The organism is Enterococcus sp. DIV0840, assembly GCF_050527835.1.
GTDB lineage: Bacteria > Bacillota > Bacilli > Lactobacillales > Enterococcaceae > Enterococcus_L > Enterococcus_L ureasiticus.
This window is the reverse complement of sequence record NZ_CP172876.1, coordinates 2,595,218-3,056,590: the sequence shown is the minus strand read 5'-3', so window position 1 is coordinate 3,056,590 and position 461,373 is coordinate 2,595,218. Positions and strand designations below refer to the sequence as shown.

At 36.0% G+C, this 461,373-nt stretch carries 432 protein-coding genes, 4 tRNA genes, 1 other RNA gene, 4 pseudogenes, 1 riboswitch and 8 other annotated features (1 of these 450 running past the window's edge); of the genes and pseudogenes, 353 read left to right on the top strand and 88 right to left on the bottom strand.

Annotation, left to right across the window (positions count from 1 at the left end; genetic code table 11):
• The 6 genes from IGL98_RS14610 to wrbA form a co-directional block, all read left to right on the top strand.
• Positions 1 to 231 carry the final stretch of a hypothetical protein gene (locus tag IGL98_RS14610; protein WP_206912871.1) on the top strand. 309 nt of this gene lie to the left of the window's left edge, so 231 of the gene's 540 nt are visible here — the last part of the coding sequence; the start codon falls outside the window, past its left edge; the stop codon is at positions 229 to 231.
• A gap of 63 nt (positions 232 to 294) precedes the next feature.
• Complete coding sequence (locus tag IGL98_RS14605) at positions 295 to 951, top strand: hypothetical protein (RefSeq protein ID WP_206912869.1); 657 nt, start codon at positions 295 to 297, stop codon at positions 949 to 951.
• A gap of 23 nt (positions 952 to 974) precedes the next feature.
• On the top strand, positions 975 to 1,298 hold the full coding sequence (locus tag IGL98_RS14600; protein WP_206841646.1) for a hypothetical protein: 324 nt from the start codon (positions 975 to 977) through the stop codon (positions 1,296 to 1,298).
• Between the two features lie 294 nt (positions 1,299 to 1,592).
• Positions 1,593 to 3,059, top strand: a complete 1,467-nt coding sequence (locus IGL98_RS14595; RefSeq protein WP_206841648.1) for a glycoside hydrolase family 1 protein — start codon at positions 1,593 to 1,595, stop codon at positions 3,057 to 3,059.
• A gap of 188 nt (positions 3,060 to 3,247) precedes the next feature.
• Positions 3,248 to 3,559 (top strand): rhodanese-like domain-containing protein, encoded by a 312-nt coding sequence (locus IGL98_RS14590; protein ID WP_206841649.1) that lies wholly within the window; start codon positions 3,248 to 3,250, stop codon positions 3,557 to 3,559.
• Positions 3,560 to 3,876: 317 nt separating this feature from the next.
• Entirely contained in the window at positions 3,877 to 4,482 is a 606-nt protein-coding gene (wrbA, locus tag IGL98_RS14585; protein ID WP_206912867.1) for an NAD(P)H:quinone oxidoreductase type IV, read from the top strand.
• Positions 4,483 to 4,564: 82 nt separating this feature from the next.
• Here wrbA and IGL98_RS14580 read toward each other — a convergent pair whose 3' ends face one another.
• The 3 genes from IGL98_RS14580 to IGL98_RS14570 form a co-directional block, all read right to left on the bottom strand.
• Positions 4,565 to 5,383: an amino acid ABC transporter substrate-binding protein gene (locus IGL98_RS14580; protein ID WP_206841655.1), complete on the bottom strand. Its 819-nt coding sequence runs from the start codon at positions 5,381 to 5,383 to the stop codon at positions 4,565 to 4,567.
• A gap of 14 nt (positions 5,384 to 5,397) precedes the next feature.
• On the bottom strand, positions 5,398 to 6,033 hold the full coding sequence (locus IGL98_RS14575; protein ID WP_206841658.1) for an amino acid ABC transporter ATP-binding protein: 636 nt from the start codon (positions 6,031 to 6,033) through the stop codon (positions 5,398 to 5,400).
• A gap of 403 nt (positions 6,034 to 6,436) precedes the next feature.
• Positions 6,437 to 7,078, bottom strand: coding sequence for an amino acid ABC transporter permease (locus IGL98_RS14570; RefSeq protein WP_206841660.1), 642 nt, complete (start codon positions 7,076 to 7,078; stop codon positions 6,437 to 6,439).
• 70 nt (positions 7,079 to 7,148) lie between these two features.
• Positions 7,149 to 7,393: a binding site (T-box leader), on the bottom strand.
• 95 nt (positions 7,394 to 7,488) lie between these two features.
• Positions 7,489 to 7,719 (bottom strand) — a binding site (T-box leader).
• 254 nt (positions 7,720 to 7,973) lie between these two features.
• Between IGL98_RS14570 and IGL98_RS14565 the strand changes: the two genes are divergently transcribed.
• The 6 genes from IGL98_RS14565 (at position 7,974) to IGL98_RS14540 (ending at position 12,224) form a co-directional block, all read left to right on the top strand.
• Positions 7,974 to 8,696 carry a gamma-glutamyl-gamma-aminobutyrate hydrolase family protein gene (locus IGL98_RS14565; RefSeq protein WP_206911922.1) on the top strand — a complete coding sequence of 241 codons (723 nt, stop codon included), beginning with the start codon at positions 7,974 to 7,976 and terminating at the stop codon, positions 8,694 to 8,696.
• Positions 8,697 to 8,731: 35 nt separating this feature from the next.
• Positions 8,732 to 10,378, top strand: a complete 1,647-nt coding sequence (locus IGL98_RS14560) for a peptide ABC transporter substrate-binding protein (protein ID WP_206841664.1) — start codon at positions 8,732 to 8,734, stop codon at positions 10,376 to 10,378.
• A gap of 258 nt (positions 10,379 to 10,636) precedes the next feature.
• Positions 10,637 to 11,200: an alkaline shock response membrane anchor protein AmaP gene (amaP, locus tag IGL98_RS14555; RefSeq protein WP_206841665.1), complete on the top strand. Its 564-nt coding sequence runs from the start codon at positions 10,637 to 10,639 to the stop codon at positions 11,198 to 11,200.
• 13 nt (positions 11,201 to 11,213) lie between these two features.
• Positions 11,214 to 11,429: a DUF2273 domain-containing protein gene (locus tag IGL98_RS14550; RefSeq protein ID WP_206841666.1), complete on the top strand. Its 216-nt coding sequence runs from the start codon at positions 11,214 to 11,216 to the stop codon at positions 11,427 to 11,429.
• Between the two features lie 38 nt (positions 11,430 to 11,467).
• Positions 11,468 to 11,938 (top strand): Asp23/Gls24 family envelope stress response protein, encoded by a 471-nt coding sequence (locus IGL98_RS14545; protein ID WP_206841667.1) that lies wholly within the window; start codon positions 11,468 to 11,470, stop codon positions 11,936 to 11,938.
• Between the two features lie 37 nt (positions 11,939 to 11,975).
• Positions 11,976 to 12,224 (top strand): GlsB/YeaQ/YmgE family stress response membrane protein, encoded by a 249-nt coding sequence (locus IGL98_RS14540; RefSeq protein ID WP_069638886.1) that lies wholly within the window; start codon positions 11,976 to 11,978, stop codon positions 12,222 to 12,224.
• 71 nt (positions 12,225 to 12,295) lie between these two features.
• Here the strand turns inward: IGL98_RS14540 and IGL98_RS14535 are convergent, their stop codons facing one another.
• The gene (locus IGL98_RS14535) at positions 12,296 to 12,616 is read right to left on the bottom strand and encodes a DUF960 domain-containing protein (RefSeq protein ID WP_069646433.1); all 321 of its coding nucleotides are present in this window, start codon (positions 12,614 to 12,616) and stop codon (positions 12,296 to 12,298) included.
• Positions 12,617 to 12,786: 170 nt separating this feature from the next.
• Positions 12,787 to 13,401, bottom strand: a complete 615-nt coding sequence (locus tag IGL98_RS14530) for a 50S ribosomal protein L25/general stress protein Ctc (RefSeq protein ID WP_206841668.1) — start codon at positions 13,399 to 13,401, stop codon at positions 12,787 to 12,789.
• A gap of 528 nt (positions 13,402 to 13,929) precedes the next feature.
• On the opposite strand from IGL98_RS14530, the gene IGL98_RS14525 reads away from it, so the two are divergent.
• Both IGL98_RS14525 and IGL98_RS14520 read left to right on the top strand, forming a co-directional pair.
• A complete protein-coding gene (locus IGL98_RS14525; protein ID WP_206841670.1) occupies positions 13,930 to 14,685 on the top strand; it encodes a 16S rRNA pseudouridine(516) synthase in 756 nt (251 codons plus the stop codon).
• A complete protein-coding gene (locus IGL98_RS14520) occupies positions 14,675 to 15,358 on the top strand; it encodes a YjjG family noncanonical pyrimidine nucleotidase (RefSeq protein WP_206841672.1) in 684 nt (227 codons plus the stop codon). Before IGL98_RS14525 ends, IGL98_RS14520 begins: the two co-directional genes overlap by 11 nt.
• A 223-nt stretch (positions 15,359 to 15,581) precedes the next feature.
• On the opposite strand, the pseudogene IGL98_RS14515 reads toward IGL98_RS14520, so the two are convergent.
• Positions 15,582 to 15,629 (bottom strand): annotated as a pseudogene (locus IGL98_RS14515) (hypothetical protein); the annotation flags it as partial.
• 7 nt (positions 15,630 to 15,636) lie between these two features.
• Complete coding sequence (locus IGL98_RS14510; protein ID WP_242596321.1) at positions 15,637 to 15,867, bottom strand: GNAT family N-acetyltransferase; 231 nt, start codon at positions 15,865 to 15,867, stop codon at positions 15,637 to 15,639.
• Positions 15,868 to 16,011: 144 nt separating this feature from the next.
• Between IGL98_RS14510 and udk the strand changes: the two genes are divergently transcribed.
• From udk to lepB, 35 genes are all read left to right on the top strand, one after another.
• The gene (gene udk, locus IGL98_RS14505) at positions 16,012 to 16,641 is read left to right on the top strand and encodes a uridine kinase (RefSeq protein WP_206841674.1); all 630 of its coding nucleotides are present in this window, start codon (positions 16,012 to 16,014) and stop codon (positions 16,639 to 16,641) included.
• Positions 16,642 to 16,819: 178 nt separating this feature from the next.
• Positions 16,820 to 17,488: a response regulator transcription factor gene (locus tag IGL98_RS14500; protein WP_206841676.1), complete on the top strand. Its 669-nt coding sequence runs from the start codon at positions 16,820 to 16,822 to the stop codon at positions 17,486 to 17,488.
• Positions 17,479 to 18,576, top strand: a complete 1,098-nt coding sequence (locus IGL98_RS14495) for a sensor histidine kinase (protein WP_206841678.1) — start codon at positions 17,479 to 17,481, stop codon at positions 18,574 to 18,576. The genes IGL98_RS14500 and IGL98_RS14495 overlap by 10 nt, the downstream gene beginning before the upstream one ends.
• A 56-nt stretch (positions 18,577 to 18,632) precedes the next feature.
• Positions 18,633 to 19,976, top strand: a complete 1,344-nt coding sequence (locus tag IGL98_RS14490; protein ID WP_206841680.1) for an ABC transporter permease — start codon at positions 18,633 to 18,635, stop codon at positions 19,974 to 19,976.
• Positions 19,977 to 20,023: 47 nt separating this feature from the next.
• Positions 20,024 to 20,650 (top strand): ATP-binding cassette domain-containing protein, encoded by a 627-nt coding sequence (locus tag IGL98_RS14485; protein WP_339099573.1) that lies wholly within the window; start codon positions 20,024 to 20,026, stop codon positions 20,648 to 20,650.
• 99 nt (positions 20,651 to 20,749) lie between these two features.
• Positions 20,750 to 22,234, top strand: coding sequence for an ABC transporter permease (locus tag IGL98_RS14480; RefSeq protein ID WP_206841682.1), 1,485 nt, complete (start codon positions 20,750 to 20,752; stop codon positions 22,232 to 22,234).
• A 12-nt stretch (positions 22,235 to 22,246) separates the two neighbouring features.
• The gene (locus tag IGL98_RS14475; protein WP_206841684.1) at positions 22,247 to 22,921 is read left to right on the top strand and encodes an ABC transporter ATP-binding protein; all 675 of its coding nucleotides are present in this window, start codon (positions 22,247 to 22,249) and stop codon (positions 22,919 to 22,921) included.
• Complete coding sequence (locus IGL98_RS14470) at positions 22,914 to 24,392, top strand: PASTA domain-containing protein (protein WP_206911921.1); 1,479 nt, start codon at positions 22,914 to 22,916, stop codon at positions 24,390 to 24,392. Before IGL98_RS14475 ends, IGL98_RS14470 begins: the two co-directional genes overlap by 8 nt.
• Before the next feature lie 526 nt (positions 24,393 to 24,918).
• Entirely contained in the window at positions 24,919 to 25,260 is a 342-nt protein-coding gene (locus tag IGL98_RS14465) for a type II toxin-antitoxin system PemK/MazF family toxin (protein ID WP_206841688.1), read from the top strand.
• Between the two features lie 266 nt (positions 25,261 to 25,526).
• Positions 25,527 to 26,501, top strand: a complete 975-nt coding sequence (locus tag IGL98_RS14460) for a Gfo/Idh/MocA family protein (protein ID WP_206841690.1) — start codon at positions 25,527 to 25,529, stop codon at positions 26,499 to 26,501.
• Between the two features lie 557 nt (positions 26,502 to 27,058).
• Complete coding sequence (locus tag IGL98_RS14455) at positions 27,059 to 28,927, top strand: BglG family transcription antiterminator (protein ID WP_206841692.1); 1,869 nt, start codon at positions 27,059 to 27,061, stop codon at positions 28,925 to 28,927.
• Between the two features lie 5 nt (positions 28,928 to 28,932).
• Positions 28,933 to 29,271, top strand: coding sequence for a PRD domain-containing protein (locus tag IGL98_RS14450; RefSeq protein ID WP_206841695.1), 339 nt, complete (start codon positions 28,933 to 28,935; stop codon positions 29,269 to 29,271).
• A 58-nt stretch (positions 29,272 to 29,329) separates the two neighbouring features.
• Complete coding sequence (locus tag IGL98_RS14445) at positions 29,330 to 29,683, top strand: glycine-rich SFCGS family protein (RefSeq protein ID WP_206841698.1); 354 nt, start codon at positions 29,330 to 29,332, stop codon at positions 29,681 to 29,683.
• A gap of 26 nt (positions 29,684 to 29,709) precedes the next feature.
• Positions 29,710 to 30,084 (top strand): DUF4312 family protein, encoded by a 375-nt coding sequence (locus IGL98_RS14440; RefSeq protein WP_206841700.1) that lies wholly within the window; start codon positions 29,710 to 29,712, stop codon positions 30,082 to 30,084.
• Complete coding sequence (locus IGL98_RS14435) at positions 30,085 to 30,867, top strand: DUF4311 domain-containing protein (protein ID WP_206841703.1); 783 nt, start codon at positions 30,085 to 30,087, stop codon at positions 30,865 to 30,867. It abuts the gene before it with no gap.
• Positions 30,868 to 30,892: 25 nt separating this feature from the next.
• Positions 30,893 to 31,558 carry a DUF4310 family protein gene (locus IGL98_RS14430; protein ID WP_206841704.1) on the top strand — a complete coding sequence of 222 codons (666 nt, stop codon included), beginning with the start codon at positions 30,893 to 30,895 and terminating at the stop codon, positions 31,556 to 31,558.
• A 123-nt stretch (positions 31,559 to 31,681) separates the two neighbouring features.
• A complete protein-coding gene (locus IGL98_RS14425; RefSeq protein ID WP_069646413.1) occupies positions 31,682 to 33,001 on the top strand; it encodes a PTS sugar transporter subunit IIC in 1,320 nt (439 codons plus the stop codon).
• Between the two features lie 57 nt (positions 33,002 to 33,058).
• Positions 33,059 to 33,310 (top strand): hypothetical protein, encoded by a 252-nt coding sequence (locus IGL98_RS14420; RefSeq protein WP_206841710.1) that lies wholly within the window; start codon positions 33,059 to 33,061, stop codon positions 33,308 to 33,310.
• A gap of 5 nt (positions 33,311 to 33,315) precedes the next feature.
• Positions 33,316 to 34,404 carry a DUF871 domain-containing protein gene (locus IGL98_RS14415; protein WP_206841713.1) on the top strand — a complete coding sequence of 363 codons (1,089 nt, stop codon included), beginning with the start codon at positions 33,316 to 33,318 and terminating at the stop codon, positions 34,402 to 34,404.
• Between the two features lie 8 nt (positions 34,405 to 34,412).
• Positions 34,413 to 35,522 (top strand): amidohydrolase/deacetylase family metallohydrolase, encoded by a 1,110-nt coding sequence (locus IGL98_RS14410; RefSeq protein ID WP_206911920.1) that lies wholly within the window; start codon positions 34,413 to 34,415, stop codon positions 35,520 to 35,522.
• On the top strand, positions 35,512 to 36,606 hold the full coding sequence (locus IGL98_RS14405; RefSeq protein WP_206911919.1) for a DgaE family pyridoxal phosphate-dependent ammonia lyase: 1,095 nt from the start codon (positions 35,512 to 35,514) through the stop codon (positions 36,604 to 36,606). The genes IGL98_RS14410 and IGL98_RS14405 overlap by 11 nt, the downstream gene beginning before the upstream one ends.
• A 15-nt stretch (positions 36,607 to 36,621) precedes the next feature.
• Positions 36,622 to 37,362 (top strand): 2-dehydro-3-deoxy-phosphogluconate aldolase, encoded by a 741-nt coding sequence (gene dagF / locus IGL98_RS14400; protein ID WP_206841718.1) that lies wholly within the window; start codon positions 36,622 to 36,624, stop codon positions 37,360 to 37,362.
• Between the two features lie 255 nt (positions 37,363 to 37,617).
• Entirely contained in the window at positions 37,618 to 38,628 is a 1,011-nt protein-coding gene (locus tag IGL98_RS14395; protein WP_206911918.1) for a sugar kinase, read from the top strand.
• 198 nt (positions 38,629 to 38,826) lie between these two features.
• Positions 38,827 to 39,837: a hypothetical protein gene (locus IGL98_RS14390; RefSeq protein WP_206841720.1), complete on the top strand. Its 1,011-nt coding sequence runs from the start codon at positions 38,827 to 38,829 to the stop codon at positions 39,835 to 39,837.
• 29 nt (positions 39,838 to 39,866) lie between these two features.
• A complete protein-coding gene (locus IGL98_RS14385) occupies positions 39,867 to 40,313 on the top strand; it encodes a YaiI/YqxD family protein (RefSeq protein ID WP_206841721.1) in 447 nt (148 codons plus the stop codon).
• A 736-nt stretch (positions 40,314 to 41,049) separates the two neighbouring features.
• Complete coding sequence (locus IGL98_RS14380) at positions 41,050 to 42,126, top strand: D-alanine--D-alanine ligase (RefSeq protein ID WP_069646405.1); 1,077 nt, start codon at positions 41,050 to 41,052, stop codon at positions 42,124 to 42,126.
• Positions 42,127 to 42,253: 127 nt separating this feature from the next.
• Positions 42,254 to 43,621, top strand: a complete 1,368-nt coding sequence (locus tag IGL98_RS14375) for a UDP-N-acetylmuramoyl-tripeptide--D-alanyl-D-alanine ligase (protein WP_206841722.1) — start codon at positions 42,254 to 42,256, stop codon at positions 43,619 to 43,621.
• Between the two features lie 333 nt (positions 43,622 to 43,954).
• Positions 43,955 to 45,502 (top strand): degradosome RNA helicase CshA, encoded by a 1,548-nt coding sequence (gene cshA / locus IGL98_RS14370; RefSeq protein WP_069646403.1) that lies wholly within the window; start codon positions 43,955 to 43,957, stop codon positions 45,500 to 45,502.
• A 439-nt stretch (positions 45,503 to 45,941) separates the two neighbouring features.
• Entirely contained in the window at positions 45,942 to 46,295 is a 354-nt protein-coding gene (gene acpS, locus IGL98_RS14365) for a holo-ACP synthase (protein ID WP_206841724.1), read from the top strand.
• A gap of 94 nt (positions 46,296 to 46,389) precedes the next feature.
• Positions 46,390 to 47,508, top strand: coding sequence for an alanine racemase (gene alr / locus IGL98_RS14360; protein ID WP_206911676.1), 1,119 nt, complete (start codon positions 46,390 to 46,392; stop codon positions 47,506 to 47,508).
• 15 nt (positions 47,509 to 47,523) lie between these two features.
• Positions 47,524 to 47,904, top strand: coding sequence for a type II toxin-antitoxin system PemK/MazF family toxin (locus tag IGL98_RS14355; RefSeq protein ID WP_010763889.1), 381 nt, complete (start codon positions 47,524 to 47,526; stop codon positions 47,902 to 47,904).
• 411 nt (positions 47,905 to 48,315) lie between these two features.
• Positions 48,316 to 49,017 (top strand): hypothetical protein, encoded by a 702-nt coding sequence (locus IGL98_RS14350; protein ID WP_206841728.1) that lies wholly within the window; start codon positions 48,316 to 48,318, stop codon positions 49,015 to 49,017.
• A 31-nt stretch (positions 49,018 to 49,048) separates the two neighbouring features.
• Positions 49,049 to 50,401 carry a hypothetical protein gene (locus IGL98_RS14345; protein ID WP_206841730.1) on the top strand — a complete coding sequence of 451 codons (1,353 nt, stop codon included), beginning with the start codon at positions 49,049 to 49,051 and terminating at the stop codon, positions 50,399 to 50,401.
• 30 nt (positions 50,402 to 50,431) lie between these two features.
• Positions 50,432 to 50,833 (top strand): LysM peptidoglycan-binding domain-containing protein, encoded by a 402-nt coding sequence (locus IGL98_RS14340; RefSeq protein WP_206841733.1) that lies wholly within the window; start codon positions 50,432 to 50,434, stop codon positions 50,831 to 50,833.
• A 155-nt stretch (positions 50,834 to 50,988) separates the two neighbouring features.
• Complete coding sequence (lepB, locus tag IGL98_RS14335) at positions 50,989 to 51,831, top strand: signal peptidase I (protein ID WP_206911675.1); 843 nt, start codon at positions 50,989 to 50,991, stop codon at positions 51,829 to 51,831.
• A gap of 231 nt (positions 51,832 to 52,062) precedes the next feature.
• Here the strand turns inward: lepB and IGL98_RS14330 are convergent, their stop codons facing one another.
• Positions 52,063 to 53,544, bottom strand: coding sequence for a helix-turn-helix domain-containing protein (locus IGL98_RS14330; protein ID WP_206841738.1), 1,482 nt, complete (start codon positions 53,542 to 53,544; stop codon positions 52,063 to 52,065).
• 190 nt (positions 53,545 to 53,734) lie between these two features.
• Between IGL98_RS14330 and IGL98_RS14325 the strand changes: the two genes are divergently transcribed.
• The 7 genes from IGL98_RS14325 (at position 53,735) to IGL98_RS14295 (ending at position 64,286) form a co-directional block, all read left to right on the top strand.
• Positions 53,735 to 55,078 (top strand): FAD-dependent oxidoreductase, encoded by a 1,344-nt coding sequence (locus IGL98_RS14325; RefSeq protein ID WP_206841740.1) that lies wholly within the window; start codon positions 53,735 to 53,737, stop codon positions 55,076 to 55,078.
• A 241-nt stretch (positions 55,079 to 55,319) separates the two neighbouring features.
• On the top strand, positions 55,320 to 55,547 hold the full coding sequence (locus IGL98_RS14320; RefSeq protein ID WP_069646395.1) for a hypothetical protein: 228 nt from the start codon (positions 55,320 to 55,322) through the stop codon (positions 55,545 to 55,547).
• A gap of 250 nt (positions 55,548 to 55,797) precedes the next feature.
• Positions 55,798 to 58,464 carry a YhgE/Pip domain-containing protein gene (locus tag IGL98_RS14315; RefSeq protein WP_206911674.1) on the top strand — a complete coding sequence of 889 codons (2,667 nt, stop codon included), beginning with the start codon at positions 55,798 to 55,800 and terminating at the stop codon, positions 58,462 to 58,464.
• A 250-nt stretch (positions 58,465 to 58,714) separates the two neighbouring features.
• Positions 58,715 to 59,878, top strand: coding sequence for a cation diffusion facilitator family transporter (locus IGL98_RS14310; protein WP_206841746.1), 1,164 nt, complete (start codon positions 58,715 to 58,717; stop codon positions 59,876 to 59,878).
• A gap of 148 nt (positions 59,879 to 60,026) precedes the next feature.
• The gene (locus tag IGL98_RS14305; protein ID WP_206841749.1) at positions 60,027 to 60,362 is read left to right on the top strand and encodes a hypothetical protein; all 336 of its coding nucleotides are present in this window, start codon (positions 60,027 to 60,029) and stop codon (positions 60,360 to 60,362) included.
• 142 nt (positions 60,363 to 60,504) lie between these two features.
• Complete coding sequence (locus IGL98_RS14300) at positions 60,505 to 62,163, top strand: MutS-related protein (RefSeq protein WP_206911673.1); 1,659 nt, start codon at positions 60,505 to 60,507, stop codon at positions 62,161 to 62,163.
• Between the two features lie 299 nt (positions 62,164 to 62,462).
• Entirely contained in the window at positions 62,463 to 64,286 is a 1,824-nt protein-coding gene (locus IGL98_RS14295; protein WP_206911672.1) for an amino acid permease, read from the top strand.
• A gap of 58 nt (positions 64,287 to 64,344) precedes the next feature.
• Here the strand turns inward: IGL98_RS14295 and IGL98_RS14290 are convergent, their stop codons facing one another.
• From IGL98_RS14290 to IGL98_RS14275, 4 genes are read right to left on the bottom strand one after another with little or no spacing between them, the layout of a single operon-like run.
• Positions 64,345 to 65,013, bottom strand: a complete 669-nt coding sequence (locus IGL98_RS14290) for an ABC transporter permease (RefSeq protein WP_069638931.1) — start codon at positions 65,011 to 65,013, stop codon at positions 64,345 to 64,347.
• Positions 65,013 to 65,948, bottom strand: coding sequence for an osmoprotectant ABC transporter substrate-binding protein (locus IGL98_RS14285; protein ID WP_277989043.1), 936 nt, complete (start codon positions 65,946 to 65,948; stop codon positions 65,013 to 65,015). The genes IGL98_RS14290 and IGL98_RS14285 overlap by 1 nt, the downstream gene beginning before the upstream one ends.
• Positions 65,945 to 66,580, bottom strand: coding sequence for an ABC transporter permease (locus tag IGL98_RS14280; protein ID WP_069646389.1), 636 nt, complete (start codon positions 66,578 to 66,580; stop codon positions 65,945 to 65,947). The genes IGL98_RS14285 and IGL98_RS14280 overlap by 4 nt, the downstream gene beginning before the upstream one ends.
• Before the next feature lie 4 nt (positions 66,581 to 66,584).
• Positions 66,585 to 67,778, bottom strand: coding sequence for a betaine/proline/choline family ABC transporter ATP-binding protein (locus IGL98_RS14275; protein ID WP_206841759.1), 1,194 nt, complete (start codon positions 67,776 to 67,778; stop codon positions 66,585 to 66,587).
• Between the two features lie 302 nt (positions 67,779 to 68,080).
• On the opposite strand from IGL98_RS14275, the gene IGL98_RS14270 reads away from it, so the two are divergent.
• The 7 genes from IGL98_RS14270 to IGL98_RS14240 all read left to right on the top strand — a co-directional run bounded on the left by IGL98_RS14270 (position 68,081) and on the right by IGL98_RS14240 (position 73,321).
• Positions 68,081 to 68,293: a hypothetical protein gene (locus tag IGL98_RS14270; protein ID WP_206911671.1), complete on the top strand. Its 213-nt coding sequence runs from the start codon at positions 68,081 to 68,083 to the stop codon at positions 68,291 to 68,293.
• Positions 68,294 to 68,296: 3 nt separating this feature from the next.
• Complete coding sequence (locus tag IGL98_RS14265) at positions 68,297 to 70,069, top strand: glycosyltransferase family 2 protein (protein WP_206911670.1); 1,773 nt, start codon at positions 68,297 to 68,299, stop codon at positions 70,067 to 70,069.
• Positions 70,070 to 70,111: 42 nt separating this feature from the next.
• Positions 70,112 to 70,777: a hypothetical protein gene (locus IGL98_RS14260; protein WP_242590102.1), complete on the top strand. Its 666-nt coding sequence runs from the start codon at positions 70,112 to 70,114 to the stop codon at positions 70,775 to 70,777.
• Positions 70,778 to 70,815: 38 nt separating this feature from the next.
• The gene (locus tag IGL98_RS14255) at positions 70,816 to 71,355 is read left to right on the top strand and encodes a hypothetical protein (protein WP_206911668.1); all 540 of its coding nucleotides are present in this window, start codon (positions 70,816 to 70,818) and stop codon (positions 71,353 to 71,355) included.
• Between the two features lie 226 nt (positions 71,356 to 71,581).
• Complete coding sequence (locus IGL98_RS14250; protein ID WP_206841767.1) at positions 71,582 to 71,899, top strand: PadR family transcriptional regulator; 318 nt, start codon at positions 71,582 to 71,584, stop codon at positions 71,897 to 71,899.
• The gene (locus IGL98_RS14245; protein ID WP_430605066.1) at positions 71,895 to 72,662 is read left to right on the top strand and encodes a DUF4097 family beta strand repeat-containing protein; all 768 of its coding nucleotides are present in this window, start codon (positions 71,895 to 71,897) and stop codon (positions 72,660 to 72,662) included. The genes IGL98_RS14250 and IGL98_RS14245 overlap by 5 nt, the downstream gene beginning before the upstream one ends.
• A 146-nt stretch (positions 72,663 to 72,808) precedes the next feature.
• Positions 72,809 to 73,321, top strand: coding sequence for a hypothetical protein (locus IGL98_RS14240; RefSeq protein ID WP_206841769.1), 513 nt, complete (start codon positions 72,809 to 72,811; stop codon positions 73,319 to 73,321).
• 837 nt (positions 73,322 to 74,158) lie between these two features.
• Here the strand turns inward: IGL98_RS14240 and IGL98_RS14235 are convergent.
• Positions 74,159 to 75,049: a VOC family protein gene (locus IGL98_RS14235; protein ID WP_206911667.1), complete on the bottom strand. Its 891-nt coding sequence runs from the start codon at positions 75,047 to 75,049 to the stop codon at positions 74,159 to 74,161.
• A 162-nt stretch (positions 75,050 to 75,211) separates the two neighbouring features.
• Here IGL98_RS14235 and queA point away from each other — a divergent pair, with 162 nt between their 5' ends.
• Positions 75,212 to 76,243 (top strand): tRNA preQ1(34) S-adenosylmethionine ribosyltransferase-isomerase QueA, encoded by a 1,032-nt coding sequence (gene queA / locus IGL98_RS14230; protein WP_206841772.1) that lies wholly within the window; start codon positions 75,212 to 75,214, stop codon positions 76,241 to 76,243.
• A 156-nt stretch (positions 76,244 to 76,399) separates the two neighbouring features.
• Here queA and spx read toward each other — a convergent pair whose 3' ends face one another.
• The gene (spx, locus tag IGL98_RS14225) at positions 76,400 to 76,798 is read right to left on the bottom strand and encodes a transcriptional regulator Spx (RefSeq protein ID WP_010762617.1); all 399 of its coding nucleotides are present in this window, start codon (positions 76,796 to 76,798) and stop codon (positions 76,400 to 76,402) included.
• A 454-nt stretch (positions 76,799 to 77,252) separates the two neighbouring features.
• On the opposite strand from spx, the gene IGL98_RS14220 reads away from it, so the two are divergent.
• From IGL98_RS14220 to IGL98_RS14200, 5 genes are all read left to right on the top strand, one after another.
• A complete protein-coding gene (locus tag IGL98_RS14220; protein ID WP_206911666.1) occupies positions 77,253 to 77,990 on the top strand; it encodes a MerR family transcriptional regulator in 738 nt (245 codons plus the stop codon).
• Between the two features lie 8 nt (positions 77,991 to 77,998).
• The gene (locus IGL98_RS14215) at positions 77,999 to 78,610 is read left to right on the top strand and encodes a GNAT family N-acetyltransferase (RefSeq protein ID WP_206911665.1); all 612 of its coding nucleotides are present in this window, start codon (positions 77,999 to 78,001) and stop codon (positions 78,608 to 78,610) included.
• A 1-nt stretch (position 78,611) separates the two neighbouring features.
• Entirely contained in the window at positions 78,612 to 79,616 is a 1,005-nt protein-coding gene (locus IGL98_RS14210; protein WP_206911664.1) for an alpha/beta hydrolase family protein, read from the top strand.
• A 165-nt stretch (positions 79,617 to 79,781) separates the two neighbouring features.
• Complete coding sequence (gene lanM / locus IGL98_RS14205) at positions 79,782 to 82,676, top strand: type 2 lanthipeptide synthetase LanM (RefSeq protein ID WP_206841782.1); 2,895 nt, start codon at positions 79,782 to 79,784, stop codon at positions 82,674 to 82,676.
• A gap of 81 nt (positions 82,677 to 82,757) precedes the next feature.
• Entirely contained in the window at positions 82,758 to 82,931 is a 174-nt protein-coding gene (locus IGL98_RS14200; RefSeq protein ID WP_167351777.1) for a hypothetical protein, read from the top strand.
• Positions 82,932 to 82,984: 53 nt separating this feature from the next.
• Here IGL98_RS14200 and IGL98_RS14195 read toward each other — a convergent pair whose 3' ends face one another.
• Together IGL98_RS14195 and IGL98_RS14190 are read right to left on the bottom strand one after the other, a co-directional pair.
• Complete coding sequence (locus IGL98_RS14195; protein ID WP_206841784.1) at positions 82,985 to 83,317, bottom strand: hypothetical protein; 333 nt, start codon at positions 83,315 to 83,317, stop codon at positions 82,985 to 82,987.
• Positions 83,318 to 83,336: 19 nt separating this feature from the next.
• Positions 83,337 to 83,591 (bottom strand): helix-turn-helix transcriptional regulator, encoded by a 255-nt coding sequence (locus IGL98_RS14190; protein ID WP_069646374.1) that lies wholly within the window; start codon positions 83,589 to 83,591, stop codon positions 83,337 to 83,339.
• A gap of 664 nt (positions 83,592 to 84,255) precedes the next feature.
• On the opposite strand from IGL98_RS14190, the gene IGL98_RS14185 reads away from it, so the two are divergent.
• The 14 genes from IGL98_RS14185 (at position 84,256) to IGL98_RS14120 (ending at position 106,212) form a co-directional block, all read left to right on the top strand.
• Positions 84,256 to 86,892 carry a calcium-translocating P-type ATPase, PMCA-type gene (locus tag IGL98_RS14185; protein ID WP_069646373.1) on the top strand — a complete coding sequence of 879 codons (2,637 nt, stop codon included), beginning with the start codon at positions 84,256 to 84,258 and terminating at the stop codon, positions 86,890 to 86,892.
• 532 nt (positions 86,893 to 87,424) lie between these two features.
• Positions 87,425 to 89,371 (top strand): KUP/HAK/KT family potassium transporter, encoded by a 1,947-nt coding sequence (locus IGL98_RS14180; RefSeq protein ID WP_206841905.1) that lies wholly within the window; start codon positions 87,425 to 87,427, stop codon positions 89,369 to 89,371.
• 125 nt (positions 89,372 to 89,496) lie between these two features.
• Positions 89,497 to 90,795: a hemolysin family protein gene (locus IGL98_RS14175; protein ID WP_206841787.1), complete on the top strand. Its 1,299-nt coding sequence runs from the start codon at positions 89,497 to 89,499 to the stop codon at positions 90,793 to 90,795.
• Between the two features lie 660 nt (positions 90,796 to 91,455).
• Positions 91,456 to 93,399: a lectin-like domain-containing protein gene (locus tag IGL98_RS14170; protein ID WP_339099574.1), complete on the top strand. Its 1,944-nt coding sequence runs from the start codon at positions 91,456 to 91,458 to the stop codon at positions 93,397 to 93,399.
• Positions 93,400 to 93,747: 348 nt separating this feature from the next.
• Positions 93,748 to 94,467, top strand: coding sequence for an epoxyqueuosine reductase QueH (locus IGL98_RS14165; protein WP_206841789.1), 720 nt, complete (start codon positions 93,748 to 93,750; stop codon positions 94,465 to 94,467).
• A 242-nt stretch (positions 94,468 to 94,709) separates the two neighbouring features.
• Entirely contained in the window at positions 94,710 to 96,974 is a 2,265-nt protein-coding gene (gene metE / locus IGL98_RS14160; RefSeq protein WP_206911663.1) for a 5-methyltetrahydropteroyltriglutamate--homocysteine S-methyltransferase, read from the top strand.
• Entirely contained in the window at positions 96,975 to 97,838 is an 864-nt protein-coding gene (gene metF, locus IGL98_RS14155) for a methylenetetrahydrofolate reductase [NAD(P)H] (RefSeq protein ID WP_206911662.1), read from the top strand.
• A gap of 521 nt (positions 97,839 to 98,359) precedes the next feature.
• On the top strand, positions 98,360 to 99,265 hold the full coding sequence (locus tag IGL98_RS14150) for a signal peptidase I (RefSeq protein ID WP_206841796.1): 906 nt from the start codon (positions 98,360 to 98,362) through the stop codon (positions 99,263 to 99,265).
• A 72-nt stretch (positions 99,266 to 99,337) separates the two neighbouring features.
• Positions 99,338 to 100,585, top strand: a complete 1,248-nt coding sequence (locus tag IGL98_RS14145) for a hypothetical protein (RefSeq protein WP_206911661.1) — start codon at positions 99,338 to 99,340, stop codon at positions 100,583 to 100,585.
• A 45-nt stretch (positions 100,586 to 100,630) separates the two neighbouring features.
• Positions 100,631 to 101,365, top strand: a complete 735-nt coding sequence (locus tag IGL98_RS14140) for an LPXTG cell wall anchor domain-containing protein (RefSeq protein ID WP_206841802.1) — start codon at positions 100,631 to 100,633, stop codon at positions 101,363 to 101,365.
• 16 nt (positions 101,366 to 101,381) lie between these two features.
• Positions 101,382 to 102,224, top strand: coding sequence for a BsaA family SipW-dependent biofilm matrix protein (locus IGL98_RS14135; protein WP_206841805.1), 843 nt, complete (start codon positions 101,382 to 101,384; stop codon positions 102,222 to 102,224).
• Positions 102,225 to 102,237: 13 nt separating this feature from the next.
• On the top strand, positions 102,238 to 102,858 hold the full coding sequence (locus IGL98_RS14130) for a hypothetical protein (protein ID WP_206841807.1): 621 nt from the start codon (positions 102,238 to 102,240) through the stop codon (positions 102,856 to 102,858).
• A 117-nt stretch (positions 102,859 to 102,975) separates the two neighbouring features.
• A complete protein-coding gene (locus IGL98_RS14125; RefSeq protein ID WP_206911660.1) occupies positions 102,976 to 105,201 on the top strand; it encodes a MucBP domain-containing protein in 2,226 nt (741 codons plus the stop codon).
• A 306-nt stretch (positions 105,202 to 105,507) separates the two neighbouring features.
• The gene (locus IGL98_RS14120) at positions 105,508 to 106,212 is read left to right on the top strand and encodes a recombinase family protein (protein WP_206841813.1); all 705 of its coding nucleotides are present in this window, start codon (positions 105,508 to 105,510) and stop codon (positions 106,210 to 106,212) included.
• A gap of 72 nt (positions 106,213 to 106,284) precedes the next feature.
• Here IGL98_RS14120 and IGL98_RS14115 read toward each other — a convergent pair whose 3' ends face one another.
• The 3 genes from IGL98_RS14115 to IGL98_RS14105 form a co-directional block, all read right to left on the bottom strand.
• Entirely contained in the window at positions 106,285 to 107,436 is a 1,152-nt protein-coding gene (locus tag IGL98_RS14115) for a pyridoxal phosphate-dependent aminotransferase (protein ID WP_206841816.1), read from the bottom strand.
• A 100-nt stretch (positions 107,437 to 107,536) separates the two neighbouring features.
• Complete coding sequence (locus IGL98_RS14110) at positions 107,537 to 108,259, bottom strand: ATP-binding cassette domain-containing protein (protein WP_206841818.1); 723 nt, start codon at positions 108,257 to 108,259, stop codon at positions 107,537 to 107,539.
• Entirely contained in the window at positions 108,252 to 109,715 is a 1,464-nt protein-coding gene (locus IGL98_RS14105; RefSeq protein ID WP_206911659.1) for an ABC transporter permease subunit, read from the bottom strand. The genes IGL98_RS14110 and IGL98_RS14105 overlap by 8 nt, the downstream gene beginning before the upstream one ends.
• Before the next feature lie 224 nt (positions 109,716 to 109,939).
• Here IGL98_RS14105 and IGL98_RS14100 point away from each other — a divergent pair, with 224 nt between their 5' ends.
• From IGL98_RS14100 to IGL98_RS14065, 8 genes are all read left to right on the top strand, one after another.
• The gene (locus IGL98_RS14100; RefSeq protein ID WP_206841822.1) at positions 109,940 to 111,028 is read left to right on the top strand and encodes an iron-containing alcohol dehydrogenase family protein; all 1,089 of its coding nucleotides are present in this window, start codon (positions 109,940 to 109,942) and stop codon (positions 111,026 to 111,028) included.
• Positions 111,029 to 111,197: 169 nt separating this feature from the next.
• Positions 111,198 to 112,343 (top strand): tRNA guanosine(34) transglycosylase Tgt, encoded by a 1,146-nt coding sequence (tgt, locus tag IGL98_RS14095; protein ID WP_025873223.1) that lies wholly within the window; start codon positions 111,198 to 111,200, stop codon positions 112,341 to 112,343.
• Positions 112,344 to 112,425: 82 nt separating this feature from the next.
• A complete protein-coding gene (gene yajC, locus IGL98_RS14090) occupies positions 112,426 to 112,797 on the top strand; it encodes a preprotein translocase subunit YajC (RefSeq protein WP_206841825.1) in 372 nt (123 codons plus the stop codon).
• A gap of 45 nt (positions 112,798 to 112,842) precedes the next feature.
• Positions 112,843 to 113,160, top strand: a complete 318-nt coding sequence (locus IGL98_RS14085; RefSeq protein ID WP_206841910.1) for a post-transcriptional regulator — start codon at positions 112,843 to 112,845, stop codon at positions 113,158 to 113,160.
• A gap of 190 nt (positions 113,161 to 113,350) precedes the next feature.
• Positions 113,351 to 115,948 (top strand): bifunctional acetaldehyde-CoA/alcohol dehydrogenase, encoded by a 2,598-nt coding sequence (adhE, locus tag IGL98_RS14080; RefSeq protein WP_206911658.1) that lies wholly within the window; start codon positions 113,351 to 113,353, stop codon positions 115,946 to 115,948.
• A 92-nt stretch (positions 115,949 to 116,040) separates the two neighbouring features.
• Positions 116,041 to 116,478 (top strand): GNAT family N-acetyltransferase, encoded by a 438-nt coding sequence (locus IGL98_RS14075; protein ID WP_206841827.1) that lies wholly within the window; start codon positions 116,041 to 116,043, stop codon positions 116,476 to 116,478.
• A 25-nt stretch (positions 116,479 to 116,503) separates the two neighbouring features.
• The gene (gene map, locus IGL98_RS14070) at positions 116,504 to 117,268 is read left to right on the top strand and encodes a type I methionyl aminopeptidase (protein WP_206911657.1); all 765 of its coding nucleotides are present in this window, start codon (positions 116,504 to 116,506) and stop codon (positions 117,266 to 117,268) included.
• A gap of 114 nt (positions 117,269 to 117,382) precedes the next feature.
• Entirely contained in the window at positions 117,383 to 118,243 is an 861-nt protein-coding gene (locus IGL98_RS14065; protein WP_206911656.1) for a VOC family protein, read from the top strand.
• A gap of 42 nt (positions 118,244 to 118,285) precedes the next feature.
• Here IGL98_RS14065 and fni read toward each other — a convergent pair whose 3' ends face one another.
• The 6 genes from fni to IGL98_RS14035 form a co-directional block, all read right to left on the bottom strand.
• On the bottom strand, positions 118,286 to 119,332 hold the full coding sequence (gene fni / locus IGL98_RS14060) for a type 2 isopentenyl-diphosphate Delta-isomerase (RefSeq protein WP_206911655.1): 1,047 nt from the start codon (positions 119,330 to 119,332) through the stop codon (positions 118,286 to 118,288).
• Entirely contained in the window at positions 119,316 to 120,413 is a 1,098-nt protein-coding gene (locus IGL98_RS14055; RefSeq protein ID WP_206841834.1) for a phosphomevalonate kinase, read from the bottom strand. The genes fni and IGL98_RS14055 overlap by 17 nt, the downstream gene beginning before the upstream one ends.
• The gene (gene mvaD / locus IGL98_RS14050; protein ID WP_206841835.1) at positions 120,410 to 121,408 is read right to left on the bottom strand and encodes a diphosphomevalonate decarboxylase; all 999 of its coding nucleotides are present in this window, start codon (positions 121,406 to 121,408) and stop codon (positions 120,410 to 120,412) included. The genes IGL98_RS14055 and mvaD overlap by 4 nt, the downstream gene beginning before the upstream one ends.
• On the bottom strand, positions 121,408 to 122,352 hold the full coding sequence (gene mvk / locus IGL98_RS14045) for a mevalonate kinase (RefSeq protein ID WP_206841837.1): 945 nt from the start codon (positions 122,350 to 122,352) through the stop codon (positions 121,408 to 121,410). Before mvk ends, mvaD begins: the two co-directional genes overlap by 1 nt.
• Before the next feature lie 333 nt (positions 122,353 to 122,685).
• Positions 122,686 to 123,321, bottom strand: coding sequence for a pentapeptide repeat-containing protein (locus IGL98_RS14040; protein WP_206841839.1), 636 nt, complete (start codon positions 123,319 to 123,321; stop codon positions 122,686 to 122,688).
• A 39-nt stretch (positions 123,322 to 123,360) separates the two neighbouring features.
• Complete coding sequence (locus IGL98_RS14035; protein WP_206911654.1) at positions 123,361 to 124,419, bottom strand: FUSC family protein; 1,059 nt, start codon at positions 124,417 to 124,419, stop codon at positions 123,361 to 123,363.
• Between the two features lie 421 nt (positions 124,420 to 124,840).
• Here IGL98_RS14035 and IGL98_RS14030 point away from each other — a divergent pair, with 421 nt between their 5' ends.
• Positions 124,841 to 126,517 (top strand): peptide ABC transporter substrate-binding protein, encoded by a 1,677-nt coding sequence (locus IGL98_RS14030; protein WP_206841843.1) that lies wholly within the window; start codon positions 124,841 to 124,843, stop codon positions 126,515 to 126,517.
• A gap of 78 nt (positions 126,518 to 126,595) precedes the next feature.
• Here the strand turns inward: IGL98_RS14030 and IGL98_RS14025 are convergent, their stop codons facing one another.
• On the bottom strand, positions 126,596 to 126,943 hold the full coding sequence (locus IGL98_RS14025) for a DUF3899 domain-containing protein (protein WP_069646332.1): 348 nt from the start codon (positions 126,941 to 126,943) through the stop codon (positions 126,596 to 126,598).
• Between the two features lie 81 nt (positions 126,944 to 127,024).
• Between IGL98_RS14025 and opp1B the strand changes: the two genes are divergently transcribed.
• The 11 genes from opp1B to IGL98_RS13970 all read left to right on the top strand — a co-directional run bounded on the left by opp1B (position 127,025) and on the right by IGL98_RS13970 (position 136,811).
• Positions 127,025 to 127,966 carry an oligopeptide ABC transporter permease Opp1B gene (opp1B, locus tag IGL98_RS14020; RefSeq protein WP_069646331.1) on the top strand — a complete coding sequence of 314 codons (942 nt, stop codon included), beginning with the start codon at positions 127,025 to 127,027 and terminating at the stop codon, positions 127,964 to 127,966.
• The gene (gene opp3C / locus IGL98_RS14015; protein ID WP_206841845.1) at positions 127,966 to 129,018 is read left to right on the top strand and encodes an oligopeptide ABC transporter permease; all 1,053 of its coding nucleotides are present in this window, start codon (positions 127,966 to 127,968) and stop codon (positions 129,016 to 129,018) included. The genes opp1B and opp3C overlap by 1 nt, the downstream gene beginning before the upstream one ends.
• 5 nt (positions 129,019 to 129,023) lie before the next feature.
• The gene (gene opp1D / locus IGL98_RS14010) at positions 129,024 to 130,085 is read left to right on the top strand and encodes an oligopeptide ABC transporter ATP-binding protein Opp1D (protein WP_206911653.1); all 1,062 of its coding nucleotides are present in this window, start codon (positions 129,024 to 129,026) and stop codon (positions 130,083 to 130,085) included.
• Complete coding sequence (locus tag IGL98_RS14005) at positions 130,085 to 131,044, top strand: ABC transporter ATP-binding protein (RefSeq protein WP_069646329.1); 960 nt, start codon at positions 130,085 to 130,087, stop codon at positions 131,042 to 131,044. The genes opp1D and IGL98_RS14005 overlap by 1 nt, the downstream gene beginning before the upstream one ends.
• Before the next feature lie 164 nt (positions 131,045 to 131,208).
• Positions 131,209 to 132,333 carry an RNA-guided endonuclease TnpB family protein gene (locus tag IGL98_RS14000; protein ID WP_206841851.1) on the top strand — a complete coding sequence of 375 codons (1,125 nt, stop codon included), beginning with the start codon at positions 131,209 to 131,211 and terminating at the stop codon, positions 132,331 to 132,333.
• A 269-nt stretch (positions 132,334 to 132,602) separates the two neighbouring features.
• On the top strand, positions 132,603 to 133,388 hold the full coding sequence (locus IGL98_RS13995) for a Cof-type HAD-IIB family hydrolase (protein ID WP_206841854.1): 786 nt from the start codon (positions 132,603 to 132,605) through the stop codon (positions 133,386 to 133,388).
• A 14-nt stretch (positions 133,389 to 133,402) separates the two neighbouring features.
• The gene (locus tag IGL98_RS13990; protein WP_206841856.1) at positions 133,403 to 134,203 is read left to right on the top strand and encodes a Cof-type HAD-IIB family hydrolase; all 801 of its coding nucleotides are present in this window, start codon (positions 133,403 to 133,405) and stop codon (positions 134,201 to 134,203) included.
• 312 nt (positions 134,204 to 134,515) lie between these two features.
• Positions 134,516 to 135,037 carry a translation initiation factor IF-3 gene (gene infC / locus IGL98_RS13985; protein WP_206841859.1) on the top strand — a complete coding sequence of 174 codons (522 nt, stop codon included), beginning with the start codon at positions 134,516 to 134,518 and terminating at the stop codon, positions 135,035 to 135,037.
• Positions 135,038 to 135,148: 111 nt separating this feature from the next.
• Complete coding sequence (rpmI, locus tag IGL98_RS13980; protein ID WP_010762697.1) at positions 135,149 to 135,349, top strand: 50S ribosomal protein L35; 201 nt, start codon at positions 135,149 to 135,151, stop codon at positions 135,347 to 135,349.
• Between the two features lie 132 nt (positions 135,350 to 135,481).
• The gene (gene rplT / locus IGL98_RS13975; protein ID WP_206911652.1) at positions 135,482 to 135,841 is read left to right on the top strand and encodes a 50S ribosomal protein L20; all 360 of its coding nucleotides are present in this window, start codon (positions 135,482 to 135,484) and stop codon (positions 135,839 to 135,841) included.
• A 301-nt stretch (positions 135,842 to 136,142) separates the two neighbouring features.
• Positions 136,143 to 136,811 (top strand): CPBP family intramembrane glutamic endopeptidase, encoded by a 669-nt coding sequence (locus tag IGL98_RS13970; protein ID WP_206841865.1) that lies wholly within the window; start codon positions 136,143 to 136,145, stop codon positions 136,809 to 136,811.
• Between the two features lie 71 nt (positions 136,812 to 136,882).
• Here IGL98_RS13970 and IGL98_RS13965 read toward each other — a convergent pair whose 3' ends face one another.
• Positions 136,883 to 138,205 carry a PTS sugar transporter subunit IIC gene (locus IGL98_RS13965; RefSeq protein ID WP_206841868.1) on the bottom strand — a complete coding sequence of 441 codons (1,323 nt, stop codon included), beginning with the start codon at positions 138,203 to 138,205 and terminating at the stop codon, positions 136,883 to 136,885.
• A 205-nt stretch (positions 138,206 to 138,410) separates the two neighbouring features.
• On the bottom strand, positions 138,411 to 139,151 hold the full coding sequence (locus tag IGL98_RS13960; RefSeq protein WP_206841870.1) for a TraX family protein: 741 nt from the start codon (positions 139,149 to 139,151) through the stop codon (positions 138,411 to 138,413).
• 262 nt (positions 139,152 to 139,413) lie between these two features.
• Between IGL98_RS13960 and psiE the strand changes: the two genes are divergently transcribed.
• Positions 139,414 to 139,866: a phosphate-starvation-inducible protein PsiE gene (gene psiE / locus IGL98_RS13955; protein WP_206841872.1), complete on the top strand. Its 453-nt coding sequence runs from the start codon at positions 139,414 to 139,416 to the stop codon at positions 139,864 to 139,866.
• A gap of 55 nt (positions 139,867 to 139,921) precedes the next feature.
• Here psiE and IGL98_RS13950 read toward each other — a convergent pair whose 3' ends face one another.
• Positions 139,922 to 140,914 carry a YeiH family protein gene (locus tag IGL98_RS13950; RefSeq protein ID WP_206911677.1) on the bottom strand — a complete coding sequence of 331 codons (993 nt, stop codon included), beginning with the start codon at positions 140,912 to 140,914 and terminating at the stop codon, positions 139,922 to 139,924.
• Between the two features lie 160 nt (positions 140,915 to 141,074).
• Between IGL98_RS13950 and IGL98_RS13945 the strand changes: the two genes are divergently transcribed.
• The 5 genes from IGL98_RS13945 (at position 141,075) to IGL98_RS13925 (ending at position 143,824) form a co-directional block, all read left to right on the top strand.
• Positions 141,075 to 141,905 (top strand): LysR family transcriptional regulator, encoded by an 831-nt coding sequence (locus tag IGL98_RS13945; RefSeq protein ID WP_206841874.1) that lies wholly within the window; start codon positions 141,075 to 141,077, stop codon positions 141,903 to 141,905.
• Positions 141,906 to 142,066: 161 nt separating this feature from the next.
• Positions 142,067 to 142,423 (top strand): DUF7006 family protein, encoded by a 357-nt coding sequence (locus IGL98_RS13940; RefSeq protein WP_206841876.1) that lies wholly within the window; start codon positions 142,067 to 142,069, stop codon positions 142,421 to 142,423.
• A gap of 214 nt (positions 142,424 to 142,637) precedes the next feature.
• Positions 142,638 to 143,126, top strand: coding sequence for a MepB family protein (locus IGL98_RS13935; protein WP_206911651.1), 489 nt, complete (start codon positions 142,638 to 142,640; stop codon positions 143,124 to 143,126).
• A gap of 34 nt (positions 143,127 to 143,160) precedes the next feature.
• Positions 143,161 to 143,445 (top strand): putative quinol monooxygenase, encoded by a 285-nt coding sequence (locus IGL98_RS13930; protein WP_206911650.1) that lies wholly within the window; start codon positions 143,161 to 143,163, stop codon positions 143,443 to 143,445.
• Positions 143,446 to 143,608: 163 nt separating this feature from the next.
• A complete protein-coding gene (locus IGL98_RS13925) occupies positions 143,609 to 143,824 on the top strand; it encodes a hypothetical protein (RefSeq protein WP_206841883.1) in 216 nt (71 codons plus the stop codon).
• Positions 143,825 to 144,221: 397 nt separating this feature from the next.
• On the opposite strand, the gene IGL98_RS13920 is transcribed toward IGL98_RS13925, so the two are convergent.
• Positions 144,222 to 144,551: a nucleotide pyrophosphohydrolase gene (locus IGL98_RS13920; RefSeq protein ID WP_206841886.1), complete on the bottom strand. Its 330-nt coding sequence runs from the start codon at positions 144,549 to 144,551 to the stop codon at positions 144,222 to 144,224.
• A gap of 161 nt (positions 144,552 to 144,712) precedes the next feature.
• On the opposite strand from IGL98_RS13920, the gene IGL98_RS13915 reads away from it, so the two are divergent.
• From IGL98_RS13915 to sapS, 3 genes are all read left to right on the top strand, one after another.
• On the top strand, positions 144,713 to 144,922 hold the full coding sequence (locus IGL98_RS13915; RefSeq protein WP_206841889.1) for a hypothetical protein: 210 nt from the start codon (positions 144,713 to 144,715) through the stop codon (positions 144,920 to 144,922).
• Between the two features lie 130 nt (positions 144,923 to 145,052).
• Complete coding sequence (sapR, locus tag IGL98_RS13910; protein WP_069646313.1) at positions 145,053 to 145,727, top strand: two-component system response regulator SapR; 675 nt, start codon at positions 145,053 to 145,055, stop codon at positions 145,725 to 145,727.
• Positions 145,728 to 145,741: 14 nt separating this feature from the next.
• Positions 145,742 to 146,767: a two-component system sensor histidine kinase SapS gene (sapS, locus tag IGL98_RS13905; RefSeq protein WP_206911649.1), complete on the top strand. Its 1,026-nt coding sequence runs from the start codon at positions 145,742 to 145,744 to the stop codon at positions 146,765 to 146,767.
• 46 nt (positions 146,768 to 146,813) lie between these two features.
• Here the strand turns inward: sapS and IGL98_RS13900 are convergent, their stop codons facing one another.
• Positions 146,814 to 147,107 carry a hypothetical protein gene (locus IGL98_RS13900; RefSeq protein WP_206911648.1) on the bottom strand — a complete coding sequence of 98 codons (294 nt, stop codon included), beginning with the start codon at positions 147,105 to 147,107 and terminating at the stop codon, positions 146,814 to 146,816.
• 1,048 nt (positions 147,108 to 148,155) lie between these two features.
• Between IGL98_RS13900 and IGL98_RS13895 the strand changes: the two genes are divergently transcribed.
• The 13 genes from IGL98_RS13895 to IGL98_RS13835 all read left to right on the top strand — a co-directional run bounded on the left by IGL98_RS13895 (position 148,156) and on the right by IGL98_RS13835 (position 161,948).
• On the top strand, positions 148,156 to 148,458 hold the full coding sequence (locus tag IGL98_RS13895; protein WP_206911647.1) for a TIGR04197 family type VII secretion effector: 303 nt from the start codon (positions 148,156 to 148,158) through the stop codon (positions 148,456 to 148,458).
• Positions 148,455 to 148,802 (top strand): DUF3958 family protein, encoded by a 348-nt coding sequence (locus IGL98_RS13890; protein ID WP_206911646.1) that lies wholly within the window; start codon positions 148,455 to 148,457, stop codon positions 148,800 to 148,802. The genes IGL98_RS13895 and IGL98_RS13890 overlap by 4 nt, the downstream gene beginning before the upstream one ends.
• Positions 148,803 to 150,140, top strand: coding sequence for a T7SS effector LXG polymorphic toxin (locus IGL98_RS13885; RefSeq protein ID WP_339099575.1), 1,338 nt, complete (start codon positions 148,803 to 148,805; stop codon positions 150,138 to 150,140).
• A 16-nt stretch (positions 150,141 to 150,156) separates the two neighbouring features.
• Positions 150,157 to 150,633, top strand: coding sequence for a hypothetical protein (locus tag IGL98_RS13880; protein ID WP_206913202.1), 477 nt, complete (start codon positions 150,157 to 150,159; stop codon positions 150,631 to 150,633).
• A gap of 318 nt (positions 150,634 to 150,951) precedes the next feature.
• Positions 150,952 to 152,316 (top strand): T7SS effector LXG polymorphic toxin, encoded by a 1,365-nt coding sequence (locus IGL98_RS13875; protein WP_430604801.1) that lies wholly within the window; start codon positions 150,952 to 150,954, stop codon positions 152,314 to 152,316.
• Between the two features lie 32 nt (positions 152,317 to 152,348).
• Positions 152,349 to 152,573 (top strand): hypothetical protein, encoded by a 225-nt coding sequence (locus IGL98_RS13870; protein ID WP_206842962.1) that lies wholly within the window; start codon positions 152,349 to 152,351, stop codon positions 152,571 to 152,573.
• 236 nt (positions 152,574 to 152,809) lie between these two features.
• On the top strand, positions 152,810 to 153,208 hold the full coding sequence (locus tag IGL98_RS13865) for a hypothetical protein (protein WP_206912025.1): 399 nt from the start codon (positions 152,810 to 152,812) through the stop codon (positions 153,206 to 153,208).
• Positions 153,209 to 153,308: 100 nt separating this feature from the next.
• Positions 153,309 to 154,172: a GRP family sugar transporter gene (locus tag IGL98_RS13860; protein ID WP_206912024.1), complete on the top strand. Its 864-nt coding sequence runs from the start codon at positions 153,309 to 153,311 to the stop codon at positions 154,170 to 154,172.
• Between the two features lie 83 nt (positions 154,173 to 154,255).
• Positions 154,256 to 155,644, top strand: coding sequence for an amino acid permease (locus IGL98_RS13855; RefSeq protein ID WP_206912023.1), 1,389 nt, complete (start codon positions 154,256 to 154,258; stop codon positions 155,642 to 155,644).
• A 137-nt stretch (positions 155,645 to 155,781) separates the two neighbouring features.
• Positions 155,782 to 157,149, top strand: a complete 1,368-nt coding sequence (gene fumC / locus IGL98_RS13850) for a class II fumarate hydratase (RefSeq protein WP_206912022.1) — start codon at positions 155,782 to 155,784, stop codon at positions 157,147 to 157,149.
• 27 nt (positions 157,150 to 157,176) lie between these two features.
• A complete protein-coding gene (locus tag IGL98_RS13845) occupies positions 157,177 to 158,355 on the top strand; it encodes an NAD(P)-dependent malic enzyme (RefSeq protein ID WP_206912021.1) in 1,179 nt (392 codons plus the stop codon).
• A gap of 162 nt (positions 158,356 to 158,517) precedes the next feature.
• Entirely contained in the window at positions 158,518 to 160,527 is a 2,010-nt protein-coding gene (metG, locus tag IGL98_RS13840) for a methionine--tRNA ligase (protein ID WP_206912020.1), read from the top strand.
• A gap of 194 nt (positions 160,528 to 160,721) precedes the next feature.
• Positions 160,722 to 161,948, top strand: a complete 1,227-nt coding sequence (locus IGL98_RS13835; RefSeq protein WP_206842954.1) for a hypothetical protein — start codon at positions 160,722 to 160,724, stop codon at positions 161,946 to 161,948.
• A gap of 125 nt (positions 161,949 to 162,073) precedes the next feature.
• On the opposite strand, the gene IGL98_RS13830 is transcribed toward IGL98_RS13835, so the two are convergent.
• Both IGL98_RS13830 and IGL98_RS13825 read right to left on the bottom strand, forming a co-directional pair.
• On the bottom strand, positions 162,074 to 162,664 hold the full coding sequence (locus tag IGL98_RS13830; RefSeq protein WP_206842953.1) for a hypothetical protein: 591 nt from the start codon (positions 162,662 to 162,664) through the stop codon (positions 162,074 to 162,076).
• A 177-nt stretch (positions 162,665 to 162,841) separates the two neighbouring features.
• Positions 162,842 to 165,016, bottom strand: coding sequence for a HelD family protein (locus IGL98_RS13825; protein ID WP_206912019.1), 2,175 nt, complete (start codon positions 165,014 to 165,016; stop codon positions 162,842 to 162,844).
• A gap of 153 nt (positions 165,017 to 165,169) precedes the next feature.
• Between IGL98_RS13825 and IGL98_RS13820 the strand changes: the two genes are divergently transcribed.
• The 10 genes from IGL98_RS13820 (at position 165,170) to IGL98_RS13775 (ending at position 176,366) form a co-directional block, all read left to right on the top strand.
• Positions 165,170 to 165,940, top strand: a complete 771-nt coding sequence (locus tag IGL98_RS13820) for a TatD family hydrolase (protein WP_206842951.1) — start codon at positions 165,170 to 165,172, stop codon at positions 165,938 to 165,940.
• Positions 165,937 to 166,533, top strand: coding sequence for a ribonuclease M5 (rnmV, locus tag IGL98_RS13815; RefSeq protein WP_206842950.1), 597 nt, complete (start codon positions 165,937 to 165,939; stop codon positions 166,531 to 166,533). The genes IGL98_RS13820 and rnmV overlap by 4 nt, the downstream gene beginning before the upstream one ends.
• Entirely contained in the window at positions 166,530 to 167,411 is an 882-nt protein-coding gene (gene rsmA, locus IGL98_RS13810) for a 16S rRNA (adenine(1518)-N(6)/adenine(1519)-N(6))-dimethyltransferase RsmA (RefSeq protein ID WP_069646296.1), read from the top strand. Before rnmV ends, rsmA begins: the two co-directional genes overlap by 4 nt.
• Before the next feature lie 499 nt (positions 167,412 to 167,910).
• Positions 167,911 to 168,015: riboswitch (glycine riboswitch) on the top strand.
• A gap of 184 nt (positions 168,016 to 168,199) precedes the next feature.
• Positions 168,200 to 169,285 (top strand): glycine cleavage system aminomethyltransferase GcvT, encoded by a 1,086-nt coding sequence (gene gcvT, locus IGL98_RS13805; protein WP_206912018.1) that lies wholly within the window; start codon positions 168,200 to 168,202, stop codon positions 169,283 to 169,285.
• A 24-nt stretch (positions 169,286 to 169,309) separates the two neighbouring features.
• The gene (gene gcvH, locus IGL98_RS13800; protein WP_206842948.1) at positions 169,310 to 169,693 is read left to right on the top strand and encodes a glycine cleavage system protein GcvH; all 384 of its coding nucleotides are present in this window, start codon (positions 169,310 to 169,312) and stop codon (positions 169,691 to 169,693) included.
• Positions 169,694 to 169,696: 3 nt separating this feature from the next.
• Positions 169,697 to 171,010: an aminomethyl-transferring glycine dehydrogenase subunit GcvPA gene (gene gcvPA, locus IGL98_RS13795; protein WP_206842947.1), complete on the top strand. Its 1,314-nt coding sequence runs from the start codon at positions 169,697 to 169,699 to the stop codon at positions 171,008 to 171,010.
• Positions 171,010 to 172,452 (top strand): aminomethyl-transferring glycine dehydrogenase subunit GcvPB, encoded by a 1,443-nt coding sequence (gene gcvPB, locus IGL98_RS13790; RefSeq protein WP_242590176.1) that lies wholly within the window; start codon positions 171,010 to 171,012, stop codon positions 172,450 to 172,452. Before gcvPA ends, gcvPB begins: the two co-directional genes overlap by 1 nt.
• A gap of 167 nt (positions 172,453 to 172,619) precedes the next feature.
• Positions 172,620 to 173,807, top strand: coding sequence for a M20 metallopeptidase family protein (locus tag IGL98_RS13785; RefSeq protein ID WP_206842944.1), 1,188 nt, complete (start codon positions 172,620 to 172,622; stop codon positions 173,805 to 173,807).
• Positions 173,808 to 173,858: 51 nt separating this feature from the next.
• Positions 173,859 to 175,523 (top strand): formate--tetrahydrofolate ligase, encoded by a 1,665-nt coding sequence (locus IGL98_RS13780; protein WP_206842943.1) that lies wholly within the window; start codon positions 173,859 to 173,861, stop codon positions 175,521 to 175,523.
• A gap of 210 nt (positions 175,524 to 175,733) precedes the next feature.
• Positions 175,734 to 176,366 (top strand): hypothetical protein, encoded by a 633-nt coding sequence (locus tag IGL98_RS13775; RefSeq protein WP_206842941.1) that lies wholly within the window; start codon positions 175,734 to 175,736, stop codon positions 176,364 to 176,366.
• A gap of 51 nt (positions 176,367 to 176,417) precedes the next feature.
• Here IGL98_RS13775 and IGL98_RS13770 read toward each other — a convergent pair whose 3' ends face one another.
• On the bottom strand, positions 176,418 to 177,527 hold the full coding sequence (locus IGL98_RS13770) for an ABC transporter ATP-binding protein (RefSeq protein ID WP_010762797.1): 1,110 nt from the start codon (positions 177,525 to 177,527) through the stop codon (positions 176,418 to 176,420).
• A 187-nt stretch (positions 177,528 to 177,714) separates the two neighbouring features.
• On the opposite strand from IGL98_RS13770, the gene mgsA reads away from it, so the two are divergent.
• Together mgsA and IGL98_RS13760 are read left to right on the top strand one after the other, a co-directional pair.
• Positions 177,715 to 178,137: a methylglyoxal synthase gene (gene mgsA / locus IGL98_RS13765; protein ID WP_206842939.1), complete on the top strand. Its 423-nt coding sequence runs from the start codon at positions 177,715 to 177,717 to the stop codon at positions 178,135 to 178,137.
• Between the two features lie 455 nt (positions 178,138 to 178,592).
• On the top strand, positions 178,593 to 179,129 hold the full coding sequence (locus IGL98_RS13760; RefSeq protein ID WP_206842938.1) for a folate family ECF transporter S component: 537 nt from the start codon (positions 178,593 to 178,595) through the stop codon (positions 179,127 to 179,129).
• Positions 179,130 to 179,197: 68 nt separating this feature from the next.
• Here the strand turns inward: IGL98_RS13760 and IGL98_RS13755 are convergent, their stop codons facing one another.
• The gene (locus IGL98_RS13755) at positions 179,198 to 180,961 is read right to left on the bottom strand and encodes an ABC transporter ATP-binding protein (RefSeq protein ID WP_206912016.1); all 1,764 of its coding nucleotides are present in this window, start codon (positions 180,959 to 180,961) and stop codon (positions 179,198 to 179,200) included.
• Positions 180,958 to 182,682 carry an ABC transporter ATP-binding protein gene (locus IGL98_RS13750; RefSeq protein WP_206912015.1) on the bottom strand — a complete coding sequence of 575 codons (1,725 nt, stop codon included), beginning with the start codon at positions 182,680 to 182,682 and terminating at the stop codon, positions 180,958 to 180,960. Before IGL98_RS13750 ends, IGL98_RS13755 begins: the two co-directional genes overlap by 4 nt.
• Positions 182,683 to 183,262: 580 nt before the next feature.
• Between IGL98_RS13750 and IGL98_RS13745 the strand changes: the two genes are divergently transcribed.
• From IGL98_RS13745 to IGL98_RS13735, 3 genes are all read left to right on the top strand, one after another.
• Complete coding sequence (locus tag IGL98_RS13745) at positions 183,263 to 184,108, top strand: putative ABC transporter permease (RefSeq protein ID WP_206912014.1); 846 nt, start codon at positions 183,263 to 183,265, stop codon at positions 184,106 to 184,108.
• A gap of 228 nt (positions 184,109 to 184,336) precedes the next feature.
• A complete protein-coding gene (locus IGL98_RS13740; protein ID WP_422851614.1) occupies positions 184,337 to 185,512 on the top strand; it encodes a 3D domain-containing protein in 1,176 nt (391 codons plus the stop codon).
• Between the two features lie 211 nt (positions 185,513 to 185,723).
• Complete coding sequence (locus IGL98_RS13735) at positions 185,724 to 186,293, top strand: GNAT family N-acetyltransferase (protein WP_069646281.1); 570 nt, start codon at positions 185,724 to 185,726, stop codon at positions 186,291 to 186,293.
• 26 nt (positions 186,294 to 186,319) lie between these two features.
• On the opposite strand, the gene IGL98_RS13730 is transcribed toward IGL98_RS13735, so the two are convergent.
• The gene (locus IGL98_RS13730) at positions 186,320 to 186,835 is read right to left on the bottom strand and encodes an LURP-one-related/scramblase family protein (RefSeq protein WP_069646280.1); all 516 of its coding nucleotides are present in this window, start codon (positions 186,833 to 186,835) and stop codon (positions 186,320 to 186,322) included.
• Between the two features lie 39 nt (positions 186,836 to 186,874).
• Positions 186,875 to 187,744, bottom strand: coding sequence for a Cof-type HAD-IIB family hydrolase (locus IGL98_RS13725; protein WP_206842934.1), 870 nt, complete (start codon positions 187,742 to 187,744; stop codon positions 186,875 to 186,877).
• Positions 187,745 to 187,940: 196 nt separating this feature from the next.
• Between IGL98_RS13725 and IGL98_RS13720 the strand changes: the two genes are divergently transcribed.
• The 5 genes from IGL98_RS13720 (at position 187,941) to IGL98_RS13700 (ending at position 192,381) form a co-directional block, all read left to right on the top strand.
• Positions 187,941 to 188,624, top strand: a complete 684-nt coding sequence (locus tag IGL98_RS13720) for a uracil-DNA glycosylase (protein WP_206912013.1) — start codon at positions 187,941 to 187,943, stop codon at positions 188,622 to 188,624.
• Positions 188,625 to 188,777: 153 nt separating this feature from the next.
• The gene (gene pta / locus IGL98_RS13715; RefSeq protein ID WP_206912012.1) at positions 188,778 to 189,758 is read left to right on the top strand and encodes a phosphate acetyltransferase; all 981 of its coding nucleotides are present in this window, start codon (positions 188,778 to 188,780) and stop codon (positions 189,756 to 189,758) included.
• Positions 189,759 to 189,880: 122 nt separating this feature from the next.
• Positions 189,881 to 190,354 carry a tRNA (adenosine(37)-N6)-threonylcarbamoyltransferase complex ATPase subunit type 1 TsaE gene (tsaE, locus tag IGL98_RS13710; RefSeq protein ID WP_206912011.1) on the top strand — a complete coding sequence of 158 codons (474 nt, stop codon included), beginning with the start codon at positions 189,881 to 189,883 and terminating at the stop codon, positions 190,352 to 190,354.
• On the top strand, positions 190,351 to 190,872 hold the full coding sequence (locus IGL98_RS13705) for a GNAT family N-acetyltransferase (protein WP_206912005.1): 522 nt from the start codon (positions 190,351 to 190,353) through the stop codon (positions 190,870 to 190,872). The genes tsaE and IGL98_RS13705 overlap by 4 nt, the downstream gene beginning before the upstream one ends.
• A 180-nt stretch (positions 190,873 to 191,052) precedes the next feature.
• On the top strand, positions 191,053 to 192,381 hold the full coding sequence (locus tag IGL98_RS13700) for a 6-phospho-beta-glucosidase (protein ID WP_069646274.1): 1,329 nt from the start codon (positions 191,053 to 191,055) through the stop codon (positions 192,379 to 192,381).
• 119 nt (positions 192,382 to 192,500) lie between these two features.
• Here the strand turns inward: IGL98_RS13700 and IGL98_RS13695 are convergent, their stop codons facing one another.
• Genes IGL98_RS13695 through IGL98_RS13685 form a run of 3 tightly spaced genes read right to left on the bottom strand, consistent with a single transcriptional unit; the run spans position 192,501 to position 194,291 of the window.
• A complete protein-coding gene (locus IGL98_RS13695) occupies positions 192,501 to 193,247 on the bottom strand; it encodes a MurR/RpiR family transcriptional regulator (protein ID WP_206912004.1) in 747 nt (248 codons plus the stop codon).
• A 26-nt stretch (positions 193,248 to 193,273) separates the two neighbouring features.
• Positions 193,274 to 193,798, bottom strand: coding sequence for a GNAT family N-acetyltransferase (locus tag IGL98_RS13690; protein ID WP_206912002.1), 525 nt, complete (start codon positions 193,796 to 193,798; stop codon positions 193,274 to 193,276).
• On the bottom strand, positions 193,791 to 194,291 hold the full coding sequence (locus IGL98_RS13685; RefSeq protein WP_206842918.1) for a GNAT family N-acetyltransferase: 501 nt from the start codon (positions 194,289 to 194,291) through the stop codon (positions 193,791 to 193,793). Before IGL98_RS13685 ends, IGL98_RS13690 begins: the two co-directional genes overlap by 8 nt.
• Positions 194,292 to 194,442: 151 nt before the next feature.
• On the opposite strand from IGL98_RS13685, the gene IGL98_RS13680 reads away from it, so the two are divergent.
• Genes IGL98_RS13680 through IGL98_RS13670 form a run of 3 tightly spaced genes read left to right on the top strand, consistent with a single transcriptional unit; the run spans position 194,443 to position 198,519 of the window.
• Positions 194,443 to 194,904: a MarR family winged helix-turn-helix transcriptional regulator gene (locus IGL98_RS13680; protein WP_206842916.1), complete on the top strand. Its 462-nt coding sequence runs from the start codon at positions 194,443 to 194,445 to the stop codon at positions 194,902 to 194,904.
• A complete protein-coding gene (locus IGL98_RS13675; protein WP_206842915.1) occupies positions 194,901 to 196,637 on the top strand; it encodes an ABC transporter ATP-binding protein in 1,737 nt (578 codons plus the stop codon). The genes IGL98_RS13680 and IGL98_RS13675 overlap by 4 nt, the downstream gene beginning before the upstream one ends.
• Positions 196,630 to 198,519, top strand: coding sequence for an ABC transporter ATP-binding protein (locus tag IGL98_RS13670; RefSeq protein WP_206912026.1), 1,890 nt, complete (start codon positions 196,630 to 196,632; stop codon positions 198,517 to 198,519). The genes IGL98_RS13675 and IGL98_RS13670 overlap by 8 nt, the downstream gene beginning before the upstream one ends.
• 84 nt (positions 198,520 to 198,603) lie before the next feature.
• Here the strand turns inward: IGL98_RS13670 and IGL98_RS13665 are convergent.
• Positions 198,604 to 198,677, bottom strand: a tRNA-Arg gene (locus tag IGL98_RS13665).
• Positions 198,678 to 198,849: 172 nt separating this feature from the next.
• Positions 198,850 to 198,928, top strand: a sequence feature (ribosomal protein L21 leader region).
• Between the two features lie 19 nt (positions 198,929 to 198,947).
• Between IGL98_RS13665 and rplU the strand changes: the two genes are divergently transcribed.
• The 7 genes from rplU to IGL98_RS13630 all read left to right on the top strand — a co-directional run bounded on the left by rplU (position 198,948) and on the right by IGL98_RS13630 (position 202,637).
• A complete protein-coding gene (gene rplU / locus IGL98_RS13660; protein WP_010762829.1) occupies positions 198,948 to 199,256 on the top strand; it encodes a 50S ribosomal protein L21 in 309 nt (102 codons plus the stop codon).
• A gap of 34 nt (positions 199,257 to 199,290) precedes the next feature.
• Entirely contained in the window at positions 199,291 to 199,635 is a 345-nt protein-coding gene (locus tag IGL98_RS13655) for a ribosomal-processing cysteine protease Prp (protein WP_206912000.1), read from the top strand.
• Positions 199,636 to 199,647: 12 nt separating this feature from the next.
• Positions 199,648 to 199,938 (top strand): 50S ribosomal protein L27, encoded by a 291-nt coding sequence (gene rpmA / locus IGL98_RS13650; protein WP_206911999.1) that lies wholly within the window; start codon positions 199,648 to 199,650, stop codon positions 199,936 to 199,938.
• A 397-nt stretch (positions 199,939 to 200,335) separates the two neighbouring features.
• Complete coding sequence (locus IGL98_RS13645; protein WP_206911996.1) at positions 200,336 to 201,004, top strand: peptidoglycan amidohydrolase family protein; 669 nt, start codon at positions 200,336 to 200,338, stop codon at positions 201,002 to 201,004.
• Positions 201,005 to 201,183: 179 nt separating this feature from the next.
• Positions 201,184 to 201,651 carry a DUF2798 domain-containing protein gene (locus IGL98_RS13640; protein WP_206842907.1) on the top strand — a complete coding sequence of 156 codons (468 nt, stop codon included), beginning with the start codon at positions 201,184 to 201,186 and terminating at the stop codon, positions 201,649 to 201,651.
• 170 nt (positions 201,652 to 201,821) lie between these two features.
• Positions 201,822 to 202,226 carry a pyridoxamine 5'-phosphate oxidase family protein gene (locus IGL98_RS13635; RefSeq protein WP_206842906.1) on the top strand — a complete coding sequence of 135 codons (405 nt, stop codon included), beginning with the start codon at positions 201,822 to 201,824 and terminating at the stop codon, positions 202,224 to 202,226.
• A gap of 240 nt (positions 202,227 to 202,466) precedes the next feature.
• Positions 202,467 to 202,637, top strand: a complete 171-nt coding sequence (locus IGL98_RS13630; RefSeq protein ID WP_206842968.1) for a hypothetical protein — start codon at positions 202,467 to 202,469, stop codon at positions 202,635 to 202,637.
• 69 nt (positions 202,638 to 202,706) lie between these two features.
• On the opposite strand, the gene IGL98_RS13625 is transcribed toward IGL98_RS13630, so the two are convergent.
• Positions 202,707 to 203,516 (bottom strand): metallophosphoesterase, encoded by an 810-nt coding sequence (locus IGL98_RS13625; protein WP_206842905.1) that lies wholly within the window; start codon positions 203,514 to 203,516, stop codon positions 202,707 to 202,709.
• A 172-nt stretch (positions 203,517 to 203,688) separates the two neighbouring features.
• Here IGL98_RS13625 and IGL98_RS13620 point away from each other — a divergent pair, with 172 nt between their 5' ends.
• From IGL98_RS13620 to recN, 10 genes are all read left to right on the top strand, one after another.
• The gene (locus IGL98_RS13620) at positions 203,689 to 204,753 is read left to right on the top strand and encodes a M24 family metallopeptidase (RefSeq protein ID WP_206842904.1); all 1,065 of its coding nucleotides are present in this window, start codon (positions 203,689 to 203,691) and stop codon (positions 204,751 to 204,753) included.
• 256 nt (positions 204,754 to 205,009) lie between these two features.
• Positions 205,010 to 205,435 carry an Asp23/Gls24 family envelope stress response protein gene (locus IGL98_RS13615; RefSeq protein ID WP_206842903.1) on the top strand — a complete coding sequence of 142 codons (426 nt, stop codon included), beginning with the start codon at positions 205,010 to 205,012 and terminating at the stop codon, positions 205,433 to 205,435.
• The gene (gene nusB / locus IGL98_RS13610; protein ID WP_206842902.1) at positions 205,428 to 205,877 is read left to right on the top strand and encodes a transcription antitermination factor NusB; all 450 of its coding nucleotides are present in this window, start codon (positions 205,428 to 205,430) and stop codon (positions 205,875 to 205,877) included. The genes IGL98_RS13615 and nusB overlap by 8 nt, the downstream gene beginning before the upstream one ends.
• A 193-nt stretch (positions 205,878 to 206,070) precedes the next feature.
• On the top strand, positions 206,071 to 206,916 hold the full coding sequence (locus tag IGL98_RS13605; RefSeq protein WP_206842901.1) for a bifunctional methylenetetrahydrofolate dehydrogenase/methenyltetrahydrofolate cyclohydrolase: 846 nt from the start codon (positions 206,071 to 206,073) through the stop codon (positions 206,914 to 206,916).
• Between the two features lie 9 nt (positions 206,917 to 206,925).
• Positions 206,926 to 208,269 (top strand): exodeoxyribonuclease VII large subunit, encoded by a 1,344-nt coding sequence (gene xseA, locus IGL98_RS13600; RefSeq protein ID WP_206842899.1) that lies wholly within the window; start codon positions 206,926 to 206,928, stop codon positions 208,267 to 208,269.
• Between the two features lie 4 nt (positions 208,270 to 208,273).
• On the top strand, positions 208,274 to 208,513 hold the full coding sequence (locus tag IGL98_RS13595; RefSeq protein WP_206842897.1) for an exodeoxyribonuclease VII small subunit: 240 nt from the start codon (positions 208,274 to 208,276) through the stop codon (positions 208,511 to 208,513).
• Positions 208,513 to 209,400, top strand: a complete 888-nt coding sequence (locus tag IGL98_RS13590) for a polyprenyl synthetase family protein (protein WP_206911994.1) — start codon at positions 208,513 to 208,515, stop codon at positions 209,398 to 209,400. The genes IGL98_RS13595 and IGL98_RS13590 overlap by 1 nt, the downstream gene beginning before the upstream one ends.
• 16 nt (positions 209,401 to 209,416) lie before the next feature.
• Complete coding sequence (locus tag IGL98_RS13585; RefSeq protein WP_206911993.1) at positions 209,417 to 210,232, top strand: TlyA family RNA methyltransferase; 816 nt, start codon at positions 209,417 to 209,419, stop codon at positions 210,230 to 210,232.
• 278 nt (positions 210,233 to 210,510) lie between these two features.
• A complete protein-coding gene (locus IGL98_RS13580; RefSeq protein WP_206842891.1) occupies positions 210,511 to 210,960 on the top strand; it encodes an arginine repressor in 450 nt (149 codons plus the stop codon).
• A 17-nt stretch (positions 210,961 to 210,977) separates the two neighbouring features.
• The gene (gene recN, locus IGL98_RS13575; RefSeq protein WP_206842890.1) at positions 210,978 to 212,669 is read left to right on the top strand and encodes a DNA repair protein RecN; all 1,692 of its coding nucleotides are present in this window, start codon (positions 210,978 to 210,980) and stop codon (positions 212,667 to 212,669) included.
• 148 nt (positions 212,670 to 212,817) lie between these two features.
• Here recN and IGL98_RS13570 read toward each other — a convergent pair whose 3' ends face one another.
• Together IGL98_RS13570 and IGL98_RS13565 are read right to left on the bottom strand one after the other, a co-directional pair.
• Positions 212,818 to 212,931, bottom strand: coding sequence for a DUF4044 domain-containing protein (locus IGL98_RS13570; protein ID WP_071868151.1), 114 nt, complete (start codon positions 212,929 to 212,931; stop codon positions 212,818 to 212,820).
• 71 nt (positions 212,932 to 213,002) lie between these two features.
• Entirely contained in the window at positions 213,003 to 213,959 is a 957-nt protein-coding gene (locus tag IGL98_RS13565; protein WP_206911991.1) for a magnesium transporter CorA family protein, read from the bottom strand.
• Positions 213,960 to 214,143: 184 nt separating this feature from the next.
• Between IGL98_RS13565 and IGL98_RS13560 the strand changes: the two genes are divergently transcribed.
• From IGL98_RS13560 to ileS, 17 genes are all read left to right on the top strand, one after another.
• Positions 214,144 to 214,515, top strand: a complete 372-nt coding sequence (locus IGL98_RS13560) for a DUF3397 domain-containing protein (RefSeq protein WP_206842886.1) — start codon at positions 214,144 to 214,146, stop codon at positions 214,513 to 214,515.
• Between the two features lie 280 nt (positions 214,516 to 214,795).
• Positions 214,796 to 215,227 carry a division/cell wall cluster transcriptional repressor MraZ gene (gene mraZ / locus IGL98_RS13555; protein WP_010762855.1) on the top strand — a complete coding sequence of 144 codons (432 nt, stop codon included), beginning with the start codon at positions 214,796 to 214,798 and terminating at the stop codon, positions 215,225 to 215,227.
• A 13-nt stretch (positions 215,228 to 215,240) separates the two neighbouring features.
• On the top strand, positions 215,241 to 216,200 hold the full coding sequence (gene rsmH / locus IGL98_RS13550; protein WP_206911989.1) for a 16S rRNA (cytosine(1402)-N(4))-methyltransferase RsmH: 960 nt from the start codon (positions 215,241 to 215,243) through the stop codon (positions 216,198 to 216,200).
• A 16-nt stretch (positions 216,201 to 216,216) separates the two neighbouring features.
• The gene (gene ftsL / locus IGL98_RS13545) at positions 216,217 to 216,618 is read left to right on the top strand and encodes a cell division protein FtsL (protein ID WP_206911983.1); all 402 of its coding nucleotides are present in this window, start codon (positions 216,217 to 216,219) and stop codon (positions 216,616 to 216,618) included.
• A 34-nt stretch (positions 216,619 to 216,652) separates the two neighbouring features.
• Positions 216,653 to 218,533, top strand: a complete 1,881-nt coding sequence (locus IGL98_RS13540; RefSeq protein ID WP_206911975.1) for a peptidoglycan D,D-transpeptidase FtsI family protein — start codon at positions 216,653 to 216,655, stop codon at positions 218,531 to 218,533.
• A 58-nt stretch (positions 218,534 to 218,591) separates the two neighbouring features.
• Positions 218,592 to 219,557 (top strand): phospho-N-acetylmuramoyl-pentapeptide-transferase, encoded by a 966-nt coding sequence (gene mraY, locus IGL98_RS13535; protein WP_069646238.1) that lies wholly within the window; start codon positions 218,592 to 218,594, stop codon positions 219,555 to 219,557.
• Between the two features lie 157 nt (positions 219,558 to 219,714).
• Positions 219,715 to 221,085, top strand: coding sequence for a UDP-N-acetylmuramoyl-L-alanine--D-glutamate ligase (gene murD / locus IGL98_RS13530; protein WP_206842878.1), 1,371 nt, complete (start codon positions 219,715 to 219,717; stop codon positions 221,083 to 221,085).
• A 7-nt stretch (positions 221,086 to 221,092) separates the two neighbouring features.
• A complete protein-coding gene (gene murG, locus IGL98_RS13525) occupies positions 221,093 to 222,184 on the top strand; it encodes an undecaprenyldiphospho-muramoylpentapeptide beta-N-acetylglucosaminyltransferase (protein WP_206911973.1) in 1,092 nt (363 codons plus the stop codon).
• Positions 222,185 to 222,244: 60 nt separating this feature from the next.
• Entirely contained in the window at positions 222,245 to 223,243 is a 999-nt protein-coding gene (locus IGL98_RS13520) for a cell division protein FtsQ/DivIB (protein ID WP_206842875.1), read from the top strand.
• A 162-nt stretch (positions 223,244 to 223,405) separates the two neighbouring features.
• Positions 223,406 to 224,728, top strand: a complete 1,323-nt coding sequence (gene ftsA / locus IGL98_RS13515) for a cell division protein FtsA (protein WP_206911972.1) — start codon at positions 223,406 to 223,408, stop codon at positions 224,726 to 224,728.
• A gap of 26 nt (positions 224,729 to 224,754) precedes the next feature.
• Positions 224,755 to 226,005, top strand: a complete 1,251-nt coding sequence (ftsZ, locus tag IGL98_RS13510) for a cell division protein FtsZ (protein WP_069646234.1) — start codon at positions 224,755 to 224,757, stop codon at positions 226,003 to 226,005.
• A gap of 15 nt (positions 226,006 to 226,020) precedes the next feature.
• On the top strand, positions 226,021 to 226,698 hold the full coding sequence (locus IGL98_RS13505; protein ID WP_206842872.1) for a YggS family pyridoxal phosphate-dependent enzyme: 678 nt from the start codon (positions 226,021 to 226,023) through the stop codon (positions 226,696 to 226,698).
• Positions 226,699 to 226,711: 13 nt separating this feature from the next.
• Entirely contained in the window at positions 226,712 to 227,317 is a 606-nt protein-coding gene (locus IGL98_RS13500) for a cell division protein SepF (RefSeq protein WP_069646232.1), read from the top strand.
• Between the two features lie 10 nt (positions 227,318 to 227,327).
• Positions 227,328 to 227,600, top strand: a complete 273-nt coding sequence (locus IGL98_RS13495; protein ID WP_242590175.1) for a YggT family protein — start codon at positions 227,328 to 227,330, stop codon at positions 227,598 to 227,600.
• A 22-nt stretch (positions 227,601 to 227,622) separates the two neighbouring features.
• A complete protein-coding gene (locus IGL98_RS13490; protein ID WP_206911970.1) occupies positions 227,623 to 228,405 on the top strand; it encodes an RNA-binding protein in 783 nt (260 codons plus the stop codon).
• Between the two features lie 19 nt (positions 228,406 to 228,424).
• Positions 228,425 to 229,135, top strand: a complete 711-nt coding sequence (locus IGL98_RS13485) for a DivIVA domain-containing protein (protein ID WP_206842870.1) — start codon at positions 228,425 to 228,427, stop codon at positions 229,133 to 229,135.
• A 695-nt stretch (positions 229,136 to 229,830) separates the two neighbouring features.
• Positions 229,831 to 232,620 carry an isoleucine--tRNA ligase gene (ileS, locus tag IGL98_RS13480; protein ID WP_206911969.1) on the top strand — a complete coding sequence of 930 codons (2,790 nt, stop codon included), beginning with the start codon at positions 229,831 to 229,833 and terminating at the stop codon, positions 232,618 to 232,620.
• Between the two features lie 37 nt (positions 232,621 to 232,657).
• Here the strand turns inward: ileS and zwf are convergent, their stop codons facing one another.
• Entirely contained in the window at positions 232,658 to 234,178 is a 1,521-nt protein-coding gene (gene zwf, locus IGL98_RS13475) for a glucose-6-phosphate dehydrogenase (RefSeq protein ID WP_206911967.1), read from the bottom strand.
• 74 nt (positions 234,179 to 234,252) lie between these two features.
• Positions 234,253 to 234,900, bottom strand: a complete 648-nt coding sequence (locus IGL98_RS13470) for a metal-dependent transcriptional regulator (protein WP_206842867.1) — start codon at positions 234,898 to 234,900, stop codon at positions 234,253 to 234,255.
• A gap of 429 nt (positions 234,901 to 235,329) precedes the next feature.
• Here IGL98_RS13470 and glpK point away from each other — a divergent pair, with 429 nt between their 5' ends.
• The 4 genes from glpK to IGL98_RS13450 are packed head-to-tail and all read left to right on the top strand — an operon-like array spanning position 235,330 to position 238,460.
• On the top strand, positions 235,330 to 236,835 hold the full coding sequence (gene glpK, locus IGL98_RS13465) for a glycerol kinase GlpK (protein WP_206842866.1): 1,506 nt from the start codon (positions 235,330 to 235,332) through the stop codon (positions 236,833 to 236,835).
• Positions 236,836 to 236,866: 31 nt separating this feature from the next.
• Complete coding sequence (locus IGL98_RS13460; protein ID WP_340689540.1) at positions 236,867 to 237,670, top strand: helix-turn-helix domain-containing protein; 804 nt, start codon at positions 236,867 to 236,869, stop codon at positions 237,668 to 237,670.
• Positions 237,671 to 237,712: 42 nt separating this feature from the next.
• Positions 237,713 to 238,111, top strand: a complete 399-nt coding sequence (locus tag IGL98_RS13455) for a VOC family protein (RefSeq protein ID WP_206842864.1) — start codon at positions 237,713 to 237,715, stop codon at positions 238,109 to 238,111.
• On the top strand, positions 238,101 to 238,460 hold the full coding sequence (locus tag IGL98_RS13450) for an MmcQ/YjbR family DNA-binding protein (RefSeq protein ID WP_206842863.1): 360 nt from the start codon (positions 238,101 to 238,103) through the stop codon (positions 238,458 to 238,460). The genes IGL98_RS13455 and IGL98_RS13450 overlap by 11 nt, the downstream gene beginning before the upstream one ends.
• Before the next feature lie 71 nt (positions 238,461 to 238,531).
• On the opposite strand, the gene IGL98_RS13445 is transcribed toward IGL98_RS13450, so the two are convergent.
• The 4 genes from IGL98_RS13445 to IGL98_RS13430 all read right to left on the bottom strand — a co-directional run bounded on the left by IGL98_RS13445 (position 238,532) and on the right by IGL98_RS13430 (position 241,083).
• Positions 238,532 to 239,437 (bottom strand): NAD(P)-dependent alcohol dehydrogenase, encoded by a 906-nt coding sequence (locus tag IGL98_RS13445; RefSeq protein WP_206911966.1) that lies wholly within the window; start codon positions 239,435 to 239,437, stop codon positions 238,532 to 238,534.
• 30 nt (positions 239,438 to 239,467) lie between these two features.
• The gene (locus IGL98_RS13440; protein WP_422851615.1) at positions 239,468 to 239,635 is read right to left on the bottom strand and encodes a helix-turn-helix transcriptional regulator; all 168 of its coding nucleotides are present in this window, start codon (positions 239,633 to 239,635) and stop codon (positions 239,468 to 239,470) included.
• A gap of 47 nt (positions 239,636 to 239,682) precedes the next feature.
• Positions 239,683 to 240,120 (bottom strand): hypothetical protein, encoded by a 438-nt coding sequence (locus IGL98_RS13435; protein ID WP_206842861.1) that lies wholly within the window; start codon positions 240,118 to 240,120, stop codon positions 239,683 to 239,685.
• Positions 240,121 to 240,339: 219 nt separating this feature from the next.
• The gene (locus IGL98_RS13430) at positions 240,340 to 241,083 is read right to left on the bottom strand and encodes a TraX family protein (RefSeq protein ID WP_206911965.1); all 744 of its coding nucleotides are present in this window, start codon (positions 241,081 to 241,083) and stop codon (positions 240,340 to 240,342) included.
• A gap of 553 nt (positions 241,084 to 241,636) precedes the next feature.
• On the opposite strand from IGL98_RS13430, the gene IGL98_RS13425 reads away from it, so the two are divergent.
• From IGL98_RS13425 to hisE, 15 genes are all read left to right on the top strand, one after another.
• Positions 241,637 to 242,299: a hypothetical protein gene (locus IGL98_RS13425; protein ID WP_339099577.1), complete on the top strand. Its 663-nt coding sequence runs from the start codon at positions 241,637 to 241,639 to the stop codon at positions 242,297 to 242,299.
• Positions 242,296 to 243,390, top strand: a complete 1,095-nt coding sequence (locus tag IGL98_RS13420; RefSeq protein WP_206842858.1) for a DUF916 and DUF3324 domain-containing protein — start codon at positions 242,296 to 242,298, stop codon at positions 243,388 to 243,390. The genes IGL98_RS13425 and IGL98_RS13420 overlap by 4 nt, the downstream gene beginning before the upstream one ends.
• A gap of 29 nt (positions 243,391 to 243,419) precedes the next feature.
• Positions 243,420 to 243,623 (top strand): hypothetical protein, encoded by a 204-nt coding sequence (locus IGL98_RS13415; protein ID WP_430604788.1) that lies wholly within the window; start codon positions 243,420 to 243,422, stop codon positions 243,621 to 243,623.
• A gap of 96 nt (positions 243,624 to 243,719) precedes the next feature.
• Entirely contained in the window at positions 243,720 to 244,436 is a 717-nt protein-coding gene (locus IGL98_RS13410; RefSeq protein ID WP_242590040.1) for a WxL domain-containing protein, read from the top strand.
• Between the two features lie 139 nt (positions 244,437 to 244,575).
• Entirely contained in the window at positions 244,576 to 245,607 is a 1,032-nt protein-coding gene (locus tag IGL98_RS13405; RefSeq protein WP_206842853.1) for a DUF916 and DUF3324 domain-containing protein, read from the top strand.
• Between the two features lie 17 nt (positions 245,608 to 245,624).
• Positions 245,625 to 248,156 (top strand): L-type lectin-domain containing protein, encoded by a 2,532-nt coding sequence (locus tag IGL98_RS13400; protein WP_206911367.1) that lies wholly within the window; start codon positions 245,625 to 245,627, stop codon positions 248,154 to 248,156.
• Between the two features lie 412 nt (positions 248,157 to 248,568).
• Positions 248,569 to 248,841 (top strand) — a binding site (T-box leader).
• A 158-nt stretch (positions 248,842 to 248,999) separates the two neighbouring features.
• Complete coding sequence (gene hisZ / locus IGL98_RS13395) at positions 249,000 to 250,190, top strand: ATP phosphoribosyltransferase regulatory subunit (protein ID WP_206842851.1); 1,191 nt, start codon at positions 249,000 to 249,002, stop codon at positions 250,188 to 250,190.
• Positions 250,187 to 250,828 (top strand): ATP phosphoribosyltransferase, encoded by a 642-nt coding sequence (hisG, locus tag IGL98_RS13390; RefSeq protein ID WP_206842850.1) that lies wholly within the window; start codon positions 250,187 to 250,189, stop codon positions 250,826 to 250,828. The genes hisZ and hisG overlap by 4 nt, the downstream gene beginning before the upstream one ends.
• The gene (hisD, locus tag IGL98_RS13385; protein ID WP_206842849.1) at positions 250,825 to 252,105 is read left to right on the top strand and encodes a histidinol dehydrogenase; all 1,281 of its coding nucleotides are present in this window, start codon (positions 250,825 to 250,827) and stop codon (positions 252,103 to 252,105) included. Before hisG ends, hisD begins: the two co-directional genes overlap by 4 nt.
• 36 nt (positions 252,106 to 252,141) lie before the next feature.
• Complete coding sequence (gene hisB, locus IGL98_RS13380; RefSeq protein WP_206842848.1) at positions 252,142 to 252,726, top strand: imidazoleglycerol-phosphate dehydratase HisB; 585 nt, start codon at positions 252,142 to 252,144, stop codon at positions 252,724 to 252,726.
• Positions 252,727 to 253,353, top strand: a complete 627-nt coding sequence (hisH, locus tag IGL98_RS13375; protein WP_206842847.1) for an imidazole glycerol phosphate synthase subunit HisH — start codon at positions 252,727 to 252,729, stop codon at positions 253,351 to 253,353.
• A complete protein-coding gene (gene hisA, locus IGL98_RS13370; protein WP_206842845.1) occupies positions 253,331 to 254,056 on the top strand; it encodes a 1-(5-phosphoribosyl)-5-[(5-phosphoribosylamino)methylideneamino]imidazole-4-carboxamide isomerase in 726 nt (241 codons plus the stop codon). The genes hisH and hisA overlap by 23 nt, the downstream gene beginning before the upstream one ends.
• Complete coding sequence (gene hisF / locus IGL98_RS13365; protein WP_206842843.1) at positions 254,046 to 254,801, top strand: imidazole glycerol phosphate synthase subunit HisF; 756 nt, start codon at positions 254,046 to 254,048, stop codon at positions 254,799 to 254,801. Before hisA ends, hisF begins: the two co-directional genes overlap by 11 nt.
• Positions 254,798 to 255,103 carry a phosphoribosyl-AMP cyclohydrolase gene (hisI, locus tag IGL98_RS13360; RefSeq protein WP_206842841.1) on the top strand — a complete coding sequence of 102 codons (306 nt, stop codon included), beginning with the start codon at positions 254,798 to 254,800 and terminating at the stop codon, positions 255,101 to 255,103. The genes hisF and hisI overlap by 4 nt, the downstream gene beginning before the upstream one ends.
• 18 nt (positions 255,104 to 255,121) lie before the next feature.
• Positions 255,122 to 255,433 carry a phosphoribosyl-ATP diphosphatase gene (gene hisE, locus IGL98_RS13355; protein WP_206842839.1) on the top strand — a complete coding sequence of 104 codons (312 nt, stop codon included), beginning with the start codon at positions 255,122 to 255,124 and terminating at the stop codon, positions 255,431 to 255,433.
• A gap of 57 nt (positions 255,434 to 255,490) precedes the next feature.
• Here hisE and IGL98_RS13350 read toward each other — a convergent pair whose 3' ends face one another.
• Together IGL98_RS13350 and IGL98_RS13345 are read right to left on the bottom strand one after the other, a co-directional pair.
• Positions 255,491 to 255,889, bottom strand: a complete 399-nt coding sequence (locus tag IGL98_RS13350) for a DUF4828 domain-containing protein (protein ID WP_206842838.1) — start codon at positions 255,887 to 255,889, stop codon at positions 255,491 to 255,493.
• Between the two features lie 79 nt (positions 255,890 to 255,968).
• On the bottom strand, positions 255,969 to 256,928 hold the full coding sequence (locus IGL98_RS13345) for an IS30 family transposase (RefSeq protein WP_339099411.1): 960 nt from the start codon (positions 256,926 to 256,928) through the stop codon (positions 255,969 to 255,971).
• 245 nt (positions 256,929 to 257,173) lie between these two features.
• On the opposite strand from IGL98_RS13345, the gene sfsA reads away from it, so the two are divergent.
• The 16 genes from sfsA (at position 257,174) to IGL98_RS13265 (ending at position 273,170) form a co-directional block, all read left to right on the top strand.
• Positions 257,174 to 257,911, top strand: a complete 738-nt coding sequence (sfsA, locus tag IGL98_RS13340; RefSeq protein WP_206913285.1) for a DNA/RNA nuclease SfsA — start codon at positions 257,174 to 257,176, stop codon at positions 257,909 to 257,911.
• An 8-nt stretch (positions 257,912 to 257,919) separates the two neighbouring features.
• Positions 257,920 to 258,921, top strand: coding sequence for a Gfo/Idh/MocA family protein (locus IGL98_RS13335; protein ID WP_206913261.1), 1,002 nt, complete (start codon positions 257,920 to 257,922; stop codon positions 258,919 to 258,921).
• A gap of 26 nt (positions 258,922 to 258,947) precedes the next feature.
• Positions 258,948 to 260,228, top strand: coding sequence for a DEAD/DEAH box helicase (locus IGL98_RS13330; protein ID WP_206846346.1), 1,281 nt, complete (start codon positions 258,948 to 258,950; stop codon positions 260,226 to 260,228).
• Between the two features lie 42 nt (positions 260,229 to 260,270).
• A complete protein-coding gene (locus tag IGL98_RS13325; RefSeq protein ID WP_206846350.1) occupies positions 260,271 to 262,985 on the top strand; it encodes a sigma 54-interacting transcriptional regulator in 2,715 nt (904 codons plus the stop codon).
• A gap of 150 nt (positions 262,986 to 263,135) precedes the next feature.
• Positions 263,136 to 263,453 (top strand): PTS sugar transporter subunit IIB, encoded by a 318-nt coding sequence (locus tag IGL98_RS13320; RefSeq protein WP_069646207.1) that lies wholly within the window; start codon positions 263,136 to 263,138, stop codon positions 263,451 to 263,453.
• A 37-nt stretch (positions 263,454 to 263,490) separates the two neighbouring features.
• A complete protein-coding gene (locus IGL98_RS13315; protein WP_069646206.1) occupies positions 263,491 to 263,811 on the top strand; it encodes a PTS lactose/cellobiose transporter subunit IIA in 321 nt (106 codons plus the stop codon).
• A 111-nt stretch (positions 263,812 to 263,922) separates the two neighbouring features.
• Positions 263,923 to 265,215, top strand: a complete 1,293-nt coding sequence (locus tag IGL98_RS13310) for a PTS sugar transporter subunit IIC (protein ID WP_206846351.1) — start codon at positions 263,923 to 263,925, stop codon at positions 265,213 to 265,215.
• A 121-nt stretch (positions 265,216 to 265,336) separates the two neighbouring features.
• Complete coding sequence (locus tag IGL98_RS13305; protein WP_206846352.1) at positions 265,337 to 266,734, top strand: glycoside hydrolase family 1 protein; 1,398 nt, start codon at positions 265,337 to 265,339, stop codon at positions 266,732 to 266,734.
• 225 nt (positions 266,735 to 266,959) lie between these two features.
• On the top strand, positions 266,960 to 267,280 hold the full coding sequence (locus IGL98_RS13300) for a PTS sugar transporter subunit IIB (RefSeq protein WP_206846353.1): 321 nt from the start codon (positions 266,960 to 266,962) through the stop codon (positions 267,278 to 267,280).
• Between the two features lie 27 nt (positions 267,281 to 267,307).
• Positions 267,308 to 267,628 (top strand): PTS lactose/cellobiose transporter subunit IIA, encoded by a 321-nt coding sequence (locus tag IGL98_RS13295; protein WP_010771280.1) that lies wholly within the window; start codon positions 267,308 to 267,310, stop codon positions 267,626 to 267,628.
• Positions 267,629 to 267,760: 132 nt separating this feature from the next.
• Positions 267,761 to 269,215 (top strand): PTS sugar transporter subunit IIC, encoded by a 1,455-nt coding sequence (locus IGL98_RS13290; protein WP_069646203.1) that lies wholly within the window; start codon positions 267,761 to 267,763, stop codon positions 269,213 to 269,215.
• A 72-nt stretch (positions 269,216 to 269,287) separates the two neighbouring features.
• Positions 269,288 to 269,506: a hypothetical protein gene (locus IGL98_RS13285; protein WP_010762909.1), complete on the top strand. Its 219-nt coding sequence runs from the start codon at positions 269,288 to 269,290 to the stop codon at positions 269,504 to 269,506.
• Positions 269,507 to 269,526: 20 nt separating this feature from the next.
• The gene (locus IGL98_RS13280) at positions 269,527 to 269,724 is read left to right on the top strand and encodes a DUF3188 domain-containing protein (RefSeq protein WP_206846359.1); all 198 of its coding nucleotides are present in this window, start codon (positions 269,527 to 269,529) and stop codon (positions 269,722 to 269,724) included.
• Entirely contained in the window at positions 269,724 to 270,137 is a 414-nt protein-coding gene (locus IGL98_RS13275; RefSeq protein WP_069640497.1) for a DUF3284 domain-containing protein, read from the top strand. Before IGL98_RS13280 ends, IGL98_RS13275 begins: the two co-directional genes overlap by 1 nt.
• Positions 270,138 to 270,389: 252 nt before the next feature.
• Positions 270,390 to 271,793, top strand: a complete 1,404-nt coding sequence (locus IGL98_RS13270; protein ID WP_206913263.1) for a PTS sugar transporter subunit IIC — start codon at positions 270,390 to 270,392, stop codon at positions 271,791 to 271,793.
• 180 nt (positions 271,794 to 271,973) lie between these two features.
• On the top strand, positions 271,974 to 273,170 hold the full coding sequence (locus tag IGL98_RS13265; protein ID WP_206913271.1) for a GNAT family N-acetyltransferase: 1,197 nt from the start codon (positions 271,974 to 271,976) through the stop codon (positions 273,168 to 273,170).
• 52 nt (positions 273,171 to 273,222) lie between these two features.
• On the opposite strand, the gene IGL98_RS13260 is transcribed toward IGL98_RS13265, so the two are convergent.
• Positions 273,223 to 273,369 (bottom strand): hypothetical protein, encoded by a 147-nt coding sequence (locus tag IGL98_RS13260; protein WP_206846361.1) that lies wholly within the window; start codon positions 273,367 to 273,369, stop codon positions 273,223 to 273,225.
• 178 nt (positions 273,370 to 273,547) lie between these two features.
• On the opposite strand from IGL98_RS13260, the gene IGL98_RS13255 reads away from it, so the two are divergent.
• A complete protein-coding gene (locus IGL98_RS13255) occupies positions 273,548 to 273,685 on the top strand; it encodes a hypothetical protein (RefSeq protein ID WP_206846362.1) in 138 nt (45 codons plus the stop codon).
• On the opposite strand, the gene IGL98_RS13250 is transcribed toward IGL98_RS13255, so the two are convergent.
• On the bottom strand, positions 273,677 to 274,636 hold the full coding sequence (locus IGL98_RS13250; RefSeq protein ID WP_339099578.1) for an IS30 family transposase: 960 nt from the start codon (positions 274,634 to 274,636) through the stop codon (positions 273,677 to 273,679). The two genes, IGL98_RS13255 and IGL98_RS13250, sit on opposite strands and share 9 nt — an antisense overlap.
• A gap of 195 nt (positions 274,637 to 274,831) precedes the next feature.
• On the opposite strand from IGL98_RS13250, the gene IGL98_RS13245 reads away from it, so the two are divergent.
• A tRNA-Arg gene (locus IGL98_RS13245) sits at positions 274,832 to 274,905 on the top strand.
• Between the two features lie 101 nt (positions 274,906 to 275,006).
• Here the strand turns inward: IGL98_RS13245 and IGL98_RS13240 are convergent.
• Positions 275,007 to 275,657 carry a uracil-DNA glycosylase gene (locus IGL98_RS13240; RefSeq protein ID WP_206843467.1) on the bottom strand — a complete coding sequence of 217 codons (651 nt, stop codon included), beginning with the start codon at positions 275,655 to 275,657 and terminating at the stop codon, positions 275,007 to 275,009.
• 63 nt (positions 275,658 to 275,720) lie between these two features.
• Positions 275,721 to 276,959, bottom strand: coding sequence for an aminopeptidase (locus IGL98_RS13235; RefSeq protein WP_206843469.1), 1,239 nt, complete (start codon positions 276,957 to 276,959; stop codon positions 275,721 to 275,723).
• Between the two features lie 255 nt (positions 276,960 to 277,214).
• Here IGL98_RS13235 and IGL98_RS13230 point away from each other — a divergent pair, with 255 nt between their 5' ends.
• On the top strand, positions 277,215 to 277,787 hold the full coding sequence (locus IGL98_RS13230; RefSeq protein WP_206843472.1) for a TetR/AcrR family transcriptional regulator: 573 nt from the start codon (positions 277,215 to 277,217) through the stop codon (positions 277,785 to 277,787).
• Positions 277,788 to 277,871: 84 nt separating this feature from the next.
• Here IGL98_RS13230 and IGL98_RS13225 read toward each other — a convergent pair whose 3' ends face one another.
• A complete protein-coding gene (locus IGL98_RS13225) occupies positions 277,872 to 278,315 on the bottom strand; it encodes a flavodoxin (protein WP_206843474.1) in 444 nt (147 codons plus the stop codon).
• A gap of 337 nt (positions 278,316 to 278,652) precedes the next feature.
• Here IGL98_RS13225 and map (IGL98_RS13220) point away from each other — a divergent pair, with 337 nt between their 5' ends.
• From map (IGL98_RS13220) to glmS, 51 genes are all read left to right on the top strand, one after another.
• Positions 278,653 to 279,417 (top strand): type I methionyl aminopeptidase, encoded by a 765-nt coding sequence (gene map / locus IGL98_RS13220; protein WP_069646191.1) that lies wholly within the window; start codon positions 278,653 to 278,655, stop codon positions 279,415 to 279,417.
• Positions 279,418 to 279,436: 19 nt separating this feature from the next.
• Positions 279,437 to 280,351 (top strand): YihY/virulence factor BrkB family protein, encoded by a 915-nt coding sequence (locus tag IGL98_RS13215; protein ID WP_206843476.1) that lies wholly within the window; start codon positions 279,437 to 279,439, stop codon positions 280,349 to 280,351.
• Between the two features lie 132 nt (positions 280,352 to 280,483).
• Entirely contained in the window at positions 280,484 to 281,620 is a 1,137-nt protein-coding gene (locus IGL98_RS13210) for a glycosyltransferase family 4 protein (protein WP_206843479.1), read from the top strand.
• 296 nt (positions 281,621 to 281,916) lie between these two features.
• On the top strand, positions 281,917 to 282,699 hold the full coding sequence (locus IGL98_RS13205; protein WP_206843481.1) for a glycosyltransferase family 2 protein: 783 nt from the start codon (positions 281,917 to 281,919) through the stop codon (positions 282,697 to 282,699).
• Entirely contained in the window at positions 282,699 to 283,532 is an 834-nt protein-coding gene (locus tag IGL98_RS13200) for a glycosyltransferase (protein ID WP_206843483.1), read from the top strand. Before IGL98_RS13205 ends, IGL98_RS13200 begins: the two co-directional genes overlap by 1 nt.
• The gene (locus IGL98_RS13195) at positions 283,533 to 284,246 is read left to right on the top strand and encodes a glycosyltransferase family 2 protein (RefSeq protein ID WP_206843485.1); all 714 of its coding nucleotides are present in this window, start codon (positions 283,533 to 283,535) and stop codon (positions 284,244 to 284,246) included.
• Between the two features lie 129 nt (positions 284,247 to 284,375).
• Entirely contained in the window at positions 284,376 to 285,245 is an 870-nt protein-coding gene (gene rfbA, locus IGL98_RS13190) for a glucose-1-phosphate thymidylyltransferase RfbA (protein ID WP_206911796.1), read from the top strand.
• 11 nt (positions 285,246 to 285,256) lie between these two features.
• Positions 285,257 to 285,829, top strand: coding sequence for a dTDP-4-dehydrorhamnose 3,5-epimerase (gene rfbC, locus IGL98_RS13185; RefSeq protein ID WP_206843488.1), 573 nt, complete (start codon positions 285,257 to 285,259; stop codon positions 285,827 to 285,829).
• A 24-nt stretch (positions 285,830 to 285,853) separates the two neighbouring features.
• Complete coding sequence (gene rfbB / locus IGL98_RS13180; protein WP_206911797.1) at positions 285,854 to 286,882, top strand: dTDP-glucose 4,6-dehydratase; 1,029 nt, start codon at positions 285,854 to 285,856, stop codon at positions 286,880 to 286,882.
• Between the two features lie 325 nt (positions 286,883 to 287,207).
• Positions 287,208 to 288,050, top strand: coding sequence for a dTDP-4-dehydrorhamnose reductase (rfbD, locus tag IGL98_RS13175; protein WP_206843493.1), 843 nt, complete (start codon positions 287,208 to 287,210; stop codon positions 288,048 to 288,050).
• A gap of 16 nt (positions 288,051 to 288,066) precedes the next feature.
• Positions 288,067 to 289,587: a DUF2142 domain-containing protein gene (locus IGL98_RS13170; RefSeq protein WP_339099643.1), complete on the top strand. Its 1,521-nt coding sequence runs from the start codon at positions 288,067 to 288,069 to the stop codon at positions 289,585 to 289,587.
• 20 nt (positions 289,588 to 289,607) lie between these two features.
• Positions 289,608 to 290,336, top strand: coding sequence for a glycosyltransferase family 2 protein (locus tag IGL98_RS13165; RefSeq protein WP_206843498.1), 729 nt, complete (start codon positions 289,608 to 289,610; stop codon positions 290,334 to 290,336).
• A complete protein-coding gene (locus tag IGL98_RS13160) occupies positions 290,336 to 290,677 on the top strand; it encodes a DUF2304 domain-containing protein (RefSeq protein ID WP_206843500.1) in 342 nt (113 codons plus the stop codon). The genes IGL98_RS13165 and IGL98_RS13160 overlap by 1 nt, the downstream gene beginning before the upstream one ends.
• Positions 290,677 to 291,021, top strand: coding sequence for a hypothetical protein (locus IGL98_RS13155; protein ID WP_206843502.1), 345 nt, complete (start codon positions 290,677 to 290,679; stop codon positions 291,019 to 291,021). The genes IGL98_RS13160 and IGL98_RS13155 overlap by 1 nt, the downstream gene beginning before the upstream one ends.
• Positions 291,022 to 291,172: 151 nt before the next feature.
• Positions 291,173 to 291,967, top strand: a complete 795-nt coding sequence (locus IGL98_RS13150) for an ABC transporter permease (RefSeq protein ID WP_206843504.1) — start codon at positions 291,173 to 291,175, stop codon at positions 291,965 to 291,967.
• A gap of 18 nt (positions 291,968 to 291,985) precedes the next feature.
• A complete protein-coding gene (locus IGL98_RS13145) occupies positions 291,986 to 293,203 on the top strand; it encodes an ABC transporter ATP-binding protein (RefSeq protein ID WP_206843505.1) in 1,218 nt (405 codons plus the stop codon).
• Complete coding sequence (locus IGL98_RS13140; RefSeq protein WP_206911798.1) at positions 293,193 to 296,336, top strand: glycosyltransferase; 3,144 nt, start codon at positions 293,193 to 293,195, stop codon at positions 296,334 to 296,336. Before IGL98_RS13145 ends, IGL98_RS13140 begins: the two co-directional genes overlap by 11 nt.
• A 97-nt stretch (positions 296,337 to 296,433) precedes the next feature.
• Entirely contained in the window at positions 296,434 to 298,578 is a 2,145-nt protein-coding gene (locus tag IGL98_RS13135; RefSeq protein ID WP_206911799.1) for a glycosyltransferase family 2 protein, read from the top strand.
• A gap of 43 nt (positions 298,579 to 298,621) precedes the next feature.
• On the top strand, positions 298,622 to 300,583 hold the full coding sequence (locus tag IGL98_RS13130; RefSeq protein ID WP_206911800.1) for a DUF7657 domain-containing protein: 1,962 nt from the start codon (positions 298,622 to 298,624) through the stop codon (positions 300,581 to 300,583).
• Between the two features lie 28 nt (positions 300,584 to 300,611).
• A complete protein-coding gene (locus tag IGL98_RS13125; RefSeq protein ID WP_206843514.1) occupies positions 300,612 to 301,766 on the top strand; it encodes an EpaQ family protein in 1,155 nt (384 codons plus the stop codon).
• Between the two features lie 168 nt (positions 301,767 to 301,934).
• Positions 301,935 to 303,329, top strand: coding sequence for a sugar transferase (locus tag IGL98_RS13120; RefSeq protein WP_206843517.1), 1,395 nt, complete (start codon positions 301,935 to 301,937; stop codon positions 303,327 to 303,329).
• 14 nt (positions 303,330 to 303,343) lie between these two features.
• Positions 303,344 to 304,168 carry a glycosyltransferase gene (locus tag IGL98_RS13115; protein ID WP_206843519.1) on the top strand — a complete coding sequence of 275 codons (825 nt, stop codon included), beginning with the start codon at positions 303,344 to 303,346 and terminating at the stop codon, positions 304,166 to 304,168.
• A 108-nt stretch (positions 304,169 to 304,276) separates the two neighbouring features.
• Positions 304,277 to 307,312 (top strand): GW dipeptide domain-containing protein, encoded by a 3,036-nt coding sequence (locus IGL98_RS13110; protein ID WP_206843522.1) that lies wholly within the window; start codon positions 304,277 to 304,279, stop codon positions 307,310 to 307,312.
• 235 nt (positions 307,313 to 307,547) lie between these two features.
• Positions 307,548 to 308,432 carry a LicD family protein gene (locus IGL98_RS13105; RefSeq protein ID WP_206911801.1) on the top strand — a complete coding sequence of 295 codons (885 nt, stop codon included), beginning with the start codon at positions 307,548 to 307,550 and terminating at the stop codon, positions 308,430 to 308,432.
• Positions 308,433 to 309,137, top strand: a complete 705-nt coding sequence (locus IGL98_RS13100) for an IspD/TarI family cytidylyltransferase (protein WP_206843527.1) — start codon at positions 308,433 to 308,435, stop codon at positions 309,135 to 309,137.
• A 9-nt stretch (positions 309,138 to 309,146) separates the two neighbouring features.
• Complete coding sequence (locus IGL98_RS13095) at positions 309,147 to 310,199, top strand: NAD-dependent epimerase/dehydratase family protein (RefSeq protein ID WP_206911802.1); 1,053 nt, start codon at positions 309,147 to 309,149, stop codon at positions 310,197 to 310,199.
• A gap of 7 nt (positions 310,200 to 310,206) precedes the next feature.
• A complete protein-coding gene (locus IGL98_RS13090) occupies positions 310,207 to 311,190 on the top strand; it encodes a glycosyltransferase (RefSeq protein ID WP_206911803.1) in 984 nt (327 codons plus the stop codon).
• A gap of 28 nt (positions 311,191 to 311,218) precedes the next feature.
• Positions 311,219 to 312,592, top strand: a complete 1,374-nt coding sequence (locus tag IGL98_RS13085; protein ID WP_206911804.1) for an O-antigen ligase family protein — start codon at positions 311,219 to 311,221, stop codon at positions 312,590 to 312,592.
• Positions 312,589 to 313,413 (top strand): LicD family protein, encoded by an 825-nt coding sequence (locus tag IGL98_RS13080; protein WP_206911805.1) that lies wholly within the window; start codon positions 312,589 to 312,591, stop codon positions 313,411 to 313,413. Before IGL98_RS13085 ends, IGL98_RS13080 begins: the two co-directional genes overlap by 4 nt.
• Positions 313,414 to 313,436: 23 nt before the next feature.
• Entirely contained in the window at positions 313,437 to 314,357 is a 921-nt protein-coding gene (locus tag IGL98_RS13075) for a lipopolysaccharide biosynthesis protein (protein ID WP_206843536.1), read from the top strand.
• Positions 314,358 to 314,436: 79 nt separating this feature from the next.
• Positions 314,437 to 315,861, top strand: coding sequence for a lipopolysaccharide biosynthesis protein (locus IGL98_RS13070; protein ID WP_206843538.1), 1,425 nt, complete (start codon positions 314,437 to 314,439; stop codon positions 315,859 to 315,861).
• Between the two features lie 184 nt (positions 315,862 to 316,045).
• Complete coding sequence (locus IGL98_RS13065) at positions 316,046 to 318,451, top strand: C39 family peptidase (protein ID WP_206911806.1); 2,406 nt, start codon at positions 316,046 to 316,048, stop codon at positions 318,449 to 318,451.
• A 15-nt stretch (positions 318,452 to 318,466) separates the two neighbouring features.
• Positions 318,467 to 318,982, top strand: a complete 516-nt coding sequence (locus IGL98_RS13060; RefSeq protein WP_206843542.1) for a hypothetical protein — start codon at positions 318,467 to 318,469, stop codon at positions 318,980 to 318,982.
• A 166-nt stretch (positions 318,983 to 319,148) separates the two neighbouring features.
• Positions 319,149 to 320,123, top strand: a complete 975-nt coding sequence (locus IGL98_RS13055) for an NAD-dependent epimerase/dehydratase family protein (RefSeq protein ID WP_206843544.1) — start codon at positions 319,149 to 319,151, stop codon at positions 320,121 to 320,123.
• Between the two features lie 398 nt (positions 320,124 to 320,521).
• Positions 320,522 to 321,262: a glycerophosphodiester phosphodiesterase family protein gene (locus tag IGL98_RS13050; RefSeq protein WP_206911807.1), complete on the top strand. Its 741-nt coding sequence runs from the start codon at positions 320,522 to 320,524 to the stop codon at positions 321,260 to 321,262.
• A 5-nt stretch (positions 321,263 to 321,267) separates the two neighbouring features.
• The gene (gene miaA, locus IGL98_RS13045; RefSeq protein WP_206843550.1) at positions 321,268 to 322,179 is read left to right on the top strand and encodes a tRNA (adenosine(37)-N6)-dimethylallyltransferase MiaA; all 912 of its coding nucleotides are present in this window, start codon (positions 321,268 to 321,270) and stop codon (positions 322,177 to 322,179) included.
• Positions 322,180 to 322,191: 12 nt separating this feature from the next.
• Positions 322,192 to 323,433, top strand: coding sequence for a GTPase HflX (hflX, locus tag IGL98_RS13040; RefSeq protein ID WP_206843553.1), 1,242 nt, complete (start codon positions 322,192 to 322,194; stop codon positions 323,431 to 323,433).
• Positions 323,434 to 323,609: 176 nt separating this feature from the next.
• Complete coding sequence (locus IGL98_RS13035; RefSeq protein WP_206843554.1) at positions 323,610 to 324,923, top strand: DUF6056 family protein; 1,314 nt, start codon at positions 323,610 to 323,612, stop codon at positions 324,921 to 324,923.
• Positions 324,924 to 325,242: 319 nt separating this feature from the next.
• Positions 325,243 to 325,626, top strand: a complete 384-nt coding sequence (locus IGL98_RS13030) for a MerR family transcriptional regulator (RefSeq protein ID WP_010764139.1) — start codon at positions 325,243 to 325,245, stop codon at positions 325,624 to 325,626.
• A gap of 42 nt (positions 325,627 to 325,668) precedes the next feature.
• Positions 325,669 to 327,009, top strand: coding sequence for a type I glutamate--ammonia ligase (gene glnA, locus IGL98_RS13025; protein WP_206843555.1), 1,341 nt, complete (start codon positions 325,669 to 325,671; stop codon positions 327,007 to 327,009).
• A gap of 128 nt (positions 327,010 to 327,137) precedes the next feature.
• On the top strand, positions 327,138 to 327,446 hold the full coding sequence (locus IGL98_RS13020; protein ID WP_206843557.1) for an antibiotic biosynthesis monooxygenase family protein: 309 nt from the start codon (positions 327,138 to 327,140) through the stop codon (positions 327,444 to 327,446).
• A 211-nt stretch (positions 327,447 to 327,657) separates the two neighbouring features.
• Positions 327,658 to 328,656 carry a DUF3114 domain-containing protein gene (locus IGL98_RS13015; protein ID WP_206843559.1) on the top strand — a complete coding sequence of 333 codons (999 nt, stop codon included), beginning with the start codon at positions 327,658 to 327,660 and terminating at the stop codon, positions 328,654 to 328,656.
• Positions 328,657 to 328,823: 167 nt separating this feature from the next.
• Positions 328,824 to 332,501, top strand: a complete 3,678-nt coding sequence (gene nifJ, locus IGL98_RS13010; protein WP_206843560.1) for a pyruvate:ferredoxin (flavodoxin) oxidoreductase — start codon at positions 328,824 to 328,826, stop codon at positions 332,499 to 332,501.
• A gap of 160 nt (positions 332,502 to 332,661) precedes the next feature.
• On the top strand, positions 332,662 to 333,549 hold the full coding sequence (cdaA, locus tag IGL98_RS13005; RefSeq protein WP_206843561.1) for a diadenylate cyclase CdaA: 888 nt from the start codon (positions 332,662 to 332,664) through the stop codon (positions 333,547 to 333,549).
• Positions 333,546 to 334,694 carry a CdaR family protein gene (locus IGL98_RS13000; protein ID WP_206843562.1) on the top strand — a complete coding sequence of 383 codons (1,149 nt, stop codon included), beginning with the start codon at positions 333,546 to 333,548 and terminating at the stop codon, positions 334,692 to 334,694. Before cdaA ends, IGL98_RS13000 begins: the two co-directional genes overlap by 4 nt.
• Positions 334,695 to 334,782: 88 nt before the next feature.
• Positions 334,783 to 336,138, top strand: coding sequence for a phosphoglucosamine mutase (glmM, locus tag IGL98_RS12995; RefSeq protein ID WP_206843563.1), 1,356 nt, complete (start codon positions 334,783 to 334,785; stop codon positions 336,136 to 336,138).
• A 229-nt stretch (positions 336,139 to 336,367) separates the two neighbouring features.
• Entirely contained in the window at positions 336,368 to 337,225 is an 858-nt protein-coding gene (locus tag IGL98_RS12990; protein WP_206843564.1) for an SAM hydrolase/SAM-dependent halogenase family protein, read from the top strand.
• Positions 337,226 to 337,235: 10 nt separating this feature from the next.
• A complete protein-coding gene (locus tag IGL98_RS12985; RefSeq protein ID WP_069646157.1) occupies positions 337,236 to 337,787 on the top strand; it encodes an ECF-type riboflavin transporter substrate-binding protein in 552 nt (183 codons plus the stop codon).
• A gap of 132 nt (positions 337,788 to 337,919) precedes the next feature.
• Entirely contained in the window at positions 337,920 to 339,629 is a 1,710-nt protein-coding gene (locus IGL98_RS12980; RefSeq protein WP_206843565.1) for an ABC transporter ATP-binding protein, read from the top strand.
• Positions 339,626 to 340,459 (top strand): energy-coupling factor transporter transmembrane component T family protein, encoded by an 834-nt coding sequence (locus tag IGL98_RS12975; RefSeq protein WP_206843566.1) that lies wholly within the window; start codon positions 339,626 to 339,628, stop codon positions 340,457 to 340,459. The genes IGL98_RS12980 and IGL98_RS12975 overlap by 4 nt, the downstream gene beginning before the upstream one ends.
• A gap of 465 nt (positions 340,460 to 340,924) precedes the next feature.
• Positions 340,925 to 342,736, top strand: a complete 1,812-nt coding sequence (gene glmS, locus IGL98_RS12970) for a glutamine--fructose-6-phosphate transaminase (isomerizing) (protein WP_206843567.1) — start codon at positions 340,925 to 340,927, stop codon at positions 342,734 to 342,736.
• A gap of 93 nt (positions 342,737 to 342,829) precedes the next feature.
• On the opposite strand, the gene IGL98_RS12965 is transcribed toward glmS, so the two are convergent.
• The gene (locus tag IGL98_RS12965) at positions 342,830 to 344,326 is read right to left on the bottom strand and encodes a sensor histidine kinase (protein ID WP_206843568.1); all 1,497 of its coding nucleotides are present in this window, start codon (positions 344,324 to 344,326) and stop codon (positions 342,830 to 342,832) included.
• Entirely contained in the window at positions 344,316 to 345,014 is a 699-nt protein-coding gene (locus tag IGL98_RS12960) for a response regulator transcription factor (protein WP_206911808.1), read from the bottom strand. Before IGL98_RS12960 ends, IGL98_RS12965 begins: the two co-directional genes overlap by 11 nt.
• 192 nt (positions 345,015 to 345,206) lie before the next feature.
• Here IGL98_RS12960 and IGL98_RS12955 point away from each other — a divergent pair, with 192 nt between their 5' ends.
• Entirely contained in the window at positions 345,207 to 345,563 is a 357-nt protein-coding gene (locus tag IGL98_RS12955; RefSeq protein WP_206843574.1) for a hypothetical protein, read from the top strand.
• Positions 345,564 to 345,810: 247 nt separating this feature from the next.
• Here the strand turns inward: IGL98_RS12955 and IGL98_RS12950 are convergent, their stop codons facing one another.
• Positions 345,811 to 346,701: a C40 family peptidase gene (locus tag IGL98_RS12950; protein ID WP_206843576.1), complete on the bottom strand. Its 891-nt coding sequence runs from the start codon at positions 346,699 to 346,701 to the stop codon at positions 345,811 to 345,813.
• Between the two features lie 371 nt (positions 346,702 to 347,072).
• Between IGL98_RS12950 and IGL98_RS12945 the strand changes: the two genes are divergently transcribed.
• From IGL98_RS12945 to IGL98_RS12925, 5 genes are all read left to right on the top strand, one after another.
• Positions 347,073 to 347,654, top strand: coding sequence for a TetR/AcrR family transcriptional regulator (locus tag IGL98_RS12945; RefSeq protein ID WP_206843578.1), 582 nt, complete (start codon positions 347,073 to 347,075; stop codon positions 347,652 to 347,654).
• Between the two features lie 144 nt (positions 347,655 to 347,798).
• A complete protein-coding gene (locus IGL98_RS12940) occupies positions 347,799 to 348,890 on the top strand; it encodes an ABC transporter permease (RefSeq protein WP_206843580.1) in 1,092 nt (363 codons plus the stop codon).
• A 3-nt stretch (positions 348,891 to 348,893) separates the two neighbouring features.
• Positions 348,894 to 349,565, top strand: coding sequence for an ABC transporter ATP-binding protein (locus IGL98_RS12935; RefSeq protein WP_206843581.1), 672 nt, complete (start codon positions 348,894 to 348,896; stop codon positions 349,563 to 349,565).
• A 335-nt stretch (positions 349,566 to 349,900) separates the two neighbouring features.
• The gene (locus IGL98_RS12930; RefSeq protein WP_069646145.1) at positions 349,901 to 350,191 is read left to right on the top strand and encodes a hypothetical protein; all 291 of its coding nucleotides are present in this window, start codon (positions 349,901 to 349,903) and stop codon (positions 350,189 to 350,191) included.
• 120 nt (positions 350,192 to 350,311) lie between these two features.
• Complete coding sequence (locus tag IGL98_RS12925; RefSeq protein WP_339099579.1) at positions 350,312 to 351,289, top strand: hypothetical protein; 978 nt, start codon at positions 350,312 to 350,314, stop codon at positions 351,287 to 351,289.
• A 547-nt stretch (positions 351,290 to 351,836) separates the two neighbouring features.
• Here IGL98_RS12925 and IGL98_RS12920 read toward each other — a convergent pair.
• Positions 351,837 to 351,908: transfer RNA gene (locus IGL98_RS12920), tRNA-Arg, on the bottom strand.
• Between the two features lie 59 nt (positions 351,909 to 351,967).
• Here IGL98_RS12920 and rpoN point away from each other — a divergent pair.
• Entirely contained in the window at positions 351,968 to 353,293 is a 1,326-nt protein-coding gene (gene rpoN, locus IGL98_RS12915; protein WP_206911809.1) for an RNA polymerase factor sigma-54, read from the top strand.
• A 43-nt stretch (positions 353,294 to 353,336) separates the two neighbouring features.
• Here rpoN and lysS read toward each other — a convergent pair whose 3' ends face one another.
• The 3 genes from lysS to IGL98_RS12900 all read right to left on the bottom strand — a co-directional run bounded on the left by lysS (position 353,337) and on the right by IGL98_RS12900 (position 357,121).
• Positions 353,337 to 354,794 (bottom strand): lysine--tRNA ligase, encoded by a 1,458-nt coding sequence (gene lysS / locus IGL98_RS12910; protein WP_206911810.1) that lies wholly within the window; start codon positions 354,792 to 354,794, stop codon positions 353,337 to 353,339.
• A 69-nt stretch (positions 354,795 to 354,863) separates the two neighbouring features.
• Positions 354,864 to 355,113, bottom strand: a binding site (T-box leader).
• Between the two features lie 62 nt (positions 355,114 to 355,175).
• Entirely contained in the window at positions 355,176 to 355,670 is a 495-nt protein-coding gene (locus IGL98_RS12905) for a GNAT family N-acetyltransferase (RefSeq protein WP_206843589.1), read from the bottom strand.
• A 266-nt stretch (positions 355,671 to 355,936) separates the two neighbouring features.
• Positions 355,937 to 357,121: an IS110 family transposase gene (locus tag IGL98_RS12900; RefSeq protein ID WP_339099580.1), complete on the bottom strand. Its 1,185-nt coding sequence runs from the start codon at positions 357,119 to 357,121 to the stop codon at positions 355,937 to 355,939.
• Between the two features lie 613 nt (positions 357,122 to 357,734).
• Here IGL98_RS12900 and IGL98_RS12895 point away from each other — a divergent pair.
• Positions 357,735 to 358,853, top strand: coding sequence for a hypothetical protein (locus tag IGL98_RS12895; RefSeq protein WP_206913521.1), 1,119 nt, complete (start codon positions 357,735 to 357,737; stop codon positions 358,851 to 358,853).
• A gap of 175 nt (positions 358,854 to 359,028) precedes the next feature.
• Here the strand turns inward: IGL98_RS12895 and IGL98_RS12890 are convergent.
• Positions 359,029 to 359,101 (bottom strand) — tRNA-Thr (locus IGL98_RS12890).
• 138 nt (positions 359,102 to 359,239) lie between these two features.
• On the opposite strand from IGL98_RS12890, the gene IGL98_RS12885 reads away from it, so the two are divergent.
• The 7 genes from IGL98_RS12885 to IGL98_RS12855 all read left to right on the top strand — a co-directional run bounded on the left by IGL98_RS12885 (position 359,240) and on the right by IGL98_RS12855 (position 367,080).
• Positions 359,240 to 359,500, top strand: a complete 261-nt coding sequence (locus IGL98_RS12885) for a zinc-ribbon domain-containing protein (RefSeq protein WP_206847176.1) — start codon at positions 359,240 to 359,242, stop codon at positions 359,498 to 359,500.
• A 66-nt stretch (positions 359,501 to 359,566) separates the two neighbouring features.
• Positions 359,567 to 359,801, top strand: a binding site (T-box leader).
• A gap of 95 nt (positions 359,802 to 359,896) precedes the next feature.
• Positions 359,897 to 360,148 (top strand) — a binding site (T-box leader).
• A 67-nt stretch (positions 360,149 to 360,215) separates the two neighbouring features.
• Entirely contained in the window at positions 360,216 to 361,049 is an 834-nt protein-coding gene (locus tag IGL98_RS12880) for a MetQ/NlpA family ABC transporter substrate-binding protein (protein WP_206911840.1), read from the top strand.
• Positions 361,050 to 361,060: 11 nt separating this feature from the next.
• Complete coding sequence (locus IGL98_RS12875; protein ID WP_206846343.1) at positions 361,061 to 362,131, top strand: methionine ABC transporter ATP-binding protein; 1,071 nt, start codon at positions 361,061 to 361,063, stop codon at positions 362,129 to 362,131.
• A 27-nt stretch (positions 362,132 to 362,158) separates the two neighbouring features.
• The gene (locus IGL98_RS12870) at positions 362,159 to 362,839 is read left to right on the top strand and encodes a methionine ABC transporter permease (RefSeq protein ID WP_206911839.1); all 681 of its coding nucleotides are present in this window, start codon (positions 362,159 to 362,161) and stop codon (positions 362,837 to 362,839) included.
• A gap of 22 nt (positions 362,840 to 362,861) precedes the next feature.
• Positions 362,862 to 363,695: a MetQ/NlpA family ABC transporter substrate-binding protein gene (locus IGL98_RS12865; protein WP_069646136.1), complete on the top strand. Its 834-nt coding sequence runs from the start codon at positions 362,862 to 362,864 to the stop codon at positions 363,693 to 363,695.
• Positions 363,696 to 363,710: 15 nt separating this feature from the next.
• Positions 363,711 to 364,907: an amidohydrolase gene (locus IGL98_RS12860; protein ID WP_206911838.1), complete on the top strand. Its 1,197-nt coding sequence runs from the start codon at positions 363,711 to 363,713 to the stop codon at positions 364,905 to 364,907.
• A 634-nt stretch (positions 364,908 to 365,541) separates the two neighbouring features.
• Entirely contained in the window at positions 365,542 to 367,080 is a 1,539-nt protein-coding gene (locus tag IGL98_RS12855; protein WP_206846339.1) for an ABC-F family ATP-binding cassette domain-containing protein, read from the top strand.
• Between the two features lie 46 nt (positions 367,081 to 367,126).
• Here IGL98_RS12855 and IGL98_RS12850 read toward each other — a convergent pair whose 3' ends face one another.
• The 4 genes from IGL98_RS12850 to IGL98_RS12835 all read right to left on the bottom strand — a co-directional run bounded on the left by IGL98_RS12850 (position 367,127) and on the right by IGL98_RS12835 (position 371,043).
• The gene (locus tag IGL98_RS12850; protein ID WP_206846337.1) at positions 367,127 to 368,056 is read right to left on the bottom strand and encodes a metal ABC transporter substrate-binding protein; all 930 of its coding nucleotides are present in this window, start codon (positions 368,054 to 368,056) and stop codon (positions 367,127 to 367,129) included.
• Positions 368,053 to 368,910: a metal ABC transporter permease gene (locus IGL98_RS12845; protein WP_206846335.1), complete on the bottom strand. Its 858-nt coding sequence runs from the start codon at positions 368,908 to 368,910 to the stop codon at positions 368,053 to 368,055. Before IGL98_RS12845 ends, IGL98_RS12850 begins: the two co-directional genes overlap by 4 nt.
• Complete coding sequence (locus IGL98_RS12840; protein WP_206911837.1) at positions 368,907 to 369,662, bottom strand: metal ABC transporter ATP-binding protein; 756 nt, start codon at positions 369,660 to 369,662, stop codon at positions 368,907 to 368,909. Before IGL98_RS12840 ends, IGL98_RS12845 begins: the two co-directional genes overlap by 4 nt.
• A gap of 184 nt (positions 369,663 to 369,846) precedes the next feature.
• Entirely contained in the window at positions 369,847 to 371,043 is a 1,197-nt protein-coding gene (locus tag IGL98_RS12835) for a serine hydrolase domain-containing protein (protein WP_206846331.1), read from the bottom strand.
• A 243-nt stretch (positions 371,044 to 371,286) separates the two neighbouring features.
• On the opposite strand from IGL98_RS12835, the gene IGL98_RS12830 reads away from it, so the two are divergent.
• From IGL98_RS12830 to mnmA, 5 genes are all read left to right on the top strand, one after another.
• The gene (locus IGL98_RS12830) at positions 371,287 to 372,252 is read left to right on the top strand and encodes a ribose-phosphate diphosphokinase (protein WP_206846330.1); all 966 of its coding nucleotides are present in this window, start codon (positions 371,287 to 371,289) and stop codon (positions 372,250 to 372,252) included.
• Between the two features lie 130 nt (positions 372,253 to 372,382).
• Positions 372,383 to 373,279 carry an EamA family transporter RarD gene (gene rarD, locus IGL98_RS12825; protein ID WP_206846327.1) on the top strand — a complete coding sequence of 299 codons (897 nt, stop codon included), beginning with the start codon at positions 372,383 to 372,385 and terminating at the stop codon, positions 373,277 to 373,279.
• 85 nt (positions 373,280 to 373,364) lie between these two features.
• Positions 373,365 to 374,510: an aminotransferase class V-fold PLP-dependent enzyme gene (locus tag IGL98_RS12820; RefSeq protein ID WP_206911836.1), complete on the top strand. Its 1,146-nt coding sequence runs from the start codon at positions 373,365 to 373,367 to the stop codon at positions 374,508 to 374,510.
• Positions 374,511 to 374,592: 82 nt separating this feature from the next.
• Positions 374,593 to 374,934 carry a DUF1831 domain-containing protein gene (locus IGL98_RS12815; RefSeq protein WP_069646125.1) on the top strand — a complete coding sequence of 114 codons (342 nt, stop codon included), beginning with the start codon at positions 374,593 to 374,595 and terminating at the stop codon, positions 374,932 to 374,934.
• A 203-nt stretch (positions 374,935 to 375,137) separates the two neighbouring features.
• Positions 375,138 to 376,262 (top strand): tRNA 2-thiouridine(34) synthase MnmA, encoded by a 1,125-nt coding sequence (gene mnmA / locus IGL98_RS12810; RefSeq protein ID WP_206911835.1) that lies wholly within the window; start codon positions 375,138 to 375,140, stop codon positions 376,260 to 376,262.
• Positions 376,263 to 376,285: 23 nt separating this feature from the next.
• Here mnmA and IGL98_RS12805 read toward each other — a convergent pair whose 3' ends face one another.
• Positions 376,286 to 376,678 carry a hypothetical protein gene (locus tag IGL98_RS12805; RefSeq protein WP_206846322.1) on the bottom strand — a complete coding sequence of 131 codons (393 nt, stop codon included), beginning with the start codon at positions 376,676 to 376,678 and terminating at the stop codon, positions 376,286 to 376,288.
• A 213-nt stretch (positions 376,679 to 376,891) separates the two neighbouring features.
• On the opposite strand from IGL98_RS12805, the gene IGL98_RS12800 reads away from it, so the two are divergent.
• Positions 376,892 to 377,257, top strand: a complete 366-nt coding sequence (locus IGL98_RS12800; protein WP_069646122.1) for a DUF1033 family protein — start codon at positions 376,892 to 376,894, stop codon at positions 377,255 to 377,257.
• Positions 377,258 to 377,350: 93 nt separating this feature from the next.
• Here the strand turns inward: IGL98_RS12800 and IGL98_RS12795 are convergent, their stop codons facing one another.
• Entirely contained in the window at positions 377,351 to 378,064 is a 714-nt protein-coding gene (locus IGL98_RS12795; protein WP_206911834.1) for a DsbA family oxidoreductase, read from the bottom strand.
• 188 nt (positions 378,065 to 378,252) lie between these two features.
• Here IGL98_RS12795 and IGL98_RS12790 point away from each other — a divergent pair, with 188 nt between their 5' ends.
• On the top strand, positions 378,253 to 380,334 hold the full coding sequence (locus IGL98_RS12790; protein WP_206846314.1) for a DNA topoisomerase III: 2,082 nt from the start codon (positions 378,253 to 378,255) through the stop codon (positions 380,332 to 380,334).
• A 122-nt stretch (positions 380,335 to 380,456) separates the two neighbouring features.
• Positions 380,457 to 381,600: pseudogene (locus tag IGL98_RS12785) on the top strand (IS3 family transposase).
• A gap of 151 nt (positions 381,601 to 381,751) precedes the next feature.
• On the opposite strand, the gene IGL98_RS12780 reads toward IGL98_RS12785, so the two are convergent.
• Positions 381,752 to 382,189: a DUF1433 domain-containing protein gene (locus IGL98_RS12780; protein WP_206846311.1), complete on the bottom strand. Its 438-nt coding sequence runs from the start codon at positions 382,187 to 382,189 to the stop codon at positions 381,752 to 381,754.
• Positions 382,190 to 382,252: 63 nt separating this feature from the next.
• On the opposite strand from IGL98_RS12780, the gene IGL98_RS12775 reads away from it, so the two are divergent.
• The 9 genes from IGL98_RS12775 (at position 382,253) to cydC (ending at position 392,028) form a co-directional block, all read left to right on the top strand.
• Positions 382,253 to 383,446 carry a lipase family protein gene (locus tag IGL98_RS12775; protein ID WP_206911833.1) on the top strand — a complete coding sequence of 398 codons (1,194 nt, stop codon included), beginning with the start codon at positions 382,253 to 382,255 and terminating at the stop codon, positions 383,444 to 383,446.
• Positions 383,447 to 383,460: 14 nt separating this feature from the next.
• Positions 383,461 to 383,871 (top strand): hypothetical protein, encoded by a 411-nt coding sequence (locus tag IGL98_RS12770; RefSeq protein ID WP_206846304.1) that lies wholly within the window; start codon positions 383,461 to 383,463, stop codon positions 383,869 to 383,871.
• A 71-nt stretch (positions 383,872 to 383,942) separates the two neighbouring features.
• Positions 383,943 to 384,239, top strand: coding sequence for a WXG100 family type VII secretion target (locus IGL98_RS12765; protein WP_010761887.1), 297 nt, complete (start codon positions 383,943 to 383,945; stop codon positions 384,237 to 384,239).
• Between the two features lie 612 nt (positions 384,240 to 384,851).
• Positions 384,852 to 385,328, top strand: coding sequence for a nucleoside deaminase (locus IGL98_RS12760; protein ID WP_206911832.1), 477 nt, complete (start codon positions 384,852 to 384,854; stop codon positions 385,326 to 385,328).
• A gap of 89 nt (positions 385,329 to 385,417) precedes the next feature.
• On the top strand, positions 385,418 to 385,654 hold the full coding sequence (locus tag IGL98_RS12755; protein WP_242590139.1) for a hypothetical protein: 237 nt from the start codon (positions 385,418 to 385,420) through the stop codon (positions 385,652 to 385,654).
• Between the two features lie 446 nt (positions 385,655 to 386,100).
• Positions 386,101 to 387,519 (top strand): cytochrome ubiquinol oxidase subunit I, encoded by a 1,419-nt coding sequence (locus IGL98_RS12750; RefSeq protein ID WP_206846299.1) that lies wholly within the window; start codon positions 386,101 to 386,103, stop codon positions 387,517 to 387,519.
• Entirely contained in the window at positions 387,516 to 388,541 is a 1,026-nt protein-coding gene (gene cydB / locus IGL98_RS12745; RefSeq protein ID WP_206911831.1) for a cytochrome d ubiquinol oxidase subunit II, read from the top strand. The genes IGL98_RS12750 and cydB overlap by 4 nt, the downstream gene beginning before the upstream one ends.
• Positions 388,538 to 390,268, top strand: a complete 1,731-nt coding sequence (gene cydD / locus IGL98_RS12740) for a thiol reductant ABC exporter subunit CydD (protein ID WP_206846295.1) — start codon at positions 388,538 to 388,540, stop codon at positions 390,266 to 390,268. The genes cydB and cydD overlap by 4 nt, the downstream gene beginning before the upstream one ends.
• Complete coding sequence (cydC, locus tag IGL98_RS12735) at positions 390,268 to 392,028, top strand: thiol reductant ABC exporter subunit CydC (protein WP_206911830.1); 1,761 nt, start codon at positions 390,268 to 390,270, stop codon at positions 392,026 to 392,028. The genes cydD and cydC overlap by 1 nt, the downstream gene beginning before the upstream one ends.
• A gap of 94 nt (positions 392,029 to 392,122) precedes the next feature.
• On the opposite strand, the gene IGL98_RS12730 is transcribed toward cydC, so the two are convergent.
• Complete coding sequence (locus IGL98_RS12730) at positions 392,123 to 393,103, bottom strand: polyprenyl synthetase family protein (RefSeq protein WP_206846279.1); 981 nt, start codon at positions 393,101 to 393,103, stop codon at positions 392,123 to 392,125.
• A gap of 118 nt (positions 393,104 to 393,221) precedes the next feature.
• On the opposite strand from IGL98_RS12730, the gene IGL98_RS12725 reads away from it, so the two are divergent.
• The 7 genes from IGL98_RS12725 (at position 393,222) to IGL98_RS12695 (ending at position 403,202) form a co-directional block, all read left to right on the top strand.
• Entirely contained in the window at positions 393,222 to 394,127 is a 906-nt protein-coding gene (locus IGL98_RS12725; RefSeq protein ID WP_206911829.1) for a prenyltransferase, read from the top strand.
• Positions 394,128 to 394,158: 31 nt separating this feature from the next.
• The gene (locus IGL98_RS12720; RefSeq protein ID WP_206846276.1) at positions 394,159 to 395,370 is read left to right on the top strand and encodes an NAD(P)/FAD-dependent oxidoreductase; all 1,212 of its coding nucleotides are present in this window, start codon (positions 394,159 to 394,161) and stop codon (positions 395,368 to 395,370) included.
• A 330-nt stretch (positions 395,371 to 395,700) separates the two neighbouring features.
• Positions 395,701 to 397,077: a Na+/H+ antiporter NhaC gene (gene nhaC / locus IGL98_RS12715; RefSeq protein WP_206846273.1), complete on the top strand. Its 1,377-nt coding sequence runs from the start codon at positions 395,701 to 395,703 to the stop codon at positions 397,075 to 397,077.
• A 111-nt stretch (positions 397,078 to 397,188) separates the two neighbouring features.
• Positions 397,189 to 399,561 (top strand): DNA translocase FtsK, encoded by a 2,373-nt coding sequence (locus IGL98_RS12710; protein WP_206846268.1) that lies wholly within the window; start codon positions 397,189 to 397,191, stop codon positions 399,559 to 399,561.
• Positions 399,562 to 399,829: 268 nt separating this feature from the next.
• Entirely contained in the window at positions 399,830 to 400,531 is a 702-nt protein-coding gene (locus IGL98_RS12705) for a GntR family transcriptional regulator (protein WP_206846267.1), read from the top strand.
• A 108-nt stretch (positions 400,532 to 400,639) separates the two neighbouring features.
• Positions 400,640 to 401,389 (top strand): ABC transporter ATP-binding protein, encoded by a 750-nt coding sequence (locus tag IGL98_RS12700; RefSeq protein WP_206846266.1) that lies wholly within the window; start codon positions 400,640 to 400,642, stop codon positions 401,387 to 401,389.
• The gene (locus IGL98_RS12695; RefSeq protein ID WP_206846265.1) at positions 401,379 to 403,202 is read left to right on the top strand and encodes an ABC transporter permease; all 1,824 of its coding nucleotides are present in this window, start codon (positions 401,379 to 401,381) and stop codon (positions 403,200 to 403,202) included. Before IGL98_RS12700 ends, IGL98_RS12695 begins: the two co-directional genes overlap by 11 nt.
• 47 nt (positions 403,203 to 403,249) lie before the next feature.
• Here the strand turns inward: IGL98_RS12695 and IGL98_RS12690 are convergent, their stop codons facing one another.
• Positions 403,250 to 403,753 (bottom strand): hypothetical protein, encoded by a 504-nt coding sequence (locus IGL98_RS12690; RefSeq protein WP_206846263.1) that lies wholly within the window; start codon positions 403,751 to 403,753, stop codon positions 403,250 to 403,252.
• A 201-nt stretch (positions 403,754 to 403,954) separates the two neighbouring features.
• On the opposite strand from IGL98_RS12690, the gene rlmN reads away from it, so the two are divergent.
• Positions 403,955 to 405,025 (top strand): 23S rRNA (adenine(2503)-C(2))-methyltransferase RlmN, encoded by a 1,071-nt coding sequence (gene rlmN / locus IGL98_RS12685; protein WP_206846260.1) that lies wholly within the window; start codon positions 403,955 to 403,957, stop codon positions 405,023 to 405,025.
• Positions 405,026 to 405,073: 48 nt separating this feature from the next.
• Here rlmN and IGL98_RS12680 read toward each other — a convergent pair whose 3' ends face one another.
• The 3 genes from IGL98_RS12680 to IGL98_RS12670 all read right to left on the bottom strand — a co-directional run bounded on the left by IGL98_RS12680 (position 405,074) and on the right by IGL98_RS12670 (position 407,703).
• Positions 405,074 to 406,003, bottom strand: coding sequence for a LysR family transcriptional regulator (locus IGL98_RS12680; RefSeq protein ID WP_206847334.1), 930 nt, complete (start codon positions 406,001 to 406,003; stop codon positions 405,074 to 405,076).
• A gap of 152 nt (positions 406,004 to 406,155) precedes the next feature.
• Positions 406,156 to 406,923, bottom strand: coding sequence for a DeoR/GlpR family DNA-binding transcription regulator (locus IGL98_RS12675; protein ID WP_206847332.1), 768 nt, complete (start codon positions 406,921 to 406,923; stop codon positions 406,156 to 406,158).
• Positions 406,924 to 407,703: a hypothetical protein gene (locus tag IGL98_RS12670; RefSeq protein WP_206912780.1), complete on the bottom strand. Its 780-nt coding sequence runs from the start codon at positions 407,701 to 407,703 to the stop codon at positions 406,924 to 406,926.
• A gap of 197 nt (positions 407,704 to 407,900) precedes the next feature.
• Between IGL98_RS12670 and ulaG the strand changes: the two genes are divergently transcribed.
• The 17 genes from ulaG (at position 407,901) to IGL98_RS12585 (ending at position 421,883) form a co-directional block, all read left to right on the top strand.
• Complete coding sequence (gene ulaG / locus IGL98_RS12665; protein WP_206845367.1) at positions 407,901 to 408,965, top strand: L-ascorbate 6-phosphate lactonase; 1,065 nt, start codon at positions 407,901 to 407,903, stop codon at positions 408,963 to 408,965.
• 15 nt (positions 408,966 to 408,980) lie between these two features.
• On the top strand, positions 408,981 to 409,439 hold the full coding sequence (locus IGL98_RS12660; RefSeq protein ID WP_069646091.1) for a PTS sugar transporter subunit IIA: 459 nt from the start codon (positions 408,981 to 408,983) through the stop codon (positions 409,437 to 409,439).
• 15 nt (positions 409,440 to 409,454) lie between these two features.
• Positions 409,455 to 410,933, top strand: a complete 1,479-nt coding sequence (locus IGL98_RS12655; protein ID WP_206845364.1) for a PTS ascorbate transporter subunit IIC — start codon at positions 409,455 to 409,457, stop codon at positions 410,931 to 410,933.
• 175 nt (positions 410,934 to 411,108) lie between these two features.
• Positions 411,109 to 411,408 carry a PTS sugar transporter subunit IIB gene (locus tag IGL98_RS12650; RefSeq protein ID WP_010764215.1) on the top strand — a complete coding sequence of 100 codons (300 nt, stop codon included), beginning with the start codon at positions 411,109 to 411,111 and terminating at the stop codon, positions 411,406 to 411,408.
• A gap of 73 nt (positions 411,409 to 411,481) precedes the next feature.
• The gene (locus IGL98_RS12645) at positions 411,482 to 412,120 is read left to right on the top strand and encodes a 3-keto-L-gulonate-6-phosphate decarboxylase UlaD (RefSeq protein ID WP_206845361.1); all 639 of its coding nucleotides are present in this window, start codon (positions 411,482 to 411,484) and stop codon (positions 412,118 to 412,120) included.
• Between the two features lie 5 nt (positions 412,121 to 412,125).
• Entirely contained in the window at positions 412,126 to 412,986 is an 861-nt protein-coding gene (locus IGL98_RS12640; RefSeq protein ID WP_206845358.1) for an L-ribulose-5-phosphate 3-epimerase, read from the top strand.
• The gene (locus IGL98_RS12635) at positions 412,976 to 413,686 is read left to right on the top strand and encodes an L-ribulose-5-phosphate 4-epimerase (protein ID WP_277989065.1); all 711 of its coding nucleotides are present in this window, start codon (positions 412,976 to 412,978) and stop codon (positions 413,684 to 413,686) included. The genes IGL98_RS12640 and IGL98_RS12635 overlap by 11 nt, the downstream gene beginning before the upstream one ends.
• 147 nt (positions 413,687 to 413,833) lie before the next feature.
• Positions 413,834 to 415,153 (top strand): APC family permease, encoded by a 1,320-nt coding sequence (locus IGL98_RS12630; protein ID WP_206912778.1) that lies wholly within the window; start codon positions 413,834 to 413,836, stop codon positions 415,151 to 415,153.
• A 491-nt stretch (positions 415,154 to 415,644) separates the two neighbouring features.
• Complete coding sequence (comGA, locus tag IGL98_RS12625) at positions 415,645 to 416,607, top strand: competence type IV pilus ATPase ComGA (protein ID WP_206845353.1); 963 nt, start codon at positions 415,645 to 415,647, stop codon at positions 416,605 to 416,607.
• A complete protein-coding gene (gene comGB / locus IGL98_RS12620; RefSeq protein ID WP_206845350.1) occupies positions 416,561 to 417,607 on the top strand; it encodes a competence type IV pilus assembly protein ComGB in 1,047 nt (348 codons plus the stop codon). The genes comGA and comGB overlap by 47 nt, the downstream gene beginning before the upstream one ends.
• Entirely contained in the window at positions 417,604 to 417,885 is a 282-nt protein-coding gene (comGC, locus tag IGL98_RS12615) for a competence type IV pilus major pilin ComGC (RefSeq protein WP_206845340.1), read from the top strand. Before comGB ends, comGC begins: the two co-directional genes overlap by 4 nt.
• A gap of 5 nt (positions 417,886 to 417,890) precedes the next feature.
• Positions 417,891 to 418,325, top strand: coding sequence for a competence type IV pilus minor pilin ComGD (gene comGD, locus IGL98_RS12610; RefSeq protein WP_242590278.1), 435 nt, complete (start codon positions 417,891 to 417,893; stop codon positions 418,323 to 418,325).
• On the top strand, positions 418,300 to 418,623 hold the full coding sequence (gene comGE, locus IGL98_RS12605) for a competence type IV pilus minor pilin ComGE (protein ID WP_206912776.1): 324 nt from the start codon (positions 418,300 to 418,302) through the stop codon (positions 418,621 to 418,623). The genes comGD and comGE overlap by 26 nt, the downstream gene beginning before the upstream one ends.
• Positions 418,589 to 419,062, top strand: a complete 474-nt coding sequence (comGF, locus tag IGL98_RS12600) for a competence type IV pilus minor pilin ComGF (RefSeq protein ID WP_206845336.1) — start codon at positions 418,589 to 418,591, stop codon at positions 419,060 to 419,062. The genes comGE and comGF overlap by 35 nt, the downstream gene beginning before the upstream one ends.
• Positions 419,055 to 419,414, top strand: a complete 360-nt coding sequence (gene comGG, locus IGL98_RS12595; RefSeq protein WP_206845331.1) for a competence type IV pilus minor pilin ComGG — start codon at positions 419,055 to 419,057, stop codon at positions 419,412 to 419,414. The genes comGF and comGG overlap by 8 nt, the downstream gene beginning before the upstream one ends.
• Positions 419,415 to 419,662: 248 nt before the next feature.
• Positions 419,663 to 420,670, top strand: a complete 1,008-nt coding sequence (locus tag IGL98_RS12590) for a class I SAM-dependent methyltransferase (RefSeq protein ID WP_206912783.1) — start codon at positions 419,663 to 419,665, stop codon at positions 420,668 to 420,670.
• Positions 420,671 to 420,695: 25 nt separating this feature from the next.
• On the top strand, positions 420,696 to 421,883 hold the full coding sequence (locus IGL98_RS12585) for an acetate kinase (protein WP_069646080.1): 1,188 nt from the start codon (positions 420,696 to 420,698) through the stop codon (positions 421,881 to 421,883).
• A 54-nt stretch (positions 421,884 to 421,937) separates the two neighbouring features.
• Here the strand turns inward: IGL98_RS12585 and IGL98_RS12580 are convergent, their stop codons facing one another.
• From IGL98_RS12580 to IGL98_RS12565, 4 genes are all read right to left on the bottom strand, one after another.
• The gene (locus tag IGL98_RS12580; protein WP_069646079.1) at positions 421,938 to 422,414 is read right to left on the bottom strand and encodes a universal stress protein; all 477 of its coding nucleotides are present in this window, start codon (positions 422,412 to 422,414) and stop codon (positions 421,938 to 421,940) included.
• Between the two features lie 98 nt (positions 422,415 to 422,512).
• Entirely contained in the window at positions 422,513 to 422,791 is a 279-nt protein-coding gene (locus IGL98_RS12575) for a hypothetical protein (RefSeq protein WP_069646465.1), read from the bottom strand.
• 69 nt (positions 422,792 to 422,860) lie between these two features.
• Positions 422,861 to 423,054: non-coding RNA, 6S RNA (gene ssrS / locus IGL98_RS12570), on the bottom strand.
• Between the two features lie 65 nt (positions 423,055 to 423,119).
• The gene (locus IGL98_RS12565; RefSeq protein ID WP_206845329.1) at positions 423,120 to 424,406 is read right to left on the bottom strand and encodes a replication-associated recombination protein A; all 1,287 of its coding nucleotides are present in this window, start codon (positions 424,404 to 424,406) and stop codon (positions 423,120 to 423,122) included.
• A 473-nt stretch (positions 424,407 to 424,879) separates the two neighbouring features.
• Here IGL98_RS12565 and IGL98_RS12560 point away from each other — a divergent pair, with 473 nt between their 5' ends.
• From IGL98_RS12560 to IGL98_RS12500, 13 genes are all read left to right on the top strand, one after another.
• Positions 424,880 to 425,518: a DNA-3-methyladenine glycosylase gene (locus tag IGL98_RS12560; protein ID WP_206845328.1), complete on the top strand. Its 639-nt coding sequence runs from the start codon at positions 424,880 to 424,882 to the stop codon at positions 425,516 to 425,518.
• Positions 425,515 to 426,000, top strand: coding sequence for a DUF3013 family protein (locus tag IGL98_RS12555; protein WP_206845326.1), 486 nt, complete (start codon positions 425,515 to 425,517; stop codon positions 425,998 to 426,000). The genes IGL98_RS12560 and IGL98_RS12555 overlap by 4 nt, the downstream gene beginning before the upstream one ends.
• A gap of 15 nt (positions 426,001 to 426,015) precedes the next feature.
• On the top strand, positions 426,016 to 426,963 hold the full coding sequence (gene prmA, locus IGL98_RS12550) for a 50S ribosomal protein L11 methyltransferase (protein WP_069646076.1): 948 nt from the start codon (positions 426,016 to 426,018) through the stop codon (positions 426,961 to 426,963).
• A 1-nt stretch (position 426,964) separates the two neighbouring features.
• A complete protein-coding gene (locus IGL98_RS12545) occupies positions 426,965 to 427,714 on the top strand; it encodes a 16S rRNA (uracil(1498)-N(3))-methyltransferase (protein WP_206845325.1) in 750 nt (249 codons plus the stop codon).
• Between the two features lie 17 nt (positions 427,715 to 427,731).
• Positions 427,732 to 428,379: a deoxyribose-phosphate aldolase gene (locus IGL98_RS12540; RefSeq protein ID WP_206912775.1), complete on the top strand. Its 648-nt coding sequence runs from the start codon at positions 427,732 to 427,734 to the stop codon at positions 428,377 to 428,379.
• 213 nt (positions 428,380 to 428,592) lie between these two features.
• Positions 428,593 to 430,806 carry a RelA/SpoT family protein gene (locus IGL98_RS12535; RefSeq protein WP_206845319.1) on the top strand — a complete coding sequence of 738 codons (2,214 nt, stop codon included), beginning with the start codon at positions 428,593 to 428,595 and terminating at the stop codon, positions 430,804 to 430,806.
• Positions 430,807 to 430,818: 12 nt separating this feature from the next.
• Positions 430,819 to 431,265, top strand: coding sequence for a D-aminoacyl-tRNA deacylase (gene dtd / locus IGL98_RS12530; protein WP_206845315.1), 447 nt, complete (start codon positions 430,819 to 430,821; stop codon positions 431,263 to 431,265).
• 125 nt (positions 431,266 to 431,390) lie between these two features.
• On the top strand, positions 431,391 to 433,151 hold the full coding sequence (locus IGL98_RS12525) for a choline/carnitine O-acyltransferase (RefSeq protein WP_206912773.1): 1,761 nt from the start codon (positions 431,391 to 431,393) through the stop codon (positions 433,149 to 433,151).
• A gap of 425 nt (positions 433,152 to 433,576) precedes the next feature.
• A complete protein-coding gene (locus IGL98_RS12520; RefSeq protein ID WP_242590277.1) occupies positions 433,577 to 433,897 on the top strand; it encodes a hypothetical protein in 321 nt (106 codons plus the stop codon).
• Positions 433,897 to 435,105, top strand: a complete 1,209-nt coding sequence (locus IGL98_RS12515) for a lipase (RefSeq protein WP_206912770.1) — start codon at positions 433,897 to 433,899, stop codon at positions 435,103 to 435,105. The genes IGL98_RS12520 and IGL98_RS12515 overlap by 1 nt, the downstream gene beginning before the upstream one ends.
• Before the next feature lie 20 nt (positions 435,106 to 435,125).
• Complete coding sequence (locus IGL98_RS12510; RefSeq protein WP_206912768.1) at positions 435,126 to 435,398, top strand: hypothetical protein; 273 nt, start codon at positions 435,126 to 435,128, stop codon at positions 435,396 to 435,398.
• 43 nt (positions 435,399 to 435,441) lie between these two features.
• Positions 435,442 to 435,711 carry a hypothetical protein gene (locus IGL98_RS12505; RefSeq protein WP_206912767.1) on the top strand — a complete coding sequence of 90 codons (270 nt, stop codon included), beginning with the start codon at positions 435,442 to 435,444 and terminating at the stop codon, positions 435,709 to 435,711.
• 472 nt (positions 435,712 to 436,183) lie between these two features.
• Entirely contained in the window at positions 436,184 to 436,876 is a 693-nt protein-coding gene (locus IGL98_RS12500; RefSeq protein WP_206912765.1) for a metal-binding protein ZinT, read from the top strand.
• 157 nt (positions 436,877 to 437,033) lie between these two features.
• Here IGL98_RS12500 and IGL98_RS12495 read toward each other — a convergent pair whose 3' ends face one another.
• Positions 437,034 to 437,966 carry an aldo/keto reductase gene (locus IGL98_RS12495; protein WP_206845304.1) on the bottom strand — a complete coding sequence of 311 codons (933 nt, stop codon included), beginning with the start codon at positions 437,964 to 437,966 and terminating at the stop codon, positions 437,034 to 437,036.
• A 178-nt stretch (positions 437,967 to 438,144) separates the two neighbouring features.
• Positions 438,145 to 438,351, top strand: a binding site (T-box leader).
• A 214-nt stretch (positions 438,352 to 438,565) separates the two neighbouring features.
• On the opposite strand from IGL98_RS12495, the gene hisS reads away from it, so the two are divergent.
• Together hisS and aspS are read left to right on the top strand one after the other, a co-directional pair.
• Positions 438,566 to 439,864 carry a histidine--tRNA ligase gene (hisS, locus tag IGL98_RS12490; protein WP_206912764.1) on the top strand — a complete coding sequence of 433 codons (1,299 nt, stop codon included), beginning with the start codon at positions 438,566 to 438,568 and terminating at the stop codon, positions 439,862 to 439,864.
• Between the two features lie 33 nt (positions 439,865 to 439,897).
• Entirely contained in the window at positions 439,898 to 441,667 is a 1,770-nt protein-coding gene (gene aspS / locus IGL98_RS12485) for an aspartate--tRNA ligase (RefSeq protein ID WP_206912763.1), read from the top strand.
• Between the two features lie 53 nt (positions 441,668 to 441,720).
• Here aspS and IGL98_RS12480 read toward each other — a convergent pair whose 3' ends face one another.
• On the bottom strand, positions 441,721 to 442,620 hold the full coding sequence (locus IGL98_RS12480; RefSeq protein WP_206912762.1) for an ROK family protein: 900 nt from the start codon (positions 442,618 to 442,620) through the stop codon (positions 441,721 to 441,723).
• Between the two features lie 113 nt (positions 442,621 to 442,733).
• Here IGL98_RS12480 and IGL98_RS12475 point away from each other — a divergent pair, with 113 nt between their 5' ends.
• Together IGL98_RS12475 and IGL98_RS12470 are read left to right on the top strand one after the other, a co-directional pair.
• Entirely contained in the window at positions 442,734 to 443,468 is a 735-nt protein-coding gene (locus tag IGL98_RS12475) for a MurR/RpiR family transcriptional regulator (RefSeq protein WP_206845295.1), read from the top strand.
• A 91-nt stretch (positions 443,469 to 443,559) separates the two neighbouring features.
• Positions 443,560 to 444,348, top strand: coding sequence for an ankyrin repeat domain-containing protein (locus IGL98_RS12470; RefSeq protein WP_206845293.1), 789 nt, complete (start codon positions 443,560 to 443,562; stop codon positions 444,346 to 444,348).
• Positions 444,349 to 444,369: 21 nt separating this feature from the next.
• Here IGL98_RS12470 and IGL98_RS12465 read toward each other — a convergent pair whose 3' ends face one another.
• Together IGL98_RS12465 and IGL98_RS12460 are read right to left on the bottom strand one after the other, a co-directional pair.
• Positions 444,370 to 445,713, bottom strand: coding sequence for a PTS sugar transporter subunit IIC (locus IGL98_RS12465; RefSeq protein ID WP_206912761.1), 1,344 nt, complete (start codon positions 445,711 to 445,713; stop codon positions 444,370 to 444,372).
• Positions 445,713 to 447,167 (bottom strand): glycoside hydrolase family 1 protein, encoded by a 1,455-nt coding sequence (locus IGL98_RS12460; RefSeq protein WP_206845278.1) that lies wholly within the window; start codon positions 447,165 to 447,167, stop codon positions 445,713 to 445,715. Before IGL98_RS12460 ends, IGL98_RS12465 begins: the two co-directional genes overlap by 1 nt.
• A gap of 229 nt (positions 447,168 to 447,396) precedes the next feature.
• On the opposite strand from IGL98_RS12460, the gene IGL98_RS12455 reads away from it, so the two are divergent.
• The 7 genes from IGL98_RS12455 to IGL98_RS12425 all read left to right on the top strand — a co-directional run bounded on the left by IGL98_RS12455 (position 447,397) and on the right by IGL98_RS12425 (position 457,536).
• Positions 447,397 to 448,272 carry a YitT family protein gene (locus tag IGL98_RS12455; protein WP_025872302.1) on the top strand — a complete coding sequence of 292 codons (876 nt, stop codon included), beginning with the start codon at positions 447,397 to 447,399 and terminating at the stop codon, positions 448,270 to 448,272.
• 275 nt (positions 448,273 to 448,547) lie between these two features.
• Positions 448,548 to 449,585 carry a sugar-binding transcriptional regulator gene (locus tag IGL98_RS12450; RefSeq protein ID WP_206912760.1) on the top strand — a complete coding sequence of 346 codons (1,038 nt, stop codon included), beginning with the start codon at positions 448,548 to 448,550 and terminating at the stop codon, positions 449,583 to 449,585.
• A gap of 40 nt (positions 449,586 to 449,625) precedes the next feature.
• Positions 449,626 to 450,627 carry a type I glyceraldehyde-3-phosphate dehydrogenase gene (gene gap, locus IGL98_RS12445; RefSeq protein ID WP_069646063.1) on the top strand — a complete coding sequence of 334 codons (1,002 nt, stop codon included), beginning with the start codon at positions 449,626 to 449,628 and terminating at the stop codon, positions 450,625 to 450,627.
• A gap of 129 nt (positions 450,628 to 450,756) precedes the next feature.
• A complete protein-coding gene (locus IGL98_RS12440; RefSeq protein ID WP_069646062.1) occupies positions 450,757 to 451,947 on the top strand; it encodes a phosphoglycerate kinase in 1,191 nt (396 codons plus the stop codon).
• Between the two features lie 157 nt (positions 451,948 to 452,104).
• Positions 452,105 to 452,860, top strand: a complete 756-nt coding sequence (tpiA, locus tag IGL98_RS12435) for a triose-phosphate isomerase (RefSeq protein WP_206912759.1) — start codon at positions 452,105 to 452,107, stop codon at positions 452,858 to 452,860.
• A 158-nt stretch (positions 452,861 to 453,018) separates the two neighbouring features.
• On the top strand, positions 453,019 to 454,317 hold the full coding sequence (eno, locus tag IGL98_RS12430) for a phosphopyruvate hydratase (protein WP_010763068.1): 1,299 nt from the start codon (positions 453,019 to 453,021) through the stop codon (positions 454,315 to 454,317).
• A gap of 546 nt (positions 454,318 to 454,863) precedes the next feature.
• Entirely contained in the window at positions 454,864 to 457,536 is a 2,673-nt protein-coding gene (locus IGL98_RS12425; protein WP_206842578.1) for an HAD-IC family P-type ATPase, read from the top strand.
• 121 nt (positions 457,537 to 457,657) lie between these two features.
• Here IGL98_RS12425 and IGL98_RS12420 read toward each other — a convergent pair.
• A pseudogene (locus IGL98_RS12420) lies at positions 457,658 to 458,940 on the bottom strand (ISL3 family transposase).
• Between the two features lie 159 nt (positions 458,941 to 459,099).
• On the opposite strand from IGL98_RS12420, the pseudogene IGL98_RS12415 reads away from it, so the two are divergent.
• Positions 459,100 to 460,485 (top strand): annotated as a pseudogene (locus tag IGL98_RS12415) (aldehyde dehydrogenase family protein).
• 200 nt (positions 460,486 to 460,685) lie between these two features.
• Here the strand turns inward: IGL98_RS12415 and IGL98_RS12410 are convergent.
• Complete coding sequence (locus tag IGL98_RS12410; protein WP_242590313.1) at positions 460,686 to 461,096, bottom strand: DUF3955 domain-containing protein; 411 nt, start codon at positions 461,094 to 461,096, stop codon at positions 460,686 to 460,688.
• Positions 461,097 to 461,373: the final 277 nt, after the last annotated feature.

Below are 461,373 nucleotides of genomic sequence, written 5' to 3'. Positions count from 1 at the left end.
GTCGAAAACGGTTATCCCATCAATGTGGTGATTCGTTTAGACAGCAACAATGAACAGGTTTATTCCTCTGGTGCAATTCAGCCGGGATATGAAATAAATGGAGCAAAACTAGAGAAAAAACTTGCTCAAGGAGATCATCCAGCGACAGCCACATTTGATATTTATGATTCAAAAACAAACAAAAAACGTGGACAAGTTCAAGCTGGAATTACAATTCGTATCAACAACTAATATCGTTATTTAGCAGATTTTCTGTTAAAAATAAATCATCTTACACATAGAAGGAGAAACAATATGAAAAAAACAAACTTTTTACTCGCTACAATGATGCTAGGTCTAAGCATATCCGGACTAACACAATTAGCTTCAGCTGAAACCATCGATGGAGAAAATTCAGCAGATGTTATTATCAACGGAACAATCGGTAAACTAGATAATACAGATCCAGATACGAATATCCCAGAAGGGTCTGATGAATGGATCAACGTGACTGTTGATACCGCGACAGCGTTCCATACAACGACAGCAAGTGCCCACAAAAATATTGAGTCTGCTGATTATAGCATCGTGAATAATTCAGGGCGCGGTGTTGCTGTGACATTGAATAAAATTGAGGGAACACCCAAGTATGTTGATACTTTAACAATCAATGCAAAAGGGAATGGTTTAGTGGCAACACCTGCTGCGACTAAATTGGTTGAAAACAATGCTTTAGCTGATTTGACAAGTGCACCTGTTTGGATGCGTTTAGCAAATAAAGATGGACGTTTGAATATCGCTACAGACGCTGCTTCTGCTTATGCAAATTCTGCAAAATTCAATTATACTGGTACGACAACTGCTAGTTTACCAACTGATGTCAATGAAAATGCAGCAACAGAAAACTACACATTAACATTGAAATTTACATCGATCCAAAAAGATGGCACAACACTTGGTGTAACACCATAATTAAATAAAGGCTGTGATAAACAATGAAGCAATTTAGTTGTCACATCATTACGATCATTCTTTTGGTGAGTGGTATCAGTTTGTTTCAAGATTTTACTTATGCTGCTACTGATGTAGAGATTCACGGGCAAATCGGTAGAAATGAAACGATTCCACAGTCGCCAAACAAACCAGAATCTGATTCGGAAACAAAATTAGCGCAACCAAAACAAAATCACATAGAACTAAAAAAACTTCCAAAAGCAGGCAGTGTCATTGAAAAACTAACCTCAATCGGATTAATGTTGTTATTCATTTATCTGTTACTTTATACATGGAAAGCACATAGAAATAAACGTTCGGGATGACTAAATTGTTTTCCCGACATTTACTTGATAGGAAACCGAGCAATGTTGAAAATTACATTGTTTGGTTTTTAAATAATAGTCTTGATATTTAGAAATATTGATAGCGTTTTCTTCTGTGCTATAATTATAGATAACGGAATGTAACTGATTTTCAGGCATAACCATAATATAGTAAAGACGACAAGCCATTTGTTGTATTTACTATATTATGGTTTTTATCATTTTAAGTGGAAAATAAAGAGATAGAGTGCTAGTAATCAGTTCGTTTAAAAAAATAGTAAGGAGAAATGACTTATGAGCAAATCAGTATTTCCAAAAAATTTTTTATGGGGTGGCGCAACAGCAGCTAATCAATATGAAGGAGGATATCTTTCAGGCGGCAAAGAACTAAGTACTTTAGACGTTATTACAGGAGGCAGTCACACAACACCAAGAATGATCACGTATAAAACCAAAGAAGGTAAAGTTGAAACTTCTACCAGAGGAGGAGCTTTACCTGAAGGGGCGGTTGGCTATGTTGATCCTGACAAGTATTATCCAAGCCATGTGGCAACAGATTTTTACAATCATTATAAGGAAGATATTGCTTTATTTGCAGAAATGGGCTTCAAATGTTTTAGACTTTCAATTGCCTGGTCTAGAATTTGTCCAAATGGAACAACGGAAATCAATGAAGAAGGCTTGGCTTTTTACGATAGCGTTTTTGATGAATTATTAAGTTATGGAATAGAACCAATTGTTACGATTAATCACTTTGATATTCCAATGTATTTAGCAGATGAATTAGACGGTTGGTCAAGTAGAAAAGTGATTGATTACTTCTTATTTTTCTGTGAAACATTATTTAAGCGTTACAAAGATAAAGTCAAATACTGGATGACGTTTAATGAAATCAATTTTTTACGTAGCTGGACACAAATCGGTATTCATAAAAATGATCCACAAGCGAAATATCAAGCAGCGCATCATTTATTTGTTGCTAGTGCTAAGGCGGTTAAATTAGGCCATGAGATCAATCCTGATTTCAATATAGGAATGATGGTGGCTTATATTCCAAGCTATCCGATGAGTTGTAATCCAGAAGATGTAATGGAAGCAATCAAATTTAATCGTGAGCAAGAATTTTATATTGATGTCCAAGTCAAAGGGTATTATCCAGCCCACAAAATAAAAGAATTTGAGCGAGAAAATGTCGTGATCAAAAAAGAAGCGGGCGATGATGAGATTATTAAAGAAGGAACTGTTGATTATATCGGCTTTAGTTATTATATGTCGACCGTTTCTGCGGCTAATCCAGATGAAGTGAAATATGTAGGTGGAAATCAAATGCCGGCGGTCAAAAACCCGTATTTGCAAGAATCAGATTGGGGCTGGGCTGTAGATCCTTTAGGTTTACGTATTTCTTTGTGTAAATTATATGATCGTTACAACGTACCATTATTTGTCGTAGAAAATGGCTTTGGTGCGGTGGATAAAATCGAAGCAGACGGTACGATCCAAGATGATTACCGTATTGATTATTTCAGTAAGCATGTGGCTGCAATGAAAGATGCTATTGAGTTAGACGGTGTTGATTTGATTGGTTATACGCCATGGGGATGTATTGATTTAGTTTCCGCTGGAACTGGTGAAATGAAAAAAAGGTATGGATTTATTTATGTTGATATGGATGACGAAGGGAATGGGACACTTGAGCGATCAAGGAAAAAGTCTTTTTATTGGTATAAAAAATTAATTGCAGCTAATGGCATACAAGAATAAATGTAAGGTTTACTTCAAATGAACTTTGAAGTAAACCTTTTTTTAATAAATTTTCAAAAAAAGGGCGTAAAATGTTGTAGTAAAAATCAACAGTGGTATACTGCTAATGAGGCGAATTTTCTGAGTACAGAATTGCGTGATAAGAGTAGGCTTATGTTTGAAAAAGCCGCAGGAGGAATAGTAATAATATGAAAAGAGTGTCGATCAAAGAATTAAAAGAATTAATCGAATTAACAGTCAATGAACCAGTTTCGATCATTGATGTTCGGGATGTGGAGGAGTTTGCTGCAGGTCATATCGTCAATGCAAAAAATTATCCTTTGTCCACATTACCTGAAACGATGACAGAGATAAATCGTGAACAGCCCCATTATGTTATTTGTCAGCATGGTGTGCGTTCAGAGCATGCGTGCTCTTTTCTTGAAAATTATGGATACAATGTCGTTTCTGTTTCAGAAGGTATGTCAGTTTGGGATGGAAAAGAAAAGAGTTATCAATAAAAAAAGAGGTTGGGACAGAAGTGTTTAACTTTGAGAAATAAGAAGGAATTTACGAAAATTGCTTTTAAAAATTTTTGTGAATTTCAGCTTATTTCCGAAGGAATTGCTTCTGCTCCCACCGTTTATTTAAATTCCTTGAGGCTGAGATGTGACTCGTAGAGTTATGTCTCAGCCTCTTTTTTGTTCAGCAAACGCCGGTAAGAGTTGTATTTTGAAATTAACTTATTTTTAGTAAGCAAAATCTCTTGCAAGTTCACTTACTTTTTGTTAGTATATAAATGTAGATAAGAAAACAACAGTTATTGGAGGAAAAAATCATGACAACAAAATTATTAATTGCTTATTATAGTTCAACAGGAACAGGTACACAAATGGTGAAATGGGCCAAAGAAGCAGCTGAAGCAAATGGTGCAGAAGTTCGTTTGAGAAAAGTCCATGAGTTAACTCCCGATGTGGCAATCGATTCAAATCCAGCTTGGCGTAAGAATGTTGATGCAAGTAAAGAAATCCCAGAAGTGACAAGTGATGATTTATTATGGGCAGATGCATACATCTTCTCTTCACCTTCACGTTTTGGCGTAATGGCTAGCCAATTAAAACAATTTTTTGATTTGCAAGGTGGACTTTGGGCACAAGGTAAATTAGCGAATAAGTTTGTAACAGCTTTTTCTTCTGCACAAAATCCAAATGGTGGACAAGAGCAAGTAATCCAAGGTATTTATACAGTAATGCAACACTGGGGTGCGATCATAGTCCCAGCAGGCTACGTAAATCCATCGACTTTTGCAGCTGGCGGTAATCCTTATGGAACAAGTGCTTCAATCGATGGAGAAGGAAATATGTTGAAAGCTGATGAAGTGAAAGCAGCGATTCAAGATCAAACAAAACGTTTGGTTGATGTAGCTAGTAAATATTTAGCTTAATAGTATGAGCATGGAAACGTTAAACCCCAAGAGAATTTAATTCCCTTGGGGTTTTTCATTGGCTATACAGTCTAATATAATTTTACTTGGTCACATCTTCTCCAAACCATTCCTTAGAAATTTCGGCCAGTTTTCCTGATTTTCTTAATTTTTCGAAACCGTTGTTGATTTTTTCAGCCAGTTTTTTATCAGACTTTCGTAAGCCCACCGCAAAAGCTTCACTTTCAAAATCACCACTGACAATCGAATAATTTGCTAAGTTATCTTCATGAGAAAGATAATAATTTGCATAAACACGATCAATCAATAAGCCATCAATGCGTCCAGATTTTAAATCCATAAAGGCTTCATTAAAGCCATCATACAAAATAGCGTTCTGGTCTTTAACAAAATTTTTCAGAATTTCAGGTTGTTCTTCGAAGCTATTGTAGCCAGAAGAACCATTTTGAGCGCCTAGAATTTTTCCGTTCATATCCGTAAAGCTATTGATATTATTTTTTTTCAAAGACACTACAACTTGCTCGTTTTTCATGTATTCATCACTAAACAAAACCTTTTCTTCACGTTCAGCACTTTGAGAGTAACCATTCCAAATCAAGTCGATCGTCTGATTCTGTAATTCATTTTCCTTCATCGACCAATCAATTGGTTGAAAGTCCACAGTGATTCCGTATAAATCAAATACTGCTCGAGCTAAATCAACATCAAAACCGATGATCTTGCCAGATTTATTTTGAAAGCCCATGGGGACAAAGGAATCATCTAGACCGACAATCACCCGTTTTTCAGAATTGATCCGTGACCATTGATCTGTGTCTGTTTTTTTTCTGCCACAACTCGCTATTGATAAGACAGCAAATAAAGCAGTTATGGTAAGGATTAGATAGTTTTTTTTCTTCATATGAAGCGTCCTTTCTACTGAACAGGTGTTACTGTTAGTAAGTTATCTGCAATATTTTCAGCAAAATTCATATCATGAGTGACGACGATTTGAGTCATGCCTTGCGCTTTTAGCGTCAAAATTACTTCTTCGACTTGCTGACGAAGTTCAGGATCAAGCGCACTGGTTGGCTCGTCATAACCTAATACCTTAGGTTTCATAGAAAGAGCACGGGCGAGAGCTACTCGTTGTTTTTGACCGCCGGATAATTGATAAGGGTACAAGCGCTCTTTTCCACTAAGGCCGAATTTTGTCAGTAAATCCATTGCTTCAGATTCACTAGCTTCTTTTGTTTGTTTTAAAGAAAGGATCGGTGCTAAAGTTATATTGTCTAGAACTGAAAGGTGAGGGAATAATTGAAAATCTTGAAAAACGATCCCTACGACTTGGTCTGCATTGTCCATTTCCACAGGATTAAAAGGTACACCATCCATCGTTAGCTCGCCAGAATCGATCGTTTCTAGACCCGCTAAGCAACGCAGCAAAGTTGTTTTCCCACCGCCGGAAGGTCCTACGATTGTTAAGATTTCTCCATCTTTGATTTCTAAATTCAATTGATCGATGATACGGCGACCATCGAAGCTTTTGGTTAAATTTTTTATTCGTAACATGATTTTCCTCCTAAATTTAAAAGCGTAGCGGGCTCGTTCAGCTCTGACAGGAAAATAGGAAATTATGAATGAGGTGCTTTTTGCCTCAATCATAATTTATCTTTTTCCCGAAGAGCTAGCCCGCGTAGCTAGATATGATTCAAAGCGTAACAGGCTCGTTCAACTCTGACAGGAAAATAGGAAATTATGAATGAGGTGCTTTTTGCCTCAATCATAATTTATCTTTTTCCCGAAGAGCTAGCCCGCGTAGCTAGATATGATTCAAAGCGTAACAGGCTCGTTCAACTCTGACAGGAAAATAGGAAATTATGAATGAGGTGCTTTTTGCCTCAATCATAATTTATCTTTTTCCCGAAGAGCTAGCCCGCGTAGCTAGACATGATATCTGGTAACAACGTTCAGCTTATTTATAATACTGATAGTGTTTTTCTAATTTTTTCGAAGCCAGAGTCAGCACAGCTGTCAATAATAGATAAATAACACCAACTAAAACTAATGGTAATAAACTAACATCCCGACTCATCGCAATTTTCCCTGCTCGTAATAAATCCCCTAAACCAAGTACATAAATCAAAGAAGTATCCTTAACCAAATTAATCACTTCATTACCAATAGAAGGTAATACGACTTTGATCACCTGAGGTAAAATAATCCTTGAAACGGTTTGAAATCGTGTTAAACGTAAAACTTTAGCTGCTTCATATTGCCCTTCAGGAATCGATTGAATCCCACCACGGAAAATTTCTGCAAAATAAGCTGCATAATTTAAAATAAAAGCGAATAAAGCTGCACCATATCGCTCAAAGACGATCCCAATCAATGGTAGTCCGTAAAAAACAAAAATAAGCTGCAATAATAATGGCGTTCCACGCATCAGCCAAATATAAATATTGATTAAAAAATTCAAGGGTTTAAAATTTGTCTGTAAGGCAAAAGCAACTAAGATCCCGAGTGGAATCGAGCCTAACAGTGTAAAAATAAATACTTTCAATGTCATGAGTGCGCCGTCTAATAAAGCCGGCATGATTTCTAAAACGTAGTTCATAATTTTTCCTCCAGTATTTTTAATTTTTTTTTTTCTAAGAGTAAACAAAAAATCCCCTTGGCTATATTGCCAAGAGGACGAAATAATCGTGGTTCCACCTCAATTTGTTAATACCTCACAGTATTAACCTCATGGAATCTTTACTAAGCTAAAGATTCTTTTCTGATAACGGAGAATGCCGCAGCTTCTTACTTGATTCAGAAGATGACTGAAACAGATGTGTTCATCAAAGGTCTCCAGCTTTTTTTCTCAGCGAATAAAAAAGTCTCTGTCAGGAAATGATCTGTGATTACTTGTTCTGTTTATACGTTTTGATTTTATTGATCAAAATGAGTGGGAAATGAATGTTATTTTGTATTAAGGTAACTACTGAAATTCATGAGTAAACAAAAAGTCCTCTGGCAATTAAGCCAAAGGACGTAAAATTCGTGGTTCCACCTTTTTTTATTATCGCTTCACAACGATAACCTCATGAAGTCATAGACTTCTAATGCTATAACGGGCATTCCCGAACTTTCCTACTAATTAGGTTCAAAAAGTTAACTCCCAGATGTGGTTCGCTTTATCGTTTAGTCTTTTTCCACCAGCCAAAGACTCTCTTCAATAAAAAATAAAGCTACTCTTCTGTTCTTTGTTTTTTATTACTTTACCACCAGTTTTTCTCCTTGTCAACAACTCTTTGTTTAGAAAATTCAGAAAATAAGGTGTTTTAAGCATAAAAGTAACCGATTAAGTGAAGTTGAGGTAAAATATAAATAGTTATTTCCTATTAAAAAGTAAGTAAATGGCGATAGGGAAAAACTATCGCACTGTTTCTATTTATACTATCCTTTCATATATATATCTGATAAACTATGTACAATTATTGTCGGAAAGTAAAAAGGAGTGGTGTTGATTGAGGCGGCCGATTATTGGAATTGCAGCAAATGAAATTGAAGATGCAGGAGCGCGGCTGTATCATTTATTGATTAGTTACACGCCTTGCGGTTATGTTAAAGCAGTTCAAAATGCTGGCGGCTTACCTATGGTTTTGCCAATTGGGTCTCCTGATTTGGCTAAGGATTATATCACACAGATCGATAAGTTGATTTTAGCTGGCGGACAGAATGTTTCACCAGCTTTATATGGTGAATCAATTCAAGTTGAAGAAGCTTCATTATCTGAAGAAAGAGATCGATTTGAGTTAGCATTGATTGAAGAAGCCATTGCACAAAAGAAACCGATTTTTGCAGTTTGTCGTGGGTTACAGCTGGTTAATGTAGCTTTGGGTGGTAGTTTATATCAAGATATCAGTCATTTGAATGGCACGAAAATCGCCCATATGCAAGTGCCAGTATCTAGAGAAATTCCTACACATCAGATCCACACAGAGGACACATGTATTTTACGTGAAATCTATGGTGAAAAAACGACTGTTAATTCATTTCATTTTCAAGCGGTAAAAAAATTAGCAAAAAAGCTAAAGGTTACAGCACTTAGTGAAGATGGCATCATTGAAGGGGTGGAAAGTAACGATTCAAGTCTAGCATTTTTAGGAGTGCAGTGGCATCCTGATTTTGCTTATGATCATTTAGAGCAAGAAATGGCTGTTTTTCGTTATGTCGTTGAAGAATTATAGAGTATCTAGCGTTTAAAAAGAGGAGGAATTAGGTAATGAAGAAAAAGTTTGGTGTTTTTGTATTGGCGGCGAGTTTGTTATTGACAGCTTGTAGTGGGGGCAAAGGGACAAGTTCATCTGGTGAAAAAACGGATGATGGAAAAACAGCTCAGACACAAGTGATCAAAGTTGCTTCTGGGGGAGAATTATCAACATTGGATAGCGCTCATTATACGGATGTTTACAGTTCAGATATGATCGGCCAAGTTGTTGAAGGTCTTTATCGAATGGATAAAAATCATGATCCTGAGTTGGCCGTTGCAGCGAGTGAACCGACTGTCAGTGATGATGGATTAGTTTACACATTCAAATTAAAAGAAACAAAATGGAGCAATGGTGATCCAGTTATAGCGGGCGATTTTGTTTCTTCATTTAGAAATGTTGTTGATCCAAGTTTTGGCTCAAGTAGTAGCAACCAAATGGATATTTTCAAAAATGGTCGAAAAATCCGTGAAGGACAAGCTAAATTGGACGAACTTGGTGTAAAAGCAATTGATGATCGAACCTTGGAAATGACACTGGAATACCCAATTCCTTATTTAGCACAAGTCTTAGTCGGAACCCCCTTTATGCCTAAAAACGAAAAATTCGTTAAAGAAAAAGGCGAAGCATATGGCACTTCAACGGATAATTTTGTTGGAAATGGTCCATTTGTGATCTCAGGTTGGGATGGTAACACAGAAAATTGGAAATTAACGAAAAACAAAGATTATTGGGATCAAAAAAATGTCAAATTAGATACGATCGATGTTCAAGTGGTCAAAGAAATCGGGACAGGAACGAATCTGTTTGATGCTGGTGATTTGGATTACACTGTTTTAGCAGATACCTATGCGCTCCAATATAAAGATTCACCTCAAGCACATTTTACACCTAAAGCAATGGTTGGTTATTTAAGTCCTAACCATAAACGAGAAGTAACGGGCAATGTAAATGCTCGTAAAGCGATTTTACAAGCCATCGATAAAGAAACATTTGCTAAAGATATTTTAGGGGATGGATCAACAGCAATCAATGGTTTTGTACCAAAAGACTTTGCAAAAGATCCTGAAACAGGAGAGGACTTCCGTAAAGAAAATGGCGATTTCCTTCCGTTTAATTTAAAAGCAGCACAAAAAAGCTGGGAAACAGCTAAGAAAGAGTTAGGCAAAGATGAAATCGAATTAGAATTACTTTCAGCTGATTCTGCACTTGCGAAAAAGACGATCGAGTATGTTCAAGGACAGTTGCAGCAAAATTTACCTGGGTTAAAAATTACGTTAAAATCAGTTCCATTACAAAATCGTTTGGACTTACAAACCGCTAGTAACTTTGACCTCGTTTTTGGGACATGGACGCCAGATTATGCTGATCCAATCAACTTCTTAGAATTCTATGATTCTAAGAGCGGTTTGAATACAGCGGGCTACAACAATCCTGAATATGATAAAGGCTTGAATGATGCCAGAATCACTTTAGCCAATGATCCAGAAAAACGTTGGGATAAATTGAAAGAATTAGAAGAAACGCTGATTGAAAAAGATGCGGCTGTTTTGCCACTTTACCAAGGAGCAATCGGTTATCTAAAAGCGGATCGATTAAAAGAACTACAAGTTTTTCCTTTTGGAAGAACGGTATCTTATCGTTTAGCTTATGTTGAATAACAGATAAAAAATGAAGAAGTAAGTGGATTTTTAAGATATTTATCTTAAAAATCCACTTTTTTTATTATTATTTATATGGGATCGATGAATACGTTTATACCAGTATTTATAGCGTATGAAATGCAGAGTAATAATAGAAAAATCCAACCAAGAGCATGCGTATCTTTTGTAATTGTCGGATAATGCGTTTAACATAAAATGTATAGACAGGAAAAAAATTTTTACAAAAGAACAAACAATGTTGGAGGGAGAAAATCTATGCGAGTGATCAAAGGAATTATTTCGTTATTGTTATTAGCTGGTATTTTTGGGATCGCCGGTTTATATTCTCAAATGGTGGATTTAGGCGTTGTGACGACGTTTTTCAATAATTTACTATTTCAATATGATTGGTTGTTTTATTTTTACCAAGTTGTTCTGTTTGTTTTATTAGCAGTCTTGTTGCTGACTTTTTTGATGGTTTTATTCAAACCAATTACCAAAAAGCAAATCCACATAAAAAAAGATACAGGACAGGTCAACTTGCCTTTGAATACACTGGAATCAATTGCTAGGTCTTCACTACATGGAATTGTAAATGTCAATGATGCACAGGTGAAAGTGAGATTGACCAAGAAACAAACAGCAGATGTAGAAGTCACGATAGCCGATGAGAAACAACAGCAGTTTTTAACTAGAGGGAAACAAATTCATGAATTGATCCCACAAGCTTTACAAAATATGGCAATGATTGAGACGAATAAAATAAACGTTATTTTCAAAAAGAAAAAAGTAGAATCGTCCTTGTTGCCAAGTGCCAAAAAAGAGTCACGTGTGGTTTAAAGGAGGAAGCATAGTGAAAAAACGAATGATAATAGCTCCTTACCGCAATCAAATTATATTCACCGTTTTAGCCGTTTTAATTGCCATCCTTTTGATGACAATTGGATTTTGGAAAACAGTTTTGCTTGTCGCTTTAACAGGAATCGGCTATTTTATTGGCAAAACGCAAGATGAAAAACGCTCTATCTCTTCAATTTTAGCTTCTATACAAGCTTTTTTTGAAAGGTAAAAATAAATTGAATCAAAATCAGAAAGGTTGAGAAGAAAATGGATAACAAAGCAAATGGAAACACAACTGAGGGAACAAACGTAAATGGGATCAAAACAAAATTAACATTTGACGACCAAGTCGTGAAAAAAATTGCTGGTATCGCCGTATCAGAAATCCCTGGTATTTTAGGATTGAGCGGAAATGCAATTACAAACTTGACCGACAAATTTACGAATGGAAACAACCCAACTAAAGGAATCAGTGCAGAAGTTGGAACAAAACAAGTAGCGATCGATTTAGATGTAATTGGGGAATATGGAAAAAATATTGCTCAAGTATTTGATACAGCAACTAAAAAAGTTGCCGATGAAGTAAAAAACATGACTGGTTTGGATGTTATTGAATTTAACATGAACGTAGATGATGTCATGTCAAAAGAACAGTATGAAGAAAAATTCGAAAACAAGAAAAAAGATGATAACGAAAATGATAAAAAACAAGAAAACAATACACGTGAATTACAATAATTTTTCGTTATATTTAAATTAGAGGAGGAAATTTATTATGTTAAGTTTTATTTGGTCATTGATCGTCGGTGGTGTACTAGGAGCCATTGCTGGAGCAATTTTAGGTAGAGATGTACCAGGTGGTGTAATTGGTAATATTATCGTTGGATTTATTGGTAGCTGGGTAGGTACGATGCTTTTAGGAAACTTCGGCCCGATTATCGGTGGTTTCCCAATTATTTCCGCACTGATCGGTGCAGTGATTTGTATTGCGATTTATTCGTTTATTGCGAAACGAATGGCATAAATAAAAAAAGTTCTGATAAGGTTGTTATAACTTATCAGAACTTTTTTATTTTGATGACTGAACTTTTTTTCCTATTCCAACATTTCTGCCGGCAGTAAAATCGTTTCTTTATTCCCATCATCAAAAGCGAAAACTTGAGATGGGTATTCTTCAGAATAAGGGAAAGGCAAGTCAACGGCCATTTGAACGTCGCTTATTTCTTGTGAGAAATGAACGGTTACTTTTCCGCCATTATCGATCAAATCAAAATATAACATATTCGTGAGTGGAATAACGCCTTTTAAATCCAAATCAATAATCAGCCAGATACTGTCGATCAAAGCGCTAGGTAGACTTTCAACCACTCCTAAAGAAGCATACCGACTACGTTCACTATCAAAACTTTCAACCATTTATATGACCTCCTTTATCAATCTAATAACAACAGTATACCTTATTTAGTAAAAACGCGCTTCTGTCATGTTTCATAAAAAAAGCAAGTAGAAAGCTTGCGATTCTTTGCAGTAAAAAAGAGACAAGGTCAAAAGACCTCATCTCCCTAAATTTATTTCTAAGCAACCATTTATTCTGGTTTTTCACCAATTACTGTAGGTTCAGCAGCTTCATCAGAACTTTCTTCTTCAGTTGCAGCTTTGGCTTCTGTAACGGCCACGATTTGCTCTTCACCATCAGTAATGATATCGTAATCTTTATTTTTTGCTAAATCAGCAACAGTAAGTGCATCGCCAATTGCAAGTTTAGTAATATCGACTTCTACACGTTCTGGTAATTTATCCGGAGTTGCTGAAACTAAAACATTATATAAGTTTTGTGTTAATTCGCCACCAGATTTCACACCAGCGGATTCGCCAACAAGAACGATTTCAGCTTCTACTTCAGTTGTTTCTTTCATGTTTACAGCTAGAAATTCGACATGTTTCATTTGATTTGTGAAAGTGTCCAATTGTGCTTTAAATAGCAATGTATTGATTTTTTTGCCACCAATAGTCATTGTGATTACGGCATTGGCACCATTATCTCGTAAAATTTTTGTTAATTCTTTTTGATCGACTGAAATGGGTGTACTTTCAATTTCATACCCATAAACGACGGCGGGAACTTGACCTGTGTGACGTAGTTGATTTCTTAGTGAACGCGGACGGACAGCTCTTTCTTTAACTTCTAATGATACTGACATAACCTAAATTCCTCCTTGATTTAAAAGCTGAGCGAGCTCTTTTAGTCTCAACTGATTTAAGAGAGACTAGCTCGTGAAGCTAGATAAATAAAATGAATTTATATTTGGTTATCTGCAAAACGCAACATGATGGAAAAAAGGAGTTTTGTTGACGCAGATTGTAAACATGTAAAAGCATAAACTTAGCTAAGGTTTTCCTGTTCAAATTTGAAACGAACAAGCAGCTTCTACAAACGAACTACAAAAACAAAAAATCCCGAATAATTGTGCACAATTATCCAGGGGAAAATTCCATATGATACCTTATTCTCTCCCAGGTCATTACGCTGTTTTTGAGAAACCTTATTCACTTTCTATATTAACCATAACGCGAATCCAAAGTTAAGTCAAGAGAAGTGAAAGAAGAAGGGACGTCTTTTAAATAGTACTTAAAGTTTTGTTTAAGAGTGAATGAACCGTTTTCTTATCCTGTTTTCTTTTCATTCTATAAAGTTTATACTAAAATGTTACTTGAAATGAGGAAAATAAATGCGCTTAGATAAATTATTAGAACAAGAAAAAATTGGATCGAGAAGGAAAGTCAAAGCTCTGATTCGCAGTAAACAAGTGACTGTTGATGGACAAGTCATGATGGATGAAAGTTTAAATGTAGATGCTACCTTGCAAGATATTATCGTTGGAGATAAAAAAATCCAACAACAAACCCACGTCTATTATATGCTGAACAAACCTCAAGGCGTTGTGACAGCAGTGAAAGATGCTCAGCATCAAACCGTCATTGATTTAATTAGGGCAAGTGATCAAAGAGCCGGGCTATATCCTATCGGTCGCTTAGATCGAGATACGGAAGGGTTACTCTTGATTACGGATAATGGCCAATTGGGTTATCAGTTATTGTTGCCACATAAAAAAGTTTCAAAGCGTTATGAAGTCGTCGTTAATGAACGTTTGACGGAGGTTGATTGTAAAGCATTTGCTGAAGGGATCGTATTTTCAGATGGTAAACAATGCAAGCCGGCTGAGCTCAGAATTTTGTCTTCAGAAAAAAATAAAAGTCATGCCCAGTTAGATATCACTGAAGGGAAATTTCATCAGGTCAAAAAAATGTTTTTATCTGTAGGGAAAAAAGTGATCTATCTAAAACGTTTGTCGATGGGACCGATCCAATTAGATCCAGGCCTTGGTTTAGGTGAATACCGTTCTTTAAATCAACAAGAATTACAGGCTTTACTGCCCTACTTTACCATTCATAAAAAAGAAAAGAGTGTGGAACATGAAATTTAAAACCTTATTATTTGATGTCGACGATACATTGCTAGATTTTCAATTAACAGAAAAAAAAGCATTACAGGCGCTTTTTCAAGAAGAAGAGCTAATTTTAACTGATGAAATAGAAGCAACTTATAAAAAAATCAACAGCCAATTATGGCGGGATTTCGAACAAGGAAAAACAGATAAAAAGACGATTACGGATACTCGTTTTAGTTTGTTATTTGCTCAGCTGAATAAAAAAGTGGACGGGAAAAAAATGGGAGAACAGTATCGCTATCATTTAAGTCAAGGCCATGATTTGCTAGGAAATAGTAAAGAAATTATTGGACGGCTTAAACCAGACTATGCGCTTTATATAGTTACAAACGGTGTAGCAAAAACGCAATATCAGCGTTTGAATGATTCGAACATGACTTCTTTTTTCAACGATATTTTTGTTTCAGAAGAAGTAGGGTATCAAAAACCAATGAAGGAATATTTTGATTATGTTTTTGAACGAATTCCAAGTTTTGAGCGGGAAAAAACACTGATCGTTGGTGATTCACTAGCTTCAGATATTCTGGGGGGGAATTTAGCTGAGATTCAGACTCTGTGGTTAAATCCGTCGAAACAACCAGCAACACAAGCGATTCAACCGACTTATGAAATCAGTCGGTTAGACGATATTTTTAGTGTTTTGGACTAATAAAAATAGTGATCAAGAGTAGGTTCAAAATCTCTTGATCACTATTTTTTACTGTTTACACATCAATACTCAATCGTACCATATCTTTCAAAACAAGCTTGTTTTCGATAATTTCTTTTTCATAATGACGTAGGAAAAAATCACGATCAATACTTGTCATACGAAAGCCACATTTTTGATAGAGATATAATTGTCCAAAGCTAGTGCTTCCAGTACCGATTTCTACTGTTTTGTACCGATTATTTTTAGCATGAGCTAATGCAAATTGAATTAATTTTTCACCAAATCCCCTGTTTTTGAAATTTTTCAGAGACAGCGATGTTGACGATTTCTAGGGTTTCAGGACGAGTGGGTAGCAAGACTAAAATACCGACAATCATTTCGTTGAAAATAGCTTCAAAACACAAGCCGCGTTTTACATACTCTTCTATCAAATGCTTATCTGGATCAGCTGATAATAATAAATCATAGTGTGCTATTTGAAGCTCTTGAATTTCATTAATCCTCATACTATTAACTCCCTTCTGGTGTATCTGTCAAAAAATCGACAGATTTAAAAAATAAATGGATAAAATTGTAGCTTTCTTGCTCGTTTCTATTATAATAGAAAAAGGTTAACATGACTATTACATACAAGAGAGAGGTTTCGTTGAATGAAAAATACTCAACCAATCGTGATTGGTGTTACTGGTGGTTCCGGTAGTGGAAAGACCAGTGTCAGTCGGGCGATTTTCAATCATTTTCCCAATCATTCGATCATGATGTTGGAACAAGATTCTTATTATAAAGATCAAAGCCATTTGAGTTTTGAAGAAAGATTAAAAACGAATTATGATCATCCGTTTGCATTTGATACGGATTTGTTGATTGAGCATTTGCAACAATTAATAAGCTATCAAACAATTGAAAAACCTGTGTATGATTATGTTGCACATACAAGAAGTTCAGATGTCATTATTCAAGAACCAAAAGAGGTTATTATTTTAGAAGGTATTCTGATTTTAGAAGATATCCGTTTACGAGAGCTGATGGACATTAAATTGTACGTGGACACAGATGATGATATCCGTATCATTCGTAGAATCAAACGTGATATGGAAGAGCGAGGAAGAACTCTTGATTCTGTTATTGAACAGTATCTGAATGTTGTAAAGCCAATGTATCATCAGTTTATCGAACCCACGAAACGTTATGCAGATGTGATTGTTCCAGAAGGCGGAGAAAATCATGTAGCTATTGATTTGATTACAACTAAAGTGGCAAGTATTTTAAATGAAGTATAAATAGATGAAAAATAAAAAATCAGCAATTGTATTGAAGTGTCTCAAATACAATTGCTGATTTTTTTGTTATTTTATTTTAATTTAAAAAATGAAATATAGACAAATCATTCTTAGGTATAGTATCTTATGAGATAACTATTGACGGGTGTATCAGTTATCGTAGAGAGGAACCTATTGGATGAGAATTTTAATTATCGAGGATAATCGTGAACTGGCACTATCAGTTCAAAAGGGTTTAGAACGAGAAAAATTTTTAGTAGATCTAGCATTTTCTGGTCTTGAAGGAGAAGAAAAGGCCTATGTCAATAACTATGACGCTATTTTATTAGACTTGAATTTGCCAGATAAAGATGGATTATCTATCTTGAATTTTTTAAGAGATTCGGACATTGGCACGCCTATTATTATTACTACAGCTAGGGACGAAATCGAAGAAAGAGCCAAGGGACTTGACTTTGGCGCAGATGATTATTTAGTCAAACCGTTTGAATTATTGGAATTAGTTGCCCGCATTCGTGCGGTTATTCGGCGTTTCCATGGTCGGACATCACCTCATATCCAAATCAATCAGTTAATGATCGATCCTGTGAAGCGTTTTGTTCGTTATAGGGAAACAGAAATCGTGTTAAAACCAAAAGAATTTGATATTTTACTATGCATTGCCCAACAATATCCAGCGGTAGTTTCCACAGAGATGATAGCTGAACATGTTTATGACGAAAACTTTGATCCATTTTCTTCTGTTTTGCGTGTTCATATTGCCCGTCTAAAAAAACAACTTGCCCAAGCATCAGGAAAAGAGTTACTTAAAACCATTCGGGCGAAAGGATATCAATTATGCGAGTGAATTTTAAAATTAGTTTGACCGTATTAACCTTTGCGTTTTTTGTTATTTTGATTATCAGTGGTGGATTTTTTGCAGTGAAAAGTAACTGGAGTTCACTCCAGATAGGTCAGTCAATCGGTTCAGCTGTATATGTTGTGAATGATGCAAATTCAACAATTGCTCAAGAAAAACCGATAACAAGTATTGAACTTAGAACATCTGAATTAGTTAGTACGCAAACGCTAGATGATATTTATGTAAATAGTTTATCCAAGTATTTGCCAATGATTATTTTAGCAGTGTGTTCAGCCATTTTAGTGCTGACTATGACATTATGGTTTGTTTTACGGCGGATTTATACGAAGCAAATGGTTTCGATCATCCATGATTTACAGTTTCTAGAAAAATTTTCAGAAGATAAAGTTGAAGATAAATCAGTCGCTAAAGCATTTAAACAACTAAAAGATAAATTTGATGGGAATTTAGATGACTATAAAAGACTAAGTAGTTATCTTACTCATGAACAGAAAAATGCCATTGCGATTTTACGAGCTAATTTAGAACTAGAGCAAAACGAAACGGGTAATCTGCATATTCTAGATCGTCTGACGGATAGTATAGATGATATTTTAACTCTTTCAAACAGTACGGAAGAGGTGATGAGTGAACAAGTTGATGTTTCACTGATTTGTGCAGAAGTGTGTGATACATACCGCAAAAGTTACCCACAGCTTACATTTTCTTTCGATGAAATCAAATCGACATTGATCATAGGTAAAAACCGTTGGATCTATCGAGCAGTATCAAATTTAGTAGATAATGCAATCAAATATGGTAATGGTAACCCCATAGAAGTTGCTGTTAATAACAAAAAAGGCAGTGTTATTGTTGAAATCAAAGATCATGGAAAAGGGATTGATCCTGAAGTTCATGCAACTATTTTTAATCATAATTATCGAATAAATGGGCTCAAACAAGATGGTTACGGTATTGGATTATCAGTGGTGTCTCATGTTTGTGACTTATGCCAGGGCTTTGTTTATGTTGAAAGTAAAAAAAATCAAGGCTCAACTTTTTTTCTATCATTTCCACAAATCATTGAAAGTTAACATTCAGTTAACAATTGATTTGGTATTGTAGTATCAAGGAAGGGGAGAGCAAGAACATGTTCGTCTTTAAACATGCTTTCTTAAATCTTAGAAGACACATTTGGAATTATTTACTAGTCGGTATCATGTTGTTTCTTTTGATTTTAGGAACAATGGTTACAAATACCATTTATACTTCTGCTAAATTATTTACAAAAAATTATAGCAAAAAGTTTATGACTGTAGTAACGATTCTAGAGCCAGATTTAAGTAATTCAATGCATGAAGAAAAACTAACAAAAGAACAGTATATCAAATTTGGAGAGTCTAAGTACGTAACTGGAATAAAAATGATCGGCAATGTTCCGATTTCATTTGAAACATTAAAACCAGTCGGAATCACTAGTTCAGATCAGTTTCAAAAGATTGAGGGGGCCAAAACTAATTATGGCCAAGCAATAACGAATTGGATAGGGGCTGAACCAGAGACGCTTGTAAAAATGCTCGCGGATAGTGGAATGGAAATCAATGAAGGAAGTACGGACCTAAAACAAAATGAATGCTTTGTCAGTAGCGCGTTTGCTCAGCTGAATCAGCTTAAAATAGGCGATTCGATTGAAGTGGCTTTAACAGGAAATCAAGATACTGAGAAACAAACATTGGTTGTTGCCGGAATGTATCAACCTAAAGAACAAGTTCAATCATCTGATGGAGCCAGTCCGCTTGTGAGTTATCAAGGGAATGATATTTTTACGAGTTGGGAAACACTGAATAGTATGAAAAATTTTGGTTATTCAGGTCATAACAGCGTATCGTATGAACTAAAAAGTATGGATGACTTTGATAAATTTTTAAGCGAGATGAAAGCAAAAGGGTTGCCAAGTGATTATCAAGTGATAACAAATGAAGCAAAAAAGAATTTGATTTTAAGTCCAGTTAATGGAGTAAGAACATTGGCAGGAACGATTCTGTTAGGTTTCTTGATTTTCGGGAACTTTTGGTTGGCATTATTTTCAGTTCGGAAGTTTAGAAAAAGTCAAACAGAGCTTTATGTGCTGCGCAATATCGGAATAACGAAACAGCAAATAATCAAAAGTCGAGTGACTGAGTTGATTATTGTTACGTGTGTTAGTTTTAGTTTAGCATCCGTGATTGCAAAATGGTTCGTGCAACCAATTGCTGATTGGCAATTAGTAAATCAAAAACGACTGATGGGAAATATTGATCAGCTATCTAATCTAATGGATGGCGAACAAAATGAATCCATACTATCTATTCCTATGTTGATGAATGCTCATTCTTTTATCACTATACTTGGAATGACCAGTTTATTCTTGATTACGATCATTTCCATTGATATCTATAAACTTTTCAAATTTAAACCAATTGATTTTTTGTTAGAAAGGAACGTAGACGAGTGATGATTCTCTCTCTTAAAAAGATAGTATATACGAATAAGAAGAACGATGTGACTGTTTTGAATGATATAACGATCGATTTTTCATTGGGGAAAGTTTATGGGATTTTAGGAAAACAGGGAGCAGGAAAAACCACCTTGCTAGCGCTAATTGCAGGATTAGATACCGTTGATTCCGGCACAATTCTTTTTAAAAACCAAAACCTTGAGAATATAGATCGAGACAATTATCGCAGGCAAGAAATAGGTACTGTTTTTCAATACTACAATGTTCTTTCAAATGAGACCGCTTTGACGACACTAAAACTTTGTAAGTCAAACACTGTTCCAAAAGGAAATAGCTATTTTTATGAAGCACTGAAGAAAGTTGGAATTGACGAAAAGGTAGCAAACCAAAAAATCAAAAAAATAGCTGTTTCTAATCAGCAACGGGTGTATTTGGCAAAAGCAATAATTAATGATCCTGAAATCGTTTTGATTGATGAACCTGCTGCGTCATTAAGTGAACTTTCATTAGAAATGATCATGGAGTACATACGTATATATGCAAAAAATGAAAATAAATGTGTCGTTATCAGCTCACAATCAAAAGCGATTGCTGAATATGTTGACGAATTATGGGGATTGAATGGTGGGAAGCTATCATTTATCAAAGACAATATAGAAAATCAGCTTTAGCGGATACAACTCAATTGTTTTTATTGATTTGACTGAATAGTGTAATGATATCTAGCTAAGCTGATTTTTCATTGTTTTTTTAGTAGGAAGGAAGAATATATGAATTATTGGAATCGAGCACTGTGCAGTGTTGTAAGAAGAAAAGGGAAATCAGTTATTTTATTTGCAGTTATTTTTATATTAGGTAATGTTATTGCAGGATCAATTGCTATTCAGCAATCCACGGCAAATGTCGAAAAGAAAATCAAACATGATTTAGGTGCCACTGTTAGTGTTGAAATGGACTATGAGAAGATGATGGAAGAAGGTCAATCTTTTTCACCAACAGCGTTAAAGGTAGATGAGGTTAAAAAATTAGGTGAGTCTACATATGTAAAGGAATTTGATTACAACGTGAAGACAACTCTTTTTGTAAAAAAAATCAAAACTTACGAAATGGAAAATGCTACGACGATTGGCGGTATGCCAAAAAGCGTGACTCTTAAAGGCAATAATTTGCTAGAACCATTGGATTTTAAAGATAAAAAGGTGAATTTAGTTGACGGCCGAACGTTTAAACAAGAGGAAATCAACAATGGAAAAGATGTTGCGATCATCTCAAAGAAATTTGCAGAAGCAAATGGTTTTAATGTTGGAGACAAGGTCGTTTTAGATAGCTCAGTTATGGATTATAAACAAGATGGATCAACAGAAGAGTTAGCTTCTCAAGATCATCCAGTCGAGATTATTGGTATATTTGAACCTACAAGTGTTGAAAAGAAAAAATCGGATGGAAAAGATCAAAAAGGTGGTATACAAGAGCAATTCATGGAAACAGAGCAATTTAATACGATATACATGCCAAATGATGCTGTTATGAATATTAACAAAGTAGAATTCGAAAAAGGAAAAGAATTAATCCCAGATCGCTATAAAAAAGCTGACGGTACAGCTATGTCAGTTGAAGATATGAATCAAATCACTCCTGTATATGTACTAAAATCTCCAGAAGATATTGAAGCCTTCAAAGAAGAAGCAAAATCAGCGGTTCCAGAAGGATATAAATTAACTGCTTCAAGTGATCAGTATGATCAAGTGGGCGGAACGTTCAAAAAGATGTCTCAAATTTCTGGTTATGTAGTACTTCTAGCAATTGGAGCAACATTATTGATCATTTCATTAGTCGTAATTCTCTTCTTGCGGGACCGTAAGCATGAACTAGGAATTTATCTATCATTGGGAGAAACAAGAGCGAAAGTAATGCAACAGATTCTGATTGAATTGTTGCTTATCAGTTTAGTTGCTATGTGTTTATCTTTAATTACAGGGAATATTCTTGGGAAAATGGTCTCAGAATCTTTGATTGCCAGTGATGCATTCTCGCAAACGAGTGATGCAGCCAGTCAAGGTGGCGCGATGATGGTTGGTGGCGGAATGAATACACCAACATTAACAACGGAAGATGTTTCAAATGCTTATGAAGTGAAATTTTCAATTAGTTATATCGTGACTTTCTTGATTGCAGGATTAAGCACAGTACTTTTATCTGCGGTTCTACCTTTGGCGTATGTCTTACGGTTGAATCCAAAGAAAATCATGATGTAGGAGGAAACCAATATGACAATTTTACAAGCAAAAAACGTGAGCTATTTTTACCAAGATGGAGACAAACGACGAATGATCCTACACGATACATCGATTAATTTTGATCAAGGACAATTTTATACGATCTTAGGTCAATCTGGTTCAGGGAAAACGACGTTTCTTTCTTTAATTAGTGCATTGGATGAGCCTAAATCGGGCGAAGTATTATACAAGGGGCAGAATATCAAAGAAATTGGGCTGGAAAAATATCGTAGAGATGATATAAGCATTATTTTTCAAAGTTACAATTTAGTTCCTTATTTAACTGCATTGGAAAATGTTTTAGTGGCAATGTCGATTACAGACAATGATATGCCTGATGATAATCGTGAAGTAGCCTATAATTTATTGGATTATATTGGCATCAATAAAGCTAAAGCAGATCGTCTGGTTGGTCAATTATCCGGTGGGGAACAGCAGCGTGTGGCAATTGCTAGAGCTTTAGCAACGAATGTTGACATTATTCTTGCTGATGAACCGACTGGAAACTTAGATGAACGAATGGAGCAGGAAATTGTCGATATCTTTAAAGATTTGGCTGAAACACATAATAAATGTGTGATTGTTGTTACCCATTCCAATGAAATAGCGAAACAATCTGATAAAACCTATTTTCTTAAGCAAGGTGAGTTGATGCTGAATGAGTGATTTTTTATCTAATTTCAATAAATCAAATTATGATAATACAAAAGAAAAAAAGACGCGGGACGACTCTGATAAAACTGAACCGATAAAACAGGAATCGGAAAATTTGTCGTCAGCTGAACCGATTGACAAAAAGACAAACGAAACACAACCAAAGATTGGGCCAACTAATGTGTCTGAACCAAAGGAAACTAAACCAGAACAAGAAACAATCCCTTCAACTCGAAGAAGTCAGACAGATGATGGAACAGAAATAGACCCGACCTATCATAAAAAAAGGAAGCAAAAATTTTTACTGATCGGAGTAGGGACCTTCGTAGCACTTTGTATCCTATATTTTGGTTATTACCAAATGACACATGTTGCACTCCCTGATTTTGCTGGAAAAGATTTAGCTGAAGCACGGACTTGGGCAACTGAAAATAAAGTCAAGTTAAAAGTAGATCAAAGCTACAGTAAAAAGATAGAAGCGAACAAAGTGATTTCGCAAAAAGCAAAAAAAGGGAGTAAAATAAAAAAAGGTGCTGAACTAAAGATTGAAGCAAGTTTAGGCGCTGATCCAGAAGAAAAATTGACCTTGCCAGATTTTATGACGATGAAAAAAACAGAAGTAGAAAGCTGGATCAAGGAGAATAAAGCAGAAAATATTTCTTTGATCGACGAATATAGTGATACCTTGGAAAAAGGTAAAGCTGACCGCTTTGAAATCGTTAATAAAGAAGTAACAAAAGAAAATTACAAACGCAAAGATAAAGCCAATATGTATTATTCTAAAGGCAAAGAAACCTTTGAGAAAAACATTTCTGTCCCTGATTTTACGAAAAAAATGAAGACGGAAGTTGAAAGCTGGGCTAAAACAAATGATATAAAAGTGACCTATGAAGAAGCTAGCTCAGCAGATATTCCAGCAGAAAGTATTATTTCTCAAAGCATTGCTAAAGATCAAAAAGTTGCTAAAAAAGATAGTTTAACTGTGACGGTATCATTAGGTAAAGGCTATAATGTTCCTAACTTTGCTGACTATTCACAAGAAGAAGCAGGGACTGCTGTCGATGGATTAACAATCCAAGCTAAAAGTGTCTTTACGAATAATGTTCCATATGGTCAATTGATTTCTCAAAGTGTCGAAGCGGGAACCCAGTTAACAAGTAAAGATGATTTGAAAGTAAAAGTCTACTATTCTGCTGGACAGCCTTATCTTAAAGACTTAAGAGGAAATACTGTAGAGGGAGACTTGCAAAAGCAATTTTATGACGAATTTCAATCGAAAGGAGCCAATATTCAATATACGATCAGATATGTTGACTCTGTAGAACCTAAAGGTACAGTTGTGGGGATGAGTGCTTATAATTTATATGTACCATTGGAGTACACGGTGGCTTTAGATATCAGCTTAGGTAATTTAGAAGGTGCATCTAATCAAACGCCGAAAAAAGATTCTGGGAATGAAAAAGACTCAAAAGAAATGCCTTAATAATCTAGAAAAATAATGATAAAAGAAGAAATCAGACAAGTGTTTTGGCCTGGTTTCTTTTTTTGACAAGATAATGAAATAAGAATTTGATGAGAACGGATACTTCGGTTTAGACTGTGGCTAAACAAAGTTCTTTTTTTTTAAATAATTAATTTATACATAAAATCTATTTATGATAGAAATAGGAAAATATATGGTTTGATTTTAATGATTGGTATTTGTTCTTTTTTTAAATGTGTAACTATGATAATCCGACTTTGTTTGAATTTATAGAGAGTTATATCTGAATTCTGATTTAAATTCATGATGTTTTTTTGTTAAATATGATAATTAATAAAGAAATGTTTGATTGAAATTTACATTTTTGGAATAAAATATATTATGTCTTTTTTTCTCATGAAATCCTTTTTTTACAGAGATTATCAAAGTTTTCAGGGATTGGTATAAATTTTTGAAAAATATTACTGGAAAAGCATGATATAATTTACACGAAAGAGTTTTTTTAGATTAGGGGTGATAAAGTATTATGATGCGAAGGGGAGAAATCTTTTATGCAAATCTCTCACCTGTTGTTGGTTCGGAGCAAGGAGGAATTAGACCGGTATTGATTATTCAAAATAATAAGGGGAACTTATTTAGTCCAACGTTGATTGTTGCACCCATTACTAGGAATGTGAATAAGAAAATGCAGCCGACACAGGTCAAGGTGGATATACCTCATGACGACCGTATGACACCGTCATTAGTATTACTAGAACAAATCCGAACGTTGGATAAAGAACGAATCCTTCACAAAATTTGTCAGTTAGAAGAAGACGATATGCTGAAGGTCAATCAAGCACTGAAAATAAGTATTGGTATTCGTTAAGCGGGAGTAGTACATAGGTAAAGATATACATAAATATTCGCAAACAACGGATTAAAAAAAATCGTGGTACGATTAGACTAAACGATTCGCGAATATGCTTTTTGAAAATTGAAGATTAACTAGAGCCTAAAATAAAACTGAAAATGGTTTTTGATTTAGGCTCTAGTTTTAGTCCCCTTATTCAGGTAGTAGGGCTGTACTCGAAAAGAATTCTTTTGAAGTTTTTAGAATTAATCGCTATAGTAGAGTCAAAGGAGTCGATAAGGATGGAGAAAGTTCGTTATGGTATTTTAAGTACAGCTCAAATTGTTCCTAGGTTTGTAGAAGGGATCAAAAAAAGTACTGTAGGGGAAGTGACGGCAATCGCATCACGTACTTTTGATAAAGCTGCGAAGATGGCAGAAGAATTGAATATTCCAAAAGCTTACGGTAGTTATGAAGAATTATGTAAGGACGAGGAAATCGATATTGTCTATTTGGCTACCTATAATAAAGGTCATTATGAAGCAGCGAAAATGGCGTTGGCATATAAGAAACATGTTTTGGTTGAAAAGCCATTTACTCTGAAATTAGCTCAAGCAGAAGAATTATTTGACATAGCAGAAAAAAATGGCTGTTTCTTGATGGAAGCACAAAAATCTGTTTTTCTACCAATCAGTTTACAAGTAAAAAAAGCGATTCAGCAAAATAAAATTGGTGAAGTACACTGGTTGCAATCAGTGACTTCGTATCCTAATGTCGATCATATCAGTTGGTTTCATTCATTAGATGCTGGAGGTGGAACACTGCATGGTTCAGGTAGCTATCCGTTGCAGTACATGCAATTTATTCTGGATCAACCAATTGTCGAATATCATGGCAGTTCTACAAGGCGAAAAGGTGAAACAGATGATCAGGTAAATCTGTCTTTGAAGTTTCAAAATCAAGCACTAGGCACTATTTTTATCTCTGTGAAAGTAGATATTCCAAGTAAGATGACAATTTATGGCGAACTGGGGCGTATAGAAATTCCGTATTTCTGGAAAACTAGGCAAGCAACGATTTATTATGAAGATGGCAGGCAAGAGATACTATCAGGTGAGTTTGACAGTGAATTTATTTTTGAAGTGGAGCATGTCAATGAATGCTTGCAAAATCATTTGTTAGAAAGTCCTATTATGACCAAAAAAATGACAGTAGATACTGTAAGCTTGGTGGATCACTTCTATACTGAGTGGCTGGAAGAGGATGCTAAATCATAAAGATATTGCAATCAGAGCACATCTATGTTAAAGTTATCCTCATGCGACGAGTTGACTCAATCAGATAGCTTCGGCTGTTCCGTTTTGACGGCTAGTGATTGACAAAACAACAGAGGCACATATGTTAAATCATACCTACCGGATGTAGGCGTGTCGGATAAATATTTTTGTGGAGAAGATGTTATCTATTTATTTTTATAAATACTGTGGCAAAAAAGAAGACTTCGGTCTTCTTTTTTGTTGTGAATTGAAGCGTAACATTAAATCTGTCGTACTGTTATATTAAACTGTTTATTAGATTGTTTCACTAGTTGGTGCAATAAGAATTCAATAATGGATAATTTTTATTGCACTAAGAAAAAATAGTGATAAACCTTGTATTTATGCTTTGAATTCTTATAGAGAGCTTTATAAAATAACGATTTTTGGAATACAAAGTTTCTAAATAAAATAGTATACTAAGAAAGTTGCACTTGTGTAAGTGCAACTTTTTTGTGTTGTTATGCAATAAAAATCAAGCTATAGTTCAAGTGTAAGGAAAGAAAGTTGGTGAGTATATGTCATTGCACTTATCAAAACGGGAAATAAAAATCTTGTTGTTGCTTTTAGATTTAGAAGACAGCGTCACGACAAAAGAATTAGCAGAAACCTTCCATGTTAGTGTGCGGACAATCAAATATGATTTAGAAAATGTACGTGATTGGTTCAAAGAGCAAAACGTTTTGCTTCAGACGCGCCGTAATAAAGGAATTTGGCTAGAGATACCTGATTCAGAACGATTGACCTTGAAAAATGAAATTATTGAAGTAGAACGATTCGAAACCTATCCGGATCAGGAGTTGCGAGTAAATCAATTGATTTTCCGCTTATTATTAGCCTCCAAATGTTTAACTTCCCAGAAATTGGCAGAGGATCTACAAGTCAGCAGAAATACGATCATCAGCGATTTAGATCGTGTAGAAGAATTGATCCAAACGTATGGTTTGGTACTAAATCGCCAAAGCCGTCAGGGGTTTTCGATCATTGGTGAAGAAAGTAAAATCCGATTGTTGATGGAATACATCACACAAAAAGAAATAACGGAATATGATATTTACCAGATCATGAGCTATTTTGTCCAATCTGGCCAGCAGAAAAAAATGCAGGAAGTTCATGTAGGCGTCAATACGATTTTTCAAAAAATCTATCAAGTTGCTTTAAAGGAAATGACAGGTCTTTTAGATCCGTCTTTGTTCGATCAATTTAATTATGCTGAAATTCTTTCGATCACCCTAAGAGTAGCGATTGCAGCTTCAAGAATGCAACTCCATCATACAGTTGGCGGTTATAAAATGCTGACAAATCAAAAAGTACTACAGCAAAAGCAAGAATTACCGTTTTTATTGATGAAAAAAGTCTTTGATCATTATGAGTTACCACTTTTAGCAGATGAATATTTCTATATTTACAGTGACGTGTTTGTTGCCAATAATCAACAAGATATCGTCGGATTGACAGAAGAGCTGATCAAAGATGTATCAGAAGAAATCAATTTTCCTTTTTATAGAGATCGTCAGCTATTTACGAATCTTTTTGCTCATTTATCCTTACGTTTAACAAAGAAGCACCTTTTTATAAATGAATATAATCCTTTTGTTGATGATATCAAGGCGAAGTATCCGCAATTATTTTCAGCAATTCAACTCGCCAGTCAAAGTGATATCGTAGGATCGGCATTATTGATCAATGATTCGTTTATTGCCTATATTGCCTTGCACTTTTTAGTGGCTTATGAAAAAAATCTCCATGAAGTCAATGTTGTGAGAATCGTATATGTGTGTTCAACAGGTCTAGGTGTGACAAGTTTGATCGAACAGAAAATTCTAGAAGAGGTTTCAAATGTTGAAATTGCTGGATTTGCCTCCGTTTTAAATGCTGTGGATGTAATAGAAGAAAAAAATCCGGATTTGGTTTTGAGTATTTTTCCGATCGAAATCGTTAATCGTCCTTTTGTTAAAGTGAATCCGCTACCTACAGAAGCAGATATTCACAGCATCCAAGAAGAAGTCAATAAAATTTTGACGCATACTAAAACGGGTAAAGTTCCACGTTTGATTCCACGTCAGCAAGTTAAGGAAAAACAAGGGATCGAAGCGGAAAGTCGAGATATTCTTGTACGTACCTATGTGATCTATGAAGAATTACTGAAGGCGTTCGCTGAAAAATTGACGCAAGAATATAAAGAAGCGTTTTTGCTTCATGTGATGTTGATGGTTCATCGAATCACGTTTAACAGTCAATATGAGAATGAAGGCAATATCGTAAAAGAAACATTATTGGCTCAGCAAGAATTAGTGGAGCAAATTGAACGGATTTTTGCAAAAAATGATCTAATGGTTAATCAAGCAGAAATTACTGCTTTATTGAATTATATAAGAGAGGAGTAATATGCATGAAGTTAAATGAGGATGCTCAAAAAATCATTGACGAAAGTCCGAATAAAGTCGAGTTAGAAGCCGCACTCGAGCAAATCAGTGGATTGTTGGAGGAACAAGCGATTCAACCGACTGAATTACAATGGACGATCTTGATCAATCACGTCAATGAAATGATTAAACGCTCGGTCGCTGGAGAAAAAATGTCTGGTGTTGATCCGATAATGTTTGAAGAAGTGTCGAAAGAGGCATTAACGATTGCTGATAAAGTTGTTCAGCATATTGGAAATCTACCACAAGATGAAATGTATGTATTATCAATTCATTTTGAAGCAGCAAGACAAAATGAAGTTTAGTAAGAAAAATTGAAGTATGGACTATCAGTCTATAAATAAAAAAATGGAGGAATAAATTATGATAACAGTAGTAATCGCAGATCGCTTAGGTAAAGGTCAAAATGTTGCAAAAGGGGTAGAGGCAGCAGGCGGCAAAGCAGTTGTCGTTCCAGGTATGGGGGCAGATATGCGTTTAGGAGACGTAATGCAACAAGAAAGTGCAGATTTAGGCATTTCATTTTGCGGAAGCGGCGGCGCAGGCGCTTTAACAGCTGCCACAAAATATGGTTATCCAGAACGTCACGGTATGCGCTCGATCGACGAAGGCGTAACGGCAATCAATGATGGGAAAACAGTTTTAGGTTTTGGGTTTATGGATCAAGAAGAATTAGGGAAGCGTATAGTGGAAGCGTATCTGAAAAAGAACGCCTAAGCATTAAAACTGGAGGGGGAAACCAAATGGAAAAAGTAACAATTAAAAAGCGTCAGGTCATTCAGGTCGAAGGAACAGGGAAAGAAAAAAATCTGGCTTTCGCCAATGCGCTGAATCAAATTCATAATCGTGTATTAAAGGAAAAAAATGATGTGATCGTCCGAATTGAACCATTGGATATTCAGATTGTAAGAGCAGAACAAGAAACATTTACGGAACGCTTTTTATTTTTCTTTCTACCTCGCACACGTGCGGATTATCGTGTATTGTTGGATGTTGAAGTTGAGATCACGCTGATTGAGATGGAAACGGTCCCGTTTGTAGAAAAAAGAGTTACTGATCCTAATGGTCTTCCTATCCCTTTTGGAAAGAAAAAAAGAATGCATAAGGAGGCAAATTAGATGGATGTTTTAGTCGTTTTACTCAAGTCATTATTGATTGGGGGATTAGTTGGATTTGCAGCAGGAGCAGGAGCTGCAAGAATGTTCCATGCGCCAAGTACACAAGGCTTAGGTGCTTTTAGAACATTAGGTGAAATGAATGCATGTGAAGGAGATGCGGCCAGTCATTTTTCATTTGGATTAGGCTTCTTCTTTAATGCTTGGGCATCAACCGTTGGAGCTGGGGCATTTACCCAAGATGTGGATCATCGTGTTATTCCCAACTGGGCAGCTGCGGCATTATTAGTAAAAAATAAAAATGTTGCTGAAACGATGCACAACCCTAAGAAAATGGGGATCTCAGGTGCAGTCGTAGGGATGTTGGTTGTGGCTTTCTTGAATACGACGGCATCCGCAATTCCAGAGTCGTTACAAGTGACAGCAATTGCTGTTTTAGTACCCGCAGCAAACCTTTTGATCAACACTGTAATGCCAGTTTTATTCTGGTTAGCAGCAATTGATGCTGGGAAACGTTCTGGTCTTTGGGCAACGATTTTTGGAGGTCTTGCAACGATGATCATGGGCAATGCTGTTCCTGGTGTGGTTTTAGGGATTTTAATCGGTAAAGGAGTCGATGAAATCGGCTGGAATAAAGTAACGAAAAGCATGATGGCATCAGTTATTCTATTATTTGTATTGAGTGCCTTTTTCCGTGGCTTCGATTTGCAAATGATCGAAAGCTTCCGCTTACAAATTCCTGGTTGGCTGGAAAACATGCATGATGTCTTCAGCATTGGTAAATAATTAAAGAGAAAGAGAGGGAACTATAATGGAAGAAACTTTGGAATTAGAAGGAAAAAAGAATTTTTGGTTTGCTGATTGGTCATTTCCGATTTTAGTTGGATTGTTGTCAGCGGGTGTTTTTGCTGGAACGCATATGTATTTTGTTTATGGCGTTGGGGCGTTTAATGAAGTGGCAATCGTTGCAATGTTAAAAGCTGGAATGGATGGCGGTTCATATGGTGCTGCTGCAGCATTTGGGGCTAGTTTCTTATTTGCTCGTATTTTAGAAGGGTCGTTAGTTGGTATTTTAGATATTGGCGGTGCGATTTTAACAGGGGTCGGTATTGGGGTTCCAGCAATTCTTTTGAGTATGGGAATTGAAGCACCACTTACAAATTTTAGTCTTTCGTTATTAACAGGTATGCTTCTTGGCGTAGTTATCGGTGGGATTATCGTGATGATTCGTAAGTTTACAATTAATCAGTCGAATTCTACATTTGGTGCAGATGTGATGATGGGGGCTGGGAATGCTTCCGGTCGTTTCCTAGGACCGTTGATTATTATCAGTGCTTGCGGCGCTTCAGCTCCGATTGGTATTGGTTCGATTATTGGTGCCGTGATTTTCTATGTATGGAAAAAACCAATTGCAGGTGGCGCGATTTTAGGCGCGATGATCTTTGGTGCAATATTCCCAGTTGATTTACCAAGTTAAAGGCGAATAAAGTTGCACTTTTCTTTTGAAAACCGTTTACATTATAATGTTACCATGTTATTATGAATGGGAAATAATTTGATTTTTTATTCATACTAATTTTTTGAACGGAGGACAAAAGAAATGAATGGTTTTGTGCAGTGGATGGAAGTAAAATTGATGCCGATCGCCAATAAATTTGGCTCTCAAAGACATATGACGGCAATTAGAAAGGGACTTATTGCAACAATGCCCTTGACGATCGTGGGTGCCTTTTTTACAGTATTTCAGAATATCCCGATCGATGCTTACATGAAGTTTATTGAGCCTTATCAGGCAGTTTTGGATATTCCATCACGATATACGATGGGGATTTTAGCTTTGTATGCAACCTTTGGGATTGCTTCTTCTTTAGCGACGAGTTATAAGTTGGACTCTTTAACATGCGGGATCTTAGCTGTTATGGCCTTTTTGGTAACAGCGGCGCCTCCAACACGGGTTTTTGAAGATGTCAAAGATGTTATTGGAGCTGGACGTTATATCAATTTGGCTAATATCGGTTCTGCTTCGTTGTTTGGTGCAATCGTTACAGCGCTCGTTTCTGTTGAAATTTATCGTTTCTTTATCCAAAAGAATATTACAATTAAAATGCCAGACGGTGTTCCGCCGGAAGTATCTAATTCCTTTATCGCGTTGATTCCAGGCGCTGTGATTTTATTACTATTTTGGGTGATTCGTCATGTTATTGGTTTTGATTTAAATGGTTTCTTGAGTACGTTATTGATGCCGCTAAAAGATACATTAGCCGGAAACAGCTTGTTTGGCGGGCTGCTTACCGTTTTCTTGATTTGTTTCTTCTGGGTATTAGGGATTCACGGGCCAGCAATTATGGGACCTGTTATCAGACCTTTCTGGGATATGTCAATTGCTGAAAATACGCTTGCTTTTCAAGAAGGCGCATCTGTTCATAACTTGCCAAATATTTTCACTGAACAATTTTTACAATGGTTTATCTGGATCGGCGGTGCGGGTACTACCTTAGCTTTAGTCGTTTTAATGATGTTTTCTAAATCAACATACTTGAAAAGTTTAGGACGTTTGTCCTTCTTGCCAGGATTATTCAATATTAATGAACCTGTGATTTTTGGTACACCGATCGTAATGAATCCGATTTTAGGGATTCCGTTTATCGTGGCGCCATTGATCACAACAACATTTTCTTACTTCTTAACTGTTACAAATGTGATTCCGATGATGGCGGCACGCTTACCGTTTGCCATACCTGCACCAGTCGCTGCTTGGATGAGTACAAACTGGAGTGTTCCAGCAGCACTTCTTGTCTGTGTCAATTTCGCGATTACTTTGGCGATCTACTACCCGTTCTTCAAAGTATACGAAAAACAACAGTTAGACAAAGAAGCAGAAGAATTAGCGGCTGAAAAGAAAGCGAAAGCAGCTGCATAAGTAAGAAAAAAGAGAGGGAGGGTAGTAGCGTTACTGCCCTCTTTGGTGATTAAGGTCATGTTAATTTGGTTCATCGTATTTTTTATTCTTAGTCAAGTAGTGATTGAAAGAAACTGGTTGCCAGAAAAATTTACTGATTTACGGTTGTTACATTTATGTATTGCTTCAATTGGGTTGATTTTTATTTCGATTGTCATTGGAATTTTAGTTAAACAACCTATATTTATAGTAGGAACCGTCACTATTTTTTGCAGCTCAGTTATCTCTTGGAAATATAGAAATAAATTCGACCATATAAAGCGAGGGTAAAAGGAATGAAAAGAGCATTAGGTGTATCTGTCTATCCAGATCATAGTGATATAGAAAAAGATAAAGCTTATCTAAAAAAAGCCAGTGAATGTGGATTTTCACGAATCTTTATGAGTATGTTGGAAGTAACAGAAGGCAAAGAAGTTGTAAAAGAAAAATTCAAATCGTTGATTGCGTTCGCAAAAAATTTAGGTTATGAAACGATTTTAGATGTTGCACCGAATATTTTTGATGAGTTACAAATTTCGTATGATGACCTGACCTTCTTTTATGAGACTGGTGCTGATGGGATTCGTTTAGATGCTGGATTTGATGGGAATAAAGAAGCAAAGCTGACGTTTAATCCATTTGATTTAGCAATTGAGTTGAATATGAGTAATGATGTGGCCTATCTTGATAATATTTTGACCTATGAAGCGAATGTTCCGTTTCTTTATGGGTGTCATAATTTTTATCCGCAAGAAGGCACAGCACTGCCTTATGATTTCTTTGAGCGTTGTAGTATACGTTTTAAAAAGCATGGGATTCGTACAGCGGCATTTATCAATTCTCAAGCGGGAACGATCGGTCCTTGGGATGTGAACGATGGCTTACCTACACTGGAAATGCATCGACATTTGCCAGTGGATGTTCAAACAAAACATTTATTTGCAACAGGATTGATTGATGATGTAATCATTGGTAATGCGTATGCATCAGACGAAGAATTAGAGCTACTTGGCAGCTTAAATCGTTATCAATTAGAATTAGTAGTAGAATTTACAAAAGATGTAACTAAGGTTGAAAAAGAAATTACTTTGACCGAACAGCACTTCCGCCGTGGTGATATCACTGACCAGGTGGTTCGTTCAACCGAAGTACGTAAAAAATACAAAAACGATGCCAATCCGGCACATGACAGTACACAAACGTTTGAAATTGGTGATGTTGTGATTGGTAATGATGCATTTGGGAAATACAAAAATGAGCTGCAAATTGTTTTGCAGCCACATTCAGATGACCGTAAAAACAAAGTGGGGCAAATAACAGAGAAAGAATTGTTGTTGTTGGATTTTGTAAAACCCTGGACAAAATTTAGATTTAAAGAAAAGTAGGGGATAAAATGAGTTACGACTTGATCATAAAAAATGGGCAAACTATTGAAGGAAAACCAATAGAAATAGCGATCGACGCTGGGAAAATTGTCAAAGTTGCAGATAAAATCGAAGCAGACAGTATAGAGTTGATTGAGTTAGAGATAGGCACTTATGTATCAGCTGGTTGGATCGACGATCATGTTCACTGTTTTGAAAAGATGACTTTATACTACGATTTTCCAGACGAAATTGGTGTCAAAAAAGGCGTAACAACAGTAATCGATGCTGGCACTACGGGTGCAGAAAATATCCATGAATTTTATGATTTAGCCAAACAAGCGAAAACCAATGTCTGTGCTTTAGTGAATATTTCAAAATGGGGTATTGTTGAACAAGATGAGTTGGCTGATTTAAGTAAAGTCAAAGAAGAACTAGTTCATAAGGCCTTGGCTGAATTACCTGATTTTGTTGTCGGAATCAAAGCTCGTATGAGCAAAACAGTGATCGGAGAAAATGGTATCACACCTTTAGAAATGGCTAAGAAGATTCAAAAAGAAAACAACAATTTACCATTGATGGTGCATATTGGTTCTGCACCGCCTGAACTAGATGAAATTTTAGCACATATGTCAAAAGGGGATGTCTTAACCCATTGTTTCAATGGCAAACCTAACGGAATCTTAAATAAAGAAACAGATCAAATCAAAGACTTTGTCTGGACAGCCTATGATAAAGGAATTGTTTTTGATATCGGTCATGGGACAGATAGTTTTAATTTTCATGTTGCAGAAACTGCCTTAAATGAAGGGATGAAAGCAACTTCGATCAGTACAGATATTTATATCCGTAACCGTGAAAATGGGCCGGTCCATGATTTAGCGACTACCATGGAGAAACTTCGCGTCGTAGGCTATGAATGGCCTGAGATTATTGAGAAAGTTACAGCTACTCCAGCTGAAAATTTCAATTTTGACACAAAAGGACACCTAAAAGAAGGATATGATGGTGATATCACGATTTTTACGATCGAAGCAGGTCAGAAAACATTGACTGATTCAAATGGGTTCACCAGAGAAGCAACAGAATTGATCAAACCTGTAAAAACCATTATTGGAGGAACAGTTTATGACAATTAGTTACGAAAAATTCAATTTAAAAGAAGTCATCAATGCCTCAGGTAGAATGACGATTTTAGGCGTATCAAAAGTCTCAGAAAATGTCTTAGCTGCTCAAAAATTTGGAGGGGAACATTTCTTTGAAATGAGCGAACTAAGTATTCAAACAGGTGCTTATTTAGCAAAATTATTGAAGGTCGAAGATGCTCAAGTTGTGTCTTCTGCATCAGCTGGGATCGCACAAAGTGTGGCAGCCCTAATCGGTGAAGGCTCAGCTTATCACGCCTATCATCCGTACACAGATAAAATCACGAAACGTGAAATCATCCTACCAAAAGGGCATAACGTAGATTATGGTACACCTGTTGAAGTGATGGTGGAACAAGGCGGTGGTCAGGTCGTTGAAGCAGGGTATGCCAATATGTGTTCACCAGAGCACATTGAAATGATGATCACGGATCAAACAGCTGCTATTCTGTATATCAAGAGCCATCATACCGTTCAAAAAAGTATGTTAAGTGTAGCAGAAGCTGCCGCTGTAGCGAAAGCGCATAAGTTGCCGTTGATTGTGGATGCAGCAGCGGAAGAAGATTTATTCAAGTATAACGAAGCGGGCGCAGATCTAGTGATTTATAGCGGTGCTAAAGCAATCGAAGGCCCAAGCGCAGGACTTGTAATTGGTAAAAAAGAATACATCGAATGGATTCGTCTCCAAGGTAAAGGCATCGGACGCGCAATGAAAATCGGTAAAGACAACATACTAGGATTCACCCAAGCAGTTGAAGATTATGTGAAAAACGGCAGTGAATCCGGCACGTCAATGCAAGCTCGTTTAATGCCATTTATTGAAGGATTGAACCAAATTGACAACATCGAAGCCAAAAGTGTCCAAGACGGCGCAGGTAGAGATATTTATCGTGCCAGTATCAAAGTAAACGGTGCAAAATCGGCCAAAGAAGTCATCAAAGAACTAAGAGCTGAAAGCCCAGCAATCTATACACGAGAATATCAAGCCAATAAAGGGATCATCGAATTCGATATCCGTTCAGTCAATGAAGAAGAAATGAATAAGATTACCAAAAGACTACAAGAAATTATGAACTAAGGGAGAGAAAAAATTATGACATTAACACCAAACTATCTAGAAAACCGAATTTGCTTAAACGTCCTTGCCAACTCAGTAGAAAACGCGAAAGACTGTTATGAAGCAGCGGAAGGCCACATTGTTTTAGGCGTATTATCTAAAAACTACCCAACAGACGAAGCGGCGATCGAAGATATGAAAAAATACGCTGCTGAAACCAACAACGCTTTATCAGTAGGTTTAGGTGCAGGAGATCCTAACCAAAGCCAAATGGTTTCAAGAATTTCAAAAGAGTTACAACCCCAACATGTCAACCAAGTTTTCACAGGTGTGGGTACATCACGCGCGTTACTAGGTCAAAACGAAACGATCGTGAATGGTTTGGTCTCACCAACTGGCAAAGTCGGTATCGTGAATATCGCCACAGGTCCATTAAGCTCACAAGCACCAGCAGGAGAAGTCACGATCGAAACAGCCATCCGCTTATTACAAGATATGGGCGGCAGCTCAATCAAGTTCTTCCCAATGAAAGGTTTAGCACACATTGAAGAATACAAAGTAGTCGCAGAAGCTTGTGCCAAATACGATTTCTATTTAGAACCAACAGGTGGAATCGATTTAGAAAACTTTGAAGAAATCGTACAGATCGCAGTGGATGCAGGAGTGAAGAAGATCATTCCTCACGTGTACAGCTCCATCATCGATTCAGCAACAGGCGATACACGACCAGAAGATGTGAAAACATTACTAGGTATGATGAAAAACAGCTTGAAATAATAAAAGCTGAGCGAGCTCACTCAACTCTGACAGAAAAACAGGAAAATATGAAGGTGGTGCTTTTCGCCACTATCAGATTTTATCTTTTTTCCGAAGAGTTAGCTCGTGAAGCTAGAAAAAAATAAAAGCTGAACAAGCTCGAACAGGTCTGATAGAAAAATAGAAAAACTAGAGTGTGGTGTTTTGTACCACAGTCAAGATTTATCTTTTTTCCGAAGACCTAGCTTGTAAAGCTAGAAATAGGCAGGGATCAGGATGAGAATAGCAGCTTTCGGTGAAATAATGATGCGTTTGACCCCACCAGAATATCTAATGTTGGAACAGACCAAAGAATTACGTTTAGATTTTACAGGAACAGGTGTCAATATTTTAAGTAATCTCGCTCATTTTGGTTGTCAAACAAGCTTACTGACGAATCTTCCTGATAATCGTTTAGGTGAAGCTGCTAAAGCAAGTGTTCGCCAATTAGGTATTCAAGATCGCTGGATCGGCGTATCTGGAGATCATATTGGTTCTTATTTTGCAGAAATGGGATTTGGGCCAAGACCGACTCAGGTAACCTATCAAAATCGCCGAAATAGTTCATTTGGTGTGAGTGGAGCTTCTAGTTATGATTTTGATGCATTTTTAGCTGAAGTTGATTTAGTTCATATTTGCGGGATATCATTAAGTTTGACTGAAGAAACGCGCGAGTCTGCATTTATGTTAGCAGAAAAGGCACATGCTTTAGGAAAAAAAGTTTGTTTTGACTTTAATTTTCGCCCTAGTTTAAATGAAGAGCATGGAGTTTCATTTATGAAGGAACAATACGAAAAAATGTTACCGTATTGTGACTTGGTTTTTGGCAGTCAGCGGGATTTGACTGATTTGTTAGGAATGAAGCTTGATAAAACGTTGAAGGCTTCGAAACAATTTGAAGCATTAGTTCAACGATTTATGACGAAATACCAGATTGAACATTTTGCTGGAACGATTCGTCAAGGCGAAGGAAGCAAACATTATTTGACGGGTTTTCTATTTGATTCAGAAAACTATGTTCAATCAGTACCAAAAGAGATCATTAATTTAGATCGGATTGGTGCTGGAGATGGTTACGCTGCAGGTATTTTACTTGGCGTAAGTGAAGAATGGTCATTATTGGAAACAGTCGAGTTTGCTACTGCCAATGGTGTTCTAGCTCATACGATTCAAGGTGATGTGCCGCTAACAACCAGAAAACAAGTTCGACATATCATGGAACAACCAACAGTTGATTTGATTCGTTAAAGGGAAGATTAGAATGAAATAGTGTAAATGCGTTTATACTACTTTCGTTCTAGTCTTTTTTTCATTATAATGAAGATAGGCAGGGAATTTAGCGAAACCATTTACGTGGCGAAGATAAATTGGTATGCTAAGGAAGCGGAGCTATTATTTTGTACGTTATTTTTATATAGAAAAGTCTGTTTACAGGAGGAGATCGACATGACCAATGAAAATATTTGGAAAGCACTAGATGATGATGTTTTGAAAGATAGTATTCGAAAACGACCAGGTATGTACATTGGCGGGATTGGTCCGACTGGCTTGGAAAGTATGGTCTTGCAAGTGCTTGATCATTTACTGCAATTAGCGGTTGATTTAAAACAGGCGGAGCTTTCGATCGAACTTTCAGATAATCAATTTATTTTTTCTTTTTTCAGTAAAAAAGGATTGTTTTTAGATAAAATTCCAGAAGAACAGTATACACCGCCGTATCTTTTCCTATCTGTAGTCAACGCATTGTCGGAACAGTTAGGTTTTGGTATAGAAAAATTAGGTAAGCGGACGATTCAAATTTATCAAAATGGACAGTTAAACAAAAAAGCGTTGATTCCGTCAGAAGATGAAGGACAACGGATCGAACTTGCATTTACACCTGATGAGCTATTATTTGGCAATAAGCCGTTATCTTATTTTATTTTATTCAACCGTTGTCAAGCGTTGGCAATGTTGAATAGCGGATTGACCATTTCATTGACCGACGGAAAAAAACAGAAAAATTATTTTCATTATGAACAAGGACTTGTCGAATATATTTTTCAAAAAGATGACAGTATCACGAGGAGTGGTCAGCCTTTGATCATCAACACGATTAGTGAAGGTGTCTCAATTCAAGCGGTTATCTCAAAAAACGGCTCCACCAGCATCAAAGATAGTTTTGTCAATGGGCACCTACCTTCTGATGGCGGGACACATCTTGATGGATTTATTCAAGGAACGGTGGATGCAATTAATCAGTTTCTTGAAGAAACGAACCGTTTGAAGTATCTAACGGTCGATAATTTTCCAGAACGCTTTGATGTTGTTCTTTCCATCAGAGTCAAACGTCCTAGATACACGGGGGCAATCAAAAAGAAAATTAGAAATCCAGAGCTATATAAAATCGTGAAGGAAGCTGTTTTTATTGAAGTTTCTACCTTTTTAAAACGGCATCCGGCTTGGTACTTAAATTAAAAGATTGATCATTATTGAAAGGTGCACTTATGAGAATTTTTATTGACGGTGATGGTTCACCAGTAAAAGATACGGCAATTGATGTTGCACTAGCTTATTCGATCGAAGTTGTGATTGTGACGAGCATCGATCATTATTCATTGAAAGAATATCCTAAAAATGTTTCTTTTGTCTACGTAGATAAAGGGGCTGATGCAGCAGACTATAAGATTGTTCAGTTGATTAAAACAGATGATATTCTAGTGACGCAAGATTATGGGTTAGCTTCATTGGTTCTGCCTAAAGGCGTTCGAGTTTTGCATCAATTAGGTTATGAATATACTGGAGAAAATATGGACGGATTGCTGGAACAACGTTATTTTAGTGCGAAGGTTCGAAAAAGCGGTGGCCGTACGAAAGGTCCAAAGGCTTTTACACAAGCGGATCGTGAAAAATTTAAAGAAAATCTCGTTACGTTGCTCGAGGATAATATATGATACTAGAAAATAAGGCATCCTCAAATGAATGTCTTATTTTCTTATCCAGCCAAGTAAATAAATATACCATCTCATTTGAAAGAACGGTAATAAAAAAATTTTTCCCTGATTTCGTGATTTGTTTCTATTCGGACTAGCGCTTTTATGCTAAAATATGAAGGAGCTATTTTGAATTTATTTATTGGACTCAATAATAATATTTGAATCTAAATAAGTTTATTACACGTTAAAAGTTATCTAGCTTCACAGGCTAGCTCTTCGGAAAAAAGATAAAATCTGATAGTGGCGAAAAGCACCACCTTCAAATTTTCCTATTTTTCAGTCAGAGCTTGGCGAGCCTATTCAGCTTTAAAAGTTATCTAGCTTCACAGGCTAGCTCTTCGGAAAAAAGATAAAATCTGATAGTGGCGAAAAGCACCACCTTCAAATTTTTCTATTTTTCAGTCAGAGCTTGGCGAGCCTATTCAGCTTTAAAAGTTATCTAGCTTCACAGGCTAGCTCTTTGGAGAAAAGATAAAATCTGATAGTGGCGAAAAGCGCCACCTTCAAATTTTCCTGTTTTTCAGTCAGAGTTTGGCGAGCCTATTCAGCTTTAAAAATTATCTAGCTTCAAGAGCTAGCCTCTTGGGAAAAAGATAAAAAATGAATGAGACAAAAATAGCTCAGTCATTTTTTCTTATTTTCCTTTCAAGGCTAAATGAGCTCTTTCAGCTTTAAAAATTAGGAGGAAAAGCATTTGAAGATTACATTGCTATATGGTGGGAGAAGTGAGGAACATGATGTTTCTATATTGTCTGCCTATTCCGTTTTAAATGCGATCTACTATAACTATTACCAAGTTCAATTGGTTTTTATCAGCAAAAATGGTGAATGGGTCAAAGGACCTCTTTTATCAGAAAAGCCAGAGAGTCAAGATGTTCTGAAGCTAACTTGGTCTGAAGATGGAGACAAGGATAAATGGGGAGAATTCACAGGCCGTGTGATTTTACCTTGTGAAATCCAAGAAGAAGACACGATCGTTTTCCCAGTATTACATGGACCAAACGGTGAAGATGGCACGATCCAAGGCTTTTTAGAAACAATCGGTATGCCTTATGTTGGTGCTGGTGTGCTAGCAAGTGCGAATGCAATGGATAAAATCATGACAAAATATCTACTGCAGACAGCTGGGATTCCACAAGTACCATTTGTTCCTGTTCTAAGAAGTGATTGGAAAGAAAATCCTAAAAAAGTCTTTGAGCAATGTGAAGGTTCATTGATTTATCCAGTATTTGTCAAACCAGCTAATATGGGCTCAAGTGTAGGGATCAGCAAAGCTGAAAATCGTGAAGAATTACAAAATGCTTTGGAAGAAGCGTATCGTTATGATTCTAGAGCGATCGTTGAGCAAGGAATCGAGGCTCGTGAGATTGAGGTCGCAATTTTAGGTAATGAAGATGTCCGAACAACCCTACCAGGTGAGATCGTCAAGGATGTTGATTTTTATGATTACAATTCTAAATATATCGACAATCAAATCACGATGCAAATTCCAGCTGAAGTGCCAGATGAAGTGCATCAAAAAGCACAGGAATTTGCTAAAAAAGCTTATACTATTTTAGATGGTAGCGGGTTAAGTCGATGCGATTTCTTCCTGACTAGTAAAAATGAGTTATTCTTAAATGAGCTAAATACGATGCCTGGTTTTACCGAATTTAGCATGTACCCACTATTATGGGAAAATATGGGGTTGAAATATAGCGATTTGATCGAAGAATTGATTCAATTAGCCTTAAATCGTTTTAAACAAAGACAAAGTTTTTACGAAAGATAAGACGTCAAAAAAGGGAGGAGGCAAAACGTTAGAAGTTTTGTTTCAGCCCTTTTATGTATGATTAGCCACTGGAAAAAAATCAGCTGTCAAAGTGAACTTATTTTACGTTTAAAAAGGAGAGAAACCAATGAAATTAACTTTCTGGGAAGCCGCTGAAGCGACAAATGCTACGAATGATTGGAAACAATGGTCAGATTTCGAATTAACTGGTATTGAATTTGATAGCAGATTAATAACGCAAGGCAATCTTTTTGTCCCGCTGAAAGGTGAAAATGACGGCCATGCTTTTATTAAAAGTGCGATGGATAAAGGGGCAAAAACTGCTTTTTGGAGTTCGACAGAAACGGCTCCAGATCAATTACCGATTTTACAAGTTGCGGATACCTTAAAAGCAATGCAGGATCTAGCTGTTTACTATCTGAAGAAAATGACACCCACTGTGATCGCGATTACAGGAAGCAACGGTAAAACAACGACAAAAGATATGACAGAAGCAGTTTTAGCTCAGCAGTTCAAAACGTATAAAACACAAGGAAATTACAATAACGATATCGGTTTACCCTACACTATTTTACATATGCCAGATGAAACAGAAAAACTGATTTTAGAAATGGGTATGGATCATGCCAATGAAATCGATTTTCTCTCAAGACTAGCAGAGCCAGATATTGCTGCAATTACAATGATCGGCGAGGCGCATATTGAAAATCTTGGTTCAAGAGTAGGGATAGCAAAAGCAAAAATGGAAATCACTGCAGGACTGGTTGCTGAAGGCTTGTTGATCGTTCCAGCAGATGAACCATTACTAGTACCACTAACGAAAGAATTAACGCAAACAATCCAAACCTTTGGGTTAGAACAGGCTGATTGCAAAGCCACGATTATTGAAGCACAAAAAGAATATACATCTTTTAAAATCAATGGATCAGACACATTATTTACTATTCCAGTTCCAGGGAAGTACAATGTTGGTAATGCATTGATTGCAGTCATTATTGGCCAATGGTTTGACGTTTCGGAAGAAAAAATCCAAGCCGGTTTAGCTGATTTTCAATTAACCAAAAATCGCACTGAATGGTTGAAAAGTAGTACCGGGATTGAAATTTTAAGCGATGTTTATAATGCGAATCCAACGGCTATGAATTTAGTGCTGGATAGTTTCAGTCAAATGCCCACACAAGGAAAACGAGTGGCAGTTTTAGGCGATATGCTTGAATTAGGGCCAGATTCTGCTTTTATGCATGCGTCAGTAAACGAGCATCTAGATCCAGCAGAAATCACAGAGGTCGTTCTTTATGGAGCTGAAATGCGAGCATTATATGATACACTTAAGACAAAATATCAGGAAAGACAACTCCATTACTTCAAAAAAGAAGAAAAAGAAGCATTAACAAATACTTTAAAATCAATTCTTGAACCAAAAGACATGGTAGTATTAAAAGCAAGTAATGGTATGGGCTTAAATGAAGTAGTCACTAATTTACTTGAAATGTAGCAAGCTTTCATAAAACTTGCTGAAAATGTAAAACTATGCTAAAATAACCTATTGCCGGAAGATCGAAGTAGATAAATCGAAAGTACCTATTGAAGATACTTTTCTATCATATAAAGATTAAAAAAGCTGAACGAACTCGTTTGGCTTTTCTAGTGCCTGTAGCTTCATAAGGTGGATTTTTCGGTAACGCTAATGAGAAAATAAACTAAACCTAAGTAGAAGGTTGAATGACTCCATGAACATTTTCAAAATTAGTGAAAGTCAAATCACCTGTAACACCATTTTTAGAAGAATCTATTTCTTCTGCAACAAACATTATTAGGAGGATATCATTTGAAATTTAAAGAACTAGGCTTAGAACCAGACTTATTGGCAGCAATCGAGCGTTCAGGATTTGAAGAAGCAACACCCATCCAAGAGGAAACAATCCCTCTAGCGTTACAAGGAAAAGACGTGATTGGACAAGCACAAACAGGAACTGGTAAAACAGCTGCTTTTGGTCTTCCAATGTTACAAAAAATCGATACATCAAAACGCGTGTTGCAAGGAATCGTTATTGCACCGACACGTGAGTTAGCAATCCAAACACAAGAAGAATTATACCGTTTAGGCCGCGATAAAAAAATCCGTGTGCAAGCAGTTTACGGTGGAGCAGATATTGGCCGTCAAATTCGTGGACTAAAAGAAAACCCACACGTTGTTGTCGGAACACCAGGACGTTTATTGGATCACATCAATCGTCGCACACTAAAACTAGATACAATCGAAACGTTAGTTTTAGATGAAGCTGATGAAATGTTGAACATGGGATTCCTAGAAGATATTGAAAAAATCATTTCTAAAATTCCATCAGCTCGTCAAACATTATTATTCTCAGCAACAATGCCGCCAGCAATCAAAAACATTGGCGTGAAATTTATGAAAGAACCAGAACACGTGAAAATCAAAGCAAAAGAAATGACAGCTGATTTGATTGATCAATATTATGTTCGTTCTAAAGACTTTGAAAAATTTGATGTGATGACACGTTTATTAGACGTTCAAACACCAGAATTAACAATTGTTTTTGGTCGTACAAAACGTCGCGTAGATGAATTAGCTCGTGGTCTGGAAGCTCGTGGATACAAAGCTGAAGGAATTCACGGAGACTTGTCTCAACAAAAACGTATGAGCGTTTTACGTTCATTCAAGAGTGGGAACTTAGATATCTTAGTAGCAACAGACGTTGCAGCTCGTGGATTAGACATCTCAGGAGTAACACATGTTTACAACTATGATATCCCTCAAGATCCTGAAAGCTATGTTCACCGTATCGGCCGTACTGGTCGTGCTGGTAAAGGCGGAATGTCTGTTACTTTTGTTACACCAAATGAGATGGGCTATTTGCATGTCATTGAAGAATTAACGAAAAAACGTATGACACCATTACGTCCACCAAACGAACAAGAAGCATTTAAAGGACAATTAGGCGCAGCAATCGAAACAGTTGAAGAAAAAATGGCAGAAAATGGTCTAGATAACTACTTGCCTGCTGCTAAAGATCTTATAGAAAAATATTCTGCTGAAGATTTAGCAGCATTATTACTAAAAACTATTTCTAAAGACCCATCAGATGCTGTACCAGTAAAAATTACACCAGAACGTCCATTACCATCAAATAAAAAAGGCTTCAATAAAAATAATCGCAGCGGTGGCGGTGGTAATAGCCGTAACCGTAATAAAAATGGCGGTGGCGGTTACCGTGGCAACAAAAATAACAAAGGTACTGGAGCTGGCGGCAGTGGAAACGGCGGCGGCTACAATAAGAGCAAAGACAATCGTTCAGCAAAACGTCACAACGATAAAAAACGTAGCTTTGTTATTAGAGACAACTCAAATTAATAAATTCAGGAAAAGTAGAAATAAGAATAAACTTGTTTCAGTTTAACTATTTATTGGATTTTAAGAGGGTAGAACAAAGCTTTTATGCTTTGTTCTACCCTTTTTTATTTAATCTAGCTTCAAGAGCTAGCACTTCGGAAAAAAGATAAAAATCGAATGAGGCCAAAAACGCCCCAGTCAATTTTTCCTATTTTACTGTCAGTGTTGGACGAGCTCATTCAGCTTTTTATTTGATCTAGCTTCAAGAGCTATGTCTACATAAAAAAGATAAAACCTAAAAGGGTGAAGTATCTTCTCAGTCATGTTTTTCTATTTTTTAGTAGAGATTGAATGAGCTCTTTCAGCTTTTTCTTAATTTTTACATTATTATGTGGAAAAATTGCTAAAATTTGATAGAATAAGAGTAATTTATAAAATAAAAAAAAGAGGGTTCGGAAGAATGATAAAAGGAATTGGTATAGATATGGTAGAACTCTCAAGAATCGAAAAGATTATCGGAAACAAATCTTCTTTTGTAAAACGAGTTCTTACCGATGATGAACTTGCTCTTTTTCAAAAATTACCTCATAAACGTCAAGTAGAGTTTCTAGCAGGCAGATTTGCTTGTAAGGAAGCTTTTTCCAAGGCGTGGGGGACTGGGATCGGGAGTGTGGGGTTACAAGATGTTGAAATCTTAAAGGAAGAGAATGGTGCCCCAAAAGTTACTAAATCTCCTCATGAAGGCAATGTATTTGTTTCAATTTCGCACACAGATACTTTTGCGGTCGCTCAAATCATTTTGGAGGGTGTATAAGTAGGAGATTGATTTATCTGTTAAATTTGAATAAAGGTTGTGACAAGGCTTTTGATCAGATATTGTTTTGACCTTAAAAGAAAGAAGGACACATATGGCTGTAGGATGGCATCGTCCCACAAAGTTAGTGATCGATACACAAGCAATTAAAGAAAATGTTGGCAATGAAGTAAAACGAATGCCTCAGGGAACGGAATTATTTGCGGTAGTCAAAGCAAATGGTTATGGTCATGGAGCTGTTCAAACGGCCAAGGCGGCCATTGAGGGAGGCGCTACAGGATTTTGCGTGGCAATCTTGGATGAAGCCATAGAACTTCGAGAAGCAGGCATTACAGAGCCAATACTGATTTTAAGTGTCGTAGATGTTTCTTACATAGACTTGTTGTTGAAATATGACTTATCTGTCACGGTAGCAACTCAAGAATGGCTGGAACAAGCGATTGAACAATTGAACCATATAGAAACACAAATACCACTGAAAATACATATAAAAGTTGATACAGGCATGGGGCGAATCGGATTTATTACGCCAGAAGCCGTAAAACAAACAGTTGAATTAGTACAATCAACACAGACGCTTGATTGGGAAGGATTATTTACACATTTTTCTACAGCAGATGAAAAAGACATAAGCTACTTTGAAAAACAAACGCATCGTTTTCAAGCAGTATTGTCGGTACTTGTTGAATTGCCAAAATATGTCCATGTAAGTAATAGTGCGACAGCACTTTGGCATCCTGATAATGCGGGGAATATGATTCGTTTTGGTATAGCTATGTACGGATTGAATCCATCTGGACGTGCGTTGCCGGAAACTTATCCATTGAAGCCTGCACTGAGTTTAGTCTCAAAATTGATTCATGTGAAAGAACTTTCAGCTAGAGAAGGAATTGGTTACGGAAATACCTATACAACAACTGAAAATGAATGGATTGGCACCGTACCGATCGGCTATGCAGATGGATGGCTACGTCATTTACAAGGTTTTTCAGTCTTAGTTGAAGGTGAGCGATGTGAAATTGTTGGTAGAATCTGTATGGATCAATGCATGATTCGTTTGCCCAAACAAACAACAGTAGGAACACAAGTTACATTGATCGGACAGGATCATGGAGAAGAGATTACAATGCAAATGGTCGCAGATAAGCTAGAAACGATCCATTATGAAGTAGCATGCACGTTTTCTGAACGTATGCCAAGGGAGTATAAATAGAACAGGAGGTTTCAAATGGTCAAAAGGGGTGACATATATTTTGCAGACTTATCCCCTGTTGTAGGATCAGAACAAGGGGGAGTACGTCCAGTACTAGTCATACAAAATAATTTAGGCAATCATTTTAGTCCAACCATTATTGTCGCAGCAATCACAGCGAAGATGGCTAAGCCGAAATTACCAACACACATAGGAATTAATTCCGAAGAAACTGGGATCGAACGAGATTCGGTCATTTTACTGGAACAGATTCGTACGATCGATAAAATACGCTTAAAAGAAAAAGTTTGCCATTTAGGTATAGAAATTATGGACTCTGTGGACCGTGCATTGGGAGTTAGTGTAGGGATTTTGGAAGCAGAACTAGAAGAAGAAAATCTTGGTACATATCGTTAAAAGTATCGGGTATTTTAATGGAGAACATAAGACATATCCTGTTTTCATTAGTACCGGGATAGTCGTTTGAAACAACGTAATCCAATAACGGATCACCTTGTTTTTTACTTATACATTGTTATTTTTTATTATTTAGTAATTAATAATAAAAATGCTGATAGTAGCAACAGGAAACAACAAATCAATCATATATAAATGATTTCCTTTCTCTTAAATAATAAAAAAAAACTAAATTTTATAATTATACCTCCTGTTTTTATTGACTTTTATAAGTGTTTATAAAAAAAAGTTGGCAATAACGATACGGAATGTTACAATAAACTATGTATAATTGGGTAGAAAGTGGATAACTTTCAAAAAAGTAGATATATTTAGTGTTTTTTTATTAAGGGATAAAGGAGTTTATATTTGATGACGATTTTCATGTTTGTATTATTAGTAATACTGTTTCTTTTTTTCAGTTATCAGTTGTATGTTCGATTCCAACTGGAGAGCTTGGATTCTGATAGTCCAAAAATGAAACGCAAGATCAATTTTTACAAGTATCAAGAGAATAATCGATCATTATTATTTTTAATGATTGCAGCAATTATTTTTTGCCTAATACTATTGGGGGTACTTTATAATCAAGATACTTTAAGAAAAGATAATAAAGATTTAGAATTGAAGATAGAAGAGATTAAAGACGCCAGAGGAGGAGCTTCTGGTGCTGAAATTGAGAGCTATAAAGAAAATGCATTAAAATTGACTGAATTTCCATGGAAAAAAGTCGTTGAAAGCAGAGATGCTCAAGCATTAGATAATTATGAACTTCAACTTCTAAGAGATTGGCAGCCCTTTTTCGGAGAAGCCAATGTGGCAATCATGATCAGTCAAAAAACGGAAACATTGACGGTGTCAGTTTTTCCTACAGCGTTGACATTTAGTGATTTCCAAACAGCTGAAAAAAATATTGAAACGTTTATCAAAGAGTTACAGCCAGTAAAAGAAATCACAATGATTGATTTTAACTTTACATATCGAGATAAAACGAACAAACTATCTAAACAATCAATTGTTTATACAAGAGAATCAAAAGACAGTAACTTAGAAAAGGTAGCATTAGACAAATAGAGTAGAGAAATAAAAGACGGGGTGTAAACACATGGCAAAGAGACGGTTAATTAAGAAAATTAACAAGGTTTCCGAAGAAGAATTAACACAAGATGTAGAGTTCAATTCGGAAAATGAGCAACCAGCAACAGCAGTAACAACAAATAATCGTAATTTAATGGCTGAACAAGAACAAGAGATTACTCGTTTAAGAGAATTGATCGAAGAATATAGAATGCAAGAATCTGAATTCGAACAAAATAAAGAAGAAAATTTTCGTTTATCTCAACAAAATAAACAATTAGTAATCAAGGTTGAAACTAGTCAAGATGAACTTGAATCATTAAAAGAGAAAAACGATGAGTTAGCGACGCAACTCAACCAAAAAGAAACTGAGATTTTTGAACTGGAAGATGCGAATGAAACTGCTGATTCTACAGAAGAAATCACTCGCTTAAAAGCACAAATCGAAGAATTGAAGAAAGAAAATGTTAGTGGCCAAGAACAAATTGCTTACTTGGAAACAGCACTTGTTGAAAAAGACAAAGCACTACAAACACAAATTCTTGAAAAAGAAAAAGAAATACAACAATTACAAGCTGATTTAGCTGCCCGAGGAACAATCGGAGAAAAACAAGAAGCATTGGAGACGGTGAAGATGGAATTAGAATCATTGAATGAAAAACTTCAAACTACTGATAAAGAAAATCAAGAGTTGACACAAAAACTTGCTGATCTTCAAGAACAAATGAATCGCTTACAACAAGAAAACCAAGAATTAAAAGACAAAGAAATCAATTTATCAACAAATAGTGATATCTCAGTTGATAACAGTCGCGTTGAAGAATTGAAAAAAGAATTAGAAACAGTTCTAACAGAAAAAAGTGAGTTGGAAAAAAATCTAGGCCGTATCCAAGGGTTGAATGATAAATATTCTATTCAAAAAAATGTTTTTGAATCTGAATTAGCGGGTCTAAGAAGCATCTATAAAGAAAAAGAAGAAGAATTAGAAAACTTAACTGCTGAACTTGAAACAATGCGCAGCATGTCTGCAACAGGTGAAGCTACAGGGAATCAATTAGCTGAACTATTGCAAGCGAAACAACAAATCAATGATTTATTGTTAAAAAACCAATCGTTGCAAGAAGAAGCCTTGAAATCTCAACAAGAGATCGGTGAAGTAATGGTTTCTGCTAAGAAAGAAGCTAATCGCATTATCAGTGAAGCACAAGTTGAATCAAAACATATGATCAACTCAGCAGAACTTGAAATGTTAAATATTGGTAACCGTGCTAAAAACATTTCTAATGAAGTAGAAGAATCTAAAAACGAAGTAATGACAATCTATCGTGAATTAGAAGAACGTTTAAACAAACTATCACGTTTGGATAAATCTGGAAACTAGACGATCACAAATAATGAAGGGAAGAACAATATGAAAAAACGGATCAATAAAAAATATTCTATTCTGTTGATTTTTTCCGCAATATTGTTTAGTACTGCTATTTACTTTATGTCTAGTTCATTGGTTTTAGGAGCATCAGTAGGCGGTGGTACGGAATCTGCACCAGTAACAGCAGACGGTGGAGCAGCAATTATACCTACTCCAACTCCTGCAGCGCCACAAGCAGAACCAAAAAAAGAAACGACAACTGAAAATAACGTTGCTGAAAATAAGGAAAAAGAAGCGCCTAAAGAAGTCTATGTTGTAAAAAGTGGTCAGACTTTATGGGAAATTGCTCAAGATTCAGGCCTATCGATCGCAACATTAATGAACAAAAATCAGCTTAGTAGTAGTGTCATTGTTGAGGGACAGGAATTAGTATTCGATCAATAATAAGATTTAGGTGGGTGGAGCAAAACTTTTAGAGTTTTGTCCCGCTCGCTTTTTTCAATATATGAGAATCCACTTGCGGGTTTTTTATATGGAAAAATACATAGCAGTCTGTTATTCTTAATTAAGAGTATTAATCGGTATGATTGAGGTGCATCATGGATAAAATAAGAGAACGTTTTGAACGACTCAAACGACAATTAAAACGGAAATTTAATAAGAACAAAAAATCGAAAAATAAAACCAAGAATAGAGAACGTCCCCAACCTGGACCTAAAAAGAAACGCCCACAAGTTAGAGAACGAGCTGAATCTACAAGAGAAGAACCAAGAATCAAGCCAAGACAAAAAGAAGAATCAGTCAGAACCTCCGGAACAATCAATAAAAAGAGAAAAAAGAAAAAAATAACCAAAGAAGAATTTGAAAAAAGAAAAAAGAAAAAAAGAAAAGAAAGCATCATTGAAATTATCAAATTTATGCTGCCAGTTGTGTTATTTGCAATCTTTGTTTTTTTCTTTATTTTGAATACTTCTCCTCATATGGTTGATGGAGATTCGATGAAGCCGACATTGCTAAATGGTGACCGGGTCATTGTTCGCCGCACAAAAGAACCTAAAAGATATGAAGTCATTACATTTAAACCACCTGTAAAAAGTGAGTTTCAGTATGTGAAACGTATCATAGGTATGCCAGGAGACTTAGTTTGGACTGAAGGTAGCGATTTGTTTATCAATCATCAAGCTGAATCTTTACCAAAAGCCTCAGAATTATCTGCAGCAAATGAGCTGCCGGATGGAACAATCAAAGTCAATCTGTCTGAAGATAGTTTGGAACAAATGTCACAATTGAAAAAAATTCCTAAAGGACATTATTTTGTATTAGGAGACAATCGGAATAATTCAAGTGATAGTAGGACTTTTGGATTAGTCGATGGTCTAGCTATTGAAGGGGTTGTTTCCTTTAGGTTTGCACCGTTTAACAATATTAGCTGGATAAAATAAAAAACGATAAATTTTTATCGTTTTTTTATTTTTATTAATTTACATAAAAACATAATTATTATCAATGTTTATCACTATTAAAACAAATAATTCTATATGGAAATATAATTATATTTATCCAAAATTTACGATTATTCTCATTAAATTTAATAGGAACAAAGAAAACAGAGAACACGAAGGGGTTGTTCTCTGTTATAATTTCAATTAGTGATAGAGAAAACAAACATTATTTTACCTGGTATCGATCAACTGGATAATCAGTTTTTCGATTTCAGTCATATCATAGCTATTACCAATATCAGAAAATATATAGACAAGCTCTTGTTTTTCAGAAATCGTGTCACTATAAATATTGGAAAGCAAGATGTCATAATGACTATCTTCTTTAAAGGCTTCCGCTTTGATTGGGTATTTATGGCCTAAAATATTTGTTAAATGCTGAATAACTAGTTCACCAATGAAAGGATTTAATGAATGATAAACACCAATCGCAATTTTTTCTTCATTTAATTCAGCAATGTGATTCAATATGATTGTATAGTGAATTTCAGTGAACTTATTTTTATAGCTCCCTTTTTCACCATCTTGGTCAAATTTTTTAGTCGCTATATCCATCAATTCAAAAACTTCATTGCCAGAAAATGGATGACGGTGTGCATTGACGATAGATTTTATGGTCCAACTATCAAAAGGCAAAATAAAACCATCAAAATAATAAAGCTGAGAATGAAGCTGGAACAATAAATTTTCAATATACAATAATCGAGCGGATGAAGCATAGCTCGATAAATAGCCTTGTTGCTTTAGATATTTTAAGATTACTTTGTTCATATAGTTTAAATAAGAACTTTCCCTACGTTGTTTTTCTGCCAAGCGAAAAGCGAAAGAAGAATTGGGCGAAAAATTATGCATAGAGCAAAAAAAGTCATAAAACATGTATGCTTCGTAAATAGTATATGGACGGTCGATTTTTTTCATATATGTATATAAAGACAAATTGATTTCTTCAAATAAAGGTCGATCAGGATAATCGTAGTTTGGACTAATGACCGGATTATATTCAGTCGTCAGTCGTCTAAAGGAAATTTTCATCCATAATTTGATCTGAAGTACTTCGGTTGGATCAAATACCAGATTAAGAGACTCCCTTAAAATATCTACAAAACCAAGATACTGATTAGCAGTTTCTTTTTCTAAACTTGACTTATCTTCAAAAAGAAACCAGAAAAAACTAAAGAAAAAATAACGAATCTGCTTTTCTTCACCGATTAATTTTCCGCGTTTAATTTGAAGTCGAAATTCTTTCAGAAGGTCATTCAATTCTGTAATCTTACGATAATACGTTGCGGAGCTGATGGCATAGTTCAGCTGAAAATAATCACAAGTCAATTCACCTTTATGGAACAATTGATTGATCATTTGAAATTTAATGGATTTTTCCAGAAAAAGTACAACAACTTTCTTTAATGGAAACGTTGGTTGTTTTTTCAAAGAGATATTTTCACCGTTTAATGTTATTTCAACCTGCTCGTTTACTTGATTCTCTTCAAGAAAATTTTGGAGGAAAGACAGATATTCATTTAATGTTGGTAAGCTAATTTGAAATTCACTGACTAGCTCATTTTTTGTCGCTTTGCCTTGATTGTTGTATAAAAATAATAATATATCATTCATATAATCGAAGGGCTTTTCTAAAAAATCTCGTTTTAGCATAATAGACACCTCACTTTAAGCATACTTGATTCATAAGAAAATGGCAATACGCAACTTATAAAAAGAAAGTAACTAGCTAATATTATTTAAAAAGACGAAATTATATATATAATGGAGTGTAATGTTGTTTTTATTTTAAATTTATGTAATTGCAATGGTGGTTTATTCAATTGAAGGGAGAAGAACCATAGTGAAAGTAGTAATTATCGGAGCCTCACATGGAGGGCTTCAGGTTGCATTAACATTAAAGAAATTAAATCCTCAAACTGAGGTTATTCTAATTGAAAAAAGAAGTGAAGTTAGCTTTGTTTCAAGTGGAATTGTTTTGAAATTGAATCAATTGGTCGATGAATTGGACAACGTAAGATACCTAACATTAGAAGAATTGAATAAAAAAGGTGTAGATGTTTTACTTAATGCAACAGTTACTACGATCGATTCGGATAAAAAGACAATTATTTATCAGGATACTTATAAAAAATCACACGAAATCAGCTATGAAAAGCTAATTCTTGCGACAGGTTCAAATCAGTTTTCAACGAATATGACATTACCAAGTAAAGACAAAGTAACTGTTTTTAAAAACTATCCAAGCTCAGTGGAAGTGTTAGGAAAATTAGAAAAAGCGAAATCTATTTCGATTGTCGGTGGTGGATATATTGGTGTAGAGTTGTGTGATGCCTTGAAAGGGCAAGGGAAAGAAATTCATTTGATTGAAAGTGCTGATTCAGTCCTTTTTCGTTATTTAGACAAAGAGCTATCTTCACTAGTTGAACAAAAAATTCGTGATTCAGGAGTTAAACTTCATTTAAACGAGAGTGTTATTGGCTTTTCAAACATAGAGGAAGAGATGTTTATCACCAAAACAACGAACGAGGAAATCCGAAATGATTACGTAGTCGTGGCTGTTAATGCCCGTCCAGATACTGCATTAGTGAAGGATTTTCTAGATTTAAATGCAAATGGGACGATTCGTGTCAATGAACATATGCAGACAACTGATCCAGATATTTTTGCATTAGGGGATGTTGTTTCTTATCCTGTTCGCAATAGTTATCGCAAGTCATTTATTCCTTTAGTAAATAATGTTGTTCGTGGTGCAACGGTTGCCGCTATGAATGTATTAGGACATTCGATGAAATATAATAAAACACAAAAAACGACGGCTACTAAAATTTTCGACTGCTATGTTGCAAGCACTGGTTTAACAGAAGTGGAAGCTAAATTTGAAGGGATCGATGTTGAAAGTATCTTTTTAACATTGCCATGTCAATTACCTTATCTTGAATTGCAGGAAGACGTACATATCAAGATGGTTTTCGAAAAAGGGACGTACAAATTGATTGGTGCTCAATTGATGTCTGAAAAGGATATTACGCAATCAATTAATACGTTATCTTTAGCAATAAATAAGGAAACAACGCTTGAAGAGTTAGTTACAATGGATTTTTACTTTAACCCAGGAATCAATCAACCGATGGGGATCATTAGCCGAACGGCATATGAATTTTTGATCGAAAAGTATAAAGTTTAAGGATTTAATAACATATATTAATATATTTTTGAAATTATTGGATAATTTTGTAAAGATAGGAACATTAAATGATGAATGGTCAATTTATTGTGATCTGAACATTGCCGAAAACAGCAAGACAAAGACATTTTTTGTTTGTTGCTGTTTTTTTATAATTCGTATTTTTCAGTAGAAAAGCAAATTACTTCTACTTATTGTTATTTAAGCTTATAATAGAATAAAATTCTAGGAGGCATAGCCGATGAAAGCAGACGAAAAAAAATTTTATGACTTCATAATGGATCGAACAAAAGCGGATCATCAAGAAGACATGAAACATTTGCTAGCAGAATTGATGGAAAGAAGATCAACGGATAAGCTTGATAAGATGTATCTTATGAGCGTGGTTCCTAGAGCACTTTCTTATTTAGATCCTGATTCAGTAAATGAAGTAAAAAAAGTAGTATCAGAGTTTTCAGCAAAACTATAAGCTATAAAAATAAAGGCAAGCTGATTCATTTGGATGAGTTTGTCTTTTTTTAGGTGTCAGAAAGTTTCAGTTGAAGAAACAAACTTGAAAAATTAGTTATTTGAATCGTGTAAATAAGTACATAGAAGAAATCTCTACGACAATTCAAGAAACCTGTCGTAGAAATGGACAAAATTTGGATTTTTCATTTGTTATTGATAAAAACAATATGCTAAAGTAAATCAGTCATTAAAAAGAGTAGGTGAGCAGGATGAAACATATAAAAAATACATTGAAGTTATTTAAATTAGATTGGCAACGCATATTTAAAAACCCGATCGCTACATTTTTGATTATTGCACTGATGATTATTCCATCACTTTATGCCTGGTTCAATATCAAAGCTTTGTGGGATCCTTATGCAAACACAGGAGAGTTACCGATTGCGGTATATAGCGATGATAAAGCAGCGACATTCCAAGGGAAAAAAGTGAATATCGGCGATGAAGTGCTGAAGAATCTTCACGAGAATAAACAATTAGGTTGGCAATTCGTCGATTCAAAAAAAGAATTGGACAAAGGAGTAAAATCTGGTAAATATTATGCTGGTATCTATTTACCAAAAGATTTCTCTAAGGACTTATTAAGCTTTACGACAGGAGAAATCACGAAGCCTAAGATTGACTATTCAATCAACGAGAAAATCAATGCAATTGCGCCAAAAATTGCAGACAAAGGAGCTTCTTCTTTACAAGCCCAAATCACAGATCAATTTACCAAAACAGCTAGTAGTACTTTGGTAGGCGTGTTTAACGATATTGGTTATAATTTAGATTCCAATTTAGTTAGCATTACAAAAGTAAAAAACATGATTCTCTCAACAGATGAGAATATCGATCAAATCGATAAATATACACAAGAAGTTGTCGCTTTGCATGGTAAAATGCCGGAATTGAAAACAAAGCTAGAGAAAGCAAATGAATTTGTGGATTACTTACCTGAAGTCGATGCATTGGGTGCAAAACTAGTCGATTTAAATGGCAAGATGCCCGCAATCAAAGAACAAGCGAAAGTTATTTTAACTTTACAGGATAAAATTCCTGAAATTCAAAATGCTGGTAAACAATTAGCGATGATCGATGAAGATTTTGCTTCAGTTGAACAGACGATGAACGAAGGAATTAATGAAGCCAAACAAGGGTTAACAATCATCCAGCAAGTCCAAACTGCTCTGCCAGATATTGAAAAGCTTGGAAATCAAGCAGATCAATTAGCGACTGCAACGAGCGAAGGCGCGGCGAAATTACAAGAAGCACTTCCAGGTATAACTAGTAGTATGAAAGTAACCTTACAAGCAATTGGAACCATCAGTTCTAGTGTTGGATCTGTCGTTGAGCAGTTGCGCGACAACCGGTTGACACCAGATGAACGTGAAATGTTGAAACAACAGTTATCCAGCAGTTTAGGGCAACAGCAAATAGTGATTCAACAATTGATCCAAACTTTGACTCAAATTCAAGAATCTGCTGGAAATCAAGATTTACAGCCTACTATTGATAAGTTAACAACGGTTAGCAACTTGATTTCAACTTTAAAAGCAAAAGTGGATAGTTTAGATGTGAATGCCATTACCGATGCTGATCTGGAAGCTATTCAAAATGGCGCAAATGAAATTGCTGCGACAGCTTCAAGTATTGATGTTGATGCAGTTTCAAACATGGTAAATGATATTTTAACTAAATTGATCGCGACTATCAGTACGGCTCAAGGTCTTCTTGATAAAGCAAAACAAATCGATTTTGCTACATTATTGAGTTCGACTGAAGGTACGGTGTCTAATGCAATAGGTATCTTGGAAAAATACCAAGCAGAGCTACCTGCAATCAAACAAGAAATCCACGATGCAAATGTTTTGCTGAACGGTCATATGGATACGATCGTAAATGGCATCAATAAAGGTGCTGAACTTTATAACAATGAATTACCTGTAATAGAAGCAAAACTTGGATTAGCGGCTGATTTTATTCAAAATGATTATCCAGGACTTAAAGAAAATATCACAGGTACTTTGAAAATGGTCAACGAAAAAATGCCGGATTTAGAATCAGCTTTAAACAAAGCAAACGATTTAGTTCAAAACGATTGGCCAAATATTAAAACAGGGCTTCATAAAGCTGCACAAGCGATTCGAAAAGGTGAAAAGGATGTCGACCTTGGGCAAGTAATAAAGTTACTTAAACTAGATGCTAATGCTGAAAGTGACTTCTTCGCTAAACCAGTTGAAATCGCTGAAAATAAAATTTATCCAATTGCCAATAACGGATCAGCAAGTACACCATTTTATACTGCATTATGTTTATGGGTGGGAGCTGTTTTATTCTCGAGTGTGGCAACCACTGATTTCTATTTAGATGAAAAGGATCGTGGAAAATATTCTAAACGAGAACAATTTTCTGCAAGAATGTTAACATTCTTAGTCATGGGATTAGCGCAAGCTTTGATTGTTACTTTAGGAAACTATTTCTTATTAGGCGTAGATGTAAGACAACCATTTTATAGTGTCTTGTTTGCATTATTGATCGCTTTTGCCTTTATGATGATGGTGTATGTGCTAGTCGCTTTGTTTGGCAATGTCGGAAAAGGTGCTGCGATCATTATCTTGGTGCTCTCTATTTCAGGCGGTGGGGGAAATTACCCAATCCAAGTCTCTGGTAAATTCTTCCAATTTATTAATCCGTTTTTACCATTCACACATGCGGTGAATTTATTACGAGAGTCAGCTGGAGGAATTTATTGGCCAAATGCGTGGAAGGCAATCATTATTTTGGTTTGTATTTCGATCGTTTTCTGTGTATTAGGTGTTCTTTTATACCCTTATATTGAGGAAAAAACGAAGAAATTAGCGAAAGTTTCTCATGAGAGCCATATCTTCCATTAAAAATAGCTATTGATCAATATCAAAAGATTGAGATGCCCTTATCAAGGGTGGCTCAATCTTTTAATGTTTACTACAGGTCTGTCTGAGGGAGTTTCAAGGTGTCCCTAACAAAAAAAAAAAGAACGTCAATCAATCAACTTGGGTCGTTCTAAACAATAAAAAGTCGCTAATAAAAGTCGTTTTTTACTATACAAATTTCTGAAATCATTTTATAGTTTTAAGATATGCTAAAAACAAGGTAGGGATTATGATGATAAATTTTTTAATTGATCGTTTTGAAAAGAGACAACAAAAAAGTTCAGATATTCGAACAGCGTTTGGGATTTTTGCCGGAATCGTTGGTTTATTATCCAACTTGCTGCTTTTTATAAGTAAATTATTGATTGGGTTGATTTCCGGCAGTGTATCGATCATGGCAGATGCGATGAACAACTTGTCAGATACAGTATCATCTGTTTTGACCCTAGTCGGTTTTTATATTTCTGGGAAGCCGGCCGATGAAGAACATCCATATGGTCATGAACGGTTTGAATATATTAGCGGTATGCTGGTTTCATTGTTGATCACGTTTGTAGGGTTTCAGTTTTTTATGACCTCTATCGAACGAATCAAAGATCCTCAAAGTATCAAAGTAACGCCTATTATCCTGATTATTTTAGTCCTATCGATTTTGATCAAAGTCTGGCAAAGTGTTTTTTATCAGCGAGTCGCTAAAAAAATTGATTCAAATACATTAGTTGCAACGGCTAAAGATAGTTTAAATGACGTATTTACAACGATTGCTGTTTTAGTTTCAGCCACAGTCGAAGGAATTACTGGATTAAAAATCGATGGAATCGTCGGCTTGGTGATTGCGTGTTATATTATTTTTAGCGGCCTTCAGTTGATTCGGGAATTTGTGAACGAATTGATGGGATTACGCCCTAATCAAGCAGCAATCGATGAAATGAAGCTATATTTATCATCTGTTTCGGAAATCGTAGGTTATCATGATTTGCTGATTCATCAATATGGGCCAAGCAAAACATTTGCTTCAGTGCATATCGAAATTGATGACCGTTGGGACTTAACTAAGGCTCATGAAACAATCGATGAGATCGAAAAGAAATTTAAAGAGCAGTTAGGTGTGGATCTGGTTTGTCATATCGATCCAGTAAACTTACATGATCAAAGGCAGCAGTTTATTCATCAAGAGCTGAAAAAGATTATTAAAGGAATCAATAGTGAATTAAAGGGACATGATATTCGTTTGGTGGATCACGGTGGAAAGCCGCGTATTTTATTTGACTTAGTTGTCCCAAATCATTTTAAGGCAACCGACCAAGAACTAAAGATTCGTCTACAAGAGCAAGTCTATAGAAATATTGGCGATTATATCGTAGAAGTGACCTTTGATCATAATTATCTATTGTAAATATATTCTAAAAAAAATGAAAATAGTATGTAATAAAACCTTTTTCTCAAAAAAATATATAAAACATGATGTTTTATCTAAAAAAATGAAAAAATATCGACTTCTAACGTGTTAACATAGATATGGCTTGTTAGGAGGAGTTATAAAAATGGATAAAAATTTAGTAATGGTTCTATATTTTTTGGTTGTAGTGATCGTCGTTTTAACATTAGTGATTGTCAGGGATAAACAATTTTTACAGAATTTATTGGGAAAAAAAGAGATACAACAAGAAGAAATCACGGACTTGAAGTTAGAAAAAGTTCGTTTAAAACATATAATAAGGATGCAAGATGAAACGATTTCTCACATGTTGACAGCAGATACTCAGTATTCTAAAAGAGTAGGGATTGGTTATTCAAGCAGAGATAATCTAGAAGAGCCTGGAATTCAAGAATGGCACTTGGATGAGTTTGAAACTATGAATCGAGATTATTATCAGTAAAAAAAGCGGCGAAGGGCTGACTCAAGTAGTTATCTCTTAGTCGCTTTTTTATTTTCAAAAGTACATGTGAGGGTTGCTTAAGCTTTTCCTTGTATGTGACTCTATAAAATCCTATACTAAAATAAAAAAAGGGGGATGTTGAATGGAGACTCAGCTGATCGTATTGGGGTTTGTTATACTGATTATTTTGATTATTATTGTAATGGAAATTTACAACCGTTTAAAATTAAGGGAAATGGTCAAAAGTAAATGGGGAACATTTCCTAATGCACGTTTTTTTGATAAAGAAGAAAGTTTAAAAGTAGCGTGGCAAAAGGCTAAAAAATACAGAAATTACGACAGTGAGATCGATGATATTACTTGGTATGATCTAGATGGGTTTGCCTTATTTGAACGAATCAATGGGACGTATTCAAGTGTTGGTTCGCAAGCCCTGTATCAACGATTACGTAATTTCAACTTCTCTGAACAAAGTCATGACCGTTTAGAACAATTGATCGATTACTATAAACAAAATCCTGCTATTCGAGAAGAAATTCAATTTCAATTTGCCTGTTTAGGTAAACAAGATAATAACCATGTAGAAAGTTATTTAAGCGAAACAAGAAGTCAGGAATTACCCAATACCAAATTATATTTATTTTGTGGATTATTGCCGATAGTGGCGTTAGTTTTATTATTAGTCTGGCCAACGACGCTATCAATTGTATTACTTTTAGGATCGGTATTATTTAATGTTATCTACTATCAGATAAAAAAAGAAAAACTACAACGTGAATTGACTTGTATGGGATATCTAGTTCAAACAGTCGTTTGTGCAAAAAAACTAGGGAAAATAAAAACGCCTTTTCAAGAAGAATTAACTAAAAATCTTCAACCACTCGCTTCAATGACTAAATTTGGTATTTCTTTCAGGATGAAGTCCAATAGTGAAGCTGAGATGATGTTTGATTATTTAGCAATGATTTTCATGTTGCCATTTATTTCATATAATTTTGTTCTGGAAAAATTGACAAATTATGAGATTCAGGCAAAAGAAATGTGGCGTTTACTTGGAGAATTAGAAGTTGCAGCAGCTGTTCTAAACTTTCGAACGATCATGCCTGATACCAGTCAACCAGTCTTTTCAGATGAAATTGTCGTGACTGGAACAGAAGTTTACCATCCTTTATTAGCAACAGCTGTACCAAATGAGGTACATTGGACAAAAAACACCCTTGTAACAGGTTCTAATGCTTCAGGCAAGTCAACCTATGTCAAAAGTGTAGCGATCAGCTGTATCCTCTCTACAACGATTCACACAGCTTTGGCTACAAAGTTCCAATTACCATTTGGGCATATCTTGACCTCAATGGCTGTTGAAGATGATATTTTTGAAGGAGATAGTTATTTTGTGGCAGAAACTAAATCAGTTAAACGAGTGCTGGATTTTGCCGAAACGAATATCCCTTGTTTGTGTTTCATTGATGAAATATTAAAAGGCACGAATACGATCGAACGGATAGCCGCTTCATCTAGTATGATCCATTGGTTAAATAATTACCCATCACTCGCTTTTGTCGCGACGCATGATATCGAACTAACAGAAATTTTAAAAGAATCGTGTGACAATGTTCATTTTGAAGAGCAAGTAACCAAAGAGCAAGGAGTGACATTTGATTACCGTTTGAAACAGGGGCCTGCAACCACAAGAAATGCAATTCAGTTGTTACATGTATTAAATTATCCAAAAGATGTCGTTGAACAAGCGAAAAGAGAAGCTGATTATTTTGACGAACATCGGACTTGGCAAACGTTATAATGACTATCAAGGCATGGGCAGCTATTAAAGTTGCGTGTGTCTTTTTTTTGAACAACCAAAAAAGAGGAGAAAAGCGAAATATTTTTTATGAAAGGACAATCTTGTTAAAATGAAGAAAATCAATGGTCTAAGAGTTTCTTTAATAGTTAAGGAGGGAGAGATGAATTTTTTAATAGTTTAGCATATAAATAATTGACAATCACAATTTATGAGCGTAGCATATGTCATTGTTTGTGGAAAAAAACATATTTTTTTCTGAAAATAGGATAGAAAAAATCAGAGAAGGAGAGAGGAAAAAAGTGGACTATTTGAAACGATTGTTTATCGGGAAACCTTTAAAATCTACTGAAAACGATGAGCATAAATTAAGTCGATTTGCGGCTCTTGCGTTATTGTCATCAGATGCCTTGTCTTCGATTGCTTATGGTACAGAACAAATCGTTGTTGTACTCGTTACGTTATCTGCTGCTGCCATATGGTATTCGTTACCGATTGCTGCTTTTGTTATTATTTTACTTATTTCATTAACGTTATCTTATCGGCAAATCATTCATGCGTATCCTCATGGCGGCGGAGCCTATGTTGTCAGTAGTGAAAATTTGGGAAAGAATGCAGGGCTAGTGGCTGGCGGATCATTGTTAGTTGATTATATGTTGACAGTTGCCGTTTCCGTCTCGGCAGGAGCTGAGGCAATCATTTCAGCGGTACCTGCTTTGTATGGTCATCAAGTAGCAATTTCGATCGTTATTGTTTTACTGATCATGTTGATGAATTTGCGTGGGCTAAGAGAATCTGCTGGTTTTCTGATGTTTCCTGTGTATAGTTTTATCGCTGTGATTACATTGTTGATTGCAACAGGCTTATTTAAAATCGTTACGGGTGCCGTACCGTTACATGCAACCGCAATACCTGGAACAGTTGTGCCAGGCATTACGATCGCCTTGATTCTGCGGGCATTTTCTTCTGGATCATCTTCATTGACAGGAGTTGAAGCAATTAGTAATGCGGTGCCATTTTTCAAAAAGCCTAGAGCAAAAAATGCGGCAGGTACGTTAACATTAATGGCTGCAATTTTAGGGTTTTTCTTTGTCGGAATCACATTTATCAACTATTGGTATGGGATTGTTCCGCAAACTGAAGTGACTGTGTTGGCTCAAATCGGAAAAGCGGTCTTCGGTCAAAATATTCTTTATTATGTACTGCAGTTTACAACGGCGTTGATTTTAGCAGTGGCTGCCAATACGGGATTTTCAGCTTTTCCAGTGCTCGCATATAATTTAGCGAAAGATAAATTTATGCCGCACATGTATATGGATCGTGGGGATCGCTTAGGCTATTCAAACGGGATATTGACTTTGGCTGCCGGTTCCGTTGTGTTGTTATTGATCTTTCAAGGGTCAACGGAACGATTGATTCCACTTTATTCGATCGGTGTATTTATTCCATTTGCGCTATCTCAGACGGGGATGGTCATTAAATGGCGGAAAGAGACTAAAAAATGGTTGTCAAAATCGATTGCCAATATTGTTGGAGCGTTGATTTCTTATGGCATCATCGTTATTTTGTTCATGTATCGATTGGGTGATATCTGGCCGTTCTTTATTATTATGCCCGTTTTGATTTTTGTTTTTTACAGTATTCATGCTCATTACCAAAAAGTAGCCGAACAACTGCGCTTAGAGGAAACGGTTAAGCAACAGGAATTTTATGGTAACACGGTCATTGTTTTAGTTGGAAATGCGACGCAGGCAAACGTAGGTGCAGTGAATTATGCTCGTTCGATTGGTGATTATGTCGTTGCGATGCATGTATCGCTAGATGAGAATGTCGAAAAAGAAAAGGAAATTGAAGCAGAATTTAAACAACATTTTCCTGATATTCGTTTTTCAGTCGTTCATTCTTTTTATCGTTCCATTACGAATCCAATTCTCCGTTATGTAGATTTGGTAAGTAAAAATTCAGCGAAACGAAATTATACAACGACGGTCTTGATTCCGCAGTTTGTCCCTAATAGGCGCTGGCAAAATATTCTGCATAATCAGACGAGTTTACGTTTACGTCTACGATTATCTTGGCGGGAAAATATTGTCGTTGCGACCTATAGTTATCATTTGAAGAAGTAATAACAAAAGCAGGTAAGAATTTTTTAAAATTCTTACCTGCTTTTTCTGTTAGCTTTTTTTATGAATGTTTACTCGCAGGATCTAATCGGCGTTCGATCATGCCTAATACCCAGTCAGTAATGATTGCCATTAAAGCTGTCGGCAATGCTCCGACAAGGATGATGGCTGTCCCGTCTGTTGCATTCGTTCCACGAATAATAATATCACCAAGACCACCGGCACCCACAAAAGCACCGATTGCTGTGATTCCGATTGCGACAACTAAAGCATTACGAATCCCTGCCATGATTACGGAAACGGAAAGTGGCAATTCCACCATATAAAGTCGTTGCCATTTCGTCATACCCATTCCTTTACCCACATCTAAAATATTTCGATCGACTTGGATCATGCCTGTATAAGTATTTTTGATGATCGGTAAAAGAGAATAGAGAAAGACGGTGACAATAACAGTATTTACCCCAAGCCCAAGACCTAGCATCAAAATCGAAAGCATAGCCAAGGAAGGAACTGTTTGGATCAAGTTTGCGATACTGACGACCCAGCCAGCCATTTTTCTTCTGCGAGCTATGAAAATGCCAATCGGTATTCCAACGATTGCGGCAAATAGGACACCGTAGATAGAAATTAGAAAATGTCGGACAAATTGACTCAAAACATAACTGCCGTTTTGCTCAAAGTAATAGAAAAACTGTTGCAGTAAATTCATATCTTGTAGATTCTGCATTATTTTCCACCTCCGTCAGATTCGAAGAAATGGTGTTCTTTTAAGAAATTTTCCGCAACTGTTTCAGGTTCCATTAAATCGTTGTCTGCTTGATAATTTAGTTTTTGCATAGTCTCTGTTGAAATTTTTCCTGATAGCTTAGCTAGTACATCATTCAATTCAGGATGTTTTTTAAGCACTTCATCAGTTGCAACAGCACAGGCATCATAAGGCGGGAAGAAGTGCAGGTCATCTTCTAAAATAACCAAATCATAACTGCCGATTCGGCCATCTGTTGAATAACCTAAAACGACATCCATCTTATTAGCGGCAACAGCGTCATAAACTAAACCGATCTGCATCGGGAAAACGCGTTTGAAATCAAAACCATATGTTTCAGTAAAACCTTTATAACCGTCTCCTTTACGGTCGATCCAAGAAGTATCCACACCTGCGGTCAGTTGATCGCCAACTTTTTTAAGGTCGCTGATGGTTTTTAAATTATATTTTTTAGCGGTTTCTTGTGTGACCATAAATGCATAGGTATTGGCAAATCCATAAGAATTAAACCATTTTTGCTGAAATCTTTTTTGAAATTCTGATTGCACTACGTCGAACGCTTTTTTAGGATCTTTGATTGGTTCCAAATTTAACGTCGTAGTCAAATCCGTTCCAGTATAACGGGCAGCTGAAATTTGCGCATCCCCGTTTATCATTGCTTGATGGTTGATCGTTGTAGTAGCTAAATTGTTGATGATCGTTGTTTTTTCATCTGTATAATGTTCGATCATGCCAGCAACTAAGCTTGCTAATATTTGTGCTTCCGATGTGATTCCGCCTGTGATGGAAATTGTAGAGTCATCAGAGTTAGAAGCGAGTCCTGGTAAAGAGCAACCTGATAATAGCAGTGTGCTACAAAATGTTATGAGTAATAATTTAAATTTTCGTTTCATCATTCTGCCTCCCTTAATGCTTTAGGAGTTAATTTCTTCTCTAACAGGCCTAATAATAAGTCTGCAGCTAAAGCTAAAATAGTAACAGGAATGGTTCCAGCAAAAATCAAGTCAGGTTGATAATTATTTAGTCCGCTGAAAATAAAGTCTCCAAGACCACCTGCACCAATGTAAGAAGCAAGTGTTGCCCAAGCGATCACGTATACTGCAGCGAGTCGAATCCCCGCCATGATCGTCGGCATCGCGATAGGCAACTCAACCATGAAAATCGATTGTACATTCGTCATGCCCATTCCTTTTGCGGCATCTTTATAATCAGAACTTACTTCTTTGATCCCAATATACGTATTTCGTAAAATAGGCAGCAAGGAATAAATAAGTAGAGCAATGATCGCTGGAATTTTACCAACACCAAAGATCGGGATCATCAACGCAAGTAGTGCTAATGAAGGAACCGTCTGTAAGGCACTAGTCAAACCAATAACAATGGCCGCTGTTCTTTTTGTTCTAGTCAACAAGATTCCAATCGGCACTGCAAACAAAATTCCTAAGATGAGTGCAACACCAGAAATAAAAATATGCTCACCAATTTTAGTAACAAGTTCATTTCCTCTTTCTAAAAGAAACTGATTCATTTTATTACACCTCCGCTTGAGGCTGTTTGACATCAGTTGATTCTGTTTCGCTTGTAGTTGGAGCTGATTCTTCTGATTCTTCTTCACCCCAGATAACATCGTAAACAATGTCTACTAAAGAAGCGCGAGTTAAGATACCAACGACTTTTTGTTGGTCATCAACAACTGGAACATATTTCAGTCCGCGTTTTAAAATTCGTTGCAAGGTATCGCGTAATAAAGACGATTTTTTTACAAAGAAGACTTTTGGATTCATGATATCACTGACACTTGTGGCAGTATTTCTACGGCGGTCAAGCGTTTCAACATCGATAAAGCCTTTTAAGACACCAGCACCATCAACTACTAAGAGCGTATCAACACGTTTTTCTCTCATTAGTTTGATTGCTTCTGACAATGATTTTTCTGGTGTGATCGTGATGGCGTTGTTTAGCATCACTTCACCAACTGTTGTGATATCTGGTTTAGCCTGGATCAAGCGGTCTTCACCGATCAATTCTTCGACGAATTCATTCACTGGATGACGTAAAATATTATCCGGTGTATCAAATTGAATGACTTTTCCTTCACTCATGATTGCGATTCGGTTGGCTAATTTTAGCGCTTCATCCATATCGTGGGTAACGAATACAATTGTTTTTCCTAAACGTTCTTGTAAATCTTTAACTAAATCCTGCAAAGAATCCCTTGTGATCGGATCTAAAGCGCCAAAGGGTTCATCCATCAAGATAATATCTTGATTCGCTGCAAGTGCTCGAACAACACCAATTCGTTGTTGTTGACCACCGGAAAGCTCATTTGGATAACGGTCGAGCATTTCTCTAGGTAGTTCGACTAAATCGATCATTTTTTCGGCAATTTTATTCCGTTCTTCTAGGTCGACTTTTAATAACTTAGGTACAAGGACGATGTTTTCTCTGATCGTCATGTGTGGCATCAAGCCGATATTTTGAATAACGTACCCGATTTTTCTGCGTAATTCTACTGGATTGATGGTTTGAATATCTTCACCATTAATTAAGATTTTTCCTTTTGACGGATCAGTCATTCGATTGATCATTCGCATAGAGGTTGTTTTACCACTACCGCTGGTTCCGATAAAGCAGATAAATTCACCTTTATCAAAAGACAGATTGACATCATCTACAGCGATTTTACCGCCTTTGTAAATTTTTGAAACATGTTGAAATTCGATCAACTTTCTCACCCCAAATTCTTTTTTCTGTGTCTCTTTTCTTAAATGATTGCAGTGTTTCCTAATAAACGTTTCTACTACTAGTATGCTACAAAACAACGATTTGGACAAATCAGATGTTTTTTCTATCATTTTCAAGCAAAAATAATGAAAAAATCAGCTGATTTTAATAACAAATAAAAGGAGAAAGTAGGGCAAGCTCAATGAATTGGCTATTATTCTATTGACAATAGTGAGAAACCTTAGTATATTGTTGACTAGCATCTACTATTTTATGAATAATAGGGAGTGAAAAGGAGAACGAAATGGAAAAAATTGGTTTAGGTTATTTGGTATGTAGTTTAATTTATTTATTTTTGTTTTATCTTGTTTCAAAGAAAAAGGAACGTTATCGGAAATTTGTCTTAACGGGGTTTGTTATTATTCAGTTTATTTACTTGGTTTGGCGTTTGCTTTATACGATTCCTAGTGGGAATATTGCTGAAATGATCGCGGGAAGTTTATTGTATTTAGCATAATTTATGGGGTTTGTTCAGGCTTTTACGTTGGTTATCTTGTTTTGGAAACCTTATAAGCGTGCTGAAAAATCATTGGATGAATTAGAAGAATTACCTACAGTGGATATATTGATTGCTACATATAATGAAAATATTGAAATTTTAGAAAGAACAGTTGTTGGCTGTTTATGGATCGATTATCCCAAAGAACTATTAAAAATCTATCTTTGTGATGATGGGAACCGCTCAATGGTGAAAAAGCTAGCGGAAAAACATCGAGTAGAATTTATTGCGCGTCCCACACATGAGCATGCTAAAGCGGGTAATTTGAATTATGCATTAACAAAAACCAATGGAGAAATCGTTGTGACGCAAGATGCTGATATGGTACCTAAACAAGAGTTTTTAAAACGAACATTGGGCTATTTTGCGCAGGAGAAGGTTGGTTTTATCCAAACGCCTCAGACATTTTTTAATTCTGATATTTTTCAACACAATTTATATTTAGATAGTGAAATCAATAATGAACAAGACTTTTTTATGCGTAGTTTAGAAGAAGGCAAAGACCAATTTAATGCGGTACTTTATGTAGGAAGCAATGCCTTATTCAAACGTAGCGCGCTTGATTCTATTGGCGGCTTTACGACAGGGGTTATCACAGAAGATATGGCAACAGGTCTGCTTCTGCAAAATAATGGTTGGCAAGGTGTGTTTGTCAATGAGGCACTTGCGTCAGGACTGTCACCAGAAACGTTGGCTGATTATGTAAAACAACGGGATCGTTGGGGCCGAGGCAATGTGCAAGTAGCTAAAAAATATACATTAAAAAAATTAAAAAATTTAACCTTTATACAAAAATGGTTTTATATCGATGGTGTGTTGTACTGGTATTCTGGGATGTATAAATTGATTTATTTACTTTGTCCGTTTTTATATCTAGTTTTCAATATTTCTAGTTTAAAAACAAGCTTAGCGCAATTGGTGATATTCTGGTTGCCTGCGTTTCTATCTGGCAGCTTGATGTATAAATCGGTTGCTAGGAAAAAATACAATTCTTTTATCAGTACTATTTATGAGTTAGTTACTGCGCCCCAAGTTTCTTGGGCAGTTTGGAAAGAAACACTTTTCAGCCCTAAAAAGAATAAAAAATTCCATGTAACAATCAAAGGGATACAAGGAGAAAAAGGGTATTTTGATTGGCGTAACTGCAAAGTGCAAATTTTATTATTAGGAGCAAATTGCTTCGCATTGATTTATTATATTTTACAATTAGATCTGCGTTATCTACAGTGGCAGAATATTTTTTCTATTAATATTTACTGGCTATTGTACAACATTATCAGTTTGACTGTTGCGGTATGTGTAGCGTACGAGCGTCCACGTTTACCAATGATCATTCCTGTAGATTATCAAGGGAAATTAGTTAAAGAAGATCAAGTGATTCCAGTTCAAATCAATTGTTTAGGTGAAAAAAGTGTCACGATCACGGCTATTCAACAAGATCCATTCCTAAGTACATTATTGAATCAAGAGGAAGGAATTCTTTCGTTTCACAATATAAAAAATGTAAAAATGGTTCGATCGCGTATTATTAATTTAGCAGGAAAAGTTGAGATCACATTCAAGATACAGAAATTTTCACGCAAGAATCACTATCGTTGGTTAGGATTGATTTACTCTGATCCAAAATATGGAGTCGGTGATATTCAATCAATCAGAATTAAGTTTTACACGATTTTTAAGTATGTATTCAAAAATAGAAAAGATGCACAAAAAAATCAACAGTTATTGTCATAAAAGGAGCCAATTAAACGTATGAAAATAAAGAGAATAGTTATTATGTTAGCTTTTATAGTTGTTGTTTTAACTGGATGCGCAAAGAATGCGGATCCTAAAGATGTTGCTACAGCTTTCATCAATAATGTGATTTATGATAGAGAGAAGGAAGCTGCAGAAAAGTACTTTTATCAATTAGATGCGCCGAGTCAAGCAGATTTGGTGCAAGATTTCTCCGAATTATTCGATATTTCAAAAGAACAAGCAAAAGAATTGGTGGCAATCTATCAGGAACGTTTAGATAAAGAAACCAGTTTTTCTATAAAAATGAAAGACAGCAACTCCAATAGACAAGAAGCACAAGTGACGATTAAGGGTCTAGATCAGACCACATTTGATCAGACGATCGAGCAAAAAACGGATGAAGAATTAGTCAGATGGTTAAAAAATAAAGGCTATGATACAATCGAAAAGTTAGATGACATCGACAAAATTTCTGATGAAAAACAATTAAATGGGATATTAAAAGAATTAAACGCAATAACCGACAAAGACCTTAATCAATTTCAATTTGAAGCACTAAAAAAAGCGTTTAAAAACTTGAAAGCAGCGAAAAAACCTAAGACGATTCATTTAGAATTAGAGCGGGATAATAAAGAAAAAAAATATTGGATCATTGTAGATGAAGAGAAACGTTTTAATGAGCTGCTGGATGCTTTCCAAGGATAACCATGGTAAAGAAATATGTTGATTAAGGAGAAGTTAGAATGAAAAAATTTATAGTATTTTGCATAGCTCTTTTGATGATCGGTATCGGGACGACCCGGACAATAAATACCGCAGATGCTGCATTTTCCAAAGACGAAGCTGTTAGGGAACGTTTTGCTTTAAAAAGAGAACGGTTAGCCGAAGTCGTGTCAAAAAAAATCGCACATGTTGAAAATTCAATCAAGAAAAAGCTAAAGACACAAGAAGCAAAGAGAGATCAAAAACAAAAAGAAGAAACAGTAAAAAAAACAGAAGCAAAAAAAGTAGAAGAAGATGAAGCCTTCAATCAGACTATACCCCAAGAGGCAGAAAAAGCTCCGTCTGCAACTCAGGAGGGGATAGAAGAGACACAAATCCCCAGTACACCAGAAAATGTAGATGAAGCCGATGCGGTTTCTGGCGCCTCAGCTAATGGGCAAGAAAGAGGACAAAAAAATAGAGAGTGGGGCGAACAGTTGGGTGATCCTAATTTGACACCAGAAGAGCGTCAAGGTATCATTCAAGAGAAAAAGAATTACAACCGCAATAACCACGGATAGAAGGCTGAAAAACATTTTATTCCAAAGCGCAAAGTACTTTGGAATAGGGCTGATTTTTGATTGTTCATAGAAGTTAGACTTTACTTTTATTGTAGAACTCTTTTTTCTAGAAGAATAGCAAATGGATGTAGTCATGATTGCTCTTTTCATAGCCGTTTATTTCAGTGGACATTTAGAGTAATAGCGGGTAATTTGTCAATCAAAACTGTGATAAGGGGATTGAGCGATGAGGGCTTCCAGCCAATTTAAAAAAGGTGCTTTAGAAATGTGTGTGCTTCATTTTATTCAAAAAGAAGATAGATATGGTTATGAATTAACACAACGAGTGAATCAGTTTATACCAATTACCGAAGGGGCGCTTTACCCAGTTTTGCGTCGATTAGTCAAGGAATCTTATTGCGATATTTATACCAAAGAATCACCAGATGGTCCTTCCAGAAAGTATTATAAAATGACAGATAAAGGAACAGAATATCTGGAAACTTTAGAGCGTGATTGGGATGAATTCGTTGAACAAGTAAGTAAACTGAGGGAGGCAGATTAGTGCAAACGATGGAAGAATATTTAAACCAACAGAAGTGATTTTCTTTATACCAAAAGGAACGATTCTCGACGATTTTCATTTAGGCTTGAGTCGTGGAGATCTGCGTTTATTGGATATTCAGACAAAGAACTTTGATTTAGACTTGGTTACAGGTGATGTTTATGCTAAAAATATTATTGCTGATGAAGGTAATATAAGCAGTGATTATGGTGATGTGATCATCGAAGAATCTGCAATGAATTTAAAGGTCAAAAGTGACTCTGGGAAAACGGTCATCACGGGTATGCTAGGTGACTTGAGTATTGAGGGGGACAAAGGACTCTCTATATTAAAATTCTTACGTTCGGATAATATTGTATTAAACAATCATTCAGGCCGTATGATTTTAGAAGATTCTGAAACAAAAAAACTTGCAGCAACTGCAACGAATGGTCAAGTAATCATCAAACGAACAAAAGGTGATCTCTTGATGGTCAATGAAACGGGGAAAATTGTTTCAGAAGAAAACCAAGGAACATTAGAGTTGAAAAATGGATCTGGTCCAACGATTGCTATCCAAGAAAACAAAGTCAATGCAACTGTTTCTAGTCAGTCTGGGTTTATCAAATGGCTGCAAGATCCAAGTCAATCCGTTAAGATTACTGCAAAGACAGAAACTGGGGAATTAAGAAATGATTTTGTAGATGCACCAGATAACGCCAAATATACCATTGATGTGAAATCTAAAAATGGAGATGTCAAAATCTTAGAAAAAGTTGAATAAAGTCAGCAAGATATATGATAAAGAAGGAGAGCTGGGCAAAACAGTGCAAGTTTTGCCCAGCTCTCCTCAGTAATGAATACGGAAAAAATAAAAGCATACTGTGTGTTACAAGCTTTTATAGAAAGAACGTTAGTAAGGAAAAGAAAATGTTTAATAAATTGAAAATAAAAAAATGGTTTAAACAAGGGCAGCAAGCTTTGGATGTGAAGGATGATCAGCAAGCGATATATTTTTTAAAATTAGTTATTGAAACAAGTATCAAAAATGGTGGTATCAAATTGAACGAGTGTTTTAGTTCATTTGTTTTACTTGGAGATATTTATAGCAGGGAAAAGTATTTTGAAGAAGCTGATCTACTGTATCATATGGCGGCAGGAATCGATTTTTCAGCAAAATTTATTTTGCTAAAAAAAGAACTATTTCACGATGACTCACACTATGAAGTAGACAGAAAAAAATGGCTGAAAGAGAACATGATCGATTTTACAGACATTATCCAAGCAAAAGACGGTAAAAATTGGACTTTTCTAATTGAAGAAGGGAAAATTAGTTATCAAACGATGTTGTCCTCTAAAAAAAGGCCTATTCCAGTGCTGGAAGAAATTACTGGAGATTCTTTTTGGTCTTATGAAGATTGCTTGGATACCTCTAATATATAAGTTGTACACGCATAATTTATTAAAATATAGAGTCTAGAGTAAAAGAATTTTTAAGTTTTGACTATGGACTTTTTATTTGTTCCTCTCAACTAGTAAATAGTTAGAGATAAAGAGATTTATTTTCATAATAAAATAAGATAAACAAAAAAACTTTCTGACACTTTGTTGACTATGAAATTGTTTTTCTTTAAAATGAGTAATAGATAGAAACGAATATAATAAAAAAAGGCACTTCACAGACCAGTTGGCGCTGATCTATGAAGTCCTGAGAAGTCAGAGAAAGCTGACCAATCAAGTTGCCCGTGTCAATGCGTAACATCAACATATTCCATTTTACTCAATTTTTGGAGAAATATCTAGAACTTTCTTTTCCAGAATTTTAGATGGAGTATGCGATGCCTATTTGTTGAACATGCAATGGTGTTGGTAGAGTTTACCAACACCATTTTTTATTTAGTTTCTATCTAGATAAAGTAAAGAGCTGTATTACGGATGGCCAATGATTGAAGCCGACAGTCTGAAGTTTTTTAGTAAATACAATCTTTGCGTTTTTGAAAATATCAAAGACAAACAAGTACTAGTAGAATCGTTAAGGTGGTAATGTTCTTTTTAGTCAAAAGTGGTCTTTGGTGTTTCGATGGATATAAACAGGGGCGAAGAAATAAAGGCAATAGTGATGTATTCTAGATAAGTCACTTTCTTTTTATTTTAAGCACCTGTTTGTATCTTTTAATAAGACAAAATAGTTTTTATATTCTCTATCTAAATAGTCTTAACTGAAATAAGAGCAGTCGTTTGATTTAGACCACTTATTTCAGTTTTTATGTGTTAATCAAGCTATTTTTCTTTATAAATAGTGGCTTCGATTTCAGCACGTTTTTTTTCTAAAAAAGGTGGTAGAGCAAGAGTTTCGCCTAAAGTGTTTAATAGTACATCTATCGTAAACCCAGGTGTTAAGGTAGCAAATTCAACTCGATTACCGCCAGGTTCTCTAATATACAAGCTTTTGAAATACCCGCGATGAACGATTTTTTCAATGTTCCATTCTTGTTCCTTCGCTTTTTTGTATAGGTTATCCAGAGTCTTTTCGTCCTTAACTGAAAACGCAACGTGATCCATACTTCCTCGTCCCATTCGTGTTTTCTCCGTTGTTAAGGCTGGTAGGAGTTGAATGAAATCAGTTTTATTTAATCGAATATAGCCATCAGTATTTTTCCAACCTAATAATTGAAAAAAGAAATCAGCTGTTTTTTCAGGTTCAACAACATGAAATTCAGTCGATAAAAGGCCCAGAATTTGCTTGTTGCCAGGTATAGAACTTTTCACTTGCAATTCGTCTTTCAAAGGTTCTTGTTCTACTTCAACTAAATAAAGATTCACTTGATCATTATCCTTAAAATGAAGTGTATCTTTTTCTTTAATGAATGGAATGTGCAGGTCCTTTAAACGTTTTTCCCAGTAACTTAGGCTACCTTTGGGAATTTTTAGTCCAATCGTACTCAAAAAATGGCGATTATCATAACGCTTGGCAAGGGCAGGAACAACGAAAAAAGTAATAACGGACCCTGGTGTTCCAGCATAATCACCATAATAATAGTGCAGCATATTATGATTATCTAGGTTGACTGTTTTTTTTACAAGGCGTAGTCCCAGAATGTTTGTATAAAAAAACTGATTCTCCTCAGCAAATCTTGTTAATAATGAAACATGGTGGATTGGTGGAAACATTATAAAACCTCCTTAAAACGATATGCTTACTTTTAGTAAGTATATCGTTTTAAAATAGCAGTTTCAAGTATTTTGTCTCTTAAGAAGGAACTAACTTCGTAGCCAGATAACCTAAAAAATGGTAGAATAGCCAAGACAAATCAAGTAGAAAGAGTGACAAATATGCTTAGTACAGAAGATTTTGATTTTAATTTACCAGAGGAACTGATTGCTCAAACACCTTTAAAAGACCGAACAAGTTCACGGCTTTTAGTTTTAAATCGCGAAACAAAAGAAATGGAAGATAAACATTTTCATGAAATCATCGACGAATTAAATGCTGGAGATGCATTAGTCATGAATGATACAAGAGTGCTGCCAGCTCGATTATATGGTGAAAAACCTGAGACAGGTGGACATTTAGAAGTGCTTCTTTTGACGAATACAGATGGAGACACTTGGGAAACCTTGATCAAACCCGCCAAAAGAGCGAAAGTTGGCACAAAAATCAGCTTTGGCGATGGTCGTTTAACTGCAACTGTTGTTGAAGAATTAGAACATGGCGGTCGAATTGTAACGTTCAAGTATGAAGGAATCTTCTTAGAAAACTTAGAATCACTGGGAGAAATGCCATTGCCGCCATACATCAAAGAACGTTTAGAAGATCCTGATCGGTACCAGACAGTCTATGCCAAAGAAAATGGGTCTGCAGCTGCACCTACAGCAGGGTTACACTTTACACAAGAACTACTTGCTAAAATTCAGTCAAAAGGCGTGAAGCTTGTTTATTTGACCTTACACGTCGGATTAGGCACCTTCCGGCCAGTTAGTGTCGATAATATTTCAGAACATGAAATGCATAGTGAATTTTATCGTCTAACAGAAGAAGCCGCAGCTCAACTAAATGACGTTCGTGAAAATGGCGGTAAGATCGTTGCAGTAGGAACAACATCGATTCGCACATTAGAAACGATAGGCACCAAATTTGATGGACAAATCAAAGCAGATAGCGGCTGGACAGATATTTTTATTACACCCGGCTATAAGTTCAAAGTCGTACAAGCTTTTTCAACCAACTTCCATCTGCCTAAATCGACATTAGTCATGTTAGTCAGCGCGTTTGCGGGTAGAGATCTAACGCTTGCAGCATATCAGCATGCAATCGATGAACGCTATCGTTTCTTTAGCTTTGGAGATGCAATGTTTGTGAAGTGATCAAAAACGAAAGTACAGTAAAAAACTCATTCTCCTTCTAACTGAATTGAGCAGGAAGTAAGTGCTATCTGGTTCACAGAATGCACTTATCCTACACGTTCAAGTTTAGAAGTGAACGAGTTTTTTCTTGTTTTATTGGATTCGAGGTAGTAGCCGTTATAAACCGCTTAAAAGCAATGTTTGAGATAATTCTCTTTTACGGACTGATCTTGGTAAGAAACAACGAATCTCATCTTCATTAAAACCAATCTGTAATCTTTTTTCATCAATCATAATTGGACGGCGAAGTAATCCTGGATTATCTTTGACCAGTTCCAATAATACATGTAATGGTAGCTCATTAATATCTGTATCTAATTTTTGGAAGACTTTAGAGCGAATCGAAATGATATCTTCTGTGCCTTCTTCTGTAAGGATTAATATATTTTTTAGTTCATCTAATGTAATAGGAGTAGTGCCAAAATTCTTTTCTTCAAATGGAATATCGTGATCGATTAGCCATCTCCGGGCTTTTCTACATGATGTACAGCTATTTGTCGTGTATAATTTTAACATAGTTTTCAAATCCTTTCGAAAATATTGGTACATACCTCTTAATAACTATAATATACTAAAAGTGAAAGATTCACAAAATAAATGCTTACAAAATAGCTGTTTATTTCTATCAAAAGGCAGAAATAACTAAAAATTCACAAACTTTTGTTATTTTTCTAGATAAATTACTCTGCGAGCTGTGAGATTTAGAAATCAAGCTCTTTGTGTGATATTTTTAACCTAATGATTGATTTTTTTGCAAAAAATTAGGAAAGCTTTCGAAAAAATGACTAAATTTCTTGTTTTTAATAGATTATTTTTACATAGGCTTGTTAGTAAAAGTCTTTTTTATTTACCAAAATAGAGACTTGACTGTAGGGTGACCTCATGGTTTATGCTAATGAAAGTTAAAAATAAACAAAGTCTGCTACGCATTTAAATTTAGGAGGAGATCAAAATAGAATCTTATTTAACTATGGGACAATTAGCTGAACTGATGGCTATTTCTAAGCATCAAATTCGCTACAATGAAGAAAAAGGGTTACTGTCACCAGCTTTTATAGATAATAATGGCTACCACAAATATGGAACGGATCAAGTGTATCAGCTGGCGAATATACTTTTGTTGAGAAGTTTAGGTGTGTCGACAGCTCAAATCGACCAGTTTATGCAGAATCAAGATGATGTGTGGGCTGAAAAAACCTTGAAGGAAACGTTAAAAACAACAGAAGAAAAAATTCAGCAATTAATCTCTGCCAAAAAGAAAATCGAAACGCTATTGCTGGAAATTGAACAAAAAGAGGAAGCTTATTTCAGTATACCTAAAAGAAGTCTGAGCAAAATTTATTCGTATTCGCCAACGGAGACTTTAGATACAGTAGCTTTTTTTAAAGCTATGAAAAATAGTCAGATAAGCTGTTCATTATTTTCTGAATCCTTATATTATTTTTTTGATGAGGAACAGATCGAGGTATACACAGAAGACCTTCATTCATCAGAGAAACTCTTACCAGCAGGTGATTATTTAGTGAAGAGAGTTTGGGTAACACAAGAGCATGAATTGATAGAAGCAATCGATAGATTTAGAAAAGAGATGGAGCAGCCTTTTTTGAAAGCATCGGAAATCATCGTCAAAGAAGCGGCGTATTCTTCGGTCTTAATGAACAATCAAATATTATACGAATTACAATATTTAATTTCATTAGAAGGGTGAGTGTTGCAGTGAAGAAAAAAATTAGTTTAGTGGATCGCACTCAGTTAAGTGACTACGAGAAGAATAGCATCTTTCGCTTACTTTTGACTTCTTTTTCAGCGAAATTTGCAAGTCTTCGATTGACCTCTAAAGAGAAGCTTGATATTTTGCTTTATCTTGAACAAAAATATTCTACACAGGAAAAGGCATTGGTTGACTATCTTGTGAAAGATGGAGAGGAAGTTATTGGAATTTTAACTGTTTCTGATAAAATAGTAGCGCCCAAAAATCTAAATTATCCTTTTGAGCTATCCAAAAGATATGGACTTTTTACCATTCTTAAATATGTTATATTACTGACTTCCCTAGAATATCAAGCGCATGAGAAAGAACGATATATTGAAAACATTGCGGTTCATGAACAGTACCAAAAACAAGGGATTGCGAAAGCCTTGATTACAGCAGCCCAATCTGAAGTAGAAAATGGAGACAGGCTCTCATTGATCGTTTCAGCTAAAAATCAACAAGCCTTGCGATTGTATTTAAAATGTGGTTTTTCAATTGTTAAAAAGAAAAGAAACTTTATCTTAGGCCTTTTAGCAAATGAACCAAATTGGATTTTTATGGAATGGAGTAGATAAAATGAAATATCTTAGAAAGGGTACGCTTTTTTTACTAGGCTTGTTCATTCTTTTAGGAGCGTTCATTTGGTATGAGCATGTTTATGAAATGCAAGAAACAAGCAAATGGATTCCAACATCCAAAGGCAGACTTTCTGCTGTATTGACACGACCAGTAGGAACTAAATCTGAGGGAATCATTGTACTTATTCACGGAGATGGACCCATAGATGCTACTAACGAAGGCGGCTACAGACCGATGATGGAACAATTTGCGAAAGCTGGATTTACTACAATTTCTTGGGCAAAACCAGGAGTTTCCGGCTCTAGTGGAAACTGGTTAGACCAATCAATGGATGATCGAGCCAATGAAGTAACTGAAGTGATTCAATGGGCAATGAAGCAACCCAACTTAAATACGAAAAAAATTATTTTATGGGGAGTAAGCCAAGGCGGGTGGGTCGTGCCAAAAGTCGCAGCACAAAAAAAAGTGCCGATTTCTAAACTACTTCTGGTTTCCCCAGCAGTTAATTGGTTGAATCAAAATAATTATTATACAACACAAAAATTAAAACAAGAAGGCAAAACACAAGCGCAAATCAAACATGCACTAAAAAATGAAGAACAAATTATCACTTTATTGAAAGAGAATAATTCTTATCCGGAATACCTAGCAAATACGCCAGAGCAAAAGCCGCTGTCAAAAGATCGTTGGAATTTCGTGAAAAAAAACTTAAACTCAGATGTTCAATCAGATTTGGAAAACATTGATATTCCTATTGATTTGATTCTGGCTGACCATGATCAAAATGTCGATACTAGTGAGACCAAAAAAATATATTCAAAAAAAATATCGAAAGAATTATTGACCGTTTTTACAATCCAAAATGCGGCACATAGCATGATGTATTCAGATGTTTCACAGTCTGAATTTCTAACAGCTGTGGCTTACTTGTTGGCGCCTAAAGATTTTTTGGTCAATAAAGATTTCTTAAAGCAGTGCTATCTATCTGTCGGCGGGCAATGATAAGATCAAAATACGACCGAACAACGAAGTGTTACAAAACTAGCATAGTCTTGTGGCGCTTTTTTATTTTAAAAGAATACAACTAAATTAAACTTACCATAGTATTTTTCCTACTTTTTTATTATTATTATAAAGAGGAGAGACAATGTCAAAGGAGAGGGAACGATGATTGAAGAGTTGACGTATAGTTATGCTACAACAATATCAGAAAGAATCCAGTGCTGGAAAGATCTAAATGTAGAAACAGAGGATTACTTAAAACAGTGGCAAGCACGTAAAAGTTTATTGAAAATGGCCGATTATGATAAAATGTTTCAAAATTATCATCTGGACGAAAAAAACTTCAGTATTGGATTGTTACCTTTTACCGAAGAACGTGCACAGTTGTTGTTACCGACTGTTGAAAAAAGTAAATGGTTCCAATTACATAGACATTTATTTTCAGTTGAAATCCCGATAAAAGAAATGAACTTAAAAGCAGCTTTGCGTTTTCACTTACATTATTATGAGCAACATATCCGAAGTCTTTTCCAAAAATTCCCGTTGATTCAGATGTCAGAAAAAGTAATCAAAGAACTGATCGAGCAGCTATCCAACGAATTCTTTTTTATTGCTCAAAAGACATTGGTTTGGGATGTTCATCAGATGATCGAAGAATATCAGCTACAAGCTGAATCAAAAGAAGCAGAATTTACGAAATATATAGCAGAATTTCTTGGCGATAAACAAAGAACCTATCTTTTCTTTGGAGAATATCCTACGCTTGCTAGAATCCTTGCAGTCAGATTGACCTTTGCTTGTGAAGTGATCGAGGAGTTTGTCTCTTCACTAAATGATTCTACGGAGCAATTGGCAATAACTTTCGCTATCACAAAACCGATGGAACTTACTAAAATAGAGCTTGGGCAAGGCGACAGTCATGAGCGTGGGAAAACAGTTATTCAGTTTCAGGTACAGGAAAAGCCATTGATTTTTAAATTTAAGAATCTAGAAATTGGGGAACGTTTTAATGATTTATTGACTTATTTAGAAGGGCTAAATCCAGAATTGTCTTTCTATAAAATCAAACGAATCGTTCAACCGACGTTTACTATCGAGGAAAAAGTCGCCTATCAGGAATGCCGAGAAGAAAGTGAAGTGACTGATTTTTATCAAAATTATGGTCAGTTATTGGCAATCGTCTATTGGTTGGGGGCGACGGATTTGCATATGGAAAACTTGATTGCTAGCGGCCCCTATCCTGTGTTAATTGATGTAGAAACTTTGATTCGGCCTGAAATGTTTAAACAAACCAAAAAATTATCTAGACAAACTCGAATAGAAAAGCATTCTGTGATCGTCGCAGGCTTGTTGCCGCAAAAAAAACAATGGAAACGTGAGCTGGAGATGGACGCGTTATCTGGTACCAAACAAAAGTTACCTACAAAGGTTCGAAGACTGAGAAATGAAGGCTCTAGCGATATCGCTTTTCAGTTAGAAGAAGCATATATGGATGGTGCTCAAAATATTCCGCGTTTAGCAGGAAAAGAAGTTGATTATCTAGTTTATCGCCACGTGATCCAGACGGCTTTTAAAAAAATGAATCGACTATTGCTAAAAAATAAATCTGAATTTATTGAGCAAGTCAAAGCATTGTTTGCAGATACAACGATTCGACTGATATACAGAGATACGCAGGATTATGGAAATTTATTGAATTTTACCTTGCATACAGATTGCATGTCTAACTATATTGAACGGGAAAAAATCATTGAAAATCTATGGGCCAGTAAAATTATTCCAGAAACGTTGATTCCCTTTGAAGTTCAATCTATGCTAGATCATGATGTTCCTTTAGTCACAGCAAACACGTCTCTGACAACGATTTACACGAATGGTCATGAGCTACAGCAGTTGTTAGTTAAGACTCCGCTAGAAGAGACGGTAGCACATATGAAACAGATAACAGAGAAAACCAGTCATTTTTCTTATCTTTTATTAAAAGAAAGTTTAGGTACTCTAGAATATAATACGCAAGAAATAGCGATTCCTACGAAAAACAGTTCAATCGAATCACCATTAGTACAAAAAGCAGCAGATATTGGCGATAAAATCATTGATCAGATTGTGGTAGATCAAGACTGTGGTGAAGTTGATTGGATCTCTGTTCTTCCAGAATCAGATAATGAAATAGGAATTGCCTATCCAGGTACCGATCTTTATGAAGGCGGTGCAGGCGTTTATTTATTTTTGGTTTATTTAAACCATTTTGTTCCTAAAGAAAGCTATCAAGAAGTGATCGATTTATTGGAAAAGGAAATTTTTCTGACTGATAAAGAAAAAAATACCTACCAGAGTGCTTTTTTTGATGAAGGGATGCGTCTAACCGTTGCTTTTTACGCGACAAGATTGCTCAACGATGAGAAGTATCGGTCGTATATGGAAACTAGTATAGAAGCCTTAAAAATGACTCAAATAGAAGAGGAAAATCAGCTGAATGAATGGCTTTATGGCAAAGCGAGTTTATTAACGGTTTTAGCAGCTATCTATCAAACAGTCGATAACCAAGATGCTTATGCACTACTTTTAGATTATGCACAGGCCGTCACCTGTCAAGAGATGGCTGATAATAGCTTTGCTCATGGTAATGCTGGAGTATGCTATGGTTTAAGCCGCGCAAACCTAGTTCTAAATGAAATATCGATCAAAGAAAAATTGGACTGGTATCAAGTTCAATTTGAAAATGGACTCGAAAAAGACAAAATTTTAAATAAATCTTGGTGTCGAGGGACATTGGGTCTTAGGGAAGTAGGTAAACTACTTAATTCGACTCTTATTGATGAAATGCTTGAAAAAGTAGAGGATGCAGATGTAGAAGATGATTGTTTATGTCATGGAAATTATGGAAATAAGGACAATTATTTAAATGATATAAATTTATTAACGAATGCTGTTATTAAACTGAAGTCTGATCCAGAAAGTATTCCTATTGGTCTTTTTTGCGGTTTGGCAGGAGTAGGGTATCAATTGTTGAGAGCGTATGATCCGTTTAATGTTCAATCCTTGTTATTTATTAAGTGACACAATCTGAAAAAAGAACTTTACTTATCGGAGAGAACGATTTATAATCTAAGTATTAACGCAAGGGGGAGAAATATTATCATGAGAAAATTATCAATTGAAAAAATGGAAGCAGCAAAAGATTTGAAAAAAGTAGATGCAGTGGTTGGAGCTTCGTTCGAAAGAAGTAAAAATTCTGAGGATACTGTGGATAGATCAGAAACGATTGTTGCGAATACAATAGGTGGATGGTCTCGTATTATCTGTTTACCTTAATAAGTTAAAAAAAACTAGAAAAAGGATATAATCCTAATTTCTAGTTTTTTTTATTAAATTGATTTTTTCAAAATAAATATGCCAAGTGCTTCTGTTCCAGAAATAATCAAGACTGCTAGATTTAAAATCCAAGAGTATGAACTTTGGTTATAAGAAGCGATATCATAAAATAAATTACTTAAGGCAAATAATAAAATCATTGTAATAATGAAAGCAATAAAGCTTGCTGTTGAGATAATTTTCTTTCCTCGTTCATCTTTTCCTTCTTTGCTAAAGTAAAAGTAGAGTGAATAAACGATAAAGATAATTGATAGCAAAGCAATCACTAAGGTAGACCAATGATTCGTTGGCAAATTATCAAAAAAAGATTTAAGTGATTCAGTCATAATTTATCCTGTCCTTCCGTTAGTCGGTTTCTCCATTAGTTTGTTCGTCTTCGGTCAATTTTTTGAAAGTGAAGATTTGTTCAATCGGCACTTCGAAAACGTCCGCTATGTCGTGAGCCAGTAGAAGGGAAGGATTATATCTATTTCTTTCTAACTGAATAATTGTTTGTCTAGATACTCCCACCTTGTCAGCAAGTTCCTGTTGGGTCATGCGTTTCATGGCTCTGTAGACGTGAATGGAACTCTCAAAAGATGAGTTCTTCTTTTTTGGCAATGCAAATCCCTCCAATAGTCTAATTTATGTATTAAATAAAAAGCGCATAGTCAATATACCATATCTTACTTTCACTTACAAATATCATGCAGATAAAATATAAAGAAAAAAGCCAAGCTTCTCGATTAGCTTGGCTTTCGTTTCTGGAAGGAATCAGCGTATTGAATGATGTTTTTTTTACTTTTAGTTATACATGCAAAGTAATTAGTTGAATTTCTTGTTCATAAACCAAATCTTGTCTTCATTACATTTTCTACATTTCTTTGTTAAAAATTTTTTTAATCAAACTATCTTTATACGTGTTTTTTTGTTTTATTTGGATCAATTGTCCAACTTTTCACACATATTCACTATTTGTAAAGATGTTTTTATGATTTTTTTTTACTCTACACATATACTTTTTGAAAGGTGAATCGTGTTCTGCTAACAATTTTGTGTTTACTTATTTCATGCTTCGAGAAATTCTTCAATACAACTGATTAGTCCTCCTTCCTTCTATAAACATAATAACATCTTTAGTAAGCGTTTTCAAGTTAAAAGACTTTAAAAGTGGGAAGAAAAAATGAAAAATTAGCCATATTTATTGAAGTTTGAAAAAAAAACATGGTATAGTGAATATAGATACTATATTAATAGAAGGAAAAATTAAGAATGGGGGGATAGGATGGAAGCATACAAACAACCTATCGAGACAATTATCAAAGAAGTGAACACAAATAAAGAGCAAGGTTTAACAGGGCAAGAAGTAAAAAAACGACTCGCCGAACATGGACCTAATGCGTTCCAAGAAGCGAAAAAAGATTCCATAGTAAAAAAGTTTCTTCACAGTTTATCTGATTTCACAACAATTATTTTATTAGTTGCAGCAGCTATTTCGTTTTACACAGCAATTGCTACAGATCACGGAGATTATTTTGAGGGGATTTTGATTATCGCGATTGTAATCATCAATGCGGTACTAGCGATTGTCCAAGAAGGAAATGCTGAAAAATCGTTAGCAGCATTGCAGGATATGAATAAACAAAGCAGTTCTGTTTTACGTGATGGCAAAGTAGAGACCATCGATGCAGAAGATGTTGTTGTTGGAGATATACTTGTATTAGAATCTGGATCGATGATCACAGCAGATGCTCGTTTGATCCAAGCATCACAACTTAGAGTGGAAGAATCTGCCCTTACAGGGGAAAGCGAACCTATTGAAAAAGATTCGGAGTACATAGGAAAATCTGATGCACCGATCGGCGATCAAATCAATATGGTCTTTAAAGGCTGTACGGTTTCAAATGGTCGTGGTAGAGCAATTGTTACTGCAACTGGCATGCAGACTGAAATGGGTAAAATCGCTGGCTTATTGAATGACGATGTGACGCAACAAACACCGTTGCAAAAACGTTTGAATCAGTTAGGTAAACGCATTAGTTTAATTGCTTTAGGTGCGGCGGCATTAGTGTTTATCATTGGTGAATTACAAGGTGAGCCAATGTTGGAGATGTTTATGACCGCAGTATCGCTTGCAGTAGCGGCAGTGCCAGAAACATTGATGGTAATCGTAACATTAACACTCGCTTATGGTGTACAGAAAATGGCTAAAAAGCATGCGATCATTCGTCGTTTGCCAGCTGTTGAAACACTTGGAACGGCTAATGTTATTTGTTCTGACAAAACAGGAACCTTAACACAAAATAAAATGCGCGTCAGACGTGTTTGGTCTCGTGGAGATGAAGTAACAGATACAGAAGATGCAATGACTGATGAAGCGATGGAAGTTTTAAAAATGGCTTCGTTATGTACAGATGTGATTGTAGACAAAGATGGAGATGACTTGGTGATCCAAGGAAATCCAACAGAAGCAGCAATTGTACGTGCAGTAGAAGAAAATTATCATACAAAAGCTGAATTAGAAGAAAAATACCCAAGAATCGGTGAAATTCCATTTGATTCAGAGCGTAAAATGATGACCACGGTTCATAAAATGGGGAAAAAATATATCTCTGTAACCAAAGGTGCATTTGATGTCTTGTTGACTCGTTTCCGTTTTGGTGATTTAGATCAAGCAGCCGTAGTAAACGACCGATTTGGTAAACGCGCTTTACGCGTGATTGCAGTTGGTTATGCAATCTATGATGAAGAACCTACAGAGATTACCTCAGAGGCTCTAGAAAAGAATCTACGGCTGTTAGGATTGATCGGTATGATCGATCCGCCGAGACCAGAAAGTAAAGGTGCTATCGCTAGAGCTAAAAAAGCTGGAATAAAAACCGTTATGATCACAGGTGACCATGTAGTAACGGCAGGAGCGATTGCGAAAGAATTAGGTATTTTAAGCGATAAAAGTGAGGCTTTGACAGGATCAGAATTACAAAAAATGTCTGATGAAGAATTAGATTCACGAGTGAAGTCACTTTCGGTTTATGCTCGGGTAACACCAGAAGATAAAATCCGTATCGTTAAATCTTGGCAGCGAACAGGAGCGGTTGTTGCTATGACAGGTGACGGAGTCAATGATGCACCTGCCCTAAAAGCAAGTGATGTAGGGTGTGCTATGGGAATTACAGGAACCGATGTAGCCCAAGGTGCGGCTGATATGATTTTGACTGATGATAATTTTGCGACGATCGTTGATGCAGTTGCCCAAGGTCGGGCAGTGTATCGAAATATCCGTAAAGCGGTAAACTTTTTACTAAGTTGTAATATCTCAGAGATATTCATTGTATTGATAGCCATGCTATTAGGCTGGGGAGCACCATTTACGGCTGTTCAATTATTATTTGTGAACGTTGTGGCAGATGGTCTACCAGGGTTTGCTTTAGGAAAAGAACCTGCTGAAAAAGGGATCATGGATGAAGCACCGATTCCAAGAGATGAAGGAATTTTTGCACGTGGTTTGTGGCAGAAAATTGGAATCAATGCGTTTGTCTTTACGGTAATTACGTTGTTTGGTTTTTATTTAGGTGCAAATGTTGATTCTGTTTCTTTCTTTTTCGAAGCAAGTCATGAAATTGGCCAAACTGTAGCGTTCTTGATTTTAGCTTACTCATCGATATTGCACGTATTTAATGTGAGAAGTACAGAATCGATTTTTAGAGTAAAATTATCAACGAACAAGTCACTGTTTGAAATGGCTGTATTGGCTGTTATTATTACGACAGTCATTGCGTTATTACCATTCACACAAGAGCTATTTGGATTAGTTCCGATCGGAATCAATCACTGGTTACTTGTAATGGGCTTATCGATCGTTCCAATTTTTGTAAATGAAATGATCAAATTCCATTATTCGCCAGAAGAGGATGCCGAATAAAAGTAAAATAAATACAATGCCTGAAGTGTTGATTTCTTAATAAAGATCAACACTTCAGGCATTCTTTTTATAAAAATTTAATTGGATGAAAGGGGACTTTGAAAATACTATTGAAATTATTTACATAAAAGACTTGCTAAAATGTTAAAGGAGTATTATAGTTGTTATCAAAATCAGTTGTTTTGATTTTTTAACAGATATTTTTTAATTAAATTATAAATAGTAACCGATATTTTTATTTGGGCTTCCAAATAAGAATCTTAGGGGAGTAGCAGCATAGTTTATCTATGTTTTTAGATCAACAGCAAGTGTGTGAACACTGGTCTAAAAATGAAATTGCGAGACCTAAGTGTAAGGGCCAAGTGTCGTTTCACTTAGGTCTCTTGTTTTACTTAAAAAGTATGAATTAGGGAAATATTGAGTCGAATTTGACCGAGCCTGTTCAGCTTTTAAATTGGAGGAGAATCTTGTGGTAGAGAAGTCAAAAGTTTCGCATCATCAGAAATTGACCGCTGCTGGTCTTTTAGTAGCAATGGGGGTCGTTTATGGAGATATCGGAACAAGTCCGCTTTATGTAATGAAAGCGATCGTAGGAGATAACGGTGGTCTTCAAAATGTTTCAGAAAATTTCATTATTGGTGCGGTATCATTGATCTTTTGGACATTAACGATTTTGACTACGATCAAATATGTTGTGATTGCTTTGAATGCAGATAATCATGGTGAAGGTGGAATTTTTTCTTTATACACGCTCGTTCGTAAAAAAGGGAAGTACTTGATCATTCCGGCGATGATCGGGGGGGCAGCGTTACTTGCGGATGGTGTTTTGACACCAGCTGTAACAGTCACGACAGCGATTGAAGGGTTACGGGGAATCCCGGTTTTCTTTGATCGATTTGGCAGTGATCAAAACATTATAGTGATGATTACCTTAGTTATTATTCTTATTTTATTTTCTGTTCAACGGTTTGGGACGGATGCAGTCGGAAAAGCATTTGGACCGATCATGTTTGCTTGGTTTACATTCTTAGGTGTGATGGGGCTAATCAATTTTGGACAAGACTGGACGGTTCTTCGTGCGTTGAATCCTTATTATGCGATTCACCTTTTGCTTAGTCCTGAAAACAAACTAGGGATCTTTGTTCTAGGAAATGTCTTTCTAGCAACAACGGGTGCAGAAGCGCTGTATTCTGACTTAGGTCATGTTGGTAAGCACAATATACGTGCCAGCTGGCCGTACATCAAAGTTTGTTTAATTCTCAACTATTTAGGACAAGCAGCCTGGATTTTGAGTGCAAAAAATGATCCGTCTATTTTAGCAATTGAAAACCTAAACCCATTTTTCCAAATGATGCCAAATAGCATTATGTTGATAGGGGTTGTTTTCGCAACAGTTGCGGCAGTAATTGCATCTCAAGCATTGATTTCAGGTTCATTTACATTAGTTTCAGAAGCAATCAAATTGAAACTATTACCAAGATTGAAAATTATCTATCCAGGTGCGAATATCGGTCAAATGTATATTCCAGCAGTCAATATGATGTTATGGATTGTGTGTTCATTGATCGTGATCACCTTTAGAACATCTACGCATATGGAAGCAGCATATGGTCTTTCAATCACTGTGACAATGCTGATGACAACTATTTTATTGATGTTTTATCTATTGCAAAAAGGCGCACCGAAATGGGTTGCGTATCTCGTTACCTTATTCTTTGGGAGTATCGAATCGATTTTCTTTGTGTCAAGTATTGCGAAATTCTTCCATGGTGGTTATGTGGCCGTTGGGATCGCTTTGTTGATTCTAGCTGTGATGACAATTTGGGAATGGGGCAATATTATCAAAGAGAAAACATCTGATACCGTTCCGCTTAAGCAATATGTTGAACAATTACGGATGTTGAAAGATGATACAACTGTTCCAAAATCCCAAACCAATGTCGTTTTCATGACACCAGATACGATTGGGGATGAAATCGGCCGTCAAATTATTTATTCAATTTTAGATAAACAACCGAAAAGAGCCAATGTTTACTGGTTTGTAAACGTTGAAGTAACCGATGAACCATTTACGAAAGAATATACTGTAGATATGATGGGTACAGATTTTATTGTACAAGTCCAACTTTATCTTGGTTTTCATGTGGCACAAGAGGTCAATGTCTATATTCGTCAAATCGTTTATGATTTAATGAAAGAAGGTCGATTACCGAAACAGCCACAGAAATATTCATTGACACCAGGTCGTGAAGTCGGGGATTTCCAATTTATTATTATTCGTGAAGAGCTATCCAAAGTAACAGAGTTGAAGAAATGGGATCGTCAAATCATGCAATTGAAATTGGCTATCAAAAAAAGAACGACCACACCGGAAAACTGGTTTGGTCTGGAATATAGTGAAGTGAAGTACGAATCTGTTCCTTTGATTATTGGTGATACGCGTAAGACGCGATTAAGAGAACGAAAAGTTTTATCATAAAGATCAAAATCTCTAAGACGGTTTGGGAGTCTTAGAGATTTTTGTTTTAACTCGATAGTTCCTATTCGCGCTATTTTGAAAGGACAAGTATAATAAAGAGATAGAAGAAAAATGAGGTGTAAAATATGCTTGCAATAAATTTTTTCATATTATTTTTAATGATTGCAATTACGGCATTTTTTGTAGCGAGTGAGTTTGCTTTAGTAAAAATTCGTATGTCTAGATTAGAACAATTAAAAAAAGATAATGTGAAGAACGCAGAGTTAGCGATCCATGTGACCCATCATTTGGATGCGTATTTATCTGCCAGTCAATTAGGTATAACGTTAACAGGACTGATTATTGGGTGGGTCGGTGAAGGTTCGGTAGCGACCTTACTACATCCGTTGATAGGGAATCTCCCGATCAGCACTGCGCTTAGTCGGACGATTTCAGTAATTTTAGGGTTTGCCATTGTGACTTATGTAGATGTTGTTGTTGGTGAATTACTACCAAAAAGTTATAGTATTGCTCAAACTGAAAAAGTTGTTTTAGCCATCGTTAAGCCTTTGCATTATTTTTACAAAGCGATGTATCCTTTTATTTGGTTACTAAACCATTCGGCAGCGAAACTAGGAAAATTATTAGGGATAAAATTAGTTTCAGAAGGCGAAGAAACATTAACGCAGGAAGAATTGTTATATGTAGCGGTTGATTCCTATAAAAAAGGAGAACTGACCAAAGAAGAATATTATTATATGGAAAATGTGTTTGAATTTGATGATACTCTTGCAAAAGAAATTCAGGTCGACCGAACAACGATGGAAGTTTTTGAAGCAGATGAAACGGTGGAACAAGCTATCCAACATTCTTTAAGACGCGGACATTCCCGCTATCCGGTGATCGAAGAGTCCAAAGACAATGTATTGGGGTATGTGACATTGCCAGCTTTAATCAAGGAGTCATTTATCAACAATCAAAGAAAAGTCAGTGAATTGGTTGAAGAACCGATTATTGCGTTAGCTACTATTCCAATCAAAAGTTTGTTAACAATGATGCGAAAAGAAGGAAAGCACATTGCGATTTTAAAAGATGAGTACGGTGGAACGACAGGAATGGTCACGATCGAGGATATCTTAGAAGAACTGGTCGGAGATATCAGAGACGAAACAGATTTGGAAAACGCCTTGATTGCAAAAGAATCAGATAATTCATATATCGTTTCTGGAAAAATTACGCTTGATGATTTTGAGCGTTACTTTAAAGTTAAGATTTCAACATTTGAAAACTCTGAAATGTCTACATTAGCAGGTTTTATCGTGGAACAAAAAAACAATCAAATCGCTGTAGGCGATCAAATCAAAATCGACCATTTTACATTTGAAGTGATGGATTATGAACATGCCCATATCGATTATTTTAAAGTGATAAAAACAGTCGAATAAAAATATACTAAGGTTAGAGGAGCTTGGGACATAAAATCTAACGGAAAATCCAGATGCCACTCATCATGAGTGGTATCTGGATTTTTTTAATACAATTGGAGAATGGACTGTCAAACTATAGTGCCGTAGAATCCTGGCATGGCGGAAAAGAAAATTATTAAGTTGTTTTAGCATGAGCGGACATCGCCAAAGAAAAATCTCTCAATACTCTATAAAACAGAAGATTAAAATCCTTTTTGCAAATTTTAGTTTTCTATTTTATTTGTCTTTGGGCATACTACTAAGCTGATTTATATTATTTTTTAGATATATAGCGAGAGGGAAAAGAAGGTTAATTGTAATCTGTTGGACTGCTTAAAATTTGGATCAGGATAAACATTCATCAGAGCAAGTAAGTCGACTACTAATTGAGGCTGTTCTCCAAGCTAACCTTTGTCCATGAAAAATAAGTACGTATATAATACGGAAATACTTGTATTTTTATGAATTAACCCCTAATTCATAAACGCCATATGATATGATTTATTTTACAAAATAAATAATAAATAAATCAATCAATAAGAATTAAAAAACATATGTTTTTAATGACGTATTGAAAAATATAGAGTATTATGTTCATAGAGGGCGCTCTCTAAAAAAATATTAATTAGGTGGGGTTTTGTGAAAAAGAGTACAATCAATAAAATAGTATGTTTAAGTATTACTGGAGCTATAGGAGTGAGTATGGCTGGAACAACAACAAATGCCATGGCTAATGGTAATACTAAGAGCGAAAATGGGCATGTTTCAATCTTTAAAGCTGAGGGAAAAAGTGATTTTGATTTAAAAAATCTTTTTTCATTTAACGGAAACGCAACTCAGATAAATTCAAATACTGCTCAGCTTACAGATTCTAAGAAGACTCAGAGAGGATCTATATCTGGGATTGTATCACTTGATATGAGACATGACTTTAACTTGGATATTGACGTGAATTTAGGTAGCGACATAAGAGGGGCTGACGGAATTTCTGTCGCTTTTCATCAAGATAGCATTGGTAAACTCGGAGAATATGGCGGAGGTCTTGGAATTAGGGGCTTGAAGAAAGGGATTGGATTTGAACTAGATACTTTTTCTGATGCTCCAGATGATAATGATGCAGCGTTTAATCATAAAAATATGGTAGGTGCACATGCAGGATTTGTTGCAACAGATAAAAGTCAAACGGTTCTAACTGCGATAGCACCTATGCAACAAATTAAATTTACACCAAACCAATTTAAAAAACTAGTACTCAATTGGAATAGTGAACGACAAGTTATGAACGCAAAATACGATGGACAAACATGGGAAGTGAAAAATCCAAGTATTGATAAAACGAAAAAATATACCTTTACTATTGGCGCATCAACAGGTCAATATTTCAATAAACAAATAGTTAGAGTAAACAGCTTTGAGGCAGTTTTTAGCAAACCAGAATTAAAAGCGAATGATATTGAGATTTACCAAGATGATAAATTTGATCCATTTGACAAGCGAATTGGTTTAAATGCATATGATAAAGTAGACGGAGATTTAACAGGTAAAATAGCTGTGGTAGAGAATCATGTAAATACAGCAATTCCAGGGAAATACAAGGTTACTTATGAAGTTAAAAACAGTGTGAATGAAGTGGCTAGAAAAACAATTAATGTAACAGTTTTTAGTAAGCCAGAATTAAAAGCAAATGACATTGGGATTTACCAAGATGATAAATTTGATCCATTTGACAAACGAATAGGTTTAAATGCATATGATAAAGTAGATGGAGATTTAACAGATAAAATAGCTGTGGTGGAGAATGATGTAAACACAGCAATTCCAGGGAAATACAAAGTTACTTATGAAGTTAAAAATAATGCAAATAAAGTGACTAGAAAAACAATTAATGTAAGAGTGTTTGCTAAGCCAGAATTAAAAGCGAATGATATTGAAATTTACCAAGATGATAAATTTGATCCATTTGACAAGCGAATTGGTTTAAGTGCATATGATGAAGTAGACGGAGATTTAACAGGAAACATAGCTGTGGTGGAGAATCATGTAGAAACAGCAATTCCAGGGAAATACAAGGTTACTTATGAAGTTAAAAACAGTGCGAATAAAGTGGCTAGAAAAACAATTAATGTAACAGTAAAAATACATGACACATGGCCTGGTGGAAAAACAGATGGATGGAAAATGTTCTCAGGTGAAGATATTGAATTGGTAAAAGATCCAGTGAATGCTTTGGTCGGTGAGCATACATTTTACGCTGATAAACATGCTAGTATTTATAAACTTTATACTGGAGAAGACGCATTGGAGGCGCATCAAGTTTATAGAGCTACTGTTTATTTTAAACCTATGACGAATAGATTAGTTGGTCATTATGTTAAATTGTCGCTAAAAAGTGATCCTAGCGGTAAAGAGAGTCGTGAGATTTTTAATACAACATTAGATAAAGCAACACCTGCAGAAAAAGGATATTATCGCGTAACGACAACTTTTGAAGTTGGGGAAGATGAGACTGATCCATTGATTGTAGTTGAAAACTATAAACCTGGATATATCGGGTCTATAAATATTTCTAAGGTAAATAAATAAGTTTTAACTTTATATTTTCTTTGTCAACTAATGTTGGCAAAGAAAATATAAAAATTAAGCTAACTCTTTTTTAGCGTCTGGGATAATAATCAGAAAAAAACTGATTATTATCCTACTTTTTTTATTTTATGGCACAACCAAAATCACATAACATTGTCGAATCAAAGTGACTAAACAAAGACTAAATGAGTTTATATCATGTTTAAAAATTATATTATCAATTAACAAACTATTCACTTACTAAAATTATCTAGTAAAATCTGTACAAATTATCAAACAATTACTGGATAAATGACTATTAAAAAAGTAAAATAAATAGTAATGTTTAATCTATATGGAGGAATTATAATGATCAATTTAACAGAAATAACGGAGAAAATGTCCCCAAATCAAAAAATCAATTATGATCGTGTCCTGCAAAAAGTTATTACAGAATGGGAAAAATCGGATATTCGTCCAACCATTTTGCTTCACAGTTGCTGTGCGCCTTGTAGTACCTATTCACTTGAATACCTGACACAATATGCGGATGTTACGATTTTCTTCGCTAATTCAAATATTCATCCAAGAGCAGAATACCAACGCCGTGAAATCGTACAGCAGAAATTTGTAGAGGATTTCAATGAGCAAACCAAAAATCAGGTTCAATTGTTAGCTGCTCCGTATGAACCGAATAAATTCATCCAGATGGTACAGGAAAAAGAGCTGACTGAAGAGCCAGAGGGGGGCAAGCGTTGTTCTGCTTGTTTTCAAATGCGCCTGGATATCGTTGCGGAAAAAGCGCAAGAATTAGGTTATGATTATTTTGGGAGTGCTTTGACGCTATCTCCAAAGAAAAATAGTCAATTGATCAATGAAATCGGGATAGATATTCAAAAATTTTATGCAACTAACTATTTACCTAGTGATTTTAAAAAAAATAATGGGTATAAACGTTCAATCGAGCTGTGTAAAGAATACGATGTTTATCGTCAATGCTATTGCGGTTGCATGTTTGCGGCAACGAAACAAGGTGTTGATTTAAAAATGGTGAACAAAGAAGCAAAAGAATTTTTAGTGGAACAATAAAAATAGTTAAATAAGACGAAGGTGGGGTGGAAGTGTGAGTTACTTCTGGTCCCATCTTTTATCTAGATTTCATGTGAGTGGGATATGACTCAAAGAGTTATGTCCTACTCACATTTTTTTGTTGTATAGATTTATTTTCTAGTTATAGTTTAAAACTATATTAAATGATAGAAAATAAGTGTTATTCTATATTTCTTTCTCGTGGTAAAGTAGTTGAAATACCTTATTGAAGGAGGAAAAGTATGAAAACATCGATTATCGGGTTCCCACGGGTGGGAGAGTTAAGAGAATTAAAATTTGCAACAGAAAAATATTTTAGAAAAGAAATCACAGCAGAAGAATTAGAAGCAAAAGGAAAAGAATTGCGTAACAAACATTGGCAATTGTTAGTCGATCAGGGAATCGATTTTATTCCAAGCGGTGATTTTTCATTTTTTGATACGACGTTAGATGCTGCGGTTTTATTGAATATTGTGCCTGAAAAATATCAAGCGCTGCAATTATCACCTTTAGAAACTTATTTTGCATTGGCTAGAGGGTATCAAGGAGAAGCGGGCGATGTTACAGCTTTGGCAATGAAAAAATGGTTTAACACCAATTACCATTACATGGTTCCTGAAATCGATGACGAGACAGAGCTTAAGCTTGTTGGAGATAAACTGTTTACCAACTTTAATGAAGCTAAAGCAGCTGGTGTCATTACTCGTCCAACTATAATAGGTCCATTTACCTTATTGAAATTAGCTACTTACCACGGGGCAAAACAAGCCGATGATTTTTATGAAGCTGCGATTGCGGCCTATGCACAGATCTTTGAGCAGTTAGCTGAACTAGGTTGTGAATGGCTTCAAATCGATGAACCAGCTTTAGTTTTGGATTTGTCACCTGCTGAAGTGCAACAATTTAAAGGCTTGTATCAAACGTTATTAGCTAAAAAAGGAAACTTAAATATATTAGTACAAACGTATTTCGGAGACGTTCGAGATGCCTATCAGGAATTGATCGCATTACCCTTTGATGGAATTGGGTTAGATTTTGTCGAAGGGAGAAAAACAGTAGAATTACTTCAAGAATACGGATTTCCAAATGATAAATTATTATTTGCTGGGGTCGTAAACGGAAAAAACATCTGGAAGAATAACTATCAAGAAACCTTAACACTACTTGAAAAAATTCAACCATTTGGCGATATTGTGTTAAATACATCCTGTTCATTGCTTCATGTACCATTTACGCTAGCCAATGAATCAATATTAGCCAAAGAAGTAACCGATCATTTTGCTTTTGCTGTAGAAAAATTAGCAGAATTAAATGATCTAAAGAAAATAGTTACGGATAAAGAAGGCAGTCAACGCTTGTTGGACACTAACACTGGGTTATTCGGGCAACAACGTTTTTCAAGAAATGAACAAGTAGCACAGCAAGTAGAAGCTTTGTCTGAGAAAGATTTTGTCCGTCAACCAGCATTGTCAGAACGTGCAATTGTTCAAAAAGATAAATTAAAACTGCCGATTCTACCAACGACTACGATTGGTTCGTTCCCGCAAACCAAAGAAGTCAAACAAAATCGGGCTAAATTTAAAAAAGGTGAAATCAACGAAACAGAATATACTATTTTTAACCAAGAAAAAATTGCAGAATGCGTCGCATTTCAAGAAAAAATTGGTTTAGATGTTTTGGTTCACGGTGAATTTGAACGCAATGACATGGTGGAGTACTTTGGTGAAAGTTTGGCTGGCTATTTGTTTACTGAAAAAGCCTGGGTTCAATCTTATGGAACACGCTGTGTGAAACCGCCAATCATCTGGGGAGATGTTTCACGCTCAAATCCAATTACAGTAGCATACTCTAAATACGCCCAAACGTTAACGGAAAAACCAATGAAAGGCATGCTAACGGGACCTGTCACGATTTTGAACTGGTCGTTCCCGCGTGAAGATATCAGTTTAAGAGAATCAACACTCCAATTGGCATTAGCGATTCAAGAAGAAGTATTGGATTTAGAAGCCAACGGAATTGAAATCATTCAAATCGACGAAGCAGCTTTGCGGGAAAAACTACCATTACGCCAAACCGATTGGCATTCTGAATATCTAGACTGGGCGATACCCGCTTTCCGTCTTGTTCATAGCAAAGTACGACCGACGACTCAAATTCATACACATATGTGTTATAGCGAATTTGCAGATATTATTCAAGATATCGATAATATGGATGCGGATGTTATTTCATTTGAAGCTTCTCGCTCAAACTTAGATATTTTAGATGCATTAAAAGCAATCGATTTTCAAACTCAAGTTGGACCAGGTGTATATGATATTCATTCGCCACGTGTTCCATCAATAGAAGAAATCCAAGCAACGATCCACAATATTTTAAACAAATTACCGATCGAAAAAGTTTGGGTCAATCCTGACTGTGGCCTGAAAACACGAGGAGTACCCGAAACAGAAGCTAGTTTGAAAAATTTAGTACTTGCAGCAAAAAAGGTACGTGGAGGGATTTAAATGAGAACGGATACCTTGTTCAAAGAAAAGACCGTCTTTTCCTATGAAATTTTTCCGCCAAGACGAACAACGCCGATCGATACGATCTATCATACGCTGGATCGTTTGAAAGGACAACAACCTGATTTTATCAGCGTGACGTTGAGTGCTGGCGGAACAGGAGCGAACTTGAGTACTGCAGATATTGCTCAGAAAATTCAAGAGGAACAATTTTTGCCAAGTGTAGCACATTTGCCAGCAGTGAATTTTTCAAAAGACGAGATTCTTGTTATTTTGGAGGAACTAAAACAAAAAAAGGTCGAAAATATTTTAGCTTTAAGAGGAGATCTTTTACCTGACAAAGAACCGAAGAAAGATTTTGTTTATGCAAATGATCTGGTCGCCTTTATCCAAGAACAAGGAGATTTCAACATTATCGGTGCGTGCTATCCGGAAACTCACGGAGATGCAGAAAGCTCCGTTGAAGATATTCGAAACTTGAAGCGCAAAGTTGATGCGGGGACGAATCAGTTAATCACACAGTTATTTTTTGATAATAACTATTTTTATACGTTTAAAGAAAAGTGTGCTATTGCCGATATTAATGTACCGATCCAAGCCGGTATTATGCCTGTAGTCAATAAAAAGCAAATCGAGCGCATGGTAAAGATGTCTAATGTGACCTTGCCGACAAAATTTTTAAAAATGATGGAACGTTATGAGCATAATCCAGAAGCGATTCGGGATGCAGGTATTGCTTATGCTATCAATCAAATTGTTGATTTGGTTGCCCAAGGGGCGGATGGAATCCATTTATATACGATGAATAATCCTTATGTAGCACAAAAAATTAGAGAAGCAACGCGTAGTTTATTTAGTGCATAGCTTGGAAATATGAAATTGAAAAAACTGTACGATTCAATTGTCTTAGGATAGATTGATTTGTACAGTTTTTTTTATTGTATCGGTATTTTTTTATTTTTTATTATTTATATCTGGATTTTCACGAGTGAAAATTCGTTTTTTTTGAATATATAAAATAACATCATCATGTTCGTTTTTCTAGAAATATATTTATTGTTTTTTTTGGTAATTACTAAGGTTTTTTTGTTTGTTTTTTTGTAATGTAAATCCACTGTGTATGCAAACCTTTATATATAAGGGTTTTTATTATGATTTTCACATATAAAATGTTTTTTTTGTGTTTTAGATTTTCTATTTACTCATTTAGTAAAAAATGTTACAAAGAATGTTACGTATCTTATTGACATAAAAAATAACAATGGGTATAGTTTGTATAGATAATAAAAATATTATTTCAGTATATTTTTTATTTATTTCTGAAAGTATCGTATTTTAAGAAATTAGTAAATAAGAATAGCTATCGAAATGAAAGGAGCTTGTATATGCCGAGAAAAACGCCTGTCCGAAAGTGTGCGCGTACTAAAGACGAAAAGGCTAGGCAGAGTACTCCAAAAAAGCGGTCACGTACGGATACAGAATCTAAAAGACTGTATTCAGAAAAGGAAAGAGTGGAACAACGTGGGAAAAGACCAAGACCTCGGTCAACAGCACGAAGCGCTCGCAATGAGTTTTCGGAAAATCCTAGATCTTCTGAATATAAGGGAGCTCCTCGTCATCCAAGACCTCATCGAACAGTTCAAGAACGAAGAATGAGGGAGAACCATAGAGGAAGAGAACAAAAGCAAGCAACTAAAAGTCCAGGCTTCTTGGTATTTTCTTACCTAGGTAATTTGGTATTTTACGGGGTTATAATCGGAATTATTTTGATGTCGGTAATGTTCTCGTTTAGCTCAAAGTCGACAGCATCAATTTTTGGTTATCGATTTTATACAGTTCTGACTAATTCCATGGTGCCGCAAGAAAATGGTCCTAAAGGCGGTTTTTATGCTGGGGATATTGTTATTGTCAAATTGATGGATGGTAATAAGGTCAAAAAAGATGATATTGTCACATTTGCTGTTGGAGATGGCTCACGCTATTTGACTCATAGAATGGTGGAACGTAAAGAAGAGTTAAATGGGGAAAAAGGAGATTACCTTATTACAAAAGGTGATGCCAATAAAAGTAATGATCCGCCGATAACAGCAGATCGTGTACTGGGGAAAGTAGTTTTTGCAGTTCCAAAAGTAGGAAGTATTATAGAATTTGCTCGGGAAGAATTTTGGGCTTGTCTAGTTTGTATTTTATCATTATATGGCTTTTTCTTAGTGCTTAAAGCCTATCTATTTTCGTCAAAAGAAGAACCAGTTGGGAGAAAAAGTAGAAGACGCCCAGCATATGAACGGTGATATTACCACTTTACCTTCTCTAACAAGGAAAGTGAGAATATATATATTATTTTTATAGGAGGATTATTGAAAATGAAGAAGAACAAAAAGAAAAAGTTGGTAGCAGCAGCGTGTTTAGCATTATTAGCCGCAGCTGCAGGTACTTTCGCATGGATCAATTCTCAAGATCAACGAATTAACCGTGTGAAAACTGCCGCAATCAAAGATGGTAGTGTCAGCGTAGAAGAAAATTGGAACCCAAAACCAATCGTTCCAGGTACGGATGCAACGAAAGAAGTAGCTGTTACAAATTCAGGTAATACCCCAGTCTTTGTTCGTGTTTCATATGAAGAAGTTTTAAAACATTTGACAGAAAAAGGGGCTGTGACGAATCGATCTACAAGTTGGAAAGTCAATGAAAAACCAACTTTATCCGATGATATCCCTGTCGAATACGATGGAGAAAAGTATACGGATAAAGGAAGTGGCTACGTGGATGTAACGGCTAAAGTAAAAGATAGCGCTGCAGCTGCTTTGCCAACGGGTGTAAAAGTTTATGCAAAAGGTTCTGTTACGAAAGATCCAGTGACGGGTGATGAAAATACAACATTCAGTTACTCAGCGTTCTTTGAATATGCTACTGGTAAATATCAGGCGATGGAAACAGACGTATCTGTGGCGAGTGGTAATACAGTTGAAGCAAAAATCGAAGATTGGGACTTTGTAATGTCTAGAGCTGAATATTTAGTTTACAAAGGTGGATATAGCAATACGGCAACCAACTGGGCAGCGTCTTCTTTAGAAGGAGCTTCAACAGAAGCAACTGCAGCCAAAGCTTCTCTTTTAGGTAGCGCAGGTAAAAAATATGACGTGGATTATAACTACACGCTTGCAGGTTTAGGTTTAAGTACACTTCCGGCACCAACTCCAGCAACAGCAGCTGATCAAGTTCCAGTTGCAAATGCAGAGAAAAAAGGTGTTCAAGCAGATAAAGCAGCTTTAGGTGTTAGTGGAATCAAAGTAGAATACGGCGCGGATATGATCACAACGGCCGCACTAGCTAAAGATAAATGGGCTTACAATAAAGAAGATGGCTATTTCTATTTCACAAGTCCAGTTGTTTCAGGTGCTACAACACCACAGTTATTGAAAAAACTAATATTTACAAACGATATAGGCACAGAATATACAAATGCAACATATGATTTGATTGTAAAAATGGAAGCTATTCAAGCGACTAAAGAAGCGCTAACTGATAGTACTGGTTGGAACTTAACTGGAGCGGATGGTTCAGAAACTAAAAAAATTACGACTTATCTAGATGGACAAGCTGCTAGCTAAGTTTAATTTCTAGTTAAGGAGAAGTAAAAGGAAGGGGCGCAAACGATGCAGCAATATCAAGTGCGAAAACGTCTACTATTACTGGTTTTATACAGTTTATTAAGTGTGTATATCACTTTCACAAATGGAACGTTATTAGCTATTGCCAGTCAAACCCTTCCTCCAGGGGTGGTCATTGGCGATGAGACAGGAATATCTGCTTCTTCAGAAGGAGAATACTATGTTGATTTGCCGAATGTCTTACCTGGAGAAAGTTATGAAAAAACGATTACGATTCGTGGTATGGATGTAAAGGAACCATTTGAATTAGGAATCTTAGTAACCCCAGATTCAACAAAAGGAGTCATCGATTTCGATAAACTGATTACATTGACTTTGTCTATTGACGGGAAAAAATTGTATCAGGGACCTTTATTGGGAAATGGGGAATTTGATTGGAAAGTTCAACCGCTGATAATAGGAACTTGTGAGTACGGTAAGGACCAAATTTTAACTGCGGTATTTGAGGTAGATAAAGACCTAACCCTTGCCGATTATAAAGAAGAAAGTCAGTTGCTGTATCACTGGACTTTTGTTGCAACCAAAAATCAGCCAAAGACGTCAGATACTAATGACAGCAGTACAGTTTCATCAGATAAATCAGAATCTAAAGGGATTTTTCCAATGACCGGTGAAGAGATCAAAAATCTGATTTATAAAACGTTAGCAGGACTTTTACTGATACTAATTGCAATTTTATTATGGAAAAAACGTAAAGAAGAACAAGGGAAAGTAGAGTAGAGGAAGGGGGAGACAAATGAGTAAAGGAAAAAAAATGTTAAAAATAATCAATCAAAATAAACCTTTTTTGGCTGTGTTTTCTGTATTTTTAAGTCTATTACTTGTAGTAGGAAGTACTTACTCGTGGATTACCTATAGTGATGAAAAGATCAATCAAAGTGAGCCGAATACTAAAAAACTTTCCGCAGTGATCGATGAAGTCTTCACCCCAAATCTGCAGTGGGCGCAAGGGAAAACAACTGAAAAAAAATTGCTCGTGAAAAACAACGGACAAATGCCAACTATTGTTCGGATTTCTTTATATGAATTTTTTACTCAGTTTGAGCTTGATATGACGGATGGTACTGGTAATGGCAATCAAAAAATTGTGAGTAATTCAAGTGGATCTGACCTAACGATGGAAGATACCGCTACTTGGAAAAAAGGTAGTACATATAAGATTGCTTCTAAAAAGTACTATGTAGCATCAGAGGTTTATAAAGGCGATAAAACAAATTCAAGTACAGCGTATGTCTATAAAGGAACTCGATCGATCGAGGGTCTTAAATACTTAACGATTCAATTTAATGATAATGACATTTATGATGAAAATAATAAACCAATGTCGGCAATACAGAATTATTGGTATTATTCCGAAGGATACTTTTATTATTCGGAAGTGTTACAGCCGAAGGAAAAAACAAAACTGCTCGTTCAAAGTATTACATTAGATAAAGGGTTACCAAACAAGTATAAGAGTTCTTTATATCAATTAGTTCCAGTTATGGATGCTCATGATGTTACAAAATCTCTATTAGAGAACTGGAATATTCCTTCTGGTTCATATCTGGAAGGGATGTATCGTGAAAAAGTTCATTAGGAGGGGATTAAAGATGGAATCAAAGAAAAAAGCTGTCTATCTTTTGTGGTTACTGCCTTTATTTTTTGTGCTGTTACTTATTGGAAGTGCAACTGCGTACGCTGCAATGATGATGAGCGATGAGAAAGTCAATCTTTTTCAAATAGGTAATCTTCAGACGAAAGTTAAAGAAATTTTCACTGAGCCCGTGATGATCAAGCCAAATGAGTCTGTTATAAAGAAAGTTGCGGTAGAAAATACTGGAACTGTTAATCAGTTTGTCCGGGTTATGCTTCATCCAGAAATTCGTTTAGAGAGTGGGAATAGTACTCGAGTATTGCCTTCAAAGATCGGTGAAGAGGTTCTGTTAGATTTGAATTTTACGGATTGGAAGTTCGGTGAAGATGGCTATTATTACTACCTAAACGTTTTAAAGCCAGGGGAATCTAGTGCAACAGAAAATTTGTTTACAGAGGTCAAACTAAAAAACGATCTGGGACTAGAGTATCACAAAGCAGCTTTCAGCTTATTGGTAAAGGTAGAAGCAATTAATTGCTCACAATTTGCTTATCGTGACGCATGGTGGCAAGGGGATACGCCTAGTAATGGAGTGTTGCAGGCAATCGACAAACAATTAGCTGAAAAAGCAGAGTAAGGATAGGCACATGGAATAAATATTCCATGCTTGCCTATTTCAATTCAACACTCATGAAATGAGTGTTTTCTAGGAAGAAATCATTGATTTGATAAGTTTTGAAAAGAAGGAGATAAAATGAAAAAGCAGAGATTGAAGTTTAATAGTAGAAAGAAAAAAATGGGGCTGTTTTTACTACTTATTTTATTTGCTATCAGTGGCTATATGTTTGTGAATCAAGGTGAACTGAAAGCTTCAACAGTGGTAACTACAAGAGATTTTAGGTTGAAAGCCGAAAACAGGTGGAGTGGGAATGATAAAAAAAGTTATGCCTATTTAGAATGGGATAGTGTAAGTGATTTAAGTAAGTCTGGGTATCAATTGCATCAATCAGAAGATGGCAATACTTGGAATGTACGTTCTTTGAACTATGGAAAATCGATCAAAGTCTTGAATATTTATCCAGATATAGCTGGATCTAATACATTGAAAAGTTGGATGGATGGGTTAAACTTAAAAAATTCTAGTGGGGAAAAATTAATTAATGTTGACTCAGAGAATCAAAAATCTTTTGTAAATAACCCAAATCTGTATTTAAAGAATAAGCAAGGTGAATATCAGTATGACGTGATTATGTTTGGCTCTTGGGATTATAACAATCACTTAGATATCTCCCTTGCTGCGAAAAATGCTACACAAGAGTTTATTGACTCAGGAAGAGGTGTCCTTTTTGGACATGACACAATTACGCCTAATGATGGTACTCATACGAATTTTAATAGCTTTTCGAGTCAATTAGGGCTCAAATTACAGGCAAATTCTTTTCAAATTGGAAGTACAAACGTAAAGATAACTAATAATGGTTATTTAATGAAGTATCCTTTCGAATTGCAGAATGACTTGGACTTAACGATTCCGCTTACACATACTTGGGGACAGGGGATTTTACCTAGTTCAACGACTACGAAATGGTTAGAGTTTAAAGGGCCGTTTAGGTGGAATAATGCTGGTGATGGCAGCGCAGATGCATCGTTTTATCTAGCTACAAATAATAATCTAGGCATGATTCAAACAGGTCATAGTAATGGAACATCTACTTCTGATGAACGAAAGATCATTGCAAATACGTTATATAATTTAGCTCAAGTTTCTTTTGAAACATCAGCACAAGATCAAACCGTTAAAGATGATCGAGCGCCGGCGTTAGCGAAAGCTGTACAGAAAACAGGCGGTAGTGTAGATAATTTTGATATTGAAATAGATAGTGCGGATGAAGGGAAAGAGTATCAATGGTACATCGAAGCTGATACAAGATTGAGTGGTTTAAAAAAATCGGATATCGTAAAGGAAACGATTACGAGTAATATAGCTGGTTACTTTTATAAAATCGATACCTCAGCTACTTCAACTTTAGCGACGACTGTGGAAGGATATAAGGATAAATTTGGCCGTATATCCTCTAGCCAATACGATATATACGTAGCGCCAACAGGGAATACAAATACTGAAGATCCAAATTATGATCCAGCGCAAGATGCTAACTTAGTTAACTATAATACCAAAGGCACGATTACTGGGATCAATGGAATAACTGATCTGGATAAATATATTCATATTGTGTCAGTTGACCGCTCAAATAATGTAAGTAAAGTTAAATCGATTCAAATAAAGGATTTGATGAATGAATTTCGTATTTTTGAAAAATATTTCGATACTGAAGGAACTGAAATTCAGTCTGATTCATATCAAGATATTCCTAAAAATAGTAACTATGAAATGATGGCTAAAAATATTGATAATTATGTAATAGATAGTTATAAAATTGACATGGGAGCAAAGGTATCAATCGGACCAGATACAAAAGTATCTATTGAAAAAGTAAACAAAAACTATACCGTAACATACTATTATAATAAGCTGATACAGTTGAATGTTAGACAAGTGGTACTATCAAGCCATAGTGAAATGATTTTACCAAATAAAGGGTATGTTCAGGTGGACAATGAGAAAGTAGATAAAAAAAGTAACTTCTTTAATTTAGTAGTGAATTCAGGTGAAGATAGTGAAAATATTGATTATTCATCAGTGAAATTGGCTAAAAACAGTGGGCATCATCAATTATTAGTGACGTTAATGGTTCCAGAATATTATCGTTTTAGTGGGTATGTAGCTACAACAAGCAATATTTTGCATGATAGTAAAGAGAAGCTAGCAGGTAAAATCAATTTAGATATAAAAGGAAACACAAATTACTGGCTAACATTATACGTAGAACCAAGCAGTGATTCAAATGTGTCTCCTACGCCATATAGTTGGAACTATGAGAAAAATCAATTAGGAAAAATTGATAATAGTGGACTATAAGAGCGAGAAGAGCAGCATTAAAAGTAGGAAGAACGGAATTTTTAAATCTAATTGAAAAGGAAGATGTTGAGTGTATTTACTGTTAGTTGCCCTAGGGATAATTAGTTTAATTCACAGTCTACTACTTATTTTTATCATGCAAAAAAATACAGAGTTAACAAAGAAAGTTGCTCAACTTGAGAGGCGAAATTCTTCTTCAAAATCTACTATCAAGCGACAATTTACACCGAATAAAGAAAAGTCAAAATTTGACAAGTTTTCAAATGAACGAGAGACTAAACCAATGAAACGAGGAAGTAGATAACAATGAATTTAGGCTATGCTCGTGGAAATAAATTAAATCAGCAATTTGATTTTTTAGAAGCTTATGAACTAGAAGAGATTTTTTCAGATGTCGATCATAACTATGAAATACTTCAAGATCCTGAGAGTGACTATCAGAGGTTGCTGAATTATACGGAACCTGGTGATTGTTTAGTAATTGCTTTTTTAGAAGTCATCTCAAGAGACTATCAGCAATTGCTTGAATTTTTGAATGAACTGGAAGATTTAGAGCTAGATTTAGTTGTATTGACCTCACTAGAGTTAACGTTGAATGATTGGCGGGAAGTACTTTCATGGGTAAATCGTAATGACCAGTTACTACATCCGCGTTTAATCAAACTAAAGTTAAAGCAAGAAAAAAATCAAAATAAAGAAACGTACTCTGTATTTAGTAGAGATTCAGAGGCTAAAAAATTATATCGTGATGTCATGTGGCAATTGGTTGGAAAGAGTAAACTACGAACCATTGCTAAACAAAAAGGAGTGCCGGTTGAGACGATTTATCGGATCCAGCAAGAATTTAAACGAGTGAAATTAGCAGTGGTCTTAGCAATTTGCTTCTTTTTGGCAATTGCTACAATCAAAATTACTGAGAATTTTTCGGATAATATACTGATTCAAATCGTAGTTTGTGTTGTTTCAACATTAGTTATTCTCTATAATACTTTATCAGATAGTGAACAGTAGTAATGAATGATTGAATAAAAATAGTTTTGCTTTTTCCAGTGATATGATAGGAAAAAGCAAAACTATTTTAGGTTAAAAAGTCATTTTTTCGATTCGATCAAAGGCTTCTTTTAAAACCTCTATATCTTGTGTTGCTGCTAAACGTACATAATTATCACCAGTTGTTTCGCCAAAGGCTTTTCCAGGAATCATCAATACATTTGTTTCCTTTAAGACTTTTTCAACAAATGGAACAGAAGTTAGGCCCGTTTTAGAGATATTAATGAATGCATACATACTGCCTTTGACTGGATGCAGTGAAAGAAATGGAATCTTAGCAATTCGTTGTTCTAGATATTCCAGTCTTTCTTTAAAAACAGAAACAACTGTCGGTACTAATAGTTCAGAATGGTTTAAAGCATAGATACCTGCTTGTTGAGAAGGACTTGGCGCAGAGTAAGTAATACTTTCATTGATCAATTTCGCAGCATCATTGATATAATCAGGTGCAATCATATAGCCGATACGCCAGCCGGTCATCGCAAATGCTTTTGAGAAACTACTGAACGTAATCGTATTTTCAGGAGCAAAAGTCGCCATTGGGACGAAATCATCATAGAAGCAAAAAGCCTCATACACTTCATCAGAGAGAATATAAAAATCATGTTCAATGGCTAAATCAGCAATTGCTTTAAACGTTTCAGGAGAAAAAACAGCGCCTGTCGGATTATTGGGTGAATTGATAATAATCGCTTTTGTTTTATCTGTTATAGCAGCTTTTAATACATCGATATTGATTTGAAAGCCATCTTCTTCATAAGTTGGAATAAATACTGGTTGACCGCCAGCAAATAGTACTTGGTCTTTATACGGTGAGAAATAAGGCTCATGGATGATTACTTCATCTTCAGGATCAAGCAAAACCTGTAATGTTAGGTACATACCATGTAATGCACCGACTGTTGCACGAACTTGGCCGGGTTCAAAGGATAAGCCATATTGTTGTTGATAAAAATTCACTACGGTATCAATAAATTCTTGACTACCACCAGAAGCAGTGTATTTTGTATGACCATTTCTAACGTCTGTAAAAGCCGCTTCGATGATTCGTTCATCTGTAATCAAATCTGGGTCACCAATCGATAAATCCAGTAAATCGGGTACTTGTTTTGCTAATGTAGCGATGTCCATCAAGATATTCTCAGCAGGTTGCTGATGTTTTTTTGCAATGTTTGAACGGTTCATGTTTTTACCTCCAATAACTTGTTGCTCTTTATTATTCTATACTATTTTTTTAAGAGGACCAAGCAAGTTTGTTTATACTTGCTCGGTCCTCTTTCGATTTTTATAAAACTTTTCTTAAAAAATCCTGAGTTCTTGGGTTTTTCGGTTGACCAAAAATCTCTTCAGGAGTGCCTTCTTCTTGAATAATTCCTGCATCCATGAAAATCACACGATCGGCTACTTCACGGGCGAAGCCCATTTCGTGTGTTACAACGACCATCGTCATTCCTTCAACTGCCAAAGCTTTCATAACAGCTAAAACTTCACCGACCATTTCTGGATCAAGTGCAGATGTTGGCTCATCAAAGAGCATTACATCAGGATTCATTGCTAAGGCACGAGCAATCGCTACTCGTTGTTGTTGCCCACCAGATAAGCTTGAAGGGTAGCTTGCAGCTTTATCTTTTAAACCAACTTGTTCTAATAAAGCATAAGCTTTTTCTTTCGCTTTTTCTGGTGTTTCTTTTTTGACTTTGATTGGACTGATCGTCAAATTATCTAAAACTGTTTTATGGGGAAATAGATTGAAATTTTGGAATACCATCCCCATTTTTTGGCGAAGAGCATCGATATCTGTATCTTTATCCAATAAATTTTTGCCTTCAAATTCGATCGTTCCGTCTGTTGGTTGTTCTAATAAGTTTAAGCAACGTAAGAAGGTACTTTTTCCGCTACCAGAAGGGCCGATGATTACGACCACTTCTCCAGCTTTTACATCTAAATCGATGCCTTTTAAGACTTCATTTTTTCCGAAGGTTTTGTGCAAGTTTTTTATATTAATCACTAGTGCTCATTCTCCTCTCAGCAACACCTAACAGGCGTGAAATAGTAAAGGTTAAAACAAAGTAAATCAATGATACCACAAGGTATGGTAAGAATGGTTTAAAGCTAGCTCCTTGAACATTGCCGGCTTGGAATATTAATTCCGAAACTCCGATGACCGAAACGACAGAAGATTCTTTGATTACAGTGACAAATTCATTTCCTAAAGCAGGTAAGATGTTTTTGATTGCTTGCGGTAAAATGATGTAGCGCATTGCTTGCGGTTGATTCATACCAAGAGAACGTGCAGCTTCTAATTGCCCTTTGTTGACGGCATTGATTCCGGCACGAACGATTTCAGCAACATAAGCACCGCTGTTTAATGCAAGAGCGATACAACCAGCAGCGATTTTCGATAAATCAAGACCTAGAACACCTGTACCGAAATAAACGATAAAAATTTGAACTAATAAAGGAGTACCACGAACATATTCAATATAGCAGATAGCGATACCACGTAAAATTTTTGATTTAGATAATTTCATTAATGCTAGTAAACCACCCAGAATAGCACCAAACAATACGCCCATAAAGGCTAAGAAAATGGTGTAACCAGCACCGCTGATATAGAATTTTCCGTATTTTCCAAGGAAGCTTTCATCATCTGTAAACATTAATTTACCGGCTTCTTTTTTATAACCATCTAATAAATTATTATCATTGATCGTTTTGATCGAAGCATTGACTTTTTGTTCTAAAATAGGTGCATTTTTAGGAATCGCAACAGCTGCATCTTTTTGACCTTGTTCAAATGAAACATCTGCAAATGTCAATTCTTGATCACGATCAACATAAGCTTCAGCAACGGGGCCTTCCAAAACAGCAGCATCAACTTTTTTATTTTTTAAATTCATGATGATGTCTGGTACTTTTTGTAGAGAAGTTGGAATCGAACCAACAAGTTCTGTTTTCGCTAACTCTTCTTGGGTAGTTTGTTTTTGAACGCCAACTTTTATACCATCAAAATCTTTTGTTGATTGAAATTGATCTTTGTCCGCTTTTCTAACAACAACTTTTTGTTGGACAGTCATGTAAGGAGTCGAAAAATTAACTTCTTGCAGTCGTTCAGGTGTTGGTGCCATACCTGAAATAATCAAATCGATTTTGCCAGTTTTCAATGCACCTAATAATGCATCAAAACCCAATTCTTCGATTTTTAATTTAACGCCAAGATCATCTGCGATTTTTTGTGCAATTGAGATGTCAAAACCAACAACTTGGTCTTTACCGTCAACATCTGCATGAAATTCATACGGTGCATAGTCAGCAGACAACCCAACGATTAGTTCACCACGTTTCATAATGCTGTCGTAGACTGGATCTGGTTCTTCGGCGATTGCTGTAGTTACCGAGATAAAAGTGAGTAGTACCAGCAATATAGGGATAATAAGTGCTAAGGTTTTTTTACATAATTTCATTTGTTCTTCTCCTTTATAATAGAGTAATAACAGTTGAGTAAGTACAACTGCTTAGTTTTTCAATAAATATTCTAAAAATCACGTATAAATGTATAAAAATTTATTGTTTTTGGATGTGTTTTATCATATCATAGATTAAGGGAAAGGAAAAGTGAATTTTATCAAAGAATTTACAAAATTTCACTTTTGCATAAAAATTAGTAAAAAATGAAAGGTCGAGAAGAATGAATCAATCATTGATAGTAAGAGGAGCGCCGCAAGAATATGAATGCCGGGTTGGTGCGTGGGATGATTTAGAAGAACATTTAAATAGAAGAAAGATCAAACGAGTAATGGTTTTACATGGGAAAGATTCATGGGAAGCGGCGAAACCGTATTTTCCTACACTAATGAATATAGATGCACACTTTGTCTATTATGGCGGAGAATGTACGGATGAGCAGACGATAGCGTTAAAGCAAATGTTTGAACACGAGCAATTAGAAGCAATCATCGCTGTTGGAGGTGGGAAAATTGCAGATTTAGGTAAAGCTGTAGCGAATCAATGTGATACGCCTATCTTGATTTTACCAACACTAGCTGCAACCTGTGCTGCGTATACACCATTAAGTGTGATATACAAAAATGATAGTGCTATGGATCGCTATGATGTCTTTGCTAAAAGTAATGCATTAGTGTTGATTGAGCCTAAAGTGATCTTGGATTCACCAATCGAGTTGATGATCGCAGGGATCGGCGATACTGTGGCTAAATGGTATGAAGCAGATGCAATGATCTCACAATTATCAGTACAGCCGATCGAGATCCAGGTATCTGCATACGCAGCTAAAAAATGCCGAGATGTTTTACTTGCGGACAGTCAAGAAGCGCTCAATGCTATGAAAGAAAAAGAAATCAATCAAGCCTTTTTAAATGTTGTAGAAACGAATATTTTACTTGGCGGGATGGTTGGTGGATTCGGTGATGATTACGGTCGAACCTCAGGGGCTCACTCAATTCACGATGCATTGACTATTTTACCAGAGAGCCACCACCAACTTCATGGCAATAAAGTTGCGTATGGTGTTTTGGTTCAGTTAGTGATCGAAAATAAATGGTCAGAAATCGAGCAACTAATTCCGTTTTACCGCAGTCTTGATTTACCTACTTCATTAAAGGAAATGAAGATGTGTTTATCAGAGGATGATTATCAGCGTGTTGCTGAACGTGCTGCTGAGCCGCACGAAACCATTCATTATATGAAAGAAAAGATCACGCCAGAAATTGTAAAAACAGCAATGATCGAACTTGAAGCAGCGATGAGCAGTAAATAAGTGAAGGTGAAAATATCAAAAGAACTGGAGACCTGAGTTTTTGAACGCTGTTCTCCAGTTTTTATTGTTCTAAGGATATCCTAAAGAAAGCCCGTAAAACCTTGCAAATACGAACAAAAAAAAGTATGATGAGGAAAGTGTAAATTTACAAAAGAAAGTAGGAGAATGAATGACAGAACCAGCCATTCGTTATCGTTTAATAAAGAAAGAAAAACATACAGGTGCCCGTTTAGGAGAAATAATCACGCCTCACGGTACTTTTCCGACACCGATGTTTATGCCTGTAGGAACGTTAGCGACAGTAAAAACCATGTCACCAGAAGACTTGAAAGAGATGGGAGCCGGAGTGATTCTAAGCAATACCTATCATTTATGGCTTCGTCCCGGAGATGATTTGATTGCGGAAGCTGGCGGCTTACATAAGTTTATGAATTGGGATCAACCGATTTTAACAGATTCTGGTGGCTTTCAAGTATTCTCATTAAGTGATATGCGAAAAATCACAGAAGAAGGGGTTCATTTTAGACATCATTTAAATGGGTCTAAATTATTCCTTTCACCAGAAAAAGCCATCAATATCCAAAATAATCTAGGCTCTGATATCATGATGAGTTTTGATGAATGTCCACCGTTTGACGAAAGCTATGATTATGTGAAGAAATCAATCGAGCGTACATCACGCTGGGCAGAACGTGGATTGAAAGCTCATGCTAATCCAGACCGTCAAGGCTTATTTGGAATCATTCAAGGTGCTGGGTATGAAGATCTACGTCGTCAAAGCGCCAAAGATTTGATCAGTATGGACTTCCCAGGTTATTCTATTGGTGGCTTATCAGTTGGTGAACCTAAAGCTGAAATGAATCGTGTGCTAGATTTTACAACGCCTTTGATTCCTGATAATAAACCAAGATATCTAATGGGTGTGGGAACAGCTGATTCATTGATTGATGGCGTGATTCGTGGTATCGATATGTTTGACTGTGTGTTGCCGACTCGAATTGCTAGAAATGGAACGTGTATGACTTCTAAGGGGCGTCTAGTTGTTAAAAATGCGCAGTACGCAAGAGATTTTCGTCCGTTGGATGAGAAATGTGATTGTTATACTTGTAAAAACTATACTCGTGCTTATATCCGTCATTTGATTAAAGCGGATGAAACATTTGGTATTCGTTTAACGTCGTACCATAATTTATATTTCCTACTTAATTTGATGAAACAAGTTCGTCAAGCAATCATGGATGATAATTTACTGGAATTTAGACAAGCCTTTTTTGAAGAATATGGCTTCAATAAAGAGAATGCGAAAAGTTTCTAAAAAATCAATCAAAAGACTAGTGTTGTACAAGAAATTTTGGTACAGTAAACTAGTGATTATAGGATAGAGAGGTGAATAGATAATGGGCGGAGGACTTTCGTTTATTTTACCATTAATTCTTTTAGCAGGAATGATGTTTTTTATGACTCGTTCGCAAAAGAAACAACAAAATGAACGTCAAACACTTTTAGATGCAATGAAAGTGGGCGATGACGTTGTAACGATTGGCGGATTACATGGTGTAATCTCTGAAATCGACAATGACAAAAAAACTGTACTGATCGATTGTGAAGGAATTATCCTTGAATTTGATCGTGCAGCAATCAAAACAGTTAAGCCAGGTACAGTTGTTGCAAATGACAATGATGTAACTGTAGTTGAAACGAAGGAAGAAACAGTGGTTGAAGAACCAACTGTAACAGAAACTTCTGAAAACAACGAAACGAAAGAATAAATTCCAGCTTGCTGGAATTTTTTCTTTCTAAAACACATAAGAAAAATAGAGAGGTCATTCTTTAGAAAGAGGGGGAGAACCATCGAAAAGCTATCGTGGCATCAAAAGTTCTTATTGAAAAAAGAATTAAAAATCAAATGCCGATCTTTTCAGCAACTTGGTTATTCATCGGTTAATGAAACAGAATTGATGAACTATCTTGTTTCTTATCGTTGGAAAAAGAAAGCTCCATCATCGATCAAAGCGTGTCGGGAAGACATTTTACATATTGAGCCAAATGAATTTTTTGATTATCAGCAGTTGATTGCACAAACAAGTAGTTTAACAATTAAAGATTGGCAAGACTTGACGGATCTATTCTAATACGGATAGGTTCTTTTTTTCTTTTTGTATAATAATAAGCGCTTACTTTTGCGGGGTAGGTAAAAATATAATTTAATGTGAAAAAAATCACAATAAAACTATTTACAAGAGAAAAATAATGTTGTATGATGTGTATGTGAAATAGTTAACAAACAAAAAATAAAACATTTATTTTTCTAGGAGGATCACAATGGCTAAAACAATGAAGAAAGAAGATACCAAAACGACTGATGTATCAGCAATGATCGACGAGCTAGCAAAAAAAGCAAATGTCGCTTTAAAAGAAATGGAAGACTTCGATCAAGAAAAAGTTGACCACATTGTGCACCAAATGGCAATGGCTGCTTTAGATCAACACATGCCTCTAGCAAAAATGGCAGTTGAAGAAACTGGCCGTGGAATTTATGAAGATAAAGCAATCAAAAATATGTACGCTTCTGAATATATCTGGAACAGCATCAAACATGATAAAACTGTAGGTGTTATTAATAAAGACGACCAAACAGGCTTGATTGAAATCGCTGAACCAGTCGGAGTAGTTTGTGGTGTTACACCAACAACGAATCCAACATCAACAACCATTTTTAAAGCATTGATTTCTATTAAAACACGTAACCCAATCGTTTTTGCTTTCCATCCAAGCGCACAAAAATGTTCTGCAGAAGCTGCTCGTATCGTTCGTGACGCAGCCATTAAAGCAGGTGCTCCAGAAAATTGTGTACAATGGATCGAACAACCTTCATTAGAAGCTACTTCAGGCTTGATGAATCATCCTGGAATTGCGATCGTTTTAGCCACTGGTGGTAGTGCTATGGTGAAATCAGCCTACTCAACTGGTAAACCAGCTTTAGGTGTTGGACCAGGTAACGTTCCTTCTTATATTGAAAAAACAGCGAAAATCAAACGTGCAGTCAATGACTTGATCGTTTCTAAATCATTTGATAATGGTATGATCTGTGCTTCTGAACAAGCTGTGATCGTAGACAATGAAGTTTATGCAGCTGTAAAAGCTGAATTTGAAGCACATCAAGTATATTTTGTTAAACCAAACGAATTACAAAAACTAGAAGATGCTGTCATGAACGAAGGTAAATATGCCGTTAATCCAGCAATCGTTGGTTATTCTGCTGAACATATCGCAGAACTTGCAGGTATCAAAGTACCAAAAGGCACGAAAATCTTAATTGCTGAACTTGAAGGAGCAGGCGCTGAATATCCACTTTCTCGTGAGAAATTATCTCCAGTTTTAGCCATGATGAAAGCAAAAAATACAGATCATGCCTTTGACCTATGTGAAGCAATGCTTGAATTAGGTGGATTGGGGCATACAGCTGTGATCCATACAGAAGATGAAGATCTACAAGTGAAATTTGGTTTACGCATGAAAGCTTGCCGTATCTTGGTAAACTCTCCATCTGCTGAAGGTGGGATCGGTAATATCTATAACGAAATGATTCCTTCATTAACATTAGGTTGCGGATCTTACGGTAAAAACTCAGTCTCTAAAAACGTATCTGCTGTCAACTTGATCAATGTCAAAACTGTAGCGAAACGGAGAAATAATATGCAATGGTTTAAATTACCGCCAAAAATTTTCTTTGAAAAAAATTCATTACAATATCTACAAAAAATGGAAAATGTTGAACGTGTTATGATCGTCTGTGATCCAGGAATGGTTCAATTTGGTTATGCTGATACGGTTCGCAAAGAATTACAAAAACGTAAAAATGACGTTCAAATCGAAGTATTCTCAGCAGTAGAACCAAATCCATCAACAAACACAGTGTATGCTGGAACAAAAGTCATGGTTGATTTTGAACCTGATACAATTATCGCATTAGGTGGCGGCTCTGCAATGGACGCAGCTAAAGGCATGTGGATGTTTTATGAGCATCCAGATACAGAATTCTTTGGTGCAAAACAAAAATTCTTAGATATTCGTAAACGTACGTACAAAATTGAAAAAGCCGTTAAAACTCAATTTGTATGTATTCCAACAACATCTGGTACTGGTTCAGAAGTAACACCATTTGCGGTTATTACAGATAGTGAAACTCATGTAAAATATCCATTAGCTGATTATGCATTGACGCCAGATGTTGCGATTATCGATCCACAATTTGTTATGTCAGTTCCAGCTTCTGTAACAGCGGATACTGGTATGGATGTATTAACACATGCGATCGAGTCTTACGTTTCAGTAATGGCTTCTGATTACACGCGTGGATTAAGTTTACAAGCAATCAAATTAGTCTTTGAACACTTAGAAAACTCAGTGAAACGTCCAGATGCAGAAAGTCGTGAAAAAATGCATAACGCATCAACAATGGCTGGTATGGCTTTTGCCAACGCATTCTTAGGAATTTGTCACTCAGTAGCTCATAAAATTGGTGGAGAATATGGGATTCCTCACGGACGTACAAATGCGATTTTATTACCGCATATTATCCGTTACAATGCCAAAGATCCTTCAAAACATGCAATGTTCCCTAAATATGACTACTTCCGTGCAGACACAGATTACGCTGATATTGCGAAATTCTTAGGTCTGAAAGGAAAAAATACAGCAGAATTAGTGGATGCATTAGCAACAGCAGTTTACGATTTAGGTGTATCTGTTGGAATCGATATGAACTTGAAAGCACAAGGTGTTACACAAGAGATTCTTGATTCAACTGTTGATCATATGGCTGAACTAGCTTATGAAGATCAATGTACAACAGCAAATCCAAAAGAACCGTTGATCAGTGAATTGAAACAAATCATCATTGATGCCTACAATGGTTAATTGAATAAAGTGAGAAGAGTAGCTGAAAAGTTACTCTTCTTTTTTTATGAAAAGGAGTATAATGATGGTAATCAAAGACGGAGGGATAGATAATGACGATTAGAGAAGCAAAACTAGAAGATATCGAAGCAATCAATCAACTAAATACGTATCCATTAAATCATGCATATCCACTTGAAGATGCTAAAGAACAGTTGAGCTATCTACTTTCATCACCTGTCAATAAATTATTTGTAGAAGAAATAGATGGAACCGTAGTTGGTTACGTTCAGTTAAGTGAATATGTTTGTACCTATGGACCCAATCTGATGAATGTTATGGCACTTGTGGTGGGTGAAAACCTGCATGGAAAGGGCGTAGGGAAATCACTATTGAACTACTCAGAAGAATGGGCAAAAGAAAACGGTGCACAAGGGATTCGCCTAAACTCAGGAGTTGAACGAACCGAAGCACACAAATTTTATGAACATCAAGGATATGAGAGAGTGAAGAACCAAGTGAATTTCAGAAAATTGTTTCAATCAAAATAAATCAAATCATGAAAAGAGGATACAAATGATTACATTAAAATCAAAAAGAGAAATAGATAAAATGAAGGAATCAGGGGCCTTATTAGCAGATGTACACAAACAATTACGAACATTTATTAAGCCTGGAATTACAAGCTGGGATATCGAAGTATTTGTTCGGCATTATATTGAGAGTCATGGTGGAATACCTGCCCAAATTGGTTTTGAAGACTATGAATTCGCAACATGCTGTAGTATCAATGATGAAATCTGCCATGGTTTTCCTCGGAAAAAGATATTAAAAGATGGAGACCTAATCAAGGTTGATATGTGTATTGACTTAAATGGTGCTATTTCAGATTCTTGCTGGGCTTATTCAGTAGGGGAAGCAACAGATGAAACGAAACATTTAATGGAAGTCACTAAAAAAGCTTTATATTTAGGCATTGAGCAAGCGCAAGTAGGCAAGCGCGTTGGTGATATCGGTCATGCCATTCAAACGTATGTGGAGTCAGAAGGCTACAGTGTTGTTCGAGATTTTATAGCACATGGTATTGGTCCAACGATTCATGAAGAACCATTTTTTGGCCACTACGGGGAACCTGGAAAGGGGTTACGACTAAAAGAGGGAATGACAATAACGATTGAACCGATGGTCAATGCTGGTTTGTGGCAAATGGAAATGGAGCCAAATGGTTGGACTGCCAAGACAAAAGATGGTAGTTTGAGCTGCCAGTATGAACATAGTTTAGCGATTACAAAAGAAGGACCGGTGATTTTGACCTCGCAAGGAGAAGAAGGCAGTTACTAGAGTGAAACATCGTTCAAAAATAATAACGAGCATTGCTTTTTCAAATAAATCATTTGATGTATATAATGGAGTTAAATTATCAGATTTATTCTATTCAAGAAAGGATGAGTAAAGATGTCCAAATTTTCTCCATGTTTATGGTTTGATGGAAAAGTAGAAGAAGCAGCTGAATTTTATGTGAACGCATTTGAACAAAGTAAAATCAATAAGGTTGATTACTATGTAGACAGTGAACATCAACCTAAAGGATCAGTGTTGACTATAGCGTTGACACTTGCAGGTCAAGAAGTTATTTTGTTGAATGGCGGGCCGGAATTTAATTTTACACCCGCAATTTCTTTTTTTGTAGAATGTGAGACACAAGAGCAAATCAACAAGTTATGGGAAACATTAAGCCATAAAGGAGAAGTACTGATGGAATTTGGGACGTATCCTTTCAGCAAGAAATACGGTTGGTTAAAAGACCAGTATGGTGTTTCATGGCAGTTGGTCTTATCAGAAACGCCGCAATCTATTGCACCAAGCTTTTTATTTACTGGAGAACAGTTTGGAAAAGCAGAAGAGGCGATGAATCAATGGATTGAGATTTTTGGTGAAGGTAATGTAGAATATGTCCAAAAAAATCCAGATGGCACTGTTGCGCAAGCTTTATTTACGATGCATGGACAACCGTTCAGAGTAATGGATAGTGGTGAGGATCATGATTTTACGTTTACGATGGCAACTTCATTTTATGTCTATTGTAAAGATCAAGCTGAAATCGATCGGTTATGGGAGGCTGTCACGGCTATAGGAAAAGAATGGCCGTGTGGTTGGATGGAAGATGAGTACGGGGTGTGTTGGCAAACTGTTACGACGGATATGGATGAGTTATTCGATAATTCTGATCCAGATAGAGCGTATCGCGTGATGCAGGAATTATATAAAATGAAACGAATTGATATATCTGCATTGAGACAAGCGTATAAAGGGTAAGATAAAAAGCAGGCTGAGCATTTAAGCTCAATCTGCTTTTCTTTATTTACTTCTCTTAGCAAACGGTTGATAAGCAATCCCACGACTTTCACACCAATGAATGATCTCACTAGAAAAAATAATATCTGTCGTTGTCAGCTCAGCTGTCGTTTTTTTACCAAGTAATGTATATGAAAGTTTAAGTTCATCTTCCCATTGTTGAACAAGTTCAATCGTTTCATCAAGACCATTTGTCATTAACTGATTTAAAATAGTTCCAGCCACACCAACACTTTTAGCACCTAAGCTAAGTGCTTTGACGATATCTAGTGACTGTCGAACACCACCAGACGCTAAAACTGTTAGGTCGCGTTGCCAATTCACGGATTCTAATAGAGAGAGGACCGTTGATTGCCCCCAATCAGTTAAAAAGCCAAGCTCCCGTTTTTTACGACGGGCATTTTCGATTTGGGTAAAGCTTGTTCCACCTTGTCCGCTAACGTCAACCGCTTTGACACCACGCCAGACTAATTGCTCGATTGTTTCACTACTCATGCCAAAACCAACTTCTTTCACAATAACCGGAACAGACAAATGAGAAACAATATCTTCAATATTATCTAGCCAACCATGAAAGTCACGATCACCTTCTGGCATTACTAACTCTTGCGGAATATTCACATGAATTTGCAGTCCATCAGCTTGAAAAAGATCGACCGCTTTTTTGGCTTCTTCTAAAGAAAGTCCAGCGCCAATATTTGCTAGAATTACCCCGTCAGGATTTTCTTTACGCATGATTTGATAAGTATCTGCCAAATTAGGATCCTTCAAAGCGGCATTGACTGACCCTGTCGCCACCATCACACCCGTTTCTCTAGCGATGATGCCCAATTGCTGATTGATTTCTTTCGCGCGATCGCTACCACCAGTCATAGCATTGATATAAAATGGCTGTTTAAAGGAAAAATCAAGAAAAGAGGTTGAAATATCAACGTCATCCATTGCTATTTCTGAAAATGAATGATGAACAAAACGAATTTGGTCGAAGTCATTGGTTTTGTCTTTATGAAAGGCTTTAGCCAAAGAGATATGTTCATCTTTTCGATTCATCTTTTTCCTGCTTTCCGTAAAAATATACATGTAATGGTAAAGGCGTGATGCCTTCTTTTTCCCAAGAGCTCATTAAAGGTAAAATACCCGATTTTTGTTTAAACAAGACAATTCCGCAATCGCCCCCGCCTGCACCAGATGATTTCGCTGCACCGCCGTAAGTTTGAGCTAAATTACATAATTTTTTAAGGGCAGGGGTTTCAATCGTAACACCTGTGATCGATGTTAGTTGTTGGAGCAATTTACGGTTTTTTCGTATCTGTGCTTGAATCAATGGAATATTTTCTGTATTGAAGCCTGTAATCATTGTTTCAACACAGGCTTTACTGTCGTCCAAAAATTGTCGGTACGCTGTTTCTTGTACTTCTTTTGATTGGTTGACTTGATCGACTAAATCAGAAGTAGAAGCAGGGCTTCCAGTCCAGCCAATCAGCAGACGTAGTTTTTTTGGAACCGTTAAAGGTTGGATCATTAATTTCGGCCAGGTTGCTTGAAGTAATGTTGTCAAAGTTTGTTTTTGAACTTGTTCATTGACCCATTGGTGGTCGAAAGTTGAAAAAGCAATCCAACCGCCATAGCAACTTGCCGCGATATCTCCACAAGAACCATTTCCTTGAACTTCTAAATGAGCTAGTGCAGAAAGTTTGAAAATTTCTTCTTCAGACAACTCTAAACCATAAAAAAGACTCAATGCTTTTACGGTTGCCACTGTTACAGCTCCGCTAGAGCCTAATCCATATTTCCGCCCATTTGAATTATCTAATTCACTGGTGACTTTCAAGTGGTAAAAAGATAATTCTTTGTATTGTTCTTGCGCATATTTCTCTGTTAAACGAATTGCTGCCAGTACGTAATGGAAGGGATTTTCCCGAATATCTAGAACCAGTTCATTGTTTCTTCTCGTCCAACGTACAGGTAGTGAACTAAATTGAGCAGACTGAATGCTGCCGACGTTTTCTGCTGTTTCAAGAGTAACCGTTACAAATTGATCTACTGCAACGATGATCGCCGGATGTCCTGGTTCAACAACGGCATATTCACCAGCAATAAACAGCTTGCCTGGTGTAGAAACTTCTATCATAATTCTTCCGACCTTTCTACAGGAATAGCTTCTATTCCTGGTCCTGCGTATGCTGCAATCAGCTGTTGCTGAGAAAAATGCTCTCCTAAAAAGTTCTTTAAAGCAGCTAAATTTTTCTTCTCTACTAAAATTTTAACATTCGGTCCAGCATCCATTGTAAAGTAACACGGTAGACCAACTTGTCTAGCTGAACGCACTAATTGCATAACTTTTAAGCTTTCAGGTGACCAGTAAGTAAATGGTGGTACGGCCGCTAACGTCGTTCCATGCATGCGTAAACCATTTGCTTCAGTGACTTGACCGAGCTTATTAAAATCTTTTTCTGTGATTGCTTCTTTGGCTGTGGCTAAGTCTGCTTCGACGTTTTCTAGCCAACCGAAATAAAAGCTTGATGTTTCAACCGTTCGTTTCATGCCATCACGACTGGAAATATCTTTTACGCCATCATCGACTAAAACGAAAAGCATCGCTAATTCGTCCTCCCATTGATCAGAAGGAATAATTTGGGCAAATGATGTCTGATCAGACTCGCCTTTTTGCCATTCAGAAAATCCACCGAAAATACTACGACAAGCTGATCCTGAGCCGCGTCTAGCCAAGCGGGACAGTTCTGTTTCAGTTAATTGTAAATTCAGCGCCTCACTACATGCGCCAGCGAGAGCGGCTAAACCACTGGCAGAAGAAGCTAAACCAGCAGCTGTTGGGACAAAGTTTTGACTGTCGACTTTCGCAAATAGGGACAGATTTTGTTGTTGTCGAACAAGATCTAAGAATTTAGAAATTTTGGCAGTCTGCTTAAGATCTTGTTTTTTTCCATCTAAAAAGAAACTATCTTCCGTCAAGGTTTCATCAAAATATACACTTGTTTCGGTATAAAATGCATCTAATGTTAAAGAAAGACTGTTGTTCATAGGTAATATTAAGCGTTCATCTTTTTTTCCCCAATATTTTATCAACGCTATATTTGTATAGGCTCGTGCTTTTCCAGCGTACATTAATTTTTCACTCCTAATGATTGAATCCAAGTGGCTTTTGCACCTGCTAACTCTATCGCTTTAGCGATTTTTACCGCTTGCTCCTTAGAATCAGCTAAGGCGATCATACAACCACCACGGCCACCACCTGTTAATTTTGCCCCTAACGCGCCATTTTCCTGAGCAGTAATGACTAAATGATCTAATTGATCATTACTGACGGTTAATGCTTTAAGCTGAACGTGTGCTTGATTCATGATTTTTCCCAATGAATAAGCATCATCTGTTAAAATAGCTTGTTTTGCAAGCTTAGTCAAGTGGCCTAACTCAGTAATATGTTGTGAAACGCTTTGTTTGTTTTGTTCAAAAAGCTGAGCTACATCACTAACAGCCTCTCTTGTTTGACCTTTGATACCAGTGTCTGCAACGATCAAATAAGCATTGGAAACGTTCATTGGAAAGGTTTCTAATGGATGACCTTTTATGAAAAATAGTGATTCATTCCCACTAGTTGCCGCTGCATCAATACCGCTAGGATTACCATGGGCAATTTTTTCTGCGCGATTTACTAAAGGAAGCAAGGTTTCTTGTGTGCAAGGAACCTCGAAATAGTCAAATAATGCCCGAACGATAGAAACGGCCGCAGCAGCACTTGAACCCATTCCGCGTTCTGCTGGAATTGTACTGGTAATAGTGATTTTAAAAGTCGTATTTTCTTGGTGAAGTACACTCAATGTTTGGTTGATGACTTCTTTGACACTTTTCAACTGAGGAGGCACTTCTGACAATTGTCCAGAAAAATAATGACAATCTAATACCATAGTAGTGGCAGATTCAACTTTTGTTGAAATATAAGTCTCTTGAAACGGAAAAGCAATCGCAGGTTCACCATAAACGACAGAATGTTCCCCCATCAATATAATTTTCCCAGAAGCTTGCCCATGACCAGTTTTTTCTTTATTCATTCTAATTAACAGTCCTTTTATTTAAATATCAAATGCGTGGTAATCTAAGGTAAAACCACAAGAATCTTAAACTGAACACCATAATTGACACTCATTTTATTAAGAGTACCATAAACGATTCCTACCAGCAAAAGACCAAAAATAGTGATCAAGACAGCATCCATATAAGCTAATATACAGTTCCCAAGCTATACTAGTTTACCAAAAAAGCATATGAAATAAAATGTTTAGTTTCTATATTAAGGAAAATATTAATTTCTCATTAATATTTGTATGCAAAAAAAGAAAGCTTAGAGCTAAAATATCAAGCTCGGCTCCAAACTTTCTTCCTATTTAGTCTTCAATAACTAAGCCTAATCCTGCTGCAATCGTGATTGCTTGTTCTTGCGTGACTGTCAATCCTCGAAGTAACTCTTGGGAAAAGGCAATTCTTTCAAAAGTATTCTTAGTCAGATCAAGACCAGCTAATTTCGTATGAAACCAATTACTTCCAGTTAATGGACAGCTATCAAACAAAAGATTATTCCAAGTGATCTCAACGAATTCAGTATCATTCAAGCTCGTTTGTTGAAATTGAACGACTTTTTGATTCGTGGCACTAAAAGAAACATAATCAGCTAAACAATCTTCAAAAAAACAATCTCGCAAATAACTCTCAGCAAAATTTGTTCCTGTTAACTTACATTGACGAAAATGAACTTGGTGAAAACTAGCTCCGATCCACTCAGTATTGGAAAGGTCACAATGATCAAAAATTACATTACTACATTCAAAACGTTCAAGATGATTCCGATTCATCGTTATTTTTTCAAAGCGGCATTCTCTAAAAACTAAATTGCGTACATCCTGATAACTAAGATCTTGATCTTTCAATGCTAAGCCTTCAATAATGAGCTCATCATCTAAAGAAATAAAATCAGTTTCAGTTAGTTTAGGCAGTAAAGGGGCGACGGGCTTTTTGATTTTCATAAATAAAACCTCCAAATGATTATAGTAGAGTGGATCGTATTATTCTGTTTCTTTATCTAAATTTTCATCTAATTGATACGCGCGATTATAAAATTTTAAACAAGTCGTTAATACAAATGCACCTAAAAGCCCTAAAAGACTGCCCAAAACGATTCCAATCAAACGATAATTCAGCAAACTCACTAAATATTGATGACGGGCTAGATTTGCTAATAACAAAGACATTGGCGTTGTAAAAAAATTTGCGATCGCATAATTTCGTCTAATAAAAAATTCTACAGTTAAAAAGAAAAAGCAAATCAGAAAAATGGTTTCTAAAGAAGTAAATGAAATACTCAACAAAAGAGCTGCGATCAACAAACCGATCATCGTACCTAAAATCCTCTGAATATTACGATGCATGACTGCTCGTAAATTATCACCTTGTAACACAGCGGCACATGAAACAATCATCCAATAAGTATTGGTCAAATGCAACGATTGACTGATATAAGTTGCTAAAAATAAAATAGCAGCATAATGCAGAGCATCAAGAAGTGCGGCAGGATCCGTGTATAACCGCTCTTGTAAAGAAATTTTCTTTTCAGGCTCGACAGACTCTCCTTCAACAAAATACAAGATAACAGCTACAACAAGAGAGGTCAAAACCCCTAATAAAACATAACTCATCATGATTGGGACTTTCTCTAAAGGAATCTTAGTTCCACTGCCCATCGCGGTTACCATGACAATAAAAAAAGCCCCTGGCTTAGCGATTCTGTATAACCTAAAAATAATTCTGGCCAAAAATGCGATCAAAGCAATTGCGATGGGGATAACCCAAGGGATATGAGTACTAAGAACCCCTACTAGATTTCCCAAAAGTAAAAATCCACCAATAGCACTTAAACGGATCAACAACTCTTTCAAAGGGAGTGATTGATAATAAAGGAAAGTAAAAATTCCGAGTGAGCCAAAACTGCCAATCAGTAAATTATTTGAAAAGTAACCAATGAATAATGGCACTGCCATACAAATGCCTGCACCAATCAAGCGAAAAGGTGCTTTTTGAGGTTTATGAAACGTAGTTAGTTCTTTGAAAAAAGATGAATGTTGCATCTCATCACTCCTTATTAATGTTGTGAAATATGAAAATATTTTTTAAAACCATTGGTGCTGAACAGTACTATTGAACAAAAATGGCTTGCTCCTACTATAGTATGTTTCTTCCAATACTAATCTAACATACTTTTTTATAAGAAGACAATCGCTTTTTTTACTAATTTGGCTTCACGGGTCAGCCTTTCGAAAAAAGAGAAAAACTGATCATGGCTAAACGAGCGTGTTCAACCTTTTAATACTGTTTCTAAGAAATCACTTCTAATGAAGATACAATTTAATGATGTGAGTATTAAAAAAAAATAAGATTATTCTTGATTTTTTAATTTAAAAATTGTAAACTATACCTCAGTACAGTAAATAATTATTAAATTCTGATTTTTCAGAAAATACTTAGGGTAATTTTAGGGAGGAAAAAAGAATGAAGTTAAAGAAGTCATTTGCTTTTGGATTCATCACTTTATTTAGTTTAACATTAGCAGCATGTGGTAATGGTGGCGCAAAAACAGACGATTCAGGCAGCTCAAAAGCAGCTGATGGAAAACCAAGCGGAGAGCAAGTATTCCGTGTCAATGTTTTACAAGAAATGCCAAGTGCTGATTTATCAGTAGCGACAGACGTTATCAGCTTTACTGCTTTAAACAATGTATATGAAGGAATCTATCGTTTGAATTTAGATAATAAACCAGAACCTGCTGGATCTGCTGAAAAAGCGGAAGTCAGTGATGATGGCATTACTTATAAAATCAAATTAAACGAAAAATCTAAATGGTCAGACGGAAAACCCGTAAAAGCAGAAGACTATGTCTACGGATGGCAACGTACAGTTGATCCAGCGACAGCTTCAGAATATGCCTACCTTTACGAATCTGTTAAAAATGGTGCAGATATCGCAGCAGGTAAGAAAGACAAATCTGAACTTGGAATCAAAGCGACAGGTGATTATGAATTAGAAATCACTTTAGAAAAAGCAACGCCTTATTTTGATTACCTATTAGCCTTCCCATCATTCTTCCCACAAAGAAAAGATATCGTGGAGAAATATGGTAAAGATTACGCAGCAAATAGTGATAATGCAGTATATAATGGTCCATTTGTCTTAGACGGCTTTGATGGAGCAGGAACTGATACTGAATGGTCATATAAGAAAAATAAAGATTATTGGGATGCAGATACTGTCAAATTGGATGAAGTAAAAACGAATGTTGTGAAAGAAGCACCAACTTCATATAACTTATTCCAAGATGGACAAGCTGATGATGTCACATTAACAGGCGAATTAGCACAACAAGCGGCTAATGACCCAGCACTTGTGATCCAAAAAGAAGCATCAACTCAATATATGGAATTAAATCAAATCGACGAAAATTCACCATATAGAAATGAAAACTTAAGAAAAGCTATTTCTTATTCAATCGACCGTAAATCTTTAGTTGAACAAATCCTAGGTGATGGCTCAGTGGAACCTAAAGGATTAGTGCCAGCAGATATGTCTAAATCTCCAGATGGAAAAGAAGACTTCACAGAAGCAGCTGAAGACAAAATTACTTACGATAAAGAGAAAGCAAAAGAACATTGGGAAAAAGCGAAGAAAGAATTGGGTATTAAAACATTAGATATCGACATCTTATCTTCTGATGCTGATTCATCTAAGAAAACAGTAGAATATATCCAAGGTGCGATCCAAGATGCTTTAGAAGGAACAAAAGTAACAGTAAGTCCAGTACCATTTGCTGTTCGTTTAGACCGTTCTAACAAAGGTGACTTTAAAGCCGTTATTGGTGGTTGGGGAGCTGACTACGTAGATCCAAGTAGTTTCTTAGATTTATTCCAAACGGGTGTCCCATATAACCGTGGACACTACAGCAACCCTGAATACGATAAAGCATTGAAAGCCGCTTCAACGACAAATGCCAATGATCCTGAAAAACGTTGGGATAACTTAGTTGATGCAGAGAAAATAATCATGGGCGACATGGGTGTGATTCCTCTTTATCAAAAAGCTGAAGCTCACTTACGTGCTGAAAAAGTTAAAGATGTTGGTTTCCATCCAGCAGGTGCACAATACGATTACAAATGGACTTATATTTCAGAATAGTCTGAAATAGTTTCCAATAGCAAAAAGGACCTTTGCCCTCTTTGAATAAAAAGGCAACGGTCCTCTTGCTATCTGTGCTCATAAAAAGTAAAATAATAAAGAAACAATAGAGACGATCAGTAAAATACCTCCAGTTTCAAGCCAGTAAAGCTGATGTGCTTTGCCAATCTCTGAAAATGGGATAAATTCTTTTGGTTCATTTTTCTTTCTAAAACGAAAATGCATTTTCATAAAACGTTGGAAATTATCAAAAAATCCAGAGGACATGATCCACATGGCTAAACCGATAATCAGAAAGAACAATGAAACGATGAAGAAGGTATCAGATACAGAACGGATAGTTAGTGCCTGTTTTATCACTAGGTAAGTAAAAATACCGATGCTTGAGACCGCTGAGGTAATCAAGGGCCATTTTAAATTTTTCATGTGCTCATCCTTACTTAATTTTCTATCCTTACTTTATCGAAAAAAACTGATGAAGTCAAAATAATCTCGGAGGTGTCATTCTTGAACAGTTTTGGAAAATATTTTCTTAAACGGGTCTTCTTTATGATCATCACATTGTGGTTGATCGCAACGATTACGTTTTTCTTAATGCAATTATTACCAGGTACTCCTTATACCAACCAAGAAAAACTTAGTCCAGAAACAATTGCTATGTTGAACAAACAATCAGGTTTAGACAAACCAGTAATCGTTCAATATGGAATTTACTTAAAAAACCTTCTAGTTGGTGATTTTGGGATTTCATTCCAATTTAAAAACCAACCAGTAGCAAAACTTTTGGCAGGCCGTATCGGACCGTCAGTACAATTAGGAGCGCAAGCAATCGTCTTTGGTACGCTAGTAGGGATTTTACTAGGAATTATTGCAGCGATGCGCCAAAATACATGGGTAGATACATTAGCAACTTTAATGGCAATCTTAGGGCGTTCGATTCCTAACTTTGTTTTTGCGGTATTACTGCAATATATCTTTGCCATGAAATTAAAAGTGTTGCCAATCGCAATGTGGAATGGGTTTGCTTATACGATTTTACCAACGATTGCGTTAGCAATGAGTCCAATGGCCGATTCCGCCAGGTTTATACGAACCGAGATGGTCGAAGTTTTACATAGTGATTATGTAGAGTTAGCTCGTGCAAAAGGCTTGAGCCGCTGGCAAGTTGCCGTGAGACATGGACTTAGAAATAGTTTGATTCCTTTGATCACATTACTCGGTCCATTAGCTGTTGGTTTGATGACAGGGTCTTTAGTTGTTGAAAATATTTTTGCTATTCCAGGTATTGGGGAGCAGTTCGTGAAATCAATCATGACCAATGACTATCCAACAATTATGGCTGTAACGATTCTATATTCTGCTTTACTAGTATTCGTAATCTTGATCGTTGATTTACTTTATGGATTGATTGATCCAAGAATTCGTGTTTCAGGAGGTGCCAAAGGTTAATGGAAATAGTAGACTTGAACAATGTCCCAGAAAAAATCAAAGAAATACCAGCAAATGAATTCCAGCCTTTGGATACATCAACAACAAAGGAACGTGAACGAATTGCAACGCCGTCACTAAGCTTTTTACAAGATTCTTGGCGTCGTTTGAAAAAGAATAAAGCTGCTGTGATTTCCTTGATCCTTTTAGGAATCATCATCTTTATTTCAATTATAACAATTTGGGTTTCACCACATGACCCAACCCAGCAAAATGTTGCGTATATCAACTTACCACCGCGTATTCCATTTCTAGATAGTATCAATGGATTTAACGGTACAGCTAATGTTGCTGGTAAAATGGTAGACAAGTACGCACAAGCTAATGTTCCTGATAATGTGAATTTCTACCTTGGAACTGATGGGTTAGGCCGTGATGTATTGAGCCGTTTATTCATGGGAACTCGTATCTCATTATTGATCGCATTTATCGCAGCGTTACTTGATATTACAATCGGTGTAACGTACGGTTTGATTTCAGGATTATTAGGTGGACGTGTCGATACAGTGATGCAACGTGTTTTAGAAGTTCTTTCAGGAATTCCTAACCTTGTTGTGATGATCTTGATGCTGACTGTTTTTGATCCAGGTATTTTATCAATCGTTTTAGCAATGGTGATTACCAACTGGATTTCAATGGCCAGAATCGTTCGAGCTCAGACTTTGAAACTAAAAGATCAAGAGTTCGTTTTAGCTGCCCAAACATTAGGTGAATCTCGTTTGAAGATTGCCTTAAAACATATTTTGCCGAATATCTCAAGTGTGATCATCGTTCAAATGATGTTCAGTATCCCGTCGGCAATTTTCTTCGAAGCGTTTCTAAGTTTCATCGGTTTAGGATTAAGACCGCCGACCGCTTCACTTGGAACATTATTAAATGAAGGATATAAAACGTTCCGTTTCCTTCCATATTTGATGTGGATTCCTGCCGTAACTTTGTCAGTCGTAATGATTTGTTTCAACTTGTTAGCTGACGGACTACGTGATGCCTTCGATCCTAAGATGAAAGAGTAGAGTGAATGACTATGGAAAAAGTATTAGAAGTAAAAGACTTACAGATTTCTTTTGATACGTTTGCTGGAAAAGTAAATGCTATTCGCGGCGTTAGCTTTGATTTGTTCAAAGGGGAAACTCTAGCGATCGTAGGAGAGTCTGGTAGTGGTAAATCAGTAACTACTAGAAGTATCATGCGATTATTGAGCAGCAATGCAAACATCGACAATGGAGAAATTCTGTTTAAAGGTGAAGATATCGTACACAAGACGGAAAAACAAATGCAAACCATTCGTGGGAAAGAAATTGCAATGATTTTCCAAGATCCAATGACTTCATTGGACCCAACAATGCCAATCGGCAAACAAGTAGCTGAATCGTTGATCAAACACAATAAAGTGTCGAAAAAAGAAGGTTTGGATCAAGCTTTAGAACTATTGAAATTAGTAGGAATTCCAAACGCTGAAAAACGTTTGAAAAACTATCCTCACCAATTTTCAGGTGGACAACGTCAACGAATCGTTATCGCGATCGCTTTGATTTGTTATCCGGAAGTTCTAATTGCAGATGAGCCGACAACTGCCTTAGATGTAACGATCCAAGCACAAATCTTAGAACTATTAAAAGACTTACAACAAAAAATCAGCACATCAATCATTTTTATCACCCATGATTTAGGGGTGGTAGCAAACGTGGCTGATCGTGTAGCAGTTATGTATGGCGGACGTTTAGTGGAAGTGGGAACATCAGAAGAGATTTTCTACAATCCGCAACATCCATATACGTGGGGCTTACTAGGCTCAATGCCGACTATGGAAGGAACCGAAGACAAGCTATATGCGATTCCTGGTTCACCTCCTGATTTGTTAGACCCGCCAAAAGGAGATGCTTTCTATCCGCGTAATGAGTTTGCGATGAAGATCGATGCAGAAGAAGCACCACCTTATTTTGAAGTATCACCAACTCATAAAGCTGCAACGTGGTTATTAGCACCACAAGCACCAAAAATCACCCCTCCAGCTGAAATTGTAAGACGTTGGGCGATTTATGCTGAGCGCCATAATACAACTGCAGGAGGCGTTAAATAATGAGTGAAAAAAGAAAAGTACTTTTAGATGTTAAAGGACTAAAACAATATTTTAACGTGGGACGCCCTGACGAAGTTAGAGCTGTTGACGACATCAGTTTCCATATCTACGAAGGTGAAACGTTCGGATTGGTTGGAGAATCTGGTAGTGGTAAATCAACAACCGGACGTAGTGTGATTCGCTTATACGATCCGACTGCTGGGGAAATCGTTTTTAACGGTGACGACATCAGTAAAATTCGTTCAAAATCAGGAATGCAGGCATTCCGTCGTGAAGTTCAAATGATCTTCCAAGATCCTTATGCTTCACTAAATCCAAGAATGAAAGTCAACGATATCATTGCTGAAGGAATCGACATTAATCACTTGGCAAAAGATGCTGCTGAACGTGAAGCTAAAGTTAACGAATTATTAAAAGTCGTTGGACTTGATCCGAGCCACGGCACACGTTATCCACATGAATTTTCAGGTGGTCAACGCCAACGTATCGGGATTGCGAGAGCTTTAGCTGTTGATCCGCGCTTCATCATCTGTGATGAGCCGATTTCAGCTTTGGACGTATCGATTCAAGCTCAAGTTGTCAATTTATTACAGGACTTACAAAAAGATGCTGGTTTGACTTATTTGTTTATTGCCCATGATTTATCAATGGTAAAACATATCAGTGACCGTATCGGTGTTATGCATAGTGGTAGATTATTGGAAATGGGTTCAAGTGATGATGTGTATAACTTTGGTGTGCATCCGTATACTGAAAGCTTACTATCAGCTATTCCATTACCTGATCCAGATTATGAACGTACACGTAAACGTATTGTTTATAAACCACAACCAGAAGATAACAAAGAACGTAAACTAAGAGAAATCACGCCAGAACATTATGTTTATTGTTCTGAAGATGAAGTTGATGTTTATCGTAAAAAAATTGAAGAGAAAAAAGCCAGAGCGAATCACGAATAGTCGTTTTGCAAAAGAAAGACTAGCTAAGAAAAGAACTATTTTTCTTAGCTAGAATTTTTAAACCTAAGATGAATGAATCTTTTTTCTTTGTGATATAATCATTTTAGAAAAGCTTCGTGAGCTAAGCGGTTCATTCAGCTTTTTATTGGTAGGGTGGTATTCTAATGAAGGTATTAAAGGCGTATAAATACAGACTTTACCCTACTTTACTGCAAGAAGAATTCATAAAAAAAACGTTCTCTTGTGTTCGACTTGTGCATAATCTTTTATTACAGGAAAGAACTCAACTTTATAAGGAACTGAAAAATAATCCTGATTTAAAAGTGAAGTTGCCAACACCGGCTCAATATAAAAAAGAGCATCCTTGTTTAAAGGAAGTGGATAGTTTAGCATTATCAAATGCGCAGGTTTACTTGGACCGTGCTTTCAAAAAATTTCATAGAGAAAAATCGGTGGGTTTTCCTAAGTTAAAACAAAAGAAAAACGCTGTCACATCTTACACAACGAATAATCAAAATGGGACAATTAAAATTATTGACGAAAAATATTTAAAAGTACCTAAACTGAAATCGTTGATTAAAATGAAATTGCATCGTCCGGTAATAGGGAAAATAAAGTCAGCAACAATTTCTTTGACCCCGAGTAATAAGTATTTTGTTTCGATTCTTTGTGAAGAGGAGATTCCTAAAGTTGAAAAGACATATTCAGCAATCGGGATAACATTAGGAGCTTCGGAATTTGCTGTATTATCAAATGGTAAACGTGTCGATAATGATAAATTTACAAAAGAATTTGAGCAGCGAATCACTAGAGAGGAAAGAAAGTTAACACGACGAAAAGAAATTGCTAAATCAAAAAACACAGAATTGTCACAGCAAAAAAATTATCAGAAGCAAAAACTGAAAGTTGCAAAAATGCGGGAAAAGTTAATGAATCAACGAATCGATTTTCTGAATAAAATCACCACAGAAATTGTTAGAAAATATGATTTGATTTGTATAGAAGATATTCATCAAGCAGACTTTTTCAGAAATTCCAAATTGCATCGAGGGGTTTCAGATGTTTCTTGGGCACTATTTGTATCAAAACTTGAATATAAAGCAGCATGGTATAAGAAAAGATTGATCAAGGTTTCAGCATGTGGGAAATGTTCGGAACATTCAGATAATAGTTTGGTGAGCCAAATATTCACTCAAGATATCAATGAGAAAAAAGGGCAGCATGATCCTGAGACTGCTGCTAGTATTCAAGTCTTGATACAAGGATTGAGAGATACAAAAGCCAATTAAAAAATGAAGAACTGTAGGGACTACAGGGATAGCCTAGGGTATATAAGATAGATATAGCGTTTAGTCGATCATTTATCTTTTTCTAGGAAATTTCTAGTTAAATAGAAATAGTTCACTAATTATTAGTTGATGAAAAATAAAAAGTCGAACTTTATTCTACTCGTTTAAACAAGAAATTGTTTACACAAACTAGAATAAAGTTTTTTGTTCTATGGACTAAAAAGTATAGTACAATAATAGTAAGTGAAGATAGGAAAAAGAGGGAAGTCATGAACAACTACAAAGCACTTGTTTTCTTTGATTTGGATGGGACATTATTAGATGCTGATTCTAAAATACCTATAGAAAATCATCAAGCGATTGCACAATTAAAGAAAAATGATATCTTACCGCTGATCGCAAGTGGCCGTTCTCCAGAGGAAATCAAACAAATCACCAAAGGCGCGTCAATTGATTCATATGTAAGTTTAAATGGCCAGTTTAATGTCGTTGAAAATGAAGTTGTCTCAAAACATGCAATACCCCTGAAACAGATTCAAGAATTGATGGCGCTTTCTGAATCGTTAGGTCATTCCTTGGCATGTTATACTGAAGCCGAATATGCTGCTTGTTATTCGACTGAGAGTATGGAAAAATTATATCAATTAGATCATGCACCATTGCCGCAAATTTCGGCAGATTTCCACAAGAAATATGAGATCTATATGATTTATCTTTTTTCAGAGGATGAAGGAAAAGATTTAGTATATCGAGAAAAATTTGCTGAGACATTTACCTTTTTTAGAGACAGTCCATATTCACTGGCAGTTGTGCTGAATGGTCAGTCAAAAAAAGCCGGAATCCAAGAAGTAATTAAAACATTAGGATTGGCTCATGTACCAACCTATGCATTTGGTGATGGAAATAATGATTTAGGAATGTTTGAAGCAGTAGATACGGCAATTGCAATGGATAATGCTTCAGCGCATGTAAAAAGTCATGCTGATTATATTACAAAGTCTCATCTGGAGGATGGCATTCGTTTTGGATTAAAACATTTTGAGTTACTAGACTGAAAGGAAGTAGAAAAATGACAGTAAAAATGATTGCAGTAGACATGGATGGAACGTTTTTGAACAGTCAACAAGATTACGACCGAGAAAAATTTAGTCAGTTATATCAGGTAATGAAGCAACAAGGAAATCGTTTTGTTATAGCCAGCGGGAATCAATACTATCAACTTAAATCTTTTTTTCCTGAAATTGAAGGAGAATTATCATTTGTAGCAGAAAACGGAGCGTATGTTGTTAGTGAAGGTGAAGAAATATTCACAGGTGAAATCGATTCTGAAATCATTCAAGAGGTACTGACTATTTTAGCCGAGTTCAAACAAGGACATACGATTCTTTGTGGGAAAAACAGCGCTTATGTTACGGAAGATGAGCCGGATTCTTTTATTGAACACGGTCAGAAATATTACCATCGATTAAAAAAAGTTCCTAATTTGTTTGACGTAAAAGACGATACTTTGTTCAAGTTTGCTTTGAGTTTTCCTGTTGAACAAGTTTCAGAAGTACTTGTTCAGCTGCATGAAGCATTAGGAGATAAGGTTATTCCGGTTTCTAGTGGGCATGGTGATATTGATTTGATCATTCCAGGAATCCATAAAGCGCATGGCTTGATGAAGCTACAAGAGTTGTGGGGAATAAAAAATCATGAAGTGGCAGCTTTTGGTGACAGCGGTAATGATCTAGAAATGTTGAAACATGCGGGATATAGCTACGTCATGAGTAACGGACAACCGAGGGTAAAAGTAGCGGCTAAAGAAATTATTTTATCCAATGATGAAAATGGTGTACTTCTTAAAATAGAAGAACTACTTGGAAATTAAAGAATAACGTTTGAGACAGAAAACCGATTTTTTAAAATCATGGGTTTCTGTCTCAATTAGAAAAAAGCATTGACAAGCTTTTGTAAATATCGTATACTATTAAAGTTGAGAAATGAAAGCAGAAGCACCCGCTTCTCGCCTTAGCTGACAGTGTCACTGGGCTGGATATAGGATTCTTTATATCATTTGATATGAGTCCGAATCATCGCGGGATCTGTATACAGAGCCTGTTTTTTATTGTATTTTTTACGATAGCAGACTTTTGGAAAAAGAGTTTCAGCATTGATTTTCTCTTAATAAACTTGGAGGTGAATGACCATAGCAAAGGATATGATGGTGAACGACGGCATTCGTGCACACGAGTTACGTTTGATCGGACAAGATGGCGAACAATTAGGTGTAAAAACAAAAGTGGAAGCATTACAAATTGCTGAAACAGCCAACCTAGATTTAGTTCTAGTAGCACCTACTGCGAAACCGCCTGTTGCGCGAATTATGGATTACGGGAAATTCCGTTTCGAAACGCAAAAGAAAGAGCGTGAAGCTCGTAAGAAACAAAAAGTGATCAACGTAAAAGAAGTACGTTTAAGTCCAACAATTGATTTAAATGACTTCAATACAAAACTTCGTAATGCACGTAAATTCTTAGAAAAAGGCGATAAAGTGAAAGCTTCGATCCGTTTCAAAGGCCGTGCCATTACCCACAAAGAAATTGGTCAGAAAGTTCTTGATCGCTTAGCGGAAGAAACTGCAGATATTGCTACAGTGGAACAAAAAGCGAAAATGGACGGACGCAGCATGTTCCTAACGCTGGCACCGAAGAATGAAAATTAAGCTAATAAGCTGATAACTAGTTAATGAAAATTTTTGAGGATGCTAGTTCAACTTTTTCAACTAATTTAGTTGAACGGTATGCGAAATGAAAATGTAGGAGGAAAATTAGTCATGCCAAAACAAAAAACACACCGCGGATCAGCAAAACGTTTCAAACGTACTGGTAACGGCGGGTTAAAAAGATTCCGTGCGTTTACAAGTCACCGTTTCCACGGTAAAACAAAAAAACAACGTCGTCAATTGCGTAAAGCAGGAATGGTTTCATCAGGCGATTTCAAACGTATTCGTCAACAATTAGCAAGAATGAAGTAAAAAAGCTTTTAGGATGATTTCCTGAAGCGTTTAGTAACAAAGCTTGCTGAATTTGAGAATGAAATAATTCATGCAATAACTTAGCAATTAAAATAACTCATAGAGATAACAGATATTTAGGAGGAATTAACCATGGCACGTGTTAAAGGTGGCGTAGTAAGCCGTAAACGTCGTAAAAAGATCCTTAATTTAGCGAAAGGCTATTACGGATCAAAACATACTTTATTTAAAACAGCAAAAGAACAAGTAATGAAATCTTATAGTTATGCATACAGAGATCGTCGTCAAAAGAAACGTGATTTCCGTAAATTATGGATCGCTCGTATCAATGCAGCGGCTCGTATGAATGGCTTGAGCTATTCTAAATTAATGCACGGTTTGAAATTGGCAGAGATTGATATCAACCGCAAAATGTTAGCTGAATTAGCTGTTAACGATGCAGCAGCATTTACTGCATTAGCTGACCAAGCTAAAGGCGCTTTAGCTAAATAATGACTGAATGGAAATGTCCTTTTCGTATGAAAGGGACATTTTTTTTGTTTTAAAAAAATTATGAAGAGGCTTATAGTAATGGTTGTTATTTTTGCTATTTGGTTATCATTTGAAGTGGAAAAAACTGAATGCCCTAAAGTTTGCTTCCGATATCAAAGGATACGCTTATAATGAAGGCAAACAGCTAGCTAAAAAATCTTAGCCTCAACAGTTACTTTCAAGGCTATTTTACTATATAACTTTAGTCTGATAAGATAAAAGGGATATATACATTTTATTTTATAAAAAGGAGAGTAATGGGATGGAGTATGTTAAAAAGTTTTTTGTTTTAGTTGGTTTATTTTTAGTAAGTCAGGTTGGTACGACTGCATTTTCGGTTGTAAAAATTATTTCTCAAGGTATGGGAGAAACAAATTTATCATTGTTTGTATCGATTTTATTGATCCTGTTGGTTATCGGGAACATTTGGTTGCTGATATTTCTAGGAAAAAAACTAGGATTCTTAAACTTAAAATGGGATTTTTTCACTAAACGAAATGTGGGGATTATTCTAGGCGGTTATATTTTAGCAAGAGTGATTGCGATTGGAGGAACCCTTTTATTAAATACTCAAGGATCAGAAAGTACAGCAAATGATGCTGTGATTCAAACGATATTTACAGGAGAAAATCCTTTCTTGATTATCTTGTTGATTGGAATTTCAGCACCCATTATGGAGGAAATTGTGTTTAGAGGTGGTATTATCGGTTATTGGTTAGAAAAATTTCCGATAGTTGCCATTGCGCTTAGCTCGATTTCATTTGGGCTGATTCATGGTCCTACCAATTTAATTAGTTTTTTGATTTATGGTTTGATGGGCTTGATTTTTTCAATGGCTTATTATAAAACGAAACGTTTAGAAGTTAGTATGTCGATTCACTTTTTAAATAATATTTTAGCAGCTATCGTGCTTGCTTTTGGGATGATGTAGTGAGATAAGAATAAAGAAAAAAACGAGAAATCCATAGTTGATTTTTTCGTTTTTTTTATACATATATTTGATTAAGCATTCTCCGTAATTTCTGTTTCTACCTCCTTATCGTAAGTTGCTTCACCCTCCATTTCAATCCGATATGCTTTTAAATCTTCCATCTTGAAGAATGGATAATACAACCCAAAGCTCAGTAAAATTTGCACAATTTGCAAAAGAGCACCTCGCCAGCCGCTGACCATTAAACCTGCAATAACTGGCGGCATAGTCCAAGGTAAATTCACCCCATTTGCTAAGGGAACGATACCGGTTGCCATCGCTGTATAAGCCAAAAGACACATTAGAAGTGGTGCAATAATAAAGGGAATCAGCATCATTGGATTTAACACGATCGGAATACCAAACACTAAAGGTTCATTGATATTGAAAATTGCTGGCGCAAAAGATAGTTTGCCTAAAGTTTTAAACTGAGAAGATTTTGCGAAAAATAGACAAGCGATAGCTAAACCAATGGTTGCGCTCGATCCACCTAGTTTGACAAAGTTACTATAAAATTGATAGTTCACAATATTGGGTAGTGTTTCTCCTCTAGCGAAAGCTTGTGCATTTTCCACCGTTAGCGCGATCCAAATTGGCTGCATTACAGCACCGACGATATTTGCTCCATGAATCCCAAATGACCACAATAATGCTTCAAAAAGCAAAATAATAAGAGTTGCTGGAAGTGAACTACCTAAAGCTAAGAGGGGCGTTTGCAGTACCTCAAAAATAAAATTTTGAGCCGTTTCATAAGAGGTGAAGGTAAAACCAATCCGAATCAGGTTAAATGCGATGACCACGAAGAATCCGGGAATCAATGCTGAAAAAGATTTCGCAACGTTGGAAGGAACAGAGTCTGGCATTTTGATCGTCCACCCTTTTTGCACGACCCAACGGAAAATTTCAGCCGCTAGAATAGCCGTGATCATACCGACAAATAGACCTGATGCGCCAAAGTTTCCTAAAGGTAGAAATGAACCGTTATCAGATGAAGTAATCGGTGTTAGGACTAGAAATGCGACAAGTGCAATTGCCTGAGTAGAACCTCGATCGACAGAATAATATTTTGCCATCTCACTGGAAATCCCCAAGATCACAAATAAAGTCATCGCATTCATGGTCATATCATTGACTTGTAAAAATAATGACATCCAGTTTTTACCTAAAATGGACGCCATAAAATTAGTATAAGGTTCAATTGGTAGCTGTGTGACTAATAAAAACATTGAACCAATAATCAATAAAGGCATCGCGACAAAGAACCCATTTTTGATTGCTGAAAGATAGCGGTTTGAATCAAGTTTGTAAGCGATCGGTCCTAACTTTGCTTGTAGCTTATTTAATAAAGTATTCATGTTACTCCTCCTTTTTTGTAAACCCTTACATTTTTGGTGAAAAAAGATATATAAACTTATTCTATAGTATGGATTTAGTAAAATCAATACAGTGGAGTCATTTTATTTTGATAATAAGATTGATTTATTTTGGATTGCTAGTTACTAATAAACATCATCCCATTCAATCTATTGTGTTTCCAATGAGTTGAATGCAATGATGATTCTAAAATAAAATTTTCAACATTCCTCGTATTAATATAAGTACGAGCATATGCAGTGGATAGAAGAGATAAAAGCCCCATTTGACCCAATTTGGAGAGTAGCCTCTTTTGCCATTGTAATTTAAAAGCAACGGAATAGTGACGAGAATACCAAGTGCTGATAGCAGTTCATACAATGGAACGGAACTAGGTGAAATGAAGTAAGCAAGCAACATTATTGAAAATAAAAATGCAGTAGTATAGACTGGCGGCATGATTTTCTTAAGTTTAATATTTTGAATACGATAAAATCCAAAAATGATCAATACGCCAATTAAATTCCAGTCAGACATTATTGTTGCAAGCGAAAAGGCAATAACCAAGAAAATATGGAGAGCTTTATTTTTAGTTTTATCATACAGCGTAATCAAGATAAGCCCCATTAAAAGAGTAAAGAAAATATTATTGACTAATTCTATCGGGCTAAAAGAAGAACCTGGATAAAACAAGGCATGGAATGGATAAATCGAAATGATCCAGAAAAAGGCGAGTCGAGCAGCATATTTTTTAACATTTCGCGTATAATGAAACCCTTCAACTAATAAATAGGCCATTATAGGAAACGTTAATTTGCCAATAAATTCGGTAAAGAAAAATAACTGATCCGAATACTCGAATAAGCTAAATCCGCTGCCTATATGGTTGAGTAACATAGCAACAATTGCAATAACTTTCAAATGAAATGCATCTAATTTTTTGTTCATAAATTAATTTCCCCCCAAAACTTTATAATACAAAAATAACATAAGTAATTTATAAAAGATTGAGACTTTAGTTGCATTTTTCACTCAGTCTTTTTACGTTGATTATGTGAAAAAAGAGCGCAAGTGATTGACATGTGTGGTTTTCTTCTAGGTTTAGATTTTTACATCATCTAAAAAAAATGTTATATTATTCTTATAATGAATAGTAGCAAACGTCTTTGGATAGACTGATGCAGCTGCATTGAAACGAAGGGAGAAAAAAATGAAAGAGGAACAGAGATTTGGAATAATGAAAAAATACGTCAATTGGGCGTTGGATATTGTTTTAGGCGTACTTGCCTTACTTATTTTGATTTTTATGATCCGTCAATTGATTGATATCAGTACATTTATCAACAAACCAATGACACCTAAAAATTTATCGATCGTGATGCAGGAAGTTGTGGCATTTTTCATGTTATTTGAGTTTATTATGATGGTGATCCGCTATATTCAAGAAGGTCATCATATTCCAATCAGATATTTGATTCTGATTTGTATTACGGCCATTTTAAGACAGTTAATGGTGTTGCATGGTGATGCGGTCCAAACATTATTATTATCAGTATCGATTTTATCACTTGTTATTGTATTGTTTGTACTTAATTTAAGTGGGAATAAATCTTATGTTGGGTTTAAATCTCATGCAGACGATGGCCAAAAAATAGATAAATAAAATTAGAAAAAAGGACACTCAACGAACTTTTGAGTGTCCTTTTTCTGATTTTAAATTAAATTCTCAATAAAGAAATCAGCGCGATAGCTAAAATAACTTGAATGACGCCAACAGATAATCCATAAATCAAGAAGCGTTTGCCTTCTTTGAAGAACTTTTGAAAATCTAAGCGTAAGCCAATCGCGGCCAATGCTGTAATTTCAAACCACCCACTAAAGAAATGAGCCGTTTCACTTAGTTGTACTGGTAAATGAACTAGACTATTGATCACACAAAATAAAACAAATCCCACCACATACCAAGGTAAAGCAGAGTTCTTTTTCTTAGGTGTTGCTTCTACATCAGAAGTGACCACAGATCTTTGGTGTTTAAATCTACCAAAAAAGTAAACAACGACCACAAGCAACATGATACGCATGATTTTAAATAGCATAGCAAGCTCTACAACGTCTCCGTTGACCATACTGGCACTTGCTACGACTTGACCCACAGACTGCAAAATCCCACCAATCAAGGCACTTTTGGTTAGAATGTTACTGCCGTAAAGAAGAGAGCCGATGATAGGTAACAGCAACATTAGAATTGTTCCTAGTAAATTGACCAATGTGATGATCTGACCTTTTTCTTCTTCTTTTGCATTGATGGCAGGGGCAATCGATGCCACTGCAGATGAACCGCAGACCGCATTTCCACCAGCCATCAGCAAAGACATATTATCTGAAAACTGCATCTTTTTACCAAGTATATAAGAGGCAACGATCGTCAAACTCATTTGTAAAAGAACAAAGATACCGCCAGGAATACCAATTTGGGCGATGGTTTGAAAGGTAACTGTTGCACCTAATAAGACCACCGAAAATTCTAATAGCTTGCCTTCTGCAACTTTCGTTCCTTTTTCTAAAACTGGGTTTTTCAAAAAAGTGTTGCCCAGCAAAATCCCTAATAAAATAGCAATCGTTGCAGCACCTAAGGTCGGTAGCCAAATAGCTGCGATTTTACTAATAACTGCTACGATAAAAGCCGTAATCAATCCGGGTAAAATGACCATGGTCTGTGTTAAATAAGAGTGTTTTGAATTATTGTTTTCCACTAAATCATTCATCTTCTTTCTTTGTTTATCTATAAATCTAGTATAACGAAATAACTTGCATTTGAGAAATAAATAGTTAGAATGATATCTATAACGAAAACGAATGGAAAGGGTCTCTATGTTTAAATTACTGAAAACATTTCGCATTGTTTATGAAACAAAAAATTTTTCTAAAGCGGCAGATTACTTATTTATTTCCCAACCAGCCGTTTCTAACCAAATCAAGCAGTTAGAAGAAGAGCTGGATATTCAGTTATTTGCTCGCAACGGACGACAAGAAATTCTTACGACGAAACAAGCCGATATTTTATATCGTCATTTACTTAATTTATCAGATGACTGGGAAGATACCTTACAAGCTTTACGAATACAGACAACACCCAGAGAAACATGTCAAATTGTTTCTTCGAATACATTTGCAGTGTATTATTTGCCAGAATTGATGGCGCAGTTGAGCCTGAAATTTCCCGAAGTGTCCTTTGTTTTAGCGATGGATAATTCGGAACAAGTATTAGATAAAATCGAAAAACATCAAGCCCATTTCGGATTCATTGAGAAGCCTTTAATTACAGATACGATTATCCGTCAAGAGATTTTATCAGAAGAATTAGTTCATGCTGGTGATTCTTCAGAGGATTTATGGTTAGTTCGAGAAGAAAATTCCGGTGTTTTCCATTATACAGAACGCTATTTTTTAGAACATAATTTAACCCCTAATAAAATGATCATTAAAAATAATGAGATGATCGTCAGATGTTTGGAGCAAGGAATCGGTCAATCGATCCTATCTAAACGTGCATTGACAGAAAAAATAAAATGGCATTCTTTAGGTCAAGAGTATCAGAGAAGTTTTTATTTTATAAAAAACCAACATATTGAATCTATTCAATTACGTGAAATCGATCTGTATATCAATCAATATTATCAAAAAAATAGAACAAAACAATAATATGTTCCATTTATACAAATAAAATGAACGTTTTAATGGAAAAAAGCAGGTCGCTTATGCTATCTTAAATAAGAGATATTTAATAAGGAATATGAAATGAATCACTAAGTATATTCTAAAGGTGAGCTTTTTGGAGTGGTTGTAAGATAGGAGGAGATAATTTGGATGCATTTTTATGGAATATTCAATTAAAAGAATATATTGAAAAAGTAGATCAAACAATCGATATCGATCAGGAATTTATCGATTATTATGATGCTTTATCAAAAGAAGCAAATCAACTAGTTGAAAAAATTAATGGTACAACATTAGCTTCGGTGTTACCAAAATTGATGGCTATAGATGAGAAATGTACGTTGGTTATTTTTTATATTTTTAATGGATACGCATTGGAAAACGATACAGCGATTGATACGATTCGCTTAATTGAAAAAGAATACAAGAAAACACATAGAGAAAAATACATTTTCGATATGCCTGAATACGAAACGTGGTCTATTTCTCAAAGAATTATCTAATAGATAGATTTATTCTTACATAGGATCTCGCTGAAAAAAATAAAAGAATTATTGAGGTCTTTTTATAAAGTAACACGACTAATTAGCATTTTTAGTTGTGTTTTTTTGTCCTTTTCTGTGAGTCTTTTTTCCAGTTGTACAGCATGATACAATAAAGTAGTCATCTTAGTAGTCTTCATCAAGGTATCTTAAAAAATGTGGAGGAAGTATTGTTATGGAATCAATGGATTATCTATCAAGAATTTTTCAAGAAATCAGTGATCATGCTTTAGAAGATTTCAAAGTGGAAGAACAAAATAAAGAGTATGAAGGAACAACATTCGTCTTAGGCAAGCAAACATTTCGAAGTAGAAAAGCAAAAGTAACACCAAAAAAGCTCGGGTACTTTGTCGTATTTTGGGAAAAGGATGATGAGAATAAAAATAAACCCTATGACTTTGATTCAGCACCAGACAAATTGATAATCACTATAATTGATCAAGAGAAGCTTGGTCAATTCATATTTCCAAAAGAGATTTTAGCAGAGAAAAAGATTTTAAATAATGGAAAGAATCAAGGGAAAATGGCGATGCGTGTATATCCTAATTTGGTAACAGGATTAAACAAAACGGCCGTGGTTACGCAAAAATGGCAAAGCTCATACTTTATTGATTTAACGAAAAAGCCAGATTTGGATCGGCTGAAAAAGCTATATTTTGACTGAGTATCTAAAAAATAAGAAAAAAAGGAGCAAGCTATTGATTACAATCAATGTATTTTTGCAAGTCAAACCAGAGAAAAGAACGGATTATTTAGCTTTTGTAGTTGAACTCGTAAATGCATCTCAACAAGATGAAGGGTGTTTATTTTACGATCATTTTGAAAAAGTTGATCAGTCAAATCAATTTATTATTGTAGAAAACTGGCAAAATTCTTCTGCAGTAGAAAAACATAATGAAACTCCGCATTTGAAAAACTTCATGAATGAAGCGTCGTTTTATCTTGAAAAAGAAGCTGTAATAAAAGTTAGTCGTTCAGAATAGTTAAAAGAAAAAACTGGAAATAAGCAACAATGCTTATTTCCAGCCATAATAGTCATCAATAAAGAAAATACAGACAGTGATATTCATATAAAAGGAAGTACTGAAAAAGGTTGTGTTAATTTTTAACCACTGTGTTTTCTTAAAGAATACTTGGGAGTAGTAATTGACTATTATTTTAAGAATCGCTGTTTACTCTTTAAATCATCCAGGAGAATGGGTAAAGGCTGGTTGGGATCAGCGTTTAGTATCAGTCATTGGTTGGTTGACTGTTATAAATTATGATTTAAAAAGTAAACAAACGGTTCTCCTAGATAGAAACGAATACACAAAAAAATGGCGTTGGACACATATCCAACGCCATTGTAAGCTCAATAAATAAGCATAAACATATCCCAGTCAGAAAAAACTAGTATAAACCTCTAGAAATTTCTGTCAAAATTGAGTAAAATGGAAGATGTCAATGTATAACTATTGGCTTAAGCAACTTGATTGGTCAGGTGTTCACTGACTGTTCAGGGCTTCATGATTTAGTTGGTAGCTAAATTGTGAAGTGCTTTTTTTATCCTATTCGCTTCTATCTAAGTTCCATTTTATAGGAAAACCCTTTTAGGGTCAATAAAGGGTTGGAAAAAAGTTACATGAATAACAAGATAATTGCTTTTTTCGTGTGTAAAGTATCTCTTTCACTAAGTGGACCCTAACAACCTTGAGATATTTTATATAAAAATTGGCTCATCTCTAACGAATTAAACCATTTTGATTGAGGATCTCTATTTTTATTTCGATATTGAGGAATCATTTGCTGCTGCTTCTTGAACAACAGGATACTTCAAAGCGTTTTTCTTCAATTTTTCACGGATGATTTGTGGAACATCTAATTCCAAATCCGAGGCCAGCATAAGTGAATAGATAAGGACATCAGCCAATTCTTCTTGGATATTTTCAAAAGTTGCTGCAACAGCTTCTTCACTAGAGCACCATTGAAAGTTCTCTAACAGCTCAGAAGCTTCTAAAGTAATGGAAATAGCCAAACTTTTTGGTGTGTTATAGGGACGCCAATTTCGTTCATCTCGAAAATCATTAATTTCTTGGATCAATTCGTTCATATATATTCTCCTAACATCTCTATTTATTGTCTATTTTAGCATAGAAGCTGTTTTTATTTTTTAAAATAAGTAAAGAACCAATTCTTCCTTTAAAAAAAAACTTGATTAGCGTAAAATGAAAGTGTATACAAAAAAATGGGAATTGTGGTGAGGATAAAAAAATGTTGATAGAACTAGTTATGGTGCTGACGGTTTTTACATATGGTAGTAATTTTATTTTATATCTAATTCTTAGAACAAAAGAAAAGATCCAAGGAATCGAAAAACTATCAATCTTTTTCGGTGTGAATATGACGATTTTACTGTTGGATGGGGTCTTTTTGTTTATTGGAAAAGCAATATCAGATAGTGGCGTAGCTGTTTTGGAGTAAATTTTGAAAAAGTGAAGATAAGAGCTTGAGGCGTTGCTTTATTTTGTTCAAATCTCGGCTAAAAGTCCTATATGAATGACGAAGTTTTTCTGATAAGGTACAATAGAAAGAAACAACTGGAGGGTAAATGATGGCAAAAATCATGATCATAGAAGATGAGACAACAATTCGTGAGCTAATCAGCGAGGAATTGCAGAAATGGCAGTTTGATACATTTGGAACGACAGACTTTAATAATGTTTTAGAAGATTTTCAACGAGAGGATCCTCAGTTGGTGTTGTTAGATATTAATCTTCCCGTTTTTGACGGCTATTATTGGTGTCAGAAAATCCGTGAAATTTCTAAAATTCCGATCATTTTCATTTCTAGTCGAAATACGAATATGGATATGATCATGGCGATGAATATGGGGGCGGATGATTTTGTCACAAAACCATTTCAGATCGATGTATTGATCGCAAAAATCAATGCATTGCTGCGTCGTTCATATAATTATTCAGAGGTCGGCAGTGAGGTCATGTCACATAACGGAATCACGTTAAATGTTGATAATGGTAGCATGGAAATCAACGGCGAAGTAATCGATTTAAGCAAAAATGAATATCGCCTGCTGTATATTTTGATCAAGAAACACGGAAAAATTTTAACAAGAGAGAAATTGTTACGCGCGTTGTGGGAAGATGAGCGTTTTGTAGATGATAATACCTTGACCGTCAATATCAATCGTTTGAGAAAAAAAATCGAGCAAGCAGGTCTTGAAGGGTATATCGAAACAAAAGTGGGACAAGGCTACATCGTACCATAGAATAGGAGAAGAAAATGACAATTGGTAAGTATTTAAAAGATCATTGGCTTCTGTTGATTGGCTGGCTATTTTTTATCGGTGTGACGTGCTTTATTTTATGGCTATCTCCAGACATGGTCGTGAATCCATCTGTGATTGGTTATTTGGTATTATTACAAGGATTATTTTTACTACTTTTTATGACAATCGATTATTCATTAAAAAAACGCTGGTGGCGTTCTTTGGATATTTCAGAACACCCGCCTTCTTTGGAACATTATCTAAGTGAGGCTTCAAAGGCAGAAGAAACATTAGTTCAAAACTATATCAATGGCTTGTTGGTTGAGCATCAGCAAATCATGCAGCAAGCAATCAATAATCAACAGGATCAAAAAGATTACATCGATTCATGGGTCCATGAAATCAAAGTTCCTTTAGCCGCTGTCAATTTGATTTTACAATCGATCGAAGATGATATTCCTGAAAAGAAATATTATTTAGTCGAAAATGAGCTAGGAAAAATCGATGAATATGTAGAACAAGTGCTTTATTATGCTCGATTGGATAGTTTTTCTAGAGATTATTTGATTCAGGAATATTCACTGAAAGAAATTGTTCAATCTGTGATTCGTACACAGGGAAATTACTTTATTCAAAAGAACCTGCGCTTTTCCATCGAAGGTGATGATCAAATGATTTTAACCGATGCAAAGTGGGTAGCGTTTATTTTTAAACAACTGGTCAGTAATGCAATCAAGTATACTCCTGCTGGCGGTGAAATCACGGTTATCCTTTCACGTACAAAAGAAGGGGCTTGGTTATCTTTGAAAGATACTGGAATCGGTATTCCTAAAGAAGACCAGCGCCGTATTTTTGACAAAGGATTTACAGGAGAAAATGGTCGAACCAGTGAGCAGCATTCAACAGGGTTAGGGTTATATTTGGCGAAAAGCCTTGCGGATAAATTAGGCCATCAATTGACGATGGAATCCGTTGAAGGAGAAGGCACGACGATGAAGCTGTTGTTTCCCTTTTTGAGTTATTTTAATGAACGAAGATAATAGGCGTGTTGAGAAATAATTGATTTATTTCTCAACACTCTTTTTTTTACTTTTCAGTAAGGTGAGTGAGTACTTTTTTTTCACGATCCAACTTTTCGATTTTGACTTGTTCTGCTTCCATTAGACGGATAAATTCTGTAAAAAAGGCGTGGAACAAATGACCACTTGCGTAGTATTCTTTGAGGACTTTTTTCTTGTTGATCGAACCTGTGCGGAATTGGAAGAAATGATCTAATACGGCGAGTGGTTCTTGCCAAGATTCTAGACGATCCAATAAATCTTGTAAATCGGTGATATCTTGATAGGGAATTGCTTTTAGATTATGTAGCTCTTTTTTCATGGTGGTTCTCTCCTTTTTTTGAAGCGCTGAATTTCGTGCTTCAGCGCTTCTGAATGTACGCATTGACTTAGGCAACTTTTTAAAACTAGCGGTAGAAATGACTTGTATAGTGTAAGTCTGGTAGATTTCTATCGCCTTCTTTTTAGGGTAAAACAAAAAAACGTTATTGGCGTTTTCTGGAACTACCAATACCGTTATCAATCATTAGCGGAGTTTGCAGACTTTATAAAGTACATGATTTTAACAAAAAGTTTCTGAACGGACTAGAAAAATCTAGTAAAATTGGGTACAATAAAGAATGCTAGGACTTTGTGCTAGCGATTGGCAACTTGTATAGATAGTTGATGCTGTCTATGCAAGGCTTTATCAGTTGGTTGTCGCCAAGTGATAAAGTGCCTTTTTTTGTTTTAATTTGAAGTAAACCTCCTTTATTTGAATTTGTAGAATAGAAAAAACGATACTGGGAAACTTCCCAATATCGTCAACAATAGTCTCTAAAAATCATCTACCACTTCTTTTAAAACAACCCAAAAGTTAAGAAACCCATAAAAAAATGGGGGAATTCAGGTACATGAAAAGAAGCTAGTACATGTTGCTAGCACTATTGGCAACTTGTTTGGGCAGTTGATGCTGTCTTTACAAGGCTTCAAATATTTGGTTGTCGCCAGATTTTGAAGTGCCAATTTAATTATATATTCTGTTTTTAATTTTCTATTCTACTCTTTCAGTATATACGAAAAGAATGCGAACACGCAACCTAATTTTCCTCGTAAACCTCATTAAATAACAAGAAAAACTGCTCCCTTATATATAAGAAAAAATAACAAAAAAAACTTATTTTGATTGCGTGAATGGACCTCATCAACGTACATTTTTCCTGAAGATAGACATAAAAACAACAAATAAAGAATCAGTTGAATAATTAAAGTTGTAATTTTTTTTGATTCAAATGGAGTATTCCTATCTCTCTAAGTTGAAAATACAATTGTTTCTATGTGTTTGGTTTGTTATACTTATTTTATCTATAAGTACAATAAGGAGAGAAGATATGGGGATCAAAAGTAGCCTATCTGTAGCTGGAAATGTATCAGCTTCTTTTAGCCAATCAGCGAATGCTTTAAACAACATAAAAGGATCAACCAATGTTGCGACCAGAACAAACATCTCTGGCAATGCGAAAGCAAAAGAAACCACGACGACATTTGGACAAGATATCAAACAACTTGCAACCAGCATTGTAGCTGCTGGTAAAAATATTAACTCTGTCGCGAAAGATTTTTCAGAAATCGATCTAAAAGCATCACAACAATTTCAAATGAATGCGTCACCGATGAGTAGGTGGTTTAAATGACAGAAGCCAGTTATCAAGCAACGTTAAGAACGATTCAAACAGAACAAGATCTAGTCGCAAGAGAACTTCGGACAATCAGCAAACAGCAAGAAGACCTTTACTGTATTAATCAAGAAGAACAGCGCTTGTATTCAGAAGTGATTGCAACGTCTCCACCAGAAGACCGAACGTATTTTCAAGATAGAGGTGTAGATAGTCGACACCAATCCAATAAAGCACAGCAAATCCTAGAAGACAAAGAAACAGAATTAACCAGAACGAAAAAGCAGTTATGGGAAGCGGAAGAAGAAACCTATCGAGAACAACGCAAGGCGCTAATGGAGGAAGAAAAGGGGACGCAGTAAATGGGGTTAAAATTTTATGTTAGTGAAATGCAAGCGCAAGCAAACGACGCGTCACGCATGAACCAAGAAGCGAGCCAAGCAATCAACTCGCTAGAAAAAAGTATCGCACAATTTTTATTAGCACCATTATCAGGCCAAGCCTACGATTCAGCGAAACGCTATTTTAATGTGGTCTATACACCGATCTGTCGTTCTGTTACTATGACAGGAGAAGCCATGGCAAATGCGCATAAACGAATGATCAGTGAGTATCAAAGTTCTGTTGCAAGTATCGATATAGACGAAGACCAAATCATGAGCCAAATCAACCGATTCGAACAGCTGAAACAGAATTTAGAACACCAGATGCTCGTGTCCAAAGATGTCCAGCCAAGTTTAGAACGCCGTTATATCAATGCTTGCGAGTGTATCGCCAAAAAAAGAGAGCAGTTAGAGAAGTTTCATGATTATAACGCACGTTCCGCAAGTTTCTTTTCCGAATACGAAGCCTGCGAACAAGAACTCGCTCGAGGAATAGCCCAAGTTAGTGGATGTAAAGCCTGGAATGCGGCTTCGGGTACGTTTGATATTGGAAAACTGGATATGACGTGGGCGACCTCGATCAATGATAGATGGGGAAAACGAGCAGAAGAGTTAGAAAACAAACGTGCGAAGAACTTTGCGGAAGGGATGAAAGGCCGCCAATATTGCCGAGTTCAGTTAGCAACAGGTGCGTATGTTTGGATGTGGGTGACCGATCCGACAAAAGTCTCGCAAGCGGATTTTCAATTTAATCAGAAGTATAAAGATTATTTAGCTATTTTGATGAAACCAGAAAATAACCTCGTAGATGATTATTTCAAAATCATGGCAGAAGAATTAAGAACGGGGATTAATCAGAAAACGGGAAAGCCATTAACAGATTTAGAAAAAGCGCAAAGATGGTCGGCAGTTGCAAGTGCAATCGCAGTGTTGGCGGTTGCGGCACATTATGGGGCGAAAGGGTTTACTGGTAAAGGGGCGAAACCATCTAAAAATCCTGTTTTAAAAGGAAGTAAAGATGGGAAGAATCAAGGTAAAAGTAAGGGAAGTTCGGGGGATAAGAAAGCCAGTGGGGCTAAACTGACAGTAGAGACAACTACGAATAGTAAAATACCTACAATACACAAACCAAATACAGTGATAAAGCGAGTAGATAAAAATGGTAATTTAATTAGTGAAAGAATTTTTGACGATAAAGGAAGAGTCATTAAAGATATCCATCATACTGACCATGGTAATCCTAAAATGCATCCAAAAGTTCCACATGAACATATTTGGGATTGGTCAGATCCTAAAAAACCAAGGCCATCAAAATAATAGATAGGAGCTCATTATGAAAGGATTAATAATTAGTGAATTAAAAACAGGTTATGTAGCAAATATGGCAGAAATATTTAATTTACTCCCACAAAAAGAATTAGAGAAAATGTGGCTTATTAGTAATTATGAATGTAATATCTATCCATTTGAACAGATACCAATAGACAAAGAATATGCTTGGCTAAAAGGAACGGAATTAAAAGAGCTTTTTAATCAAGAAGAAATAATGTTTATTTGGGGAGTATTTACAAGCTTTCCCAATGGCACTGAACTCAAAGATATTTTGCAGGTTCCTCTACCAGTAGCAGATGGGAATGAAACGTTGTGGAGACCAAAAATAGAAATAATTCATCCTTTAGGAGATACAGAATTTATTTCATGGGATGGTACAGTTTTATTAGTCAAGTCAAAAGATATAAATATTATTGAAGAATTTATAAAAGAATATTCGTCTGTATCTAAAGATTTAGAAGAATATAATTCAAATTAAGTAAAAAGAGCACTGTACTATTCGATTGGAGTCGGATAGTAAAGCCTTGATTAGTAAGCGTGAATTCACTAATCAAGTTGCCAATAGCTAACAAAAAGCTAACTGTATTTATTATACAAAAATTCAACTAGGTAATTTACAGTCATTTAAACGGTATTAGTGTGTGAACAACCACTAGTACCGTTTTTCGTGTATTAAAATAAAACTCTAAGAAGTGGATAAAAAAGTTTTAAACAGAAAACAAACAACCGTTTAAAGAAATAACTCGCCTAATCAAAAGGGGACGTAGTAATTGGGTTAAAATTTTATGTTGGTGAAATGCAAGCGCAAGCAAACGACGCGTCACGCATGAATCAAGAAGCGAGCCAAGCAATCAACTCGCTAGAAAAAAGTATCGCACAATTTTTATTAGCACCATTATCAGGCCAAGCCTATGATTCAGCGAAACGCTATTTTAATGTGGTCTATACACCAATCTGTCGTTCTGTTACTATGACAGGAGAAGCCATGGCAAATGCGCATAAACGACTGATCAGTGAGTATCAAAGTTCTGTTGCAAGTATCGATATAGACGAAGACCAAATCATGAGCCAAATCAACCGATTCGAACAGCTGAAACAGAATTTAGAACACCAGATGCTCGTGTCCAAAGATGTCCAGCCAAGTTTAGAACGCCGTTATATCAATGCTTGCGAGTGTATCGCCAAAAAAAGAGAGCAGTTAGAGAAGTTTCATGATTATAACGCACGTTCCGCAAGTTTCTTTTCCGAATACGAAGCCTGCGAACAAGAACTCGCTCGAGGAATAGCCCAAGTTAGTGGATGTAAAGCCTGGAATGCGGCTTCGGGTACGTTTGATATTGGAAAACTGGATATGACGTGGGCGACCTCGATCAATGATAGATGGGGAAAACGAGCAGAAGAGTTAGAAAACAAACGTGCGAAGAACTTTGCGGAAGGGATGAAAGGCCGCCAATATTGCCGAGTTCAGTTAGCAACAGGTGCGTATGTTTGGATGTGGGTGACCGATCCGACAAAAGTCTCGCAAGCGGATTTTCAATTTAATCAGAAGTATAAAGATTATTTAGCTATTTTGATGAAACCAGAAAATAACCTCGTAGATGATTATTTCAAAATCATGGCAGAAGAATTAAGAACGGGGATTAATCAGAAAACGGGAAAGCCATTAACAGATTTAGAAAAAGCGCAAAGATGGTCGGCAGTTGCAAGTGCAATCGCAGTGTTGGCTGTTGCGGCACATTATGGGGCGAAAGGGTTTACTGGTAAAGGGGCGAAACCATCTAAAAATCCTGTTTTAAAAGGAAGTAAGGATGGTAAGAATTATACACTGGATCGAAATAAGAGCAAGGGGAGTACAGGTTATAAGAAAGCAAGTGGGGCTAAAGATATTATTAAAAATAACTTGGGCAAAGAAATTGATATAACTCCATCTAAAGCTCACACTAAGGTCAATAAAAATCCAGGACCATTTGGTGAACCTAATAGTAGTGTAGATATTTTAGATTCTAAAGGAGAACTTACTACAAGACGTTTTTATGATGACACTGGAAAAGCTGTGCGTGATGTTGATATGACAAATCATGGTAATCCTAAACAACATCCTGAGTACCCTCACGAGCATAAGTGGAAGTACGATCCTAATGGAAAACCTACTAGAGAATAAAAAACACATGGAATATGGAGGCTTATAAATTTATGAACTATAAAGAAATGGAAGAAAGTATAGGTTACGGAGAAGAATACAATTTTTATTATAAAGATAAAGAGTTTTGGATTAGTCAAAATTCTGATGGGAATTACTTAACTGAAGTTGACGGAGAAACTCAAGAGTTTAAAAACTCAGAAGATTTGCTGAATAATGCACGAATAAATGGAAAATCTATTCGTGAGATTTGGGAAGAAATAAAAGATCAATTTTAAAATAAAAAGGCACTCTATCACCCGACGGAAATAGAGAAGATAGAACCTTGATTAGTAATAGGAATCTCGCTAATCAAGTTGCCGGTGGCTAACAAAAGCTAAAAATATTTATTGTAGAAAAGTTCAAAAAGATGAGTTGAAGTTATTAAAACGGTATTAGTAGATAAAATACTGATACCGTTTTTCGCATATCCAGAAATCATCTGCCGCACATTCCGCAAGTTTCTTTTCCGAACATGAAGCCTGGAAACAAGCACTCGCTCGCTGTTGCGGCTCATCATAGGTCAAAAGGGTTTACTAGTAAAGGGACGAAACCATCTAAAAATCCTGTTTTAAAAGGAAGTAAAGGTGGAAAGAATCATACACTGGATCGAGATAAAAGTAAGGGAAGTTCGGGTTATAAGAAAGCCAGTGGGGCTAAAGTGCCTAAAGTTGAAATTCCAGAACAAAGTTTGAACCATGCTGATATCGGAGATTTTACTGTCAATTTTTCTACAGGAAAAGTGTCTAAAATGAAAGGTGGCGGACATGGTCAAGCTAACATTGATTTCTTAAAAGAAAATGGGATGGTCGGCAGTTGCGGCTCATTATGGGGTATAGGCAAGGGGCAAATACATCTAAAAACCCTATTTTAAAATGAGAGAAATTCTATTAAAATTTTATCTATCTTATAGTTGTATAGCAAACGCTTTTATTGTTAGACTTAAACTATCATACTTTTGATAGGAGCATATTATGGAGATATTAGTAGCGTTGATACCAATGTTTGCTTGGGGCAGTATTGGTCTTGTCAGCGGTAAAATGGGCGGTAGTGCGAATCAGCAGACACTTGGCATGACTATTGGCGCCTTGTTCTTTTCGGTAATTGTCTTTTTAATTGTCCAGCCGATAATCAGTATCCAAATGATCGTAATCGGTATTTTGTCAGGGCTATTCTGGAGTGTTGGGCAAAATCAACAATTTCACGGCATGAAATATTTAGGTGTATCTGTAGGATTACCTGTCTCAACTGGAATGCAGTTGATCGTCAATACGATTGCTGGTGCTGTATTTTTCCATGAATGGAAAGGCAGTAGAGATTTTATTTTAGGATTTATTGCACTTGGTTTATTGGTCTTGGGTGCTTATTTGACGTCTCGGCAAGATGATGAGACTGGTGTGAAAACAACCAATAAGATGTTTGATTTTAACAAGGGTTTGCGAGCATTGGTCGTTTCAACGATCGGTTATGGGGCGTATACGATTATTATCAATGCGGCTGGACTCGATCCGATGGGGATTATTTTACCTCAAAGTATCGGAATGTTGATTGGTGCGAGCTTCTTTGCCTTTAAAAAGGTTAAACTGGATCGTTATGTTTGGCGAAATATGAGCTGTGGACTTCTATGGGGACTAGGGAATATTTGTATGTTGCTGACGATGCGTCAAATTGGTTTGGCAATCAGCTTTTCTTTGTCTCAAATGGGAATCATCATTTCAACTTTAGGTGGAATTTACTTACTTGGTGAGCGCAAGTCTAAAAAAGAAATGAGATATGTCATAATTGGTTGCTTATTCGTTATTTTAGGTGGTATTCTTTTAGGGTATATGAAAGCGTAAATGTCATATTTACGCTTATTTTCATGAGGAAATTTTACAATTATTAAGACTAGAAAATGGATTGATTTATTGGAGGAAAAGAAATGTCGATGTTTCGGAAAAAAGGACTGATGGCTGTCTCAAGTGAGCCAAGTTCGATGAAAAAAGATTTAAAAACAATGGACCTGATCATGCTCGGAATCGGTGCAATCGTTGGAACAGGAATTTTTGTCGTGACAGGTGTTGCGGCTGAACAATACGCTGGACCTGCGTTATCTCTTTCGTTTTTAGTTGCAGCAGGAGCCATTGTTTTAGCAGGCCTATGTTATGCAGAGTTTGCATCAAGAATTCCAGCAATTGGTGGGCCTTATGCATATATGTATGTGGTGTTTGGAGAATTGGTTGCTTGGATGACGGGCTGGCTGGTGATTTGTGAGTTCTTTCTAGCGGTTTCGTCTGTTGCTTCTGGCTGGTCCGGTTATGTGCACGGATTTTTGAACAGCCTTGGGATCGATTTACCTAAAGCGTTGAGTGGCGCATATAATCCAGCGAATGGGACATATGTTGATTTGATTGCAATGTTGGTACTTCTAGCTGTTACTTTTTGGGTATCGTTAGAAGCTAAAACCGCTTTGCGTTTGAATAATGTGATGGTTTTTGTTAAGTTTGGGATCATTGCACTCTTCTTAGTTGTCGGTATTTTTTATGTAAAACCAAGTAATTGGCAGCCGTTTATGCCGTTCGGTTTTTCAGGTGTTTTCAGTGGTGCTGCTGTCGTTTTCTTTGCCTTTTTAGGGTTTGATGCAGTTAGTATGACTGCAGAAGAAGTGAAAAATCCGCAAAAAGATATCCCAAAAGGAATTATTGGGTCGATCATCATAGCCACTGTTTTATACGTGATCGTAACATTGATTTTAACAGGAATCGTACCGTTTGATGCGCTTGGCGTGAAAGATCCAGTAGCATTTGCGATGCGTTTTGTACAGCGTGATGGTGTGGCTGGAGTGATTTCGGTTGGGGCGATTTTAACGCTTTTAACTGTGACGATTTCGATGATGTATAGTTTAGCGAGAATTATTTATGCTATCAGTAAAGATGGTTTACTACCGAAATTTATGAGTAAGATCGATGAAAAAAATCGCACACCGAAAAATGCAACGTATGTCGCAGGTGTTTGTACAATGATTTTTGCAGGTCTCGTTCCAATGGAGCTTTTGGCTGAGTTGACGAATATTGTGACCTTGATGTATTTGATCGTGATGGCGATTGGTATTATTCGTCTGAGAAAAGTAGCAGGCGATCCTAAACCAGGGGAATTTAAAATTCCCTTTGTCCCTTTTGTCCCAATTTTGCTTGTCATCGTAAGTATTGGTTTGATGGTGCAATTGCAAGCGGCAACTTGGAAAGCATTCGCAATAGCATTGGTTTTAGGGTTTATTATTTATTTTGCTTATGGATATAAACATAGTAATGAAGGCAAAATTAAAAATTAAAGGAAGAAATCAGTGATCATAATGGTTACTGATTTTTTTATGTTTCTTTTTCATGAATAGAAGAGTTTCACTGTAAATCGTGATTCGTTTACAGTATAGTGATAGTAACTAGGGAAGAAAAGAGGAGAAGTGAAAGAATGTCATATCGTATCGAGCAAGATTCTATGGGAGAAATTCAAGTGCCTGAGACAGCACTTTGGGGAGCGCAAACCGAGCGTAGCCGACAGAACTTCAATATCGGTATCGAAAAAAAGCCTGCAGCACTTATTCAAGCTTTAGCGTTAGTAAAAAAGAATGCGGCAAAAGCGAATGAAGCAACAGGCAAATTAGACTCAACGATCAGTCAAGCGATTCAAAACGCAGCAGACAAGATTATTAATGGCACGGTAAATGATCAATTTCCATTATCTTTGTGGCAAACAGGCAGCGGTACACAAACAAATATGAACGTTAATGAGGTCATTGCGCATTTAGCAGCTGATAGTGGTGTGACAGTTCATCCTAATGATCATGTCAATATGTCTCAAAGTTCAAACGATGTTTTTCCAACGACAATTCATGTAGCCGCTGTTCAGTTGATTGAACAGTATTTATTCCCTGTGCTGAAGCAAATGATTCAAACGCTGAAAAAACTTGAAACGGAGAATGAGAAAATTATAAAAATCGGCCGAACGCATTTGCAAGATGCAACACCGGTAACCTTTGCGCAAGAAATCAGTGGCTGGCGTTCTGGTCTGGAACATAGTTATCAGATGATAGAGTTGACGTTGAGTGAGCTTAAACAATTGGCGCTCGGAGGTACAGCGGTAGGAACTGGATTGAATGCTTCAAAAGAATATATTGACCTATTTTTTAGCTCATTAAATGAAGAGACAAAGAATCAATTTTCAGAAGATCCAAATAAATTCCATGGATTAGCTAGTAAAGATGGAATTGTATTTACATCAGGTGCATTAAAGGCGCTGGCTACCAATATCATGAAAATGGCCAATGATATTCGCTGGATGGCAAGTGGTCCTCGCAGTGGGTTAGGTGAAATCACGATTCCAGCGAATGAACCAGGCAGTTCGATCATGCCTGGAAAAATCAATCCAACGCAATGTGAAGCATTGACGATGATTGCGATTCAAGTCATGGGAAATGACACAACAATCGGAATCGGCGCTTCACAGGGAAACTTTGAACTTAATGTTTATATGCCGGTAATGGCGTATAATCTAATTCAAAGTATTGAATTATTGACCGATGGATTGCGTTCTTTTGATCAAAACTGTTTGATCGGAATCAAAGCGGATCAGGAAAAAATGACTCAATATGTGGAACAGTCTTTGATGCTTGTAACAGCATTAAATCCTCATATCGGTTACGATAAAGGGGCAAAGATCGCTAAAAAAGCTTTTATAGAAAATACAACATTAAAACAAGCCGCATTGACTTTAGGTTTTGTTACTGAAAAAGAGTACGACAGCTGGGTCAAACCAGAGCAAATGCTAGGAAATAAATAGGGTTAATATGGAAAGGAATGGGAAAATATGGCAGATATTTACGAAGAAGCGTTAAAAGCACACGAACAATGGCGTGGGAAAATCGATATTCATTCAAAAGTTGAGGTAAAAACAAAAGAGGATTTATCTTTAGCGTATACACCAGGAGTGGCAGAACCTTGTAGAAAAATTAATGAAAATCCGAATGCAGTCTACGACTATACTTGGAAGGGAAATACTGTCGCTGTGGTGACAGATGGAACGGCAGTCCTTGGCTTAGGTGATATTGGCCCCAAAGCGGCATTACCAGTTATGGAAGGGAAGGCATTATTGTTTAAAGAATTTGCTGGAATCGATGCAATTCCAATTTGTTTAGATACGAAAGACCCAAAAGAAATCATCAACATTATCAAAGCCATGGCACCAACTTTTGGTGGGATCAATTTAGAAGATATCTCTGCTCCTCGCTGTGTAGAGATCGAACGTACCTTGATCGAAGAACTGGATATTCCTGTGTTTCATGACGACCAACACGGAACAGCAATCGTCACGATTGCAGCGTTGATCAATGCATTGAAAATCGTTCATAAAAAAGTCGATGAGATCAAAGTTGTTGTATCAGGAACAGGAGCGGCTGGTAGTGCAATCATAAAAATGCTGCACCATTTTGGCGTGAAGAACATCATCGCATTTAATATTGATGGTGCATTATCTAAAACGATGGAAAGACCAATGAACTTTTTAGAAAAAGAAATTGTCGCAATCACGAATCCTGAAAACTTCACTGGTTCTTTAGAGGAAGCGATGGTGGGAGCAGATGTTTTTATCGGTGTTTCTGCACCTAAATTGGTTTCGAAAGAAATGGTAGCCGCGATGAACAAAGGTGCTATCGTATTTCCAATGGCTAATCCTGAATCAGAAATCGATTATCAAGATGCAATCGATGCAGGTGCAGCAGTCGTTGGAACGGGACGTTCAGATCATCCAAATCAAATCAATAATGTTTTGGCTTTTCCTGGTTTGTTTAAAGGAGCTTTTGTCGCTGGTGCAACGAAAATTACTGAAAATATGAAATTAGCTGCAGCAAAAGCAATTGCGGAAATCATTCCAGAATCAGAACTGACGAGTGAGTACATTATTCCCTCTCCTTTCAATCAAGCGTTAGTGGATGTTATCATTCGAGAAGTCGCTGAAGCAGCTGTTCAAGATGGTGTGATCAGAGTTTAAATACAACGTTAATTCGAAGTTTCTGCCAGTTTTTCAAAGATGGAGCTGGTGGAACTTTTTTTTATATGGAGAAAATACAAGGATTTCTAGTTCAATAAAGCCAAGTATGGTATACTATTTAGGAGTAAATTCAAGAGAATGCTAGAAGGAGGATGTTTCTACATGTCAGAAAAAGAAACATTTTATATCACCACCCCGATTTATTATCCAAGCGGACAACTACATATCGGCAATTCATACACTACGATTGCCTGCGATGCGATGGCCCGTTACAAACGCTTGATGGGCTTTGACGTATTTTACTTAACGGGTGTGGATGAACATGGACAAAAAATTGAAAATAAAGCTTCAGAATTAGGTGTTACACCAAAAGAATATGTCGATAAAATGGCGGCCGATGTTCAAAAACTATGGAAAACACTTGATATCAGCTATGATAAATTCATCCGTACAACAGATGATTACCATAAAAAAGCAGTTCAGCAAATCTTTGATCGTTTATTAGAACAAGGTGATATCTACCTAGGTGAGTATGAAGGCTGGTATTCTGTTTCAGATGAAGAATACTTTACTGAAACGCAATTAGCAGAAGTCTACCGTGATGACGAAGGCAAAGTAATTGGTGGGAAAGCACCAAGTGGTCATGAAGTTGAGTTAGTCAAAGAAGAATCTTATTTCTTCCGTATGAGTAAATACGCGGATCGTTTATTGGCTTATTACAATGAACATCCAGAATTCATTCAACCTGAATCACGTAAAAATGAAATGATCAATAACTTCATCAAACCAGGTTTAGAAGACTTAGCTGTGTCACGTACGACCTTCTCATGGGGCATTCCTTTGTCTAATGATCCAAAACATGTTGTTTATGTCTGGATCGATGCGTTGTCGAACTATATCACAGCATTAGGTTATGGATCAGAAGATGACAGCTTATTCCAAAAATATTGGCCAGCAGATGTTCATATGGTTGGAAAAGAAATCGTCCGTTTTCACACGATTTATTGGCCAATTATGTTGATGGCTTTAGATTTACCATTACCAAAGAAAATTTTCGGTCATGGTTGGCTATTAATGAAAGATGGAAAAATGTCTAAATCTAAAGGCAACGTCGTTTATCCAGAAATTTTGGTCGATCGCTATGGATTAGATGCCTTGCGTTATTATTTATTGCGTGCAATTCCATTTGGTAGTGACGGTGTTTTTACACCAGAAGATTTTGTTTCACGTTTAAATTATGATTTAGCGAATGATTTAGGGAATTTATTGAACCGTACGATTGCGATGATCAATAAATACTGTGATGGACATGTCCCAGCATATGCTTCAAAAGTTACCCCTTTTGACAGTGAGTTGTCAACAACAGCCGCTAATGTGATCGGTAAATATCATGAATCAATGGAAAAAATGGAATTCAACACGGCAATCGCCGAAGTTTGGATCTTGATTTCACGTGCGAATAAATATATTGATGAAACACAACCTTGGGTTTTAGCAAAAGATGAAGAGAAGAAAAATGAGTTGGATAGTGTCATGGTTCATTTAGCTGAGAGTTTGCGGATCGTAGCAATTCTTTTACAACCAGTGATGACAGAAACACCAACAAAAATCTTTGAACAATTAGGTTTAGATCCTGATACGATGAATATGGAAGAGATTCATTTCGGTGAGTTTCCGACAGAAATCAAAGTTGTTGCGAAGGGAACACCGATTTTCCCTCGTTTAGAGATCGAAGCAGAAGTGATTTATATTCAAAAGAAAATGTCTCAAAATACGCAAACAACAACAGAAGAAATCAAATGGGACCCAGAAGAAACAGAACTTTTTTCGACAAAAGAAAAAGAAATTAAGTATGAAGATTTTGATAAAGTAGAACTAAAAGTAGCCGAAGTCATTGATTGTAAAAAAGTCAAAGGTGCAGATAAATTATTACAATTCCGCTTAGATGCAGGTGATGAACAAGATCGTCAAATTCTTTCAGGGGTTGCCGAATTTTATCCAGATCCAAGCGCTTTGATTGGGAAAAAAGTCGTGATCGTAGCGAACTTGAAACCAAGAAAAATGCGTGGCCAGATCAGCCAAGGAATGATTCTGTCTGCTGAATCACCAGAAGGCAAATTACAAATCGTCGATGCGCCAAAAGAAATGCCGAATGGTGCTGTTATAGCCTAGTTTAAGAAAATGAGTTTCTAAATAAAAAGAGCCAAAGTGTTTGTCTACGTTTAGACTAGACAGACACTTTGGCTCTTTTGCCCTAAATATAAGAAAATGAAGATTATTATCAAAATTTATATCAAAATGATATATTTTATTGTATCATTATTTTAGTACCAAAAAAATTAAGTAATAAACAAGGAGAATGTTGGATGAAAATGAAGAAGTATATGTTGGGGATCATTACAGGAGTCGTAATCTTTTTATTAGCAGCTTGTGGATCAGATCCAAGAAAAGATTTTACAAAAGAGTTGTTTAGTTCAAAAGGTGATGAATACAACGCCGCAAGCTTTAAGATGAAGATCAAGGATTTGACTTATGATGGTGATGAAGGTGGAGCATATGTGAAAATGTTTGCTAGCCAATTAAAAGATATGAGTATTGATGGGAAATATGCGATCGATGACAAGACCGATGCAATGGAAATGGAAATCACGGCGAATTTATTCGGTGAAAAATTACCTTTCCAATTCGTTGGGAATAAAGATAAATATTATATGTCGACTGGTTTTATTTCAGGTATGTTGGATATAGCGAAATCATTTAGCTATCCAGTTGAACTTAGCAAAAGCGATTTAAACAAACTAAAAGGAAAATATATCGATATTGCTGAAGCAGGCGATACATTGACGTCAGGAAAACTAGATAAGAAAACAGATACACTTAAGAATAAGACGTTTACAAATGCGGAAAACTCTAAAATGACTATAGAAATGAAAAAACTTATCGAAAGCTTTGATAAAAAATCATTTACAAAAGACAAAGATGTCGTGACGCACACGTTTACTAAAAAAGAAATCATTCAGATGATGGAAAAAATCGATGAAGTTGCGAAAGAAGATAAAGACTACAAAAAATCAGATGATGCAAAAGAAATGAAAGATGCGATCAAGTCACTAAAAAATGATCTAGATAAAATGGATGTTAAAATCAGCATCAATCAAAAAACAAAAGCGCTTGATATGGAAATGTCTATGGCTGCTACCGATGATAAAGATGCTAAAATGAGTATCGTGATGACAATTGCCGTTACGCCGCAAAAAAATGATCAAAAAATCAAGATGCCAAGTAAAAAAGAAATCATCAGTCAAGATGAATTGAAGGATATTTTATCTACTATCACTGGAGCGGGTTCAGATGATTTAGATTTAGATGATGATTCAATCAATTATAATGATTTAAAAGATGATCCAGAGATTCAAAAAGCGATGGACGAGCAATTAAATGAAATGATCAAACAAATCGAAGCAAACCCTAGTCTTATAACAGAAGAAAATGCAAAAGAAGTTCGTGAAGGCGCGAAAAAAATTTTCAATGAAGAGCAAATGAAAAAATTAAATGATGCGTTAGACAAAGCCTTGAATGCTGGAACAGTCTAAAGATACAGTAAGTGAAGTAGCACAGCAATGTGTCCAGAGTTAATAGTTTTGACGCATCATTGCTAATCAGAAAAAACAGCACTCCCATGATAAATGGGAGGCTGTTTTTTTCTGATTATCGACTACTAAAATTTTAATTTTTTATTTGATTTAACTCTACGGAAACGAGTCGGTAAAAGCATGATCAATATCCCATAAGGTACGCTAATGATCGACCAAGTCAAGGTTCGGCTCAAACTGTTGTTTTTATACAGCCAATTAAGTAAAAAATGCAATCCTAATAGACTACACGCAACAAAAATCAAAACGATATCATTAGGCTCATCTTTAATAACAGCTCGAAGGATTCCACCAAGTAGAGGAACTAGATAAAAATAGGCACTTGTTAATGAGATTCGCCAACTTTTTGCTATGGTTCCAAGGTTTATCAAGAAAAATAGAATCGATAAAACAATCCCAAGTGGAGGGAAAAAAGCGATCAGAAACGAGTAAATAGCTCCCCATAAGAGCATTAAAGGGCCTTTGACAATTGCTGCGATAGCTATAAAAATCGCTATCAAAACAAACTGCTGTGTCATGGTACCGTAAGCCAACAGACCAAAGAGAATCAACAATACCCAATGCCAAATCGTATTGACCTGCGGTTTTCTTTGAATCGTTACGTTCTTTTGGATCGTTGATTTTAGAAAGTCGGATTCTTCGAAGAAATACTTCAAAAAGCGCTCACTCCTATCAAATTGAAAATCAGACTGGAGTTAAGTTTACTGCTGAATAGGGAAAAAAACATCAGGCTAAAGTCGGTTTTTTAGCCTGATGTTTTTAAGAATTTGTTAAATAAAGTGAATTAATTTTATTACGTTAATTTCTTTGTACGTGATGTTTAAAGAGAGAGATTACGTAGTCTTCAACAACTCAGAAAGCTCTCCAACATAAGGCAGAAACACCTGTTTCATCCCACGAGAAATCGCTGTATAAAGAATCTTCTTCTCTCTTTCCGTTGTCCCATAACGCACATTAGAAGGATCATGAATGATCACATTATCAAACTCAAGCCCTTTAGCCATATCGATCGAAAGAATTTGAGCATCCATAGTGCTATTTTTTTGTAGAAGCTGCTGTTTCAATAAGTCTGCGTCTGATGCTGTTTTTGTAATCACGACAGTATCTTCCTCAGGCGCTAGTGAATCCAAAAGTGACGTAAGTGTCTCTAAATATGCCGTTTCATCTTCACAAGAAATAAACGCCGGTTTCTCGCCATCTTTTCGAATAGAAACAATCTTGAGTTTCTCATGATTGGTCACTAAAGTTTGAAATAGCTGAGTGATTTCTTTACTTGAACGGTAACTATTCAATAATTGATAAGAAGTAACTGAACGGCTGGAAGCAGATAATAACTCTTTGAGATCCATAAAACTGATCGAGGTATTGAAAATAGCCTGATTTTCATCTCCAGCTAAGGTAAAGTTTGCTTGTGGGAATAAGTTAAGCAACAACAGAATTTGAGCTTCCGTGTAATCTTGTACTTCATCCACCAAAATAAACGCCATTTGACGATTCGATAAATCTTCAATAAATTTATCTTTAAGCAGTAACAAAATGACCACTTCATCTGCAGTATAGGCAGTCGTTGCTCGTTCATATGAATCTTCTTGGTAAAGTTGATACAATGCTTCAAAAAGCAACCATTGATCAAACCAAGCAAATTCAGCAATCGCATCCACTACTTTACGGTATTTTTGTTGTAATCGTTGAAGCGCGAACTCTGCTAATTGTTCCTCATCTTCCTCAGCAAATGTCGTGTCAAAATAACGTAATTGCTCAGCTTCAGTCAAGTCTTGCATTTGATCGATCATTTGTTTAGATTTTGATTGTTTGAGCAAGTAACGACTCCATAAACTTGAGAGCTTTTCTTTTGTTGCTGAAAGTCTATCTCTGATTGATAAAGTCGTTGGTGTTTCTTGATACAAACTATAAATCAATTCAGCAGAAAAAATCGGTTTTCGTTTGAACAAAATGGGTTGAAACAGCGTTTGTTGAATCAAAGATGGGTCTTGGAAAGCTTGAATGAAATGAACAAATTCTTGTGATTGAATTACTTTTTGTTGTGCATTTACTTGTTCCGCAGTGATTCGTTTGAAATAGGCTGACTCACTTTCGATTGGTTCTTTTTCACGAAAGGTAAATTTAAGAAATTGTAACAATGTTAAATTCAAAGGATTGCGCTCACCTAAATTTGGTAATACTTGAGAAATATAATCGATGAAAGTTGAATTAGGAGAAAGCAGTAAAATATCATCAGCAGTAATTTGTTTCCGGTGATTATACAGTAAATAAGCAATTCGCTGCATGATCGCAGACGTTTTTCCACTACCCGCAATTCCGTTGACTAAAAGCAAGGGATGACTTTCATCACGAATGATCTCATTTTGTTCTTGTTGGATCGTGGTCGTGATATCTTTCATATATTGAGAAGAATCCGCTTCAAGTGAGTGAAGTAAAATATCATCTTGAATCGCAAGACTAGTATCAAAAAAGTTGATCAAGCGATCTTCCTCAATGATCAATTGTCTTTTTAGATTTAATGTAACAGGAATTTCATTGTTATTGACATGATAACTGCTGTCGCCTAAAACATTATTGTAAAAAAGTGAAGCAATTGGTGAACGCCAGTCATAGATTCTAGATTCACCATCTAGATTGGTAAAATCATTCATGCCGATATAAAAAACATCACGATCGGAATCATCATCTAAAAATGTCACATCGATTTTTCCAAAATAAGGAACTTTCAGTAGTCGTTCGACTTTCTCTAGTTGCTTAGCAGCCGTTTCATTTTGGATATTTAACTGATCGATTTCTCGATTTTTCATTTCCATCTTGGCAAATGTTTCTAAGTTATCTGAGTAACTATCAAAATTTAGTTTCGTGTCGCCACTAAATTGCTCCAGCACCGATTTTCCAGTGGTATTGACTTCATTGATAGCGGTTTGATAAGTATCTTTTGCTTGGCTTAATTCCTCATAAACCTGTTGCAGATGTTGGGTTTCTTGTGTGCGATCATTTGACATATGGGTTCCTCCTGACATAAATTGCCGTGACCGATTAGTATAAGCTATTTTTGAAGATAAAGCAATTATAAGAAGCTGATAATTTATCGGTGCTGTCCATTCAGATTTTGGGTAAAATGTGATAAAGTATAGAAGACAAAGGAGTGAATGAACATGATTTTTGATTCTCATACCCATTTAAACGCAGAACAATTTAATGAAGATATTCCAGAAACAATTGAACACGCTAAAGAATTAGGTGTAACGGAGATGGCAGTGGTTGGTTTTGATACGCCGACGATTGAAAAGTCTCTGAAACTTAGCCAACAATATAAAGAAATCCAAAGTATTATCGGGTGGCATCCAACCGAAGCGGGAAGCTACACACCTGAAATCGAGAAAAATCTGCAGCAATTATTAACGACACCTAAAGTAGTTGCTTTAGGTGAAATCGGTTTAGATTATTACTGGATGGAAGATCCAAAAGAAGTGCAAGATCGTGTGTTTCGTCGTCAAATCGCGATTGCCAAAGAAATAAATCTACCCATCAGTATTCATACTCGAGATGCGATGGAAGACACGTATAAGATTTTAAAAGAAGAGGATATTCGTGATATTGGCGGAATCATGCATAGCTTTAGTGGGGATCCTGAGTGGATGGAAAAATTTTTGGATATGGGCATGCACATTTCTTTAAGCGGTGTTGTGACATTTAAAAAAGCGTTAGAAGTACAAGAAGTAGCGAAAGCCGTTCCATTAGATCGTTTATTAGTCGAGACAGATGCACCGTATTTAGCACCAGTACCCTATCGTGGTAAACGCAATGAACCAGGTTATACTCGTTATGTAGTAGAAAAAATCGCGGAGCTACGAGAAGTACCGTTTGAAGAAATAGCAGAGCATACAACAAATAACGCCCATCGCTTATTCAGGTTAGCCAAATGACAGATAAGCTGAGAATTGAGGAAATCATTGTCGTTGAAGGAAAAGACGATACAAGAAGAATCCAAGAAGTTGTAGATGCAGATACGATCGAGACAATTGGTTCAGCGATTAATGATGATATTTTGGAACAAATCGAACATGCCCAAGAAACGCGCGGTGTCATTATTTTTACCGATCCAGATTTTTCAGGTGAAAAAATCCGTAAAACGATCATGGAAGTGGTTCCTGATGCCAAGCATGCATTTCTCTCACGTCAGCTTGCTACGCCCAAAAAAAAAGGGAGTAGCTTAGGTGTGGAACATGCCGGTGACGAAGCGATTTTAGAAGCGCTAGAAAAAATGGTGACACCAATCAATGAAACAGATGATTATCAAGAAATCCCTAGACAAACGCTGATCGAATATGGTTTAATAGCGGGAGCTCATGCAAAAGAACGCCGCGAAAAATTAGGCGATGAATTGCGTATTGGCTATACAAATAGCAAACAATTGACCAAACGTTTAAAAATGTTCCGCATTACAGAAAAAGAACTTATAAAAGCTATGAACGATTTAAACGCACTACCTAGTGAAAAATCGGAGGAATCAATTTGACAGAATATAAAGAAATAGCCACCCCTTCAAGAACCAAAGAAATTTTGAAGAAACACGGCTTTTCATTTAAAAAAAGTTTAGGCCAAAATTTCTTAACAGAACCGAATATCTTACGGAAAATCGTAGAGACTGCAGGAATCGACACTCAAACTAATGTAGTAGAAGTAGGTCCTGGTATTGGTGCTTTAACGGAACAGCTGGCTAAAAATGCTGCACAAGTTTTAGCATTTGAAATCGATGATCGTTTGATTCCAGTTTTGGAAGATACAATGAGTCCCTATCAGAATGTCACAGTTGTTCATAATGATGTGCTAAAAGCAGATTTAGTGGGGACAACGAATGAGGTTTTCAAACAAGAGCTACCGATCAAAGTGGTGGCCAATCTACCGTACTACATCACAACACCGATCATGATGCACTTTTTAGAATCTGATTTAGCTGTACAAGAAATGATCGTCATGATGCAAAAAGAAGTTGCCGACCGAATCTCAGCCAAACCTGGAACGAAAGCATATGGCTCATTATCGATCGCTGTTCAATACTTTATGGAAGCAAGTATTGCGTTTATTGTACCGAAAACAGTTTTTATTCCGCAACCAAACGTTGATTCTGCGATCATTAAACTAATCAAACGAGATAAACCAGCAGTTGAAGTAACAAACGAAAAAGAATTTTTCAAATTGACAAAAGCATCATTTCAATTACGTCGAAAAACCTTGTGGAACAATTTGATTCATTTTTACGGAAAAGATGATCAAACAAAAGCTTGGCTGACAGAAAGCTTAGCAGAAGCTGAAATTGATCCATCACGTCGTGGTGAAACTTTATCATTAGTAGAGTTTGGCCGTTTAAGTAATGTATTGGAAAAAAATCGTTAACCTAATAATGTAAAAAGTGAGTTGAGAAAATATACTAAATTTTCTCAACTTATTTTTTTAGTATACTACGTAACTTAGCAAAATTTTATACTGAAAGTTCTCAAAATAAGGTGAAAACCAATTTATGTTGATTTGATGTAAAATGATTGAATTGAGTTATTGACTTTTTACAAATATCAAGGATAATTGAAATAGAAAGCGTTTTCTTTTTTGGTGATACTGCGATTCGGATCCGCACAGTTATTTATGTAGATAAAACGATAAGCAGAGTATTTCAGAGTCTCTGGAGGAATTACCAAACTAGTTCAAAAAAGTAAAAAATCGTGGTTCAGAGTTTTGAAAAAAACAAAGGGATATGAGAAAATGTGTAAAGGAATCACAGTAAAAACGGATTGTCTTATTCGTTTTTTACATTTCAATAGTTTAAATAAAAAAATAAATACCAACCTTATTCAATGCCTAAAAATGACTAAATTTAGGCATAATCTAAATTGGATGGCAGAGAATTACGGGAGAGACTAATCATAGCACCGAAGGAATAAATAATCAGTGGGGCAAACCATTGTTTTATGAAGATCTCAGGTAAAAGGACCGTAATTGGACATCACTCTGGAAAGCGGAAGCACCGAAGGAGCAACTCTTCAAGATGAAGACGAATCTCTCAGGTTTTGTACAGAGGAGCAGGCATTTTTTTAAGATGTCTGCTTTTCTGTTTTTATATTGTTATTTTAGCTTGGAGGTGTCGTTGTTAAGTACTAAAAATACAAAGAAGCAAAGGAGTAGAAAAGATGGATTTAAAAACACCTTTATACGATGCACATCTTGAAGCCGGTGGGAAAATGGTTTCATTTGCTGGCTACATGTTGCCTGTTCAATACAAAGATGGCGGCGTGATCAAAGAACATTTAGCTGTTCGAAATCAAGTAGGATTATTTGATGTTTCCCATATGGGGGAAGTTGTTTATGAAGGAAAAGATGCTTTAGCGAATTTGCAGTATGTATTAACAAACGATTTTAGTAATTTAGAAGTAGGCCGTGTTAGATACACGTTGATGTGTAATGAAAATGGCGGTGTAATTGATGATTTACTCGTATATAAATGTAGTGACGATAAATATTTATTGGTGGTCAATGCTGCAAATAGAGCCAAAGATGTAGCATGGATGAAACAGCACTTATTTGGCGAAGTGGCCTTTTCTGATCAATCAGACGAGTTTGCTCAGATTGCTTTACAAGGTCCTAATGCAAAAGAAATTATTGGAAAATTAACAACAGAGGAAGAAATCCCTAAAAAATATTATAGTTTTACCGAAAATGCTAATGTAGGTGGTGTGACCTGTATATTATCGCGAACAGGTTATACAGGGAAATTTGGTTATGAGTTATACTGTCGTCCAGAAGATGGTATCAAATTATGGAAGCTATTACTGGAAACAGGTAAAGATTACGGTATCATGACTTGTGGTTTAGGTGCGCGTGATACATTACGGTTAGAGGCAGGTATGCCGCTTTATGGACATGAGATGAATGAAGAAATAACGCCATTTGAAACAGATCTAAGCTTTGCCGTTAAGATGAAAAAAGAAAATTTCATCGGTAAACAAGTATTAGTTGACAAAGGCGAACCAAAAATCACGCGAATCGGTCTACAGTTGACAGATCGAGGAATCGTTCGTGAAGGGGCGGATGTTTACTTCAATGGAAAGAAAATTGGGCAAACAACCTCAGGTACAATGTGTCCGTTTATCAATAAAGCTTGCGCAATGGCTTTAGTTGAAAGAGATGCTGTAGAAATCGGTTCTCCTATTGAAGTTGAAGTTAGAGGAAAGCAAATCACAGCAGAGGTTGTCGCAATACCTTTTATAAAAAAATAATTGGAAAAGAAGGAGTCGTTTATTATGGCAAAAAATACAGAAATGAAGTTTTCAAAATCACATGAGTGGGTACTTTTTGATGGAGATAAAGTAAGAATCGGTCTTTCTGATTTTGCACAGGATCAGTTGGGTGATATTGTTTTTATTGATTTGCCAGATAAAGGTGATGCAGTAACAAAAGGGGAATCATTCGCGGATATTGAGTCTGTTAAAGCTGTTTCAGAAGCTTACTCTCCAATCACAGCTACCGTTACTGCGATCAATGAAGAGTTGATAGACAGTCCAGAATTGATCAATTCAGCACCTTTAGAGTCATGGTTGATCGAGGTAGAAGGAGCAGAAGGAATCGAGGACTTATTGAGCGCTGAAGAATATAAGAAATTCTGTGAGGAATCTGAGGAGGCGTAATAAATGGGCAACTATCTTGGGTCAACAGAGCAACAACAACAAGAAATGTTAAAAACGATCGGCTTAAAAAATATGAGCGAGCTTTATGAGGTTCTTCCCAAAGAAATGATCATAGAAAAACTTGATATTCCAGCAGGAAAATCAGAATTTGAAGTACGACGTATTTTGGAAAATATGGGCAAGAAAAATAAAGTCTTCTCAAGTATTTTTCGTGGTGCGGGTGCTTATAACCATTACATTCCAGCGATTGTCAAACAGGTTTCAGCGAAAGAAGAATTTATGACCTCATACACACCGTATCAACCTGAAATCAGCCAAGGGTTGCTACAGTCGATATTTGAATACCAAACCATGATTTGCGAAATCACTGGAATGGATGCTACCAACGCTTCTGTTTACGATGGGGCAACAGCCGCGGCCGAAGCAATCAATATGTGTTTAGAGAAAAAACGTTTGAAAGTATTGATTTCAGAAACGACAAATCCCATGACGATCCAGACTGCTTTGACCTATTTTAGTTCCAGAGAAATCGAATTTGTTATGATTCCAGAAAAAGACGGATTGACTGATTTAGCTATTTTACAAGAAAAACTGGATGACGCAAGTGCTTGTTTCATTGTTCAGCAACCAAATTATTATGGCGGGATTGAACCTGTCGAAGCAATAGCTGAAATGGTTCATGAAGCAAAAGCTAAATTTATTATGAGTGTGAATCCTGTAGCTAGTACGATCCTAAAAACTGCCGGCGAAGTGAATGCGGATATTGCAGTCGGAGACTCACAACCCTTTGGATTACCGTTAGCTTTTGGTGGACCGTATATTGGGTTTATTGCGACAAAGGAAAAACTGATGCGGAAATTGCCAGGACGTATCGCTGGAGAAACAGTTGATGAAGCAGGCGACCGAGCATTTGTTTTAACGTTACAAGCACGTGAACAGCACATTCGTAGAGAGAAAGCAGCTTCTAATATATGTTCGAATCAAGCACTTTGCGCTTTAACGAATGCGGTTTATATGAGTACGATGGGTGCCCGTGGTATTCAAGAAGTAGCAGAACAATGCTACAGTAAAGCGCATTATTTAGCTGACCAGCTAGGTGAAATCAAAGGTGTAAAACGAAAAAATGACAGCCCGTTTTTCCATGAATTTGTCACAAGTTTTCCCGTAGCAAATGACGTTGTGTTAGCTAAATTAGAAGAACACAATTTCTTAGGTGGTTATCCGACAAAACAAGGCTTATTATGGTGTGTCACAGAAATGAACACCAAAGAACAAATAGACCAAGTCGTTGAATTGGTGAAGGAGGTATGTGCGTAATGAAATTGATTTTTGAACGTAGTGTAGAAGGATATTATAATGAAATGATTTCACCGTGTGATGTACCGACGACAGAACTTCCAGAAGAAATGAAACGGCAAAAAGAATTGCATCTACCATCACTACCTCAACCAGAAATCAGCCGCCATTATACAGAATTAGCGAATGCAACGTTTGGCATCAACAACGGTTTTTACCCATTAGGTTCATGTACGATGAAATACAATCCTAAAATCAATGATGAAATGGCTACCTATCCAGCTTTTGCGAATATTCATCCACTACAACCAGAGCATACAGTTCAAGGTTCATTAGAGGTCTTTACTATGACTGAAATGTTGCTAAAAGAAATTACAGGAATGAATGCTATTACCTTTCAACCTGCAGCTGGAGCACATGGTGAGTTTACAAGCTTATTGATGATCAAAGCCTATCACGAACAAAATGGTCAGGGACAAAGAAATAAAATCATTGTGCCTGACTCTGCTCATGGGACAAATCCTGCAAGTGTAGCGATGACTGGAATGGTGACCGTCAATATTCCGTCTGATGAATATGGCTGTGTCGATATCGAAGCTTTAAAAGCGGCAGTTGGCGAAGATACGGCCGGCTTGATGCTGACAAATCCAAATACAGCAGGCATTTTTGATAAAAATATTTTAGAAATCACGAAAATCGTTCATGATGCCGGCGGACTGAATTATTATGATGGAGCGAATTTGAATGCCATTATGGGTGTTGCTAGTCCAGGAGATATGGGCTTTGATATTATTCATTTAAATTTACACAAAACCTTCTCAACCCCACATGGCGGCGGTGGTCCAGGATCTGGTGCCGTTGGGTGTAAAACAGTATTGAAACCATTTTTACCTAATTACTATCCAGTTAAAGAAGGAACAGAAATCACTTTTACTACGCCTGAACATTCCATTGGTATGGTCAAAGGATTTTATGGGCAATTTTCAGTATTCTTGCGAGCGTTGACGTATATTTTATTTTTAGGATCAGAAGGAATTTCATCAGCTTCCAAAGGTGCTGTGTTAAATGCCAATTATATGCTCCATGAATTAAAAGATATTTTTGACGTACCATATGGTGAGACTTGCATGCATGAGTTTGTTATAAGTTTAGAGACGTTAAAAAAAGAAACAGGTGTCACCGCCTTAAATATAGCGAAGGGGATTTTGGATCATAATATGTATCCGCCGACAATGTACTTCCCGCTAACTGTGCCAGAAGCACTAATGGTAGAGCCGCCTGAAACAGAGTCGAAAGAACGAATGGATGATGCAATCGCAGTTTATCGGAAACTTTATGAAGATGCTCATAAAGATCCAGATGCTTTTCATGAATATCCACTACATGCTCAAATTCATCGCGTAGACGAAGTAAGAGCAGCCAGACATCCGATTGTTCGTTACGATTTTGATAGTAGAAAATGAACTGTTTTTTCTGGAAAAGACAAAAAGTATCTCAATCCCCAAAAAAATAACAGAAACACGGCAAATATTCTGAAAAGTTTGGTACTATAATAAGAGAAGATTCTTATCCGTTGGTTTTGGTTGTATGATTGGTTTTTACAAATAGATCTAAAAAAGGAGAAAAAATAATGCTGACAGAAAAACAAAAAAGTTTTGTCGATCGTTTAGAAGAAGAGCTGATTCAAATTAGACGATATCTTCATCAGAACCCAGAAATTGGAATGGATTTGCCGAACACGGTTGCTTTTGTAAAGGAGAAACTTACAGAATACGGCTATGATCCAAAACCTTGTGGGAAGTCTGGTGTTACAGTAGTAGCTGGTCAAAAGAGTGGGAAAACATTTTTATTACGTGGTGATATGGATGCACTGCCGATTCGAGAATTGACCGATCTGCCGTTTAAATCTGAAAATGGATATATGCATGCTTGTGGTCATGATATGCACACAACGATGTTGCTTGGAGCCGCTAAACTGTTAAAAGAATTCGAAGATGAATTAGACGGTCAAGTAAAATTGCTATTTCAACCAGGTGAAGAAATTCTTTCTGGTTCAAAAGACTGTATCAACAACCATGTATTAGAAAATCCAACAGTAGATGCAGGAATGATGATCCATGTTTTTCCTTTTAAAGGATATAAGGCAGGACAAATCATGCCTACACCAGTTGGGACTTTTATGGCGAGTGCGGATTGGTTTGAAATCAATATCAAAGGTCAAGGTGGACATGGGTCTCAGCCAGAGACTGCGATCGATCCAATCAACGTAGCGGTTCATATTTACACAGCGTTACAAGAGCTTTCAGCAAGAGAAATTGGTTCAGAAGAACGCTTTGTGCTCACAATTGGGGAATTTACTGGAGGTACACCGGGTGCTTCCAATATTATTCCAGAAACAACAGTGATGAAAGGAACGCTTAGAACCTTGAAGGAAGATGTCCGCACACAGATCAAAGAACGCATGACAGTAATGGCTGAAAATATTGCTAAGGCTTTTCGTGCCGAAGCAGAAGTAATTTTCACCAATGGCTGTACAACAAATGTGAATGATCCAGATTTAACGACATTTACCAAAGAATCTTTAACAGAAACTTTTGGAGCTGATCGAATCGTGGCTATTCCTACCTCAACACCGCTTATGGGAAGTGAAGATTTTGGCGAAATCAGTCAGCTGATTCCGACAACAACCGTTCTTCTGGTAGCATCAGAAGAACATATCAACCTCCACAATCCAGCGATTGTTTTTGATGAATCAGTCTTAGTCGAAGGAGTCAAAGTCTACACCGATACAGCAATATCTTGGTTGAAAAAAGGTTAAAATCTGTTATATTGTTTAATAATAAACGTTTAATGAACTGGAGGGGATAAAGTGGTCAAATCAGATATTGAAATCGCTCAAGAAGCAACGATGTTGCCAATCAACAAGGTAGCAGGAAAAATTGGTTTAAATGAAGATCAATTTGAATTATATGGAAAATATAAAGCAAAAATCGATGTTGAAAAAATCAAAGCAAATAAAAATGGGAAAGTTATCCTAGTGACTGCCATTACCCCAACACCTGCTGGCGAAGGAAAAACAACAACGGTTGTTGGGGTAGGCGATGCCTTAAACCGAATTGGAAAAGATGCAATTATTGCTTTAAGAGAACCTTCTTTAGGTCCAGTTTTTGGAATAAAAGGGGGAGCCGCGGGTGGTGGTTATGCACAAGTCGTACCTATGGAAGATATCAATTTACACTTTACAGGTGATTTTCATGCAATTGGAGCGGCTAATAATCTGTTAGCGGCAATTATTGACAATCATATTTTTCAAGGCAATGAGCTAGGTATCGACAATCGCCGAATCACTTGGAAGAGAGCTGTAGATATGAACGATCGACAGTTGAGACATATTGTTGATGGTTTAGGTGCTCGGGTCAACGGGGTTCCTAGAGAAGATGGATTTGAAATCACAGTGGCATCAGAAATCATGGCTATTTTATGTTTATCCAATGATATCGATGACTTAAAAGAAAACCTAGCAAATATCATTATTGGCTACACATACGACAATCAGCCCGTTACAGCTAGAGAATTGAATGCCCAAGGCGCAATGACTGCTTTACTGAAAGATGCCATCAAACCTAATTTAGTTCAAACGTTGGAAAATAATCCTGCTTTGATTCATGGGGGACCGTTTGCCAATATCGCTCATGGGTGTAATAGCGTGATCGCAACCAATACTGCTAGAAAGTTAGCAGATTATGTCGTGACAGAAGGCGGATTTGGCGCCGATTTAGGTGCAGAAAAATTTATCGATATCAAATGTCGAAAATCTGGTATTCGTCCTTCCGCTGTCGTTGTAGTCGCAACGGTTCGTGCACTGAAAATGCATGGCGGTGTTTCTAAAGATCAGCTTGGGGTTGAAAATGTGGCAGCTTTAACAGAAGGCTTACCAAATCTTTTAAAACATATTGAAAATACAACGACTGTTTTTGGGTTACCGACTGTTGTAGCCATCAATAAATTCCCAACCGATACAGATGCCGAATTGAATCTTGTCAAAGAAGAATGTCAAAAACGCAATGTAAATGTCGTTCTTTCAGATGTCTGGGAACATGGTGGAGCTGGTGGTGAGGCGTTAGCTAAAGAAGTTGTTCGCCTATCGGAGCAGGAAAATCATTTCTCTTTTGCTTATCCAGATGAGCTTTCGATCAAAGAAAAAATCAGTGCGATCGTAGAAAAAGTTTATGGTGGAAATGCGGTTCGCTATGAACCAATTGCTGAAAGAGAAATTGCGAAACTAGAAAAATTAGGCTTCGGACATTTACCGATTTGTATGGCGAAGACACAATATTCACTTTCAGATGATCAAACCAAACTGGGAAGACCAACTGATTTTGCGATAACGATCAGTAATATCAAGATATCAGCTGGTGCAGGATTTATCGTTGCCTACACAGGAACGGTGATGACCATGCCAGGTTTACCTAAAAAAGCAGCCTATGAAAAAATCGATGTTGACTCTAATGGGAAAATTGTTGGCCTATTCTAGAGTGAAATCTAATTATTAATTTATAAAATAAACTCAATAGTTTGATCATACGTTGATCGAATTATTGAGTTTTTTTGTTAATGAACTAAAATCGAGTAAGAAGATTGACTATCTGCTCTTAAAAAATAAAGCAATATGTGTCTTGACACATATGTATTTCTCCTTTAAAATAAAAAACGTCATATATGTCAAGACACATCGGAGGAGAGCATGAAAAAGAATTCAGTCAGACATTTAACGATTTCAGCTTTACTTGTCGCAATGGGCATCATTATTCCTATGGTTATGCCAAGGATTACAATTGGACCAGCTTCATTTACCTTAGCGAGTCATGTGCCCGTATTTTTAGCGATGTTTTTTTCACCAGGAGTGGCGATTGCCGTTAGCTTAGGTACCGGTTTTGGTTTCTTTTTATCAGCAACACCGATCATCGCATTAAGAGCACTTTCTCATTTATTTTTTGCAGTAATAGGGGCATTTTACTTACAGAAACATCCAACGATCGTTTTAACTAAAAGTAAATTTGTCTTATTTAATGGTCGTTTTCAATTATTTAATTTTGTGATTGGCTTAATACATTCTGCTGCTGAATTAGCTGTAGTAAGTGTTTTTTATACAATGGGAAATATGCCGGAAACTTATTATTCACAAGGATATATGTACTCGATCTTTTTGTTGATGGGGATTGGCGGCCTGATCCATAGTTTGATTGATTACAACATTGCTTATTTTGTGGCAAATGCATTAAGTAAACAATTTGATATTCCAGTATTTAGTCAGGCTAAAAAATTGGAGCAAGCAAAAGTAGCTATTCTTCCCCAAGAGACAGAAACAGTGGCATAAAAAAGAGGAGTAGCGTACAAATTCGCTACTCCTCTTTTTTAGATATAGAAATTATGGTAATTTAATGACTTGTTCAGTTTCTGGATCGAAGAAGTGGGCTTTATTGATATTGAACGCTAAATCGACCATCTCTTCAGGTTTGTGGAAATCACGAGCATCTACTTTTGAGATGAATTCTGTGTCACCTAATTTTGTATAAAGCATTGTTTCAGCACCTAATAGTTCAGATACTACAACTTCAGAACGGACAACAGCGTCATTCATTGTATCTAAGGCGACTTGTTCGCTGTGGATATCTTCTGGTCTAATGCCAAAAATAACTGATTTACCTTCATAGCCTTTTTCAACCAATAACTTATTTTTTCCTTCTGGAATTATTAGTTCTAATCCATGTCCATCACGAATAACGCCGTTGTTTAATGTAACATTAAAGAAGTTCATAGCAGGGGATCCGATAAAGCCTGCGACAAAGATATTATTTGGTGTATTGTAGACTTCCTTTGGTGATCCGATTTGTTGAATAAAGCCGTCTTTCATAATGACGATCCGGTCGGCCATGGTCATGGCTTCTGTTTGGTCATGGGTAACGTAAACAGTTGTTGTTTCTAGACGACGATGCAATTTAGCGATTTCGGCACGCATTGCGACACGTAATTTTGCATCTAAGTTGGACAAAGGCTCATCCATCAAGAATACTTTGGCATCACGCACGATTGCTCGACCTAGAGCGACACGTTGACGTTGTCCACCAGATAAGGCAGCAGGTTTACGGTGCAAATATTCAGTCAAACCTAAAATTTCTCCGGCATTTTCCACACGTTTTTTGATTTCAGCTTTGTCATATTTACGAAGTTTCAAACCAAAGGCCATATTGTCAAAAACAGTCATATGAGGATATAATGCATAGTTTTGGAAAACCATTGCGATATCGCGGTCTTTTGGTGCAACATCGTTCATTACTTTGTCACCAATAGAAAGTTCACCTTCTGTTATATCTTCAAGTCCTGCGATCATTCTTAACGTAGTTGATTTACCACATCCAGAAGGTCCTACAAAAACGATAAATTCACGGTCTGCAATTTCTAAGTTAAAATCTGTTACAGAATAATTTTCTGCATTATCATATTTTTTATAGACATGTTTTAACGCCATTTCTACCATTGTCGTCACTCTTTTCTTTTTTTATTGTATCCTTAGTATAAATGAAAGCGCTATACATCTTCAACGGAAGGTTGCACAAGAAAGAATCCCTTTTTTCGTCAAAGTGACAAAGAAGCAATCATTCCTTTAACTCTATTATGAAAGACTTTGTTATAATGAGAAAAAGAACGGAATTGAGGGATCACGGATGAAAATTGCATTGATAGCACATGATCGAAAAAAAGATTTAATGGTCAAACTGACATTGGCGTATCAACCAATATTGAAAGAACACGAATTATTTGCTACAGGAACGACTGGCTTGAGAATCTCAGAAGCAACTGGACTACCTGTTCATCGTTTTAAGTCTGGGCCATTAGGTGGAGATCAGCAAATCGGGGCAATGATTTCAGAGGATAAATTAGATATGGTGATTTTTTTACGGGATCCATTAGCTGCACAACCTCATGAGCCGGATGTTACAGCGCTGATTCGTTTGAGTGATGTTTACGAGATTCCTTTGGCAACTAATATCGGGACGGCTGAAATTTTATTAAGAGGATTACAAGCGGGGTTTGCGGATTTTAGAAATGTAGTTCATGAACTAGATAATAAGCCGTTGTCGTTTTAATTATTTTAGTTATAGTTTGTTGCAGCAATGTAGGGAATATGCTATATTTCATTTAGGCTTAGGCCTAAATAAAACAGAGTAGGAAATAAAGCGTTAAGTGCTGAAAGGATGGGATGTTGCCTTTTGGACGAAGAATATATAAGAAAAGTGATCTAGCTAAACTAACTAGCTTCTCGGAAAAAAAAGAATCATTCTTGTGATAAAAAGCATCACAAACATAATTCCCTATTTTTCAGTCGAAGCTGAACTAGTTCATTTCGCTTTTCTGTGATCTAGCTGCATGAAGCAGCCTTTGAGGAAAGTAGACAATCTTCACATGGAACAAAAGACGTTCCACGTTCAGATTCCTAACTTTCTAAAAGGCTAAACGCTTCATTTCGCTTTTCTATATTCGCGGTTTTGTTTTCGCATTCGCTGCATATTTTGTGTAGCAGCTCTTAGAGGAGATGCTAGAAATGAAGAAAAGAAAAATTGATACACGAACCATTACGCTGATGAGTTTATTGATTGCGTTAATGGTGGTTTTCACGCGGTTTATTTCGTTTGAGACCCAGTTTTTACGAGTTAGTTTGACCTTTATTCCAGAGTCATTGATGGCCATTCTTTTTGGTCCATTTTGGACAGGAATCGGTAGTGCCGTAGCAGATACAGTCGGCATGCTGTTATTTCCTAAAGGGCCTTATTTTCCTGGTTTTACATTGAATGCATTTATTTCTGGTGCCATTTATGGATTCTTTTATTACAAAAAGGAGTTAACGTGGAAACGAGTAATCATGGCGACATTATCCGTTACTTTGATTATTCATATGTTCCTGACACCGTTGTGGTTGGGATTGATGTATGGTGTGAATATTTCCAATCTCGCTTGGTGGGCGCCTAGAATCGTGAAGAATATCATCTTTTTCCCAATACAAGTAGTTGCTACTTACTATTTAGGAAATAAAGTTCCTTATAAACGGTTTTTGAATAAATCATTGAGTAATTTAAAATAAAAAAGAGCCCTCAACTTTCCAACATCCCAAGGAAGTTTGAGGGCTTTTTTATTCTTTGATTTAATTTATCACAACTGATTTTTAAATTGGGCTTCATATAAAGCCTGGTAAAAACCATCTTTTTTATTGATCAACTCATCATGACTGCCGATTTCAACAACAGACCCTTGTTCCATCACTAGAATTTTATCTGCATTTTTGATTGTGGAAAGCCGATGAGCAATCACGAAACTTGTGCGGCCATCCATCATTTGTAAGAAGGCATCTTGAATGTTTTTTTCGGTCAACGTATCAACAGAACTAGTCGCTTCATCTAAGATCAACATAGGCGGATCACTGATCATGGTTCTAGCAATCGTCATCAATTGTCTTTGACCTTCAGAAATTTTGATTCCACTGGCACCAATCAAAGTATCTAACCCTTCAGGCAAACGGGTAACAAAATCAAAAATATAGGCTTTTTTCATAGCTGCTTCGATTTCGTCATCGGTGGCTTCAGCGTTTCCGTAAGTCAGATTAGCACGGATAGTGCTGTCAAATAACCAAGTATCTTGTAAAACCATCCCAAAACTTTTACGTAAACTATCTCTTGTGACTTGCGTGATGTTATGCCCGTCGATCGAAATTTGTCCACTATCCACCTCATAAAAACGCATCAGTAAATTTACCAAGGTTGATTTACCGGCACCCGTTTTTCCGACAATCGCAATTGTTTCACCAGGGAAGGCAGTCAAATTAAAGTCTTGGATCAAAGGTTTTGAGGGGGTATAAGCAAAATCTACATGCTCAAATATGACTTTTCCTGTAACCTTATTTAAAACAAAAGCATGTTCACGATCTGGTTTTTCTTCAGGTTGACTGATGATTTCAAATGTACGATCTAATCCGGCCAGAGCTGTTTGGATTTGCGTAGTGATTCCGGACAACTCAATAAAGGGTTTAGAAAACTGACTGGAATAAATAGTAAAACTAGAGATGACACCAATCGTAATTGCTTGATTTCCACTTAATAGTAAAAGTCCCCCGACAAGACCAATTGATAGATATGCTAAATGATCAATAAAACGAGAGAGTGGGTTTGTAAGTGAAGAAGAGAACTGCGCTTTTTGCCCGCGAACGTATAAGTCTTGATTCAATGATTCAAAACGTTGTTGAGAAACATTTTCTTGTTGAAAAGCTTTGACGATTTTTTGATTTCCAACCATTTCAGAAACATAACCAGAAATTTCGCCTACGATTTTTTGCTGAGCAGAAAAATTTTTCTGAGACGATTTTGCAACGACCCAATTGACTAGAAAAATAATTGGTGTAGCAACTAGAACAACTGCTGTAAGGATTGGGCTTAGTTTAAGCATAAAGAAAAACGCAATGATCACCACAGATAGTCCTGAAAATAATTGGTTAAAAACAGCAGAGCATGCTACAGAAATGTTATCCATATCATTTGTAAAACGACTAACGATATTTCCATGAGACGTCTGATCATAATAATTTAACGGTAACCGATTTAAATGGGCGAAGGCATCTTTTCTAAGTTCTGCTACAGAAAGATAGGAAACACGATTCCCTAGACGTTGAATCAACCATTGACTGATCACTGTAATAACCAAAATACCAGCTAAAGTGCTAAGAAAACGCAAGAGAATTGCAAAATCAACATTGCCTTTGGCAATCATCGTATCCACAGATTTCCCCATGTAGTAGGTCATCAAAACGGTGGTTAATCCACTGAGAATACCGAGAATAACCGCCGCAGTCATCTCCTTAGGATATCGAAGCAAATAAGGCATGAAACGATTAAATGAATTTGTAGCTGTTTTTTTCGTTGTCATGATTTAGTTTCCTCCTCTTGTGAAGCGACGATTTCTTGGTAAGCTTTAGAATGGTGTAATAATTCCTCGTGAGTTCCTAGTCCAACTTGTTTGCCGCTAGCTAAAACTAAAATTTGATCTGCTTGTTGAATCGAACTGATTCGCTGAGAAATGATAATAAGTGTCGTTTCCTTTAAATCTCGGCGTAATGCAGTGCGTAAATTTAGATCAGTTTGATAGTCTAAGGCACTTAAAGAGTCATCTAAAATCAAAACGTCCGGTTTATGGATCAAAGCACGGGCAATCGTCAAGCGCTGTTTTTGACCGCCAGAAAAGTTTTTTCCACCCTCGTATACTTTTGTATCTAATCCGTCACTTAGGTTTTCAACGAAATCTTTGCATTGAGCGGTTTCTAATGCTTGCCAACATTCTTCATCGGTCGCGTTTTCTTTTCCCCATTGAAGGTTTTCTCGAATCGTGCCTGTAAATAAAACTGCTGTTTGAGGTGTAATTGCAATTTTTTTGCGTAGTCTTTCTATAGACCAGTCACGAACATTGATTCCATCAACGAAGATATTGCCTTCACTGGTATCATAAAAACGTGGAATCAATTGTGTTAATGTACTTTTTCCACCGCCTGTCGGTCCTGTAATACCCAGAATTGAGTTTTTAGGAATTTTCAGTGAAATATCTTTCAACGCTAATCCAGCACTTGGTTGGTAGCGGAAGGAGACACGATCGAAGACGATTTCTTTTGTTTGACCGTCAGAAGTCATTCCGTTGTTTGTCGATTGAATGCTAGGATCGACAGATAGTACTTCCTGAACTCTTGATGCAGAGGCTGAAGCGCGGGTAAAAATGATTACTAAATTTGAAACAACGATCAACGCAAGCAGCATCTGATTCATATAATTGATCAAAGCCAACACTTCTCCTTGTTGTAGTCCGCCGATTTCGACTTTGATCCCACCAAGATAAAGTAAAGCCAAAATACCAAGGTTCATTACTAAGGTGGTAGCAGGAGTCAATAAAGCTGAAATATTCGAAACACGGATATAGATAGAAGAAAGATCATCTGTTACTTCATTAACGTGTTTTTCTTCTGTTTGTTTTCTAGCGAAGGCCCGAATAACTCGGACACCACTTAAATTTTGACTAATTTGTCGATTTAACATATCTAGCTTTTCTTGAACTTTTTTATATAATGGTACTGTCGTTTTTATAATGAAATAAAGAATAAGACAAAAAATCGGCAACATCAGCAGAAAAATGAACCCCATCTGCACATTAATATAAAAAGCCATAATAACAGAACCGATACTTAAAAAAGGTGCCCGGATCACAAGCCGAATCAACATCGCCAAAGCTAACTGTAACTGATTGATATCATTCGTCATACGTGTGATCAACGTATCTGTTCCAAAACTATTTAATTCAGCATGAGAAAGTTGATTGATTTTTTTCATCAATTGATTTCTTAATTCTGTCCCAAATCCTTGAGAAGCAATTGATGAATAATACTGACAGATCATCACACAAACTAGCCCAATGATTGACATCAAAAGCATCCAGCCAGCCATTTGGATTACATAGGATCGGTCATTATTTCTAATTCCCTGATCAACTAAACGAGCCATAAATAAGGGTAAAACTAACTCAAAACAAGCTTCTAAAAACTTAAAAAAAGGACCAAGAATAATTTGCTTGCGGTATTTCTTTGCATATTTGAGTAAACTGAACATGAGATTCCTCCTAAATTTAAAAGCTAAAAGAGCTCGTTCAGCCTTGACAGGAAAATAGAAAAAATTGACTGAAGCGTTTTTTGCTTCATTCAATTTTTATCTTTTCCCCAAGAGGCTAGCTCTTGAAGCTAGATATAATTAAAAGCGTAGTAGGCTCGCCCAGTCTCGAAGAAAAATAGGAAAAATTGCTTGAGACGTTTTTAGTCTCATTCCATTTTTATCTTTTTTCCTAGAGAGAAGCCCACGAAGCTAGATATGATATATGGTAACACCGTTTCGCATTAAGTAACGAATGGAAGCAATGATCCTTTCAGTTACCTTGTACCAAGTCTTTTAGTGCGACGAATAATCGCAGGAGTAATCAATATCAACTCATAACCTCGTTGTATTTCTTGGCATGTTTCAAAGCAAAAATGTAACAGCTTCGTAGTCAAATGAGCACACAAACAGATAATGTTTTTTACAAATAAGGTTTCTCTTCTATTGTATATCAATTTTTAATGAGAATAAAGTTGCTCGCATTAAACCATGATTATTTGTTACAATAACTAGTAAATGCTATTTTAAAGGAGAAAATAACATGAATGAATTTATTGAAATCGTTTTATTATTTTTCATCTACTCGTTTATTGGTTGGCTGTGGGAGACAGTTTATTGTTCATTAAAGGCCAAGAAATTTGTGTATCGAGGGTTTTTAGTTGGACCTTATTGCCCAATCTATGGGTTTGGTATTTTGAGTGTTCTTTATTTTTTAGAACCGCTTAAACAAAATATTATTGTTTTGTATGTGTTATCGACGATTTTAGTCACTATTTTGGAATATATCACGAGTTACGGCTTAGAAAAGTTATTCCATGCTTCTTGGTGGGATTATAAAGATGTTCCACTGAATATCAATGGTCGCGTCGCATTGCCTGTATCACTCTTTTGGGGGATTGGCTGTGTGCTGATCGTACGCGTCATTCATCCTAAAGTAATGTTACTTGAGGAGTTTTTATCTGAAAAATTCGGTATGATTCTACCGATTATTTTAGTACTTTTGATCATTACTGATTTGATTTATACCTTAGTTAACATGCAGTCATTTAAAAAAGTTACAGCGCAAATCAGTACAGCTGTGGAAGAGCGTAAACAAGAACTGGCTACTGCATTGACTGAAAAACGTGAGGAACTATCAGCAAATCTCTCTGAACTAAAAGAATCTGTTTCAGAAGAAATCACGGAACGAAAACAAGCAAAAACAATAGAACGAAATTCTTGGATGGAAGAGCTTAAAGAAACCCCAGCAATTAAGAAACTATTAACGCATATGAACTACAATCAAAAACGTTGGGTAAGAAATTATCCTAATTTGAAGCTCAAAAATGTGAAAAATCCTTCTGAAGTCCAACAAATCATTAATAAAAGCAAAAAAAAGGATGATTAATTTTTATTTAGTATAACAGTATATTTTTGTGTTTCATAATGCTGATAAATACTGATGAACAAAGGTTTTAAGAGAGATTTCAAGACTGAAATATGACGGATAGAATTGAGGAATGTTACAGGAAAAAGGACATTTTCGCTGAAATGTAACAAATTGTAACGCTATTGAAATAAAATAAGCTCTATAGATTAGTATAATAGGTGGAGTTGGATTTAGTTAGGAAAGGTGTTGGATTCAGTGAAAGTAAAAAAATTGATACCATTTTTAGCTGCTATCATGCTAGTAAATGTTGCTCTTCCAATCGGTGCCGCAGCAGAGTCATTAGATGAGCTGAAGGATAAAGAAGCTCAAGCCGCACAAACGGGAGAATCACTTAGCAAAGATATCAATACAGCTTTGAATGATGTTAATGAAAAATACGCTGAAATTGAAAAACTTAAAGCAGACATTTCAAAAGCTGAAGAAACAATCAAGAACTCTGAAGCTGAAATCACAGTAACAGAGCAAAGCATTGCACGCCGTAAAGAAGTCGTTGGAAATCGTATGAAAGATATCCAGCTAAGTGGGGAACAGCGTACATGGCAAGTATTATTAGATGCTGAAAGTGTATCAGATTTCTTTAATAAAGCGTATGCGATGACTATCTTACAAAACGCAGAAAAAGAAAAAATCGATAGTCTATCTAAAGATAAAGAAAAATTGTCTGAACTTCAAGAAACTGTAAAAAGTAAACAAGATGAATTACAAACCAACGAAACAAAATTACAGGACGAAGCATCAGCAATGGATGAACAAGTTGTAACTTTAAAACAGCAATTATCTGATAATCAAGCGGCGTTACAACAAATCGCCAGTGAAAAACAGACAGAAGAAAAACGTATCAAAGATGAAAAGAAAGCAACTGAAGCTCGTCAAAAACAAGCTGCATTAGAAGAAGCTCAAAGAAAAGCTAAGGCTAGCTCTCAAACAAGCTCAAGTAGCAGTTCATCATCGTCAATCAGTGATTCAAGTAGCAGCAGTTCAAGCTCAAGCAGTGAAGAACAACCTGTTGTTACACCGCCATCACAACCAGAAGAAACGCCAAATACTGGTGGTGAAACTGGTAACAGTGGATCAAATGGTCGAGTACTTTATATGCAATCAACAGCTTACTCATGGAGAGAAGCAGGTTCTGGGTATATCACTGCAACTGGGATTGATCTTCGTTCACAAAGTAATGTGATCGCAGTTGACCCAAGCGTGATTCCGTTAGGATCATTTGTTGAAGTAGAAGGTTATGGATTTGCAGTCGCTGGAGATACTGGTGGCGCAATCAACGGTAACATTATTGACGTACATTTTCCATCTGTTGACCAATGTTTAACTTGGGGTCGCAGAAACAATGTTAAAGTTACAATTCAATAAAAAATGAAGAGCGTGGTACAAAACTAATCTTTAGTTTTGTACCACGCTTTAAATTCGAATAAACGGCGAGAAAAAAGTAGCTGAGAGAAATAAGCTTTTGTCTTGGCCTCTTTTTTTTGACCAATTATTAAAACAAATTAAAAAACAAGTGAATGTAATGCATTAACAAAAAATAAATGGTACACTTCAGTAAAGAAAGTGAGGAATAACAATGATTCGTTTTGCAACAAAAGAAGACGGAGAGGCTATTGCTCCGTTGATATTAGTTATTTTAAAAGATATGGAATTACCTTTATTAGAAATTATCCCAGAGGAAACACTTTTAGCAGTTCTAGCTGAAGCAGTGGCAGATCCAACTTATCGTTATGGCTATCAGCGAGGATTGGTTTATGAAGAAAATGGGCATGTAGCAGGAATTGCGTTTGGCTATCCAAATGAAGATGAGCCGATTATTGATGAGCCCCTAAAAAAAGTCTTGAGTAAATACAATTTGGATGAAGAAATAAGAATATTTATTGATCCAGAAACGTTACCAGGTGAATGGTATTTGGATTCGATTTCTGTTGATGAAAAGTATCGTGGATTGGGAATTGGTTCCAAACTATTAGATGCTTTGCCACAAATGGCCAAAAGAGATGGCAAAGACATCATTGGATTAAGTGTGGATAAAGGAAATCCTAATGCTAAAAAATTGTATAGCCGAAAAGGTTTTAAAGATGTAGCTGAGATGATGATCAGTGGACATTTATACGATCATATGCAGAAAAAAATCAGCGAATGATATACGCTGATTTTTTTTTAGTTATTTTAGCAAGTTCCCCAACCAATGATTGGTTTATGGTTTGAATTCTTTTTTTTATTATACAACCAATAATCCAAAACAGCTGCAACACATATACATAATGGCGCATCATCGTCATTTGTGACATCTAAACTGAAATAATCACCTGAAAAAAGAGTGGCTTTATTCATCTCCATGATTTTATGGTTGACTTGATAAATGGAATAACGATGATTTTTAATGTCTCCTAAAACAGTCCAATGCAAATGTTGGATATAATAAAAATCTGCATTCAAATTTAAAATTTTTCGTAACACTCCGACCTTTTCAAATCCTTTGTATAGTTCGAACCGTGAACCAAAGGCAAAGGATGTCTGTCTGATGCTAGCGACTAATTCACCGTTCATCTTATATAGAGAAAGCGCGTCACCACGTGTGCCCCAACGTCCAACAAGTAAGAAAAGAGATTTGCCATCCTCATCTTTAACAATGGTTCTTGTAACATTGCTTAATTGTTGTTCTTGAATAAAAAACTCAGACACCGTATCTCACCTCTTTTCTTAATTGGTTAGTTGTTTACATTATAAATCTTCTCGGATTGCCCGCAAGATTGCTTCGCCTACACCGTTTTCTAAGTTGGTAGAGGTGATATATTTTGCATGGTCTTTGACCTCTAATTCAGCATTTCCCATAGCAAAGCTAACACCAGCCCATTGTAGCATGCTAACATCATTGAAATTATCACCGATTGTCATAACTTCCTTTTCAGAAATTCCACGTTCTTTGGCTACATGGGCAACTGCGATTCCTTTTTGTGCATTTTTATGATTGACTTCAATATTATTTTGAGCCGATGAAGTGACTGCTAAATCGTTCAATTGTCTAATTTGAGTACTTGCAGGACCCAATACTTTCGGACCATCCATACTGAAACCAATAATTTTTAACACTTCAATGTCGTTTTGGGCAATCAAAGCACGCATATCATTTATATAAGTGATATCAAGTAAAGATAAGTGAGCGGCAGCCATGGCAATCGCTACTTTGTAGGTTAAGTGCGGCATCGTTGTTGCGATATGAGACGCAAAGTTCTCAATTCTTTTTTCCTGTTGTTCAGAATAAATTCCCTTGTTCGTTGAGACTTCAAAATATACATTGTGAGCATCTAAAATATCTAGGATCTCCGCTGTCGTTTTCTTGTCGATCCCTGCAGTGAAAAGCGAATTACCCGCCTTATCAAAGACTTTAGCGCCATTCAAAGTAATCATCGCACATTCGATCCCAGCTTCGTCTAGAGCGGGTTTTGCTTCTGTATATGCCCGTCCTGTAGCAACCATAAACTCGATACCCATGCGCTCAGCCTCTCTGATAGCAGAAGCATTGTCTTTTGAAATACCCATTTTTGAATCTAGTAGTGTGCCGTCCATGTCTGAAGCAATCAATTTAATCATAAAATTTTCTACACCTCGTTTATTTAACTTATCTATAGTTTAACATGTTTTTTCTATTTCAGTGCAGAAAAAATTTCCTTGTCACCTCATAAAAAATCAGATATGCTTAATGTGTAAAAGAAAGCTTTCAGAATAGAAGTTTTAATTAATAAGAATAGAAAAATACCGTACTGAATAAATTGAAGGAGGACAACGAATGAAAGCAATTATTCATAATAGTTGGCAAGATGTTTTAAAAGAAGAGTTTACAAAGGAATATTATTTGAATTTACGAGATTTTTTAAAGCAGGAGTATAGCGAGCAAACCATTTATCCAGATATGTATCACATTTATTCTGCGCTAGAATTAACACCATATGAAGAGGTTAAGGTCGTGATATTAGGACAAGATCCTTATCATGGTCCTAATCAGGCACATGGTTTAAGTTTTTCTGTGCAGCCTGGGGTTAAAACACCGCCTTCTTTGATGAACATATATAAAGAATTGAGAGATGATTTGGGCTATCCTCCTGTTTCTCATGGCTTTTTAGAAAGTTGGGCGAAACAAGGTGTTCTCTTATTAAACACAGTTTTAACGGTCAGAAATGGTCAGGCTTATTCTCATCGAGGACAAGGCTGGGAAAATTTGACGGATGGGATTATTAAAAAATTGAATGAGCGTGATAAGCCAATTGTCTTTATTTTATGGGGCAAACCAGCGCAAGAAAAAATTAAAATGATCGATACCAACAAACATGTTATTATCAAATCACCACATCCGAGTCCATTGGCAGCGCATCGCGGCTTCTTCGGCTCCAAACCTTTCTCAAAAACGAATCAGGCATTAGAGCAATTAGGAGAGACGCCAATCGACTGGCAATTGCCTGATACAGTGTCTTAAAACAGAACATTCTGTTATAGTGCAGAAGGGCTAATTTGTGAAATTATTATCAGAATCAGCATTTTTTACACTAATACAGCTAGAAATAACTGTTATTTTCTTGAAGAATGGTGTATGATAAGTTTGTATAAATAATCAGTTGGAGGGTATATCGTGGAATTATTCGATAGCTTAAAATTTAAAGTCATTCGCCGCAACATCAAAATTGTTTTTCCGGAAGCAACAGATCCTCGTATTTTAGGAGCTGCAGCTCGCTTGAAAGCAGAAGAATTAATGGAACCGATCTTGATCGGTAAACAAGAAGCGATTGTGGAGGCAGCTCACGCTCGCGGAATCAAAGCATCTAACTTTACGATCATTGATCCAGATAATTATGATGGATGGGAAGACATGGTTGCAGCGTTTGTAGAACGCCGTAATGGAAAAGTCACAGAGGAAGATGCTCGTAAGATTTTAAAAGATGTAAACTACTTTGGTACGATGCTTACGTATATGGGTCTTGCTGATGGTATGGTCAGTGGTGCGATTCACTCAACTGGAGACACCGTTCGTCCAGCTTTACAAATCATCAAAACAAAACCAGGTGTTAGCCGTACAAGTGGTGCAATGATCATGGTTCGCGGTCGCGACCAAGAAAAATACATCTTTACAGATTGCGCAATCAACGTAAATCCAACAGCGCAAGAATTAGCTGAGATTGCAGTCGATAGTGCAAAAACTGCTGAATTATTCGATATTGAGCCAAAAGTAGCAATGATGAGTTTCTCAACAAAAGGTTCTGCAAAAGCACCTGAAGTTGACAAAGTCGTTGAAGCAACAAAAATCGCTAAAAGCTTAGCACCTGAACTTGAAATCGATGGTGAATTACAATTTGATGCTTCATACGTAGCATCTGTTGCTCAATTAAAAGCACCGAATTCATCTGTTGCAGGACAAGCTACAGTCTTTGTTTTCCCAGAATTACAATCAGGAAATATTGGCTACAAGATTGCGCAACGTTTAGGTAACTTTGAAGCGATCGGTCCGATCTTACAAGGATTGAACAAACCAGTATCTGATTTATCTCGTGGAGCAAATGAAGAAGATATTTACAAATTATCTATCATCACAGCAGCTCAAACATTAATGAACTAATCTAAATGACTAGGAATTCAGAACAAGACGTTTAGCGTTTTGCTTTGACTCCCTAGTTTTTTTTTCAATAATTCGGTATACTACACTACATAGAAATAAGGAAAGCTAAAGTAGGTGAAAAAATGGATATCGTAATCGACAATCCCAAAGAAACGGAATCTCTAGCAAAAATCATTGGACTAGTTGCAGAGCCAGGTGACAATATCATTCTTTCAGGAGATTTAGGAGCAGGAAAAACCACTATGACGAAAGGGATCGCTTTGGGATTAGGTATCGATCAAATGATCAAAAGTCCCACCTATACGATCATTCGTGAATATCAGCAAGGACGTCTGCCGTTGTATCATATGGATGTGTACCGTATTGAAAATGGCGCTGATGATCTTGGGTTGGATGAATATTTTGAAGGCGATGGATTATCTGTTGTTGAGTGGGGGAAATTATTGGGCGAATTTTTGCCGACAGATTATTTAGATATTACCCTCACAAAAGATTCAAAATATATGGAAAAAAGAATCCTGTCAATTCAAGCATTTGGAACGCAGGCAGAAAAATATTTGGAACGCATTCAGCAAAAAATGGAGGAAAGTCTATGACAGAGGTTGAGTTTACGATTCGAGAAGCAATTCCAGATGATGCAGTAGAGATTTTACATGCTTTAAAAACGATTGGCAGTGAAACACCTTATTTGGTAATGGATGAAAAAGGGATGGAAATGACCCCAGTTGAGATGAGTGAGAACTTAGCGAATCTTTATGAATCGCTAAATAACATACTGATGGTCGCTTTAGCAGATGGAAAAGTCATTGGTACAGCTTCTGTCAAAGCCTCATCCAAAAAGCGTATGGAGCACATCGGAGAAATCGGAATCAGTATTTTAAAAGATTATTGGGGTTTTGGGTTAGGTAGTTTGATGATGGAAGAATTGATTCAGTGGGCGAAAGAAAGTGATGTAATCCGTCGTTTAGAGTTAACTGTACAGCATCGAAATCAGCGAGCTGTTCATGTTTATGAAAAAATAGGCTTTAAAACAGAAGCAATCATGGCTCGTGGCGCGAAAACGGATGATGGGGAATTCTTAGATGTCCATTTGATGAGTATGATGATTGATTAAAATCAAAAGAGAGTAAACTGGGATCATACTTGTTTATTCTCTTTTTTTGTAACGTGTCGTTACTTAGATGTCACAGGTTACATCTTCTTTCCTATGTAACCACTTTCTTCGTTTCTATATATTCTCTCTCAGCAAAAGGATATACTGATATCAGATAAAACGCTTAAGGAGCTGAACGAGATGTCAAAAGGAATAAAAATAGTTACAATCGGTGGAGGTTCAAGCTACACACCAGAATTAGTTGAAGGATTTATTAAACGTTACGATGAATTACCAGTACGTGAATTGTGGTTAGTTGATATTGAAGCAGGAAAAGAAAAACTAGAAATTGTAGGAGCAATGGCGAAACGTATGGTCAAAGCCGCAGGTGTTGACTGTGAAGTACATTTAACTTTAGATCGTCGTGAAGCATTGAAAGATGCAGATTTTGTTACAACACAATTACGTGTGGGACTTTTAGATGCACGTATTTTAGATGAACGCATTCCGTTAAGTCATGGCTTGATCGGACAAGAAACGAATGGCGCCGGTGGTATTTTTAAAGCGTTGAGAACTGTTCCAGTGATTTTAGATATTGTAGAAGATATGAAAGAACTTTGTCCAAATGCTTGGTTGATCAACTTTACGAACCCTGCAGGTATGGTAACAGAAGCTGTTTTACGTTATGGTAACTGGGACAAAGTTGTCGGTTTATGTAACATTCCAGTTAATGCTGTGTTTGAAGAAGCAGCATTATTAGGTGAAAATAATCGTGATCTATTCTTCCAATTTGCAGGAATCAATCATTTACACTGGCATACCATTACGGACAAAAACGGAAAAGATCGTACGGACGAATTGATCAAAGTAATGTATGGCCAAGACGATGCTAAATCAATTGTAGCCAACATTAAAGACAACAACTTGATCTGGGAACAAGTCGAAAACCTACACATGGTTCCTTGTCCATACCACAATTACTACTATTATACAGATAAAATGCTAGCCGAAGAATTGGAAGATTTCAAAAACAACGGCACACGTGCTGAAAAGGTAAAAGAGATCGAACATGAATTGTTTGAACTATACAAAGATCCTAATTTAGACTACAAACCAAAACAATTAGCAGAACGTGGCGGTGCGCGCTACAGCGATGCAGCCTGTGAAATCATCAATTCTATTCACAATGACAAACGCACAACGATGACGGTCAGCACCAGAAACAATGGTACGATCACAGATTTGCCAGCTGAAAGTGCAGTAGAAGTAACATGTACGATCACTGGCAAAGGCCCAGTTCCATATAACTTTGGTAGCTTTAAACCACAAGAACGTGGTTTATTACAAGTGATGAAGTCAATGGAAGAATTAACGATCGAAGCGGCTGTTACAGGTGATTATGGTACATTACTACAAGCCTTTACGATGAATCCACTGATTACAAGTGGTGATGTTGCTAAAGAAGTGATGGATGAATTGTTGGAAGCACATAAACAATATTTACCAGCTTTTTTTAAAGAAGGAAAATAATCTGAAAAAGCGAGGTTGGGACAGAAGTGTTTAACTCCGAGAAATAAGAAGGAGTTGCTTCTGCTCCCACCACTTATTTAGATTCCTTGAGGCTGAGATGTAACTCGTAGAGTTATATCTCAGCCTTTCTTTTGTTTTTGCACTTCTTTTGCCAAATACTCTACTGTATATAGCGCTGGTACTTGGGATGTAATATCACTATCTCCAATTCTTTCCGTTGAAATATAATAAGGAATATTCACATCTGATAGAGCCGCAATCGGAGATTTTTCACTATTCGTGATCGAAATGATCGAACTATCATTCGTAATAAAATGATTCAGATAATTGATGATCGCTTCATTCTCGCCACTAACAGAAAGGGCAATCACACAAACATTTTTCGCCATACTTTTATTAAAAAAGTTCACGGGGTGATTGATTGGATCTTCAATGTGAAAGGCCATACTAAAAATAGAAGAGAAATACAATGCACCATATTCAGCAATAATATTTGACGAACCTGTTCCAATAAATAAAACAAGATCTTTTTCAGACAATAACTTCGCAGCTGCTTGAATTCGTTCTTGATAAAAAGCTTCTGTAGAACGCTGGATAAAATTAGTGAACGATGTTTCATCAACGGCATGCGTTGTAACAGGTTCCGCTAAAGATTTTCGATACAAATTCAATTTGATTTTAAATTCAGAAAACCCTTCACACCCAAATTTTCGGCAAAAACGCAGAATACTGGCGGTACTGCTATGGGTTTCTTTTGCTAACTCACGAATTCGCATATAAACCACCTCATCAATGTGAGACGCAATATATTTATAAATTTCTAAGTCAATAGGGCTTAAATCGGGACTATGATTTAAAAATAACAAGATATCCACTACTTTCTTGGTTAATATTATTTATTTAAATCAATGCTATAAACAAAATGACGAACGGGCAGACCAGAATAATCTTTATCAAATTGCTTTACAATCGTCATTCCATTTTTTTCAGCAACTTTTTGAGAGGATAGATTTGTATCTCGAATGATCGAACAAATTTTCTTTGCGTTTAATTCAGTTTTAGCATAGGTGAGACATAATTGGCTTGCAGAAGTTGCGTAGCCTTGATTCCAATAGTGTTTATTGACTAAATAGCCGATTTCTAGTAATGATTCATTTTCGACGTCAGAATAAACAATACCGCATTGCCCGACAAAGGCATCACTTTTTTGATCAATAATTGCCCATAAACCAAAACCATTTTCCTCGTAGCTTTTTAAGTTCCAGTTCAACCAATCAGTGACCTTTTCTTGTGAAAATGTTGATTCATAGGCATACATCGTTTCTTCATCTTGTAAAATCAAACATAAATCACTAAAATCATCGGGTGTGAATTCTCTTAAATAGAGTTGTTCATTTTCGATTATCTTTTTAGTCATTACTTGTCGCTTCCTTTTTATCAGAATTTAATTTCATATTCATGACATACAACGGACCAAATTCACCTTGGACGATTTTTTCTAAGTGCTCAAAACCTGCGTTTTTATAGAGTGTTTGAGCAGCAAGGTTCTTTTGGTTTACGGCGAGAATAATCTCTGTCACATCTGGAAAATGTAGTCGAACAAATTCAGGTAATGCTCGTAATACCGCTTTTGCGTGACCGTTACCTTGGCATCTCTCATCAGTAGAAAATGATCTTAATAAAATTGCTTGCTCATTTGTTGTATATAAATGAACATCTTTTTTCTCGTCTAAAACAAAAAAGTTCGTTAATCGTCCATCCTCGATTCCTACTATTGGATGGATGAAAGAATTTTCTAAAGAAATTTTTATTGGCATTTCTGGTGTTCCTGTAAAAAGTAATTGTTCGTCATTTAGTTGATATTGCTGGATAATAGTTGAAAAATCGTTGGTATACCTTTTTAAGAACATGATTAGCACATCCTTTCTACACATTAATTTATTTTACCATAATTAAGTAAAAGTATTTTATTGAAAAGAGTTAATTAAAATCTACTTGACCTTTGCAGAACACTTATCGTAATATAGTTAGGAACCGAACTATATTGCAAGGAGGTAAATTATGGACAGAAAAATCGGTCTAAAAATCAGAATCCTAGCCAATGAACTAAACCGAAAAGCAGCAGAAATCTTAAAAGAAGACGGCGAAGCTTCATCAAGTATCCAAATGCGCATTCTTAATTTCATCCACCGTCGCAATAGTCAACAAGTACCCGTCTACCAAAAAGACATAGAACAAGAATTCGATATTCGGCGTTCCACTGCAACAGGTCTACTACAAACTATGGATAAACGTTTATTTATCGAACGAAGAAGTTGCAAAGAAGACAACCGCTACAAAACGATTATTTTAACGGAACTAGGACAACAAAAAGTTAAAGAAAACATCGTGAAGTTACATAAATTCGATGAGTTGCTTGTTCAAGGGATTTCAGAAGAACATGTAACAATTTTTTTTGATGTAATGGAAAAACTATCAGAAAATAGCAAGAAAATAAATAAGGAAGGTGAACTGATTACATGATAAAAAAACTGATTGCCAATATAGGGGTCTATAAAAAAGAAAGTATTATTACACCAATTTATGTAACGGGGGAAGTGATTTTAGATATCATCATTCCTCTAGTGATGGCGATGATGATCGACAATGGAATCGAAAAAGGTGATACAAAAGCTATTTTAATGTATGGGGCGATTTTATTTATCTGTGCAATTATTGCGTTGTTTTTTGGTGCGATGTCCGGTCGATACGCGGCTGTCGCTTCAGCCGGGTTTGCCAAAAATTTACGAGATCAATTATTTGATCGTATCCAAGGGTTTTCTTTTTCAAACATTGATCGTTTTTCCACATCAAGTTTGATCACACGGATGACAACGGATGTGACCAATGTTCAAAATGCCTATCAAATGATTATTCGACTTTTAGTTCGTAGTCCGTTGATTATGATTTTTTCATTAGCGATGGCGTATAGTATCAATAAGGATCTATCATTGATTTATTTAGGCGTTGTGCCATTTCTGATGATTGGTTTAGCCGCAGTTATTTACTTTGCTCATCCGAATTTCAATAAGGTTTTTCGGATCTACGATAAATTAAATAACGTAGTTCAAGAAAATTTACAAGGGATTCGTGTTATTAAATCTTATGTGAGAGAAAAACATGAAGATGAAAAATTTAAATCAGTTTCTAAGGATATTTACAAAACATTTTCAAAAGCGCAAAGTATCGTGGCTTTTAATAATCCTATTTTACAGTTTGCAGTCTACACGTGTATGTTGCTGATTTCATGGTTAGGGGCGAAATTCGTGGTAGGCGGTACGTTGACGACTGGTGAATTAGTCAGTATGTTTACTTACACAATGCAGATTTTAATGAGTTTAAATATGTTATCAATGGTATTTGTAATCGTACTTATTGCTCGGACTTCTGCTGAACGGATTACAGAAGTGTTATCAGAAGAAAGTGATTTAAAAAACAATGCAGATCCACTTTATGAAATTGCAGACGGTTCTGTACGTTTTAACAATGTTTGTTTCAGTTATGCCAACGATCTTGAAAAATTGGCGCTGATGCATGCAAATATGGAAATAAAATCAGGTGAAGTGATCGGAATCGTTGGTGGAACTGGTAGTTCTAAATCAACCTTAGTTCAGTTGATTCCAAGATTATATGATGTGACACAAGGCTCAGTTGAAGTGGGCGGACATGATGTGCGGGATTACGATCTGAAATCATTGCGTGACCAAGTCAGCATGGTTTTACAAAATAATGTATTGTTTACTGGAACAATCAAAGAAAATCTACGCTGGGGTAATGAAGAGGCGACAGATGAGGATTTGATCAGAGTGTGTAAAATTGCTCAGGCAGATAGTTTTATCGAAGAATTTCCAGATAAATATGACACGATGATTTCTCAAGGCGGAAATAATGTTTCGGGTGGCCAAAAACAACGTTTATGTATTGCTCGCGCATTGTTAAAAAAACCGAAAATTTTGATTTTAGATGATTCAACGAGTGCTGTAGATACGAAAACAGATCGTCTGATCAGAGAAGGGATGAGACAAGAAATCCCTGGAACAACGACGTTTATCATAGGACAGCGCGTTTCTTCTGTTCAAGATTCAGATCGTATTATTGTGATGGATAAAGGCTTGATCAATGCTATCGGAACGCATGATGAATTATTGGCTAATAATCAGATTTATCAAGAAGTTTATGAGTCTCAACAGAAAGGATTTGGTGAAGAAGATGCGTGATGAAAAAACAAAAGGGATTCCCAAAAGTCAAGATCCTTTAAAAACGTTGAAACGACTATTTTCATATATGTTTAAGAATTATAAGTTCCAGCTGATATTAGTACTGATACTCATCCTACTAAGTACCTTTGCCAATGTCCGAGGTTCGCTATTTTTACAAGTGGTAATCGATGATTATATCACACCGTTACTGGGTCAAAGTAATCCTAATTTTTCTGGATTATTAAAGGGAATTACAACGATGGCACTGATTTATGGTGTTGGGATCATTGCAAACTTAGGCTTTAACCTGATCATGGTGCGTATCAGTGAAGGAACACAAAAAACAATTCGGGATGAAATGTTTACTCATCTTGAAACATTGCCAATCCGCTACTTTGATTCAAATTCTGACGGGAATATCATGAGCCATTTCACGAATGATACAGATACGTTGCGTCAGATGATTTCACAAAGTATTCCTAATTTAGTGGCAGCAGTTGTTAGTTTTATCAGTGTGTTTATTGCCATGTTTACGATCAGTGTTCCACTGACCTTAGTTGTAATGGTTTCTGTTTCCGTAATGATCATGACGATTCGGATAATTGCAGGGCGCAGCAGTCGTCATTTTGGGAAGCAACAACGGGATTTAGGGCGTGTAAATGGATTCATCGAAGAAATAATGCATGGACAAAAAGTGGTGAAAATTTTTAATCATGAGCCGCAAACAATCAAACAGTTTAAAGTAATCAACGAAGAATTGCGACAAAGTGCTACCCAAGCCAATAAATATGCGAACAGCTTAATGCCGATCATGATGAATTTGCTAAATATTCAATATGTACTCTTAGCAGTAGTTGGTGGTATTTTTTCAGTTTATGGTGTTTCGGGTCTGACAATTGGGATGATCGCTTCTTTTCTTCAGTTAAGCCGTTCATTGAATATGCCGATCAGTCAAGTTTCGCAACAAATCAATTTTGTGATCATGGCGTTAGCTGGGGCAGATCGCATCTTTACGTTGATTGATGAAAAGCCGGAAGTAGATGATGGTTATGTGACGTTAGTTCATGTGAAGCGACAAGGAAATAAACTTGTTGAAAGTGACACTAGGACAGGCTTATGGGCATGGAAACATCCTCATAATGATGGCTCGGTGACCTATAGGGAATTAACTGGTGATGTACGTTTTGAGGATGTCTCTTTTGGCTATACAGATAAAAGTCGAGTATTAAAAGATATCAATCTCTACGCTGAACCAGGTCAAAAAGTCGCATTTGTTGGGGCCACAGGAGCAGGGAAAACAACGATCACAAATTTGATCAATCGCTTTTACGATGTTCAAGAAGGGAAAATCCGTTATGATGGAATCAATGTGAAGAAAATCAAAAAAAGTTCTTTGAGAAAGTCATTAGGGATTGTTTTACAGGATACTCATTTATTTACAGGCACGATTCGTGAGAATATTCGTTATGGGAAGTTAAACGCATCTGATGAAGCTGTGATTGAAGCGGCTCAATTAGCGAATGCAGAGGATTTTATCAATAACCTACCCGATAAATATGATACAGTGATCACTGGGGACGGAGAAGGTCTATCTCAAGGGCAACGCCAATTATTGTCCATTGCACGAGCTGCGATTGCAGATCCGCCTGTAATGATCTTGGATGAAGCAACATCCAGTATTGATACAAGAACGGAAAAGCATGTACAAGCTGGGATGGATCGTTTAATGAAGGGCAGAACTGTTTTTGTCATTGCCCATCGTTTATCGACTATCCAAAATTCGGATGCAATCATGGTAATGGATCATGGAAGAATCATTGAACGAGGCAGTCACGAAGATTTACTTGAGGAAAAGGGAATCTATCATCAATTGTATACAGGAAAGGTCGAACTATCTTAGTAAGAAAATAGAAAAATAAAAAAACACCAATCATTAGAAAAAATCTGATGATTGGTGTTTTTTTGATATAAACGTTTAAAATAATACGCCAAGAGAGATTCGAACTCCCGACCGCTCGCTTAGAAGGCGAGTGCTCTATCCAGCTGAGCTATTGGCGCAAAGTAATAACGCAACAGAATTTATTATAATGAACATCCAAAACAAAGTCAATCATAAATTAGAAATAACAAGAAAGTTTTTTTGAAAAGTGGTTTATAACGCTAAATCACTAAGTTTTTATTGACTCTTGTTCCTTATTTTGATATGATACTAATGTTGTAATTGTGGACTCCACAGCTACAACCGCACAGAACAAGTTTTTAAGTATGACATATCGTTATCACTTGGGATGGCGAGTCTAAGTCTAGAAGAAGGAGGTGCTGTATAGCATGTACGCAATTATCAAAACTGGTGGTAAACAAGTAAAAGTTGAGGTAGGTCAAGCAATTTACGTTGAAAAATTAGACGTAGAAGCTGGCGAAAAAGTTGTTTTTGACGAAGTTATCTTAGTAGGTGGCGAATCTACGAAAGTAGGAGCTCCAACTGTCGCAGGTGCAACTGTCGAAGGAACTGTAGAAAAACACGGCAAACAAAAGAAAGTCGTGACTTTCAAATACAAACCTAAAAAACACACTCACCGCAAACAAGGTCACCGTCAACCATATACAAAAGTTGTAATCAACGCAATCAACGCATAATTCTTTTAAGTTGCATAGGAAAGAAGGCCTATCAATGATTAAAAGTTCTTTTAAACGAAATGGCGCAGGCCAAATCGTTTCTTTTGAAGTCTCAGGGCATGCTGAATCAGGTCCATATGGCAGTGATATTGTTTGTGCAGCTGTGTCTGCCTTAACTATCAGCACGGTCAAGGGTGTCGATGCGCTAGCTGGTTTTGAACCGATTGTCGAAACCAATGAAGATGAAGGTGGTTACCTTTATGTTGAAGTGATTTCAAATGCCAATCAGGAACAAACCAACATTGCCCAAATTCTCTTGGAAAACCTTTTATTAGGTCTACAAGCAGTCGAGCAAGAAAATCTTGAATTTATTCAAGTCAAAACCATAAACGAAAAATAGGAGGTGCAGACTATGTTATTAAACATGAATTTACAATTATTCGCCCACAAAAAAGGTGGAGGTTCTACTTCCAACGGACGTGATTCAGAATCTAAACGCTTAGGCGCTAAAAGTGCTGATGGACAAACAGTAACTGGTGGATCAATTTTATACCGTCAACGCGGAACTAAAATTTACCCAGGTGCTAACGTAGGTATTGGCGGCGACGACACTTTATTTGCTAAAGTAGACGGTGTAGTACGTTTCGAACGTAAAGGCCGTGACAAAAAACAAGTGTCTGTTTACCCAGCAGTAGATCAATAATTTTTTAACTGATCGGTTCTATCCCTTATTTAGTAAGGGATAGAACTTTTTTATTTTGGATAAACAATCACTTGAACAAATAAATGAGAATGCTAGAGCTAAACGTTTAAAAAAATAAGCTTATTCGCGAATGAATTGAATAATTAGTAACTAAAGGGAAAATTTAGGGATGAATTGCTAAAAAAGGAATTGTTGGTTTTTCCTGCTAAAATAGACGATTAAAAATTGAGAACGAATCAATATTCGGGTGCTTTTGCCCCATATAGTCATCGCTTATGCGGTGGCTTTTTATGTCTGGGTGAATAATGACAGAACATGGACAGTTTAAAGAGATAAATATTCTTTATACTAATGTTGTAAGATCTTACAAAAACGTTAAAGTTAGGAGGGAAATAGTTTGGCAAATACTGAATCAGTAATAAACTGGTTTCGAGCAAGAGAAGGAAAAGTAACGTACAGCATGACGAATCGCTATGGTCCTTATAGTTATGATTGTAGTTCAGCCATGTATAATGCATTAATTGAATCAGGTTTTCTGTCAGCTGGAACTGCGATTGGAAATACCGAAACTCTTTATGCGTTAGACGGCTCATTGTTACAATCTATCTCGCGTGCACAAGCACGCAGAGGTGATATTTTCATCTCAGGAGGCAAAGGAACTAGCTTAGGAGCAAATGGACATACAGGAGTATTCGTAAGTAATAGCAGAATTATTCACTGTAATTATGGATCAAATGGAATTTCCGAAACCTCAACAGAAGGTGGTTGGACAGGAGGTCCTCCAACCGACTGTTATAGGTTAAAAGGAGCAACAACAGAAACACCGTCAGAACAAAAAAAAGGAGAGATAACTATGCAATGTATTTATAAAAAACCGCTAGGCACTGGAGTGGGAATGTATTACTTTAACGGAGTTGATACAGTTCATATCCAAAATAATGATACAGCAGTAATACTACGTAGAATTTACAAAGCTAATAATGGAAAAGATATGCCAGAATTCACTTGGACTTCGGCAGAACCTTGGCACATTAGATTAGAAGCAGTAGCGCCTAATCGCAAATAAATTTAGTAAATGAATAAAAAAGAGCTTGAGTCTGACGTACCAAGCTCTTTTTTTGTACCATCAGGCACTTATTTATGTCCAATCAATATCATTATAGAATGATTAAAAAAATTTAACTTACGAGAATTTTTTTTTTATGATAGCATAAACTCTGTTATTAAAAAAAGAGGAGTGTATGTATGCCACAAAACAAAAAAGAAGGAATCTTCTTCACAACAATTGTCTGTTTTTCCATGGTGATTTCAATGAGCGCCTATAATCTTTTATTACACGGACAATTTTCATTAAGCAATTTATTTGGTGGCTTGGTGCCAGGATTTATTGTAGCGTTTATATTTGATGTCTTAATCGTTTCATCACCAGCTAAGAAAATTGCTTTTGCTATACCTATCAATAAAGAGAAAAAAATCCAGAGGATCATTGCTGTTTCCAGCTGCATGGTTTTAGGAATGGTCTTTTTTATGTCGATGTATGGTGTTTTTATGCAATTTGGTTTCACAGAAAATTTCCTAAGTTATTACGTCGGTGCATTTGCAAAAAATCTTATAATGGCATTACCGCTCCAGTTATTAATTGTGGGTCCGATCTGTAGAATGATTTTAAGTGCAAGCCGACAAAGTCGTTGGTTAAAAGAAGCGAATGATTAAATGAATTAATAGAAGAGGTTAAAATAAAAGTCGTCATTGTTTTTGTTTTAACCTTCTATTTTTTTTGAGTAGTTAAGTGAAAATTGATTTAAAAGAGGGTCCAGCTTTCCTAAATTGATATAAAATTGTTATAATTAATAGAATATTGATTAACTGGGGGGCCTTCAACAATGGAAATACATGAGCGAATTGTCAGGTTATTAAATTCAAGTACCGTATTTTTGATTTCAACAATTGATAAACGTGATTTTCCAACGGTTATTGCTGTTTCAGAACCGCTATGGAGAGAAGGCTTATTAAAGCTACAATTTTATTTGGATGGGAACGGGGAAACCGCTAAAAATATTCAAAATAATCCGAATGGATCTGTTTGTTGTTATGAGGAAATTAAACATGAAAGTCTGCTCTTGAAAGGAAAGTTTACGATTGAACAAATTGATTCAGTAGAAGCGATCGACCCTAAATTATCAAGCTACCAAAAAGAATTAAATCACTCAGAACCTGTACTAGTTACATTTGAAACGTGGACGGCTAGGATACATATGGATAAAAAAATGAAAGATATTATTGTTTAGTTTAGAGAGAATGCGTAGGCTTTTTTTAAAGAAGGATATAAGGAGTGGGGATCATTATTGATCTCTGCTCTTTTTATTTTTTCTAGTGTAATAAATATTCTTAATCAAATTTAATTGTCCTTCATTTTTTCTTAATAACTGTTCATCATTTATTCGAAGATTTTTATGTTTGAGTTAAGTTCTTTTGGTTATAGTTAATTATCAGCAATAGACGGAGATAGTTTTTGGAAGCTATTATCCATGAAAAGGAAAGGGGTGATGACGATGTACGCTGTAAAAGTATTACATGGGTATATTGGTAAAGACGGACAACGTACAAGAGATAAAAATCGTGTTCGAATCTTTCAAACTAAAAATTATGCAGAAAAATTCGCTGACAAAATCGGTGGTCGTGTTAAAGTACTAGGCTAAATTTATAAACTAACAGGAAACGAGTAGCCCAAAATATAATTATTTTGGGCTACTCGTTTGTGGAAAAAATTAAACATACAGGTCGAAAACAGCAATTTCTGGTGGGACTCTAAATCGTGCTGGAATTTTTGTGGTACCTAAACCTGTATTGACATACAACGTTGTATCATTAGCCAAATTATAAAAGCCATCAAAATATTTTTCGGCCATCACGTTTTTGATTGTTAGAAAAGGCAGTTTAACTTGTCCACCATGGCTGTGACCAGATAAAATCAACTGAACGTTTTGATCAAGCGCTGCATCCGCTTTGTCCGGTTCATGACTTAGTAAGATAGTATACTCACTTTGACGATCTGCTAGCGCATCGGTAACAGAAGAGTTGCCTAGTAATGAATCATCCAAGCCAGCTATGTAAAGCGATTTTCCGTTAGGTAATGAAAGATTGGTTCCGGAATTCTCCAGTAGTTGAAAACCAGCAGCAGCTAGGATTTCTGGATAAACATGAGCAGCAGCACCACCATAATCATGATTACCCCAAACGGCATATTTTCCTAAAGGAGCATTTAAGCGGCTTAAGGCTGCAGTGACTTCTTCAGATGGGCCATATAAAGCATAGTTATCAAATAAATCCCCAGTAAATAAAATAATATCGGGTTTCTCATTGTTGACTTTAGTGACGATTTTTTCTAGTTGTGAAACGGGGTATTTTTCTTGAATATGAATATCTGAAATCTGTACTACTTTAACTGGGTTTTGACCCTCGTTATTTCCTACTGTGTAGTTGTGTGTGACAATTCTTTTCGGCTCTATAAAAAAGGCATAGAGAGTCATGCCGATAATCGCTACTATAAATAAATAGATAAAATATCGTTTTTTCATTAGTGACCTCACTTTCAAAGCTCACTATAACGAAAAGAAATTAAAAAATGGTAAAATACGTCTTGTAGAGTAGAAACTTTAGAATAATTTAGAGGTTGTAGGTCTTCGGTGTTTTTCAAAATCATTATTTGCTATAATAGAGAAGAACTTATTAGGAAAGAAGGATGAAAAAATGATGGTAAGAGTAAATAAATTAAGAGAATTAATGAAAAAAAATGATCTTTCGGGTTTTTTAATCACAAGTCCGTATAATTTGCGTTATCTAACAAATTTTACTGGAACAACAGGACTCGCAGTGATCACGTTAGATAAAGCCTTTTTTGTAACGGATTTTCGTTATACAGAGCAAGCAGCAGAGCAAGCACAGGGTTTTGAGATCATTCAAAATACCGGTCCGATCTATGATGAAGTTGTAGCAATTGCAGAAAAAGAACAGTTGGCTAATTTAGCGTTTGAAGAAACATTTGTTAGTTTTGCAGAATATAGTTTGTTAGAAGAAATCACGCCTTGTAATCTAATTCCAGTAGCAGGTCTAATTGAAGAACTTCGTGAAGTCAAAGATGAAGAAGAAATTGCGATCATCGAAAAAGCCTGCAGTATTGCCGATCTAGGGTTTAAACATATTTTAACCGTAATCAAACCCGGCATGACGGAAATTGAAATCGCCAACCAATTAGATTTTTATATGCGTTCTTTAGGTGCAACTAGCGTTTCTTTTGAAACGATCGTTGCAAGTGGTGTCCGTTCTGCTATGCCACACGGTGTTGCAAGTGAAAAAATTATCGAAAAAGGTGATTTGATTACGTTGGATTTTGGTTGTTATTATCAAGGATATGTTTCAGATATGACCCGGACATTTGCAATTGGCGAGCCTGATAGTAAACTGAAAGACATTTATCAAATCGTTTTAGAAGCGCAATTAAAAGTATTAGATGAAGCGAAACCAGGCTTAACTGGGGTTCAATTAGACGCAATCGCTCGTGATCATATTGCTTCTTACGGGTATGGTGAGGCGTTTGGCCATAGCACAGGTCACGGTATTGGCTTGGAAATTCACGAAGGACCAAATGTTTCCTTTAGAGCAGATAAACAATTTGTTGCTGGAAATGTGATTACTGACGAACCTGGTATCTATTTACCTGGTCTTGGCGGTGTTAGGATTGAAGATGATTTATTGATTACGAAAGAAGGGAATCGTGTTTTGACACATTCGCCTAAGGAATTGATAATTTTATAAAATGTTTTCGACTCATTTTCTCATAGTTTTTTTGGTAGCGAAACAAGCTGATTAATGATAAACTAGGGAGGAATGGAAACATAGATAGGTAATTGAATTGTGACGAAAAAAACGTCATTCTCTGATTTTCCTGTTGAGACTGGACGAGCCTGCTATGCTTTTGCTTTGAAACATAGTGAATGAAATGAACTGATGTTGAAAAGTACAAGGTGTAGCGAAGCGGAACGTTGTTACCTATATTATAAGGAGGATTAAAATGACTGAAGAAAAAAATCTAGTAATCAATACAAAAGACTCTTTAGGTGAAATTGTTATCGCACCGGAAGTAATTGAAGTCATTATTGGTATTGCAGCATCTAAAGTAGATGGCGTATATGGTATGCGCGGAACATTTGCTAATAATGTAACAGAATTTCTTGGCCGTGCTGCTCACGGTAAAGGCGTTTATTTAAGAGCTGAAGAAGAAGGTCTTAAAGTTGATATTTACTGTTACTTAAATTATGGTATCTCGGTACCTAAAGTGGCGTTAGAAATGCAAGATCGTGTGAAACAGCAAGTCTTGTTCATGACAGACATCGATTTAGTGGAAGTGAACATTCACATAGTAGCAGTAGTTCCTGAAAAGCTACCTGAACCAGATTTTGATGAATTATTCCCGGAAGATGAGGGAGAAAATGAGTAAGCCAAGTTTCACTCGTCACGAGATTCGTGAAAAGGCGCTTCAAGCGTTATTTCCTTTAGATTTTAATGTTGACTTAACAAAACAAGATGCGATTTCTTATGCATTGGAGTTAGATAATCAAGAAATCATTAGTGAAGATGGGGAAGAATTTGTCCCAACTTACTTAGACTTATTGGTAGGCGGCGTTTGTGATCGAAAAGCAGAACTTGACGAGATTATCAAAAGACACTTAGGGAATAACTGGTCGATCACGCGTATTGCTAAGATGGATTTGATCATTTTGCGTATGGCTATTTTTGAAATGCTTTATGTTGGGGATGTTCCTAACACAGTTGCTTTAGATGAAGCGATTGAGCTTGCCAAAAAATATAGTGATGACCGTTCTAGAAAGTTCGTTAACGGCGTTTTAGCGAATGTGATGAAAGAGATTGATTCAAAGTAGAAATACTTTGAATCTTTTTTGTTGTGAATCACTACGATTGGCTCTGCCAGAGTAGATGATGAACAATACTTGGCGACCAAAGGGAGAGAAGTTTCATTGAAGTACAATTCAAGGAGATAGAGATTATAGAGTGTTAAGACTAGCTGAATTATGCTAAAATAAAAGAATATAGACAAAAACGAGGAGTGAGCTTATGGGAGAGTTAATCAACGGTCGTGAATTAGCAGATAAAATGCAGGCGCAGATCAAAGAAGAAGTGCAAGAACTTGAAAAAGAAGGCATTCGTCCAGGTTTAGTTGTTTTATTAGTTGGTGAAAATCAGGCCAGTCAAACGTATGTGAAAAATAAAGATATAGCAGCTGCTAAAATCGGTATTCGTTCAAAAATCGAACGCTTGCCTGAAACGATTTCCGAAACTGAATTGCTTGCTGTGATCGAACAATATAACCAAGATCCAGATTATCATGGAATATTAGTTCAGTTGCCGTTATCTAAGCACATCGATGAAGAAAAAGTGTTGTTAACTGTTGATCCCCAAAAAGATGTCGATGGTTTCCATCCGATGAATATGGGACACTTATTTATTGGGGAACCGACGATGATTCCCTGTACACCATATGGCATTATGAAAATGTTTGAAGCTTATAATATTGATTTAGAGGGAAAACGAGCAGTCGTGATCGGTCGAAGTAATATTGTTGGCAAACCAATGGCGCAACTTATGATGATGAAAAACGCTACAGTTACGATCGCTCACTCAAGAACCGTTGATTTACCAGCAGTGGCTAGAGAAGCAGATATTTTAGTTGTAGCAATCGGTCGCGGGCATTTTGTGACAAAAGAATTTATAAAACCTGGTGCGGTCGTGATCGATGTCGGCATGAATCGAGACGAGAATGGAAAATTGATCGGCGATGTAAAATTCGATGAAGTGTCACCGATTGCAAGCTTTATCACACCAGTACCAAAAGGCGTTGGACCAATGACGATCACAATGTTGATGTATCAAACGGTAGAGGCCGCTAAAAAACAAAAGTAAGGTGAGAAGATGGAGCAGCAATATTTAACAGTTACAGCCTTAACAAAATATTTGAAACGTAAATTTGATGCTGATCCATATTTGGAACGGGTTTATTTGACTGGAGAAATTTCCAATTTTCGTCTGCGTCCTAATGCTCATCAGTATTTTAGTTTAAAAGATGATGGAGCAAAGATTTCGGCAATTATGTTTAAATCGGCATTTCAGAAGCTAAAATTTCAACCAAAAGAAGGGATGAAAGTTCTTTTAGTTGGTCGTATTTCATTGTATGAAAGTGGCGGATCTTATCAAATCTATGTAGAACATATGGAACCAGATGGCGTTGGGGCTTTATATCAAGCTTTGGCAGAGTTGCGTGAGAAATTAGGCAAAGAAGGTTTATTCGAAGGCCCTAAAAAAATACTGCCGAGATATCCTAAACGAATTGCGGTTGTTACAAGTCCAAGTGGTGCGGTCATCCGAGATATTATTACGACAGTCAAAAGAAGATACCCAATCGCACAACTTGTTTTATTCCCCACGTTGGTCCAAGGAGATCAAGCTGCTGACGATATTGTCCGCAATATTCACCGCATTGAAGAATTAGGGACCTTTGACACGATGATTATCGGTCGTGGTGGCGGTTCGATCGAGGACTTGTGGCCGTTTAATGAAGAACGAGTGGCTAGAGCGATTTATCAGGCAAAGACACCGGTTATTTCTTCAGTGGGGCATGAGACAGATGTCACGATTGCCGATATGGTAGCCGATGTGAGAGCGGCGACACCGACTGCAGCAGCAGAATTAGCTGTTCCTGTACTGAACGAAGAACTGCTAAAAATCAAAGATCGGCAAACGCGCTTAGAGCAAAGTTTTCTCTACCAATTACAACAAAAAAATGAACGATATCAACGGTTGAAAAATTCATATGTATTTAAGCAACCAGATCGTTTATATGAAGGACAAACAATTAAATTAGATCGAATCACACAACGCTTGATTCAATCCATGGAAACTGTTTACCATCAAAAACAACGGACAGCGCAAGAAATTATTGCCCAATTTAGACAACAAACACCTCAAGGTCAAATCAGAGAAGGGCAGCAGCAACTAAAGTATTTGAGCCAATCGCTTCATGATCGTATGGAACAATATATGAAGGATAAAGAAAAACAATTTACTTCTGCTGTTCAACAATTGGATTTGTTAAGTCCATTAAAAATCATGGGCAGAGGATATAGTTATACAACCAAAGAGCAGCAAGTGATCAAGTCAGTCAATGAACTGCAACCAAAAGAAAAAATTCAAATCCATTATGTGGATGGCATAGTAGATACCGTGATTGAAAAAATAACACCCACTGAAGAGGAGTAAAAAGATGGCTAAAGAAAAAGCAGTCGAAAAAACATTTGAAGAATCATTAATTGAATTAGAAGAAATCGTCCAACGTTTAGAGCGTGGAGATGTTCCTTTAGAAGAAGCGCTAGCCGCTTTTCAAGAAGGGATGGTTTTAAGCAAACAGTGCCAAGATACATTGGTAAAAGCTGAAAAGACACTGACAAAAGTTATGACGGAAAATAATGAAGAAGTTTCGTTTGAAGAGAGTGAGGACAATTGATGGAAGCTTTCAATGATTTTCGTAAGCAAAGTTTACCGCTTATTGAAAAAGAAATGGAAAATTTTATCAATGAATATACTGCAAACGATCAGTTAAAAAAAGCAATGTTGTATTCGATTCATGCTGGAGGTAAAAGGTTCCGTCCGCTTTTAGTGTTAGCTACGATTCGTTCGTTTAATAAAGACGTGCAGATACATGATTATCAAGTTGCTGCAGCTTTAGAAATGATCCACACCTACTCGTTGATCCACGATGATTTGCCAGCGATGGATGATGATGATTTGCGTCGTGGGAAACCGACAAACCATAAAGTATTTGGTGAAGCACATGCGATTTTAGCGGGTGACGGTTTGCTTACTGCGGCTTTTCAATTAGTCGCAATTAGTCAAATCGAGGCAAATCAAAAAATATTGTTGATTCAACTGCTAAGTAAAGCGGCTGGTACACAAGGCACGGTTGCAGGGCAAGCTGGGGATTTACAAGGAGAAGAACGATCATTGTCATTATCTGAACTAGCAGATGTTCATGAAAAGAAAACGGGGGCTTTGATCGAGTTCGCTCTATTATCCGGTGGGATTTTAGCCGAGCAACCAGAAGAAGTGGTTGATTTATTAGGTGTTTTTGCCAAACATTTAGGCTTAGCGTTTCAGATCAAAGATGATTTGTTGGATGCGACGAGTTCAGAAGAAGAATTAGGCAAACAAGTTGGGCGTGATGAAGTCTTAAACAAGAGTACTTACCCAAGCTTACTTGGATTAGATGGTGCCAAAGAAGCGCTGAAAGAACAATTAGCAATGGGTAGTGATACTTTAGAAAAGATAAAACAAACAAGCTTGGCATTTCAGTCAGAATTATTACAAGAATTATTAGAACAATTGCAGTTATGATAGAAAGAAGGCACTTATGAAAAAAGAGCGCGTCGATATTTTAGCGTTTACTCAAGGATTATTTGAAACAAGAGAAAAGGCCAAACGTGCCGTGATGGCAGGCCTCGTTTATAACAATAAAAACGAACGATTGGATAAACCAGGTGAGAAGATTTTGATCGAAACGCCATTGCAAGTAAAAGGTCAAACGCTGCCTTATGTTTCCCGCGGCGGTTTGAAATTGGAAAAAGCATTGGAGGTATTTGAATTAGATGTGAAAGGTAAAACCATGTTGGATATCGGGGCTTCAACTGGCGGCTTTACTGATGTAGCTTTGCAAAATGGCGCTCGATTAAGCTATGCTTTGGACGTTGGCTACAATCAATTAGCATGGAAAATTCGCCAAGATGACCGAGTAGTTGTGATGGAACGGACGAATTTTCGTTATAGCACACCAGAAGATTTTCAAGAAGGTGTACCAGATATTGCGACCATCGACGTATCGTTTATTTCGCTTAAATTAATCTTACCTCCATTGCACAAAATTTTGAAACCAGGTGGCAAAGTAGTTGCTTTGATCAAACCTCAATTTGAGGCCGGCAAAGAGCTTGTAGGAAAAAAAGGAATTGTTCGTGAACCAGAAACACATAAATTTGTTTTAAATGACATTCTTTCATTTGCCCAAGAGCATGGGTATTCTGTTAGCGGGTTGGATTATTCACCTATCACTGGTGGAGAAGGAAACATTGAATTTTTAGCTTATTTGACTTCTGAAAAAACATCAGAGCCTAAAGATCTTTCGACAGAGATTACTGCTGTTGTTGAAGCGGCTCACAAGAAGTTGAAAGGTTAGTTTAAAAAAATAGATAGAGGAAACTCAATGTTTTCTTTGACTACAAGATTTAATGGATAAGACTGGGATAAAGCGTTCAGCGTTTTGTTTCAGCCTTATTTTTTTATACTTTCAAAATGAATAAAAATACGCTATGATAAAATGGAAATGAATCGAAAAAGAAGTGTTCCTGTTTAACTAGGCAAAACGATATAGAAAAGGTGACACTCGCTTTTAATTCTAAGTGCTGAAGGGCTAGAATTTGAAAGACGGATCATTAGGAAAAGGAGTAAGTTATTATGAGAAAAAAAGATCGGCATCGTCTGATTACGCGCTTATTAGCTGATAAAAATATCCAAAAACAAGAAGATTTTGTTACGTATCTAGAAGAAAAAGGCATTGAAGTGACACAAGCAACGATTTCTCGTGATATCAAAGAAATGAAATTGATCAAAGTCCCATCCATAGATGGCGGTTATCGTTACAGTATTCCAGCAGAAACAAAGGAAGATGCTTCTATAAAATTAGAAAAATTAATGAAAGATGCATTTGTTTCAGTAGATCAGATGGAAAAGCATGTTATTTTGCGTACTATACCAGGGAACGCTGCAGCCGCATCTAACTTAATCGAAAAACACTACAAAGAAATTGTCTTTGCAACACTCAATAATGACGACGGCGTGCTGATTATAGCGCGGACCGAAAAAGATGCTGAATTTTTAAAAAATGAATTTTTCCGATATTTATAAAATCGAGGTGAATAAAAATGCTGCAAGAACTTTCTGTAAAGAATTTTGCGATCATATCTTCATTACAATTAGAATTTCAGATGGGAATGACGGTTTTAACAGGAGAAACAGGCGCAGGTAAATCAATTATTATTGACGCAATGGGCTTGTTGACAGGTGGTCGAGGATCTAGTGATTATATCCGTCAAGGGGCTTCTAAATGCACGCTGGAAGGCTTGTTTACAATGCCGAAAAACCAAGAGTTGGTGAACCTTTTAGAAGAATTGGGAATCGAAACAGATGAAGAGTCGATCGTGATCCAGCGAGATATTTCAACTTCTGGTAAAAATGTTTGTCGTGTCAACGGCCGAATCATCAATATCGCAAATTTACGAAAAATCGGTGAATTTTTAGTTGATATCCATGGTCAGAATGAACACCAAGAATTGATGCAAAGCGAAAAACATTTAGGCATGTTAGATGACTTTGGCGGTAAAGAATTATTCAAGATAAAAGAGCAATATGAAAGAATTTATTCAGAATACCGTATGATCGAAAAAAAAGTTAGAAACAGACAAAAAAATGAAAAAGAATTCGCTCAACGTATGGATATGTTACAGTTTCAAAGTGATGAAATAGCTGCGGCTGAGCTCGTTTTAGGCGAAGAAGAACAATTGATCGAAGAACGAAATAAGCTAGGGAATTTTCAAAAAATCGCAGATGCTTTAGCGGCAAGTTATGAAGCTGTCAATGGAGACGGCGATAGTAGTTTGGATAAGATCGGCTATGCGATGAATGAATTGTTATCGATCGAGATGCTTGACCCAGAGTATAAAGCAATATCTGAAGCTGTTCAAAATAGTTATTATCTTTTACAAGAGGCTAGCGGCGACTTATCTCGGCATATCGATAGCTTAGAATTAGATGAAAACCGGTTAAACGAAGTAGAAACGAGACTTGAACTTATCCGTCAGATGAAAAGAAAGTATGGTGAATCAATTGAATCAATCCTTGCTTATTATCAGGAAATAACCCAAGAATTGGCAGACGCAGATTTTCTGGAAGGTCGGACTGGCGAGTTGGAAACACTACTGGTTGAAAAGAAAAATCAAGTGATTGAAAATGGCTTAAAGTTACGGGATAGTAGAAAAAAAATCGCAAAAAAACTAGAAAAAAATATCTTAAGAGAATTAAAAGAATTGTACATGGAACGAACGGTTTTTGATATCCGTTTTACAGAATTATCAGAAGAACAGTTCACGGAAGAAGGTCTGGATCAAGTGGAGTTTTATATTACCACAAATCCGGGAGAACCGTTAAAACCTTTAGTAAGAGTCGCTTCTGGTGGCGAGCTGTCTCGAGTGATGTTAGCATTAAAAACAATATTTTCTAAATCTCAAGGAATTACGAGTATTGTTTTTGATGAAGTCGATACAGGCGTTAGTGGTCGTGTGGCACAAGCCATCGCAGATAAAATCTATCAGATATCTGAAAACTCACAAGTATTATGTATCACTCATCTCCCTCAAGTGGCGGCTGTTGCAGATTATCAATATTTTATCGAAAAAGAAATTATTGGTGAGCGGACAGAAACAAAAGTTAGAAGACTGAAACAAGATGAGCGAGTAGCAGAAATCGCCCGTATGCTTTCAGGAAGCGAGATCACTAAGCTGACAACTGAACATGCAAAAGAATTGTTGAATATGGCTGGAAAAGAACGAAAAAGTTAACGAAATAAAATGAAAAGCTCTTTACTAAAACTTGTTAGAAATCAAGTATTGTAAAGCGCTTTTTGCTGTTTTTAATGTGTCAAAAAAGTGGGAAGAAAAACGATGTTAGCCATCGATCATTCTTCCCACTTAATGTTTATTTAGTTGATTATCGTAAACTCATTATAGCAGTCAAGATTGTTGAGCCGGCAATGGCAATTAGCATCAACCAAACAACGACTTTAGTGACTTTAGAAAACGTACTTGTCTTTTTATCGTTCATTGATTATACACATCCTTATTCTTTACTTTCTCTAGTTTACATCGTTTTACCAAAATCAGCAACTAGAAATTTTACAAAAGGTTTCGTTTTTTTAGCCGTCGAATCACGAAAATACATGTTGCTGTCGTGACAACAAAGATCCAAAAAAAGGCATCTTCTCGATTGGCAAACGGTAATTTTACGTTCATACCGAATATACCACCGATGATCGTGGGGATCGTTAGGACGATCGTTAATGAAGTCAAGATCTTCATGACGTTATTCAGATTATTTGAAACAATCGCTGAAAATGTATCGCTAACTTTATCAACAAGTTTAAGTTGAATGCTGGTAGTCGTTGCGGCTTGTTTTGTTTCTACCAGAATATCATGGAGCTTTGGTAAATGTGCTCTAGGATCTGTAAATATTCTCGCGTTATAGAGCATATTTAAAACCTCTAAATTGGAATTTATGGCAGATTCAAAATAAACCAAACTTTTTTGGATGTCCATCATTTGATAAAGCTGACTGTTTTCGGTCGAAACTTTTAATTCGCCTTCAAGCTTATTTGTTTGTCCAATCAATTCTTTTAAAAAGCGGTTGTAGCAAGTCGATATTTGCCATGATAAGTATAGAATCAAGGTTTCTTGAATGGGTAATTCACTATCAGGGATTGGGTTAGCAAATGTTCGTTTTAAAAAATCTGCTGAATTATTGATCACAGTGATAACTTTTCCATCGGTCGTCAAAATAATGGCGAAAGGGAATGTATCTAACTGAGTGTAGCCGCTAGGACTGATTGTTGCATGAGGATATTGAAGTAACATCAAAGCGGGTTCTTCTAAAGTATTTTGATGCAGACCCTCAAAACGAGAATTTTCGTTATCATCTAGCACACCTGTGATATAATCTTTAGGGAGTTTATAAGTCTTGACTAATTGATCGATTTCTTCTTTCGTTGGTTTTTCTACAGCGAGCCATACCGTTTCGTCTTTATCTGAGTGAGAAGGAATTAGCTGACCGTGTTCTATCTTTAAATAATTAATCAAAATGCCACCTCTTTTTTTATAAAACTACTATAGCTCCATTATAATAGAGTTGGTAGTTTTTTGGGAAATAAAGCTCTTTTAATTTAGTATTATTTAGGCACGAACTTTTAAACGAAATGAAACATCAATGTAAAGAAAATAAAGTATAGTTAATAAAGTGTGTTACGAAAGGAATTGTTAGTAAATGGTGTCGTTTTCAGTCATTATGCTTTTTTGGTATGTTTTTCCAGTAATTGTCTTATTTGCGTGTAATTTTATTATTTCAACGTTCTCGTTGACAGAGCGTTTTAAAGTGAAAGCGCCGGATATCTCAATTCCATTTTTATTCATAGGATTAAATGAATTGTCAAAAGATAGTTATGGGCAATCAATTGTCCCCTATATGGTCATTTCAGTTTTACTATTAGGTATTTGCGTGGCAGTCTTTCAAGCTTACTATTATGGCGAGATCCTTTATGGCAGATACTTTAAAATGTTTTGGCGCTTAGTCTTTCTTTTGAGCTTGGTTTTATATGCAGTATTAATTTTATTGAATATCGTTCATTATTTTTCATAAAATAAAAATGGTGGCGGCAGATATCTCCCACTTCTCCCCACCATTTTTATTTGTAATATTTTTATGAGAAATTCAACATATAAATAAGAAGGTGAAATCCTTCGAAAATCAATTACATAGGTATTGATACCGCTTTTTTATATAATTGTCCTGCACATTGGAATATTACAAGTTTTTTAAATAACCATTAAATGGTGGAAGATTCATTGTTTTTGGTGGTAGAAAGTGGCGGGATGTGGTAGACTGTTTCTATCAAGTGGAAAAGTGGGGGAAATTGGCTATGTTTATGGGTGAATTTCAACATAATATAGATGCCAAAGGCCGACTCATCGTACCAGCTAAATTTCGCGACCAATTAGGTGAGAAGTTTGTGGTAACAAGAGGAATGGATGGCTGTTTATTTGGTTATCCAATGTCTGAATGGGAACAATTAGAGGAGAAGTTAAAAGAAATGCCTCTAGCCAAGAAGGATGCCCGTACGTTTGTCCGCTTTTTTTATTCAGCTGCTACAGAATGTGAGATCGATAAGCAAGGTAGGATCAATATCCCAGCGGCTTTAAGAACACATGGTAGTTTGGAGAAAGCTTGCGTGATTATCGGTGTTTCAAATCGAATCGAGATTTGGGATGAAGCACGTTGGCAAGAATTTTCTACAGAAGCTGAAGAGAACTTTGATGAAATTGCAGAAACAATGATTGATTTTGGTTTTTAGAAAGAGGAGCATTATGACAGAGGATTTTCAGCATTATACTGTTTTACTAAAAGAAACAGTTGACGGCTTACATGTGAAAGAAGACGGCATTTATGTCGATTGCACATTGGGCGGTGCAGGTCATAGTGAGTACTTGCTCTCACAATTAGGCGAACAAGGACATTTGTATGCGTTCGATCAAGACCAAAAAGCATTGGATTTTGCAGCACAACGATTAAAAGAATATGTTGATCGAGGTATGGTGACCTTTATCAAGTCGAATTTTCGACATTTAAAAGAAGAATTAGCGAATCAGGAGATTTATCATGTCGATGGTATTTTATACGACTTAGGTGTTTCTTCACCTCAGTTGGATGAAGCTGAGCGTGGATTCAGTTATCACCAAGATGCACCGCTAGATATGCGGATGGATCAAGACGCTGTGTTATCTGCTTACCAAGTTGTTAACGACTACAGCTATCACGAATTAGTGAAGATTTTCTTCCGTTACGGGGAGGAAAAATTCTCTAAACAAGTTGCTAGAGAAATCGAACGGGTACGTGCAAAAGCGCCGATCGAAACAACTGGTGAATTAGTAGAAATTATAAAATCTGCAATTCCAGCGCCTGCTAGACGTAAAGGCGGACATCCAGCAAAACGAATTTTTCAAGCCATTCGAATTGCAGTGAATGATGAATTGGGAGTTGTAGAAGAATCTTTAGAACAAGCCATTGCTTTATTAAACAAAAACGGTCGAATCAGTGTGATTGCTTTTCATTCATTAGAAGACCGAATTGTGAAAAGCATGTTTAAAGAATATAGCACGATGCAGGATTTACCACCTGGACTACCCGTAGTTCCAGAAGAATTTCAACCAGAGTTAAAAGTAATTACTAGAAAGCCAATTTTACCAGGTGAGACTGAGTTGGCTGAGAATAATCGCTCACGAAGTGCTAAATTAAGAATTGCCGAAAAAGTTAAATTAAACCTATAAAGAAAGGGGTACCGACATGGCTGAGTTAAAAAAAATGGAAGGTTTTCAATATGATATTCCAGTGATGGATGAACCAGTCATAGGTCCAGACAATGAACCTAAAGTTCAAAGAAATGTTGACCTACCCCAATCTCCGAAAAGGAAGTTGAGAAATATCTCACTTTTAGAAAAGGCAATTGGCTTTTTATTGTTAGTAGCGATTATTGGAATAGCAATTCTCACCATTCAAGTACGTACATCTATTACACAAATGACGAACCAAATCACTGAGACACAAGCAACAATCCAAGAAAAAGAAGAATCTGCATTGAAATTAGAGCAACAAAAAAATGAATTATCAAAAGCAGATCGTATCAAGGAAGTTGCGAAAAACAAAGGTCTTTCTGATAACATCGAGAACATAAAAAAAGTGAAATAAGAAAATACAAGGAAATATAAGGAAAGTGAAATAGATGAGCAAAAAAAATAAAATAAAGAATTTTGTCAAAAAGAAGAACTTAAATCCAATGAACAATCGTAAAAAAGTAGGCATTATTTTATTTGCTACGAGTATTGGATTGTTCTTTTTATTTGCCTTTAGATTAACGTATATTGTTGCAGTGGGAAAAGTCGCAGGGGTTTCTTTGCCAGAAAAAACAGCGAACCTATATCAGGGCAGTAGAGTTGTCAAAGCTAAAAGAGGTGCTATATTAGACCGCAATGGTGAAGTAATTGCAGAAGATGCTACGTCATATTCCGTATATGCTATTTTATCAGAAACGTATCTAGGCGAAGAAAATAAAAAGCTTTATGCTCAGAAAAAAGATTTTCAAACATTAGCTGAAATTTTAGATAGAAATACAGAATTATCTAAAGATGAAGTACTAAAATATTTGAATGATGGCGTAAATGAAGATGGTACAGTTAAGTTTCAAGTCGAGTTTGGGACTAAAGGGAAAAATATTACTTTAGAAACAAGACAAAAAATTGAAGATGACTTAAAGAAAAATAAGGTTGCAGGACTTTATTTTGAAGGACATCCAGCAAGAATCTATCCAAATGGTGTCTTTGCTTCTCACTTTATCGGCTATACTGACTCTGCTGATGCAGAAGATGATTCAAAAGGTTTAGTAGGGAAAATGGGTATAGAAAAATCTTACAATGACATTTTAAAAGGTCAAGACGGCAAGATTGATTATGAAAAAGACGTGTACGGAAATCCATTGCCAGGGACAGTTGCGAATGAAAAGCAAGCTGTTGACGGTAAAGATATCTATACAACAATAGATAGTCGCATACAAAGTCAGCTGGAATCATTGTTAGATCCCGTTGTTGAAGAATACAAGCCGGAAGATATGACGGCGATGCTGATGAAAGCGAAGACGGGTGAAATACTTGCTATGTCTCAACGTCCATCCTTCAATCCTGAAACAAAAGAAGGCTTAGGGAAAGATACAGTCTGGCGTAATATATTAGTAGAAGACAAATTTGAGCCAGGTTCTACTATGAAACTCTTTACAGCTGCCGCCGCAATGCAAGAAGGTAAATTTAGCCCCAATACAACCTTTAATTACCCAGCAGGCGGCTATAAGCTTGACGACCGCACGGTAAATGACCATGATTACGGTGCAGTCGGTCCATTGACGTTCCGACAAGCAATTTCTTGGTCTAGTAATGTCGGAATACTTACGTTAGAGCAGGCTATGGACCCTACTGGTCAAGTGTGGAAAAGTTATTTAGAAAAATTTGGTTTTGGAAAATCGACAAATTCAGGTTTGGCAGGAGAATCTGCTGGTGAACTTCCAGAAGATAACTGGGTCGATTTGGCAATGTCATCATTTGGACAAGCTGTTTCTGTAACGAACTTTCAAATGATGCAGGCTTATACAGCAATTGCTAATGATGGATCAATGCTGAAACCACAATATATCAGCAAAATAGTTGATAAAAATACTGGTGAAGAAAAAGTAACTCAACCTGAAAAAGTTGGTCAACCAGTGATAACGCCACAAGCAGCAAGCGATATTCGAACATACATGATCGACACAGTAGAAGATCCTAATTATGGTATTGCTTATGATGTATACACAGTACCCGGCTATCATGTAGCGGCTAAAACAGGAACAGCGCAAATTACCGGAGAAAATGGTTACATGGCTGGGTTAACGGATTACACATATTCTGTTGTAGAGATGGTACCAGCAGACAATCCAGAATATATTTTGTATCTTACAATGAAAAAGCCTCAAACCTATACAAGAGAGGCACTCGCTAAAATTGCCAACCCGTTGATGAAAGTGGTTATGGATTCAATGGATAGTGAGTCAAATGCAGTGGTAGAACCTGCTAAATAATAATTGGAAATGAATGGAACAGTAAATCAATACGAGTTGAATAATTAGGAGAGATATCATGGAGTGGACACAAATTTTTATTCCCATAGTATGTAGTTTTGCTATAACGGTGGCGGTGATGCCGATGTTTATCGGTTACTTCCAAATGAAAAAACAAGGACAAACAACGCGTGAAGATGGTCCAACTTGGCACAATGTGAAAACAGGAACGCCAACGATGGGTGGTTTAGTTTTTCTAGTTGCAAGTTTTATCACCTCATTATTAGTGGGATTATGGAAACAAGAACTCACTCCTTCTTTACTGATTATTTTATTCATCTTGGTTCTTTATGGGTTACTAGGATTTTTAGATGATTTTATCAAAGTGTTTAAAAAAAGAAATATGGGTTTGAATTCTCGCCAAAAGTTGATTGGTCAAATCATTGGCGGATTGGTATTTTATTTTGTTTACCGTTCAGAAGGGCTACCTGACACATTAGATTTATTTGGTGTTGTTACATTACCCTTGGGTATTTTTTATGGTGTATTTGTCATTTTTTGGTTGGTCGGATTTTCAAATGCGGTAAACTTGACTGATGGTATCGATGGTTTGGTTGCAGGATTAGGTACGATTTCATTTGGTACCTATGCAATCATTGCTTGGAAACAACAGCAATTTGATGTCGTTATCATATGCTTAAGTGTGATCGGTGGTTTGTTAGGTTTCTTTCCTTATAATAGAAAACCAGCTAAAATCTTTATGGGAGATGTTGGTTCACTTGCCTTAGGAGGATTATTGGCAGCCATTTCGATTATATTGCGTCAAGAGTGGACATTATTGTTGATTGGACTCGTTTATGTATGTGAAACGGCTAGTGTTATTTTGCAAGTTACTTCATTTAAATTGTTCGGCAAACGAATTTTTAAAATGTCACCAATTCATCATCATTTCGAAATGTGCGGTTGGTCTGAATGGAAAATCGATATTGTTTTCTGGTTGACAGGTGCTGTCTGTTCAGCAATCACATTGTGGATTATTTTTTAGAGATAGTCAGAGGCACGAATATGGCTAGCATCAAGAAGCAACTCTTAGGAAAGTAGATAATTTTGAAACGGAACAAGAAACGTTCCATATCAAAATTCCTAACTTTCTACAGAGTTAATCACTTCTTTCAGCTTTTCTAAGATAAGGGGAAATTATAATGAAAAAGATAACAGATTATGAAAACAAAAAAGTCCTTGTTCTTGGACTTGCTAAAAGTGGTGTTAGTGCTGCTAAGTTGCTACATGAGCTAGGTGCATTAGTGACAGTCAATGATTTTAAACAATTTGATCGAAATCCGGAAGCCCAAGATTTATTAACCTTGGGTATTCGTGTTGTTACGGGTGGACATCCAATCGAACTATTAGACGAAGATTTTTCTTTGATTGTAAAAAACCCAGGTATTCCCTATACGAATCCTTTAGTTGAGAAGGCAATAAGCATGGATTTGCTTGTTCTTACAGAAGTTGAGCTGGCTTATCAAATCGCGGAATGTCCGATTATCGGAATCACTGGAACAAACGGCAAAACAACCACAACCACAATGATTGGCTTGCTTTTGAATGCTGATCGTAAAAGTGGGACTGCACGTTTAGCAGGGAATATTGGGTATCCGGCAAGTGAAGTTGCTGAAGGGGCTAATAGCTCAGATGATATCGTCATGGAACTATCAAGTTTCCAATTAATGGGAATCCAAACATTCCGTCCCAAAATCGCTGTAATTACCAATATTTACGAAGCGCATTTAGATTATCATGGATCAAGAGCCGAGTATGTAAAAGCTAAGTGGGCAATACAAGAAAATATGCAGGAAAATGATTTTCTGGTTTTAAATTGGAATCAGCAAGAGCTACAAGAATTAAGCAAAACAACAAAAGCTGCAATTATTCCATTTTCAACAAAAGAAAAAGTTGCTGGAGCTTATCTTGTAGATGGAAAAATCTACTATAAAGAAGAATACATCATGTTGGCGGCGGAATTAGGTGTACCTGGCAGTCATAATGTTGAGAATGCCTTAGCTGCAATTTCTGTCGCTAAATTAAAAGAGACTCCAACAGATGTGATCAGAAAAACATTGATGGTTTTTACAGGAGTACCTCATCGCACGCAATATGTGGGCGAAATAGCAGGTCGGAAATTTTATAATGATTCAAAAGCCACTAATATATTAGCTACTGAGATGGCTTTGAGCGGTTTTGATCATTCCTCACTTATTTTATTAGCGGGCGGTTTAGATCGAGGAAATAGTTTTGATGAGCTGATTCCCTCACTAAAAGGAGTTAAAGCAATCATTCTTTTCGGCGAAACAAAAGATAAACTGCACAAAGCAGCAGTCGAAGCCGGAATCAAAACAATACATTTGACAGAAAACGTTCAAACGGCTGTACATGAAGCCTATGATTTTTCTGAAAAAAATGATACTATTCTATTATCGCCTGCGTGTGCAAGTTGGGACCAATATCCTAATTTTGAATTACGCGGAGAGGCGTTTATCCAAGCGATGCACCAGCTAAAAGACATAGAAAAGTGAGATAATTATGAAAATACTAATAACCGGCGGCGGAACAGGTGGACACATTTATCCAGCTTTGGCCTTTGTTAACTATGCAAAACAAGTAGATCCTAATACCGAATTCATGTATGTGGGAACACAAATAGGTCTAGAAAGTAAAATAGTCCCGAAATACAATATTCCGTTTAAGACGATCAAAATCCAAGGATTTCGTCGTTCGCTTAGTCCTCAAAATATTAAAACAGTCTATCTTTTCCTAAATAGTATTGGAAAAGCCAAAAAAATTATTAAAGATTTTCAGCCTGACGTCGTTATTGGAACAGGTGGTTATGTATCAGGTTCGGTCGTCTATGCTGCAAAGCAGTTGAAGATTCCAACAATCATACATGAGCAAAACAGCATACCCGGAATGACGAACAAGTTTTTGAGCAAATATGCGACAAAAGTAGCTATTTGTTTTCCAGATGTTGCAGAGTATTTTTCTAAAGACAAGGTAGTTTTGACAGGTAATCCAAGAGCTCAAGAAGTCGTGATGATCGAAAAAACAGATGTTTTAAAAGAATATGGATTAGATCCTGACAAGAAAACAGTAGTGATCTTCGGTGGAAGCCGCGGAGCACTGAAAATCAATCATGCATTCATTGAGGCATTCCCTCTATTTGAGCAGCGAGATTATCAAGTTCTTTATGCCTCAGGTGAGCGATATTATAAAGAATTACAAGAAACATTAAATCTTTCCGAAAAGAAATTGACAAACATAAGCATTCAGCCTTATATTGATAAAATGGCAGAAGTTTTAGCTGCGGCAGACCTAATGGTTGGTCGAGCTGGAGCAACCTCCATCGCAGAATTTACGGCGTTAGGATTACCTGCAATTTTAATACCAAGTCCATATGTCACAAACGATCATCAAACGAAAAATGCTCAAAGTTTAGTCAAATCTGGAGCAGTTGAAATGATCACTGATAAAGAACTTACAGGACTGAATCTAGTAACTGAAATCGATGGAATTTTGCTAAATGAATCCCGTCATCAATCGATGGCTGAAGCATCTAAAAAAGAAGGTATTCCAGATGCTGGTGAACGACTTTACAAAGTGGTAAAAGAGATATCTTGATAGGAGGTGTAGAAGATTAGTAAGAAAAAAGATGACTCAGGGGGTCAAGAAGACCAACAATTGGATACTTCTGAACAAATAGATGAGCAAAATCTGACCCCGTGGCAAAAAGAAAATCTAGAGTATTTGAAAACGCAAGGCGACAAGCCTGTATGGAACCCTTCTGTCGTTTCTAATGAAAAGGAAGAGCAAGAAGAGGCGTCTGTTGAAGAGGAAGAAACTGAAACGGATGAAACTCCTTCAGATGAGTCGGAAACAGAAGAAAAACAAAAGAAAACTTACGAATCTTTTGCAGACCGCTTACCAAAAATAAAAAAAGTACGAAACAAACGATTGTTTCGCAGATTGACGTTGATCGTTTCAGTCTTTTTGATTGCAATATTGATTGTACTTTACTTTGTTTCTCCACTCAGTAAGTTAGGCCGTATTGGTGTGACTGGAAGTGAAGCTGTTGATAGTCAGAAAATCATTGCCCAATCTAAATTAGAGAAAGGCAAGAGTTTATGGGAGCAGTTTGGCGACAGAAAAATTTATGAAGAAAAAATTAAGCGTCAAATACCGCGAGTAAAAAAAGCGACGATTTCACTAAGTGGGATCAATTCATTCAATATAAAAATTGAGGAATATAAGGTCGTTGCTTTAGAAGCTGCTGATAGTATTTTTCACCCTATTTTAGAAAACGGGAAGATATTACCGGAGGAAATGAGCGCACCTGTGAGCGGCATGCCAGTTTTTCGAAACTTTAAAGATCAGTCGATCATTAAAAATTTAATGAATTCTTATAACAAACTTCCTGAGGATATAAAACAAAATATCTCAGAAATTCGTTATGCGCCATCAAATGCAAACAAAGAATTGATCAATCTTCATATGAAAGATGCGAATGAAGTAATCGTAAATATCTCTCAATTAGAGGAGAAAATGGCGTATTATAGCAAGGTAGCAAGCCAAATGGAGAAACCAGGAATCATCGATATGGAAGTCGGGATTTTCTCATATCCTTTTAATAATGAGGAGACTGAAGAAAGTGTAGAAGAATCTTCACAGTCCCTAGAATAAAGTTAAGAAAAATAAAAGAATAAAATAGTAGAATCTACTTTCTAAAAAGCCTATGTTTATGGTAAAATTGAAAGAAGTGAGTATTCATAAAAAAATATATATTTAAACGGGTGTTTTATGCCCGCTTACATATTGGAATTAATAGGAGGAGGAACCCCATTCATGGCAAAGACAGGAATGTATGTAGGCCTTGATATTGGTACAACATCAGTAAAAGTTGTAGTTGCTGAGTTTATCGAAGGTCAAATGAATATCATTGGCGTAGGAAACGCAAAATCTGATGGATTAAATCGAGGGATCATTGTCGATATAGATAAAACAGTTCATGCGATTCAAAGAGCAGTAAGACAAGCAGAAGAAAAAGCGGGAATTCAAATTAAAAGTGTGAATGTGGGGTTACCAGCAAACTTACTTGAAGTGGAAAATTGCCAAGGAATGATCGCTGTAAGTAGTGAGTCAAAAGAAATCACTGATGAAGATGTTAGAAACGTAGCATCTGCAGCCCTGGTTCGTTCAACTCCTCCTGAACGTCAAATCGTAGCAATCTTGCCTCAAGAATTTACAGTAGATGGATTCGAAGGGATCAAAGATCCTAGAGGAATGATTGGCGTTCGTTTAGAAATGTTCGGCGTAGTTTTCACAGGTCCGAAAACAATTATTCACAATACTAGAAAATGTGTTGAAAAAGCTGGCTTAACAGTAAATGAATTAGTGATTATGCCGTTAGCCTTGACAGAAACAGTTCTTTCAGATGGTGAGAAAGATTTTGGAACCATCGTGATCGATATGGGTGGCGGACAAACAACGACTTCTGTAATGCATGATAAACAATTGAAATTTACTCATGTAAACCAAGAAGGCGGAGAGTTTGTTACGAAAGATGTTTCTATCGTATTGAATACATCATTCAATAACGCTGAAGCATTGAAAATCAATTACGGCGATGCTTATCCTGAAAGAACATCAGTAAGTGAAGAATTTCCGGTTGATGTGATCGGTAAGTCTGAACCTGTAAAAGTTGATGAACGTTACCTTTCAGAAGTGATTGAAGCCAGAGTAGAACAAATCTTTAAAAAATCTAAAGAAGTATTGGACGAAATCGATGCTTTAGAACTTCCGGGTGGAGTAATCTTAACAGGCGGCGGCGCAAGTCTTCCGGGTGTTGTTGATTTAGCACAGGAAATTTTTGATGCAAGTGTGAAATTGTACGTACCTAACCACATGGGATTACGTAACCCAGTCTTTACGAATGTGATCAGTATCGTAGAATATTCTGCTCAACTGAATGACATTTATCATATTGCTAAAGGTGCGATTCCAGGCGAAAAGATCAAATCATCACAGCCAATCGCAGTTCAACAAGAAGTGCAATATGATACTTATACAGATACACCTCAAGATGATTACGACGATTCTGAAATTCATGAATCTGGTGAAAAAGTTACAGGCAAGATCAAAGACTTCTTCTCAAACATTTTTGACTAACTATTAAAACAGGAGGAAACGATACTATGGAATTTTCTTTAGATAATAACATTAACAATGGCGCTGTCATCAAAGTTATCGGTGTAGGCGGCGGCGGTGGTAATGCTGTTAACCGCATGATCGATGAAAACGTCAAAGGCGTTGAGTTCATCGCTGCAAATACAGACGTACAGGCCCTTAAAAACTCAAAAGCAGAAACAGTGATCCAACTTGGACCTAAGTATACACGTGGTTTAGGTGCTGGATCTCAACCAGAAGTTGGCCAAAAATCAGCAGAAGAAAGCGAACAAGTAATATCAGATGCCTTACAAGGAGCTGATATGATCTTCATCACTGCTGGTATGGGTGGTGGAACAGGAACAGGAGCTGCTCCTGTAGTTGCTAAAATCGCAAAAGAATTAGGCGCTTTAACAGTTGGCGTTGTCACAAGACCATTCAGCTTTGAAGGACCAAAACGCGGACGCTATGCAGCAGAAGGAATTGCTCTTTTAAAAGAAAATGTAGATACATTACTAATCATTTCAAACAACAGACTATTAGAAGTTGTAGATAAAAAGACGCCAATGCTTGAAGCATTCCGTGAAGCAGATAATGTATTACGTCAAGGAGTACAAGGTATTTCAGATTTGATTACAGCTCCAGGGTATGTCAACTTGGACTTCGCTGATGTGAAGACGGTTATGGAAAACCAAGGAACTGCTTTAATGGGAATCGGTGTTGCGAGCGGTGAAGACCGTGTCATTGAGGCAACTAAAAAAGCTATTTCTTCTCCATTATTAGAAACATCTATTGATGGCGCTGAACAAGTATTGTTAAATATCACTGGCGGTTTAGATATGACATTATTTGAAGCACAAGATGCTTCTGATATCGTAACAAGTGCTGCAACAGGTGATGTGAATATCATTCTAGGAACTTCTATCAATGAAGACTTAGGCGATGAAATCCGTGTCACAGTTATTGCGACAGGAATCGATCCTTCTAAAAAAGATCGTAAATCTCAACGTCAAAATAGACCTACTCAAATTCAAACAGTGCAACAAGCACCAGTTTTGGATATGGAGCAATCAAAACCATCACAACCTCAACCTCAAGAAGAGACAAGTGCTTTTGGTGATTGGGACATCCGTCGTGAGCAAAACGTACGACCAAAAGTCGAAGATACAACATTTGAGAATGTTGAGAAAAAAGATTTTGAAACATTTCATCGTGAAGAACCATCACAAAATAATGACGATGAATTAAACACACCACCATTTTTCCGCAGAAAAAGATAGGAGCGACTTTTAAACATGCTAGTTGATAACTTAGAAAAAATAAATCAAGAAATTCAGCTAGCATGCCAAAAAGCAGCGCGGTCAGACAACGATGTAACGATGATTGCCGTGACTAAATCAGTGGAAAAAGACATTGCCAAGGAGCTTGCTGAACTTGGTATTGAGAATATGGCTGAGAACCGAGTCGATAAATTACTAGAGAAAAAAATGGCACTGAAAAATTTTTCGTCTATTAAGTGGCATTTGATTGGTAATTTACAGCGTAGGAAGGTAAAATCAATAATAAATGAGATAGATTATTTTCACGCTTTGGACAGTTTTAAATTGGCAGAAGAAATCCAAAAGCGAGCAGAGAAGCAAATTTCCTGTTTCGTTGAGGTGAATGTTACTGGCGAAGAGAGTAAACACGGATTTAAATCAGATGATGTTATTGATTTTATTCATCAATTAGCAGCATTTGATAGAATAAAAGTCGTAGGATTAATGACTATGGCGCCGTTGGATGCTTCTGAGCAAGTTCTTCGCGAAGTGTTTTCTAAGTTGAAAAAACTGCAATTAGCAATAAATAATCAGCATCTGTCATATGCGCCATGTACAGAGCTTAGCATGGGAATGAGTAATGATTTCCCAATCGCTATTGAAGAAGGTGCAACTTTTGTACGAATCGGAACAGCAATTTTCAGAGGTGCGTAAAGGAGGGGAATCTATGTCAATTTTTAGTAAAAATGCGTTATCGAGCTTTTTTGGATTATCTGGTGAAGATGAATATGATAATTATGATGAATACGAAGAGCAAAAGGTTGTGAATGAGCAGCCAAGACAGACGGTTCGACAAACACAAGCACAGGTACAAAGACCGACTGCAACTGAGCCTTTAACCGAAAAGCCATCTGCTCGTTATCGTTCAACAGAAACGCATCAAGATAAGAAAGAAAGCCGTCAGGAAACAGCATTTAATGAGCAAAAGGTTGTCTCCATGCGTAGTTCTAATAACTCAAATTCAAAACGTTCGCAAGATACACATAGTTCAGGTAAACCAGGGAAAATTACCATTATTGAACCACGCGTTTATTCTGAAGCAATGAATATTGCTAAACATATTATTGCAAGTGACGCTGTGCTGATTAATTTTCATTTAGTGGAAGAAAATCAAGCAAGAAGAATTGTGGACTTTCTTACAGGAACAGTTTATGCATTAGATGGAGACATTCAACGTGTAGGCGATGAAATTTTTCTTTGCACACCATCAAACATTGAAATCGATAGTGCTACTGCACAATCGTTAGCTAAGAAACAAATGTTTGATTTTTAGTTAGGAGGTAATGAGTATCGCTCTATTTATATTTATATTATATAAAGGTGTTCAAATCTATTCGGGCGTTTTAATCATTTATGCATTATTATCTTGGTTTCCAGGAGCATATGATTCTACGTTTGGCCGTTTGATTTCAAGAATTTCAGAACCTTACTTAAGCTTATTTGATCGATTAAATTTGAGAATAGGTATGGTTGGTTTTAATGTAATGATTGCAATCATTGTGTTGAATTTAGCTGCGAGTGGATTAGGACGAATTTTACAATCAATCTTGTATTAATAAAAGAAAGGATGATTTATCTATGAACGCAAATGTGTATCAACATTTTCGAAAAGATGAGCATCCTTTTATTGATTCTGTTGGTGATTGGTTAGAGCAAGTTGAAAGTCAGTACGCTCCTTACTTATCGGATTTTTTAGATCCGAGGCAGGCATATATTTTAGAAACATTGATTCGTCAAAATAGTGAGCTTGAGTTTCAGTTTTATGGTGGGTATGAACAAGCTGAACGAAGACGCTGTTTGATTTTTCCTGATTACTACGAAGCAAAAGAAGAAGATTTTGAAGTAGAATTAATAGAAATCGTTTATCCTGTAAAATTTTCTACGTTATCTCACGGTAAAGTATTGGGTACCTTAGTCAATACAGGAATCAAACGAGAATATTTTGGCGATATTATTTCTGACGATGATCGATGGCAAGTGTTTGTTGCTAAAGAGATCTCGAGTTTTGTTGAGAATCAGGTAGAAAAAATCGGGAAAGTTTCTGTAAGATTAGAAAAAAGAAAATATACAGAGATGATTCTTCCAAAAGATGATTGGACGCATGAACGGACAACAATAAGTTCGTTACGTCTGGATAATTTGATCTCTAGCGTATATAATATATCTAGACAGAGATCAAAACAATTAATCGAATCTGGAAAAGTCAAAGTGAATTGGACGGAGAATACAAGACCTGATTTCCTAGTAGACCTTTTAGATATTGTATCTATTAGAGGGTTTGGCCGAATCCAAATTCAAGAGTTAGAGGGGAAGACGAAAAAGGACAAGTTTCGTTTGTTACTGGGAGTACTACGAAAATAATCCAAAGAGGTGAAGGAATATGGCATTAACTCCATTAGATATTCAAAATAAGAACTTCTCTACAAAAATGAGAGGGTACAACCAAGACGATGTCGATGATTTCTTAGATCAAGTAACGAAAGATTATGAAGATTCTCTTCAAAAAACACGTGAGCTTGAAAAATCATTAAAGCATGCAGAAGAAAAATTACAATATTTCAATGAATTAAAAGATGCATTGAATCAATCAATCATTGTAGCACAAGACACTGCAGATAAAGTAAAAACAAGTGCAAATAAAGAATCAGAAGTAATCGTTACTTCTGCTGAAAATACAGCGAACGAAATGATTTCTTCAGCTGAAAAACGTTCAAGCAATCTTATTACATCTGCAGAAGAAAAAGCAAAAGAAATTCTAACAGACGCAACTGATCGTGCACGTCAATTAGCAGCAGAAACAGATGACTTGAAGAAGAAAACACGTGTCTTCCATCAACGTTTAAGCTTGATGCTAGAAGCACAATTAGAACAAGTGAAGAGTGAAGACTGGAATGAACTATTAAAGCCATTCTCAAGTTACGTAAGTGATTCACATACTGTTATTAAAGAAGTATTAGCTCAAGAACTTGATAAAAGTGACGATGTTGTTGCAGAACCAGTATCAGCAACAGAAGAATCAACACCAACACTTGAAAAAGCTGCAATGGATCCAAAGGCAATGCTTGATTTATTAAATCAAGATCCTAAATAATTGTGTATATAAATAGAACAGAAAAGTCAATAACCATTCTTTTAGCGAGTCAATGATAGTGAAAGTTTGACAGACCCTGGTATTGAAAAGATCCTCTATTTTACTCAAGTTTGAATGTAGTAAAACTTGACGAGTGATTTCGTTAACAATTAACAGAGGAAATAATTGAGTTGATCGATTATTTTAAATTTGGGTGGTAACGCGAGTACTTTCGTCCCTTGGGATGAAGGTACTTTTTTGCTGTAAATCACCACGATTGGCTTTGCCAGAGTGGATGATGAACAGTACTTGGCGAACGTAAGTGAGAGAAGTTTCCATACTAGTGAATCACTCCACTTCGTTTCGACCCCTTCAATTTTTAAGAACTAAAGCACAAAGAATTGAGGACCTACGATTGACTCTGCCAGAGTGGATGATGAACAGTACTTGGCGAACGTAAGTGAGAGAAGTTTCCATACTAGTGAATCACTCCACTTCGTTTCGACCCCTTCAATTTTTAAGAACTAAAGCACAAAGAATTGAGGGCCTACGATTGACTCTGCCAGAGTGGATGATGAAGAGTACAAGGCGTGTGATGTGAGAGAAGTCTCCTCACTAGCGAATCATCAAAATGCCTGATGAAAATTTTAATACAGAAATAAATGCAGTAACTCCTATTTTAATCAATATTCATAAACGAAAGCGAGGAAATAAAAATGAAAATGAAAGAAACATTACAGTTGGGAAAAACTGCTTTTCCAATGCGTGGAAATTTGCCAAACCGTGAGGTAGAGTGGCAAAAAGATTGGGAAGAGAAAAAAATCTATGAAAAACGTCAAGAATTAAACGAAGGCAAACCAACATTTGTTCTTCATGATGGACCTCCATATGCCAATGGAAATATTCATTTAGGTCATTCGTTAAATAAAATCAGTAAAGATATTATTATCCGTTCAAAATCTATGTCTGGATTCCGTTCACCGTACGTTCCTGGCTGGGATACACATGGCTTGCCGATCGAACAAGTATTGACAAATAAAGGCATCAAAAGAAAAGAGATGACTTTAGCTGAATACCGTGAAAAATGTGAAGAATATGCACGTTCACAAGTAGATACTCAACGCGCTGACTTCAAACGTTTAGGTGTTGCAGGTGATTGGGAACATCCTTATGTCACATTAGATCCGACTTATGAAGCCGCTGAAATTCGTGTGTTTGGAAAAATGGCTGAAAAAGGCTATATTTATAAAGGGTTAAAACCAATTTATTGGTCTCCATCTAGCGAGTCTTCATTAGCAGAAGCTGAAATCGAATATAAAGATGTAAAATCAGCATCTATTTATGTGGCGTTTAAAGTAGTTGACGGCAAAGGAATCTTAGATACAGATACATCTTTTGTAATCTGGACAACGACACCTTGGACACTGCCTGCAAACTTAGGAATTTCTGTGAATCCTACTTACCAATATGTTGTTGTTAAAGCATATGGTAAAAAGTACGTTGTTGCTAAAGATCTTTTAGACACAGTTAAAGAAGCAATTGGCTGGGATGATGTTGAAGTTCTTGAAACGATTTCTGGTAAAGATATGGAATATATGACAGCACAACATCCATTTTATGATCGTACATCATTAGTTATGCTAGGGGATCATGTAACATTAGATGCTGGTACTGGCTTAGTTCATACGGCTCCTGGACATGGTGAAGATGACTATATCGTAGGTAAAAAATATAATTTAGATGTTCTATCACCTGTGGATAATCGTGGTGTATTTACGGATGAAGCGCCTGGATTTGAAGGTATCTTCTATGATAAAGCGAATCCAATGATCACAGCCTTACTTGATGAAAAAGATGCATTATTAAAATTGGACTTCTTTACACATAGTTATCCACATGACTGGCGCACAAAAAAACCTGTTATTTATCGTGCAACACCGCAATGGTTTGCATCAATCGATAAATTCCGCCAAAATATCTTAGATGAAGTTGAAAAAGTTGATTGGATTCTTCCTTGGGGCAAAACTCGTCTGTACAATATGATTCGTGATCGTGGCGATTGGGTAATCTCTCGTCAACGTGCATGGGGTGTACCATTACCGATCTTCTATGCTGAAAATGGTGAAGCAATCATTACTCCTGAAACAATCGATCATGTAGCAAATTTATTTGCTGAGCATGGATCAAATATCTGGTTCAAACGTGAGGCAAAAGAATTATTACCAGAAGGCTTCACACATCCTGGTTCTCCAAATGGTGAATTTACGAAAGAAAATGACATCATGGATGTTTGGTTTGATTCTGGTTCATCTCATGAAGCGGTCTTGCGTGAGCGCCCAGAACTGACTTTCCCAGCTGATATGTATCTAGAAGGCTCTGATCAGTACCGTGGCTGGTTTAATTCAAGTATTACGACAAGTGTAGCCATCAATGGTGTGGCACCTTATAAAGCTGTTTTATCTCAAGGATTTACACTGGATGGCGAAGGCCGTAAAATGAGTAAATCATTGGGTAACACTATTTTACCTGATAAAGTGATCAAGCAAATGGGTGCGGATATTTTACGCCTGTGGGTAAGTAGTGTAGATTATGAAGCAGATGTGCGCGTTTCAATGGATATCTTGAATCAAGTTTCTGAAGTTTATCGTAAAATCCGCAACACAATGCGTTTCTTATTAGCGAATACAAGTGATTTTGAACCAAAAGATCATACAATTGCTTATGAAGAGTTACGTTCTGTGGATAAATATATGGTTGTCCGATTAAATCAAGTGATTCAAGAAATTCGTGAAAAAGGCTATGAAAAATATAATTTCATGCAAATCTATCGTTCAGTGATGAATTTCTTAACGGTTGATCTATCGTCATTTTACTTGGATTTTGCTAAAGATGTTGTTTATATTGAAGCGGAAGATAATTACCAACGTCGTTGTATGCAAACAGTATTTTATCAAATTGCTGTTGCATTAACAAAACTATTAACACCAATCATTCCGCATACTTCTGAGGAAATCTGGAGCTTCTTAAAAGAAGAGGAAGAGTATGTTCAGTTAGCTGAATTCCCAGGCTATGAAGAATTTGCCAATCAACAAGAGTTATTAGATACTTGGGCTGCTTTCATGGACTTTAGAGATAATGTTTTAAAAGCATTGGAAGAAGCGCGTAATTCTAAATTGATCGGTAAATCGTTAGAAGCGAAAGTAACTGTCTATCCTAATGAACAAATCCACGAGTTATTAACAGCTGTGGATGCAGATATCGCTCAATTATTGATTGTTTCTGGTTTTGAGGTAGCAACTTTAGCTGCAGAAGTGCCTGAAAATGTTGAAAAATTCGATGATATGTCGATTCTTGTGGAAAAAGCAGCAGGTGAAACATGCGAACGTTGTCGTGCGGTGCGTACAGATGTTGGTGAAAATGAAAAATTACCACACTTATGCGGACGCTGTGCTACAATCGTTGAAGAAAATTACCCTGAAGCTGTTGCTGAAGGATTCGAAGATTAGAAAAAAGGCTCTGGATAATTTCCAGAGCCTTTTTTCTTTATTCTAATTTGCCACGTTCACGATACCAGACATCAGGCTGCCAATCCCATGAAAAACCATCTTGTTCTAACAAATCAAATGCAGCATCAGGGCCCATTGAGCCTGCCGCATAATTAGGGAAGTCGACAGATGTTTTGTCCCAAGCGTGACGAATAATATCAACAATACGCCAAGATTGAGCTACTTCATCCCAGTGAGAGAAGTTTGTGCCATCACCATTCAAACTATCCAATAATAATTTTTCATAAGCTTCGGGACTATTGCCAGTTGTCTCTGCACTATGACGGTAATCTAATTTTACAGGAGTTGTTGTAAACCCTTGACCAATTTCTTTGCCATTTAGTGTCATGGAGAAACCTTCTGTCGGTTGAATATAAATCGTTAAGACATTAGGTGGTAAATCTGTTTTATCACCACATTTATCGATATCATCTTTGAAGACATTAACGGGTACTTGCTTGAAAACGATATTGATCCGAGTGCCTTTTTCAGTTAGACGTTTTCCTGTACGGATATAGAATGGTACACCTGACCATCGGAAATTGTCGATTAGGAATTTGCCGGCAACAAACGTTTCAGTTTGAGAGTGTTCATCAACATTTGGTTCATCACGATAACGAATAAATTCTTGATCATCCAGTTTGCCTTGACCATATTGACCACGAACAAAGTTTTCCAACGCTTCTTTCTCAGAATAAAGGCGAATCGCTTGTAAAGCTTTGACTTTTTCTGCACGAATTTCAGCTTCTGAAAAAGCAACAGGCGGTTCCATTGCTAACAAGGCGACAACTTGCAAGATATGGTTTTGAACCATGTCCTTTAAAGCACCACTGTGTTCATAATAGCCACCACGGTCTTCAACACCAAGACTTTCAGCAAAGGTGATCTGTACGTTATCGATATAACGATTATTCCATTGTGATTCAAAAATGTTATTGGCAAAACGAATCGCTGATATATTTTGGATCATTTCTTTCCCTAAGTAATGATCGATTCTAAAAATATCTTTTTCTGGGAAAACAGCACGAATTTCTTCATTTAATTGATAAGCAGAGTCATAATTTGAGCCAAATGGTTTCTCGATGACTAAACGGTCAAAACCGTTATCTGTTAAAATTTCTTGTGATTTTAAGTGTTGCACAATCGTGCCAAAAAATTGCGGAGCCATTGCTAAGTAGTAAATATGGTTTCCACCTAATTCGTATTTATCGTTTAAGGTATCGGATAATTTTTTTAAGGTATCGTAGTGCTCAGAATCATTGACATTATGGGACTGATAATAGAAGTGACTTGAAAATGCCTCAGCTTCTTCAGCTGTTGGATTTAAGTCCTTGATTGTGTCACGAACAATCTCACGATAGTGATCGTCAGACCAGTCTCTTCTTGCAGTGCCGATCACCGCAAAGTGCTCAGCTAAATTACCTTTGCGATATAAACGGAATAAAGAAGGATAAAGTTTTCTTTTTGCTAAATCACCAGTGCCGCCAAATATAGTAAATAGAGCGATCTTTTCGTTCATTTCATTTCCCCGCTTTCTTGGTGGAGGCTAGACTAGATGGTATTTCTTAGCCTGCCGCATAGTCGTTGTGTTTTTTATATTTTATCAACAAAAATTGTACTTGCTGCCTTATAGCTGATTGCTAATTTTTTGTTGCCATTGCTGATACTAATCGGACCTTCGTAGGCTGCAATCTCATCAATCGTATATTCTTCATGAATTTGTAGATCTATCGAGACGAGATAGTCTAGTAATTCTTTTTCATCTAATACACGACCGATGCGAATCTTGGTCCCAATCGGATAGTCTATTAAAGTTTGTCGTTTTTCTTCGTGTACAGGCTGATCATCTCCTGGAATAACACCACCATGAGGACAAAAATCTGGCTGATTTAAGTAGTCAGACAATCGATTTGCTAATGTTTGAGAGGTGACATGTTCTAAGACTTCCGCTTCATCATGAACTTCATTCCACGAGTAGTTTAAATGTTCAACTAAAAATACTTCCCATAATCGATGTTTGCGAATGAGCGTACTTGCTTTTTTTAGCCCTATTTCTGTTAGCTGAACACCTTGATAAGGTGAATGTTCAACCAGTTTTTCTTTTACCAACTTTGAAATCATCTCACTGACAGATGCAGCTGAAACATCTAAGCCAGAAACGATTTGCTTGTTGTTGATTTTATTTTCATCGCCACCTAATTCAAAAATTAGTTTTAGGTAGTCTTCACGATTCGGGGTCATATAGTTCATCCTTTCAAAGAAGCCATCAAGATAAGTTTATCAGAAAATTGTTTTTTTGACCATTTAATAATATGTTAATCTAAAAAAAAAGTGTGTTTTATTTTCTAAATCTGAAAATGATGAATAAACGTATAAGTGATAACGTTTTCTATGAGGTTTTATTTTAAACTTTGCTGGGAAAATAATCGATTCTATTTTATCAAAAAAAGGGAATGTTAAAAATAGATTAGAATTTCTGAGCTTGGTAGAAAATGAGCGTTATACCTAATGTTTAAATCAAATGATGATTGATTATTTTTGTAAGAGTATCTAAATCTAGATAAGAATTTATAAAAATGTTGGTGTATATTTTTTATTTATGATAGAACAGGACTTTTAATAGCACTTTGCTTTATAATAAAAGTATCATTTTCAAGGAGCGAATAAGACGTGAAACAAAATCAATATATTTTATCTATAGATCAAGGAACAACGAGTTCAAGAGCCATTATTTTTAACCACAACGGACAAGAGATCGCTAAAGCACAAAAAGAATTTACCCAGTATTTTCCACATCCTGGCTGGGTAGAACATGAGGCAAATGAAATTTGGAATTCTGTTCAGTCCGTTATCGCAGATGTGTTGATCGAGTCAAAGTTAAAACCTGCTCAAATCAAGGCGATTGGCATTACAAATCAGCGTGAAACAACGGTTGTGTGGGATAAAGTTACAGGCGAGCCGATCCATCGCGCGATTGTATGGCAATCTAAGCAAACAAATGAAATAGCAGATGAACTGAAAGAAAACGGTTATCAGGAGTTTATTCAAAAAAGAACAGGTCTGATCATCGATTCTTATTTTTCAGCGACAAAGGTAAAGTGGTTGTTAGAACATGTTAAAGGTGCTAAAGAAAAAGCCCAAACTGGACAATTATTATTTGGAACGATCGATACGTGGCTACTATGGAAACTAACAGGTGGTAAAGTTCATAAAACGGACTACACGAATGCCAGTCGGACAATGTTGTTCAATATTCACTCACTGGATTGGGATCAGGAGATTTTAGATATTTTAGCTATCCCTCGAAATATGCTGCCGGATGTGTGTTCAAATGCAGAAATCTACGGATATACTGAAGACTATCATTTTTATGGAGAAAATATTCCGATTGCAGCGATGGCAGGGGATCAACAAGCTGCACTTTTTGGACAAGTGGCTTTTGAAAAAGGCATGGTCAAAAATACTTATGGCACAGGCGCGTTTATTGTAATGAACACAGGAGAAAAAGCAATTTTATCTGAAAATGGACTATTAACAACGATTGGTTATGGAATTGATGGTAAGGTCAATTATGCGTTAGAAGGCAGTATTTTTGTTGCAGGATCTGCTGTTCAATGGCTGCGTGATGGCTTGAAGTTGATTGAAAAAGCAAGCGAATCAGAATTTTTAGCAAGCCAAATCCCTGATTCTGACGGAGTGTATGTTGTACCAGCCTTTACGGGTCTTGGCGCACCTTATTGGGATCAAGAGGCTAGAGGCGCTGTATTTGGTTTAACCAGAGGAACAACGAAGGAGCATCTGATACGTGCAACTCTGGAGTCGATTGCTTATCAAACAGCGGATGTCATCAAAACAATGGAAAATGATTCCAAGATCGAGATCAAATTATTAAGAGCAGATGGTGGCGCGTCCCAAAATGATTTGTTGATGCAATTTCAAACGGATATCATTAACAAACCAGTTGAAGCCGCCGACTTTTCAGAGACAACTGCTTTAGGTGTTGCCTACTTAGCAGGGTTAGCTGTTGGTTTTTGGAAAGACTTAGATGAGATTAAAGCATTTACGCATCATGGAAAACGATTTGAACCGCAAATTACCGAAGACAAGCGAAACGACCTATATGATGGGTGGAAAAGAGCGGTTCATGCAACTATGGCTTATAAGAACGGGGAATAACTCAGGATAAATGAAGTAAAGGAGGAGCAAGATAATAGACTATCGACCGCAAGTTTGGCAAGACTCTAAAAATGATTACCAAGAAGTTGCTCCTGATTTCCGTTTACGACCCTATATTCAATCATATTGGTTTAGTTATAAGGAATCATCCAGTCCACCTAGCAGGATTATTCCAGATTTATGTTCAGATCTGATTGTTCAATTAAGTATGGAATTAGATGTTTTACAGATTAATATCAGTGGTCCGAACACGAGCTTTTTTTATTCCTACTCGGATCAACCGACAGTTTATTTAGGTATCCGGTATTATTTAGGTGGTATGTATCCATTTTTCAATCAATCCTTTAAAGGACTGAAAGATCAATTAGTTGAATTAACACTACTTGAAAAAAGAATGGCCATTGATATGACGGATAAATTATCGGGGAAGAAATCACTTAGTGAGCTGATCAAAGGAGTTGATTTGTTTTTTTTAGAGCGTTTGAATCGGTTATCAGCGAAAAAAATTTCGATGCCCATTCAGAAGTTTATCGAAGATCATCGTTACTTAATCAGTTATGCTGAATATACAGTTAATAGTTCTTTATCTGAAAGGAGCTTGCAACGACTATTTAGAGAAGAAACTGGACTTTCACCTTATGAAGCGTTTGATGTTTTACGTTTTCAAAAAGTGTACCGGGAATTGATCAGTGGACCAAATATCAGTCACTTAGACTTGGTTGAAAAATATGGTTTTTTTGATCAGGCCCACTATTCCCGGAAAATGAAAAAAATGACCGGACTAACACCGCAAGCAATTCGTCAACATGTCGGAATTTTACAAGACAAGAATTGAGCAAGGGATTATAATAAATGAAAAAGGACGGAGGTTCTTAAGATGAAATTAGATATGGTCGGAATCATTGTCGAGTCGATGGAGCAAGCAGTTTTATTTTATGAGCGTTTAGGCTTTAAGGCATTGGGAGAAAAAAATGCTGATTACGTAGAAGTGAATAACCAAGGGATGCGCATTTCACTAAATACTAAAAAAATGATCGAAGGAGTTTATGGCTACCTGCCAAAAAGTGAAGGCGATAAAATCGAATTGGCTTTTCTCTGTGATTCTCCTGCAGAAATCGATCAGGTTTGTGAAGAAATGAAAGGCTTTGGTTATGAGATTTTTCGGGAACCGTGGCAAGCTTTTTGGGGTCAGTATTATGCAATCATCAAAGATCCAGATGGAAATTTGTTGAGTCTTTTTTGTAATGATCAGTTGGAACAAGCCGATGAAAAATAAAATCCAGTACTTAAAAGATACTGCTAAAACATGGCCAGGAGCAACAGTTGATTATCGAGAAGATTGGGATTGCGATTATTTTGGGATAGAGAAGAAATGTTTTTGTATGCTTGGAACAAATAAAGCTGGTGACTGGGTGATGACAGTCAAAGGGGATCCGGAAGAAAATGAATTGTTGCGCGAACAATATTCAGATGTGGTTCCAGGATATTACGCAAATAAGACACATTGGAATTCCTTTGTATTGGAAAATTCGTCGTTTACTGAGGAACAATTAGCTGGTTTTTTAAGGAAATCCTATGAGTTAGTCCTGATGAAATTACCAAAGAAAATTCAAGAAAAATATTAATAATTAATCAACTAAAAAAGACCAAGTCAAAAAAATTTGAACTGACTTTGTCTTTTTTAGTATGATATCAATTATTCTTTAACAACGTTCAAAACCACATTGCCCTTTTTATGACCGATCTCTACATACTTATGTGCTTGGGCTGCATTAGCTAATGGGTAAGTTCTATCGATTGTTGCTTTAAATTTCTCTTTTTCAAATAGCTCTTTAAGTAAAAACATATCTTCCATCAGTTCTTTGACCAATCCTTGGGCGACAGAAATAAATTGCCCGTTTTGTCTTGTAAGCTGTTTAGCCGTAGTTTTGTTTAATTTTCCAACGGCATCAAAGACAATATCATATGTTTCATTCAGTGTTTTAAAATCATCAGTTGTGTAGTCAATGGTAGTAGCCGCTCCTAGTGAGCGAACTAAAGCAATATTCTGAGTGCTACAAATGCCAGTAACATCTGCGCCAAAATAAGCAGCCAGTTGCACCGCCGCTGTGCCCACAGAACCTGAAGCACCGTAAATCAAGATCTTTTGGTTAGGCGCTATAGCCGCTTTTCTCAAAAAATGAAGAGCTGTTGTTCCACCAAAAGCTAAAGATGCAGCTTCTTCAAAGTTAGCATTTTTAGGAATCAATGAAAGAATACTATTTTCGGATAAGCAAATATATTCCGCATAACCGCCAAACTTCATTCCTGTCAATGCAAAGACAGAATCACCAACTTTGAATTTTGTGACATTTTCTCCAACTGCTTCAATGACACCTGAAAGTTCTGCTCCTAAAATTGGTTGTCTGGGTCGGTTAAGGCCAAACATGATTTTCATGATCGGACCATATTTTTTTGCACCTCTAACGACACAATCGCCGGAGGTCGCAGTTGTTGCATGTATCTTTATAAGAATTTGATTGTTTTTCGCTATAGGTTTTTTGATGTCCTGAAATTTAAGAACGTCGGGTGTACCATATCCTGTACAAATGATTGCTTTCATAATTTCCCTCATTTCTTTAATGGTTTATCATTATTCTTTATAAGAAAAAACATCCTCTAGTGGCTGATCAAATACTTTAGCAATTCTAAATGCTAGTTCTAAAGAGGGAGAGTATTTTTCCTGTTCTAAAGAAATAATTGTTTGTCTTGTAACGCCTACAGCATCAGCCAAAGCTTGCTGAGTCATTTCATTATGCATAAATCGTTGCTTACGAATTGTATTTCTTATTAAAGATTTTCCCATAGTTAATATCCTCTTTCATAATAAAAAATGTAAGAAGCATAGGACACAAAAACAGAGACTAATATAGTAAATGCTAGAATCGTAAACATTGTAGAAATCGGTTGATGGATAGCTATAGCAGCCATTGCTAAAAAGAATCCAAATGCGAATATAAAGCATAAATTTCGAACGGCTCTTAATTCAATTAATCGATCTCGTTCATCGGAAATAGTAGGAGCTTTATTTTTACTGAACATGTTATTGAATAGGTTGAAAATGATCAATACAATGATATTAGTGATAACCAAAACTACCAACAGTTTAAAAAAGAACACTCCCCATAAAGAAAGAAAATCTTGCTGATTTGAGTGTAGTTTATTCAAATTATCCAAGTATAAATAAAAGAAAATAACCACATTGGGAATAAGTAGAACGAATGCTTTTTTTGATTGATAAACCATAATAATCCTCCTAAATTGTTTTTTGTTTGAAATATTTCAAATCATAAAAAGACGGAATTAAACTTTTCATAACTAGATTTTAGGTGTATATCCAGTTATTGCTTAGGTATCCCATCGATGTATAAACGTTTATTCTAGTTGTAAAAACGTTTATACATACAATATCATAGAAAAAGAACCATGTCAAAGAGTTTTGACATGGTTCTTTTTTATCTAAATTTAGCCATTCAAATACCAAGTAACCAATGTGATGATCCACAAATGTGCTGGATAAAATACATAGAATAAATATTTAAAGAATGGATTATCACTACCTTTTTTATCGTTATATAAATGGATAAAAGGAATGACTGTAATAAATAGAAATTCTGGATTTGCGGCTAGGCTTTCTTTAATGGTTTCAAAAGAATATTCGGGCAATCCTACAATTGCCAGTAGCAAAAAAGGAATTGAAAGAATAATATACGAAATATCTCTCTTTTTTGCATTGTCTCTGAAAAAATAACTAAGTAGCATAAATGGTATAACGATTAATCCACCTTCTGTAGGAATAAAATCTAAAGATACTGCTAATACTAAGATAATGGCCAAAATAATTGTTCCGATTTTCAAGACAGGTTTTTTCACGCGCTTTGAAAAATCGATCAGTGTTAAAATCGTCACGCCAAAAGAGAGCGTTAGAAAAATATTATTCTGAATCTGGTACATAGGATTTTTGATAATCAAGGTATTGATTAAAGTATTCCCTACAAACATGATTGCTGCCCAGCTATAAAGACGTAGCAAATATTTTTTTCGGCTTCTTGTATAGTGAAAACCTTCGACTGCCATAAATGCAAAAAACATAGCGACACAACGAGTTATCATACCAACTGGTGTGTTAAATTGTGGTGGTAAAAGTGGTAAAAGGTGATCTAAGAGCATCAAGCCCATCATGATGAGTTTTATTTGATTTCCGTTCATTTCATTCTCCTAATAAATATTATTTTTTTACTTTCTATTAGTATAAAAAAAATAACTCTTTTTGGCGTGGGAATCAGCGAACAAATAGATTACAAAAGTGAAAGATGACTGAAAGTTGCTTTTTTTATTGCAGAAATATTTTAGTTGAATCAAAAGCCAAGTGTCGTAATTGAGTCAATAAAAGTAAGTAAAAATGAGTTAAAGAAAAACGTTTTTTTGTTACGCTGGTCAAAAAAGTGTTCATAATAGGATAGGAAAATAAGAAAAGAATATGAGAGAATGTTTGTGTTAAATAAAAAAACAATTATTTTTAGATTTAATTGAAATTATATTGATATGAAATTTTGGGTTTGAAAATGAATTAAAACTACATAAACGAATGATTAGCCTAGAAATAGTGCGTTCTATTCAAATCGTTTCGGCGCATTTAAATCCTTTCTTTTTAAACATATACTTACGAATAAATTCTGTTATGTCAGAGATAAATCAATTTCAGATCAGATTATATTTTTTTAAATAAAGTGCTAATTCGAAGAAATGGAAGGTAACTCTCGTGCAAATAATAAAAAAAAATAAAAAATATTATGTGATGGAACTTTTATTAATAATAAGCTATGTAGTATATCTGTTATTCTTTTTTTACTTCTATAAAGAGGCTGTTTTCTATGTTGATAAGAGTGCGTCAATAATGATTCAATTGCTATTTTTAACGAATTTTTATCTTAAGGAGATTTTAATCAATCTAGTTATAGCATTTTTACTGTTCGCTATACAATTGTTATTTCTTATCCACTTATATTCAATGATGAAAAGTGATTCCAAAGTAAAGAGTGATTTTATTTGGCTGTTTATAGTGGCGATTTTAATTTTTTGTATTTATTCTTTGGGATTGTTATTGAATAAGATGGGGATTCTCTTTTTGGTTATATTCATTTTTTCAGCTGCGGCAGCCTATGCAACATATGTCATAGTTAAACTTGGCAAGGATAAAGAGCTAATGATACAAGAAGAGAATCTTCTAGAAATTGAAGGACCCTTTAATACAGAAAATGAAGCGCTCCATAAATTTGAAGAATTTTCTGAAAATTGGGTTGGATCTGAGCTATTATCTTACGTAATTGAATGTGAACATAATGAAGAATATTATATCACCATATACATTGAAATGGCTCAAAAAGATGAAGAGCATAGTTATGAGGAGAAAATCACTGAATGAAAAAATTATATATCGCTTATTCAATACTTATCAGTTGTTTCACTTTTTTGACATATACAAGTAAAGCTGCGGCAGCAGAAGGGGATTCTGATTTAGGCTATACAGTTTCAATTGTGCAACCGAAAACTCAGATCGATCCAGAGAAAAGTTATTTTTATGTTAAAACGACACCTGGAGAAGTCCAAACTTTAGAGGCAAGGGTAAAGAGTACAAAAAAAGAAGCAGTACATTTAAATATTTATGGGAGTAATGCTATAACCGGTGACGGTGGGACAATCGAATATGAGAATGATGTCTCTAAAATCGACAAAACATTAAAAGAACCATTAACCTCATTGATCACAATAGAAACTCCGGAGATTACAGTAGAAAATTTTGAAGAGAAAATAATTCATATAAAATTGACTCCCCCAAAAGAGATCTACCAAGGAGTAAAAATGGGTGCCTTAATATTTTCACTAGATAAAGGTTCAGAGAAAAAAAGTGGCGTTACAACAGAATTTTCATATAGGGTTGGCTTGATTGCTTCCAGTTCAGGTGATGAGTTCAATAATGCCCTAACACTAAATTTGACTTCTGTCAAAGCTACAATGAAGCGTGGCAAGAAAATGGTCATTGCAAATCTCCAAAACCCTGAGCCAAGAATATTAGAGAATTTGAATATTTCGGCTACGATGGTTGAAAAAGTGTCCGAAAAAGTAGTGAAAAAAATAACCGTACAAAACTACACTATTGCTCCGAATAGTAATTTTGATTTTGAAATGGATTGGGGGATTGCACAACTTCCTTCTGGTGACTATACATTGAAATTAACTGCAAGCAATGATTTACAAGAATGGGATTTAAGCAAAGATTTTACTATTTCAAACCAACAAGCAAGAGAAATAAATGAAGAAAGTGTATTTAAAATTATAACGCCTACTTGGATAAAAATAGTAGCAGCTATCTTTATAAGCTATTTCATAATGATAACCTTAACTATTATCTTTAGGAGAAAACAATGGGAAACACAATGGAAAAAAATACGTCTTTTAAAAAACAAAAAAAAGAGAAAAGCTGCTAGAGTTAATCGAAATAGAAATCTCATGTGATATTAACAATCATGATCAGGAGGGGAAATATGATAGATTACTTATGGATTTACATATTAAGTGGTGTTGCTTTACTATCACTGGTTTTATTTTTACTAACTTTATCAAGAGACCTATTTTTAGTGAAGCGCCTAAAGGCTAAAAAAATTGCTTTATTTGCGAATTTTAGCTTATTAATACTCTCTTTAATGAGTCTCGCATTGATTATTTATTTATTTATTTATTCTACTTAAAGAACAGATTAATCTGATTGGATAGTAATTAAATTGGAAAATTCACAACAATAACTGTCTTTAATTTATTTGTATTAAGAGAAGGATGATTAAAAAATGAAAAAACTTGTTTTAACAACATTATTAGCATCATCAGCATTAATAGTTTTTGCGAAAACTGCGGATGCAGTAGAAGTCGGGAAAGATAAAACAGATGCTGGAATTAAGTTTGAAACAGATGGACCAGTAAAACCTGGATCAGGACCATTCAAGGATAACTTATCACTTGTATTTGTACCGTCTAGTTTTGATTTTGGGAACCAAAAAGCTACTGCTAATATTGCAACATATAGCAATACTTTTAAAGAGGACCAATACATTACAGTAAACGATGATAGACAAGGAACGACAACTGGCGAAGGAGAAACAGCTGTAAGGACTACACCAGCTTGGAAAGTAACTGCTTCAATGTCAGACCTTGTTTCAACAGGTGATTCTGCGACTACTTTACCATCTAAATTGACATTTGAGTTAGGTGATCCGCAAGCCTACACAATTGGTACAAAAATTGATCCAGATACCAATGATTTTATTCCTAATCCTGTTAAAGACAATATGTCGAAACTACCTGAGCCAAATAATATTGTACTTGGTGATGGAAAAACAAAAACCATTTCATTAGAAGCGGGAAAAACTACCGCAGCTCAGGTATTAGGAAAATCAAAATCGGATGCTGTTACAGGGGGATTTGCTACTAAACTTTCAAATGTTAAATTGTCTGTCACGTCTGGAAGTAATGCTTCAGGAAAAACATTTAAAAGTTCAGTTATTTGAGTTTAGATAACACATACTAAAAATTAAAGATATAAATAGATTGTCTAGACAGTTATTGTTGTGAATTTTCCAATTTTTGAATGAAGATAAATAATTATTTTATTGTGATGTTTATTTATGAGAGGTTGGAGAAAAGAATTTGAAAAAATTATTTATAGTTGTAGGTTCCTTTATTTTAATTGTACTTACTCAATCGGTAACAAGTTTTTCTGAAGAAAATTCGGCAAATAGTTTTCAGGATTTTACTTACGAAATTGTGATGCCTACAAATCAAATAAATAGAGATGTAGGTTACTATGATTTATTGGTGAGCCCAGGACAAAACCAAACTATTCAATTAAAAATACATAATGTAACAGCAAAAGATATAGCAATTGCGATTAGAAGAAATAGTGCAAAAACCAATAACTCTGGTGTCATTGAATACGGACCAAACAAAATTGAAAAAGATCCATCATTAAAAGTTGATTTTCCAGACATAGTAAAAGGTCCAGAAAAAGTTATGGTTCCATCAGCTAGTACCAAAACAGTTGATTTTTTGATAGAAGTCCCCTCGTTTGCTTTTGAAGGATACATTTCGGGCGGTATACAGTTACAAAAAGTTGAGGAAGATAAAGATGAAAGCAACGAAGAGCGAGATGGTATCGTTAATGAATTTGCTTATTTAGTTGGCATGTTAATTAGTGAAACAGAAACAAAAAATATTAAACCAAAGATGAAGCTAAACAAAGTTTATCCTGGAATACAAGATGGAAAAGCAATGTTATTTGTGAATTTTTCTAATAGTCAACCAGTATATGGGGAGGACCTATCTGTACATGTCAAAGTAAGGAATAGAAACAAGACCAAAATCCTGTTTGAAATCTTCAATAAAAATATGCGGATAGCTCCTAATTCGATGCTCGATTTTCCAGTACCTATTGATGATAAACGAATGAAAGCTGGTGAATATACAGCTGAAATCACTGTGAAGACACAAGGCAATAAGACTTGGTCTTGGGTTGAAGATTTTATGATATCTAATCAAGAAGCAAAAGGAGTAAATAGTCAAGTTATTGAAGCAAGAGACCGATCTAATGGTTCACGATTCCTGATGATAATAGCGCCTATAGTCGTTTTAATGATCATTTATAAAAAAATCGTAAAGAGAAAAAATAAAAAGTCCAAGTAATTTAGGAGTGAGTTGAAATGAAAAAAAAATCATATATTATCATGCTTTTAGCAATAAGTATATTTTTTTTTGTAAATGTAAATAAAATTAAAGCATCTCCAACCTTGGAAGACAATTCAGCAGAAACAGTTACTGATGATGAATTAAATAAAACGAAGTCATTGTTGAAAGCTGAGACATACGCTAGTGACCCTGTTGGTGTACCATTGACAGGAATATTTAAAATTCCAGAGAATTCGAATAGTTATGTTTCTGGTAACAAAGTGATTATAACAGAGAAAAAATCAGCTCAAAAAGGGAGTGTTTTTTCAACGGAAGAAAATAAATTAGATTTAAGTAAAGATATTGAGGCTGAAATGTATATCAGAATAGATGGTAATGCAGATGGTATGACTTTTTTGTTACATAACGATTCAGTTATGACAGGTACAGGCTATACGCAAAAAGAAGGTGGCGCATTAAATGCGTATGCTGATCCTTTCTATTCAAATTTTAAGGGACAAGCAAAGAATAGTTTTGCTATTGAATTCGATACATATTACAACGATAATTATGATTCAACAGTGACTAAAAATGATGGTAAAGGACACGTAGCTGCTATATTTCCAGATGTTAAATCGGAATATACATTTAACGGTGATAATGTTAAAACTTTAAAACATCATAATGTTCAGTATCCTAATTTTAAACTAGGAGATGGAAAATGGCGTAAATTTAAGATAAGTTGGAAAGCCTTTGATAGCAATAATATTGGGCATATAACATACGCACTTGAGGGATTAAGTACTCAGACGATGGAAATTAATAAGAAAATTTTTGGCAATGTAAATAAGGTATTTTGGGGATTCACAGGATCAACTGGAGCTTTTTTTGAAAAAGCAGAAGTGGTTTTCAAAGAAGTACCTGGATTGATTAATTATACTGATCGTTTAAGATTGACCGATATTGTTGGAAATACGCTAACAGATACCACTAAAGTTAAAAATGACACAGAATTACAAGTGAATTACTCAGGAGAATACACAGGAGGTAACCAGAATCTACTGGCACCTATTTTAAAATTTACATTAAGTGCTGGTCAGGAGTATCTTGAAGACACATTTACCGTGAACGATGTATCTACAACACCTACCTATACTAATAATACTTTGCAAGTTAATTTAAGTGAGTTGAGCAGTGAAAATAACAAAGTTGATGTATCTTTTAAATTAAAGCCAACAGGGCTGGATTCTCTGGAAAAACCTACTATAAAAAGTAATATATCAGGATCAAACTATTTTAACTCTAAGGAGAATACCTTAGCTTATACAGTGGATACTAAAGCACCTTCAGGGATTGGTAAACTTAGTATAGTAGATCAATATGATACAAAGAAAATAACGGAGACAGCAGATTATAAAGAATTTTTAAAATCATGGCAGGATGATGGTTCAGCAAAAGATAACATTCAAGTGGATTTAAAAGAGGGGCAGGATATAAAAAAAGTAGTAGCCGCTCCAGGTGTGAGCCATGTCATTATCACTCTTAAAGATGAGGCAGGCAATATCGGAGATGTGACCGTACCATTGTTTATTAAAGAGAAAGAAACTAAAATTGCAAATGATGATACGTTTTTGATAACAGCAAAAGATGTAGAAATGTATAATTCAGATTACCCTAAAACAACAGATGAGTTGAAGGTATTATTGCGTAAACAATCATCATTAGAATTGTGGCAAGCGAATGTAGATGGTTCTTTAACAAAATTAGAGTCCACGTTGGTCAGTCTGACAACCAATCAACTACCTCAAACAGGTTCGATTCCCGAAGCAGGAGAGTTCCCAGTGAAATTAGAATATACAGCAAATAACACTACGATTAATTTAGCGATCAATCTCAAAATAGTACCTAATTTATCAAAAGTCATTGTCCAATATGTAGACGAATTGGGAGGAGCGATACTCACCCCCACAACGATAATTGAGAATGTTGGTAAGACCATAAATTTGACTGAGCAAGAGACCGTTAAAACAACGATTAAAAAAATAATGGATAAGAACTATTTATTAGTAGCCAGACCAAGTTTAGAAACGGCTATTTCTGTAACAAAAGAAGAAAAGACAGTTACTTATCAATTTAAAGGGACATTGCAAGTTATTTCATCTCCCAAATATTTAAATTTTGGACGAAAAACGTTAGGGAATTTTTTTATCAAAGTAGAACAGGCGAAATACGATAAGCCCTTGGTCATTTGGGACAATCGAAAGGTCAAAAGTTCTTGGACAGTTACAGCCACATTGAAAAAAACGTTAACAAATCAGGAAGATGAAAGTATAGAATTACCTAGAGCGATTATATATAAAACGGATGAAGAGGAATCGATAGTTCTGTTAAAAGATGTTGCTCAGCCAATCGCCGTTAGAAAACCAAATGATTCTAACGAGTACAATATAAGCAAGGACTGGGAAAACGGACAACAGGGATTTCAATTGGAAGTTACATCAAGAGAAGTGCTCAAACTAGGTGCATATAGAGGGACTATTTTATGGCAAGTAGGAGAGACGCCATGATCTTAGTGGAGTTTGCAGTGAAAGTGATGGATGTAATTAACTATAAGATCATTCGTTCTCTCAAGTTGATGAATAGAACCAAAGAATTGAGGTTGGGACAGAAGTGTTTAACTCCCACTGTTTATTCGGATTCCTTGAGGCTGAGATGTGACTCGTAGAGTTATGTCCCAGCTTCTTTTTTTACTGGTCAAAGAGGAACCATTCTCAATTTTGATTCAGGAAAACGAACTGATAATTAGACAATAAATGACAAAGAAAGAAGCGTATTTTTAATGTAGAACAAGTTCATTATGAGTCATCTTGAGCAGTAAAAGTATTGTGTAATCAGACCTATATAGTAATTTTTCTGTAAAGCCTATTGACTATATTTAGATTTCATGATAAATTATTTAGAAATAAATGAGAATAAAATGAAAGAACGATGATCAGAATAGTAGATGAGTCGATTTGTTTTAGAGAGTTTCCGTTTGCTGAAAGGAAATAATGAATTATCATCGAACACGCCTGTAAGTTGTTTTTCTGAAATAAAACGTTTAGTTCACGAGGTTTGTTTCGTATTCTAAATGAGTAGGAAAAATCGGAGAGTCCGTTATCGCTCCTTAGTATATCTAACTAACAGAGGTTTTTACTGTGAAGTAAAAACAAATCTGAGGTGGGACCACGTGAAAATTTTCTCGTCCTCTTGGCTTATTTGCTAAGGGGGCGTTTTTTTATTATCTAGCTTTAAATGCTACCCTATTATGCTTTTATTTTAAAACACAATAAATAAAAATAAGTTGATAGTGAAAAGTACAAGGTGAAATAAAGCAGAACGTTGTTACCTATAACAAAGGAGGGAACCTAATGAAATGGAATCGTAGTTTACCATCAGGAACGAAAGACAAATTATTTCGAGAAGCCAACGGCGCTTATCAATTAGAAAAACAAGTCAATGATATCGTGAAAAAAAGAGGCTATCAACGAATTGATACACCTGTGATCGAGTTTGAAGATGTGTTTTACAGTGAAGAAAAAAATGAAAAAGAATTATACCGCTTTTTTGACAAGCAAGGCCGATTACTGGTTTTGCGGCCTGATATGACGATGCCGATCGGGCGAGTGATTGCAACAACAGGGATTCAACCGCCTCTCAAGTTATCTTACAGTGGCAAAGTATTTCGCTCAAATGATGACATGTTAGGGGAGCAAAACGAGTTGACTCAGGCTGGAATTGAATTGATCGGCTATTCTTCTTTAAAAGCCGAGGTCGAATGCATCACATGTGCTATTGAAATTTTAGAGGCACTGAATATACCAAATTTTCATTTTGAATTGGGGCACGCACAAATTTTCCGTTGCATTGTGACTTCACTTGGATTAGATAACTTTGCAAAAGCAGAACTTCAAACCTATGTTAATAATAAAAGCTTAACCGAACTCAAGCAATTTGTAGCGAGATATCCAAGTGACTTGGATGGATTTATTTGTGCAATCCCAAGGTTGTTTGGTGAAGTGGACGAAGTGTTACCGATCGCAAAATCACTGTTGAAAAATGATACGCAAATCATGGCAATCATCGATGAATTAGAAACACTAATGAATGCTATCAAGACGTGTTACCCAAAAATTTCAGTAACTGTAGATTTAGGTTTAGTAGCTTTGATGGATTATTACACAGGTGTTTTATTTAGTGGTTATGCCGATTTAGTGCCCGATATTTTTTTACGTGGTGGACGCTATGATCATTTAGCGGAACAATTCGGTCATCCTGTGATTCCAGCTGTTGGATTGGGCATCAATTTAGATACATTGGTTGCCTTACAATATCAAATCAAAGGCTTAGCACCTTTAGAACAACCGACGACGTTGGTTCATGGTTCCTTAGCACAATTATCAAAATCAGAAGCGCTGGTAAAAGAGAATAGCCGCTATCAATTATCCTTATTTGAAACACTGGAAGACGCGTTGAAATATGGAGAAAGATGGCAGTATCAACAAATTATCGAGGTAACACAAGATAAAATACGTGTGATAAAGGTGGGGGCTCAAAATTGACACAATTGACTATTGCATTAACAAAAGGGCGTTTGGAAAAACAGACATTAATCCTATTTGAACAAGCAGGAATCGATATTTCTTTTATGCAGGATAAGCAGCGAAAGTTAATTTTTACTAGTCCCGATCATCGTTTTACGTTTCTTTTGGTAAAAGCTGCTGATGTGACGACCTATGTACGACACGGTGTGGCTGATCTGGGAATTGTCGGCAAAGATGTACTGATCGAGCATCCATTTGGGTATTATGAAATGCTGGATTTAAAGATTGGCGTATGCAAGTTTTCAGTCGCCTCCACAAAAAATTATCAACCGAATGATTATAAAAGAAAACGAATTGCGACAAAGTATCCAACTGTTGCATCTGAACATTTTCGCAAAAAGGGAGAAGATGTTGAGCTTATCAAGATTGAAGGTTCTGTGGAAATTGCGCCAGTTTTAGGTTTGGCAGATGCAATTGTTGATATAGTAGAGACCGGAACAACCTTGAAAGAAAATGGTTTAGAAATATTTGAAGATATTTGTTCAATATCGGCTAGGGTGATCGTAAATAAAGCGATGCTAAAACGTAAGCGCCAAGCAATATTTCAATTATTTAATGAACTAGAATCTGTAATTGAAGGAGGAGAAGAAACGTGAAATGGCTATCAGGGGAAACATCAGAAATTTTAACAGCATTAAACGATAATGTTCAGCTGACTCAAGAGAACAATCGAGAAGTGGAGGAACAAGTTCGTAAAATCATTCAACAAGTGATCCAAAATGGCGATCAAGCGTTGCGGGAATACTCTAAAAAATTTGATCAAGTTGAACTAAAGGATTTATTTATAACGAGGCAAACGATCGAATTAGGTTTTCAGAGAGTAGAAAAAGATGTGATCGCAGCCTTAGAAGCGGCTAAAGAAAACATTGTCAGTTATCACCAAAAACAAAAGCAATATGATTTTATGGATACAGAAAAATCAGGTGTTTTACGGGGACAATTAGTATTGCCTTTGGCTCGAGTAGGGGTTTATGTGCCGGGCGGAACGGCTGCCTATCCTTCCTCTGTATTGATGAATGTTTTGCCTGCAAAAATCGCCGGTGTTAAAGAGATCATCATGATTACGCCGCCTTCAGCCAATGGAATCCCTGATGTGATTTTAGCCGCAGCAAAAATTGCAGGAGTAGATAAAATTTTTCAAATTGGCGGAGCACAAGGAATTGCGGCTCTTGCGTATGGAACAGAAACCGTACCTAAAGTGGATAAAATTGTCGGACCTGGTAATATTTATGTGGCAACTGCTAAAAAACAAGTATTCGGTACTGTAGGAATTGATATGATCGCAGGGCCTTCTGAAATTGGGATTTTGGCAGATGCTGCTGCAAATCCTGTTTATATTGCTGCTGATTTGCTGTCTCAAGCGGAACATGATACGCTTGCCAGAGCAATATTAGTGACAAATTCAGTCAAACTTGCAGAAGAAGTCGAAAAAGAAATTTATCAACAATTACAAACATTACCTCGTAAGGAAATTGCTGAAAAAGCAATCGAAAATCATGGATTGATCATCCTTGCGTCAACGGTGGAAGCAATGTTGACGATTATGAATGAAATTGCTCCAGAACATTTAGAAGTACAACTGGCTGATCCAATCAGTTATTTACATGAAATAAAAAATGCTGGATCGATTTTTTTGGGAGAGTATGCGTCAGAACCAGTAGGAGATTATTTTTCAGGAACGAATCATGTCTTGCCGACAAGTGGTACTGCAAAATTTTATTCGCCATTGGGTGTATATGATTTTGTAAAGTACAGTCAAGTTACTTATTATACAAAAGAAGCCTTGGCACAAGCGAAAGATGCGATTACTCTTTTAGCAAGAAAAGAAGGATTGGAAGCGCATGCCAGAGCCGTTGAATGTCGTTTTGACTGATCTTATAAAACAGATTTTTATATTGGGGGAATAGAAATGAGAACAGCTACTTTAAAAAGAGAAACTGCAGAAACCAAAATCGAATTGACACTTGATCTAGATTGCCAAGAACCAGTCACGATCCAAACGGGAGTTGGGTTCTTTGACCATATGTTGATTTTATTTGCCCGCCACAGTCGTATTTCATTAGAAGTAAAAGTGAATGGTGATTTAGAAGTGGACAGTCATCATACGGTAGAAGATGTTGGAATTGTTTTAGGTCAATGTATTCGAGAAGCTTTAGGGGACAAGGCTGGTATCAATCGCTATGGTACTAGTTTTGTGCCGATGGACGAGTCTTTGGGGATGGCTTCTTTGGATTTAAGTGGGCGCTCTTATTTAGTTTTTGATGCAGCGTTCGATAATCCTAAGCTTGGGGATTTTGACACAGAATTGACAGAAGAATTTTTTCAAGCATTCGCTTTTAACGCTCAAATGAATCTTCATTTAAAAATTTTGCATGGGAAAAATACACATCATAAAATAGAAGCACTCTTTAAAGCGACTGGCCGAGCGCTCAGAGAGGCAATTACTGAAAATCCGTCCATTCAAGGAGTCAATTCGACGAAAGGAATTTTGTAGATGATTATTATCATTGATTACGATACTGGAAATACCCGCAATGTTCAAAAGGCGTTAGATTATGTTGGTTTAACACATAAAATTTCCGCTGATCCTGATGAAATTCGAGCAGCTGATGGTTTGATACTGCCAGGTGTAGGTGCTTTTGCATTAGCAATGACGGAATTAAAACAGCGTGGATTAGTCACTGTGATCCAAGAAGTCGCTCAAAAAGGTACACCGATTTTAGGGGTCTGTTTAGGGATGCAGCTGCTTTTAGAAGGCAGTATGGAGAATGGATTTACAGAAGGGTTGGGTTTGATCGAAGGGATTTGTGAAAAGTTGCCAGATGATCCTGATTTACCTGTTCCACATATGGGCTGGAATAAACTAGTTGTAACGAAAGAAACGCTATTAACCAAAGAAATAGACGGAGAGTACGTCTATTTTGTTCATTCTTATTATGCAGATTGTGAGCCTGATCTGATCGATGCATTGGTTCAATATTCAATCAAAATACCTGCAATGATCTCAAAGGGAAATATCTATGGAACTCAATTTCATCCAGAAAAAAGTAGTGAGGCAGGGCTTATGATCTTAAGAGGATTTAAGGAGGTAGTGGAGCATGCTTGTTTTACCCGCGATTGATATTAGAGAAGGAAAAGCTGTTCGGTTGGTTCAAGGTGATTTTCTGCAAAAAACGATTGTCAATCATAATCCAGTAGCACAAGCAAAAGAATTTAAAGCAGCAGGTATCCAGATGATGCATGTGGTTGATTTAGATGGTGCTTTGATGGGAAAAGCATCCAATGCTTCTTTGATCGAGGAAATGAAAAAAGCAACGGGCTTAAAAATCGAAGTTGGTGGAGGCATTCGCACATTAGAACAAGTTGATGCCTATGTGGCGCTTGGAATCGATCGGATCATTATCGGTTCAGCAGCATTGAGAGATCCTGATTTAGTCAAAGAAGCTATTTTGAAATATGGGGATAAAATTGCTGTAGGTATCGATGCTAAGAATGGGAAAGTCGCCATCAGTGGCTGGTTGGATGTTAGTGAAACAGACTATTTACAAATGGCTCAGGAAATGGCGGCAGTTGGTGTCAAAACGATTATCTACACAGATATTGCTAAAGACGGAACTTTAATGGGGCCGACGTTTGAAGATTACGTGAAACTATCAGCAGTTGTACCAGATGTAAAAATTATTGCGTCAGGCGGTGTCAGTAGTAAAGCCGACTTAGTGAAACTTGCTGAATTGGGTTTATACGGAGCAATTGTTGGAAAAGCTTTTTATAATGGTGCTATTACGTTAGCAGATATGCTGGAGGTGGAAAAAAATGCTGACTAAACGTATTATCCCTTGTCTAGATGTCACAGATGGACGAGTGGTCAAGGGCGTCAATTTCGTTGATTTGCAAGATATTGGTGATCCAGTAGCTATCGCGCGAGCATATAATGAACAAGGCGCAGATGAACTCGTTTTCCTAGATATCACTGCTACCAGTGATAACCGTGAAACGATGATCGAAGTAGTTGAACGAACAGCAGAAGAAGTCTTTATTCCTTTGACTGTGGGCGGTGGCATTCGTAGTGTTTCTGATATGAAAAAAATGCTGCAAGCCGGTGCCGATAAAATCTCCCTTAATTCAGCCGCGATTCAACAACCAGAATTGATTCAAGCTGGGGCAGAAAAATTTGGCTCTCAGTGTATAGTTGTTGCAATCGATGCAAAAAAAGTAGGCGATTCTTGGCATGTTTTTGTTAAAGGCGGACGTGAAGATACTGGATTAGATGCGATAGAGTGGGCTAAAAAAGCTGTTGCTTTAGGCGCTGGTGAGATTTTACTGACTAGTATGGATGCAGATGGTACAAAAAAAGGCTACGACCTTGCGTTAAATCAAGCCATAAGCGCCGCTGTAAATGTTCCTGTGATTGCGTCAGGTGGTTGCGGTAATATCGCAGATATTGTGGAAGTGTTTGAGCAAACAAAGGTCAGTGCCGCTTTAGCTGCAAGTATTTTCCATTATGGTGAGGTAAAAATTCCAGAGCTAAAAGAAGCTTTAGCACATAATGGAATGGAGGTACGTCGATGAAACCAGATTTTTCCAAAGGGTTATTACCAGCAATTATTGTAGAAACAAAAACGAATGAAGTCTTGATGCTCGCTTATATGAATGAAGAAAGCTACAAAAAAACGCTTGAAACAGAAACAACTTGGTTTTATTCACGTTCCCGCCAACAATTGTGGAATAAAGGCGCAACAAGTGGGCATATCCAACATGTAAAAAGTATCGTTACGGATTGCGATAAGGATACTTTACTTATTACAGTTGAACAAACAGGAGCCGCTTGTCACACGGGAGAACACAGTTGTTTTTTCAATGTAATTAGCTAGTATAATGGAGGGGAAAAGATGATTGAAGCACTTTATGAAGAGATAAGAGCGCGTAAAGAAGAACCCAAAGAAGGTTCCTACACAAATTACTTATTCGACCAAGGGCTAGATAAAATTCTGAAAAAAGTCGGGGAAGAGGCAACAGAAGTGATCATTGCAGCTAAAAACAATCAAGCTGAACTAATTACTGAAACGTCTGACCTAATATATCATATGCTCGTTCTGTTAGTTGAAACAGGAGTTTCTTTAGAAGAAATTAAAATGGAACTAAAGAAACGAGAAGGAAAACTAAGTAAAACCAAAGAACGTAAACAAATCGATGAACTGTAAAATAATAGAAAATTAAAAGAAGCGATCCTCATAAAATAATTTTGAGGACCGCTTCTTTTAGTTTTCTGTTGGACAATCTAAAGAATCAGTAGCTTCTAAGACATAAGTAGCATCATCTGCTTCATCATATAATGAAGCAGGCTGATCATTCAAACATTGAACAATCAAATGATACCCATATTCATCTTGTGCGACTAACCGTTTATTGGTTAATTCAACTAACATGTAACTTAGTTTTTTGCCATCAATAATGATCTGTAAATCATCTTCGATGGTTAATGTATGTTGCGTGGCTTTTACTTTATTAACAAACCACCAACTGCCTAAATAACGTTTATATAAATTAGGAATCTCAGAATCCGTTTGTTGATTCTCTTGTTTCTTTTTCAAGAACAATGAGCCCGCAATACCCGTAATAAGTGATGCACCTAAAAATAATGACCAATGTTTTTTCATACTATCATTCTCCTCCAAGACAATCATATCACGAAATTAAAAAACAAACTATTCGAAAATCCTTTCCTATTTTGATTTGTCAAATTAAGCTAGACAATTGCCTTTCATTTATGTAACTCAAAAATACTTCTAATGGTGTTCGATAATTTAAAGATTTCCTTGGTATGTGATTTCTTTTAGAGGCGACAGCCGCAACAAAAGCTTGGTCAACTTGATTAAAATCCATTGTTTTAGGCAGCCCATCTTTACGTAATAACCCATTCGAATGCTCATTTAATCCGCGTTGTGAGGGGGTTCCAGGGTCTGCAAAATAGATAGAAATATCATTGACATTACTCATGTTTTTCCAATTTGAAAATTCTTTTCCACAATCAAAGGTCACGGATTTGAACAAATTTCTGGGAATCTTTTGTAGCCAATCAGTTGTCGCTTTTTCAATATCCAATGCTTTCCGACCATTTGGTTTTAATGTAATAATCACTTTTGAAAGGCGTTCAACTAGAGTGATGATGGCACTTTTATGATAAACGCCAACAATTGTGTCCCCTTCTAAATGCCCAAATTCCTGTTGGAAATCAGGGTAGTCAGTGGATCGTTCTGAAATATTGCGTTTAAATGCTTGCTTTCCGCGACGTTCTTTATGCCCGTTGGGCTTTCGTTTCCCTTTCATTGGTAGTTTTGAGCAATCAAATTGATTTGCTTTAAACTGACGATAAAGTGTTCTAACAGAGCATGAAATAGGAAACTCAGCTCGACCAATAATCACATCAGGTGTCCACCCTTGAGCCACCATAGTTTGAATGTAATCATGCTGTTCTGTAGGCAAACTAATGGGTTGTCGACCACAACGCGTTTTATTTTCTTTATATTGTTGGTAATAGTCACAGATAGATTTTCCTTGTTTTAGGAAGTTGTAAACATTGTAGATTGTCTGTCTAGAACGATTTAAAGTCTTAGAAACCATCGTAACAGGTTGGCTCATATTGAAATAAGCTTCTATCATCACGAGTTCATTTGATGTAAGATGAGTATAGGTCATTTGTCTTCACTCCTTATAATTCTTTGGTCGGAACTATTTTGAGTGTAGCACAAATGACTTATTTAGTTGTCTAGCTTAATTTTACTATCGGCGTATAATAAAATTTAATGAAGTCATAACTATTTTTAAATCTGAACAGATTTTTCAGTAAAAACGCTCTCCGACGTATGAAGATTTATTTGAACGTTTGACGATGCTTTTTCATCCAAAATATGGTATTGTTTTGAAGAAAGGGTGTCACAATGATTACATATAAGAACGTGCATTTAGCACATTTTATAAATAGACCGAATCGTTTTATTGCAGAATGTCGGTTGCAGGAAACTGGTGAAATGGTAACGGTTCACGTAAAAAATACTGGTCGCTGTAAAGAACTATTTTATCCAGAAGTGGAGGTCGGATTATCGTATCAGCCTTCTCCAAAGAGAAAAACAGATTATGATCTGATTGCTGTCAAAAAAGATACTGCTTGGTTTAATATCGATAGCCAAGTTCCTAATGCGTTAGCGGCTCAAGGTATTGAAGCAGGTACGATTATATTGCCAGGTTTAAAAGGTGAAATTGTTTCGGTAAAAAGAGAAAAGCGTTTTGCCCAGTCACAATTTGATATATTAGTTGAGACAGATACTGGCAATCAAGCATTTGTTGAGGTTAAAGGAATGACCTTGGAAAATCATGGAATCGGCGCGTTTCCTGATGCACCAACACTGCGAGGTTTGAAGCATGTGACCGAGTTGATTGAAGCCGTGAAAGAAGGGTATCAAAGCTATGTATTGTTTGTCATCCAATTTGAGAAAGTTGAAGCGGCGACAATTCACACAACTATGCAACAAGCTTTAGCAGAAATGATTTTATCAGGACAAAAACAAGGGCTAAGCGTCATTGCTTACAATTGTAGTGTCACTCCTGATACAATAGCAATAGAACATCAGGTGCCATTTGATGTCACAACAACGTTTGAAGATCCAAATTCAGAAAGGTGAGGGTAAATATGATTCACTTAGGTATAATTGGAACAAACTGGATTAGTCATCAATTTGTCAAAGCAGCATTGGAAACAAATCGCTATGATTTAACAGCGGTTTATTCACGCAAATTAGAAACAGCGCAAAAATTTGGTGAAGAATACGGCGATGTTGAGTATGCAACGGATTTGAATACATTTTTTGGTATTGCGCATATGGATACGGTTTATATTGCTTCGCCTAATTCCCTTCATTTTGAACAAGCAAAACAAGGGATTTTGGCAGGAAAAAATATTATTGTTGAAAAACCAGCCTTCTCAACGCCAGCAGAAATGGCAGAGATCATTGAATTAGCGAATCAGAAAAAGGTTTTCTTTTTTGAAGCAGCTCGTAATATTCACGAGAAAAGCTTCAAGAAAATTCGCGATTTATTGCCTTTGAAAAATCAAATTACAGGTGCAAACTTTACTTATATGAAATATTCATCACGCTATGACCAAGTACTGGATGGACAAGAACCAAATATCTTTTCCCCACATTTTTCTGGAGGCGCTATGGCGGATCTTGGTGTCTATTTAGTTTATGCTGCTGTAGGCTGGTTCGGTATGCCGAACGAAAGTTATTATTTTGCACGGAAAATCCCGACAGATGTGGATGGGATCGGTACGGCTATTTTAAGATATGACTTGTTTGACGTGACGCTACAGACAGGGAAAAATGCGGATTCTTTCTTAGATTCTGAAATTTATTTTGATGGTGGAACATTAGTTTTAGATAGTGTAAATGCCATCTCTAAAGCAGAATTTTATGATCGAAACCATCAAGAACGTGATATCATTTCTTTAACAACAGAAGAAAATCCGATGATCGAAGAAGCCAATGATTTTGCTGATGTGCTTGAAAATCCTAACGATCCAACAATGGGCGTTCGTTATGAAGAATGGGTAGAGTTATCACGCAATGTAAATAAAGTAGTAACAAGCTTAAGAAAAAGTGCTGGCATTGTTTTTGATGCAGACACAGAATAAACAGCGTTAACGAAGAAAGGATTATTATGACATTTAACAAAAATTTACCAGAAGCTTGGCAAGAACATTGGCAAGCTTCTGGTTTTAGCGAGCCATCAATGATTCAACAAAAAAGTTTCCAGCCTTTAAAGGAAAAAGAGAATGTCTTGGGGATTTCCCCAACAGGCTCAGGTAAAACGCTAGCTTATGTTTTACCGCTACTTCTAAATGTAGAAAAAGACCAAGGAAGTCAGTTGTTGATTTTAGCACCTTCACAAGAATTAGCAGTCCAAATCAGCCAAGTTGTACGCGATTGGGCAACGTTACTTCAATTGAAAACTCAAACCTTGATCGGTGGTGCCAATGTCGGCCGTCAAATCGAAAAATTAAAAAAGAAACCAGAAATTTTAGTAGGAACACCTGGCCGTGTAATGGAATTAATCAAAACAAAGAAAATCAAAAGTCACTTACTAAAGACCATCGTAATGGATGAAGTAGATCAACTATTTCATGAAAAAGAATTAAATTTGACCAAACAAATTCTAACCAGTGCACCAACAAAGTTTCAGTTAGTCTTTTATTCAGCAACGGCTGATCGAGTGGCAGAAGAAGCCCAAAAACTAACGGATCAACTGACGATCATTGATGTAACAGGTGAAGATCAATCTGGTGGTGTTGTGAAACATTACTTTATGGCTTTATCTCCGAGAAAGAAAAGTGATTATTTAAGGAGCTTAGCTTATACACCCGATTTTCGGGCGATGGTATTCTTCAATCAAATAGCTGATTTAGGGTCAGTAGAAGAAAAATTGATTTATGAAGGACTGGCAGTCGCAGGTCTTGCTTCAGATCAGAATAAAACTTTACGTAAACTCGCAATTGATCAATTCGCAAAAAATCGGGCGGTCATGCTTTTGACAACAGATATTGCGGCTAGAGGATTAGATTTTAATGCGATCCCATTTGTTGTGAACGCTGAAGTTCCTTTATCTGAAGAAAGCTATATTCACCGAGCAGGACGCGTTGGCCGAATGGGCGCTTCAGGATTTGTCATTACATTTGTCAATGATGCGACCAAACGAGATTATCAACGCTTGATGAAAAAAATAGAGCTTCCTTTTCAGGAAATCTTTCTTTACGATGGCGCAATCCATCTGACTAGAAAAGAAAAAAGTTTAACAGAGGAAAAAACGCTCTCTTCAAATGTGACGGTAAAAAAAGAACAAGCAACAAAGACGCTGCCAACGAAAAAAACAGCAAAACCTAAAAATCGTCCCAAAAACAACAAAAATAAAGGGGCTAGACGAAAACTGTCTAAACCTGAATAAATAGAGACAAAGTAAGAACGTCATGATTTAAGGAGGCTATCCATGAAATCTAGAAAAGACGAGATTTTAGCAGTTTTAGAATTAAAAAAAGAAGGCATGACGGCGGCAGATGTTGCCCTTGAGCTTGCCATCGATCGAAGTAATGCCAGCCGCTATTTAAGTGAATTATTCAAAGAACATAAGATCATTAAAAGTGATGGTCGTCCAGTCATTTATTCAGTTGTAACAGAAGAAGACAAAGTCCATGTGGATCATTCTAGTGAGGTAACGTTTGATAACTTAGTAGGAGCGCAGGATTCTTTAAAGGTCAGCATCCAACAGGCAAAAGCGGCGATTTTATATCCCCCGCGTGGTTTACATACCATTATTTTTGGTGAAACTGGAACCGGGAAATCACTATTTGCTGAATGTATGTATCATTTTGCAGTTGATTCTAAAACCTTAGCGGCAGATGCTCCTTTTGTTTCTTTCAACTGTGCTGATTACGCTCAGAATCCTCAATTGCTTTTCGGGCATATTTTTGGGGTCAAAAAAGGAGCGTATACTGGTGCCAATGAAGATAGCCCAGGTTTGATGTCAAAAGCCGATGGAGGGATTCTCTTTCTTGATGAAATCCACCGTTTACCACCGGAAGGGCAGGAAATGCTGTTTACATTTATTGATAAAGGCATCTATCGTCCGCTTGGTGAAAGTGGTCAAACCTATGAGGCCTCTGTTCAAATCATTGGTGCAACAACAGAATCTTCTGAAAGCTTTTTAACAACATTCAATCGTAGAATTCCTATGGCAATCACATTGCCGTCTCTAGATGCACGCTCGCTTGATGAACGCTATGATATTATTTCATTATTTATTAAACAAGAAGCAAATCGGTTGAATCAACGAATCGATATTAAAAGAGAAGCGATCTTAGCTTTTATGTTGTACGATGCAGAAGGCAATATCGGTCAAGTGAAACGGGATTTAAAACTTGTTTGTGCCAAATCATTTCTTCATTATCGCACGCATGAAGAATCTAGTTTGGTGATTCAAAAACGAGACTTGCCGCTGCAAGTGCAAAAAGGCTTATTAAAAATCAAAGAAGTTTCTGATCGCTTAGATCGTTTTGTTGATAGCAAGAGTAATTATTTAAGCTTTGAACCAGGGACAAATGAAGTTGTCTGGTCTCAAGATCCAGCTCGTGATATGCAAGTCTATAATGAAATTGAAGAGAAAGTTGCGACTTTATCAGCAAATGAATTAGAAAATGTCAATTTAGAGCAGCTGATCTCAAGTGATATGGATGCTTATTTTCAAACTTATGTGGATGAATTGACACAAAATCCTGTGCACAAAGAATTATTGCCAGAACCAATTTGGAAGCTGACGGACCATTTATATGACATCGCAGAAAAAAGATTAGAGCGCACGTATAATGAAAAAGCCCGCTTTGCCTTTGCCTTACATCTGCAAAGTACGATCGATCGAGTTAGAGAAGGACACGTTATCGTTCATCCTAATTTAAATAATGTCAGAAAAAAAATGAAAAAAGAATTTCAGGTAGCTATGGATCTGTCTGCTATCATAGAGGAAGAAAATAATATTGAAATTCCTTTTGATGAAATTGGTTTTATCAGTATGTTTTTATCGATCAACGTTGGCAATAAAGAAAAAGTCCACGCTAACAATGTTGGTGTAGTAGTTCTGATGCATGGTGATTCTACAGCTTCAAGTATGTTGAAAACAGCACAAGAATTGCTTGGAACAGAAACCGGTGCTGCCCTGAACATGCCGCTTACAATGGAAGTTCAAACGATGTATGAACAGCTGAAAAGCTTTGTCTTGAATCATCGTGATAAATTAGTAAATGGTATGTTGCTTTTAACAGATATGGGTTCACTGAATTCTTTTGGAAATTTGATTTTTGAAGAGACAGGTATTCGAACAAAAGCGATCACGATGACTAGTACAATGATCGTGTTAGAAGCGATTCGCATGGCAAGTGTGGGACGAAGTTTAGAAGATATTTATCAAAATATCCAAATGTCATTTGAAAGTATTATTAGAGAGCAGTTTCGTACCAGCCCACAAAATCGTGAAGATGTTAAAAAAGCGGTAGTGGTCACTTGTTTTACTGGTGAAGGTGTTGCTGCAAAATTATATCAACGAATTTTACCTGTGATCGACGAAAACAAAGTAGAAATCATTCAAATGCAGTTTTTAGAGCGGGAAGCCTTCAAAAAACATATCGATAGTTTAATGGAGGATTATGAAATAAAAGCAATTGCTGGAACCGTTGATGTAGAATATCAAAATATCCCATTCTTTTCAGCGTATGACATTTTTGATGATGAGAAATTAAATGTGCTCAAACGAATTGCAGGTGATGAAGTGCCAACGGAGAAAATCGTGAAATCATTAGGTGGAACGATCACTGCAGTCGATTCACTACAAAAATTGATCGTCATGCTGCAAAAAACAGTTCATCAAATCCAAACAGATATGCATATTATTGTAGAGCCTGGCGTTGATGCCGGTATCGTGATTCATCTAGCTTTCTTGGTAGATGCTATCTTGAAAGGTGAGAAATCAAAAGAATTTGATAATCTTGCAGAATTCATGAAAAAGAACCGTCTAGAAACAGACGTAACTAGAACAAATTTAATGGTGATTGAAAAAGCTTATCGTGTAGCCTTTACCGAGTCAGATATTGCACATTTGACACAACTGTTTTTAGAAAATAGAATCGAACTGATTACAGAATATAAGCAAAATTGATTAGTGTGTAATCGCCGAAAAAATAGTGTGTACACAATCTGTATAGACCAAAACCTTGTTATTACTAGGTTTGGTCTATATTTTTTTTTGGCACGCTTCTTGCTTTATATAAAAGTGTAAATACAACAATTTCAGAAGGAGTGACTAATAATGGCTAAAAAAACAATTATGTTAGTATGTTCAGCAGGAATGAGTACAAGTTTATTAGTAACAAAGATGCAAAAAGCAGCAGAAGAGCGTGGAATGGAAGCAGATATCTTTGCAGTATCAGCATCCGATGCAGATAACAACTTAGAAGCGAAAGATGTAAACGTATTACTTTTAGGCCCACAAGTTCGTTTTATGAAAGCGCAATTTGAACAAAAACTAGCACCTAAAGGCATTCCTTTCGATGTGATCAACATGTCTGATTATGGCATGATGAACGGCGAAAAAGTATTAGATCAAGCAATTGCTTTGATGGGATAATAATCAAAATAATAAAAAATGAATGGAGTTTTAGAATATGGAAGAGCAACAAAATTTAGAAGCAGTTATGGGATTGATCATGTATGGAGGAAATGCTAAAAGCGATGCAATGGAAGCGATTGCCGCAGCCAAAGCAGGAGACTTCGAATTAGCAGATCAAAAAATCGTTGATGCAGAAGAATCTTTAGTCCAAGCACATCATTCTCAAACAGGAATGTTAACACAAGAAGCACAAGGAAACCATATCCAAGTAACATTATTGACAGTTCACAGTCAAGATCACTTGATGACGTCGATCGCTTTTACTGATTTAGCAAAAGAGATCATTGATTTATATCGTCGTATGGATAATGAGTAAGAGCAACAAAAATAGAAAATGGCCCGTTTAGATAACGGAACATTAGTCAAAACTGATTTGAAGAGCATCATTGCTTTTTAGATAAATATTGTTTAGGGGGATTTACAAGAAATGGACGGATTTGTTCAATGGATGGAAAAACATTTTATGCCAAAAGCCTCAGTAATTGCGGCTCAACGCCACTTAGTGGCCATTCGTGATGCGTTTGTCGTTACGATGCCATTAATGATTTTAGGAGCGTTAGCGGTACTTATCAATAATTTACCAATACCTGGATTTCCAGAATTGATGGATAAATTATTTCCAATGATCGTCAATGACGCACCAATTTGGAAGAGTTTCGGTGGAAATATCTGGAACGGAACATTTGCAATTTTTTCAATTTTAGTTGCATTTTTAGTAGCGTACAATTTAGTAAAATCTTACGGTAAAGACGGAATTGCAGCAGGAACTGTTTCAGTTGCTTCATTCTTTGCGGTTGGTGGATTAAGCGGAACGGATGCTACAGGATTATTTATTGCTTTAGTTATTGCACTTATTTCAGGTGAAATTTTCCAAAGATTAGTTGGAAACGATAAATTAGTGATCAAAATGCCGGATGGTGTACCACCAGCAGTTGCTAAATCATTTGCAGCATTGTTACCTGCAATGATCACAATCAGTCTGTTTAGTTTGATCACATCAATTTTATTAGGATTCGGTGTTGAAAATATCGTAGTATCATTCTACGAAGCAGTTCAAAAACCATTTATGGGATTAGCAAATAGCTATCCATCTGCATTACTACTAGCGTTTATTACACCTTTCTTATGGTTCTTTGGTTTACATGGAGCGAATATGGTCGATCCATTAATGCAAACAATCAATGTACCAGCGATTGATGCTAATATCAAAGCGTTAGAAGCAGGCGAAAAAATTCCTTATATCGTGAACAAACCTTTCTTTGATTCGTTTGTAAACTTAGGTGGAACAGGTGCTACTTTAGGTCTATTGATTGCTATTTTCCTAGTAGGACGTAAAAATAAACCATTTAAAGTCATCACGAATTTAAGTTTAGCACCAGGTATTTTTAATATTAATGAGCCAGTAATGTTTGGATTACCGATCGTATTGAATCCGATCATGTTTATTCCATTCATCATTACACCGATGGTTCTTGTAACAACAGCATACATTGCAACATCAACAGGTATTGTTCCAGCTGCGACATTTATGCCACCATGGGTAACACCACCGATCATTGGTGGATTCTTGGCAACGAAGAGTATTGCTGGTGGAGTCTTGGCTGCAGTGAACTTACTAATTTCTGTATTGATTTATATTCCGTTTGTTAAAGTAGCAACGGATCAATTCTTAAAACAAGAATCAGCAGCGTTAGCGCAAGAAGAAAACACACAAGCTTAATGATAGACGAATAGATAAAATCTTCTCAAGAGAAAGTGAGACAAAACAAGGTCTTTGTTTTGTCTCGATTTTGAGGGATTTTATCTATTTTCAAATAAAATTATATTAGGAGATGACGATCATGAATTATCAGTTCCCAAAAGGTTTTTGGTGGGGATCTGCGGCCAGCGGACCTCAAACGGAAGGTGTTTTTGAAGGTGATGGAAAAGGGCAAAATATATGGGATTTTTGGTACGAAGAAAAACCTGAACTATTTTTTAACGAAGTAGGCCCGGATAAGACTTCTCAGTTTTATAAGAAATATCATGAAGATATTCAATTAATGAAAGCGACGGGGCATAATTCTTTTCGGACATCTATTCAATGGAGCAGATTGATTCCAGATCCAAAAACGGGAGATGTTAATCCAAAAGCCGTTGAATTTTATAATGATGTGATCAATAGCTTATTGGAGCAAGGCATTGAACCGTTCATGAATTTATATCATTTTGATATGCCAATGGTATTGCAAGAGCAAGGAGGTTGGTTAAATCGTGATGTTGTCGATCAGTATGTGTTTTATGCTAAGACTTGCTTTGAATTATTTGGAGACCGTGTGAAAAAATGGTTTACACATAATGAACCGATCGTGCCAGTTGAAGGTGGTTACTTATATGGATGGCATTATCCAGAAGAAGTAAACTTAAAACATGGTGTTCAAGTTGCCTATCACGAAGCCTTAGCTAGTGCTAAAGCGATTGAAGTATATCATAATATGAATTTAACTGGAGAAATCGGAATCGTTCTTAATTTGACGCCAAGTTACCCTAGAGATCCTGAAAATGAAGAAGATGTTAAAGCTGCTCGATTAGTCGATGGGTTGTTTAATCGTTCGTTTTTAGATCCTGCTGTAAAAGGTCATTTTCCAGAAGATATAGTGGCGTGGGTCAAAGAACAAGAGTTGATGCCTGAAACAACACCTGAGGATTTAGCGACAATTGCAGAAAATACGATCGATCTTTTAGGGGTCAATTATTATCAACCTCGCAGAGTTAAAGCTAAAGAGACACCAATAGAAATAACAGGCAATAGTATCCTACCTGAGGATTTTTATGATGTATATGATATGCCAGGAAAAAAAATGAACCCATATCGTGGTTGGGAAATTTATGAAAAAGGCATTTATGATACCTTAATGAACTTGAAAGAAAACTATGGCAATATCCGTTGCTATATTTCTGAAAACGGCATGGGTGTAGAAGGTGAAGAACGTTTCGTGAAAGCTGATGGAATGATTGAAGATGATTATCGAATCGAATTTGTAACAGATCACCTAAAATGGGTACATCAAGCAATACAAGAAGGAAGTCAAGTCCAAGGGTATCATATGTGGACCTGTATGGATAACTGGTCATGGTTGAATGCCTATAAAAATCGCTATGGATTCATTGCTGTCGATTTAGATAATCAAGCAAAAAGAACGATCAAAAAAAGTGGTTATTGGTTTAAAGAGTTAACTGAAAATAATGGTTTTAACTAAAAATAAGACAACTACCTAACGAATATTCAAATTGATATAAATGTCTTTATAACGGGAAAGAAAGCGCACACGAAATCTAGTGTGTAGTGCGTGAAATAGTAGTGTGTACACAATCTGTATAGACCAAAACCTTGATGTTACTAGGTTTGGTCTATACTTTTTTTGGCATACTTCTTGCTCTATATAAAAGTGTAAATACAACTAATTTAGAAGGAGTGTAATAAAATGGCTAAAAAAACAATTATGTTAGTATGTTCAGCAGGAATGAGTACAAGTTTACTAGTAACAAAAATGCAAAAAGCAGCAGAAGATCGCGGAATGGAAGCAGATATCTTTGCGGTATCAGCATCTGATGCAGATAACAACTTGGAAGCGAAAGAAGTAAACGTATTACTTTTAGGCCCACAGGTTCGTTTCATGAAATCTCAATTTGAACAAAAACTAGCACCTAAAGGTATTCCTTTCGACGTAATCAACATGTCTGATTATGGCATGATGAATGGCGAAAAAGTCCTTGATCAAGCAATTGCATTGATGGACAAGTAAAAATAAAAAATGAACGGGGTTACAGACGTGGAAGAGCAACAAAATTTAGAAGCAGTTATGGGTTTGATCATGTATGGAGGAAATGCAAAGAGCGATGCAATGGAAGCGATTGCTGCAGCTAAAGCTGGAGACTTCGAATTAGCAGATCAAAAAATCGTTGATGCAGAAGAATCTTTAGTCCAAGCCCACCATTCTCAAACAGGAATGTTAACACAAGAAGCACAAGGAAACCATATCCAAGTGACTTTATTGACGGTTCATAGTCAGGATCATTTAATGACAGCGATTGCTTTTACTGATTTAGCAAAAGAGATCATTGATCTATATCGCCGTATGGATAACGAATAAGCTGTGATATTTTCTTTTTTGAACGGAAGAAAATAGAGGTTAAAGTTTTTTGAACGGGACTTTGACAACTACTTTGTTTTAAGGAGTTTAATCGCTCTTTAGATAAATATTATTTATAGGAGGAATTAAAAAATGGATGGATTAACAGCCTGGATGGAGAAGTATATTCTGCCTGTAGCCGGTAAAATTGGCGCACAGAAACACTTGGTTGCATTACGTGATGCCTTTATCGGGACAATGCCGGCAACAATGGCAGGTTCGATCGCAGTAATGATCAATGCGATGATTCGTGACTTGCCACAGCAGTTTTTCTCAGACTATGCAGCAAATCTCGCTGCAGACAAAGGGATCTTTGCAGTTATTAATGTTATTATTGGAATCAACGGATTTGTTTGGAATGGTACTTTGGCGATCGCCGGTTTGATTTTTGCCTTTTCTTGGGGCTACAATCTAGCGAGAGCATACAAAGTAAATGACTTAGCAGGTGGTATCGTTGGTTTAGCAACATTGATTCAAGGAATTGCTTTTGCTTATTCTAATACATTAGAGACAGCTGTTCCAAAAGAATTAATGAATACAATCAATGAAAATTCAGCAACAAGTGGTTGGTCAGCAACAGCTGAAGGCTTAACAGCAGGCGGTTGGGGTTGGTTAAAACTAGATCACTTAAATGGTAACGCATACTTCACAGTAATGATCATGGGTGCAATTTCTGTTATCATTTTCTGTAAATTAATGTTGGCGAATATCACGATCAAAATGCCTGATTCAGTTCCGCCAGCAGTATCAAAAGCTTTCGCTGCGATTTTACCTGCAACGATCGCATTATATGTTATTGCAATTATTAACTATGTAGTAGGTAAATTAACGAACGGACAATTGATCATCGATCTAGTTCAAAAATATATTGCAGAACCGTTCTTGGGCTTATCTCAAGGTCTTGGCGCTGTATTGATCGTAACGATCTTCGTTCAAATTTTCTGGTTCTTCGGAATTCATGGTCCAAACGTATTGGCACCAGTTTTAGAAGGTATCTGGGGGCAAGCACAATTAATCAATATCGATATTTTCCAAAAAGGATATAAAGGCTTAACTGGTACACCAGCTGTCTTGAAAGCCATTGATGATGGAAAAGCGTATATGTGGGTTCGTGGTTCATTTGATGCATTTGCATGGTTTGGTGGTTCAGGTGGTACGATCGTCTTGATCATCGCTATCTTGTTATTCTCTAAACGTGCAGATTACCTAACAGTTGGTAAATTGTCATTAGGACCTGGTATCTTCAACATTAACGAACCAATCATGTTTGGGTTACCAATTGTATTAAATGCAATCATGTTTGTACCATTCTTAGTAGCACCAGTTGTTGCAACAACAATCGGCTGGTTAGCAACTTACTTCGGATTAGTAGCGCCAGTATCACAACAAGTGACGTGGGTTGTACCGCCAATCTTGCTATCATTCTTAGCAACAGGAGCAGACTGGAGAGCACCAATCGTAACGCTTGTGTGTATGGTGGTTACATTCCTTATCTGGACACCGTTTGTTATTGCAGCCAATAGAATGGAACCAACAGATTTTGAATAAAAAATAAAATAGTATGTTGCTTTCGCTTCTCTGGAAGTGAAAGCAGCTACTTAATTGTTAGGAGAGCTTAATATGATCACAATTGCTAGTGCAATGCAACAAGAAGAAATAAAAAAGTTATTAGAGAACTATGATGGTGGAGATTTTACATACACTTTTAAAGAAAAAAAAGGAATCAAATTAGCCTTTGATGTAACAGGAGACAAAGAAGAAGCAGCTAAAAAAGCAAAAGAAATAATCAAAGCACAACCTTGGGGCGGTGTCTTGTTCTTTCAAGCAGCTGCAGTTTAAAAAGATTGGACGGATGTAAAATGGTAAGAAATGGTTTATTCGTATGCAGTATTGGCTTAATAATAATTTTATATGCGCTTAATCCTGCATCAATGAAGTATGATTTGTTAAGTATGACGACAGGTATTTTCTTAGTGGTTGTTGGAGGGTACTTTTTCTTCAAAGGCAGAAAGAAAGAAGAACAAAATAAGAAAAATAGTAACGAGGTGAAAAGATAATGGAAATTATAAAAAAAATGAATATTCCTGCATCTGTTTTTTATGACCAAGTCATGGATTCTGTTTTGTTTGATATACGGAAGCATACGGGCAAAAGTTTAACAAGAAAACAATTGAACAACTTTGAATACGTCAAGGAATTTTCAAAAAATAGCCGGGCTCGTATCAAAGTAGAAAAACTTGTTGAAAATACGTCTTACCATTTTAGAACATCTACAACAAAAAATGATTTCTTGGTCCAATATGATATCAAACCATTAGATGAAAAATCTTGTGAGATTCGTTATAATGAAAAAATGGAATCTTATGGGTTTTTACAAAAAATGAACGATGCCGTACTTGGGACTATACTTATGTTTTTTAAAAAACGGCAGTTTACTAAAATGTTAAAAATGATGGAAGAATCATATTGATGAGAGTGTCATAGAGGCACTCTTTTTTTTGTGCATCTTTTACACACAAAATACACAGTGTAACAAGTGTGTATTTCAATGTGTAGAGAAAGCGCTTTATAACTACTCGCTTTTGGTCTAGCTCAATTTGGCATGGTTTTTGCTTATTATAAGAATGTAAGGTTATATTGATACAATATTTTATAGGGAGGTATGAATCAGTTTTAAAAAGTGAACACTTTTTAAATAAATAAATTTTTGGGAGGACAAAAAATGAATGGATTAACCGCGTGGATGGAAAGGTATATCTTGCCTATTGCTGCAAAAATTGGGGCACAGAAACATTTAGTTGCACTCAGAGATGCGTTTATCGGTATGATGCCGGTTACGATGGCTGGAGCGATTGCCGTTTTACTAAATGCGTTTATGCGCGATTTTCCCAACACGTATCTAGGAGAAGGGAATGCAATTACTAGTTTCTTCACACCAGTGATTGCGATAAATGGTTTGGTTTGGACCGGGACTCTAGCCATCATGGCCGTTGTTTTTGCTGCATCTTTAGGCTACAACGTTGCAAGAGCTTATGATGTCGATGCCTTATCAGGTATGCTGATATCATTAGCTGCATTTTTTATTGGTTTACCACAAAGTGCAACTGCGACAGTTACCTTAGCTGAAAAATTACCAAAGAATATTGCCCAACTTTTTACTGATGCGGGTGCGACTGTCAATATTGTTGATGGTGTTTCTGCTGTTGATGCGGGTGCTTGGGGGTATTTCCCATTTGGTAAATACATGGGTGGAACAGGCTTGTTTACAGCAATGATTTTTGGTTTTATTTCTGTTATTATATTTGCTAAATTGATGAAGAAAAATATTGTCATCAAAATGCCTGATTCAGTACCACCAGCAGTTTCAAAAGCATTTGCTGCAATTATTCCAGGTGTGACAGCTTTATATGTATCAGGATTGATTTATCATGTATTTGAACAATTAACAGGAAAATTATTGATTGATTGGATCTCTGAATCGATTCAAACGCCATTGCTTGGTTTATCCCAAGGTTACGGGGCTGTCCTCTTGATTGTCTTATTGGTGCATGTTTTGTGGTTCTTTGGACTTCATGGAACGAATATTATGTCACCGGTTTTACAATCGATTTATGGTGTAGCGATGGTTGATAATACGAATGCGTATCAACAAGGAAATGAAATCCCTTACAAATGGGTTGCTGGTTCCTTTGAAGCGTTTGTTTGGCCTGGTGGCGCGGGTGTTACATTGGTTTTGATTATTTCTATATTACTCTTATCTAAACGTGCAGATTACAAAACTGTCGGAAAACTTGGTATAGGACCAGGATTATTCAATATCAATGAACCAGTGATGTTTGGTATGCCAGTTGTCTTGAATCCGATTATGCTGATTCCATTTATTGTAGCGCCATTAGTAACAGCTACAATCGCTTATTTCGCTACAATGGCTGGTTTGGTGAATCCTGTTGTTGTGAATGTGATTTGGGTAATGCCGACGATTATTAGTGGTTTCTTAGCAACAGCGGGTGATTGGCGAGCGATTGTCTTAACGATTGTCAATTTGGCTGTCGCATTTGTTATTTGGGCTCCGTTTGTTATTGCAGCGAATAAAATGGATCCAAATTTAGGAGAGCCAGAAGAATAAAGCGAAAATCGTTTTAGATTGTTATAGTGTAAGTGAACGAGTTGATGAGACTGGGATAGACTATTAATGGTCATGTCCTAGTCTTTTTTTGTATTGACAGAGTTCGCTTTTTTCTGGACATCGTTTTACATTGGAGTACAATGAAAAGTAAGAAGTTACTTATAGTTAGGGTGGATCAAAATGGAAAAAGAAGTACGTATTATGGGTGAAAAAAATATAGATGATATTTTCGATTTAGCAGCATATGCTTTCAATGCTGAAAAAACAGAAGAGCGGAAAAGGCGTTTTAAGAAAATTGTCGCACAGTCTTTGAATTATGGGTATTTTTTAGAAGATGCTTTAACAAGTCAAGTGATTTCTACACCATTCAAAGTGGCATTTCATGGAATCAGTTACCAAATGGCTGGAATTGGTTGTGTTTCTTCTTATCCTGAATATCGGGGACAAGGGGGCATTTCAACTATTATGAAGCAGCTACTAGCAGAACTAGCAGAAAATAAGGTTGAATTAGCATACTTAGCGCCATTTTCATATCCTTTTTATCGAAAATATGGTTTTGAGCAGGTATTTGAACAAATTAGTTATACCGTTAAAGCAGCAGATTGGCCAAAAGTGAAGGCAACGCCAGGCAAGATGAAACGAGTTACCTATGAAGAAGCCAAAAGTGTTTGTCAGCAAATCTATTCTGAGTTACCTAACAACCAAAAAGGAGCAGTAATTCGGGAATCTTGGTGGTTTGAGTATGCATTTGGTCTGGATGATAAGAATTTATTTGCACTCTATGAAGACGAGTTGGGCAATCCTCAGGGCTACTTGATTTATCAATCTAGTGCAGAGCGTTTTGTGATTAAAGAATGGGGCTATCTAACGGATCAAGCCTTTCGATCAATCATTCGTTTTATTGGTTCACATAATGGTTCATCGCAAGAATTTCATTTAGAAACAGGTTTTGATGGTGAAAATCTAAGCTATCTAATGCCGTCGCCATTAGTAGAAATGAAAGTGACCCCTTTTATGATGGCTAGAATTGTTGATTTAGAAAGCTTTATGTGTAAGTATCCTTTTGCTGTAGGAAGTGCTGAAGCTTATTATCTTAAAGTTGAAGATGATTATGGTTCATGGAACAACGGAATCTGGGAATTGTTGATCGATGAAAATGGTCAGAGTTCTGTAAGAAAACTTGACCAAATCCCTGAATCATTGAAAGAAGAGGACGTGATTGCAAGCTCGATTCAAACATTGACGCAACTTTTTATGGGGTACCGTAGAGGGACTCACTTACATTTCCATGGAAAAATTTTAGGAAAAGAAAAAATGATCCAGTCGTTGGATCAACGTTTAGTAAAAGGTATGCCGATTTTAGCAGATTATTTTTAAAAAACAGGCTAAGTGAATTGATTATTTCAACATTCACTTAGCCTATTTAAATTTATGCCTTATTTTTCTCATCTTCTGTTTTTTCTCCTGCGGGGGCGTCATGATATTCTTCTAAAGCTTCTTTAAAAATTTCTTCTTTTTCCTGCTTATAATTGTCCTGACGCTCAGCGAAAATCTTTTCTTTCGTTTTATCCGTCATCTGTATTTCCTCCATTTTCTTTATTTACCATAAGAGGTATAGTTCAAGCTTAACATCCATAAAAAGACTTTACGAATTTTTTGATTACAAGCAAATGATTAGCGGAACGAGTTGAAACTCCTTATACTATGTAGTAAGGAAACAAATAAAAGTCTAATAATGAAAGGTAGTGGAGAACATGAGTAAAACCAAAGAAGAAAAAGTTGCAAGAAATGGTAAAATCGGTAAAACATTAGCTGTTGTTGTAGGTGGCCTTTATTTAGTTAAAATGTTAAAAGGCAAAAAGGATATTAAAAAATTTGATTTGTCAAATTAAGCTAGACAATTGTCTTTCATTTATGTAACTTAAAAATACTTCTAATGGTGTTCGATAATTTAAAGATTTCCTTGGTATGTGATTTCTTTTAGAGGCGACAGCCGCAACAAAAGCTTGGTCAACTTGATTAAAATCCATTGTTTTAGGCAGCCCATCTTTACGTAATAACCCATTCGAATGCTCATTTAATCCGCGTTGTGAGGGGGTTCCAGGGTCTGCAAAATAGATAGAAATATCATTGACATTACTCATGTTTTTCCAATTTGAAAATTCTTTTCCACAATCAAAGGTCACGGATTTGAACAAATTTCTGAGAATCTTTTGTAGCCAATCAGTTGTCGCTTTTTCAATATCCAATGCTTTCCGACCATTTGGTTTTAATGTAATAATCACTTTTGAAAGGCGTTCAACTAGAGTGATGATGGCACTTTTATGATAAACGCCAACAATTGTGTCCCCTTCTAAATGCCCAAATTCCTGTTGGAAATCAGGGTAGTCAGTGGATCGTTCTGAAATATTGCGTTTAAATGCTTGCTTTCCGCGACGTTCTTTATGCCCGTTGGGCTTTCGTTTCCCTTTCATTGGTAGTTTTGAGCAATCAAATTGATTTGCTTTAAACTGACGATAAAGTGTTCTAACAGAGCATGAAATAGGAAACTCAGCTCGACCAATAATCACATCAGGTGTCCACCCTTGAGCCACCATAGTTTGAAGGTAATCATGCTGTTCTGTAGGCAAACTAATGGGTTGTCGACCACAACGCGTTTTATTTTCTTTATATTGTTGGTAATAGTCACAGATAGATTTTCCTTGTTTTAGGAAGTTGTAAACATTGTAGATTGTCTGTCTAGAACGATTTAAAGTCTTAGAAACCATCGTAACAGGTTGGCTCATATTGAAATAAGCTTCTATCATCACGAGTTCATTTGATGTAAGATGAGTATAGGTCATTTGTCTTCACTCCTTATAATTCTTTGGTCGGAACTATTTTGAGTGTAGCACAAATGACTTATTTAGTTGTCTAGCTTAATTTTACTATCGGCGAAATAAAAAATTAGGAAAGTGATGCTGATTTTTATATCAGGATCGCTTTCTTTTTATTTTCATTGACACTGAATGAAAAGACTTCTAAAATAAATAAGGAATGTTCTCGTAGCTCAGTAGGATAGAGCGATCGCCTCCTAAGCGATAGGTCGCTGGTTCGATTCCAGTCGGGAACGTAAAAAACACCTGTCAATCGTTGATTTGATAGGTGTTTTATTTTATTTGTGCCAATAATATTTTGTTGAAATTGTCTTTTTATTCGATAAATTACCAACATCTAATTCAAATCACGATTTTTCAAAAGTGAGCCTAAAAGCAACCAATCAGACTCAATAACAGATTCAAGTTTTTGATTATAAAAAACAGCTGCAGGATGATAGATTGGGAACACCGGATAGCTTTCACTTGTTTCAGTGAGTTGATTTTTCTCTTTTGAATAGACCAAAATCGGTAAATGGAGCAACTGTCCGTGATTTTTTGAAATCGTATAATCATTTCCCCAAAGCCGCTGCAAACCAATATTGCCCATTGGTACAAAGATTTTTGGCTGGATCGTTTGGATTTCATAATCTAACAACGGGGCATAAGCTAATACCTCAGCCTTAGTAGGCGTTCGATTTGGATATTTTGTTTCAACAATTCCAGTTCTTTTATTGAGCTGTTCTTTTATACTGAAAGGTCGACTTCGAACAGCACTCGTAATATAGATATCTTCTCGGCTCAACCCTGAATTAGATAACCAACTATCCAGTTTTTTTCCTGATTTGCCGCTAAAAGGGATCTTTGTTTTTATTTCTGTTTCTCCCGGAGCTTCTCCAATCAGCATCAAGACTGCATTTTTAGGGCCTTTTCCAGAAAGAAACCCTTCTAAATTATGTCCGAGCATTTTTTGTTTGACTGCTTCAACTAGTTTTTTAGGATAGTTCATAATCGCATGTCTTCTCTCTAAAAAAACGCGCTGATTTATTCAATCAGCACGCTTTTGTTCTTTTTAAGCCCAATCACCGTTGCGGAAAATGGGAACTCGTGTGCCATCTTCTCTAATACCGTCGATATCCATTTTGTCTGATCCCACCATGAAATCAACATGAGTATGACTACGGTTTAGACCCGCTTCTTTTAGTTCTTCTTCACTCATTTCAGTTCCACCTTGCAGATTAAATGCATAAGCGGAGCCGAAAGCTAAATGATTTGAAGCATTTTCATCAAATAAAGTATTGTAGAAAATGATCCCAGATTGAGAAATCGGTGATGGATCTGGGACTAAAGCGACCTCACCTAAATGACGTGCACCTTCGTCTGTTTCAAGTAACTTCGCCAATACTTCTTCACCTTGTTCAGCAGAAAAGTCAATGACTTTACCGTCTTTAAATGTAAATTTCATACCAGAAATAGTTGTTCCAGCATAACTTAATGGTTTGGTACTAGAAACAACACCATCAACATGACGGCTATCAGGCGCTGTAAAAACTTCTTCTGTCGGCATATTGGCCATGAATTTTTCGCCACGAACGTTTTCGCTGCCAGCACCTTCCCATAAATGATTTTTGGGTAAGCCAATCACTAAGTCCGTGCCAGGTGCTGTATAGTGTAATGCTTTAAATTGTTCTTTATTTAATTCATCTGCTTTTGTAGCTAACTTGTTGTCATGTGCTTCCCATGCGGCAACTGGATCTGCTTCGTAAACACGAGTTGTTTTAAAGATTTCATCCCAAAGCGCATCGACTTGCTGTTCACTATCTTTTAAATCAGGGAAAACTTTAGCTGCCCATTCTTTACCAGCAGCAGCTACAACCGTCCAGCTGACTTTATTAGATTGAGTCGCTTTTCTTAAGTTAAACAAAGCTTTGCCAGAAGCTGATTGGAAAGCTGCTACACGATCTGCATCTACACCAGCTAAAGCATCAGGGTTGGAGGATACAACACTTATTCGGCTGGCGCCTTTATTGACCCAGTCATCTGTTTGATCTATTTTATGTTGAGGAATGTTTTCCAAGTATGTTTCGTCTGCATGTAATAAAAATTCACGTTGAACGATATCGTCATTCCATTGAACAATTACTTCGCCGGCCCCTAATTTATACGCTTCTTCTGTAATCAATCGTGCTAGAGGAGCTTGATCGACACTGATTTGTAAAACAATGCTTTGACCTTTTTGAACATTGACACCTGTTTCAACAATTAATCGAGCGTATTTTTTTAATGTCTCATTAAAATTTGGTAATGTCATAGAATGACCTCCTAGTTTTTCTTTCATATAACCGTTAATATCATAACACGTACAGTGCGTGAACTCAAACAAACGAGCCAGCTCAGCAGCTTATTTAATTCTGAAAAAAAGCTCTTGAAAGTCCCGTGTAATCAAATAAATAAAATAATATAAATCGAGGGACTAGTATTTTGCAGAATAAACAAATCGTGTTACAATAACTGTAGTATTTATATGGAAGCGTTGTAAAGGATAGGTAGAGGGGATTGAAAGATTATGGCAAGAAAAAAAACAATTACTAAAGATCAGATTTTAAATGCTGCATACGAAGTAGTGGCCACTGAAGGCTTTTCGAAATTCACCGCGCGAAACATTGCAACCAAAATGAAATGCTCAACACAACCTATTTACTTAGAATTCAAAAATATGGATGATTTAAAAGAAGAGTTATTTGAAAAGATCCATCAATATTTGGCAAAAGAAGTATTTCCTGTCAGACATACGGGTAACACTATTGTGGATCTAGCTTTGAATTACATTCACTTCGCCAAAAACGAAAGTAAATTATACCGTGCGTTATATTTAGAAGAATACGGCGGTGGAAAAAGAATGCAGGAATTTTCGTACAGCTACTTTTCCAATGCGGTCAAGAAAGACCCTGATTATGAGAAATTAAATGATACAGAGATCAATTCTCTTCATATGGGAACGTGGATTGTTGCAACAGGAATTGCAGCATTGATGACTTCTGGCATCATTCGTCCAAGTGATCAACAAATTGAACATTTAATGAGAGAAGCGATCGACCAGATATTAGAGCGGGATGAACCGATCGATATTGATAATTAAAAACAACTAAAAGTGGAGGCTGGAAGAAAACTCATTGAGTTTTCTTCCAGCCTCCTTTTGTCTAAATTCGTTGATTGCTACTAATTATTTTACAGCTTCTGCTAATTTTTTAGCAAAGGCTTCAAGATTTTGAATATCTTCTTCTTCAGCGGCTAAATCGACTTTTACGCTATCTGCTCCTTTTGTTGCCCCAATTTTTGCGAAAACAGCATCAAAGTCATCCACTGATTTACAAAACTCGTCGTAAAAAGTGTCGCCAGATCCGCAGACACCATAAGTTTTTCCTGATAGGTTGATTTCTTGTAACTCTTCATAGAAATCTACTATTTCATCAGGTAATTCACCATCACCATATGTGTATGTCGCAATGACACAGATGTCCGCATCCTCAAAATCTTCAGGATCAACTTGTGTACATTCATTGATTTCAACTTCAATATCTAAATTTTCAAAAGCTTCAGCAACAATATCTGCGATTTCTTCTGTATTTCCAGTCATACTTGCATAAACGATTTTAGCTAAGGTCATTAGATTTCCTCCTTCAAATAATACAACCTTGATTATATCAGAAGAACGAAGGTTGTGTAAATTACAAAATTGAGGATAGAAACTAAGAAGTTGCTTCTATGACACCGTTTATGGGAGGTAAGAGACCAAAAAAAAGAATGAAATCTATTTTTTACAACTACTTTTCAGTGAAATTTTCATAAATTATGATAAAATACTCTTATATAAAGATTATCTAGCTCCACGGGCTAGTCTCGTATTTTTCTAAGAGACTGAACGAGTCCGCTGCGCTTTTATCTTTTCCAGTAAAAGCTGACCAAGCTCTTTCAGCTTTTAAATTTTAGGAGGACGATATTGAATGATTACACTAAAATCACCAAGAGAAATTGAAATGATGGATGAATCTGGAGAATTATTGGCAGATGTTCATCGTCATTTACGTACGTTTATCAAACCAGGTGTTACGAGTTGGGATATTGAAGTATTCGTAAGAGACTTTATTGAAAGCCACGGCGGAATTGCCGCACAAATTGGGTTTGAAGACTATAAATATGCGACATGTTGCAGTATCAATGATGAGATTTGCCATGGTTTTCCTCGGAAAAAACCTTTAAAAGACGGTGATTTGATCAAAGTAGATATGTGTATTGATTTAAAAGGCGCTGTATCAGATTCTTGCTGGGCTTATGTAGTAGGTAAATCAACGCCTGAATTGGATCATTTAATGGAAGTAACGAGAAAAGCATTGTATCTTGGGATTGAGCAAGCCCAAGTCGGTAATCGTATTGGTGACATCGGACACGCAATTCAAACGTATGTTGAAAGTGAAAACTTATCTGTTGTAAGAGATTTTGTAGGTCATGGCATTGGCCCGACTATTCATGAAAGCCCAGTTATTCCTCATTATGGTGAACCAGGAAAAGGGTTGCGCTTAAAAGAAGGGATGGTCATTACGATCGAACCTATGGTCAACACAGGAACTTGGCGGATGAAAATGGATCCAAATGGCTGGACAGCGTATACTTTAGATGGCGGCATCAGCTGCCAATTTGAACATACATTGGCTATTACCAAAGATGGACCCAAAATTTTAACTTCTCAAGGAGAAGAAATGACATATTAATCAATTAGAGGAGAATTTTATGAAACTGGTGGACAAAGTAAAGAGCAATGAAAAATTAATGCGTTTCATTGAAACAACGCAAAATCGCATGATTGATTCAGAGATTGGAAATACGTCGGTCGTGGTAGCTTACTATTTACTTTTGTCCCTGTTTCCTCTATTGATTGCGGTGGGGAATCTCCTGCCTTACTTACATATCGACCCAAACGAAGTACTGCCCTACATAGCTGAAGCAATACCTAAGGCTATTTTTGATGATTTAAAACCAGCAATTCAATCTTTACTAACTCAACGATCAGGTGGTTTGCTATCAATCTCTGCATTGGCAGCTTTATGGAGTGCTAGCCAAAGTATCAATGCATTGCAGACAGCTATGAATAAAGCATTTGGTGTTGAGCCTCGTAAAAACTTTATTATTGTCCGTATTATGTCTTTGCTGGTGATTCTCTTATTTATGATCGCGATCGTGGGGGTTGTTGGTGTATTAGGTTTAGGCAAAACAATCTTAGATTGGCTGCAACCAATATTCCATTTCTCAACTGATTTTATTGACACCTTTCAAGCCTTGAAATGGCCGATTACCTCATTAGTTCTGCTGGTTATCATGTGCTTGATTTATCGTGTTGTACCTAATGCGAAATTAACTTTTCGTTCAATTATACCAGGAGCGGTGTTTGCGACTGTGGGCTGGATGTTATTGTCACAGGCTTTTGGTTTGTATATCAAATATTTCAGCTCAAAAATTGCTAGTTATCAAATCATAGGAAGTTTTATTATATTGATGTTATGGCTAAATTTAGCCGCAACGATCATTATTTTAGGCGGTATCATCAATGCAGTTGTCAAAGAATATATATCAAATGAAAAAATTCAGCACCGCTATGGGTTGATCAACCGTCTGATGGATAAAATAAAAGAAAAATTAAAGAAATAGACCGAATGCTTTTGATTCAAATAAACAAGTAGAAGTTTTGGCTTTTCCGCCCAGTGGAAACACTTGTTCCAACTTGTAAATGTGGAATGATTCGGTATAATATACGATGTACATTAAGAAAGTAGGTTCATCATGTCGATGTTTATTTATGAAATTGTTATCCGTCTATTTCTGACGTTTATTTTATCCTTGATTGTGACGCCGATCGTCAAGTTGTTGGCGTTTAGAATAGGAGCCTATGACGCTCCAGGCGAAAGAAGAGTAAATACTAAGAATATGCCTACGGCTGGAGGATTAGGTATCTATTTTGTCTTTTCATTTTCTTGCTTAGTTATGTTTCAGTCAATTATACCGATCGATTATATCTGGCCAATTATTTTAGGAGCCGGGATCGTCGTTGCGACAGGTTTGATCGATGACATCTATGAATTATCACCAAAGAAAAAAACATTAGGAATTTTACTTGGTGCACTAGTCATCTATTTTGTGGCAGACATTCGGATCGATGCTGTAACTTTACCTTTATTAGGTCACATAGATTTACGCTGGTTTAGTTTACCATTGACCTTGTTTTGGATATTTGCTATTACAAATGCGGTTAATTTGATTGATGGTTTGGATGGACTTGCTTCTGGGGTTTCGATCATCAGTTTGGCAACGATTGGGGTAATCGGTTATTTTTTCCTTCATGCGAAAACGGTTTATATTCCAATTGTGATTTTTGTTTTAGTTGTTAGTATTGCGGGTTTTTTCCCATATAATTTTTATCCCGCCAAGATTTTTTTGGGAGATACTGGAGCGTTATTTTTAGGGTTTATGATTGCGGTCATGTCATTACAAGGGTTGAAGAATGCCACATTTATTACAGTGATCACACCGATGATTATTTTAGGTGTACCAATCACGGACACGGTTTATGCCATTATTCGCCGTTTGATGAATAAACGTCCGATATCTTCTGCTGACAAGATGCATTTACATCATCGTTTGCTGTCACTTGGGTTTACTCATAAAGGTGCAGTGATGACGATTTATGGTTTAGCTTTGGTCTTTTCATTTGTTGCGTTGCTGTTTAGTTATGCAAGTAATGTTGCATCGATTCTGTTGATTGTTTTTAGCGCAATTGGGTTAGAATTGTTTATTGAAATGATTGGTTTAGTTGGTGAAAATCATCAACCATTGATGTATATTTTACGTATGTTTGGAAACCGTGAGTTTCGTCATCAGCAATTAGAAAAAAGATTAGGCAAACATTCTAAGAAAAAGTAAAAAAATAATGGGAATCTTTGCTGGAATTTTAAGCTGTGTTATAATTTATTGATTAAGTAAAATAGGAGAGCGGGACAAAACTCTGTAAGTTTTGCTCCGCTCTCCTAGAATTCAGCTAAATAATGAGTGGATCTGTGGCGTATGAAGCTTTGTACATAAGGAAAAACTTCTTACTCTAGCGAATCGAACTTAGCGACAAAGAACTAGAAACAGTTACTGCTTCACTTTTTGTGAAGATGGGCTGGAGTAGATAATGACTAGCTTGATTTATCTGATTTTAAACGAGGTGCAAAAATATGAATGATAGAATAACGATTTCCATTGTTACTCACAATAGCCGTCATATTTTTGATGTGCTTGATAATTTAAAAATTGAATTAGGTCTAGAATCAAAATATGACATACATATATTTGACAATGCTTCCGAGAAAAGTTATATAGATCAACTTGAACGTTATGGTTCATTTATTTTCTTGCACAAATCCAAAGAAAATAAGGGATTTGGCTATGGACACAATCAAGTGCTGAATAATGTCGTAACGCGTTATGCTGTCATTTTTAATCCAGATGTTTTGATCACAAAAGATGCCTTGGATGAAATGATTCGACGTATAAAAGAAGATGAGCAGTCGGCAGCTGTTTGTCCTAAGGTATTGAACTCAGATGGAACAACGCAATATTTAGTACGTCAAAAATTAGATGTATTCGATTATATGCTGCGATTTGTCCCGTTTCAATCGATTAAAAAATTATTTGATAAGCGCTTGAGTTATTATGAATGCCGCGATTTACCAGACGATCAAACAACCTATATTAAGATGGGCTCCGGCTGTTTTATGGTGATTGATATCGATAAGTTTAAACAAGTCGGTGGTTTTGATGAGCGATTCTTTATGTATTTCGAAGACAATGATCTTTGTTTGAGTTTTGGAAAAGCAGGTTATAAAATTTTGTATACCCCTTTTGAAACCGTGATTCACTTGTATGAAAAAGGGGCACACAAAAATAAGAAATTATTTAAAATATTTTTACAATCAATGATTAAATTTTTCAATAAATGGGGCTGGAGGTTTTTCTAGTGGAGAATAAGTTGGTTATTACGCTTGTTTTATATCAAACGGAATTCTCAAAAACACCCAATTATGCTTATGTAAAAAGAGTGATCTTAGAAAAAAAATCAGTTTATCTATTTATTTACGATAATAGTCCAAATGCGCAAGATGATGAGTTGTTTTATATGGAAAATGTTCGTTATATCCATGATGAAGCAAATCCAGGATTGGCTAAAGCTTATAACGCAGGAGGACAGTTTCTTAGAGAAGTTCAAGGTGACGTAATGTTGTTATTGGATCAAGATACTTTGCTTGATGGGAATTATCTTGAAACACTTTTAGGTTTGCCGTTAGACTCAGAAGTCGGAGCGTATGTTCCAATTGTCAGTTCTCATGGTAGACAAATATCTCCAGTGTTTTCTGATGAATATGTTGGTCGTCAATCTGAGTTGCCAAAAGCTGGTGTTTATTCAGAAAGACTTATGAGCATTAATTCTGGAACCGTCATCCCTTTTACTACATTGAGCAGTATTGGTTCATTCAACTTAGATTTTCCTTTGGATTTTTTAGATCATTGGCTTTTTTGGAAGATTCATCAATTAGATAAAAAAATTAGTGTTTTAGATCATCATTTGGCACACGACCTATCTGTGCTAGATTATCGAATGATCAACAGTAAACGATATGAATCGATCATTAGTGGAGAAACGCTATACTATAAGAAGTATGAACAAGATAAATTTTACCATCACAGAAGACACTTGCTTTTAAGAACGGTCAAACAATTTTTACGGGTCAAGAATCGTAAAATTTGGCGGCGGACGTTCTTAGAGTATCGATCACTATTGAAAGGAAAATAAATGATCTCAGTTTGTATTGCGACATATAATGGAGAAAAATATTTAGAAGAACAACTTGATAGTATTTTGCCTCAATTGGACTCTCGTGATGAGCTGATTATATCAGATGATGGATCTAAAGATGCAACATTGGCTATCATCAAGCGATATACAGCACAAGATCAGCGGATAAAATTCTTTAAAGGACCTGGAAAAGGTGTGATTGCTAATTTTGAATTTGCTATCAACCAAAGTCAGGGTGAATTTATTTTCTTAGCAGATCAAGATGATGTCTGGCTGCCTGAAAAAGTTCAAACGACATTAGATTTTTTTGCTGCTCATCCTAAAATAGATTTAGTGATCAGCGACTTAGTGATCGTAAATGAACATTTGGAAGTGATCGAGCCTTCGTATTTTGAGTATCGAAAAGTGAGATTAGGCTTTCTTCACAACATCGTAAAAAATAAATATATTGGTGCAGGCATGGCTTTTCGCAGCAGGTTAAAGACAAGAATCTTACCAATTCCTGCCAAAGTTCCTATGCATGATATGTGGATTGGTTTGATTGCGGCATATAGAAACAAGAGCGCATTGATACCTCAAAAGCTTACCTTGTATCGTAGACATAGCAACAATGCAAGTGAAATCAATACAAAAGCCAGTTTTTTTCAACAATTGAAATGGCGCTGTGCAATTAGTTACGTACTTTTCAAAAGAATATTTTTTAATTCATAGAAAACAGCTACTTTACAGTTTTGTAAAATATTCTTAAAATGAATGACAATCATAGCTAATAATGCAATAATAACAGATAGTGAAGTTAGTAAATAACAATAAAATAAATTAGTATAAGGAGTTTTTTTCATGAAAGGGATCATCTTAGCTGGAGGAAGTGGAACCAGACTTTATCCATTAACAAAAGCCACATCAAAACAATTAATGCCTATCTATGACAAACCAATGATCTATTATCCAATGTCAACATTGATGTTAGCAGGTATCAAGGAGATTCTGATCATTTCGACACCTGATGATACACCTCGCTTTGAAAGCTTATTCGGTGACGGTAAAGATCTAGGTATTCATATTGAATATGCGGTTCAAGAAAGTCCTGATGGTTTAGCACAAGCATTTATTATTGGGGAAGAATTTATTGGCGATGATAGTGTGTGTTTAGTTTTAGGTGATAATATTTATTATGGCGGCGGTCTATCAAATATGTTGCAGCGTGCAGCATCAAAAGAAAACGGAGCCACTGTTTTCGGATATCATGTGAATGATCCAGAGCGTTTTGGTGTAGTTGAATTTGATAACGAGATGACGGCTCTTTCAATTGAAGAAAAACCTGAGAAACCAAAATCAAATTATGCGGTTACTGGTTTATATTTTTATGACAACGATGTAATCGAAATCGCTAAAAATATCAAACCTTCTGATCGTGGTGAATTAGAAATCACAGATGTAAACAAAGTTTATTTAGAAAAAAATAAATTATCTGTTGAAGTGATGGGACGTGGGTTTGCGTGGTTAGACACAGGAACTCATGAATCACTTTTGGAAGCATCGACTTTTATTGAAACAATCGAGAAACGTCAAAACTTAAAAGTAGCTTGTTTAGAAGAAATTGCGTATCGAATGAGTTATATCACGAAAGAGCAATTGATTGAACTTGCGCAACCATTGAAGAAAAATGGGTATGGACAGTATTTATTAAGATTGGCAGAAACGGACTAGGGGCGAATAAAATGAAAGTTATTGACACAAAGTTACAAGACGTAAAAATCATTGAAATGGACGTATTTGGCGATCACCGCGGCTTTTTTACAGAAAGCTATTCTAAAGAAAAATTTGCTGAACAAGGATTGGATTTTGATTTTGTACAAGATAATCATTCTCTTTCAAGTGAAGCGGGCGTATTGCGTGGCTTGCATTTTCAAAAAGGCGAAGCAGCTCAAACAAAGCTGATCCGTGTTGTGACGGGTGCGGTTTTAGATGTGATTGTTGATATCCGTAAAGGCAGTCCAACCTATGGTCAATGGGAAGGTTATATTTTGTCAGAACATAACCATCGTCAATTGTTGGTACCTAAAGGTTATGCGCATGGCTTTGTAACGTTGACACCAAATGTTAACTTTATGTATAAGTGTGATAATTATTATAATGCGCCTGCAGATGGCGGGATTGCTTTTGATGATCCAGATTTAGCGATTGATTGGCCAATTGATATTCAAAAAGCCATTACATCTGAAAAAGATAAAAATCACCCAACATTAAAAGAATTTGAATCTGAGAATTCTTTTGTTTATGGTAAAATCTAAAAAAATTTAGGAGCGATCTTGAAGATGAAAAACATCATTGTTACTGGTGGAGCTGGCTTTATCGGATCAAACTTTGTTCATTATGTAGTGAACAATCATCCAGAAGTCCATGTCACCGTATTAGATAAATTAACGTACGCAGGGAATAAAAAAAATCTTGAAGGACTACCAACGGATCGTGTTGAATTAGTTGTCGGCGATATCGCAGATGCTGAATTAGTCGATCGATTAGTTCAAAAGACGGATGCCGTGGTTCATTATGCGGCAGAATCTCATAACGATAATTCGTTGAATGATCCATTTCCGTTTGTACAAACAAATATTATCGGCACGTACACTTTAGTTGAAGCTTGCCGCAAACATAACGTGCGTTACCACCATGTTTCGACGGATGAAGTTTATGGTGATTTACCATTACGAGAGGATTTACCAGGACACGGTGAAGGTGAAGGTGAAAAATTCACTGCTGAAACACCTTATAACCCTTCTAGTCCTTACTCTTCAACAAAAGCAGGTTCAGACTTGCTAGTAAAAGCTTGGGGACGTTCGTTTGGCTTAAAAGCAACAATTTCTAATTGTTCAAATAATTATGGACCTTACCAACATATTGAAAAATTTATTCCGCGCCAAATTACTAACTTATTGAGCGGAATCACACCTAAATTATATGGTGCTGGTAAAAATGTTCGCGATTGGATTCATACAAATGATCACTCTTCAGCTGTTTGGACGATCCTAACTAAAGGAAAACTCGGTGAAACATACTTAATCGGGGCTGACGGGGAAGAAGATAATAAAGCTGTAATGGAATTGATTTTAGAATTAATGGGTCAACCAAAAGATGCATACGAACATGTAAATGATCGTCCTGGTCATGATCTGCGTTATGCAATCGATTCTTCAAAACTACGTGAAGAATTAGGCTGGACGCCTGAATTCACTAATTTCCGTGATGGTTTAGCAGATACAGTTAAATGGTATACAGAAAATTCAGATTGGTGGGAAGCAGATAAAGCAGCTGTGGAAGCCAATTATGCTAAAAACGGTCAATAAATAGGTATTATATATTCAATAATACTTTACATCAAATTTTAACCGAATAAGATTAAAATAATGAGTTGTTGAGCGTGGAACAAAACTAAAAATGGTTTTGCTCCACGCTCTAAATACGAAACGAAAGCTAGGCATAAGAAAACGTAACTTATTTTTCATTACTAAATTGGTGTCTGTTTCTATTATCTAGCTTCACGAGCTGATCTCTCTTAAAAAACATAAGAATTGAAAGTGAGAAAGAGCGTCACGGTCAATTTTTCTTGATTTTAAGTTGAGAAAAGACAAGCCTGCTATGTGCTTTTAAATTTACGAGGAGGAAACAAGAATGATACTTTTAACTGGTGGTAATGGGCAACTTGGTACAGAGTTACGTCATTTGTTAGACGAACAAGGAGTGGAGTACGTTTCCACAGATTCAAAGGAATTAGATATTACAGATGCAGAGAAGACAATGGCGTATATCGCAAATTTAAAGCCTGAATTGATTTATCATTGTGCAGCTTATACAGCCGTAGATAAAGCAGAAGACGAAGGCAAAGAATTAGATGAGAAAATCAATGTGGATGGCACACGTAATGTTGCAGTTGCAGCAAAAGCCGTCGATGCAACTTTGGTTTATATCAGTACAGATTACGTATTTGATGGGACTAAAAAAGATGATACGTATAAAACCGATGATCAAACCAATCCTCAAAACGAATATGGACGCACAAAATTATTGGGTGAACAAATTGTTCAGGAGGTCATGGAAAAATATTACATCATCCGTACTTCTTGGGTGTTTGGTCAATATGGGCATAACTTTGTCTTTACAATGCAAAAACTGGCTGAAACACGCGATCAATTGACTGTCGTTAATGATCAATTTGGCCGTCCGACTTGGACAAGAACCTTAGCTGAATTTATGGTATTTGTTGTAAAAGAAGATGCTCCTTATGGCGTTTATCATCTATCGAATGACAATAGTTGTAGCTGGTACGAATTTGCTAAAGAAATTTTGAAAAATACAAATGTAGAAATTTTACCAGTAGATTCAAGCAAGTTTCCGCAAAAAGCAACTCGACCTAAATATTCTGTGATGGATCTTACTAAGACTAAAGAGCTAGGATTTGAAATTCCAACATGGGAAAAAGCGTTGGAAGAAATGTTGAACGGTATAAAAAAATAGGAGGAAAAGAGTTTTGGTGTTAGGTGAGAAATTTAAAGGGTGGTTCAAGGTAGCGTTTAAACAAAGATGGAAATATTTAGTAGCACTGCTTGTAATTTTTACAGTTTTTACACTGTACTTTTTTCAATTTTCCGGTATTCCTAAAAAAATCTTGTTACTGACGGGTTTATTTAGTGGGCTGGGCATCTTATTGATAGGAAAGAATCTAGCTAAAAGTACATTTTGGATTATTATACTGATGGGGTCATTGTTTACCTTTATCACACCAGTTTTAGATACACCAGATGAACACGCACATTTTTCAAGAGCCGTATATCTTTCGGAGGGTAATTTTGGAATGAGCGATAAGGCCGATAAATTGAAAATTTCTAAAGACTTTAGTGTTGTCTTAGATCGTGTCCATCAAAATTATCACAATGATTTAAAAAAACAGCATCATACAAAGAAACAAAATGAAGAAACAATTATTTCACTTACTGCAACCTATTCATTTATTAGTTATGTACCACAAGCTATTGGTTGGTCATTAGGTAAGTTGCTGAATCTTAATCTGTATTGGAGTTTTTATTTAGGAAGATTGATCAATTTGATCGTTTATGCAATTTTGTCTTATTTTGCTATAAAAAATGTGAAAAAATTCAAGGTTCCAATGGCAGTTGTTACAACGTTACCAATGGCGGTTTATCTGGCTGCATCCTATAATCAAGATGGAGTTTCATATGGATTAGTGTTCTTAGCCTTGTCTTTATTCATTAATTTTATTACAGACGAAGCAAAAATAGAAGCGAAGGAAGTTGGGGTATTTTTACTATTATGCGGTATTTTAGCTACTTGCAAATTACCTTATGTCATGCTGGCAGGTATATTGATTTTTATTAAACCAAGTCAATATAAAAATAGAAAAACCTATCTATTCGCTTGGGGTGCTGTGATTTTAGCTGCACTGATTGCGTTGCTTTGGTATTATTATTATACAACATTTACACCAGCAAATAGAGTTTCAGAAAAAGATCCAACTGAACAATTGAAATTTATGGTACACAATGTGCCAACCGCAATTAGGTTGATGTTTTCTGGAATAGTAGATTCAATCAGTAAGTATCACGAGCTGTTTACTTTTGGCTGGTTTTCTTATGGATCGCCACATATTTGGTTTATGTATTTAGTTTATATGGGCGGGTTGTTTGTCTTTTATCCATTAGAAATAAAGGCAAAGTATTATTTGAATACTTTAGGTGTTGCGATTGTTATGTTAGGGATTATTTTCGCAATTAATTTAAGTCAATATTTGACGTGGACACCTGTTGGACTAGGAACTGTAGAAGGTGTACAAGGCAGATATTATATTGGATTACTTGTTTTGATACCGATTTTTGTCAATAGTTCAAAACTTTTTTATCCAAAAACTGAATTAAGCGAACAAAGAGAGTTAATGAAAAAGTCTGAACATGCTCAGAATATTTGGGTTTTATCTATAGCAAGTTATTTCTTATTGACAATGATATTACTCACTTTAGGAAACTATTATAAAGGCTAATTACAAAGGAGTAAGATGAATTGAAAATATTATTAATTATACCTTCATATAATGAGGAAGAAAATATTTTAAATACAATAATGTCTATTGAAAATTTCAAAAAAGACAATAGTCATAATTATCCATATACCATTGATTATGTGGTAATCAATGACGGTTCAACAGATAAAACTCAAGAGATTATAGAAAAAAATGAAATTAATGCAGTTCATTTGGTTATGAATTTAGGAATCGGTGGAGCTGTCCAAACAGGGTATCGATATGCGGAAGAAAATAATTACGATGTTGCTGTTCAGTTTGATGGGGATGGACAGCACGACATCAACAGTTTAGATTTTGTCGTACAGCCAATAATAAAAAAAGAAGCGGATTTCGTGATTGGCTCAAGGTTTTTACCAAACCAAAAAGCTGACTTTCAAACAACGTTTATGCGCCGTGTAGGAATTAAGATCCTATCTTTCTTGATTTACCTTTCAACAGGGACTAAAGTTTATGATGTAACTTCTGGGTATCGGGCTTGTAATAAAGGTATCATCGCTTATTTTTCAAAAAAATATCCGACGAGTTATCCTGAACCTGAGTCAACGGTGCATTTGCTTAAAAAGAAATTCAAAATCAAGGAAGTTGCTGTTAATATGATGGAGCGATCTGGTGGACAATCCTCGATTCGTTCATTTACTTCCATCAAATACATGTTTGAAGTAAGTATTGCGATCATTGTTTCAGGTTTTATGCGGGAGGGAGACTAATGAGTCCGATTTTAAGAATTGAAATGCTGATTTTCTCGTTGCTCTTTTTTGTTTATATTATTCGTTCGATCAATAAAAATATTTTCTTGTTGAAAAATGCGATTAGATGGTTGTTTATATCTGCTGGGTTAGTGATCTGTGCTATTTTTCCTAAATTACCAGAATGGTTAGGTAATTTGCTAGGCTTTGAAACAACCTCTAATTTTTTATTGATCGCGGCAATCTTTGTTTTGCTACTTATCGAAATCAAAAATTCCGCTTTGTTATCAAAGCAGCAAAATCAAATAAAACTGTTAATTCAAGAACTTTCAATGTTGAAAGATAAAAAGGAGAAAAAATAATGTTATTATTCTTAATATATGTCGTTTTATCAACTTCAGGTTTGATTTTAGTGAAGTTAGGCTCGCAAGCAAATTCAATTCAGATCACGAATGCTGTTTTTTCTTTTTCCATGTCTTTTACAACGATCATAGGATTTTTATGCTATATGTTTAGTTTTGTTTTATGGATGGTCATCATTAGTAAATCAGAAGTGTCCTATATTGTTCCGATGGGTGTTGCCTTTACAAATATTGCTGTGTTAATAGGTTCTAAACTTATTTTGCAAGAACAAGTTTCACTTGGCACGGTTATCGGAACTGGAGTCATCATTTTAGGGATCGCTATTATCCAAATTGCCAAATAAAAAGCCTTTAAAATCAACATTCAGAGTTTAAATCTTAAGAAAATACTTACATAACTTGAAAAAAGTGTGCATATTCTTTAAACTAGTAATGTTATGCAGCTTATTTTTAGTAGAAATATAAAAGCGATGGAATAGGAAAGGAAAAGAGTCAATGATACGAGAAACACTATCCATTTTTAAAAATATTTTTGAAAATAGAAAACTGTTGGTGCAGTTTTCATTTAATGATTTTAAATCAAAGTATGCAGGTTCTGCACTAGGAATCATCTGGGCATTTATTACACCTCTAGTTACTGTGTTGACGTATTGGTTTGTTTTTTCGCAAATTCGTGAACGTGGTGCCGATGAGCAGTATCCGTTTATCGTATATCTAGTGACGGGTTTGATACCGTGGTTCTTTTTCTCAGACTCATTGATGTCTGCAACAAATGTTTTTAGAGAATATAGCTATTTAGTGAAAAAAGTAGTATTTAATGTACAAATTTTGCCAACATCGAAGATTTTGTCAAGTTTGTATACCCATCTCTTTTTTATTGTGATTGGTTTTGGTATTACGTCATTAAGTGGTATTTATCCGACATGGCAAGGCTTACAATTGATTTATTACTTATTCTGTTTAATCATTTTCTTAACAGGGGTTACTTGGTTAACAGCTTCTACACAGCCTTTTTTACCAGATATCATGCAATTTATCAATGTAGCAATGCAAACGATTATGTGGACATTACCAATTTTATGGAACCCAACTGGGTGGTATGTAAAAATTTTAAAACTAAATCCACTTTACTACATCGTGCAAGGATATCGTGATTCATTTACAGGTGGCGCTTGGTTTTGGGAACGTTGGCAGTATGGTTTGTATTTTTGGGGCTTTACTCTTGTTCTTTTGTTAATTGGTTCAACTGTATTTAGACGTTTGAAACCTCATTTTTCAGATGTATTATAACGTATAGGAGAGTAAATAATGTCAGAATATGCAATCGATATACAGAATATAACAAAAACATATAACATGTATAAAAAACCGTCTGATCGTTTTAAAGAAGCACTTAGTCCAACGAAGAAAACGTATCATGATCTTTTTTATGCGTTAAAAGATGTCACCATGCAAATTGAAAAAGGTGAAATGATCGGATTTGTTGGAGAAAATGGTTCTGGTAAATCAACGATCCTCAAAATAATTACAGGTGTTTTAACACCAACTTCTGGTTCTATGAAAATCAACGGGAAAATTTCAGCGTTATTAGAATTAGGCTCAGGATTCAATCCTGAGTATTCAGGTTATGAAAATATTTTTCTAAATGGAATGGTTTTAGGATTTTCTAGAGAAGAAATGCAAGAACGAGTAGATGATGTTATCAAGTTTGCTGATATTGGCGATCACTTATATCAACCTGTAAAAACTTATTCAAGCGGGATGTTTGTTCGTTTAGCTTTTGCTGTGGCGATCAATGTTGATCCTGATATTTTAATCGTGGATGAAGCCTTGGCAGTAGGAGATTTAGAGTTTCAACTGAAATGTATGGAGAAATTCACTGAAATCAAAAATTCCGGTAAGACAATTCTTTTTGTTTCTCACGATGTGAATTCCGTTCGCCGTTTTTGTGACCGAACATTTTGGTTGAAAAATGGAGAAGTTGTTGAATACGGGGATACAATGGACGTAACAACAAACTATGAAAATTTCTTGAAGAAAAAATCGATCAAAACTGTTGATCGTGAAAAAACAATTCGAAATGAAGAAACTGTTCCAGATATTATCGAGATCGATAAAGCAACCTTATTAAATTATGCTCTGGAGCCATTAGAAATCGTCACTCAAGATGAGAAGGTCATTGTAAAATTAGAGTATACTGTTAAAAATGATACGATCAAGTCACCTGTGTGTGGTGTAGCTATTCGAACCGTTGATAATAATTACGTATGCGGATTAAATACATTGTTAGATGGAGTCAAAATTCCTTGGAAAAAAGGCAAAAACGTTTTTTATCTGGAGTATGGAAAAATGTCTCTTTTAACAGGCGAATATTATTTTGATATTGCGTTCTTTGAAGAACATGCCACAGTACCTTTGGTTTATAAAACGAAATACCTGAACATGTTTATTAGCGGTCGCTATGCAGGCGAAGGCATTGTCATTTTAGATCATGAATGGAAGGATACTATTAAAGATGAAATATGATTTTGAAATGGAAGTTGACGAGAGTACTAGTGTTGGTAAAATCGTTGCCCAAATTAAAGAAAATAGTCGAGTATTAGAATTTGGGCCAGGTAATGGCCGAATGACGAAATATTTGATGGAAGAAAAAAATTGTTATGTCGCAATCGTTGAACTTGATAAAGAACTATATGATCACGTTAGTGAGTTTTCAAATGACGGATTTTATGGCAATATCGATGAAGAAGCTTGGACGAAACATTTTGAAGGCCAAACCTTTGACTATATTATTTTTGCGGATGTGTTAGAGCATTTGATGAATCCTAAAAATGCGCTTATGAAAGTGAAGCCTTTTTTAAGTGCAGAAGGTCAAATCTTGATTACGTTTCCAAATATTGCCCATAATTCTGTTTTGATCGATCTATTTAATAATAAATTAGATTGGCGTGAAACAGGACTATTAGATGCAACGCATAAGTCTTTCTTTGTTCAAAGCGGCTTTGAAAAACTTTTTGAAGAAATTGGTTTATTTATTGCCAAAGAAGATTTTACGATCAATGAAGTTGGTTATAATGAACTTGAATCTAACTATGAAGACTTGCCAGTGGAAGTTCGTGCTGCTTTTAAAGCACGTCCATTTGGGGAAGTCTATCAGTATTTTTACGCACTTTCTGCCCAAACTGTGGAACATCCGATCCGCACAATACCAGAAAATTCAAGCTATAGAAAGAATATTCACTTCTTGTATGATTGCGGTGAGCTAGAGCAAAAAGAATTTGATGTTCAGCTTAATAACGTATCAGGTGAAAATAAAACTTTTACGATCGATATACCTGAAAATATCAAGTTATTAAAAATTTTTCCGAGCCTGACAGGAGCAGTAGTAGATATAGAATTGGCTGTTGCTGGGACCATAGTACAACCGAGTGCAACAAATGCTATTTATACCAAAGAAACACAGTATTTTTTCTCTGACAATCAAGTACCAGTCATGGAAGTAGACGATAAAAAGATCGTTGGAAAAACAATGACGATCACAGTTGACTACAAATACGAAGGCAATTTTTCTGATACGGTTCATGGACTGATTGATTATGTAATTGAGCAACAAGCGGAAAATAGTCAGTCAAAAAATACAGGATTAATGGTGAGTGAAAAGCAAATGACAAATTATAAGAAAGTCTCAATCAGTAAATTTGATTCGCTGGTTTCACTTAATATTGATGACATCGTTCGTCATGTTGAAGAGAAAAAAACTGTGATTCGTGGTTGGGCATATTCTAAAGAAGATAAGTTACCTATTGATTTTAAAGTATCGGCTGAAACAACTGTTGAATATTCTGTAACAAGAGAATACAGAAGAGACGTTATTGACATGTTTGAACTAAAAGGGGATCAAGAGTATGGATTTGTGATTGATGTAATCGATCCTGAAGATCAGCCAAGCTATACATTAAATGTTGCTGCTAATAATGGTCGTAAATTACAATATCGCCTAGAAAAACCGAATATGGTTCAGCCAGGTAATAAAATCCAACGTGCAATGCGTTCCGTGCAGACACGTGGACTGATCGGTTCAATGAAATGGTATTTCAAACGTCAAGAGCAACAAGAAACACCAGTGGATCCATCCGCTATTTTAGAAGAAATCAAAACCTTTGAATTTCAGCCTAAAATTTCTGTGGCTGTTCCTGTTTATAATGTGGAAGAAAAATGGTTAGATGCATGTGTGTCTTCTCTTCAAAATCAATATTATGAGAACTGGGAGCTATGTTTAGCCGATGATGCTTCACCAAGTGACTACATCAAACCTTTACTTAAAAAGTATGCGGATGCAGATGATCGAATCAAAGTGATTTACCGTGAAGAAAATGGTCATATCTCAGAAGCGACAAACTCAGCATTAACGATTGCAACTGGGGATTATATCGGCTTTATGGATAATGATGACGAATTAGCACCACAAGCGTTATATGAAGTTGTTAAAGCGTTAAATGAAGATCAAACGATCGATTTTATCTATACAGATGAAGATAAAGTGACTGAAAGCGGCAAACGTTTCAACGCATTTTATAAATCAAAATGGAATTCTGAACTGATTTTAAACCATAATTACATTACACATTTCGTTGTAGTAAAACGTTCTTTATTAGAAAAAACGGGCGGGTTAAAAACAGAATTTAATGGTGCACAAGATTATGATTTTGTTTTACGTGCGACTGAAAATGCTAAAAATATTGCTCACATTCCAGGCATGATGTATCACTGGCGTGCGATTGAATCATCAACGGCTTTGAATCCTGAAAGTAAAGGGTACGCATATGTTGCAGGACAACGTGCTGTGCAAGCAGCAATGGATCGTCGCAATATCAAAGCAAATGTTGAAATTGCTGAGTTTTATGGCTCATATAAAATCAATTATATTTATGATACAGTACCAAAAGTATCGATCGTAATTACCAATGATACGGCTGATCTCAATGATTATCTGAAAAAATTACTTGAAAAAACAATCTATGAAAATTATGATATTATCTTACCTAAATCACTGAAAGAAAAAATCAAATCATCTAGTAATAAGATTGTTTATAGTGATGGTCGAACAAGAGATGAATTGGTTCAATCAAGTACAGGTGAGTACACGGTTCTTTTAGATGCTGGTTTAGTTCCAACAAAAAGCAACTGGCTTGTTGAGATGATGAATATGATACAACAACCGACAGCTGGGATCGTAACAGGAAGAGTAGTCGATCATCGTTACCGTATCGAAAACATCGGTATTTCTATCGATACAGAGAAAAAACGTCTAATTTATCCAGAACAAGGAACGCCTGGAAAGAGCTTAGGCTATTATTATCGCATCGCTTTACCAAGAAATGTTCAAGCAGTTTCTGAAACGTGTATGATTTTCAGAAAAGTGGATTATCTTGCGGTTTCAGGTATCAACGAAGACTTGGGTAAAGATGTTATGGGCGTAGATTTATCTTTGAAATTTGCTAAACAACTGGATAAAAAAATTATCTATTGTTCTTATGCTATCTTCAAAGCGGAAGAGAAAAAGCAAAATCTTGATAAAAAAGGTAATTTCAAAACTTTAACAGATAAGTGGTCTGAAAAAGATCTAGTCGATCGTTATAAAAATCCAAAACGTCAGTAATTTCAGAGCTTTAATTATAAGGAGAGCCATTATTTTTGCAACTTTGGTTGCATAGAGATAATGGAGAACGTACCTCTAAATACAAGGAGAGCAAAACATGAACGATGAGATAAAGATCATTATTGATAGTATCTATCGAGAGAAACAAACGAACAACTTAACGATCACTGGCTGGGCTTTGAATATAAATTCAAAGTCCACACCAGTTATTTCAATCAACAATCAAGAGCAAGTACTGGCTTTTGACATCAAGCGTGTTTTAAGAGAAGATGTCAATCAGATTTATGAGGTAAATCCAGATGTCTTAGCTGGATTTGAACTAAAATTAGAAGGCATCCAAAAGAAAAATAAATTGGAAGTCCGTTTTGTTTCAGAGGATCTGGAGTCAAGCAAAACAGAATGGATCGACTTAGCGAAAAAACATCCTCTAATTCCTGGTACTGAAGATAAGATGGCAAGATTGATGATAAAAGTACATAAAGGCATTAGTTACCTAAAAAGAAATGGCATCAAAAGTACCATTCAACGAGTAAAAATCGAAAAAATCAGAAATCAGTCGTCTTACCCAAGTTGGTTGGAAAGAAATGAGCATTTCGATTTTGAGCAAATCAAAGCTGAAATCAGTTCGTTTAACTATCAACCTAAAATTTCGATTGCTATGCCCGTTTATAATGTAGAAGAAAAATGGTTGCGCCGTTGTATTGATTCTATTTTAATTCAAGATTATTCAAATTGGGAACTTTGTATGGCAGATGATGCTTCGACAGATCCTAAAGTAAAAGAACTTTTAACGGATTATAGTAATTCTGATGAACGTATCAAGGTTGTTTTTAGACCAGAAAATGGTCATATCAGTGAAGCGACAAACTCTGCATTAGCATTAGCTACTGGAGAATTTGTGGCATTATTAGATAATGATGATGAACTACCGAGAATCGCTTTTTATGAAGTGGTTAAAGCATTGAATGAAAATCCTGAATTGGATCTACTGTATAGTGATGAAGATAAAATCGATATGGAAGGAAACCGTTCAGATCCATCATTTAAGCCAGATTGGTCGCCAGACTTATTATTAGGAACAAACTATATTTCTCATTTGGGTGTTTATCGTAGAACGATTCTTGAAGAAATCGGTGGTTTTAGAAAAGGGTATGAAGGCTCTCAAGATTACGATCTAGTCCTTCGATTTACTGAAAAAACAACAAGTGAACGCATCAAACATATTCCTAAAGTTTTATATCACTGGCGTATGTTACCGACATCAACTGCGGTTGATCAATCGTCAAAAGGTTACGCATTTGAAGCCGGCCTAAGAGCGGTTCAAGATGCTTTAGTTCGTCGAGGAATCAAAGGTCATGCTACTCATGGTCGGGCAAATGGATTATATGATGTTTATTACGATATCGAATCCGAAGAGTTAGTTTCGATCATTATTCCAACTAAAAACGGGTACAAAGATGTTAAACGTTGTGTTTCTTCAATCATTGAAAAAACGACCTATAAAAACTATGAAATCATTATCGCGGATAACGGCAGTACAGATGAAAAGATGAAAGAACTTTATGACTCATTTGAAGAGCAACTTGGTACTCGTTTTCGTGTAGTCGTGATCGATATTCCATTTAATTTTTCTAAAATCAATAATATTGCGGCAAAAGATACAAACGGCAAGTATCTGTTATTTTTAAATAATGATACTGAAGTGATCAACGCTGATTGGCTTAAACTAATGGTTTCTTTTGCTCAGCAAGAACGAATCGGTTGTGTTGGTGCAAAACTATTGTATCCAAATAACACGATCCAGCATGCTGGTGTGATTTTAGGATTGGGTGGAATTGCAGGCCACGGACATTATGGCTATCCACATGGTGATTTAGGTTATTTTGGGAAATTAGCTTTGAACGTCGATTATTTAGCTGTGACAGCAGCTTGTCTATTGATGAAAAAACAAGATTTTGACGCAGTTTCTGGTTTTGATGAAGACTTTACTGTAGCGTTTAATGATGTCGATCTATGTTTAAAAGTAAAAGAATTGGGTCGAGATAACATGTGGCTTCATGAAGCAGAACTTTATCATTTTGAATCTCAAACAAGAGGATATGATGATAAAGGGAAAAAGAAAAAACGTTTTGAAAAAGAAAAAGCGATGATGGAACATAAATGGTCAACTTTGATCGAAGATGATCCGTTTTATAATCCTAATCTTACAAGAGAAATACCTAATTTTTCTTATAGAGACTAGGCTCGGGGTCAATAATTTTTGTGACGATGAAATGGAGTTAGAGATGGAAATCAATCAAGTAGAAGAGAAAAAAAGAAACAATCTAAAGCATCAGCTTATTATAGTAATAGATAAACTAATCAAAGCTCGTTTTTTGATTGCTTTACTTGCGCTTATTTTAATTTTGATTTTCAAATTACATGGTAGCTCGATCAATATGTGGGATGAATATGTTTCTGATTATACTGATGGTGCAGAGAAACAAGGTGTGATTTTTGGTAAGCCACGGCCGATAAGATCAGATGAATGGATGGTTCAAACACCATACAGTCTCTCGCAAACTCAAACTGGTTTAAAAAATCATAATGAAATGATAACAATCGATGGTCAAAATATGGTTATTGGGTACAATTCCCCAGCATTAAATTTAGCAACCCTTGCTAAACCTTTTACCTGGGGCTATGTTCTTCTTGGAAAAGAAAGAGGCTTGTCTTGGTATTGGGGCCTTAAATTGATAGGTTTGATGTTATTGTCTTTTGAAATAGGACTAATTTTGACAAAGAGAAACAAGTATTTAGCGCTTTTAACAAGCGTTTGGATTCCTTTTTCAGCTGCGATTCAATGGTGGTTTGTTTCTCCTGTTGGAGATTTGGTCTTTTTTACTTTTGGTTTTTTAGTTGGGCTCTATAATTACTTTTACTATCATGAAAATAAACGCTGGCGGATATTCTTTTCATTACTAGCAAGTATTTGTGCATCAGGTTTTATTCTTGTGTTGTATCCAGCTCTTCAAGTACCATTTGGTTATTTGATTCTGCTGTTCTTAGTTGCATTTTTTATAGACTTTCGTCATAAAGTGAAATTAGATAAGTTTGATGCTGTTTCGATTGGCTTAGCTATTTTTATTACGGGTTTGATCGTTTCGGTTTCTCTGATAACTTCTTGGGACTCACTTATGGGTGTCTTGCATACGATCTATCCCGGAAATAGAGTGTCTGTTGGCGGTGATTTTGCTAAAAAAGATATTTTTCTATTCTTAACGAATTGGAAGATGCGATTTCAAGATGTCGTTTATAGCAATAATTCGGAATTAAGTAGTTTTTATCACTTCTTTTTCGTTATATTATTGGTGTCACCATGGGTATTCTATAAGAAAATCAAGGAAAATATTTATGGATTCCTCTTATTCATGTTCTGTGTATTTAACTTAGTATGGATGAGCGTCCGTTTCCCAACATTTTTTGCGAAGATCACGCTATGGTCATATGTACCAGAAGAACGAGCGTATCTGGCTTTTAGCTTTTCAGCGATCTTACTAAGTATTTGGTTTATTCAATTTATTTGGGAGCAGAAGAAATTAACTGTGCTTCCTCAAATTTTGATTATTGCTGTTAATCTTGGTTTGTACTTTTTTGCCTTATATAAAGGAAATCTAAGATTATATTTGAGTAAGATGGATATTATCATGATTTTACTATTAGCGGGAGTACTTATTTTCCTTCTGCTAAACAAACGAAAATATTTATTCTCGATATTACTGCTAGGAGTTGTTCTATTCACAGGTAGTGGTGTAAACCCTGTAGCTAAAGGCGTAAATGCTGTTTATGAGAAAAAAATTGCGCAATCAGTGATGGAAATAGAGAAGCAGGATCCCAATCAGGTGTGGGCTGGTGAACGTATGATGCATGCCTACTTACCAATGCTGGGTGTACACACGTTCAATGGTACGGCATTTACACCTAATCTAGAGTCTTGGAAACCGCTTGATCCTACTGGAAAATATGAAGATATTTACAACCGATACTCTCATATTTACGTAGAAGTTGGCAATAATAAACCACAATTCGAACTGTTGAATGCGGATGCCTTTGTGGTCAGATTAGGGCTGGAAGATCTGAAAAAGTACAATATCACCTATTTAGTTACGTATGAGAATATCGATAAATTGGCTACAGAAACGATTCAGTTGAAACAGTTATATGGACCAGATACGAATAGTGCTTATATTTATCAAGTTATTTACTAATTGAGAGGTCTATTGAAAGGATGTTAATATGGATAAAATCTTAAATAGAGTAAGTAATCTAGTTTTACTGGTTACTGTTGCTGCTTCATATTTGATGTGGGTGGTCGGAATTGGGACAAAAACAACTTCGTTTATTTATGAAAACAGTGTGTATCTTTTAGCGGTAGCAATTGCCTTAGTTTTGCTGTTAAAAGTTAAAGAACTAAGTAAAAATGACTGGATACTTATTCTTTTAGCAGGTGGTATTTTTATATTTTATACAGTGACCTCCTCGATAAGACATAGTAATCGATTTATCAATGCATCGATTCCGTTGATTATTCTTTTCCTTCTTTGTTTTAAAAAGACAAAATTTACAAAGCTGGACTTTGGTTTGCTTGGGGGAATAACAGGTATTTCTTTAGGGGTCACCTTGTATCGGATTTATACAGAATTGCCTAAATTAGTACCTGCAGATGCAATTTGGAAAAATAGCAACAAGTTAGAAGCCATTTGGATCAATACTAATACAATTGGAATGACCGTGCTTTTATCGGTGGTAATGCTGACGATTTTAATCAAGTCATTCAAAATTGGCTACTTTAAATTACTTGTTATTCCAATCTATATTGGTGGTTTGATGGCGATTTGGGTCTGTCAGTCAAAAGCTTCATTGGGCGCTTTGGTCCTATTTATAATCATTGATAATGTGGTACCTAAAAAAATACTTCAGAATAATTATGTACTGCTTTCTTGTTTTAGCTTAATGTTTATTTTAGGACCAATCGTCTTTTATGCTTTTTCAAAATCTGATACGCTTAATTTGTTTACTGGAAGAGAAAGAATTTGGACGGAGTTTTTTGAGAAATGGTTTTCTAGTTCTCAGAATATGTTGATTGGTATGGAACCATTTACCGCATCTTGGAAGTCATTAGGTACCCATAATAGCTTTATTTATGTTTTAGGGAATTATGGCATTATTGGCTATATCTTCATTTTTGGCGTACTTTTATACTTACTAAGCTCAAATATACGTAAAAAAACACCCCTTTCATTTTTCCAGGTTAGCTTATTTTTAGGATTTTTAGCTATCTGTGTCCAATCTACGATGGAAGAGACACTATTAGCAATTTATTGGATCCCTATTGTGTATTCGTTTGTTGGGATAGCGTTACAAAAGAAAGAGGAAATATCCCGTAAATAGCGGGATATTTTCATATCTGGTCAAAGGGGAGCTTATTGATTGGCATGTCAGATTGTTGTTTTTTTTTAAGTCTCAATGTGGTAACATGAGACTTGGAGTTTTTTACTAAAAACAGTATTCTAGTAAAAAACTTGTCAATACTTCATATTTTTAGGAAGGAAGTTAAAAATGTCAACTAAAAATGAATGGAATAATGCAAAGCGAATTGCGATTATTATTGTAGATGTTTTGGTCTTCAATTTTTCTGTATTGGTTGGATTTTGGATTAAATTTGGATTTAACATTCCTTCATATAATTTTGTTTCATATGAAAAGTCTGCTATTTACATCTCGCTATTTTTTATCTTTTTAAATTTGTTGTTGGGTGCGTATGTTTTTTATAATCGAACGATCAATGACATTGTTTTTGTGACCGTCATCGGACAGTTTTTAACGATTCTGTTTATAATGACCATAACATTCGCTGGTCGCTGGTTTACTTTTCCAAGGTCGGTACTGATTTATACATTTATTGTCAGTATATTATTGCTGAGCCTTTGGAGAATCCTGGTGTATTTTTTATATTTGAAAGTCAGTTCAATAAAAAAAGTCGTGATACTGGGTACGGAAGAAAGTGTTGTCTCAGCCGCTCAAAATTTTGTTAGTTATAAGAATAAAAAACACCAAGTTACAACCGTTATTGTGGATCATTATTATGAAAACCTAACGAAACTGTTGGATCAAATCGATATTGTTTATATTTCCAGCCACATTGATGAAAATGAAAAATTCAAAATTTATAAACTCGTTACAAAGGCTGAAAAGAAACTGTTTTTAAATACTAGCTTTGAGAATTTAATCATGTTGAAACCTAATATGATGAACTTCGAAGATGAAAGTATTATTGAAGTTTCGGACTTTAGAATAAAAGGTGAAGACAATTTCATTAAACGATTATTTGACATCGTTCTGTCTTTTGTTTTGTTAGTTATTGCATCTCCTTTAATGCTGATAGCAGCTATTCTTGTTAAAGTAACTTCTCCTGGTCCAATCATTTATAAGCAAACGAGAATTACGTTAAATCAAAAAGAATTTCCTATTTTGAAATTTAGAACAATGTCTGCAACCGCAGAAGCAAAATCAGGTCCAGTACTATCTACAAGTAATGATAGCCGGGTCACAGGTGTGGGCAAATATTTAAGAGCGCTAAGAATAGATGAGCTACCTCAACTGATCAATGTTATACGTGGAGATATGGCAATTGTTGGTCCTAGACCAGAAAGACCATTTTTTGTTGATCAATTTAATAGTGAAAATCCGCAGTATTATCTAAGACATAACGTAAGAGCTGGCATTACAGGCTATGCACAGGTCTATGGAAAGTACGCGTCGGATTATAATAGTAAGTTGAATTTCGATTTATTATATATTAAAAACTATTCTTTGATGCTGGACCTAAAGATACTGTTGCAAACAATCAAGATTTTATTTGATAAGGTATCTTCGCAAGGAGTAGAAGAAGTTGAACGTAGTGAGAAAGATCTTTCTTTTTTAAGTGAAAATAAAATTGATTTATTTAAATGAAACGAGTGAAAAAAATGCAAAAGATAGCTGTTAGTGTATTAATGTCGATCTATGTTAAAGAGAAACCAGAATACTTTATTCAAGCTATGGAAAGTACGATCAATCAAACCGCTCAACCAGAAGAAATTCTTTTAGTTGAAGATGGTCCGCTAACGGATGAGTTATATGAAATCATTCAGCAGTATCAAGAAAAGCTGGGTGACCAACTAACAGTGATTTCTTTGGATAAGAACCAAGGCCTAGGCACTGCTTTGGCCATTGGAGTAGAAAAGTGCAGAAATTCGTTGATAGCTCGAATGGACACAGATGATATCATGGCAGAAAACCGTTTGGAAGTGCAATATCAAGAGTTTTTGAAGAATGAAGCGTTAACTATCTTAGGTTCAAATATCATTGAATTTGAAGGAACTCCTGATAATGTACTTGCAAAGAAACATATGCCTGAAAGTAATGAGGCAATCAGGGCTTATTCAAAACGGAGAAATCCTTTTAATCATATGACAATAATGTTCAAAAGAGATGCAGTCCTTGAGGTTGGAAATTATCAGCCTTTGCCAGGTTTTGAGGATTACTATTTATGGGTGCGGCTTTTAAAAAGCGAGTATCAAGGAAGAAACTTGCCTGAATATTTAGTTTTTGCTCGAACTGGTTTAGATATGTATAATCGCCGAGGTGGATTAAAGTACCTTATACCTGGAATCGATGCTAGAAAAAGAATCTATCGAGATGGGTTAGGGAACTTAAATGATTTTTTAACAGTTTCGATGGTCCATACGGTTATTTGTATTATGCCAAATAAATTGCGTGGGAGAATCTATAAGAGAATGCTTAGAAAATAGCATTTTCTTATAGATTTTAACATGAAAGTAAGACATAGCTTTACCTTGTAGTAAACATGTTATTTACATAGATTGAAAATGACAAATTAAAGAATTGGAGCTAAATTAATGAAAAAAGTATATTTAAGTATTCTATTTTCCGCAATACTACTTTTCCCAGAACAAACAGTAAATGCTGTAACTACATCTGAAATTGAAGACTCAAGCAATACTGCAACCGAACAATTCGGTACAAGTTCTTCGGAATCAGAGTCTAAACAAATGACAAGTGAGACTTCCGGACAAGAAGTTTCTACTACAACTAATCCAAGTGAAGAATCAAAAACTAGTTCTTCTTCTGAGTCTGAAAATAATGAAGAGACAGTAATTATTACAGAAGAAATGAACAAACCGATGGGAGCTCATGCAAGGTCTGGAATAGCTAGTCGAGCAACAAAATCGTTGATTTCAGCTGACGAAGCTGGCAGACCGACTAAAAGTTTTGTTGATGTTTCATCTTGGAATGGCGCGCTAAGTCAAAATGATTATTCTATTTTGAAAAGATATGGCGTTACCGGTGTAGTTGTAAAATTGACTGAAGGTACTACCTATACAAATCCAGAAAGATATAATCAAGTTCAAAATGCCCAAGCGCAAGGAATTAAGGCATCTGTGTTTCACTACAGCCATTTTACAACAGAACAAGGTGCTATAGCCGAAGCCAACTACTTTGCGGATCGTGCTATTGAAATGGGATTATCAAAAGATACGATAATGGTCAATGACGCTGAAGAGCCTGCGATGAATAATGGAAAAATAACTGCTAATTCTTTAGCATTTGCAAGACAATTAAATGCTAGAGGTTTCTATAACGTAGTTCACTACTCAATGGGATCATGGTTTACCCCAAATATTTTAGATATATCTGTGTTAGGTCCAGGAAATATCTGGGTGGCCAACTATCCTTATAATCCTACGATAAATGATGAATTATATCGAAGTTGGGGTGTTGCAGCTTGGCAATGGTCTTCTGAATTGGTGTTTCCTGGTGTAACTTCTGGTATTGGAAGATTTGATATAAGCCAAGATTATACTGGACGTTTTTCAAGTGGGAAAATTTATGACACTATATTAGAAGAAAAAAAATATCAATATGCTGCCAAGGTTCTTCCAGAGTCAGACTCCAAAAAACATGGGGTATATGATGGTATAAATAACACCGGGCCAGGAATCAACCTTTTAGGTATGGGAAATCAATTTGCAAACCAAAAAGTAAGAATAACAGGTTTAGCACGAACGAATCGTTCAACCTATTTGAAATTCACATTGAATGGTCAGACAATGTGGATGGATCAACGAGCATTTACGCCAGATCTAGATACCGTTAGCGTGGAGCCGACAAGTCTATCAGTTTATATTCGTCCAGAAGTTGAAGCCAAAAAACATGGATTGTATACACAACCCAATAATACAAGTACTGAAAATGAAGTGTTAGGTTTAGGTTCTCTATATGCTGGTCAAGCAGTTGAAGTAATAAACATCGGAAAAATCTCGACAGGAGTAACAGCTTATCAATTCAGCATAAACGGAACAATAATCGGTTGGATGGATAGTCGAGCATTTATTAGTTATGACACAATTGTAGAAGAAAAAAAATATCAATATGCCGCAACAATTCTTCCTGAAGAAAAATCTAAAAGTCATGGAGTTTATGATGATGTGAACAACACTAAACCAGGAATAACCTTCTTAGGTATGGGCAATCAGTTTGCAAATCAAAAAGTAAGAATTACGGGATACACAAAAACAAGTCGTTCAACTTATTTGAAATTCACATTGAACGGAAAAACAATGTGGATGGATAGTCGAGCATTTGCTTCCGACTTAGATACTGTGGCATTTGAACCAACTAAATTATCGCTCCATATTCGTCCAGAAGCTGAAGCCAAAAAACATGGACTCTATACACATCCTAACAATACAAGCACTGAAAATGAATTGTTGGGAATGGGTTCTTTATATGCCAATCAAGCAGTAGAAGTGACCAAGATTGGGAAAATATCGACAGGAGTAACGGCTTATCAATTCAGTATAGATGGACAAAATATTGGTTGGATGGATAGCCGGGCATTTATCGGTTATGACCCAATTTTGGAAGAAAAAAGTTATCGATATGCTGCAAAAATCCTTCCAGAGAACATCTCAAAAGGACACGGTGTGTATACGGATGTAAATAATACAAAACCGGGAATAACATTTTTAGGAATGGGCAATCAGTTTGCGGACCAAAAAGTGAAAATCACAGGTTCTACCAAAACAAGCCGCTCAACCTATTTGAAATTTACATTAAACGGAAAAACAATGTGGATGGATCATCGAGCATTTAAATCAGAGTTAGATACGGTAAATAAAGAGTCCGCTAAACTATCACTTTATGTGCTTCCAGAGGCTGAAGCCAAAAAACATGGACTCTATACACATCCTAACAATACAAGCACTGAAAGTGAATTTTTAGGAATGGGCTCATTATATGCAGGCAAAGCAGTTGAAGTGAGTAATATTGGGAAAATATCAACAGGTGTAACTGCTTACCAGTTCAGTATAGATGGAAAGACCATTGGTTGGATGGATAGCCGAGCATTTATAAGTTACGATAAAATTTTGGAAGAAAAAAATTATCGATATGCTGCAAAAATCCTTCCAGAGAATATCTCAAAAGGTCACGGAGTATATAATGACGTAAACAATACGAAACCGGGAATAACATTCTTAGGAATGGGTAATCAGTTTGCAGACCAAAAAGTGAAAATCACAGGTTCTACCAAAACAAGCCGCTCAACTTATCTGAAATTTACATTAAATGGGCAAACAATGTGGATGGACCATCGCGCATTTACGCCAGATTTAGATACAGTAACTTTAGAATCGACCAACTTATCACTTTATGTACGCCCAGAGGCAGAAGCGAAAAAACATGGGCTATATACGCATCCTAATAATACAAGTGTTGAAAGTGAATTTTTAGGAATGGGTTCTTTATATGCTAATAAAGCAGTTAAAGTGACAAATATTGGGAAAATATCAACAGGAATAACAGCCTATCAATTTAGTATAGATGGAAAGACCATTGGATGGATGGATAGTCGAGCATTTGAAAAGAGATAGATTATAAAGTAAGAAGAAACTGGTACGTAACTCATTGAGTTATGTAACAGTTTCTTCTATTTTTTCATTAAAAGTATCTAAGCAAATACAAAAGTTGAAAAAAAAATAACAGAGCTACTTTACAGTTATATTAAGATATTAGGCAAGTTATTGAAAGTTTTTATTAGATATGAGAGAATGGACAAGGTGTATTTTTGAAAAAATTTAAGTGTTTTAAGGAGCTAAGTATTAAACCATGAATGATATAGAAAATACAGGGCAGATTAAAGAGATCCAAAAAATCAATTTGGAAATGGCTAAATACTTCGTTAGCTTCTGTGAAAAATATCAGTTGCTTTGTTATTTTTGCGGTGGCGGCTGCATAGGGGCAGTTAGAAATGAAGGATTCATACCGTGGGATGATGATTTGGATTTTTTTATGCCGCGTAAAGATTATGAAAAACTTTATGATTTATGGACAGAAAACGCTGATTTAGAAAAGTATTCGATTCTAAGACCGTCAGAGACATTTATTGATCATAATTCGTTTACAACGATCAGAGCAAACGATACAACATTTATTAAACCCTATCAAGAACATTTAGATATTCCACACGGGTTGCCCATCGATATTTTCCCTTTAGATGGTGCACCAAATTCAACAATCAAAAGGAAAATCCAAAAAGTATGGGCGCTTATTTATGCATTGTTTTGTTCACAAGTTGTTCCAGAAAAGCATGGCGGTATTTTGGCTTTTGGGAGTAAAGTATTGTTGAAGCTAATTCCTACAAAAAAAGGTCGTTTTATTATTTGGTCATTTGCGAGCAGACAAATGTCAAAATATGATTTTGATACCTGTGAATTTGTGACTGAACTTTGTGTAGGACCAAGATACATGGGAAACATATACAAGAGAACAGATTTTAAAAAGGCAGATTACCTTCCTTTTGAAGATACATATATGCCTGTACCAGTCGGGTATGATAATTATTTGACACAAGTTTTTGGTAACTATATGGAGCTGCCGGATGAGAAAGATCGCGTTTCGCATCATGAAGCAGTCTTGATAGATACAAAACACACGTATAAACAATATAAAGGAACATACTATTGCGTGGAAAGTTTGAAGGAGGAAAAATAAATGATTACAGCATTGATTATTGCCGGCGGAGTTGGCAAGAGAATGGGACAAGATATCCCGAAACAATTCATTATGGTGGAAGATAAACCAATTATTATTTATACCTTGGAATCTTTTCAAAAGCATCCTATGATCGATAGAATTTTAGTTGTCTGCAAGAAAGGCTGGGAAGACACATTATATGCTTACGCAAATGAATATCATATCGATAAATTAGCATGGATCATTGAAGGCGGAAATAGCGGACAAGAATCCATTAGAAATGGTGTTGATTTTCTAAAAAAACATTCGACAGAAGATGATACTGTTGTTATTCATGATGGTATTCGCCCATTGGTGGATGAAATCGTGTTATCAGATGTTATCGTAAAATGTAAAGAATTTGGTAATGCAGTGACTTCCTTACCGTATAACGAACAAATTTTTGTTAAAGAAACAGAAGAAACAACGAAACAATATATTAATAGAGAAACGTTGCGCAGAGTATCTACACCACAAGCATACCAATTCGACAAGCTTGTTTGGGCTTATGAGAAGGCTTTTAGAGAAGGTATCGGTATTTCAGAGTCATCCTACACAAATACGATGATGGTTGATCTGGGAGAGACTCTTTATTTTGCTGTGGGCTCTGATAAAAATATTAAGTTGACAACACAAGATGATCTTCAATTATTTAAAGGATATCTTCGTATGAAAGAAGAATAGGAGAAAAATATGTTTTCAAAAAATCCTGATTATCAAAAAGATGTTGAGAAAGTTATACAAAATCAGTTAGACTGGAGAAAATTGAACAATAAGTCATTATTATTCGTTGGTGCTTCAGGTATGATTGGTACTTTTTTGATAGATTGTTTAATGGCAGTAAATGAAAAACGGAACCTGAATATTTCTATTTATGCTATGGGAAGAAATAAAAACAAACTAGAATCAAGATTTATCAAATATAAGGATAGTCGTAATTTTCATTTGGTGGTAGGGGATATTTTAGAACCTCTATCTAGTGATGTTCAATATGATTTTATCATTCATGGTGCAAGCAATACACACCCAAAAGCTTATGTAAGTGATCCAATCAATACTATCATGACGAATATTAAAGGTACGGAACAAGTACTTAATTATGCTGCTAAAAATCAAGTTGAACGTGTTTTATTCCTCTCAACAGTTGAAATCTATGGGGAAAATAGAGGCGATACTGAAAAATTTGATGAGAGCTATTGTGGCTATATTGACTGTAATACGTTAAGAGCTGGTTATCCTGAAGGCAAACGTGCAAGTGAAGCATTATGCCAAGCTTATATAAAACAATATGGAATAGATATTGTGATTCCAAGACTTTGTCGAATTTTTGGTCCAACTATGCTAGTAGAGGATTCAAAAGCTTCCTCTCAGTTTATTAAAAATGCAGTAAATAATGAAGATATCATTTTGAAAAGTGAAGGAACACAGTATTATTCCTATTGTTATGTAGCGGATGCGGCATATGCTTTATTGTATCTATTGTTTAATGGTAAAAATGGAGAAGCCTATAATATTGCAAATAGTAAATTCGACTTAACTTTAAAAGAATTAGCAACCAAGCTCTCAACAATCGCTGGTACTAAAGTCATTTTTGAAATTCCAGATTCAAAAGAAGCGGCAGGATACTCTAAAGCAACTCAAGCAATATTAGATACAAAGAAGATAGAACGTTTAGGCTGGAAACCTATTTATTCTTTAGATGAAGGTTTGGAGCAAGTCACTAGAATCATGAAAACTGAGGAGTGAAATGGTAGTGCCTGAAATAAGTATTATAGTACCTGTATATAATGTTGAAAAGTACTTAGACAAATGTGTAAACTCTATTTTGAATCAGACATTTCAAGATTTTGAACTAATTCTAGTAGATGATGGTTCACCTGATAATTGTGGACAAATGTGTGATGCCTACGCCGAGATGGATCAAAGAGTAACGGTTATTCATCAAGCAAATGGTGGATTAAGTGCAGCAAGAAATGCAGGAATAGAAATTGCGAAAGGTCGGTATCTTGGTTTTATAGATAGTGATGATTATATTGCAGAGGATATGTACGAGCTTTTACATACAAACCTGAAAAATGAAGATGCTGACTTAGCAACTGTTGGATTTTTAGATGTTTATGCAGGAAAAGAACCTGTTGTGAAAGAACGAAAATATCTTGTAACGGATATGATCGGAGCAGCTAAAATTACGTTTGAAGGAAAGTTAAGCACCATAAGTGCAACGAATAAATTATATAAGAGAGAAATATTTGAGCATGTTCGTTATCCAGTAGGAATGCTCACAGAAGATGCTGCGGTGATATTAGATGTACTTGAAGAAACATCTAAAGTTGTTATTGATACAAGCCAAAAATACTATTACTATCACCGAGAAAACAGCATTTCAAGTAATCATTTTACAATGAAAGATCTGGATATGATCAAAGCGTGGGAAGATAATGAATCACGTGTCTTAGAAAAATATCCAGAATTAGTTAATGTTGCACATACACGAGTTTGTTGGGCGTATTTCACTGTTTTAGATAAGATGATGAACAGTGGTGAATTAGGGATAGAAGAAAAGAGAACACAAAAAGAAATTATTCGATTTTTACGTAAAAACTTTACATTTGTACTTAAAAACCATTATTTTACTAAACCACGAAAAATATCAATGATTGCGTTAAGAATACATCCATATTTTTACAAACAGTTATCACGTTTAGAAAATGGAATGGTCAGAAAAATAAATAAATAGACTTTATTGAGTTAAGGAGACAGGGTTAATGATGAAAAAAGCGAATGAAATACTTGATAAGGTGGAAATACCTTTTATCCTTGTTTGGGAATTTATGTTAATTTTACGTATGATTAGTACTTATAGTCTTATTCCATCAAAAGTTGATAGTATTGTTTTTACTATTATTTCATTGGTTGGGGGATTATTACTTATTCGCAATGGAATTGATTGGGTTCAAAAACGCCAGAGGCCAAGTTTACTATTACTTCTATTTACTTTAGTTTTGATTATGTCATCTATTGTTAATGGGCCAACTGGATTAATGGCAAATTTCAAGTTAATAATTTGGGAAGTTCTTTTTTTCTTTGTTGTTTATGAAATTGGAAAAAAGGATCAGAAAGAATTGTTTAGATTAGTTGAAAAAGTTTTAGTTGTTACGTGGCTTGTTCTAGTTGTTATTTCCTTAGGAATGTTTTTTGTTCAATTCCAATACACAGCGCCATTAGATAAATTGTATTATGGTATTCGTATGGGATTTGTTGAAAACCGTTTGTATGGTGTTTTTGTAGATCCAAACTATTCTGCAACAATTTCAGTAGTGGCAATCTGTTTTTCTCTACATCTATTTAAAGAGGCAAAAGCCAAACTTTATAAAGGATTTTTGATCACTAGTGTTATCTTGGAATTTTTCTTTGTTGTTCTTTCAGGTTCAAGAACAGCAAGCATAGAAATTATGGCGATTACAATTATCTGGGTCTTTTTCTATTTTTATTATGCTAAAAGAACTACTGCACTCTTTAAAAGACTTGTCTATTCAGCTGGATTTTCAGTAATAGCAATCGTGGCTCTTTTCTTGACGATGGAGGTAACACAAAGAGTATCTTTAGTTTCTGCAGAAGCTGTGAGTAAGGTTATTGTGATAAAAAATGAAAATAAAGATAATATTTCCTTAGATCGTCCAGATACGGGAGAAGATTCGGATATTTCAAATAGTAGATTTAAACTTTGGAACAGTGCTATTGAAATATTTGAGAGTAAACCGATAATTGGAACTTCTCCAAAAGGTATACTTCCATATGCTCAGGAACATTTACCAAATACTTGGATTTCTAAAAAAGAACAAACACCGCATAATTTTGTATTTTTCTTATTAGCAACAACGGGTCTTTTAGGAACGATTCCATTTATTATTTTTGTTTTATATAATGCGTTTAAAACATTGTGGACTCTATTTAAGATGAACACAAGTAATTATACAGAGTATTTATATCAAAGTCTGATCGTAGTAACGATTTTAATCTCAGCTTGTCTAATCACAGATATCGTATTGGTAAATAGACTAGGAGCAATGATATTCTTTCTTTATATTGGCAGGTTGAATTCAAAAAAAGAGAAGGAAACGAGTGAACTAGAGATATGAAAGAATTGAGTATTGATGAAATTCAAGAAATTGGCGTAGAAATTCTAGTACACATTGACAATATTTGTCGAAAAAATGACATCGAATATTCGATTTATTATGGTAGCTTGATTGGAGCAGAACGGCACCAAGGATATATTCCTTGGGATGATGATTTAGATATTGTGCTGACTCGTCCTAACTACGACCGTTTAATAAAACTGTTGTCAAATGATGAAACATACTTGTTGTTGAGTTTAGAGACTAGAGAAGAGTATCGTTATCCATTTGGAAAATTAGTAGACAAGAGAACTTGTGTTGAAACAACACAATTCTACCATAGTGAAGACCCTGATTTAGGTGTTTTTGTGGATATTTTCCCAATTGATGGTTTCCCAGCTGATGATTCTGTCAGAAAAGAATTTGGTGAACGATGTGCTCTGTATCTTGATAATATGTTGGCAACTTTGAATGCTTCTTATGCCATTTCAAAGACTCGATGGAAAGCTTACGGTAAAAGGATTTTATATTATCCTAAGTATCGTAAATTATTAAAAAAAGGCGATTATAAACATTGGCGGAGTTTACTTATGAGTGAAATAAGTAAATATCCTATTGGGGAGACTTCTTTATGTGGTTATATCGAGTTCATTGACGAAAAATGGGGACTTTTCCCGACTGAGTGGTTTGAACACTATGAAGATGTACTATTTGCAGGAAAAAAAGTTCGTGCTATCAAAGATCGCAAAAAGTTTTTAACATTACGCTATGATGATTATATGGAATTACCTCCAGAATCAGAAAGAGTCACACATCATCCATATACTTTTTACTGGAAATAAGCGAAGCAAGGGGGCAAAAATCATTGGATTATAGTCGAATGATGATTATTACTTTAGATGAAAAATCGGTATTATTTTCAAAAGATGCACAAAGTTTAGGTATCCATGTAGAAAAATATTTTAATAGACGTCCGTTTATTCTTAAAGTAATGAATTATTTAGATAAAAAAATGAATGTACAACTTGCCTCTTTCTTTTATGGAGATTGGAAGAAAAAATTGGAAGAGATAGATTTTGTTTTATTAAACTCTCATTTCTTCTCACGACCTGTAATTAAGTACTTGAATCGGAGATTTCCTTCTATACGAATTGTTGTTTGGTACAGTAATCCTGTTGCAAAAGATACGCCTGTTGAATTTTTTTCAGGATTGAATTGTGAGATATGGTCATTCGACAAGGATGATTGTAAAAAATATGGATTAAATCATAATAATCAGTTCATTGATCAGTCAAAATTAATTGTTCATAAAAATGATCTTAAGTATCACTCCGATATTTGTTTTATTGGTGTTGACAAAGATCGTTTAAATTTGTTATTAGAACTAGAGCAGTATTTTATTAGCGAGAAATTGAATCCTTTTATTTATGTAGTAAATTCATCTAAAAATTCTCGTTCAGATTATGACTATAAAGAGGCTATTTCATATGATGAATTGATTAATTATGAAGGAAATACAACAGCGATATTAGATATTGTTCAAAAAAACCAATATGGACTTTCTCTGCGACCAATCGAAGCTATGTTTCTAGGCAAGAAACTAATAACAAATAATACGAGTGTCCGAGATATGGATTTTTATACGCCAGAGAATATATTTGTCCTTAATGAGAGCAACAAAAATGAAATTGTAGATTTCCTAAAAGCACCCAGTGTGAATCTTTCAAAAACTGTGATGGAAAAATATAAGTTTAAAGGTTGGTTTAACAACTTTTTTAAGAAATAGTTTCTCTATTTTTCCTGTTAAATAACAGTTTTGATCTCGAGAAATGTTAAAATAAATAATGAAATACGAGGGACCTATCATGAATGAAAAAGCTAAATCAGTCATAAAAAATTTATACTACACAGTTGCGGCTAATTTTGCTACTTTGGTTATCTCAATTCTGTTAAATTTATTTGTACCCAAGCTTTTAGGCGTTAGAGAATATGGTTATTGGCAATTGTATGTATTTTATTCTTCATATGTCGGCTTCTTTCATTTAGGTTGGATCGATGGTATCTATTTAAAAATTGGTGGAGAAGAATATAAGGACCTTGATAAAAGAGATTTAGGGTCTCAGTTTTGGTATTTAGCCATTTTTGAATGTATTGTTTCCTCGCTTGTAATTATTTGGGCACTGTTTTTCATGCCTCCAGGGAATAAGATGGTGATCATATTACTTACAGCAATCGTTTCATTAGTAACGATAGCCAAAACGTTTATTTTGTATATTTTTCAATCTACGAATCGTATTAAAGAATACGCTCAATTATCTAGAAGTGATCGCTATCTGTATATAATGTTGATTGGTGGTTATTTTCTTTTAGGAGGACGTAATTTTTTCTGGCTGATTGTTATGGATATTCTTTCCAGATTGATTATGACGATTTGGGGAATGTACCGAATCAGAGATATGCTGAGTTTGAAATTAGTGAGTTTAAAAAAAATCTTGCCTGAAATATTGGATAATATAAATATTGGTAGTAAGTTAATGCTTAGTAGTGTAGCAAGTATGCTTATTATTGGAACGATTCGTTTCTTTGTAGAAAAGAAATGGACGATTGAAACGTTTGGTAAATTGTCGTTTACGCTTAGTATTTCTAATATGTTTTTGACCTTTGTTAACGCAGTTGGTGTAGTCATGTTTCCATTATTAAGAAGAACGAATCAGCAAAAATTACCGGCTTTGTTTGTTACATTAAGAGATTTGTTTGTACCAATTACTTATGCAATTTTGCTATTCTATGTTCCAGCTAAATCTGTGCTTTCGTTGTGGCTGCCTGACTATGCAGAGAGCTTGAGGTTTATGGGAATATTATTTCCAATCATCATTTATGAAGGCAGAATGTCTTTGTTGATCAATACGTATCTAAAAACATTGCGAAAAGAAAAAACAATTTTATTTGTTAATGTGACAACATTATCTTTATCATTGATTTTATCGATTATCATTATTTTTGGTTTAGGCAACTTGACTTGGGCAGTTGGACTTATCTTAGTAAGTTTAGCTTTTCGTTGTAATTTTGCAGAATTTTTCTTGTGTAAATCAATGAACATCCATATTGAAAAATCTATGATTTTTGAAACACTTTTAACAATTTTATTTATATTAAGTAACTTATTTTTTGGCGGAAGCTTTGTAAGTACAGCTGTCTATTCTTTATGTTACCTAATTTATCTTTTGTTCAACTATAAAAAAATAATAAGAAGTTTCAAAGAATTCCGAGGATTACTAAAAGGAACTTAGTAAGTAAAGGAATAAGCAGCAAGTGAAATTTACTAGAGAATCAACCAAAAACTATTTTTCGTTTTGATTGATTCTCTATTTTTCTTTTGTTTTAAATGTATTACAAATAGTACTTTTTAGTATTGTGGACAAAGAGAAGTAACTTTGCTACAATTAAATTATTCAACTATAAGGAGTGGGATAAATGAAAAAGAAATTAGGGTATTTATTGGTTGGTATTATGGCAAGTTTCATGGTTGTGCCGACTGCGGCATTATCAGTAGAGAAAGTAAATGATTCTGAGAATACCATTGAAAGTCATTTAACTGAACAAACTACAGAAAATGTAGTGGAAAGTACTGAAGTATCTGAGGTACAATCAAGCGAAGTAATTGAAAGCATTGCTGAAAATGAAAGCGCTGAAAAAAGAGCAATAACAGAAACAAAAGAACCAACAGAACCGGAAAGTAAGCAACTAAAATTAAACTATTCAATCTACAATCAAAAACTAGGTTGGCAAGTAGGTCAGGAAAATGGCGGAAGTAGCGCATTTCCAAATAATAGAATTGAGGCAATTAAAATTGGAATAGAAGGAACAGATCCTAATATAGGTGGTATCCAATATCGCACACATGTGTCAGATATTGGGTGGCAAAACTATGTTTCCGCTAATGGAATTAGCGGTTTGGGTGGCAAAAGATTAGAAGCGATTCAAATTCAATTGACAGACACGTTAAAAGCAAAATATGATATTTATTATCGAGTTCAAGTTCAAAATTTTGGTTGGCTAGATTGGGCAGCAAATGGACAAAGTGCTGGAACTACGGCTTTTTCATATCAAATTGAAGGGATACAAATTCAATTAAAAGAAAAAGGACAAGCAGCACCAGGTGCTACAAAACGTCCATCAGTGCAGTATAAAAAGCCAAATATAAATTATCAAAGTCATGTTCAAGATATCGGCTGGCAAAGTGCGAAATCAAATGGACAAATTAGCGGAACCGTTGGTAAATCAAAACGAATGGAAGCTATGAAAATAGCTGTCAATAATTTACCCGTTTCAGGTGGAATTGAATATAGAAGTCATGTACAAGACATCGGTTGGCAAAATTATGTTTCTAATAATGCAATTACTGGAACTATGAAGCAATCAAAACGAATGGAAGCATTAAGTATTCGTTTGACTGGCGAACTTGCTAAGCATTTTGATGTCTATTATCGTGTACACGCTAAAAATTTTGGTTGGTTGGATTGGGCAAGCAATGGCCAAAATGCTGGAACATCAGGGTTTAGCTATCAGTTAGAATCTGTAGAGATTAAATTAGTTAAAAAAGATGTTGCGGTTCCAGGTGCTAAAAAAAGATATTTTGTACAGTTCAAACAACCTGACATTGTCTACCAAAGTCATGTTCAAGACAAAGGTTGGCAAGCTCCCAGTAAAAATGGTCAAACGAATGGTTCAATGGGACAAAGTAAGAGAGTAGAAGCAATCAAGATGAAAGTTGAGAATGCTCCAGTAACAGGTGGAATCGAATATAGAAGCCATGTACAAGACATCGGTTGGCAAAATTATGTTTCTAATAATCAATTAAGCGGAACAACGGGTGAGTCAAAACGAATCGAAGCATATGACGTTCGTTTAACTGGAGAACTAGCCAAACATTTTGATGTCTATTATCGAACACATGCAGAATACTTTGGTTGGCTGGGTTGGAATAGAAATGCTGGTATCAGTGGTACATCAGGTTATCGTTTTAGAATGGAAGCTTTTGATGTCGTCTTAGTCAAAAAAATGTCTAAGGGTCAAGCTGTTTCAAATAATTATAAAAAAGCACCTTCTGGAATAGGAAACTATTACATGGATGCGCCACAAAGAATCGAACTAAAAACAAAACACTACTATACAGATAGATCATTACGAAGAGGTAACGATATCGCTGCTGGAACAGTAATCAATGTTAAACGAAGAGTATTAGACAAGAACGGTTACCCAATTTTAGAAACACCTTACGGTTATGTGAGCGCAGAAAAAAATATCGTAGCAGCAACAAATAAAGGACAAAAAACTTTTATGGCTGTTCCTTATTATAATCAGATGACGATGGGGTATCCAAATGGTTGTGAAGAATTTTCTTTATATATGGCGTTAGAATATTTAGGGGCTACGCATGGACAGAATGTCCATGAAGTTACCAATGCGGTTCCTAAAGTTCCTTCTTGGGGAAATCCGCATGAAGGTTTTAATGGGAGTCCGACAGATAACTATGGCTTCCACACGATTTATCCAAGAGCGTTTACACCATATGCAAAAAGATATGCACCTAACTCCAGAGATATCAGTGGTGTTGATACAGGTCAATTCAAAGAAGAATTGATGAAAGGAAATCCTATTGTTGTTTGGGGAACGTATCCTTATTTAGCCCCACCTATTATTGATGGAACTTATTATGGCTCCTTGAAGGTTGCTAATTTACATGTTTGGTTAGTAACTGGATTTGATGGGAATAGTTTCCATGTAACAGATCCGATTTATGGAACGATGTGGGTCAGCGAAGGAACTGTGGCACTTTCTTACAGCCCAAATAAAATGGCAGTTTCTATCGATAAATAGAATAGAGGACAAATAATGAAAAATAAGAGGCTCATGTTTTTATTTTGTATCATCATTTTGATAATAGGGATTGTCGTTTTTATTAGAGTGAATGATAAAAAAAGTACGAAAAATCAGAACTTAGAGACAAGTACATCTCGAAGTGCAGACAATTTTGATAAGTCGAAAGTTATCGATTATTCTAGTGAAACTGAAGTATCTTATAGCTATGAAGAAGTCACTCTTAGTATGGAAGAGATCAAGAAATATAGAGAAGAAATCGAGCAAGCAGGTTTTGATAGTACATTATTTACAGATCAAGAAATCCAAACGATGCAATCGAAAATAAAGAAAAATGGCCAATCTGTTTCTGACTATTTAAAAGATCAACCAGATAAAAGAATCGATGAAACTGAGATTGAGAAAGCTCGTGAGGCGTTAAAAGCGGCAAATATCGATCCTGATAAGATGCATAATAACGAGATTGTCGATATAGTAAAACAAGCGAAAAAAGAAAAAAAATCAGTAGTAGATATCGCAAAAGAGAAGTAAATTTGCTTTTTTTCACAGCTGATTAATTGAGTGGAAAATCGACTAGCTGTCTTTCATGACAGCTAGTTTTTGTAATTAAAGTAGACCTCTTTGAAAATCCATGATAAACTAAAGAGGTTATGGAAGTTATTTTTTTATTCTATCTAAAACTAGGAGTTACTGATAAATGAATAATATATTAATCACCGGTGGGGCAGGTTTCATTGGCTCGACCTTAGCCAATTTTTATAGTAAAGATCATAAGGTTACTGTCATTGACGATTTATCAATGGGAAGTAAGAATAATTTAGATAGGTCTGCAAATCTTCGTTTTATCGAAGGCAGCGTGACAGATCGTGAATTGATGGAAAAAGTGTTAACAGATACACAGTTTGAGTATATTTTTCATTTGGCCGCTATTGCGAGTGTGGCTGATTCTGTGGCGCGTCCTTTAGAGACACATCAGATAAATTTTGACAGTGTTTTTCAATTGTTAGAATTAGTGAAATGTAACCAACCAGGATTAAAACGATTATTATTTGCATCATCTGCCGCTGTTTACGGCGATGAACCAACCTTACCGAAACAAGAAGAATCCATTATTAGACCATTAACGCCCTATGCAATCGATAAATTTGCTGCAGAAAAATATGTGGTAGATTACTATCATTTGTATAATGTTCCAACAAGTGCGGTACGCTTCTTTAATGTTTATGGACCAAAGCAAAATCCTGAATCACCGTATTCGGGTGTTATATCGATTATGATGGATCGTTATAAGAAACTATTAAATAAAGAAAAATCAGCATTCACCATGTTTGGCGATGGAACACAATCAAGAGATTTTGTTTTTATCGAAGACGTCGTTCAAGCGCTAAACCTTGTTGCAACTTCACAAGATACATTAGGAGAAGTGTACAATATTGGGACTGGTGAAGCGATTGGTTTGAATGAATTAGTTTCTACTATAGATAGCTTTTTAGAAGTGAATTTACCGATTCAATACGAAGACGAACGTTCTGGTGATATCAAGCATTCTCTTGCCGATATTTCTAAAGTAAAAGCTGTTGGTTATCAACCTAATTACAATATCAAGTCTGGACTTGAAAAATATGTTTCTTATGAGCTTAGTAACATTGGTAAAGAGGTTTCTGAACGCTAAGTCTGATTAATCTAATAGACTACTGAAACGTGGGTGGACAGAAGTGTTTAACTCCGAGAAATAAGAAGGAATTCACGAAAATTGCTTAAAAAATTTTTGTGCCCAAGTAGGTATTGTGCAACATCAGCTCATTACATTCATTGTGTTTTATAACAATTTCAGCTTATTTCCTGAGCGAAGACCTTTAACTTTAGCATGTTTCATGCGTAGAAGTTAATGAGATCGAAACGAAGTGTAGTAGTTGCTTCTGCTCCCAACATTTATTCGGATTCCTTGAGGCTGAGATGTGACTCGTAGAGTTATGTCTCAGCCTCGTTTTTTTGAACAAATAAAATCCTTTTAATTGTTTGATACTCGTTGTTAGGAATGATACAATGATTTCGATTGGAGGGAGAAGCGTGACAAAAATAATCGCCCACCGTGGGAGTAAAGGGACTCATCCGGAGAATACCTTAGCCGCATTTAAAGAAGCTGTTCGTGTTGGTTCTGATGGAATCGAGTTAGATGTTCAGTTATCAAAAGATAATCAGCTGATTGTGATGCATGATGAAACGATTGATCGTACTACCAATGGTCATGGAGAAGTTGGTAGTCTAACATTAGCGGAATTAAAGCAATTAGATGCCGGTAGCTGGTTTGAAAAAAATCCAATGGTTCAAGAAATTCCTACTTTAGAAGAAGTGGTCATGTTGCTTAGAAAAGAGAACTTTCAAGGATTATTGAATATTGAAATAAAAACAGATAAAATTCATTATAAAGGAATCGAACAGATTATTGTTCAGCTCATGAAGTCACAGCGTTGGCCTTTTGAGTATATGTATTCAAGTTTTTATTTTAAAAGCTTGGAGAAAATCTGGGAAATAGAAAAAAATCAAACTATTGCTTCAGTATTTGATATGTCAGAAGAAGAGGAAAAACGAGCGCTTCAATCAGAATTTATTGAAGGGATTCATCCTAAAATCGATTGGGTGTTGGAACATGTAGAGGATTTAGCGGAATTTCCAAAAGCAATTCGTCCTTGGACAGTCAATGAGGAAGAAAAGATGATACTTTGCTTTAGTCATCATTTGGCTGGGATTCATACAGACTATCCAGCTAAGGCATTGAAAATACGCGAATTGATACAAAATAAAGGATGAAAAGATTGAAAAAAGTATTAGTAATCGCAGGACCAACAGCAGTTGGCAAGACCTCTTTGAGTATTGAGTTAGCCAAAAAGTTAAATGGAGAAATCATTAGTGGAGATTCAATGCAGGTCTACAAAGATTTGGATATAGGCACAGCAAAAGTGACCAAAGAAGAACGTGTAGGCATAAGGCATCATTTGATAGATTGCCGAGACCTATCTGAGACTTATTCTGTAGCAGATTTTCAAAAAGAAGGACGTCAGGCAATCGACTCGATCACAGCAAAAGGAAAATTACCAATTGTTGTTGGTGGAACAGGATTGTACGTTCAAGCATTGCTTTATGACTTTGAATTAGGCGCTAAAGATGAATCAACTGAAATACGCGAGAAGTATGAACAATTTGCTGAAACGCATGGAAACCAGCGCTTATGGGAGTTATTACAGGAAAAAGATAACCAAGCAGCTGAAAGTATCCATTTCAATAACCGTAAAAAAGTGATTCGGGCACTAGAAGTATTTGATAAAACAGGATTTAGTATTTTAACCCCTAAAGAAAAACCAAAAAAATTATACGATTATTTCTTGGTTGGATTAGAAACTGATCGAGCTGTACTCTATGATCGTATCAATATGCGTGTTGATATAATGATGACACAAGGTCTTTTAATAGAAGCGGAACTACTTTATAAAAGGCAAACAAAACAATCGATTCAAGGGATTGGATATAAAGAGTTTTTCCCTTATTTTGAAGGCAAAGAAACTTTAGATGAAGCAATTGAACAAGTAAAGCAAAATTCTAGAAGATATGCGAAAAGGCAATTGACCTGGTTTAGAAATCGCATGAATGCCAGCTGGTGGGACTTAGTACAAGCGCCTGATACTATGTTAACTTTAGAACAGGATATAGAGGATTGGCTGGAAACTTAGGAAGGACAAAAAATGGATAAAATAGCAGAAAAGGTTATCTTAGTCGGAGTAGAAACAGAGGGGAATTACACTCGATTTGAAGGTTCTATGAAAGAACTAAAAAACTTAACGAAGACCGCACAAGGAGAAGTTGTCTTTTCTTTAACGCAAAAGCGTCCTCGAGTAGATTCACAGACTGTGATTGGTAAGGGAAAAGTAGAAGAATTAGTTCAGTTAGTCGATGCTTATGAAGCAGACATCGTCATTTTCAACCATGAATTAACACCAAGACAAAATCAACTGATTGTTGAAGCTGTCGGTGTAAAAGTAATTGATCGAGTACAATTGATTTTAGACATTTTTGCGATGCGGGCACGCTCAAAAGAAGGAAAATTACAGGTTGAGCTGGCTCAGTTGAATTATTTGCTGCCTCGATTGGTTGGACAAGGGAAACAGCTATCTCGTTTAGGTGGGGGAATCGGAACTAGAGGTCCTGGAGAAACCAAGCTCGAATCAGACCGCCGACTTATTCGTGATAAGATTATTGCAATCAAGCGTGAGCTAAAGGAAGTGTCAGCTCATCGTGAGCGAAGCAGACAAAAACGTCAATCATCAGATCTGTTTCAAATTGGTTTACTTGGCTACACGAATGCTGGAAAATCAACGATTTTAAATTTGCTGACAACAGCGGGCACTTATTCAGAAGATCAATTATTTGCTACGCTTGATCCTTTAACTAAAAAATGGCAATTACCGCAAGGAATGATCGTAACGTTGACAGACACTGTAGGATTTATTCAAGATTTACCGACGCAGCTGATTGAAGCGTTTCAGTCAACCTTGGAAGAAAGTCGAGGCATGGATTTGTTATTACATGTGGTCGATGCAAGTGCAGAAGATCGTTTACAGCATGAACAAACCGTTGTCGACTTACTGAATGATCTAGATTTAGAGCAGATTCCAGTTTTAACAGTTTACAATAAAAGTGATCAAATCGATGAAGCTGACTTTGTACCTACTCTGTTTCCTAATATTTTGGTTTCAGCTAAGAGTACAATAGGAAAAGAAGAACTAACAAAAGCTGTCAGAGAAAAAATGATGGAGTTATTAGTTCCATATGAGCTTGATATTCCTTCTAGCCAAGGGCAGCAATTAAGTGAATTGAAACGTCATACCTTACTTTTATCAGAAAACTTTGAAGAAATGGAAAATGTCTATCATGTTAAGGGATTCGCTAAAAAGAACTCTAAATGGACACGTGAGTTAGATGAATAAATAACGATATCAATCGTTACAAATTGATGGAATTAAGGTTGTAATTTTATATTATATAACTGAGTGAGAAGACCTTGTGTGTTTTTTTCTCAGTTTTTTTATTTATTTTATGTAGTTATTTGACTTGTGTAATGATATACTAAATAAAAAATGAGAGGTTAGGGCGGTATTTAGAGTTGCAAAAATTTATTAAAAGTAATTATTTATTTTATGGTGGTTTGCTCGTTTTGGCAGTTTTATATCTTTCAAATTTTAACGTGGATATGAGCACAGATGACGGATGGTTTATGAATATTTCTCGAGAATATAGCTTTTTTGGGTTTCTACAATGGCGTTATAATAATTGGTCGGCCCGTCTCTTTCCAGAAGCCATGCTCTATCTGATCTTTTTAGTTCCTTTATTTGTCCATCATCTAATCAGCGCCTGTGCCTGGTTATTATATAGTTATTCTTTAGTACGGATATTTGTAGGGACTGTTAGCCGCAAAAATTTTTTAGTCGCATTTTTATCACTTGGATTTATCAATGTCTGGGTTATGAAAGATTCGATTTTTTGGATCACTGGAGCAATTAATTATTTATGGCCACTAGCTTTAGGGGTGTTTGCGTTGATTCCTTATGCGGATCATTTCTTTAGAAACAAAAAAACGTCAGTTTGGTTATATTTGGTTCCTGCGCTTATTTTTTCATTTTCAAATGAGCAGTTGATTGCGTGTGTTATTGGTGTTGTGATAGTTTATCATGGTGCAATGCTGATCAAAAAGCGAAAAGAAAACTATTTCTTGTATATTCCAACTACATTTTTTGTTATTGGATTCACCTTTATGTTTTTAGCACCAGGAAACAAGATTAGAATGCAGCAGGAAATAGATATGTGGATGTCGGATTTTAATAAGTTATCGCCAATGGCAAGAGTATTAAGAGGAAGTTCATGGTTATTTGAAGGCTGGCAAACAAAATTATTGCTTCTGTTTATTGTTATTCTCGCCGTTTCTCTAGCTATTGGTTTTTCCAAACTATTGGCTAAAGTAGTAGCAGGATATACAGTATTTTTGTTTTTACTGCTCTATAATTTTCCCAATAGATTTACTAATTTTCGACTTATCAACGAAGGAAATTGGATCGAGCCATTAAAAGCAGGCAACCTTTTAAGTGGAACAGCATTGAATGCTGTTTTGCCTTATATAGTGTGGGGATTGTTTTTTGGATTAGTTGCTGCCTTATCTATATCTGTTTCTAAACAAAAAATCTTTATTGGTCTAAGTTACAGCGCTGCCTTATTTTCTTCCATATTGATGTGGTTCTCACCGACGATGTATGCGTCTGGTGCTAGAGTGTTTATGTGTTCGTCCATTTTTCTGCTGGTTATTTTATTTATACTCTATCAGCAAGTTCAAGCAAGTGGAAGTCAAAACGAAAAAAAACGGTTACTGTTTTATGGTTGTTTTATACCTGTGATCAATTTTATGTTTGTACTTTTTTTAAACTAAATATAAGAAGAACTATGTTTTCCACAAAGGTATCGTTAAAGATACCTTTTTTATTTAGCTATAAATGATATAGAAATAGCTTGATATAATAGCTTTTTACTTGTTTATTTATTTTTATGTAAGAAAACCTAACATAAATCATTGACAAGAGAAAAAAGTATTGATATTCTATATCTAATCTATCTAGCTAAGTAAGCTAGTTTCTTGGGAAAAAGATAAAAGCTGTCTGTTGTAAAAAAATGCACAAACGTATTTTCCTATTTTTCTGTCGAAACGAAACGAGCCTACTATGCTTTTAAACGAAGAGAGGGGGATGGATATGAGAGAAAAGGAACTGCGAAGATCAATGTCAGTTTTTCCAATTGGTACAGTTATGAAACTGACTGATTTATCAGCACGTCAAATCCGTTATTACGAAGAGCAAGATTTGATTCATCCTGAACGAAGCGAAGGAAACCGACGCATGTATTCACTGAATGACATCGATGTCTTATTAGAAATCAAAGATTATTTGTCAGATGGCCTAAACATGGCAGGAATCAAACGCGTCTATGAAATGAAATTGGAAGAACAAATGCATGCGCAAGAATCAAACAAACCGCTGACCGATGAAGATGTTCGGAAGATTTTATATGATGAACTTATTTCTCAAGGCGGACTTACTCAACAAAATCCATTCCAATCTAGAGGACCAAAATTGTAACAGTTGAGCTTTACACAAAAAATGAAGGACGTGAAGGATACAATGACGAAAAAACAAAACACAGTAGAAGATATCAAACGAATAGCCGATGAAGAAAATGTTCGATTTTTACGATTAATGTTTACAGACATTATGGGAACAATCAAAAATGTGGAAGTTCCAGTGAGCCAATTAGACAAAGTGTTAAGCAACAAAATGATGTTTGATGGGTCTTCTATTGAAGGTTTTGTTAGAATTGAAGAAAGCGATATGTATTTATATCCAGACGTATCTACATGGATGATTTTTCCATGGGAGAGCGCACACGGGAAAGTTGCGCGTCTGATTTGTGATATTTATAATCCTGATGGAACGCCATTTGCTGGAGACCCACGTGGTAATTTAAAGCGAGCATTAGCAGATATGGAAGCATTAGGTTTTACTTCATTCAATCTTGGACCTGAGCCGGAATTTTTCTTATTCAAATTGGATGAAGATGGTAAAATCACAACGGATTTAAATGATCGAGGCGGTTATTTCGATTTTGCACCAACCGATCTTGGTGAAAATTGCCGTAGAGATATCGTTCTTGAGCTAGAAAGTCTTGGATTTGAAGTGGAAGCATCACATCATGAAGTAGCACCAGGTCAACATGAAATCGACTTTAAGTATGCAGATGTTATCGAAGCGTGTGATAATATCCAAACCTTTAAATTAGTCGTTAAAACAATTGCTAGAAAACATGGCTTGCACGCAACATTTATGCCAAAACCATTATATGGTATCAACGGCTCAGGAATGCACTGTAATATGTCATTATTTAAAGGAAATGAAAATGTCTTTTATGATGAAAATGGTCCGATGCAACTAAGTCAAACGGCTTATCATTTCCTTGGTGGATTATTGAAACATGCTCGTGCTTATACAGCGGTTTGTAATCCAACTGTTAATTCATATAAACGTTTAGTACCAGGATATGAAGCACCAGTTTATGTTGCTTGGAGTGGTCGCAATCGTTCACCATTAGTCCGTGTTCCTGAATCGCGTGGTTTATCTACTCGTTTAGAATTACGCTCAGTTGATCCGTCAGCAAATCCCTATTTAACAATGGCAACTCTTTTACAAGCTGGCTTAGATGGAATTAAAAATGAAATCGATCCGCCACAAGCAGTTGACCGTAATATTTATGTGATGAATGAAGAAGAACGAAAAGAAGCACAAATCCATGATTTACCTTCAACACTGCATAATGCCATCAAAGAATTACGCAAAGATGACGTGATGATCAATGCACTAGGTGAGCACATTTATGTAAACTTTGTTGAAGCGAAACGTATGGAATGGGCCGCTTTCCGTCAAACTGTTTCTGAATGGGAAAGAGAACAATATTTAGAGTTGTATTAAGAATCGTGTGGATAAGCCATAATCTGGTTTATCCACCTTTTTTTTTATGGTTCAGTTTATAATGAAGAAGTATGTTATACTTCTAAGTGAGAATCATTATCAATTGAACTTGAAAAGGAGAGGGAATCATGATCGTTCAAACCGTAACATTTATCATAAAAAAAGAAGGCAAGGAAATCTTCGAAGCTAAAACAAGTAAAGATGTTGTCTCAATGTTGAGATTTTCGGGATGTATATCAAGTGAATGTTGGTTTACAGAAGATAAGGATACCTGTGAGTTTATGTTAGTTTCTAAATGGGAGAGCAAAAAAGATTTTCAAAGCTGGCTGAAACGTCCAGAGCATTTGCAAGAGCATCGTGATGCACATAAAAATAAAGACACCAAACCGTCCATCGTTATAGAAAAAATCAGAAAGAGTTATGAAGTTTTTGCTTAAAAATAACTTCTAGAATCTTAGGAGGATGGGACAGAAGGGATTGCTTCTGCTCCAAACGTTTATCTGGATTCCAAGTGAGTGGGATATGACTCGAAGAATTATGTCCCACTCACTTCGGATTCTTTTTTTATGCTCTGTCCATCCAAATGAGTGTAAATTTAATAAAAAAGCAGGTATAGTAGAAGTCAAACAAACACTAAGGAGAATAAAAATGAAAAAAGTAAATTTTTCTCCAACTATCTTTGAAAAACTTCAGCAACATGGCTGGGACAAAGCGGCTCTGATTGTTTACATAAATAATAGAAATGAAAATAAAATCAGCAACGATCAAGCAGTTTTTTTAGTTGGTTCTGATATCTACACTGAAATGTTTGAAAAAAGTCAGCTTTCAGACCGAGAAAAAGTCATCTTAGTCATCGATCAACTGGGTGGTTATTTGGATGATTCAGGCGATTTACAGTTTGCGTCAACAGAATATAAATTTTATGACCAAATGCCGCCGGGAGCAATTTTTTTTGATTGTTATGCAAAAGCTGTACAACGTGCATATCCAAATGGCTTGATCATAGCAGAAGTAGATAAAAAATTAACAAAAACAGCCCTCAAGAAAAAATACATAAATGAAACAAAAATTCATCAATTTAGAAATCAATTAGATAAATGTGCTATTGAATATGTGGAAAAGTATAAAAAAAGGTACAATTTAAAAAATGATGAAGTAGCAATAAAAACAATCCTCAAAGGTAATTGGTTTTATGCAGATCCGCAGTATCATAATCGAGCTCAATATAGTGTAGAGATATCTGCGGATGATCTAAAAAAAGAAAGTCGGACTCTTACAAATAAAGGCTTAGTAAAGAAAATCAGAAAACGAGGTTTCTATCGAAAAGTTTTATCTGGAGATTATCATAGTGAATTTATTTTAGATGAACAAGGTCAGCTTTTAAGTCAATGGAATGAACAGAACGAAGAAAGAGACTACTTAGAATGCGCAATCGCGAATGGAGAATCTTTCAACTATGGTGAACGGCCTAGATCTGATCAGTATCATACACACGATAAATTGGATGGAAATCCCCCCAGAAACTTTGACACAAACAAACGGAATCAACTTAAACGGAATTGGATTTCTCCAACATATAATTGGTTTTATCAACTAGTCAGAAGGTTTGCAGAAAAAGGGATGAGGTATAAAAAAAGAGGTAACTAGAATTTTTTCACAAAAATTCTAGTTATTCTAAAGAAAGAAAGCCAAAAAAACAATAAGTTTGTGAAATTTTTTCACAAACTGTTTCAAAATTGACTAGCTTCCGTTATAATGGAGAAGAATATGCGTGCAACTATTCTACTTTTAGATAGAAGGATGATGACTATATAATGCGAAAAATGAAGACGATGGATGGAAATACAGCAGCCGCATACATCTCATATGCGTTTACTGAATTAGCCGCTATTTATCCAATTACACCAAGCTCAACGATGGCTGAACTTGTCGATCAGTGGTCGGCTGAAGGAAAGCAAAATATTTTTGGACAACCTGTTAAAATTGTTGAGATGCAATCAGAAGCAGGCGCGGCAGGCGTAGTCCATGGATCGTTGAAAACAGGTGCATTAACAACTACATATACTGCTTCACAAGGATTATTATTGATGATACCGAACATGTATAAAATTGCTGGAGAATTACTGCCGTCAGTCTTTCATGTCGCTAGTCGTGCCGTGACAACGAATGCGTTGAATATTTTCGGTGATCACGGAGATGTTATGGCGGCTCGTCAGACTGGATTTGCCATGTTATGCGAAAGCAGTGTGCAGGAAGTCATGGATTTATCAGCGGTCGCTCATTTAGCATCAATTGAATCAAGTGTCCCATTTATCAACTTCTTCGATGGATTTCGGACAAGTCATGAAATTCAAAAAATCGAAGTATTGGAGTATGATGAATTAGCACCATTATTGGATCAAGAAAAATTAAGCGATTTTCGTAGCAGAAGTATGAACCCCAACCATCCTTCCGTTAGTGGAACGAATCAAAATCCAGATATCCATTTCCAACAACGTGAAACGATCAATAGCTATTATGAACAAATCCCAGCTGTTGTGAAAAAATACATGGATGAAATCAATGAGCTTAGAGGAACTAATTATGATTTAGTCACTTATTATGGAGCGGAAGATGCTGAAGAAGTGATTGTTTCCATGGGGTCAGCGGCTCAAGCAATTGAGCAGACAATCGATTACTTAACAAAGCAAGGCAGAAAAGTTGGTTTCTTAAATATTCATTTGTACCGTCCATTCCCAATTGAGAACTTTTTAGAAAAAATGCCTAAATCGGTTAAAGCAATCGGCGTAATGGATCGTACAAAAGAACCAGGAGCAGGCGGTGAGCCGTTACTTTTAGATGTTCAAAGCGCGATGTATGAATCTGATTTACGTCCAATGATCATCGGTGGACGTTATGGGCTAGGCTCAAAAGATGTTTTACCAAACCAAATCGTTGCGATCTATGATGAGTTATTAAAAGATAAAAAATCGGCAAAATCTCGTTTTACGATCGGAATCGTAGATGATGTAACATACACCTCACTTGATTGCGGAGAAGCACTTGATTTGACCAATCCCAAAACCTATCAAGCAAAATTCTGGGGTTTTGGCTCAGACGGTACAGTTGGTGCAAATAAATCAGCAATCAAAATCATCGGAGATCACACGGATAAATACGCTCAAGGATTCTTTTATTATGATTCAAAAAAATCTGGTGGGCTGACGGTTTCTCATTTACGTTTTGGCGAGACACCGATCCGTTCGACTTATTTGATCGAGCATGCAGATTTTGTTGCGTGTCATACTGCAGCGTACTTAAATACGTATGATTTAGTTAAGGGCTTGAAAAAAGGCGGCACCTTTTTACTAAATACAGTTTGGAATGATGAACAATTAGAGCGCTTCTTGCCAAGAAAACTAAAACGTTACTTAGCTGAAAATGAAATCAATTTTTATACGATCAATGCTGTTCGATTAGCCAGTGAAGTTGGATTAGGTGGTCGGATCAATACAGCGATGGAAACAGCTTTTTTCAAATTAGCGGATATCATGCCATTTGATGAGGTGCTACCGATCTTAAAAGAAGAAGCATTCAAAAGCTATGCTAGAAAATCGATGTCTGTTGTTGAAAAAAATGTTCAGGCAATTGAACGTACGGTTGAACTTCTGCATAAAGTCGAAGTGCCAGTTGCTTGGAAAACAATTGAAGTAAAAACAAAAGTTCGCAAAGATAACGTTACTGATTATGTTCATGAAATCGTCGAACCGATCAATTGTCAAGAAGGAAATGATCTTGCGGTTAGTGCGCTCATCAAAAATGGTATGACGGATGGACGGATGCCACTTGGCACAACAGCTGTTGAAAAACGCGGAATCGCTGTTGAAGTACCAGAATGGAACAATGATCGTTGTACAATGTGTAATGAGTGTGCGTTTGTTTGTCCGCATGCTGCGATTCGTCCATTTTTGGCAGACGATGAAGAAATGGAAGAAGCACCAGTTGGCTATATCGTAAGAGAAATGCGCGGAGCCGATGGTCTAAAATACCGTATTCAAGTTTCTGTAGAAGATTGTACGGGTTGTGGACTTTGTGTGGATGCATGTCCAGCTAAAGGCAAAGCCTTAGTTATGAAACCTTACGAAGAGCAAAAAGAGCAAGCTATGAACTGGGCTTTTTCTATGACGTTGAAACAAAAAGAAAATCCAGCCAAACCAAATACTGTTTTAGGAACGCAATTTAACAAACCACTATTAGAATTTTCAGGTGCTTGTTCTGGTTGCGGTGAAACGCCTTATGTGAAATTATTGACGCAAATGTTTGGTGATCGAATGATGATCGCAAATGCGACAGGTTGTTCTTCTATTTGGGGTGGAGCAGCGCCTGTTGCTCCTTATACGACAAATGATGAAGGACAAGGTCCTGCGTGGTCTAACTCATTATTAGAAGATAATGCAGAATTTGGTTATGGCATGCTGTTAGCCAGTCAAACACGTCGTGAACACTTAGCAATGAAAATGAGTAGAGCGATGAACGTTGCTTCTCCAGAGTTAAAACTACTAATGGAAGATTGGATCAACCATATGCATACTGGTGAAGGTACACAACAACGTGCTGCAAAACTAAAAGCTGCTTTGCTTGATGAAAAAAACGATCAACCATTATTAGAAGCAATTTATGCAGACAATGATTTGTTTGTGAAAAATAGCCAATGGATGATCGGTGGAGACGGTTGGGCCTATGACATTGGTTATGGCGGAATCGATCATGTTCTTGCCAGTGGCGCCGACGTTAATATGTTAGTTTTAGATAATGAAGTCTATTCTAATACTGGTGGACAAACGTCAAAAGCAACGCCAGCATCTGCAATTGCAAAATTCTCCGCAAGTGGGAAATATGTTTCTAAAAAAGATTTAGGTATGATGGCGATGACCTATGGCAACGTATATGTGGCTCAAATTGCATCAGGAGCTAATCAAATGCAGACGATCAAAGCCTTTGAAGAAGCCGAACGCTTCCCAGGACCGTCTATTATTATCGCGTATACACCTTGTATTACACATGGCTTAGCTGGGGGAATGAGTAAAACCTTAGAAGAAGCCAAAGAAGCGGTTGATTCTGGGTATTGGTCATTGTATCGCTATAACCCAGAATTAAGAGAGTCAGGGAAAAATCCAATGACGTTAGATTACAAAAAGCCGAATTTTGAAGCGATGCAAGAATTTATGCGTAAACAAGTTCGTTTTTCTTCATTAGAGTCTACACAACCTGAATTCGCGGGTAAACTGTTTGAAAAAACGGTAGATGATGCGAAAAATCGTTTTTATAATTATGCCCGTATGGCTGGTCAGGAAGACAAAATTCGAGCAAAATTAGAAAAAACAACAGATGAAGTAGTGAGTGAAAACGTGCCTCGTGTCAAAAAAGAACGAGTAGCTGATCCAGAAGCTGATGCAAGAAGGGCAGCTAGACGAGCAGAACGTGCCGCAAAAAGAGGAAAAGTAGAAGAATAATAAAGTTTTTTGATTTAGAATGAAAGAAGTGAGATACAGTCGTCTTCTTCTTTCATTCTATTTTATTTAAATTTTTCTATCGTTCGCACTCTTCCTGTAACCAAGCAAAAGATTATGGTATACTTATTTAAGAAATCTTCAGAGAGAAGTGAGGTTTATGATGTCTTTTCAACTTAGTCAATTATTTGATTTGAATTATTGGCGGCAATTGATCTCATCAGATTTCTTGTCGCGTGATTATATCATCAATATTATAGATATTCTGGTAGTATGGTATCTCGTTTACAAATTAATCATGCTCGTTAGGGGAACAAAAGCCGTCCAACTGTTAAAAGGGGTCGCTGTTTTTATTGTAATTCGAATAGTGAGTGAAATTATTGGACTGCATACATTGTCATGGCTGATGAACCAAGTCATTATGTACGGAGTTATTGCTGCAGTCGTGATTTTTCAGCCAGAAGTCCGGCGGGGCTTAGAACATTTGGGGAGAAGTTCATTTTTCCGTACAAGTAGATCTGAACAACAGGAAGATGAAAAAATGATCCTTGCTTTTGATAAAGCCATTCAGTATATGTCTAAACGAAAAATTGGTGCATTGATCACCGTGGAAAGAAATACTGGCTTAGATGAATATATCGAGACGGGGATTCCTTTAGATGCTGATATTACAGGAGAACTACTGATCAATATTTTTATTCCGAACACGCCCTTACATGACGGTGCAGTGATTGTTAAACAAGGGAAAATTGCTGTAGCCAGCGCCTATCTGCCTTTGTCAGAAAGTAATTTGATTCCAAAAGAATTCGGAACCCGACATAGAGCGGCCGTTGGTATCAGTGAAGTTAGTGATGCCGTGACGATTATTGTATCAGAAGAAACAGGTGACGTCAGTCTGACATTGAATAATGATTTGATTCCTAGACTAACTCAGGAAGAATATCTGAAAATTCTTAGAGCAGAATTAGTTCCAAAAGAAGAAAGTAAGGATAAAAAAAATCTTTTGCAGCACTTTATTGACGGTGTATCGAAAGGGGCGAAAAAGAAATGAAAAAGCCCCATCAAAGCAACTGGTTCTCAGGAGTATTAGCATTACTTTTTGCATTATTATTATTTTTTAATGCCAATGCATCAGGCAATCTATCGAGTATGAATAGTGTAAGTCAAGTTTATGATGAAATGCTGTCTAATATTCCTGTTCAATTAGAGTATGATAAAGATAAGTATTTTGTGTCTGGTTATCAAGAAACAGTCAATGTTCATTTAAGTAGTTTAAATCGAATTCAATTAGATTTAGAATCGAATGAAGATACAAGGAACTTTCAAGTAGTAGCTGATTTGACTAAAACACCACTTGGAACAACAGAAATTCAGCTAAGAGTCAAGGGATTGAGTACAGCTGTGACGGCTGAAATCGAACCTAAAACGATCACTGTGACAAAAGAGAAAAAAGTAACGAAATCTTTTGAGGTAGAAGCACAACTGCCTGAATCTATCGAGGCGGAAGGGTACAAAGTAGATAAAATTGCAGTAAGTCCTAAAACAGTGGAAATCACAACAGGAGAAGAGACTGCAAAAGCAATTACACGTGTGATTGCACCGCTATCAAATGTTAAACAATCTGCTGATACGATCAAACAAACGGTCAATGTTCAAGCGATTGATAGCAAAGGACAAGTATTAAGTATTGAAAATCCGGCACCTCAAGTAAAAGTCGTTGTTGATTTAACATTGCCTTCAAAAGAGGTAGGGGTGACAATCAGTCCAACTGGCTCACCACCTTCTGGGGTTGAGCATTATACATTTAATCTTTCAGAACAAAAAGTTGAAATTAGAGGAACTAAATCAGTTCTAGATGCAATCGATACAATTGAGCTACCTGTTGATGTAAGCAACATAAAGTCATCAACCAAACAAAAAATAAAAATCCCAACAAATGCAGATTACATTGTTTCACCTGAGGAACTAGAAGTGACGATCAATCCAGTTTTTGCAGGAACGAATACCAGTTTTTCTGAAACTAGCGGACAAAGCACAACAACATCGTACTCCAGTCAAGCGAAGCCAACGCCTGTGCCTTCTAGTGAAAAGTCAACAAGTTCCTCCAGTACGTCAAGCTCGTCAAGTACGTCTAGTGATGAAAGTAGTGCCGAAAATGAAATAGGAAATGGGAGTAGTTCAGTTCCTGCAAATTAAGTTGAGTGACTAAGAAAATCAATTATGCTAATGAGTTCGATTCATAAGGATAATTGAGGTTATCTTAGTAAGTAGAAGGAGAGTTATAATGGGTAAATATTTTGGAACAGATGGTGTTAGAGGAATTGCAAATAAGGAACTAACGCCAGAATTAGCATTTAAATTAGGCCGTTTTGGTGGATATGTATTAAGTCAGCATGAAGATTCTACACGCCGTCCAAGAGTATTAGTCGGTCGTGATACACGTATCTCAGGTCAATTACTAGAGCAAGCTTTGATTTCAGGTCTTTTGTCTGTTGGGATCGAAGTATTTCAGCTAGGTGTTATTTCAACGCCAGGAGTTGCTTACTTAACAAGATTGCAAAAAGCATCAGCTGGTGTCATGATTTCAGCATCCCACAATCCTGCAGAAGATAATGGTATCAAGTTTTTTGGTTCAGATGGATTTAAATTAGTGGATGATCAAGAACTTGAAATCGAAGCATTATTAGATGCAGAAGAGGACAATTTACCTCGTCCTTCAGCTGAAGGTTTAGGTACGCTAGATGAATTTCCAGAAGGATTATTAAAATATTCTCAATTCTTAGTACAGACAATTCCAGGTGATTTATCTGGGTTAACGGTTTGTATCGATGCTGCAAATGGAGCAACAGCGACTTCTGTAAATCGTTTATTTGCAGATTTAGAAACAGATTTTTACACAATGGGCACAAGCCCAAATGGATTGAATATCAATGACGGAGTAGGCTCTACTCATCCTGAGAAGCTAGCTGAAATGGTTGTTGAAAAAGGTGCTGATGTGGGTCTGGCTTTTGATGGTGATGGCGATCGAATTATTGCGGTCGATGAATTAGGGAATATTGTTGATGGAGATAAGATCATGTTTATCTGCGCAAAATATCTTGCTGAAAAGAACCGTTTGAAAAAAGATACGATCGTTACAACTGTTATGAGTAATTTAGGTTTCAGAAAAGCGGTAGAAGCGGCTGGAATGAAAGATGTGATCACGCAAGTTGGTGACCGCTATGTCGTTGAAGAAATGCGTAAAAATGATTACAATTTTGGCGGAGAACAATCAGGACATATGATTTTCTTGGATTACAATACAACAGGTGACGGAATGCTTTCAGGTATTCAGTTATTGAATGTAATGAAGCAAACAGGGAAAAAATTATCTGAGTTAGCTTCCGAGTTGACTGTTTATCCACAAAAATTAGTGAATATTCGTGTAACTGACAAACACGGTGCGATGGACGTTCCTGCAATCAAAGAAGTTGTCGAATTAATGGAGGCAGAAATGAATGGCGATGGCCGTATTTTAGTTCGTCCTTCTGGAACAGAGCCTTTATTACGTGTGATGGCTGAAGCACCAACACAAGAAAAAGTTGATTATTACGTAGATAAAATCGCGGATGTCGTGAAAGCTGAGATCGGCATAGGTTAGTAAAAATTTATAGAATAACCTGTATGCATGAGAACATGTGGCAGGTTATTTTTCTGGTTTTATAAAGGACGAATATTCATTGCTATTTCTTGATGATCGTTCGATAATATTATTGACAGAATAAACAGAAAAAGGTACTATGTTTGAGAATTGATAGGGAAATGATCGATACTCAACCTATTTTTTCAGAAAAAATAATGTATGGGAATAGTTAGAGAGGAGCAATCAGATGGGGAGCTATTTAGTTTTACAAACAGATTTTGGACTTGGCGACGGGGCAGTAAGTGCGATGTACGGTGTCGCCCATATGGTAAGTGATGAAATCATCATTGGCGATTTGACCCATGAGATTCCTCCGTATGATATTTGGGCGGCATCATATCGTCTATATCAAACAGTGAAGTATTGGCCTAAAGGAACAGTTTTTGTTTCTGTTGTCGATCCAGGCGTGGGGAGTACCAGACGAAGTATCGTAGCGAAGACAAACTCCGGACATTATATTATTACACCGGACAATGGATCGTTAACGCACATTTCCCATTATCAAGGAATCGAAGAGATTCGTTCGATCGATGAAGTAACAAGCCGTTTGCCTCATTCAGAAGAAAGTCACACATTTCATGGCAGGGATATCTATGCTTATAATGGGGCGCGTTTGGCTAGTGGTGAAATTTCGTTTGAAGAACTAGGCAGTATTGTTGGAATTGATTCAATCGAACTATTGCCATTGATTGAAGCGAAGCGTGATGAACATATTTTGGAAGGTAGTATTGATGTTTTAGATATTCGATTTGGTTCTCTGTGGACAAATATTCCGTTGGCATTTATGAAGGAAGAAAAAATTGTACATGATGATCAGCTACAGGTAACGATTTATCATAAAGGGAAAAAAGTCTACCAAAATATTATGAAATTTGCTAAATCCTTTGCAGATGTGAATGTTGGTGAACCCTTAGTTTATGTAAATTCATTGGTAAATATTGGTGTAGCAGTCAATCAAGACTCATTTTCTAAACTGTATCATATCGGTACAGGAACAGACTGGACGATCCAATTACGAAAAGCACCAAAGATCATTTTTGAATAGGAGTGGGGATATGAAAAAAGATTTTTCAGTAAAAACAATTGTAGCAATTGGTATTGGGTCAGCGGTATTTGTTATTTTAGGTCGTTTTGTGGTAATTCCAACAGGATTTCCTAACACAAATTTAGAAACAGCATATCCGTTTTTAGCATTAATTTCTGTTATTTTTGGACCTGTTGCAGGTGGCTTAATCGGTTTGATTGGTCATACTCTAAAAGATTTTACAACGTATGGCAGCGCATGGTGGAGTTGGATCATTTGTTCTGGTATTATAGGGGTTGTCTATGGTTTAGCGGGGAGAAAGATCGATCTTCAACATGGCGAATTCAATAAAAAAGACATTATTTATTTTAATATTTATCAAGTAATTGGAAATGCCGTAGTTTGGGGGTTGATTGCACCGACATTAGATGTATTGATTTATAGCGAACCCGCGAGTAAGGTCTATACACAAGGTGTGATCGCTGTTGTATTAAATATTATTGCAGTCGGAATCATTGGTACGTTATTGATGGCAGCTTATGCCGCAACGCGAACTAAAAAAGGTAGTTTAACAAAAGACTGATTATGTAGTAAAATGAAATTAGCACAAATATAATTTCTGAAATAAAATCAAGGGCGAGAAAAAGCAAGCTTGATTTCAAAGCTTAACAGCCTTTTCTTGTCCTTTTTTACATAGAATGAGGGAGCGTCATCGATGAGAAAACCACTGATAACTTTTGACAATTTTACATTTCAATATCATAGTCAGGCTGAACCTACATTACATAATATTGATTTAACGATCTATGAAGGAGAAAAAGTCTTGATCGTAGGGCCAAGTGGCAGTGGTAAGTCAACTTTTGCCCAGTGCATCAATGGATTGATTCCGTATAGTTATGAAGGGGAAATAACTGGAAATGTAATGATCGGCGACAAAGAATTAACAAAGACTAGCCTGTTTGATTTATCTTTTGATGTTGGAACAGTTTTACAAGATACAGATGGTCAGTTTATCGGGTTAACTGTGGGAGAAGATGTTGCATTTGCTTTAGAAAATGATGAAGTGCCGCAAAATAAGATGAAAGAAGAGGTCGATAATTGGACTAAAATCGTTGGATTGAATGATTTTTTACAACATCGACCACAAGATTTGTCTGGCGGCCAAAAGCAGCGAGTATCGATGGCTGGTGTGTTGATTGATGAAGCCCCCATCTTATTATTTGATGAGCCGCTAGCTAATCTTGACCCCAAAGCTGGCAAAGAAACAATCGCTTTGATTGAAGAAATCCATCAAAAGACAAAAACAACTATTTTGATTATTGAGCATCGCTTAGAGGATGTTTTATATCGTTCAGTTGATCGTGTGATCGTTTTTAATGATGGAAGAGTTGTTGCAGATTTACCTGCAAATGATCTACTAAAAACGAATATATTAACAGAGCAAGGCATTCGAGAACCTCTTTATATCACAGCGATGAAGTATGCTGGCGTGGATTTAGAAACAGTTGAGTATTTAGATGATATTGAAAAGGTCCAAGCACCTAACTTGAAGGAACAGATGGAAAAATGGATGAAAAAACAATCGCAAACGTCAGAGCAAGAACCATTGCAGCCTTTATTGGAACTTGAAAATATTACTTACCAATACAACCGAAATGATCGATCTGTTTTAAACGATGTTTCCGTTACATTCAATCGTGGAGAAATGCTGAGCATTGTTGGGAAAAATGGTGCCGGTAAATCGACTTTAAGTAAGGCGGTCTGTGGATTTGTTACACCGCAATCAGGCAAAATGAGTTGGTTAGGACAAGACTTTACTCAGTTTTCTATTAAAGAACGAGCAGATAAGATCGGTTTTGTTATGCAAAATCCAAATCAAATGATTTCAAAGAAAATGATAGTTGAAGAGGTTGCCTTAGGTTTGACCTTGAAAGGGATGCCAGAAGCAGAAATTAATGAACGGGTTGAACATGTTTTGAAAATCTGCGGCCTACATTCATTTCGTCATTGGCCAATTTCAGCGCTTAGTTTTGGTCAAAAGAAAAGAGTCACGATTGCAGCAATTTTAGTTCTGGAACCTGAAATGATTATTTTAGATGAACCAACAGCAGGTCAGGATTTTAAGCATTATACTGAAATGATGACATTTTTAGAAAAACTAAATGAATTGGGTGTAACGATCGCAATGATCACTCATGACATGCATCTTATGTTGGAATATACAGATCGAGCAATTGTTTTGTATGATGGTAACATCATCGCAGATACAACACCAGTTAACGTTTTGACTGATTCTAAATTAGTGGAACGTGCGTCTTTGAAAGAGACAAGCTTATTTACTTTTGCACAACATTTAGGAATGGACGAGCCATTTTTATTTACAGAGAACTTTATGACCTATGATCAGGAGGTGCGTTTGAAATGAATGAACATCAAATGTTAGGTTATATTCCTGATAATACAGTGATTCATAAATTGAATGGAACAGCTAAATTAATTTTTTTGATACTGTTATCTGTTGCGTGTATGACAACGTATGATACCCGTTTTTTGATTGGTATGACAGTATTTTCGCTGGTTTTATTTAAGCTATCGAATATTAAGTGGCACCAGATTTCATTTGTTGTAAAATTTATTTTTGTGTTTTCATTGCTGAATATTATTGCAGTTTATCTATTTTCCCCAGAATATGGTGTGGAATTATACCAGTCTAGAACGGTTATTTGGGAAGGAATAGGTCGTTTTACAGTAACACAAGAGCAATTATTTTATGAATTCAATTTAGTTTTAAAATATTTTTGCACGATACCGTTGGTGCTGATTTTTCTGTTGACGACGAATCCAAGTGAGTTTGCGTCTAGTTTAAATCGGATCGGTGTTAGCTATAAAATCAGTTATGCTGTAGCTTTGGCGATTCGTTATATTCCAGATATTCAAGAAGATTTTGTCAATATCTCTTTAGCGCAGCAAGCACGCGGGTTTGAAATGTCTAAAAAAGGTAAACTGACACAAAGATTGAAAGGAACAGCCCAAATTGTTTTTCCTTTGATCCTTTCTAGCTTAGATCGAATTGAAACAATCAGTACTGCGATGGAGCTGCGTCGTTTCGGGGAAAAAAATAAAAGAACTTGGTACGCTCAGCAGCCATTCCATCGCTTTGATTTTCTTGTTATTGGATTGGCAATTTTATTGACTGTTTTGAGTTTTGCTTTATTTAAAGTCAATGGCGGCAGATTTTACAATCCGTTTAATTAATACCTTTTAAGCTTGCTAAAGTTTTTAGTAAGCTTTTTTAGTATTTTTTATGACTAGACCAATTTTGTTTTTGTATAAAAGTGTTGACATTTATATTTGGTATATTGTATTATTAATGCAGTTTATATTTGAAAAATCAAAAAGGAGGATAGTTAGACCAATAAAGGATAGCGCCAGGCCTGAATGTTCAGGTGACGAGGAAAGAGCTTATCGAAAGATTCGGCGGATAGCTCTAGGGACTGCACTCTACAAGCTGGAAAGAAAAAATAATTGCAAAATTATAACAAAAATCCAACTACGCAGAATAGAAACCTATGATGAAGAATCAAGAAAATAGAATGTACTGATAATAAAAAATACGCAGCCTATTTTTACAAAAATGGCTGGAGGTTCATTTTTTATTGCTCAACTTCTTTTTGCTTGAACAAAGACCTAAGACAATTGAGAAAGTAGGAAAAGAATAGTATGTGTGGAATAGTAGGAATTATTGGAAAAGAGAATGCAACAGATATTTTAGTCCAAGGATTAGAAAAATTGGAATATAGAGGATATGATTCAGCTGGAATTTTCGTAACAGGGAAAAATAAGGAAGATCATTTAGTAAAATCATTAGGAAGAATTGCTGATTTACAGAGTAAAATTAGCCCAGAAGTTCAAGGTACAGTTGGAATTGGTCATACACGTTGGGCAACCCATGGCAAGCCAAGTGAAAGAAATGCCCATCCTCATGCATCGAGTAACCAACAGTTTATTTTAGTTCACAATGGTGTGATCGAAAATTTTGAAGAAATAAAACAGGAATTTCTTCAAAATAAGCAACTAGAAGGTGAAACTGATACAGAAATCGTGGTTCATTTGATCGAGTGTTTTGCAGAAGCTGGAATGGCAACAAAAGAAGCCTTCAAAAAAGCATTGACAGTGATCAAAGGTTCGTATGCTTTCGCTTTGATTGATAAAAATGATCCAGATACTATTTATGTTGCTAAAAATAAAAGTCCATTACTGATTGGTTTAGGAGACACTTTTAATGTAATCTGCAGTGACGCGATGGCAATGCTTGCTGAAACAAATCATTTTGTTGAAATCGCTGACGGTGAAATGGTTATTGTAAAAGCAGATAAGATAGAAATCGAAGATGAAAAAGGCAATCTAGTTTATCGTGAGTCATATGAAGCGCAATTAGATTTAAGTGACATCGAAAAAGGGACATATCCGTATTATATGCTAAAAGAAATCGATGACCAACCAACCGTTATGCGTCGAATTATTCAGGAATATACGAATACAGTAGGCGATGCTGTGATCGATGACAAAATCATCGAAAAAATAACTGGCAGTGATCGTATCTATGTCGTCGCTTGCGGAACTAGTTATAATGCTGGCTGGGTTGGCAAAGCGATTCTTGAAAAAATGACGAAGATACCAGTTGAAGTTCATCTTTCAAGCGAATTTGGTTATAATATGCCGTTATTATCAGAAAAACCATTTTTCATTTTCTTAAGTCAAAGTGGAGAAACAGCTGATAGCCGTCAAGTATTGGTGCAGACAAATGAACTTGGTTTGCCATCGCTGACACTAACGAATGTTGCCGGCTCTACTTTATCCAGAGAAGCCGACTATACATTACTGCTTCATGCTGGACCAGAAATTGCCGTGGCTTCAACAAAAGCTTATACTGCGCAAATCGCTGTTTTAGCAGTTCTTGCCAAAGCTGTGGGCGATAAAAAAGGCAATCAGTCATCTTTAGACTTTGATATCGCTCATGAGTTAAGTGTAATTGCAGCAGTTATGGAAACGATCATTGATGAAAAAATGGTTATCAGTCAGCTAGTAGAAGACTATTTATCAACAACGAGAAATGCTTTTTATATCGGGCGTGGTGTGGATTACTATGTATCGATGGAAGCGTCATTGAAATTAAAAGAGATTTCATATATTCAAGCTGAAGGTTTTGCGGCTGGAGAGTTAAAACATGGCACGATAGCATTGATTGAGGATGGGACACCTGTTTTCGGTGTAATTACAGATCAAAAAACTGCGGCACATACACGTGGTAATTTAAAAGAAGTTGAAAGTCGTGGGGCTCATAATTTTGTAATCGCCCTGGCGTCTTTAGCTAAAGAGACGGATCAATTGATCATACCTGATGTACATCCATTACTAACCCCTTTAGTTAGTATTATCCCAACACAATTGATCGCTTACTTTGCGACATTACAAAGAGGCTATGATGTAGACAAACCACGTAATTTAGCTAAGAGTGTTACGGTGGAATAAGAATTAAAGAAGAGGTTGCTTCTGCTCCCACCGTTTATTAGGATTCCTTGAAGCTGAGATATAACTTTAATAGTTATGTCTCAGCTTCTTTTTCTATTTTAGTGGTATTCTAACAAAAAACGTTGTTCCGCTCTTTTTGTCACTACTGACATCTAAACCAAAATGATGTCGTTCCGCAATTTCTTTAGCAATTGCTAAACCTAACCCAGTGCCATCCAATTGTTCTTTTGAACGAGCCTGATGGAAACGTTGAAAGATTTCTTTTTGTTCTTTTGGAGAGATGTAAGAACCAGGGTTATGAATACTAATGATCATGTTGTCTATTTCTACTTTAGACTGAACTGAAATGATAGCATTTTTTGGCGAAAATTTCAACGCATTTTCGATCAAAATAACAAAAAGTTGGCGAATCCTGCCATAATCTCCATTAACAATAATAGGTTGCTCTACCGAAGTGTTCAATTGTAATTGCTGTTCTTTTTCTGATGATTTTAAACGAAGGCTTCTTAAACTATCGGATAAAACATCATTGATCGAAACAGATTCCATTGTGATAGTAAACTCGGAATTTTCTAGTCTGGATAATTCTAGCAAATCATTGATCAACCGTTCTAAAACAATAGATTCAGCTAAAAGTTGTTGATAATATTGCTCGATTTTTTCTGGCTGATCAATCAAACCGTCATTTAATGATTCCAGTGAACCTCGAATCACCGTTACGGGTGTTCGTAATTCGTGAGAAATCGTGGATAGGAAATTTTTTTGAGCTTGTTCACGATTTTCCCGCTGGAACTTTGCTGTAGCAAGACGGTTCTTTAAAATCGTTAACTTTTCTCCCAGCTGGCCTATTTCATCATTGGTATCGATGTTTAGTGATTCATCATAATTTTCGATAACAAGTTCTTCAGTGAAGTGACTCATTTTGTTGATCGGAGCTATAAATTTTTTCGATAAAAGAATGGATAATAAAAGTCCAATGATCCAAGCAATCAAAATACTGATAAATAGTAATAAAAACCCTTGTTTTTCTTCTTTATGAACACTGGAAATCGCTGAATGAAGTAAAACAACAGCGAGAACAGCGCCATTGTTATTTTTAATTGGTGCACCTACCGTAACAGTTGGTTTCCCAATAACGTTGCTGAATGCATCGCTGGTGGCAGTTTTCCCAGTATAAACTTTCTTGATTACATCTCGAGCATTATCAGGTAATTCACCGTACTCTTTGCTGTGCATACCATGACCTACAGTGATTGTATCAGCATTTTCATCAACGATCCAAATATCATCCATTGCGAATTGATCCATAAATTTAAGGAAGGAAGAATAGCCCATGCCCATTTTCATCGAGGAGCCAGAGCCCATCATACCGCGCATAGAAGAACTGCTATCGTTTGTTGTTTCTTCTTCAGTAAAATAATCACTTAAAGTTTCTGCGATAACCGTCGCACGTCGAGTCATTTCTTCAGTATGGATAGTAACTGTTTGTTTGGAAAATAGTGTGCTAAATGCAATACCAATCACTACTGAAAAGAGTAACAATGTAAGTGAAAAGTAAAGGATGAGTTTTCTAGTTAGTTTATTTTTCATTTTTCCCCTCAAATTTATACCCTTGGCCCCAAACCGTGGCGATTTCCCAGTTTGGATGAGCGACTTCGTCTAATTTTGCCCGTAATCGTTTAATATGAGTGTCTACAGTTCTGGCATCACCGAAATAATCGATGCCCCATAGACTATCCAATAAGTTATCTCTTGAAAATACTTTTTCCCGATTCGCTAAGAGTAACCATAGAAGTTCTAATTCTCTTTTTGTTAACATGATTTCTTGTTGTGCGATGATAACTTTCTTTTCTTCTAAATAGACGATCAAGTTATCATAAGTCAGTTGCTCCATCGTAAGTTGATTTTCTTCTGTGCGTTCGATTCGTCTTAGAATTGCTCGAATCCGTGCCATTACTTCACTTGGGGAAAATGGTTTAACAATATAATCATCCGCACCGATATCTAACCCCATGATTCGATGGTAGTCTTCACCTTTGGCAGTGACCATGATGATTGGGACATTGGATGTTTCCCGGATCTTTTTACAAACGTCGAATCCATCAAGTTTTGGAAGCATAACATCTAATAAAATCAGCTCGATTGAATGGCTAAAAAATGCGTCAAGCGCAGACAGTCCATCAGAAGCTACGATCGGAGAAAATCCTTCTTTTAAAACATATTCTTTTAAAACTTCTGTAATTTGTAAATGATCATCCACGATCAAAATATTTTTCATGAAATATCCTCCTAGTTACTCCTTTTATTATAGTCAATAATTGCCTATTTTGGGAATTTATTTTCGACACATATTTGACACACTTATTCATTAAACTAAAGGAAAGGTGTTAGCTATATGTTATCTAGTTCCATTTTTTCTGGCAGAGCTGTGCTATCCCGCTTCGTATTTAAATTTAGGAGGAATCAAGAAATGAAGAAGATAATTAGCGGATTACTTGTAGTAGTGTTTGTAGGAGGTCTAGGTTTTGTTACAGTTAGTGAGGCTGTTAAAAGTCCAAATTTTGACCAAATGAATAGGTTCGAAATGGGGCACAGAAGGCGTCAAGATACTAGGAATGATAAAAAAATTGAATTAGAACGAAAATTAAATACAGAGGAATTAACAAAAAAAGAGGGGAATGAAATTCAAAAAAAACAAGAGGAATCAAATGATTATACGTATAGTAGAAGAGAAAATCATCGTGGAAACCATATGGGAGGAGTGAGACAAAGCCGTCATGGCAGAATGAACAATTCTTGTTGGCAAAATGGTGAAAAAGCTGAATAAAAAAAATATTCCCCCATCAGAAAGATGGAGGGAACACAAATCAAATTACACACAACCATAAAATACCACACTTCCTCATAATTCTCAACAATTTCGGTTTTTATTTAAAAAAATGAGAAATTTTTTAGAAGTAAAACATGCTTTATTCAATATATTATGGTTTTTGTCAGTTAATCGCCAAGAAACTCAGAAAAATGAATAAAAAACATTGCTCACTTGAAGCGAGCAATGTTTTTTTGAGATTATTTTATAAAACTCTTACAGCAAAATCAGGAGCATAAGATGCCACTGTTGCGACTTGTACAACATCTCCGGGAACAGGTGCATGAATGTAGGAACCATCACCAGTTGAGATCCCTACATGGTAAGTACCACCATGACTACCCCAAAAAACTAAATCACCAGCTTGAGCTTCGCTTACCGAAATTGTAGCACCAGCCGTTTCTTGGTCAACGGTTGTTCGACCTATAGAACGTCCGGCAGAAGCAAAAGCGACTTGAACTAAACCAGAGCAATCAAATGCGTCAGGACCAGCCGCACCATAAACGTATGGTTTGCCTAAATGCGTTTTTGCAGCAGTGACAATAGCAGAACGTACATCTGTTTGTTTTGCTTGCTCCGTTTTTTGTTTGTTTACCTGAGCTATTTTTTCTGATAACTGAGTTTCTTGTTTAGTTGCTTCGGACTCTTGTTTTGAAATGGTTTTGGTATCTAATTTTAGAGCGACTTGTTTTTGTTTCAATTCTGTCAATTGCTCTTTTTTAGCGGCTGTTGAACCTTCTTTGACCGTTAGTGGTGAAACGTCTGTCGCAAGTGTTAGGGATATGTCATCATTAGGTTCAGATGCTTCAGAAATAGTCCCTATGGATTCAATTTTCTCTAACTGATCAAGGTCGATTTGGATTTTTTGAATTTTTTTCTCTATGCTAGAAAGTTGATTATTTTTCTCGGCTTTTTGGTCTGAAAAGTGCTGTTTGGTTTCTTTTAATTGTGATAATTTTTGTGAATATTCGGTAATGAATTTCTCTTGAGTAGTTGCTTCTGTTGAAGTTGCAAAGGCATGGTCACTTAGCAGTAAACCAGCTGAAAGCGTTAAACAACTGAGAAATAATTTAGTTATGAATTTATTTTTTTTCAAAAAAACTCTCCTTAAGTATTCAGATTTTCTCTGGTAATTCGTTGAGATTGCTTAAAATATAGAGTTGCTATTTTAAAGGCCAGTTAACATTTAAACATAGGGGAAGCAAAAAGTCTGTAAAAGGTAGGTTAAATGTTTATTTCTTGGTTTACAAAAAAGGTACTTTTATTTCAGAATGCTAGTTAGTTGTAATATAAGGATGATTAGATTTCAATAACATGCATTTTTTAATTTTATGACGCTAAAGTTCAATGTTCTTGTGGTCGGTAATTCACGTGTTCTTCTTATTGACTATCTTTTTTCCTGATTTTGATTTAAAATAGTTCATAAAGTCAATGAGTATAAATAGATGAAAAATAGGAGGCGGGGCAATGAAAAAAGAAACAGTCTTTGAGATCACACATCAATCGATTTTAGAAACCGCTAAGGAGCTTTTTTTAGCGAACGGGTATAAAAATACGTCTACTCGCGACATTGCGAAAGCTGTAAATATCACACAGCCAGCCTTGTACTATCATTTTTCCAATAAAGAAGTTTTGTTTATTGAAATAAATAAACAAATTGGCAACCAACTGAAACATGAGATAGAGCAAATACAAAATGAGACTGATTCGCTTGAAAACCAATTGATCAACTGTACTAATGCATTGTTGAATGTCTATCATAGAGATATTTTTTCTTTTATCCATCAAAGTGCAGCTGAAATGGAGCAAGAAAACAAACAACAATTGTTTTATATATTGAATGATTATTATTTAAAACCATTACAAGCTATTTTTGAAACAAGCCAAACACAGTTAAACAGCAAAGTGTCATCGAAAAAAGCGGCTCAGTTTTATCTTATGAGTTTGTCGTTATTGTTTTCAACGGTTCACCAACTTTCTACAGAAAAAGAGCGTTCAGAACAGATTACTGAATTGATGGATATGGTTTTGCACGGCGTTATTTCTTAAAGAATTAAACTGTTATTTTATCACGTGATAAAAAAATATTGTTTAATTCTTTTTTTTATGGTAAAATTTTATCAGTCGATAAAAATTGTGTATTTATTTTTTTAAGCATTTTTTTATCAGTTGATAAAAAAAGAGGTGGAATCAATGTTTTTAGGTTTAGAAGAGATGAAGTATTTTAAGCTTAGGTACACATTAGTAATTGGTGTTATTGTATTGGTTGCTTATGTGGCTTTTATGTTGTCAGGTTTAGCAAATGGGCTTGCCCAAGGGGTGAGACAAGGCGTTGATCAATGGGATGCGACAAGTATTGTGTTATCTGAAGACGCGAATAAGAGTTTAAATGCTTCAAGTTTAGTTTCGGATGATTTAAATCAGGTGGAAGCAAAACAAAAAGAACCGCTTGGACAATATGCTGGTGCATTAAACAAAGTCGGTCAAAACAAAGAGACAGATAAAATCAATATTTCCCTTTTTGGTGTGACTGAAAACAGTTCAATCAAACCTAAATTAGTTGAAGGACGATATTTTAAAAAATCAGGCGAAATAATTATTCCGCAAAACTTAGTGGATAAGGGAATCAAGCTAGGAGATAACGTAAAAATCGGAAAACTAGATAAAGAGCTGAAAGTTGTTGGTATTACAAAACAAAACAGCTTTAGTATTGTACCGCTGATTTATACATCGTTAGATCAATGGCAAGAGCTTAAATTTGGCAAAACCATCGAAGGAGATAAAGCGCCAATCAATGGAATAGTTGTCCGCTCTACTAAAACAAATGACATTAAGTTGAAAGATACAGATGATCATTTGGCAAAATATGAAATTGAAGCCTTTATTGAAAAATTACCTGGTTACAGCGAGCAAAATCTCACGCTGAATGCGATGATCTATTTCTTGTTTGTGATCACTGCTGCGATCATTGGAATTTTTATCTATGTGATGACCTTACAAAAAACAAGCTTATTCGGAGTAATGAAAGCGCAAGGGATCTCAAACGGGTATATTATTAAATCAATCATTGCTCAAACCTTTATTTTAGGCGTGATCGGAGTCTTGATCGGTGTAGTTTTGACCTTGTTGACAAACCTTGTTTTACCATCTGCTATGCCGTTTGAATTAGATAGTATGAATCTACTGATTTATAGTGTAGTGTTGATCATTGTTGCTGTATTAGGCGGTGTTTTCTCAATCCGCACAGTGACTCATGTTGATCCGATGAAAGCGATAGGAGGGTAAAAAATGACTGATATTTTATTAATGAATGACATCCGTAAAACCTTTGGTACAGGTCATGCAAAAGTTGAAGCATTAAAAGGAATCGATTTAAAGGTCAAAGCAGGAGAATTTGTCAGTATCATTGGTCCTTCTGGTTCAGGTAAAAGTACTTTTTTAACAATTGCAGGAGGCTTGCAAACACCTACATCTGGGACCATTAAGATCAACGACAAAGATTTTACGCATTTAAAGGAAAAGAAGCGTTCGAGATTACGTTTTGAAGAAATTGGTTTTATTTTACAATCATCCAATTTGATTCCATTTTTGACTGTGGAGAATCAGTTTACTTTGGTTGATAAAATCGAAAAGAAAAAAACAGAGAAACAACGTATCAACGAGTTATTATCCTCTTTAGATATCGCGGATTTACTTCATAAATTTCCAAGAGATTTATCTGGGGGAGAACGCCAGCGAGTGGCGATTGCACGTGCGTTGTTCAATGAACCAAGTTTGATTTTAGCAGATGAACCAACTGCTAGTTTAGATACAGAACATGCGTATGAAGTTGTAAAGATTTTAGCAAAAGAAGCACATGAGAAACAAAAAGCAACGATCATGGTTACTCATGATCCTAGAATGATCGAGTGGAGCGATAATGTTTATCGGATTGAAGATGGTGAGTTAACAAAAGAGTGATAAAAAATAAAAGAAGAGGTTGGGGCATAAGTTTTTAACTCCGAATAAGCTAATACATCGCTTTGTTTCGTAGAAATTTCAAGCTTATTGCCAAAGCCTTCAAATCTTAGTGTTTTAGCACTTAGAATTAGTTGTGATTGAAATAAAGTTTTTTTATCAGGATTCCATGTGACTGGGATATGACTCATAGAGTTATATTTCAGTCACTTCTTTTTAATTTTAAGTATGATAAAATTCGATTTTAGGTTATGATGATAGTGGAGAAAAGTAAATGGTTGGATATACATATGCTTGGTATAAGAAAAAAATAAAACAGCAGAAAGTGAGGCAGTACAATGGATAATAGAGTGGAAGTAATGACCTTTTCACAATTAAAGAAGCTTGTGGAAGAACTTGAAACAAATAATTCAATCCATGATAATACGAAAGTATTTATTGATACTGGTTGGGATAGTGTTCAAGAAGTAGAGCCAAACGCTTTTCATGTAGAAGAGGTTGTTGAATTTAAAGTACAAGATGAGTTGACAAAAGATTTCTATGTTGGTTATACATTGACAGAAAAAGCGGAACGGATGCAGGCACAAGGGCAAGCGGAAACCGCTGTTATTATTAGGAATTTATATTAAACGTACGTTGATTTTTTCGTACATCAAATTTCAAGTAAAGTTTTTCCTTTTTTATAGGATACACACTATTTCTTTTTTTGATATGATGTTATATCATGGGAAATAATCATTAGGAAGGTGGTGTTTCTTTTGACAAATAAAATTCCATTTCCAAAGAACTATGAACGGTTTATTGAGCTGGGACAAGAAGCAATAAAAAACAATCACTTAATTGAAGCAGTTGATTACTATGAGCAAGCTTATGCCATCAGACAAGACTTTCCATTGAATTTAGTGCTAGTAAATATGTATTTAGAAACAGGTGAAAATAAGCAAGCATTATCATTAGCTTCAGAAATGAAGGAAAAGTATTTTGCTTACTTAGATTATATGGAGATTTATATCCAAATTTTGATCCAGAATCATATGTTTATTCAAGCACATAGTATTATTAATGAACGAATTTTGGTGGAGCAAAGCGGAGAAATGAGAAAATTGATTTCTTTGAAGAAAAAAATCCGGCATGTTGAACTGATGTATCAGCAGTTTGAAGTTGGAAAAATCAAAGAATTAAAGGAAGAGTTAGATCATTTAAATAAGCACAATTACTATGAGCAAATGGCGATAGTAAAAAAAGCCGGACAACTACCTCAAGATGAATTTATTGTGATTGGAAAAAAGATTTTATTAGATGAGCGGGTACATAATTTGGTTCGTTCGTGGATACTTGAAGAACTTGTAAGCCTTCACGTTAAAGAAGAAGTTGAATTTTTGTGGAGAGATAACAAAAAATATACCGTCGTTCCAGCTTCTGTGGGTACACCATTGGATAGTGCCGCATACCAAAGAATCTTATTGTTTTTAGAAAAAGAATTGATCAACGACGATCCTATTTTACTTGTAGATATAATGGAAGAAATTCGGCTGCATTTTGCGCTACTTTATCCTTTGGCAGATGAAATCATTAAGGATCCAAGGTTGTGGGCCGTGAGTTATGTTATTTCTTATAACCATTCTATTGCGCAAAAGTATCAGGTAGATGAAGAACGCTTAGAAATTGAAAAAATCCAGAAGATTCAAAGCCAGATTCGCTTTGAATTAGAAAAGATGGTTTTATAGAGATGAAAAGAGTAAAGGGCTGAAAAAGCTCTTTACTCTTTTTTAGATAGGAATCAGCTATATGTTTATTTTTTAGTTGTATGATTAATAAATAATAGCAATAGAAACGAGAGTAGGAAATATAAAAGAATACAACCTTGAATAAAAGTGATGATTAAAAATAAGAGCGGATAATCGATCATTGTAAATTGATTAAAATAACGATTTAAAATAAATTCTGTGAGAGCTAAAAGAAGTGAAATAACTAATAGCCTTGTATGATGCTGACTCAATACTATTCACTACCTAACAATAATATTTACTAAAAAGCTATGATAACATAAAAAAACGGTGGTTTTTATCAAGTTTTATATGGAATCGATAGATAAATGAGAAAATATGAATATTGTTTATAATTTAAATCTTATTGTTAAGAAGAGTTTGGAATAAATAAAAAACACTACTTATTTGTAGTGTTTAGGTGAAAGACTCTTGTTTATGGCCACATCTGATTTTAAATTATGCTATAATTCTACATGTAGCAGTATATCAATGGTCCAAAAAATGACGCGCCCTGAGGGAATCGAACCCCCGTCTCAAGAACCGGAATCTTACGTGATATCCACTACACTAAGGGCGCAAGCACGTTTACTAGTTTAGCTGATATTTCGATAAATTACAAGGGGGAGGACAAAAATAATGAAATTTAAACAACATCTATCACAACAACAAAAACAAGTCCAAAAACTTGCAATGACGCAACAATTGCAACAATCGATCCAGATTTTACAATACAATTCAGAAGAACTTTTTGCATACATAGAAGCTAAGTCGCTAGAAAATCCTTTGATCGACATTCAAACTGAGACAAACTACGGTGATTTTCCAAGTTCCGGTAGTCGAACTTATACAAATGAAGAAAACAACTACTTAAATCAAATTCCTGATAACCACACGTCACTTTTTGAATATTTGATTGATCAAATCCACTTAAATTATCGCGATACTTATCTACGAACGCTGGTTTTATTTCTAGTTGAATATATTGATTTAAATGGTTATTTGATGATCGACCTAGATGAAGCGGCTTTAAAAACAGGAGCAAAAGCAATCGAAATGCTAGATGCTTTGACGTTGATTCAGCAATTAGATCCAGCAGGTGTTGGCGCAAGAGATTTGCGAGAATGCTTGTTGCTGCAGGTAGAGCGTGACGATACAGCACCAGAATTAGCTTATATTGTAATTGAAGAAGAGTTTGATCATTTGGCTAATCGCAAGTGGGGATTGATTGCTAAAAAATTTGATGTAGAGTTGTCAGAGATTCAAACGATTTTTGATTACATTCAGACATTGACCCCAGCGCCAGGAAGTATTTTTGAATCCACTTCTGGATTGTATATACGTCCAGATTTAACATTGCGAATCAAAGAGAACCAACTAAAGGTTCTTTCAAATAAAACGGGTACTCCGACGATTCAGTTCCAACAAGCCTACTTTGAACGAATGGAAGCAACAGAGGATAAGGAAGTGCAAGAGTATATCAAGGAAAAGAAAAATGAATTTGAATGGCTAGAGAAAACGATCATCCAACGTGGTGATACTATTTTAAGAGTCGGCACAGAAATCGTTCAACGCCAACAGCAATTCTTTTTTCAAGAAGACCGCCCGCTAAAACCAATGACCTTAAAAGAAATTGCAGAATCATTGAATATCCATGAATCAACGGTCAGCCGAGCAGTCAATGGCAAATATTTAGAAACAGAATTTGGTGTTTTTGAGCTTCGTTCCTTTTTTTCTAATGGCTTGTCTAATGAAGCCACAGGGGAAGAAACCTCAACAAATAGCATCAAAAAACAGCTACAAGCTTTAGTTGATAATGAAAATAAAGCAAAACCTCTCTCTGATCAGAAATTGGTAGACCTGTTAAAGGAACAAGAAATCGAAATTTCTCGTCGTACCGTAACCAAGTATCGAGAGGCTTTGGGAATCCCAGCTTCGTCTAAACGAAAGAGATATGATGATTGAATTTAAGTAGCGAAGAAGAGCCGTCAAGAGGACTCTTCTTTTTTTACTTTCTAACCAATGGAAAAAGGACTGTTTCTTTGATTGTATCACTATCCGTAAGAACCATTAATAACCGCTCAATACTAAAACCCCAACCAGATATCGGTGGTAGACCATATTCCATCGCCAATAGATAATCTTCATCCATTTCCATTGATTCTGTATCACCATCCGCTTTTAGTTGGGCTTGTTTTAATAATCTTTCGCGTTGTTCTATCGGATCAACTAATTCAGAATAACCGTTGATAATTTCGGCACCATTTACGATTAATTGGAAGCGGTCAGTTAAGGCTGGATCTTGATCATTAGATCGAGCTAATGGTGATAGATCAATAGGATGCTGAATCAAAAATGTTGGTTTTACAATATGAGGACGGCTGACTTTTTTATAAAGTAAATCAATTAAATTACCCCGACCTAAAGAATGAATATCTTCATGTTTTAAGTGAATCCCTTTTTTTACAATTTCTTCGTATAGCTCTTTTGCTTGTGGAAACTGATCGATATCAATCCCTGTATCCTTCAACAAAAGTTCCCTGAATGAAACGATCGCCCAATCTTCGGCGAAATTGACGGATGACTCACCAATTTTTATCGTTGCTGTATGGAAAACATTCTCTAGTACATGTAAAATCAACTTCCGCATCAACACCATAGAATCTTGGTAATTCCAATAAGCAGCGTACCCTTCAACCATGGTAAATTCTTGTAAATGTTGAGGGCTGATCCCTTCATTTCTAAAACTTTTAGCAAATTCAAAAATCTTAGTGAAACCACCGACAATCAATCGTTTTAAATAAGTCTCCGGTGCAATCCTCAAATTAAGTTCAATATCTAAGGCATTGTGATGTGTATGAAATGGTTTGGCAATCGCTCCCGATGATGTATGTTGGAGAATAGGTGTCTCTACTTCTAGAAAATTTTTAGCTTCTAAAAAATGACGGATTTCTCGAATGAGTTGAATTCGTAAAAGCATTTGTTCTTTAGTTGCTTCTGTCATCAATAAATCCAGATAACGTTGACGATAGCGCGTTTCAGTATCAGTTAAGCCGTGCCACTTCTCTGGAAGTGGACGAAGAGCCTTTCCTAAAAATTGATAGTCTGTTGCCCGTAGTGTTTTTTCTCCCGAATTTGTTGTATACATAGAACCATGCACACCAATGAAATCTCCGATATCAATAGTTGTTCGAAATTGGTTTAAACTCGTTTCACCTAATTCTTGTTCTGTTAGTAAGACTTGAAAACGACTGTTTACATCGGCTAAGTGAACAAAAATCAATTTGCTGAATTTTCGCATAGTGAGAATTCTTCCAGCAACCTTAATGTTTTGAGTTCCATCGTCAAGTGATGCTAATTCTGAGAGTTCATGATTTATTTTGTAGCTTTCGGGATAGATTTCTACCTGTTGTTCTTGTAATTTGTTTCGTTTTTCTTGGCATCTGTTCATTTGTTCGTTTGTCATAATACCATTCACTCTCCTAAAATATTTTGCACAAAAACAAAAAAACTTCCACCGCTCAAGAGAATATCTCTTGAGGGCGAAAGTTTCGTTCATCGCGTTACCACCTCAGTTTATTACTGCATCACTACAGTAACCTCTTCAGGTACAGTTATTTATACCCTATCTCTATAACGGGAGATCCCGTAGCAGTATCATCAACAAAGTGAATCCGTGCTATGCTCAAAGTCTTTTTTCGTTCTGCTGTTTATTGCTTCATCCCACCAACCGAAGCTCTCTTTAAATAATCAAACAAAAGTACTCTTCTTATCAACGCTTTTAAATTTATGCTTGTAAGCATAGTACCATAAGTCTAGGTACAGATTCAAGAGGTAATTAAAATAACTAGGCTTTCCAAACTAAATGTTCAGAAGGTAGTCCATCTTCGATTCCTTGCCAAACAGAAACAAAGTGATATTTTTCTAAAAGATGCTTTGATGCACCGTTTTTTGGATCGATAATGGCATAGATCGTGGTATCTGATAATGTTTCCGATTGCTTTATCAAGTCCAATAATGTCGCAATTATTTGTGTTGCGTAACCTTTGCCCCAGTGTTCGGGCAACAACATATAACCTATCTCTATTTTATTTTCCTCATCCCAAGACAATTTACCAAAACCGATATAGGTTTCTTGGTCAAATATTTTGTAGTAACCTGTCTGGTCATTATGAGCATTATTATAAGCCAAAATCTTTTTGAAATTTTCAACGGCTTCAGTCTCAGGTTCTGCTTTTTCAGTGATATAACGCATGACACGAATATCTTTTGTGAGAAGAGAATAGAGTTGTTGGTCATTTTCTTGATAAAAATCGAATGTTAAATTTTTGTGATTCGTCATTATTTTTTACCTTTCAACAAATAAATATTCTTTTATTATACTTGTTTTTAAATCAAATTAGAAATATAAATATACAGTCGAAATAGCTTAAAAAACTAACCGGAATCTTACTATGAAATTGTTATTATAGAATTGCTTATAAAGAATAATGGTTGAAGTTGAAAGACTAACTATAAGAAGTCAAGTAAAGAATAAAAGAATTAGTCCAAAATTTAATAACAAAAAAGTGCATAACAAATAAGAGAAAGCAAAGGTATTTTTTTGAGTTACATTCGTATTTCGTAAGGTTCGTTCTTTTTGAGAATCGCATGAACGATGTAACATAACTTTCTGGAAACTGCTCCAAGAGCTGTGAGGTGGTGTTTCCCTTCAGAACGTTTCTTTTCGTAGAAGGCTTTAAGAACAGGATCATGTTGTACTGCAATTAAAGCAGCTGAAAATAAGGCTTTTCTAAGATAAGGGGAACCACGTTTACTCATAACGTTATGTGTTGCTTGATATTGACCAGACTGAGAAACAGTCGCGTCTAGACCAGCGTATGCGACTAATTTTGTAGGATTGGAAAATTTACTAATGTCTCCAATTTCCCCAAGAATAGTAGCGCCATTGATTGGTCCGATCCCTGGGATCGTTTCAATGACAGAATGCAGAGTAACCATGATTTTTTTGATTTCAGTTTCAGTATCTTTAATTTGGGCTTCCAGAAATTTAAGTTGTTCAATCATTGATCGTAATTGGAAAGTAAAGGTCTCTTGAGCAAAAGTAATACCAAAAGATCGACTCGCAGCACTTTTTAAGGCATTGGCTTTATCTATCCCTAAACGATTGTGACTCGCTTCTTTAAGTAGTTTCGCAAGAGTATTCGCAGAGATATCATGGAGTGTTTCAGGAGAACTAAATTCAAGTAAAATTTCTTTTGATGCTTTACCAAAAACACCTGATTTACCGAATACTGAGTCATACTCAGGGAAAACTTGGTCTAATACGGCAATGATTTTACGTTTAAAGTCACTCGCTGTCCCAACTAGGTAAGTACGATAACGGGAAAGCTGTTTAAGAGAAAAAATATTTTCATCAGAGAGTGTCGTTTCAACAAAGGAACCGAAGCGAATCAGATCTGCAATTAAAACTGAATCAATAATATCATTCTTACGTTTACGAATTTCTGTTCCATTACGCCACCCATCCGTTTGGATGGGGTTAAGAACATGAATTAAAAACTCTTTTTCATGTAAGTATGAAAAAACCGTTAACCAATAATGACCGGTAGCTTCCATACCTACAGTAAAATCATCTGATGAAGAAGAAAAATCATGAATTTTTCCAAGTAATTTTTCTCCACCTTCAATGGTATTCGGAAAAGAAAATCCTTTAAGAACAACCTTTCCTTCATCATTCATGATTGAAGCAACATGGGAACGTTTCCCAATATCAATTCCAATGTAGAACATAATTATACCGCCTTCATAAGGATTTGGATTGAAATCCACTCAACTGAAAAGCGTTACTACCTTGTTCTAGATACGGAGTAAAGCCAGAAGGCTTTCAACATCTAACTCATTCGTAAACAGCTAAACAGAGAGAGGTGTCAGTCTTTCGATGACGAGCTCATAGACTCAAGGAGAAAACGACATAGCCTCTCAATCCAGTAATTATATTATCTCAAATTTATTGAGTTAATACCTAATGAAAAATAACAATGGTTCATAAGGTTATCCACTAAAATCGGAAGATTAAAACCTTAAATATAATATACAAGGAGAATATAAGGGTTATTATTGTTTTTATAAGGACGTATCAAAAATCAGATGTAGGAAAGCAGCGAAGTGAATAGAATAAAGGAGGTTGAATGACATCACTTCTCAAATTAAATTTATGTAAGGGGTTCCTTCCATTCTAAGCCGTAAAATTGCTAGCGCGGTAGCATTAAATTGCCTAATTAGTTTTTAATGGAAACGTAGTAGTTATTACCTAATACTAAAATAAATTGTAAAAATTTATTTGTTAAACGTTAGAAAGTCGATTGTATGTTCCTAAAATCTATTTTATAAGGAGATGTTAATTATGAAAAAAAGAAGTATTTATGTAAGTCTAACAATAACGCTATCAGCTTTAGTCATCGCAGCATGTAGCCCGAAGAGCAAAACAGTTTCATCAGAAGAATCTACTACCTCAGAGCCTAAAACAGGAGGGAAGAAAACATCCTCATTAAAATTTACTTTAGATAAAAACAAACCACCTTATGAAGACTTGAAGAAAGATTGGGATTCTGTGAATTTTGATAAGTATTTTTTGATGGGCGCTCAACAAGCATGGAAAACATGGACACACGCAGGAGAAATTTGGCAAGGGGCAGATTATTCTAAGTATGGATACGCCCTATCAACTGAGACGTATACTTGGATTGCCTATCCTGATAAAAAGATTGAAAAAATGTATAGCAAAGACCTGCCTAAGGATATACGTGAAAAAGTAGAAATTCCAATTCTTTTTTATAAAGATACTTTAAAGGGGAAAGACATCGCTGGAACTATTGAAAAGGATAACTATTTTGACCAACCTTATCAAGATACTCAGTATGAAGCCTTACCCAAGTCAACTGTTCATTTTGCTATTAGTAGCCATGAAATGTTTCATGGTTTTCAAGGGTCATGGGAGACAAGCGGTCAAAAGTACAAGAACATTATGGATTCAGATTATCAAGAGAGTCTAGAAAAATCGAATGAAGACAAAGAAGCGAGAAAAATACGAGCAAATCTTATGGAGAGTTTACGAAAAGCAATTGTATTTCCAGAAAAGGAAAAGGAATATTTAGAGACAGCGAAGTATTGGAATACCAAATATCAGACAGAGCATAGTGAAGATGCAGAGTTTGTAAAAGGTTCAGATATTCATGAAGGCTCGGCCAGATATTTTGATGATGCAATGAGTGTGCGTTCTGTCCTTGGAATGGATGCATCAAAAGATGAAATATTTAAAGCGTATCAAAAAATGGTAACGCTGGATTTTAAAGAGGAAAAAGACATAAGAGGTCCAGATAAAGCTTATGAGCTTGGTGGTTTTGCAGGGATGTTACTAGAAAAACATAATGATAATTTAGATTGGCAGGAAAGAGTTCAAAAAGGTGAACGGTTAATTGATATATTACTAGAGGATTACGAGGCGAAATTATCAACCGAATAATGTAGCTACCATAAAAATTGAAATACTATTGATTGTGAATCTGTAATATAAACTGTGTAAGTTGTTGATTTTAGGTGAGACAACTACACAGTTTTTTTCTATATTTTTTATAAAAATAATGTGTATCTTTCGATTAAAAAATAAAAAAAGAACCCTATTATCAAGGTTCTTTAAGAGCCACCTGACGGATTCGAACCGTCGACCCCCACCTTACCATGGTGGTGCTCTACCAGCTGAGCTAAGGCGGCAATATTAGTAATACAGATAATAGACTACCGTAGATAGTAAAACTTGTCAATAAATTTTCGTTTTGTTATCGATCAAAAAAACTTGTTGACACAAGCCAATTTAAATTGTTAGACTAAAACAAAGGGGAGAAAATAAATATGTTTATTGTTTGGGGTAGTACAGGATTTGAACGCGATTTAGGAGATACAGTGATCCAATGTGACTGTAGTCATTGTAACAATGAAGTAATCATGCAAGGAAAACAAGTAGGAAGGAAATTCACGTTATTTTGGATTCCAATTTTTACTACATCTTCTAGTCATTATTTGCTGTGTCCAATTTGTGGATATGGAAAAGAAATGTCTAAAGATATCTTGGAACAATACTTAGTGAGTTCTGCTGAAACAGTTACTGAGTAAATTAATTAAAAAAGATTTGACATGTAATTTATTTTCCAGTAGAATACAACGTAACAACAAATGAATAACAGTCCGTTGAAGAGAAGAGTAAATTTGGACGTGCTTTATTAGAGAGTCTCGGTTGGTGAAAAGAGATAAGCGCATAAGAATTGAAGATGGTCTCATGAGGACAAGCTGTTGATACGTAAGCAGCTTCGGGAAGCACCCGTTATCAAAGCGACAAGTTATAAGACTTGGTCTAAGAAAAGTAATGATGAATTACTTTAAAACAAAGGTGGTACCGCGATTATTCGCCCTTTACTAGCATAAGCTGGTAGAGGGCTATTTTTATAGTCATCAAGAATGTAACAGTATGAGACTAACGAAGAAAGTATTGATTCTTCAAACAACTGAATAATTAAAGCAATGAGATGGAAAGTACAGATAAAACGATATCTAACAGAGAGCTTGGGTAGCTGAAAACAAGCGATAAACGAAATCTGGAAAATGGCCATTGAGCAGCGCTTCGAGTGAGTAATTCATAAGACAGCGACGGATGCACCCGTTACTATGCTAGAGTATAATCGATCATTGATCGACGTACTTGATGAGGATATCTATGCGAGTAGATATCAAATAGAGGTGGTAGCACGCAAAAGCGTCCTCAAATGTATAATTTTATACATTTGAGGACGCTTTTTTCTTTTTATAAATAACAATAATGGAGGGACGATACATGAAGAAAAAGTTAGTGAGTATAGCATTGATGTTGCTGGGAGTAGTTGCAATTACGGCATGTGGTAAGAATGAAGATTCTGCAGCAAACAAAGAAAAAGAAGTAAAAATCATCCGAGTAGGGACTTCACCAGGCCCATATAGCGAATTGTTTTTAGAAGCAGTCAAACCTATTTTGGAAAATAAGGGATATCAAATAAAACAAACTGAATTTACAGAATTAATCCAAGCCGATGTTGCGTTGACAGAAGGTGCAATTGATTTGAATGTCGATCAACATACCGCTTATTTGAATAATTTTAATGAGAATAAAAGAACTCATTTGGTTGGAATCACAGCGATTCCCACTGTCCCGGCAGGGCTGTTTCCAGGGAAAAGCAGTACGTTAGATGAAGTAGAAGAAGGTGATAAAATCGGGATTCCAGATGATGCTTCAAACACTGCACGAGCCTTCAATCTTTTGCAAAAAGCTGGCTGGATCAAATTGAAAACAGGAATCGATCCAGTCAAAGCAACGAAAGAAGATGTTGTTAGTAATCCTAAGAATCTAGAACTTATCCAAATGTCATCGCCCCAAATTCCTAGGAGTTTAACAGATTTAGATTATGCCGTAATCCCGGGGAGTATTGTTTACAGTGCTAAGCTTGATCCAAAGGACAGTTTACTTTCGGAAGATGTGTTAAAAGAGTATGAATTAGTCGCAACGGTTGACAAAAAAAATCAAGAGAGCGATTGGGCACAGGCTGTTGTGAATGCTTATCATTCAGAAGAGTTCAAAAAATATTTGAAAGAACATAATCAAGGAAATTATTGGTTTATACCAAAAGAATTATAGGAGGAACAAAAATGATCGAATTAAAAAATATAGATGTCACCTTTTATCAGAAAAAACAAGAAATCAATGCAGTAAAAAATGTCTCCTTAACGATTGAAAAAGAAGATGTATTCGGCATTGTTGGTTATTCAGGGGCAGGAAAAAGTACCTTGGTTCGAGTCATCAATTTACTTCAGCGACCAACTAAAGGTAAAGTTATTATCAATAACAAAAATATCCTTGATTTTTCAGCCAAAGAACTAAGAGCGCAGCGTAAAAATATAGGTATGATTTTCCAGCATTTTAATTTGATGAAGGAACGAACGATTTTTGCCAATGTTGATTTTTCCCTAAAATATTCTGGCCTTTCGAAAGAACAACGAAAAGAAAAAATTGAACGATTACTTGATTTGGTAGGTCTTTCGGATAAAAAAGACGCCTATCCTAGTCAGTTATCCGGCGGGCAAAAACAAAGAGTAGCTATTGCCAGAGCATTAGCGAATGATCCAGAAATATTATTATGTGATGAAGCAACTAGCGCATTAGATCCTAAAACAACGATTCAGATTTTAGACTTATTGAAGAAGTTAAATAAAGAGTTAGGTTTGACGATTGTTTTGATTACGCATGAAATGCAAGTTGTGAAAGAAATTTGTAATAAAGTAGCTGTGATGGAAGATGGACGGGTAATTGAAGAAAATGATATTGTTTCGATTTTCAGTCAACCAAAAGAAGCCTTGACGAAGGACTTTATCCGAACAGCAACACATATCGATCAAGCGTTGGAAACAATTATTCAACATCCAAGTTTGACGAATCTGAGTGGAAATGAAGTGTTGGTAGAATTTTCTTATGTAGGGGAGCAGACAAGTGAACCTTTGATTGCCCAGCTTTATAGCAAATACCACGTGGTTACGAATATTTTATATGGAAATGTAGAAATCTTGCAGCAAGTCCCAATTGGCAATTTGATCGTAATTCTTTCGGGAGAAGAACATCAGCGAGAAAAAGCATTGGACTTTTTACAAAAACAAGGTGTAAAAATCAAAGTATTGAAAAAGAATGAACCAGAAGAAAAAATCATACCATTACATGTTATCTAAACCGAATATAGAGAAGGAGTGACTTACATGCAAGACTTTTTACAACACAATTTTCCAAATGTTCTATTACTAAAACAGGAGTTTATCACTAGCACGATTGAAACATTATATATGGTCTTTTGGACAGCGATTATTGCCGGAATTCTAGGAACTTTACTTGGTGTAATTCTAGTTGCGACAGGACCAGAAGGAATCTTAAAAAATAGTGTTCTTTATAGTATTTTAGAAAAAATCATCAACGTTTGTAGATCCATTCCTTTTATCATCATGCTGGCATTGATTCAGCCGATCACTCGTTTTTTAACAGGAACAACGATTGGGACCACGGCTGCCTTAGTGCCGCTGGTGATAGGGGTGATTCCATTTTTTGCACGTCAAATCGAAAATGCCTTATTAGAAGTTGATCCAGGTGTAATTGAAGCCGCAGAATCAATGGGAACGAGTCCCTTGGGAATTATTTTTAGAGTTTATTTAATTGAAGGCTTACCAAGTATCATTCGAGTTTCATCTGTTACGATCATCAACTTAATTGGTTTAACTGCAATGGCAGGTGCAATCGGCGCCGGCGGTTTAGGCAATTTAGCGATCACCAGAGGTTATAATCGGTTTCAAACGGATGTGACCGTGGTTGCGACGTTGATCATCTTAGTTTTAGTTTTTGCCAGTCAGTTTATAAGTAACACATTGATCAAGAAAACATCACATTAAAAAATGAAAAGAGGAAATGTAAATGAAAAAAACAATTAAAATTATCGGATTAGCTTTAACAATTGGATTTGTATTAGCAGGATGTTCTGCTGGAAGTGCCAAAAGTGAAAAGAATGAAGTCGTAAAATTAGGGGTTGTGGGTGCGAATAATGAAGTATTAGAATCCGTAAAGGAACGTTTGAAAGATGATGGAATCGACCTTCAACTTGTTGAATTTTCTGATTATACGCAACCAAACGCGGCATTAGCGGAAAAAGAAATTGATTTGAACTCATTCCAGCATCAGATTTTCTTAGATAACTACAATGAAGAACACAAAACGGATCTTGTTTCAATCGGTAATACGGTCAGCGCGCCATTAGGTATTTATTCATCTAAAATCAAAGATATTAAAGAGTTAAAAAAAGGTGCTGAAATCGCAATTCCAAATGATGCAACAAATGGTGGCCGTGCGTTATTGTTATTACAAAGTGCTGGGTTGATCAAAGTAGATCCTGCCAAGAAGCAAACACCAACCGTAAGTGATGTGACAGAAAACAAACTAGATTTAAAAATAACAGAATTAGATGCATCACAAACGGCTAGAGCACTCCAAGATATCGATGCATCTGTGATCAATAGCGGAATGGCCGTAGATGCTGGTTTTGTCCCGACAAAAGATGCGATTTTCTTAGAACCCGTAGACGAAACATCTAAACCTTATGTGAATATCATCGTTGCTCGTAAAGCTGATGAAGACAATAAAACGTATAATAAAGTCGTCGATACTTATCAACAAGAAGAGACTAAAAAAGTCATTGAGGAAACATCAAAAGGGTCAAGTATTCCAGCTTGGGAAACATTTGGCAGAAAATAAAAGGAGGACGATAAAATGACTACATTAACAAAGCAATCGATCAAAGAAGAAATTCAGCAAAATGCAGATGAAGTGATCGCTTTAAGACGACATTTTCATCAGTATCCAGAAGCCAGTTTAAAGGAATTTGAAACTATCAAACGAATCAAAGAAGAACTAAACAAGCTGGATATTCCATTTGAAGAAGTAGGAGAAACAGGAGTATTTGGCACAATCGTTGGAGGAAAACCTGGTAAAACAATTATTTTAAGAGCAGATATCGATGCGCTAGAATTAGAAGATGCGACAGGAAAAGAGTATCAATCTAAAAATCCTGGATTAAATCATGCATGTGGCCACGATGGTCATGCGGCAGCGTTGTTAGGTGCTGCAAAAGTCTTGAAAAACCATAAAGACGATTTTGTTGGAACGATCAAATTAGCGTTTCAACCAGCAGAAGAAATCGGAGCTGGCGCTTGTCAGTTTGTCGATGGCGGTTTCGTAGAAAATATCGATCAAGTTTTCGGGATCCATTTAGATTCAAGTGTTCCTGTGGGAAAATTAGTTGCAACTAAAGGGGCTACCAATGCTTCTTGTGATATTTTTAAAATTGAAGTTGAAGGATTAAGCAGTCATGTAGCGCAACCAAATGTTGGGCGGGATGCTGTATTAGCGGCGGCAAGTATCGTCGTAGAATTACAAAAAATAGCAGCACGAGAAGTTAGCCCGTTAGATCCTGTAGTCGTTGGTATTGGTGTGCTTGATGCAGGCACCAGATATAATATTGTGGCTAATCATGCTACAATCGAAGGGACAGTTCGGGCATTCAGTCATGAAACACGAGCCTTTGTTTTAAAACGTGTTGAGGAGATAGCGAATCAAATTGCTGAAGCTCATCGGACCAAAATTTCGTCTTTCCATATTCATGATGCAGCAGGACCGCTGATCAATGATGATACTGCAACTGAATTAGCACAAAAAATAGCAGCTGGAATAGTTGGAAGTGAGAATGTCGTCACAGCTCATACTAAAAGTTTAGGTGCAGATGATTTTGCTGATTTTTTACTAAAAGCACCTGGTGTTTATGGACGAGTGGGAACTCGTAATTTAGATAATCCTGATACACAATATGGGCATCATCATGAAAAATTTGATATCGATGAAGCAGGCTTGGCGTTGGCTACAGAATTTCACGTTCGCTACGCACTAACGTATCTAAATTCAATTGAATAGTCACTTGTAAAAGCATAAGGATTGAAGAGAAACAAATTTCAATCCTTATGCTTTTTTATTTCCACTTGGTAAGAGGAGAATGGTCAATTATAATAAAAGAAAAAACTAAAGGTATTGTACAAAGAGGATAGAGAATTTAGTAATATTCTTGCTTTTCAAAACAACTATGTTAAACTATTTTTGTAAAGAAAGGTGATTAAGAATGTTTTTTCTTTCAGATAAATTTGTGAAAAGAAGCAGCTCCCGACAAATGAATGTGATGAAGCATTGTTGTGGAGCCTAATAAAATGAATGCTTCATCGTCTAAACAAATACTGAATTTTTGAGACTAAGCTGTAGTCTTATTTAGTGTTGCTTTTGACGATGATCTTGATTTTTATAGCGCTGATGAAAGGACAACGTGTTTCGTGCGTTGTCCTTTGTTGATAATGACAAGGGATAAGATAGGTTGGGCCTATTTGATCGCTTGTTTTTTCGTCTTGATAAGCAAATGACCTTTCAACTAAACGTACGGAATCGTTGTTTAAGCAACTTTAAACGTTGAATAGATAAAACAGAAACTTACTACAATTTACAACGAATAATAACAAAGATATCAGAAAATTCTTTGTGAAAATGGAAAAGAGGAAGAAAAATGAGTTTATTAACAATCGAACACTTAACCCAACGCTTTGGCGAAAAAATTCTTTATGAAGATGCATCTCTTCGTGTCAATAAAGGGGACCATATGGGGTTAACAGGTCAAAATGGAGTGGGGAAATCTACTTTAGTCAAGATTTTAACAGGTGAGATTTTAGCGGATGATGGAACGATCACATGGCAAAATAATACTAAAATCGGTTATTTGGATCAATACGTTGAAATTATCGGAAATAGTACGATCATTGAATTTTTACATCAAGCATACAAACCATTATATGAAATCGAAGACAAAATCAATGAACTATACGGAGAATATGGCGAAACTGGTGCAGACAAATTATTAGAACGAGCGGGAAATTTACAAACACAGCTAGATGAAAGTGATTTTTATCAAATCGATACGATCATCAACGACCTTGCCAATGGTCTAGGAATCGAAGCAATTGGATTAGATCGACCGATGAACGAATTAAGTGGGGGACAACGATCCAAAGTTATTTTAGCGAAGCTTCTTTTGGAAGAACCCGATGTTTTACTACTGGATGAACCAACCAACTATTTAGATGACACTCATATTCAGTGGCTGGTCAATTACTTAAATGATTTTGCTGGCACGTTTATTTTAGTTTCTCATGATTACCATTTCCTAAATGCCGTGACCAATTGTATTTGTGACATTGAATTTGGTAAATTAACGAAATATACTGGAAATGTGGAAAAATCATTTGCCCAAAAAGAACAAAATAAAGAAAGTTACTTAAAACAATACCATGCCCAACAAGCAAAAATCGAAAAGGCGGAAGCTTATATTCGTAAATACAAAGCAGGAAATCGTGCGACTATGGCGAAAAGTCGTCAAAAACAATTAGACCGAGTGGAACGCATGGCACCACCAGGGAGTTTAGTAAAACCACAAATTCAGTTTCCCTATCAACCGATCGTTGCAAGTTTAGCGTTGATCACAGATGAATTGACGATTGGCTACACTAATCCACTTTTAGCGCCGATCAATCTATCTGTTCACAGTGGAGAAAAAGTGGCAATCAAAGGCTTTAATGGAATCGGCAAATCGACATTAATCAAAACATTAACGGGAAAAATTGAACCGATCAGTGGTGAGTATCAGTATCCCGCAAATACAAAAATCGCTTATTTCTCGCAAGATTTGACATGGGAAAACGATTATTTGACTCCATTAGCTTATTTAAGTGATTGCTTTCCTAAAAAAACGGTAAAGGAAATTCGTACGTACTTAGCAAAATGCGGATTACCTGATAAGTTAGTCAATCAGCAATTGCGTTTATTAAGTGGAGGGGAGCAGACCAAGGTAAAACTAAGTGCGTTGACGATGGACTCAAGTAATATTATTTTCTTAGATGAACCCACAAATCATATTGATGCAGCAGCGAAAGAGAGCTTACGACAAGCAATTCAGCAATTCCAAGGAACAGTCATCATTGTTTCCCATGAAGAAGAATTTTATACGGATATTACAGATCGTGTAATCAATATTGAAGAAATGATCCAATGAAAAAACGTCTTCTGACATTATTTAAAATGTCAGAAGACGTTTCTATTTATTTCATTAATCCATCATGAATTTTATCTAAATTCCACTTCATCATGGCATAATAACTATCGCCATCTTCTCCTTTTTTAGCAATGGAATCGGTAAAAATAGTACTGTAAATTGGTAGATCTGTTTCTTTTGATACTCGTTCCATACTACGTTTGTCTACACTTGTTTCAACAAATAAAGCAGGGACTTTTGTTTTGTGGATTTGATCGATGATTTGTTTCATTTGGTCAGGTGTTCCTTGGCTTTCTGTGTTGATTTCCCAAATATAGGCAGCGGTCAATCCGTATGCTTCAGAAAAATATTTAAAAGCTCCTTCACTTGTGACTAGTAGTTTTTTATTTTCTGGAATATCTGCGAATTTTTCTTTGGCTTCTTTGTCTAAAGCGGAGAGCTTTTCAATGTATTCTTTGGCATTTTTTTCGTAAGTTTCTTTATTTTTAGGGTCTTTTTCACTCAATGTATCTCTGATTGCTTCTACATAAGAAATCCCGTTTTGAATGTCTAACCAAGCATGTGGATCTTGTTCGTTTTCTTGTCCAGCACTGGTTAGGTACATGGGTTCGACTTTTTTACTTACGGAGAAAAAGTCTTGATCTTCTTTTTTCTTAGCTGTTTCCATTAACTTATTGAACCAACCGTTTCCACCTGTTTCTAAGTTTAGTCCATTGAAGAATAAAACGTCCGCTTCAGAGGCTTTTGCAACATCTTCCGGCAGTGGTTCATATTCATGTGGGTCTGTTCCAACAGGGACGATACTGTGTAAATTAACTAAATCTTTCCCTACATTGTCGATCATATCGGCAAGAATCGAGTTAGTTGCAACAACGTTGATCTTTTCTTTATCTGAGGTATCTGCAGACTTAGATTGACAAGCGGCAAGTAAAAATAAACTGGCTAGTGCTGTGATAAAAAGTATTTTTTTTCTCATAAAGTTTGTTCCTCCGTTTTCTGTTTATTGACAAAAAATAGTCCTTTTTTAGGTGAAAATAGAAATGCGACAACGAAAAATGCTGCAGCAGTTAAAACGATCGTAGCGCCGGAAGCTAAATTATACGAATAGCTAAAGAATAAGCCGATGATCGAACTTAGTATTCCAAAAAGAGAAGCTAAGGTAATCATTGTAGGCAAGTGATTCGTTAACAAGTAAGCAGTAGCAGCAGGAGTGATCAACATAGCAATCACTAAAATCGTTCCAACAGTTTGTAAAGATGAAACAGCAACTAACGTTAACAAAAACATCAAAGCATAATGGAAAAATTGAACATTTAATCCATAAGCTTGTGCCATGGTTGGATCAAAAGAGGTAATTTGCAATTCTTTATAGAATAATCCAACAAAGATCAACACGATGATTCCGACGATTGCCGTGATCATAATATCAGAATCTCGAACAGCCAAAACATTTCCAAAGAGAATGTGATAAAGGTCAGTCGAACTTTTAGCGAAAGAGATCATAATGATACCTAAAGCAAAAAATGAACTGAAAACGACACCAATCGCGGTATCATTTTTTAACTGACTTTTTTGCGTAATAAACCCAATCAATAAGGCAGCTAAAACACCAAAAATCGATGCGCCAAAGATATAATTGACGCCAAACATATAAGAAGCGGCTACTCCTGGAAGTACTGCATGTGAAATCGCATCCCCCATCAAGGACATTCCTCGTAAAACAATAAATGATCCAATAATTCCTGAAACCAATCCAACGATGATCGAAGTGATCAAAGCGTTTTGTAAAAATTGGTAACGAACTAAACCATCAATGAAATTTGCAATCATGCGTCAGCCACTCCTTTAATAATGATATCGCCCATTGTGTCACCATAGGCCGATTGAATATTTTTGTTGGTAAACGTTGTTGCAACTGGACCACTTGCAATCAATTTTCTTTTCAAAATGATCACATCGTCAAAATAATGAGCGACTTTGTGAAGATCATGATGGACGATCAAAATTGTTTTTCCTGCTTCTTTTAATTGTTTTAAAATGTCCATGATGACTTTTTCGCTTGTCATATCGATCCCCACAAATGGTTCATCTAAGATGATAATATCTGCTTTTTGAGCGAGAACGCGAGCGATGAAGACACGCTGTAGTTGTCCACCAGATAATTCACCGATCTGACGCTTAGCAAATTCTTCTAATTGAACGGTTTTAAGAGCTGCTAATGCTTGTTCTTTTTCTTGCTTTTTAGGACGTTTCATCAATCCTAGTTTCGGATAAGTTCCTAAAAGAACAACCTCCATAACATTGATTGGAAAAGATAGGTCTAATGCGCTACGTTGTTCTACGTAAGCAATTCTTTTCTTCTGAGTGTCAATAGAGTGATCCCCTATAACTACCGTTTTAGAGTCTGCTTTAATCAATCCCAACATTCCTTTTAGAAAAGTGGACTTACCTGCACCATTTGGACCGATGATCCCAGTGATTTTTCCAGCAGGAATTTGTAAAGAAATATCGATTAAGGCTTTTTGCCCTTGATAACTAACGGTTAAATGTTCGATTGTAATGTTATTATTATTTATAGACATAAAAAAACCTCCTTTTTAGGTTTGCCTTAAAATTAGTATATGATAAACTTAAATTAAAATCAATCCATTTTTTAGGTTAACCTAAAAATGAACGCAAAAAAAGGTGTGAATAAAAGCAACATTTACCTTTATTCACACTCTCAACACAAATAAGTGCTTGTGTTCCAGCCACTTTATGTTGAAATTATTTACTTTTATCTGATTCTAATAACTCAAAAATGGTATCGGCTATTTCCGAGTGAGATTTATCTTTAGGATATTGATTTGATAATAAAATTACAACATTTTGCCGATCTTTTGAAACCATTGAATTTGATTCAAAACCGGCTTCGTTTCCATGTCCTTTAATATGGTCTGGGAAATTGTAAAGACCACCCATATATTTTGTCTCAGTTTCAGGTGTCCAAAGTTCATCGATGATTTGCTGATTAATGATTTTTCCTTCAAATAAATCAGAATAAAATAAATAAAGATCACCAACAGTCATACCAACATTTCCAGTACCAATTTCTTGATCGAACGTTAATGGATTATCGCTGATTTCAGAACCGAAATTTTTACCGTCCACTTTCTCATATGCATAGGTACGATTACTTGATTTTACAAAGTCATTATAAAAACAGGTATGAGACAATTTAAGTCCTTGAATGAATGTCTGTGTAAATAATGTTCGGTAAGAAGTACCTGTTAACTGCTCTAATATACCGACTAAAATTGAATAGTTGACTGCCTCATATTTATATTTGCCATAGACACCCATAGTTGCGTTAGAAATTGCAAATTGAACAAAGTCATCATCAGACATCATAATCGTAGGTTTGATTTTTTGCTGTAATCCAGAAGTCATTGAGAGTAATTGACGAATCGTTATCTTTTGGCTATCTGGAACAGTTGGGTAAAAGCGATCCAAGGTATCATCTAGTGAAAGCTTCTTAGCTTGTACTTGTTTCAATATAAGAGAAGCAGTAAATGCTTTTTGAATAGACCCGATTTGAAATGTTGATTGAGCAGTGTTGGGCTTACTTTCAGAAAAATTGGCATAGCCAAATCCTTTTTGCAAAATAATCTCTCCGTTGTGAATAATTAAAGCTGAGCCGATAAATTGACTATCTTCAAGTTTTTTATTGATTTCGTTGGCAAAATCAGAATTAGGCTGAACTTCTTTATTAAAATCTTTAGCTTGCTGAGCATTTGGTGTTAACGAAGTAGAAGTCTTTGTCGTTTCTGATGTCCTCTCGCTTGAATTTGTTTGAGAAACGGGCTTAGAAGGATTTTGGAAAAACAAAAGATAAATTTCTACACCGACTAAAATAATCAAAATTAAAATAATAAGTGCAGGTATAAAAGGATTACTTTTTTTATGATGTTTCTTGTAGTGCATGGGTCCAACCACCTCCGATTAGTCCTTATTTTACTCATATCGTGTAGAAAAACAAGACGATCGTATACGATTTTGCGAACAGTTTTGTAAGCACAAATTTTCTTCGCTTAAAAGTCGATAGATTTTCAAATATTTGTCACAAGAAAGAAAAAGATTCATGATTTTTTTAGGAATCAATGTTAGAATAGAAATTGAAGTTTTTAACTATAAGAAAAGAAAAATATCTAGTTCACGGAGGAAATCATGACCCAAAAATACAAGGATAAAACATTACGAATCTTTAGTTTGAATGCCAACCGCCCTTTAGCAGAGAAAATTGCTGAAGTTGTCGGGACTGAACTGGGAAAAAGTACGGTGCGCCAATTTAGTGATGGAGAGATTCAAATCAATATTGAAGAGAGTATTCGCGGGGACCATGTTTTTCTTGTTCAATCGACCAACCTTCCAGTAAATGACAATTTAATGGAATTATTAATCATGATTGATGCATTAAAACGAGCAAGCGCCAAAACAATCAATGTAGTGTTACCTTATTATGGGTATGCCAGACAAGATCGCACAGCTAAACCAAGAGAACCGATCACAGCAAAATTAGTCGCCAATTTATTGGAAGAAGCAGGCGCAACGCGTGTATTGACATTGGATTTACATACAGTTCAAGTTCAAGGATTCTTTGATATTCCAGTAGATAATCTATTTACGATGCCGTTATTTGCTCATAATTATCGTGAGCAGCGCCTGACAGGCGAAGACATCGTTGTCGTTTCACCTAAAAATAGTGGTGTGCAACGTGCCAGAAGCTTATCTGAATATCTAGATGCAACACTCGCAATCATTGATCAAGATGAGGTGGATGGTGTTCGTTCAGGTTACGTTATCGGGGAAGTCAAAGGTAAGACATGTATTTTAGTCGATGATATTTTAAATTCCGGCAGTACGATGGCAACGGCTGCTGAAATTTTAAAAGAAAATGGGGCAAAATGTATTTATGCTTGTGCTTCTCACGGGTTGCTATCTAAAGGGGCTAAAGAGATTTTAGATGCATCTCCCATCGAACAAATTTGTGTGACGGATTCTGTATTCATTTCTGAAGACCGCAAACCAGATGTATTGAGTATCGTTTCTTGTGCTGAGTTGATGGGTGAGGCTGTCAAACGAATCCACGAAAATACACCAATGAGTCCGCTATTTCGTTTAGAAGAGAAATAATAACGAGTGGTTTAAATCAAGAAAGAAGTTCAGCAATTGCTTTAGACTGGACTTCTTTTTATCATTTAATTTAAGCGAATAAAAAAGGATTTATGAAAGATAGTATCAATAAAAGAATGGAGCTAGGCATGTGAAAGAACAGAAAAAAGGTGTTTTATTTGGGTTTATTGCGTATGTATTTTGGGGAATTATCCCAATTTACTGGAAGTTATTACCTACAGTCGATCCGCTGGATATCTTATGTTATCGAATCGTCTGGTCATTTTTATTTATGATCATCTACATTTTGGTTACTAGAAAATGGTCATTATTTTTAGCAGAAGTTAAAACTGTTTTACAAGATAAGAAAAAATTATTTGCTATTATTTGCGCTGCTATTTTGATATCAGTCAATTGGTTTACCTTTATTTATACAGTTAGCCAGGGGCACGTTACGCAAGCGAGTTTAGGTTATTACATGAACCCGTTGGTGAATGTGTTGTTGGCAACCTTGATTTTGAAGGAAAAATTAAGTCGTTCAGGGATGATTGCGTGTGGTTTGGCCTTAGCAGGTGTTCTTTTGTTAACGATCCAAACAGGAGAAATTCCTTATGCACCACTGGTTATGGCTGTTACATTCAGCTTTTATGGGTTGATCAAAAAAGGTGTAACAGTAAGTTCGTATACTGGTTTGACGATTGAGACTTTTGTTATTTTGCCTGTAGCTTTAATTTATCTAGTATTCTTTTCACAACGAGGATTTATGAATTATGAAGTATCCACTAATTTATTGTTGATGGGAGCAGGTATCGTTACAGCGATTCCGTTATTACTTTTTGCGCAAGCAGCAAAACAAATTTCTTATATTATTCTAGGATTCATTCAATATGTAGGACCAACATTAATGTTGTTATCTGCACTATTTTTATATCATGAACCCTATTCGGCAGATCAATTTATCGCATTTGGTTTTATTTGGGCGGGCATAGCAGTCTTTACGTATAGCAATATTTATACGTATCGCAAGGAAAAACGATTTGCCAAGTAAATAAGCATAAGAATCAATCTTTGAGGAACAGTGCTAGGTATGTTAGAATAGTCCCAATTAAAATGATTCAGAAAGGACGAGTTCAGTGGAACCCATTTATTTAGATCACGCAGCAACAACACCAGCGCATCCAGCAGTTATTGAGATAATGGCCAGTGAATTGGCCAATACGTTTGGTAATCCGTCTAGTATCCATACATTTGGTAGAAAAGCACATCGTACATTAGAAGATATTCGCCAAGTGATCGTAGCTAGTCTTAAAGTGAAATCACATGAAATCATCTTCAATAGTGGCGGCACTGAAGGGGATAATACAGCGATCATCGAAACGGCACTTTCTAGAAAAGATCAAGGAATGCATCTGATCACAACTACAATTGAACATCCAGCTGTTTTGGAAACAATGAAGTATTTGGAAGGATTAGGTTTTGAAGTAACTTATCTTCCGGTTGATAAGCACGGAGAATTGGCAATTATAGATCTTGAAAATGCCTTACGAGAAGATACGACATTGGTTTCTGTGATGTACGGTAATAATGAAATCGGTAATTTACTACCAATCAAAGAAATCGGAGCATTGCTAGAATCACATCCAGCCGTTTTTCATACAGATGCTGTACAAGCATATGGTTCTGAACGGATTTCACCTCATGAATTTGGAATCGATTTACTAAGTATTTCTGCTCATAAAATCAATGGACCAAAGGGTGTTGGTTTTTTATTTAAAAATGATGCCATTTCATTGCCTTCATTTTTACATGGTGGAGAGCAGGAAGAAAAACGTCGGGCAGGAACCGAAAATTTAGCGGGTATTGCAGGGATGGGCAAAGCGGTTGAGCTTTTAACGGACAGCGAAAAAGAACAGCGACATGAAAAATACGCTGATTTTGAGCGGATTATTTTAACGCAATTAGATAAAGCTCAGATCGATTATCAAATCAATGGCAATCCTGAAAATAAGTTAGCTCATATTTTAAATTTACGGTTTCTAGGTGTCGCAAGCGACTTGTTATTGATGCATTTAGATCTCAAAGGCGTTGCGATATCAACAGGTTCAGCTTGTACTGCTGGAACAGTAGAACCTTCCCATGTTTTACAAGCGATGTATGGCAAGAACCATCCTGCAATCAAAGAATCTGTGAGAATCAGCTTTGGTTTGGGGAATGATGAGGAACAAATTCAACGATTCGTAGCAATATTAATCGAAACAATCCAAAAAATTAAGCAGTAATTTAAGAAAAACAGGATTATAACTAGTAAAAAGAAAGCGTACCAACTATAATAAAAGAGACAATAAATAAAGAGGTGGAAAAATGGCATTTAAAGAAAAAGCAACAGTTGAAGGTTGTACGGTATTTTACAAGGTAAACGAACAAGCAAAAAAATACACATTGAAAGATAATGGCTTCACTGAAACGAATTCAGGGAATTTCCAGTTGATCCGTCCATTAGATGCAACACCCCAAAGTAAAGAAGGCTTTAAATTAAAAATTACGATTGCTGAAGATTTGAAAACACTGAAAATGTCTGTTACAACTGCTAACGGATTGAAATCAATGAACATCTTTAAAAGCGAATCTCACGCAATGAGTCAAGAAAAGTTTTATTTCTTGATGGATGGTATGATCAGCCGTGATGTTTTAGAGAAAGCATAATCATTGAAAATAAGACAAGATCGAAAAAGATCGAGTCTTATTTTTTTATAGTCAAAATAAAGAAAAATTATGCGAAGAAGGAAATTGTTGTCTCTTAATGCCTTTACTTCTTATGAAATACTAGTATAATAAGTATCACTGAAAAGTTACGACCTTCAAATCGTAGATGCATTCAGAATCTAAATTGAAATGATGGTGATCAAATGACAGATAACAGCAAAACTCGTGTCGTTGTTGGCATGAGCGGAGGTGTAGATTCTTCTGTTACAGCGTTGCTTTTAAAAGAGCAGGGCTATGATGTCGTGGGTATCTTTATGAAAAACTGGGATGACACGGATGAAAATGGTGTGTGTACTGCTACCGAAGACTACAAAGATGTGGCTAAAGTTGCAGATCAAATTGGCATTCCTTATTATTCGGTAAATTTTGAGAAGGAATATTGGGATCGAGTATTTGAATATTTTCTTTCAGAATATCGTTTAGGCCGCACACCGAACCCTGATGTAATGTGTAATAAAGAAATCAAATTCAAAGCATTTTTGGATTACGCAATGCAACTAGGAGCAGACTATGTCGCAACTGGGCATTATGCTCAAGTAGAGCGAAAAGAAGACGGAAGCGTACTTATGTTACGTGGTGTTGATAATAATAAAGATCAAACCTATTTCTTGAGTCAATTATCTCAAGCTCAATTAGGCAAAACAATGTTTCCTTTAGGCGGTATGGAAAAATCAGAAGTTCGGGCGATTGCTGAACGTGCTGATTTAGCAACTGCTAAGAAAAAAGATTCAACAGGAATCTGTTTTATTGGAGAAAAGAACTTCAAGCAATTTTTAAGTAACTATTTACCTGCTAACAAAGGGGACATGGTAACTTTAGATGGAGAAATCAAAGGGCAACATGATGGATTAATGTATTATACCATTGGTCAACGCCAAGGCTTAGGGATTGGCGGCGGCAAAGGATCGCAAGAACCTTGGTTTGTGGTAGGAAAAGATTTAGCGACAAATACATTATATGTTGGACAAGGGTTCCATCATGAACGATTATATGCTACACATTTGGATGCCAGTGAAATCCATTTTACTGTTGATACAGAAATGCCAAGAGAATTCGAATGTACGGCTAAATTCCGTTATCGTCAAGATGATATACCAGTCAAAGTTGTATTAACTGGCGATGGAACGACAGCTAAAGTGATTTTTTCTGAACCTGTGCGTGCAATCACTCCAGGACAAGCGGTTGTCTTTTACAACGGTATGGAATGTCTTGGTGGTGGATTGATCGATCAAGCGTATCAAGAAGAAAAAGTGTTACAATATATCTAAGCAAAAACGAGTAGGAAAAATCCCTACTCGTTTTTTTTATTACAGCTACGGAAATAAGCTCTCGATTCTGGTGAAACAACCAGATAAACTATTGAAACAAACTCAACCACACGAAATGCCAACATTATCATTTTAGGAAACATACTGACCATCATTGGCGGGTGAAAATACATTAGAATAATGAATGGGATAAAGAGTATGGAGAGGATATATCCTTTTTTACCACCTGTCATTAATCCAGCGACTACAATAATATAAACAAGAAAAACAAACATCTGATACCAAACATCTGATCCAAAGGTTCCATTTCCTTCAACCACAGCTTTTAAGGCCATGATCAACGAAATAATAAGTAAAATATTATTATATAAAAGTAAATAAATGGCAATTGAGTTCCAAAATACAGGTTTTTTCATGATAAGCAACAGTCCTTCCTATTCATCCCATAGTTTAGCAAAAGTCCGTTTTTTGCGCAATGAAATAAAATTTATGCTTTTAATGGATTCGACGTATGGTAAAATTAAAATGAGGCAACGTTAATATAAAACTAATTCACAAGCACTTAAGTTGAAAGTTTTACTGTAAGTGACTAGAATAGCTCTTGTAGAAAGAATTGGAGTGATTGATCAATGTATCAAGTTGTTATCATGTACGGCGATAATGAGCCTTGGTGGTTTTTTGAAGACTGGCAGGAAGATATCGAAGAAAATAAAACATTTAACTGTTTAGAAGATGCGGAACGTTACTACATAAAAAAATGGCAAGAACTTTCTTCAACATATGAATACATAAATACAAAAGTTAATTATTTAGCAGCCTTCTGGAATGAAGGGGATGAACGTTGGTGTGAGGAATGTGATGAGGATCTTCAACAATATAAAGGACTAGCTTTGTTGAAGGATTTACAAGCAGTGACGTTTGAAAGTGGTGACGATTTTCATGAACGCCATAATGATTGTGCAAAACCGAAATGCTGTAAATCGAGTATAGTTTAGAGAAATCAGAGAAAAAGTCAAGAGAACAAGTTCACGGATACGTGCCTTATTCTTTTGACTTTTAATTATTTTAAAAATAAATAGAGTTGGACCTTAATCCTTGCAAACCCATTTTCCATCTATTATATCGCAAGTCCCATTTTCAGCATCACTATTTTCGATTACTTCAATTATGGGTGTTTCTTTTTCCTTGATAGTCTGAATCGCTTGGATAATTTGATCCATAGGTTGTGCACCATTGATTAAATATTTCCCATTAACAATCAGTGCTGGGACACCTGTAAGCTGATAAGCATTTGCCAAACGAAAGTCGTCTTCAACTAACGTTAAAGTAGCCGGATCAAGGAAGGCTTGCTGCCATTTTTCAAAATCGATCGAACTATCTTTAATAATTGCTTCAATCACAGCAGGGTCATCAATATTTTGACTCTCTACAAATAATCCTGTTTGCAAATCATCAAAGATCGCCCAGTAACCGGATTCACCTCCTACGACGCCCGCGGCTTTGGCAGCAAGTAAACCATTCATAGATGTTGGAAAAAGAAAATCAGCTTCTCTCATTCCTTCAATATTAAAGCGGTGAAGATCATCATTTTGATTGGCGTGAACCCAATGAGATAAAATTTCGTTCTTGGCATTTTCTCTTGATCCAAACATCTGCTCGTGAGCTTGAGAATCTCTAGCTAAAGCAAAAGAACGGTGAATGATCTTTATTTCAGGCATTTCTTCTTGGACGTGTCTCATTCTATACGACATGGGAAAACAAAAACTGCAGATAACGTCGTGAAAAAATTCAATTGTAATCATAGTTTCTCCTTGATAATCATTATTTTTATACTTACAATTAGTAAGTATAAGGTTCTTCTATTTACATTTCAATTAAAAAGCTTAAAGAAGAGGCGAAAAGAATAAGCAGAGTGTGGTAAAATCAACGTATTGACATTTTTTGAAATTAATTCAATTTACATAAGAAATGAAGAAGGTGAGTGAACGAAATGGCAAACAAACAACTGATTATTGCTGAAAAACCTAGTGTTGCCAAAGATTTAAGTAAAGTGCTAGGTGCAAATCAAAAAAATAAAAGTTATTATGAAGGTCCAAATGTCATCGTGACTTGGGCATTAGGACACCTACTAGGTTTAAAAATGCCAGAAGATATCAACAAAGAATGGCAATCTTGGCAAATGGAAACTTTACCAATGGTGCCAAAAAATCTAGGGATCAAGCCATTACCCAAAACAGGGCATCAATTAAAAGCGATCAAACAATTAGCAAACCGTAAAGATGTTACCGAAGCTGTCATTGCAACAGATGCAGGACGTGAAGGAGAACTCGTTGCCCGCTGGATTCTGGAATATGTTCATTTTAATAAACCAGTCAAACGCCTATGGATCTCTTCACAAACAGACAAAGCAATCAAAGACGGGTTTAAAAAATTAAGACCAGCTAAAGAATATGATAATTTATATTATTCAGCATTAGCTCGCGCCAAAGCAGACTGGTTAGTCGGATTAAACGTGACTAGAGCATTAACAGTGAAATATCAAGACAGCTTATCCGCTGGACGTGTACAAACACCGACATTATCGTTAGTCCGTCAACAAGAAAAGAAAATCGAAGGTTTTAGACCGCAAACGTACTTTTCAGTCGAGCTTCAAGTTCAAAAAGAAAAAGCTAAACTGGTTCAAAGCAACCCATATGCCTTTAAAGAACGCAATGATGTAGAAGCTTTTGTGAAAAAACTAAGCGAAGGTAAAGGCAAAGTAACCGATATTCAAGAAAAGACGAAAACAGAGCAAGCACCTTTACCCTATGACCTAACTGAAATTCAAAGAGAAGCCAACCAGCGTTATCAATTTTCAGCGAAGAAAACTCTTTCGCTTGTTCAAAGTCTCTACGAATTTCATAAAATCGTGACCTATCCCAGAACGGATAGTAAATATTTAACTACAGATATGAAAGCAACGATGAAAGAACGATTGCAAGCAATTAGCGATTTTGCGCCAGAAGTCAAAACGTATATCAAAGACGGTGGTCAAGTTAAACTGACTAAAGTATTCCAAAACGAAAAAGTGACAGATCACCATGCGTTGATTCCGACTGAACAACGCCCACGTTATGAGAAGTTAAGTGGCGATGAACAAAAAATCTATAACATGATCGTGACTCGTTTCTTAGGGATGTTTGCCGAATCCCATCGCACAAAACAAACAAAAGTAACCGTAAGCTTTGGTAAAGAGCAATTTATGTTCCGGCAAAGTAAAGTTGAAGTTGCCGGCTGGAAACAAGAAAAAGAAGAGGTTATTCCATCTGTCGACTGGAAATTAGGTATGGTGATTCCACCCAATTTCACTATCAATAAAGAGTTAACTGCACCACCAAAACCATTGACCGAAGGAACTTTGTTAGGTTTGATGGAAAAACACAGCTTAGGTACTCCAGCAACGCGTGCGGAAATCATTGAAAAACTGATCAAATCAGAGTTGATGGAACGGAATACCAATGGGCTTAATGTTTCACCAAAAGGCAAGCAATTACTTGAATTGGTCAATCCATCTTTAGTGACCCCTGAGCTAACAGAAAAATGGGAAAAAACTCTAGAAGCAATCGCCAAGGGCAAACAAAGCAGCACTGTTTTCCTAAAAGAAATCGAGCAAGATACGAAAAAATTAGTCAACGAGATCAAACAAAGCGAAAGCAAATACCAGGATTTTTCAATCACACAAAAGAAATGCCCAGAATGTGGCTCAAACTTACGTGAGAAGAATACCAAAGACGGGAAAATCTATATCTGTTCCAACCAGGATTGTAGCTATCGCCGTAGAAAAGATCCTAAAGTTTCCAACCACCGTTGTTCACAATGCCATCGTAAAATGGAAATCATTGATGGAAAAAATGGGGCTTATTTCAAATGTAAATACTGCTCGATCACAGAAAAAATGCAAGATAAAAAAGAACGCAACAAAAAGCTTACGAAACATGAAGAACGTAAGTTGATGAAGAAATATTCACAAAAAGAAGAACCAGAAGAAAGTGCATTAGCACAAGCTTTGAAAGCAGCAATGAAACAAGAGTGATTTTCTAATTAGAAACACGAGTCATCAAGAAAGTTGGTGTGAACTGACCCCATAGGTTGAGACAACTATAAAAACACCCCCGTTGAATTCATGTAGAATGAAGAAATTGGAGGTGTATTTTTATGGTCAAACGAATTTCATACCCATTAGAAGTAAAAGAAGCAGCCATACGAATGAAGTTGGAAGGAAAAACAACGAGAGAGATCATGACAGAATTAAATATTAGAAATGAAACACAAGTGAAAACGTGGTGGCAATGGTACAGAAAAGGAGAATCTTATCGATTCTCACAAGGAGTAGGTAAACAATACCAGTTATGGTAAAGGAAGAGAGGAACTGAGTTCTGAAGAGCGATTGAAACAGGAAAATAAGTATTTAAAGCAGGAGATTGATGTCTTAAAAAATACAAAGAGTTGGAAAGGAAGTGGAAGCAGAAACATTTATAGAATTAGTTCATTCGTTCAAAGACAAGGTTTCAATCACTTGGTTACGTGACTATTTTAGTATTCCTAGAAGCACATATTATCATTGGGTTAAGAGAAGTGACAAAAAAGATAGCCGAGTTGCACGTATTAAAGAACTATGTAACGAACATAATTATACCTATGGTTATCGAAAGATCACATTTCTTCTTAGAAAAGAAATGCAAGTTAGTCACAAGGTTGTTCTACGAATTATGCAAACCTACGGTTGGAATTGCCGAGTTAAAATAAAAAAGCACATCGACCAGGATAGGCTTATTTCAAAACGTCTAACTTGATTGACAGAAAATTTCATTCAAAGAAACCATTAGAAAAAATCACAACGGACATTACTTATCTTGATTATGGACCGAAGAAACTTTATCTTTCTAGTATTATGGATGTATTCAATGGTGAAATTTTATCTTATACAATCAGTGAAAAGCAAGATATTGCCTGTGTTTTAGATACACTTAATCAATTAAAAAATATTCCAGAAAACTGTATATTACACTCAGATCAAGGGTCTATCTATACGTCTTATGCTTATTATGAAGTGACAAAAGCAAAAAACATTATCAGAAGTATGTCCTGAAAAGGGACACCCGCTGATAACGCTCCAATAGAATCGTTTCATTCCATTCTAAAGTCTGAAACGTTCTCGATACAGTCAGAGCTTGGATGCTCTACTACTAGTGTAATCGAAACTGTATAAAATTTCATCAAGTATTATAATGAAAAGAGAATTCAACAAAAATACGGTTACTTATCTCCGATAGATTATCGAAAACAAGCAACCGCATAGGTGTTTTTATAACTGTCTCATTTTAGGGGTTCAGTCCCAGTACAGTGTTTTTTACTTTGTCACATTGTTATAAAATCACTGATTTATCAATGAATAGAGTTAAGTGATTTTTTATTAAAATTGTTTATCTATCCTCAGTTCTCTTGTAAAATCAAGTTGTTTTTGATCCATATTTTTCTTTCCATAAGCTCATTCTAGCGGAAGAAGACATTGTTGTTTTTTCCTCTGCTTCTATTTCAGAAACGGATTTATTGTTGTTTGATTTATTATTTTTTTTATCAAAGTCAATATTGAGTCCATCAACATATTCAATATTTGTTCCAACTTCTCCTTGAACAGATATTGATAGATTTTCATCTCCGTTAATATACCCCTGTATAAAAAAACCGCCCATAGGGTTCTTTTGAGTACCTGTTAAAGTTACAGAATCGATGTTATTATAGTGATATTTTAAAAATTTTTCGATTCTTGGTTTCTGTTCTTTCATGTAATAATTCATTTCGCTCTCTTCCATACTTTTACATCCCCCAAACGCTAGTATAATTGTCAACATTAAAATACTTAAAAATATATATTTTTTTCTTATCATAACACACCTCTTGTGATAGTATAGTTATTAATTACTAAATAATAATAATATAAGGAGGACTCGATGTCTAATAAAATTAAAGATGAAACTTTTTCAAAGTTATCTTTCGATAGTTACGAAGATAGTCTTTTAAAAGTAGGTAGTGTTATTAGAACTGTAGATGGAAAGTTTGTTGTAATTAATTCTATTGATAAAGAATCCGGACTACAAGCAGTTGCAGTAGTAAATCAAGCTGATTATGACAAAATCCAAAATGGTGGACAACCTGATAATATTATCTTTGTTTCTCGTGGCTCTTCTGAACTAAAAGATTGGACGACAAATTTTAATCAATTAGGAACAAACCTATCAGTAGATAAAATAAAAGAGAATTCTTCCAAAACGCAATACGTGAGATTTATTGCAGAAAATGCATCGAATACTATCAAAAATCCTATCATTTCTCATTCATTAGCTGGCTGGAGTAAAGGTTCTGCCAGTGATAATCATCAATTTATTGAATATGAAAAATGGGTAAATAAGGTAGTAAATAATAGAAAACCTGCTGATTATAGTTTTACAGGTCATAGTCTAGGTGGTGCATTAGCTCAATTTATGGGCGTTATGAATAATAAAAATGCGACAACTTTTGCGGCTGCTCGCTGTTATCGTATTTTACCTAAAAAATACCGAGATTTAGTTGATCAAGGGTACTACAATAATAGAATTAGAGATTATAGACATGAACTTGATCCAGTGGGTTTTGTTCCTCTAGGAAAAACAGTAGGTAAGCGCTTTTTAGTGCAGTCAAATTCTGCAAAATTTCCAGTAGTAGGTCATATGAATAAGTCATTTTCAGGTATATTCAATTCTGATGGGAGTATTAAAATATTCTATGATCCCTCTACTTTAAATGCATCAGGAAGAGATTTTATAAATCTTTCAGAATCTTTATTAAAGACATTACGGCAACTTCAAAATTTTGAAGAGCGTGAAGGTATGGCTATTATGAATTTAATGAAATCGATTCAAAATGGACTGAATGGTGGCTGTTATTCTGAATTATCTGATTCAGACGTGACCGAAGTTATTCAATCAGTTTTCCCGTTTTGCAAAGGAAATACTCCAAGCACTTACAATACTGACGTATCACTTGAATTAAAAGCAAATATAAAAAAAGCAAGTCAAAATATTAGGAAAATAGGCATTGCTATGCAGAATTCTGCTACAAAAGCTGTAGACGAGGATAGAGCAGAAGCCAATTCATTCAAACTATAAAGAGGTTATTGACTATGAAGTTAGACGCATCTTATCAATCAAATATAAATTATTATCAGAGAAAAATTGATGAATACAATAGAGAAGCTCAGAAACCTAGTGATAAACAAAGCTTAACACATAAAACCACGAATGTTACTCTGTTGAAGATAGAGCTCGATTACTACAAAAAACAAGAGAAAAAGAGAGTACAAAAACTAGCGTTAATACAGCAATGTAAAACTGTGTGTAATGAATTTAAACCAGAAGCTAAAAAAACTAAAAAAAGCCTTAATTCAGACGCAGAAAATGCAAGTAAGAAAGTTGTTACGATAAAAGGAAAACAAATGATTAAAGGGAAAAGTGGTAAAAAATTGGAACAATCCTTAGTTGCTGCCCGTAACTCAGTGAATACCATTGAATTTAACAGTAATTCTTTTAGCTAACGCAATCATCTATAAAAAAGATAGTTATGAAATAAAACTATAAATATTGAATCAAAAAAGGAGAGAATCAAATGGCAGGAGCAATTTCAGTCACACCCGAACAACTAAAATCACAAGCAAAGGTTTACACTCAATCTCAACAACAAATTCAAGATGCAATTCGTAAAGTGAATTCTATGAATCAACAAATCGCGCAAGAATGGAAAGGTCAAGCATTTCAATCGTATTTAGAACAATACAATCAATTAGAAGGTAACGTGAAGAAAATGGAAGAACTACTGATTAGCATTAATAGTCAATTGAACAAATACGCTGATACAGTGGCGCAACGTGACCAACAAGACGCAAGCTCTTTTGGTTTGAATTAGACGTTATTTAATCACTTAGTAGACATAATCTCGATTAACCCAAGTAGCCCTCGTATCAACCGATACCAGGGCCCTCTTTGTAAATTCGAATCGGTATAGGTAAAGAGGACGTATGAGCACTAACTTTTATCAGTCAAAAACTTTGTGAAAAAGAACGTCAGCAGAGCGCCCAGCGTGTTATATTTTCACGTGCTGTTTGTCAGGGCAACACGTGTGAAAGAGCATAAGGAAAATCTGTACCCAAATATGTGGGGATCCTAGCAGTACTAGGTGGTTTACGTGGGTAAAAGTAGGTAATCACTAGGTAAAAAACGGGGAATACCTCCTGTTTTTTTCATATCTAATTTAGCATAAACAGCTGATATAGCAGAGTGTTTAAGATAGGTAACAGCCCTCTTTTTGTAGGTAATGAAAAGAGAATTCAACACCTATACGGTTACTTATCTCTGATAGATTATCGAAAACAAGCAACCGCATAGGTGTTTTTATAACTGTCTCATTTTAGGGGTTCAGTCCCGTGATTGGTGTTTTTAATCTATGTGCACTCATGAAACCGTTTGATTTCATGGTATAATTTAAACAAAATAACATTCAGAAAAGAGCGTATAAACTATGATAATGAAGACTGAACAAGAAAAACTGGATGCCAAATTCATGAAACAAGCATTAGAACTAGCCAAAGATGCTGCAAAACATGGGAACGAACCATTTGGTGCGTTGCTCGTAAAAGACAATAAAATTGTATTGACGGGTGAAAATCAGATTCACACTGAAAGTGACCCGACCTACCATGCCGAATTAGGAATCATCCGTGATTTTTGTTCTAGCCAAAAACTAACGGATTTAACTGAATATACACTTTATACAAGTTGTGAACCATGTTGTATGTGTGCCGGAGCGATGGTTTGGAGTAGTTTAGGCAGAATGGTCTATAGTTTGGGACATGATGAATTAGCTGAGATTGCAGGATTTAATATCATGATTGGTAGTGAAAAGATTTTTTCTAAAAGCCCGAATAGACCAGAAGTTGTTAAAGGAGTGTTAAAGGAAGAGTCAGTTCCAGTTTATGTCAATTACTTTCAAAAATAACTGTAGGAAGAGGGCGGAATATTACGATGAGAAAAAATGAACATCTAGCCTTAGTTGCGATGGAAGAGTGTGCATAAATCCAACAAGCCTTGTCAAAAGCAATCAGATTTGGTTTTGATGACCATCACCCATCCAGAGCAGATGAAACGAATGAAGAACAAATGCTGACGGAATTTTATCAATTGACTGCGATGATTGAAGAATTGCAAAAGCAAGGAATTATAGAAGGCTTTACTCAAGAGAAAATAGAGAAGGTGAAGCAGAATAAAATTGATAAAGTTTATAAATATATGGATTATTCCAAAGAAAAAGGCCTATTAGAATAACAACCTTTTTTTATTTTGATTTTATGCTAGGTACTGATTATAACGGTTAGATGTGATTGTTGGGGGCAAGGAACTTTTAAAGTTTAAAATATAATATTATCTTAACAAAATTTTTACAATGAAGAAAATCACTTCACTCGAAGTGTTTTTTTCATATTCCATCATTCAAACTGACTTTTCTTATTTTTCCCCAAGAACAAAGGAATATTTTAATGAAAAAAGGGCAGAAACATTTGTAATTTGCAATAAAAGGAGTATACTCTAAATTGGAATCATTCTAAATTTAATAAAAAGAGTTTCCACATACATATTGTATTTAGGTTTATTTTATTCTGGGTTTTGATTCATTTTGACTGTTCCAACCAACGGTATTAAATGAATAATTATTTTGAATGAAATCAGCTTCTTTCTTTTTGTGGAGACCGTAAAAACAAGGGGGATTATTGATGTTTGATATTGTAACATTAGCAAGATTCCAATTTGCAATGACGACAGTCTTTCATTACTTCTTCGTACCGTTTTCAATAGGATTAGCACTTGTAGTGGCAGTCATGGAAACGATGTATGTTGTAAAAAAAGATGAACATTATCGCAAAATGGCGAAGTTTTGGGGCAACATTTTTCTATTAAGTTTTGCAGTCGGAGTTGTAACAGGAATTATTCAAGAATTCCAGTTCGGGATGAACTGGTCAGATTATTCTCGTTTTGTCGGAGATATCTTTGGTGCTCCACTTGCGATTGAAGCGTTACTTGCATTCTTTTTAGAATCAACATTCTTAGGTTTATGGATTTTCACTTGGGATAAAGTAAATCCTAAACTGCATTTAACATTTATTTGGTTGGTATTCTTGGGGTCAATGATGTCCGCTTTCTGGATTTTAGCAGCAAACAGCTTTATGCAACATCCAGTTGGGTATACATTAAACAATGGCCGTGCAGAGTTAATTGACTTTGGGGCTGTAATTGGGAATCCAAAAGTTTGGTATGAGTTTACCCATGTTCTGTCTGGTGCAATTGTGATGGGCGGAATGATCGTTGCAGGTCTTGCTGCGTTCCAAATTTTGAAAAAACGTGATATGAATTTCCACAAAACATCTATGCGCATTGGTTTATGGATTGCTTTATTTGGTTCACTTTCTGTTTTATTTACAGGTGACTTACAAATGAAAGCTTTGATCAATGATCAACCAATGAAATTTGCAGCAATGGAAGGGGATTACGAAGATTCAGGTGATCCGGCTGCTTGGACATTGATTGCTTGGGCAGATGAAGCCCAACACAAACAAGTATTTGGGATTCAAATTCCTTATATGCTAAGTATTCTTTCTTATAATAGTTTATCTGGTTCCGTTGATGGAATGGATACTGTGAATGAACGTTTGAAAGAACAATATGGGGATGATAAAAATTATTATCCACCAGTCAACACATTATTCTGGAGCTTTAGAGTCATGGCTGGATTTGGTGCATTGATGCTATTAGTTTCAGCTTTAGGATTATTCTTTAGTCGTAAGAAAAAACCTTCACTTTATGAAAAACGTTGGATGGTTTGGATCGTGGCATTATGCACGTTTGCACCATTCTTAGCAAATACAACAGGTTGGTTGATCACTGAACTTGGTCGTTATCCTTGGACTGTTTACGGTCTATTTACGATCGAAGATAGTGTGTCACCAAACGTATCAGTGGCTTCACTATTAACATCGAACATTATTTACTTTATTCTTTTTGCAGGTCTAGGTTCAGTGATGGTTTACTTGATCACAGTAGAACTTAAAAAAGGACCAGATTATGAAGAAAAGAAATTAGCAGAGGCGAACTCTACTGATGTAGATCCATTTGATAAGGAGGTCTTTGGCGAATGAGTACGTTACAATTACTTTGGTTTGTACTGATTGGTATTTTATTCTCAGGCTTCTTCTTCCTAGAAGGTTTTGACTTTGGCGTAGGGATGTCGGTTCAAACATTAGCGCACGATGAAGAAGAAAAAGAACAGATCATCCAAACGATTGGACCGGTTTGGGATGGTAATGAAGTATGGTTATTAACAGCAGGTGGGGCGATGTTTGCTTCTTTTCCATACTGGTATGCTTCATTATTTAGCGGATTTTACTTGATTTTGTTTATTATTTTAGTTGGTTTGATCATTCGTGGTGTGTCATTTGAATTCCGTCATCGTATGCCGGATGGTAAACGACGCAGAATGTGGAACTGGACATTATCAATTGGTAGTTTTATCGTGCCATTTTTCTTTGGGGTTTTATTCATTGATTTGGTTCAAGGAATGCCGCTTGATGTTGATGGGAATATGATGGCTTCATTTACTGACTACTTCAATGTATTTTCTGTTTTAGGTGGCGTTGCTTTAGCATTATTGTGCTACTTGCATGGGTTGAACTACATTGCACTTAAAACAGAAGGACCAGTCAGAGAACGTGCGCGTAATTATGCGTCATTCTTCTATTGGATTTTATATGTTGGCTTAGTTGTGTTTGCAGCACTATTGTACTTTAAAACAGATTTCTTTGATAATCATTTCGTCTTGACGTTATTATTAGTAGTAGGAATCGTTGCATTAACAGTCGTTGCTAATGTAAGTGTCTTTAAGAAAAAAGAAATGTTGGCTTTTATTGCTAGTGGCTTAACATTGATTCTTTTAGTTGCTTTATTATTCAGTGGTTTATTCCCACGTGTGATGGTTGGTAGTGAAGGGTATTATGACATCTTGATCAAAGATGCTTCAAGTTCTCCTTATACATTGAAAACTATGACATGGTTATCATTAACGATTTTACCTTTTGTATTAGCCTATACAGGTTGGTCTTATTATGTCTTTAGAAAACGTATCAAACATCCAGCTATTGAAGCTGTGGGGTATGAAGGATGATCGATAAAGCCATCTTAAAAATGCCGAAAATCAAAAATATCATGATCTTGCTTGCAGGTTTTTCTTTCCTGCAAGCAGTATTTATTATAGGACAAGCATTTTATTTATCTAAAGCCGTTGTTGGGTTATGGGAAGGTGGTCAGTTAAACGACCAGCTGTTGGATATTTTGGTGTTCTTTTTGTTTTATACTGGCAGACATGTGATCACGTATCTTCGTGAGAAAATGTTGGACACCTTTAGTTATGATCGCTCTCGTGAATTAAGAGAAGCCTTGTTACAAAAAGTGTTTCGACTTGGACCAACTGTGGTTCAAAAAAATGGTACGGGAAATATGATCACAATGGCACTTGAAGGAATCAGCCAGGCAGAGAATTATCTGCATTTGATCTTGATGAAAATCATGAATATGATGATCATTCCGTGGATCATTTTGATTTTTGTGTTTACTTTAGATATTCGTTCAGGGATCGTTTTATTGGTTGTGTTTCCTATGATCATTATTTTTATGATTATTTTAGGATATGCAGCGCAAAGTAAAGCGGATAAACAATATAAAGCTTTTCAGATCTTGTCTAATCACTTTATAGATTCATTACGAGGATTAGATACGTTGAAGTTGTTTGGTTTGAGTAAAAAATATGCAGGTAGTATTTATAATACCAGTGAACGGTTTAGAGAAGCGACGATGAGTACACTGAAGATCGCGATTCTATCAACGTTTGCTTTGGATTTTTTTACAACATTGTCTGTAGCTGTTGTGGCGGTGTTTTTAGGATTGAGTTTGTTGGAAGGTGGGATTCTACTATTTCCAGCTTTGACGACGTTGATTTTAGCACCTGAGTTCTTCTTACCAGTTCGTGATTTTGCTAGTGATTATCATGCGACGCTGGATGGGAAAAATTCATTCCAAGCAATTCAGGCTGTCTTGGATTTACCAGAAATGACTGAAACGGATCGTCTTACTTTAGGGGATTGGACAGCGTTGAGTGAATTATCAGCTGATCATTTGACGTTCCAATATGAAGAAGCAACACAACCTGCTTTAAAAAACTTGGATTTTGTAGCAAAAGGGTATCAAAAAATTGGGATCATCGGCGCTAGCGGCTCGGGTAAATCAACCTTGATCAATGTATTGAGCGGTTTTTTAGAACCAGATGCTGAAACGACAAAAATCGAAGTCGATGGACAAGTGATTCCGCATTTTCTGCAAAGAGAATGGCAGAAGCAAGTACTTTATATTCCGCAAGCACCTTATATTTTCCAAGATACCTTAGCGAACAATGTCCGTTTTTACACGCCAGATGCGACAGATGAGCAAGTGTTAGCCGCAGTTCAATTAGTCGGATTAGAAACGCTTGTAACAGAGCTTACAGACGGTTTAAACACGGTGATCGGTGAAAGTGGGAGAATGTTAAGTGGCGGACAAGCACAGCGTGTAGCGCTTGCTAGAGCTTTTCTAGACAAAACACGTCGCATTCTATTGTTTGATGAACCAACCGCTCACTTAGATATCGAAACGGAAGTGGAATTAAAGGAAAGAATGTTGCCTTTGATGAAAGATCATCTTGTCTTTTTTGCTACTCATCGATTACATTGGATGGCAGAAATGGATTATATTTTAGTGATGGATAAAGGGCAGCTGGTTGAAGCGGGAACGCTAGCTGAATTGACTGAGAAAAATGGTTACTATGTGAAATTAGTGAATCAAATGAGGGGGACAGAATAATGGAAAATACCCCAACAAATAAAGAATTATACGAAAAAGATCAATGGGTCAAACCATTCTTGAAAAAGTATAAAGGTTTATTGTATCTAGCTTTGGTTTTAGGCTTTTTGACCTTCTTTAGTGCAGGCGCATTGATGTTTAATTCAGGTTATTTAATTAGCCGAGCAGCGTCACTTCCGGAAAATATTTTGATGATTTATATTCCAATCGTATTAACACGTGCCTTTGGGATCAGTCGTCCAGTTTTTCGTTATATCGAGCGTTTAGTCAGTCATAACTGGGTCCTTAAAATGACGTCTGACTTACGTCTGAAGCTTTATATGGTTTTAGAGAAAGATGCGATTTTCTTTAAATCAAAATACCAAACAGGTGATATTTTAGGCTTGTTGTCTGAAGATATCAATCACTTGCAGAATTTATATTTACGCACAATTTTCCCAACAGTGATCGCTTGGTTGTTATATATCTTTATTATTATTGGACTAGGTTTGTTTTCATGGTGGTTTGGTTTGTGTATGTTATTGATGTTAGGCGTCGTGATTTTTCTATTGCCTTTAATCTCAGTTTTAGTGAATGGTGCTAGACAAGAAAAGCAAAAAGTTTCTAAAAATGAATTATATAAAACACTGACAGATAATATTTTAGGTGTTTCTGATTGGGTATTCAGCCAACGTGGTCAGGAATTTGTTCATTCTTATGAAGCGGAAGAGGCAAAACTTCGTCAGTTAGATGAACAAATTAAACGTTTTAATCGTTTTCGTGATTTTGTTTTACAGGTTGCATTAGGTGTGATCACTGTCGCGATTTTAGCTTGGACGAGTGTTCGTTTTCCGGGCAATCATGGCGGTGCAGCTAATTGGATCGCAGCATTTACGTTGACGGTATTCCCGTTGATTGATGCTTTTGCGCCACTGCCTGATGCAGCACAAGAAACAAATATCTATAAAGATTCAATCAAACGTTTGAACGATTTACCTGAACCAGAAGAAGTAAACGTTGTGCCAAAAGATCTAACGATCACAGATACAGAAATTAAAATTAGTGATATATCATTTTCTTATGAAGGAACATCAAAGCTTGTTTTAGAAGACTTGAATTTGACTATTCATTCAAAAGAAAAATTGGCGATTTTGGGACGTAGTGGTTCAGGTAAAAGTACCTTGGCAACGTTGATCCGTGGAGATTTACAGCCTGATAAAGGAACGATTACATTAGGTGGAATTAAAACGGCTGAGTTTGGTGATCAAATCACAAAATCAATCGGTGTGATTCACCAAGCACCTTATCTTTTCAGAACAACGATTTTAAATAATGTCCGAATTGGACGAGAAGAAGCCTCAGAAGAAGAAGTTTGGCAAGTATTGGACAAGGTTGGCCTTAAGGAAATGATCGAAGGGTTGCCTGAAGGATTACTAACAATGGTGGATGAAGCCGGTTTGCGTTTTTCTGGTGGTGAACGTCATCGTTTGGCATTGGCTCGGATTTTACTTCAAGATACACCAGTTGTACTACTAGACGAACCAACGACGGGTCTGGATCCTATTACTGAGCAACAATTATTAGATACATTTTTTGATACGTTAAAAGATAAAACTATTATTTGGATCACTCATCATCTTCAAGGTGTTCATATGATGGATCGAGTGATATTCATTGAAGATGGGCAATTGGAAATGAGTGGTTCACCACAAGAATTGTTAGCAACAAATCTTCATTATCAACAATTGTATGCAATTGATCGAGGCATGAACAAGAATTGATTGGTTGACGAAAGTACTTATTTACGAATAAAATAAAAAGATGAGGCAAAACTCTATGAGCTTTGCCTCAAACTTTTAAAAGCTTAGTACGGAATTAGAATGACCGCTGCAGTAATAATTCTGTTAGTAAAGTTAGTTGTTCTTTACCTAAACAATCGGGTAATTTTTCGATATCGGTCAATGCTTTTTCAGTGACACGTTTCGCAAATGCTTTAGCATCATTAACTCCGTCTAGCTCGTGAACGAGTTTTGCTGTTTCAGTAGCTTGTATGTCTGTGATAGCAGCACCTTTTTCTAAATAAACAGCAAAGCGTTCTGGCGCTTTTTGCATTGCTAAAATCAAGGGTAACGTGTAGACTCCTTGTGCTAGATCTTCTAAAACGGGTTTTTTCAAGGTTTTTACATCTGCTGTATAGTCTAAGATATCATCATAAACTTGAAACGCAATGCCGATATGCCGACCAATTCGTTTTGCTAAACGTTGTACTTCTAGACTAGCATAACCAAAATGAGCACCTTCCAGACAGCTTAAAGAGAATAATTCGGCTGTTTTTCCATTGACGCTGCGTAAGTAATCAGAAATAGTCATATCTTTTTTATAGCGTGTATGCATTTGATCTAATTCACCAAGTAGTAACCGTTTCATCGCAGAAGCGTTTGTATGTAGAAAATCAGAACCATTCATCGTTTCAGCAAGTAATTCAAAAAATTCAGTAAATAATAAATCCCCTGTGTAAACAGCAATATCTTTACCATAGCGGGATTGGATCGTAACGGCTCCTCTACGCAGTGGTGAGTCATCGATGATGTCATCATGTATCAATGTTGCCATGTGTAGGATTTCGATCGAAGCGGCGATTTTGATTAGTTGTTTATGGTCTTGTTTTTGTTCATCACCGATTTGAGCAAATAAAAAAAAGAAGGCAGGGCGTAGTAATTTTCCGCCTGAATAGGTTAGTTCGATCAGAGCTGCTTCAATTTCTTTGTTTCGTATTTTAACTTGATGTTTGATCAGTTCACAAGTTTCATTTAATTGTTGTTGGATAATAGGAAATTCTTTCCAAAAATCATTCATAACCAATATTCCTTTCAGTAATTCAATACTATTGATTGTATACGATGTTAGTAAAGAAATACAAGCAAATTATTCTGTGAGCATAAAACTAAATATTATAAGGAGAGAAGAGTATAATTTGAATAGAGAAGTTTTTTTTGAATTAGTTGAACTAAAAGCAAAGTCAGCCAGTGTTTTACCCTTTCTCTTAGGGATTTGTTTTAGTTGGTACCATTATGAAAGTTTACATTTAGGATATGTTCTTATTTATTTTATTGCGATGTTTATTTTTAATATGGCTGTTGATATTTTAGATAACTATAATGATTACCATCATGCCAAAGAAGGGCATGATTACAAAGAGAAAACGAATATTATCGGGCGGGAAAATCTATCCTTGCCGATGATTCGCCGCTGGATCATTTGGATGGTGGCAATTTCTGCCTTGATGGGGATCGGTCTGTCTATGGTTGTCGGCTGGCCGTTGTTATGGCTGGGACTTTATTGCTACCTGATCGGAATCTTTTATTCATCTGGACCTAAACCATTATCAAGCTTGCCTTTGGGTGAATTCTTTTCAGGATTTACAATGGGCTTTATGATCATGTTGATTTGTGTCTATATCAATACATTTGATTCTTTTCAGTGGACAATGAGTAATATTGGCAGTATCTTTTTAGTGTCATTGCCTAATACTTGTTTGATCGCTAATTTAATGTTAGCAAATAATATTTGTGATTTAGAAGAAGATGAAATGAATCATCGCTTTACCTTAGTGCATTATTTAGGGAAGAAAGCATCGATTGGTTTGTTTGTCGGATTGATCGTGATTGCATTTGCATCGATCGTGTTGAGCGTTATTTTAGGTTTAACGCCACTTACGATGTTATTGACGTTACTCGTTTTGCCCTTTATTTGGAAACAAACAAAGTTATTTTTAAACGAACAGGTCAAAACAAAGACATTTATTTGCGCCGTGAGAATTTTGGCAGTCGGAGCACTTGCACAAGTTGTATTTTTTGCCATAGGATTGTGGCTTAAATAATAAATAAAAAGGTTAAGAGGGGATTTTTAAAATGAGTAAGCACGTCGTTATTTTAGGCGCTGGCTATGCCGGTTTAAGAGCGCTACATGAATTACAAAAAGGCACCAATGATCTAAAAATCACATTGGTCGATCAAAATGATTACCACTTTGAAGCAACCGATATCCACGAGGTTGCAGCAGGTATCCAAACATCAGAAAGAATCACTTATCCAATCAAAGATGTGGTAAAATCAGCATGTACGACTTTTGTACAAGGCAGAGTGGAAAAAATCGATAGTGAAAACCAACTGGTTCATTTGAAAGATCAAGAAGCGATTTCTTATGATTATTTGATCGTCGCATTAGGGTACGAGTCAGAATCGTTCGGCATACCTGGTGTTGAAGAGTTCTCATTAAAAATGGTCGATATCCCAACATCAGAAAAAGTGTATCAACATCTAACAGAGCAAATGGAAGCTTATAAAGAAACCAAAGACGAAAATTGCTTAAAAATCGTTGTCTGCGGTGCTGGTTTTACAGGAATTGAATTATTAGGTTCTTTACATGAAGGAAAGAAAAAACTAGCTGAAATCGCTGGTGTTGAACCTGATAAAATTCAATTATACTGTGTTGAAGCTGTCACTCGTTTATTGCCAATGTTTAGTGAAAAACTTGGCGGCTATGGCATCGATCATTTGAAAAAATGGGGTGTTAATTTCTTAGTTGGAAAACCGATCAAAGAAATTAAACAAGATACTGTTGTTTATTTAGATAATCAAGAAACAAACGAATTAAATGAATTGAACGCTAAGACAATCATCTGGACAACGGGTGTTAGTGGGAGTCACGTTGTTGGAGATTCTGGTTTTGCAGCTAAACGCGGCCGTGTGATGGTCAAACCTGATTTAACAGATGCAGATCATAGTAACGTTTATATCATTGGTGATTGTTCTGCTGTGATGGATAAAGAGTCTAATCGCCCATATCCAACGACTGCACAAATTTCACTTAAAATGGGTGAGCATGCTGGGAAAAATATCAAAGCCCAATTAAAAGGGGAACCAACGAAAGAGTTTACCTTTAAATCATTAGGTTCAGTTGCTTCTATCGGTAACAGTCATGCCTTTGGTGAAGTTGGAAAAATGGAAGTTAAAGGATATCCAGCTTCTGTTATCAAAAAAGTGATCATGGATCGTTCGTTATTTGAAACAGGCGGGATCAAAGAAATGTTAGCTAAAGGCCGCTTTGATTTTTACCGTTAAAAATAAAAATACAAACAAGAGCTGGGAAGGATTCACAGTAGAGAGTTGTTTTGAAATGACAGAAAGTCAACGGCAGATGGAAGTTGACCAAAATAACTACTTGAATTACAAATCTGGAGCGAAATGTTCTATTCGGGTGAGATCCGTTAGCGTCTTTTGAGTGGAAATTATTTATAATTTCAACTATGGGTGGTACCGCGTGTATTTATGCGTATGAGACAAAATAAAATTTTTGTTTCTGACGTTTATTCGTCCCTGACAGTCTATTTCTGATTGTTAGGGATTTTTTTGTTTTCAAAAATTAATTTATAAGAAAAATGAGGAACGTAAATGAAGAAAGAATTAAGTGTAAAAGAAGCATTGTTTATATTTTTGTCATTATTATTGATTATCAGTATTTGTGTTATCGGTGTCGGTATGAGTCCGATTTTCCCCGTATTATGTGCACTAGGTTTACTGATTGGCTGGAGTAAATGGCGTGGAGCTTCATGGGATAAAATCCATGAAGGAATCATAGAAGGTGTGAAAACAGGGATTATTCCTATGGTTATTTTCATTTTAATTGGTGCTTTGATTGCAGTTTGGATCGCAAGTGGTGTCATTCCAACGATGATGTACGCAGGATTTTCGGTTATCAGTACGAGTATCTTTTTACCTTCTGCGTTTGTTAGCTGTGCCGTTGTTGGGATTTCGATTGGAAGTGCCTTTACAACGGTTTCAACAATTGGTTTGGCTTTAATGGGCATGGGGATTTCAATGGGATTCAACTCTGCTATCTTAGCAGGAGCAATCATTTCAGGTGCTGTATTTGGAGACAAGATGTCACCTCTTTCAGATACCACGAATTTAGCTTCAGCTGTTGCGGGAGCTGATTTATTTAAACATATTAGAAATATGATGTGGACGACGGTTCCAGCTTTTGTTATTTCGTTTATCCTTTATGCAGTTATTGGGTTTCAAACGAAAATTGGACAAACTGATTTAGAAACAAAACAGTTTTTAGATGTGTTACAAGCCAATTTTGCCATCAGTTGGTGGGCAGTTCTGCCGATTTTGTTACTTGTTTTATGCTCGATCAAACGTGTTCCGGCAATTGCTTCATTGTTAGTCACGATTTTGCTTTCCAGTGTCATGTATATGATTCAGACCCAAAATGTTGATTTAAAACAATTAAGTACGATTTTAGAAAATGGCTTTGTATCTGAGACAGGAATGGAGCAAATCGATGCCTTGTTGACTCGAGGTGGTATCCAAAGTATGATGTGGTCAGTTTCATTGATTCTGTTAACCTTATCTTTAGGTGGTTTACTTATGAAGATGGACGTGATCACGGTCTTAATGGCGCCGCTTGCTGAAAAACTAAAATCAACAGGTAGTTTAGTTACTGCAACGGTGTTTAGTGGTGCGTTGGCTAATTTGATGATTGGAGAACAGTATTTATCCATTATCCTTCCTGGACGGGCATTTAAGGAAAGTTATGATAAAGCAGGACTTGCCCCAGAAGTTCTTTCTAGAGCATTAGAAGATTCGGGAACGGTACTGAATTCACTGATTCCTTGGGGCGTGAGTGGTGTATTTATGGCAAGTACATTACAAGTCTCTACATTGGAATATGCACCGTTTAGTTTCTTTATTTTACTATGTCCGATTTTATCGATTCTTTCTGGTATCACAGGGATTGGTATTCATAAGCAACAAGTCAGTTAATAAAGGGATTTCGATTTAAAATCATTAAAATTTTAAGAGAAACAATGGGGGTACTTTTGTTCGGCTCGTTTTTTAGGTATAATGGATACTGATTGAAAAGAGGGATGTTACATGGCACAAAAAAGGAAAAGTGCAAAAAAGAAAAAGACAAAAAAACAGCAACAGCAGCAAGAACATCTTAATTTCATTTTTCTTGGTATCTTTTTTATCTTCTTCGGATTATTTGGACTCTTAAAATTAGGATTTCTTGGCACCTTGATCGCCAATGGGTTACGTGTGGGTATAGGAAATACATTTCCAGTAGCAGCTATTTTACTTATGCTTTATGGACTTTCTTTAGTTATATTTGGTAAAGAATTTCCAATCAAAAAGAGTCGACCGATAATTGGCGGAGTCTTTGTTTACTTGGGTATTTTGCTATTTCTACAAGCTTACATGTTTCGTAATGTCGGCACGCAAACACCAGATATCATTGGTACTACGTGGGAATTTCTTAGAATGGATCTAAAAGCAAGCACTGTAGCGCAAAATGTCGGTGGCGGAATGATTGGAGCAGGACTGTACAGTTTCACTTTCTTTTTAGTTGCGCAGTTTGGTAGCTACTTGATTGCTGGATTGCTGATTTTGATCGGTGCATTTTTGATGAGTATGCTCGATTTTCAGCAAGTGATGAGTGGGTTACAGGTCATTCGGGAAAAGCTTAGTGCTTTAACTGCTAGAAGCGGAGAGCGTCAAGCTGAGAAAGAAGCTAAGCGAGCAGAAAAACGTGCGGCTAAACAGGCCGAAATGGAGAAACGAGCTCAGGAACGTCTGAAAAATGATGTGAGAGAAATGACACCAGGTGAAAAATTAGCGCAAGAAGCATGGGAACAAGAAGAAAAAGAATTGCAGGAGCCAGAACAGTTAACACTGGTTCCAATCGATAGTTTCCAAAGCCAGGCTGAAGTGCAACCTGTACAGCAAAAAGTAGTTACTGAACCTGAAATGGATGAAGGCGGCGAATTGGATTTTGAAATTTCAGAAGAAGCAGAAGATCGAGATTATGAGTTGCCGCCATCAACCTTATTAGATTCGATTCCATCTGCTGATCAAAGTGGTGAGTACCAAAAAATCGAAAAAAATATTGGTGTGTTAGAACAAACATTCAAAAGTTTTGGTGTGGATGCAAAAGTTGTTAAAGCAAGCCTTGGACCTGCTGTAACGAAGTTTGAAATTCAGCCAGCTGTGGGCGTTAAAGTGAGTAAAATTGTTAGTTTGACGGATGATATTGCCTTAGCGCTCGCTGCCAAAGATGTGCGGATGGAAGCACCAATTCCAGGCAAATCATTGATTGGGATCGAAGTGCCGAACAGTACTGTAAGTACCGTTTCATTTAGAGATATTATCGAGGCACAACCAAGTCACCCAGATAAATTATTGGAAGTTCCACTCGGAAGAGATATTTCAGGCATGGTTCAATCCGCTGATTTAGCTAAAATGCCTCACTTACTGATCGCAGGTTCAACTGGTAGTGGGAAGTCTGTTGCAATCAATGGCATTATCTCAAGTCTCTTAATGAGAGCCAAACCGCATGAAGTAAAACTAATGATGATCGATCCAAAGATGGTGGAGTTGAATGTCTACAATGGGATTCCTCATCTGTTGACACCAGTCGTAACAAATCCACGAAAAGCTGCTCAAGCTTTGCAAAAAGTCGTGCAGGAAATGGAATTCCGTTATGAAAAATTTGCAGCCACTGGGGTTCGAAATATTTCGGGATATAATGAATTAGTGATTCAAAAGAATTTAGAAGATGGTGAAAATCGTCCGATACTGCCATTTATTGTGGTGATCGTTGATGAATTAGCCGACTTGATGATGGTTGCCAGCAATGAAGTAGAGGATGCAATCATTCGTTTAGCACAAATGGCTCGTGCAGCCGGAATCCATATGATTTTAGCAACACAACGCCCAAGTGTGGATGTTATCACAGGGATCATCAAAGCGAACGTTCCTTCTAGAATGGCGTTTGCCGTTTCCAGTGGGACTGATTCACGGACTATCATTGATAGTAATGGGGCAGAAAAACTTTTAGGTCGGGGAGATATGTTGTTCTTGCCGATGGGTGAAAATAAACCAATTCGAGTGCAAGGTGCTTTTATTTCTGATCATGAGGTCGAACGAATCGTTGCTTTTGTAACAGAGCAACAAGAAGCAGATTATCAAGAAAGTATGATGCCAACGGAAGAAGAAACAACTGGTGGCAGCAGCGAAGCGTCACAAGATGAACTGTATGAAGAAGCCAAAGCCTTGGTCGTAGAAATGCAGACAGCAAGTATATCCTTGCTGCAAAGACGCTTTAGAATCGGTTATAATCGTGCAGCACGTTTAGTCGACGAATTAGAAGCTCATGGTGTAATTGGACCCTCTGAAGGGAGTAAACCAAGAAAAGTCTTTCTTGAGCCTGTACCAGAAGATATGCCGATGGATCATGGTCCTGAGTAAAAATAATGGCTAAAGGAAATGGAGTAAGCTTGAAAGCTTGCTCCATTTTTTTATTGATTGTCTAATTGCGTATACTTTATTTGAGCAGCTTCTCCAAATAGGTTTTCCATAAATGTAATCTTTGGTATAATGTATGAAATACTATTGAATAATTAGATGGAAAGTTGAATTAAATCATAAATACGATTAGAATTAGGGTAATCTAAATGAATAGCGAATAAATAAAAATGAAACGATAGACTAAATAAAGAGTATAAGGATGGATCACATGAGAAGAAAAAGCGTACTATATTTAGACGTAGCAGAGCAAATCAAATCAGATATCATGAATGGTACATATCCAGTAGGTTCATTATTGCCAACAGAAGCTGAGCTTGAACAATTGTTTGACGTAAGCAAAATAACTGTTCGTCGTGCAATCGAGTTATTATCATCAGAAGAATTAGTAGAGAAAAAAAGTGGGAAAGGAACGACTGTTTTAAGTAACCGTCCCTACAATAAATTGTCTAAAGCTGGAACATTTACAGAATATTTAAATGAGTCTGGACAAAAAGTAGCGAAGAAAATTTTGAATTTGGAGAAAGTAACGTTAGACTCTGATTCTCCAATTTATCAATCTTTAGGTGAAAATGCAGTAAAAGTTTCCCGCCTATATACTTTAGATGACCAACCATATATTTACTTTAACTACTTTTTACCGAATAGTTTAGCGGATGTTCCTTTGGAAGATTTTGAAAATGAATCATTATATCGCCTAATGGATCAACATGGTATCGAGATCATTAAGTTTGAAGATAGTTTCCAAACTGTTGAATTAACGGCAGAACAACAACAAATTCTAGCTACTACTGAGAAAAATGGGTTAAAACGAATTAGAAAATCAATAGGGCTATCGGGAAAAATCGTTGAGTATTCCGAAGCAATCTACAATACAGCTCTTTATCCATATGTGATTGAATATGAAGCGTAAAGAAATAACAGGTTACTTACAAAAATGTAAGCAATCTGTTATTTTTTTCTATGGTGTGTTCGTCGTAATTGGACTAGACTTGCGAAGTAGAGAAAGGGAGAGATAATGATGTTACAAGTAGAAAATTTATCTAAAACATATGGACAAGAAATTAAATATGAAGCCTTAAAAGGCTTGAACTTAAACGTTAATGACAGTGAATTTATTGGGATCATGGGGCCTTCCGGAAGTGGAAAAAGTACCTTTTTGAACCTTTTGGCAACAATCGATCAGCCAACAGATGGACAGATCTTAATGAATGGAAAAGATCCAAATCAGTTGAATCAAGAAGAAATCGCTAAATTCAGACGTAGAGAGTTAGGATTTATTTTTCAAAGTTTTAATTTAATGCCAACCTTAACAGTAGAAGAAAATATTATTTTGCCGTTAACATTGGATGGAGAAAAAATTTCAGTGATGAAAAAGCAGCTTGATCTTTTAGCTAAACGTTTGGGAATTGCAAGTTTATTGAAAAAACGAATCCCAGAAATTTCTGGTGGACAAGCCCAACGTGTTGCTGTAGCTCGGGCAATGATTCATCAACCACAATTATTATTGGCGGATGAACCTACAGGGAATTTAGATACGAAATCATCAAAAGATGTAATGCAGTTATTGCAACAATTAAACGAAGAAGAAAAAGCAACGATTTTAATGGTTACTCATGATCCTCTAGCAGCAAGTTATTGCAAGCGAATCGTGTTTATCAAAGATGGTGAACTGATTGATGAGATCCATCATAATGGAAATCAAAAGATGTTTTACGATGAAATCATGGTGAAACTATCTGAGATTGAAGGTGTCGATAATGAGTTTTAGTCAATTTGTTATTCGAAATACCTTACGAAATAAGCATCTTTATATGGCTTATTTTCTAAGTACACTATTTTCAGTAATGGTATTTTTCACATTTACGGTTTTTGCATTTCATCCGGCGTTGGGCAATGATTTAAATCGTAATGCAAAAATGGGTATGTTAGCTGCTGCGATCATTATTTACGGCTTTGCATTTTTCTTTGTTTTGTACTCGATGGATGTGTTTATTCAGTCTAGGAAAAAAGAATTTGGACTGTTGATGATTCAAGGAATGAGTCCGAAGCAACTGAAAAAAATGGTTTTTATTGAAAATTTAGTCATTGGTTTTTTTGCTACGATTATTGGAAGTATTGCAGGAATCGGTTTTTCACAAGTGATCTTGTGGTTAAGTAATAAATTGATGCATGTCAAATTTGGATTTTATTTTCCAGCACAGGCACTTGTTTTAACCGTTCTTTCCTTTGCTGTTCTGTTTTTAGCTATTTCGTTTTTCATTCAGTTCCGTCTGCCAAAGTTAAGCTTACAGGAATTGTTAAATGCAGGAGATCTCGGAAAAGGTACGATCAAAAGCTCGCATATTAAAACAATCTTAGCCTTGTTATTGATTGGTGCAGGGTATGCAATTGCGTTGTTAGTCAAAGGGATGCTAGTACCCGTGGTCATGATTCCGGTTATTTTCTTAGTGGTTACCGGTACACGTTTTTTATTCAATCAGCTAAGTGTTTCAGTTATCGAAGGGGTTAAAAAGAAAGAAACTATTTTTTGGAAAAAAACGAATATGGTGGTTTTTTCTGATTTAGCTTTCCGTATGAAGGATAATGCACGCTCATTTTTCTTGGTATCAATTATTTCAACTGTGGCTTTTGCTGCCATTGGGACATTGTATGGGTTTCAAAATATGATTTTAGAAAGTATGAAGCAAAATCCATATGAGTTTGAAATCTCAGGAACAGCTGAAGAAACAGCCTCTATAAAACAGAACTTTAATCAGCTATTGGCTGATAAAGGGATTCAAGTGAATGAGGGTGAATTAACGACTTATACAAATGCTGATCAAGTTGGTTTTATTAAGGAATCCGAGTATAATCATCTCGCAGAATTGATTAAGCAACCGACAATTCAAACTCAGGATAAAGCTGTTCAATTATTACCTAAGAACGATATAGGAGTAAAAGAAGTAACAATAAATGAAGTGAAACTGCCAAATGAAGCAACTTTACCTGTTTCTAAAACAGAAAAAACGAATGTAGTTTCTGTTTATGGAACAATCGTGATTGTACCAGATACTACTGATTTACAAAACTTAGAAAGTAGAACAATGACTGTTTGGCAACCTAAAAATACCAGCTACGAGAAGCTAGTTTCAGTTGGTGAATTCCAAGAAAAAAACATACCGTTTATGGCAAAAAGCTATACGCAACAATCAATTACTGACGTGTATGCACCAATTCTATTCGTAGGAATCTTTATCGGGATCGTCTTCTTTGTCTCAGCTGGAAGTTTCTTATATTTCAGATTATACAGTGATATGGATGTCGATGTAGAGAAATTCAAGATGATTTACAAGATGGGATTAGCAAAAAAAGAATTAAAGAAAATGATTTATCAGCAAGTAGGAATCTTGTTCTTTACACCAATCATTGTTTCTGTGATCCATGGGGCAGTTGCACTTACTGCAATGTATCATATGTTTGATCAAGGGATGCAGTTAGCAGGTTGGCAAGTATTAGGCGTGTTTGTATTCATTCAAATCGTTTACTACCTGATTGCTCGTGTATTTTATTTCAAAAAAGTTTACCGTCTAGTTAAAGCATAAAAAAAGAAGGGCTGATACAGAGATTGTATCAGCTCTTCTTTCTTCAATTAAGGTTCTACGATTCCTTGATCATCGATCCGACCAGAAATTTCAACATCATTTTCAGCGTAAAAAGATAAAGGCGTATTGTCAGTTGTAGGCGATTGTACAGCCTTTAGTATATCTTTTTTGAACTGATTTATTCCCTCATCTGTTGTTGTATCATATAAAATAGCAGCATGACCTAAATCAAATGATGGAGAATCAAGATGTTTGTTTTGGATTTGGATAACTCGTTTTTTCAGTGCATTAGCATAACCTAATTCATAATAGATATTTGGATCGTGGCTTGATAAATCGATAATCACTAAGTCAGCTTTTTCCAAGCAATCATGAATTTTTTTAGCAGTCTGAAGGTGATCTGTACCCAAACCAACTTTTACCAGCTCAAATCCTAGTTGATTTTTAACAAAAGTATCTTGAATATAACCAAAAAGTAAATCGGTGTGGCCTTTAAAATTGCTGGCATGCTCATTGATCGGTGTTGCGAAAAAACATACGTCAGTTTTCATAAAAAAACCTCTTTTCTTAACTTTAATTATAGCAACGAAAAGAGAGTGAAACAAACAATACGGGCAAATACCGCTGAAAGTGAAATTAAGGGGATAAGAAATGTCTATTTCTGGTGACTAGCCTAGATAACATATAGACAAATCGGGTACAATAAGTTATAGTATGAAGCGAATGTTTAGAAGAAATGAGGAAGAAAACTAGTGGAAAAAGCATCCATTTATGGTTTAACAAAAGAAGAACTGATCGCATGGTTCATCGAACATGACGAGAGAAAGTTCCGGGCCACTCAAGTATGGGAATGGCTTTATATCAAACGTGTCATGGCATTTAGCGACATGACAAATTTATCAAAAGATGTCATTGAATTATTAGAAGAAAACTTTATTATCAATCCATTGCGCCAAGTGATCATCCAAGAAGCAAAAGATGGTACAGTGAAATATCTTTTTGAGTTACCAGATAAAAATATGATCGAAACGGTATTGATGCGCCAAGAATATGGTATGTCTGTTTGTGTGACAACGCAAGTCGGTTGTAATATCGGCTGTACCTTCTGTGCAAGTGGTTTACTTAAAAAGCAACGTGACTTAACTGCCGGTGAAATCGTCGCTCAAATCATGCTCGTACAACATTATTTTGATGAACGTGGTGAAGGTGAGCGTGTAAGTCATATTGTGGTGATGGGAATCGGTGAGCCGTTTGATAACTACGATAATTTAATGAATTTCCTACATACGATCAATGATCCAAAGGGGTTGGCAATTGGTGCTCGCCACATTACTGTGTCAACAAGTGGCTTAGTTCCTAAAATCAAAGAGTTTGCTAATAATGGACTGCAAGTTAACTTAGCAATTTCTCTACATGCACCAAATAATGATGTTCGGACATCGATCATGCGTATCAACCGCAGTTTCCCGATTGAAAAATTAATGGAGGCTGTTGATGAGTATTTGGAAAAAACGAATCGTCGAATCACGTTTGAATATATCATGTTGAGTCATGTGAACGATCTTCCGGAGCATGCGCAGCAATTGGCAGATTTATTGAAGGACAAGAAGAAATTAACTTTTGTTAACTTGATTCCTTACAATCCAGTTAGTGAACACGATCAATATAGTCGTAGTGAAAAAGCAGATGTGTTGAAATTCTATGATATTTTAAAGAAAAACGGCGTCAACTGTGTGATCAGAAAAGAATATGGCACAGATATCGATGCGGCTTGCGGACAATTGAGAAGTAAGCAAATCAAAAAAGAAAAGAAAAGAGTTTAACTCTAAAAAATCCCTGATAAAACCAAACTGGTTTTATCAGGGATTTTTTTATTCTTCATTTGAAATAGTAAACCCGTAATCAATAATATGTTCTTTCAAATAGCGTAAATATTCTTCTCCCATTGGTGATAAAGACATCTGAACAGGATGGATCCAGCCAATTTCCATTGTTTCGTCAACTTCCAGAGGCAGTGCAACGATATTTTCATCATTTAATTCTCGACTTAATACACCCGAACTAATCGTATAACCATCTAATCCAATCAAAAAATTAAACAATGTCGCTCGATCACTAACCCGAATACTTTTCTTATGATAACGTGTACTTAAAATTTCCTCTGAAAAGTGAAAGGAATTAAATTGTCCTTGTTCAAATGAAAGATAAGGAAAATCTTCTAAATCTTCTAAAGTTACGGATTGCTTCCCAACTAAGGGGTTCTTTTTACTGACAAAAACATGTGGATGAGCCGTAAACAAGGAATGAAAAATAAGCTGTTTTTCTTTTAATAATTTACGAATCACCTTTTCATTAAATGTGTTCAAGTATAAAATCCCCAACTCACTTTGAAAGGTACTGACGTCTTCGATGATATTGTTGGTTTGTGTTTCACGGAAGGTAAATTCATATTCATTTTTTTCATAAGATTTGATTAATTGAACAAATGCATGAACAGCAAAAGCATAATGTTGTGCAGAAACAGAAAATAGTCTGCGGCGAGTCTCTACACCTTTATATTTTTCTTCCATCAAATCGACTTGCTCCAAAATTTGGCGGGCATAGGACAAGAACTCAGTTCCTTCTGTGGTAAGAACCATTCCTTTTTGTGTCCGTTGAAAAATTTGAATATTCATTTCTTGCTCTAATTCTTTCACAGCAGTTGAAAGGCTGGGCTGAGTGATGAAGAGACGTTTGGCTGCTTCATTAACAGAACCTAATTCAACGATTTTTACGATGTAATCCAATTGTTTGATCCGCATGATCCAATCCTCCTCATACTCATAGATGAAAGCATCGAGCTTATTTAACCGTGACAGCACGAAGTGTGTAATTTATTTTTAACTGAAGTATAGCATAAATAAAAATACTATGAAAAAAAAGAACTATTTTTTCATAGTACGATATCGAACTTTTAGATTTCAACTTGGATAACTTGTACACCTTGTTTCTCGATTTCTCGAATCACTTCAGGAGAAGCAAATGTATCTGTGATCAAATAATTGATATCTTTAATATTTCCACTGGTAAAATTAGACGAAAACCCAATTTTACGATAATCTGCGACGACAATCACTAAGCCATTTGTTCGTTCAATGATCAGCGAATTTATTTTAGATTCATGTAAGACTGGCGTAGTAATGCCGTTTTCAATACTAAGTCCAGAGCAGCCGATAATTGAAATATCAGAAGACATTTTTGAAAAAGAATCAATTGCAATGTCACCAACTAAAGCTTCTTTAGGAAAACGAATTTCGCCACCAGATAAAATAACAGTTGAATTTGGATTGTGATCTAGATTGGCGACCTTGACATTATTTGTGACAATGGTTACGCGTTTGTTTTCTAGATTTTTTAAAGAGGAAAGTGCAGTTGAACCTGTATTGATAAATAAAGTATTTCCCTCTTTAACAAATTCGGCGGCTTTCTTTGCAATCGCATTTTTCAAGATTTCAATTTCTTCATTGTAATCTTCGATACCAGTTTTTGGAACGATTTGGGCTTTTCCATGAGCACGTTGAACTAACCCCATCTTTTCTAAGGCCATTAGATCACGACGGACAGTTATTTCTGAAACGGCGAGTTCATGGCTTATTTCTTTCACCAACAAACTTGTTTCTGTATTGAGTAGTTCAAGTAGTTTGTCTCGACGATTTTTGATCGTTTGGTGAGAGCTTTTCATTTAAATTCCTCCTTTCAAAATCATTTGTGCAACTGCAAGTGTATTTCCAAGCGCTTTTGCTTCTTTTAATGAACGATGACCTTCCGATAGTTCATTTAGTTTAAGTAAACACTGTCCCTTTAGATACAACAGATAAGTTAATTCCCGGTTATTTAATCGGTTCTTATCAATCAAATCTAATTCCCTTAAACATTTTTTATTTCTATTTTGCTGGAAATATCTCATTCCTGCAATTTCGTTCCATGAAAACAACCCACGCATTTGCTTCTTTTTAACATTTTTTAACTTAAACAAGCTTTCTAGACAACTATTTAAATTTTCTTCATCGTTTAAAAAAGAAAAGCAATACATTTGCGTATGATAATAGATGAAGAGGTAATCTAATGTAGAGTGAAAGAAATGCTGATTTTTATGTAAATGATCTAAGCAAACGCGATAATTTCCTTCGTCTAACAAAAGTAAGCTGTCAAAAATAATAATAGACTGTTTGAAGCCATTAAACAAATCTTTTTTCTGTAAAGTTTCTTTTAGAGCAATGGCTTTTTTTAAGTCACAATCAACAGTCAAAGCATAAATCATTTTTTCATAGATGTTTTTTAAGTACTCAAAAAGAATAACAACACTAAGTACGATGCCACCTAAACCGCCAAAAAACAGCTTTGCACCGAGTTCTTGTGCGCTCGTGACTAGATAGAAAATATAGATAGCAAACAACAAATAAACGATCCATAAAAAGCCTTTTTTCCCAAAGTAGATACTTTTCCAAACAAAATTTTTCATATTCCTCACCTCATCGAAACTATATCATAAAAAAAGTTATATGAACATAAAAAAAGATGTTATTATCTATAATGAATTTATTTTTAATGTAAACGTTCTTAAAAACGGTTAAACGATCGTATAAAAAGATTGAAAACGGTTAAAAATATTGTAAAATGAAAAGTGTAATCGAGATAGAGACAATACGGAGGGATCATATGGCAACAATTCATGATGTAACAAAAGAAAGCTGGGTTTTGAGTACTTTTCCTGAATGGGGGACGTATTTAAATGAGGAAATCGAACAAGAAGAAGTCAAAGTTGGAACTGTTTCCATGTGGTGGTTAGGTTGTACTGGGATTTGGTTGAAGTCACATGAGGGAACTAACATTTTATGCGATTTATGGTGTGGAACTGGGAAGAGATCTCATGGCAATGGCAAAATGAAAAAAGGGCATCAAATGATGCGGATGAGTGGATGCGAAAATATGCAGCCTAATCTGAGAACACAGCCTTTTGTCATCGATCCATTTGCAGTCAAAGAGGTTGATGCTTTGGTCGTTACTCATATCCATTCGGATCATTTAGATATCAATACGGCAGCCGCAGTTCATCAGAATTGCCCAAATGCACGTTTTATTGGACCTAAAGAAGTTGTTGAGACTTGGTTGAAGTGGGGGATTCCAGAAGCTAAAACGACGATTGTAAAACCTGGTGATCGTGTTTCGATCAAGGATGTAGATATTGTAGCATTAGAAGCTTTTGATAGAACGGCTTTAGTGACTTGTGAAGACCCAGAAGTGACACTGAAAGGGAAAATACCTCAAGATATGGATGAAATTGCAGTTAATTATTTATTTGAAACAAGCGGCGGCAATATTTATCATGCGGGCGATTCTCACTATTCAAATATGTTTGCCAAACACGGCAATGAACATAAAATCGATGTGTGTTTAGGGGCCTATGGAGAAAATCCTCGGGGAATTACGGACAAAGTGACCTCAGTCGATATGTTGCGTATGGCAGAATCGTTGAATGCTAAGGTTGTTATCCCTGTTCATTACGATATTTGGGCAAACTTTATGGCTGATCCAAAAGAAATTACAGAAATATGGAAATTTAAAAAAGATCGTTTGGACTATCAATTTAAACCGTTTATTTGGCAAGTCGGCGGGAAATTTACGTATCCAAACGATAAAGATAAACTTGAATTCAACTTCTATCGTGGATTTGACGATGTCTTTACTACAGACAATGATACACCGTTTCCATCATTTTTATAAGAGGGGAGAAAGTAGATGCTAAAGTATTTTTATGATAATGAGTTGATCCGTTTTTGTGAGAAAACACCTGATAATTGGGAAGAAGCGATTACTCTGAGTTGTCAGACCTTGCTAGAAAAAGATATCATCACGCAACAATATATAGATGAAATCATAGAGTGTGTTCAAAAATATGGACCGTATATCGTGATTGTCCCAGGTGTCGCTATGCCGCATTCTTCAGAAGATAGTCAGGGTGTTTTGGGAACAGCGATTTCATTCACAAAAATGAATCAAGATGTTGTTTTTGAAGAAGGGAATACAGACAAAAATGCATGTTTATTTTTCACATTAGCAGCTAAAAACAGTGAAGAGCATGTAGAAAATATTTCGAAATTATCAGAAATGTTGATGACTGATGGATTGATTGATGCATTGATGGCAATCAAGACAATGGAGGATTACAAAAAAGTGATGGCAACTTTTGATAGGTAGAAAGAAGGGGAGTAAATGACACAAGTATTAGATTTTCTGATGGGGATTTGGGATTATTTCGCTGCAAATATTTTGACGCAACCAGCATTTTTAATTGGGTTTATAGTTCTATTAGGCTATGTTCTACTCAAAAAGCCCTTGTATGAAAGTATTGCCGGTTTTTTAAAAGCAACAGTTGGCTATTTGATTTTGACTGTTGGTTCAGGCGGTTTAGTTAACAATTTTCGGCCAATTCTAGTTGGTTTAAAAGAACGTTTCAATTTAGATGCGATGGTCATTGATCCTTATTTTGGGCAAAATGCTGTAACAGCAGGAATTGAAGAAACTTTTGGGCGGACATTTAGTGATACGATGATCTTATTATTGATTGCCTTTGTCATGAATATCTTATTGGTTCGTTTCAAAAAATATACAAAGTTGCGAGCGGTTTTTACAACGGGGAATGTTCAAATTCAACAAGCCGCCACAGCATTTTGGATTTTATTGTTTTGTTTTCCTAATTTAGGACAAATTCAAATATTGCTGATCATGGGACTTATTTTAGGCTGTTATTGGGCAGTTGGTTCAAACTTAACAGTTGATATCACGCAAGATTTGACTGAAGGCGCGGGCTTTGCAATTGCCCATCAACAGATGTTTGGTGTTTATATCTTTGCTCGATTAGCGGAAAAAATGAAAAAAGATAAAAATAATCGCAAACTGGAAGATGTACAATTGCCAGGTTTCTTGTCGATTTTCAATGAGAATATGGTTGCAACATCAATCTTGATGCTCTTTTTCTTTGGCATTATTTTAGTTGTATTAGGACCTGCTTATCTAATTGATGCAGGCTTCATGGTGGAAGGGCAAAGTTTCTTTTTCTATATTTTACAAACAGCATTATACTTTGCAGTTTACCTAGCTATTTTGCAATTAGGGGTTCGAACCTTCGTTTCCGAGTTAACTGAGTCCTTCCAAGGAATATCGAATACCTTATTGCCTGGTGCAGTCCCTGGGATTGATGTAGCTGCGACTTTTGGTTTTGGTTCACCAAATGCCGTGACGATTGGATTTTTATTTGGTGCTTTAGGGCAGTTTATAACAATCGGGTTATTGATTCTATTTAAATCGCCAGTGATCGTTATTGCAGGATTCATTCCATTATTCTTTGATAATGCGGTGATTGCGGTTTACGCAAATAATCGTGGTGGATTTAAAGCAGCTTGCATTTTCCCATTTATTTCAGGTGTGATTCAAGTATTAGGGTCTGCTTTGATAGCAGCATTTATCGGGTTATCACAGTACGGCGGCTATATTGGCATGTTTGATTGGGCAACCGTTTGGCCAGTGATGACTTTGTTAATGAAATATTTGGGTTATTTTGGTGTTGCATTAGTGGTGATTATACTGCTGGCAATTCCGCAATTACAGTATCGAGCAAATCCAGAAGGGTATTTCTTGATTGCTGAAGATTATGATGAATATGTTAAAAAAATGGCGGCCAAAGGGGCTTAACATTATCTAGCTGTGTTGGATTTGCTGCAATTTCATCAATTCCTAAGAGCGAATGCTTTAAGGAGTGAGGGTTTCGAGAAAAAGATAAAAAATAAATGAGACAAAGAACGTCTCGAGCATTTTTTCCTATTTTTCTACGAGCCTACTATGTTTTCAAATTTAGGAGGAAATTAAAATGAGAGTATTAGTATCATGTGCAAATGGATCAGGAACAAGTTTAATGATGAAAAAGAGTGTTGAAAAGGCATTGAAAGAATTAGGGTTTAATATTACCAATATTCACCATTGTGCAATTTCGGAAGGAAAAAGTACAGCAGGACAATACGATGTTGTATTTTGTCCAATGAATTTTCTAAATATGTTTGATGATGCTAAGAAAAAGGGAATCACAGTCGTCGGCGTAAAAAATGTCATGTCTGCTAAAGAAATCAGTGAACGTGTGCAAGAAACAGAGTTAGCTGCCAAATTCAAATAATTTAGTAGACCTAGTCAGGGTGGAAAAGCTGTCCATCCTGACGATTATGAATAAAGAGTAAGGAGAGAAGTAAATGAGTAGACCTAATTTACAGGTAGCATTAGACCATTCAGATTTACCTAGTGCAATCAAAGATGTGGTTGCAGTTGGTGAAATCGTGGATATCGTGGAAGTTGGAACGATTCTTTGCTTGCAAGCAGGGGCAGAAGCCGTTCGCTGTATTCGAGCATTGTATCCTGACAAAAAAGTAGTTGCAGATACAAAATGTGCTGATGCTGGCGGAACGGTGGCAAAAAACTGTCGTGATGCTGGGGCAGATTGGATGACAGTCATTTGTTGTTCAATGATTCCAACCATGAAAGCAGCAGCGAAAGAAGTTGAAGAAGTTCAAGTTGAATTATATGGAGACTGGACATACGAGCAGGCACAAAAATGGTTGGATGCGGGTATTTCCCAGGCGATTTATCATCAAAGCCGAGATGCACTTTTAGCAGGGGAAACTTGGGGAGAAAAAGATTTAGAAAAAGTAAAAAAATTGATTGAGATGGGTTTCAGAGTTTCAGTCACTGGCGGATTAGACGTGGAAACATTAAAATTATTCAAAGATCTTGATGTATATACGTTTATTACAGGTCGAGGTATTACAGCTTCTGCCAATCCTAAAAAAGCGGCACAGGATTTTCAAGATGAAATAAAACGAATTTGGGGGTAAAGTTGATGACTACATTAGGAATCTACGAGAAGGCACTTCCTAAAAACATTAGTTGGAAAGAGCGCCTATTACTTACAAAGAAGTTGGGATTTGATTTTATTGAAATGTCGATCGACGAAACCGATGAACGCCTCAAAAGATTAGACTGGACAAATGCAGAGCGTAAAGAAGTGAGAGAAGCGATCCATGAAACGGATGTAAAGATACTATCAATCTGTTTAAGCGGACATCGGCGTTTTCCTTTTGGCTCTGAAGATCAAGAGAAACGAGTAGTCGCTCTGATGTTAATGGAAAAAGCTATAAATTTAGCCTCTGATTTGGGTGTACGCACGATTCAATTAGCAGGCTATGATGTCTATTATGAGACTAAAACTCTGACATCAAGGGAATATTTTATAGAAAATCTAAAAAAAGCGGTAGCAATAGCGGCCTCAAAGGAAATCATTTTATCAATAGAGATCATGGATGATCCATTTATGAATTCTATCTCTAAATTTTTAAAAATCAAAGAACAAATTCGTTCGCCATACTTACAAGTATATCCTGATCTCGGTAATTTATCAGCATGGCCAGAAAACGATGTTGGTTATGAATTAGAAATCGGGATCGATCAGATTTCTGCGATTCATTTGAAAGACACCTTGGCTGTAACTGAACAGTTTGCCGGGAAATTTAAAGAGGTTCCATTTGGTGCGGGCTGTGTTGATTTTTTAGGTTGTTTTAAAACATTGAAACGCTTGGAGTATGCTGGCCCATTTTTAATCGAAATGTGGAGTGAAAATAGTGAAACACCTGAAAAAGAAATAGAACAAGCAAAAGCATTTCTGTTCCCATATCTAAAGGAGGCTGGCTATATTGGCAACTAAAGCATTGATCCAAGAAATGAAAGAACGAGTTTTTGCTGCAAACTTAGCTCTGCCAGAGGCTGGTTTGGTCAAGCTCACATGGGGAAATGTCAGTGAAATCAACCGAGATTCAGGACTAATCGTTATCAAGCCAAGCGGCGTTCCTTATAGTACAATGAAAGCGTGCGATATGGTTGTGACTGACTTAAATGGTGAGGTATTGGAAGGGGAATTGAAGCCATCTTCTGATTTAGCTACCCATGTTGAATTATACAAAGCATTTAAAGAAATTAATTCAGTGGTACATACTCATTCAAAAAATGCAGTAATGTGGGCACAAGCTGGTCGAGAAATACCGGCATATGGTACCACTCATGCAGATACGTTTTATGGTGTTGTTCCTTGTACCCGTCAGTTAACATCGAAAGAAGTTTCTTCAGCTTACGAATTTGAGACTGGAAACGTGATTGTAGAAACATTTAATGGAAAAAATATTGATCCTTTAGCTGTTCCAGGGGTGTTAGTTTATGGGCACGGGCCTTTTACATGGGGACAAACACCTCAAAAAGCTGTAGAAAATAGTATTGTTTTAGACGAGATAGCTGAGATGGCGGCAGTAACAGAAGTTGTAAATGATACAGTTCTGCCAATTCCACAATATCTTTTAGATAAGCATTATTTTAGAAAACATGGTGCAAATGCTTATTATGGACAAATTTAAAAATAAATTTGGTTCATTTAAACGTGCAGGTAAGTCTGAGAAAGACTTTATCTGCACTTTTTTGTGTTTTAATTTGTGAATCACTTGAATTTAAACTTAGAAAAGCTATACTAGAAAAATAACTTAAAAGAGAGAAAGAGGATGAGTATGGGGGAGAATCAGTTAAAGCGTGAAATTTCTTTATTTGGCGCTTTTTCAACAGTTATGGGGACGGTTATTGGTGCGGGAGTCTTTTTTAAAACAGCAAGTGTGGTTAGTTTTGCTCAATCATCAAGTTTAACGATTTTTGCTTGGATATTAGGTGGTATTTTAACCTTATGTGCAGGTTTGACTAGTGCTGAATTAGCTACAGCAATTCCAAAAACGGGTGGAGCTGTTAAATATATTGAATATACTTACGGAAAGCTACCCGGTTTTTTACTTGGTTGGGCACAAAGTGTGATTTATTTTCCAGCTAATATTGCTGCTTTATCGATTATTTTTAGTACACAATTTATTCATTTATTTCATTTTTCGAATGATTTTCTTTTGCCGGTAGCTTTGGGAACGGGGTTAAGCGTAACTCTAATCAATTTGTTAGGAACTAAAGAGGCTTCGAATTTACAATCAGTCACATTGGTTGTAAAAATGATCCCAATTGCTTTAATCGTATTGGTCGGACTTTTTATGCCGGCAAATGTTGAAGTGTCATTATTTCCTGTAAAAGCTGGTGGAGATGGCAGTTTTATCCAAGCCCTTAGCGGTTCCTTACTAGCAACTATGTTTGCTTATGATGGCTGGTTAGGTGTTGGAGCTGTAGCGGGTGAAATGAAACGGCCAGAAAAAGATTTACCAAAGGCAATTTTTTTAGGATTGACGTTTATTACGATTGTTTATGTTTTGATCAATTTGGTTTTTCTTAAAACATTACCGATTGAACAACTTTCTGGAAATTTAAATGCAGCTTCAGACGCTTCAAATCAAATTTTTGGTTTGTTTGGCGGGAAGTTAGTGACAATAGGCATTTTAATCTCTGTATATGGGGCGTTAAATGGATACACGATGACGGGGATTCGAGTTCCTTATGCATTAGCATTAGAAGAGATGATTCCTTTTAGCAAACAATTTCAAAAATTATCCAAAAAATTTGTTGTTCCATATATTGCAGGAATCGTTCAATTTAGCATTGCCGCAATCATGATGTTTTTAGGAAGTTTTGATTTATTAACGGATATGTTAGTTTTTGTTATGTGGCTGTTTAGTTTATTGATTTTTGCTGCCGTGTTGATTCTAAGAAAAAAAGAACCGAAGCTGAATCGTCCTTATAAGGTCCCTTTTTATCCAGTTATTCCCATTATAGCGATCTTCGGAGGATTATTTATTTTGGTTACTACGTTGTTTACGCAAACACTATTGGCTAGTATTGGAATTGGAGTGACCTTGCTAGGAGTTCCAGTCTATCTGATAAATCAAAAAATAAAGCATTAAAAATTAAATAATCTTCATTTATTGTCAAAAATTTATCACTTTGGACTAAGAGATTGAGAAAAACAGCAAAGATTATTTGGTATAATGAAATTGATCTAAGTCTTTATCACTAGATAAAGCAGTGCTCTTGCTTAACCCTTTTAAGCAGGAGCTACTTTTTCTCAAAAATTTTAATAAAATTAACAATTTCTGAAAGTTATTCTGGTCAATTCTTTAGTATAATAGGTATATCAAAACGATAAACTATTTTGGGGAAGATAGTGCATCAGAACTCTTGGTAAAGCTGTACATGTTGATTTTCAACATGTACAGCTTTATTTTTATTTTAAATACTGATAAATAGCTGTATTGAGAAAAATCCAAAACAATATTTCTCGCCATTTAGATGGTTTTAGAGGATGAAGCAAAACTCTTTTTTAGTTTTGCTTCATCCTCTTTTTTTACACTATTTTTCAATTTAACTGCGTATCTTATTATAAGGAGGGAAGAAAATGGATATTAAAGAGCTTTCTATGGGGTTAATCGAATGGGGGATGAAGGAATGCTTACAGGATATCTATATTTTGCCAAATGAGAATAAGATTCAGGTGTTTGCAAGGAAAGGAAAGCACCGAGTCATTTTCAAAGAATTAAATGAAAGTGATGGGGAAAAATTGATTTTTCATTTTAAATTTATCGGCAGCATGGATGTTGGTGAGAGAAGGAAAGCACAAGTTGGTGCTGTAACATATGTGGTCAATCAGAAAGAGATCCGGTTACGCTTATCAACTGTTGGCGATTTTAGACAAAGGGAGAGTTTAGTGATTCGTTTTTTACATGTTTTTGGAAATAGTCAGGAAAATTATTTTTTACCACAACAATTAACGATTGTTAGGAAGCATATAAAACGTCGTGGTTTACATTTATTTTGTGGACCTGTTGGATCTGGGAAAACAACACTGATGTATAAATTGGCGAAAGAGACAGATCAATTTCAGCAAGTGATCACAATAGAAGATCCTGTCGAAATTGAAGAACGATCGTTTCTACAACTGCAGACTAATACTAAAATCGATCTGACTTATGATGTATTGATCAAAGCTTGTTTACGTCATAGACCGGACATTTTGATTATTGGTGAAATTCGAGATGGACTTACTGCACAAGCGGCAATCAGAGCTGCACTTACAGGGCATACGGTATTCGCAACGATTCATGCAAGAAGTATTAGTGGCGTATATGAGCGGCTAGCTGAATTGGGCGTGCAGCACAGAGAAATAGGTGAATGTTTAACAGGTATAATTTATCAAAGATTATTGCCTTTTAAGGCGCCTGATGACAGTGAAATCAGTGGGTTACTTATGGATTATAATTTTTCGAAAAAAATGACTTCTAAATGGTCAACAGAATTAAGAAAGGTTTGGGCCTATGGATTTATCGATAATCAAACGTTTGAAGAAGAAAAAGAGCACTAAATTATCAAGTCAGCAACAGCAATTATTTATCCAGTTGCTTGCCGACTTATTAAGTAATGGATTTACAATTCAAGAAAGTTTGATGTTCATGAGGAAATCTCGTTCTATTTCAGAGGTAACTATCGACTACTTGATTCATATTATGGAACGTGGAGATTCGCTACATGGCGGCTTGGCTCAGCTTGGATTTAAGACGTCGATCATTACCCAAATTGAATTTGCTCAAACTCATGGAGATATAACAGGAACACTAAAAAAAATCAAACAGCATATGAAAATCGTTGATAGACAGCAGCAAAATTTCTATAAAGTAATCAGTTATCCTTTATTGCTCTTGCTTTTTTTAACAGTGGTTTTGATCAGTATTCGTCAAGTTCTACTGCCTCAATTAATGACAAATGGCACAATCCAAGTAGATAATATTGGGATTAAGTTTATACAGCAAAGTCCATATTATATACTGGCAATTATCTTTGGTCTAACTAGCGTGATTCTTTTGATGCGTTGGTATTTGAGCAAAAGAACATTTCTACAAAGAGCAGAGTTTGTTTCGAAGATACCAATTGTGGGGAAGTTGTTTAGAGAATATAATTCAGCATTTTTTGCACTTGAATGGGGCAGACTATTTTCTCAAGGACTAGAAATCAAAATGATCATCCAATTGATGCAAGGGGCAGATCAGCAATCCTTAATGAGTGAATTGGCTGAAATGATTGAAGAACGGTCAATGTTGGGACATACTTTTTACGAACAGTTACCAAGATTTACTTTCTTTTCTCCAGAGTTATCGTTGATTATTCAGCAAGGACAGGTGAAAGGGAATTTAGGAAAAGAGTTGATTTTATATAGCGAACTTTGTTGGCAGCGATTTTTTAAACGAATGGAGAAAATGATTCAGTGGATTCAACCAATTATTTTTTTAGTAGTTGCATTATTGGTCGTTAGTATCTATGCAGCAATGCTGTTACCTATTTATGGCGGAATGGAGGAGTTTTTATGAAAAAGAAAAAACAACGAATAAATTATAAAGGGTTTACCTTGCTAGAAATGCTTGTTGTACTGTTGATAATTTCTGTTTTGATCCTATTATTTGTTCCTAATCTTTCAAAACATAAAGAAGGGGTAGATAAAAAAGGCAATGAAGCCATTGTGAAAATAGTAGAAACACAAATCGATCTTTATAGTATGGAGAAAAATCAAATACCTACTGTAGACCAGTTATTAAAAGAAGAATATATTACACAAGAACAATATGACAAGTACCAGGCGAGTAAGTAGTACTTATGTATATGAAAGGTTTTACGTTAATAGAATCTTTAGTAGTCTTGTTTATTTGTACGATATTTATGCTATTTCCAACTCTTACTATAAATAAATGGAAGCAGGTATTGGAAGTGGATCAGTTTTTATCGTCTTTTGAGAAAAAATTGCTCTTTACACAGCAAATGGCAGTTGTAAATACAGTGGATACACAGGTTATATTTTTTGAGCAAAGCCAACAAATCAATTTCAAAAACGGACAAGCAGTAGAAGAAATACTGGAGATTCCGGTATCATTACAACTTGCCGGACCGGAAAAACTCACTTTCAAAAAAGGGTCTGGAAACATTGGAAAACTTTCTAAATTTTCTTTTTCATGGATAGAAAAAAATCAACTGATCGAATTTCAATTCCAATTAGGGAGTGGTCGCTATGTTAAAAAAATCAAACAATTATAGTGGCTATATTTTACTCGAAAGCTTGATTGCATTAGGTTTATTGTGTTTGATAATTGGCAGTTACGTTTCACTAAATACATTTCTGTTGAAAAAGAATAAACAAGTCACCAACCAACTATTACTACACAGAGTTTTGTATGAAAAAATGAAGCACTATGAAAATCATGGAGGAGCGTTGATTCAAGATATACACATAGAAAATAGAAACTATCAATTACGCTTTTATATAACCGAAAATAAGTTGATCGAAGTGGAGATTATAGATGAAAAAGAGAGCTTTACGATTAAGAAAGAGTGACATGCGAAATAGTTTTCTAGGATTTACTCTACTCGAATGTTTGCTTGCGTTGTTTCTATTATCAATTATCTGCCTGCTCTTTTCAGCTTCGGTTAAGAATGCTGCTATTGTGACGAACCACATAAAAAGTGATCGGCAAAAAGAATGGCATATATTTGTGATTCAACTAGAGAATGAGTTGAAAAATTGTCGCTACGAAAATACGCAAGCGAATAAAATGATTCTTAGAAATAAAAAAAATAATAAGCCAGTTTGGATTGAGCATAAATTAGGCAAAATTGTAAAAATTGAGAATGGAGGCTATCATCCTCTTTTGATTGGGATTAGACAAGCAAATTTTATAGAGGAAGAGAAAGCTATCGTAATAAAAGTAACCTTCGAAAATAACTTGAGTGTCACAGCAAAATGGATCATCACACAGGAGCATGAGTATGAATAAGAGATACAAAGGAGGTGTTTTACTTACAGCATTATTATTTGTTTTTTTATTTAGTTTTATTTTTACGTTAGTTTTGGAAGACTTTCAGCTGACACAGCGATTTACAAAAAAGACCAAAGATTACTATATTGCCAAAACAATGGTAAGTATGTTTCTTTCAGATCTTAAGCAAGAGAAGCAACAACTTGCAAAAAAAGGATATCAGAATTTTTCGACAGGTACGTTACAATATGAATATGATCAAGCAACAATAAGCATTGTTGTTCAATTGAACCAAACTACTTACAGCTTTCAAGAACAATATAAGGAAGTAAAAAAGGAACAAATCAAAACAAATAATGTAGCTGATTGAATTGTAAGAATGACAGCAATCAAAAATCTGTGAAATGTGTATCAAACTAATAATGAAAAAAACTAATACAGAGATTAGTTTTTAAAATAAAATCAATTAGAATCATTTTATGGTTTTTGTAAAAATAAGAGTAGTTCATTGATTTACAAATAATATTAGGAAATTGATTGATTATTGTCTGGTTTTTCGTTAAAATAGAACAGGTATGAAAATTGTTATATTAATAGAAGGAAATTGAGGTGTTTCTTTTGTTCCCTGAGAAAATAGAAAAGGCTTTCGGTTTAATGGAACAGGCCATCGGATTGCTTAAACGATCTTTAGATACTTCTTTTTTAGATGCATACACTGAAAATGGTGAAAATATCATTGATAATTACCAAGTGCGTGTGCAAGATGGAGTACCAGATGAACAAACTGTTCAAAAACTTAAAACCATCTATCAACAATTACAAGCAATCGAATTGGAACCAGAAGAGATTAGACGTTTGTCTCAATTGATTTTACTTAAAGGGAATAAAGCAGAGTCCTTACAGGCAAATCATCAACTAACGCCAGATAGTATCGGCTTCTTATTTGTTTATTTGATCGAGCAACTGTATAGCCCAGAAGAATCGTTAAAAGTTCTTGATATTGCAACAGGCATGGGTAATCTTCTCTTGACAATCATTCTTAACCTGAACTTAGCAAAGTACACCGTTCAAGGCTTTGGTGTGGATATCGACGATACCTTACTTTCTGTTTCAGCAACCAATAATGAGTGGACAAAGGCAACGATACAATTATTCCATCAAGATGGATTACAAGACTTACTTGTTGATCCTGTCGATGTAGCGGTCAGTGATTTGCCCATCGGTTATTATCCGAATGATGAAAAGGCAAAAGACTTTGACTCAGCAGCAGAAGAAGGGCATAGTTATGCCCATCACTTATTGATGGAACAAGCAATGAAATTTGTTAAACCTGACGGATATGGATTATTTTTGATACCAACCAATATTTTAGAGACAGAGCAAAGTTCATTTTTCAAAAATTGGCTGCAAAAAAATGTTTATCTACAGGGGATGATTCAGTTACCAGATGAGCTATTTAAATCAGTTCAATCAAGAAAAAGTATTTTGTTTGTACAAAATAAAGGTGACCATAGCGAGCAGGCAAAAGAAGTGCTCGTTGCAAAATTAGGCTCATTGAAAGATCCTGCGAAAGTAACTCAATTTTTTCAACAATTTGAGGCTTGGAAGTCTTCAAATTTAAAATAAAACAACTGATAAAGAGGAGAATATTATGTCTAAAACAATTGCAATCAATGCTGGAAGTTCAAGTTTAAAATGGCAGTTATACCAAATGCCAACTGAAGAAGTAGTCGCTAAAGGAATCGTTGAACGAATTGGTTTGAATGATTCTATCTTTACGATCAAATATGGTAATGACGAAAAATATGAAGAAATCATCGACATCAATGATCACGATGTTGCAGTAAAAATGTTATTGGATAAATTAACTGAATTGAACATCTTAGCTTCTTTTGATGAAATTACTGGTGTTGGCCACCGTGTTGTTGCAGGTGGAGAAGACTTTAAAGATTCTGTTGTTATTGACGATGAAGTTTTAGCAAAAATTGAAAAATTAGCAGAACTTGCACCATTACACAATCCAGCGAATGCAATGGGAATCAAAGCGTTCAAAAAAATCTTACCTGATATTATCAGTGTTGCTGTATTTGATACATCTTTCCATACAACAATGCCAAAACACAATTTCTTATACAGTATTCCAACTGAATACTATGACAAATATGCAGCTCGTAAATACGGTGCACACGGAACAAGCCACAAATTTGTTGCAGAACGTGCAGCAGAAATGCTTGGTCGTCCAATCGAAGAGTTAAAAATCATTACTTGTCACTTAGGTAACGGTGCATCAATCACTGCCGTTGATGGTGGTAAATCTGTTGATACATCAATGGGCTTCACACCACTTGCAGGTGTAACAATGGGAACTCGTTCTGGAGATATCGATCCTTCTTTACTAGCTTACCTAATGGAAAAACTTGAATTGACTGATATCAAAGACATGATCGACATCTTAAATAAAAAATCAGGTTTACTTGGTTTGACTGGCATTTCTAGTGATATGCGTGATTTAGAAGCAAACATGGATAAAGAAGCTGTTCAAGTGGCTTATGATATCTTTACAGATCGTATCCGCAAATACATCGGTAGTTATGTAACTGTTTTAAACGGTGTAGATGCAATTGTCTTTACTGCTGGAATCGGTGAAAATGATTCACACGTTCGTAGTGAAGTAATCAAAGGCATGACTTGGTTTGGTTGTGAGTTAGATGATGAGAAAAACAATGTTCGTGGAAAAGAATCAGTGATCTCTACAGAGGATTCTAAAGTTAAAGTATTATTGATTCCAACTGATGAAGAATTAATGATTGCTCGTGATGTTGAGCGTCTAAGAAAATAATAATCACAAAAAAGCAACCCGAATTTTTAGCGGGTTGCTTTTTTATTGAATAAACTATTCTTCGTCTTTTTGAACCGGAATTTTATTGTCTAAATCGGTTCTTACCACGAGTACATCACAAGCGGCATTACGGATAACATATTCAGAAACAGAGCCAATAAACAATCGTTCAACGGCATTCAGACCAGTTGCACCGAGCATGATCAAGTCAACTTCATGATCTTGAGGCAGTTGTTTTGCGATCAAGGGTTTTGGAGAACCATATTCAATGATACTCGATACTTTTTCACAGCCATGTTCTTTTGCTTGTTTTTTGTAACCTTCAAGTGTTTGTTTCGCCATTTCAGTAGCTTGTTCAGCCAAGACACCATCAAAAGAAGAAACGGATTGAAATGCTCGTGTATCAATAACGTGAGCTAATAGTAATTCTGCATCATTTCTCATAGCGACATTCATTGCTTTTTGAAAAGCTAATTCTGCCTCGTTTGATCCATCAACGGCAACCATGATTTTACGATAATTTTGTAACATTGTGACCACTCCTTTTCAAATAGTTGAAAATAGATAGTTCTTAATACTTTAATTGTAGAACAAAACTGCAAAAAATGAAAATAAAAAAGAAGATACTGTTATAGAATCTTCTTGGCAAACATAACACTGAACACTGCTGAAATCACAAGCAAGCTAAAAATATAGAATAACGAGAAAAACTTTAAATTAAAGATTCCAACTAAAATACCGATAGCAGCTAAAATCAGATAAAAAACACCGAACTGATGTAAAAACTGCTTATTTTCATCAGGTTCACCGTTGTGCATTATTGGCAAAAAAACAGTTGCTTTTTTTAATAAATAAATTCCAATAATAACTAATAATGCTACAGATACAAAAATAAGTATGCGAATCATGCCTTGAACCTCCATCAAATAAAAAACAATTTGCACTCCGCAAATTGTTTGGTAATCTAAATAAAAATGGTAAAATCCGTCGATGCCGTTATTCGTCCTATAGTATTGAACCCGCAAACAAAGCAGGTGGGTTCCACGACTGACAGCTTCGAACTACCAAATGATAAGGCATGTTACCAGCTTAGGTACCAGAAGGATCCCTAGATATCAATAAAATGTTCGGTCAACACACAAAAAAGACAACGCGCACATCACAGATTTACCATCTTTATAATAGCACAACATAGAGCAAACAGCAACGAGGGTGCTTTAATTTGAAAGCGGATTATTATTTGGTTGTCTTTCCTTTTTTCCAGTCCTGGATCCTTTGATACTGTTGGTGTAGTGCTTGTTCATACTTTCCCGTATCAATGGGTTCATAATAATGGGCATTTTTTATTTTATCTGGAAGATATTGCTGGTCGACCCAAGCATTTTCAAAGTTATGGGGATATTGGTAACCAATTCCTCGGTTCAATTCTTTTGCACCAGAATAATGACTATCACGTAAATGATCAGGAACATCTCCTGCTTTTCCTTCGCGTATGTCAGCTAAAGCAGCATCAATTGCGCTGATGGCAGAATTAGATTTGGGCGATAAGCATAAATCAATCACAACACTAGCAAGAGGGATGCGTGCTTCTGGAAAACCAAGCTTTTCTGCTGCTTGAACAGCAGTGATGGTACGGGCTGCAGCAGGTGGATTTCCTAAACCGATATCTTCATACGCAATCACCATCAAACGGCGACAAATAATTGGTAGATCACCAGCTTCAACTAATCTGCCAAGATAATGAAGGGCGGCATCAACGTCACTGCCACGAATCGATTTTTGAAATGCAGAGATCACATCGTAATGAGCATCACCATTTTTATCGTGAGTCAATGCTTTGCGTTGCACACATTCTTCAATAATGGAAAGGGTGATCACGATTTTTTTGTCTTCATTTTCATGTGTTGATTTGACAGCCAGCTCTAGTCCATTTAGTGCACTGCGCAAATCACCATTGGTTGCTCGGGATAAATGCTGTAGTGCTTTTTCTTCTAAAACCACAGGGAATTCTCCTAAACCACGCTCTGAATCAGACAATGCTTCTTTGACAGCTTTTTGAATATCTAATTCAGTTAAAGGTTTGACTTCAAAAATTTGTGTTCGGCTTCGAATGGCTGGATTGATTGTAATATAAGGGTTCTCAGTTGTTGCTCCGATCATAATGATTCTACCGCTCTCAAGATGGGGCAATAGAAAATCTTGTTTTGTTTTATCTAAACGATGGACCTCATCCAGCAACAAGATAACAGTACCGCTCATTTTAGCTTCTTCAGCAACAATTTGCAGGTCTTTTTTAGTATCAGTTGCCGCATTCAATAAGCGAAAAGCATAGTTTGTAGAACCTGCAATTGCACTGGCAATACTGGTTTTACCCGTACCCGGAGGGCCGTATAAAATCATAGAAGACAGCATCCGCGCTTCAACCATACGACGAATGATTTTTCCAGGACCAACAAGTTGTTGTTGACCAACGACTTCATCTAAATTACGTGGTCGCATACGGTAAGCTAGTGGTTTTTGCATCGTTGAACCTCCTTATTTTAAAAGCGTAGCAGACTCGTTCAACCATGACAGAAAAATAGGAAAATCCGAGGGTGGCGATTTTCTGCCGCAATCGTATTTTATCTTTTTTCCGAAAGGTTAGTCTGCGAAGCTAGATAGTATAAAAGCGTAGCAGACTCGTTCAACCATGACAGAAAAATAGGAAAATCCGAGGGTGGCGATTTTCTGCCGCAATCGTATTTTATCTTTTTTCCGAAAGGTTAGTCTGCGGAGCTCGATAATATAAAAGCATAGTGGGTTCACTCAACTTTCTGAGATTTCAGCCCATGAAGTTAGATAATAATACTTATTATACCATAAAGAACGTACGTTTGTATTCAGCTGAGTTTTGAGAAATGTTGAAAGGGAAAACCAGGTATTTATCTTACTAATCGTTTGTTATTTCAATGGATAATAGGCCTAGATTCGTGTATGATAGGAAGTGGTGAAAAATAATGAATGACACGATAAATTTTTTTAATAAAAAATCAACTGAAGAAATCGCTCAGTTTTTATTAGGGATGTACTTAGAACATGAGACTGAAACGGGTACACTTGCAGGCTATATCGTTGATACCGAGGCTTACTTAGGTCCAAAAGATGAGGCAGCTCACAGTTTTGGATTACGGAATACGCCACGATTAAAAGCTATGTATGAAAAACCGGGAACGATTTATTTATATACAATGCATACGCATTTGATTTTAAATATGGTGACGCAAGAAAAAGGGAACCCACAAGGAGTAATGATTCGTGCCATTGAACCCGTTGATGGAATCGAAAAAATGGAAAAAAATCGTAAGGGGCGTAAAGGAATCGAGTTGTCAAATGGTCCAGGTAAGCTAGTCGCAGCTTTAGGCATTGACAGAGAATTATATGGTCAATCGATTTTTGACAGTTCATTACGGATCGTTCCAGAAAAAAGAAAAACACCCAAAAAAATCATTTCACTTCCTAGAATTGGAATTTCCAATAAAGGAATCTGGACAGATTTGCCATTAAGGTATGTGGTTGCAGGAAATCCTTATATTTCTAAACAAAAAAGAAGTGATATCGATCAAAAGGCCTTTGGCTGGAAGGAAGAAAATAAATGAAAAAAGCAACGATGTTAACTTATCTAGATCAACAACTCACAAAAAATATCACAGAATATGATGTAGCACTTGATTGGAATGCGAAAAATCATTCAATCGAAGTGGTTTTCCGATTATTTGCTGAAAATACAGCTCATGAACAAATCGATGATACACAAGGGACTGTTTCAGAAGAAGAGATTATTGAATTTGAAGATGGTATTTTATTTTATAACCCTGAAAAAACTTCTGTAGATGAAGACGAGTATTTAGCTTGTATTCCTTATGAAGGAAAAAAAGGGATCAAACAATCCATATTAGATGGTTTTGTCGCCTATTTGAACGAAGTATTAACAGAAGGTCAAAGCGACTTGTTAGACTTTTTAACAGACGAAGAACAAGAAGTGTACGAGCTGAAATGGTCGCAAGAAGCCTTTGAAGAATCAGTTCAAAAGTATCAAAAAGCAGAGGGCGATACATATATCGCTTATCCAAGCTATTAAAAAAGAGGTGATCGTATGAAGTGGACAGAAGTAAAAGTTGAAACAGCCAGTGAAGCTGTTGAAGCAATTTCAAATATTATGATGGAAGCAGGAGCCAGTGGTGTTGCCATTGAAGATTCTTTAGATGTCGAAAATTTCCAAAGTGATCTTTATGGAGAACTACTTGATAAGGAACAATTCACACATATAAAAGAAGGTGCTTTGGTCATGGCCTATTTCCCTGAAACGACTTTTTTACCAGAAATACTCCCTTTTATTAAAGAAAGTATCACTCGTTTGCCAGAATTTGGACTTGCAATCGGTAAAAATGAAGTGAGTGTTAGCGAAGTAGCTGAAAGTGATTGGGCAACAGCTTGGAAAAAGTATTATCATCCAGTTCGCGTGACTCGTTTTCTAACGATCGTTCCAAGCTGGGAAAAATATGAGGCACAAGATGAGTTTGAAAAAATAATTACCTTGGATCCAGGAATGGCTTTTGGAACAGGGACACATCCAACAACTCGTTTAACGTTGCAAGCTTTGGAAACCGTGTTGCGAGGGGGCGAAACGCTTCTTGATGTTGGAACGGGTTCTGGTGTGTTGAGTATTGCGAGTAAATATTTAGGGGCAAAAGAAGTTTATGCCTATGATTTAGATGAAGTTGCTGTGACTGCGGCAAAAGAAAATATGGATATGAATCCAATCGCAAGTGACGTTCATGTTTCAGCTAACGACCTGTTGAAAGACGTAACCATCGAAGCAGATGTGATTGTAGCAAATATTTTAGCCGATATCATTACATTGATGATCGAAGATGCTTGGCGTTTATTGAAAAATGATGGAACGCTGATTGTTTCTGGGATCATTCATGAAAAAAAGGCAATGATCGTAGAAAAAATGACAGAAGCAGGTTTTCTTGTGGATCAGATTTTCCAACAAGGAGATTGGTATGCGATTATTTTAAAGAAAACAGAGGAAGAGTAAGATGCAGCGTTACTTTCTAACTGAACCTTATGAAGCTAAAGAGCGCTACACGATTACTGGCGAAAATTATCATCACATCGTTCGAGTGATGCGGATGGAAGCGGAACAGCAAGTTTTCTTGGCGTTTAGCGATCGTTTGGCGATCATTGCTGAAATCACCGAGATTACAGAAGATGCCGTTTATTTAAAAGAAGTCAGTAAAGAACAGGCTGAAAAAGAATTGCCAGTCAATGTGACCATTGCTTGTGGTTATCCTAAAGGGGATAAACTAGAATGGGTAGTCCAAAAAGGAACGGAGCTTGGCAGCCATAAATTTATTGGGTTTCCAGCTAAAGCTTCTGTTGTGAAGTGGGATCATAAAAAGTTGGCAAAAAAAAGGGACCGCTTGAAAAAAATTGCAACAGAAGCGGCGGAACAATCTCAACGTCAGTTTGCACCAGACATTGTGTTATTAGAGAAAGAACAAGAGCTGATCGATGTTTTTTCTAGTTATGATAAAGTGTTGATCGCTTACGAAGAGTCTGCAAAAGTTGGGGAACGCAGTCGCTTTGCAACAGCACTTTCTGAATTAAAAGTTGGAGAATCTATCCTGATAATTTTTGGACCAGAGGGTGGTTTTTCAACAGCTGAAATTGAAGCATTTCAAGAATATGGCGGTATTATTTGTGGCTTAGGTCCAAGGATTTTACGTGCAGAAACGGCGCCAATGTATGTTTTAAGCGCCATTAGTTATCAATTTGAATTAGTGTAAGGTATAGGGGGCTATTTATGGAGTTAGAGTTGCAACGACTTTCAATTATGTTAATGGATCCATCGTTTACAGATCAACAGTTCACAGAAGAGATTCTTTTTTTAAAAGAGTTTCCTGTTCGTTCAATTTTTGTTTTACCTTATAATGTTGCAAGGGCAAAACAATTATTAACAGGAACGACGATTCAAGTCGGCAGTTTCGTTGATTTTCCACTAGGTCGTGGAACATTAGCAAAAAAAGCGTTTGAAACAGGACAGTTGTACAGAGAGGGTGCATCGGATGTTTTTGTGACTATGGCACCGGAGCAGTTGGAGATTTACGGAAATCAAAGTTATCGAGCTTTAGAACAGCTATCATTTGGGCGAAATGCTTTAGGGTTCTTTTTAGACAGCAGTCATTTAACGGATAATCAAAAGCAGGTATTAATGATGGATCTTGCAGAGCTGAATGTTAGTGCTGTTTCTTTAGGTGTGAATTTGACAATGGAACAGGCAATTTATGATATGAGTATTTTCAGAATGGGTAGAAAAAAACGAATGACGTTTCAAATAAATGTTAAAGCGCCAACCTTACTTGAAATCGAGCTTCTTTTTCAAGCCGGGGCATCTTATATCGGAATTAGCAACGGTCGTGAGATTTTACCTTTGATTTCAAAATGGAATTAAGACTTGAGGAATTGAAAATCCAGAAAAATGTTAGTATAATAAAAGATGTTGGAAGTGCTACTGTTTCAAGTGGTACTTTTCTTTTTTTAAAAGATTAATCATTTACATAAATAGAAAGATTGCTGAATCGTTAGTAAAAAGAGCGTTACTAGATAATGTGTCAAAACAACATATTGCTTTTTAAACTGACGCAGATAAAGGAGTGTGAGAACCATGCCAAAAGAGGAAATCATGACAGGACCAGGAGTCATAAAGCTGGTGTCAAAATATATGGAACCTCAACATGTTGCTTTTGTACAAAAAGCATGTGATTATGCTGAAAAAGCTCATGAGGGTCAAGTCAGACAGTCAGGTGAACCTTATTTTATCCATCCAATCCAAGTGGCTGGTATTTTAGCGGAATTACGGATGGACCCACATACAGTTGCAACTGGTTTCCTACATGATGTAGTAGAAGATACAGATGTAACACTTGAAGATCTAGCAAATGAATTTGGTGCAGACGTTGCGATGTTAGTGGACGGCGTAACTAAGCTTGGAAAAATAAAATATAAATCTCATGAAGAACAACTAGCTGAAAATCACCGAAAAATGTTACTGGCAATGGCACAAGATTTGCGTGTGATCATGGTGAAATTAGCTGACCGTCTGCATAATATGCGCACGTTAAAGCATTTACGTGAAGATAAACAGCGACGAATCGCGCAAGAAACGATTGAAATCTATGCACCGCTTGCGCATCGCTTGGGGATCAGCAGAATTAAATGGGAGTTAGAAGATACGGCATTACGCTATATCAATCCAAACCAATATTATCGAATCGTGAATCTGATGCAAAGTAAAAGAGATGAACGTGAAGCCTATGTTGAAGAAGCTGTGGAAGACATCCGTTTAGCGACAGAAGATTTAGATATCTATGCCGAAATCTATGGACGTCCAAAACACATCTATTCGATCTATCGCAAAATGAAAGATCATAAAAAGCAATTTAATGAAATTTATGATTTACTTGCGATTCGTGTTATCGTAGATTCAATCAAAGATTGTTATGCTGTTCTAGGTGCGATTCATACAAAATGGACACCGATGCCAGGCCGTTTTAAAGATTATATTGCGATGCCAAAAGCGAATATGTATCAATCTATCCATACAACAGTCATCGGGCCAAAAGGAAATCCAGTTGAAGTGCAGATCAGAACACATGAAATGCATCAAATTGCTGAATTTGGGGTTGCTGCTCACTGGGCTTATAAAGAAGGCAAGACTGAAAAAGTCGATGAAGATAATGATACAAAACAATTAAGCTGGTTCCGTGAAATTCTTGAACTGCAAGATGAAAGCTATGATGCTTCTGAATTTATGGAAAGCGTCAAAGGGGATATTTTCAGCGATAAGGTTTACGTTTTCACCCCAACTGGCGAAGTAACAGAATTACCTAAAGGTTCTGGGCCGCTCGATTTTGCTTATAGTGTGCATACTGAAATCGGCAATAAAACAACAGGGGCGAAAGTCAACGGTAAAATGGTTCAGCTAGATTATACACTGAAAAATGGCGATATAATTGAAGTCTTGACCTCTCCAAATTCCTTTGGACCAAGTCGAGACTGGCTAAAAATGGTTGCGACCAGTAAGGCACGAAACAAAATCAAACGATTCTTTAAAATCCAAGATCGTGAAGTCAATATTATCAAAGGGCATGATGCCATCAGCAAATATTTAGTTGAACACGGTTTTACACCAAAAGAATTTTTAAGTAAGGCAAAAATGGCGGAAGCGCTGGATCGTTTTAATTTTCAAACAGAAGACGATCTTTATGCAGCTGTTGGTTATGGTGAAATCAGTGCTCAAGTAGTCTTCAATCGTTTAACTGAGAAGGAACGCAAAGAACAAGAAGTGGAACGCCAAAAACAAGAAGCAGAGGAATTGATGACGCAACCTGTCAAAAAAGAATCTGATAAAATGAAAGTTCGTCATGAAGGCGGAATCGTGATTCAAGGAGTTGAAAATCTGCTTGTCCGCATCAGCCGCTGCTGTAATCCTGTACCAGGAGATGAAATCGTCGGTTATATCACAAAAGGACGAGGTGTTTCAATTCATAGGGCAGATTGTCCGAACGTCCAGCACCAAGAAGAACTTGCCCAACGTTTGATTGAAGTCGAATGGGAAGATACTGATAATTCAAATAAAGAATACGATGCTGATTTAGAGATTTATGGCTATAATCGCAGTGGATTATTGAATGATGTCCTTCAAGTCATTAGTTCAATGACGAAAAACTTAGTCAGCGTGGAAGCAAAACCAACGAAAAATAAAATGGCGATGATCCATGTGACCGTAAAAATCCAAAATTTAGCTCATTTAAAAACGATTGTAGATAAAATCAAAAATATACCGGATGTTTATAATGTCCGTCGAACCAATGGCTAGGAGGTATAATTTATGAGAGCAGTCATCCAGCGAGTTACGCGAGCTGAAGTTATGATCGATCAAAAAAGTGTGGGGAAAATTGATCAAGGGTTTATGATTTTACTTGGTATTCATGAATCAGACAGTATAGAAGATGTGGCTTATTTAGTTCGAAAAATCAGCAAGCTTCGTGTGTTTGAGGATGATGCTGGTAAAATGAATTTAAGTATTCAAGAGATACAAGGCAGCATTTTGAGTGTTTCTCAATTTACGTTGTATGCTGATACTAAAAAGGGCAACCGTCCTAGTTTTATAGAAGCCGCTCGACCTGAAGCTGCGATTCCTTTGTATGAGTTATTCAATCAGCAGCTTAAAGAACTAGATATTCCTGTAGAAACAGGAGAATTTGGTGCTGATATGGCCGTGTCGTTGATCAATGATGGGCCGGTAACGATCATTATCGATACAAAAGATAAATAATAAAAGCATCATTCCTGCAATGAAAGCGGTAGGGATGATGCTTTTTTTAATAAGTTACTGAAAAAAGTCATACAAATAGTAAATGCTTGGTATAATAAAATATAAAGTGATTGTTGAGGTGTAAGATGGAAAAATATAAAGAAGAGTTATTACCAACATTAAAAAAATTACCTGTACCAGAACTACATGAAACACTTGTTGCATTAAGTGATTGGTTGAGGCCTTTGGTGACATTAGAAGAATTAAAAGACTTTCAAAAAAGAGCAATAACATTCAGTGTCTCTGATGGTGTATTACTGCAAAAAGATTTAGTTGATCATGCGAAAAATACAGCTGGCAGCTGGTTAGCACCTCTTTGGGAAGAAAGCTATTTAGAGAGCCGAGGACATTTACAAAGTGAGTCAAATTTCGCTTTGATCATTGACGAAAGCTACTATGATCATATCAAATCAAAAGAAGCACGTGCAGCTCGACTTATCCATCAAATGACTGCTATTTATCTCAGTTTAGCTGATGGAAGCTATCCAATCGAATACACAAAAAAACATCAAAATGTCGATATGTCCTTTTATTTAAATTTTTTCAAAAGCTGCAGAATACCTGGAAAAGACCAAGATTCTTTTTACAGAGGAGAAATACACACTGCTGGAAATTATATCATCATTTTTGTAAACGGTACCTATTTCCGTTTAGAGGTGACGAATGAGCTAGGTGAAATCAATTCTTTAGAACAAGTAATGGAAAGTTTAAATTATATTTTATCGCTGGAGACTGTTCCTAAACACGGAGAGAACTTGATTCCATATTTAACTGGAGTTGAAAGAGCGCAGTCAGCTTTGATTTATCAACAGCTTAAAACTGAGGAGCTGAATACCGACAATCTGCAACAAATCGAAAATTCATTATTTATGTTGAGTTTTTCGGATGGAAAAGATGAGTCAAAAGAGGAACGAATCACGGAAGTTCTACTGAATACAGATCATCAATTTTTAAGCAAAACCACACAAGCTGTCATTACAAAAAATGGTCATATCGGTTTTAACATGGAGCATACGGCGATCGATGGTGTACCAACGTTGAATTTACTTACCAACATTTTTGAATCATTTAATGAGTTGAAGCAAGGAATGACTGGAAAATCTTCTTCTGATTTGGTTCAAAAATTTGAATGGGTATTAACTAACGAAATGATCAGTACTTTAGAAAATGCGCAAAAGCTTGTCGAAATTGAGAATCGTTCATATGTCGTCAAACACCAAGTTCTCTCAGAAATTGGGAAAGAGCGGATGAAAAAAGCGAGCGTAAGCCCCGATGCCTTCTTTCATATTGCGTTAGCAATGGCGCAACAAGAAGTTTTTGGAACGCTAAGATCCGTTTACGAACCTGTTGCTATGCGTATGTATTATGAAGGTCGAACAGAATCTGCCCGCTCGATCAGTCAAGAGAAAAAGCTATTTGCGGAAGCCTTCTACGATGAAACAGAATCAATTTCTAAGGAAAAATTAGTAGAATTATTCAATGAAGCAGCTACAGCTCACTCCAATCGAATCATGCAATGCCAAAAGGGAAAAGGGTTAGAACGTCATTTGTTTGGCCTTCAAAAAATGGCACTTAACCCTGAAGAAGGTCTGACGTTCTTTTCAGCAGAAGCACTTAAACTATTAGGGGAGGACTTTATTTCAACCACCGGAATTCCTTATGATATATTAGAGTCATTTAGCTTTTGTCCAGTCAATAAAAAAGGTTTTGGTCTTTATTATGGCATTCTTGATGAAAAAGTAATTTTGACTCTATCGGCAAAAAAAGATCATGAAAGTGAAGCAATACAAATGATTGATGCGGTCTCTGAGGCGCTGATTTCTTTAACAGAACTTTTAGGGATTTAGGAACTAACAAAATAAGAGTTAAAAAGTTTCCTTTTTAATCATTCTGAGTCAGTCGAAAATCAGTTGGAATAAGGGTTTCTGATTTTAGAGAATGATTGGAAATGGCGGGGAATTATTTAATGGTGTGATATTTTAGTGCAAAATGGAAAATATCGTATCAACAAAATAATAATAAGATAGGTGCTATAATACTTTCAAGTGAGAGATAATTGCTCCTATTTTTAACTCTCACTTGAAAGAATTTCCTCCATTTAAATAATGCAGAAGGTTAGCAAAAAATAGAATTTCACTAATCTATTGTTCTACAATTGTATATTATAGTTAATTTATTATTACTAAAGGAGCTTATAATGAAAAAAAGAAATAGTATGATCGTTGTAGGACTATGTTTTTTAGTGTTCCTAGGAGTTGGAGGGAAATATTATATGGATGAGAGAAAAAAAGAACAAGAAAAAGAGTTAATTGAAATAGAACGTCAGTCAATAGTTATATTGAAGCAAACCTTTAGTGACATTAAGGAAGTAAATATAGAAAAAACGGGTCATAATAAAGCTACTGGATCATATAGAATGTTTGTGGAAGTTATTAATAATACTGGAGAATCTGCAAAATTCACTTACAGTTTTTGGAAAGAACGGGATGAAATAGGTAGCTATGGTAATGTGAATACCAATGTCCAAAAGGAAGGGATAACATATTCCAAAGTGAAAGTGACTTATTCGGATGGAAAAGAAGGTGAAATCTGATGGCAACTGAAAAAGAATATAATGAAGCAAGTGATATGGTTTACTGGCTTGATTCCAACCATGAAGATTATGATCCTTCGATTATTGAAGGAAGTTTTCAAAATATTGGCGGAAAAAGGTATCAAATACTAAAAATCAAAACAGAACCTAGTAATGGGATGCAAGCCATGGCAATTGCGCCATTAGATTCAAATGGCTATCCAGACACGACTCAATTAACAGTAGCTTTTGCAGGCACCAATTTCGGTGGCGATTGGCGAGATGTTGTAACGGATGCTCAAACCGTTGGATTAAGTATGACACAGCTTGGATGGAACCCAGGTCAAGCTGACTCAGCTCAAGAATTTGCAGATTGGATCAAATTAACCTATCCTCATGCAGTCGTTACAACAACGGGGCATTCGTTAGGTGAATATTTAGCACTTATGATTGCTGCTGAAAATGAATGGCGTAACGTTGGCTTCAATGGACCAGATCCATACGGTATATTATCTACAGATGCTAAAAAATGGATAAAAGATAATCCCGGAATGCTGACAAATTATCGTAATTTTGCGGATTTAATAGGAAACTTGATGGGGAACGGAACAGGTGCAGAAATTATGATGGGATATACTAAAGGAAGTCCTGGTAATCCGTTAGAAGCACATGCCTTGACCTTGTGGAAATTTGATGAAGATGGACGATTGAGAGTTCCTGATAACACATATGCATTAATGGATGGACAACAACTGGAACAAAACCTAATGAGTAAATTTGTAATGAGCATGTATTTATTAAAAACGTTAGAAGCCAAATTAAATGCAAGTGGTGGTGGACTTTCAGGGACAGAAGAAATTTATCTAGATGCTACACGAGCTAAATCAATTGTAACAACAGCTTCTAGTTTGCTGAAAGTGGCTATGAGTAAAATCATTGCACACTATCAAGGAGAAATGGATAAAACAGAAGAGTTATGGAATAAGATTTTAACGAGTGCACGAGGAGCTTCTTCTGATTTGTCTGAATCTGAAATGGAGAGTCAAGTAGCTACAGTGGGATTTACAAAAGCACGCATAGTGAATACTCCAAAAGAAAAGTACCAACAGAAGATACAAGAAGCGAAAAAAGTTGGTGAAACATTTGAAAGCTTAGCTTCAGAAATAAATGCTAAGATAATTGCAGTTGTTCAACAAGACCAAGATTTAGCACGACAACTTCAGTTTTAATTGTATTGGAGGTTTTTTATTTGAATGAAGAAGCAATTATAAAAACATATCAAACGACACGTAAACGGCTAGAAGAACAAGAGGACGAACTAAAGGTTGCACGTAAAAAAGGTGAATATCTATTAGATGATTCTTTAGAACATTTGTCCTATATCTTAAAAGATTTGGCATTAGATGGCGAGCCTTTTAATCAAGCGAGGCGAGAAATGGAACAAGAAAATCATTATTTTTTAGATGAATTAGAAAAAGAAAGAAAAAAGAAGAAGAAGCAGAAAATACCTATCGTTCTCTAGTGAAGAGGCTTAGGGAGGAACTATAAGATACAGGAGAAGTCATATGAATGAATTACTCGATGAATTATTAAAAAAAATGCGGAAAAGGTATCAAGAAGCGGCTGTTAGAGCTATAGGAATGGCTGGGGTGCAAAACAGTGAAAACAATCAAAAGAATGCTAGGAAAAAAGGAAAGGTCATTCTAGAAGAAGTGAAGACCTCTCTTTCAAAAACAACAAAATCCTTAGAAGAATCAATCAAGGGGCAATTTGGAAAATCAGTAAAAGAAGCTTTTGATAAGCAAGAGAAGAAATTAGATAGTTTTGACAATTAACGCATCAAAGACTTTTAAATAGAGAGTAAAACTGGTACAACTATTTCTGTTCATTATAGCATCCTGAAAATGGTAGTATGATGCTATTTAAATTTATAGGATATTTTAGAATGAATTAATGCATTTAAATCAAATATTAAATTTGCTTGGAGTAAAAATGATGGATAGAAAAAAAAATTTCCCGAGCTACTTAGTTAGTTTGATATTTTTTTGTTTTAAAATGCTGGAATAACAGTGGTTATAAACTTTTGTGATCTATCTTTTGGGTAAATAAAAAACTGAAAATAATGAGTCGGACTGTTTTGCTGTCTGAGCATTATTTTCAGTTTTTTGTTGTTTTTTTCTGAGAGGTAGTATAAAATGATTTGATTAAATCGTAATCGTTACGTTTTGTTTGTGGTAAAACAGAAAGGCTCATAAAATAAACCGATAAAGTCGATTTAGTCAATAGAATGAAAATGGGGGTTCGTTTATGAAAACGAAAAATGTAAAGTTGTATAAAGGTCTAAGTGTTATTATACTTGGAATACTGCTAGTTAGTGGTTGCACGAAAAAAAACAATGTAGAAACGGTTGAAACAAATCAGCATTCGGAAGAAAAACAAACCCATGAGCATAAACATAAGCACGCTCATGATGGAGAGTTCAAAGAAGAGGAGGTCCAAAATAGAACGCTGCAAGATTGGTCTGGTGATTGGCAATCTGTTTATCCTTATTTACTTGATGGAACCTTGGATGAAGTTCTTGAGCATAAAGCGGAAGAAAAGAAAGATAAAAGTTTTGACGAGTATAAAACCTATTATACAGTTGGCTATAAGACAGATACTCAAAGAATCGTGATCAAAGGAAATACGGTGGAATTCTTTAAAGGTGATACCTCTCAAAAAGCGGATTACCAATATGATGGGTATCAAATTTTGACGTATGATTCTGGTAAAAAAGGGGTACGTTATTTGTTTAGTGTGATCGATGATAATAACGCTGCTCCAAAGCACATCCAATTTAGTGATCATAACATCAAACCTACTAAGGCTGAGCATTTTCATCTGTATTTTGGAGATGAAAGTCAAGAAACATTACTGAAAGAATTAGAGAATTGGCCCACTTACTACAAGAGTGATCTATCTGGTTCTGATATTGTTCATGATATGCTATATAATCATTAAGCATAGAAAAAAGCAGACTCTTCGGCAAAAAGAGGTTGGAACAGAAGTGTTTAACTCCGAAAAATAAGAAGGAGTTGCTTCTGTTCCAACCGTTTATTCAGCCTCTTTTAGTCCAACTGTTTGAGTCAAAACGACTTTTGTCATAACCTTATTTTAATCAACTAAATAATTTGTCGATTCGTTGATAATCTTCTTCAGTCAAATGGACATCCAACGCTTTTGCATTGTTGATCACTTGTTCTGGTTTTTTCGCACCTGGGATCACAACGTCAACAAAAGGATTTTTGATATACCAGGCAAGTACGACTTCTGCAACACTCGCATTATAATCTGCGGCAATTAGTTTAAGCTGGCTGACTTTGTCGATAATTGCGTTAAATCGATCACCCTGAAAATCTGGTTTTTTACTACGTAAATCTTCAGGAGGAAACGTTACGTTACGTTCATATTTTCCAGTTAATAAGCCGGATGCCAATGGGAAATAAGGAACAAAAGAAATTGTATTTTCTTTTAAATATGGCAGTAATTCGTGTTCTGCATCACGATGGATCAAACTATATTCATCTTCAACGATATCTACAAAACCTTCTTTATTTGCTTCTTTGATTTGTTCTAAACTAAAATTAGAAACGCCGATCGCTCTGATTTTCCCTGTATCTTTTAATTTTTGTAAAGCAGCTACTGCTTCATTTTTAGGAGTTGTTTCATCTGGAAAATGAATGTAAAAAATATCAATATAGTCTGTTTGTAGCCGCTCCAGTGCTTCATCAACAGAGCGTGTCAAAAATTCTGGTGTATTATTGAATGCGCCGTCTTTAGCAGGATCATGAGCAGCTTTTGTGGCGATAACCACTTTACTTCGGTCAAACTCTTTTAAAACCTCACCGATCAATTCTTCTGAACGACCCATCCCATAAGCAAAAGCGGTATCTAATAAAGTGATGCCATTCGTCAAAGCAGTTCGGACGATTTCCTTTCCAGTGTCATCGTTTAAGTTTGGAAAAAGATTATGACCACCAACAGCATTTGTACCTAAACCTAAGGGAGTTGAATAGACTTCTGTATTACTAATTTGTACGTTTTGTGTCATGATAATTCCTCCTGACTTTCTTCTTTTAGTGTAGTTGATAGAGGTGGATCCGTGAAGTATTTTGTCTTATCTGCAAATAGAAAAGCAAAACCAGAATTCTTTTTTGATAATAGCTGTGGAATTAGTAGAATCCCTCTTGACTTTACACTGAAATTTTAGTAGTTTATATATAATATCAAAAAAATCAATGAAGGAACGAGTAAATTTCAAGCTGATTGTATAAGAGAAAGTTGCCAAGGCTGAGAGCAACTTCATTAGAGAAATTGAAAGACATTCTGGAGATGAGCGGATAAAAGCCGTTCCGTTGCGAGCGTTAATCGTTAGAGGAAAGATTAATCTTTCAAACTTAGGTGGTACCGCGTGTGTCTATTCACTCGCCCTTGTATTTATACAAGGGCGAGTTTTTGTTGTTCATCAACTACGACTGGCTACGCCAGAGTAGCTGATGAACAATACTTGGCGACCAAAGAGAGAAGTTACAGTACTAGGAATTACCAAATGGCATGATCCAAACAAAGAGTTCCATAGTTGTTTCAATCTCAATCACTCTTTACCAAAATACCTTACAAATAACTAACAATAAATAGGAGATGAAAACAATGAGTTATCAAAAACCAAAAGGAACCAATGACTTATTACCAGGTACTTCCGAAAAATGGCAGTTTGTTGAAGAAACAGCCCGTTTGATTTTTCGTGATTACCAATATGAAGAAATCCGTACACCTATTTTTGAACATTATGAAGTAATTTCCCGCAGTGTAGGTGATACGACTGATATCGTTTCAAAAGAAATGTATGATTTTTATGATAAAGGGGACCGTCATGTAACCTTGCGCCCAGAAGGAACAGCACCAATTGTTCGTTCATTTGTAGAAAATAAATTATTTGGACCAGAATTTGCAAAACCTTATAAAACATACTACATGGGACCAATGTTTCGCTATGAGCGTCCACAAGCAGGACGTTTAAGACAATTCCACCAAATCGGAGCAGAAGCATTTGGTAGTGTGAATCCAGCAGTGGATGTTGAAAGTATGGCGATGGCCTTAGACTTTTTTAAACAATTAGGTATTCAAAAAATTCGTCTGGTGATCAATTCATTAGGTGATAAAGCAACAAGAGCGGCTTATCGTCGAGCTTTGATCGATTATTTAGAACCAAAAGCGGCTGAACTAAGCGAAGATTCAAAACGTCGTTTACATGAAAATCCGTTACGTGTGTTAGATAGTAAAGATAAAAAAGACCAAGCAATCGTCGCAGATGCACCATCGATTTTGGATTATCTAAGTGAGTCATCAAAAAAACATTTTGAAACAGTTCAAACAATGTTGAATGAATTGAATATTCCCTTTGAAGTCGATAGCAATATGGTTCGTGGATTAGATTATTATACGAATACGATTTTTGAAGTGATGAGTGACGCACCAGGGATGGGTGCACAAGCAACGATTTGTGCAGGCGGACGTTATAATGGATTAGTTGAAGAATTCGGCGGACCAGCGACACCTGGTTTTGGTTTCGCAATGGGAATCGAACGTGTGCTGATCACGATGGAAGCGGAAGCTGTTGTGGTTCCAGTAATCAATGAAATCGATGCTTATGTTGTCGGAATTGGGGATCAAACAAACATTGAAACGCTAAAACTCGTGCAAGCAATTCGTAACTTTGGTTTTTCAGCCGATCGTGATTTTATGGATCGTAAAGCAAAAGCACAATTTAAAACAGCTGCTAAATTAAATGCCAAACTTGCATTGACTTTAGGTGAAACTGAATTGGCAGAAGGCGTTGTAAACGTAAAAGCCATGGCTAATCGTAATGAAAAAGCATTTCCACTATCAGATATTTACGAAAGATTCGATGAAGTCTATGATGAAATGATGACAGTGATGTTTGATTAATAAACAGTAAAAAATGAAGAGGAGCAATGAGCAATGACAAAAAGAACAGTATACTGCGGAGAAGTCTCAGCAGATTTAGTAGGACAGGTAATTACATTAAAAGGTTGGGTACAAAAGCGTCGTGATTTAGGCGGAGTTATTTTTATCGATCTTCGTGATCGCGAAGGAATCGCACAAGTTGTTTTCAATCCAGCACATTCAAAAGAAGCATGGGAAATTGCAGATAAATGCCGTAGCGAATACGTAATTGAAATTACTGGAGAATTAACGTACCGTGATTCAGAAGCAATCAATCCTAAAATGAAGACTGGCGAATTTGAAGTGATGGCAACAGATATCACGATTTTGAATACTGCTAAAACACCACCCTTTTTAATCGAAGATGAAAACAATGTCGGCGATGAAATCCGTATGAAGTATCGTTATTTAGATTTACGTCGTCCACATATGACAGCCAATCTAAAATTACGTCATGAAGTAACAAAATCGATCCGTCATTATTTAGAGGATACTGATTTTATTGATATTGAAACACCTTATTTTGGCAAATCAACACCAGAAGGCGCGCGTGATTATCTGGTTCCTTCACGTGTACATGCAGGACATTTCTATGCATTACCGCAATCACCGCAAATTTTCAAACAGTTATTGATGAATGCTGGCTTCGATCGTTATTACCAAATCGTTCGTTGTTTCCGTGATGAAGATTTACGTGGCGACCGTCAACCAGAATTTACCCAAGTGGATATTGAAACAACCTTCTTGTCTCCAGAAGAAATCCAAACAATGACTGAAGAAATGTTAGCAAAAGTGATGCGTGAAACAAAAGGAATCGACGTTACATTACCGTTCCCTCGTATTAGCTATGATGAAGCAATGGCTCGTTATGGAAGTGACAAACCAGACACACGTTTCGATATGGAATTGATCGATATCGCAGATGTGGTTAAAGACGTTGATTTTAAAGTCTTCCAAATGGCTTTAGAAAATGGCGGACAAGTCAAGGCGTTAAATGCCAAAGGGGCAGCAGATAAATATTCAAGAAAAGATATGGATAACTTAGGTACTTATGTGAGCCAATTTGGTGCTAAAGGACTTGCTTGGTTAAAAGTAGAAGAAGATGGTCTAAAAGGACCTATTGCAAAATTTTTAACAGATGTAGCGGATGATTTGATCGCCGCAACAAATGCTGAGGTTGGCGATATTTTAATGTTTGGTGCAGATAAACCAGAAGTGGTTGCAGCAGCATTAGGCGCAATTCGTTCTCGTTTAGGGAAAGAATTAGGCTTGATTGATGAGTCTAAATTCAACTTCCTGTGGGTTGTTGACTGGCCATTGTTTGAGTATGATGAAGAAGCAGGTCGTTATGTTTCTGCCCATCATCCATTCACACAACCAAAAGAATCTGACATTGAATTACTTTCAATAAATCCAGCGAAAGTTTACGCTGAAGCGTATGATATCGTCTTAAATGGATACGAATTAGGTGGCGGTTCACTACGTATCCATAAACGTGAGTTACAAGAAAAAATGTTTGAAACGCTAGGCTTCACTAAAGAATCAGCGCAAGAACAATTTGGTTTCTTGTTAGATGCCTTAGATTATGGTTTCCCTCCACACGGCGGAATTGCTTTAGGGTTAGACCGTTTAGTGATGTTGCTAGCGGGTGAAAATAATATTCGTGAAGTGATCGCCTTCCCTAAAAATGGGAAAGCTGCTGATCCAATGACGAGTGCACCTAGTGTGGTTTCACTATTACAATTATTTGAATTGAACATTGATGTAACAGCAATTGATGAGTAAAAGGTAGAAAAATTTAAGCACCCAAAATGTTATTTCTCATTTTGGGTGCTTTTTTAGTTTGTATTTTTGTTTATAAAATTATAATACGCACCAATCAAATTGGCATCGTTTCCTAAGGAACTTAAAACAACGGCTGGTGCAATCACACTTGCAAGGGGACCAACATTTAGACTATCAACGTTTTTTTGTAGACTTTGCTTGATGTAATCCAATAAAATCGGTTGACTACTGATGCCGCCTCCAATCACGATTTTTTCTGGATCTAAAATGGCTTGTAGATTCCAGATTTGAACAGCTAATGAATCGCAATAGCCATGTAAAATAGTTTGAGCGGCGGGATCTTCATTCTCGATCGCTTCAAAAAAAGCTTCTCCGCTGACTTCTTTTGTTGGTTGACCCAGAGCTTTCGCAAATGGCTTCAATAAACTATAGACACTGTTTTTTACAGCAAATAAATCAGTAAGGTTCATAGCGGAATTGGTTTGTACAAGGGACAGTTCCCCAGCAGATTGATGGAAGCCTCTAACTAACTGACCATTAACGATCAAGCCGCCGCCAACACCTGTACCTAAAACAATCATCGCGGCATTTTCAATCCTTTTAAGTTGTCCTTGATTCATTTCGCCGATGATCCCACAGCGGGCATCATTATCTACTGTAACCGGACATTCAAAGATCGATTCGTAAAACTCACGGATATCCATCTGTCTAATAAATTCGAGTGAACCACCGTGAACGGCAAAGCCGCTATCTGCATTGATGATTCCTGGCATGGAAATCGATACACCAGTGAAGTCCTCTAAAAATTCGTTCTTTATTAGGTTCAAACAATTTTTAAAAGCCTCAACTTTTTTAGGTGTCGCTTGTTTTTTTACCCATTCTAATTTACCAGAAATAATTAGTCCATATTTTATAAAACTACCACCTATATCCAAAACAAGGATTTTTTCCATTAGATTTTGCCTCCTAAATTATATAACAAAAGAATATGAATTCGGTTACTTTACTTATACCACTGGTTCCACTATAATGTACACATAAAATTTAATGTAAGTAGGTTAAGCCAATGCTAGAAAAAATATCAGCAGTAAAGCATCTATCTGACGCCGATGAAGTACTACAAAATTATATTTTTAGAAATTTAGAAACTATTTTTACTCTTTCTGCTCGAGAAATTGCCGCTCAAATTCCTTGTTCTCCATCAACTGTGACTCGCTTCGTAAGAAAATGCGGCTTTGATTCATATCACGATTTTCAGCGCTATGTCAAAAATGAAGTCAGCAAACTTGCTGGTAAAGGAATGACCGATACGATTTCACTTGAACAAATTTTTGTGAATCAAGTCTTCGCTGAAGATGTAATTGAGCAAATAGAATTAGTGAGCAGTTTATTAAAGCAATCTAGTTTCATTTATTGTGTAGGAATGGGCTCATCCGGGATTATGGCTAGTTATGCAGCTAGAAAATTTAACACGATCGGGTTTAAAGCGATGTATTCAAATGAACCATACGCACCATTTCTTTCTACTCAAATGAAAGAGGAGAACAGTGTCATTATTATTTTTTCCAGCTCAGGAGAAACGGCTGAAATTATTGAAATGGTTCAATTTGTGAAATCAAGTAATAACCAGATCATTAGTATTACAAATATGCATGACAATACTTTAGCCAAACTTTCTACAATCAATATTCCTTATTATATCGAAAATCAACGATTGCCGTATAATTTTGATTTATCCTCGCAGATTCCGACTGTTGCATTGATCGAATACTTGGTGGCTTTTTGTTTTAACAAGTCATGATTAACGTTCCAACCATTTAGCTAACAGCGTTTATAAATTGTTTATATTTATGTTTTATACTGACTGTAAACACCGCTAAAGGAGGATGGTTATGGTCAAAAGAGAGTTTTTGCTAAAGGCGTCATTGCTATTTTCACTTTTACTTATTTTTTCGGCTTGCCAGTCTAAAAAAGCTGATACCAAACAATCGATAAAGGAGAGTACTGTCATGACAACTGATAAAAGTAGCGCAAAGCAATCAACTGAATCAAACGTAAAGAATTCAACAGAATCATCTAATCAAACATTTCCAACAGGTTCTTTGATTCAAGCAGTTAGTGATAACGATTCTGCAAAGGTCCAAGAAATTTTGAAAGATAAAAACTACACGATCAATGAAGTGAATGCTCAAGGTGAATCCCCCCTTTTGATTGCAACCCATCAAAACTTCATAGGCATCGCAAAAATGCTGATCGATGCAGGGGCGGATATCAATTTGCAAGATCAAATTTCTGATAGTCCATACTTGTACGCCGGAGCTCAAGGAAAAACTGAAATCCTGACTTATATGCTGGAAAAACAAGTGCCGGATCAGCAAAAAGTGAACCGTTTCGGTGGCAATGCACTGATTCCTGCAGCTGAAAAAGGGCATCTGGAAAATGTAAAACTGTTATTAAAAGATGGACGAGTATCTATCGATCACCAAAATAATTATGGTTATACGGCCTTGATCGAAGCAGTTGCGTTAAAAGATGGTTCTTCAATCTATCAGCAAATCGTCAAAGTTTTATTAGAGGGTGGTGCGGACAAAACTTTGAAAGATAATACTGGCCGAACGGCGGAAGATTACGCTAGAAGTTTAGGTTATTCTGAACTGTTGAATATACTAAATTATTATTAATAGCTGCCAAACAGCATAGGTTTAATCCTCTGCTGTTTTTGCATTTTCTTGTTCCAATAAATATTCTTTTTTATCAGCCATTTTAAAGAATGGGTACCAAACGAGCACGTTGACGATCAATAAAACAATGAAGATCAATAAGTAATTAAATCCACCTTTTAAAGCCATTGCAATGGGTGCGGGTGTTGTCCAAGGAAGAGCGATCAACGGATTATATTTAGAAAAATCTAAAACTGACAACATCCCCCAAGCAATACCGCCCATTAATAAAGGAGAGACTACCATTGGGACAAAGAAGAATGGATTCAACATCAACGGCATTCCGAAGACTAATGGCTCATTTACGTTGAAAAGAACAGGTGGTCCGGCTAATTTAAATAATTGTTTGTACCGTTCAGATTTTGCAGTAAACATAGAAATGACTAAACCATAGGTACTTCCTTGTCCACCAAATGAATTTCCACAAACATAAGAAACAACGGCCATCGCTAGATAAGGTAATTCTTGATGCTGTTGATAAGCGGTCATATTCGCTAGCATATTCGCTGTCATGACGGGCATTACCACACCATAAACCATATTTGGATGAATTCCGAAAAACCATAACATATTTGCTAAAGTAAAAATAAGAATAATAGCAATAGGAGAGCCAGTTAATGATTGCAATGGTGCTTGAATCAAAGTTGTGATAAATGCGAAAATATTATCAAATGGTGTAAATGAGAATAGAATCCTAACAATGAAAAAGATCGCTAAAATAACACCAGACAAAATAGCAGGGCTCAATGATTCAGAAACATTGGAGGGCACCGTATCAGGCATTTTGATCGTTAGATTTTTTCTGATCAAAAAGCTATACAAAACAGCGGTGAAATAACCGACAATAATGGCCACGAAAAGTCCAGTTCCGCCTGTATATTGACTAGCAAAAGCTTCTACATTATTACTTGCTGTAACAACCGTTTGAGCAGGAAATTCTGTGACTGCTTTTTCAAGTGTATAGGTTTGGATCATTTGCGGCATTAAGATGAAAAACGAACCAATGGCTAAAAGACCAGCAGGAAGTGGATCGTGTCCTTCTTTTTTAGAATAAATATAAGCGAAGTTAAAGGTCACATAAACTGAAAGTAAATTGATCGTAGCACCTAGCGCCGCATTAAAGTGTGCAGTCATACCCGTTTTCGCTAAAAATTCGATCCATTGAGGAATCGGAAAGTTCCCAACAATCATAAGCAAAGCAACACCTAGCGTGATCGGCGTTGTTCGCATAAAAGCCTCAGCCAACGCACTAAAAAATTTACTACTATTCATTTTTTGAGCAATTGGACCAATAAATTTATTCAGAAATTTTTCTAAAGCTTCCATTATTTATTCCCCATTTCATTTAAATACTCACCGTTTGATTCAATTACGTTTTGATACCAATAAAAACTATCTTTTTTGTAACGATTTAAAGTGCGTTCTGAGGTTTCATCGCGATCCACATAAACAAAGCCATAGCGTTTTTGATAACCATTAAGCCAACTAAGTAAATCAGTAAAACTCCAAGTACAATAGCCTAAAACTTGAACACCATCTGTGATCGCTTCTTGAATCTCCTGTAAATGTTTTTGTAGGTATTCAATACGGTAAGAATCGTGGATTTCGCCGTTTTCCAATTTGTCATATTCGCCTAAACCATTTTCCGTGATCAGAACGGGTAACTGATAACGGCTTTCGATTGTTCTTAATGCTACTCGAATCCCAACAGGATCGATCGTCCAGTCCCAATTCGTTTGTTCAAGGTAAGGATTTTTAACAAATTTACTGACTCTAGGAATTTCCATTTCTTTACTGGTACCTTTTTTACCAGAGTTGTTCATACTCATGTCACCAGAGAAAGAGTCTGTGGTACTCGCTTTGACGGTTGCAGTTTGATAGTAATTTAATCCAATAAAATCAGGGACGCCATTAGCTAATAATTGTTGATCGGCTTCGGTTATAACAGGTGCTAGTTGTAGTTTTTCTAATTGCTTGATAACCGTTCGCGGATATTTACCTGTTGCATAGACATCCAGCCAGAAAAAGCCCATCAATTCTTCTGTATCGATTTTGGCTAAGACATTCAGTGGATCACTATCAAAAGCATAAGCAGGACCATAATTGAAACTAGGACCGATCTGACCTTTATACTCACCATCTTTAAATGCTTTGATCACTGAAGCATTGGCAAGATTAGCGATATGATTTGCTGCAAACATCCGTTTAACATCACGAACTGCAGGTGGATGACTGCCTAGCAAGTAGCCATGAGTAATAAAAACATTTTGCTCATTCAAGCTGACCCAATAGTTTACACGATCAGAAAAAGCATCAAATAAAGCTGTGGCATAATTCGTAAAATCTTCAATGATCTGGCGTGATTCCCAGCCGCCATACTCATCTTGTAGTGCTTGGGGGAGATCCCAGTGGTAAATCGTCACAATCGGTTCAATGTTGTATTTCAAAAGTTCATCGATTAGTTGACTGTAAAAATCTAGTCCTGCTTGATTGAGTTGGCCTTTACCGTTTGGAAAAATCCGTGACCAAGCGATGGAAAAACGATACGCTTTCAATCCAAGTTCTGCCATCAAAGCAACATCTTCTTTAAATCGATGATAATGATTTACCGCAATGTCTCCATTAGTATCTTTGAATGTTGTCCCAGGTTGTTTGACAAACTTATCCCAAACAGAAATTCCTTTTCCATCCTCTTGATAGGCTCCTTCAACTTGATAGGCAGCGGATGCGCTCCCCCATAAAAATGTTTCGGGAAATTGATCTAATTCTGTGTGACGCATAATCATTCCTCATTTCAGTAAATTTTGTATAACTCGATCATAGCTGAAAAAAGATTGGTTGTAAGCGTTTTTCTTATATGTGCAACGCGTTGCAAGATTATGAAACACCAAAATAAAAATGAAAAATTAGCAATACTTTTCTTCTATTTAAAAGATTGTGCTTTTTTTCTTACCACAAAGCACGTATAATGAGAACCAAATGAATCAAGTAAAGTGAGGCTGCTTCTACATGAAAAAATTCTTTGAAAGTTTACCTGTCCATGATTACACGACAAAACTTTCAGTGTCGATCGTTTATGCGATTTTGGCATCTGTTGCGATGAACTTTTTTTACCAACCGGGAAACATTTATTCCAGTGGGATTACTGGACTGGCTCAAATTTTAACAACCTTGTCAACAAATGTTGTAGGATTTAAAGTGCCTGTTTCCATTACGTTATATGCATTAAACATTCCTTTGTTTTTCGTAGCTTGGCGTAAAATCGGGAAAAAATTTACGATTTTTACCTTTTTGACTGTTACGTTGACGTCGATTTTTATGCAAATCGTGCCGCAAACAAGTCTTTCTAACGATCCAATCATTTGTGCGATTTTCGGTGGTGCAGTAATGGGGTCTGGTATTGGTTTTGCATTGAAGAATGGCCTTTCATCTGGAGGACTGGATATTTTTAGTATTACGATCCGTAAGAAAACAGGTCGTTCTGTGGGTTCGATTTCAATGTATTTTAATGGACTGATTATTTTTGTAGCAGGCTACTTATTTGGTTGGCAGTATATGTTTTACAGTGCGCTATCTATCTTTGTGAGCGGGAAAGTGACGGATGCAGTCTATACGAAGCAAAAGAAGATGCAAGTCATGATCATTACCAAAAATCCAGATGCTGTTATTGATGGAATCCAACAGAAAATGAGGCGAGGGATTACGATCATTCATGAAGCAGAAGGTGCTTATCGACATGATAAACAGACACTTTTATTAACGGTAGTAACGCGGTTTGAACTACCTTCGTTAGAAGCGGCCATGAAAGAATCTGATCCGTCTGCTTTTGTGAGTATTTCAGATAACGTCAAAATTCTTGGGCGTTTTTATGAAGAGGATTTATAAAACATATAGAAGCTAAGAAATCCAGGTATCATTCTGGATTTTTTGTTTGCTTTATTTATTTCAAAGAGGAGGATAGTTAATTAAAAAAAATAATCTCTTTTTCTTGAAAAGAAGAGTGAAAACTGTTAAACTAGATTTGTAAGATTGAGGGGCGCTTTTAAGACTGTTAATAGAATTTAACAATGCGAAAGAAGAACGTCAATCCTATTTTTTTAAAGTTCATAGGTCGTTTTAAGTCTTACTTGGACGTTTTTAGACCAACGAAGGAGCGCATCATGCTAGATGAATTAAAAATGATTGAAGCAGTTGCTCCAGATTTGCTCGATGTAATGCAGGAAAGGTTTCATATTCTTCGTAATATTTACTGGATGCAGCCTATTGGACGTAGAAGTTTATCTGATAGTATGGGAATTACAGAAAGGGTCTTAAGAACTGAGACTGACTTTCTGAAAAACTTACAACTGATAGAGACTTCTAAAAGTGGAATGACATTAACTGAAAAAGGCTTAGAAGTTTATCAAGGATTAGAATCAGTAATGAATCAATTACTTGGTATGCATCAAGTCGAAAAAGAAATCAGCCAATATTTTGGGATCAAGCGTTGTATCGTTGTAGCAGGCAACAGTGACAATCAGGAAAAAGTACTTTATGAGTTCGGCGATATTTTGACCGATGCTCTGGATTTACTCTTACTTGATGGTGATAATATTGTTGCAGTTATGGGTGGTACGACAATGGCCTTGACCGCAGAACATATGGGGACCCTAGAAACGGAAAAACGACACAATTTGTTTGTTCCAGCTAGAGGTGGAATCGGTGAAGCGATGACGGTTCAAGCCAATTCAGTAAGCGCCGTAATGGCAAGTAAAACTGGCGGTCACCATAGAGCATTATATGTCCCAGAGCAATTAAGCTTAGAAACGTATAACTCGCTCCTGCAAGAACCATCGATCCAAGAAGTACTGACGCTGATCGAACAAAGCAATTGTGTTGTTCACAGTATTGGACGCGCTTTGCATATGGCAGCACGTCGTAAAATGTCAGATGACGAGATGGTCATGTTAAAGCAAAATAATGCCGTAGCAGAATCTTTCGGATATTTCTTTGATGAAGAGGGCGAAGTTGTTTACAAAATCCCTCGAATCGGACTTCAGTTAAAGGATGTACAAAAAATTTCGAATGTCGTTGCAATTGCAGGTGGGAAATCAAAAGCCAAAGCAATCCGCGCTTACATGAAAAATGCACCAAAACAAACGTGGCTCATCACTGATGAAGCTGCCGCAAATGAGATTTTAAAAGGGGTAACCCTTTAAAATAAAAAAATTTTTGATTTTCATAAGGAGGAAATCTTTAATGACAGTTAAAGTAGGTATTAATGGATTTGGACGTATCGGACGCTTAGCATTCCGTCGTATCCAAGATGTAGCAGGAATCGAAGTAGTAGCAATCAATGATTTAACAGATGCTAAAATGTTGGCTCACTTGTTAAAATATGACACAACTCAAGGACGTTTCAACGGAACTGTTGAAGTTCATGATGGATCTTTCAACGTAAACGGTAAAGAAGTTAAAGTTCTTGCTAACCGCAACCCAGAAGAATTACCATGGGGCGACTTAGGCGTAGATATCGTTCTTGAATGTACTGGATTCTTCACTTCAAAAGAAAAAGCTGAATTACACTTAAAAGCTGGTGCTAAACGTGTTGTTATCTCTGCTCCAGGCGGAAATGACGTACCAACAATCGTTTATAACACTAACCACGATATCTTAACAGGTAAAGAAACAGTTATCTCAGGTGCTTCATGTACAACTAACTGTTTAGCTCCTATGGCTAAAGCTTTACAAGATAACTTTGGTGTGGTTGAAGGTCTTATGACTACAATCCACGCTTACACAGGGGACCAAATGACTCTTGATGGACCTCACCCAGGTGGAGACTTCCGTCGTGCACGCGCTGCAGCAGAAAACATCGTACCTAATACAACTGGTGCTGCTAAAGCAATCGGTCTAGTTATCCCTGAATTAAATGGTAAATTAGACGGAGCTGCTCAACGTGTTCCTGTAGCAACTGGTTCATTAACTGAATTAGTAACAGTTCTTGACAAAAAAGTAACTGTTGAAGAAGTAAACGAAGTTATGGCGAAAGCTGCTAACGAATCTTACGGATACAACACAGACGAAATCGTTTCTTCAGATATCGTAGGTATGACTTTCGGTTCATTATTCGATGCTACTCAAACAAAAGTAATGACTGTTGGCGACCAACAATTAGTGAAAACTGTTGCTTGGTATGACAACGAAATGTCTTATACTGCACAATTAGTTCGTACTTTAGAGTACTTCGCTAACTTATAAGAGTAACTCTTATTATTAGTGAAATTTGAACAACTGTGAAATAATAAGCGGGGAAGCAACGCGCTTCTCCGCTTTTATTATTTTGTTTAACAATACCTAAAAACTTTTTATAGATAGGAGTACTCCATAATGGCTAAAAAGACAATCAAAGATGTAGATTTAAAAGATAAAAAAGTACTTGTCCGTGTTGACTTTAACGTGCCTTTGAAAGATGGTGTGATCACGAACGATAACCGTATCGTAGCGGCACTTCCAACAATCAAATACGTAATCGAAAATGGTGGAAAAGCGATTCTATTTTCTCACTTAGGTCGTGTGAAAACAGAAGAAGATAAAGCAGGCAAATCATTAAAACCAGTGGCTGAGCGTCTAGGCGAATTATTAGGCAAACCAGTAACATTCGTTCCTGAAACTCGTGGAACTGAATTAGAAACAGCTGTCAACAACATGAAAGACGGCGACGTTTTAGTCTTTGAAAACACTCGTTTTGAAGATATCGACGGTAAAAAAGAAAGCGGAAATGACGCTGAATTAGGTAAATACTGGGCTTCTTTAGGCGATGTATTTGTTAATGACGCATTTGGTACGGCTCACCGTGCGCACGCTTCTAACGTTGGAATTGCTTCAACTGGTATTCCAACTGTTGCTGGATTCTTAATGGAAAAAGAAATCAAATTCGTTGGTGAAGCAGTGACTGCACCAAAACGTCCATTTGTTGCTATCTTAGGTGGCGCAAAAGTTTCTGACAAAATCGGTGTTATCGAAAACTTGATCTCTAAAGCAGATAAAATTCTTATCGGTGGCGGAATGACTTATACATTTTACAAAGCTAAAGGCATGAACATCGGTAACTCTTTAGTTGAAGAAGATAAAGTTGCATTAGCAAAAGAATTAATCGAAAAAGCAGGCGATAAATTAATCTTGCCAATCGATTCAATCACTGCTGCAGAATTTTCAAACGATGTACCAACAGAAGAACATACTGGTGATGTTCCTGACGGACAAATGGGTCTTGACATTGGACCTGAAACAATCGCTTTATTTGCACAAGCATTAGAAGGTGCAAAAACAGTTGTTTGGAACGGACCAATGGGCGTATTTGAAATGAGTAACTTTGCTAAAGGAACAATCGGTGTTTGTGAAGCAATCGCTAACTTAGCAGATGCTACAACAATCATTGGCGGAGGAGACTCTGCTGCAGCTGCAATCCAATTAGGCTTTGCTGACAAATTCACTCACATCTCAACTGGTGGGGGCGCAAGCTTAGAATTATTAGAAGGTAAAGAATTACCTGGTTTAGCAGCAATTAACGATAAATAAAGAGGTTGTGAAAAAGGCATTTAAACTTGAGTAATGGGACTGAACCTGAGGGACTTCAAGTATCAAAGTTCATCTGGTGAGGAAAATTACCGAAAGTTTGCCTGTTGATCACCGCTTAATCAATCCATAACATAATAAGAAAAGGATGTGCTTTTCCATGCGTAAACCAATTATCGCTGGTAACTGGAAAATGAACAAAACTTTAGCAGAAGCGCAAAGCTTTGCTGAAGCAGTAAAAAATGCTGTTCCATCAAAAGATGTTGTTGATTCAGTAATCGGATCTCCTGCATTATTCTTAGCACCACTTGCTTGGAGTCTTAAAGATTCTGAAGTTCAATTATCTGCACAAAATTGCTACTGGGAAAACACAGGTGCATTCACTGGTGAAAATTCACCTGCTGCTATTGCAGATTTAGGTATCCAATATGTAATCATTGGTCACTCTGAACGTCGTGAGTACTTCCACGAAACAGATGATGACATCAACAAAAAAGCCAAAGCAATCTTTGCAAACAACATGACACCAATCTTTTGTTGTGGTGAATCTTTAGAAACATACGAAGCTGGTAAAACTGCTGAGTGGATCGAAGGTCAAATCACAAATGGTTTAGTTGGTTTATCTAATGAGCAAGTATCTTCAATGGTTATTGCTTATGAACCAATCTGGGCAATCGGAACTGGTAAATCTGCTGATGCAAATATTGCAGATGAAATCTGTGGCGTTGTACGTGCAACAGTTGAAAAATTATACGGTAAAGAAGTTTCAGAAGCTGTACGTATCCAATACGGCGGTTCTGTAAAACCTGAAAACATTGCTGAATATATGGCAAAAGAAAACGTTGATGGTGCTTTAGTCGGCGGAGCGAGTCTTGAAGCTGACTCATTCTTAGCTTTGTTAGACGCCGTTAAATAATCACGGCTTATAACAATATACGCAATAAACCGAAAAATCATTGAATAATCTATGAATTATGCAAAAAATGTTTGCATAGCGCTCGTTTATTCACTACAATCATAATTAAGGGAATCGAATCCCCTTAGTATAAAACAAACTCAAAGGAGAGACAAAACATGTCAATTATTACTGATGTTTACGCACGCGAAGTCTTAGACTCACGCGGTAACCCAACAATCGAAGTAGAAGTATACACTGAAAGCGGTGCTTTTGGTCGCGGAATGGTTCCATCTGGAGCTTCAACTGGTGAATACGAAGCAGTTGAATTACGTGATGGCGACAAATCTCGTTACTTAGGTAAAGGGGTTGTTAAAGCAGTTGACAACGTTAATAACATCATCGCTGAAGCAATCATTGGCTACGATGTACGTGACCAAATGGCAATTGATAAAGCAATGATCGATTTAGATGGAACTCCTAACAAAGGTAAATTAGGCGCAAACGCTATTCTTGGTGTTTCAATCGCTGTAGCTCGTGCTGCTGCTGATTACCTAGAAGTACCTTTATACCACTACTTAGGCGGATTCAATACTAAAGTATTGCCAACACCAATGATGAACATCATCAATGGCGGATCTCATGCTGATAACAGTATCGACTTCCAAGAATTCATGATCATGCCTGTAGGCGCTCCTACATTCAAAGAAGCTTTACGCTATGGTGCTGAAGTATTCCACGCATTAGCTGGAATCTTAAAAGCTCGTGGATTAGCTACTTCTGTAGGTGACGAAGGTGGATTTGCTCCTAACCTTGGTTCAAACGAAGAAGGTTTTGAAGTAATCATCGAAGCAATCGAAAAAGCTGGCTATGTACCTGGTAAAGATATCGTTCTTGCTATGGATGCTGCTTCTTCTGAATTCTACGACAAAGAAAAAGGTGTTTACGTTTTAGCTGATTCAGGCGAAGGCGAAAAAACAACTGAAGAAATGATCGCATTCTACGAAGAATTATGCGCGAAATACCCAATCATCTCAATCGAAGATGGATTAGATGAAAATGACTGGGATGGTTTCAAAAAATTAACAGTTGCTTTAGGCGACAAAGTTCAATTAGTTGGTGACGATCTATTCGTTACAAACACAACTAAATTAGCTGAAGGTATTGAAAAAGGAATCGCTAACTCAATCCTTATCAAAGTTAACCAAATCGGTACTTTAACTGAAACATTCGAAGCAATCGAAATGGCTAAAGAAGCTGGCTACACAGCAGTTGTATCTCACCGTTCAGGTGAAACAGAAGATTCAACAATCTCTGATATCGCTGTTGCAACAAACGCTGGTCAAATCAAAACTGGTTCATTAAGCCGTACAGACCGTATTGCTAAATACAACCAATTATTAAGAATTGAAGACCAATTAGGCGAAGTTGCTGAATACAAAGGTTTGAAATCTTTCTACAACTTAAAAAACAAATAATTTTAGTTGATTATAAAGCAAAAAGGGACAATTGATCTTTGGGTCATTTCTCCTTATACTCATACGTAAAAGAGCTTGCGATTTATTCGCAAAGCTCTTTTTTTACATATAAAAATAAATTAATGTGTAGAAAGAAAATAAAAATGTAACTTGGAATGACAAGTGTATATGAGGAAGAAAAGTTAAAACCAAAAATTTTTGTCTTTTAAGTGATAAAACATTTTTATATAGGTAAAACAATCGTTTAGATATGAACTATTTTCAAAATAGTATAATTTATTATTAGTTTAGCAGAACAGTTCGTCATAAAGTTTTATTGACAATCTAAGAAGTAGTATGATAAAATAAAAGACAATTACGAAAGGGTGGTGGTATCTAAATGAGCAATGACTCGGCAGATGGTGAGCAGAAAATTTTAGTTTCTTTATCCTATTTTTTAATTGAATAGCATGTATCAAGCACGTCATTGGTAGTTTTTGAACTATTAATATGAGGGGCTTATTTCTTATATGCAACAAAAAATTTAATTAATAAGGATGATAATATATGGAAAATAAAAAAGATTTTCAATTAACAATAGACGAAGTAAAGAAAAAATATGATATACATGATATTAATATGGGATTAGATAGCGTACAAGCAAATAATCGATTAAAAAAATATGGTTTAAACAAATTAGAAGTGAAGAAAGTATCAAAATGGTCATTATTATTGCGTCAATTCAATAACATCATTATTTACATTCTACTCTTTTCAGCTTTGTTAACATTAGTTATGGGGCACACTTCAGATGCAATAATAATATCTATTGTTGTAATTGTGAATGCATTGATCGGTTACTATCAAGAAGCAAATGCTTCAGATGCGTTGGAAAGAATTAAAGAGATGCTTTCTTCTGAAGCTACAGTATATAGAGATGGGATTAGGCAAGATATTCCATCAGAACAAGTTACGATAGGAGATGTAGTATTTTTAGAGGCTGGAGATAATGTCCCAGCTGATTTGAGAATTGTTGAATCTGATAACTTGAGAATTCAAGAATCAGCATTAACAGGAGAACCTGATTCTGTAGCAAAAGTGATCGATAGCTTGTCTGAATCGAGTACCTCTTTAGCTGATCAAATTAATTTAGGCTTCGCGTCTACATCTGTTACATCAGGCAGTGGAACTGGTATCGTGATAGCGATAGGTACTGATACGGAAATTGGTAAAATATCAACAGAAGTAAATAGTACTGAAATAAGAAAAACACCACTAATGAACGAAATTGATAGTTTAGGTAAATGGATTACCTATATAATTATAGCTATGGCTATTATTTTATTTGTTATCAGTTTATTTTTAGGAACCTATTCATTATCTGTGTTATCTTTAGCTGTTGTAACAATGATTGTCGGTTCTATTCCAGAAGGACTACCAGCAACTACTTCTGTTGTTTTAGCAATGGGTGTTAGCGATATGGCAAAAAATAAAGATACGATTGTCAAAACATTACCTGCGGTCGAAACATTGGGTTCTGTAGATGTTGTGGCCACAGATAAGACGGGTACGTTAACAAAAAATGAGATGACTGTAAAAGATATTGTGTTTCGTGATAAAAAATATGAAGTAACAGGAGATGGGTACCAACCAATTGGTCAGATACAAGAGAATCAAAAACCGGTTCAAGAAAATACTCATTTGAAGTTATTTTTGGAAATTGGTTTTGAAGCCAATGATACTGTATTAGTAGAAGAGGATGACGAATGGACGATTAATGGTGAGCCTACAGATGCTTCATTTCTTACACTTTATTATAAAGTATTTGATTACCCTAAAACACCTGAATATACTGAAATTGATATGCTGCCATTTGATTCTGATTATCATTATATGGCAAAATTAGTCAAAAATAAAAAGGGAAATCAATTTATTTTTATTAAAGGCTCTCCCGATAAACTATTTAAGATGGCTGAAAAACAAATGCCTTCGTTTGATTCTAACTACTGGAATAGGCAAGTATGTGAACTTTCAGCAGAGGGAAAACGAGTAGTTGCTGTGGGATATAAACAAGTTACTTCTGATATACAAGAGATTACTCATGAGCTTCTTGCTGAAGGGATTGAGCTTGTTGGTATCGCTGGTATTATTGATCCACCGCGTGAAGAGGTAATAGCTGCATTGAAGGAAATGAATACAGCTGGCGTACAAGTAAAGATGATCACAGGTGATCATCCTTTAACTGCAACAGCGATTGGAAAAAAACTTGGTTTAGCTCCTGAAATACATGTCGTAACAGGTTTAGAACTTGAAAATATGTCTAAAGAAGAATTTAAACAAGCTGTTTTATTCAACCAAGTTTTTGCGCGGACAACACCAAAAAATAAAATAGATATTGTAGAAGCTTTACAAGAATGTGGTAAGGTAACGGCCATGACTGGTGATGGCGTGAATGATGCTCCAGCATTAAAAAGAGCGGATATTGGTGTCGCAATGGGGAGACAAGGAACAGACGTCGCAAAAGATTCTGCAGACATGATTTTAACAGATGATAATTTTGGAACAATGTCAGTCGCGATTCGTGAAGGGCGAAGAATTTATGATAACATTAAGAAAAGTATTCTTTTTTTATTACCAACCTCATTTGCTGAGGGGCTGATTATCGCATTTACAATAGTGATGCAAAAAGAAATGCCTTTACAGCCTACTCAGTTGCTATGGATTAATATGGTTTCAGCTATCACTATTCAGTTTGCATTTATTTTTGAGCCGGCAGAAGAGGGAATCATGAAGCGTAAACCAAGAAAAAATGGAAAAGGTTTCTTAAATAAACACGATGTTTGGCAAATGGCTTATGTATCTGTGTTAATGGCGGTCATCAGCCTTATCTCATATGAATGGCTAATTTCACAAGGGTTAAGTCAAGCTGTAGCAAGTACTACGATGATTAATATTGTTGTCTTGAGTAAGATTTTTTACTTATTTAATATTCGTACAAGTCAGCCAGTTATTTCCAAGTCTCTATTTACCAACCCAAAAGCATTCTTAATAATAGGGGGGATGCTTATATTGCAGTTGATTCTAACCTATGTTCCATTTATGCATGTCGTGTTTTATACTGCAGATATGTCACTTTTAGGTTGGGGAATTTCAATTGTTTCAGGGATCATTATTTTATCTATTACAGAAATAGACAAAGCAATTAGAATAAAGTACCAAAAAAAGAATAAGCGGATTTAGTAAATAGAATAAAAGACATACTGAGTTTAGGGATAAAACGGCTCTTTGTCAAATAGGACTGATAAGCTAGATTAATTGAAAATCAGAATGGAGGAGTAATTCTTTCATTCTGATTTTTTAGTTATGTTATCTCAATCAAGCCATTGTTCAGAAAAATTCGTATTTTCATGTTCTCAAATGATTTAAATCCATAGGAAATGCGCTTAAGGGTTTTAATATGTGTATTTTTGGCTTCTATTTTACCGTTTGAATACGGATAAATCATAGCGTTACGAATTCCTTCTTCAAATCTAAAAAGAGTTTGTAGTTTCTTTCGAAACTCTTCATCTAAAGTAATCGGAAGTTCTTTAAGCAAAGTGAAAAACACGTCAGGATCTTTTGTTCTAAATGCATCGGTCAAGTCGTGAAAGTTATTGTAGGCTTCTTTTAAAGGGGGGGAATAGTCTAATAAGCGATCGATCATCATAGCCTCAGTTTTAGGGGAGCGGAAGCTCCTCCAGCTTTTATATTCAGAGTGACTAATGGTCATTCTATTTTTGGTAAGGAAGCGCCAGTTGGCTTTGATTTTTCGATACGCTTCAAGTTGATTCTCTTGCTTTAATCGCTTCATTTCTCTTATACGAAAACCTTGAAAGACTTCATTTAAATGCTTAACAATATGGAAGCGATCAACGATTAATTGTGCATTTGGGAACACGTGCTTGAGTAGCTGGAAATAAGCTGCGTTCATATCGGTTACTAGAAATTCGACCTTTTCTGTAGTAGAAAATTGTTTAAAGTGAGTGGTCAATTTTGATAATTTTCTAGAAGGTAGAATATCGATTAATTGTCCTGTTTCGCCATCGGCACAAATAAAACTCATTTTATCTTCAGTACGAGCATGCGAACGAAATTCATCAACCATTAATACTCTAGGGAGAATTGTTTTTCTTGTATTAGGTAAATAGTTTTTGAGTTCTTTTAGTATACGAATAACAGTAGTAATCGAACTATTGGTTAATTTTGCGATAAAAGAGAGTGAGATTTTTTCTTTAAGCAAAGCAATGATTTTAAATTTAACTTGATTAGAAATGGATTGTTTAGGTCGGACAAAATAACTTTGAGTAGTCCAATGACTGTTACAATTTCTACAGGTGTATCGTTTTTTTTTTAGTTTCATAATCGTCGGCATATGGTTGAATTGCTCAAATCTTACTGTAACGATCTTTTTCCATTTTTGACAATTCTTTTCTTTCCTTGTGAATCATGGGTACTAGAACCACAATTTACACAGGAACAAGGTGTAGGAGATAAGGTTGCATGAATCACTAAAGTGTTTTGTTTATGGAAAGTTTCGTAAGAAACTTCATCAATGACTAGATTTTTATCTGTAATTCTTAGTATTTTTTTGATATCATTTGACATAAGCATATCGTCCTCTCTGTTTGTTTTTTTGTCGTAGATTAATCATACATGAGAACGATATGTTTTTTTATAGTCAAAATGAAAATAGGGCTGAAGAATTATTTCTGATTCATCAGTCCTATAAATTATAGAGCCAAAAGAAAACTAGGAGGGCTAGACATGAATCAAACAGATCTTCAAAATATTCTCAAAAAGCAACACGATTTTTTTAACGCGAATCAAACAAAATCTATTCCCTTTAGAAAAGCACAACTGGAACAGCTATTAAATAATATAAAAAAACATGAAGAAGATTTCTACTGGGCTTTTGAGAAAGATCTTAAAAAGTCTAAAGCTGAAGTTTATGCAACTGAATTTGGGCTGGTTCTATCTGCTATCAAAGACATGCTTAAACACATTGATAAATGGACTAAAACAGAAAATAAACCCAGAGCAATTTCATCTTTACTAAATAAAAATACGGTTACTTTAGAACCTTTTGGAACAGTCTACATTATCGGGCCTTTTAACTAGCCATTGCTTTTAACATTAGTTCCATTGATCGGGGCTTTTGGGGCAGGGAACTGTGTCATTCTTAAAGCGTCATCAAAAACGCCAAATGTGGCGGCGGTGATTGGTGCTATCCTTGGGGAAACTTTTGATGAAGAGTATGTCAAAGCGCTTTCGCCTGGTTCAATCGATAATGCCTTAGTTTTAAAAGAGCGTATGGATTTTATCTTTTTTACAGGCAGTACTAGAGTTGGAAAAATTGTGATGGAAGCAGCATCCCAATATTTGACACCCGTTGTCTTAGAGCTTAGCGGTAAGAGTCCTGCAATCGTAACGGAACAGGCGGATATAGAATTAGCTGCTGAACGAATTATTTGGAGCAAACTTCTTAATACTGGTCAAACATGTATTGCAACCGATTATGTATTGGTAGATGAAAAAGTCAAAAACCAGTTAGTTACCGCATTAAAAGAAAAAATCAGTGAATTCTATGGTGAGAACATTCAAGATAATCCCGACTATGGTCGGATTGTTCAAGGCCCAGCCATTGATAAGTTTATCCAGTTGATTGATGAAAATCGGCAATATCTGATTTATGGTGGGGAGTACGACCAAAAAACAAGATTCGTTACACCAAGTCTTTTCGACATTCGCTTGAATCGGGACAATAGCTTGATGAAGGAAGAATTATTTGGACCATTATTACCTATCTGCACGTATCGACAGATAGACGAAGCGATTACTTTTGTTAAAGAAGGCGAAAAACCATTAGCCTTATACTTGTTTTCCGATGATAGAGAGGTTCAAAAAAAGATTCTAAACGAAATTTCCTTTGGCGGAGGAGGGATCAATCAAACGATCCTTCATCTTGCTAATGATGATTTGCCGTTTGGTGGAGTAGGATTTTCAGGTATGGGAAATTATCATGGAAAATACAGTAGCGAAACTTTTTCTCATAAGAAAGCGATTGTCTATGGTAGAAAAGATTCTATGGGAAAATTGATCTATCCGCCTTATACTCAGGAGAAATTTGAATGGTTAAAACGCTTGTTATAAAAGTTTATATCTGCAGGCTCTGTATTTTCCTCACCCTTTATTCGAATTAAGAGCGTGAAACAAACAAAACGGATCGTTCCGTTTGTTTCACGCTCTTAATTTAAGTGAATCTAGATAAGGTCAGCTTGTTTCACCAATTTTTTTTGCGGATAGTATGGATGAGAAAGTTAAAACCAGTTACCAGAAAACGATCATTCCAGCTAAAATAAAAGGAATCCGATAGGTAGTAAATAGAAATTCTCACGTAAAAAACCTGACTTATCAATATATTCTACTGAATTTGCCTTTATAAAAAGACAAGCAAATCCAAAGAACAGTAGAAAGGTCCCAACTAAAGATGTAATTAGATTTAGTTTTGCTCTCCGAGTTTTACTGCTATCTTTTATTAACTTTTCTGTCATATTATACACATTACTTCCTCCTAGAATCAATTCATCAAGCGAAATATGAAAAATACTAGCAATGAGGATCAATAGTTCAAGGTCTGGAAGGTTCCGATTATTCTCCCAGTTAGATACGGCTTGTCTGGTTACATTTAAGCGGATTGCAACTGTTTCTTGGGTCAGTTGATGGCTGGTTCTTAGCTCTTTAATTTTATCTCCAAATTCCATAGTATAATTTCCTCTCGTTAATGTATTTTAATCATAAGATGATAGCTTCTTGTATTCAAGCAAGCACTGCTTGCAGACTAGCAAAATAAAGGGATAGTGTTGCTTGCATCAAAAATTTTTGTGTGTTACATGTAATGGGCGAGTATAAATTATTTTTTATAAAAATATTATATCATCTATTATTTTAAAATAGATATTATATTTTTTTGTATGAATCATAAAAATACGTAAACAAAAATTAAAAAAGCTATTTTAATGCATATGTTTTTTTCAAAAA

Bases quoted from the DNA above. Each gene is read 5' to 3' on its own strand.
- spx (WP_010762617.1), bottom strand. From the start codon at position 76,798: ATGTTAAAATTATACACGACAAATAGCTGTACATCATGTAGAAAAGCC.
- infC (WP_206841859.1), top strand. From the start codon at position 134,516: ATGACCATAGCAAAGGATATGATGGTGAACGACGGCATTCGTGCACAC.
- IGL98_RS13635 (WP_206842906.1), top strand. From the start codon at position 201,822: ATGGAAATACATGAGCGAATTGTCAGGTTATTAAATTCAAGTACCGTA.
- comGD (WP_242590278.1), top strand. From the start codon at position 417,891: ATGTATATGAAAGGTTTTACGTTAATAGAATCTTTAGTAGTCTTGTTT.
- IGL98_RS13950 (WP_206911677.1), bottom strand. From the start codon at position 140,914: ATGGTCATTTTACCCGGATTGATTACGGCTTTTATCGTAGCAGTTATT.
- IGL98_RS12845 (WP_206846335.1), bottom strand. From the start codon at position 368,910: ATGATTGCAAATTTCATTGATGGTTTAGTTCGTTACCAATTTTTACAA.
- IGL98_RS13675 (WP_206842915.1), top strand. From the start codon at position 194,901: ATGATAAAAAAACTGATTGCCAATATAGGGGTCTATAAAAAAGAAAGT.
- IGL98_RS13725 (WP_206842934.1), bottom strand. From the start codon at position 187,744: ATGATTAAATTGATTGCTTCAGACATGGACGGCACACTACTAGATTCA.
- IGL98_RS14435 (WP_206841703.1), top strand. From the start codon at position 30,085: ATGGATGTTTTAGTCGTTTTACTCAAGTCATTATTGATTGGGGGATTA.
- IGL98_RS14430 (WP_206841704.1), top strand. From the start codon at position 30,893: ATGGAAGAAACTTTGGAATTAGAAGGAAAAAAGAATTTTTGGTTTGCT.
- opp3C (WP_206841845.1), top strand. From the start codon at position 127,966: ATGGAAATAGTAGACTTGAACAATGTCCCAGAAAAAATCAAAGAAATA.
- comGA (WP_206845353.1), top strand. From the start codon at position 415,645: ATGGATATTAAAGAGCTTTCTATGGGGTTAATCGAATGGGGGATGAAG.
- hisB (WP_206842848.1), top strand. From the start codon at position 252,142: ATGAGAACAGCTACTTTAAAAAGAGAAACTGCAGAAACCAAAATCGAA.
- IGL98_RS13140 (WP_206911798.1), top strand. From the start codon at position 293,193: ATGAAATATGATTTTGAAATGGAAGTTGACGAGAGTACTAGTGTTGGT.
- IGL98_RS14135 (WP_206841805.1), top strand. From the start codon at position 101,382: ATGAGTAAAGGAAAAAAAATGTTAAAAATAATCAATCAAAATAAACCT.
- IGL98_RS14465 (WP_206841688.1), top strand. From the start codon at position 24,919: ATGATGCGAAGGGGAGAAATCTTTTATGCAAATCTCTCACCTGTTGTT.
- IGL98_RS14055 (WP_206841834.1), bottom strand. From the start codon at position 120,413: ATGATAGAAGTTTCTACACCAGGCAAGCTGTTTATTGCTGGTGAATAT.
- IGL98_RS12900 (WP_339099580.1), bottom strand. From the start codon at position 357,121: ATGTTCTACATTGGAATTGATATTGGGAAACGTTCCCATGTTGCTTCA.
- dagF (WP_206841718.1), top strand. From the start codon at position 36,622: ATGACATTAACACCAAACTATCTAGAAAACCGAATTTGCTTAAACGTC.
- IGL98_RS14315 (WP_206911674.1), top strand. From the start codon at position 55,798: ATGAAACATATAAAAAATACATTGAAGTTATTTAAATTAGATTGGCAA.
- udk (WP_206841674.1), top strand. From the start codon at position 16,012: ATGAAAAATACTCAACCAATCGTGATTGGTGTTACTGGTGGTTCCGGT.
- IGL98_RS12790 (WP_206846314.1), top strand. From the start codon at position 378,253: ATGGCAAACAAACAACTGATTATTGCTGAAAAACCTAGTGTTGCCAAA.
- fumC (WP_206912022.1), top strand. From the start codon at position 155,782: ATGTCATATCGTATCGAGCAAGATTCTATGGGAGAAATTCAAGTGCCT.
- IGL98_RS14420 (WP_206841710.1), top strand. From the start codon at position 33,059: ATGTTAATTTGGTTCATCGTATTTTTTATTCTTAGTCAAGTAGTGATT.
- IGL98_RS14445 (WP_206841698.1), top strand. From the start codon at position 29,330: ATGATAACAGTAGTAATCGCAGATCGCTTAGGTAAAGGTCAAAATGTT.
- IGL98_RS12675 (WP_206847332.1), bottom strand. From the start codon at position 406,923: ATGAAAAGCTCTCACCAAACGATCAAAAATCGTCGAGACAAACTACTT.
- IGL98_RS13755 (WP_206912016.1), bottom strand. From the start codon at position 180,961: ATGACAACGAAAAAAACAGCTACAAATTCATTTAATCGTTTCATGCCT.
- xseA (WP_206842899.1), top strand. From the start codon at position 206,926: ATGGAGCAGCAATATTTAACAGTTACAGCCTTAACAAAATATTTGAAA.
- IGL98_RS14000 (WP_206841851.1), top strand. From the start codon at position 131,209: ATGAAGGTATTAAAGGCGTATAAATACAGACTTTACCCTACTTTACTG.
- IGL98_RS12895 (WP_206913521.1), top strand. From the start codon at position 357,735: ATGAAAAAAAGAAGTATTTATGTAAGTCTAACAATAACGCTATCAGCT.
- metG (WP_206912020.1), top strand. From the start codon at position 158,518: ATGTCAGAAAAAGAAACATTTTATATCACCACCCCGATTTATTATCCA.
- IGL98_RS13325 (WP_206846350.1), top strand. From the start codon at position 260,271: ATGAAATCTAGAAAAGACGAGATTTTAGCAGTTTTAGAATTAAAAAAA.
- IGL98_RS14075 (WP_206841827.1), top strand. From the start codon at position 116,041: ATGACGATTAGAGAAGCAAAACTAGAAGATATCGAAGCAATCAATCAA.
- IGL98_RS13280 (WP_206846359.1), top strand. From the start codon at position 269,527: ATGGTAAGAAATGGTTTATTCGTATGCAGTATTGGCTTAATAATAATT.
- nusB (WP_206842902.1), top strand. From the start codon at position 205,428: ATGAGTAAGCCAAGTTTCACTCGTCACGAGATTCGTGAAAAGGCGCTT.
- acpS (WP_206841724.1), top strand. From the start codon at position 45,942: ATGATAAAAGGAATTGGTATAGATATGGTAGAACTCTCAAGAATCGAA.
- cdaA (WP_206843561.1), top strand. From the start codon at position 332,662: ATGTCTTTTCAACTTAGTCAATTATTTGATTTGAATTATTGGCGGCAA.
- IGL98_RS14470 (WP_206911921.1), top strand. From the start codon at position 22,914: ATGAGTGATTTTTTATCTAATTTCAATAAATCAAATTATGATAATACA.
- IGL98_RS12425 (WP_206842578.1), top strand. From the start codon at position 454,864: ATGGAAAATAAAAAAGATTTTCAATTAACAATAGACGAAGTAAAGAAA.
- IGL98_RS13115 (WP_206843519.1), top strand. From the start codon at position 303,344: ATGCAAAAGATAGCTGTTAGTGTATTAATGTCGATCTATGTTAAAGAG.
- cydB (WP_206911831.1), top strand. From the start codon at position 387,516: ATGAGTACGTTACAATTACTTTGGTTTGTACTGATTGGTATTTTATTC.
- IGL98_RS12990 (WP_206843564.1), top strand. From the start codon at position 336,368: ATGGGGAGCTATTTAGTTTTACAAACAGATTTTGGACTTGGCGACGGG.
- IGL98_RS12520 (WP_242590277.1), top strand. From the start codon at position 433,577: ATGGATGAGAGAAAAAAAGAACAAGAAAAAGAGTTAATTGAAATAGAA.
- IGL98_RS13120 (WP_206843517.1), top strand. From the start codon at position 301,935: ATGTCAACTAAAAATGAATGGAATAATGCAAAGCGAATTGCGATTATT.
- fni (WP_206911655.1), bottom strand. From the start codon at position 119,332: ATGAATCGAAAAGATGAACATATCTCTTTGGCTAAAGCCTTTCATAAA.
- IGL98_RS12580 (WP_069646079.1), bottom strand. From the start codon at position 422,414: ATGTTACAAAATTATCGTAAAATCATGGTTGCCGTTGATGGATCAAAC.
- IGL98_RS13330 (WP_206846346.1), top strand. From the start codon at position 258,948: ATGACATTTAACAAAAATTTACCAGAAGCTTGGCAAGAACATTGGCAA.
- IGL98_RS12525 (WP_206912773.1), top strand. From the start codon at position 431,391: ATGGAAAAATATAAAGAAGAGTTATTACCAACATTAAAAAAATTACCT.
- IGL98_RS12985 (WP_069646157.1), top strand. From the start codon at position 337,236: ATGAAAAAAGATTTTTCAGTAAAAACAATTGTAGCAATTGGTATTGGG.
- IGL98_RS12955 (WP_206843574.1), top strand. From the start codon at position 345,207: ATGAAGAAGATAATTAGCGGATTACTTGTAGTAGTGTTTGTAGGAGGT.
- IGL98_RS12655 (WP_206845364.1), top strand. From the start codon at position 409,455: ATGACACAAGTATTAGATTTTCTGATGGGGATTTGGGATTATTTCGCT.
- IGL98_RS14425 (WP_069646413.1), top strand. From the start codon at position 31,682: ATGAATGGTTTTGTGCAGTGGATGGAAGTAAAATTGATGCCGATCGCC.
- IGL98_RS12885 (WP_206847176.1), top strand. From the start codon at position 359,240: ATGTTTATTGTTTGGGGTAGTACAGGATTTGAACGCGATTTAGGAGAT.
- IGL98_RS13260 (WP_206846361.1), bottom strand. From the start codon at position 273,369: ATGACGGATAAAACGAAAGAAAAGATTTTCGCTGAGCGTCAGGACAAT.
- cydC (WP_206911830.1), top strand. From the start codon at position 390,268: ATGGAAAATACCCCAACAAATAAAGAATTATACGAAAAAGATCAATGG.
- wrbA (WP_206912867.1), top strand. From the start codon at position 3,877: ATGACAACAAAATTATTAATTGCTTATTATAGTTCAACAGGAACAGGT.
- IGL98_RS13580 (WP_206842891.1), top strand. From the start codon at position 210,511: ATGAGAAAAAAAGATCGGCATCGTCTGATTACGCGCTTATTAGCTGAT.
- rnmV (WP_206842950.1), top strand. From the start codon at position 165,937: ATGACAGATAAGCTGAGAATTGAGGAAATCATTGTCGTTGAAGGAAAA.
- hisH (WP_206842847.1), top strand. From the start codon at position 252,727: ATGATTATTATCATTGATTACGATACTGGAAATACCCGCAATGTTCAA.
- gcvT (WP_206912018.1), top strand. From the start codon at position 168,200: ATGGATTTAAAAACACCTTTATACGATGCACATCTTGAAGCCGGTGGG.
- IGL98_RS13640 (WP_206842907.1), top strand. From the start codon at position 201,184: ATGCCACAAAACAAAAAAGAAGGAATCTTCTTCACAACAATTGTCTGT.
- rpoN (WP_206911809.1), top strand. From the start codon at position 351,968: ATGAAATTTAAACAACATCTATCACAACAACAAAAACAAGTCCAAAAA.
- IGL98_RS13835 (WP_206842954.1), top strand. From the start codon at position 160,722: ATGAAAATGAAGAAGTATATGTTGGGGATCATTACAGGAGTCGTAATC.
- IGL98_RS14265 (WP_206911670.1), top strand. From the start codon at position 68,297: ATGGGGTTTGTTCAGGCTTTTACGTTGGTTATCTTGTTTTGGAAACCT.
- IGL98_RS14475 (WP_206841684.1), top strand. From the start codon at position 22,247: ATGACAATTTTACAAGCAAAAAACGTGAGCTATTTTTACCAAGATGGA.
- IGL98_RS13775 (WP_206842941.1), top strand. From the start codon at position 175,734: ATGAAAAAGAATTCAGTCAGACATTTAACGATTTCAGCTTTACTTGTC.
- hflX (WP_206843553.1), top strand. From the start codon at position 322,192: ATGGATAAAATAGCAGAAAAGGTTATCTTAGTCGGAGTAGAAACAGAG.
- ftsL (WP_206911983.1), top strand. From the start codon at position 216,217: ATGGCTGAGTTAAAAAAAATGGAAGGTTTTCAATATGATATTCCAGTG.
- IGL98_RS13300 (WP_206846353.1), top strand. From the start codon at position 266,960: ATGGCTAAAAAAACAATTATGTTAGTATGTTCAGCAGGAATGAGTACA.
- IGL98_RS12800 (WP_069646122.1), top strand. From the start codon at position 376,892: ATGTATCAAGTTGTTATCATGTACGGCGATAATGAGCCTTGGTGGTTT.
- IGL98_RS14255 (WP_206911668.1), top strand. From the start codon at position 70,816: ATGAAAAAATTTATAGTATTTTGCATAGCTCTTTTGATGATCGGTATC.
- IGL98_RS12480 (WP_206912762.1), bottom strand. From the start codon at position 442,620: ATGGAAAAAATCCTTGTTTTGGATATAGGTGGTAGTTTTATAAAATAT.
- IGL98_RS13130 (WP_206911800.1), top strand. From the start codon at position 298,622: ATGGAAATCAATCAAGTAGAAGAGAAAAAAAGAAACAATCTAAAGCAT.
- IGL98_RS14140 (WP_206841802.1), top strand. From the start codon at position 100,631: ATGCAGCAATATCAAGTGCGAAAACGTCTACTATTACTGGTTTTATAC.
- IGL98_RS14570 (WP_206841660.1), bottom strand. From the start codon at position 7,078: ATGAACTACGTTTTAGAAATCATGCCGGCTTTATTAGACGGCGCACTC.
- IGL98_RS12835 (WP_206846331.1), bottom strand. From the start codon at position 371,043: ATGCACTACAAGAAACATCATAAAAAAAGTAATCCTTTTATACCTGCA.
- IGL98_RS12830 (WP_206846330.1), top strand. From the start codon at position 371,287: ATGACCCAAAAATACAAGGATAAAACATTACGAATCTTTAGTTTGAAT.
- IGL98_RS12795 (WP_206911834.1), bottom strand. From the start codon at position 378,064: ATGATTACAATTGAATTTTTTCACGACGTTATCTGCAGTTTTTGTTTT.
- IGL98_RS13305 (WP_206846352.1), top strand. From the start codon at position 265,337: ATGAATTATCAGTTCCCAAAAGGTTTTTGGTGGGGATCTGCGGCCAGC.
- IGL98_RS13250 (WP_339099578.1), bottom strand. From the start codon at position 274,636: ATGACCTATACTCATCTTACATCAAATGAACTCGTGATGATAGAAGCT.
- lysS (WP_206911810.1), bottom strand. From the start codon at position 354,794: ATGACAAACGAACAAATGAACAGATGCCAAGAAAAACGAAACAAATTA.
- IGL98_RS14310 (WP_206841746.1), top strand. From the start codon at position 58,715: ATGATAAATTTTTTAATTGATCGTTTTGAAAAGAGACAACAAAAAAGT.
- IGL98_RS14285 (WP_277989043.1), bottom strand. From the start codon at position 65,948: ATGATGAAACGAAAATTTAAATTATTACTCATAACATTTTGTAGCACA.
- IGL98_RS12840 (WP_206911837.1), bottom strand. From the start codon at position 369,662: ATGTCTATAAATAATAATAACATTACAATCGAACATTTAACCGTTAGT.
- IGL98_RS13875 (WP_430604801.1), top strand. From the start codon at position 150,952: ATGCAAGCGCAAGCAAACGACGCGTCACGCATGAATCAAGAAGCGAGC.
- ftsZ (WP_069646234.1), top strand. From the start codon at position 224,755: ATGGAATTTTCTTTAGATAATAACATTAACAATGGCGCTGTCATCAAA.
- IGL98_RS13860 (WP_206912024.1), top strand. From the start codon at position 153,309: ATGGAGATATTAGTAGCGTTGATACCAATGTTTGCTTGGGGCAGTATT.
- IGL98_RS12855 (WP_206846339.1), top strand. From the start codon at position 365,542: ATGAGTTTATTAACAATCGAACACTTAACCCAACGCTTTGGCGAAAAA.
- IGL98_RS14115 (WP_206841816.1), bottom strand. From the start codon at position 107,436: ATGAACCGTTCAAACATTGCAAAAAAACATCAGCAACCTGCTGAGAAT.
- rfbB (WP_206911797.1), top strand. From the start codon at position 285,854: ATGAAAAACATCATTGTTACTGGTGGAGCTGGCTTTATCGGATCAAAC.
- IGL98_RS12860 (WP_206911838.1), top strand. From the start codon at position 363,711: ATGACTACATTAACAAAGCAATCGATCAAAGAAGAAATTCAGCAAAAT.
- IGL98_RS12450 (WP_206912760.1), top strand. From the start codon at position 448,548: ATGCTAGATGAATTAAAAATGATTGAAGCAGTTGCTCCAGATTTGCTC.
- yajC (WP_206841825.1), top strand. From the start codon at position 112,426: ATGGGCGGAGGACTTTCGTTTATTTTACCATTAATTCTTTTAGCAGGA.
- amaP (WP_206841665.1), top strand. From the start codon at position 10,637: ATGCGAGTGATCAAAGGAATTATTTCGTTATTGTTATTAGCTGGTATT.
- IGL98_RS12700 (WP_206846266.1), top strand. From the start codon at position 400,640: ATGTTACAAGTAGAAAATTTATCTAAAACATATGGACAAGAAATTAAA.
- hisS (WP_206912764.1), top strand. From the start codon at position 438,566: ATGAGTTATCAAAAACCAAAAGGAACCAATGACTTATTACCAGGTACT.
- rfbA (WP_206911796.1), top strand. From the start codon at position 284,376: ATGAAAGGGATCATCTTAGCTGGAGGAAGTGGAACCAGACTTTATCCA.
- IGL98_RS13155 (WP_206843502.1), top strand. From the start codon at position 290,677: ATGTTATTATTCTTAATATATGTCGTTTTATCAACTTCAGGTTTGATT.
- IGL98_RS14035 (WP_206911654.1), bottom strand. From the start codon at position 124,419: ATGCAACATTCATCTTTTTTCAAAGAACTAACTACGTTTCATAAACCT.
- IGL98_RS13085 (WP_206911804.1), top strand. From the start codon at position 311,219: ATGATGAAAAAAGCGAATGAAATACTTGATAAGGTGGAAATACCTTTT.
- rpmA (WP_206911999.1), top strand. From the start codon at position 199,648: ATGTTATTAAACATGAATTTACAATTATTCGCCCACAAAAAAGGTGGA.
- IGL98_RS12680 (WP_206847334.1), bottom strand. From the start codon at position 406,003: ATGCGGATCAAACAATTGGATTACATCGTAAAAATCGTTGAATTAGGT.
- IGL98_RS13590 (WP_206911994.1), top strand. From the start codon at position 208,513: ATGGAAGCTTTCAATGATTTTCGTAAGCAAAGTTTACCGCTTATTGAA.
- IGL98_RS12780 (WP_206846311.1), bottom strand. From the start codon at position 382,189: ATGATAAGAAAAAAATATATATTTTTAAGTATTTTAATGTTGACAATT.
- rpmI (WP_010762697.1), top strand. From the start codon at position 135,149: ATGCCAAAACAAAAAACACACCGCGGATCAGCAAAACGTTTCAAACGT.
- mnmA (WP_206911835.1), top strand. From the start codon at position 375,138: ATGACAGATAACAGCAAAACTCGTGTCGTTGTTGGCATGAGCGGAGGT.
- IGL98_RS14260 (WP_242590102.1), top strand. From the start codon at position 70,112: ATGTTAGCTTTTATAGTTGTTGTTTTAACTGGATGCGCAAAGAATGCG.
- IGL98_RS13595 (WP_206842897.1), top strand. From the start codon at position 208,274: ATGGCTAAAGAAAAAGCAGTCGAAAAAACATTTGAAGAATCATTAATT.
- IGL98_RS13625 (WP_206842905.1), bottom strand. From the start codon at position 203,516: ATGAAAAAACGATATTTTATCTATTTATTTATAGTAGCGATTATCGGC.
- IGL98_RS13270 (WP_206913263.1), top strand. From the start codon at position 270,390: ATGAATGGATTAACCGCGTGGATGGAAAGGTATATCTTGCCTATTGCT.
- ulaG (WP_206845367.1), top strand. From the start codon at position 407,901: ATGGCAACAATTCATGATGTAACAAAAGAAAGCTGGGTTTTGAGTACT.
- IGL98_RS12540 (WP_206912775.1), top strand. From the start codon at position 427,732: ATGGAGTTAGAGTTGCAACGACTTTCAATTATGTTAATGGATCCATCG.
- rfbD (WP_206843493.1), top strand. From the start codon at position 287,208: ATGATACTTTTAACTGGTGGTAATGGGCAACTTGGTACAGAGTTACGT.
- IGL98_RS14560 (WP_206841664.1), top strand. From the start codon at position 8,732: ATGAAGAAAAAGTTTGGTGTTTTTGTATTGGCGGCGAGTTTGTTATTG.
- IGL98_RS13105 (WP_206911801.1), top strand. From the start codon at position 307,548: ATGAATGATATAGAAAATACAGGGCAGATTAAAGAGATCCAAAAAATC.
- IGL98_RS13990 (WP_206841856.1), top strand. From the start codon at position 133,403: ATGACAGTAAAAATGATTGCAGTAGACATGGATGGAACGTTTTTGAAC.
- comGC (WP_206845340.1), top strand. From the start codon at position 417,604: ATGAAAAAGAAAAAACAACGAATAAATTATAAAGGGTTTACCTTGCTA.
- IGL98_RS14180 (WP_206841905.1), top strand. From the start codon at position 87,425: ATGGGGGTCGTTTATGGAGATATCGGAACAAGTCCGCTTTATGTAATG.
- mraZ (WP_010762855.1), top strand. From the start codon at position 214,796: ATGTTTATGGGTGAATTTCAACATAATATAGATGCCAAAGGCCGACTC.
- IGL98_RS12440 (WP_069646062.1), top strand. From the start codon at position 450,757: ATGGCTAAAAAGACAATCAAAGATGTAGATTTAAAAGATAAAAAAGTA.
- IGL98_RS13235 (WP_206843469.1), bottom strand. From the start codon at position 276,959: ATGACATTACCAAATTTTAATGAGACATTAAAAAAATACGCTCGATTA.
- IGL98_RS14510 (WP_242596321.1), bottom strand. From the start codon at position 15,867: ATGAGGATTAATGAAATTCAAGAGCTTCAAATAGCACACTATGATTTA.
- hisI (WP_206842841.1), top strand. From the start codon at position 254,798: ATGAAACCAGATTTTTCCAAAGGGTTATTACCAGCAATTATTGTAGAA.
- opp1D (WP_206911653.1), top strand. From the start codon at position 129,024: ATGACTATGGAAAAAGTATTAGAAGTAAAAGACTTACAGATTTCTTTT.
- IGL98_RS13410 (WP_242590040.1), top strand. From the start codon at position 243,720: ATGAAAAAACTTGTTTTAACAACATTATTAGCATCATCAGCATTAATA.
- IGL98_RS14345 (WP_206841730.1), top strand. From the start codon at position 49,049: ATGGCAAAGAGACGGTTAATTAAGAAAATTAACAAGGTTTCCGAAGAA.
- IGL98_RS13885 (WP_339099575.1), top strand. From the start codon at position 148,803: ATGGGGTTAAAATTTTATGTTAGTGAAATGCAAGCGCAAGCAAACGAC.
- IGL98_RS13195 (WP_206843485.1), top strand. From the start codon at position 283,533: ATGATCTCAGTTTGTATTGCGACATATAATGGAGAAAAATATTTAGAA.
- IGL98_RS13655 (WP_206912000.1), top strand. From the start codon at position 199,291: ATGATTAAAAGTTCTTTTAAACGAAATGGCGCAGGCCAAATCGTTTCT.
- IGL98_RS13315 (WP_069646206.1), top strand. From the start codon at position 263,491: ATGGAAGAGCAACAAAATTTAGAAGCAGTTATGGGATTGATCATGTAT.
- IGL98_RS14065 (WP_206911656.1), top strand. From the start codon at position 117,383: ATGTCCAAATTTTCTCCATGTTTATGGTTTGATGGAAAAGTAGAAGAA.
- IGL98_RS14390 (WP_206841720.1), top strand. From the start codon at position 38,827: ATGACCAATGAAAATATTTGGAAAGCACTAGATGATGATGTTTTGAAA.
- IGL98_RS13435 (WP_206842861.1), bottom strand. From the start codon at position 240,120: ATGGTTTATCAATCAAAAAAAGCATTCGTTCTACTTATTCCCAATGTG.
- IGL98_RS13505 (WP_206842872.1), top strand. From the start codon at position 226,021: ATGCTAGTTGATAACTTAGAAAAAATAAATCAAGAAATTCAGCTAGCA.
- IGL98_RS13070 (WP_206843538.1), top strand. From the start codon at position 314,437: ATGAATGAAAAAGCTAAATCAGTCATAAAAAATTTATACTACACAGTT.
- IGL98_RS12880 (WP_206911840.1), top strand. From the start codon at position 360,216: ATGAAGAAAAAGTTAGTGAGTATAGCATTGATGTTGCTGGGAGTAGTT.
- rplU (WP_010762829.1), top strand. From the start codon at position 198,948: ATGTACGCAATTATCAAAACTGGTGGTAAACAAGTAAAAGTTGAGGTA.
- metE (WP_206911663.1), top strand. From the start codon at position 94,710: ATGAAAACATCGATTATCGGGTTCCCACGGGTGGGAGAGTTAAGAGAA.
- IGL98_RS13135 (WP_206911799.1), top strand. From the start codon at position 296,434: ATGAACGATGAGATAAAGATCATTATTGATAGTATCTATCGAGAGAAA.
- IGL98_RS14545 (WP_206841667.1), top strand. From the start codon at position 11,468: ATGGATAACAAAGCAAATGGAAACACAACTGAGGGAACAAACGTAAAT.
- IGL98_RS14120 (WP_206841813.1), top strand. From the start codon at position 105,508: ATGAATTTAGGCTATGCTCGTGGAAATAAATTAAATCAGCAATTTGAT.
- IGL98_RS13680 (WP_206842916.1), top strand. From the start codon at position 194,443: ATGGACAGAAAAATCGGTCTAAAAATCAGAATCCTAGCCAATGAACTA.
- IGL98_RS13080 (WP_206911805.1), top strand. From the start codon at position 312,589: ATGAAAGAATTGAGTATTGATGAAATTCAAGAAATTGGCGTAGAAATT.
- IGL98_RS13125 (WP_206843514.1), top strand. From the start codon at position 300,612: ATGGATAAAATCTTAAATAGAGTAAGTAATCTAGTTTTACTGGTTACT.
- IGL98_RS13570 (WP_071868151.1), bottom strand. From the start codon at position 212,931: ATGAACGATAAAAAGACAAGTACGTTTTCTAAAGTCACTAAAGTCGTT.
- nifJ (WP_206843560.1), top strand. From the start codon at position 328,824: ATGCGAAAAATGAAGACGATGGATGGAAATACAGCAGCCGCATACATC.
- IGL98_RS12980 (WP_206843565.1), top strand. From the start codon at position 337,920: ATGAGAAAACCACTGATAACTTTTGACAATTTTACATTTCAATATCAT.
- IGL98_RS14105 (WP_206911659.1), bottom strand. From the start codon at position 109,715: ATGAAATTATGTAAAAAAACCTTAGCACTTATTATCCCTATATTGCTG.
- IGL98_RS14450 (WP_206841695.1), top strand. From the start codon at position 28,933: ATGAAGTTAAATGAGGATGCTCAAAAAATCATTGACGAAAGTCCGAAT.
- IGL98_RS12650 (WP_010764215.1), top strand. From the start codon at position 411,109: ATGAGAGTATTAGTATCATGTGCAAATGGATCAGGAACAAGTTTAATG.
- IGL98_RS13000 (WP_206843562.1), top strand. From the start codon at position 333,546: ATGAAAAAGCCCCATCAAAGCAACTGGTTCTCAGGAGTATTAGCATTA.
- map (WP_206911657.1), top strand. From the start codon at position 116,504: ATGATTACATTAAAATCAAAAAGAGAAATAGATAAAATGAAGGAATCA.
- ileS (WP_206911969.1), top strand. From the start codon at position 229,831: ATGAAAATGAAAGAAACATTACAGTTGGGAAAAACTGCTTTTCCAATG.
- IGL98_RS13750 (WP_206912015.1), bottom strand. From the start codon at position 182,682: ATGTTCAGTTTACTCAAATATGCAAAGAAATACCGCAAGCAAATTATT.
- IGL98_RS13335 (WP_206913261.1), top strand. From the start codon at position 257,920: ATGATTCACTTAGGTATAATTGGAACAAACTGGATTAGTCATCAATTT.
- IGL98_RS14520 (WP_206841672.1), top strand. From the start codon at position 14,675: ATGAAATTTAAAACCTTATTATTTGATGTCGACGATACATTGCTAGAT.
- IGL98_RS13920 (WP_206841886.1), bottom strand. From the start codon at position 144,551: ATGAACGAATTGATCCAAGAAATTAATGATTTTCGAGATGAACGAAAT.
- IGL98_RS12905 (WP_206843589.1), bottom strand. From the start codon at position 355,670: ATGACGAATCACAAAAATTTAACATTCGATTTTTATCAAGAAAATGAC.
- IGL98_RS12660 (WP_069646091.1), top strand. From the start codon at position 408,981: ATGCTAAAGTATTTTTATGATAATGAGTTGATCCGTTTTTGTGAGAAA.
- IGL98_RS12495 (WP_206845304.1), bottom strand. From the start codon at position 437,966: ATGACACAAAACGTACAAATTAGTAATACAGAAGTCTATTCAACTCCC.
- IGL98_RS14540 (WP_069638886.1), top strand. From the start codon at position 11,976: ATGTTAAGTTTTATTTGGTCATTGATCGTCGGTGGTGTACTAGGAGCC.
- murD (WP_206842878.1), top strand. From the start codon at position 219,715: ATGAAAAAGATAACAGATTATGAAAACAAAAAAGTCCTTGTTCTTGGA.
- hisF (WP_206842843.1), top strand. From the start codon at position 254,046: ATGCTGACTAAACGTATTATCCCTTGTCTAGATGTCACAGATGGACGA.
- IGL98_RS14385 (WP_206841721.1), top strand. From the start codon at position 39,867: ATGAGAATTTTTATTGACGGTGATGGTTCACCAGTAAAAGATACGGCA.
- IGL98_RS14195 (WP_206841784.1), bottom strand. From the start codon at position 83,317: ATGACTGAATCACTTAAATCTTTTTTTGATAATTTGCCAACGAATCAT.
- IGL98_RS13205 (WP_206843481.1), top strand. From the start codon at position 281,917: ATGAATGATAGAATAACGATTTCCATTGTTACTCACAATAGCCGTCAT.
- IGL98_RS13060 (WP_206843542.1), top strand. From the start codon at position 318,467: ATGAAAAATAAGAGGCTCATGTTTTTATTTTGTATCATCATTTTGATA.
- IGL98_RS14330 (WP_206841738.1), bottom strand. From the start codon at position 53,544: ATGCTAAAACGAGATTTTTTAGAAAAGCCCTTCGATTATATGAATGAT.
- IGL98_RS13255 (WP_206846362.1), top strand. From the start codon at position 273,548: ATGAGTAAAACCAAAGAAGAAAAAGTTGCAAGAAATGGTAAAATCGGT.
- nhaC (WP_206846273.1), top strand. From the start codon at position 395,701: ATGAAGAAAGAATTAAGTGTAAAAGAAGCATTGTTTATATTTTTGTCA.
- IGL98_RS13095 (WP_206911802.1), top strand. From the start codon at position 309,147: ATGTTTTCAAAAAATCCTGATTATCAAAAAGATGTTGAGAAAGTTATA.
- IGL98_RS14500 (WP_206841676.1), top strand. From the start codon at position 16,820: ATGAGAATTTTAATTATCGAGGATAATCGTGAACTGGCACTATCAGTT.
- IGL98_RS12645 (WP_206845361.1), top strand. From the start codon at position 411,482: ATGAGTAGACCTAATTTACAGGTAGCATTAGACCATTCAGATTTACCT.
- lepB (WP_206911675.1), top strand. From the start codon at position 50,989: ATGGATAAAATAAGAGAACGTTTTGAACGACTCAAACGACAATTAAAA.
- IGL98_RS12865 (WP_069646136.1), top strand. From the start codon at position 362,862: ATGAAAAAAACAATTAAAATTATCGGATTAGCTTTAACAATTGGATTT.
- IGL98_RS13160 (WP_206843500.1), top strand. From the start codon at position 290,336: ATGAGTCCGATTTTAAGAATTGAAATGCTGATTTTCTCGTTGCTCTTT.
- IGL98_RS13415 (WP_430604788.1), top strand. From the start codon at position 243,420: ATGATAGATTACTTATGGATTTACATATTAAGTGGTGTTGCTTTACTA.
- rsmH (WP_206911989.1), top strand. From the start codon at position 215,241: ATGACAGAGGATTTTCAGCATTATACTGTTTTACTAAAAGAAACAGTT.
- IGL98_RS14130 (WP_206841807.1), top strand. From the start codon at position 102,238: ATGGAATCAAAGAAAAAAGCTGTCTATCTTTTGTGGTTACTGCCTTTA.
- IGL98_RS13915 (WP_206841889.1), top strand. From the start codon at position 144,713: ATGTTGATAGAACTAGTTATGGTGCTGACGGTTTTTACATATGGTAGT.
- IGL98_RS13630 (WP_206842968.1), top strand. From the start codon at position 202,467: ATGAAAAGGAAAGGGGTGATGACGATGTACGCTGTAAAAGTATTACAT.
- IGL98_RS12815 (WP_069646125.1), top strand. From the start codon at position 374,593: ATGGCATTTAAAGAAAAAGCAACAGTTGAAGGTTGTACGGTATTTTAC.
- IGL98_RS12705 (WP_206846267.1), top strand. From the start codon at position 399,830: ATGAGAAGAAAAAGCGTACTATATTTAGACGTAGCAGAGCAAATCAAA.
- IGL98_RS13065 (WP_206911806.1), top strand. From the start codon at position 316,046: ATGAAAAAGAAATTAGGGTATTTATTGGTTGGTATTATGGCAAGTTTC.
- IGL98_RS13670 (WP_206912026.1), top strand. From the start codon at position 196,630: ATGCGTGATGAAAAAACAAAAGGGATTCCCAAAAGTCAAGATCCTTTA.
- IGL98_RS14290 (WP_069638931.1), bottom strand. From the start codon at position 65,013: ATGCAGAATCTACAAGATATGAATTTACTGCAACAGTTTTTCTATTAC.
- IGL98_RS13455 (WP_206842864.1), top strand. From the start codon at position 237,713: ATGAAATTAGATATGGTCGGAATCATTGTCGAGTCGATGGAGCAAGCA.
- IGL98_RS14575 (WP_206841658.1), bottom strand. From the start codon at position 6,033: ATGTTACGAATAAAAAATTTAACCAAAAGCTTCGATGGTCGCCGTATC.
- IGL98_RS13485 (WP_206842870.1), top strand. From the start codon at position 228,425: ATGGCATTAACTCCATTAGATATTCAAAATAAGAACTTCTCTACAAAA.
- IGL98_RS13420 (WP_206842858.1), top strand. From the start codon at position 242,296: ATGAAAAAATTATATATCGCTTATTCAATACTTATCAGTTGTTTCACT.
- ftsA (WP_206911972.1), top strand. From the start codon at position 223,406: ATGGCAAAGACAGGAATGTATGTAGGCCTTGATATTGGTACAACATCA.
- IGL98_RS14270 (WP_206911671.1), top strand. From the start codon at position 68,081: ATGGAAAAAATTGGTTTAGGTTATTTGGTATGTAGTTTAATTTATTTA.
- IGL98_RS12710 (WP_206846268.1), top strand. From the start codon at position 397,189: ATGGCACAAAAAAGGAAAAGTGCAAAAAAGAAAAAGACAAAAAAACAG.
- IGL98_RS13855 (WP_206912023.1), top strand. From the start codon at position 154,256: ATGTCGATGTTTCGGAAAAAAGGACTGATGGCTGTCTCAAGTGAGCCA.
- IGL98_RS13770 (WP_010762797.1), bottom strand. From the start codon at position 177,527: ATGGTAGAAATGGCGTTAAAACATGTCTATAAAAAATATGATAATGCA.
- IGL98_RS12565 (WP_206845329.1), bottom strand. From the start codon at position 424,406: ATGCAAAAACCACTAGCTTACCGTATGCGACCACGTAATTTAGATGAA.
- IGL98_RS12945 (WP_206843578.1), top strand. From the start codon at position 347,073: ATGAAAAAAGAAACAGTCTTTGAGATCACACATCAATCGATTTTAGAA.
- IGL98_RS12505 (WP_206912767.1), top strand. From the start codon at position 435,442: ATGAATGAATTACTCGATGAATTATTAAAAAAAATGCGGAAAAGGTAT.
- IGL98_RS14030 (WP_206841843.1), top strand. From the start codon at position 124,841: ATGAAGTTAAAGAAGTCATTTGCTTTTGGATTCATCACTTTATTTAGT.
- glmS (WP_206843567.1), top strand. From the start codon at position 340,925: ATGTGTGGAATAGTAGGAATTATTGGAAAAGAGAATGCAACAGATATT.
- IGL98_RS13540 (WP_206911975.1), top strand. From the start codon at position 216,653: ATGAGCAAAAAAAATAAAATAAAGAATTTTGTCAAAAAGAAGAACTTA.
- IGL98_RS14340 (WP_206841733.1), top strand. From the start codon at position 50,432: ATGAAAAAACGGATCAATAAAAAATATTCTATTCTGTTGATTTTTTCC.
- IGL98_RS13825 (WP_206912019.1), bottom strand. From the start codon at position 165,016: ATGTCAAATGATCGCACACAAGAAACCCAACATCTGCAACAGGTTTAT.
- IGL98_RS12555 (WP_206845326.1), top strand. From the start codon at position 425,515: ATGAAAAAAGCAACGATGTTAACTTATCTAGATCAACAACTCACAAAA.
- IGL98_RS13865 (WP_206912025.1), top strand. From the start codon at position 152,810: ATGAAGCCTGGAAACAAGCACTCGCTCGCTGTTGCGGCTCATCATAGG.
- zwf (WP_206911967.1), bottom strand. From the start codon at position 234,178: ATGAACGAAAAGATCGCTCTATTTACTATATTTGGCGGCACTGGTGAT.
- IGL98_RS13935 (WP_206911651.1), top strand. From the start codon at position 142,638: ATGGAATCAATGGATTATCTATCAAGAATTTTTCAAGAAATCAGTGAT.
- IGL98_RS14175 (WP_206841787.1), top strand. From the start codon at position 89,497: ATGCTTGCAATAAATTTTTTCATATTATTTTTAATGATTGCAATTACG.
- IGL98_RS13230 (WP_206843472.1), top strand. From the start codon at position 277,215: ATGGCAAGAAAAAAAACAATTACTAAAGATCAGATTTTAAATGCTGCA.
- mraY (WP_069646238.1), top strand. From the start codon at position 218,592: ATGGAGTGGACACAAATTTTTATTCCCATAGTATGTAGTTTTGCTATA.
- IGL98_RS14320 (WP_069646395.1), top strand. From the start codon at position 55,320: ATGAAAGCAGACGAAAAAAAATTTTATGACTTCATAATGGATCGAACA.
- IGL98_RS12720 (WP_206846276.1), top strand. From the start codon at position 394,159: ATGAGTAAGCACGTCGTTATTTTAGGCGCTGGCTATGCCGGTTTAAGA.
- IGL98_RS14150 (WP_206841796.1), top strand. From the start codon at position 98,360: ATGCCGAGAAAAACGCCTGTCCGAAAGTGTGCGCGTACTAAAGACGAA.
- psiE (WP_206841872.1), top strand. From the start codon at position 139,414: ATGAAAGAGGAACAGAGATTTGGAATAATGAAAAAATACGTCAATTGG.
- IGL98_RS14375 (WP_206841722.1), top strand. From the start codon at position 42,254: ATGAAATTAACTTTCTGGGAAGCCGCTGAAGCGACAAATGCTACGAAT.
- IGL98_RS13585 (WP_206911993.1), top strand. From the start codon at position 209,417: ATGAAAAAAGAGCGCGTCGATATTTTAGCGTTTACTCAAGGATTATTT.
- IGL98_RS14220 (WP_206911666.1), top strand. From the start codon at position 77,253: ATGGGACAATTAGCTGAACTGATGGCTATTTCTAAGCATCAAATTCGC.
- IGL98_RS14535 (WP_069646433.1), bottom strand. From the start codon at position 12,616: ATGGTTGAAAGTTTTGATAGTGAACGTAGTCGGTATGCTTCTTTAGGA.
- IGL98_RS12410 (WP_242590313.1), bottom strand. From the start codon at position 461,096: ATGGAATTTGGAGATAAAATTAAAGAGCTAAGAACCAGCCATCAACTG.
- IGL98_RS14530 (WP_206841668.1), bottom strand. From the start codon at position 13,401: ATGTCAGTATCATTAGAAGTTAAAGAAAGAGCTGTCCGTCCGCGTTCA.
- hisE (WP_206842839.1), top strand. From the start codon at position 255,122: ATGATTGAAGCACTTTATGAAGAGATAAGAGCGCGTAAAGAAGAACCC.
- IGL98_RS14040 (WP_206841839.1), bottom strand. From the start codon at position 123,321: ATGAAAATCAAAAAGCCCGTCGCCCCTTTACTGCCTAAACTAACTGAA.
- IGL98_RS12975 (WP_206843566.1), top strand. From the start codon at position 339,626: ATGAATGAACATCAAATGTTAGGTTATATTCCTGATAATACAGTGATT.
- tgt (WP_025873223.1), top strand. From the start codon at position 111,198: ATGACAGAACCAGCCATTCGTTATCGTTTAATAAAGAAAGAAAAACAT.
- IGL98_RS12475 (WP_206845295.1), top strand. From the start codon at position 442,734: ATGCTAGAAAAAATATCAGCAGTAAAGCATCTATCTGACGCCGATGAA.
- IGL98_RS14145 (WP_206911661.1), top strand. From the start codon at position 99,338: ATGAAGAAGAACAAAAAGAAAAAGTTGGTAGCAGCAGCGTGTTTAGCA.
- IGL98_RS12940 (WP_206843580.1), top strand. From the start codon at position 347,799: ATGTTTTTAGGTTTAGAAGAGATGAAGTATTTTAAGCTTAGGTACACA.
- comGF (WP_206845336.1), top strand. From the start codon at position 418,589: ATGAAAAAGAGAGCTTTACGATTAAGAAAGAGTGACATGCGAAATAGT.
- tsaE (WP_206912011.1), top strand. From the start codon at position 189,881: ATGGATATCGTAATCGACAATCCCAAAGAAACGGAATCTCTAGCAAAA.
- IGL98_RS12670 (WP_206912780.1), bottom strand. From the start codon at position 407,703: ATGAAAAATTTTGTTTGGAAAAGTATCTACTTTGGGAAAAAAGGCTTT.
- IGL98_RS13845 (WP_206912021.1), top strand. From the start codon at position 157,177: ATGGCAGATATTTACGAAGAAGCGTTAAAAGCACACGAACAATGGCGT.
- IGL98_RS13450 (WP_206842863.1), top strand. From the start codon at position 238,101: ATGAAAAATAAAATCCAGTACTTAAAAGATACTGCTAAAACATGGCCA.
- IGL98_RS14395 (WP_206911918.1), top strand. From the start codon at position 37,618: ATGAGAATAGCAGCTTTCGGTGAAATAATGATGCGTTTGACCCCACCA.
- IGL98_RS13620 (WP_206842904.1), top strand. From the start codon at position 203,689: ATGATGGTAAGAGTAAATAAATTAAGAGAATTAATGAAAAAAAATGAT.
- IGL98_RS13705 (WP_206912005.1), top strand. From the start codon at position 190,351: ATGACAGAGGTTGAGTTTACGATTCGAGAAGCAATTCCAGATGATGCA.
- mvaD (WP_206841835.1), bottom strand. From the start codon at position 121,408: ATGTACGCTGGAAAAGCACGAGCCTATACAAATATAGCGTTGATAAAA.
- IGL98_RS13745 (WP_206912014.1), top strand. From the start codon at position 183,263: ATGAATGAATTTATTGAAATCGTTTTATTATTTTTCATCTACTCGTTT.
- IGL98_RS13500 (WP_069646232.1), top strand. From the start codon at position 226,712: ATGTCAATTTTTAGTAAAAATGCGTTATCGAGCTTTTTTGGATTATCT.
- IGL98_RS12575 (WP_069646465.1), bottom strand. From the start codon at position 422,791: ATGATTCGCATACTTATTTTTGTATCTGTAGCATTATTAGTTATTATT.
- IGL98_RS14250 (WP_206841767.1), top strand. From the start codon at position 71,582: ATGAGGGCTTCCAGCCAATTTAAAAAAGGTGCTTTAGAAATGTGTGTG.
- IGL98_RS14025 (WP_069646332.1), bottom strand. From the start codon at position 126,943: ATGAAAAATTTAAAATGGCCCTTGATTACCTCAGCGGTCTCAAGCATC.
- IGL98_RS13290 (WP_069646203.1), top strand. From the start codon at position 267,761: ATGGATGGATTAACAGCCTGGATGGAGAAGTATATTCTGCCTGTAGCC.
- IGL98_RS12470 (WP_206845293.1), top strand. From the start codon at position 443,560: ATGGTCAAAAGAGAGTTTTTGCTAAAGGCGTCATTGCTATTTTCACTT.
- IGL98_RS12545 (WP_206845325.1), top strand. From the start codon at position 426,965: ATGCAGCGTTACTTTCTAACTGAACCTTATGAAGCTAAAGAGCGCTAC.
- IGL98_RS12930 (WP_069646145.1), top strand. From the start codon at position 349,901: ATGGATAATAGAGTGGAAGTAATGACCTTTTCACAATTAAAGAAGCTT.
- IGL98_RS14165 (WP_206841789.1), top strand. From the start codon at position 93,748: ATGATCAATTTAACAGAAATAACGGAGAAAATGTCCCCAAATCAAAAA.
- IGL98_RS13880 (WP_206913202.1), top strand. From the start codon at position 150,157: ATGAAAGGATTAATAATTAGTGAATTAAAAACAGGTTATGTAGCAAAT.
- rplT (WP_206911652.1), top strand. From the start codon at position 135,482: ATGGCACGTGTTAAAGGTGGCGTAGTAAGCCGTAAACGTCGTAAAAAG.
- IGL98_RS14410 (WP_206911920.1), top strand. From the start codon at position 34,413: ATGAGTTACGACTTGATCATAAAAAATGGGCAAACTATTGAAGGAAAA.
- rfbC (WP_206843488.1), top strand. From the start codon at position 285,257: ATGAAAGTTATTGACACAAAGTTACAAGACGTAAAAATCATTGAAATG.
- IGL98_RS12500 (WP_206912765.1), top strand. From the start codon at position 436,184: ATGAAAACGAAAAATGTAAAGTTGTATAAAGGTCTAAGTGTTATTATA.
- IGL98_RS13350 (WP_206842838.1), bottom strand. From the start codon at position 255,889: ATGAAAAAACATTGGTCATTATTTTTAGGTGCATCACTTATTACGGGT.
- IGL98_RS14460 (WP_206841690.1), top strand. From the start codon at position 25,527: ATGGAGAAAGTTCGTTATGGTATTTTAAGTACAGCTCAAATTGTTCCT.
- IGL98_RS13020 (WP_206843557.1), top strand. From the start codon at position 327,138: ATGATCGTTCAAACCGTAACATTTATCATAAAAAAAGAAGGCAAGGAA.
- aspS (WP_206912763.1), top strand. From the start codon at position 439,898: ATGACAAAAAGAACAGTATACTGCGGAGAAGTCTCAGCAGATTTAGTA.
- IGL98_RS13615 (WP_206842903.1), top strand. From the start codon at position 205,010: ATGACTGAAGAAAAAAATCTAGTAATCAATACAAAAGACTCTTTAGGT.
- IGL98_RS13870 (WP_206842962.1), top strand. From the start codon at position 152,349: ATGAACTATAAAGAAATGGAAGAAAGTATAGGTTACGGAGAAGAATAC.
- IGL98_RS13310 (WP_206846351.1), top strand. From the start codon at position 263,923: ATGGACGGATTTGTTCAATGGATGGAAAAACATTTTATGCCAAAAGCC.
- IGL98_RS14580 (WP_206841655.1), bottom strand. From the start codon at position 5,383: ATGAAGAAAAAAAACTATCTAATCCTTACCATAACTGCTTTATTTGCT.
- IGL98_RS13345 (WP_339099411.1), bottom strand. From the start codon at position 256,928: ATGACCTATACTCATCTTACATCAAATGAACTCGTGATGATAGAAGCT.
- gcvPA (WP_206842947.1), top strand. From the start codon at position 169,697: ATGGGCAACTATCTTGGGTCAACAGAGCAACAACAACAAGAAATGTTA.
- IGL98_RS13150 (WP_206843504.1), top strand. From the start codon at position 291,173: ATGATACGAGAAACACTATCCATTTTTAAAAATATTTTTGAAAATAGA.
- IGL98_RS12630 (WP_206912778.1), top strand. From the start codon at position 413,834: ATGGGGGAGAATCAGTTAAAGCGTGAAATTTCTTTATTTGGCGCTTTT.
- IGL98_RS14525 (WP_206841670.1), top strand. From the start codon at position 13,930: ATGCGCTTAGATAAATTATTAGAACAAGAAAAAATTGGATCGAGAAGG.
- IGL98_RS14125 (WP_206911660.1), top strand. From the start codon at position 102,976: ATGAAAAAGCAGAGATTGAAGTTTAATAGTAGAAAGAAAAAAATGGGG.
- IGL98_RS12875 (WP_206846343.1), top strand. From the start codon at position 361,061: ATGATCGAATTAAAAAATATAGATGTCACCTTTTATCAGAAAAAACAA.
- dtd (WP_206845315.1), top strand. From the start codon at position 430,819: ATGAGAGCAGTCATCCAGCGAGTTACGCGAGCTGAAGTTATGATCGAT.
- IGL98_RS13145 (WP_206843505.1), top strand. From the start codon at position 291,986: ATGTCAGAATATGCAATCGATATACAGAATATAACAAAAACATATAAC.
- hisA (WP_206842845.1), top strand. From the start codon at position 253,331: ATGCTTGTTTTACCCGCGATTGATATTAGAGAAGGAAAAGCTGTTCGG.
- IGL98_RS14210 (WP_206911664.1), top strand. From the start codon at position 78,612: ATGAAATATCTTAGAAAGGGTACGCTTTTTTTACTAGGCTTGTTCATT.
- IGL98_RS14350 (WP_206841728.1), top strand. From the start codon at position 48,316: ATGACGATTTTCATGTTTGTATTATTAGTAATACTGTTTCTTTTTTTC.
- queA (WP_206841772.1), top strand. From the start codon at position 75,212: ATGCTTAGTACAGAAGATTTTGATTTTAATTTACCAGAGGAACTGATT.
- IGL98_RS13560 (WP_206842886.1), top strand. From the start codon at position 214,144: ATGGTGTCGTTTTCAGTCATTATGCTTTTTTGGTATGTTTTTCCAGTA.
- IGL98_RS12640 (WP_206845358.1), top strand. From the start codon at position 412,126: ATGACTACATTAGGAATCTACGAGAAGGCACTTCCTAAAAACATTAGT.
- IGL98_RS13430 (WP_206911965.1), bottom strand. From the start codon at position 241,083: ATGAACGGAAATCAAATAAAACTCATCATGATGGGCTTGATGCTCTTA.
- mgsA (WP_206842939.1), top strand. From the start codon at position 177,715: ATGAAAATTGCATTGATAGCACATGATCGAAAAAAAGATTTAATGGTC.
- IGL98_RS12960 (WP_206911808.1), bottom strand. From the start codon at position 345,014: ATGAAAAATATTTTGATCGTGGATGATCATTTACAAATTACAGAAGTT.
- gcvPB (WP_242590176.1), top strand. From the start codon at position 171,010: ATGAAATTGATTTTTGAACGTAGTGTAGAAGGATATTATAATGAAATG.
- IGL98_RS12850 (WP_206846337.1), bottom strand. From the start codon at position 368,056: ATGAGAAAAAAAATACTTTTTATCACAGCACTAGCCAGTTTATTTTTA.
- murG (WP_206911973.1), top strand. From the start codon at position 221,093: ATGAAAATACTAATAACCGGCGGCGGAACAGGTGGACACATTTATCCA.
- IGL98_RS14600 (WP_206841646.1), top strand. From the start codon at position 975: ATGAAGCAATTTAGTTGTCACATCATTACGATCATTCTTTTGGTGAGT.
- IGL98_RS14590 (WP_206841649.1), top strand. From the start codon at position 3,248: ATGAAAAGAGTGTCGATCAAAGAATTAAAAGAATTAATCGAATTAACA.
- IGL98_RS13965 (WP_206841868.1), bottom strand. From the start codon at position 138,205: ATGAATACTTTATTAAATAAGCTACAAGCAAAGTTAGGACCGATCGCT.
- IGL98_RS12750 (WP_206846299.1), top strand. From the start codon at position 386,101: ATGTTTGATATTGTAACATTAGCAAGATTCCAATTTGCAATGACGACA.
- IGL98_RS14280 (WP_069646389.1), bottom strand. From the start codon at position 66,580: ATGAATCAGTTTCTTTTAGAAAGAGGAAATGAACTTGTTACTAAAATT.
- IGL98_RS13605 (WP_206842901.1), top strand. From the start codon at position 206,071: ATGGGAGAGTTAATCAACGGTCGTGAATTAGCAGATAAAATGCAGGCG.
- IGL98_RS13970 (WP_206841865.1), top strand. From the start codon at position 136,143: ATGGAGTATGTTAAAAAGTTTTTTGTTTTAGTTGGTTTATTTTTAGTA.
- IGL98_RS12765 (WP_010761887.1), top strand. From the start codon at position 383,943: ATGGCAGGAGCAATTTCAGTCACACCCGAACAACTAAAATCACAAGCA.
- IGL98_RS13265 (WP_206913271.1), top strand. From the start codon at position 271,974: ATGGAAAAAGAAGTACGTATTATGGGTGAAAAAAATATAGATGATATT.
- hisZ (WP_206842851.1), top strand. From the start codon at position 249,000: ATGAAATGGAATCGTAGTTTACCATCAGGAACGAAAGACAAATTATTT.
- tpiA (WP_206912759.1), top strand. From the start codon at position 452,105: ATGCGTAAACCAATTATCGCTGGTAACTGGAAAATGAACAAAACTTTA.
- IGL98_RS13690 (WP_206912002.1), bottom strand. From the start codon at position 193,798: ATGACTAAAAAGATAATCGAAAATGAACAACTCTATTTAAGAGAATTC.
- gcvH (WP_206842948.1), top strand. From the start codon at position 169,310: ATGGCAAAAAATACAGAAATGAAGTTTTCAAAATCACATGAGTGGGTA.
- IGL98_RS14185 (WP_069646373.1), top strand. From the start codon at position 84,256: ATGGAAGCATACAAACAACCTATCGAGACAATTATCAAAGAAGTGAAC.
- IGL98_RS12560 (WP_206845328.1), top strand. From the start codon at position 424,880: ATGAATGACACGATAAATTTTTTTAATAAAAAATCAACTGAAGAAATC.
- comGG (WP_206845331.1), top strand. From the start codon at position 419,055: ATGAATAAGAGATACAAAGGAGGTGTTTTACTTACAGCATTATTATTT.
- comGB (WP_206845350.1), top strand. From the start codon at position 416,561: ATGGATTTATCGATAATCAAACGTTTGAAGAAGAAAAAGAGCACTAAA.
- IGL98_RS14495 (WP_206841678.1), top strand. From the start codon at position 17,479: ATGCGAGTGAATTTTAAAATTAGTTTGACCGTATTAACCTTTGCGTTT.
- map (WP_069646191.1), top strand. From the start codon at position 278,653: ATGATTACACTAAAATCACCAAGAGAAATTGAAATGATGGATGAATCT.
- IGL98_RS13215 (WP_206843476.1), top strand. From the start codon at position 279,437: ATGAAACTGGTGGACAAAGTAAAGAGCAATGAAAAATTAATGCGTTTC.
- IGL98_RS13285 (WP_010762909.1), top strand. From the start codon at position 269,288: ATGATCACAATTGCTAGTGCAATGCAACAAGAAGAAATAAAAAAGTTA.
- glnA (WP_206843555.1), top strand. From the start codon at position 325,669: ATGACGAAAAAACAAAACACAGTAGAAGATATCAAACGAATAGCCGAT.
- IGL98_RS13760 (WP_206842938.1), top strand. From the start codon at position 178,593: ATGAAGAAAAGAAAAATTGATACACGAACCATTACGCTGATGAGTTTA.
- IGL98_RS14305 (WP_206841749.1), top strand. From the start codon at position 60,027: ATGGATAAAAATTTAGTAATGGTTCTATATTTTTTGGTTGTAGTGATC.
- IGL98_RS13685 (WP_206842918.1), bottom strand. From the start codon at position 194,291: ATGTTCTTAAAAAGGTATACCAACGATTTTTCAACTATTATCCAGCAA.
- IGL98_RS12695 (WP_206846265.1), top strand. From the start codon at position 401,379: ATGAGTTTTAGTCAATTTGTTATTCGAAATACCTTACGAAATAAGCAT.
- IGL98_RS14595 (WP_206841648.1), top strand. From the start codon at position 1,593: ATGAGCAAATCAGTATTTCCAAAAAATTTTTTATGGGGTGGCGCAACA.
- IGL98_RS13495 (WP_242590175.1), top strand. From the start codon at position 227,328: ATGAGTATCGCTCTATTTATATTTATATTATATAAAGGTGTTCAAATC.
- IGL98_RS13470 (WP_206842867.1), bottom strand. From the start codon at position 234,900: ATGACCCCGAATCGTGAAGACTACCTAAAACTAATTTTTGAATTAGGT.
- IGL98_RS12805 (WP_206846322.1), bottom strand. From the start codon at position 376,678: ATGAAAAAACCTGTATTTTGGAACTCAATTGCCATTTATTTACTTTTA.
- IGL98_RS13490 (WP_206911970.1), top strand. From the start codon at position 227,623: ATGAACGCAAATGTGTATCAACATTTTCGAAAAGATGAGCATCCTTTT.
- adhE (WP_206911658.1), top strand. From the start codon at position 113,351: ATGGCTAAAACAATGAAGAAAGAAGATACCAAAACGACTGATGTATCA.
- glmM (WP_206843563.1), top strand. From the start codon at position 334,783: ATGGGTAAATATTTTGGAACAGATGGTGTTAGAGGAATTGCAAATAAG.
- IGL98_RS13785 (WP_206842944.1), top strand. From the start codon at position 172,620: ATGCTGACAGAAAAACAAAAAAGTTTTGTCGATCGTTTAGAAGAAGAG.
- IGL98_RS13400 (WP_206911367.1), top strand. From the start codon at position 245,625: ATGAAAAAAAAATCATATATTATCATGCTTTTAGCAATAAGTATATTT.
- IGL98_RS12515 (WP_206912770.1), top strand. From the start codon at position 433,897: ATGGCAACTGAAAAAGAATATAATGAAGCAAGTGATATGGTTTACTGG.
- IGL98_RS13700 (WP_069646274.1), top strand. From the start codon at position 191,053: ATGTCAAAAGGAATAAAAATAGTTACAATCGGTGGAGGTTCAAGCTAC.
- alr (WP_206911676.1), top strand. From the start codon at position 46,390: ATGGCTGTAGGATGGCATCGTCCCACAAAGTTAGTGATCGATACACAA.
- IGL98_RS13225 (WP_206843474.1), bottom strand. From the start codon at position 278,315: ATGACCTTAGCTAAAATCGTTTATGCAAGTATGACTGGAAATACAGAA.
- IGL98_RS14455 (WP_206841692.1), top strand. From the start codon at position 27,059: ATGTCATTGCACTTATCAAAACGGGAAATAAAAATCTTGTTGTTGCTT.
- IGL98_RS14100 (WP_206841822.1), top strand. From the start codon at position 109,940: ATGAATCAATCATTGATAGTAAGAGGAGCGCCGCAAGAATATGAATGC.
- IGL98_RS14300 (WP_206911673.1), top strand. From the start codon at position 60,505: ATGGAGACTCAGCTGATCGTATTGGGGTTTGTTATACTGATTATTTTG.
- IGL98_RS13890 (WP_206911646.1), top strand. From the start codon at position 148,455: ATGACAGAAGCCAGTTATCAAGCAACGTTAAGAACGATTCAAACAGAA.
- cydD (WP_206846295.1), top strand. From the start codon at position 388,538: ATGATCGATAAAGCCATCTTAAAAATGCCGAAAATCAAAAATATCATG.
- prmA (WP_069646076.1), top strand. From the start codon at position 426,016: ATGAAGTGGACAGAAGTAAAAGTTGAAACAGCCAGTGAAGCTGTTGAA.
- IGL98_RS14200 (WP_167351777.1), top strand. From the start codon at position 82,758: ATGAGAAAATTATCAATTGAAAAAATGGAAGCAGCAAAAGATTTGAAA.
- IGL98_RS12935 (WP_206843581.1), top strand. From the start codon at position 348,894: ATGACTGATATTTTATTAATGAATGACATCCGTAAAACCTTTGGTACA.
- IGL98_RS12760 (WP_206911832.1), top strand. From the start codon at position 384,852: ATGATAATGAAGACTGAACAAGAAAAACTGGATGCCAAATTCATGAAA.
- IGL98_RS13720 (WP_206912013.1), top strand. From the start codon at position 187,941: ATGAAAGCAATTATTCATAATAGTTGGCAAGATGTTTTAAAAGAAGAG.
- IGL98_RS12585 (WP_069646080.1), top strand. From the start codon at position 420,696: ATGTCTAAAACAATTGCAATCAATGCTGGAAGTTCAAGTTTAAAATGG.
- sapR (WP_069646313.1), top strand. From the start codon at position 145,053: ATGGCAAAAATCATGATCATAGAAGATGAGACAACAATTCGTGAGCTA.
- IGL98_RS14240 (WP_206841769.1), top strand. From the start codon at position 72,809: ATGTTTAATAAATTGAAAATAAAAAAATGGTTTAAACAAGGGCAGCAA.
- IGL98_RS13900 (WP_206911648.1), bottom strand. From the start codon at position 147,107: ATGAAAAAAGAGCTACATAATCTAAAAGCAATTCCCTATCAAGATATC.
- IGL98_RS13210 (WP_206843479.1), top strand. From the start codon at position 280,484: ATGTCGATGTTTATTTATGAAATTGTTATCCGTCTATTTCTGACGTTT.
- IGL98_RS12465 (WP_206912761.1), bottom strand. From the start codon at position 445,713: ATGGAAGCTTTAGAAAAATTTCTGAATAAATTTATTGGTCCAATTGCT.
- IGL98_RS12455 (WP_025872302.1), top strand. From the start codon at position 447,397: ATGAAAAAATTCTTTGAAAGTTTACCTGTCCATGATTACACGACAAAA.
- IGL98_RS13240 (WP_206843467.1), bottom strand. From the start codon at position 275,657: ATGAACTATCCTAAAAAACTAGTTGAAGCAGTCAAACAAAAAATGCTC.
- IGL98_RS14605 (WP_206912869.1), top strand. From the start codon at position 295: ATGAAAAAAACAAACTTTTTACTCGCTACAATGATGCTAGGTCTAAGC.
- IGL98_RS12775 (WP_206911833.1), top strand. From the start codon at position 382,253: ATGTCTAATAAAATTAAAGATGAAACTTTTTCAAAGTTATCTTTCGAT.
- IGL98_RS14355 (WP_010763889.1), top strand. From the start codon at position 47,524: ATGGTCAAAAGGGGTGACATATATTTTGCAGACTTATCCCCTGTTGTA.
- IGL98_RS13995 (WP_206841854.1), top strand. From the start codon at position 132,603: ATGAACAACTACAAAGCACTTGTTTTCTTTGATTTGGATGGGACATTA.
- IGL98_RS13445 (WP_206911966.1), bottom strand. From the start codon at position 239,437: ATGAAAGCAATCATTTGTACAGGATATGGTACACCCGACGTTCTTAAA.
- IGL98_RS13820 (WP_206842951.1), top strand. From the start codon at position 165,170: ATGATTTTTGATTCTCATACCCATTTAAACGCAGAACAATTTAATGAA.
- IGL98_RS13895 (WP_206911647.1), top strand. From the start codon at position 148,156: ATGGGGATCAAAAGTAGCCTATCTGTAGCTGGAAATGTATCAGCTTCT.
- IGL98_RS13015 (WP_206843559.1), top strand. From the start codon at position 327,658: ATGAAAAAAGTAAATTTTTCTCCAACTATCTTTGAAAAACTTCAGCAA.
- IGL98_RS13275 (WP_069640497.1), top strand. From the start codon at position 269,724: ATGGAAATTATAAAAAAAATGAATATTCCTGCATCTGTTTTTTATGAC.
- mvk (WP_206841837.1), bottom strand. From the start codon at position 122,352: ATGAATAAAGAAAAAACTGGTCATGGGCAAGCTTCTGGGAAAATTATA.
- IGL98_RS13030 (WP_010764139.1), top strand. From the start codon at position 325,243: ATGAGAGAAAAGGAACTGCGAAGATCAATGTCAGTTTTTCCAATTGGT.
- IGL98_RS14235 (WP_206911667.1), bottom strand. From the start codon at position 75,049: ATGTTTCCACCAATCCACCATGTTTCATTATTAACAAGATTTGCTGAG.
- IGL98_RS14005 (WP_069646329.1), top strand. From the start codon at position 130,085: ATGAGTGAAAAAAGAAAAGTACTTTTAGATGTTAAAGGACTAAAACAA.
- IGL98_RS12770 (WP_206846304.1), top strand. From the start codon at position 383,461: ATGAAGTTAGACGCATCTTATCAATCAAATATAAATTATTATCAGAGA.
- sapS (WP_206911649.1), top strand. From the start codon at position 145,742: ATGACAATTGGTAAGTATTTAAAAGATCATTGGCTTCTGTTGATTGGC.
- IGL98_RS12730 (WP_206846279.1), bottom strand. From the start codon at position 393,103: ATGAATGATTTTTGGAAAGAATTTCCTATTATCCAACAACAATTAAAT.
- IGL98_RS13320 (WP_069646207.1), top strand. From the start codon at position 263,136: ATGGCTAAAAAAACAATTATGTTAGTATGTTCAGCAGGAATGAGTACA.
- IGL98_RS12535 (WP_206845319.1), top strand. From the start codon at position 428,593: ATGCCAAAAGAGGAAATCATGACAGGACCAGGAGTCATAAAGCTGGTG.
- IGL98_RS13110 (WP_206843522.1), top strand. From the start codon at position 304,277: ATGAAAAAAGTATATTTAAGTATTCTATTTTCCGCAATACTACTTTTC.
- IGL98_RS14440 (WP_206841700.1), top strand. From the start codon at position 29,710: ATGGAAAAAGTAACAATTAAAAAGCGTCAGGTCATTCAGGTCGAAGGA.
- eno (WP_010763068.1), top strand. From the start codon at position 453,019: ATGTCAATTATTACTGATGTTTACGCACGCGAAGTCTTAGACTCACGC.
- comGE (WP_206912776.1), top strand. From the start codon at position 418,300: ATGTTAAAAAAATCAAACAATTATAGTGGCTATATTTTACTCGAAAGC.
- IGL98_RS13055 (WP_206843544.1), top strand. From the start codon at position 319,149: ATGAATAATATATTAATCACCGGTGGGGCAGGTTTCATTGGCTCGACC.
- IGL98_RS13945 (WP_206841874.1), top strand. From the start codon at position 141,075: ATGTTTAAATTACTGAAAACATTTCGCATTGTTTATGAAACAAAAAAT.
- IGL98_RS14405 (WP_206911919.1), top strand. From the start codon at position 35,512: ATGACAATTAGTTACGAAAAATTCAATTTAAAAGAAGTCATCAATGCC.
- IGL98_RS14480 (WP_206841682.1), top strand. From the start codon at position 20,750: ATGAATTATTGGAATCGAGCACTGTGCAGTGTTGTAAGAAGAAAAGGG.
- IGL98_RS14490 (WP_206841680.1), top strand. From the start codon at position 18,633: ATGTTCGTCTTTAAACATGCTTTCTTAAATCTTAGAAGACACATTTGG.
- IGL98_RS12965 (WP_206843568.1), bottom strand. From the start codon at position 344,326: ATGAAAAATAAACTAACTAGAAAACTCATCCTTTACTTTTCACTTACA.
- IGL98_RS12870 (WP_206911839.1), top strand. From the start codon at position 362,159: ATGCAAGACTTTTTACAACACAATTTTCCAAATGTTCTATTACTAAAA.
- lanM (WP_206841782.1), top strand. From the start codon at position 79,782: ATGATTGAAGAGTTGACGTATAGTTATGCTACAACAATATCAGAAAGA.
- IGL98_RS12690 (WP_206846263.1), bottom strand. From the start codon at position 403,753: ATGAAAACTGACGTATGTTTTTTCGCAACACCGATCAATGAGCATGCC.
- IGL98_RS14415 (WP_206841713.1), top strand. From the start codon at position 33,316: ATGAAAAGAGCATTAGGTGTATCTGTCTATCCAGATCATAGTGATATA.
- IGL98_RS13735 (WP_069646281.1), top strand. From the start codon at position 185,724: ATGATTCGTTTTGCAACAAAAGAAGACGGAGAGGCTATTGCTCCGTTG.
- IGL98_RS13440 (WP_422851615.1), bottom strand. From the start codon at position 239,635: ATGCATAATGAAATGACTCAGCAAGCTTTGGCTGATGCTGTAGGCGTT.
- IGL98_RS13100 (WP_206843527.1), top strand. From the start codon at position 308,433: ATGATTACAGCATTGATTATTGCCGGCGGAGTTGGCAAGAGAATGGGA.
- gap (WP_069646063.1), top strand. From the start codon at position 449,626: ATGACAGTTAAAGTAGGTATTAATGGATTTGGACGTATCGGACGCTTA.
- metF (WP_206911662.1), top strand. From the start codon at position 96,975: ATGAGAACGGATACCTTGTTCAAAGAAAAGACCGTCTTTTCCTATGAA.
- recN (WP_206842890.1), top strand. From the start codon at position 210,978: ATGCTGCAAGAACTTTCTGTAAAGAATTTTGCGATCATATCTTCATTA.
- IGL98_RS12460 (WP_206845278.1), bottom strand. From the start codon at position 447,167: ATGCGTCACACAGAATTAGATCAATTTCCCGAAACATTTTTATGGGGG.
- IGL98_RS13960 (WP_206841870.1), bottom strand. From the start codon at position 139,151: ATGAACAAAAAATTAGATGCATTTCATTTGAAAGTTATTGCAATTGTT.